At 37.0% G+C, this 461,373-nt stretch carries 416 protein-coding genes, 3 tRNA genes and 1 pseudogene (2 of these 420 only partly in view); 190 read left to right on the forward strand and 230 right to left on the reverse strand.

Features of this window, described 5'->3' with window-relative positions; translation table 11 throughout:
* Positions 1-85, reverse strand: partial view of a C40 family peptidase gene (locus BM143_RS11415; protein WP_090024604.1) — the 5' end (the start) only. It extends 488 nt beyond the left edge of the window; only the first 85 of its 573 coding nucleotides appear in the window; it begins with the start codon at positions 83-85; the stop codon falls past the left edge of the window.
* Positions 86-237: 152 nt separating this feature from the next.
* Between BM143_RS11415 and BM143_RS11420 the strand changes: the two genes are divergently transcribed.
* Entirely contained in the window at positions 238-891 is a 654-nt protein-coding gene (locus tag BM143_RS11420; protein ID WP_090024605.1) for a hypothetical protein, read from the forward strand.
* 139 nt (positions 892-1,030) lie between these two features.
* On the opposite strand, the gene BM143_RS11425 is transcribed toward BM143_RS11420, so the two are convergent.
* Positions 1,031-1,399, reverse strand: coding sequence for a hypothetical protein (locus BM143_RS11425; RefSeq protein WP_090024606.1), 369 nt, complete (start codon positions 1,397-1,399; stop codon positions 1,031-1,033).
* Between the two features lie 426 nt (positions 1,400-1,825).
* Here BM143_RS11425 and BM143_RS11430 point away from each other — a divergent pair, with 426 nt between their 5' ends.
* On the forward strand, positions 1,826-2,509 hold the full coding sequence (locus BM143_RS11430) for a hypothetical protein (RefSeq protein WP_090024607.1): 684 nt from the start codon (positions 1,826-1,828) through the stop codon (positions 2,507-2,509).
* Positions 2,510-2,696: 187 nt separating this feature from the next.
* Positions 2,697-3,326, forward strand: coding sequence for a class I SAM-dependent methyltransferase (locus tag BM143_RS11435; RefSeq protein WP_090024608.1), 630 nt, complete (start codon positions 2,697-2,699; stop codon positions 3,324-3,326).
* A 2-nt stretch (positions 3,327-3,328) separates the two neighbouring features.
* Here BM143_RS11435 and BM143_RS11440 read toward each other — a convergent pair whose 3' ends face one another.
* The 10 genes from BM143_RS11440 to BM143_RS11480 all read right to left on the reverse strand — a co-directional run bounded on the left by BM143_RS11440 (position 3,329) and on the right by BM143_RS11480 (position 12,403).
* On the reverse strand, positions 3,329-4,300 hold the full coding sequence (locus tag BM143_RS11440) for a hypothetical protein (RefSeq protein ID WP_090024609.1): 972 nt from the start codon (positions 4,298-4,300) through the stop codon (positions 3,329-3,331).
* A gap of 40 nt (positions 4,301-4,340) precedes the next feature.
* Positions 4,341-5,366, reverse strand: a complete 1,026-nt coding sequence (locus BM143_RS11445; RefSeq protein ID WP_034731267.1) for a rod shape-determining protein — start codon at positions 5,364-5,366, stop codon at positions 4,341-4,343.
* A gap of 314 nt (positions 5,367-5,680) precedes the next feature.
* A complete protein-coding gene (locus BM143_RS11450; protein ID WP_090024610.1) occupies positions 5,681-5,965 on the reverse strand; it encodes a hypothetical protein in 285 nt (94 codons plus the stop codon).
* A 12-nt stretch (positions 5,966-5,977) separates the two neighbouring features.
* The gene (locus tag BM143_RS23995; RefSeq protein WP_167375279.1) at positions 5,978-6,142 is read right to left on the reverse strand and encodes a hypothetical protein; all 165 of its coding nucleotides are present in this window, start codon (positions 6,140-6,142) and stop codon (positions 5,978-5,980) included.
* Between the two features lie 38 nt (positions 6,143-6,180).
* Complete coding sequence (gene hemH, locus BM143_RS11455; RefSeq protein WP_090024611.1) at positions 6,181-7,209, reverse strand: ferrochelatase; 1,029 nt, start codon at positions 7,207-7,209, stop codon at positions 6,181-6,183.
* A gap of 47 nt (positions 7,210-7,256) precedes the next feature.
* Positions 7,257-8,537 (reverse strand): cryptochrome/photolyase family protein, encoded by a 1,281-nt coding sequence (locus BM143_RS11460; RefSeq protein ID WP_090024612.1) that lies wholly within the window; start codon positions 8,535-8,537, stop codon positions 7,257-7,259.
* A gap of 24 nt (positions 8,538-8,561) precedes the next feature.
* On the reverse strand, positions 8,562-9,227 hold the full coding sequence (locus BM143_RS11465; RefSeq protein ID WP_090024613.1) for a MarR family winged helix-turn-helix transcriptional regulator: 666 nt from the start codon (positions 9,225-9,227) through the stop codon (positions 8,562-8,564).
* A 228-nt stretch (positions 9,228-9,455) separates the two neighbouring features.
* On the reverse strand, positions 9,456-10,010 hold the full coding sequence (locus BM143_RS11470; RefSeq protein ID WP_090024614.1) for a GNAT family N-acetyltransferase: 555 nt from the start codon (positions 10,008-10,010) through the stop codon (positions 9,456-9,458).
* 100 nt (positions 10,011-10,110) lie between these two features.
* Positions 10,111-10,899, reverse strand: coding sequence for a PhzF family phenazine biosynthesis protein (locus tag BM143_RS11475; protein WP_090024615.1), 789 nt, complete (start codon positions 10,897-10,899; stop codon positions 10,111-10,113).
* A 148-nt stretch (positions 10,900-11,047) separates the two neighbouring features.
* Entirely contained in the window at positions 11,048-12,403 is a 1,356-nt protein-coding gene (locus tag BM143_RS11480; RefSeq protein WP_139222026.1) for a serine hydrolase domain-containing protein, read from the reverse strand.
* 448 nt (positions 12,404-12,851) lie between these two features.
* Here BM143_RS11480 and BM143_RS11485 point away from each other — a divergent pair, with 448 nt between their 5' ends.
* Both BM143_RS11485 and BM143_RS11490 read left to right on the forward strand, forming a co-directional pair.
* Positions 12,852-13,655: a sensor histidine kinase gene (locus BM143_RS11485; protein ID WP_167375280.1), complete on the forward strand. Its 804-nt coding sequence runs from the start codon at positions 12,852-12,854 to the stop codon at positions 13,653-13,655.
* Positions 13,656-13,661: 6 nt separating this feature from the next.
* A complete protein-coding gene (locus BM143_RS11490; RefSeq protein WP_090024618.1) occupies positions 13,662-14,378 on the forward strand; it encodes a LytR/AlgR family response regulator transcription factor in 717 nt (238 codons plus the stop codon).
* Positions 14,379-14,457: 79 nt separating this feature from the next.
* Here the strand turns inward: BM143_RS11490 and BM143_RS11495 are convergent, their stop codons facing one another.
* Genes BM143_RS11495 through BM143_RS11515 form a run of 5 tightly spaced genes read right to left on the reverse strand, consistent with a single transcriptional unit; the run spans position 14,458 to position 18,421 of the window.
* Entirely contained in the window at positions 14,458-15,153 is a 696-nt protein-coding gene (locus tag BM143_RS11495) for a lycopene cyclase domain-containing protein (RefSeq protein WP_090024619.1), read from the reverse strand.
* Between the two features lie 2 nt (positions 15,154-15,155).
* Positions 15,156-15,614, reverse strand: a complete 459-nt coding sequence (locus BM143_RS11500; protein ID WP_090024620.1) for a sterol desaturase family protein — start codon at positions 15,612-15,614, stop codon at positions 15,156-15,158.
* The gene (locus BM143_RS11505) at positions 15,614-16,081 is read right to left on the reverse strand and encodes an SRPBCC family protein (protein ID WP_090024621.1); all 468 of its coding nucleotides are present in this window, start codon (positions 16,079-16,081) and stop codon (positions 15,614-15,616) included. The genes BM143_RS11500 and BM143_RS11505 overlap by 1 nt, the downstream gene beginning before the upstream one ends.
* Before the next feature lie 28 nt (positions 16,082-16,109).
* The gene (locus BM143_RS11510; protein ID WP_090024622.1) at positions 16,110-16,946 is read right to left on the reverse strand and encodes a phytoene/squalene synthase family protein; all 837 of its coding nucleotides are present in this window, start codon (positions 16,944-16,946) and stop codon (positions 16,110-16,112) included.
* Positions 16,943-18,421, reverse strand: a complete 1,479-nt coding sequence (locus tag BM143_RS11515) for a phytoene desaturase family protein (protein ID WP_090024623.1) — start codon at positions 18,419-18,421, stop codon at positions 16,943-16,945. The genes BM143_RS11510 and BM143_RS11515 overlap by 4 nt, the downstream gene beginning before the upstream one ends.
* Positions 18,422-18,918: 497 nt before the next feature.
* On the opposite strand from BM143_RS11515, the gene BM143_RS11520 reads away from it, so the two are divergent.
* Positions 18,919-19,653 carry a hypothetical protein gene (locus BM143_RS11520; RefSeq protein WP_090024624.1) on the forward strand — a complete coding sequence of 245 codons (735 nt, stop codon included), beginning with the start codon at positions 18,919-18,921 and terminating at the stop codon, positions 19,651-19,653.
* Between the two features lie 120 nt (positions 19,654-19,773).
* Here the strand turns inward: BM143_RS11520 and BM143_RS11525 are convergent, their stop codons facing one another.
* From BM143_RS11525 to BM143_RS11545, 5 genes are all read right to left on the reverse strand, one after another.
* Positions 19,774-20,199, reverse strand: coding sequence for a VOC family protein (locus BM143_RS11525; protein ID WP_228430776.1), 426 nt, complete (start codon positions 20,197-20,199; stop codon positions 19,774-19,776).
* A gap of 75 nt (positions 20,200-20,274) precedes the next feature.
* The gene (locus BM143_RS11530; RefSeq protein WP_090024626.1) at positions 20,275-21,522 is read right to left on the reverse strand and encodes a hypothetical protein; all 1,248 of its coding nucleotides are present in this window, start codon (positions 21,520-21,522) and stop codon (positions 20,275-20,277) included.
* Positions 21,523-21,634: 112 nt separating this feature from the next.
* Positions 21,635-22,774 (reverse strand): T9SS type A sorting domain-containing protein, encoded by a 1,140-nt coding sequence (locus BM143_RS11535; RefSeq protein ID WP_167375281.1) that lies wholly within the window; start codon positions 22,772-22,774, stop codon positions 21,635-21,637.
* A 283-nt stretch (positions 22,775-23,057) separates the two neighbouring features.
* Positions 23,058-25,511 carry a hypothetical protein gene (locus tag BM143_RS11540; protein WP_090024628.1) on the reverse strand — a complete coding sequence of 818 codons (2,454 nt, stop codon included), beginning with the start codon at positions 25,509-25,511 and terminating at the stop codon, positions 23,058-23,060.
* 211 nt (positions 25,512-25,722) lie between these two features.
* Complete coding sequence (locus BM143_RS11545) at positions 25,723-27,753, reverse strand: TonB-dependent receptor (protein WP_090024629.1); 2,031 nt, start codon at positions 27,751-27,753, stop codon at positions 25,723-25,725.
* Positions 27,754-28,119: 366 nt separating this feature from the next.
* Between BM143_RS11545 and BM143_RS11550 the strand changes: the two genes are divergently transcribed.
* Positions 28,120-28,193 (forward strand) — tRNA-Ala (locus tag BM143_RS11550).
* A gap of 39 nt (positions 28,194-28,232) precedes the next feature.
* Here BM143_RS11550 and BM143_RS11555 read toward each other — a convergent pair.
* The 10 genes from BM143_RS11555 to amaB all read right to left on the reverse strand — a co-directional run bounded on the left by BM143_RS11555 (position 28,233) and on the right by amaB (position 40,174).
* Positions 28,233-28,712, reverse strand: coding sequence for a MarR family winged helix-turn-helix transcriptional regulator (locus BM143_RS11555; RefSeq protein WP_034727874.1), 480 nt, complete (start codon positions 28,710-28,712; stop codon positions 28,233-28,235).
* A complete protein-coding gene (locus BM143_RS11560; RefSeq protein WP_090024630.1) occupies positions 28,709-29,206 on the reverse strand; it encodes a GNAT family N-acetyltransferase in 498 nt (165 codons plus the stop codon). The genes BM143_RS11555 and BM143_RS11560 overlap by 4 nt, the downstream gene beginning before the upstream one ends.
* A gap of 365 nt (positions 29,207-29,571) precedes the next feature.
* Complete coding sequence (locus BM143_RS11565; RefSeq protein WP_090024631.1) at positions 29,572-30,987, reverse strand: TolC family protein; 1,416 nt, start codon at positions 30,985-30,987, stop codon at positions 29,572-29,574.
* 91 nt (positions 30,988-31,078) lie between these two features.
* Positions 31,079-34,225 carry an efflux RND transporter permease subunit gene (locus BM143_RS11570; protein WP_090024632.1) on the reverse strand — a complete coding sequence of 1,049 codons (3,147 nt, stop codon included), beginning with the start codon at positions 34,223-34,225 and terminating at the stop codon, positions 31,079-31,081.
* A gap of 1 nt (position 34,226) precedes the next feature.
* Positions 34,227-35,414, reverse strand: a complete 1,188-nt coding sequence (locus tag BM143_RS11575) for an efflux RND transporter periplasmic adaptor subunit (RefSeq protein ID WP_090024633.1) — start codon at positions 35,412-35,414, stop codon at positions 34,227-34,229.
* A gap of 1 nt (position 35,415) precedes the next feature.
* On the reverse strand, positions 35,416-35,871 hold the full coding sequence (locus tag BM143_RS11580) for a transcriptional regulator (protein WP_034727861.1): 456 nt from the start codon (positions 35,869-35,871) through the stop codon (positions 35,416-35,418).
* 116 nt (positions 35,872-35,987) lie between these two features.
* On the reverse strand, positions 35,988-36,500 hold the full coding sequence (locus tag BM143_RS11585; protein WP_090024634.1) for a GNAT family N-acetyltransferase: 513 nt from the start codon (positions 36,498-36,500) through the stop codon (positions 35,988-35,990).
* Positions 36,501-36,899: 399 nt separating this feature from the next.
* Positions 36,900-37,130, reverse strand: a complete 231-nt coding sequence (locus BM143_RS11590; RefSeq protein WP_034727856.1) for a DUF2007 domain-containing protein — start codon at positions 37,128-37,130, stop codon at positions 36,900-36,902.
* A 62-nt stretch (positions 37,131-37,192) separates the two neighbouring features.
* A complete protein-coding gene (gene lat, locus BM143_RS11595; protein ID WP_090024635.1) occupies positions 37,193-38,518 on the reverse strand; it encodes an L-lysine 6-transaminase in 1,326 nt (441 codons plus the stop codon).
* Positions 38,519-38,623: 105 nt separating this feature from the next.
* The gene (gene amaB / locus BM143_RS11600) at positions 38,624-40,174 is read right to left on the reverse strand and encodes an L-piperidine-6-carboxylate dehydrogenase (RefSeq protein WP_090024636.1); all 1,551 of its coding nucleotides are present in this window, start codon (positions 40,172-40,174) and stop codon (positions 38,624-38,626) included.
* Between the two features lie 134 nt (positions 40,175-40,308).
* Here amaB and BM143_RS11605 point away from each other — a divergent pair, with 134 nt between their 5' ends.
* Positions 40,309-40,512: a hypothetical protein gene (locus BM143_RS11605; protein WP_072923564.1), complete on the forward strand. Its 204-nt coding sequence runs from the start codon at positions 40,309-40,311 to the stop codon at positions 40,510-40,512.
* 113 nt (positions 40,513-40,625) lie between these two features.
* Here BM143_RS11605 and BM143_RS11610 read toward each other — a convergent pair whose 3' ends face one another.
* The 6 genes from BM143_RS11610 to BM143_RS11635 form a co-directional block, all read right to left on the reverse strand.
* Complete coding sequence (locus tag BM143_RS11610; protein WP_047453265.1) at positions 40,626-40,823, reverse strand: type II toxin-antitoxin system antitoxin; 198 nt, start codon at positions 40,821-40,823, stop codon at positions 40,626-40,628.
* 98 nt (positions 40,824-40,921) lie between these two features.
* Positions 40,922-41,785, reverse strand: coding sequence for an SPFH domain-containing protein (locus BM143_RS11615; protein WP_090024637.1), 864 nt, complete (start codon positions 41,783-41,785; stop codon positions 40,922-40,924).
* A gap of 372 nt (positions 41,786-42,157) precedes the next feature.
* Positions 42,158-45,493, reverse strand: coding sequence for a cytochrome c biogenesis protein CcsA (ccsA, locus tag BM143_RS11620; protein WP_090024638.1), 3,336 nt, complete (start codon positions 45,491-45,493; stop codon positions 42,158-42,160).
* A 246-nt stretch (positions 45,494-45,739) separates the two neighbouring features.
* Positions 45,740-46,321: a Crp/Fnr family transcriptional regulator gene (locus tag BM143_RS11625; RefSeq protein WP_090024639.1), complete on the reverse strand. Its 582-nt coding sequence runs from the start codon at positions 46,319-46,321 to the stop codon at positions 45,740-45,742.
* Between the two features lie 12 nt (positions 46,322-46,333).
* Positions 46,334-48,247, reverse strand: a complete 1,914-nt coding sequence (locus BM143_RS11630; RefSeq protein ID WP_090024640.1) for a patatin-like phospholipase domain-containing protein — start codon at positions 48,245-48,247, stop codon at positions 46,334-46,336.
* A 152-nt stretch (positions 48,248-48,399) separates the two neighbouring features.
* Positions 48,400-49,035, reverse strand: coding sequence for a cysteine hydrolase family protein (locus tag BM143_RS11635; protein ID WP_090024641.1), 636 nt, complete (start codon positions 49,033-49,035; stop codon positions 48,400-48,402).
* 221 nt (positions 49,036-49,256) lie between these two features.
* On the opposite strand from BM143_RS11635, the gene BM143_RS11640 reads away from it, so the two are divergent.
* The 5 genes from BM143_RS11640 to BM143_RS11660 all read left to right on the forward strand — a co-directional run bounded on the left by BM143_RS11640 (position 49,257) and on the right by BM143_RS11660 (position 55,320).
* Positions 49,257-51,806 carry an FtsK/SpoIIIE family DNA translocase gene (locus BM143_RS11640; protein WP_090024642.1) on the forward strand — a complete coding sequence of 850 codons (2,550 nt, stop codon included), beginning with the start codon at positions 49,257-49,259 and terminating at the stop codon, positions 51,804-51,806.
* Positions 51,807-51,871: 65 nt separating this feature from the next.
* Positions 51,872-52,519 carry an outer membrane lipoprotein periplasmic chaperone LolA1 gene (locus BM143_RS11645; RefSeq protein ID WP_090024643.1) on the forward strand — a complete coding sequence of 216 codons (648 nt, stop codon included), beginning with the start codon at positions 51,872-51,874 and terminating at the stop codon, positions 52,517-52,519.
* A 134-nt stretch (positions 52,520-52,653) separates the two neighbouring features.
* On the forward strand, positions 52,654-54,108 hold the full coding sequence (locus BM143_RS11650) for an LptF/LptG family permease (RefSeq protein ID WP_090024644.1): 1,455 nt from the start codon (positions 52,654-52,656) through the stop codon (positions 54,106-54,108).
* Positions 54,109-54,287: 179 nt separating this feature from the next.
* Complete coding sequence (locus BM143_RS11655) at positions 54,288-54,641, forward strand: hypothetical protein (RefSeq protein ID WP_090024645.1); 354 nt, start codon at positions 54,288-54,290, stop codon at positions 54,639-54,641.
* 34 nt (positions 54,642-54,675) lie between these two features.
* Positions 54,676-55,320 (forward strand): hypothetical protein, encoded by a 645-nt coding sequence (locus BM143_RS11660; RefSeq protein ID WP_090024646.1) that lies wholly within the window; start codon positions 54,676-54,678, stop codon positions 55,318-55,320.
* A 54-nt stretch (positions 55,321-55,374) separates the two neighbouring features.
* On the opposite strand, the gene frr is transcribed toward BM143_RS11660, so the two are convergent.
* Positions 55,375-55,929, reverse strand: a complete 555-nt coding sequence (gene frr / locus BM143_RS11665) for a ribosome recycling factor (RefSeq protein WP_034727827.1) — start codon at positions 55,927-55,929, stop codon at positions 55,375-55,377.
* 187 nt (positions 55,930-56,116) lie between these two features.
* On the reverse strand, positions 56,117-56,824 hold the full coding sequence (pyrH, locus tag BM143_RS11670) for a UMP kinase (protein WP_047453289.1): 708 nt from the start codon (positions 56,822-56,824) through the stop codon (positions 56,117-56,119).
* Between the two features lie 166 nt (positions 56,825-56,990).
* Between pyrH and porQ the strand changes: the two genes are divergently transcribed.
* The 5 genes from porQ to BM143_RS11695 all read left to right on the forward strand — a co-directional run bounded on the left by porQ (position 56,991) and on the right by BM143_RS11695 (position 60,078).
* On the forward strand, positions 56,991-57,983 hold the full coding sequence (gene porQ / locus BM143_RS11675) for a type IX secretion system protein PorQ (protein WP_034727823.1): 993 nt from the start codon (positions 56,991-56,993) through the stop codon (positions 57,981-57,983).
* A gap of 83 nt (positions 57,984-58,066) precedes the next feature.
* Complete coding sequence (gene cmk / locus BM143_RS11680; RefSeq protein ID WP_090024647.1) at positions 58,067-58,741, forward strand: (d)CMP kinase; 675 nt, start codon at positions 58,067-58,069, stop codon at positions 58,739-58,741.
* Between the two features lie 97 nt (positions 58,742-58,838).
* Positions 58,839-59,189, forward strand: a complete 351-nt coding sequence (locus tag BM143_RS11685; RefSeq protein ID WP_034727820.1) for a YtxH domain-containing protein — start codon at positions 58,839-58,841, stop codon at positions 59,187-59,189.
* Between the two features lie 79 nt (positions 59,190-59,268).
* Positions 59,269-59,577, forward strand: coding sequence for a phage holin family protein (locus BM143_RS11690; protein WP_090024648.1), 309 nt, complete (start codon positions 59,269-59,271; stop codon positions 59,575-59,577).
* Positions 59,578-59,580: 3 nt separating this feature from the next.
* The gene (locus BM143_RS11695) at positions 59,581-60,078 is read left to right on the forward strand and encodes a phosphoribosyl-ATP pyrophosphatase (protein WP_090024649.1); all 498 of its coding nucleotides are present in this window, start codon (positions 59,581-59,583) and stop codon (positions 60,076-60,078) included.
* A gap of 139 nt (positions 60,079-60,217) precedes the next feature.
* On the opposite strand, the gene BM143_RS11700 is transcribed toward BM143_RS11695, so the two are convergent.
* Positions 60,218-60,943: a TrmH family RNA methyltransferase gene (locus BM143_RS11700; RefSeq protein WP_090024650.1), complete on the reverse strand. Its 726-nt coding sequence runs from the start codon at positions 60,941-60,943 to the stop codon at positions 60,218-60,220.
* On the opposite strand from BM143_RS11700, the gene tamL reads away from it, so the two are divergent.
* Entirely contained in the window at positions 60,929-63,553 is a 2,625-nt protein-coding gene (tamL, locus tag BM143_RS11705) for a translocation and assembly module lipoprotein TamL (protein ID WP_090024651.1), read from the forward strand. The genes BM143_RS11700 and tamL overlap by 15 nt on opposite strands.
* On the opposite strand, the gene BM143_RS11710 is transcribed toward tamL, so the two are convergent.
* The gene (locus BM143_RS11710) at positions 63,550-64,107 is read right to left on the reverse strand and encodes a SanA/YdcF family protein (protein ID WP_394332573.1); all 558 of its coding nucleotides are present in this window, start codon (positions 64,105-64,107) and stop codon (positions 63,550-63,552) included. The two genes, tamL and BM143_RS11710, sit on opposite strands and share 4 nt — an antisense overlap.
* A gap of 56 nt (positions 64,108-64,163) precedes the next feature.
* On the reverse strand, positions 64,164-65,288 hold the full coding sequence (locus BM143_RS11715; protein ID WP_090024653.1) for a ferredoxin--NADP reductase: 1,125 nt from the start codon (positions 65,286-65,288) through the stop codon (positions 64,164-64,166).
* A 32-nt stretch (positions 65,289-65,320) separates the two neighbouring features.
* Between BM143_RS11715 and BM143_RS11720 the strand changes: the two genes are divergently transcribed.
* The 8 genes from BM143_RS11720 to BM143_RS11755 all read left to right on the forward strand — a co-directional run bounded on the left by BM143_RS11720 (position 65,321) and on the right by BM143_RS11755 (position 74,551).
* Positions 65,321-65,881: a TlpA family protein disulfide reductase gene (locus BM143_RS11720; protein WP_090024654.1), complete on the forward strand. Its 561-nt coding sequence runs from the start codon at positions 65,321-65,323 to the stop codon at positions 65,879-65,881.
* 22 nt (positions 65,882-65,903) lie between these two features.
* Positions 65,904-66,875: an iron ABC transporter permease gene (locus BM143_RS11725; protein ID WP_090024655.1), complete on the forward strand. Its 972-nt coding sequence runs from the start codon at positions 65,904-65,906 to the stop codon at positions 66,873-66,875.
* A gap of 170 nt (positions 66,876-67,045) precedes the next feature.
* A complete protein-coding gene (locus tag BM143_RS11730) occupies positions 67,046-67,969 on the forward strand; it encodes an ABC transporter ATP-binding protein (RefSeq protein ID WP_090024656.1) in 924 nt (307 codons plus the stop codon).
* Positions 67,970-68,134: 165 nt separating this feature from the next.
* Positions 68,135-68,587: a MarR family winged helix-turn-helix transcriptional regulator gene (locus tag BM143_RS11735; protein ID WP_034727924.1), complete on the forward strand. Its 453-nt coding sequence runs from the start codon at positions 68,135-68,137 to the stop codon at positions 68,585-68,587.
* Between the two features lie 56 nt (positions 68,588-68,643).
* Complete coding sequence (locus BM143_RS11740; protein WP_034727921.1) at positions 68,644-71,037, forward strand: 3-hydroxyacyl-CoA dehydrogenase/enoyl-CoA hydratase family protein; 2,394 nt, start codon at positions 68,644-68,646, stop codon at positions 71,035-71,037.
* Between the two features lie 29 nt (positions 71,038-71,066).
* Complete coding sequence (locus BM143_RS11745; RefSeq protein ID WP_090024657.1) at positions 71,067-71,429, forward strand: four helix bundle protein; 363 nt, start codon at positions 71,067-71,069, stop codon at positions 71,427-71,429.
* 38 nt (positions 71,430-71,467) lie between these two features.
* Positions 71,468-72,646 (forward strand): thiolase family protein, encoded by a 1,179-nt coding sequence (locus BM143_RS11750; protein WP_090024658.1) that lies wholly within the window; start codon positions 71,468-71,470, stop codon positions 72,644-72,646.
* Between the two features lie 138 nt (positions 72,647-72,784).
* Positions 72,785-74,551 (forward strand): acyl-CoA dehydrogenase family protein, encoded by a 1,767-nt coding sequence (locus BM143_RS11755; protein WP_090024659.1) that lies wholly within the window; start codon positions 72,785-72,787, stop codon positions 74,549-74,551.
* 82 nt (positions 74,552-74,633) lie between these two features.
* On the opposite strand, the gene BM143_RS11760 is transcribed toward BM143_RS11755, so the two are convergent.
* Positions 74,634-75,038 (reverse strand): DUF805 domain-containing protein, encoded by a 405-nt coding sequence (locus BM143_RS11760; RefSeq protein ID WP_034727786.1) that lies wholly within the window; start codon positions 75,036-75,038, stop codon positions 74,634-74,636.
* Between the two features lie 297 nt (positions 75,039-75,335).
* Here BM143_RS11760 and BM143_RS11765 point away from each other — a divergent pair, with 297 nt between their 5' ends.
* The 3 genes from BM143_RS11765 (at position 75,336) to BM143_RS11775 (ending at position 76,551) form a co-directional block, all read left to right on the forward strand.
* Positions 75,336-75,653 (forward strand): hypothetical protein, encoded by a 318-nt coding sequence (locus tag BM143_RS11765; RefSeq protein WP_139222027.1) that lies wholly within the window; start codon positions 75,336-75,338, stop codon positions 75,651-75,653.
* Positions 75,654-75,689: 36 nt separating this feature from the next.
* On the forward strand, positions 75,690-76,025 hold the full coding sequence (locus BM143_RS11770) for a YegP family protein (protein WP_090024661.1): 336 nt from the start codon (positions 75,690-75,692) through the stop codon (positions 76,023-76,025).
* A 79-nt stretch (positions 76,026-76,104) separates the two neighbouring features.
* Positions 76,105-76,551 carry a phosphohydrolase gene (locus BM143_RS11775; protein WP_081873957.1) on the forward strand — a complete coding sequence of 149 codons (447 nt, stop codon included), beginning with the start codon at positions 76,105-76,107 and terminating at the stop codon, positions 76,549-76,551.
* Here the strand turns inward: BM143_RS11775 and BM143_RS11780 are convergent.
* A complete protein-coding gene (locus BM143_RS11780; RefSeq protein WP_047453556.1) occupies positions 76,548-77,264 on the reverse strand; it encodes a DUF2490 domain-containing protein in 717 nt (238 codons plus the stop codon). The two genes, BM143_RS11775 and BM143_RS11780, sit on opposite strands and share 4 nt — an antisense overlap.
* Positions 77,265-77,335: 71 nt before the next feature.
* Positions 77,336-79,147 carry a TonB-dependent receptor plug domain-containing protein gene (locus BM143_RS11785; protein WP_090024662.1) on the reverse strand — a complete coding sequence of 604 codons (1,812 nt, stop codon included), beginning with the start codon at positions 79,145-79,147 and terminating at the stop codon, positions 77,336-77,338.
* Positions 79,148-79,658: 511 nt separating this feature from the next.
* Between BM143_RS11785 and uvrA the strand changes: the two genes are divergently transcribed.
* Entirely contained in the window at positions 79,659-82,451 is a 2,793-nt protein-coding gene (gene uvrA, locus BM143_RS11790; RefSeq protein ID WP_090024663.1) for an excinuclease ABC subunit UvrA, read from the forward strand.
* A gap of 51 nt (positions 82,452-82,502) precedes the next feature.
* Here the strand turns inward: uvrA and BM143_RS11795 are convergent, their stop codons facing one another.
* Complete coding sequence (locus BM143_RS11795; protein ID WP_090025007.1) at positions 82,503-83,144, reverse strand: NAD(P)-dependent oxidoreductase; 642 nt, start codon at positions 83,142-83,144, stop codon at positions 82,503-82,505.
* Positions 83,145-83,743: 599 nt separating this feature from the next.
* On the opposite strand from BM143_RS11795, the gene BM143_RS11800 reads away from it, so the two are divergent.
* Complete coding sequence (locus tag BM143_RS11800) at positions 83,744-84,604, forward strand: hypothetical protein (RefSeq protein ID WP_090024664.1); 861 nt, start codon at positions 83,744-83,746, stop codon at positions 84,602-84,604.
* Between the two features lie 4 nt (positions 84,605-84,608).
* Positions 84,609-85,496, forward strand: coding sequence for a hypothetical protein (locus tag BM143_RS11805; RefSeq protein WP_139222028.1), 888 nt, complete (start codon positions 84,609-84,611; stop codon positions 85,494-85,496).
* Positions 85,497-86,367: 871 nt separating this feature from the next.
* On the opposite strand, the gene BM143_RS11810 is transcribed toward BM143_RS11805, so the two are convergent.
* From BM143_RS11810 to BM143_RS11825, 4 genes are all read right to left on the reverse strand, one after another.
* Complete coding sequence (locus tag BM143_RS11810; protein WP_090024666.1) at positions 86,368-87,099, reverse strand: hypothetical protein; 732 nt, start codon at positions 87,097-87,099, stop codon at positions 86,368-86,370.
* Positions 87,100-87,104: 5 nt separating this feature from the next.
* Complete coding sequence (locus BM143_RS11815; RefSeq protein ID WP_090024667.1) at positions 87,105-88,088, reverse strand: hypothetical protein; 984 nt, start codon at positions 88,086-88,088, stop codon at positions 87,105-87,107.
* A gap of 127 nt (positions 88,089-88,215) precedes the next feature.
* The gene (locus tag BM143_RS11820; protein WP_139222029.1) at positions 88,216-88,644 is read right to left on the reverse strand and encodes a hypothetical protein; all 429 of its coding nucleotides are present in this window, start codon (positions 88,642-88,644) and stop codon (positions 88,216-88,218) included.
* Between the two features lie 59 nt (positions 88,645-88,703).
* Complete coding sequence (locus BM143_RS11825; protein WP_090024669.1) at positions 88,704-89,027, reverse strand: magnetosome magnetite crystal formation protein family; 324 nt, start codon at positions 89,025-89,027, stop codon at positions 88,704-88,706.
* 231 nt (positions 89,028-89,258) lie between these two features.
* On the opposite strand from BM143_RS11825, the gene BM143_RS11830 reads away from it, so the two are divergent.
* Positions 89,259-91,115, forward strand: a complete 1,857-nt coding sequence (locus BM143_RS11830; protein WP_090024670.1) for a helix-turn-helix transcriptional regulator — start codon at positions 89,259-89,261, stop codon at positions 91,113-91,115.
* 12 nt (positions 91,116-91,127) lie between these two features.
* On the opposite strand, the gene BM143_RS11835 is transcribed toward BM143_RS11830, so the two are convergent.
* Positions 91,128-92,558, reverse strand: coding sequence for a tetratricopeptide repeat protein (locus BM143_RS11835; RefSeq protein WP_139222030.1), 1,431 nt, complete (start codon positions 92,556-92,558; stop codon positions 91,128-91,130).
* Between the two features lie 465 nt (positions 92,559-93,023).
* Between BM143_RS11835 and BM143_RS11840 the strand changes: the two genes are divergently transcribed.
* Together BM143_RS11840 and BM143_RS11845 are read left to right on the forward strand one after the other, a co-directional pair.
* The gene (locus BM143_RS11840; RefSeq protein WP_090024672.1) at positions 93,024-94,265 is read left to right on the forward strand and encodes a PKD domain-containing protein; all 1,242 of its coding nucleotides are present in this window, start codon (positions 93,024-93,026) and stop codon (positions 94,263-94,265) included.
* Positions 94,266-94,354: 89 nt separating this feature from the next.
* Positions 94,355-94,426 (forward strand) — tRNA-Arg (locus BM143_RS11845).
* 23 nt (positions 94,427-94,449) lie between these two features.
* On the opposite strand, the gene BM143_RS11850 is transcribed toward BM143_RS11845, so the two are convergent.
* Both BM143_RS11850 and BM143_RS11855 read right to left on the reverse strand, forming a co-directional pair.
* The gene (locus BM143_RS11850) at positions 94,450-95,304 is read right to left on the reverse strand and encodes an EamA family transporter (protein WP_090024673.1); all 855 of its coding nucleotides are present in this window, start codon (positions 95,302-95,304) and stop codon (positions 94,450-94,452) included.
* Between the two features lie 142 nt (positions 95,305-95,446).
* Complete coding sequence (locus BM143_RS11855) at positions 95,447-96,742, reverse strand: CocE/NonD family hydrolase C-terminal non-catalytic domain-containing protein (protein ID WP_228430778.1); 1,296 nt, start codon at positions 96,740-96,742, stop codon at positions 95,447-95,449.
* 17 nt (positions 96,743-96,759) lie between these two features.
* Between BM143_RS11855 and BM143_RS11860 the strand changes: the two genes are divergently transcribed.
* Both BM143_RS11860 and BM143_RS11865 read left to right on the forward strand, forming a co-directional pair.
* Positions 96,760-97,200 carry a PKD domain-containing protein gene (locus BM143_RS11860; RefSeq protein WP_228430816.1) on the forward strand — a complete coding sequence of 147 codons (441 nt, stop codon included), beginning with the start codon at positions 96,760-96,762 and terminating at the stop codon, positions 97,198-97,200.
* Between the two features lie 89 nt (positions 97,201-97,289).
* Positions 97,290-97,361, forward strand: a tRNA-Arg gene (locus BM143_RS11865).
* A 16-nt stretch (positions 97,362-97,377) separates the two neighbouring features.
* Here BM143_RS11865 and BM143_RS11870 read toward each other — a convergent pair.
* From BM143_RS11870 to BM143_RS11915, 10 genes are all read right to left on the reverse strand, one after another.
* Complete coding sequence (locus tag BM143_RS11870) at positions 97,378-98,112, reverse strand: sensor histidine kinase (protein WP_090024674.1); 735 nt, start codon at positions 98,110-98,112, stop codon at positions 97,378-97,380.
* Between the two features lie 53 nt (positions 98,113-98,165).
* A complete protein-coding gene (locus tag BM143_RS11875) occupies positions 98,166-99,449 on the reverse strand; it encodes a tetratricopeptide repeat protein (protein WP_139222031.1) in 1,284 nt (427 codons plus the stop codon).
* A 201-nt stretch (positions 99,450-99,650) separates the two neighbouring features.
* On the reverse strand, positions 99,651-100,649 hold the full coding sequence (locus tag BM143_RS11880) for a T9SS type A sorting domain-containing protein (RefSeq protein WP_090024676.1): 999 nt from the start codon (positions 100,647-100,649) through the stop codon (positions 99,651-99,653).
* A gap of 222 nt (positions 100,650-100,871) precedes the next feature.
* Complete coding sequence (locus tag BM143_RS11885) at positions 100,872-101,786, reverse strand: helix-turn-helix domain-containing protein (protein ID WP_090024677.1); 915 nt, start codon at positions 101,784-101,786, stop codon at positions 100,872-100,874.
* Between the two features lie 77 nt (positions 101,787-101,863).
* The gene (locus BM143_RS11890) at positions 101,864-102,661 is read right to left on the reverse strand and encodes an SDR family oxidoreductase (protein ID WP_090024678.1); all 798 of its coding nucleotides are present in this window, start codon (positions 102,659-102,661) and stop codon (positions 101,864-101,866) included.
* A 113-nt stretch (positions 102,662-102,774) separates the two neighbouring features.
* Positions 102,775-103,032: a hypothetical protein gene (locus BM143_RS11895; protein ID WP_139222032.1), complete on the reverse strand. Its 258-nt coding sequence runs from the start codon at positions 103,030-103,032 to the stop codon at positions 102,775-102,777.
* Positions 103,033-103,378: 346 nt separating this feature from the next.
* Positions 103,379-103,831: a hypothetical protein gene (locus BM143_RS11900; RefSeq protein ID WP_090024680.1), complete on the reverse strand. Its 453-nt coding sequence runs from the start codon at positions 103,829-103,831 to the stop codon at positions 103,379-103,381.
* Positions 103,832-103,882: 51 nt separating this feature from the next.
* Positions 103,883-106,894, reverse strand: a complete 3,012-nt coding sequence (locus BM143_RS11905; protein WP_090024681.1) for a zinc-dependent metalloprotease — start codon at positions 106,892-106,894, stop codon at positions 103,883-103,885.
* 109 nt (positions 106,895-107,003) lie between these two features.
* Entirely contained in the window at positions 107,004-107,576 is a 573-nt protein-coding gene (locus tag BM143_RS11910; RefSeq protein WP_090024682.1) for a Crp/Fnr family transcriptional regulator, read from the reverse strand.
* A 50-nt stretch (positions 107,577-107,626) separates the two neighbouring features.
* Positions 107,627-108,385, reverse strand: a complete 759-nt coding sequence (locus tag BM143_RS11915; protein ID WP_090024683.1) for a hypothetical protein — start codon at positions 108,383-108,385, stop codon at positions 107,627-107,629.
* A gap of 802 nt (positions 108,386-109,187) precedes the next feature.
* On the opposite strand from BM143_RS11915, the gene BM143_RS11930 reads away from it, so the two are divergent.
* Together BM143_RS11930 and BM143_RS11935 are read left to right on the forward strand one after the other, a co-directional pair.
* The gene (locus BM143_RS11930; RefSeq protein ID WP_090024686.1) at positions 109,188-109,613 is read left to right on the forward strand and encodes a helix-turn-helix domain-containing protein; all 426 of its coding nucleotides are present in this window, start codon (positions 109,188-109,190) and stop codon (positions 109,611-109,613) included.
* Positions 109,614-109,717: 104 nt separating this feature from the next.
* A complete protein-coding gene (locus BM143_RS11935) occupies positions 109,718-110,050 on the forward strand; it encodes a transposase (RefSeq protein WP_090024687.1) in 333 nt (110 codons plus the stop codon).
* Between the two features lie 95 nt (positions 110,051-110,145).
* Here the strand turns inward: BM143_RS11935 and pdxR are convergent, their stop codons facing one another.
* Complete coding sequence (gene pdxR, locus BM143_RS11940) at positions 110,146-111,561, reverse strand: MocR-like pyridoxine biosynthesis transcription factor PdxR (RefSeq protein ID WP_090024688.1); 1,416 nt, start codon at positions 111,559-111,561, stop codon at positions 110,146-110,148.
* A gap of 504 nt (positions 111,562-112,065) precedes the next feature.
* Here pdxR and BM143_RS11945 point away from each other — a divergent pair.
* Entirely contained in the window at positions 112,066-113,127 is a 1,062-nt protein-coding gene (locus BM143_RS11945) for a poly(ethylene terephthalate) hydrolase family protein (protein WP_228430780.1), read from the forward strand.
* 149 nt (positions 113,128-113,276) lie between these two features.
* Here BM143_RS11945 and BM143_RS11950 read toward each other — a convergent pair whose 3' ends face one another.
* Entirely contained in the window at positions 113,277-114,335 is a 1,059-nt protein-coding gene (locus tag BM143_RS11950; RefSeq protein WP_090024689.1) for a 3-oxoacyl-ACP synthase III family protein, read from the reverse strand.
* Positions 114,336-114,575: 240 nt separating this feature from the next.
* Here BM143_RS11950 and BM143_RS11955 point away from each other — a divergent pair, with 240 nt between their 5' ends.
* Complete coding sequence (locus BM143_RS11955; protein ID WP_090024690.1) at positions 114,576-117,920, forward strand: DEAD/DEAH box helicase; 3,345 nt, start codon at positions 114,576-114,578, stop codon at positions 117,918-117,920.
* Positions 117,921-118,108: 188 nt separating this feature from the next.
* Here the strand turns inward: BM143_RS11955 and BM143_RS11960 are convergent, their stop codons facing one another.
* The 6 genes from BM143_RS11960 to BM143_RS11985 all read right to left on the reverse strand — a co-directional run bounded on the left by BM143_RS11960 (position 118,109) and on the right by BM143_RS11985 (position 122,429).
* A complete protein-coding gene (locus BM143_RS11960) occupies positions 118,109-118,903 on the reverse strand; it encodes a T9SS type A sorting domain-containing protein (protein WP_090024691.1) in 795 nt (264 codons plus the stop codon).
* A gap of 210 nt (positions 118,904-119,113) precedes the next feature.
* Complete coding sequence (locus BM143_RS11965) at positions 119,114-119,611, reverse strand: endonuclease V (RefSeq protein ID WP_090024692.1); 498 nt, start codon at positions 119,609-119,611, stop codon at positions 119,114-119,116.
* Positions 119,612-119,626: 15 nt separating this feature from the next.
* Positions 119,627-119,989, reverse strand: a complete 363-nt coding sequence (locus BM143_RS11970; RefSeq protein ID WP_090024693.1) for a VOC family protein — start codon at positions 119,987-119,989, stop codon at positions 119,627-119,629.
* Positions 119,989-120,432: a GNAT family N-acetyltransferase gene (locus BM143_RS11975; RefSeq protein WP_090024694.1), complete on the reverse strand. Its 444-nt coding sequence runs from the start codon at positions 120,430-120,432 to the stop codon at positions 119,989-119,991. The genes BM143_RS11970 and BM143_RS11975 overlap by 1 nt, the downstream gene beginning before the upstream one ends.
* A gap of 301 nt (positions 120,433-120,733) precedes the next feature.
* A complete protein-coding gene (locus BM143_RS11980) occupies positions 120,734-121,777 on the reverse strand; it encodes a M28 family metallopeptidase (RefSeq protein ID WP_090024695.1) in 1,044 nt (347 codons plus the stop codon).
* Positions 121,778-121,874: 97 nt separating this feature from the next.
* Entirely contained in the window at positions 121,875-122,429 is a 555-nt protein-coding gene (locus BM143_RS11985) for a hypothetical protein (RefSeq protein WP_090024696.1), read from the reverse strand.
* A 168-nt stretch (positions 122,430-122,597) separates the two neighbouring features.
* Here BM143_RS11985 and BM143_RS11990 point away from each other — a divergent pair, with 168 nt between their 5' ends.
* Entirely contained in the window at positions 122,598-123,737 is a 1,140-nt protein-coding gene (locus tag BM143_RS11990; RefSeq protein WP_090024697.1) for an aminotransferase class I/II-fold pyridoxal phosphate-dependent enzyme, read from the forward strand.
* 349 nt (positions 123,738-124,086) lie between these two features.
* On the opposite strand, the gene BM143_RS11995 is transcribed toward BM143_RS11990, so the two are convergent.
* The 10 genes from BM143_RS11995 to pdhA all read right to left on the reverse strand — a co-directional run bounded on the left by BM143_RS11995 (position 124,087) and on the right by pdhA (position 135,394).
* Positions 124,087-126,822 carry a sodium-translocating pyrophosphatase gene (locus tag BM143_RS11995; protein WP_090024698.1) on the reverse strand — a complete coding sequence of 912 codons (2,736 nt, stop codon included), beginning with the start codon at positions 126,820-126,822 and terminating at the stop codon, positions 124,087-124,089.
* Positions 126,823-127,179: 357 nt separating this feature from the next.
* Positions 127,180-127,791, reverse strand: a complete 612-nt coding sequence (locus BM143_RS12000) for an inorganic pyrophosphatase (protein ID WP_034727727.1) — start codon at positions 127,789-127,791, stop codon at positions 127,180-127,182.
* Positions 127,792-127,808: 17 nt separating this feature from the next.
* Positions 127,809-128,321: a DUF7935 family protein gene (locus BM143_RS12005; RefSeq protein ID WP_034727726.1), complete on the reverse strand. Its 513-nt coding sequence runs from the start codon at positions 128,319-128,321 to the stop codon at positions 127,809-127,811.
* Between the two features lie 211 nt (positions 128,322-128,532).
* Positions 128,533-129,465, reverse strand: coding sequence for a phytanoyl-CoA dioxygenase family protein (locus BM143_RS12010; RefSeq protein WP_090024699.1), 933 nt, complete (start codon positions 129,463-129,465; stop codon positions 128,533-128,535).
* A gap of 71 nt (positions 129,466-129,536) precedes the next feature.
* Positions 129,537-130,403, reverse strand: coding sequence for a hypothetical protein (locus BM143_RS12015; RefSeq protein WP_090024700.1), 867 nt, complete (start codon positions 130,401-130,403; stop codon positions 129,537-129,539).
* Complete coding sequence (radC, locus tag BM143_RS12020; RefSeq protein WP_090024701.1) at positions 130,400-131,077, reverse strand: RadC family protein; 678 nt, start codon at positions 131,075-131,077, stop codon at positions 130,400-130,402. Before radC ends, BM143_RS12015 begins: the two co-directional genes overlap by 4 nt.
* Before the next feature lie 82 nt (positions 131,078-131,159).
* Positions 131,160-131,738: a murein L,D-transpeptidase catalytic domain-containing protein gene (locus tag BM143_RS12025; RefSeq protein WP_228430782.1), complete on the reverse strand. Its 579-nt coding sequence runs from the start codon at positions 131,736-131,738 to the stop codon at positions 131,160-131,162.
* 15 nt (positions 131,739-131,753) lie between these two features.
* Positions 131,754-132,422, reverse strand: coding sequence for an ABC transporter ATP-binding protein (locus tag BM143_RS12030; RefSeq protein ID WP_034727716.1), 669 nt, complete (start codon positions 132,420-132,422; stop codon positions 131,754-131,756).
* Between the two features lie 255 nt (positions 132,423-132,677).
* On the reverse strand, positions 132,678-134,294 hold the full coding sequence (locus tag BM143_RS12040) for a 2-oxo acid dehydrogenase subunit E2 (RefSeq protein WP_090024704.1): 1,617 nt from the start codon (positions 134,292-134,294) through the stop codon (positions 132,678-132,680).
* A 98-nt stretch (positions 134,295-134,392) separates the two neighbouring features.
* Positions 134,393-135,394 carry a pyruvate dehydrogenase (acetyl-transferring) E1 component subunit alpha gene (gene pdhA / locus BM143_RS12045; RefSeq protein ID WP_047453401.1) on the reverse strand — a complete coding sequence of 334 codons (1,002 nt, stop codon included), beginning with the start codon at positions 135,392-135,394 and terminating at the stop codon, positions 134,393-134,395.
* A 124-nt stretch (positions 135,395-135,518) separates the two neighbouring features.
* Here pdhA and BM143_RS12050 point away from each other — a divergent pair, with 124 nt between their 5' ends.
* The 3 genes from BM143_RS12050 to BM143_RS12060 are packed head-to-tail and all read left to right on the forward strand — an operon-like array spanning position 135,519 to position 138,448.
* Complete coding sequence (locus BM143_RS12050; RefSeq protein WP_090024705.1) at positions 135,519-136,121, forward strand: phosphatase PAP2 family protein; 603 nt, start codon at positions 135,519-135,521, stop codon at positions 136,119-136,121.
* Between the two features lie 9 nt (positions 136,122-136,130).
* Positions 136,131-136,634, forward strand: a complete 504-nt coding sequence (locus BM143_RS12055) for a BlaI/MecI/CopY family transcriptional regulator (protein ID WP_090024706.1) — start codon at positions 136,131-136,133, stop codon at positions 136,632-136,634.
* 23 nt (positions 136,635-136,657) lie between these two features.
* A complete protein-coding gene (locus BM143_RS12060) occupies positions 136,658-138,448 on the forward strand; it encodes a DUF4153 domain-containing protein (protein WP_090024707.1) in 1,791 nt (596 codons plus the stop codon).
* A 436-nt stretch (positions 138,449-138,884) separates the two neighbouring features.
* Here BM143_RS12060 and BM143_RS12065 read toward each other — a convergent pair whose 3' ends face one another.
* A complete protein-coding gene (locus tag BM143_RS12065; protein ID WP_034727704.1) occupies positions 138,885-139,253 on the reverse strand; it encodes an RNA recognition motif domain-containing protein in 369 nt (122 codons plus the stop codon).
* 307 nt (positions 139,254-139,560) lie between these two features.
* Between BM143_RS12065 and BM143_RS12070 the strand changes: the two genes are divergently transcribed.
* The 6 genes from BM143_RS12070 (at position 139,561) to BM143_RS12095 (ending at position 145,155) form a co-directional block, all read left to right on the forward strand.
* Positions 139,561-139,764, forward strand: coding sequence for a helix-turn-helix domain-containing protein (locus BM143_RS12070; protein ID WP_034727699.1), 204 nt, complete (start codon positions 139,561-139,563; stop codon positions 139,762-139,764).
* A 54-nt stretch (positions 139,765-139,818) separates the two neighbouring features.
* Complete coding sequence (locus BM143_RS12075; RefSeq protein WP_090024708.1) at positions 139,819-140,229, forward strand: DUF6157 family protein; 411 nt, start codon at positions 139,819-139,821, stop codon at positions 140,227-140,229.
* A 95-nt stretch (positions 140,230-140,324) separates the two neighbouring features.
* Positions 140,325-140,717 (forward strand): acyl-CoA thioesterase, encoded by a 393-nt coding sequence (locus BM143_RS12080; protein ID WP_034727696.1) that lies wholly within the window; start codon positions 140,325-140,327, stop codon positions 140,715-140,717.
* The gene (locus BM143_RS12085) at positions 140,714-141,274 is read left to right on the forward strand and encodes a helix-turn-helix domain-containing protein (protein WP_090024709.1); all 561 of its coding nucleotides are present in this window, start codon (positions 140,714-140,716) and stop codon (positions 141,272-141,274) included. The genes BM143_RS12080 and BM143_RS12085 overlap by 4 nt, the downstream gene beginning before the upstream one ends.
* Positions 141,275-141,556: 282 nt before the next feature.
* A complete protein-coding gene (locus BM143_RS12090) occupies positions 141,557-144,421 on the forward strand; it encodes a heavy metal translocating P-type ATPase (RefSeq protein ID WP_090024710.1) in 2,865 nt (954 codons plus the stop codon).
* 5 nt (positions 144,422-144,426) lie between these two features.
* Positions 144,427-145,155 carry a DUF72 domain-containing protein gene (locus BM143_RS12095; protein WP_090024711.1) on the forward strand — a complete coding sequence of 243 codons (729 nt, stop codon included), beginning with the start codon at positions 144,427-144,429 and terminating at the stop codon, positions 145,153-145,155.
* 4 nt (positions 145,156-145,159) lie between these two features.
* Here the strand turns inward: BM143_RS12095 and BM143_RS12100 are convergent, their stop codons facing one another.
* Complete coding sequence (locus BM143_RS12100) at positions 145,160-145,984, reverse strand: carboxypeptidase-like regulatory domain-containing protein (protein WP_090024712.1); 825 nt, start codon at positions 145,982-145,984, stop codon at positions 145,160-145,162.
* Positions 145,985-146,250: 266 nt separating this feature from the next.
* On the opposite strand from BM143_RS12100, the gene BM143_RS12105 reads away from it, so the two are divergent.
* The 5 genes from BM143_RS12105 to BM143_RS12125 all read left to right on the forward strand — a co-directional run bounded on the left by BM143_RS12105 (position 146,251) and on the right by BM143_RS12125 (position 151,695).
* A complete protein-coding gene (locus BM143_RS12105) occupies positions 146,251-147,117 on the forward strand; it encodes a polysaccharide deacetylase family protein (RefSeq protein ID WP_090024713.1) in 867 nt (288 codons plus the stop codon).
* A gap of 128 nt (positions 147,118-147,245) precedes the next feature.
* Positions 147,246-147,905 carry a YggS family pyridoxal phosphate-dependent enzyme gene (locus BM143_RS12110; RefSeq protein WP_090024714.1) on the forward strand — a complete coding sequence of 220 codons (660 nt, stop codon included), beginning with the start codon at positions 147,246-147,248 and terminating at the stop codon, positions 147,903-147,905.
* 56 nt (positions 147,906-147,961) lie between these two features.
* Positions 147,962-149,146, forward strand: a complete 1,185-nt coding sequence (locus BM143_RS12115) for a sigma-54-dependent transcriptional regulator (protein ID WP_090024715.1) — start codon at positions 147,962-147,964, stop codon at positions 149,144-149,146.
* A 105-nt stretch (positions 149,147-149,251) separates the two neighbouring features.
* Positions 149,252-150,610: an MATE family efflux transporter gene (locus tag BM143_RS12120; protein ID WP_090024716.1), complete on the forward strand. Its 1,359-nt coding sequence runs from the start codon at positions 149,252-149,254 to the stop codon at positions 150,608-150,610.
* Between the two features lie 257 nt (positions 150,611-150,867).
* On the forward strand, positions 150,868-151,695 hold the full coding sequence (locus BM143_RS12125; protein ID WP_090024717.1) for a GLPGLI family protein: 828 nt from the start codon (positions 150,868-150,870) through the stop codon (positions 151,693-151,695).
* Between the two features lie 44 nt (positions 151,696-151,739).
* On the opposite strand, the gene BM143_RS12130 is transcribed toward BM143_RS12125, so the two are convergent.
* The 3 genes from BM143_RS12130 to BM143_RS12145 form a co-directional block, all read right to left on the reverse strand.
* Positions 151,740-152,285 carry a hypothetical protein gene (locus tag BM143_RS12130; RefSeq protein ID WP_090024718.1) on the reverse strand — a complete coding sequence of 182 codons (546 nt, stop codon included), beginning with the start codon at positions 152,283-152,285 and terminating at the stop codon, positions 151,740-151,742.
* Positions 152,286-152,289: 4 nt separating this feature from the next.
* On the reverse strand, positions 152,290-152,796 hold the full coding sequence (locus BM143_RS12135; protein WP_090024719.1) for a GNAT family N-acetyltransferase: 507 nt from the start codon (positions 152,794-152,796) through the stop codon (positions 152,290-152,292).
* Positions 152,797-153,076: 280 nt separating this feature from the next.
* The gene (locus BM143_RS12145; protein ID WP_090024721.1) at positions 153,077-153,643 is read right to left on the reverse strand and encodes a Crp/Fnr family transcriptional regulator; all 567 of its coding nucleotides are present in this window, start codon (positions 153,641-153,643) and stop codon (positions 153,077-153,079) included.
* A 78-nt stretch (positions 153,644-153,721) separates the two neighbouring features.
* Here BM143_RS12145 and BM143_RS12150 point away from each other — a divergent pair, with 78 nt between their 5' ends.
* On the forward strand, positions 153,722-154,411 hold the full coding sequence (locus tag BM143_RS12150; RefSeq protein WP_090024722.1) for an HAD family hydrolase: 690 nt from the start codon (positions 153,722-153,724) through the stop codon (positions 154,409-154,411).
* A 52-nt stretch (positions 154,412-154,463) separates the two neighbouring features.
* On the opposite strand, the gene BM143_RS12155 is transcribed toward BM143_RS12150, so the two are convergent.
* Together BM143_RS12155 and BM143_RS12160 are read right to left on the reverse strand one after the other, a co-directional pair.
* A complete protein-coding gene (locus tag BM143_RS12155) occupies positions 154,464-155,177 on the reverse strand; it encodes a hypothetical protein (protein ID WP_090024723.1) in 714 nt (237 codons plus the stop codon).
* Between the two features lie 65 nt (positions 155,178-155,242).
* Positions 155,243-157,645 carry an alpha/beta hydrolase family protein gene (locus BM143_RS12160; RefSeq protein WP_090024724.1) on the reverse strand — a complete coding sequence of 801 codons (2,403 nt, stop codon included), beginning with the start codon at positions 157,643-157,645 and terminating at the stop codon, positions 155,243-155,245.
* 127 nt (positions 157,646-157,772) lie between these two features.
* On the opposite strand from BM143_RS12160, the gene BM143_RS24000 reads away from it, so the two are divergent.
* On the forward strand, positions 157,773-157,934 hold the full coding sequence (locus BM143_RS24000) for a bacteriocin-like protein (protein WP_167375282.1): 162 nt from the start codon (positions 157,773-157,775) through the stop codon (positions 157,932-157,934).
* Positions 157,935-157,991: 57 nt separating this feature from the next.
* Here the strand turns inward: BM143_RS24000 and BM143_RS12165 are convergent, their stop codons facing one another.
* Together BM143_RS12165 and era are read right to left on the reverse strand one after the other, a co-directional pair.
* Positions 157,992-158,420 carry a DoxX family protein gene (locus tag BM143_RS12165; protein ID WP_090024725.1) on the reverse strand — a complete coding sequence of 143 codons (429 nt, stop codon included), beginning with the start codon at positions 158,418-158,420 and terminating at the stop codon, positions 157,992-157,994.
* A gap of 67 nt (positions 158,421-158,487) precedes the next feature.
* Complete coding sequence (gene era, locus BM143_RS12170) at positions 158,488-159,363, reverse strand: GTPase Era (RefSeq protein WP_034727661.1); 876 nt, start codon at positions 159,361-159,363, stop codon at positions 158,488-158,490.
* 223 nt (positions 159,364-159,586) lie between these two features.
* Here era and BM143_RS12175 point away from each other — a divergent pair, with 223 nt between their 5' ends.
* A complete protein-coding gene (locus BM143_RS12175) occupies positions 159,587-160,150 on the forward strand; it encodes a Crp/Fnr family transcriptional regulator (RefSeq protein WP_034727659.1) in 564 nt (187 codons plus the stop codon).
* A gap of 121 nt (positions 160,151-160,271) precedes the next feature.
* Positions 160,272-160,598, forward strand: a complete 327-nt coding sequence (locus tag BM143_RS12180; RefSeq protein ID WP_034727656.1) for a DMT family transporter — start codon at positions 160,272-160,274, stop codon at positions 160,596-160,598.
* 108 nt (positions 160,599-160,706) lie between these two features.
* On the opposite strand, the gene BM143_RS12185 is transcribed toward BM143_RS12180, so the two are convergent.
* The 6 genes from BM143_RS12185 to gpmI all read right to left on the reverse strand — a co-directional run bounded on the left by BM143_RS12185 (position 160,707) and on the right by gpmI (position 167,112).
* Complete coding sequence (locus BM143_RS12185) at positions 160,707-161,813, reverse strand: hypothetical protein (RefSeq protein ID WP_139222033.1); 1,107 nt, start codon at positions 161,811-161,813, stop codon at positions 160,707-160,709.
* 343 nt (positions 161,814-162,156) lie between these two features.
* Entirely contained in the window at positions 162,157-162,924 is a 768-nt protein-coding gene (locus tag BM143_RS12190; protein ID WP_090024727.1) for a class I SAM-dependent methyltransferase, read from the reverse strand.
* Positions 162,924-163,733 carry a type I methionyl aminopeptidase gene (gene map, locus BM143_RS12195; protein WP_034727651.1) on the reverse strand — a complete coding sequence of 270 codons (810 nt, stop codon included), beginning with the start codon at positions 163,731-163,733 and terminating at the stop codon, positions 162,924-162,926. Before map ends, BM143_RS12190 begins: the two co-directional genes overlap by 1 nt.
* Positions 163,734-163,911: 178 nt before the next feature.
* Positions 163,912-164,343 carry a BT0820 family HAD-type phosphatase gene (locus tag BM143_RS12200; RefSeq protein ID WP_090024728.1) on the reverse strand — a complete coding sequence of 144 codons (432 nt, stop codon included), beginning with the start codon at positions 164,341-164,343 and terminating at the stop codon, positions 163,912-163,914.
* Between the two features lie 94 nt (positions 164,344-164,437).
* Positions 164,438-165,418 (reverse strand): acyl-ACP desaturase, encoded by a 981-nt coding sequence (locus BM143_RS12205; RefSeq protein WP_090024729.1) that lies wholly within the window; start codon positions 165,416-165,418, stop codon positions 164,438-164,440.
* Positions 165,419-165,570: 152 nt separating this feature from the next.
* Complete coding sequence (gene gpmI, locus BM143_RS12210) at positions 165,571-167,112, reverse strand: 2,3-bisphosphoglycerate-independent phosphoglycerate mutase (protein ID WP_090024730.1); 1,542 nt, start codon at positions 167,110-167,112, stop codon at positions 165,571-165,573.
* A gap of 472 nt (positions 167,113-167,584) precedes the next feature.
* On the opposite strand from gpmI, the gene BM143_RS12215 reads away from it, so the two are divergent.
* The gene (locus BM143_RS12215; protein WP_034727641.1) at positions 167,585-167,908 is read left to right on the forward strand and encodes a translation initiation factor; all 324 of its coding nucleotides are present in this window, start codon (positions 167,585-167,587) and stop codon (positions 167,906-167,908) included.
* A 2-nt stretch (positions 167,909-167,910) separates the two neighbouring features.
* Here BM143_RS12215 and BM143_RS12220 read toward each other — a convergent pair whose 3' ends face one another.
* The 3 genes from BM143_RS12220 to BM143_RS12230 form a co-directional block, all read right to left on the reverse strand.
* Complete coding sequence (locus BM143_RS12220) at positions 167,911-168,810, reverse strand: leucine-rich repeat domain-containing protein (protein WP_090024731.1); 900 nt, start codon at positions 168,808-168,810, stop codon at positions 167,911-167,913.
* Positions 168,811-168,864: 54 nt separating this feature from the next.
* Positions 168,865-171,018, reverse strand: coding sequence for an alkaline phosphatase PhoX (locus BM143_RS12225; RefSeq protein ID WP_090024732.1), 2,154 nt, complete (start codon positions 171,016-171,018; stop codon positions 168,865-168,867).
* Positions 171,019-171,394: 376 nt separating this feature from the next.
* A complete protein-coding gene (locus BM143_RS12230; RefSeq protein WP_090024733.1) occupies positions 171,395-173,224 on the reverse strand; it encodes a cytochrome-c peroxidase in 1,830 nt (609 codons plus the stop codon).
* A gap of 874 nt (positions 173,225-174,098) precedes the next feature.
* Between BM143_RS12230 and BM143_RS12235 the strand changes: the two genes are divergently transcribed.
* The 4 genes from BM143_RS12235 (at position 174,099) to BM143_RS12250 (ending at position 176,683) form a co-directional block, all read left to right on the forward strand.
* On the forward strand, positions 174,099-174,560 hold the full coding sequence (locus BM143_RS12235) for a hypothetical protein (RefSeq protein ID WP_090024734.1): 462 nt from the start codon (positions 174,099-174,101) through the stop codon (positions 174,558-174,560).
* Positions 174,561-174,579: 19 nt separating this feature from the next.
* A complete protein-coding gene (locus BM143_RS12240; protein WP_090024735.1) occupies positions 174,580-175,434 on the forward strand; it encodes a nucleoside phosphorylase in 855 nt (284 codons plus the stop codon).
* A 186-nt stretch (positions 175,435-175,620) separates the two neighbouring features.
* Entirely contained in the window at positions 175,621-176,160 is a 540-nt protein-coding gene (locus BM143_RS12245) for a hypothetical protein (RefSeq protein ID WP_090024736.1), read from the forward strand.
* Between the two features lie 4 nt (positions 176,161-176,164).
* Positions 176,165-176,683, forward strand: a complete 519-nt coding sequence (locus BM143_RS12250) for a hypothetical protein (RefSeq protein WP_090024737.1) — start codon at positions 176,165-176,167, stop codon at positions 176,681-176,683.
* A gap of 20 nt (positions 176,684-176,703) precedes the next feature.
* On the opposite strand, the gene BM143_RS12255 is transcribed toward BM143_RS12250, so the two are convergent.
* The 3 genes from BM143_RS12255 to BM143_RS12265 all read right to left on the reverse strand — a co-directional run bounded on the left by BM143_RS12255 (position 176,704) and on the right by BM143_RS12265 (position 179,913).
* Positions 176,704-177,462 carry a Rossmann-fold NAD(P)-binding domain-containing protein gene (locus BM143_RS12255; protein WP_090024738.1) on the reverse strand — a complete coding sequence of 253 codons (759 nt, stop codon included), beginning with the start codon at positions 177,460-177,462 and terminating at the stop codon, positions 176,704-176,706.
* A gap of 248 nt (positions 177,463-177,710) precedes the next feature.
* Positions 177,711-179,087: a hypothetical protein gene (locus BM143_RS12260; protein ID WP_090024739.1), complete on the reverse strand. Its 1,377-nt coding sequence runs from the start codon at positions 179,085-179,087 to the stop codon at positions 177,711-177,713.
* 268 nt (positions 179,088-179,355) lie between these two features.
* Complete coding sequence (locus BM143_RS12265) at positions 179,356-179,913, reverse strand: DNA-3-methyladenine glycosylase I (RefSeq protein ID WP_090024740.1); 558 nt, start codon at positions 179,911-179,913, stop codon at positions 179,356-179,358.
* Positions 179,914-180,051: 138 nt separating this feature from the next.
* On the opposite strand from BM143_RS12265, the gene BM143_RS12270 reads away from it, so the two are divergent.
* Together BM143_RS12270 and BM143_RS12275 are read left to right on the forward strand one after the other, a co-directional pair.
* Positions 180,052-180,351, forward strand: coding sequence for a hypothetical protein (locus BM143_RS12270; RefSeq protein WP_034727619.1), 300 nt, complete (start codon positions 180,052-180,054; stop codon positions 180,349-180,351).
* A gap of 120 nt (positions 180,352-180,471) precedes the next feature.
* Positions 180,472-181,278 carry an enoyl-ACP reductase FabI gene (locus tag BM143_RS12275; RefSeq protein WP_047453483.1) on the forward strand — a complete coding sequence of 269 codons (807 nt, stop codon included), beginning with the start codon at positions 180,472-180,474 and terminating at the stop codon, positions 181,276-181,278.
* 788 nt (positions 181,279-182,066) lie between these two features.
* On the opposite strand, the gene BM143_RS12280 is transcribed toward BM143_RS12275, so the two are convergent.
* The 6 genes from BM143_RS12280 to BM143_RS12305 all read right to left on the reverse strand — a co-directional run bounded on the left by BM143_RS12280 (position 182,067) and on the right by BM143_RS12305 (position 192,696).
* Complete coding sequence (locus tag BM143_RS12280; RefSeq protein ID WP_090024741.1) at positions 182,067-183,506, reverse strand: glycoside hydrolase family 30 protein; 1,440 nt, start codon at positions 183,504-183,506, stop codon at positions 182,067-182,069.
* Positions 183,507-183,549: 43 nt separating this feature from the next.
* Positions 183,550-184,353 carry a glycoside hydrolase family 16 protein gene (locus tag BM143_RS12285; protein ID WP_228430784.1) on the reverse strand — a complete coding sequence of 268 codons (804 nt, stop codon included), beginning with the start codon at positions 184,351-184,353 and terminating at the stop codon, positions 183,550-183,552.
* 202 nt (positions 184,354-184,555) lie between these two features.
* On the reverse strand, positions 184,556-186,778 hold the full coding sequence (locus tag BM143_RS12290) for a glycoside hydrolase family 3 N-terminal domain-containing protein (protein WP_090024743.1): 2,223 nt from the start codon (positions 186,776-186,778) through the stop codon (positions 184,556-184,558).
* A 9-nt stretch (positions 186,779-186,787) separates the two neighbouring features.
* Positions 186,788-188,215: a glycoside hydrolase family 30 protein gene (locus tag BM143_RS12295; RefSeq protein WP_090024744.1), complete on the reverse strand. Its 1,428-nt coding sequence runs from the start codon at positions 188,213-188,215 to the stop codon at positions 186,788-186,790.
* A gap of 3 nt (positions 188,216-188,218) precedes the next feature.
* Positions 188,219-189,763 carry a RagB/SusD family nutrient uptake outer membrane protein gene (locus BM143_RS12300; RefSeq protein WP_090024745.1) on the reverse strand — a complete coding sequence of 515 codons (1,545 nt, stop codon included), beginning with the start codon at positions 189,761-189,763 and terminating at the stop codon, positions 188,219-188,221.
* 11 nt (positions 189,764-189,774) lie between these two features.
* A complete protein-coding gene (locus BM143_RS12305; RefSeq protein WP_090024746.1) occupies positions 189,775-192,696 on the reverse strand; it encodes a SusC/RagA family TonB-linked outer membrane protein in 2,922 nt (973 codons plus the stop codon).
* A gap of 177 nt (positions 192,697-192,873) precedes the next feature.
* On the opposite strand from BM143_RS12305, the gene BM143_RS12310 reads away from it, so the two are divergent.
* From BM143_RS12310 to BM143_RS12325, 4 genes are all read left to right on the forward strand, one after another.
* Entirely contained in the window at positions 192,874-194,061 is a 1,188-nt protein-coding gene (locus tag BM143_RS12310) for an MFS transporter (protein ID WP_090024747.1), read from the forward strand.
* Between the two features lie 23 nt (positions 194,062-194,084).
* Positions 194,085-194,873: an NUDIX hydrolase gene (locus tag BM143_RS12315; RefSeq protein WP_090024748.1), complete on the forward strand. Its 789-nt coding sequence runs from the start codon at positions 194,085-194,087 to the stop codon at positions 194,871-194,873.
* A gap of 129 nt (positions 194,874-195,002) precedes the next feature.
* On the forward strand, positions 195,003-196,181 hold the full coding sequence (locus BM143_RS12320) for an acyl-CoA dehydrogenase family protein (RefSeq protein WP_034727607.1): 1,179 nt from the start codon (positions 195,003-195,005) through the stop codon (positions 196,179-196,181).
* A gap of 162 nt (positions 196,182-196,343) precedes the next feature.
* Positions 196,344-198,293 carry a T9SS type A sorting domain-containing protein gene (locus tag BM143_RS12325; protein ID WP_090024749.1) on the forward strand — a complete coding sequence of 650 codons (1,950 nt, stop codon included), beginning with the start codon at positions 196,344-196,346 and terminating at the stop codon, positions 198,291-198,293.
* 63 nt (positions 198,294-198,356) lie between these two features.
* Here the strand turns inward: BM143_RS12325 and BM143_RS12330 are convergent, their stop codons facing one another.
* The 6 genes from BM143_RS12330 to BM143_RS12355 all read right to left on the reverse strand — a co-directional run bounded on the left by BM143_RS12330 (position 198,357) and on the right by BM143_RS12355 (position 205,674).
* Entirely contained in the window at positions 198,357-201,050 is a 2,694-nt protein-coding gene (locus BM143_RS12330; protein WP_090024750.1) for a PD-(D/E)XK nuclease family protein, read from the reverse strand.
* On the reverse strand, positions 201,047-201,586 hold the full coding sequence (locus BM143_RS12335; protein WP_228430786.1) for a DUF922 domain-containing protein: 540 nt from the start codon (positions 201,584-201,586) through the stop codon (positions 201,047-201,049). Before BM143_RS12335 ends, BM143_RS12330 begins: the two co-directional genes overlap by 4 nt.
* Entirely contained in the window at positions 201,586-201,990 is a 405-nt protein-coding gene (locus BM143_RS12340; RefSeq protein ID WP_090024752.1) for a hypothetical protein, read from the reverse strand. Before BM143_RS12340 ends, BM143_RS12335 begins: the two co-directional genes overlap by 1 nt.
* 62 nt (positions 201,991-202,052) lie before the next feature.
* The gene (gene rsmG / locus BM143_RS12345) at positions 202,053-202,688 is read right to left on the reverse strand and encodes a 16S rRNA (guanine(527)-N(7))-methyltransferase RsmG (RefSeq protein WP_090024753.1); all 636 of its coding nucleotides are present in this window, start codon (positions 202,686-202,688) and stop codon (positions 202,053-202,055) included.
* 89 nt (positions 202,689-202,777) lie between these two features.
* Positions 202,778-204,115 (reverse strand): M28 family metallopeptidase, encoded by a 1,338-nt coding sequence (locus BM143_RS12350; RefSeq protein ID WP_090024754.1) that lies wholly within the window; start codon positions 204,113-204,115, stop codon positions 202,778-202,780.
* A gap of 680 nt (positions 204,116-204,795) precedes the next feature.
* Positions 204,796-205,674 (reverse strand): GLPGLI family protein, encoded by an 879-nt coding sequence (locus BM143_RS12355; RefSeq protein ID WP_090024755.1) that lies wholly within the window; start codon positions 205,672-205,674, stop codon positions 204,796-204,798.
* 114 nt (positions 205,675-205,788) lie between these two features.
* Between BM143_RS12355 and BM143_RS12360 the strand changes: the two genes are divergently transcribed.
* From BM143_RS12360 to BM143_RS12375, 4 genes are all read left to right on the forward strand, one after another.
* A complete protein-coding gene (locus BM143_RS12360; RefSeq protein WP_090024756.1) occupies positions 205,789-206,985 on the forward strand; it encodes a pyridoxal phosphate-dependent aminotransferase in 1,197 nt (398 codons plus the stop codon).
* Between the two features lie 178 nt (positions 206,986-207,163).
* The gene (locus BM143_RS12365; RefSeq protein WP_090024757.1) at positions 207,164-207,796 is read left to right on the forward strand and encodes a peroxiredoxin; all 633 of its coding nucleotides are present in this window, start codon (positions 207,164-207,166) and stop codon (positions 207,794-207,796) included.
* Between the two features lie 163 nt (positions 207,797-207,959).
* A complete protein-coding gene (locus BM143_RS12370; RefSeq protein WP_034727578.1) occupies positions 207,960-208,268 on the forward strand; it encodes a thioredoxin family protein in 309 nt (102 codons plus the stop codon).
* Positions 208,268-208,516, forward strand: coding sequence for a DUF6952 family protein (locus BM143_RS12375; RefSeq protein ID WP_090024758.1), 249 nt, complete (start codon positions 208,268-208,270; stop codon positions 208,514-208,516). The genes BM143_RS12370 and BM143_RS12375 overlap by 1 nt, the downstream gene beginning before the upstream one ends.
* 453 nt (positions 208,517-208,969) lie before the next feature.
* Here the strand turns inward: BM143_RS12375 and BM143_RS12380 are convergent, their stop codons facing one another.
* From BM143_RS12380 to BM143_RS12390, 3 genes are read right to left on the reverse strand one after another with little or no spacing between them, the layout of a single operon-like run.
* Positions 208,970-209,659, reverse strand: coding sequence for a Bax inhibitor-1/YccA family protein (locus BM143_RS12380; RefSeq protein ID WP_090024759.1), 690 nt, complete (start codon positions 209,657-209,659; stop codon positions 208,970-208,972).
* A gap of 25 nt (positions 209,660-209,684) precedes the next feature.
* Positions 209,685-210,128 (reverse strand): peptidylprolyl isomerase, encoded by a 444-nt coding sequence (locus BM143_RS12385; protein WP_090024760.1) that lies wholly within the window; start codon positions 210,126-210,128, stop codon positions 209,685-209,687.
* A 45-nt stretch (positions 210,129-210,173) separates the two neighbouring features.
* The gene (locus BM143_RS12390; protein ID WP_090024761.1) at positions 210,174-211,208 is read right to left on the reverse strand and encodes an acyl-CoA reductase; all 1,035 of its coding nucleotides are present in this window, start codon (positions 211,206-211,208) and stop codon (positions 210,174-210,176) included.
* A gap of 59 nt (positions 211,209-211,267) precedes the next feature.
* Here BM143_RS12390 and BM143_RS12395 point away from each other — a divergent pair, with 59 nt between their 5' ends.
* The 8 genes from BM143_RS12395 to BM143_RS12430 all read left to right on the forward strand — a co-directional run bounded on the left by BM143_RS12395 (position 211,268) and on the right by BM143_RS12430 (position 220,498).
* Complete coding sequence (locus tag BM143_RS12395; protein WP_034727562.1) at positions 211,268-211,618, forward strand: 4Fe-4S binding protein; 351 nt, start codon at positions 211,268-211,270, stop codon at positions 211,616-211,618.
* 121 nt (positions 211,619-211,739) lie between these two features.
* Positions 211,740-212,804, forward strand: a complete 1,065-nt coding sequence (serC, locus tag BM143_RS12400) for a 3-phosphoserine/phosphohydroxythreonine transaminase (protein ID WP_090024762.1) — start codon at positions 211,740-211,742, stop codon at positions 212,802-212,804.
* Positions 212,805-212,928: 124 nt separating this feature from the next.
* Entirely contained in the window at positions 212,929-213,894 is a 966-nt protein-coding gene (locus BM143_RS12405; RefSeq protein WP_090024763.1) for a D-2-hydroxyacid dehydrogenase, read from the forward strand.
* A gap of 3 nt (positions 213,895-213,897) precedes the next feature.
* Entirely contained in the window at positions 213,898-215,142 is a 1,245-nt protein-coding gene (locus BM143_RS12410) for a DUF1015 domain-containing protein (protein WP_090024764.1), read from the forward strand.
* Positions 215,143-215,197: 55 nt separating this feature from the next.
* Positions 215,198-216,601 carry a M20/M25/M40 family metallo-hydrolase gene (locus BM143_RS12415; protein ID WP_090024765.1) on the forward strand — a complete coding sequence of 468 codons (1,404 nt, stop codon included), beginning with the start codon at positions 215,198-215,200 and terminating at the stop codon, positions 216,599-216,601.
* Position 216,602: 1 nt separating this feature from the next.
* Complete coding sequence (locus BM143_RS12420) at positions 216,603-217,961, forward strand: M28 family peptidase (protein WP_090024766.1); 1,359 nt, start codon at positions 216,603-216,605, stop codon at positions 217,959-217,961.
* Between the two features lie 3 nt (positions 217,962-217,964).
* On the forward strand, positions 217,965-219,323 hold the full coding sequence (locus tag BM143_RS12425; protein WP_090024767.1) for a M20/M25/M40 family metallo-hydrolase: 1,359 nt from the start codon (positions 217,965-217,967) through the stop codon (positions 219,321-219,323).
* 911 nt (positions 219,324-220,234) lie between these two features.
* On the forward strand, positions 220,235-220,498 hold the full coding sequence (locus BM143_RS12430) for a hypothetical protein (protein ID WP_139222034.1): 264 nt from the start codon (positions 220,235-220,237) through the stop codon (positions 220,496-220,498).
* A 569-nt stretch (positions 220,499-221,067) separates the two neighbouring features.
* On the opposite strand, the gene BM143_RS12435 is transcribed toward BM143_RS12430, so the two are convergent.
* The 6 genes from BM143_RS12435 to BM143_RS12460 all read right to left on the reverse strand — a co-directional run bounded on the left by BM143_RS12435 (position 221,068) and on the right by BM143_RS12460 (position 227,475).
* A complete protein-coding gene (locus tag BM143_RS12435; protein WP_090024769.1) occupies positions 221,068-222,234 on the reverse strand; it encodes a retropepsin-like aspartic protease in 1,167 nt (388 codons plus the stop codon).
* Positions 222,235-222,318: 84 nt separating this feature from the next.
* Positions 222,319-222,909: a hypothetical protein gene (locus BM143_RS12440; RefSeq protein ID WP_090024770.1), complete on the reverse strand. Its 591-nt coding sequence runs from the start codon at positions 222,907-222,909 to the stop codon at positions 222,319-222,321.
* A 72-nt stretch (positions 222,910-222,981) separates the two neighbouring features.
* Positions 222,982-224,022, reverse strand: a complete 1,041-nt coding sequence (locus BM143_RS12445; RefSeq protein ID WP_185116548.1) for a peptidylprolyl isomerase — start codon at positions 224,020-224,022, stop codon at positions 222,982-222,984.
* Positions 224,023-224,103: 81 nt separating this feature from the next.
* A complete protein-coding gene (locus BM143_RS12450) occupies positions 224,104-224,616 on the reverse strand; it encodes an FKBP-type peptidyl-prolyl cis-trans isomerase (RefSeq protein ID WP_034727537.1) in 513 nt (170 codons plus the stop codon).
* A 400-nt stretch (positions 224,617-225,016) separates the two neighbouring features.
* Positions 225,017-226,297 (reverse strand): spondin domain-containing protein, encoded by a 1,281-nt coding sequence (locus tag BM143_RS12455; RefSeq protein ID WP_185116544.1) that lies wholly within the window; start codon positions 226,295-226,297, stop codon positions 225,017-225,019.
* 104 nt (positions 226,298-226,401) lie between these two features.
* Positions 226,402-227,475 (reverse strand): branched-chain amino acid aminotransferase, encoded by a 1,074-nt coding sequence (locus BM143_RS12460; protein WP_034727533.1) that lies wholly within the window; start codon positions 227,473-227,475, stop codon positions 226,402-226,404.
* An 85-nt stretch (positions 227,476-227,560) separates the two neighbouring features.
* Here BM143_RS12460 and mnmD point away from each other — a divergent pair, with 85 nt between their 5' ends.
* Positions 227,561-228,280 carry a tRNA (5-methylaminomethyl-2-thiouridine)(34)-methyltransferase MnmC2 gene (gene mnmD / locus BM143_RS12465; RefSeq protein WP_090024772.1) on the forward strand — a complete coding sequence of 240 codons (720 nt, stop codon included), beginning with the start codon at positions 227,561-227,563 and terminating at the stop codon, positions 228,278-228,280.
* A 78-nt stretch (positions 228,281-228,358) separates the two neighbouring features.
* Complete coding sequence (locus BM143_RS12470; protein WP_090024773.1) at positions 228,359-228,775, forward strand: NUDIX domain-containing protein; 417 nt, start codon at positions 228,359-228,361, stop codon at positions 228,773-228,775.
* Positions 228,776-228,806: 31 nt separating this feature from the next.
* On the opposite strand, the gene BM143_RS12475 is transcribed toward BM143_RS12470, so the two are convergent.
* Complete coding sequence (locus tag BM143_RS12475; RefSeq protein WP_090024774.1) at positions 228,807-229,511, reverse strand: DUF4294 domain-containing protein; 705 nt, start codon at positions 229,509-229,511, stop codon at positions 228,807-228,809.
* 51 nt (positions 229,512-229,562) lie between these two features.
* Between BM143_RS12475 and chrP the strand changes: the two genes are divergently transcribed.
* Both chrP and rpe read left to right on the forward strand, forming a co-directional pair.
* Positions 229,563-230,636 carry a chryseobasin maturation metalloprotease ChrP gene (gene chrP, locus BM143_RS12480; protein WP_090024775.1) on the forward strand — a complete coding sequence of 358 codons (1,074 nt, stop codon included), beginning with the start codon at positions 229,563-229,565 and terminating at the stop codon, positions 230,634-230,636.
* Positions 230,637-230,725: 89 nt separating this feature from the next.
* A complete protein-coding gene (gene rpe, locus BM143_RS12485; RefSeq protein ID WP_034727525.1) occupies positions 230,726-231,376 on the forward strand; it encodes a ribulose-phosphate 3-epimerase in 651 nt (216 codons plus the stop codon).
* Positions 231,377-231,448: 72 nt separating this feature from the next.
* On the opposite strand, the gene BM143_RS12490 is transcribed toward rpe, so the two are convergent.
* From BM143_RS12490 to chrA (BM143_RS12505), 4 genes are all read right to left on the reverse strand, one after another.
* Positions 231,449-232,078, reverse strand: a complete 630-nt coding sequence (locus tag BM143_RS12490; RefSeq protein ID WP_090024776.1) for a DUF4082 domain-containing protein — start codon at positions 232,076-232,078, stop codon at positions 231,449-231,451.
* 320 nt (positions 232,079-232,398) lie between these two features.
* Positions 232,399-232,887, reverse strand: coding sequence for a chryseobasin maturation helper ChrI (chrI, locus tag BM143_RS12495; protein WP_228430788.1), 489 nt, complete (start codon positions 232,885-232,887; stop codon positions 232,399-232,401).
* 40 nt (positions 232,888-232,927) lie between these two features.
* Positions 232,928-234,019 (reverse strand): MNIO family chryseobactin maturase, encoded by a 1,092-nt coding sequence (gene chrH / locus BM143_RS12500; protein ID WP_090024778.1) that lies wholly within the window; start codon positions 234,017-234,019, stop codon positions 232,928-232,930.
* Positions 234,020-234,022: 3 nt separating this feature from the next.
* Positions 234,023-234,232, reverse strand: a complete 210-nt coding sequence (gene chrA, locus BM143_RS12505) for an MNIO class RiPP chryseobasin precursor ChrA (RefSeq protein WP_090024779.1) — start codon at positions 234,230-234,232, stop codon at positions 234,023-234,025.
* Positions 234,233-234,423: 191 nt separating this feature from the next.
* Here chrA (BM143_RS12505) and BM143_RS12510 point away from each other — a divergent pair, with 191 nt between their 5' ends.
* Entirely contained in the window at positions 234,424-236,265 is a 1,842-nt protein-coding gene (locus tag BM143_RS12510) for an alpha-L-fucosidase (protein ID WP_090024780.1), read from the forward strand.
* 78 nt (positions 236,266-236,343) lie between these two features.
* Here BM143_RS12510 and BM143_RS12515 read toward each other — a convergent pair whose 3' ends face one another.
* The 9 genes from BM143_RS12515 to BM143_RS12555 form a co-directional block, all read right to left on the reverse strand.
* A complete protein-coding gene (locus BM143_RS12515) occupies positions 236,344-236,760 on the reverse strand; it encodes a nucleoside-diphosphate kinase (protein ID WP_034727888.1) in 417 nt (138 codons plus the stop codon).
* Between the two features lie 613 nt (positions 236,761-237,373).
* On the reverse strand, positions 237,374-238,300 hold the full coding sequence (gene rsgA / locus BM143_RS12520; protein ID WP_034727514.1) for a ribosome small subunit-dependent GTPase A: 927 nt from the start codon (positions 238,298-238,300) through the stop codon (positions 237,374-237,376).
* 175 nt (positions 238,301-238,475) lie between these two features.
* Positions 238,476-239,555: a chorismate mutase gene (locus BM143_RS12525; RefSeq protein ID WP_034727513.1), complete on the reverse strand. Its 1,080-nt coding sequence runs from the start codon at positions 239,553-239,555 to the stop codon at positions 238,476-238,478.
* Positions 239,556-239,984: 429 nt separating this feature from the next.
* Positions 239,985-240,563, reverse strand: coding sequence for a hypothetical protein (locus tag BM143_RS12530; RefSeq protein WP_090024781.1), 579 nt, complete (start codon positions 240,561-240,563; stop codon positions 239,985-239,987).
* 32 nt (positions 240,564-240,595) lie between these two features.
* On the reverse strand, positions 240,596-241,681 hold the full coding sequence (gene dnaX / locus BM143_RS12535) for a DNA polymerase III subunit gamma/tau (protein WP_090024782.1): 1,086 nt from the start codon (positions 241,679-241,681) through the stop codon (positions 240,596-240,598).
* A 97-nt stretch (positions 241,682-241,778) separates the two neighbouring features.
* On the reverse strand, positions 241,779-242,411 hold the full coding sequence (locus BM143_RS12540; RefSeq protein WP_090024783.1) for a TetR/AcrR family transcriptional regulator: 633 nt from the start codon (positions 242,409-242,411) through the stop codon (positions 241,779-241,781).
* A 6-nt stretch (positions 242,412-242,417) separates the two neighbouring features.
* Entirely contained in the window at positions 242,418-243,674 is a 1,257-nt protein-coding gene (locus BM143_RS12545; RefSeq protein ID WP_090024784.1) for an aminotransferase class I/II-fold pyridoxal phosphate-dependent enzyme, read from the reverse strand.
* 417 nt (positions 243,675-244,091) lie between these two features.
* Positions 244,092-244,448, reverse strand: a complete 357-nt coding sequence (locus BM143_RS12550) for a helix-turn-helix domain-containing protein (protein ID WP_090024785.1) — start codon at positions 244,446-244,448, stop codon at positions 244,092-244,094.
* 111 nt (positions 244,449-244,559) lie between these two features.
* A complete protein-coding gene (locus BM143_RS12555) occupies positions 244,560-245,303 on the reverse strand; it encodes a response regulator transcription factor (RefSeq protein ID WP_090024786.1) in 744 nt (247 codons plus the stop codon).
* 82 nt (positions 245,304-245,385) lie between these two features.
* On the opposite strand from BM143_RS12555, the gene BM143_RS12560 reads away from it, so the two are divergent.
* From BM143_RS12560 to BM143_RS12570, 3 genes are all read left to right on the forward strand, one after another.
* On the forward strand, positions 245,386-246,033 hold the full coding sequence (locus tag BM143_RS12560; protein ID WP_090024787.1) for a DUF1349 domain-containing protein: 648 nt from the start codon (positions 245,386-245,388) through the stop codon (positions 246,031-246,033).
* An 879-nt stretch (positions 246,034-246,912) separates the two neighbouring features.
* Positions 246,913-247,290, forward strand: a complete 378-nt coding sequence (locus tag BM143_RS12565) for a hypothetical protein (protein ID WP_090024788.1) — start codon at positions 246,913-246,915, stop codon at positions 247,288-247,290.
* On the forward strand, positions 247,287-247,898 hold the full coding sequence (locus BM143_RS12570) for a response regulator transcription factor (RefSeq protein ID WP_090024789.1): 612 nt from the start codon (positions 247,287-247,289) through the stop codon (positions 247,896-247,898). The genes BM143_RS12565 and BM143_RS12570 overlap by 4 nt, the downstream gene beginning before the upstream one ends.
* 177 nt (positions 247,899-248,075) lie before the next feature.
* Here the strand turns inward: BM143_RS12570 and BM143_RS12575 are convergent, their stop codons facing one another.
* A complete protein-coding gene (locus tag BM143_RS12575; RefSeq protein ID WP_090024790.1) occupies positions 248,076-248,924 on the reverse strand; it encodes a hypothetical protein in 849 nt (282 codons plus the stop codon).
* A gap of 272 nt (positions 248,925-249,196) precedes the next feature.
* Between BM143_RS12575 and BM143_RS12580 the strand changes: the two genes are divergently transcribed.
* The 3 genes from BM143_RS12580 (at position 249,197) to BM143_RS12590 (ending at position 252,099) form a co-directional block, all read left to right on the forward strand.
* Positions 249,197-250,159 (forward strand): helix-turn-helix domain-containing protein, encoded by a 963-nt coding sequence (locus BM143_RS12580; protein ID WP_090024791.1) that lies wholly within the window; start codon positions 249,197-249,199, stop codon positions 250,157-250,159.
* A gap of 116 nt (positions 250,160-250,275) precedes the next feature.
* On the forward strand, positions 250,276-251,478 hold the full coding sequence (locus BM143_RS12585) for an MFS transporter (RefSeq protein ID WP_090024792.1): 1,203 nt from the start codon (positions 250,276-250,278) through the stop codon (positions 251,476-251,478).
* Between the two features lie 204 nt (positions 251,479-251,682).
* A complete protein-coding gene (locus BM143_RS12590) occupies positions 251,683-252,099 on the forward strand; it encodes a hypothetical protein (protein ID WP_034727493.1) in 417 nt (138 codons plus the stop codon).
* A gap of 261 nt (positions 252,100-252,360) precedes the next feature.
* Here the strand turns inward: BM143_RS12590 and BM143_RS12595 are convergent, their stop codons facing one another.
* Together BM143_RS12595 and BM143_RS12600 are read right to left on the reverse strand one after the other, a co-directional pair.
* Entirely contained in the window at positions 252,361-252,864 is a 504-nt protein-coding gene (locus BM143_RS12595; protein WP_090024793.1) for a thermonuclease family protein, read from the reverse strand.
* A gap of 215 nt (positions 252,865-253,079) precedes the next feature.
* Entirely contained in the window at positions 253,080-253,928 is an 849-nt protein-coding gene (locus BM143_RS12600; protein WP_090024794.1) for an AraC family transcriptional regulator, read from the reverse strand.
* Positions 253,929-254,041: 113 nt separating this feature from the next.
* Here BM143_RS12600 and budA point away from each other — a divergent pair, with 113 nt between their 5' ends.
* From budA to BM143_RS12620, 4 genes are all read left to right on the forward strand, one after another.
* Entirely contained in the window at positions 254,042-254,812 is a 771-nt protein-coding gene (gene budA, locus BM143_RS12605) for an acetolactate decarboxylase (RefSeq protein WP_090024795.1), read from the forward strand.
* Between the two features lie 26 nt (positions 254,813-254,838).
* Positions 254,839-256,242, forward strand: coding sequence for an L-dopachrome tautomerase-related protein (locus BM143_RS12610; protein ID WP_090024796.1), 1,404 nt, complete (start codon positions 254,839-254,841; stop codon positions 256,240-256,242).
* Between the two features lie 40 nt (positions 256,243-256,282).
* Positions 256,283-256,591: a putative quinol monooxygenase gene (locus BM143_RS12615; protein ID WP_090024797.1), complete on the forward strand. Its 309-nt coding sequence runs from the start codon at positions 256,283-256,285 to the stop codon at positions 256,589-256,591.
* A gap of 149 nt (positions 256,592-256,740) precedes the next feature.
* Positions 256,741-256,986, forward strand: coding sequence for a hypothetical protein (locus BM143_RS12620; protein ID WP_090024798.1), 246 nt, complete (start codon positions 256,741-256,743; stop codon positions 256,984-256,986).
* Positions 256,987-257,143: 157 nt separating this feature from the next.
* Here BM143_RS12620 and BM143_RS12625 read toward each other — a convergent pair whose 3' ends face one another.
* The 4 genes from BM143_RS12625 to BM143_RS12640 all read right to left on the reverse strand — a co-directional run bounded on the left by BM143_RS12625 (position 257,144) and on the right by BM143_RS12640 (position 263,139).
* On the reverse strand, positions 257,144-258,439 hold the full coding sequence (locus tag BM143_RS12625) for a TolC family protein (protein WP_090024799.1): 1,296 nt from the start codon (positions 258,437-258,439) through the stop codon (positions 257,144-257,146).
* A gap of 158 nt (positions 258,440-258,597) precedes the next feature.
* Positions 258,598-261,012 (reverse strand): ABC transporter permease, encoded by a 2,415-nt coding sequence (locus BM143_RS12630; RefSeq protein ID WP_090024800.1) that lies wholly within the window; start codon positions 261,010-261,012, stop codon positions 258,598-258,600.
* A 131-nt stretch (positions 261,013-261,143) separates the two neighbouring features.
* Complete coding sequence (locus BM143_RS12635; RefSeq protein WP_090024801.1) at positions 261,144-261,866, reverse strand: ABC transporter ATP-binding protein; 723 nt, start codon at positions 261,864-261,866, stop codon at positions 261,144-261,146.
* A 31-nt stretch (positions 261,867-261,897) separates the two neighbouring features.
* A complete protein-coding gene (locus tag BM143_RS12640) occupies positions 261,898-263,139 on the reverse strand; it encodes an efflux RND transporter periplasmic adaptor subunit (protein ID WP_090024802.1) in 1,242 nt (413 codons plus the stop codon).
* A gap of 206 nt (positions 263,140-263,345) precedes the next feature.
* Between BM143_RS12640 and BM143_RS12645 the strand changes: the two genes are divergently transcribed.
* Both BM143_RS12645 and BM143_RS12650 read left to right on the forward strand, forming a co-directional pair.
* On the forward strand, positions 263,346-264,689 hold the full coding sequence (locus BM143_RS12645; RefSeq protein WP_090024803.1) for a sigma-54-dependent transcriptional regulator: 1,344 nt from the start codon (positions 263,346-263,348) through the stop codon (positions 264,687-264,689).
* A 22-nt stretch (positions 264,690-264,711) separates the two neighbouring features.
* On the forward strand, positions 264,712-266,028 hold the full coding sequence (locus BM143_RS12650) for a sensor histidine kinase (protein WP_090024804.1): 1,317 nt from the start codon (positions 264,712-264,714) through the stop codon (positions 266,026-266,028).
* A gap of 785 nt (positions 266,029-266,813) precedes the next feature.
* Here BM143_RS12650 and BM143_RS12655 read toward each other — a convergent pair.
* Positions 266,814-267,467, reverse strand: coding sequence for a response regulator transcription factor (locus tag BM143_RS12655; RefSeq protein ID WP_185116545.1), 654 nt, complete (start codon positions 267,465-267,467; stop codon positions 266,814-266,816).
* Complete coding sequence (locus tag BM143_RS12660; RefSeq protein WP_090024805.1) at positions 267,451-269,178, reverse strand: sensor histidine kinase; 1,728 nt, start codon at positions 269,176-269,178, stop codon at positions 267,451-267,453. The genes BM143_RS12655 and BM143_RS12660 overlap by 17 nt, the downstream gene beginning before the upstream one ends.
* A gap of 697 nt (positions 269,179-269,875) precedes the next feature.
* On the opposite strand from BM143_RS12660, the gene BM143_RS12665 reads away from it, so the two are divergent.
* Positions 269,876-270,580 carry a type 1 glutamine amidotransferase domain-containing protein gene (locus BM143_RS12665; protein WP_090024806.1) on the forward strand — a complete coding sequence of 235 codons (705 nt, stop codon included), beginning with the start codon at positions 269,876-269,878 and terminating at the stop codon, positions 270,578-270,580.
* Positions 270,581-270,713: 133 nt separating this feature from the next.
* Positions 270,714-271,478 carry a hypothetical protein gene (locus BM143_RS12670; RefSeq protein ID WP_090024807.1) on the forward strand — a complete coding sequence of 255 codons (765 nt, stop codon included), beginning with the start codon at positions 270,714-270,716 and terminating at the stop codon, positions 271,476-271,478.
* Positions 271,479-271,607: 129 nt separating this feature from the next.
* Here BM143_RS12670 and BM143_RS12675 read toward each other — a convergent pair whose 3' ends face one another.
* The 3 genes from BM143_RS12675 to BM143_RS12685 all read right to left on the reverse strand — a co-directional run bounded on the left by BM143_RS12675 (position 271,608) and on the right by BM143_RS12685 (position 276,329).
* Positions 271,608-273,947, reverse strand: a complete 2,340-nt coding sequence (locus tag BM143_RS12675) for a hypothetical protein (protein ID WP_090024808.1) — start codon at positions 273,945-273,947, stop codon at positions 271,608-271,610.
* A 332-nt stretch (positions 273,948-274,279) separates the two neighbouring features.
* The gene (locus tag BM143_RS12680; RefSeq protein WP_090024809.1) at positions 274,280-275,200 is read right to left on the reverse strand and encodes an AraC family transcriptional regulator; all 921 of its coding nucleotides are present in this window, start codon (positions 275,198-275,200) and stop codon (positions 274,280-274,282) included.
* A gap of 226 nt (positions 275,201-275,426) precedes the next feature.
* The gene (locus BM143_RS12685; RefSeq protein ID WP_090024810.1) at positions 275,427-276,329 is read right to left on the reverse strand and encodes an SDR family oxidoreductase; all 903 of its coding nucleotides are present in this window, start codon (positions 276,327-276,329) and stop codon (positions 275,427-275,429) included.
* 222 nt (positions 276,330-276,551) lie between these two features.
* Between BM143_RS12685 and BM143_RS12690 the strand changes: the two genes are divergently transcribed.
* From BM143_RS12690 to BM143_RS12705, 4 genes are all read left to right on the forward strand, one after another.
* Positions 276,552-277,268, forward strand: a complete 717-nt coding sequence (locus BM143_RS12690) for a HEAT repeat domain-containing protein (RefSeq protein ID WP_167375283.1) — start codon at positions 276,552-276,554, stop codon at positions 277,266-277,268.
* Between the two features lie 86 nt (positions 277,269-277,354).
* Positions 277,355-278,140, forward strand: a complete 786-nt coding sequence (locus tag BM143_RS12695; protein ID WP_090024812.1) for a hypothetical protein — start codon at positions 277,355-277,357, stop codon at positions 278,138-278,140.
* A gap of 244 nt (positions 278,141-278,384) precedes the next feature.
* Positions 278,385-279,527 carry a vWA domain-containing protein gene (locus BM143_RS12700; RefSeq protein ID WP_090024813.1) on the forward strand — a complete coding sequence of 381 codons (1,143 nt, stop codon included), beginning with the start codon at positions 278,385-278,387 and terminating at the stop codon, positions 279,525-279,527.
* A gap of 75 nt (positions 279,528-279,602) precedes the next feature.
* Positions 279,603-281,057 (forward strand): sigma 54-interacting transcriptional regulator, encoded by a 1,455-nt coding sequence (locus tag BM143_RS12705; RefSeq protein ID WP_090024814.1) that lies wholly within the window; start codon positions 279,603-279,605, stop codon positions 281,055-281,057.
* A 201-nt stretch (positions 281,058-281,258) separates the two neighbouring features.
* Here the strand turns inward: BM143_RS12705 and BM143_RS12710 are convergent, their stop codons facing one another.
* The 3 genes from BM143_RS12710 to BM143_RS12720 form a co-directional block, all read right to left on the reverse strand.
* The gene (locus BM143_RS12710) at positions 281,259-283,001 is read right to left on the reverse strand and encodes a tetratricopeptide repeat protein (RefSeq protein WP_090024815.1); all 1,743 of its coding nucleotides are present in this window, start codon (positions 282,999-283,001) and stop codon (positions 281,259-281,261) included.
* Positions 283,002-283,524: 523 nt separating this feature from the next.
* The gene (locus tag BM143_RS24260) at positions 283,525-284,046 is read right to left on the reverse strand and encodes a hypothetical protein (RefSeq protein WP_317041319.1); all 522 of its coding nucleotides are present in this window, start codon (positions 284,044-284,046) and stop codon (positions 283,525-283,527) included.
* Positions 284,047-284,088: 42 nt separating this feature from the next.
* Positions 284,089-284,508 carry a transposase gene (locus BM143_RS12720; RefSeq protein ID WP_090024816.1) on the reverse strand — a complete coding sequence of 140 codons (420 nt, stop codon included), beginning with the start codon at positions 284,506-284,508 and terminating at the stop codon, positions 284,089-284,091.
* A gap of 934 nt (positions 284,509-285,442) precedes the next feature.
* Between BM143_RS12720 and BM143_RS12725 the strand changes: the two genes are divergently transcribed.
* The 10 genes from BM143_RS12725 (at position 285,443) to BM143_RS24010 (ending at position 291,916) form a co-directional block, all read left to right on the forward strand.
* The gene (locus BM143_RS12725) at positions 285,443-286,384 is read left to right on the forward strand and encodes an MBL fold metallo-hydrolase (RefSeq protein WP_090024817.1); all 942 of its coding nucleotides are present in this window, start codon (positions 285,443-285,445) and stop codon (positions 286,382-286,384) included.
* 479 nt (positions 286,385-286,863) lie between these two features.
* Positions 286,864-287,157 (forward strand): hypothetical protein, encoded by a 294-nt coding sequence (locus BM143_RS12730; RefSeq protein WP_090024818.1) that lies wholly within the window; start codon positions 286,864-286,866, stop codon positions 287,155-287,157.
* 1 nt (position 287,158) lies between these two features.
* On the forward strand, positions 287,159-287,983 hold the full coding sequence (locus BM143_RS12735; RefSeq protein ID WP_139222035.1) for a hypothetical protein: 825 nt from the start codon (positions 287,159-287,161) through the stop codon (positions 287,981-287,983).
* 138 nt (positions 287,984-288,121) lie between these two features.
* Positions 288,122-288,544 carry a transposase gene (locus tag BM143_RS12740; RefSeq protein ID WP_090024820.1) on the forward strand — a complete coding sequence of 141 codons (423 nt, stop codon included), beginning with the start codon at positions 288,122-288,124 and terminating at the stop codon, positions 288,542-288,544.
* 27 nt (positions 288,545-288,571) lie between these two features.
* Positions 288,572-288,883: a hypothetical protein gene (locus BM143_RS12745; protein WP_090024821.1), complete on the forward strand. Its 312-nt coding sequence runs from the start codon at positions 288,572-288,574 to the stop codon at positions 288,881-288,883.
* Positions 288,884-288,900: 17 nt separating this feature from the next.
* Positions 288,901-289,137 (forward strand): hypothetical protein, encoded by a 237-nt coding sequence (locus tag BM143_RS12750; RefSeq protein WP_090024822.1) that lies wholly within the window; start codon positions 288,901-288,903, stop codon positions 289,135-289,137.
* 472 nt (positions 289,138-289,609) lie between these two features.
* Positions 289,610-290,404: a LuxR C-terminal-related transcriptional regulator gene (locus BM143_RS12755; protein WP_090024823.1), complete on the forward strand. Its 795-nt coding sequence runs from the start codon at positions 289,610-289,612 to the stop codon at positions 290,402-290,404.
* Positions 290,405-290,568: 164 nt separating this feature from the next.
* Positions 290,569-291,360 carry a LuxR C-terminal-related transcriptional regulator gene (locus tag BM143_RS12760; protein WP_090024824.1) on the forward strand — a complete coding sequence of 264 codons (792 nt, stop codon included), beginning with the start codon at positions 290,569-290,571 and terminating at the stop codon, positions 291,358-291,360.
* Positions 291,361-291,597: 237 nt separating this feature from the next.
* Positions 291,598-291,741, forward strand: a complete 144-nt coding sequence (locus BM143_RS24005) for a bacteriocin-like protein (RefSeq protein WP_167375284.1) — start codon at positions 291,598-291,600, stop codon at positions 291,739-291,741.
* Positions 291,742-291,769: 28 nt separating this feature from the next.
* On the forward strand, positions 291,770-291,916 hold the full coding sequence (locus BM143_RS24010) for a bacteriocin-like protein (protein WP_167375285.1): 147 nt from the start codon (positions 291,770-291,772) through the stop codon (positions 291,914-291,916).
* Between the two features lie 214 nt (positions 291,917-292,130).
* Here BM143_RS24010 and BM143_RS12765 read toward each other — a convergent pair whose 3' ends face one another.
* Complete coding sequence (locus tag BM143_RS12765) at positions 292,131-292,742, reverse strand: DUF6134 family protein (RefSeq protein WP_090024825.1); 612 nt, start codon at positions 292,740-292,742, stop codon at positions 292,131-292,133.
* Between the two features lie 599 nt (positions 292,743-293,341).
* Between BM143_RS12765 and BM143_RS12770 the strand changes: the two genes are divergently transcribed.
* Positions 293,342-296,407: a M60 family metallopeptidase gene (locus tag BM143_RS12770; RefSeq protein WP_167375286.1), complete on the forward strand. Its 3,066-nt coding sequence runs from the start codon at positions 293,342-293,344 to the stop codon at positions 296,405-296,407.
* 109 nt (positions 296,408-296,516) lie between these two features.
* Here BM143_RS12770 and BM143_RS12775 read toward each other — a convergent pair whose 3' ends face one another.
* The 17 genes from BM143_RS12775 to BM143_RS12855 form a co-directional block, all read right to left on the reverse strand.
* Entirely contained in the window at positions 296,517-297,839 is a 1,323-nt protein-coding gene (locus BM143_RS12775; RefSeq protein WP_090024827.1) for a hypothetical protein, read from the reverse strand.
* Between the two features lie 518 nt (positions 297,840-298,357).
* Entirely contained in the window at positions 298,358-299,473 is a 1,116-nt protein-coding gene (locus BM143_RS12780; protein ID WP_090024828.1) for a nuclear transport factor 2 family protein, read from the reverse strand.
* Between the two features lie 99 nt (positions 299,474-299,572).
* Positions 299,573-300,220: a helix-turn-helix domain-containing protein gene (locus tag BM143_RS24015; RefSeq protein ID WP_167375287.1), complete on the reverse strand. Its 648-nt coding sequence runs from the start codon at positions 300,218-300,220 to the stop codon at positions 299,573-299,575.
* 576 nt (positions 300,221-300,796) lie between these two features.
* The gene (locus BM143_RS12790; protein ID WP_090024830.1) at positions 300,797-301,780 is read right to left on the reverse strand and encodes a hypothetical protein; all 984 of its coding nucleotides are present in this window, start codon (positions 301,778-301,780) and stop codon (positions 300,797-300,799) included.
* Between the two features lie 860 nt (positions 301,781-302,640).
* Positions 302,641-303,681 (reverse strand): MBL fold metallo-hydrolase, encoded by a 1,041-nt coding sequence (locus tag BM143_RS12795; protein WP_090024831.1) that lies wholly within the window; start codon positions 303,679-303,681, stop codon positions 302,641-302,643.
* A gap of 171 nt (positions 303,682-303,852) precedes the next feature.
* Positions 303,853-304,650, reverse strand: a complete 798-nt coding sequence (locus BM143_RS12800; protein WP_090024832.1) for a hypothetical protein — start codon at positions 304,648-304,650, stop codon at positions 303,853-303,855.
* Between the two features lie 168 nt (positions 304,651-304,818).
* A complete protein-coding gene (locus BM143_RS12805) occupies positions 304,819-306,105 on the reverse strand; it encodes a hypothetical protein (protein ID WP_090024833.1) in 1,287 nt (428 codons plus the stop codon).
* A 106-nt stretch (positions 306,106-306,211) separates the two neighbouring features.
* The gene (locus BM143_RS12810; RefSeq protein ID WP_090024834.1) at positions 306,212-306,862 is read right to left on the reverse strand and encodes an NADPH-dependent F420 reductase; all 651 of its coding nucleotides are present in this window, start codon (positions 306,860-306,862) and stop codon (positions 306,212-306,214) included.
* A gap of 97 nt (positions 306,863-306,959) precedes the next feature.
* Entirely contained in the window at positions 306,960-307,931 is a 972-nt protein-coding gene (locus BM143_RS12815) for an MBL fold metallo-hydrolase (RefSeq protein WP_228430790.1), read from the reverse strand.
* 41 nt (positions 307,932-307,972) lie between these two features.
* Positions 307,973-309,106, reverse strand: coding sequence for a cytochrome P450 (locus tag BM143_RS12820; RefSeq protein ID WP_139222036.1), 1,134 nt, complete (start codon positions 309,104-309,106; stop codon positions 307,973-307,975).
* Between the two features lie 40 nt (positions 309,107-309,146).
* Positions 309,147-310,595: an aldehyde dehydrogenase family protein gene (locus tag BM143_RS12825; protein WP_090024837.1), complete on the reverse strand. Its 1,449-nt coding sequence runs from the start codon at positions 310,593-310,595 to the stop codon at positions 309,147-309,149.
* A gap of 37 nt (positions 310,596-310,632) precedes the next feature.
* Positions 310,633-311,625 (reverse strand): amidohydrolase family protein, encoded by a 993-nt coding sequence (locus BM143_RS12830; RefSeq protein ID WP_090024838.1) that lies wholly within the window; start codon positions 311,623-311,625, stop codon positions 310,633-310,635.
* A 38-nt stretch (positions 311,626-311,663) separates the two neighbouring features.
* On the reverse strand, positions 311,664-312,263 hold the full coding sequence (locus BM143_RS12835; RefSeq protein WP_090024839.1) for an NADPH-dependent F420 reductase: 600 nt from the start codon (positions 312,261-312,263) through the stop codon (positions 311,664-311,666).
* A gap of 15 nt (positions 312,264-312,278) precedes the next feature.
* Positions 312,279-313,946, reverse strand: a complete 1,668-nt coding sequence (locus BM143_RS12840; RefSeq protein ID WP_228430792.1) for a GMC family oxidoreductase — start codon at positions 313,944-313,946, stop codon at positions 312,279-312,281.
* Positions 313,947-314,255: 309 nt separating this feature from the next.
* The gene (locus tag BM143_RS12845) at positions 314,256-314,750 is read right to left on the reverse strand and encodes a YybH family protein (RefSeq protein WP_139222037.1); all 495 of its coding nucleotides are present in this window, start codon (positions 314,748-314,750) and stop codon (positions 314,256-314,258) included.
* A gap of 333 nt (positions 314,751-315,083) precedes the next feature.
* Positions 315,084-315,668 carry a Crp/Fnr family transcriptional regulator gene (locus BM143_RS12850; protein ID WP_090024841.1) on the reverse strand — a complete coding sequence of 195 codons (585 nt, stop codon included), beginning with the start codon at positions 315,666-315,668 and terminating at the stop codon, positions 315,084-315,086.
* Positions 315,669-315,852: 184 nt separating this feature from the next.
* Positions 315,853-316,638: a hypothetical protein gene (locus tag BM143_RS12855; protein WP_090024842.1), complete on the reverse strand. Its 786-nt coding sequence runs from the start codon at positions 316,636-316,638 to the stop codon at positions 315,853-315,855.
* Positions 316,639-317,176: 538 nt separating this feature from the next.
* On the opposite strand from BM143_RS12855, the gene BM143_RS12860 reads away from it, so the two are divergent.
* The gene (locus BM143_RS12860) at positions 317,177-317,494 is read left to right on the forward strand and encodes a helix-turn-helix domain-containing protein (protein ID WP_317041320.1); all 318 of its coding nucleotides are present in this window, start codon (positions 317,177-317,179) and stop codon (positions 317,492-317,494) included.
* A gap of 13 nt (positions 317,495-317,507) precedes the next feature.
* On the forward strand, positions 317,508-317,834 hold the full coding sequence (locus tag BM143_RS12865) for a transposase (protein WP_090025014.1): 327 nt from the start codon (positions 317,508-317,510) through the stop codon (positions 317,832-317,834).
* Between the two features lie 214 nt (positions 317,835-318,048).
* Here the strand turns inward: BM143_RS12865 and BM143_RS12870 are convergent, their stop codons facing one another.
* From BM143_RS12870 to BM143_RS12885, 4 genes are all read right to left on the reverse strand, one after another.
* Complete coding sequence (locus tag BM143_RS12870; protein WP_090024844.1) at positions 318,049-319,464, reverse strand: aminotransferase-like domain-containing protein; 1,416 nt, start codon at positions 319,462-319,464, stop codon at positions 318,049-318,051.
* Between the two features lie 697 nt (positions 319,465-320,161).
* On the reverse strand, positions 320,162-321,268 hold the full coding sequence (locus BM143_RS12875) for an alkene reductase (RefSeq protein WP_090024845.1): 1,107 nt from the start codon (positions 321,266-321,268) through the stop codon (positions 320,162-320,164).
* A 420-nt stretch (positions 321,269-321,688) separates the two neighbouring features.
* Positions 321,689-323,059 (reverse strand): formylglycine-generating enzyme family protein, encoded by a 1,371-nt coding sequence (locus BM143_RS12880; protein ID WP_090024846.1) that lies wholly within the window; start codon positions 323,057-323,059, stop codon positions 321,689-321,691.
* Between the two features lie 152 nt (positions 323,060-323,211).
* Positions 323,212-324,093, reverse strand: coding sequence for an AraC family transcriptional regulator (locus BM143_RS12885; RefSeq protein WP_090024847.1), 882 nt, complete (start codon positions 324,091-324,093; stop codon positions 323,212-323,214).
* A 344-nt stretch (positions 324,094-324,437) separates the two neighbouring features.
* On the opposite strand from BM143_RS12885, the gene BM143_RS12890 reads away from it, so the two are divergent.
* From BM143_RS12890 to BM143_RS12955, 14 genes and pseudogenes are all read left to right on the forward strand, one after another.
* Positions 324,438-325,019: a porin family protein gene (locus BM143_RS12890; protein WP_090025015.1), complete on the forward strand. Its 582-nt coding sequence runs from the start codon at positions 324,438-324,440 to the stop codon at positions 325,017-325,019.
* 335 nt (positions 325,020-325,354) lie between these two features.
* On the forward strand, positions 325,355-326,131 hold the full coding sequence (locus tag BM143_RS12895) for a zinc-binding dehydrogenase (RefSeq protein ID WP_090024848.1): 777 nt from the start codon (positions 325,355-325,357) through the stop codon (positions 326,129-326,131).
* Between the two features lie 17 nt (positions 326,132-326,148).
* Positions 326,149-327,479: pseudogene (locus BM143_RS12900) on the forward strand (IS3 family transposase).
* Between the two features lie 264 nt (positions 327,480-327,743).
* A complete protein-coding gene (locus tag BM143_RS12905; RefSeq protein ID WP_167375288.1) occupies positions 327,744-330,530 on the forward strand; it encodes a chondroitinase family polysaccharide lyase in 2,787 nt (928 codons plus the stop codon).
* Between the two features lie 874 nt (positions 330,531-331,404).
* The gene (locus tag BM143_RS12910) at positions 331,405-331,971 is read left to right on the forward strand and encodes a helix-turn-helix domain-containing protein (protein ID WP_090024850.1); all 567 of its coding nucleotides are present in this window, start codon (positions 331,405-331,407) and stop codon (positions 331,969-331,971) included.
* Between the two features lie 84 nt (positions 331,972-332,055).
* A complete protein-coding gene (locus tag BM143_RS12915; protein ID WP_090024851.1) occupies positions 332,056-334,473 on the forward strand; it encodes a heavy metal translocating P-type ATPase in 2,418 nt (805 codons plus the stop codon).
* 42 nt (positions 334,474-334,515) lie between these two features.
* Entirely contained in the window at positions 334,516-334,908 is a 393-nt protein-coding gene (locus tag BM143_RS12920) for a hypothetical protein (protein WP_090024852.1), read from the forward strand.
* A 254-nt stretch (positions 334,909-335,162) separates the two neighbouring features.
* A complete protein-coding gene (locus BM143_RS12925; protein WP_090024853.1) occupies positions 335,163-335,750 on the forward strand; it encodes a helix-turn-helix domain-containing protein in 588 nt (195 codons plus the stop codon).
* Between the two features lie 243 nt (positions 335,751-335,993).
* Positions 335,994-337,064, forward strand: a complete 1,071-nt coding sequence (locus tag BM143_RS12930; RefSeq protein ID WP_090024854.1) for an efflux RND transporter periplasmic adaptor subunit — start codon at positions 335,994-335,996, stop codon at positions 337,062-337,064.
* A gap of 21 nt (positions 337,065-337,085) precedes the next feature.
* On the forward strand, positions 337,086-340,181 hold the full coding sequence (locus BM143_RS12935; protein ID WP_090024855.1) for an efflux RND transporter permease subunit: 3,096 nt from the start codon (positions 337,086-337,088) through the stop codon (positions 340,179-340,181).
* Positions 340,182-340,211: 30 nt separating this feature from the next.
* Positions 340,212-341,561 (forward strand): TolC family protein, encoded by a 1,350-nt coding sequence (locus BM143_RS12940; protein WP_090024856.1) that lies wholly within the window; start codon positions 340,212-340,214, stop codon positions 341,559-341,561.
* Between the two features lie 25 nt (positions 341,562-341,586).
* Positions 341,587-343,011 carry an MFS transporter gene (locus BM143_RS12945; RefSeq protein ID WP_228430794.1) on the forward strand — a complete coding sequence of 475 codons (1,425 nt, stop codon included), beginning with the start codon at positions 341,587-341,589 and terminating at the stop codon, positions 343,009-343,011.
* A 146-nt stretch (positions 343,012-343,157) separates the two neighbouring features.
* On the forward strand, positions 343,158-343,385 hold the full coding sequence (locus tag BM143_RS12950; RefSeq protein WP_090024857.1) for a heavy-metal-associated domain-containing protein: 228 nt from the start codon (positions 343,158-343,160) through the stop codon (positions 343,383-343,385).
* A gap of 37 nt (positions 343,386-343,422) precedes the next feature.
* Positions 343,423-344,280, forward strand: a complete 858-nt coding sequence (locus tag BM143_RS12955) for a heavy metal-binding domain-containing protein (RefSeq protein WP_228430796.1) — start codon at positions 343,423-343,425, stop codon at positions 344,278-344,280.
* A gap of 592 nt (positions 344,281-344,872) precedes the next feature.
* Here the strand turns inward: BM143_RS12955 and BM143_RS12965 are convergent.
* Positions 344,873-345,469 (reverse strand): Crp/Fnr family transcriptional regulator, encoded by a 597-nt coding sequence (locus BM143_RS12965; protein ID WP_090024859.1) that lies wholly within the window; start codon positions 345,467-345,469, stop codon positions 344,873-344,875.
* A gap of 352 nt (positions 345,470-345,821) precedes the next feature.
* Here BM143_RS12965 and BM143_RS12970 point away from each other — a divergent pair, with 352 nt between their 5' ends.
* From BM143_RS12970 to BM143_RS12985, 4 genes are read left to right on the forward strand one after another with little or no spacing between them, the layout of a single operon-like run.
* Positions 345,822-347,090, forward strand: a complete 1,269-nt coding sequence (locus tag BM143_RS12970; RefSeq protein ID WP_090024860.1) for an NAD(P)/FAD-dependent oxidoreductase — start codon at positions 345,822-345,824, stop codon at positions 347,088-347,090.
* Positions 347,091-347,110: 20 nt separating this feature from the next.
* On the forward strand, positions 347,111-348,139 hold the full coding sequence (locus BM143_RS12975; RefSeq protein ID WP_090024861.1) for an SDR family oxidoreductase: 1,029 nt from the start codon (positions 347,111-347,113) through the stop codon (positions 348,137-348,139).
* A 52-nt stretch (positions 348,140-348,191) separates the two neighbouring features.
* Positions 348,192-348,656 carry a PA2169 family four-helix-bundle protein gene (locus tag BM143_RS12980; protein WP_090024862.1) on the forward strand — a complete coding sequence of 155 codons (465 nt, stop codon included), beginning with the start codon at positions 348,192-348,194 and terminating at the stop codon, positions 348,654-348,656.
* Between the two features lie 34 nt (positions 348,657-348,690).
* Positions 348,691-349,692: an SDR family oxidoreductase gene (locus BM143_RS12985; RefSeq protein ID WP_090024863.1), complete on the forward strand. Its 1,002-nt coding sequence runs from the start codon at positions 348,691-348,693 to the stop codon at positions 349,690-349,692.
* Between the two features lie 87 nt (positions 349,693-349,779).
* Here the strand turns inward: BM143_RS12985 and BM143_RS12990 are convergent, their stop codons facing one another.
* From BM143_RS12990 to BM143_RS13080, 19 genes are all read right to left on the reverse strand, one after another.
* Positions 349,780-351,246: an alpha-amylase gene (locus BM143_RS12990; RefSeq protein ID WP_090024864.1), complete on the reverse strand. Its 1,467-nt coding sequence runs from the start codon at positions 351,244-351,246 to the stop codon at positions 349,780-349,782.
* 35 nt (positions 351,247-351,281) lie between these two features.
* Entirely contained in the window at positions 351,282-351,701 is a 420-nt protein-coding gene (locus BM143_RS12995; RefSeq protein ID WP_090024865.1) for a low affinity iron permease family protein, read from the reverse strand.
* Between the two features lie 15 nt (positions 351,702-351,716).
* Positions 351,717-352,328, reverse strand: a complete 612-nt coding sequence (locus tag BM143_RS13000) for a hypothetical protein (protein ID WP_090024866.1) — start codon at positions 352,326-352,328, stop codon at positions 351,717-351,719.
* A 116-nt stretch (positions 352,329-352,444) separates the two neighbouring features.
* Positions 352,445-353,956, reverse strand: coding sequence for an FAD-dependent oxidoreductase (locus BM143_RS13005; protein WP_090024867.1), 1,512 nt, complete (start codon positions 353,954-353,956; stop codon positions 352,445-352,447).
* Positions 353,957-354,112: 156 nt separating this feature from the next.
* Positions 354,113-354,865, reverse strand: coding sequence for an SDR family oxidoreductase (locus BM143_RS13010; RefSeq protein ID WP_090024868.1), 753 nt, complete (start codon positions 354,863-354,865; stop codon positions 354,113-354,115).
* A gap of 3 nt (positions 354,866-354,868) precedes the next feature.
* Positions 354,869-355,666: an SDR family NAD(P)-dependent oxidoreductase gene (locus BM143_RS13015; RefSeq protein WP_090024869.1), complete on the reverse strand. Its 798-nt coding sequence runs from the start codon at positions 355,664-355,666 to the stop codon at positions 354,869-354,871.
* Between the two features lie 10 nt (positions 355,667-355,676).
* Complete coding sequence (locus BM143_RS13020) at positions 355,677-356,171, reverse strand: CinA family protein (protein ID WP_090024870.1); 495 nt, start codon at positions 356,169-356,171, stop codon at positions 355,677-355,679.
* 33 nt (positions 356,172-356,204) lie between these two features.
* A complete protein-coding gene (locus BM143_RS13025) occupies positions 356,205-357,383 on the reverse strand; it encodes a zinc-dependent alcohol dehydrogenase (protein WP_090024871.1) in 1,179 nt (392 codons plus the stop codon).
* A gap of 36 nt (positions 357,384-357,419) precedes the next feature.
* Positions 357,420-359,561, reverse strand: coding sequence for a catalase (locus BM143_RS13030; RefSeq protein ID WP_090025018.1), 2,142 nt, complete (start codon positions 359,559-359,561; stop codon positions 357,420-357,422).
* Between the two features lie 67 nt (positions 359,562-359,628).
* Positions 359,629-359,907, reverse strand: coding sequence for a hypothetical protein (locus BM143_RS13035; protein ID WP_139222038.1), 279 nt, complete (start codon positions 359,905-359,907; stop codon positions 359,629-359,631).
* 92 nt (positions 359,908-359,999) lie between these two features.
* On the reverse strand, positions 360,000-360,626 hold the full coding sequence (locus tag BM143_RS13040; protein ID WP_090024873.1) for a YciE/YciF ferroxidase family protein: 627 nt from the start codon (positions 360,624-360,626) through the stop codon (positions 360,000-360,002).
* A 73-nt stretch (positions 360,627-360,699) separates the two neighbouring features.
* Positions 360,700-361,527, reverse strand: a complete 828-nt coding sequence (locus BM143_RS13045; protein WP_090024874.1) for a KGG domain-containing protein — start codon at positions 361,525-361,527, stop codon at positions 360,700-360,702.
* Between the two features lie 223 nt (positions 361,528-361,750).
* The gene (locus tag BM143_RS13050; RefSeq protein WP_090024875.1) at positions 361,751-362,347 is read right to left on the reverse strand and encodes a Crp/Fnr family transcriptional regulator; all 597 of its coding nucleotides are present in this window, start codon (positions 362,345-362,347) and stop codon (positions 361,751-361,753) included.
* Positions 362,348-362,878: 531 nt separating this feature from the next.
* Complete coding sequence (locus BM143_RS13055; RefSeq protein ID WP_090024876.1) at positions 362,879-363,475, reverse strand: Crp/Fnr family transcriptional regulator; 597 nt, start codon at positions 363,473-363,475, stop codon at positions 362,879-362,881.
* 68 nt (positions 363,476-363,543) lie between these two features.
* Positions 363,544-363,951 carry a cytochrome C gene (locus BM143_RS13060; protein WP_090024877.1) on the reverse strand — a complete coding sequence of 136 codons (408 nt, stop codon included), beginning with the start codon at positions 363,949-363,951 and terminating at the stop codon, positions 363,544-363,546.
* Positions 363,948-364,229, reverse strand: coding sequence for a hypothetical protein (locus BM143_RS13065; protein WP_090024878.1), 282 nt, complete (start codon positions 364,227-364,229; stop codon positions 363,948-363,950). Before BM143_RS13065 ends, BM143_RS13060 begins: the two co-directional genes overlap by 4 nt.
* A 2-nt stretch (positions 364,230-364,231) precedes the next feature.
* A complete protein-coding gene (locus BM143_RS13070) occupies positions 364,232-365,227 on the reverse strand; it encodes a cbb3-type cytochrome c oxidase subunit II (protein ID WP_090024879.1) in 996 nt (331 codons plus the stop codon).
* Between the two features lie 10 nt (positions 365,228-365,237).
* Positions 365,238-366,989 (reverse strand): cbb3-type cytochrome c oxidase subunit I, encoded by a 1,752-nt coding sequence (locus BM143_RS13075; protein ID WP_090024880.1) that lies wholly within the window; start codon positions 366,987-366,989, stop codon positions 365,238-365,240.
* Between the two features lie 149 nt (positions 366,990-367,138).
* Entirely contained in the window at positions 367,139-367,351 is a 213-nt protein-coding gene (locus tag BM143_RS13080) for a hypothetical protein (protein ID WP_090024881.1), read from the reverse strand.
* Positions 367,352-368,195: 844 nt separating this feature from the next.
* Here BM143_RS13080 and BM143_RS13090 point away from each other — a divergent pair.
* Positions 368,196-368,792: a Crp/Fnr family transcriptional regulator gene (locus BM143_RS13090; protein ID WP_090024883.1), complete on the forward strand. Its 597-nt coding sequence runs from the start codon at positions 368,196-368,198 to the stop codon at positions 368,790-368,792.
* Between the two features lie 28 nt (positions 368,793-368,820).
* Here the strand turns inward: BM143_RS13090 and BM143_RS13095 are convergent, their stop codons facing one another.
* Both BM143_RS13095 and BM143_RS13100 read right to left on the reverse strand, forming a co-directional pair.
* Positions 368,821-369,417 carry a Crp/Fnr family transcriptional regulator gene (locus tag BM143_RS13095; RefSeq protein WP_139222039.1) on the reverse strand — a complete coding sequence of 199 codons (597 nt, stop codon included), beginning with the start codon at positions 369,415-369,417 and terminating at the stop codon, positions 368,821-368,823.
* 185 nt (positions 369,418-369,602) lie between these two features.
* A complete protein-coding gene (locus tag BM143_RS13100; protein ID WP_090025019.1) occupies positions 369,603-370,169 on the reverse strand; it encodes an HD domain-containing protein in 567 nt (188 codons plus the stop codon).
* Between the two features lie 262 nt (positions 370,170-370,431).
* Between BM143_RS13100 and BM143_RS13105 the strand changes: the two genes are divergently transcribed.
* Together BM143_RS13105 and BM143_RS13110 are read left to right on the forward strand one after the other, a co-directional pair.
* A complete protein-coding gene (locus tag BM143_RS13105) occupies positions 370,432-370,815 on the forward strand; it encodes a hypothetical protein (RefSeq protein WP_090024885.1) in 384 nt (127 codons plus the stop codon).
* Positions 370,816-370,919: 104 nt separating this feature from the next.
* Positions 370,920-371,513 (forward strand): Crp/Fnr family transcriptional regulator, encoded by a 594-nt coding sequence (locus BM143_RS13110; protein ID WP_090024886.1) that lies wholly within the window; start codon positions 370,920-370,922, stop codon positions 371,511-371,513.
* 83 nt (positions 371,514-371,596) lie between these two features.
* On the opposite strand, the gene BM143_RS13115 is transcribed toward BM143_RS13110, so the two are convergent.
* Positions 371,597-372,193 (reverse strand): Crp/Fnr family transcriptional regulator, encoded by a 597-nt coding sequence (locus BM143_RS13115; RefSeq protein WP_090024887.1) that lies wholly within the window; start codon positions 372,191-372,193, stop codon positions 371,597-371,599.
* 611 nt (positions 372,194-372,804) lie between these two features.
* Here BM143_RS13115 and BM143_RS13120 point away from each other — a divergent pair.
* From BM143_RS13120 to BM143_RS13130, 3 genes are all read left to right on the forward strand, one after another.
* Complete coding sequence (locus BM143_RS13120; protein ID WP_090024888.1) at positions 372,805-373,395, forward strand: Crp/Fnr family transcriptional regulator; 591 nt, start codon at positions 372,805-372,807, stop codon at positions 373,393-373,395.
* A gap of 218 nt (positions 373,396-373,613) precedes the next feature.
* The gene (locus BM143_RS13125; RefSeq protein ID WP_090024889.1) at positions 373,614-374,102 is read left to right on the forward strand and encodes a DUF421 domain-containing protein; all 489 of its coding nucleotides are present in this window, start codon (positions 373,614-373,616) and stop codon (positions 374,100-374,102) included.
* Between the two features lie 338 nt (positions 374,103-374,440).
* A complete protein-coding gene (locus BM143_RS13130) occupies positions 374,441-375,730 on the forward strand; it encodes a DUF389 domain-containing protein (RefSeq protein WP_185116546.1) in 1,290 nt (429 codons plus the stop codon).
* 180 nt (positions 375,731-375,910) lie between these two features.
* Here BM143_RS13130 and BM143_RS13135 read toward each other — a convergent pair whose 3' ends face one another.
* From BM143_RS13135 to BM143_RS13145, 4 genes are all read right to left on the reverse strand, one after another.
* Positions 375,911-376,213 (reverse strand): helix-turn-helix domain-containing protein, encoded by a 303-nt coding sequence (locus BM143_RS13135; RefSeq protein WP_090024891.1) that lies wholly within the window; start codon positions 376,211-376,213, stop codon positions 375,911-375,913.
* A gap of 346 nt (positions 376,214-376,559) precedes the next feature.
* Positions 376,560-376,742 carry a bacteriocin-like protein gene (locus tag BM143_RS24330; protein WP_449384775.1) on the reverse strand — a complete coding sequence of 61 codons (183 nt, stop codon included), beginning with the start codon at positions 376,740-376,742 and terminating at the stop codon, positions 376,560-376,562.
* 173 nt (positions 376,743-376,915) lie between these two features.
* Complete coding sequence (locus BM143_RS13140) at positions 376,916-377,656, reverse strand: RteC domain-containing protein (protein WP_228430798.1); 741 nt, start codon at positions 377,654-377,656, stop codon at positions 376,916-376,918.
* Between the two features lie 443 nt (positions 377,657-378,099).
* A complete protein-coding gene (locus tag BM143_RS13145) occupies positions 378,100-379,818 on the reverse strand; it encodes a helix-turn-helix domain-containing protein (protein WP_090024893.1) in 1,719 nt (572 codons plus the stop codon).
* Positions 379,819-380,097: 279 nt separating this feature from the next.
* Here BM143_RS13145 and BM143_RS13150 point away from each other — a divergent pair, with 279 nt between their 5' ends.
* The 5 genes from BM143_RS13150 to BM143_RS13165 all read left to right on the forward strand — a co-directional run bounded on the left by BM143_RS13150 (position 380,098) and on the right by BM143_RS13165 (position 383,258).
* Positions 380,098-380,325 (forward strand): hypothetical protein, encoded by a 228-nt coding sequence (locus tag BM143_RS13150; protein WP_139222040.1) that lies wholly within the window; start codon positions 380,098-380,100, stop codon positions 380,323-380,325.
* Entirely contained in the window at positions 380,322-380,492 is a 171-nt protein-coding gene (locus BM143_RS24020) for a hypothetical protein (protein WP_167375289.1), read from the forward strand. The genes BM143_RS13150 and BM143_RS24020 overlap by 4 nt, the downstream gene beginning before the upstream one ends.
* A 23-nt stretch (positions 380,493-380,515) precedes the next feature.
* Positions 380,516-382,009, forward strand: coding sequence for a MauE/DoxX family redox-associated membrane protein (locus BM143_RS13155; RefSeq protein ID WP_090024895.1), 1,494 nt, complete (start codon positions 380,516-380,518; stop codon positions 382,007-382,009).
* A 23-nt stretch (positions 382,010-382,032) separates the two neighbouring features.
* Entirely contained in the window at positions 382,033-382,293 is a 261-nt protein-coding gene (locus tag BM143_RS13160) for a DUF6520 family protein (protein ID WP_090024896.1), read from the forward strand.
* A 305-nt stretch (positions 382,294-382,598) separates the two neighbouring features.
* On the forward strand, positions 382,599-383,258 hold the full coding sequence (locus BM143_RS13165; protein WP_090024897.1) for a KGG domain-containing protein: 660 nt from the start codon (positions 382,599-382,601) through the stop codon (positions 383,256-383,258).
* Between the two features lie 628 nt (positions 383,259-383,886).
* Here BM143_RS13165 and BM143_RS13175 read toward each other — a convergent pair.
* The 5 genes from BM143_RS13175 to BM143_RS13195 all read right to left on the reverse strand — a co-directional run bounded on the left by BM143_RS13175 (position 383,887) and on the right by BM143_RS13195 (position 387,734).
* Positions 383,887-384,897 (reverse strand): SDR family NAD(P)-dependent oxidoreductase, encoded by a 1,011-nt coding sequence (locus tag BM143_RS13175; protein ID WP_228430800.1) that lies wholly within the window; start codon positions 384,895-384,897, stop codon positions 383,887-383,889.
* A 33-nt stretch (positions 384,898-384,930) separates the two neighbouring features.
* On the reverse strand, positions 384,931-385,698 hold the full coding sequence (locus tag BM143_RS13180; protein WP_090024899.1) for a succinate dehydrogenase/fumarate reductase iron-sulfur subunit: 768 nt from the start codon (positions 385,696-385,698) through the stop codon (positions 384,931-384,933).
* Between the two features lie 135 nt (positions 385,699-385,833).
* Positions 385,834-386,703: a cyanophycinase gene (locus BM143_RS13185; RefSeq protein ID WP_090024900.1), complete on the reverse strand. Its 870-nt coding sequence runs from the start codon at positions 386,701-386,703 to the stop codon at positions 385,834-385,836.
* Positions 386,703-387,530 (reverse strand): hypothetical protein, encoded by an 828-nt coding sequence (locus BM143_RS13190; protein WP_139222041.1) that lies wholly within the window; start codon positions 387,528-387,530, stop codon positions 386,703-386,705. The genes BM143_RS13185 and BM143_RS13190 overlap by 1 nt, the downstream gene beginning before the upstream one ends.
* 3 nt (positions 387,531-387,533) lie before the next feature.
* Positions 387,534-387,734 carry a hypothetical protein gene (locus BM143_RS13195; RefSeq protein WP_090024902.1) on the reverse strand — a complete coding sequence of 67 codons (201 nt, stop codon included), beginning with the start codon at positions 387,732-387,734 and terminating at the stop codon, positions 387,534-387,536.
* Between the two features lie 699 nt (positions 387,735-388,433).
* On the opposite strand from BM143_RS13195, the gene BM143_RS13200 reads away from it, so the two are divergent.
* On the forward strand, positions 388,434-388,718 hold the full coding sequence (locus BM143_RS13200) for a YHS domain-containing protein (RefSeq protein ID WP_090024903.1): 285 nt from the start codon (positions 388,434-388,436) through the stop codon (positions 388,716-388,718).
* 332 nt (positions 388,719-389,050) lie between these two features.
* Positions 389,051-389,737 (forward strand): hypothetical protein, encoded by a 687-nt coding sequence (locus BM143_RS13205; RefSeq protein WP_090024904.1) that lies wholly within the window; start codon positions 389,051-389,053, stop codon positions 389,735-389,737.
* A gap of 117 nt (positions 389,738-389,854) precedes the next feature.
* On the opposite strand, the gene BM143_RS13210 is transcribed toward BM143_RS13205, so the two are convergent.
* From BM143_RS13210 to BM143_RS13235, 6 genes are all read right to left on the reverse strand, one after another.
* Positions 389,855-390,268 (reverse strand): thiol-disulfide oxidoreductase DCC family protein, encoded by a 414-nt coding sequence (locus BM143_RS13210; protein WP_090024905.1) that lies wholly within the window; start codon positions 390,266-390,268, stop codon positions 389,855-389,857.
* A gap of 253 nt (positions 390,269-390,521) precedes the next feature.
* Positions 390,522-391,709, reverse strand: a complete 1,188-nt coding sequence (locus BM143_RS13215) for a cation:proton antiporter (protein ID WP_090024906.1) — start codon at positions 391,707-391,709, stop codon at positions 390,522-390,524.
* A gap of 66 nt (positions 391,710-391,775) precedes the next feature.
* Positions 391,776-392,231, reverse strand: a complete 456-nt coding sequence (locus tag BM143_RS13220) for an Hsp20/alpha crystallin family protein (RefSeq protein WP_090024907.1) — start codon at positions 392,229-392,231, stop codon at positions 391,776-391,778.
* 573 nt (positions 392,232-392,804) lie between these two features.
* Positions 392,805-395,288 carry an alpha/beta hydrolase family protein gene (locus tag BM143_RS13225; protein ID WP_090024908.1) on the reverse strand — a complete coding sequence of 828 codons (2,484 nt, stop codon included), beginning with the start codon at positions 395,286-395,288 and terminating at the stop codon, positions 392,805-392,807.
* A complete protein-coding gene (locus BM143_RS13230; protein ID WP_090024909.1) occupies positions 395,278-396,669 on the reverse strand; it encodes a RagB/SusD family nutrient uptake outer membrane protein in 1,392 nt (463 codons plus the stop codon). Before BM143_RS13230 ends, BM143_RS13225 begins: the two co-directional genes overlap by 11 nt.
* Positions 396,670-396,680: 11 nt before the next feature.
* Positions 396,681-399,704, reverse strand: coding sequence for a SusC/RagA family TonB-linked outer membrane protein (locus tag BM143_RS13235; RefSeq protein ID WP_090024910.1), 3,024 nt, complete (start codon positions 399,702-399,704; stop codon positions 396,681-396,683).
* A gap of 667 nt (positions 399,705-400,371) precedes the next feature.
* On the opposite strand from BM143_RS13235, the gene BM143_RS13240 reads away from it, so the two are divergent.
* Entirely contained in the window at positions 400,372-400,605 is a 234-nt protein-coding gene (locus BM143_RS13240; RefSeq protein WP_228430802.1) for a helix-turn-helix domain-containing protein, read from the forward strand.
* 266 nt (positions 400,606-400,871) lie between these two features.
* On the opposite strand, the gene BM143_RS13245 is transcribed toward BM143_RS13240, so the two are convergent.
* The 3 genes from BM143_RS13245 to BM143_RS13255 are packed head-to-tail and all read right to left on the reverse strand — an operon-like array spanning position 400,872 to position 404,422.
* Positions 400,872-402,170: a hypothetical protein gene (locus BM143_RS13245; RefSeq protein WP_139222042.1), complete on the reverse strand. Its 1,299-nt coding sequence runs from the start codon at positions 402,168-402,170 to the stop codon at positions 400,872-400,874.
* 4 nt (positions 402,171-402,174) lie between these two features.
* On the reverse strand, positions 402,175-404,178 hold the full coding sequence (locus BM143_RS13250) for a DNA cytosine methyltransferase (protein ID WP_228430804.1): 2,004 nt from the start codon (positions 404,176-404,178) through the stop codon (positions 402,175-402,177).
* The gene (locus BM143_RS13255) at positions 404,114-404,422 is read right to left on the reverse strand and encodes a helix-turn-helix domain-containing protein (RefSeq protein ID WP_090024914.1); all 309 of its coding nucleotides are present in this window, start codon (positions 404,420-404,422) and stop codon (positions 404,114-404,116) included. The genes BM143_RS13250 and BM143_RS13255 overlap by 65 nt, the downstream gene beginning before the upstream one ends.
* A 605-nt stretch (positions 404,423-405,027) precedes the next feature.
* Here BM143_RS13255 and BM143_RS13265 point away from each other — a divergent pair.
* The 3 genes from BM143_RS13265 (at position 405,028) to BM143_RS13275 (ending at position 408,546) form a co-directional block, all read left to right on the forward strand.
* Positions 405,028-406,464, forward strand: a complete 1,437-nt coding sequence (locus tag BM143_RS13265; RefSeq protein WP_090024916.1) for a HEPN domain-containing protein — start codon at positions 405,028-405,030, stop codon at positions 406,462-406,464.
* Between the two features lie 735 nt (positions 406,465-407,199).
* Positions 407,200-407,721: a hypothetical protein gene (locus tag BM143_RS13270; RefSeq protein ID WP_090024917.1), complete on the forward strand. Its 522-nt coding sequence runs from the start codon at positions 407,200-407,202 to the stop codon at positions 407,719-407,721.
* 12 nt (positions 407,722-407,733) lie between these two features.
* The gene (locus BM143_RS13275; RefSeq protein ID WP_090024918.1) at positions 407,734-408,546 is read left to right on the forward strand and encodes a hypothetical protein; all 813 of its coding nucleotides are present in this window, start codon (positions 407,734-407,736) and stop codon (positions 408,544-408,546) included.
* Between the two features lie 317 nt (positions 408,547-408,863).
* Here the strand turns inward: BM143_RS13275 and BM143_RS13280 are convergent, their stop codons facing one another.
* Together BM143_RS13280 and BM143_RS13285 are read right to left on the reverse strand one after the other, a co-directional pair.
* Positions 408,864-409,133, reverse strand: coding sequence for a hypothetical protein (locus BM143_RS13280; RefSeq protein WP_090024919.1), 270 nt, complete (start codon positions 409,131-409,133; stop codon positions 408,864-408,866).
* Between the two features lie 179 nt (positions 409,134-409,312).
* Positions 409,313-410,509: a DUF3945 domain-containing protein gene (locus BM143_RS13285; protein WP_090024920.1), complete on the reverse strand. Its 1,197-nt coding sequence runs from the start codon at positions 410,507-410,509 to the stop codon at positions 409,313-409,315.
* A 301-nt stretch (positions 410,510-410,810) separates the two neighbouring features.
* Here BM143_RS13285 and BM143_RS13290 point away from each other — a divergent pair, with 301 nt between their 5' ends.
* The 7 genes from BM143_RS13290 to BM143_RS13315 all read left to right on the forward strand — a co-directional run bounded on the left by BM143_RS13290 (position 410,811) and on the right by BM143_RS13315 (position 422,854).
* Positions 410,811-412,349, forward strand: coding sequence for a T9SS type A sorting domain-containing protein (locus BM143_RS13290; protein ID WP_090024921.1), 1,539 nt, complete (start codon positions 410,811-410,813; stop codon positions 412,347-412,349).
* Positions 412,350-412,359: 10 nt separating this feature from the next.
* Positions 412,360-416,070 carry a DUF5977 domain-containing protein gene (locus tag BM143_RS13295; protein WP_139222043.1) on the forward strand — a complete coding sequence of 1,237 codons (3,711 nt, stop codon included), beginning with the start codon at positions 412,360-412,362 and terminating at the stop codon, positions 416,068-416,070.
* A gap of 9 nt (positions 416,071-416,079) precedes the next feature.
* On the forward strand, positions 416,080-419,583 hold the full coding sequence (locus BM143_RS13300) for a DUF6443 domain-containing protein (RefSeq protein ID WP_090024923.1): 3,504 nt from the start codon (positions 416,080-416,082) through the stop codon (positions 419,581-419,583).
* Positions 419,580-420,113 carry a hypothetical protein gene (locus tag BM143_RS13305; protein WP_090024924.1) on the forward strand — a complete coding sequence of 178 codons (534 nt, stop codon included), beginning with the start codon at positions 419,580-419,582 and terminating at the stop codon, positions 420,111-420,113. Before BM143_RS13300 ends, BM143_RS13305 begins: the two co-directional genes overlap by 4 nt.
* A 442-nt stretch (positions 420,114-420,555) precedes the next feature.
* Entirely contained in the window at positions 420,556-420,687 is a 132-nt protein-coding gene (locus tag BM143_RS24285) for an NUMOD4 domain-containing protein (RefSeq protein WP_139222044.1), read from the forward strand.
* 114 nt (positions 420,688-420,801) lie between these two features.
* Entirely contained in the window at positions 420,802-421,164 is a 363-nt protein-coding gene (locus BM143_RS13310; RefSeq protein ID WP_090024925.1) for a hypothetical protein, read from the forward strand.
* Positions 421,165-421,642: 478 nt separating this feature from the next.
* Positions 421,643-422,854 (forward strand): NUMOD4 domain-containing protein, encoded by a 1,212-nt coding sequence (locus BM143_RS13315; RefSeq protein ID WP_090024926.1) that lies wholly within the window; start codon positions 421,643-421,645, stop codon positions 422,852-422,854.
* A 270-nt stretch (positions 422,855-423,124) separates the two neighbouring features.
* Here BM143_RS13315 and BM143_RS13320 read toward each other — a convergent pair whose 3' ends face one another.
* The gene (locus BM143_RS13320) at positions 423,125-423,481 is read right to left on the reverse strand and encodes a winged helix-turn-helix transcriptional regulator (protein ID WP_090025021.1); all 357 of its coding nucleotides are present in this window, start codon (positions 423,479-423,481) and stop codon (positions 423,125-423,127) included.
* A gap of 92 nt (positions 423,482-423,573) precedes the next feature.
* Here BM143_RS13320 and BM143_RS13325 point away from each other — a divergent pair, with 92 nt between their 5' ends.
* Positions 423,574-424,311, forward strand: a complete 738-nt coding sequence (locus BM143_RS13325; protein ID WP_090024927.1) for an SDR family oxidoreductase — start codon at positions 423,574-423,576, stop codon at positions 424,309-424,311.
* A 457-nt stretch (positions 424,312-424,768) separates the two neighbouring features.
* Here BM143_RS13325 and BM143_RS24290 read toward each other — a convergent pair whose 3' ends face one another.
* Together BM143_RS24290 and BM143_RS13335 are read right to left on the reverse strand one after the other, a co-directional pair.
* Entirely contained in the window at positions 424,769-424,921 is a 153-nt protein-coding gene (locus BM143_RS24290; RefSeq protein ID WP_167375290.1) for a T9SS type A sorting domain-containing protein, read from the reverse strand.
* A gap of 204 nt (positions 424,922-425,125) precedes the next feature.
* Positions 425,126-425,608: a hypothetical protein gene (locus tag BM143_RS13335; protein WP_139222045.1), complete on the reverse strand. Its 483-nt coding sequence runs from the start codon at positions 425,606-425,608 to the stop codon at positions 425,126-425,128.
* A 416-nt stretch (positions 425,609-426,024) separates the two neighbouring features.
* Here BM143_RS13335 and BM143_RS13340 point away from each other — a divergent pair, with 416 nt between their 5' ends.
* The 3 genes from BM143_RS13340 to BM143_RS24295 all read left to right on the forward strand — a co-directional run bounded on the left by BM143_RS13340 (position 426,025) and on the right by BM143_RS24295 (position 427,775).
* Positions 426,025-426,699 carry a DNA-processing protein DprA gene (locus BM143_RS13340; RefSeq protein ID WP_090024930.1) on the forward strand — a complete coding sequence of 225 codons (675 nt, stop codon included), beginning with the start codon at positions 426,025-426,027 and terminating at the stop codon, positions 426,697-426,699.
* 83 nt (positions 426,700-426,782) lie between these two features.
* Positions 426,783-427,295 carry a phosphoribosyltransferase gene (locus BM143_RS13345; RefSeq protein WP_090024931.1) on the forward strand — a complete coding sequence of 171 codons (513 nt, stop codon included), beginning with the start codon at positions 426,783-426,785 and terminating at the stop codon, positions 427,293-427,295.
* Positions 427,296-427,532: 237 nt separating this feature from the next.
* On the forward strand, positions 427,533-427,775 hold the full coding sequence (locus BM143_RS24295) for a YWFCY domain-containing protein (RefSeq protein ID WP_090024932.1): 243 nt from the start codon (positions 427,533-427,535) through the stop codon (positions 427,773-427,775).
* A 606-nt stretch (positions 427,776-428,381) separates the two neighbouring features.
* Here BM143_RS24295 and BM143_RS24025 read toward each other — a convergent pair.
* The 4 genes from BM143_RS24025 to BM143_RS13370 form a co-directional block, all read right to left on the reverse strand.
* Positions 428,382-428,528 carry a hypothetical protein gene (locus BM143_RS24025; RefSeq protein WP_167375291.1) on the reverse strand — a complete coding sequence of 49 codons (147 nt, stop codon included), beginning with the start codon at positions 428,526-428,528 and terminating at the stop codon, positions 428,382-428,384.
* A 479-nt stretch (positions 428,529-429,007) separates the two neighbouring features.
* Positions 429,008-429,727: a hypothetical protein gene (locus BM143_RS13355; RefSeq protein ID WP_090024933.1), complete on the reverse strand. Its 720-nt coding sequence runs from the start codon at positions 429,725-429,727 to the stop codon at positions 429,008-429,010.
* A gap of 1,081 nt (positions 429,728-430,808) precedes the next feature.
* The gene (locus BM143_RS13365) at positions 430,809-431,747 is read right to left on the reverse strand and encodes a glycosyltransferase family 2 protein (protein WP_090024934.1); all 939 of its coding nucleotides are present in this window, start codon (positions 431,745-431,747) and stop codon (positions 430,809-430,811) included.
* Between the two features lie 96 nt (positions 431,748-431,843).
* Positions 431,844-432,890 (reverse strand): threonine aldolase family protein, encoded by a 1,047-nt coding sequence (locus BM143_RS13370; RefSeq protein WP_090024935.1) that lies wholly within the window; start codon positions 432,888-432,890, stop codon positions 431,844-431,846.
* Positions 432,891-433,408: 518 nt separating this feature from the next.
* Between BM143_RS13370 and BM143_RS13375 the strand changes: the two genes are divergently transcribed.
* From BM143_RS13375 to BM143_RS13430, 12 genes are all read left to right on the forward strand, one after another.
* Positions 433,409-435,106 carry an autotransporter outer membrane beta-barrel domain-containing protein gene (locus BM143_RS13375; protein ID WP_090024936.1) on the forward strand — a complete coding sequence of 566 codons (1,698 nt, stop codon included), beginning with the start codon at positions 433,409-433,411 and terminating at the stop codon, positions 435,104-435,106.
* 422 nt (positions 435,107-435,528) lie between these two features.
* Positions 435,529-435,717, forward strand: coding sequence for a hypothetical protein (locus BM143_RS13380; RefSeq protein ID WP_090024937.1), 189 nt, complete (start codon positions 435,529-435,531; stop codon positions 435,715-435,717).
* A gap of 141 nt (positions 435,718-435,858) precedes the next feature.
* Positions 435,859-436,725, forward strand: coding sequence for a hypothetical protein (locus tag BM143_RS13385; protein ID WP_090024938.1), 867 nt, complete (start codon positions 435,859-435,861; stop codon positions 436,723-436,725).
* A gap of 279 nt (positions 436,726-437,004) precedes the next feature.
* Positions 437,005-437,427 carry a transposase gene (locus BM143_RS13390; RefSeq protein ID WP_090024939.1) on the forward strand — a complete coding sequence of 141 codons (423 nt, stop codon included), beginning with the start codon at positions 437,005-437,007 and terminating at the stop codon, positions 437,425-437,427.
* Between the two features lie 29 nt (positions 437,428-437,456).
* Complete coding sequence (locus tag BM143_RS13395) at positions 437,457-437,816, forward strand: helix-turn-helix domain-containing protein (RefSeq protein WP_185116547.1); 360 nt, start codon at positions 437,457-437,459, stop codon at positions 437,814-437,816.
* Complete coding sequence (locus BM143_RS13400) at positions 437,806-438,042, forward strand: hypothetical protein (protein WP_090024940.1); 237 nt, start codon at positions 437,806-437,808, stop codon at positions 438,040-438,042. Before BM143_RS13395 ends, BM143_RS13400 begins: the two co-directional genes overlap by 11 nt.
* Positions 438,043-438,435: 393 nt before the next feature.
* Positions 438,436-440,256: a GEVED domain-containing protein gene (locus BM143_RS13405; protein ID WP_167375292.1), complete on the forward strand. Its 1,821-nt coding sequence runs from the start codon at positions 438,436-438,438 to the stop codon at positions 440,254-440,256.
* A 161-nt stretch (positions 440,257-440,417) separates the two neighbouring features.
* On the forward strand, positions 440,418-440,672 hold the full coding sequence (locus BM143_RS13410) for a hypothetical protein (protein ID WP_090024942.1): 255 nt from the start codon (positions 440,418-440,420) through the stop codon (positions 440,670-440,672).
* A 379-nt stretch (positions 440,673-441,051) separates the two neighbouring features.
* Positions 441,052-441,846, forward strand: a complete 795-nt coding sequence (locus BM143_RS13415; protein WP_090024943.1) for a LuxR C-terminal-related transcriptional regulator — start codon at positions 441,052-441,054, stop codon at positions 441,844-441,846.
* A gap of 284 nt (positions 441,847-442,130) precedes the next feature.
* The gene (locus BM143_RS13420; protein ID WP_090024944.1) at positions 442,131-442,925 is read left to right on the forward strand and encodes a LuxR C-terminal-related transcriptional regulator; all 795 of its coding nucleotides are present in this window, start codon (positions 442,131-442,133) and stop codon (positions 442,923-442,925) included.
* Between the two features lie 287 nt (positions 442,926-443,212).
* Positions 443,213-444,553 carry a chromate efflux transporter gene (gene chrA / locus BM143_RS13425; protein ID WP_090024945.1) on the forward strand — a complete coding sequence of 447 codons (1,341 nt, stop codon included), beginning with the start codon at positions 443,213-443,215 and terminating at the stop codon, positions 444,551-444,553.
* A 340-nt stretch (positions 444,554-444,893) separates the two neighbouring features.
* Entirely contained in the window at positions 444,894-445,253 is a 360-nt protein-coding gene (locus BM143_RS13430; protein WP_090024946.1) for a prevent-host-death protein, read from the forward strand.
* 176 nt (positions 445,254-445,429) lie between these two features.
* Here BM143_RS13430 and BM143_RS13435 read toward each other — a convergent pair whose 3' ends face one another.
* Positions 445,430-446,038: a DUF4142 domain-containing protein gene (locus BM143_RS13435; RefSeq protein WP_090024947.1), complete on the reverse strand. Its 609-nt coding sequence runs from the start codon at positions 446,036-446,038 to the stop codon at positions 445,430-445,432.
* 310 nt (positions 446,039-446,348) lie between these two features.
* Between BM143_RS13435 and BM143_RS13440 the strand changes: the two genes are divergently transcribed.
* Both BM143_RS13440 and BM143_RS13445 read left to right on the forward strand, forming a co-directional pair.
* Positions 446,349-446,636, forward strand: coding sequence for a hypothetical protein (locus BM143_RS13440; RefSeq protein WP_090024948.1), 288 nt, complete (start codon positions 446,349-446,351; stop codon positions 446,634-446,636).
* 103 nt (positions 446,637-446,739) lie between these two features.
* Positions 446,740-447,060 (forward strand): hypothetical protein, encoded by a 321-nt coding sequence (locus tag BM143_RS13445; RefSeq protein ID WP_090024949.1) that lies wholly within the window; start codon positions 446,740-446,742, stop codon positions 447,058-447,060.
* A 103-nt stretch (positions 447,061-447,163) separates the two neighbouring features.
* Here BM143_RS13445 and BM143_RS13450 read toward each other — a convergent pair whose 3' ends face one another.
* Entirely contained in the window at positions 447,164-447,760 is a 597-nt protein-coding gene (locus tag BM143_RS13450; protein WP_090024950.1) for a Crp/Fnr family transcriptional regulator, read from the reverse strand.
* Between the two features lie 531 nt (positions 447,761-448,291).
* Here BM143_RS13450 and BM143_RS13455 point away from each other — a divergent pair.
* Positions 448,292-449,728: a DUF3945 domain-containing protein gene (locus BM143_RS13455; RefSeq protein WP_090024951.1), complete on the forward strand. Its 1,437-nt coding sequence runs from the start codon at positions 448,292-448,294 to the stop codon at positions 449,726-449,728.
* Positions 449,729-449,777: 49 nt separating this feature from the next.
* Entirely contained in the window at positions 449,778-451,865 is a 2,088-nt protein-coding gene (locus BM143_RS13460; protein WP_090024952.1) for a type IA DNA topoisomerase, read from the forward strand.
* A 67-nt stretch (positions 451,866-451,932) separates the two neighbouring features.
* Here the strand turns inward: BM143_RS13460 and mobC are convergent, their stop codons facing one another.
* Entirely contained in the window at positions 451,933-453,933 is a 2,001-nt protein-coding gene (gene mobC, locus BM143_RS13465; RefSeq protein WP_090024953.1) for a conjugal transfer protein MobC, read from the reverse strand.
* A 151-nt stretch (positions 453,934-454,084) separates the two neighbouring features.
* On the opposite strand from mobC, the gene BM143_RS13470 reads away from it, so the two are divergent.
* The gene (locus BM143_RS13470) at positions 454,085-455,110 is read left to right on the forward strand and encodes a PDDEXK nuclease domain-containing protein (RefSeq protein WP_228430806.1); all 1,026 of its coding nucleotides are present in this window, start codon (positions 454,085-454,087) and stop codon (positions 455,108-455,110) included.
* Positions 455,111-455,137: 27 nt separating this feature from the next.
* Here the strand turns inward: BM143_RS13470 and mobB are convergent, their stop codons facing one another.
* Both mobB and mobA read right to left on the reverse strand, forming a co-directional pair.
* Positions 455,138-456,415 (reverse strand): conjugal transfer protein MobB, encoded by a 1,278-nt coding sequence (gene mobB, locus BM143_RS13475; RefSeq protein WP_090024955.1) that lies wholly within the window; start codon positions 456,413-456,415, stop codon positions 455,138-455,140.
* A gap of 7 nt (positions 456,416-456,422) precedes the next feature.
* The gene (mobA, locus tag BM143_RS13480; RefSeq protein WP_090024956.1) at positions 456,423-456,854 is read right to left on the reverse strand and encodes a conjugal transfer protein MobA; all 432 of its coding nucleotides are present in this window, start codon (positions 456,852-456,854) and stop codon (positions 456,423-456,425) included.
* 664 nt (positions 456,855-457,518) lie between these two features.
* Here mobA and BM143_RS13485 point away from each other — a divergent pair.
* From BM143_RS13485 to BM143_RS13510, 7 genes are all read left to right on the forward strand, one after another.
* Positions 457,519-458,286, forward strand: coding sequence for a ParA family protein (locus BM143_RS13485; protein ID WP_090024957.1), 768 nt, complete (start codon positions 457,519-457,521; stop codon positions 458,284-458,286).
* 12 nt (positions 458,287-458,298) lie between these two features.
* The gene (locus tag BM143_RS13490; protein WP_394332575.1) at positions 458,299-458,580 is read left to right on the forward strand and encodes a DUF3408 domain-containing protein; all 282 of its coding nucleotides are present in this window, start codon (positions 458,299-458,301) and stop codon (positions 458,578-458,580) included.
* 44 nt (positions 458,581-458,624) lie between these two features.
* Positions 458,625-458,699, forward strand: coding sequence for a hypothetical protein (locus BM143_RS24300; RefSeq protein WP_394332576.1), 75 nt, complete (start codon positions 458,625-458,627; stop codon positions 458,697-458,699).
* Positions 458,700-458,702: 3 nt separating this feature from the next.
* Positions 458,703-459,338: a conjugal transfer protein TraD gene (locus BM143_RS13495; protein WP_090024958.1), complete on the forward strand. Its 636-nt coding sequence runs from the start codon at positions 458,703-458,705 to the stop codon at positions 459,336-459,338.
* 733 nt (positions 459,339-460,071) lie between these two features.
* On the forward strand, positions 460,072-460,377 hold the full coding sequence (locus BM143_RS13500; protein WP_090024959.1) for a DUF4134 domain-containing protein: 306 nt from the start codon (positions 460,072-460,074) through the stop codon (positions 460,375-460,377).
* Between the two features lie 11 nt (positions 460,378-460,388).
* Positions 460,389-460,721 carry a DUF4133 domain-containing protein gene (locus BM143_RS13505; RefSeq protein ID WP_090024960.1) on the forward strand — a complete coding sequence of 111 codons (333 nt, stop codon included), beginning with the start codon at positions 460,389-460,391 and terminating at the stop codon, positions 460,719-460,721.
* Positions 460,718-461,373, forward strand: the 5' end (the start) of a protein-coding gene (locus tag BM143_RS13510; RefSeq protein WP_090024961.1) for a TraG family conjugative transposon ATPase. Its footprint extends 1,852 nt past the window's final position; 656 of the gene's 2,508 nt are visible here — the first part of the coding sequence; the start codon lies at positions 460,718-460,720; its stop codon lies beyond the right edge, outside the window. Before BM143_RS13505 ends, BM143_RS13510 begins: the two co-directional genes overlap by 4 nt.

The raw sequence follows: 461,373 nt of genomic DNA on the forward strand, positions 1-461,373 counted from the left end.
CGCATGAAACGATCATCGCCGAGGCAATCAGCAGAACAGAAATCTGCTTTATTCTTAAGTTTTTTTCAAATAATCCCTGTTTCATAGTCATCTGATTTTAAATGAAGTAACTAATTATGTACAAATATACATTTTATATTTAAATTATAGAATAAGTATACTACAACTATATGATAAATATATGTTAAAATTTCGATTTCTCTTATTTATTAGTATATTTGAATTCAATTTTGTGATATGGCGACGTACGAAAGTTTAATAAAAATCAACGGAAGCGTAGGCGATCTGGTTTTTTACAGCCTGAACGGGAAAAATGTGGTGCGAAAAAAAAGCGGATTCAATAAAACAGCCTTCAAGAAAAGTCCTTCTTATGAGAAAGTAAGGCAGAACAGCTCTGAATTCGGACATTGCTCCAAAGCCGGGAAAATGATACGAAGCTGTATTGAAAGTTATACTAAAGAAGCGGGTGATCCTGTACTCTACCAGAAATTTGCCAAGTTGATGACTGTGATTAAAGATCTTGATACGGTTTCAGAACGCGGAAAACGAACGGTACAGAATGGACTTTTACACCCGGAAGGTTTAAAACTGCTGAAAGGATTCAGGTTTGGAGAAAAAGAAAATATTCATCCGGAAGCTTATGTTTCGGAGGAAAAAGAGTACAGAATTCTAAATTTTGGAAATCAAATTTCAGGAGATGAAATGGTTGTCATAACAATACAGCCTGATTTTGACACTTATACTGCGAAATATATTGAAGAAAAACGTCAGGTGGAAGCCGGTAAAGAGATTCGTTTTAAAAAGCATTTTTCAGGGGCCACGCTCCTACTCTACTTTTTAGTGATCCGGAATAAAGAGGAAATTATTCAGATGGGGTTTGTTGGGACTTAGATTTCAGATATGAGACATCAGACATCAGAATAAGGTTAAGATTGGGCTAAGGAAATATCGAATAACTTTGAGTCATTCACAATCTTAATTTAATTACCCAATAAAAAAGCCTGCAGAGTGATCTGCAGGCTTTCTGTTTTTATTTTTTGTCTCCTGTCCAGATACCGTATCTTGCCGGTGTAGGAACAGCGTTTGACCAGTTTCCTTCTCCTTTTTTCTCTCTTGAAAGGGTTCCTTTGAATTCTCCATCGGAAGGAAGCCCGATTACAGCAGTAAGATCGCCGGTTTCAGTTAAGTGTCCGGAAATATTATAATTTTCACTATTGACTGTAGAATGCATGGTTCCGGTTACTTTTCCGTCACTGGCTACCACAAGGTTCCACGTTCCGTCATCGCTTCCCGTATACTTTCCTGCCCACGTTCCTATATAATCATAAATAGTGTCGTCATCAGAACTGCATCCGATAAATAAAAAAGCTGTAAAAAGAAGTAAAAAAAGTTTCTTCATAGTTTCTAATAGTTTTATAACCTAATCAAATTTATTATTATCCTTTGGTATCCTGTGCTTATACAGAGAACTGAATACCTATTTATATTTTTTTCGCTTTGTTCCGTGCAAATCTACTAATTTTTTCATTCAGATTATCTGAATTTTAATCAGCTGTTTATATTTTTATGAATTCATCCTATATTTTGGCTAAAATACAATTATTTCCCAAATGGAAACAAGCAAACAGAGAGCAACCTTTCAAAAAAATGAGCCAATTAAGACATTAGCAATATTTAAAAATAATATGTTTATTTTACTTTATTTTTTGATTATAAATTATTTTTATTCTAATATTTATAATTTAAATGAAATTTGTTTTCACAATAACAAATATTTCTTAATTTAGTGAAAAATCTAAGAACTCATTAAAACCTAATAAATAACATGAAAACAAGAATTATCTTTTTTGTTGCAGTCGTTTTTTTCAGCAGTTTGAAATCTCAGGTAGGGATTAATACTACCACACCTACCCATACTTTGGATGTCGACGGACTGGTTAGAGTAAGAGGTCTGTCCAATGCTGAGAACAAAATTGTGGCTGCCAATGCACAAGGAGTTTTAACCCTCCTTTCTCCTGAAGAAATTTTTTCTCCAAAAGCATTACTGAACACTTCTACATCACCCGCTGAACAAAGGCTGACGATCTATGAAGGACAATGTTTCCAGCCTACAGACAATGCTTCTTCCTGTACGGTAAGAGTCAATCACTACAGTTCATGTGCGGGCTTTACCAGAGCAGTAGACACTCAGATTGTGGTAGGACAAACCATCAATACCGGTAACGGACAGTTTCTGGGAACCTGGGCTTCCCGATTCATTGACCACAAAGGATATGTGGGAGGGGCCACCGCTGCTGAACAAATCGCACCGGACTACCCAAGAGTCTCTTATCCTACGGCCAATTCTGCCAACTACTTAGGAAGCGGAAGCTTTTCCGGGCAATGTAACGCAGATATTGTAACAACAATTAACCAAACCACCGGTGAAGTTAAAATAGAATCTGTAAAGAGAAGTATGTTTGCGCATCTGGTGTATCTTTTGTCGATATCGCGCTCAAGAAGTAACTAGAAACAAATCTTTTTCAAATATAAGAATAGCTGCATTGTCATGATGCAGCTATTTTTTATCAGTAAACGAGCTTTCGATCATTTAAATACAAAATCCATCGTCTTTTTTTATATTTGGACAATGATTATCAGCCATGTATGATCTATAGTCATTCAAATGGTAACCTGTAACATTAAAAAATAATAGCATGAAAATACTAAAGGCGGCTGAAGCATTTGACAAATCAGCAAAAATCTATCAGGATAAATTCATGGATGTAAGTTTGTTTGGCGAAACCTTCAATCTTTTCTGCAACCATATAGCAGCTGATAATGCCGAGATTTTGGATATAGCCTGCGGTCCCGGAAATATCACGAAATATGTACTGGATAGAAAACCTGATTATCAAGTTTTGGGAATTGATCTGTCGCCAAAAATGTTAGATCTCGCTCAGGCTAATAATCCTACTGCTGCATTTCAACTTATGGACTGCCGGGAAATCGGACAGATTAAAAAACGGTTCGACGGAATCATTTGTGGTTTTTGTTTGCCCTATCTGGTTCGTGAAGAAGCTGTTGATCTGATCGCTCAGGCATCCCAACTGTTAAAACCAGGAGGTGTATTTTATCTGAGTACTATGGAAGATGATTATGCAAAATCCAGATTTCAAACATCCAGTACCGGTGATCAGGTGTATGTGAACTATCACCAGGAGGACTATTTAACGGAAGCACTTCAGGTGAATAATTTTGAGATCATCAATATACAACGCTTTACTTCTTATGATAAAGATAATGTAATGATTACAGATCTGGTATTAACCGGAAAATTGATTTAAACTTACCGTATTGGAGTCAGTTCATTGCTACCCTCCTTTTTGTGCAACAGAAAAGAAACCTGAATATCGTCATCCTGAGTCCTTGAATGAATGGCAGACAGGTAGTCTTTATACATTTCATCGGTTGGCTGCAGGGCTACTATTTTCCCTCCGGCATAAAGAACCATTTTAAAATCTTTCAATGGGAGAATCTCTCTTTTTTCGAGAATATTAGTGCTCATTTCGTTCCACCGTTCCTTAGAATCTGAAGGTTTATTCCAGTAAAAAGCTTTGGCAAGTTCTACTTCTTTGTCATACATCAGTGACGCATAGGCTTTAGTATCTTTTTTGATCAGGACATTTCTAAAACTGTTGTAAGCAGCCACTGCCTCTTTCAATAACTGATCCTGATTTTCTTTGCTCAAATTTTTGGAATGACGCCAGCCTTCCAGCTGATAAGGAACCTTTGCATTAAAAACACCTTTAAATTCAAAAAACTTTTGTCCGCTGGCCTGAAACTTTTCTGTTCCCGGTTGATTAGGTGTATTGAATTCAAAAACTGATTGATGATCTTCCAGTGGTCCATTATTTTTACGATGAATCACTTTCATCTTAAACCTGGACGCATCCATCAAAGTCGGAGACCAGCTTCCATCTGAAAGCATCGGTGGAAACAAACGTATCGTAATTTCCTGTTTTCCACTGAGCAGAATATGATCATTGATCGGAATACGCTGCTCATTCACAGAACCAGACTGAAGATAACGATACACTGGTACATCATTGATCAAAATTTCATAGCCACAAGCATCCTGGCTGAATTCTATCTCATATCGCGGATGATCATCAGCTATTTTTACCTGTTGATAGATATCCAGCATTTTCCGGTTTACCTCTTTATCCTTATTTTTAATAACGGTTACAACAGATGACTTCTCCTGACCGACACTTAAGCCTGACAGGAAAAGTAAACCTGATAGTATTAGTTTTTTCATTATTAATTTTAATGATGATCAGGACATTGGCCGGATTCAGTTACTTGATCAGAAACCTAAACTTATTGATGTTCTTAAGTGCAATTCCGGTTCCGCGTACAACCGCTCTTAACGGATCTTCAGCTACACAAACCGGTAAGCCTGTTTTCAGGTGAATTCTGTCTGCCAGACCATTCAACAAAGCTCCTCCTCCAGCAAGGAAGATACCTGTTTTATAAATATCTGATGCCAATTCCGGCGGCGTAATAGCAAGCGTTTCCATGATCGCATCTTCAATTCTCATGATGGATTTATCAATAGCCTTAAAGACTTCCTTGTAACTGACCATAATTTCTTTTGGTTTCCCAGTGATCAGGTCTCTACCCTGTACCGGAATATCTTCAAGAGGAAAATCAAGTTCTTCCAGCGCTGAACCTATTTCAATTTTTATTCTTTCTGCCGTTCTCTCCCCAATATCCAGATTATACTGAGATCTGATAAAGTAGGCAATATCATTAGTGAAAACATCGCCTGCGATCTTCAACGATCTGTCGCAGACAATTCCGCCCAGTGCAATGACAGCAATTTCAGTAGTTCCTCCTCCTATATCAACGATCATGTTTCCTTCCGGATTTTCAACATCAATACCGGCTCCGATAGCGGCTGCCATTGGTTCATAGATCAGTTTTACTTCTTTCGCATTGACTTTTAATGCTGAATCCTTCACCGCTCTTTTCTCTACTTCGGTAATTCCCGAAGGAATACAGATCACAATTCTAAGGGCCGGCTGCATAAACTTTCCTCCAATATCCGGAATCTGCTTAATAAATTCCTTAATCATATGTTCGGATGCATGAAAATCTGCAATCACTCCGTCTTTTAAGGGACGAACCGTTTTAATATTTTCGTGGGTTTTCCCCTGCATAAGCTTCGCCTGTGCCCCTACCGCAATAGGTTTTCCCGTAGTGCGATCAATAGCAACAATAGAGGGTTCGTCTATGACAATCTTATTGTTGTATATGATCAGGGTATTAGCAGTTCCAAGATCAATCGCAATCTCCCGTGTAAACATATCAAACAATCCCATATTCCATTATTTTATTGACCGCAAAAGTACGCTATTACTGAGGATATCGGTGGCCGCTGAAATTATAATTAGAGTTAAACTTAAGTTAAAGTGTCTGTAAAGAAAAAATGATGCGTTATCAGGGAGGCTATAATCATCTGCGGATTCTTTCCTGTAAACTTCACACAATCAGATACACTGCGCGTTATGTTTTTCACTTTTTACAGACAATACAATGAACTAACCCAATAAATTACATCTGTCTGTTTTGTGAGATCAATAAAAGACAGCCTTGTGAAAGGCTGTCTTTAGTATCAATATTAATGGTTTTAATGCTAATAATTTGTAAAAGTGATATATGCATAAATGGCAAGTAAGATCACAAGTAAAATTATTTTTATCTGCTTTTCTATCTTAAGGTATCGATATATTAAAAACATATGCACAATTCCAGTTAAAAAATATCCGGTCATTATATATTTACCATAAGTCTTTACATAAATATCCGCTCCATTTCCTGATCCATGGGCAAAAAATATATAAAATATAATTAAAAGATACAATAAAGGAGGAATGCTGATATTTAATATAACCAGTACTATTTGTTTAATATTTTTCATAATGCTTACTTTTTAATCTCTGAAAGTTACCGTAATACCGTAAGTATCTTTCATCATCTTTATAAAATTATCAATTACATCCTGTTTATTTTTTGCTTTTGTAAAAGACCTTGTAAATGCTGTTATGTCATTTGCAAATGTAGGGAGCCAGAACAAAAAAAATCCTGCAATGTTCATCACAGGATTTAAAATTTTAAAAACAGGTATCAGCGTATTTAAACCAAATAAAACTCTTTCAGTTTCTCTTCACACAGTTCTTTTACCACTTCTATCCACCGGTCTTCATCATTCAGGCAGGGAATATAATGGAATTGCTCTCCTCCCGCATGCTGGAACTGCTCTTTTCCTTCTACTGAAATTTCTTCCAGGGTCTCAAGGCAGTCTGACACAAAAGCGGGACAGACGATCGCCAGGTTTTTCACGCCTTTTGCAGGAATGGTTTCTAAAGTTTCATCTGTATATGGTTCCATCCATTTATCCTTCCCCAGCCTCGACTGGAAAGAAACGATTGTTTTTTCTCTGGGCAGGCCAAGTTTTTCAATCACTTTTTTAGTGGTATCAAAACATTGGTGGCGATAACAGAACTGATGGCTTGGATTGGTTTCTCTTGAGCAACAGTCATTGAGATTACAGGTTTTGGTAGGATCTGTTTTAAAAATATGTCTTTCCGGAACGCCGTGATAGGAAAACTGCAACGCATCGAAATTTTCAGGAAGCTTTTCCTTAATACTTTCTGCCAGACAATTGATGTAGATGTCCCTGTTGTAAAACGGCTGGATATAATTGATTTTTATACCCGGAAATTTCTTTTTTCTTACTTCTTCGGCTTTTTCTATGACAGATTCCGTGGTACTCATCGCGTATTGCGGATACAGTGGGAAAAGTACAATTTCAGAAACGCCTTGATCCACCAGTTTCTGAATTCCGGTTTCAATGCTGGGCTGCGCATATCTCATCCCTATTTCCACAGGAACATCAACGATTTTCTGAAGTTTCTCCTGCACTTTTTCAGTGATTACAATGAGTGGAGAACCTTTGTCCGTCCAAACCGTTTTATACGCTTCTGCAGATTTTGCAGGCCTTGTATTTAAAATAATACCCTGAACAAGCAGAGCACGGAAAATCCACCGATAGTCTATGACTCTTTCATCCATCAGGAATTCATCGAGATATTCCCTTACATCTTTTACCGCTGTGGATCTTGGTGACCCAAGATTTACCAATAAAATTCCTTTTTTAGCCAATGTTCTTTATTTTAGTTACACTTTTTTTCTAATCGTTGGTCAAAGACCTAATTCAATGCTTTTTTATACGTTTCCAATGCTCTTTCTCTGGCGAATTTGTGTTCGACCATTGGTTTTTGATCATAAGATTCAGGAAGCCATTTTTTGATATATTTCAAATCTTTGTCAAATTTTTTGGTTTGTTCCTCGGGATTGAATATTCTAAAATAAGGCGCTGCATCACAACCACAGCCTGCCGCCCACTGCCAGTTTCCATTGTTCGCAGAAAGATCGTAGTCGAGCAGTTTTGTGGCAAAGTAAGCTTCTCCCCACCTCCAGTCGATCAGAAGGTGCTTGGTCAGGAAACTAGCTGTAATCATTCTTACCCTGTTGTGCATAAATCCGGTTTCGTTAAGTTCCCGCATTCCTGCATCTACAATGGGATATCCTGTTTTACCTTCGCACCAGGATTTGAATTCCTCTTCATTATTTCTCCAGGGAATGTCTTCGTATTTTTTCTTGAAACAATGGTTCACAACGTGAGGAAAATGAAACAGGATCTGCATGAAAAATTCTCTCCAGATCAGCTCATTAAGCCAGGTTTCGTTATTTTCAAGAGCAAATCTGACACATGTTCGTACTGAAATGGTCCCGAAACGCAGGGCAATTCCAAGGTGTGTGGTATGATCCATAGCCGGAAAATCCCTGTATTGGTGATAAGAGGCTACAATTTTCTTCTCTATTGTGGGTTTTGCGAATTCTATTTCTGTCTTTTTAAAACCGATATCTTGAAGGGTGAGAATATCATTATGCCCTTTTAATAGAGCGAATTGACTAAAATCTGTACTATAAACTTCAATCTCTCCTAAGCTTTCTTTCCATTTTTTTGAATACGGCGTAAAGACTGTATAAGGAGACTGATCATTTTTAAGAATATCTTGTTTTTCGAATATCACCTGATCTTTGAAATTTGAAAATCTGATCCCGTTTTTTCTAAGAAATCCAGCTACCTCATCATCTCTTTTTATGGCTTGCGGCTCATAATCCCTGTTGCAGAAGACAGTATCAATCTCAAATTCATTCATCAGATTTTTGAAAATATCCAATGGATTCCCATGATAAGTCTTCAATGCGCTGCTATGACTTTTTAGTTCCTGATTGATTCCATCTAAAGCCTTGTGGATATAATCTACCCTTTTCTCTGCCTTGTCTTCAAGGTGATTCAGTATGTCGGTATCGAATATAAAAACAGGAACGACTTTTAATCCGGAATTAAGGGCATGATGCAGTCCCACATTGTCTTCCAGTCTCAGATCTCTTCTGAACCAGAAAATATTAATTTTGCTCATCTTCTCAATTTTTGAAAACTATAATCAGTTTTTCTCAAATGAATATTCATCAAATACGGTCCTGATCAGGTCTTTAGTGTCGATATTCCTGCAGAAAATAGGATAATGAAAACGGTCCAGCTTATTAAGAATTCTGATAAGCTCCATTTTATCCTGATAACTCAGGTTTCCAGCAACAATATCCGTAGCGTTCCGGATTTTATCCATTTGGCGATCCAGCGCATCAAGACCGGTTTGGGTAATACTAATCACTTTATTTCTTTTATCAATATCTGAATCTACCTGCTCGATCCAGCCCTGCTTCAGTAATCTTGCGATAATCAGCATTCCTACGGGTTTATCCTGAATATTCTTTTTAATCAGCTCCATTTTGGTCATTTTCCCGAAAGCTTTTAGATTGATCAGGTAAATAAAATCTTCCTGTGTCGCGAACTGAGATTCTGAAATAGCAGATTTGGAATAGGTTTTTGCGTACCTGTTGAGGTGAACCAGCAACGTACTGATTGCACTTTCCGGCGTTCTTCCGTTTTCCTTTCCTTCCCAATAGGGTTCATTGATTTCAGAAGGAATATTTTTTGAAGATATCCAAGCCTTAAATCCCTCAATATCTGAAGGGTAAGATCCTGAAACATTTTCCGTTTCAAATTCCTCAAGTAAAGTGAGTACGTCTTTGATGATGGGATAGTTCATTTTTGCACTTAAATTGAATGCAAATATACTAATTATTGAAAAAATTAATTGATAAATAAACTATATAAAAATTTAAAATCTCTGTTGGTTGCCTGATCATTCGTCATCACAAAATATAAAACCCTCTAATTTTTATAATTAAAGGGTTTCTTTTTACTTTTTTTGGATAAAATATCTTTAGAATGTAGTTAAAGATCAGTTCATTAGTCATTACATATTGTGTCTAAATTAAGGTTTGCTATCGGTATGATTTGCAGCCCTCCATTCATCCTTATTGATCTGATACACCAGATTCGTTACCGGCGGTTCGCCATTAAAAGAGCGGGTATCTTCTCCTACCCTTCTGGCCCCGAGTTTTTCGGCTGCCCGGCAAGACCTGAGATTAGACTCGCCAATATGCAATACCACATGATCAACCTTTGTGAAGGCATAATCAAACATCAGTGATTTCACAGCTTTATTGAAACCATTCCCCCAATAATCCTTTCCCAGAAAAGTATATCCTATCGCTACATGATTCTCGAGATTATTATAATCATAAAATCGTGTCGTCCCGATAACCTTGTTCGCAGATGCATCCATTATCGCCAGCGCTGTCTTACTGGCTAAAGCCTGATCAAAGAAGTGATCAAAAGAAGATCTTTCATGGCGGTCCTTATTGGGATGCAATTCCCAAACCTCAGGGTTGGCTGCCTGTTGAAAAAGTTCTTCTCTATGCTCTGGCAACAGAGGGATCAAAATAATCTGATCTGAAAATAAGTGAGGCTGAAAATCGAAAGTCATAAGTATTTTAAAATATTGACCGCGAATTTCTATATTTTTCTGGTTCTTTTACAAAAAGCTATATTAAATTTTAGATAACTTTCATTCCGTCATCACTTCCTTAATGCAACCATAAAGTTCCGATGGAATAGGTTCTGGCCTGCCCGCTGATGATTACTCTTTCTCCTTTGTTTTCACAGAAGAGCTTCCCTAACCGTTCAGAGACCTGCATTGCATAAAGATCATTCTTATCAAGCCTGTCTGCCCAATAAGGAATTAATGAACAGTGAGCAGAGCCCGTAACAGGATCTTCTAAAATGGAAGCTTGTGGAGTGAAAAATCTCGAAACAAAATCACAATGATCTCCCGGTGATGTTACTATTACTCCACCGGGATCAAGATTTAGCTGATCAAATAATACCCTGTTTATTTTTATTTCTCTTACTTCAGCTTCAGTCTCATACACCAGGACAAAATCTCTGGATTTTAAAACTTCTTTAGGCTGAATATTCAATGAATCCTGAATGTTTTTTGGCAAAACATCAGATACCGGCATCCTTGAAGGGAAATCCATCCGATACAGCTGATCGTCAACGGTTACCTTCAGATCCCCGCTTAAGGTTTCAAAAATAATTTCATTACCGGGATAGTTTAAGATCGCTTTTAGAGAATGCGCGGTAGCAAGGGTAGCGTGCCCGCATAAATCCATTTCTATTTCAGGGGTGAACCATCTCAAATGTATTTTCTCACCGTTATCTACGAAGAAAGCTGTTTCTGCCACTGCATTCTCTTTTGCTATCTTTAACAAAATGTCGTCATCAAGCCATGCATCCAATGGTACTACACAAGCAGGATTCCCTCCAAATATGCGATCTGTAAAGGCATCAATCTGGTAGATATTATATTTCATTGTTTTTTCTTTAAGCGGCAAATTTACAAAAAGTAAAAGATTGAGGTATTTGACAAGGCTTATATTAGCTGATAATCTATAATATGCTCCTACTAAAGATTTAGATGTTATAGAAATAAATTTTCCGGCAAAATAAATCTACTCCTATTTATATCTTCTTACAATTGATAGACTGCTTACCCTGCGTCAGTTTTATGCCTGTCACTTTTCCTTTTTCGTTGAGTAAAAACCGGAGTTCTGCCCCATTGTCAAAAGAATAAAACGTATTTTCCCCTGTTCTTTTCAGTAATGCTTTTCTGCCTTCTTTATTCTTTTTCTCATCGTCATGCATGGCAATAAACAGGTGATTTTTTCCTGCCGGAGTTACTTGAAATGTTCCCACGGTAATAAGTCCTGCCAATTTTGCCTTATAGATCCCATGATAGATTTCTGTGGGGGGAGCTGTTTCACTATGATAGGTTGTAAAGTCAGGATAGGTATATTTTTTTTGATAGTACTTTGAAATAACGCCTATTACAATATCGTTCAGCTTTACATTCGTTCCGTTTGCCAGGACGGCAATACTGAAATTGTCTTCGGGTAGATATGCTACGCCAGAATGAAATTCATCAATCCGGCCGGTATGTCCGTATCCTGTTTTATTATAAATTGGTGTTTTAAATAATCCGGATCCTATAAAGCTTTGAGGATTGGTCTTTGTCATTTGTTCCAGCGAATTTTTAGACAGCAGATTCCCTTTAAAAAGTTCATGCATTAATTTTGACAGATCTTCGGTCGTAGAAACAATATCACCGGTAGCAAAAGTGAAACTCGGATGGGTATCCGGTTCTTTTGACCAGTTTTCACCATCAAACTTATAAGATTGTGTTCGTTTACTGTATTGTGTCTGGTCTTTTTCGCAATAGGTATTGTGCATACCTATCTTGTTCAGTATCCTCATTTTCACATTTTCTTCATAGGATTTGCCCGTAATATCTTCTATGATGTATCCCAGCAGCAGGTAATTTGAATTGCTGTAAGAACTTTCCTTTCCCGGCTTAAAATCAGGTTTCCCTTGTTGTACGAGCTTGAACATATCCTCTCTTGTATAATTCTTACTTTTCTGGTCATAGTAATCTTCCCATTCCAGATAATTGTAAATACCGCTGGTATGGTTCAGCATATTTCCGATCGTAATCATTTCTGCATTTTTAATGGCCGGGAAATACTGGCTGAGCTTAGAGTCCAGTGATAATTTGCCTTCTTCGATAAGCTGGAATGTAACAATTGCCGTAAAAACTTTGGTGATAGAGCCAATCCTGTATGCATCCACTCCTTGAGTAAACTTATTGAACTCGCCTTTGTAAATGGTTTCTCCATTTTTTTGAAGTAAAACACTGCCGGAAAAAGCATTGTTTCTTTGGAAATTAGTCAGTACACTATCAATTGATTTTTTTACATCAGGATTTTGGGCCGATAGTACCGCAAAAACAGGTAGGATAAAAAGTAAGCAGATCTTTCTCATTGTTAAATAGTATTTTTTAGTCAGTGCAAATAACAAAAGGTTTATAAGGAATTTTTGACTTTTTTGACCAACAGCACTCAATCCCGGATATACAATCTGTATCCATTTCAGGTATTGTTTGTCCGGAAATAAAGCATGTTCGTGTAAAATAGCATGCGCCACTAAAGAAAATATTTAACTTTACCCTTTTATTACAAAACATATGAAGTCACTGAAGGTGTATCATTTTCTCAGAGTACTGCTGAATATACTTTTTGTCGGATTTATTATATTGACCAGTGTACATAATAATGATAAAAATCTGCCTGTGATTTTTATTTTATTGTACAATATTTTGCTTTTTGTCCCTGCCTTGATTAATAACTTCAGGCTTCTCCCCAACTTTCGGGATACAAAAAAAATAACACGGTATTTAATTTCGGTCATCATTGTTTTTTTCATTTCAGTGATGATAACAGGTTATTATGTACAGTGGCTTTATGTCAGGTTCAATACTAACGAACTGTCAGATTTCACCTCATTGGCTGCAACATCTTCAGCTCCCGCATCATTAGAAAAGTATTCATCGTATTTTGATGTTTATCCAGGGATGATTATTATAATGGCGGTCATGGCCATGGGTTATTCACTACAGGAATATGTAGTACGGGTTAAAAGGAATGAACAGATACAGGCACAACAGAGAATTGCTGAACTTAGTGTCTTGAAATCTCAGATCAGTCCTCATTTTCTTTTTAATGTACTGAACAGTTTATATGCTTTATCCCTTAAAAAGTCCGAAGAAACACCTGATGTTATCCTAAAGCTGTCGGATATTCTCAGGTATTCTTTATATGAATCACAGCCAAAGGAAATTTCCATTATCAACGAGATCCATATTTTAAATACCTATATTGATATTGAACGGTTAAGAATGCCTGCCAATGCAGAGATTTCTTTTCATCACACAGAAGTAAAAGATTCCGTTAAAATTGCACCGATGCTTTTATTACCTTTAGTAGAAAACGCTTTTAAACACGGCACTGATTCTACGATTGGCGTATCTTACATCCATATTAATTTATGCTGCAATGACCACAGCCTTGTATTTACATGTACCAATAATTTTAAGGAAACCGCGAGAAAAGATTATGGCGGAATAGGTATCGAAAACATACAGAAACGTCTTCAGTTGCTTTATCCCTCAAGACATGTATTTAAAATTAAAAAAGACAAGAATATTTTTAGTGCTACCCTCGAAATAAAACTGTAAAGAATCATGAAAATAAGATGTTTAGTAGTAGATGATGAAAAACTGGCTCAGGAAGTTTTGGTCCATCATATTTCAAAATTTGAAAATTTGCAACTTGAGGGTATTTGCAATAACGTTTTTGAGTTGATCAGTTTTTTAAATAAAAATAAAGAAATTGATCTGATTTTTTTGGACATCAAAATGCCTGAGATCAGCGGAACTGATTTTGTTTCTATTTTTAACAATCCTCCTGCTATAATATATACCACTGCCTATCATCAGTACGCTGTGGATGCATTTAATCAAAATGCTATAGACTATTTATTAAAACCTATTTCTCTTGACCGTTTCTCCAAAAGTGTTCAAAAAGCAGATCAGATTTTAAGGCAAAAACAGCAGGTCAATTCCATAGTTAATGAAAAAGATGATGAAAGTTTCTTTGTAAAAAGTGATAAGAGGCTGGTAAAAATCAATCCTTCCGAGTTGGTTTATATCGAGGGAATGCGAAACTACATTTGTTTGTATACAGAAAGTAATAGTGTGATGGTTCACGGGACACTGACAAGCATTGAAGAAACCTTAAAACACCTCCATTATATTTGCCGGGTTCATAAATCTTTTTTTATTAACCTCAAAAAGATCAGTTATGTAGAACAACATGTCATATTACTGACTAATAAAAAAAGTATTCCTATAGGATTAAGCTATCGCGACGAAGTATATAAAAAACTAAAAATAATATAATCTAAGCCAGCCAAACCTGGCATTAAACCTGAGAGTCCATCTGAAACATCACACAGTAAAATTTTCGCCTCTAAAAAGGCTATTTATTGGGCTCATTTCTTCTGAATTTTTGAAATAAATAGATATTCCACAAAATCATTTCATACCCATATACCGTATCTTCAATAGGAATAGTAAGCATTCTTATCCCTATAAAATTCTCAGGATTGTAGTTTACAACAGGAGATTCCAGACCTGTTCCGGTAAGTATGCCGTTTACGATAAGAAATCCCGGCATCAGTAAAAGATAAACCAGAGAAGCCTTCCCTATCCATCTTGCTTTCAGCACAAAATACAGCATAAACATACTGATGGCAGTAGATACAAAGGTAATCAGAGTATAAATTTTATCATGAAAATAAATAGCCATTCCTAATGCAGAAATAATGGAAATGATCACAAATATTTTCTCGGGAAGCGGTTTCCAATCCAGACGGAAAAATTGGTCCAGGCAGAAATAAGTGAATATACATGAAAACGGAATACAGAAAAAAAACAGTATTTCTTCAATAGGAAGCCCACCGATCCTGATTCCCAAAAGATAGGCGTCATTGAACCACCAGACTCCCCTTTCGGTAAACCATATATCCCAAAAAATAAACACAAGAGCCACAATGAACGCTGCCTTAAAAAAAGCAGGAAAATGTCTGTTGAATTTTATTTTGGGATGAAATGAAAAAACAAAACAAATGATTACCGTAAAAAAATTAATCAAAAGATAGGTGTAGTGCAACATGGTCAGGCTTTAGATTTATTAAAATACATTTTAAAATATTTGATGGGTACCCAAAGAAAGCCAAAACACTCTCCTTTTTCTTTTCCGGTATGTTTATGATGCTGTTTATGGGCACGTCTGATAGCCAGCAGATATGGATTTTCTGTATTGCGAAGGATTTTAAGCCTTTGATGTATAAAAATGTCGTGGACAAAAAAATAGGCCATTCCGTATAAAGCTATTCCTACCGCTATATAAAACCAGACATTAAAATGCTGTGTGGTCCCGTAATACATCAAAAGTATCGTAGGCAGGGCAAAAATGAGAAAGAAATAATCATTTTTCTCCATACTTCCCTCATTGCTGTGATCGTGATGATCCTTATGAAGCATCCAGAGAAACCCATGCATGATATATTTATGGATGAGCCACGTCATCCCTTCCATGATCAAAAAAGTACTTACTACAATCAGGAAATTCATTACTTTATTTTTTTATTGAAACGTTCTTCTAAAACGGTGTACCTGTAGCTGAAAACATGTTCAAGCTTTTTTCTGACAAAGATTTTGTGGGCAATTTCGCCCAAAAACCCTAAAGGAAGTTCATAATGTACCGTATCTTTCATCAACACTCCTTTTTCATTGACTATAAACTCATGGTGGTGATTCCATAGTGTATAAGGCCCTTTTTTTTGAAAATCCGTGAAACTTTTCTGAAAATCAACCTGAGTAATTTCTGTCTTCCATTTCATTTTTATTCCCAGTACAGGTGAGACATAATAATCAATAATCATCCCTTCAAAGATTTCATCATCCTCCATTTCCGTAAGGACTATAAAATTCATATCCTTCGGGGTAATTTCAGAAAGATTATGCGCGGAAGAAAAAAACTTCCATGCTGTTTCTATATCACAATTGAGCTGCTGTTCCCTGTATATTTTATGTATCATTCTATATTCGATTTAATTGTAAGTGAGTTTAAAGAAGCGATACTTTATACTGCAGATAGCTGCTCATCATTAAAGATAATTTTTTACCGTTGGATATTCTGATTCTCTGGTTAATCATATTAACAGCAGATGTGCGCTTGATTTTCCGGAAAAGCGAGATGTAATACCGGTAAGCCAGATAAACCCCGAATCTTGCAGAACCCGGCAGTTTTTTGATCCCTTCCAGAGCTATTTTAAATTCTTCCTCAATCTCTTTTTCAATATGAGCTTTTACGGTATTGTCAAAATAAGAAATGTCAACATTCGGGAAGTAGCACCGTCCCAAAATCTGATAGTCATCTTTCATATCCCGAAGAAAATTGACTTTCTGGAATGCAGATCCCAACATCATCGCATACGGTTTCAGCCGCTCAAATTCTCTGGAGTTTCCTTCCGTAAAAATATGAAGACACATCAGTCCCACTACTTCAGCAGATCCTACGATATATTCTTTATATAAATCTGAATTATAATCTATTTTCTGAAGATCCATTTCCATACTTTTCAGAAACTGATGGATTAGACTATAATCAATGTTATATCGGTGAACGGTTTCCTGAAACGACTGTAAAATCGGATTCAGGGAGATTTTTTCCTCCAGCGCCTCAAAAGTCCCGGCTTTGTATCTCGACAGAAGTTTCTGCTTATCATACTCATGAAAGCTGTCCACAATTTCATCAGCCAGACGGACATATCCGTATACAGCATAGATCGGATTTCTGAGTTTCGGGGAAAGCGCCATTATTCCGAGAGAAAAACTGGTACTGTATTGTTTCGTTGTTTCCCGGCTTATTCTGTAAGAAAGATCGTCAAACAATTTTTTCATAATTTATATATTTTACTGGCTTCGTTAGCGGCTATTTTACCTGAAATAATGGAAGGAGGAACGCCAGGACCCGGAACAGTAAGCTGACCTGTATACAGCAGGTTTTTTATTTTTTTATTCCGGATGGATGGTTTTAAGAAAGCGGTTTGTGATAATGTATTGGCAAGACCATACGCGTTTCCTTTAAAGGCATTATAATCTTCTTTAAAATCGTTAATGCAATAACTTCTTTTATATTCAATTTTTGAAATAAGATCTGAAGTTCCGGTATGTTTTTCCAGTCTTCCGATCATCTGTATAAAATACTTTTCCCTCATTTCCTCATCATCTTCTATTCCGGGTGCTACAGGCATCAGCAGAAATATATTTTCACAGTTTTCGGGAGCGGCAGCCTGATCTGTCTGAGATGGGCAGCACACATAAAATAAAGGCTTTGTAGGCCATTTTTTATCTTCATAAATCTCATGGGTATGAAGCTGCAGATCGTTCTCAAAGAAAAGGGTGTGATGTCTCAGGCCCGGCACTTTTTCTTTAATTCCCAAATAATAAATAAGACATGACGGGGCCAGTGTTTTCTTTTCCCAATAGGCCGGTTTATAATTTCTGTATTGCTCAGGAAGAAGTTCACTTTCTGTATGATGATAGTCTGAAGAAGCAATGACCATATCGAATGTTATGCTTTTTCCATTGACTACCAAGCCATCAGCCTGGCCATTTTCAACTGTAATTTTTTCTACATTTGAATTAAAGTGAAAACTCGCTCCCTGCTCTACGGCGATCTTCATCATGGCATCGGTCAGTTTTGAAAAACCTCCCATAGGATACCAGGTTCCCAATTTATAGCCTCCGTAATTCATCAGACTGTATAATGCCGGAATATCCTTCGGGGCCGCTCCGAGAAAAATCACAGGAAACTCCATTAACGTAATCAGTTTAGGGTTTTTAAAATATTTTCTGACGAAGCGCTTGAAATTGGTAAAAAGATCTAGGTTCAATGCACTTTTAGCTATGGTAGGTGAAACAAATTCCATCCACGAATGACAGGGCTTATTGACAAAATCTTTCATTCCCACTTCATATTTGTACTGCGCATCATTCATGAATTCATCCAGCTTTTTGCCCGCACCTGATTCTAAACTTTCAAACAGGGCTTTCATTTCCTCAAAATCACTGGGAATTTTCATAATTCCATCGGAAAAAACCATTTCAAATTGCGGATCTAAAGCGATCAGATCGTAAAAATCAGATGCCTTTTTCCCAAAATCCAAAAAAAATGCTTCTATAATATCCGGCATCCAATACCAGCTGGGTCCCATATCAAATGTATAACCGCTTTCGGTTTTGAATGCTCTTGCCCTTCCGCCCACGCTGCTGTTTTTTTCGAAAACATGAACTTCATGTCCGTCTTTCGAAGCGTAAGCCGCTGCAGAAAGTCCTGAAAAACCTGATCCTATCACTGCAATTTTCTTTTTCATCTTCAGTTTTTTTGAAATGAATATTCATTAAAGTAGTTCATGATCAATTCTTCAGGTAAAGTAAGTAGGTCTTTTATGATGAGATCGTTCATTAAACTTATTATTATAGTACACAAATATACTATTTAATAATAAAACAAAATATTTATAAACTAAATAATTTTACAAAAGACTGCCCACATAGGTTTCAATGTGTCTAATATTTCGTTTTGATACCGGATGAGAACAAGTATCCTCTTTTGCTCATATTCGATATCCAGTCTCTGATCACTTGCTTTTCATCTGTTATTACAAAAACTTTATTACACGTCAAGTTCTGTCGTTACCCCGATAGATATTTGGTTAATAAAATTAATCAAGATGGAAAGGAACATTAGAAATCAGGGTGGACATCTTTTAGTCAGAAACCACCATAAAAAATAAGACTCAACTGAAGACTACTCTATTAAAAAGAGCCTTCAACCTATATCAAATAAAACATATTAAATTTTTAAGTTATGTCAAACTACATCGAACTCAACGCAAACAAAGTGTATCCAAAAGGAAATGCTAAAATTTCTAAAAAAGACTCAGGAGAAATCCTGGTCACAGAATTATCGAAAAGTACTGATGGTGTCACCATCGATACCAACGGGGAAAATAAATTTGAACTTTCATTACAGCCTGTTAATATTAATACCGGACTTGTATTTGGAGCTTCCATGAATATCCTTGATAAATATAAGCGTGTAAAAACAGTAGCTCAATGGGCTTACCACTCTGAACCTGGAAAAGACTATTCTGTTTTGGCAGTCAACAGTTTGCTGGAAGGCAAAGAGATTTTAGTCCAGTTCTTCAAGAATGGACAGGAAGTGCATCAGTATACGGTCATCAACCAACCCAATTCACAACATACAAACTGGGTCGGATTGGTATTAAGTCTGGTAGCCTCTCTGGCAACAGCTGTAATTTCAGCTATTGATTACGAGAAGACAACAACCGTGACAACCGGACCTGATGGAAAAACAACCACAACGGTAACCACTAAAAAGTCTTTTGGCGGCGGTGGTTCAGCTAAAAAATCATCATCTCCGAATGATCCGAGCGGTCATATAGATTTTGATCATATCTATATTACATCAAGCAGAGTCTTCGATACGGAAGTGTATGAAGAACTGGATGGGCCTATAAGAGAGGTCGTATTTAACGGTAATTTTGGTAAGTTGGAATTACAATCAATTTCTAATATATGATTCTAAATAATTGAGAGGAAGAAGATTAACCATTAATCTTCTTCCTTTTTTTTATGAACAAATTAATCGTAGCGAATCAACAGTCATTTCCTTTTAACATAAAAGAGATCAATCATTGAGCTATTTATTTAACTGTTCAGCCAACCCAACCAACAGCCCGTCCTTTGCCCGAATATAGCACAAGCGGTAAGAATTTTCATACTGAACCAGCTCGCCTGCTAGCGTCGCACCATGTTTCAGAAGTCTTGATACCAACTCATCAATATCCTCCACTGTAAACATCATCCTAAGATAGCCAAGCGAATTCACAGGAGCAGTCCGATGGTCTGAGATCGTGGCCGGATGTATAAATTTAGAAATCTCCAGTCTGCTGTGTCCGTCCGGAGTAACCATCATCGCAATCTCTACGTTTTGTGATCCCAGCCCTGTAACCCGGCCAGCCCATTCTCCCTCAATGGTTGCGCGCCCTTCGAGCTTCAGTCCGATTTCTTCGAAAAAAGCAATGGCTTCATCCAGTGATTCTACGACAATGCCTACATTGTCCATTCGCAGTAATTTACTTTTTGCCATAATTTAAATGTTTTAAATATTACTTAAAATGAGTACATCATGATTTAAAACTTACCTGTTAAACGGATACTCATTGATCCAGTGAAAACCACGCCTGTTTAACTTATAATCTTCCTTGTTCTTTCTTGTTGTTTTTAGTTTTACAGAGTCGCGGCCAATAGTCCCTGTAAAAATGATGCTGTCTTTCTGAACATTGTAATGCAGATAAGCGTAGATATTATCCCGTTCCTTTTTACGAAGCGTAAGTGTTTTTTTTCCTATATCAATCATACTCTGGAATGCCTTAGTACTATCATTGTTAAGAATTACGCTTGCCCGGTCGGAGTAACTGATTAATAGTTTTTTCCAGCCAACAGAATCGTTGTTGCAGGGTGGCACTTCCTGATTGTTTATTACTACTTTTTCAACACTGTATGCGCCCTCCATGGGTACAGCCGGAGGTGTATAGAACAGCATTGATGAAGAACTGAATATAAAAAAAGCTATTACGAGGCACTTCACGCCAATAAGGGTGATACGCTTCCATCTTTTGTCGGATGTCCGTTTTTGAAAGCGTAACTGCGATGGCTGATGCAGAATAAAAAAGCGATACAATGCAATGGCATCACCACTTACAATAAATACGCAAAGCAAAACAATATGGCTGGAAAATATTTTTACCGGCACATCATAGAAAAAATTCAGCAGGGCCACATTGATCATCACCGTCATGGAAAAAAGCGCACCGAAAGTTTTGGTTCGTCTGAAAAGAAGCAAAAATCCACCCATAGATTCCAGGAGCCCGGAAACAAATGTATATCCTGCAGAAGCTCCCATCATAGACCATATCATACCCATGGGCGACATATCACCAACCTTTTCTTCGAGCCTCCCGATTGAGTTGGCGGGAAACTGCCCGTTGTGCAGTTTTGCAAAACCATATGAAAGCATGATCATGGCCACATAATACCGCGCTACCACTACCGTAAACCAATGAAGATCTTTAAATGTACGCTGTTTTTTATCTGTAAGAAGTACAACGAGTGCAGCCACTGCGGCTAAACACATATTGACCAACACTACCCAATAATCCAATGTCGTATCGCCGCTGCCAGTCATCTTAATATACTCCAGCTGATGTTGCTGAAAAATATTTTTACACAGCCACAACACTCCGCTTTTATTGATTCCCTGTAAAGGCGAAACCTGTGACGTCAATATAAAAAGATACACATAAGAAATAACATACAAGTGCAGGAAACGCAATACAGCATTGCGCTTACTTTGATTGGGAAAATTAATGCTATTGTTATTATCCATTGTAATACTATTTATTTTAAAAGTAATAAAATTGAATTGATTAATTGCTTAGGGGGTAAACAACAAAGGCAGCCAATGGCAGCCTTTGTTATTATTAATACTAAAAAATGAATTATTTTTTTATCGTTTTTAAAGTTTTGATACTGCCATCATTCATTTTTAAGGTGACAAAATAAATCCCCTCTTTTAAATCACCAAGATGAATAGATGCAGATGGCTTTTCAATGGTTTTAACCCGTCTTCCTAAAGCATCTGTAACACTAACTGATTTTACATCGGATACATCTGAAATCGTAAGCAGATCATTGAACGGATTGGGTGATACGCTGATCTTTTTTGTGTTTTCCGCTACTTCCTGGGTAGACAGCGCTGTACTGTCGTATGCTGAAATCTGGAATTCTCCATTACCCTCGCCTGCATCATATTTCCATGCACTTATATACAAAGTAGCTCCGGGAGTCTGCCCGGTTAATGAAATCAGAGAGAAAAGGCCATCGCCACCATCATCATTACAACCTACTTCTGTTAAAGAACCACAGGTTCCGCTATAGACAGAAACGGTTGAGTCTCCAAATGAAGATCCGGAAGTCTCTTTGGTTTCTATCGTAAGGTTACCACTTGCCGGAACCACTACACTAAACCAAATATTCTCAACGGCATCAGCATTACACGATGGTACCGCCCCGTCTGTTGTAGCCCCGGAATTGTTGGAAGTGATTGTCCCTGAAGCGAAATCGGTTCCTACGGTTAATGGTGTAGCTCCTGAGCAATTATCGTTAGAAGGTGGTAAAGGATCGTATGCCGAAATCTGGAAATCTCCGTTAGCTATATCGGAATCATATTTCCAGACACTTACATAAAGTGTCGTTCCCGGGGTCTGTCCGGTTAATGAAATCAGCGAAAAAAGTCCCGCAGCGTCGTCATTACAGTCAATCTCGGTTAAAGCGCCGCAAGTTCCGCTGTACACCGTAAGTACTGAATCATCAAATAAAGATCCTGAAACTTCCTGGGTTTCTATCTTAAGGTTTCCACTTGCCGGAACAACCACACTAAACCAGACATTCTCCACCGCATCTGAATTACACGATGGCACAGAACCGTCAGTAGTAGCATTGGTATTGGTGGAAGTAATAGCACCTGATGTAAAATCGGCACCTACAACTAAGGATGTTGCTCCTGAACAATCATCATTTTGGGCATATACCAACGTGGTCGCCAGTAAAGACATACAAAATAATAGTTTTTTTTTCATAATATTTTTTTTAAAAAGTTTTGGTGTATACCGCAACGATAATAGCATTGCTTTATTTTTTCAGTTTGATTGCTGAACTCTCAATCTGAATAACATGATAACAATACCATTATTCCATTAGCGGTGATCTCTTATCACAAATATATAAAATTAATCAAAAACACTCCTTTTTAATATATTATATTCTTAAACTATTAATTTTTTAAATTTTTAATAAGTAAAATTTAGAAATGACAAAGTCTACAAAAAACGTTTTTTTGAACAATTGCATTCAGGATGAATTCTAGAATCCCAGAAGTTTCAGCTTAAACTGAATGGCAAAATTATCTTTAAATTTCGGAGTATTGTAGTGTCCCACCCTGTAGAAAAACCCTAAATTAAATTGGGAGGATAAGAAATTATTCCACTCCAGCCCCACTTCATTATACAAATGATCTAATTTTTTAAATTCAAACTGGTGAAATTCAGGATTTTTCATGTCGCCGATGGTTCCTCTGTAGATTACATCGAAACTTGAAACATTTTTCCCAAAGCTTTTAAAATACCATGGCAGTCTATGCGTCAGATAAGCTCCTACAAACTTGTCATTATAATATTTTCCGCCTTCCATGGTGGCAAAGCCCAGATAAGAAGTCAGGTTGAAATTCAATCCTCCGTTTCCATTACCCAGCCCGTTCAGCGTAAAATTCTTCCAGATGGGCGCATCACCGGTAACCAAACCTCCATAAAGCCTCACTCCAGTTAAACCGAGTTTAGTCTTAAAGTTATGAACAAACAGCGCGTCAAATCTACTGAATTGAACATCACCTCCCAACGCCTTATATCCCTGTTCATAGTTCAGATAGAGTTCCGGAAGATTCTGCTCGTAGGTGTATTTTCCGGTCGGCGTCATTATATTTTTAGAATTAGGAGAATATTTTAATGTGATGGTTGATGATGCAATATCGAAACGGCTTCCCAGTTCTTTAAAATTATAATTAAACTTCGATTCTTCCTGGGTTCTTTTAGCGGCAATGTTGATCGTTAGTGCATTGGTGAGGTCATTTTCATAACTCACTTTAAAACCTTTATACCCAAAAAACATATTATTATTAAGAGCAACTCCGGAGTTCATTATTTTCATTCTGAAGTTCCATAGATTTTCAGAAAAACGGCCGGCTGCCATCACATCATCAAAATATTCAGCCCTGAAAAATGAATTTTTCTGCAAGGTTGTCCGTACGTCTACTCCCACTCCGTATTTAAAATCTTTATCATAAATACCATACGCAAAATAAGCATCCGGAGAAATAAACCTGTTGAACTTTTCATTCAGTTTGGCACCGGCACCCAGACGGATGTGCTCATATTTATTGTAACCAATTACCCGGGCGAGGTCAAAATCAAACATTCCAAGTCTTACTTTTCCTTTGAGCAAACCGGTTAACGCTTTTGCCCTTTGGTTGAGTTTATATTTGGCACTTAAGCTGTCAATTTTGGTATAGGTTGCTGCTTCACGACCGGTCAGATTTTCGGTACGGTACTGATCAATGCTGTTTCCGTCTGAATTTTTCACGCTCATGGTATAGCCTTTAAAATCTTCCGGCTTTTCTTCAATAGAGGTTTTGAAATCAAAATAATCAGCCGTGACAAAAGCATAACTGCCAAACTTTTTGGTATGCTTTTTAGTGGAATCTTTTTCTTCTTTGGTTTTATTTTTATCCTTAGCTTCATCATTATCAAAAGAGGTTGAACCCATTTTCAGTTTATAGTTTTCCTTGACAAGGAACCATTTGTTTTCAACCGGTTTCCAGATGCTTGTAATACTTCCTTCGCTTTTAATTTTACTGTTGCTTTCTATTTTTTTCAGTGCATACGTTGCTTTATCCACATAGAGGTAACCATTGAATTTTCTTTGTTTTGCAGACTGCTTGTCATCAACCTGGCGAAAGCGGATGACGTAATTTTCACGTCCTTCTATTTCGATAGAATCTGTTAAAAAGAAACGGTAAAGATTTCTGTTTTCCTCACGAACTTCCTTTGGGATCTGATTTCTGTTGGAGCGGAAAGCCATTAGTTCATATATAGGCTCCTTTAGACCTGCCACTTTGTTATCTAAAATATTGATTTTCTCTCCGTACTTTTTTGAATACAGATTTTGAGAGGCTCTTTCCCATAAAAACATTTTACTTCCCCCTACCAGTTTCATCAGGTTAACAGATTCCAGAGAGTCTTTCCTCTCTGCTGCTTTCATGGTTCGTTGCGGCAGCATTTTAAGCGAATCGATACGGTTGGTAATATATGCATTATAAGCATTGATACTATCTTCATCAAAATCCAGAGAAATTTTCTCATAGGACTTGAATGAATAAGAATCTAAGCTCTTAGGAGAATTCTGCTGATAATTTTCGTTGACTTTCCTGAGAATTTCCAATGCCCTGGGATCGCTTTTGTTTTCCAAAACAATGGTCTGAATATTTTTAACGTTGGGATCGGTCTTCACTAAAAAGACTTCCATCACTTTATCTACAACAATATCATCATTCTGGAATCCGTTTGCAGAAATTTCCACTTTTTTACACTTGGTCGTAAAAACAGACATTCCCGATGCATCTGTTCTGCCTATGATCTTGTTGTTACAAGAAACTGTTGCGTTAGAAATGGGAGACTGATCTCCGGAATTCCTGACCATGACTTTTGACTGTGAAAAAATGCTGAAATATCCAAAAGATAACAGCAGGACAAGAAGTTTTTTCATATTTTTTTTTCGCTATGTGATTTAATAGTTTATGAGCAGATCACTCCGTTTTTATATGATATAGAACGTCAAGTAATACAAGCCTAAGTAATTCCATCAAAAATTGGGCTACGTTATCCCGTTCCATCATTTAGAGGAAATCTATTGCTGAAAAATACTGATGATAATATTCTTTGTGACCAACGTAATACATCCTTTTGAGCTCCAGGGATTAAAAATCTGCTTTAATACCCAGCACAAAATTTCTTTTCGCAGCAGGATTAAAATACCGGTTTCCAAAAGCATTAGTGTCAAAACCGGAAACATAGCTTTCATTGTAAAGATTCTGAAGCTGCAGGAATACATTCAACGTTGTTTTATCAAAACTGACCGGAAACCTTAACTGTATATTTCCGATTAAGCTCGGCTCCGACCACACAGAATTGGCATCATTCAAAGGTATTTTTGAAGTGTAAAAATGGGAATAATCGATAGAAAGTTTTTTGAAAAAAGTAAAATTCAGTAAGCTGTTAAGCGTCGTTCCCGGAACTCCTGTGAGATCATTCCCGGAAAAATCATTTTCATTTTGCCTGTACTTTTGAAATTTAAAGTGGTAAAACGCACCCGAAAACCGGAATTTTATTTTATTGAAAAAATCATTTTTCAGATCAAAATCTTTAGTTTCCAAAAGAACTTCCCAACCTTTCTGAACTGTTTCTCCTGCATTGACAAAATATTCCTGGCCCGCTTCATTTTGCCTTCTCACAATCGCATCTTTCAAACGGAAATCAAAATAACTGCCCTCTATAAAAATAGAATTTCCAAACTGCTTTCTGATACCGGCTTCTTTATTCCATCCGAATTCAGGACTTAGAGTAACATTAAATTCCTGATTAGATGAGCGTATTTCTTCATTGGTGGGGGCAGAATTTCCCTTACCTATCTTTCCTCTCACTGAAAAACCTTTTGCCAGCATATAGGTGAACCCAAAATTGGGAAGCCATTGGTCCTTAAAATGTACGCTGTGGTTCTGTGACTGAGGATAAAGTCTCTCTCCATTGTAGGAATTTGAATTGAGGCTCACAGAAATATCAGTAAAAAGTTTGGAATTAAAATTGAGTTTCTGGGACAAAAAATAAAAACCCGAAGTATTTCTGATCCGGTCAAAATTTTGAGGACTGCCTTCATATCCTTTATGATTATCATAGTTTTTCACCAGGATATCGTTGATGCCTCCTTCAAAGCCAAACCTCCAGGCTAGTGAAATTTTCGTCCAATTTTTTTCATAATTCAAATGGGTTCGTAACGCAAAATTCTTTTCAAAACGGTTCTCAAAATTGGTGATGAATGGATTTTTAAAATCAACATATGATCCCTGAACTAAAATAAAATGGGAAAACGCCGGGGTAAAATTATATTCGTTTGAGAGACCCGCCAAAACCATTTTATTGCGGATTCCTGCATTTTGTTCCAGAGCACCGGGCAGCGCAGGAGTCGCAGGCCTTGCCATTTTTCTTTCAACCTGCATTTGTCCAAACGTTAGTCCCCCGGGAGTCCGGTAATCCAGATCAGTATACATAAGCATAGCCTGAAGCCGTCCTTTTTCTGAATACTGAAAATGATCTTTGATGAAGATCTGCTTCCTGAACATTTCAGACTGCTGTCTGTACGCATCTGTCTGGTAGTGATTCTGAAAAATTTCAAAAAAATGTTTTCCAAGTTGTTTCGACAGATTAAAACTCTCATTAAAAGTTCCATAACTTCCGATGGAAAGACCGGCAGAAAGGGTTTCTGAATTTTTGGTTTTAAGAAGAACCGTACCTCCCGTAACGGCTCCATAGTCTCCGCTTTCCGGCCCTTTGTAAATTTCCATTCTGTCGATCAGTTCAGGAGAAATCACGTTCAGATAGGTATTTCCTGAAGCATCAGATAAAATAAAGTCGTCCAGATACACTTTTACATTACGAACACCAAAAGGAGATCTCAAAGTGCTTCCGCGAACAGAAAGCCTGTAACTTCCCGTAGAGCGTTCTTCCATCCTTACACCAGCCGTCTGATTAATGGATTCCAACAGTCTTTCGGGGGTATTTTGACGGAGTATATTTTCAGAAACCACAGAAACTGATTTTGTAGAAGCCATAAAGCCTGACGGTTTCTTGTAACCATCAATTTTAATTTCTGATACAAGGGTTGCCGAATCTTCCTTTTGAGAAAATAGAGCCGTAGCATAGCATATAGAAAAAAAGAGAGATATTTTTTTCATAAATCAGAAATACGTAAAACTATACTTTTTCTTTTTATTGAACAACGAAAAAACAGGGTCAGTACTTAATAATTGACTGAAAATTGCGAATGACAGTGCTAAAGAATTTCTAAAAGTAGAAAACGAAGTATGGGACATCTATCTTTATAACAGATATTAAAGGCGAGTCCATACTTGAAAATGTTGTATTAGGGAAAAGCCTTACTACGTTCTTTAAAAGATTTTAATGCTTCATTTTTCAATACTGCTCTAATTTACAGACACTTTCCCAAAAAGCCCTTTATTCTAGAGAAAAAAACCAATAAAAAATTTGCATATACCATTTAAATACTTACTTTTGTAGCGCTTTAAAATTAAAGAAAGAATGGGGGATTGGCGCAGTTGGCTAGCGCGTTTGACTGGCAGTCAAAAGGTCACGGGTTCGAATCCCGTATTCTCCACTAAAACAAAGGATCACACTATTTCAGTGTGATCCTTTTTTACTTTGAATTCTTTAACTGCAATGCCCTCTGATAAAAAGACTGTTCAGCAATTTTCGCTTCTGCTTCGTCAATAGCCTTCAGAAGATGATTTTCATTGTCAGCAATCTCACCCAGTACTTTTGACACCAAATCCCAGACAGGTTTCATTTTTTCAATCAGTTCAATACCTTTTGGAGAGAGTACAATCAGTCTTCTGCGTTCATCCTGCTTGTCTTTTTTTGACTGAATAAGCTTCTGTTTTTCCAGTTCTTTGAGCAGACTTATGGTGGAAGGATGGGTGTATCCTATTTCATTTGCAATCTCTACCACGCTCAGCATGGTTTTGTGATGCAATGTAAAAATGACGGGAAACCATTTCGGCTCAAAATCAATTCCGAAGGATTTATAGATCAGAGCACCATCTTTTCTAAGTTGCTCACTGAGGCGCTGAAGTCTGGTGGAAATCGCAAGAATCCCTGATTCATCTATGATATTCATACCGTCTGGTTTATGATTAAAGAATAAAAAACATTATCTGCACTCATCAATGGAAATCGAGCCGGCAGATTTTCTTTTTCCACCTGTACAAAATGGTTTCTTTCGTAAAAACGTATAGCTGCTTTCAATATATTAACCGTTCCCAGGTAGATGGCATCTATTCCACTCTCGCGGCAGAAAGAAATTAAGACTTCCAAAAGTTCCTGGGCAATATTCAGTTCCTTTCCTCTGAATTCTTTTTTGACGAACATTTTTCTTACAGCTCCTGCCCTTTCATCAAATTTAACCAATGCTATGGAACCTACAAGTTCGCCGTCGATAAATGCACCCCAGAAGTTTCCGCCAGCTGCCGTGTAAAAGCTTTCGATCTGCTTAAGATCCGGTTGGTCTTCAATGGTAATAGGTACGTTAAATTCTTTTTGCTGGATAGTCAGAATCATGTCGATCAGCTGATCGGAATACGTGTTATCTAGTTGTTGAATATGTACGTTCATGTCTTTTTTATTTTATAGCACAAAACTACGTAGTTTACTACATATATGCAAATGAAATTATTTTTTGTAGATCATTCAGATCTTATGTGATGCTTTAATACTGTCCTGTTTTTGTTGGAAAATCGCAAGGGGCGCAAGGCGTGATTAAAGATGAGAATATTTTAAGGCGCAAGAAAATCCAAGATTTTCAGAGAAGGAGAATGGTGAGATTGCTTCGTCGTTACACTCCTCGCAATGACGGTTTAATCAATTTTATCACAAATAAAATTTTTGCGACTTTGCGTATTTTCCAGCAAACAGACAACCAATAAAAAAACGTACATCATTTCTGACATACGTTTTTATTACTGATTGAATGAAAATAATTATTTCCATCCACCACCAAGAGCCTGATACAGCTCTACGGCAGCTTTCATTTTATTGTATTCCGCATTGGAGATATTCAACTCTGCGTTTAATGAATTCACACTCGCATTCAATACTTCAAGATAGTTGGCCATACCGTAGTTGACTAATTCCTGAGAATAATCAACAGACTTTTTGTAGGCATCTAGCTCTTTCTGTTTTAATTCAATAAATGAATCCTGAACTGAAAATACTCTGATCGCATCCGAAACTTCTTTTCCAGCTGTAAGAACAGTCTTTCTGAAGTTCAGATAAGCCGTTTCCTGATTGGCAAGACTTACGTCATAGTTCGTCTGGATTTGTCTTTTATTTAAGATCGGCTGAGCAAGACCGGCAACCACGTTTGCAAACAATGAGTTTACACTGAACAAATGATCAAGGTCCACCGACTGTAATCCTCCGCTTCCTGTAAGCTTTAACGTAGGATAAAACTGAGCTTTTGCCGATTTGGTAAGCTCGAAAGCATTCATCAGGCTATACTCCGCTCTCATCACGTCCGGACGGTTAGCCAGCAACTGTGCAGGATACCCTAATTTAAGATCAATTGGAAGCTTTTGTGTTTCCAGTGTGGATCTTGCAATCGAATGAGAAGGCTCTCCCAGTAGAAGACTCATCGTGTTTTCAAGCAACTGAGTCTGCGTTTCAATATCGATCAGGAGAGATTTAGCATTGAAAACAAGCGCCTCACTCTGCTGTACCGCTACTTCTGTAACGTTTCCTGAGATTTTTAATGCTTTGGTCGTTTCAAGGTTCTTTTCTCTTACCGCTATGGTTTCATTGATGATTCTTTTTTGAGCATCAAAAGTCAGAAGCTGGTAATAAGCCGAAGCAATAGAAGACACAAGATCACTCTTAACCGCTTTATGGGCAGCAACAGTTCCTAAATACGTAGCCAGCTGAGCTTTTTCCTGAGCTTTTAATTTTCCCCAAAGATCTGCTTCCCATCCGATAGTCGCTGTAATATCAAACTGATTGACATAACGTCTTTCTCCGATGATCTGTCCAAACTGTGTATTGATAGACTGTGTCTGAAACGTATAGTTCGGTCCTACAGAAAGGGTTGGCTGGTAAGCTGCTTTACTCTGCTTCAGGTAAGCTTCTGCCGAACCAATGCTCTGCAGGGCAATCCTGATATCTAAGTTGTTTTCTAAAGCTTTGGAAATATGTCCCTGCAATACAGGGTCTGTAAAAATTTCCTTCCACGAAACGGTTCCTACACTTACACTGTCCGAAGGAAGCATATCTGTACGGAAAAGCTTTTCGTCTACAACGTTTTTCGGTCTTTCATAGTCTTTTCTGGCCATACATGATGTAATGGCTCCCAGTATGACAGCTGAAAAAGTTATTCCTTTTATGATGTTTAATAAACTCTTCATTTTTGTTAATTAGAAGTTAGAGTTTAGAAGTTAGAAGTTAGTTTTTAGACTCGATTCTAATTTCTAACTTCTAACATCTTAAACCTTAATTTTATTCTGCTAAATTGATATCTTCTCTTTTAATCGGCTTCACTTTTTCTTGTAAAGTCTGGAAAATCACATACAAAACAGGAATTACAAAAAGTCCTAAAATGGTACCTATCAATAATCCTATCGCTGCACCTGTTGCAATAGATCGGTTACCTACCGCTCCGATTCCACTCGCAAGAACCAATGGTAATAATCCGAAGATGAATGCAAATGAGGTCATCAGAATCGGTCTTAATCTGGCTTTTGCAGCATTGATGGCAGACATGACAATGGTTTCCCCGTGATGCCTTCTCTGAACAGCGAATTCGATGATCAAAATGGCGTTTTTCGCGAGCAATCCAACCAACATAATCAAAGCGATCTGGAAATAAATATTGTTTTCCAAGCCCATTATTTTTTGTCCGAAATACGCTCCCATTACCCCAAGAGGAAGAGAAATGACCACAACCAACGGAAGGATATAACTCTCATATTGAGCAGAAAGAATAAAGTAAACGAAAATTAAACTTAATCCAAAGATCAAAAGAGTCTGAGATCCTGAATTTAATTCTTCTCTTGTTAACCCCGTAAACTCTACATCATAATTTTGATTTAAAGTTTCTTTGGCCACATCCTGTACAGCGGTAATGGCATCTCCAGAACTGAATCCTGCAGAGTTGGCTCCTGTAATCTTCACCGAAGTAAACAGGTTATATCGGCTTACAGATTGTGGTCCGTATGCTTTTTTCAGCGTTACAAACTGAGAGATTGGTGACATGACTCCGGAAGCAGTTCTCACATACAATTCATTTAAGTTATTGATGTTCTGTCTGTTTTCAGGAAGTGCCTGAACCATTACTCTGAACTGTTTCCCGTATTTTGTAAAGTCGGCGGTGTAAACCCCTCCGATATATCCCTGCATCGTACTTAAAATCGTGTTTACAGAAACACCCATCTGCTTGGCCAAAGGAACATTGATGTCCATCTGATACTGAGGGTATTTTGTATTAAATGATGACTGGGCAAATTCAATCTCAGGTCTCTGCATCAGCTTCCCGATGAACTCGTTGGTTTTGTTGTCGAGATCAGCATAGTCTCCTCCTGATTTGTCCAGCAATACCATTTCAAACCCGGCACTGTTACCAAAACCTGGTACACTTGGCGGCTGGAAGAATACGATTTTCGCATCCGGAACTTTTCCTGAAATACCGAATAGCTTTTTAGTAATATCTTCAGAGGTCTGCCCGTCTTTTTTCCTTTCTTCAAATGGTTTCAGCTTCACGAAGGCAAGACCGTTGTTACTTCCGTTTCCGGATAAGAAACCTCTACCGGTGGAAATCGTTACGTTTTGTACTCCTGGAACTTTTAAAGCATTAGCCTGAAGTGTTTTCAAAGCGTTGTATGTTCTTTCCATAGAAGCTCCCGGAGGCAGCTGTACGTCTGTAAAGATAATCCCTCTGTCTTCTGTAGGAACGAAACCTTTTTTCATAGTTCCGCTTGCCCAGTACAGGATACCTGCTGTCACCGCAAAGATGACCAGTGTCACCCATTTATGTCTTAACAAGAATACAAATCCTCTTCCGTAACGGTCGGTTGCCGTTTTGAAAGCAATATTAAACTTGTAGAAAAATTTCTGTAACAGGTTTAAGTTTTTATATTCTGAATGATGCTCTGAGTGAGGTTTTAAGAATAATGAACATAAAACCGGACTCAGCGTTAATGCATTAATCGCAGAAATGATGATCGCAATGATCAGCGTAATACCAAACTGCTGGTAGAAAACCCCCGTTGGACCTGTAATAAACGTCACCGGAACGAATACTGCCGCCATCACCAAAGTAATGGAGATAATAGCTCCTGTGATTTCATCCATCGCCTCTACGGTTGCCTTTTTAGCATCGGAAATACCGTGTTCCATCTTGGCGTGAACGGCCTCGACGACGACAATCGCGTCATCCACCACAATACCAATGGCAAGAACCAATGCGAACAGGGTTAAAAGGTTTAATGAATATCCGAATAAATTCAGGAAGAAAAATGCACCCACAATAGATACCGGAACCGCAATGGCCGGAATTAATGTTGATCTGAAGTCCTGTAAGAAAATATACACCACGATAAATACCAGAATAAAGGCTTCAATTAAGGTATGAACCACCTTTTCAATGGATGCCTCAAGGAATTCGTTGGTATCAAAGTTAAACGTGTATTTTACCCCTTGAGGAAAGCTTCCTTCTGCTGATTTCAGATAGGTTTTGATATTTTTAATAATTTCCTGGGCATTGGAACCCGGTGTCTGGAATATCCCCATACTGATGGACGGGTTGTTTCCGTTTTCACCGACTCCTGTGTAGGACTGTCCTGCCAATTCAACTTTAGCTACATCTTTCAGCATCAAGTTCTGTCCATCCGGAAGCGCTTTAATGATGATGTTGTCATATTGCTCTTTTTCGTTGAATTTTCCGACATATTTAATGATATATTCAAAAGAGCTCCCACTGTTTTGTCCGATAGAACCGGCAGCCGCTTCTCTACTCTGTTCATTAATTGCAGCCGTAACATCATCCGGAGTTAATCCGTAAGCTGCCATTTTTGAAGGATCAAGCCAAACTCTCATGGAATAATTTTTACCCCCGAAAACGTTGGCATCACCTACTCCATTAATTCTTTTTAAGTTCGGAATAATGTTGATATTCAAAAAGTTCTGAAGATATACATCATCCAGGTCTTTGTTTTCAGAATAGAAAGACATATACATCAAGGCACTGGTCTGCTGTTTCTGTGTAACAACTCCGGAACGGGTTACTTCACTTGGAAGTAAGGGGGTTGCTCTGGTCACACGGTTCTGTACGTTTACCGCGGCAATATCCGGATCAATTCCTTGTTTAAAGAATACCTGAATTTGTGCTGAACCATCATTTCCGGCACTGGAAGTAATATAATCCATTCCTTCCACCCCGTTGATCTGTTCTTCCAGAGGTACTACAACACTTTTCATAACAGTCTCCGCATTGGCTCCCGTATAGTTCGCTGAAACGCTTACTGTGGGTGGTGCAATATCCGGATACTGTGTGACTGGCAGGGCAATTAACCCCAAAACCCCGAGAATCACAATCAAAATTGAGATTACGGTGGATAAAACCGGTCGGTTTATAAAATTTTTAATCATTTTAGAATTTCGGTTTTATAGATTGTACAAGGCTATCCATTTTTACTGGTTTCGGCTTCACGGCAGTTCCTGTTTTCAGTCCTCCGATCCCTGCAGCAACAATCATTTCACCTTTATTGATACCTGTTTTTATTAAGGCCATATTGTCAATTCTGTCGATCACATTGATCACCACATTTCTTGCCGTATCTCCTTTATCCACTTTGTACACGTAAACGATACCCTGCTGTTCGTAAGTTGCGCTTTCAGGTACTACCAATACATTATCATATGCTTTTGGAAGTCTGATAGATCCACTATTCCCATTGCTCAGCAATTTCTGTGGATTTTTGAAGGCCACTCTGAACTGAATGGTTCCTGTTGTCGCATCAATTTGCCCTGTAATGGCTTCAATTCTACCCTTTTCAGAATAGATACTTCCGTTCGCCAACTGAAGCTCAACCATCGGAAGATTTTTGATCTTCTCTGACATACTGGCTCCCGGAGATTTTTCAAGGAAATCAAAGTATTCTTTTTCATTCATAGAAAAATAAGCATACAATTCAGAAGTGTCTGAGATAGTCGTTAAAGCAGTCTGATCTGTAGGACCTACTAAACTTCCCACTTTTAAAGGAAGTCTCCCGATAACTCCTGAAATAGGCGCACGGATAACGGAATACTCTATATTGGCTTCTACCCCTTTATAATTGGCTACCGCCTGTCTTTTGGCTGCAGTAGCCTGTTGCAACTGTGCCTGAGCTTGTGCAAGATTAGCCTGAGCGGTCTGCAGCTGTACACTGCTGATGATGTTTTTCTGAACAAGAGGTTTCAGTTTGTTCACTTCCACCTGAGCTGCATTTACAGAAGCCTGTGCCGCTGCAATGGTAGATTCGGCTGCACCGATACCGGCTTTGGAAGCAGCAGCATTTTCGGTGAGGATATTGGTTTCAAGACGGAACAAAGGCTGTCCTTTTGTAACATACTGCCCTTCGTCTACTAAAACCTGAGTGATATATCCCTGTATTTTTGCGCGGACATCATTGTTGACCCTTCCCTGGATGGTAGCCGGAAATGTCTGATAGCCTACGATATTTTTCGCCTCCACGTTGATCACAGGATAAGGTTTCGGGCCGTCCTGTTTTGGAGCTTCTTTTTTGCAGGCAGTCAGTGAAAACGCTGCAATAGAAAGTATAACTAGCTTATTATTCATTTTAAAGTTTATTAAGAGATTCCTGAATATTTTCTATGTTTTTATATAAGAGTGCTTTGTAAGCTTCTACGCGTTCGTTGTATTCATTGTCATGATTTTTTTTAAAGTTGTTTAGGTCATCCAGCAGTTTGAGTTCGTCCTCCATTTTTTGAACAATTTTTTCAAATCTGATCTTCTTGTATTCATCATTGATGAAAAAATACCGTTTTCGCTCGTCCATTTTGTTGTGGTCGATGATGAGCTGCGCATTCAGCAGTAATGAAATACTGGTGGAAACAGAGCTCTTGCTTGCAGAAAGCACTTCGACAAATTCGTCAAAAGTAATACCTACTTTCTCATAATCGAAAAGCAGGTAGGCATAGATTTTTGACGCTAAAGGCGGTAGATTGAAAACGGTGCCATAAAACTTTACGGCATCTTGAAAAATTTTCTCATCAATTTCTATACTTTGGTGCATAATATAAAAATTTTGACAAAAGTAGAAATTAGTTCAGAACTAAACGAACAAACATGATAGAGTTTATAAATACAACTTCTTTTAAAAATTCAATGAAAGTTGATTTAACTTTTGCCTTAAATTATAATCTTCTCATAGGCCTTTCTGAGTCCGTCCGCCAAAACTACTTCACCACAATAGGAATACCCTTTGCTTTCAAGGATTTTAAGCATGGCGATATTATCGTAATTCGTATCTACTTTTACACTTTGTATTTCATGGGATCTTGTAAAATCTTCAATATGGTCAAATAATTTCTTCACCATTCCCTGACCGGCAAATTTTCCATCAACCGCCACTCTATGTACCACAACGAATTCTCCGTCACTCAGCCACGCTCCTTCAATAGTGCTGTAAGCCGGTTCATCATTTAAGATCAAAGCCGCATATACAGCAATCTCTCCGTCTATGGTCATCACATATCCAAAACCTTTTGCAATGTCACTTTCTACCGTTCCCATGTTAGGATAACCATTCTGCCATTGGGTGCTTCCGTCCTGTTTTCTTCTTTCAATAGATTGCTGGATGATGGCCCAGATGGCATTTCTGTCTTCAATTTCAGCTTTTCTCAGCTTAGTTTCTGCATTCATTGTTGTTTATTTTTTATTGAGAATTTAGAGATTGAGTAATTTAGAGATTAAGAAATTCGTTGTTTTTTTTGGCTAAAGCCGGATCTGGTTATGTTTACCTCGAAGGCGGGCTAAAGCCCACCTCTATTGAGTATTTTATCCCACAGAATACAAAGTCACAATTTTTAATTCTTTAACCTTTTTCTTTTTAAGCCGGATCGAGGCGGCGGGCTAAAGCCCACCTCTATTGAATATTTTATCCCACAAAACAAAAAGTCCAGAATTCCTTAATCTCTTAATCTTTGAATTTTTAAATTATTAAATCTTTAAATAAATGTTATTATTTGAACCAAAAAACCGAAAACTAATTAAAATTAATTTTCGGTTCGAAGTAGTAAAATTTAAAATTATGAAATTGTTTTATTGATTTTCACTTTGTTGAAGATAAGCATCTATAATTTCGAATGCATTCTTCTCGTCTTCCAGATCTACCATCACTTTCAGCGACGTTGCGGTAGGCGTTGTCGTGAATGTAAGATAACTGTTTTCGACGCTGTTTGTAATTTGTGCATCATCCAATTTAGACTTTATTAACTGGATTTCTGAAGGCTTATCACTTTCAAAAACCGATACTCTCGTACTTCTTTCCATATTCTATATCGTTTGAGTATCTAAATGTACAATGTTTTTTTGAAAATTACAAATCTTTGATTTTAAATTTTGTTAAGATTGCTCTCGATTTTATCCAATGCTAACTGAATTTCTTCCTGTGTAACATTAAGATGTGGTCTGAAACGAAGTGACTGATCTCCACATGGAAGAATGATCAATCCATCCTTGAAAAGCTCGTTCATCAGATGATTTCTGTCTTCTGCAGAAGGAAGATCAATAGCACACATCAGGCCTCTTCCTCTTGCATTTGAAATTTTCGAAGGATATTTCTGAGCGAGTTCTTTTAATCTTTCCAACAGATAATCTCCAACCACTCTTGCGTTTTCCACAAGGTTTTCTTTTTCGATCACTTCCATCACCAACTGGAAACGAAGCATGTCGATAAAGTTCCCTCCGAAAGTAGAGTTAATTCTTGAACTTTCTCTGAAAACGTTGTTCGGAACCTGATCAAATTTTTCTTTGTTCGCTAAAACTCCGCAAACCTGAGCTTTTTTCCCGAAAGAAATAATATCCGGTTTTGCTGTAAAATGCTGGAACGCCCACATTTTCCCTGTAATGGCAATACCTGTCTGAACTTCATCAAAGATCAGTAAGATCTCATTCTGATCACACAGTTTTCTTAATCCCATTAAGAACTCATCTCTGAAGTGATTGTCGCCACCTTCAGCCTGGATAGGCTCAATAATGATACATGCCACTTTATCAGGATTCATCAGAATAGCTTCCTCAATCTGAAGAAGAGCTAATCTTTCGTTCTTAATAGTTTCCTCTAAATTCTCTTCCGTAATAGGGAAAGACAGTTTAGGATTTAAGATTCTTGGCCATTCAAACATCGGGAAATACTGATATTTTCTTGGGTCAGAAGTATTGGTTAAGCTCAATGTATAGCCGCTTCTTCCGTGGAATGCCTGTCTGAAATGGATACAGATCCCGGCTTCCGTCTGAAGTCCTTTTTCAAAATTCTTACGCGTTTTCCAGTCGAAGCACGCCTTCATTGCATTTTCCACCCCTAAACTTCCACCTTCAATAAAGAAAGCATACTGCAGTTCCTCAGGAATCACTACTCTTTCAAAAACTTCCAGAAAGTGAGCATATTCTTCTGAGTACACGTCTGCCAAAGTTGGCTTATTAACCGCCATTCTTCCCAGCCATTCTGATCTTTCTACAAGATAAGGGTGATTGTACCCTACAGAAGCTGATGCAAACATCGAGAACATATCCAGGTACTCTTTGTCTGTAAGCTTGTCATATAACCATGAACCGTGGGATTTTTCAATATCCATCACAAAATCAAAGCCGTCTGCCAAAACGTGTCTTCCTACTGTTTCTTTTACTTTATTTGCTTTTATATCAATTGTTTGTTCCATAATTAACTGTGTTTGATTTAAAAATTGAATGATTAAAAAGATTTAAACATTCCAGGTTATTAATTTTTAAATTTTTAAATCGTTAAATGATTTAAATTAGAATTTTTACAGGTCAAATTTAATCCCTTGTGCCAAAGGAAGCTGAGCTGTGTAATTTATTGTGTTGGTTTGTCTTCTCATGTAGTATTTCCAAACGTCAGATCCGGATTCTCTTCCGCCTCCGGTTTCTTTTTCACCACCGAAAGCACCTCCGATTTCAGCACCTGAAGTTCCGATGTTTACGTTCGCAATACCGCAGTCTGAACCTGCATGAGAAAGGAATAATTCTGCTTCTCTAAGATTCTGGGTCATGATAGCAGATGACAATCCCTGAGGAACATCGTTCTGGATAGAGATAGCTTCCTCCAATGTTTTGTATTTGATCAAATATAAGATCGGCGCGAAAGTCTCGTGCTGAACGATCTCATAAGAGTTTTTAACTTCTGCGATACATGGCTTCACATAGCATCCTGATTCGTAATCTTTTCCGCTTAGAACGCCACCTTCAACGGCAAATTTCCCACCTTCTTTCTTACATTTCTTGATAGCCTCTTCATATTGGTTTACTGCATCTACATCGATAAGCGGTCCTACGTGGTTATTTTCATCCAATGGATTACCAATTTTCAACTGTCCGTAAGCTTTTACCAATCTTGTTTTTACTTCGTTGTATACACTTTCGTGGATGATCAGTCTTCTTGTAGACGTACATCTCTGTCCGGCTGTACCCACAGCTCCGAAAACAGCTCCGATGATAGACATGTCAATATCAGCATCTTTAGAGATAATAATAGCGTTATTTCCACCTAATTCAAGGATAGATTTCCCGAATCTTTCTGCTACTTTGGAAGAAACCATTCTACCTACTCTTGTAGAACCTGTGAAAGAAACCAATGAAACTCTTTTATCATCTACCAGTTTCTGCCCGATCTCATGGTCAGCTACCAATACGCTTGAAATACCTTCAGGAAGATTGTTTTCCTTTACTACTTCAGCCATAATGTTCTGGCATGCAATCGCACACAATGGTGTTTTTTCTGATGGCTTCCAGATCGTCACGTTTCCGCAGATCCATGCTAAAGCGGTATTCCACGCCCATACAGCAACCGGGAAGTTGAATGCAGTGATGATTCCCACCACGCCAAGCGGATGATACTGCTCGTACATTCTGTGACCGGGTCTTTCCGAATGCATGGTATACCCGTGAAGCTGTCTTGAAACCCCAACTGCAAAATCACAGATATCAATCATTTCCTGAACTTCTCCAAGACCTTCCTGAAGGGATTTACCCATTTCATAAGAAACCAGTTTTCCAAGGTCGTCTTTATATGTTCTTAATTTCTGGCCAAGTTGCCTAACGATCTCTCCTCTTTTAGGAGCAGGGATGGATCTAAACTCCTGAAACGCCTTCTGAGCCGTCTCAATTACTTTGTCATAATCACTTTCTCCGGAAGTCTTAATTTTGGCGATTAGTCTGCCGTCTACGGGAGAAAAACTTTCTATCGTTTTCCCCGAAGCAAAATATTTTCCGCCCACTGAAGTCCCCTTATTTTCTTCTTTAATACCAAGGTTTTTGAGTGTTTTTTCGATTCCGAAATCCTTTACTTTTTTAGACATAAAATGTTACTTTTCGTTTCCTCTAAAGATAGAAATATTATGCGAACCTCAAAATTTTAATTTTTAAGCCGCTTTTTATTTGGACTAATTATAAACATGCTTATCTTTGTACCGTAATCTTTTGAATTTCAGGAATGGAAAATAACAAGACCGTAGAGGATACTCATACAGCAGAGGAAAAGAAGACTTCCAAATGGAAAAGTCTGGTGAAGAAATTTGGGATTGGCGGGATTATATTCTTCACGGTAAAAGGAATTATCACTTCTACCCTGATCTATTTCCTGGGTAAGAATTTCTGGACCGTAATCAGTAATTACTTTACCACTTTGTTTGAATAACACTTGATTTATTAAAAATATAAAAAGCAGAGAAATTTCTCTGCTTTTTTTGTTGTATAAGGTTAATTGGGTTATTTATTGATTTGATTTTTTGGAAGGTTACCTGTGAAGGTTTACTCATCCGTGTCTTTCTTTTTCCTCCCCGAATTGACCAGGCTTTGATGCAACAGGTATTCGATTTGCCCGTTTACGCTCCTGAACTCGTCATTGGCCCACTTCTCCACCTGTTTGTAGGTAGATTCATCGATCCTTATCACAAAAGATTTTTTACTTTTGCTTTCGGAGGGTTTTGAAGTTTTTTCCGATTTCATTTTTTCTCTTTGCCTGTTTAATAATTCTTTTCAATAATGCATACGATGCAAAGACATTTCAGTCAACTGAGTCTAAGAATTCATTTTTCATTCTCCATCTAGTAAAGTGTTCCAGCATTTAAGATGGGTTGTGCTGCTTTTTCACCGCAAAGTACCACCATTAAATTGCTTACCATGGCTGCTTTTCTTTCATCATCAAGTTCTACGATATTCTCTTCAGACAGTTTTTTCAATGCAAGGTCTACCATTCCTACTGCTCCTTCCACAATCTTCGTTCTTGCTGCTACAATAGCTGTGGCCTGCTGTCTCTGAAGCATCGCTCCTGCAATTTCTGAAGCATAAGCCAGGTGAGAAATTCTTGCTTCCTGAATGATAATTCCCGCTTTTGAAAGACGGTCAGTCAGTTCCTGCTCTAAAATAGAATTGATTTTATCACCACCTTCTCTCAAAGTAATCGGTGCATGATCATCTTCTAAATTATCATAAGGAAAACTCATCGCCAAATGACGTACTGCCGCTTCACTCTGCATTTTGACAAAGTCTGAATACCGCTCAACATCGAATGCTGCTTTATAGGTATCTCCTACTTTCCAAACCATCACGACTCCAATTTCAATAGGGTTCCCCATTTTGTCGTTTACTTTCAATGTCTGGCCCTGAAGGTTCTCCGAACGCAGTGACATTTTCTGTGACGAGTACAAAGGATTGATAAAAAATAATCCGTTGTCTTTTACCGTTCCTACGTACTTTCCAAAGAAATTCAATACTCTTGAATGGTTCGGCTGAATGATCATCAATCCTTTCAGAAAGAAGCAGAACAGCAGAAAACAAAGCATCGCAAGGATGACATACGTGATACTCTGCTCAACTCCGGAAATAAAAAAATAGACGGCTCCTGCAAATAAAATAAGACAGAAGACTAATGCCAGATAGCCCGACATGGGCTTTAATACTTTTTCCATGATTGCAATTTTTAATTTGATATTGTTTTGATATCATAAAGATATGGAATAGTTTTGAGCTTTGAGTGATGAATGATGAGTTTTTTGATGCGGGATTCGGGATTCAGGATGCGAGATGCGTGGTCTGGGGCTGATTAGTGGAGGGGTATGAAAGCTATGATTGGTTTTGTAATGTTTTAAGCTACCCATCTTTTGGGTTGGGAACAATTGGTCGTTACTATAAAATAATTTGCAGCTAACATCCTTTTATCCCAAACCTCGGAACAAACTCATAACTCATAACTCATCATTTATAACTCGATCCCGAAACCCCGAACAAAAAAAATCCCGGAAAATAAATTCCAGGATTTCAGTTGTTATTTTGTTAACGTTTTATTTCTTCGTTAAGGTTTTAAATTTAAAGTAAGAAGCTACTGATAAAAGAAGCATTGTTCCTAATCCGATGTATACCCAGGCCGGAACCGGAACCGGATCTCCTGCTGCGTAGGAGTGAAGTCCGCTCAGGTAGTAATTTACTCCGAAATAAGTCATTACCATAGAACAAAATGCAAACATCGTCGCTACGTGGAATGCCCATCTGCTTCTCAATCCTGGAACCAATCTCATGTGCAATACAAAAGCATACACCATGATGGAGATGAATGCCCATGTTTCTTTAGGGTCCCAACTCCAGTATCTTCCCCAAGATTCATTAGCCCAGATTCCTCCTAAGAAGTTTCCTACCGTTAAGGCGAAAAGACCAATAGTAAGAGACATTTCAGAAACGATGACCAGTTCTTTTAACGTCGTATCGTGGTGAAGTTTATAGGTATCTTTATCTGAAACAATATAAAATACAAGTGAAATCACAGCAATAATCATGGATAGAGCGAAGAAACCATAACTTGATGTAATGATTGCTACGTGAACAATCAGCCAGTAAGATTTCAATACCGGAACAAGCGGCGTAATTTGAGGATCAAGCGCTGAACCTCCGTGCGCAAATCCCATCATAATAACGGCCACCATAAATCCTGATGCAGGAATTAATGCGTTAGATTTATTTTTAGTGATTAATTGCTTTGCAGCCAATACAGCTTTATCAGCTAAAGAAAGTCTTCCGAAACCAAAATAGAACATGAGTCCCGCAGAAATACCTACCCAAGAAATAAAGATAATTGCTTCATAACCATTACTCCAAGGTGCATGTCCTGAAATGTACCATCTTGCAACAAGACCAAGGAAATGTAAAATATATCCTACAAGTCCCACATAGATAATTATTCTGATAGCTGTATTTAAAGCTTTACTTGGTTTAAACAATTCAACAAAACCAAAAATCAATAATAATCCACCTATTATGGTATAGAAAATCAATAATTTGAAGTTAATATTCACTTCGTTCATGAACACCTCAAGATCTACTTTAGATTTTGCAGGAACTACTGCTTTACCCCATTTTTGCTGATAGTCTGAAAGTTTTGCCAATTCAGTATCTGCCTTGCTCCAGTTTCCTGTTTTCTGAGCAGTAAGAGCTTCTGCAAAATAAGGTCCCATTACCTGCTGCGATTCCATATCCGGTTCGAATTTCTGGTCAAGCCATGAATGCCATGTATGGTTCGCGTCATTTTTTACGGGAACAATTCTCATAAACTGACCGCTGAAGAACTCATTGAAGATCTGTACCCTTTCGTTTACTGAAATAACTTCTTTATCGTAATTGGTCTGCTCAGACGGTTTTTTACGGAATGCAGTGTTATAATCATGCTCAAGAAGATAAGTCAGATTACCGTTGGCATCTGCAGGGAAAAGGTTCATCAGTGAAGTGTATCCTTCCTCGTCAGCCTTTGTTTTATTTTTCAACTCATCACCTCCTTTCGTCCCTACTTTGATCATAGGAACCATCGTCCAGCTTGGTGTGTCTGTATTGATTGACAGGAACCACTGGTTAGCCGTAAGCGACTTTCCGTCTGTTCCTTTGAATTCGTCTTTTTTGTATAGTTTTCTTAAAACATCCAGCGCTTCCGTGTTGATCGGAACAATTCTTCCGTCGAAATTCTGTACCAAAAGGTATCCGAATTTATCTGCATGTTCTTTGCTAATTCTGTTTCTTGCAATAATCTCATCCGGAGAGATAGATTTCATTCTGCTTAAAGGAGCGGCCAGTGAATTCTGCTTTGGAGCAGCACCATCAAGCGGTTGGGCACCCGGAGCCGGAGTGTGAGAATGATTGTCACCTTCCACATGAATATGTTCTCTGCTTCCATCCGTGGTACCGTGCGTTTCAATTTTTTGTGCATTTAAGCCTAAACCTAAAAACAATAAAATTACTGCAGCGTTTTTCTTCCTGTTGATATCTGTCAGCATTTTGTTCAGTTTCCAGAAGTGAGTTCCTTTCCAGAAGAAGATCACAAACATTCCTAAGAACAGCAGTCCGTATCCGATGTAAGAGATAATGGTTCCCCAGAAATCGTGGTTTACAGACAATACAGTTCCCATTCTGTCCGGGTCAAAGCTTGACTGGAAGAAACGGTATCCTTTATGGTTCAGAACGTGGTTCATGTAAATTTTATAAGGGGTTTCTTTTCCTTCGTCAATGATTTTTATGTGGCTTTCATAAGCACTTGGAGACGTACTTCCAGGGTAAGTTTCCATTACGAAATCATCCAGTTTCAAGGCGAAAGGCGTGTTATATACTTTAGGTCCGAAACCTACCATAATGTTCAGCCCGTCCATCGTTACCTGCTTAAAGGCATTTGGATTTCCTTTTTCTACAGAAAGATCAACCAATTGCTTTGTTTTTGGCCCCTGAAGCTCTATTCTAAGCACATCAGGTACCATCGCGTCTTTCTTTTTGTCCCCTTCGAAAGCCATCAATCTTCCTTTTTTAAGACCTTCAGGAACAACCAGTTTCAATTCGTTGATGGTATATAGACTTCTCAATACCAAAGGCTGGAATTCATCTTTCTTAGTACTTCCCGTAGCCTGCGTTGCCATAGTCATAAAGGCAGCATCAACAGGAGTTTTGATGAATATTTTTCCGTCTTCTTTTTTAAATTCCACAGCCCCTTCGATTGCTCTGTTGAACGTTACCAAAGTTCCGTTGATGGATTTTGTTTCGCCCGGTTTGATGTAGATATTCTGTCTTCCTGTAGTTCCTGTAGAAACCAGGTGAAGATATTCTGTACCGTTGGGCTCAGCAATTAAGCTGTCTTTTTTTCTCTGGATATAGTCTTTTGTAAAAACTTTTACTTCTTTTCCGTGGAAATCGTAAGTTGCTTTAAAGTCTTTGTGCAGAGGAGACATCAGATAAGGAATATCCTGGTAATCCAGAGCATCACCCTTTTCCTCGATTTTAATTTTAAAGAAATTTTTGTCGGTCACAATCTCATTGGAAGTTTCCCCCTCTCTGATGTGCATGGTACCTTCAAAACTGATGTATCTTGTAATGGCACCTCCTATAAAAATAAGGATAAAGGCAAGGTGAAAAACAAGAACCGGCCATTTTTCTCTTTTCCACAGTCGGTATCTTGCGATATTTCCTACGAAATTAAGAATGAGCAAGAACATGATTAATTCAAACCATTTTGCTTCATAAATTAGAGCCTTAGCTGTAGGAGTTCCGTAGTCGTTTTCTAAGAACGTTGCATAAGCCATCGCAAATGCATACACCAGTAACAGCACAGCCATTGTTCTGGTTGAGATAAGAATATCTTGGAGCTTCTTCATGATTTATTTTACTTGACATGCAAAAATAAGAATGATAAGCAACAAAGGGGCTAAAAAAAGCTGTTTTTTGTCACTTTGAGGCCTATTTAGGTTATTTTGAACCATTCTTAATAACGTGAAATTCATTAAGGAAAATTCAATTTTTAATATCATAAAATTCAGGATATAATAAACCTATTCATGTTATTGAAGCCTTCTATTCCCTGATAAGCCCTACCACCACTTAAATTAATGATATTCAGCGAACTACTTATTTAAAGAAGTCTTCTTCCTGATCTTACTTAAAAACTCATGGGTAATTCCCAGATAAGAAGCCACCTGCTGCTGCGTTAGCCTCTGTTCAAGGCCAGGATATTTCTCTAAAAATTCAAGATAGCGTTTATCGGCAGTCTTTCCGGTTAAAGAAAGAATTCTTCTCTGCAAAGCTACCGAAGACTGCTGATTCATGATCCTGAAAAGCTTTTCAATCTGAGGCATATCTTCGTAAAGCATCTCTTTATCTTTTTTTGAAATCATCAACACTTCGCTGTCTTCAAGGGCTTCTATATTCAAAATGCTCGGAACATCATTGATGAGGCTGTCGATATCCGTGATCCACCACCCTTTTACGGCGAAATACAGGGTCTGTTCAGATCCGCCTTCATTCAGATAATATACTTTAAAACATCCCTTCGCGACAAATCCTTCAAAAAGACAATATGCTCCTTCTTTGAGAACCATCTCTTTTCTTTTAACTTTCCGAAGCTCGAACGGCCTGCTGAACTGTTCAAATTCTTCATCAGAAAGATGAATATGTCTGCTGATATTTTCTAAAAGGAGATCCAACATGTTCTGTTATTCTTATTTCTCATTATCTTCCAAAAGTCCTTTTTTCCCAAGATCTTTTAAAATTTCTGATATAATCATCCGGGTTATTTTTTTTGCCACGACTCGTTTTCCGAAAAACATTCCTAAACCATATGCGGGACTCATGATAAAATCACCGGCTTTGTCTAACCAGTTTTTGCCATATTTTTTCTTGATCCATTTTTCTGCTACTGCGTTTTTTATAGTCGTCTTATTTATATGTTCACCGGAATCACGGGACTGGATGACATCAAAAATTTTACTAACCCTTTGCTTCAGTTTCTTTTCCAGCTTAAACAATTCTTCAGGACGATAACGCGGTGTTTTGGGAATATCATATTGAGTTCTCCTGCTCAGTTTTGTTTCCTCGCTTTCTGATAAAAGATAAAGATCAGGAATGATGGGCAGGTAGAACTTACCGCTGTTCTTAACCTTTTCAAATTTGAAAGCATCTATCATCTCGTCTGTCCAGGTTTTGTGAATAGGATGAATGTCATTATTAAGTTTATCATAAGGAAACGAAAAGAAATACCGTAAAAAATTTCTCGCGTTATTCCGTCCTAGGAAAAAATCATGCTGCCTGAAACTCTTATCTAAAAAACCTCCAAATGCCATTGCCGAAGCACATGCAACCGTATCCGGCGGCCCAATGATTTTATTGTCCGTATTGGTTTTCCATTTTCGGGGAAATACAATACTCTTAAAATACTTATTCGATTCTGTCTCCAGCATTTCCCTTCTTTTGATTCTGGACTGATCCAATAAGGTTCCGATAATCCCCTGTGCCACATCAATAGCATCGTTGGGCCTTGAATAAGGCTTCTGCGACTGAGCTCTGTCAGGAAAAGGATCGATCATAATGATCCCGTAACGCGGATACCCATCATCCGGAGCTTTACTGTTCTGATGTTGAAGAACACTAAGAACTTCCCGGTACGGCTCATTATTTATAGCTCCACCATCAATGACAACAGATGAATAATTTTTAGGAAAAAACTTTAATTTAATATTCTTAGCTGAAGGATTATCATCTCCAAATTCACCTGTGATAATCCGTTTTATCGTAGTTTTTAAATAGGCATCGCCCAGATCTTCCGTTTTAAATTCCCGAAAAGCCAGACCAATAGGAAAAGCTCCGGTAGCAATTGTGGAAAGCTTTAATGTATCTGCATAGGGTTTATCATAAGGATTTAACCACAGATATTTTTCTTTATCAGGCTGTAATCCGTTGTTTAATCTGTACTGCGTGACAATATAGTGCTCAAAAGTACTGTGATTAGGGATGACGCTTTTCCTTCCAAACTTAGAAATTGAGGTTTCGAAATTTACATCGAGAGGAATACCTCTTAAAAAACAATGGGAAAATAATAATTGTAAATCTTTAGAAATGTAAGAAGGAAGCTGGTCAACCTTTTGTTTTAACACAACATCTTTATCCGCCAAAAACGCCTGGTCTGCAATGGAATCAACGAATTCGGAATTTAGAAGAGAATTGAATTTTCCTTTTTCCAGATCTTTAGTATCTAAAAGTTTTTCCAGCAGAGATCTTTTTTCCTGGGTATCATTTTCTCCCATCAAAACCCAACTGTCATACAGAATATTGTTTTTCGATTCATCTAAATTAACAGCTTCTTTTACCGGGTTTACAGTTCCGTTTAATGCATAAATTGCCGCCATTGTTGTAGTCATTCCACCAGCTGAGGCTCCACCCATGGCATCAATTCTTACCCTATGTTTTGGAATTTTGTCCGAATACTCTTCTAACACTTTACCTTCTTTCGCTTTTTCCCAGAGATCAAGGATTTCAAAAAGATAATCCATAACTCCGGCTGTGTAGCATCCGGCAGATACAGCCCCTGCCATTGTAATACCCAGAGAAAAGATTTCAGTGTTATTTCGGTTTTGCATAAAAACAATTATTAGTTTGGCGAAAATTACAGAATTTAATTTGACGCCGCAAAACAGGATACGATCATCGCTTATTGTATGAGAAATCATGATCCTTGCCGAGGTTTTGAATCTTGACAAGGATTAAAAGAGAAGATTTAAAGAATCACATATCAAAAACTTCCGATATCACTTACAATCTCGGCATATAGATTTCCCAAAGCGGACATTCCCGCAAGAAAAGATCTCTGTACGTCGGTTGCTTTTATAACCTGCCCGTTCAGCACTCTGTCTCTGGTTGCCGTTGCATTTCCGATGACAGTGTTTTTAAATCCAAGATCAAAGGCGGCTCTGACCGTAGAATCTACACAGACATCAGTCATCATTCCTGTAATTACAAGATTCTTAATTCCCTTTTTCTGTAAATATTCTGACAGATCGGTCTCCCGGAAGCTGTTGGGAAAATGTTTGATGATTATTTTTTCATCATTTTTTGGTGAAACCGATGAATGAATTTCTGCTCCGGAAGTATCGGGAAGAAAAAATTCTGCTCCTTCATTCACCGCAATATGCTTGATATGAATGACGGGAATATTGTTTTTTCTGAAGTACTCCAGTGCCTTCTTTGCATTGTTGGCAGCCGGTTCTGCTCCGGCCAGTTCCATTTTTCCTCCCGGGAAATAATCATTCTGAATGTCAATAATTAATAAAGCCGTGTTTTCCATGTTTCTTTTTTGTTGTGCGTTAATGAATAGGAATGAAAATAAAGTCAGGCATAATGCCACGCTATGTTTGAATAAAATTTTCATGTTTTTCTTATTTTTTAAATTAATGGAACAAAATTAGTGGAGCTGTAAGCAATGGCATTTGAACTAGTTCAAAAAACACCTGTCGCATTAGATTTTAATGAAAAAAAATATCTTAAAAACGCTGTGTAATTTTAAAAAATAAACCTAAATTACGCTATCTTTTGAACAAAAAAAGATTCTATTAATGTTGAAAAAACATTAAATTTGCCCACATTGATATTATGGATAAAAAGACACAGACAAAACCGACTGAATCGCCTGATAAAGGCAAAATCTTATCTAAGCCCCGCATATTTTTCGGGCTTACCTTCATTCTTTTTTCTGTCGTTCTGACCCTTTCGTTCGTCTCTTATCTGATGAACTGGAAGGCTGATCAGAGCCAGGCAGGAACAATGACCGATAAAACAATACAATCTTCAAATATCTTTGGGAAGGTAGGCGACTGGCTGGGGAATATTTTTATATTCGAAAGCATAGGAATTGCCTCATTTATTATCGCCTTCTTATTCCTGGTGGTGGGTACCTTAATTCTTAAAAAAAGAACCTTCAAGCCATGGAAAACCATCGGTCATTCACTGTTTTTTATCTGCTGGCTGCCTATCTTCATGGGAGCGGTGACTAAAGGACAGGGTGTTTTGGGTGGTGTGTACGGATACCAGATCATGGATTATCTTAATGCCATTATCGGATCTGTAGGACTTTGGGTGGTTTTGGCTGCCAGCATCCTTCTCTATTTCATTTTGGAATTCAATCTCCGTCCAAGCTCTATCAAATCTAAACTGGATAAGATCAATGACAATACAATCGGCAGAGTGAAATCTATGATGCCTAGTTCAGAGGAAAACTTTGAAGCGGATGAAGAACTTGAAGAGGAAGCTCAGGAAGCCGTTTCCAATGTTACCGTAACAGATCTTTCCAATAAAACAAAAGCGAAAGAACAGGAACCTGTAAGCGTACCTAAAGGATTTCCTGAAGTTCAGCCTTCAACGGATATAGAAACGATTGTAACGCCTAACCATACTTCTTTTGAGGAAGAGGAAAAACCTGTCAGCTTAAATCTGAACACGAAACCTTCTGTTCCAACATCAACTCCGGAACAGGCATTTGATATGACACCGGTAAGTCCGGCTATCACTCCGGTTCCTCCTGTTTCCACGATGCCGGCGCAGGATAACATTAAATTCAATGTGGAAGTAGCTCCGGTTATTGATGTGCTGGATGATTCAGATAAAAAATCACAGGAACTGGTAGAAAAACACGGATTGTACGATCACAAGCTTGATCTGGCCGGATTCCAGATGCCAACGGTAGAATTGCTGAAGGATTATGGTAATGAAGAAATTTCAATCAACAAAGAGGAATTAGAAGAAAACAAAAATAAAATTGTAGGGCTTTTAAAGAACTTCAACGTTGGTATTTCCGAGATCAAAGCGACGATCGGACCAACAGTTACTTTATACGAAATTGTTCCGGAAGCAGGAATCAGAGTATCTGCCATTAAAAAGCTTCAGGATGATATCGCGCTGAATCTTTCCGCTCTTGGGATCAGGATTATTGCACCGATGCCAGGGAAAGGAACGATCGGAATTGAAGTTCCGAGAAAAAACCCTACCATGGTTTCCATGCGTTCTGTGATTGCTTCTCATAAGTTCCAGAATACGGATATGGATCTTCCGGTAGTTTTCGGAAAAACAATTTCCAACGAAGTCTTTATGGCCGATCTTGCGAAGATGCCTCACTTACTGATGGCAGGTGCTACAGGACAGGGTAAATCTGTCGGGATTAATGCAATCCTTACTTCCCTTCTTTACAAAAAACATCCGAGCGAACTGAAATTTGTGATGGTGGATCCTAAGAAGGTAGAACTATCCCTGTATTCAAAAATTGAAAGACATTATCTGGCTAAACTTCCGGATGCTGAAGAAGCCATCATCACAGATACCAATAAAGTGATCAATACCCTGAATTCTCTTTGTATAGAGATGGACACGAGATATGATCTTCTTAAAAATGCATTCTGTAAAAACTTAAAGGAATACAACAAGAAATTCACAGAACGAAAACTGAATCCTGAGAACGGGCACCGTTTTCTTCCTTATATTGTACTGGTTGTAGATGAGTTTGCAGACCTTATTATGACGGCAGGAAAAGAGGTTGAACTTCCGATTGCCAGACTGGCACAGCTTGCAAGAGCCGTAGGAATTCACCTTATTGTAGCGACACAGAGACCTTCAGTAAACGTAATTACAGGGATGATCAAAGCTAACTTCCCGGCAAGGGCTGCCTTCAGGGTAATTTCCAGTGTGGATTCAAGAACGATCCTGGATTCTCCGGGTGCAGATCAGCTGATTGGTAAAGGAGATATGCTTTATTTCAACGGAAACGAGATCTTAAGACTTCAGTGTGCTTTCGTCGATACACCGGAAGTGGAAAGACTGGCAGAATATATCGGTGAACAGAAAGGATATTCATCAGCATTCTTATTGCCTGAATTTGTTTCTGAAGATTCCACAAGTACAGTAGGTGCTTTCGATCCTAATGAAAAAGATGCCTTATTTGAAGAAGCAGCACGAATTATCGTTTCTACACAACAGGGTTCTACTTCTATGCTACAGAGACAGCTTAAATTGGGTTATAACAGAGCTGGAAGAATCATGGACCAGCTTGAAGCAACCGGTATCGTAGGTGGATTTAACGGAGCAAAGGCCAGAGAGGTCATTATCAGTGATCTTCATTCTTTGGAACAGTTTTTGGAAGATTTGCGTAGTTAGAGGAAAAAATGCTTCACAGAGTCAATCCGGAAGCATTAGAATGTTTAAAGTATATTAAATAAAAAATGAAAAATATTATTTCAAAAGTTATAGTCGGAAGTTTTGTTATCGGTGCTGTAGGATTTGTCCCGGCACAGAAAATTGATGCGAAAGCTAAAAAAATTCTGGATGACATCACAGCCAACTACAAGTCTAAAAAGAATTCTTATTTTAAGTTTTCTTTCGGGACCGGCTTGAACGGACAGGTGACCAAAACAGAACCCGGTATTTATTACTCCGCCGGAGAAAAGTATAAACTGAAGATCATGGATACAGAACAGATCTTCGACGGAAGCAAAATCTACAACATCAATGCAGATGATATGGAAGTAACGGTTGCAAAACCTAACGGAAGCAGCAGCATGTTCTCCCCTATCAACTATCTTTCAACATACAGAAATGATTACAATGTAACCTACAACGGAAAGAAAAATGTAAATGGCGTGAATGCTGATTTCATTAAACTGACTCCGGTGAAATCCAATGGAATTCAATATGTATACATTTTTGTAGACTCAGCGAAAAAGCAAATGGTAAAACTTGAGCAGCACGGGAACAACAAAGACGTAGCCGTTATTGCCATCAAAGAATACAAGGAAAACCAGGAACTGGACCCGAATATGTTTGTTTTTGACAAAAATAAGTTCAAAAATTACGTGATCACGGAACTTTAAAAAAGTGAAATGGGGAAAGGGCTGGCTCATAAATTTGCAGATTCCACTCTTCTTCTTTTTGCAGTTAAATAAAAAGTAATAAAAATTATACAAGCCACAAGTAAACTTTGTGGCTTTTTGATTAATTTTGGCGCATGTTAAAAATACTAGACCGATATATCATAAAAACCTTCTTTGGACCGTTTTTCTTTATATTCAGCGTTTTGTTTTTCATCTTTATTGTAAACATTATCTGGGTTCAGCTGGGGCAGTTCATGGGAAAAGGATTAAGCTACTGGCAGATCCTGAAACTTCTTTTTTACCTTGGGGTAAGTGTGATCAGTATGGTGCTTCCGCTTACGATTCTTCTGGCGAGTATCATGTCCTTCGGTGAATTTGGAGAACGGTATGAGCTCGCAGCGATGAAGGCAGCGGGAATTTCCCTGACAAGAGTTATGGCACCTCTGCTGGGGGTCGCAACAGTACTCGCAGTCATGCTTTTCTTTTTCTCCAATAATATTATTCCGGATTTCCAGAAAAAGGCGAAGAATATGCTTTTCAATATCGCACAGACTAAACCTGCCTTAAACTTCACGCCGGGACAGTTCATCGACCAGATTCCGGGTTATATGGTGAAATTTGATAAGATCTACGGAGAAAACGGAGAAAGTATCGAAGGTGTTTTTGTACACAGGAAAGCCAGCACTTATGAAAACCAACAGTCTATTGTAGCTGAAAAAGGAAAATTCGTTCCTGCCGCCAACAAGAATTTCCTGAAACTGGAGTTGTATAACGGATATGTATTTGAAGACAATTTTGCAGGAAAGAGTGAAAATGTAAGACTGAAACAACCTGATCAGGCCATTAAATTTGACACGCTGGTTTCACACTTTGACATCAGTGAGATCATTAACAAAGCTATTGAAAAGGAGCAAATCACGGATGACTATCGTTTTCAGACGTACGGACAGCTTAATGCTACTGTTGCTAAAAGTAAAAAAGACAATAATGACTTTTTCACCTCCATCAGTTCCGATGTGCTTAGCCAGACCAATTCTGTAGTGACCTATATGGATAAAACCAAGTCTAAAAGTGTTGCAAAACAACAGATAAAACTGGATACCGTAAAGGGAGAAAAGAAACTGCAGATCATTTATAATTCATACAGCAGACTTGAAAACCTGAAAAATACCGCTGAAGGAAAAAAGAACGAATTCAGCTCCAATATAAAATACTTCAGTAAAGTTGTTATTTACCAGCAGAGAATTATTTCTTATTCCGTAACATGCATCATCTTCTTCCTGATCGGAGCGAGTTTAGGATCCATCATCAGAAAAGGAGGAATGGGACTTCCGGTGATCATTGCGATTGTTATTTTCATTATTTTCTATGTGATGAATCTTGGTATCGAGAATGTTGCTTGGGGAGGCGGAATGAGTCCTTATTTAGCCGCATGGCTTCCGAACCTGATCCTTCTTCCGTTTGGAATATGGATGACCTATAAAGCCCTTACCGACTCACAGCTGTTTGATGCTGAAAAGTACAAAGCACTGTTTAAACCAATCGTTAAGAGATTCTCGAAGAATAAGGAACATAAGAGATATCAGTAATTTTTTTATTGAAAGATTTAAGAATTTAATCATTTAAAAATTATAAGGCCCGGAGTTTTTCGGGTCTTTTTATTGGGGGTTAATCGTTGTAACATATTCCTTTTTGTACTCAGTGGTAAAAAGTTATATTTACAGGAGAAAAAATCATTTAGTTAAAATAATTTTCATATTCTTTCATTGTGAGGAACACCACTCTATTATCTGTCATTTTATTCTTTTTATTTACATTCTCTAAAGGGCAGCACCAGGCTACTGTTTACTGTTATAAAGGAAATCCTGAATTTCTCAGCCCTGTTTCTGTGGAAAAAGATAGTGTATTTTTAATTCGTGAGAATGATAAAAAAGAACTTTGGGGAATATTGAAGGAACACAACGGAGCTTTTCTGATGCAGTTTTACAAAGCTACTTTAGATGGAAATTACATACTTCATCCTGTAAAAGTAACATCCAGGATTTTTACTTTTTCAAACGTAAAGCCCGGCGATATTAGTTTCGGACAGGGATTGGTATTCAGGAAAAGATTTTGCAGATAATTTTGTAGCTTTAAGGTTCACCAAAAAGTATGATATGAGAACCTTATTCCTCGCTGCCGGATTGGTTTTTATTTTTTCATGTACAAATGATAAGGATAAAACCGCTCTTCAAACACCGCTTTCCAAAGATAGCCTTGCCATTAAAAAGGATTCAAAACAAATAAAAAATGCAGTGGATCCTATAGAAGAGATTAAAAGTGAATACAGCAAACTCCAGAAACAGCTTGAATCCAAAAAACTGACATCTACAGATTTTACCTACAACTGCAACGACGAAAGATCAGGAAAAGTGACGTTTTATTCCGATCAGAAAGAAATCCGAATCATTGAGCATTCCTACGATGAATACAGTCATTTCGGCTCAACGGAACAGTATTTTATCAAAGACGGAAATCTGTTCTTCATTTTTAAAGAAGACACAGGATGGAATTTTGACGGAGGCACCCCGGAAAAGCCTATCACAAAAGACGACATCACGGAAAGCCGCCTCTATATTCATAATAACAAATCCATCAAGTGCCTGGAAAAACAGTATTCTATAAAATCTGATGCCACAGAGAAACCTACTCCCGATAAAATTCCAAACAAGGAAACCCAATGCCATACAGATGAGTTGATGAAAACCTACCAGTCTTTGCTGAGAAACAAGGATAAAAAAGGAGAAACAAAATGTATATAAAAACAAAAAGAGGCTTCGTTAGAAACCTCTTTTTTTATATTGAAAGCCTGACAATTATACTTTCATAATTTCAGCCTCTTTCGTCTTAAGATGCTCGTCGCAAAGCTTTACATATTTGTCCGTAAAACCCTGGATTTCGTCTTCCACGCCTTTTACTACGTCTTCAGAAACACCTTCCAGTTTTTTAAGTTCTTTCAAACCATCCTGTCTTGCGTTTCTTACGGTTATTTTTGTATTTTCAGCTTCTACTTTAGCCTGTTTCGCCAGTTCTCTTCTTCTTTCCTCTGTTAAAGGCGGAACATTAAGAATAATATTTTCCCCGTTATTAGAAGGTGCAAAACCAAGGTTTGAGTTGATGATTGCTTTTTCAATCGCACCAATAGCCGTTCTGTCCCAAGGTTGAATAGAGATGGTCATTGCATCCGGCACAGAAACATTGGCAACCTGGTTGATAGGAGTCGGAGCTCCGTAATATTCTACCATTACATCCTGAACCATTGACGTAGAAGCACGCCCTGCTCTAATTCTTTGAAATGCATGATCCAAGTGCTTTATAGCGCCATCCATGTCCTGCTTTACAGATTCTAATATAAGATCTAATTCTTCCATTATATAGTTAAAATTTGATAAGTTACACATTTTTATAAATGATGAATAATAAGGTATGGGTAATGAATAATAAGCAATGGGTAATTTCTAAATTCCAAAATCTCTGAATCTCTAAATCTTTCAATTTTTAAATCATTAAATATTTAAATTTTCAAACCCCTGCCACCTATTATCTGCCACCTTCTCCCTATAAATCCACTAAAGTTCCTACATTTTCTCCTTCTACAATCTTCAGTAAGTTCCCGTCTTTATTCATATCGAATACGATGATCGGCAATTTATTTTCGTGGCTTAATGTGAAGGCAGTCATATCCATTACTTTAAGGTTTTTAGCATATACCTCGTCGAATGATAATGAGTTGTATTTTACCGCATCTGCATTCTTTTCAGGATCACTGTCATAGATACCGTCTACTCTGGTTCCTTTTAAGATCACATCCGCCCCGATTTCGATAGCTCTCAAAGTTGCTGCCGTATCTGTTGTAAAATAAGGGTTTCCGGTTCCGGCTCCGAAGATTACGACTCTTCCTTTTTCAAGGTGTCTTACGGCTCTTCTTTTGATGAAAGGCTCAGCTACTTTATCCATTTCAATGGCAGACTGAAGTCTGGTTTTGATTCCTGCATCTTCAAGGGCTCCCTGAAGCGCCATCCCGTTGATCACGGTTGCCAGCATTCCCATATAATCTCCCTGCACTCTGTCCATTCCTTTTGCAGCACCTGCTACTCCACGGAAAATGTTTCCTCCTCCAATAACGATCGCTACTTCGCAGCCTTTTTCTACTACTGTTTTGATCTCAGCAGCATATTCCTGCAGTCTTTCATTGTCAATACCATATTGTCTGTTCCCCATTAAGGCCTCACCACTCAGTTTTAGAAGGATTCTTTTATATTTCATCTTTAATTTTTAATAAGCTTTACCGGAGCTATTTTCTCCGAAATTTGATTTTGCAAATATAATCATTAAAAATATTGAAAAAAGAAAAATATTTACGTAGAAATAATGTCAGAAATATTTTGTTAAGTACGAAAAAGGATTATTTTTGCATTAATTATAAATTGAATTGAAGAAAATTGTCATTTTTTCATTATTTCTGTCAGGAATTGTTTCTTATGCGCAAACAGGAACAAATGTTTATCCTTTCTTAAACATCCCTGTATCTGCCCGACAGGCTGCCCTGGGTGGCGATGCAATTTCCGTCAGAGACCATGATGTTTCCTTTGCTATTGCAAACCCGTCCCTTTTAAACAGAGATTCAGACAAACAGCTTTCCGTGAATGCCACAGCTTACCTTGCCGACTCTAAGTATGGTACCATCGCCTACGCAAGAGATTTCGACAACGGGCATATGGCCACGGTGAATGCCAGATACATGACCTACGGAAGTACTCCCAGAACCGATGAAAGCGGTGAGCAAAACGGGGACTTTAAAGCTTCTGATGTAGCTATCGGTGCTGGCTATGCTTACCAGTTTGAAGAAGACTGGACCATTGGTGGAGGCATCAATTTCATCACTTCAAAAATAGACAACTATACGTCTTCCGCAGTCTCCGGAACTGCAGGGATTACCTATCATAATAAAAAGAACAAAGAAGCCCTTTCTCTTGTGATGAGAAATTTCGGTTTTCAACTGAAATCTTTTAACGGAACCAGAGAAAATCTTCCATTCAGGATAGATATGGGTTACACAAGAATCCTAAAAGCCATACCGCTTGCCATTACCATTACTGCTCACGATCTTCAACAGTTCGATATTTCGCAGGAATATAATGTAAACGGACAGGAAGTAGGCTTCGGAAGAAAACTGGCAGACCACTTTTCTGTGGGCGCTGAGCTTTTCCCCGAAAAAGGCTTTAATATAAGGCTTGGATATAATGCGAAAAGAGGAAATGAGCTTGCTGTGGCAGATCAGAGAAACTTTTCAGGGCTTTCAGGAGGATTCGGAATTAAATTAAGAAGATTCCGTATAGACTATGCTCATATCCGCTACCACAACTCATCCAATGTGAACCAGATAGGAGTTTCTATGGACCTTAGCAGCCACGCAGGAGAGTAAGCTCAACCATAATCTTTAAGAATAATAAAGAAATTTTTTCTGCGTTTCCTTGATTTTTTAAAAAAATTCTTGAAATTTGCGGTATGAAAAAACCTGTAATAGCTATCGATGGGTACTCGTCTACCGGAAAAAGTTCAATTTCTAAAGTTATTGCCGATAAACTGGGTCTTATCCACCTGGATACCGGCGCGCTTTACAGGGGAGTTACGTGGTTTGCATTACAGAACTGTATGGATGGCGGCGATTCTATCAACCTTAAGGAGCTCTTCTCTTCTTTAGACCAGATCGAACTTGAATTCAGAAACAATGAAGGCGAGCTGGTTCTATACCTTAATCATATTGATATTTCCAAACAAATCCGTGCCAACGAAGTTTCCGACAATGTCAGTATTGTGGCCAAACAGAAAGAAGTAAGGGATTTCCTGCTTCACTCACAGCGTTCGCTGGCAGAAAAAGGCGGCATTATTATGGACGGACGTGACATAGGGACAGTAGTTCTGCCAAATGCGGACTATAAATTCTTTCTGACTGCCAGTATTGACGAAAGAACCAACAGAAGATATTTTGAACTGGCAGGCCTGGGAATCCATGCAGACAGAGACCAGGTAAAACAAAACCTTATAGATCGTGACAAGATCGACAGTGAAAGGGAAATTGCCCCGTTAAAGCAAGCTGAAGATGCTATTGTGATCGACAATACAGCCCTTACAAAAGACGAAACCATAGATCTGATTCTATCTCACATCAGAAAGATTTAACAATTTTTAATAGCCACTATACCCCCTTTGGTATACAAATTGTACATTTTGACCCAGTAAAAAACTAATATTTATTAACTATTAAAAAAGCTAAAAAATGTCTAAAAACGGAAAAAATACAGCAGGTATATTGGCAGGACTTCTAGCAGGTGCTGCAGCAGGTGTAATCTTAGGAATGCTTTATGCGCCAGAAGAAGGTAAAGAAACAAGAAAAAAAATCAAAGATAAAGCAGGTGACCTAAAAGACCAGGCTAAAAACAAATATGGCGAGGTTTCTGAAAAAGTAAAAGATCAGTACAGCAATATCTCTTCTACTTTCAAGGATACAGCCAGCAATGTAGCCCATACGGTAAAAGACGGATACGATAAATACAAAGATCAGATTGTTTCCAAAACTGCAGACGTAGTAAAGGATGTAGAAGCAGAATTGAATGATCTTAAAAAATAAATAGTTTATTTTTTGAGTAAATTATGGGAAGGAACTTTTTGCGCGAAAGTTCCTTTTTTTGTAACTTTAAAAAAAAACAATGATAGAGACTATTAAAGAATATGCATCAAAGAGAATAGATCTTCTGAAAATTGAAGCTACTGAAAAATCCTCTCTTTCTGCAGGGCTCATTACCTACTTTGTAGTGCTGCTAGTTGCTTTTACTTTTTTTATTATCCTTTTTAATTTTGGAATCGCATTTCTTATCGGTAAGGCGTTGGATAATACATCGTACGGATTCCTGATTGTTGCTGGATTCTATGTGATCGTGATGGCATTTATTATTTCTTTTAAAAATAAACTTGTCAATATGGTTGCAGATCAGGTTATTAAATTTTTAAATCATTAAGCTATGGGCAGAAAATACGAAAGCATCGAAGAACTGAGAAGAAAGAAAAAACTGCTCCAAAGTGAAATCAGTGATCTGGAAAATTTACTCACTTTTAAAAACACAAAAGAGAGCCTTAGCGCCTTCACAAATGGCCTTACAGACCAATATCTGCAGGAAAAAGTAGATGAAGACGGTGATGAGAAAGTAGTTCTGCGAAAAGATGTTATTGCAAGACATCTCACTTCTGAAGTCAAGGATATGTTCATCAACAAGAATACGGCAGTAGGTATTGCCAGTACAGCTTTAGGTGGTAATGTGACAGACAGTCTGATTAAGCTTGGAATCACTGCCGTTGTAGGAAACTATGCCAAAAAGAATATGAAAAGCCCGAACTGGAAGAAAAAACTTCTCGGTGCAGCCATGATCTACCTCGCTCCTATTGCCCTGAAATATGTCAGAAAAAAACTGGAAGTGTATCAGAAAAATAAAAGTGTTTCGAGTCTGGAACAGTTGATATAGAAATTAGAGGTTAGATATTAGAGGTTAGATGTTTTCGTGAAAAAAACATCCTTGTCATTAGAATTTTAAGTTATTCTAAAAAACTCATAATGATATTTGGACTTTCATCAACTAATATCTAACTTCTAACCTCTAATTTCTATCTGGAAAATAATTGCCCCAGAATAATTCCCGCCGCCATAGAAACATTTAAGCTTTCTGTAGATTGCGATTTTCCGAATCTTGGAATGGTGATGCATTGATTAAGAAGTTTTTCTGTTTCCGGACGCATTCCGTTTCCTTCATTTCCCAGAATAAGATTCAATTTTTTCGGTTTTTCGAAAGTATAAATATTTTCTCCCTCCATATCGGTTCCGATATTCACGTTTTCCGTTTTCGAAAGATATTCCACAAGATCAGTGTAAATGATATTCACCCTCGTGAAAGAGCCCATGGTGGCCTGAATCACTTTGGGATTATAAACATCCACCGTATCTTCACTGCAGATAATCTGCTCTATCCCGAACCAGTCTGCCAGACGAATAATGGTCCCCAGATTACCGGGATCCTGAATTCCATCCAGAACCAACTGAACATCCTTATCTTCCATTTTTTCATCTTCCGGCAGATAACAGACTGCCACAGAATCTTTAGGCGTTTTAAGGAAGCTGATTTTTTTCAGCTCATTTTCAGTGATCTGAATAATGGGCACATCAGTACGGTCCAGTTTTTGCGGATCGGTAGAAAATATTTCTTTAACTTTAAAATTAGATTGAGGAAGTTCACAAATGATTTTATTACCTTCAACCAAAAACAAATTGTATTTTTGTCTGAACTTCTTTTTATCTAAAGACTGTAAAATTTTTATTGTATGAGCTGTAAGCATTATAAGAATTCTCCTCAAAAATATTATAAAATTATCTCATTTGCAACATTTGTTGGTCTCCTTTATGCCTGCAGTACAACAAAAAAAGTTCCGGACGGTGAATATCTGCTTACTAAGAACACTTTTGAGTTTGAAGACAGGAAAGAATCCATCGATGAAGAACTGAAGGATTACGTCCAGCAGAAGCCTAATAAAAAGCAACTTCTGTTTATTCCACTGACGTTGGGGTTTTATAATATGGCCAATCCTAAGTATGATACTTTACTCAACGAATACATGACGTATCCGGATGAGATGAGAAATCAGAAACTGAGAGATTCGCTTTTCCTTAAATACAATATGAAAAGCAGTGTGGGCAAAACACTGTTTCTGGATCGTCTGCTTCACAGCTGGGGAACGCCACCCGTGATTCTGGATCAGACCAGAAGTGAAAAAAGCACGGAATCTATTGAAAAAAGATTGATATACAGAGGGTTTTGGGATGCCGATGTACATGTTAAACACTCTATTGACTCAGCATCTAAAAAAGCAGCCGTTAATTATTTCGTTAGACATAACGATCCTACCTATATCAAGGATTACTATTATAATATTACCGACCCTACCGTAAAAGGCCTTTACTGGCAAAAACTGGACAAGAGTCTGATAAGATCCGGACAGAGGCTTGACCAGACCGTTCTTGAAAAGGAAGTAACAAGAATTACAGATCTGATGCGTGAAAACGGATATTACAGATTCAACAGCTCCAATGAAGAGGTTTATTTCGTAGCAGATTCCCTGAAAAGCAAAAAACAGGTTCCTCTTACACTGGAGATTCATAAAGATTCTGCAGATCATCCTTATAAAGTGGCCACAATAGGAAATATTGATGTGGCCATTGTCAATGAAGCAAATGATTTTCCCAAGCATACCATCAAGGACAGTTTAAGAAGAATCAGGTTCCATAAGATGGACAACAACTACAAGACTTCTTCCCTATGGAGAGCAGTTATTGTAGACAGCAAGAAAGTGTACGATCAAAAGAATCTTGACCTCACGAAAAGAAATTTCATTGCGATGAATAACTTCAGTATTCTGAAAGCCAGAGATTCTTTAAGAAGAGGCGGTGGAACTTCACCTAATGACAGTATCGTTGATGTCCTTTATCTGTTGAAACCTCTTCCGAAATACGAACTTAAAGTAGGAACGGATATCAATTACTCCCAGCTTTTAAATCTTGGGGTATCTCCTTCTGTAGACCTTACGACCAGAAATGTTTTCAAAGGAGCAGAAAACCTTTCGACCAGCATTTCAGGAACATTCGGATCCATAAGAAGTACGAAAAACATTGATAAGAAAGACCTTGCTTACGAAATTTCCGCGCAGGCTTCTCTTAATTTCCCGAGACTTCTTCTACCGTTCGATTATTATAAACTTCTTCCGAAAAGATATACACCTACTTCTTCCATCCTTTTGGGAGCATCGGTACAGAATAATATCGGTTTGGGAAGGGTTAACTTTAATACCGGATTGAATTATCAGGCCAATGTGAATGATCAGGTATCACACAGACTGACCCTTTTCAATACTCAGATCAGTCTTACGAAAAACAAAGATGCTTATTATAGTTACTTTGCCAATGACGAGATTATAAGAGACAATACGTTTAAGAACTTTTTTGCTTACAGTAAGGGTGTTCAGGCTATTGCCAATATTGAAGACCAGTTCAATTCAGGGCAAGTAAGTATTGACTATGTTTCAAAGCAGATCATTACTGATCCCAATTATCAACAGACTCTTGATCAGAAAGGTCTGGATCTTCTGACCGCATTCAAAGGAACTATTGTCAATAAAGACAGACAGACACAGGATATCATCATTTCTTCCATGATTTATAATTTTGTGTATAGTGAGATTGGTAAAAAAGATTATCCGAACGCCTTTTATTTTAATGGAAAAGTAGAGCTTGCCGGTAATATCTTAAGTATATTCAACCAGAAAAGAGATGCGGGAGGTGTTGTGGCGAGCCCTCAGAGAACCATCTTCGGAATTCCTTATGCACAGTTTGTGAAATTTGATATCGATACCAGAAAATATTTTAAATTCAATGGAAACCAGACGTTGGTTTTGCGTCAGTTTATCGGAGTAGGTGTTCCTTACGGGAACTCTAAGGATATGCCTGTTATCAAATCTTATTTCAACGGTGGATCCAATGACATCAGAGCATGGGTTGCATTTGGAGGATTGGGGCCTTCAGACTCTCAGGTTGATGAAAGAGTACGTACCTATATGACCAACAACTTAAAACTGACCACGAATATAGAATACAGGGTTCCGTTTAATGAAATGTATGAAGGTGCTGTATTTACCGATATAGGAAACACCTGGAGCATCAGAAAACCCGGGGAAGACAACAGTTATGGAGATGAATTTAAATTCAATAAATTCTTAGGGCAAATGGGAATAGGAAGCGGATTTGGATTAAGGGTAAATGTGGCTTATATCACACTGAGAGTTGACCTTGCCTACAAAATCTATGATCCGAATAAACCTGAAGGTGACCGATGGAGATTTAAAAATTTCCAGCCTTTCAAACCTACTTTAAACATAGCATTCGGATATCCTTTCTAATCCGGAGAGATTCCCAATATGAAATAGACTACAGCAATCACTCTTGCGAGCACTTCGCGGGCCTGGTTTCTGTAGTAGCTTTCAGGCTTATTGACATCCTGAGCGTCAAATCCCAGTGCATTCATATTATTATTCCTCGCAAAAAATAAAGCACGCAGGTTATGAAATCCCTGTGATACAATGATCACATCTTTCTTTTTGTAGACGTCTTTACAACGCAGAATACTTTTATAGGTATTGAATCCTTTCGGATCTTCGATAATAATATCTCCCGGAACACCTTCCTGATTCACTAAATAGTTCTTCATGGCAGCGGGTTCATTATACCCTCTACTTTTCTCACCGCTTACGATGATTTTTTTGATTTTTCCATGATGATACAGAAGTGCTGCAGCATCCATCCTTTTCGTAAAATAAGGATTGGAAAGCCCGGATCTCATCTTTGGGGAGGTTCCCAAAACCAGAGCAACCTCACGTGGAGGTATTTTTGAGATTTTGGTATAGGTACGTCCGTTGGTAAGCCCGAAAACCCAGGCATTGCACAGACATATCACCAGAATTCCTATTTCTACTGATACAAAAGTTAAGTTAAATATGTTCCTGATGATTCTCAACTAAGGTCAAAGTTAAGCTTTATTTTCTTACTTTTTATAATAGACATACACGCTAGTATTTTTCCCTGGGCCTCTTCTTTTTCCGTTAAATATTCATTTTCAAGAAGTTCTACCTCCCCTTCTTCAAGATAGCATTCGCAGCTTCCACAGATCCCTGATTTACATGAATAAGGTACCGGAAAATTCTGAATAAGAAGCTGTTGAAGAATCTTTTCCCTGTTATCCGGAAGATGAGCTTCATACGCTTTTCCAAGCATTGTGAAGGCTACTTCTACGTTCTCAATCAGAGGAAATTCCTTTTCTACAGGATAAATATCGTCATTATATTCTTCAAAAAGCTCAAAATGAATATTCTTTTTAGGAATTCCGTGGTGGTAACATGCATTAGCCAGCGATTTTATCATCTCTCCTTTTCCGCAAATCAGTACTTCATCTACGGCATCCCAGATGGTAGATTCTTCGTCTGTATCATCCAGATGAAGAATTTGATTGATGATTAAATTCAGTTTTTTTTCATCCAGTCTTCCATAGAAAAACTGGTCGGCTGTTTTTTCCTTTGAGAAAAAATAAAAGATCTGAAGCCTGTCACCGTGCATTTTGGCAAGATGATCCAGTTGTTCCCTGTAGATAACTTCTTCCGAACTTTTATTTCCAAAAAACAAAAATAATCTAGTACGCGGTTCTGTATGCAGAATATTTTTAAAATGACTCAAAACAGGAGTAATTCCAATACCTGCTGCGAATGCAACGATTGTCCGGAACTCGCTTGGCTTCGAAACCAGTGTAAATCTTCCGGAAGGCTCTCCTACCATCAGTTCATCACCCACATTATAATTTCTGAACAACTCTGAAGTGGCTCCCTCAGAAGAATTCACCTTGATCCCAAGACAGATTTTCTTTTCATACGGCGCCGAGGTCATTGAATAATCATTAATGACTTCTTCACCATGAGCCCTGAATTTTATGCTCACAAACTGTCCTGCTTCAAACTTGAAATTCTCCCGTAAATTCTCTGCAATATCGAATTCCAGAGAAAAAGTATTTTTGGTAAGTTGTTCCTTTTTCGCTATTTTTAACGGATGAAACTGTATCAGTTTCCCTTTATAGATTTGTTGTTCCATACTTCAATTCAAAAATAGTCAAAAAATAATTTATGAAGAAGATAATTTTATCCACGCTTATTCTTACCGCTCTTTACAGTTGTAAAAAAGAAGGGCAAAAAATGGAAGATACAGCTGTAGCAGATTCAGTTTCCGTAACAGATCATACAGCTCCTGCAGCAGGTGCTTACACTTCAAAGGAACTTTCTCCGGAGAATCTTGGAAAATATTTAGCTCAGAAAAATGACACTTTATATGTTACCAACTTCTTTGCAACATGGTGCGGACCATGTATGAGAGAAATCCCTCATTTTAAAAATAAAATGGAGGAATTGAAAGGGAAACCGGTAAAATTCACGTTCATCAACCTTGATGATAAGTCTGAGTGGAACAGCGCTGTGAAAAGATTTGCACAGGAAAACAACCTTGCCTCTAGTATTATTCTTCTAGACGGCCAGAAACTTGACCCAACCTTTTTTACCACTAATTTCAAACAGTGGGACGGCGGCTCGATTCCTTTTACCTATATGAGAAAAGGTGATAAAACCGATGAATATCTGGGCATGATGACTGAAGAAATATTGAATTCTAAAGTTGAAGCTCTCTTAAAATAAACATCCAGATTCTTTCTGAATAATGTCAAAAAAATTCAAGATCCTGTGTTTACTGCTGACGGCCGCTATTATATTTACTGCGGTCATCAATCTGAACACAGGATTTTTAAGTTTAAACCTGCAGGATTTTCTTCAGGATTCTGATCAGAGCCAGATTGCTGAGATCCGTATCAACCGTGTGCTGGTTATGCTTTTAGCCGGGATTTCAATTCCGACTTCCGGTTTCCTGATGCAGGAATACTTTCAAAATCCGCTGGCCGGTCCGGATATTTTGGGAATCACATCGGTAGCCAGTCTATCCGTAGCCTTTTATATTTTCTTTTCTCACGATTTCCTGATCCCTGAATTTTTGCAGAACAGCTTTCTCAGCTTTTCAGCCATCGCAGGAAGTCTTGTACTGATGCTGGTTCTCCTTTCCATGTCGAATAAATTTCAGGATAAATCTTATCTTATTATATTCGGATTTCTCGTTTCTGCGTTTGCGGGAGCGGTAGTTTCTCTGTTACAGTTCTATGCAGAAAATCAGAGTCTGAAAAACTATATTCTGTGGTCTTTCGGGGCTAATAATATGGTGACCCGAAACCAGATCTATGTATTATCTATTCTGGTTTTCATCGGAATGTTTTTCTGCTTTAAAACTATAAAACCATTAATTGGGAATTCATTGGGAACATCTTACGCACAGAGTTTGGGAGTTAATCTCAATCAGCTGAAGATTTTGATCATTGCGGCATCTTCCCTACTTTCGGCTTCTATTACGGCATTTTTGGGGCCTATTCTATTTATTGGGATCATTGTTCCGCATTTTTGCAGACTGATCTATAATCCATCTAAACTGTGGCAACAATGGATTCTGAATATGTTTCTCGGAATGTTGGTGATGATGCTTTTCTCGGTAGTAGCTGAAAAAACACAGATACCTTTGAATGTGATAAGCTCTGTATTTGGAATACCGGTGATCTTGCTGATGCTTTTGAAGCAGAATAAGGTGTGAAAATGAATGAGTGAACGGTGAATTGTGAATTTTTTAAGCCGGAAATAGGATCTGTGTTATCTGGAAAATCTGCGTGAGATTATTTTTTTGCTCGCTGATTTCGCAGATCAGGCAGATTTTGAGAAAGTTATAAATTATATATTTGATGTAATAAATAGATCTAAATTAATATGCACCTGGAAATCAGACAAGCTAATATAGGCTACGACAAAACCTTAATTTCAAATGCTCAGGCAGATCTGAAACTGGGTGATGTGTGCCTCCTGATTGGAAATAATGGGGTTGGGAAAACTACGCTGATCAAATCTATTTTGCATCAAATTTCCCTCTTAAGCGGAGAAATTTTAATCAACCAGAAAAATATAAAAGATCTTTCCGTTAAAGAAATTGCAGAAAATATTGCGGTCGTTTTCTCTAAATCAAATGTTCCGCAGCATTATACTGTTGAAGACCTGATTTCACTGGGGAAATATATTTATTATCCTTTCTATTTTGAACTTAAGAAAGAAGACAGAGAAGAAGTCTCCGACATCATTGATGAGCTGGATCTCAGACAATATAAATACACTCTTCTTAAAAACTTATCGGATGGGAATTTGCAGAAAGCATTTATAGGACGTGCCATTACCCAAAATTCGCCGGTTATTATCCTGGATGAGCCTACGACGCATCTGGACGAAAAAAACAAGCTTATCATTTTAAAAACACTCCGCAGGCTGGCTAAAGAACAAAACAAAATTATTTTATTTTCTTCCCACGACTGGCGACTGGCCAAAGAGTTTGCAGACAAAATCTGGTATGTGAAGGATAATCAGCTTTTTTCCGGACTCGTAGAAGATGTATTGCTTCAGCATGATGAACTGACCAATGTATCCTTATTTCAGGTGAATGATAATTTCGTTCCGCCTTCCATTCAGGCTCCGCAGGTTCATAAAGAAATGCTCTATTCCCTGCTGCAGAAAAATTTCGAAAAAGACCTTTCTGCCCTGCATTTTGAGTATAAAGACGGTTTTTGGGATATTCTTACCAACACCTCCAAACAACAATGTGAATCTTTCGAAGAAATAATAGATTCCGTTAAAAACATTCACTAATACTACGTTTCTGTTAAATATTTCACATACTATGCATGCATAGTATTATGCTAATCATACAATTTAACTCGTTTACTATCAGATTATTAACAAAATTTAACGTTAATAAATACTATGCATGCATAATATTTACTAAATTTGGGTAACACCATTCGTACATAAATGATGGATAATAATAAAGAAAAAATAGAAAACGTAGATTTAGTTTTAAAACAGACCTGGCTGGCTGTTTCTAAAATGTACACAGAACTTGCTCAAGAGCATGATTCTACCGCTGTACAGGCCCTCACTCTTCTTAAAATTGATCCCAAGGAAGGCACCCGAAGTACCAACTTAGGTCCTAAAATGGCGATCGAGCCCACCTCTCTGACAAGAATCATCAAGCTTCTTGAAGATAACGGATACATCTATAAGGAAAAAACCACTGCCGATAAAAGGGAAGTGATCATTAAACTTACAGATAAAGGTCTGAATTCAAGGAATATGTCAAAAGAAGTGGTCGTCAATTTTAACAAAAAGGTGATGGAGAAGATCGCTCCCGAGAAAATTGAAACGTTCAAGGAAGTCATGTCCGAAATCATGAAAATTGCAAACGAATTATTAAATAACAGAAAATAAATTGTAGGAAATCCATATGGTAACCTATGGTTTTAGCAAATAATAAAAATTTACATATGAAAAGAAGAATCAAACATGTAACGGTTCTTGGTTCAGGAATTATGGGTAGCGGTATTGCGGCACATTTCGCCAACATTGGCGTGGAAGTGTCCCTTTTGGATATCGTTCCTTTTGAACTGACAGAAGCTGAGCAGAAAAAAGGTTTGACCAAAGATGACAAAGTGGTAAGAAACAGAATTGCTTCTGAAAACTTTGAAAAACTGAAAAAAGCAAGTCCTGCCCTTCTCTATTCTCCGAAATTTGCAGATAGAATTAAGGTAGGAAACTTCGATGATGATCTTCAGAAGATCAAAAACACAGACTGGATCATTGAAGTAGTCGTTGAAAGACTTGATATCAAAAAATCTGTTTATGAAAAAATTGAACAGTTCAGAAAGCCGGGAACATTAATTTCTTCTAATACATCAGGAATTCCTATTCATTTTCTAATTGAAGGAAGAAGCGATGATTTCAAACAATACTTTGCGGGAACACATTTCTTCAACCCGGTAAGATACCTTCCTCTTCTGGAGATCATCCCTACCCCGGAAACCCTTCCGGAAGTGGTTGACTTCTACATGAACTATGGAGCGAAATTCTTAGGAAAAACTACCGTTTTAGCCAAAGATACTCCGGCGTTTATCGCGAACAGAATCGGGGTATTCTCCATGATGGATCTTCTTCACAACGTACAGAAATTAGGACTGACTGTTTCTGAAGTTGATAAATTAACCGGTCCTGTCATCGGACGTCCAAAATCAGCAACATTCAGAACGGCTGATGTGGTAGGTCTTGATACCTTGGTTATGGTAGCCAACGGCGTTCGTCAGAGCGGTGCTGAAGCCAACAACTTTAATGACGTTTTTGCCCTTCCAGGCTATATCCAGAAAATGATGGATAATAAGTGGCTAGGTTCTAAGACTGAGCAAGGTTTCTACAAAAAAGTGAAAAATGCAGAAGGAAAATCTGAAATCCACGGATTGAACCTTGATACATTAGAATATGAACTACAGGGGAAATCTTCTTTCCCAACTTTGGAATTAACGAAAAATATAGATAAGCCAATTGACAGATTCAAAGTTTTAATTGGTGGAAAAGATAAAGCCGGCGAATTATACAGAAAATCTCTGGGAGCCCTATTCGCTTACGTTTCTCATAAAGTTCCTGAAATCTCAGACGAAGTTTACAAAATAGACGACGCTATGAGAGCAGGTTTCGGATGGGAAAACGGACCGTTTGAAATTTGGGATGCTGTAGGCGTTCAAAAAGGTATTGAATTAGCTAAAGATGCAGGTTACGAAGTTTCGGACTGGGTAAAAAATGTAGAAGCTTTCTATAAAGTAAATGATGAAGGTCAAAGTATCTTCGTTGACAAAAATTCAGGGGAATACAACAAAATCCCTGGTCAGGATGCCTTTATTATCTTAGACAATATCAGAAAGAACAAAACACTTTGGAGCAATTCAGGGGCAGCTATTGAATATCTTGGTGACGGTATCATCAACTTTGAGATCCGCTCAAAAATGAATTCTCTCGGAGGCGAAGTTCTTGACGGATTAAACAGAGCTATCGATTTAGCAGAAAAAGAATACGACGGATTGGTTGTTGGAAACCAGGGAACCAATTTCTCTGTAGGCGCCAACCTTGCCATGATCCTGATGATGGCTATCGAACAGGACTGGGACGATCTGAATATGGCGATTGCCTATTTCCAGAAATCCATGATGAGAGTACGTTACTCTTCTATTCCTGTAGTCGTTGCTCCTCACGGAATGACGCTTGGTGGTGGTTGCGAAATGACCATGCACGCAGACAGAGTGGTTGCCGCAGCAGAAACTTACATCGGATTGGTAGAAACCGGAGTTGGGGTCATTCCTGGTGGTGGTGGTACCAAAGAACTTACGTTAAGAACTTCCAGAGAATTCCACAGCGATGACGTTAAAAACAACAGACTTCGTGAAGCATTCATGAACATCGCCATGGGTAAAGTAGCAACTTCCGCTTATGAAGCCTACGATATGGGAATTCTTGAAAAAGGAAAAGACATTGTATCCGTAAGCAAAAACAGACAGATCGCTGAAGCTAAAAAAGTAGCAAAATTATTGGCCGAACAGGGTTATACTCAACCTATCGAGCAAAGAGTAAAAGTTTTAGGAAAAGACGCCTTAGGAATGTTCTACGTAGGAACAGACCAGATGCTTACCGGAAACTTCATCTCTGCACACGACAAGAAAATTGCTGACAAACTAGCCAACGTAATGGTCGGTGGAAATCTTTCTGAACCAACGGTAGTTACCGAACAATACTTATTGAACCTTGAAAGAGAAACCTTCCTTCAACTTTGTGGTGAGAGAAAAACTTTGGAGAGAATTCAGTATATGTTGCAGAATGGGAAACCGCTAAGGAATTAGAAGTTAGATTTTAGATATTAGAAGTTAGAATGAAAGCGCATAGATTACAGGATCTACTTATTTGGAAAAAATCAATGATGTTAGTAAAGGATGTTTATCTGATAACAGAAAAACTCCCTACTGATGAAAAGTTTGGGCTTATTTCACAAATAAAGAGATGTGCGGTTTCTATTCCTTCTAATATTGCAGAAGGTGCAGGACGAAATAATGTAAAAGAATTTTATCAGTTTTTAGGAATTGCCTCAGGTTCTTGTTATGAACTTGAAACACAATTAATTCTTTTGGTTGAACTAAATTTTGAAAAGGAAACAGAGATTGCACCTTTACTAAATAATCTAAATGAAATTCAGAAGATGATCTACAAGTTTAAAACTAATTTAATAAACGGTTAGAATCTAATTTCTAACCTCTAATTTCTAACTTCTAAACAATGAAACAAGCATATATAGTAAAGGGTTTCAGAACTGCCGTAGGAAAAGCTCCAAAAGGAAGTTTAAGATTCACAAGACCCGACGTGATGGCCGCTACAGTTATTGAAAAATTAATGGCTGAGCTACCACAATTAGATAAAAACAGAATTGACGACCTTATCGTAGGAAACGCAATGCCGGAAGCTGAACAGGGACTGAATGTAGCCCGTCTGATTTCTTTAATGGGATTGAATACCGATAAAGTTCCGGGAGTTACTGTAAACAGATATTGCGCATCAGGAAGTGAGGCTATTGCTATTGCTTCTGCAAAAATCCAGGCGGGAATGGCAGACTGTATCATCGCAGGAGGTACAGAATCTATGTCTTATATCCCGATGGGTGGTTACAAGCCGGTTCCAGAAACAGATATTGCAAAAACAAACCCTGATTATTACTGGGGAATGGGTTACACTGCTGAAGAAGTAGCCAAACAGTACAATATTACAAGAGAAGAACAGGATCAGTTTGCCTTTGAATCGCATATGAAAGCTTTAAAAGCTAATGCTGAAGGAAAATTTGCCAATCAGATCGTTTCTATTCCTGTAGAATATAATTTCCTGGACGACAACCAGAAAATGCAGTCTAAAAAGTTTGACTTTTCTGTAGATGAAGGGCCTAGAAAAGATACTTCTCTGGAAGGTCTTGCTAAACTGAGACCTGTATTCGCCAACGGCGGAAGTGTAACAGCCGGAAATTCATCTCAGATGAGCGACGGAGCTGCTTTCGTAATGGTGATGAGTGAAGAAATGGTAAAAGAATTAGGTCTTGAGCCGGAAGCAAGATTGGTAGCTTATGCAGCTGCAGGTCTTGAGCCTAGAATTATGGGTATGGGACCGATTTACGCGATTCCAAAAGCGTTAAAACAAGCCGGTCTTGAATTAAAAGATATTGAATTAATTGAATTGAATGAAGCCTTTGCATCACAGTCTGTGGCGATCAAAAAGGAATTAGGATTAAACCCTGATATCCTTAACGTCAACGGAGGTGCTATCGCTCTTGGCCACCCGCTTGGATGTACCGGAACTAAATTAACCGTTCAGCTTCTTGACGAAATGAGAAGACGTGGAAACAAGTACGGAATGGTTTCTATGTGTGTAGGTACGGGACAGGGAGCAGCAAGTATCTTCGAGCTTCTTTAATTGTATAATGTCGGCTGTACAATGTATAAAGTATTAAAGACGTACAGCTGATATTGCAAAGAAAAAGTACAGTATATGTTATACTTTTTACTTTGTACGATATACTTTTTACAAAAAAATAAATAAACAAAAAAACATATGGCTACATTAAAAGGAGGTGAATTCCTGATCAAGGAAATTCCTGCAAATGATATTTTCACTCTTGAAGAACTGAGTGAAGAACAAAAAATGCTTCGTGATTCTGCGAAAGAATTTATCGACAGAGAAGTAATTCCTCAAAAAGAAAGATTTGAGAAAAAAGATTATGCTTTAACTGAAGAAAAGATGCGTCAGTTGGGCGAAATGGGACTTTTGGGAGTGGCTGTTCCTGAGGAATACGGCGGTCTTGGAATGGGCTTCGTGAATACCATGCTGGCATGTGATTACTGTTCAGGAGCGAATGGTTCATTGGCTACGGCTTATGGAGCACACACGGGAATCGGAACCCTTCCTATCCTATTGTACGGTACAGAAGAGCAAAAGAAAAAATACCTTCCGGATCTGGCTACAGGAACAAAATTCGGAGCATACTGTCTTACTGAGCCTGATGCAGGTTCTGATGCCAACTCAGGAAAAACAAGAGCTAAGCTCTCTGAAGATGGAAAACATTATGTGATCAACGGACAAAAAATGTGGATCTCCAATGCAGGTTTTGCAGAAATCTTCATTGTATTTGCTAAAATTGACGATGATAAAAACATCACTGGTTTCATCGTAGAAAAAGAAGGAACTGAAGGCCTTACTTTCGGTGAAGAAGAGCATAAACTGGGAATCCGTTCGTCTTCTACAAGACAGGTTTTCTTTAATGATATGAAAGTTCCTGCTGAGAACCTTTTAGGCGAAAGAAACAATGGTTTCAAAATCGCTTTGAATGCTTTGAATGTAGGAAGAATTAAATTGGCTGCTGCCAACCTTGACGGACAGAGAAGAATCTTAAACCACTCTCTTCAATATTCTAACGAAAGAAAGCAGTTTGGCGTTTCTATTTCAACTTTCGGAGCGATCAGAAAGAAGCTGGCAGAAATGGCAACAGGAATTTTCGTTGCTGAGGCTGGTTCTTACAGAGCTGCAAAAGACGTTGAAGATAAAATCAATGAATTGGTTGCCGGTGGAATGAATCATCAGCAGGCTGAACTGAAAGGAGTTGAAGAATTTGCGGTAGAAGCTTCTATTCTGAAGGTTTTCGTATCAGATTTGACACAACATACCGCTGACGAAGGAATCCAGGTATACGGAGGAATGGGATTCTCTGAAGATATGCCAATGGAAGCTGCATGGAGAGATTCAAGAATCGCAAGAATCTATGAAGGAACTAATGAGATCAACAGATTATTAGCAGTAGGAATGTTAATTAAGAGAGCGATGAAAGGAGAATTAGATTTGCTTTCTCCGGCAATGGCGATCAGCAAAGAATTAATGGGAATTCCATCATTTGATGTTCCTGATTATGCAGCATTCATGAGTGAAGAAAAGGCGATTATCGCTAATCTTAAGAAAGTATTCCTTATGGTTTCCGGAGCTGCCCTTCAAAAATTCATGATGGATATCGAAAAGCAACAACACTTACTGTTAAATGCATCTGAGATCCTTAACCAGCTTTACATGGCAGAATCTGCTGTACTAAGAGCTGAGAAACATTTCTCTCCTGATTCTGTAGAAGCAGCAATGGCACAGCTTAACCTTTACAAAGCCGTTGAAAAGGTCATCGCAGCCGCTAAAGAAGGAATTATCTCTTTCGCTGAAGGTGATGAGCAGAGAATGATGCTTTCAGGTCTGAGAAGATTTACAAAATATACCAACCATCCTAATGTAGTGGCTTTAACTGAAAAAGTTGCAGCCCAGTATATTGCTAAAGGTAATTACTAAACATTATTTTGAATATAATAGTAAACGCTCCAAGATTTTGGAGCGTTTATTATATTAATATGGGTTGTAATTCTTTTGGAAATTACATCTGTTTTTGTCCGATTTCATTGATTTCATTGAAATTCTCTTTAGGATTTACACCATATTGATTGGTTCCCGGAGTTCCTTCCGTAAATAAAAGGATCAATAACCAGATAGCTCCAACAATTGGGATCAAAGAGATAAAAAACCACCATCCGCTTTTATCTACATCATGTAATCTTCTAACCAAAACAGCTAATCCCGGAATAAAAGTTGCCAATGCGTAAACCATATAAATAAATCCGTAAGGCATATCCTGATAAAATTTCAATCCCAAAAGATTATCTAATAGCGTCGCTATAATTACGAAGATTGTATTAAATAATAAGTACATCCAGTACTCCGTTCTTCTCGCTCTTCCTGTAAAATCAGCATACTGTTTCAATGCTTTTAAGTACCATTTCATAGTTTTTGTTTTTTTTAATAGGGGCCAAAAATAAAGATTTTTTTCAGATTTGCAACTACTTTTTATTTTTATTAGGTCTAACTAAAAACCTCGTTCCATAAAAGCAATCCCTAAAACACATCAGCGATTAAAAAACAGGAAATGAAATAATTCTATATTTTGTTTATGGAGAACCTGCGCGAAGTCTTCGACTTCGCGCAGGTTTTTTTTGCTATTCTTCAATTTTTTTACTACTTTTAGTCATTAAATTTGATCAGAGATCATTACTTTTCTCAATATGATAAAAAACGCAAGGAAATGAAGTTAATATTGTCATGCTCATTATTACTGTTTTGCACAATGACTTTCGCCCAGCAGAAAGAAAACAGAAAACAAATCTTTCCAAAGACAGATACTGCGAAGGTCCTCAATATGAAAGGGCTTAAAGAAATACAGACCAGGATCAATACCGATTATAAACAGCAGTATAAAACGCTCGTTGCCACACCAAAAGACACATCACTGTATATGGCGTTAAAAGAAGCCAAACGGGATCACTCAAAATACAGGATACTCAACAGTGTAGCCCCTGAAAAATCAATACCAGACACAAAAAAGGCACAGCCTACCAAATAATTAAAAAAACTAATCAAACCACAAAAACCAATTACTATGGGAAAATTTATTATCTCGAAGAGAACCGATGGTGACTTCAAATTCAATCTTAAAGCCGGAAACGGACAAGTGATCTTAACCAGTCAGGGATACAGCTCAAAATCATCCTGTGAAAACGGAATAGAGTCTGTGCGCACCAATTCTCAGGACGATTCCAAATTCGAAAGAAATACGGCAAAAGACGACCGCTGTTATTTTAATTTAAAAGCAGGAAACGGACAGATCATAGGCACCAGCCAGATGTACGAATCTGAAAACGGAATGGATAACGGGATAGAATCCGTAAAAAACAACGCTCCAGGTGCTTCTGTAGAGGATGAAACCATTATTTAATATTCCCTAAAATAATCTCAATAAAAATGTCTTATTTTTTAAGGCATTTTTTATTTTTGTATTCTATTTTCTATTTGAAATGACAAAAGAAGAAATGCTCAACAGAGCCATAAAGATAGCTGATAAAGCACACAAAGGACAAACCGACAAATACCATGCACCCTACATTGCTCACGTGATGCGTGTCATGGAATACGGAAAAACACTCGACGAAAAGATTGTTGGCGTCCTTCATGACGTGGTAGAAGACCATCCGGAAGAGTTCAGCCTGGAATATTTAAGAACCGAAGGCTTTCCCGAATACATTATTTTTGCCATCAGCTGTCTTACCAAATTTGATCCTGAAGAAGATTACGATGAATTCGTTAAAAGAACGGAAAGATCACCTTTGGCTGTCGCTGTAAAACTAAACGATCTCCGTGACAACATGGACCTTAGAAGAGTCAACAGAGAGCTCACTCCCAAGGATATCAAAAGATTCAATAAATACCTTAAGGCGTATCATTATCTGATAGAGAAATATTAATCCGCTCCCGGGAAATCATACGTTTTTGTAGGATGATCTGTACCATCGATATTGATGTTTAGGGCCAGATAAATAAAGTGAAGGTTTTTATTGCCTTTTGCTTCAAATTCACGCTGCCAAAGATATCCTGTCAGGATTCCGAAATAGTCATCGATCTGATAACCGAAACCACCATATACTCTATTTCTGGCGAAAGTAGGTTTCATCGGGCTTACCAAAAAGATTTCGTCATAGGCATTCGCGAAGATAGTTCCTTTTTTGACGGTCTTTGCATTCAGGGGAACGCTGATATTCAGACGGTATCTGTAACGCATTCTTTGGGAAGCTTTGTCAATTGCGGGCTCATAAAAAAAGCTTTTTTCGATACGAAAACGGTTTTCAAACTTCACGATTCCTTTTTTGAAATCAATCACGTCCTGTAACCAAACCCTGAATTCCTCTCTGCTCAGACTGTGTTCTTTGTAATTCACATATCTTCCTAAACCTACAAAAGGTTTGTGATTTTTGGTCAGGTTGTAGCCTACTCCCCCTTTGATCTCGTAATAATCCGGATAGGTGTAATCTTCGTTACCTCTGAGCTGTCCTTCTGCGTAGAGAAAAAATTTCGGATGAAACTTATAGGTTAGAGTCACTGCATTGAAGCTGGAAACGTGGTCCTGTGCTTTTAAAAAGGTCATACTCAAAAGTAAACTCAGACTTAAAAAAAGTTTCATAAAAAATTTTTGCAAAAATAAATTATTTAACAATTTGTTAATGTTAACTTTCATTCATTTCGAATTAACATTTACTTAATATTGATCGTATATGAGAAGCCTAAATGGAACCATCTCTGTGGCATTTCAACTCCAAAAGCTTCTGTATATTTTGTGTTCGTCAGATTATTAATCAGCACATATACCGAGAAATCTTTTTTAGCAAAACTTAACTTCTCGTCAAGGAGATTATAAGTCCCCAGATTCATTCTTTCATTGTATCTGTAAACCAATTCATTGGTAAAATAGTTCAGGAATTTCGTCTCCAGTTTCGCCACCACCTGATGTTTCAGGTTGTCCAGAATATATCTTGAAACAAATTCATTGGATTCTTTCATTTTACTGTCCAGATAGGTGTATCCTGCGGTGTATTTTAGCCAGCTGAAAGCTCTGTGGCTTAATTCAATTTCAACTCCTTTTGTATCAATTTTCCCAACATTCTGTGCGTACCAAATCGGATCCGTCAGGCTTTTTTTAACCCAGTCGATAGAATTATTGGAATTTCTCATAAACCCGCTCACTTTTGCGAGGATTTTACTGTTCTGATATTGATATCCTACTTCAGATGAAACGGCATTTTCAGGAAGAAGGTTCTGATTTCCCTGTTCGGTTTTGCTTACATAATAAAGGTCTGTAAACGTCGGAACACGGTGAACTTTTGCAATATTTCCGTAGATTTTATTGTTCGGGTTGAAATTATATCCAATATCTAACCCCGGATAGAAAAAATTCCCTTCTTTGGAATAATTCGCCCATGAAATTCCCGGACTGATGTTCAGTTTTTTATCCAGTAATGAAAAATGATGCTCAAAGAAAACCTGTGAAACAAAACGGTTTCGCTCTCCTAAATTATTACTCGCCAGAAATTCCTTTCTCAGCTCAACACCTACACCTGTAGTTCCCAAACCCCATTGATAGCTGGAATTCACTTCTCCACCTACATTATTCCCGATATGCATATTTCTGTAGCCATTTGGCTTATTTCTATCATAGAGATACATATCCTGACCTCTTCTCCAATAGGCATTGGAGCTTATCTTCAAATGACCAAAAGTTTGCTGATGCGCTAAACTTACGATGGAAGCCTGTGTTTCCTCATACTGTTCGGTAGCGCTTTTAGATGCATAAAAACCATTGGCCCCGAATTTCTTTTCAGAAAAACCGGCCTGCAACTTCAGATCACCATTTTTAATGTTCAGTTTGCTTTGATAGAAAACATTTCGGATCTCGTAATCCGTATTGTACATATATCCCTGTGAAGAAGAAGTATTAGCCTGAAGAGAGTTGGAGAATTTTTCATTTCCCAACTGCGCATTGAATCCAAATCCGTAGGTTTCGTAATCTCCGCCGTCAGCACTGATCTTCACCCTTTTTCCGGGAGTTGTTTTAGTAATAATATTGATAACACCTGCATAGGCATTCTGACCGAATCTTCTGGCTGCCGGACCTTTGATGATCTCAATTCTTTCCACATCATCCATATCCACCGGGACATTCATTGAATTGTGACCCGTTTGGGAATCGTTCATTCTGATGCCGTTCAGCAACAGCAATACCTGCTCAAAAGAACTTCCTCTGAAACCTATATCACTTTGTACGCCATTCGCTCCTCTCCTTCTGATATCCATTCCCGGAACCTGCTGAAGAACTTCATCGATACTTTTCGCCGGAGAATTGGCAATATCTTCTTTGGTAATGACCGTTATATTCTGATTGGCACTTTTATAGGGTGTGGAGATAAATTTCCCCTGAAATTCAATATTTTCAATGTCTGTTGTCTTTTCCTGCGCCTGTGCACAAAACAGGGATCCCAATAAAAATATACTCCCAATCTTTTTGATCATAATAATTGCCGTTTTCGTTCTTAATCAGTTTCTTTAAATAATGGCCTCAAAAGTAAGGGAGTTCCTGAAGACAGGCAAATGATAGTTATCATAAAAAAGATGCAGTATGGTTATACTGCATCTTTTAGGGAAGTAACTGTTTTATCTTTTTCTCATTAAATGTGTAACAAGATCTCTGAATAATTTTCTCATTTCTATATTACAAATTTATGAATACAATTTTAAATAATTTTAAAACACAAAACAATAGCATATGGTAAAAATATAACGAAAATCATAAACCGATGAAAAATATCATGAAAATATGCCATATATATAACCTTATGACTGATAATCATTTATTCATAAATCAACCTTTTATTCCTCAACGGGTACCTCTTCTTTTCCTGTAGAAGTCAGGATAATATATTTGTATCCGGGAAATATTTAACCATCTTATTTCCACTAAAATTTCGTAATTTTGTGGGTCTTATTTTTTTAAGATGCAAACAATCTTTTTCAAAGATAAAACATGGCTAAAACAATAGAAATAGATATAAAAAAACAGATCTTCGTTAAGAATGCACACCTTAACAATCTGAAGCATATAGACGTTCTGATCCCGAAAAATAAACTGATCGTGATTACAGGAGTTTCCGGAAGCGGAAAATCATCTCTGGCGTTCGATACAATTTATGCAGAGGGACAGAGAAGATATGTGGAGAGTTTAAGTTCCTATGCGCGTCAGTTTTTGGGTAAACTTGAAAAACCAAAAGTGGATGATATTAAAGGGCTTGCCCCTTCCATTGCCATTCAGCAGAAAGTGATTTCTTCCAATCCACGTTCTACGGTAGGAACTTCTACAGAGATCTATGATTATATGAAACTTCTTTTTGCAAGGATCGGGAAAACCTATTCTCCTGTTTCCGGTGAAGAAGTGAAAAAAGACTCCGTTTCTGATGTGATTGATTTTATCAAAGCTTCCAAAAAAGAGACTTCATTTCTATTGACGGCTCCTTTGGAATATGATGCGGATAATTTTAAAGAAGCATTAAACGTTTTAAAGCTGGCAGGTTTCACAAGACTTGAAATCAATGGTAATCTAGCCGGTATTGAAGATTTGGAAAGTTTCGGTTTTACACCGGAGAAAGGAATGATCATTAATCTGGTGATCGACCGTTTTTCTTATGAAGAAGACGAGAACTTCCTTCAGAGATTGGCAGACTCTATTCAGATGGCGTTTTATGAAGGTCATGGTTATTGTGCACTGAAGAATGCAGATACCGGAAAAGTAAAAGAATTTTCCAATAAATTTGAGCTGGACGGCATGGAGTTCCTTGAACCGAATGTCCATTTTTTCAGCTTTAATAATCCTTACGGAGCATGTCCTGCATGTGAAGGCTACGGAAAGGTAATCGGAATTGATGAAGATCTTGTGATTCCCAATAAAACCTTATCCATTTATGAAGATGCTGTAGTATCCTGGAGAGGTGAAACCATGAGCGAATGGAAAAAGGCATTCATCAAAAAAGCAGAAGACTTCCCTATCCATAAGCCTTATCATCAATTAACCAAAGAACAGAAAAACTTCCTTTGGAAAGGAGACGGAAAAAGCAGTTTCCCATCCATCAATAATTTCTTCAAAATGCTTGAAGAAAATCTGTACAAAATTCAGTACCGTGTCATGCTTTCCCGATACAGAGGAAAAACACTCTGCCCTACCTGCGAAGGTCTGAGGCTGCGTGAAGAAACGAGCTGGGTCAAAGTAGACGGACATAATATCCAGTCGATGATTGAGCTTCCGCTGGATGAATTACATCCTTTAATCAACGGACTGAAGCTTTCTGAGCACGATCAGGATGTGGCCAAAAGACTGTTGTACGAGATCAAAACCCGTATTGAATTTTTATTAAAAGTAGGTTTAGGCTATTTAACCATCAACAGAACATCCAACACACTCTCCGGTGGGGAAAGTCAGAGAATTAACCTTGCTACAAGTCTGGGAAGTTCCCTGGTGGGATCTATTTATATCCTGGATGAGCCTTCTATCGGTCTTCACTCAAGAGATACAGAAAATCTGATAGGAGTTTTAAAAAACCTTCGTGATCTTGGAAATACCGTAATTGTTGTAGAACACGATGAAGATGTGATGAAAGCCGCCGATTATATTATCGATATCGGTCCGGAGGCTGGTTATCTTGGGGGTGAACTGGTTTTTGCGGGAGATTATACCGATCTTAAAAACGCAGATACCCTTACCTCAAAATACCTGACCGGAAGAATGGAAATTGAAGTTCCGAAAAAGCGAAGAAAAGCCAAGGAATGGATCCATATCAAAGGAGCAAGACAGAACAATCTTAAAAATATAGACGTAGATGTACCTCTGGAAAGCCTTACGGTGATCTCAGGAGTTTCCGGAAGCGGAAAATCTACGCTGATGAAGGAAATTTTAACCAATGACATCCAGATCCAGCTTGGAATGGGTGGCAAAAAGGGAGATTACGATTCCGTAGAATTTCCAAAAAAACTGATTAAAAATATTGAGCTGATCGACCAGAACCCGATCGGAAAATCATCAAGATCTAACCCGGTGACTTATCTGAAAGCCTATGACGACATCAGAGATCTTTTTGCCAAGCAGAAAGTATCAAAAATGATGGGTTATAAGCCTAAGCATTTCTCTTTCAACGTAGACGGCGGAAGATGTGATGAATGTAAAGGTGAAGGAGTGATCAACGTTTCCATGCAGTTCATGGCAGATATTGAATTGGAATGTGAGGTATGTAAAGGGACCCGTTTCAAAAGCGAAATTCTGGAAGTGAAATTCGATGAGAAAAGCATTTCCGATATTCTTCACATGACGGTAGATGAGTCTCTGGAATTCTTTAAAGACAATAACGAAGAAAAGATTGTGACCAAACTGAGACCGCTTCAGGAAGTAGGATTAGGATATCTTCAGCTGGGACAAAGCTCTTCTACCCTTTCCGGAGGTGAGGCGCAGCGTGTGAAACTGGCTTCTTTCCTTGTTAAAGGAGTAACCACAGATAAAACTCTATTTATCTTTGATGAACCTTCTACAGGACTGCATTTTCATGATATCCAGAAGCTGTTAAAATCATTGCAGGCTTTGATTGATCTTGGGCATTCTGTGATCGTTATTGAGCATCAGCCGGATATTATCAAATCCGCGGATTATATAATTGATATCGGGCCTGAGGCTGGAAAATATGGTGGTGAAGTTGTTTTTGCAGGCACACCGGAAGATCTGGCGAATGATAAAAAATCGCATACCGCGAAATACATTAAGGAAAAACTTGAAAACTAAATACAAATAGAGAGCCGGATGGCTCTCTATTCTTTTATAGGAACGTGACTTTTATTCCTTTACATTATACAGAAATGGGCTCTGCTTACTGTAAGTTTCATCCTCAATCTGGGAAACCAGAAACTCAGAAAGGTCTGCTGCGCTGATCTGTTCGCCTTTGCAATCTGTCAGATTCGTTTCTGTTCTGAAATGTTCTGAAGTCGGAATGATTAAGGGAAGTCTGACCAGAGTCCAGTCCAGATCGCTGTTGACAAGGATTTCGTATTCATCCTGCTTGTCTTTTGTGGTTTTGGGATAATTCTGGTACATCCAGTCTGTAGCCGCTTTTACCTTTTCATTCTTATGATCGAAAGGAGTGTCCACATTCAGCCCGGTGATCGCAATATATCTTTTGATCCCATGCGCATTCATCGACTGTATAATATTGTTTGTGGCATCGGTGAATATTGATTTCTCTCCGACAGGCTGTCCTATCTTACTGATCACAGCACTGCACCCTTTAATAAGGTTATCGATAGCATTAAAATCTCTCGCATCTCCCTTTACAATTTCAATTAAAGGATTTTGAAGGGTGAAATTTTCCGGAGTCCGGAGAAGTAATTTCATTGGATACCCTTTTTTAAGAAGTTCCTGAACAAGATAGTTTCCGGTTTTTCCGGTTCCGCCTAGTACGGCAATGGTATTTGTTTTCATAATGATCTCTTTTGATAGCCATAAAATAAAGCCATAGTGAATGATGAATAAATCCATACACTTATGGTCAGTTTTTCTTTAGCGTTAAATAAAATAATAGTAAAGTCGGGTCCAGATAATTCGGACCTTAAGGTTTCAGACGTTTAAAAATGCGCCTGAATGGGAATGATATTTATAAAGAGATGTTAATATTCCAAATGTAGTACTTAATTTTTAATTAACAAAAAATTCAACTTTTTAAGCAAAAATATAATTAAAGAACAATCACCTATTTAACGAATTCAATTTCTAGTAACAGTATAGTTAATGAATATTTTACTATCATTTCTTGAAAAGAATTATAATTAAAAATACTCTTTCTGATGAGAATTCACTCAGACTGCATTTTTCTTAAAAAAATTGCTAAAAATTTAATTTAAACCAAATTTATCACTGTAAATAATTATTCATTTTAAAATAACTTCAATAAACAGTATATGTACCAGATATAACCTAAATAATTGAAATTTAATTCAATACATTCAAAAATAGCTGACAAAAAAGGATAAATGAAACCAATACATTTGTGTTATAACTCTTTTTTAAACAGTATATTAAGGATGAAAACATTAATTATTTCAGCAGTATTTCTGTGCTTTATCAGCACCAACGCACAAGTGGGTATTAACACTACCACTCCCGATCCAAGTGCCGTACTAGACATTAAACATTCCAATAAAGGCCTTCTTATTCCAAGGGTAAGCTTGAAAGACAATACGGATATCACGACCATTCCTTCTCCCGCCAACGGACTCATGGTGTATAACCTGACCAATTCTACGGGAACCAGCAATAAAGTGATGGCCGACAACTTCTACGTTTTTTCGTCTTCAACCAATTCATGGAATTTACTCGTAACAGACACTGTACTGAATACGGCCATTGAAGGTCTTGGAGTACCCCAACTGCAGGTCGTTGCCAATGTAGCAGCCAGTGGAAATGACACCTCTTATATAGGAAGCGATCTGGGAGCCAATATCAGAAAGCTCTTTTTCGAAAATGAAGTTTTTGACAGAAACAGCTCCTACGACCCGGCCATCTCTGAATTCAAAGCACCTAAAAACGGCTACTATCAGATTGATGCTTCTATTCTCCTGAAAAGCTACCAGGCACAGAATACAACCAATATTGTACGTTTGGGAGTAAGTAATCCCTATACGACATTTACTTATAATGGTAACGCAACATTTGCATTTCTGAACCAGCCACTAAATGCCGTCACTGATGATCAGCAGCCATTAACACTTAAAGTTTCAGGTGTTATTTATATGAATAAGGACCAGAAAATATGTTTCCTTACCCGATACATTACACCCGGAACCACTGCAGGTAATAATACCTATTCTATAGCTACCGAAGGTTTGGGCTACAACAGAACACAGGTCAATAATATCACCATCGTATACCTTCCCATAAATTAAAGCCATGAAAATATACAGTTTACTTATGATCTGTCTTGGAGTATTTCATTATTCCCAGGTAGGTATCAACACGATTCCCCGTCCTGATAACAGTGCAGCACTTCATGTACAATCGACCAACAAAGGTCTGTTGATTCCAAGAGTTTCATTATCGGGAGCTACAGATATTACGACTATCAACAAACCTGCAAACGGCTTACTGGTATTCAATTTAAAAGATGGAGACAACGGAACGCCTCTTACTACAGATGATGTACTGAAGAACAGGCTGTATTCTTTCAGCAACGGAAGATGGAATATTTTCGTGAATGCTGATGAAATGAATACCAAAATCAACAATATCCTTCTCAACAGACTGGTCGCCCTGGTTAATATGAAACCTTCAGGAAACGATCTCAGTTTTGTGAGTGGTGATCTGGGCAATAACATCCGTAGATTTATATTTGATAATAAAGTGACGGACAAATCCAATACATTCAATACGTCAACAGGAGAATTTACAGCTCCGTTTACAGGATATTATGTCATCAACATGAATATCCTTCTGAAACCGTGGGCGAATAATTTTGATCCGGGCAATAATATTAAAACACCCATCCGGCTGGGTCTTGCAAAGCCTTATACTGGAACATTTCCTTCCAGTGGTGTTACCGATGCTATTTTCCATAGTGTTTTCCAGAATCTGGATTCGGCAATGGGCAATAATTTCATCACGTATATGAACCTGAAAACCATTATCTTTCTGCAGTCAGGAGAGAAGACGGTTCCTCTGGTAAAATATATTAGTCCGGGAACATCCGGAAATCAATATAACCTGAATACGGAAGCGAATAATTACAACAGGGTTTTAACCAACACGATTTCTATTGTCTATCTGCCTACCACTTCATGATAGAATTTCCCTGTGTTTAAAGGGAAAAAGAATAAAAAACACCACAGTAGAAAGACAGGAATTTATACTTATCCACAAAAAAATGTGGATAACTTGTGAATTTTAACATTAAATTCATATTTCATATTAAAAATATGACTACATTTACTATGTAATACAACTGAAATGAAATCTTTTTTTGCTTTTTTCAGCTTTGAAATTGCAATTAAATTTGAAATAAAAATTTAAGCACAGCATTGTCGGCTGTGCTTTTTTAATTGTTGTCTAATTAAAAAAATGAGATGTTTTATCTACTGGATCCGCTTCTAAAGAGCGGGTCCTTTTTTTCATCCCTGTTAGAAGCCTTTTGGAGAGATTCTGAATCATGTAAAAAACTTGAGGACTAGGCAAAAAAGTAAATCAGTCTCAAAACTTACAGAGTAGAAAAGCTTTTTTTAAACATTAAGACATTAATATCTTAAAAAATGGGATGCTTAAAGAACTTAAAAAAATCAATTTATTGATTTCTTTATTATAAAAATAAGCTTGCTGCTTAAATCCTTAATGTTAAAATTAAGAAATAAACTAAAGTTTATTGAGGTTAAGGAAATGAAGATCAATTTTTAACAACTATTATAGGTTTGATTATATTTATTTAACTCCCCAAGTTTGGAAAGTGATCCGAGGTTCTTTACATGTTTCTTTGATTCAAAATTGATTGAATTTTCTCTTTGTATTGCTTAAACTATCTGATGTTATGAGACAACAAAACACAAATTGCACAAATATTTTTCACAAATGACACCAATAGGCATGACCTAATGGTGCTATTTATTCTTAAAATGATTGGATTGTTTTACTCTCGTAGATTAAGCCAATTAAGCAGACATTATTATTCCCTCTCAAACTTTTTTAAGGTTCCGTTCTGATTGAGTTCAATGGAATACCGTTCTCTACTGCCATTGATACTGGCCGGAAACCACCGAAGTTTGTTATTGGCAATGGATATATAAATCGTGGTGAGTGGTTTTGCCCCTTCTATCTGTGCAATTTTTTGACTGTAAAGATCTGCGGCTTTGGCAACGCTGGCAAAATCCATTTTATCCAAAGGAACCAAGCGGCTTTGGATATCGTCCCTGACAGATATCTGCTCGGGCCTCGGCTCAGACCACTTCCCGTCTTTGTATTCATAATTATCAATATAATCAGGATTCGTAGGGTGCTGAAGCATCGCAAGGATACTTCCATTATCATAAAAATGTATGATGTAATAGATCTTAATTTCTTTTCCGGCATACTGAGGAAGTTTTCTTAAGGCTTCCTCAGCGTTCTTCAGCTTGTTTTCATTGGTTAAAAAACCTGTGTTTTTACCTTCTGTATAGGTATCGATGTGTGTTTTGGTGTGTTTTTCCAGCATGGTATTCACCAGGTGCCGGGCTTCTTCTATTTGTTTTTCTACCTCCGGATTGTAAGGGCTGGAAACAGAAACCGGAATCTGTTCATTTTTTTTAAGCTGAGCTGTGGTGTCTGCTACAGGTTCAAAAGTTTCTCTTACACTTTTGGAAACCTGCTCACAGCCTGTTAAAAAAATACTTCCTACAATTATAATGATTAAGTTTTTCATGGCATTTAACTTACATTTTCCAGATCTTCGGCAAAGGCAATGCGGCTCGGATCTTCTTTCAAATAAAATATATCTACAGTTTGTTGTCTTACCTGATTCAGATCAAGAAGGTTTACAATCTTCTTAATTTCGGTTCTATGGGTCTGATTCTGTTCATCAACGTATTCCAATTTAAATAAAACCATTGGCTGCTCGTTGATATAAGTTCCGGTCTGATCAGCACTGATTAATCTGGCTGTCGTTCTGATTCCTTTAAATTTAATAAGCTCAGGTTCTCCGTTTTTACCATGGAAGATCCTGTTGATAAAGTAGGAGAAAATAAGTTTATAAAACAGCAATATCGCAGGACAGAGCAACAAAGGATGCCAATATATAATGAACCGCCACCCCATTCCATTGCTCTCGGTCTGATAAGAGTAGATATAATACCATGCAACCAGTGTAACAATGGTTAGCCAGCCCATAGTGATAAGAAAAACAATCAGAACGTTGATGCTGGCCTCGCTTCCCGCAAAAATAAAATAAGGCATTTTCTTTACCTCCTGATCAATAAGTATTTCTACTGTTTTTCCTTTCTCAAACCGATGTTGCTGAGGTTTTGAATCATTAACGACAGCTTTCTGCTTAATATCCGTATTGACCAGATTTTTGAAAGCAAGCACAAGTTCATAGGTATTATATTTACTGCCGGGCTTGGATACTTTCACCGCATCCAGGATTTCAGCCTTTCTTCGAACACCGTGTTTGGCCAGATGGATCACATTTCTTTTAGCAATAAAATTCAGCATGATCCACTTATAAAACCAACCCGATAAAACAATGCCCCATAAAAGTACAGAAAGTCCCAAAAGTCCTACTGCAAGCCACGGATTAGTTTCGTTGAGCAAGGGCGGTTCCGCATCTTTGATGTTATAGTACAAAATCATGGGAAATGGCACCGCAAAAAACAGCATATAAAGCATCCAGAATATTCCAAAGCCTCGACTCATATTTTTGTTTTTTTGTTAATCATAAGATACTCATTTTAAGTAAATTATTTTGAAATTATTTAATTTTTCTCAATTTCATTAACCCCAACTAAGCCCGCTTTATAAGCCTCCGAAAAGTATAACCGTATTATTTTTCACTTATATTCATGATATCGCTGACTTCATTAATAACATTCTGTACTTTTTTAGAACCGAACAGCCCAACAGCAATCGGGACTTTTTTCTCTTTACCCTTCTGATTGAATATGAAAAAAGCAGTACTGTCCATGGTAATAAAAAGGTATTTTCCGGTCAATACATAAAACTGTTCAAATTCTTCAAAACGATAGGTCACTTCATTATTCAGGATATTATTTTTGTGAATAATAATTTTCTCCTGCGGATCAATGGTGAGTTTTTTGGTTGCTTTTAACACATTGACCAATGCAAGAATTCCAAATAGCAAAGCACCCCAAAGTCCGATTTTCTTCTCCGCAGGAATGATACAATATAAACCAACAGCTACAATCAGGCACGCGACAAAACGTATCAATGCTACCGGCATATTATTTTTCAAATGAAATCTGCTTCCTTCTTGTTTAAAATATCTGTAATCCACGATAACAATAGGTTCACTTAGCCGATAAACGAAAATTTATTCTCAAACATTTTTCCGAATAGCGGAACAGGTCTTTCCGCTCCATTGGCTGCATTAATGATTCCCAAGATGCAGAAGATTAAAATCAGAAGTCCTACAATTCCTAGAAACGATAATACCGGAGCTATAGCTGCAAGAATTCTCATGATGATATTAAAAATGACACTTACAATCATCAACCCAAGTGATTGCTTCAAATGGTACTTCAATAAAGAATCTGCCTGGTCTTTTCCTGAAAAATAAGCAATCAGCCAACCTATGGGAGTAATATAGGAAATGACGGAGAGAGTTTTGTTGTTCATAATCTAAGTATTAAAATTGTGTGCATTATTGCAGTTACAAATATTCTGACAAAAGCCCGGCATTCCAAACTCTGCTATGCTACAAAGTATCTACGTTTCTTAAATAAGCGTCTACAATACGTCTACATTAATAAAATACCATTGATTTACAACCAATTACACTTAATCACAAACCTCTATATTTATGAGGTTGTATGATTTCGTTCAACAATTTGTTTTAATTTTAGACCTATGAAATCTGTATTACATCGAATCTTTATATTTATATGGATCTCCATGAGTTTAAGCTGTCCCGCCCAAAACCTTTATACGGACAGCCTTCAGCTGATCATTAACAATCCCAAGGTTCAGGAGAAATCTAAACCGGCACTGCTCAATCGACTTGCAGAAGCTTACAGAATAAGCAGGGATTATGCTTCAGCAGAAAAAAAAGCAAGACAAAGCGCCCGTATTGCCATTCATTATAAAGACTACACAGAAGCTGCCAAAGCCTATACTCTGCTCACTACGATAAAAGCTAATAATCAGCAGCTAAAAACTTTAAAACAGGCAAGCGATTCTGCACTGATCCTGGCACAACAGTCTAAAAATCCTGTAGCGATGGCTTATGGATATTATGCGCAGGCATTTTTATACAAAACTCTGGAAGATCCGGAAAAGAGAATACGATTCTGTCAGTTAGGATTAAAGGAATTGGAAAAATCACCGGATCCTGTGATTACTGCCAAATTATATTATCAGCTGTATGCTGCCAACTCAGACTGGAACAACATAGAAAAAGTAAACCGTTATGCCCGGAAAGCCACAGAAAATGCCTTAAAAACAAAAGATTACAACCTTCTTAGTAACTGTTATACAGCGCTATCTGTAGCTCATGAATATAATTACAACGAATCTAAAGAAAATAAGGAACTCGACAGTGTTTTATTTTATCTGAAAAAAGCTGAAGTTCTGTACACCCAATATCCCAAACAGGTCGCAAAGTACACCCAGGCTATTACCAGTATCAATATTGCAAGTATGTACTTAAAATATTATCCGGCCGGTGATTCTGCAGCAGAATCCAAAGCGGTTAATTATGCCCAATCCGCAGCCAATTTACTGAAAAACGTTCCTCATACCCAGGAAGTAACGGCGAGCAGTTTGGGAATATTAAGTGAATTGGCATCCCGGAAAGGAAATAATACTTTAGCTGAAACCTATTTGCTGGAAGCATATGATTTAATGAAAACCGGAGAGCATCCTTATTATTATACACTTATTAATATCGTTCAGTCTTTGTCTGCCTTTTATGAGCGTCAGGGAGATTTCAAAAAAGCGTTTGAATTTCAGGAAGAAGTCACAAAATACAACAATAAAAATTTCAATCAGAAACAGGCTTTGAATGCACAAAAACTGGAAATTCAATTTGAAACAGAAAAGAAAAACAATGAAGTCCGGATATTGAAAGAAAAAGAGAAAAGTCGGAAAATGCAGAGCTACTTATATGCGTGCATTGCCATAGCTTCTTTATTGGGCTTGCTTTTTATGTTCCGGTCCTATCATTTCAAACTGCGACTTTCTCTGGAGCGTGAAAAACAGCTTCAATTAGAAAATCATGAATCTGAAATGCAGATCAAGCTTGAAAAAGAAGAACAGGCAAGACTGAAAGCAGAACAGCAGCTGCTTGAAGCACAGCAGCAACAATTACAGAAAGAAGCAATGGCCAATGCCCTGCAGCTGGAACATAAAAACCGCGTACTTCATACGATAAAGGACAAACTTGGAGATGATAATTCCCTCAATATGCAGAAGATCGTTAAGGAAGAAATTGTGCTGGATAATGATTTTGAAGATGCTAAATTAAGAATACAACAGATTCACCCGGATTTTTTCAACCTCATTAATGAAAAAGCGAAAAAGAACCTTACACTTCTGGATATGAAACTCTGTGCTTATCTCTATCTTAAGATGGATACGCGTCAAATTTCACAACTGATGCACATAGAACCTAAAAGTGTACGAATGAGCCGATACCGGATCAAACAAAAACTCGGACTGGACAAAGAGGAAGACCTGAATGCTTATCTGCATAAGCTCGGAAATTAAACCCAAAAAAAATTATTTTACCAGATTGCGGAACCACAGATAGATTTCCGTATCATTCGGGATATTGAGCTTTTTGCGTAGACGGTATTTTTTTGTCTGAACGGTCCTTACCGAAGTATAAGTATATTCCGCAATGTCTTTTGTGGAAAAATTAAGATACAGATATGCACAGAAACGGATCTCAGAACTTTTAAGACCAGCCTCACCAAGCTTTTCTGAAAACCCAGGGCAATAATCATTAAAACGGGTCAAAAACTCGGAATTATTTTCTTTGGCCAGCATAATCACTTGCTCAAAAAGATTGTTATTCTGTACGTCGGAAGTTTCAATAGGAATGAAGTCCTTCTGTCTCTCTTTCTTAGTATAAAAAAAATACAGAAAAATAAAAGCTACACATATGGAAAGGCCAATACAGAGAAAGATCAGCGTTTTTCTTTCCAGTGTGTTGCTTCCGTCTTCTGCCAGCTTTTTCTTGTCGAGAATATCTTTCTGAATCTTGTTTTGGGCATCATTTTGATTTTGTATCGTCAACAGCTGTCTGGAATAATAGTCAGCACTGTCCTTCTGCCCCATTTTCTCATAAAGATTGATAAGATTTTTAATGACACCTTCATGATAATTTTCACTTTTATAATGATGAACTGCTATCTTTTTGCAGATCCATAGATTTTTCTGGGCATTTTCGAAGTCTTTTGCCTCCAGATAATATTCCGCAGCATAGATAGAGGCAACGTACTGAAGCCCTATCTCATCCATGCTATGGGCATCCTGCAACGCTTCTTCAATGTAAATCTTTGCCGAATCCATCTTTCCCAGTTTCTGATAGGCTCCGGCAAGATAAGCGGCAGGTTTGTAACTGTTACTTATTTTGTTTTTATTTTCGGCTGTATTTTGACCAGGTTGTTTTCTGTATTCTTTTGCTTTCAGGTAAGCATTTTTATACGCTTTTAATGCTTTTTTATCTTCTTTCATTTCAACATAAATACCCGCATACTGCCAGTCCAGAAGATATTCGTAATAGGGATTTTCTTTTACCTGCACTGCTATGTCATCCAGTAATTTAAGGGCTGCTACTCTTTCACCCAGCTTCTGATGCAAAACAGAACGGATGGTATAAAAATAAAAAACAGCTTCAAAATCAGTTTCGGAAGTGATGAGGTTTTTCTTTTCAATAAGGTCTGTATAATGAAATGCTTTTTTAATATCATTGTTCTTATTGTAAATATTAGCGATCTTAAGATATCCAAATGCTTCGCAATCCCGGTAGTTTTCCTGATGACATATGGAAATGATGCTGTCTATTTTTTTAATCTCAAGGTCTCCTGCCGTAGAAAATTGAATATCAAAAATGATACTTTTCAGTCTTTCTTCAGTAACCTTTTGAGCCAATGAATAGCAATATACTGAAAAGAAAAATAGACAGGAAAGTATTTTTTTAGCCATACTGTTTTTTTAGTGTTCTTACTCTTTTAAAGGCTTTTATTAATCATTGTCGTAGCAAAGTAGCACCTACGTCTTGGGTACTACTCTTTAGTAATCCGTGTTTTAAAATCAGGTCCGGAAAGAAAATAATAATTAATTTCGGGAATCTTTAAAACAGTGAGGCATCCACAATGCCAATGTGATATTTTTACAACAAAGATAAATCCGATGCAATATTAATAATATTTCACTACTATTTATATAACTTTCTATTCAGATATAAATTTTATCAATTAAATATATTTTTTTATGAAGAAAAACTACCCCTTACTATCGCAGGCTTCTGCCCTGCCTATCTTTCCAGGATCTGAAAATATGTATCTTTTCAAAAACCTACCTATTTCACACTAATGATTACCATTTCATGGATCTGTTTTTTTAACCGATCATGGATATTTGGTTTTACTTATTTAAACATTAATTTTTATGAATACTATGATTAAAAGTATACTGATTCTGGTCCTGCTCAATATCTCCACACTCCTTTTCGCTCAGGCTGATCAGGTTTTGTTTATCGGCAACAGCATGACCTATTTTAATGATATGCCGGTTCTTTTTAAAGATCTGGCTGCCTCAAAAGGGAAAAATATTGAAGTCACCTCCCATACTGTGGGTGGAGTTGGATTTGCGAACCATGTCAACGACAATACTCTTTACCAGACCATCCGCTCTAAAAACTACAAATATGTCGTTATGCAGCCCGGCACCGGTGAATCCGGTGGACATTCCGTTCCTGTTGCCCTGACTGCAGAAAGAGGCCGCAAACTTCGCGATTCTATCAGAAAATACAGTCCATGCTCAAAGATCTTTTTATATGAAATTTCGAATGGCATTGGTTCTCAAAATGGATATCCGGCCTATTTTGCGACTCAGAAAATCATCAAGGATTCCATCACAAAAATGTCAACCCTTATGCAGACAGAAATGATTCCGGCGGGAGAATCTGCAAGAGCGCATTATACAGCTACACAGGACCTCGCATTACACAGTTCCTACGGTGATGTTCATCCTAACCCTCAGGGCAGTTATCTTGTAGCCGCTACAGTATATGCTGCACTTTTTCAGGACAGGATCTTTCCGTCTTCTTTCCTTAGCGGAATGACACAGGACAAAGCTGAATACTACCAGCAGCTGGCAGACGGAACTTTCTTCAATAATCCGGCCCAATGGAACGCCAATGTCTTTCACCTTCATGCAGGTTTTTCAGCAAGTGGCAACGGGCAGAATATTAACTTCTCCAATCTTTCTACGAATTATGATACTGTTTTGTGGACCTTTGGAGACGGAACCACTTCTACTGTTATAAATCCGGTACATCTTTATGCAGCCTCCGGAACGTATACCGTATCTCTTAAGGTCACTAAAAATTCATGTTCTGAAACATTCACTAAAACAATCAATACCAGCCAACTTTCAGTTTCTGATTATGCTGTAAAGAAATTTCAGTTTTACCCGAATCCGGTTTCCGACACGGGCTTTTTAAAGACCGAAAAATTCATTAAAGAAATTGAAATCTACAGTATAGATGGCAGAAAAATCAAAACGCTGCCTTATTCAAATGTGAATGATGTAAAGATTGATTTCTCAGCATACAGCAAAGGAATTTACATCCTTACGATACTTTTTGAAGACGGAAATTCTGAAAGGCTTAAAATCATAAAAGAATAAACAGCCAGCTATTCCATTCATTTAAAAGATCTTGAGCAATCAGGGTCTTTTTTTTATTTAAATTAATCAGTATTTTTATTCTCTCCAACGGCCTCATAGTTCAACGGATAGAATAGAAGTTTCCTAAACTTTAGATCCAGGTTCGATTCCTGGTGAGGCTGCACATCGCCATTAAAATAATATTCTACTTAGCTTCTTTACCTTTAGAAGTTATTGCAGAGCCTGCTGATGCAACAACCACACAGGCAACGGCAATACATTCGGTCACTGATAAATATTCCTGTAAAAATACGAAAGCGGCTAGCGAAGCCATTGCAGGCTCAAGGCTCATTAAAATACTAAAAGTTCGTGCTGGTAAATGTTTAAGGGCATTTATTTCCAGCGTAAAAGGAATGGCACTGGAAAGCAGAGCGAGTGCCGCCCCTAAACCTATCAATTGTGGATTAAGGCTAGCAAGCCGTCCATCAAAAATTCCAAATGGCAATATAAAAATTGTTGCAATGAGCATCCCAATGGTAACCGCATCAACGCCTTTCATTATTTTAGATATTCTTCCCCCAAGAATAATATAGGCTGCCCAAAAACCACCAGCGAGTAAGGCTAATAAAACGCCAACTAAGTTTAATCCGTTACTCGACCACGGCGCAATTAATGCAATACCAATGGCCGCTAAAATAATCCATACAAAATCTGTCATTTTTTTTGAGCTGAAAATTGCCAGAGCCAACGGTCCGACAAATTCTAAAGTCACCCCCAGTCCAATTGGAATCCGCTCAATAGCCATGTAGAAAATTAAATTCATGGCACCTAACGATAAGCCGTAAAGTATTACATATTTCCATTGTTTCACATTGAGTTTGGAAAGGTTTGGACGGAAAGCAATCCATAAGATAATTGCAGATAACCCAATTCGTAAGGTAGCAGTAGCCGCTGCTCCAATTTCAGGGAAAAGTCCTTTCGCAATTGCAGCGCCACATTGCACACTGATAATAGATAATAATACGGCCGGAATCGGTGGAAGCTGAAACTTAGTCTTCATTAGTATGATTTGAGTTACAATATTACAGCTTTTGATTTGTCCGGGTTACATTGTGTGAATGTAATTTATCATAAGTTTCATTTCCTAACCGAAAATCCCGACTACCTAATTAACGGAGCTTCATTTAAAAAAATGAGTCAACTCAATGTCTTAATACAGGAATCTTTACAAAGCTGTCGTTGTACCATTTCACTTTTAAGGGTTCTTTTGCATCTTTAATGGTTTCTTCACTGACTGTTTTTCCTGTTCCATAGTTGAGTTCAGAAAATGGGTTCTTATTTACATTTAGATATACAACCAGTCGGCTCCCCTTACTTAGCTGCTTACTTACCAAATGTGTATTGGAGAACGGAATGGTTTCAATTTCATTAGGTTTCAGTAATTTCCTTTTTGTAATATCTGTTGAATAACTTGCCCTTCCAATAAAATAAGATAGATGAAAATATTCTCCATTTGGCATTAATTCATACAATGTCACTCCGATATCCATATCTTTTTTATTGATACTGGCTTTAATTTCCCCTAAAAAGGAACCATTGATTAAGAGTGGTTCTTTCAAGGGTTCACTAATGAAATTAAATCCGTTAGAGGTATCTATTTCCTTGCGAATAATGGGATCCGGGTAGTAATCATTATTTGCTATTTCTCTGTTTGCAAAATCTACCTGTTGCTCTAAATAATTTTTTTTAACAGGTTTTTGTGAATTTAAAGAGTAGAAATTACCTGACTTGTTATCAGTCAGATACAAGGTTAAAAAACCATTACTCATTTTATCAATAGATGGGGCACTGCGCCATTCATTGGCCCCCATTACCTGATAGTTAATCCTATCTTTCAAAACTTTGGGTTTAGGTCCATTTTTTAAAATATAGTCAAACCATTGATACGTAATTGTCTTGATATCAAATAACGCAACAGGGTCTACTTTATATTGGTACAAGGTAGCTTCTCCTCCACTTTGAGTTCCAAAATACCCATAAGGTCCTATAATTGAATACGCAGGTGTTTGAGGACTATACTTTTGAAGTTCTCTCAAATAATATAAACCCGAACTCTGCCCATCATTGTAGTAACCGTCAAATGCCAAAACGGGTATTTTTATTTGTGCAAAATCTTTTTTATAGGGAGTCATTTTTTGCCAATAATGATCAAAAGAAGGATGCCTGATCCATCGTTGAAACCATTTGTTGGCTACCCCGTCTATACTGTCTAATTTTTTATAGGCCACTCCTGTTTCCCACCATTTATTTTGCATTTTTCTAAAACGCTGTCTGTCATTTCCAGCTATGGTGTCCAGATATTTATTATTTCCAACGTAAAATGCCCATTCATAATTAGGATTAATGAAGGTATTATTTTCCATAGGCAAACCCTGTCCCGGTCTCGCTGCTACATAAGGTACGATTGTTTTAAGAGCCGGGTGCAGGTTTTTCAACAAGTGGCAACGGACAGAATATTAACTTCTCCAATCTTTCTACGAATTATGATACTGTTTTGTGGACCTTTGGAGACGGAACCACTTCTACTGTTATAAATCCGGTACATCTTTATGCAGCCTCCGGAACGTATACCGTATCTCTTAAGGTCACTAAAAATTCATGTTCTGAAACATTCACTAAAACAATCAATACCAGCCAACTTTCAGTTTCTGATTATGCTGTAAAGAAATTTCAGTTTTACCCGAATCCGGTTTCCGACACGGGCTTTTTAAAGACCGAAAAATTCATTAAAGAAATTGAAATCTACAGTATAGATGGCAGAAAAATAAAAACGCTGCCTTATTCAAAAGTTAATGATATAAAGATTGATTTCTCAGCATACAGCAAAGGAATTTACATCCTTACGATACTTTTTGAAGACGGAAATTCTGAAAGACTTAAAATCATAAAAGAATAAACAGCCAGCTATTCCATTCATTTAAAAGATCTTGAGCAATCAGGGTCTTTTTTTTATTTAAATTAATCAGTATTTTTATTCTCTTCAACGGCCTCATAGTTCAACGGATAGAATAGAAGTTTCCTAAACTTTAGATCCAGGTTCGATGCCTGGTGGGGCTGCAAAAACATCAATACCTCAGCCTTCCCCGGACCGGTCACTGCCGGCATCTGCATTTATTTCAATATTAATGGATGTCCCTTCGTTTTTAGCCGATTCGATATCAATATTTCCCTTCAGATATTCAACGCGGTTTTTAATATTACTGAAACCAATCCCCGGTTTTTCCCTGATCAGTTCCTGATCGAAGCCACAACCATCATCTTCAACTGTAATATGAACGATATTCTGATGCTGGCTGCATTGAAGAATAATATTTGAAGGTTTAGCGTGTCGTATGGCATTATTAAGCAGCTCCTGTACAATGCGATAAATATGCATCTGCATGGCTAAGGGCAAATTCTTATCTATATTTATGGGCTGAAACTCAATACGGGTATCCTCAATTTGTAATAATTCACAAAGATCATGCAGAGCATCTTCCAATCCTATTTTCAGAAGACTTTCAGGCATCATATTTCTTGCTATATGCCGAAGTTCTTTCACCGATTCATCCAACCTGTTAATAACGGTATCAAGATTTCGGTTGTCTGTTTTGGATTGCTGGGAGAGATTCATTTTTATTCCTGCGAGCATACCACCGAGCCCGTCATGAAGGTCTCGTCCTATCCTCTGGCGTTCTCTTTCTTCTGCATCCAGCATAGCATGAACAAGCTTGAGATGATGCTTTTGTTCTATTTCTTTTAAATGCTGATTATGATTAATTTCCTCCTGAAGAGACAGTTTTTTTACACTTTTATAATAGTAAGCCAAAAATAGAATTCCTATCAGGAGTGCAGATCCTGTTAAGCCCAGTATCCAACTTGTTAATTTTTGATTTTTATTATTAAGCTCCTCCTTTTTTTTTCCGCTTTAAGTTTTACAATGGCATTCTCTTTCTCAGAATTCTTGAACTTTGCTTCTATGGCTATCATATCTTTATCAAGCTGAGCTTCATACATGCTATCGCTTAATATATTACATTTTTTCTGCCAGTTATAAGCATCTTCATTTTTCCCCAAAGCATGAGAAACACGGGCCAATTTTTCATACAGTCTTCTTTTATTATCTATTTTATAGGTGTATCCATTCCCCTGCACTTGAAAAAGCAATTTTTCAGCATCTGCGTACTTCTTCATTTTAAATAAAATTTCATGCTTTTTTATGAGCAGGCTATTTTCTAAGTCAATGCTTCTGATAGCTTTTGCGTATTTTGCCCCCTTATTATAGCTATGTATAGCTTTATCATATTGACCTATTTCATCAAAATAGCGACCTTCTGCTAAGTAATAATCGCCATTATCCGAAGCCCCTGAATTTTTATCCAGTATCTTACGTGCTTCTTTTAACATGATTCCGGCCTCTTTAAACTTCCTTGCGTACGTGAGGTTTTCAACAGAATAAATATAGGTACGCACCAATGTATTATTATTCTTAGGCATGCAGTCTTTCATACTGATGACTTTTGAAAAGTACTCCCCTGCATGTTCGTATAATTGCCTGTTCATCATTAAAACACCCACTTGTGAGTAGTATTTCGCCAGAACAGTTTTATCACCGCTTTTTTTAATAAGAGGAATCACTTTATTAATAATGACCCAAAGTGCTCTTTTTTCATTGCTATTTCTTTGAGCCATTATGGCTTCACTGTACCAGGCTCCTGCTAAATTGACGTAAGCATCTGGGGTGTGAAACACAGAGAGCAGAGAATCTGTTTTGTGAAGAGCTTTTTGGCTCTTAGAAGGCTCCATATAGGTATATAGAGTAATTATTGTTTTGTAATACAGCCCCAGCAGAAACCGATTGTTTTTAAAATGTGATCTTCCTTCAGTCAGATATTTTTCAGCTTTTGGCAAATCTTTCTTTATAGACCAATAATGAGCCAGCAGAAAAGCTGTTCTTGCTTTCATACTATCATTTTTCTGAGTACGTAAAGAAGTGTAAAGGCTGTCATGGTATGCCTGATGATTGAGAGGCAGCTGCCCCTTCACAGTACTCATCAATAAAATAAGGGAAATGAAAAACTGCAAGGATAATACAATGGCAGCTTTTTTAAATTTAACTATCATTTGTTCATCAATTTGTGTTTTGCTAATATAATAATAAATCAAACGGAAAGAGCCTCCGGAAAATCCCGGAGACTTATTCCTATAAAAACCACTTACCGAAAGTCTGATGATGAAACCTAAAATTTATTATTCAGAGATGAACACATACTTATGCGAAAGTTCATTCCTGATCCACAACCTATAACAATTTTTTGTACTTCCGGACTGATCAATGGTTTTTATGCTGAAAACTAAAATCTTGCACTATTTCTTTATCATTTTTTTCGAAACTGTATTTCCATTCTTCAACTCTCCCTGAATGATATAAGTTCCTTTTGGGAGTTTTGAAACATCAATATTCTTCATATTTCCGGTTTTTAAAACAGATTTTCCATCAAGAGAAGTAACGGTAATTTTTTTAATATCTTCATCAGACTGTAATGTAACCGTATCTGAGCTTGGGTTTGGGAATATTGAAATATCTGTATTCTTTTTGTTGACATCAGAGGTTGATAAAGCCCCCGGGACAAGATAAGACACTACCTTCGAAACATTGGTATTTCCGTTTAATGTGAAGGTATTGATGCCAAAGGAGAAAACCATTCCAGAAGTCTGGCTGACCCATTGGTAAGATTCATGGGTATAGGAAAAAGGCGGCTGCCCCGGCTTGGTCTGAGTGGCAGTCCTCATCCTCTTTACCCTGAGAACATTTGTATACGTTCCGGTAGGGGTAATAACGGTTCCATAACCGTCTGCAAGAAAAGATTCCTGTCCTGATTCACTGCTATTTCCTATGGATGCCGAAACCGTATTGAACTGATAATTCTCATTAAACTGCTGCAGATACGTGACCGGAAACTTGTACATGATCAGGGGATCAGTATAGGTTATAGTTCCATCACCCAGACTTGGCCCGAAATAAGTTCCAATCATAGTAGCTTCTGTATCCGTCATGATGTTAAAATCATAATTATCAATTAAAGCCGGCTTCGTCACTCTGTTTGCTGAAGAAAACCTCGAACAGTTGGTCTGCCCGGGACATTCACTGATGGTAGATGTTACGATATTAGCCGCTGTATAAGCAGAAAAATCCCATGTAACATTAGCTCCGGCTGATCCTGCAGTGATGGATGTAGATGTCACATCACCTGATCTGAATGTAGTAGGTATATTAATCCTGTCTATCGCGGATCTGGTTACCGTAGGCTGCGCATAGGCCATTATTCCTACGGTAATGGCTAAAAGAAAGTTAATTTTTTTCATGTGTTTATACAGGATTTGGTGATAGTGATTTATATGGAGTGTTTTTTTATTACAAATGTATCTTTAGGTTCATAGACTATCAATCCTGAAAAAAAAGTATTTTTTTCTACCTATAATTAGGTATTTCACATCATTTTTAAAATCACTACTTTCATCCGTTCTGTTGTAAAAATAAATAAGCCCGACTCATTGCCGGGCTTATTTTGAATGTATGATTGGGTCTCAATTAAAAGACTGTCTGTAACTCAGAGGTGTTTTGTCTGTTTTCTTTTTAAACAGTTTATTGAATGACTGCGGATGCTCAAAACCTAGCGCATACGCTACTTCCGATACGGAAAAACTGGTTGCTGTAAGATATTCTTTGGCTTTCTCAATCAATTTTTCATGAATATGCTGCTGTGCATTCTGTCCTGTAAGATTCCGGAGCATATCACTCAGATAATGAGGGGAAAGATTAAGCTCGGAAGCCAGAAATTCCACTGTGGGAATGCCGTTATTTAAAGTCTGTTCTTTATTAAAATAGTCTTCCAGTACCGTATCCATTTTGGACAGCAGATCACTGTTGACTGCTTTTCTGGTAATAAACTGTCTCTTATAAAACCGATTGCTGTAATTCAACAGAACCTCTATATAAGAGATAATCACATCCTGGCTTACCTCATCAATGGCGGTATTCAATTCATTTCTGATATTGTCCAGCAGTCCGGTGATCACCGTTTTTTCCTGATCAGACAAATGCAGGGCTTCATTCGTATCATAAGAAAAGAACCCGAATTTCTTAATGTTCTTCGCTAAAGGATAAGTACGTATAAAATCCGGATGAACCAGAAGTGTATACCCGCAGTATTCTGCATCCACATCTGTAGAAAGGATCTGCCCCGGCGACGTGAACATCATTCCGCCTTCATTAAAGTCATAATATCCCTGCCCATACCCCATTTTCCCATGTTCGGAAAATTTATAGGAAATCTTATAAAAATTCATTAGGAAACTTTTTTTCAGCATTTCTTTATCCACACTCATTTGGGTATTGTCTACAAGGCTTACCAATGGATGTACAGGCTTGGGAAGCTTCAGCAGATCGTGAAGTTCCGATATGGAGGAGATTTTCATTGGGGTATTGTCTTTCTTTTCCATGATATAAATGTATTAAATATTTGCTTGTAAAAACCGTATAAACAAGATGTATTTACACGGTCTTCCTATTTATATTTTTAGATAAACTGTTTCCCGAACTGCTCTCTGAAAAGCTCGTCTCCCAATTCAAGACGCTGTGCGTAAATCGCTTTGGCATCTTCTCCGGCTACATATCTCAACTGTTTTTTACCATCTGTAGCTGCTTCATAAACTACCTCAGCAATTTGTACAGGTTCAGAAGCCGCTTCCATCATTCCTTCCATTTTAGAGAATAGGGAATTGCTCATTTCATCATAAGCAGGGCTTGTAGCAGCATCTAAGGAACGGCTCACAAAATCAGTTTTAATTCCGCCGGGAGAAACGGTCTTGATATCAATTCCGAATCTGTTTAATTCGTATGCTAAACTTTCGCTCCAGCCTTCAAGCGCCCATTTGGTAGCATGATACGTAGATCCTAAAGGAAATGCAACCAATCCGCCTATTGAGGTGGTCGAAATAAACATTCCGCTCTGTTTTTCTCTGAAGTGCGGAATAAATGCCTGTGTCACGCGGATTACACCCAGAAGGTTTGTATCCAGCTGCTTTAATATTTGTTCGTCAGATAAAGCTTCCAAAGGACCGATAAGGCCATAACCAGCATTATTAAAAACCACGTCCACATTACCCAGCTCAATTGTCTTTTTCACGGTTGACTTGATCTGTTCCAGATTGGTGACATCCAGCGGAAGCAGGGTTACATTTTCAAGGTCTTTAAGTTCCGTTGCCGCTTCAGGGTTTCTCATGGTAGCGATAACGTTCCATCCTCTGCTTTGAAATAATTGGGCAGTCGCTTTTCCTAATCCTGTAGAAGCGCCTGTTATAAAAATTGTTTTCATTTTGTTCTGTATTAAATTAACAGGACAAAGGTCAGCATTAGAATAAAGGCCGGAGTTGCCAAATTGGACTAACGTGTAGCCAAAATGGATTTTAAGATTCTGTTGATGAAAAATTAAGGATGATCTGACTGAACGTCAGTAGTACAGGAAGAATAGGAAGCTAAACATAAATTGGAGAAAAAATCATTATCCAGCAGCTTATTCCATTTTTGAAGGTTACTGATATTAATGCTCTTTGATTTATACATTTCTTCAATTTCCTCTTCGCTGCATTGAAAGAAAGCACAGATTGTGTCCATTTCCACTTCAAGTTCAATGACTTTAAGCCTTATAAATTCGCCAATATTAATGATCATAAAATCAAAATGCATAGATTCAGTCGTTTATTATTATGTGACAACTTTTGGTATTTATAAGAAGTTAGAAATGATTGCCTTATAAATCAACCTACAAATTAAATATTTTCCCATATCCAGATACAATCCAGTTTTTAATTTTTACCATAGACAGTTCCCTTCTTCCTTCATTTGTTGTATTATCAACTGGGTCTTCATAAAACAGCGAACTGGATCATTTTCAATAGAACGAAAAATAATTTCTTTGTAATGGTATTTGACTAAGCTATTATATTTTTCATAACATAGTAGATTTAACTTTTTTATCCCTGGTTTTTGGATCCGGGGATATTTTAATTTCACATAAATATTCAATGGATTTTTATTTCCTGTCAGATGTTTTTGGGATCGGAGCATCTTTTACCTCATCATTTTCCTGACCAGCCTTTACGCCCTGAATTTCATAGGATTTGTAATAGTTCCTGCGCTTTGTAGGTTCAAAATACACCTCCTTCCCATTATCGGAAAATGATCCTGATATTTTGTCATGGCGCAAAGTAAAAGATATGATACGCGAACCGTTTTCACTTTTTCCTTTAAAAAAGAGCATTCCCGGTATTTTTTGTTCAGAAATCTGATTTTCAGACACCTTAAAATTCAGCTTTTCACCATAAGCTGAAAATAGAGTGACTGTGTATACTTTCTCAGGTTGTTTTGCTACTTCCCGCTTCAGTTTTTTTCCATTAAAATAGAAAATATAGCTTCTGGCCTGCGAATGCATAGCCATGGATGCAAGAACTGCTGCTACGGTGATGATTTTTTTTATTGCTATCATAAGAAACAAAAAGGAGTACGAAATGTACTCCTTTTTTTAAATTTAATTCGTTTATTTTTTTATAATCTTTGTGGTATACACCTTTGTATTGTTGTCATACAATACCAGAATATAAGTCCCTGCTGTAAAGTCTTTGAAACTGATTTCCTCTGTAAATTTCGGCTTTCCTCTTAAAGATTTTCCGGAAAAATCATAGATCTCATAGTGAGTGACCTGCTTTTCCGTTTTTACCTTTAAAATATCCTTTACAGGGTTGGGTGCAGCCGTAATACCGGAACTCTTCTGATCTGCTTCACTGATACCTAATACGGTACCGCTGGTTATCGTTAACGGTCTTGAATTACTGCTTTCATTCACACAATAGGAAGTCATTACTTCCGATATGTTTTTTCCTACAAAAACAGATGTATTGGAAACGTCGCTAGTTTTATATGAGATGCCTTTTACGATGTAAGCTCCAACAGGCAGTGTTGTAAAGTTGGCACTTGTACTCACTGCCGCGATTTTACCCGTAGAATTATTGACAGCCGTAAACGTATAACTGTAGCCTGCAGGAGGTGCAGACGTTTTATACACAGAACCTTCTCCTGTTACATTGAATGTATAGGATGCAGCTGAAGCCGGATTGCTCAGATTAGATGCAATAAAATAATAATCTGTTCCTGCATTTAATACCGCCGCTTTTGTAGTATTGCTTGCAGATACCCCGCCACCACCCGTGGAATAACCATTTGAAGTTATAAAATTACCCGTACTTCCAGGATTACCGGAATGAATAGCCATCGTCAGGAATGAATTTCCTGCATTTTGAAACTGATAGCTTCCTGTTTTGGTTACCCTGAATTTAATTGTATGGGTAGGATAATTATTCGTTATAGAAACTACCGACCCCTGTGTCATGGAATTATTCGTATATACAATAATTGCATTATTTACTGAAGGCGTATTGTATACAAAAGTTTTTGACAGGTAAGAAACTCCGGCTGCAGGCGGCGCAGACATATTAAGGTTTGCTGCTGCGTTACCGGATGCTGCCGATACTGAAGAAACCGGAGAAATAAGCGTAGAATAAGCAACACAGGTAGATGAGACCGTAAAATTGTTATCCGAAACATCAAAAAACTCTGCATTGGGATTAATAACGCCTACAACTTTTATTCTTGCTCTGTCCGTAGCCGGAACGTTAGGGATTGTTACAGATTTGCTTCCATTGTTCACGGCATCTGAAGCCAAGGTAATCGGGAATGTATCTCCCCCGTCCAGAGACAGTAAAATATTAACCTTATCCTTTATATTGTCTGTTCCATTCACGGTCCATTGAACATTCACTGCCGTATTGGCACTCACTGAAACTCCTGTTGCATTAGGATAACTTACACTAAGAGGTCCGTCATTAGTAACGGTTACACTGATTTCATCTGAATCTAAACCTCCATTGGTCACATTATTATCTCTCACCGTAAAACGGAACTTCATCGTTCTTGCCACTAAAGGAAGAGCTTCCGCTTCTTTTGTTTCCGGTGAATTCTGATTGTTCAGGACAAACGCCATTTTCGGAAAATACCTTTCTGTCGTAGAAGTGCTTTGTTCAGAACGGAACAAGGGCGCCGTTGTACTGTTTAATGCATTATATCCTCCCGTTCCTGTGATAGCTGAACCAAAAGCTCCTTTATCATTGGCAGAGGCTACATCGGCTTGCTCCCATGTATAGGAAAGGTTGGTATTATCGTTATCTGATCCGGTTCCTTTTAATTTAAACGGAGTATTTTTAGGAATAGAAATATCTGCGCCGGCATTGGCTACCGGAGGAACATTATTAACCGCCTGCGTGGTATAGCAATTGGCTGAATTCTGAATATTATTAAGGATCTGATCCAGGCTTTTAGCGTTAAAATAATTGAGGTTATATTCTCCTGTATTGGTCTGATCACTTGGTGAGGTACAATTGTTTCCATAACTCATGATAGTTGTTCCGCCTCCGGGTTCCACGGCAGCGGCAGCACTCCATCCGCTCGTACAGAATGTCGGGCTTCCCGCACTTCCTCCTACAGCATTATAGGTATGCCCGGCTGAAAACTGATGTCCCATTTCGTGTACAATTACATTAGCAACCATTCCTTTAGGCATCGTCAACGACCACTGACTCCATGCTCTTGCTTTAGACGTATCATTACAAGGCTGCGGACCTGCCTGACCATTTGCTGTCATGGCATTAGTACTTAAAATATTGAAAGTATGCCCAATGTCGTACTGATTATAAGCCAATGTCCCGTCCGTCTTCATGGTATCAAAACCCGTCTGGGAGTTGGCAGCACTTGAGAAGTTAGGATCTACCGTAAAAGGGTCTGTAGCGGCATTTGAGAAGATCAGCGATTTGTCGGTTGTCTTTGAAATTAATGTAAATGTAATGGCAACTTCAGATTCATATATTTTATTAATCAGATTGACCATATTCACCAATTCAGCTAACGCGGCATCTTTATCTCCATTGAAAGCTGCTGTAAATTCTCCTGTGGCTGCAACCGCCATTCTGAATTTCTTGATCTGTCCACCATAAGGAAAATTAGTGACAGAAAGAGAATTTTTCATTTGATTTAATTCCTTAGAGAGCATATGATCTTCATCAACACCACACTGAACGCCTGCTCCGAAATCAGAAAACGCACTGTACATACGAAGTTCATTCTTCCCGGTTTTGTAAGGTTCCACGTAGAAATAGCCCTGATCTGTCTTCACCAGAGCATTGATTTTATCATTGAAAACTGAAAGTTTCATAGAAGATTTCCCATCTTCGCTCACCCCATCGAAAGTAATGATATCTGAAAGTCTGTTTTCGGAGAGACCGTTTTCCTTCAGGCTGAACTTAGTGTCTTTTCCGGCAACGGGCAGAACAATAAATTCATTACTGATCTTTCCTTTACTGTGGCGTCTGTCCGTTATTCGTTTTTCAAATTTCTCGGAATCGAAGTGGAAGACTGTTCCGGGGACTTCATTTGGGGTTATTTTCTGGCTCAATACAATACCTGAAAATAACATGGAAACAAAAACAACTGTTTTTTTCATAAATTGAATATTTAAGTGATGATATAATTTTTTAAACGGATTGGAGGTTAAGAGGCTTGATGTTACTATCCATCATATCTTTTTCAAAGTTTTGAACGTTGACAAGGATTTAAAAACCTCGTATTCTTTTCCTGATTCTGCTTAAAGATTGTGGCTGAATCCCCAGATAACCTGCGATGTGCTTTTGGGCCACCAGCTGAAGAATTTTAGGGTTTTCCAGCAACAGTTGATGATAGCGTTGCTCCGGAGATATACATAGTAAACCTTCAATTCTTTTTTTAGCATGGAGATACACAGCTTCGGCAATTTTTCTCCCGAATTCCTGCCAGTATGCCTCTTTGTGATAAAGGCTTTGAAGGTGATCTTTATGCAGAAGAAATACCTCAGAATCTTCTATAGCTTTGATATTGATTTTGGATTTCACACCATATAAAACACTGTCATAATCTGTAATAAGGCTGTTTTCCAGATGGAAATTAACGTTGATATCCCGGTCATAAAAGCTTCGCATCAGTCCACATTTTAAAAATCCTAAATGCTGACAATACTCACCTTCTCTTAAAAAGAAATCGGACTTTTTAAACGTTACTTTTTTCAAATAGCTGCAGAACTCTTTATAATGCTCTTCATCTACCAGAAATAAAGAACCGTAGACTGCGTATTCTTTAGTGATGCTTTCCATATAGAATTGGTTTTAATACATTCTAAAATTCATAGACCCTTCGTCATGGATTAATTTATCTTTCTTGCAAATAAGGCATTGAGATAAAACACACCTTGCCAGTTATTTAAACTTTCTGCTCTTACCACTGAAACCGTTAATCTTGTTTTCCCCGCTCCGGTATTGGCAATACTTATGATGTTTGCAGTATATACATCCGGAAAACTGGAATTGTTTCCGGCGGTCAGCTGAGGATACAGATTGGTAATATTGAGCGCCGAACCCTGATACTCGTAGATAATAGTCATTCTGGCTGGCTGACCGCCAGTCGTGTTGACTGATGTTTTAGAAATAACCCACCAGTTATCATTATCATACGTGCTCACAGAATGGTTGCTAAAATCTGCTGCATACTGGTTGTGAGGTGGTATCTTCACCTGAAAGCCGTAAAGGTCCACATTAGTCGGTCTCAGAGCCTGCCAGACACCGGGAGACGGCAATGCTGCAGGATCAAAGTAATAATAGCCAGGAGCCGAGATATTCAGGGCTGACCCGGTTGCTGTTCCTGTAGTGATATTATTAACGTAAATCATGGTAGATTCCGGCACGGCAGGACTGCTGTTATTCCCCATCGCCTGTGCTCTGGCTCTGTCCACATTGGGAATTAATATCCCATCTTTCAGATTCGGGTTCAAAACGCCTGCAGGAGTCCTGGCAGTAATATCTACCGTTGCTTTTGGGGTTGAATTATTGATTCCAACCTGAGCATTCATTGAGGCAAATCCGCATAAAGTAGCGGCTGCACTGATTGTTTTAAGTGTTTTTATCATAACGAAATAATTGTGTCAAAATTTAAAAGGAGCTCTATACCAGGTATAAAGCTCCTTATCGAAATATTTTTTTATGATTTGTGTTCTGTTATTATATATTTTCTGGCCAGGATTCAACGGGCGATTTTCCTGTACCAATGACAATAGGTTTTTCTGATTGCAACAAAACTGCCTTATCATAGATTCCATTGTGAATAATAGTTCTTCTCCGAAAAGAATCCCCAGGTAATAATTGTATGGAAAGGAAAGAGATCTTGTCAACGGCAAGACAGCTGCTGCTCTTTTCTTTATCATGAGAAAATTCATTATTTATTCAACGGTTGTAGAATTATTACTAATGCAAAAAAAACATATTTTGTACATTTTTACATCATCCAGTTTGTTTTTATATACAACTCCAGTTTTAATGATCTTAAATTTCGATATCTGAAAACTGGTCATGTCAAAACTTAAAAACTGGACTATACCGAGGGGTATTTTTTTCTCTTTTTTTGTAACAGCCAATGGATATGATATGGACAATCCATCTCATCTTCTTTCAACAGGCTGCTATTTTTTCAATTACAAAAATTATGGAAATTGGCGATACAGATTAACAGTTATGAAATACTGATAGGAAAAACCATTTCAGAGGCACAGCATATTTTAAATCAGCCCATCGTTATAAGCCCTCAATCTATAGAGCATGAGTGTATATTGACGACCTACTTTTGGGGGCTGATCAGAAAAAAAATGTTTCTGTACTGTGGGAATGGCAAAATTCTGGGCTATCGTATTGTTTACATTAAAAAATATACTATCAATGATTTTTGAGTCAAAAAATATTCATATCGGTTCATTAATAGAGAAACGCGTCCAGGAATCCGGTATAGACATGACCCGGATCTGCAATTTCTTTAAATGTAATGAAACAAGCATTAGAAAAGTGTACAGCAGTAAATCCATAGACTCGGATCTACTTTTAAAATGGTGTAAATTACTGGAATATGATTTTTTCAGAATGTATACTCAGCATCTTATTCTGTATTCCCCTGCTACTAAACAGATCACAGCGGAGACCACACTTCCCCGGTTCAGGAAAAATATTTACACCAAAGAAATCATAGATTATATTCTGGATTTGGTTCAAACCGGTGAAAAAAGCAAGAAACAGATCATAGATGAGTACAAAATTCCAAAAACCACACTCTACAAATGGATCAGTAAGTATAATGTGAGCCAGGATTAAACAATTAATATTTTGAAACCGGAAGATACATATCGCTCTTCTTTGTAGTGATACTTTTACCTCCAACACTTCCTTACAACACAAAAAACACTTATTTAAAAACGATGGAAAAAACCATACCGGATTATAAAAAATTATATACGGATATACTCATAAAAAAGGGACTTCAGCATGATAAAGAATGTCTGTATATTCTGAAAAAAAGATATTTAACCACCCTTGATGTTCTTTTACTTAATGATCTCATCTTTAAAACAAGCTGTCGGGAAACTGAAATTTTCAATCAAAAACACAGGTCTTACAATGAGGAGGCCATCATTAAAATATTAGATTATCAGCGATCCAATAATTTAAACAACAGTCAGCTCTGCAGGCACTTCAAGCTCAGCAGAAATACCATTGCGAAATGGAAGAAACTATACAGTAAATCAGTTTAGTGCGTTTTTCATAGTTCAAAGAAGAAGGAAGCTGATGATCAGCTTCCTTCCGTTTTAAAATATAATTTGTTTGTAAAATGTTTTAAAATCAAAACTTAGAAATACTCAGCCATCATCTTCACGGCTTCTTCCAGATTTTTTTCGGATACGGAACCAAAACTCACAAGAACTCCCTCACCTTCATTTTTATAATAATCATGACTGATAATAGATCTAATTCCTCTGGCGGCAAGTTCGTCTTTTAAAAACCGGTTAAACTCTTCCCGCATGGGTTTTACAGGAGTGATCCAATAGCCAAGCCCCAGTTCCGGTTTGGTATATTTTATTTTCCCGTTGAGGTATTTATTCAAAAGTTCATCCAGAAAATCCCGCTTGTTTTTGTAATGACGGACAGATTTCTTTAAGTGCTTGGTATAAATTCCATCTCTTATTAAATTGAAAAATGCTCTTTCCATAATAGAATCACCATTAATATCAATGATTCTTCTAAGTGCTACCAACTTTTTAATGAGTGCATGACTGCTGGCAACGTATCCGATTTTCAAAAAGGGACTTACCGATCTGCTGAAAGTTCCTACATAGATATAGTTTCTTACATTTCCGTCACTGCATAAGGGTAAAAGCCTGTTCTGGCTGTAATTGAGATCAATGCAGTAATCATCTTCTATAATGTAAAAATCATGAGCGTTTGATAATTCAATCAGGTTTTTACGTCTCGATTCACTTAAAATGGCAGTTGTGGGAAACTGGGAATTCGGAGACACGTACACTGCTTTTATATTCATCCCCATTTCAATATATTTTTTGATATCTGAAACGAGAATTCCGTCTGCATCCACCTCGGCAAATAATACCTTTGCTCCTGCATATTCAAATGCATCCCACGCAAGCCTGTATCCCGGATGTTCTACAATAACGCAGTCACCACTTTTCAACAAACATTGTGAAATCATAAACAAAGCCATCTGACTTCCTCTTGTAATGCATATATTATTTTCATCTCCTGCGATTCTTCTCTGATGATTCAGCATTTGAGATAAAACTAATCTCAGTTTCCTGTATCCTGCAGGATCGCTGAAGGTATGCAGTTTCTGTTTCTGTATTTTTTTGAGGACCAGTTTATATTCCCGGATGATATCTTCCATAGGAGACAGATTAGTGTCCGGAAGGCCCTGATCAAAAACAATTTTATTAATAGCAGAAATGCTTTTGGCATGATCCGTAACGATTTCTTTTACTTCTAGTTGCGGAAGATTAAAGGAAACAAATGTCCCGGATCTCTGTTTAGAGGTCACCCAACCCTGGTATTCCAATTGATTATAAGCTTCGATCACTGTATTTCTGTTTACCTGCAGCATATCTGCAAGTTTTCTGGTCCCTGGAAGAACATTTCCTCTTTTCAGTTTACCGGAATGTACAGCGTCTATAAGGGTTTCAACAATCTGTTGATAAACAGGAAGCTGAAAATATTTTTCATCAATTTTCAGATCCAGATTCCAAGGTCTTAACATTTTATAGGCTGTTTAATTAAAATCTTTATCTAATCAATCTAATTGACTTGTAAGCAGTTAATTTATTGACTGTCAAAGAAAAAATATTTTAATCTCATCTTGCTAGGCCAGTTTTAAAATTTAACACAAGCCAGTTTTTTTCAAAACAGAATTGAATAATCAAATAACTTCTTTTTTTCTAATCAAAATAAAAACATAAAATACTGATAATCAATAATTCATACAAAATCCTTGATTCCTTAATGCTTCATTTAGAATCATTGAAAAACACATTAACTCTACTATTCATTCATTAAAATAAATACTGCTAAAAAAAATATAAACTGTATTCAAAAAAAATAAAAAACTGGATCAGAAGTAAAATTAACTAAAACATTTTCTTTGCCTCAATAAATCACTTAATAATGAAAAAATATTAATTTTACTAAAATAATTAAATAACTTGAATACAGATATTTAAAACTCATATCTAATCAAAAAACAAAAACCATAAAAAATAAACTTATGAAAAAATTAATCTTTTCGGCACTGACAATATCGCTGTCATTGGTATCCTGCCAAAACAATGATGACCTATTAGAAAATTCTCCGGAAAACAATCTTACTAATGAAAGTCAAATGGCATCAAAATCTAATTTCTTCCCTGTTACGGGGCAAGCCAATGAGCAATACGGAAGTATGGGCCCTTATGCCGTGAGCACAGATGCAGTACTTGGAGACTGTGGAAACCTGGGTGGCATCATTGTAGATGTTCTTCAATCCATTAATGTGCTGGATCATACCATTCAATGCACCAACAACTTCCCTTTTGGAAACGGATCTCCTATTATGACATCAGTATATTATCCATCCAATATCGCTAATATGGATAAACTTCCGGTTGTCAATTTTGTTGGAGGTATACTTTCCAATGAAGGAAATTATGCGCAAATGCTTAAGCTATGGGCAAGTCATGGTTTTGTGGTAGTCGTTTCTTCAGACTTTATCAATTCAATGCCGGAAATGCATATTCTGGGCGCTTTAAAAGCTTCAAAGCTTAACAAGGATACCCAATCTCCATTGTACGGGAAAATTGATATGTCCAGAATGATTATAGCCGGGCATTCAGCAGGTGGCGGAGCTTCCCTTTTAACCTCAAGTATTCCCGATACCGCTTTGAAACTGATCGATCCGGCGCTGAAAGTCGTTGGATCCCTTCCAATTGAACCTGGGCCCGCAGCAGTAAGCTTTACGGTAAAGGCACCCACCCTGATTTTAACCGGAAGGCTTGACATTGTGGTGATGCCATGGTACACGAAACTGCATCAGAGTCATCTTCTCAATCAGTCTCCGGCCTGGGCAGCCACTGCCACTACAGCAACCCATTTTAGCCCGACCATGGAGATTTCTAAGAATGAATTTGCGGGAATCAGCGTAGCCTGGTTAAAATATACAGGTTATAATGACGCTGACGCCCGAACTTATTTTGTAGGCCCGAACTATAAATTAAAATCCGACTCACAGTTTCTTCAGGGAATTCATCCCTATAGAGTGGTAAGAAACTCGATTGCTGATGATCTTCAGTAATTCAAAGACATACAAAAAAACAACAGATGTCTATTCATAGATAAAGTAAAATAATTAAGGCTCAGATGATAAAAATCTGAGCCTTTTTTCAATATACGAGATCAAAATATGATTATAACAATCATTTATTTTCTCTTATAAGTTGTAATTTAAAATTTATAAACGAATGAATTGATATTCATTCCCGCACCTACAGACGCAAACAGAACCACCTGACCTTCTTTTATTTCGTGGGAAGGAAGTTCTCCATTCAAGATCATGGTAAGCAAAGAAGGAATCGTAGCTACACTGCTGTTCCCTAATTTATTGATGACCATCGGCATAATGTTTTCAGGCATCGGAAGGTCGTATAGCTGATAAAAACGCTTTACGATAGCCTCATCCATTTTTTCATTAGCCTGATGGATAATGATCTTATCAAGCTGATCTATAGAATATCCGCTGGCATCCATACATTTTTTCATGGCATCTGCTACATTTACAAGCGCAAATTCGTAGATCTTACGGCCATCCATTTTGATGTATTTCGTATCCGGACAGCTTTCGTTGTTGTATGATTTTCCGAAAAACAAAAAGTCTTTCTCGTTTAAAGTGTAAGAAGCTGATAGGTGAGACTGTATTCCGCTGTTATCATCACTTATTTCAAGAATAGCCGCTCCAGCTCCGTCAGCATAGATCATACTGTCTCTGTCGTGGATATCCACTACTCTGGAAAGTGTTTCTGCCCCAATAACAAGGCAACGTTTTGCAATACCTGATCTGATGAAGGCATTGGCCTGTATCACCCCTTCAATCCAGCCCGGACATCCGAAAAGGACATCATAAGCCACGCAAAAGTTATTTTTGATTTTTAGCAAATGCTTTACCCTTGAAGCCAGACTCGGAACACTGTCCGACTGAACGGTACCGAATCGCACGTCCCCAAAATTGTGGGCAAATATGATATAATCCAATGTTTCAGGATCTATTTTAGAATTTTCTATCGCTCTCTGTGCTGCTATCAGTCCCAGATCCGAGGTCACCTGATGTTCAGATGCGTACCTTCTTTCTTCGATGCCGGTAATTTCCTTTAGCTTTCTGGCAATAATATCATTCGCTTCCTTTAATGACTCTCCGTTTTTATTAATAAAATGATGCTGGTCAAAAAATAAATTTGTAATTGTTTCCGGCGGAATATAATTGCCGACGCCTATAATCTTGCTTGTCATTAAAAAAAAATTATAATCTTCTTAAATTCATTTCGTATTTTTCATGAATTTAAATATTGTACAATAATAACGATAAAATATCTATTAATCGTATGATAAATTATAATTGAATATTTATATTGGTATTCAAAGCATACGATGGGCTTTCAAATTTCGCTAAACACCTCTCTATCACTGGTTTTTCACTTCATCACAAATACCATGAAATCTTGTCATCCTTTTTTGTAAATTCGCGTGCTTATGGCAGCATATATTCTTGAAAATACAAGCTTCACGACCCTTTCTGTGTACGATCTTCTGAAACATACCTCCGGCAGCGCATTTCTGGAGATCAGAGATTTTCACGGAATCTATCCTTCTGCCATTGAAAATAACCATGGAATTTTCACAAAAACATCTCCATTGCAGGATTTTCCGGACGTTTCTGTCAGCCAGATCGGGAGTTCAATAGTGACTACCTGTACCTGCACTCATCCTAAAGATAAACTCTGTGAGCATCAGACCGAAATTATTCACTGTATTTTAGAAGATAAAAATTTCAGGACTTTTTTTGAACCTTATCTCCGTAAGAAGTTGTTTATCGCCAAAGCGAAAAGCTACGGCCTGGAAAACGAATCTGATCTGGACATTTATTTTGAATTGGAATATGCTGAGGGTAAAATTGAAGTAAAACCTAAGATCAAAGAGATGTTACCCATCGATGAAGATGTTTTCAAGCAGCAACTCCTTCCCCAACGCACTTCTGTGATTGAAGAGCTGGCATTGCAGGAAAACGGAAAGAGAAAAATACTGGTCATCGGCAGACACCGTTACTACAGCCATCTGAACTTTTCACTGATGGAATCTGAAACCACACAAACGGGAAAGATCAAAAACCCGGTCAATCCGGTTGATGCCATGCAACTGATCTGGAAAGCTGAAGAACCGCTTCATATTAAATTTTATACCGCCGTTTCTGCTTTTCAGAATAATTACAACGAAGATTATAACACGGCAGAACTGGAAGCTCTTAAACTGATTGTACAGAATCCACTTGGGCTGGAAACGTATTATCATGACCGTGAACTCTCGGAAACTGTTTCAGCAAAATCTCTTGTTCCTGTCCATCTTGAGGTTTTAAAAGCCGAATTACAGCTTAGTGTATTCAAGAAAGAACCTTTCTATGAAGTAACCGGAGAACTTGAATTCAACGATATTTCCATTCCATTTAAAAATGTCAACATCAGGAATGAGTATTTTGTGTACAGCCGGAATACCTTCAGTTTTGTAGATGATCCCGATATGTTGAGGGTCATCAAATTTTTTAAAGCCAATAATGAAATCCTGCTTGTTCATGCGTCTAAATACGAAGCATTTACGCAGAATGTTCTTGCTTCACTTGAACAACGTATTCACATTAATTATAGCTATATACAACCTGCAACTCCAGTACAGCTTGAAGAAAAAAAGCACCGGAATGAACGGATCATTTATCTTCGCCAGCAGGGAAATTATATTGCCGTTACTCCCGTCATGAAGTATGGTCAGGCCGAAGTTCCTGTCTATTCCAGGAAGCAGCTTTTTGGTACGGACCAGAACGGAAATGTCTTTAAAATTGATCGAAGTGATGCTGAAGAAGCCCGCTTTACATCTCTCATCATGAAACAGCATCCGGATTTTGAAGGACAAATGGACGGCTATGATTATTTTTATCTACACAAAGATAAATTTCTGGATGAAAACTGGTTTCTGCATGCTTTTGAAACGTGGAGAAATGAAGGAGTTATAATCCTGGGATTCAATGAACTCAAAAACAATAAAGTCAATTCGCACAAAGCGAAAATCAATATTCAGATCACCAGCGGACTGGACTGGTTCAATGCCAAACTGAAGGTAAGTTTCGGACAGAAAGATGCCGCCTTAAAACAGCTTCACCGCGCTATCCGGAACAGAAGCAAATTTGTACAGCTGGATGATGGCACACTTGGTCTACTTCCGGAAGAATGGATCGGCAGGATGAATGAGTTTTTCAGAATTGGGGAAATTGATGCGGAAGACCTTAAAATTCCAAAGATCAGTTTCACAGAAGTCTCTTCGCTGTTTGAGAAGGAAGTTTTGAGCAAAGAAATGCAGGAAGAACTTGATTCTTATTCACTTCAGTTCTCATCTGTCAAAAACATTCCACAAATAGCCGTTCCTAAAGGATTAAATGCTGTATTGAGAGACTACCAGCACGATGGTCTGAACTGGCTGGATTTCTTAGACGGATTCAATTTCGGAGGTTGTCTGGCGGATGATATGGGACTTGGAAAAACACTGCAAATCATTGCATTTATTTTGTCTCAAAGAGAAAAACATGGACACACGACTCATCTTGTGGTTGTTCCTACTTCCTTGCTATTCAACTGGCAGGAAGAAATCAAAAAGTTTTCTCCGTCTATAAAAGTAATGACGCATTATGGACCAGACCGCCTAAAAGCATCCGAACATATGTCTGAATATGAAGTAGTGCTTACCACCTATGGAATGCTTCTTTCGGATATCCGTTTTCTGAAAAATTTCCGCTTCAATTATGTGTTCCTTGATGAATCACAAACCATTAAAAACCCCAATTCGGAACGATATAAAGCAGCACGACTTCTACAATCGAGAAACAGAATCGTACTTACGGGTACACCCATTGAAAACAACACTTTCGATCTTTACAGCCAGCTTTCTTTTGCCTGTCCGGGACTTTTGGGAAGCAAGCAATATTTCAAAGATATTTACGCGATTCCTATCGATAAATTTGAGTACGGAAAACGGGCTCAGGAACTTCAGGAAAAAATAAGGCCTTTCATTCTCCGCAGAACAAAAAAACAGGTAGCCAAAGAGCTTCCTGAAAAAACCGAAATGGTGATCTACTGCGAAATGGATGCTGAACAGCGTAAGATTTATGATGCCTATGAAAAGGAACTTCGTGAATTTATCGCCGCCAATGATGACGATGATCTGAATAAAAACAGCATGCATGTTCTGACAGGTTTAACCAGACTCAGACAGATCTGTAATTCTCCTTTACTTTTAAAAGAAGGATACTCCGGTGAACATGCCGTGAAAATAGAAATACTGATGGAGCAGATCCAAAGTAAATCTAAAGATCATAAAATATTAGTATTCTCACAATTCGTAGAGATGCTGGATTTACTTAAAGCAGAGCTTGAACGTAAAAAGATCCCGTTAGAATATCTTACCGGACAGACGAAAAACAGAGGTAAGGCCGTTAATAATTTCCAGGAAAATGAAGAAATCCGCGTATTTCTGATCAGTTTAAAAGCAGGTGGTGTAGGCTTAAATCTTACCGAGGCAGATTATATTTATCTGGTAGATCCGTGGTGGAATCCTGCAGCGGAAAATCAGGCGATTGACCGAAGCTACCGTATCGGGCAGACCAAAAATGTAATCGCCGTAAGGTTGATCTGTTCAAATACTGTCGAAGAGAAAATCTTAAGCCTTCAAAAAAAGAAGAATGAATTAGCTCAAAACCTGCTCCAAACCGATGGAACCGGCATCCAGAAGCTTTCGAAGCATGATTTGCTGGAGATACTGGATTCGGGATCGTTATAGAGGTTTCGGGCGGGCCGAATGGCCCGCCCGAAACCCTCCCAATTATTTATTAAAATTCTTAATCAGTTTCATTCTCACATTAACATCTCATACATGTTAATGGTTTCTTACAAAAAAAGAAAACCGGCAGATAGGTCTGCCGGTCTAAAAAAACAAAAATTGATATGGATATGATTAGATAAGTGTTTCTATTTTTTAATGATCTTTTCAGTGATGCCTTTTTTATCTCTGGTGTAGATCTTAATCAGATAAGTTCCGGAAGCTAGGCTGTCCATATTGACAACACCGGATGTGCCTTCTGTAAGTTTTTGCCCTGCTAAGTTATAGACTTCATATTTTTCAAGTCCTTCTTCAGTTTTCACATATACAGAGCCCGATGTAGGATTTGGATGTACTTTTACAGAAGATTTCTTAGTTACCTCAGAGGTTGCCAGATTGGAAGCCAGTATATTGATACTATAATCCTCTGTCTGTCCAGCTCTTAAGCCGCTATCACAGGCTGTATTAATTGAATTCGCTGCATTTGGATTTGAATAGGCTGCTGTATTCGTATTTTTAAGAACTCTCATCCTTGTAACTCCAGGTATTGCATTGGCCGGAACCGCAATCGTTCCTGTAATGGTCATTGCATTGAATGGATTAGCTGCCCCCAGCCTTCCGATACTAAAGTTTTCCCCTGCATCATCAAAACTACCATTCTTATTAAAGTCAATAAAAACCACAACATCACTCGGGAACGTACTGGAAGGTCCTTTTACAGAGATCTGATAAGTGTTTCCAGCCTTAATATCCGTAGACAGTGAAGTGAAATTTTCGTAAGCCTGTGTACTTCCGGACTGAGAAGATGACGTATTATTGATGTTTCCAAAGCTAACGTTGGTGATCATGTTGCTGTCAGCTCCATATTGAAATGTCGGAGTACAGTACTGCGCATTCATTATCATATAGAATACTACAGCAGAAAGAGTAGATAATTTCTTCATTTATTCCTTTATTTTCTTGAGACAAATTTATATTTATTTAGAATCAATAAAAATAAGAAACGAATGACATTTGTCACCTTTTACAGAATAATCTAAAACTCAGAAAGAGAAAATAGATTAATCTGTTGAAAATCTAATAATTATAGCAACTATCAAAGAAATGACATTAATGTTTATATTTGAAATTGATAGGTAGATTTGTGAAAATGATTACATTCTGGACAGTTGATCCAGCTTTTTTAACAGTGTTGGTATTCGATAAGCACCATGCATCTGCTCTACTTTAGTCAATATTTCATCTACATCGGCTCCCATTGCTGTAAGAAACAGCGGAGTTTTACTTTCGCCTCTTAAAACATTTCTTCTTTGAGAATCCGGAGCGGCAAATTCATTCTTCGCAATTCCGATAATTGGGTATTTCTGATCCAAAGCTTCGTACAGATAGCCTCCCAATCCGATTTTCCCATCATTATCAAGAGTAACGTAGCCATCAACAATAATAAGATCGCCTTCCTTTAATTCAATCGTTTTCAGTAAACTCAGGATGCAGGGCAGCTCCCTTTTGTAAAATGCACCACTCTCATAAGAAGAGGTGATGTCTGTTTTTTCAGTAAAAATATTGGATTCATTCTCAGAAGTCCAGTTTTCAAAGGCGATACATACGGTGTTCGCATAATCGTCATAATAAGTATCAAAAGCGTAGATCATAATTCCTTTTCGTCATTAAAAAAATTCCCCGAAATGCCACAAAATCCCAGACGGATCATGCACAAAGCATTCTTTTCCCCACTCCATGGTCCGTACAGCCGTAAGTCTGACTCCTTTATATTTTTCAGCAAGATTTAAAGAAACAAGTTCCTTCCAGAACTCATCCGTATTCTCCACTTCCATAAAGATCATCGTGTTGTCTACCCAGTCTTTAGCATAATAATCCTGAAGGTAGAAACCTGTTTCCTGTCTTTTAAATAAGGATAATTTAGGTTCGAGAATCACTTCTTCAAATCCTAAATCTTTATAAAAATGCCTACTTACTTCAAAATTTTCAGCTCCGATAAACGGTCTGATCGATTTTATCCCCTGTGTCATCATCTCCTGTTTTTCCAGTTGTTAAAAGTCATTTCAAATTTGATTTCATTGCCATGAGTTCCTGCTTCCTGCCATCCGGACTTTCTGTAAAATGTTTCAGCTCTGGTACCGGGATCAGTTCCCAGCCAGACATTGTTCTGGGTTTGTTCAAAGTACCAGTCGAGCATAATGTCATGAAGCTTTCTTCCAATGCCAAGGTTTTCAAAATCAGGATGCATAAAAAGCGCCCAGATATTGTTTTCTTTCAGATCAACAATGGAAAAACCGACAATCTTAGACTCAATTTCGCATACCCATCCTTTTCCTCTTTCAAATAGAAATTCTTTACAGTCTGCCTCAGTAACCAATGCAGGATCAGAAAGCATATTCTCTTTTACGGAGTTTCTGACGATCTGGATCTGTGAAATGTCTTCCGGTCTGGCTTCACGGATTGCTGTTTTCATTTGAATTAAAATGTATTACTAGTTTATTACAATTTGGATAAAGCCTAATGATTATTGCCTATTTATAAAAACGGGCTAAAGTCCGCTCCTATTGAATATATATTTGAAGATATTTGTTAGTCAGCGCAAAGGCGCAATGATTTAACATACTTACCTTTTATAAGGTACATTGATTTTATCTACGATAAAATTTATATTGCCAAAAAATTAAAATGATTTAAACAATTGATTTAAATATACTTAATCACCCATATTTAAAGCAATTTATCTCCGTCCCTTTTCGCTGATCCAACAAAGTATTTTATTTCTTATCCACTACAATTCTCTCTGCTCTGTTGGCAATTTCCCAAGCTGTAGCAAAAACAAGTTGTGCTCTTTTTTCAAGCAAAGGATAGTCAATTTTCTCAGGATCATCTGTTGGCTTGTGATAATCTTCATGGATACCATCGAAGAAAAAGGCTACAGGCACATTGTTTTTAGCAAAATTATAGTGGTCTGAACGATAGTAAAGTTGTTCCGGATCTGCCGGATCGTCGTATTTATAGTTGAGTTCTAAATTATTCGTCTTTTTGTTAGCAGCCTCATTGATCACTTTTAGCTGAGAGCTCAGCATTTCTGAACCAATCACATAGACGTACTGTTTTCCTCTGTTTTCGGCATCATCACGGCCTATCATGTCAATATTCAGATCGACCACCGTATTGGCAAGTGGAAATACGGGATTGCTGGTGTAAAACTCAGATCCAAACAGTCCATGCTCTTCTCCTGTGACGTGAAGAAACAGAATAGATCTTTTCGGGCCTTTTCCGGCTTTTTTAGCCTCCTGAAAAGCTTTTGCAATCTGCATTACCGCTACCGTACCGCTACCATCGTCATCCGCTCCGTTGTAAACTACTCCATTTTTGGTTCCAACGTGATCATAATGGGCAGAAATAACCACTATTTCCTCAGGTTTTTCACTTCCTTCGATGAAAGCCAGGATATTTTCAGAATCAGGAAGATTTCCGCCGCCTCTTTTTTTCATAAATTCAGCAGGAACCTTCTGATAATAGGATCCCAGTACCTTCGGCGGATTAATTCCTAAGCTTTTATAATAATTGATCATATACTCACCCGCTTTCTTTTGCCCCGGACTTCCTGTATCTCTTCCTTCCATTCCGTCAGAAGCGATCACATACAAGTTTTTCTTTAGTTCATCAGCTTTAATAGTCTTATAAGCAGACAGAAACGCTTTATCCGCTTTTGCTACAGATGTAGATTGTGCTGAAGCTCCTTCAGAAGTTTTCGCTGTTCCGCAGCTGACTACCAAAGTCAGACCCAACAACGGGATAAGTATTTTTTTCATATGATAATAATTTTCTTAAAAATAACAATTTTTTGTTGAACCTCAAGCGCTATATAACGACTGTTCATGTTTATTGATCATCCTGATCACCAATTCATCACAGATTCTGTTCTGCGTTTTTCAAAATTTTGATCAGTTCTTTCAGTTCATCTCTGCTGAATTCATTTAAACTCTGGTTGTACATTGTGGAAGGGATTTTTATATAATTGATCCAGCCTTTCAGCTTCTCATTATAAATCCCTCCAAATTCAATATTGTTCATAGTCAGAAACTTATACTTTACTTCCTGATCAGGTTTTCCTTCATTTTCTTTTTGTTCTAAGGTTTGAAGAGACTGAATCAGTTTAGAAAGTTCGGCTTTTTCAATGGTTAATGTCTTCTTTGAAGTATTGTCAAAAGTTTCATACTCATAGATAATTCCAAGAACACTTTCTGCAGACTGATCAGACATATCCTTGGTGACGATCTTCTGAATATTCAGGGTTTTGAATTTCGCCAGGTCATAGATTCTCTTTTCAATGAGTGTTCCCTTTCGGGAGTTTATTTTCAGGCTGTTAGAGGTGGTTAATGGTTTTTTAATAACCGGAGGAGAAGTTTGTGCACTTACCAGAGCGCAGAAACCAAAAGAAAATAATAGGATACTTTTTTTCATTTGCGTTGTCGCTTGTTTAAAATTTAATCCCGGTAAAGATAAAAAAAATCAATATTTTATGAAATAAAACCACGCTCCAATAAAGATTAATTAAAGAAAACAATATATTTTTATGATTCAATTTAATGAATGTCTATTTTTCTTATATTTGATATAAATGCAAAATAGATGGAAAGAATTTACGGATTCACACATTATTCGTTTTTCACGGAAATGTCTGAACTTGCGTCCAGAAATAACAGCTTCGACCTTTCTTTGGGGCTTCCCGATTTTGATATCGACAGCCGGCTGAAAACATTTCTGATGGAAGCTGCAGATCATCAATGCCATCAATATGAGCCGCTTGCAGGAAATCCGTTGCTCATTAAAAATATTATTACATTCAATGCTGCCAGAGTAAACAGTATTCACCTGAAAGAAAATGAGGTGACTATCATTCCCTGTGCAACTTTTGCTTTACATACCGCCCTTAAATCTCTTTTAAATCAGGGAGATGAAGTGATCATCATTCAACCTTCCTATTACACATATGGACCTTCTGTGGTCTTAAACGGTGGTGTTCCCGTCTACTATGATCTTGATCCGGATTTCAGCATCAACTGGGAAAAATTTCAAGTCTGCATTTCTGAAAAAACAAAAGCCATCATCGTCAATTCTCCTCAAAATCCTACAGGAACCATCTGGAAGCAAAGCGACTGGAATCAGCTGTATGAATTGATAAAGCATCAGGAAATCTATCTCATTTCGGAGGAAATCTACGACACGTATTGTTATGACGGCGTTGAACATTATAGCTCTTTTCTTCATCCGGAACTGAAAAACAGGACTTTCTGCATTTTTTCTTTCGGGAAAATGTTTCACACTTCCGGCTGGAAGGTGAGTTATCTGCTTGCTTCTGAAGATTTAACGGCAAAATTCAGATGTCATCAACAATATATTTCTTACAGCGCCAATGCGCCTGCCCAATATGCTCTTGCAAAATATCTTGAAGTATTTGATTCTTCTGAAAACCGCCGGATTATGCAAGGGAAAAGAGATATTTTTAATGACATGATTGCCTTTACACCTTTAGAAGCTACAAAAAAGGCTGAAGGAAGTGTTTTTCAGGTGGTCAATTTCAGAAATATTTCCAAAACAATGACAGATGTTGAATTTTCGAAATGGCTGACCGTGGAGAAAAAAACGGCTTGTTTGCCACTTTCTGCATTTTATAATTCCCGACCGAACTCAGATTATATCCGGTTTAGTTTTGCTAAAAAAGATGAAGTGATTATTCAGGCTCTGGAACATTTGCAGAAACATCTTTAGAAAAACATCAACTTGAAATGTATCATCATGAAAATCCGGTTATATTTTTTAACCACTGATTTCACAGATTGACACAGATGATTGTGTATATTTTTTACGGTATTATAAAAATCTTTGATTTTTCACCAACTTAAGCGAGCTTTTTCGCAGTAAGATTTTAAACTTTAAATAAACTCTTAAGTGTTTAAAAAAGCTTTTGCCGCTTTTGTGGTTGACATTTTTTTTCCAGAATACACGGATTTTGCAGATGATTTTAGATATTTTATTATCTTAAACCCAAAGTCGTTATCCATAAAAAAGCACCGCATTTATTAATGCAGTGCTTTCTATGTTTAATTAACAATTGATTTTAAAGAGCAAGAACCCTTACATCAATTCTTCTGTTTTTTGCTTTACATTCATCGGTATCATTCGCTTCACAAACAGGATGCTGAGAACCGTAACCTTCCGCCTCTACTCTGTCTGAAGGAATACCCAATTCAAGCAACTTCAGTTTAGCCGTTTGAGCTCTAAGATTGGATAATTTCTGATTGCTTTCTTCATTTCCAGTATTATCTGTATACCCGCCTAGTTTTATTTTTAGATTAGGATAGGCATTTAGAATTTCAGCAAGATTATTTAACTGTAGCTCTGAACCAGTCTTCAGATCACTGGATCCGGTCTGGAAGTATAGATTTTCCACCGTATACCAGTTATTAGGATCGATGATCGTCTGATCTTTTTGCTGTACTGAATTATACAATTGAAACAGCCTGCTTCCTTCTCCCAATGTAATTATTTTCCCACCTTTCAGTTTAATTTCCTGAATATTTCCGGTTTCATATACAAAATCTCCGTTTTCATTCAGATGCCCTTTGATCTCCGTTGGAGAAGCAGTAACCGTTTCAAGCTGTGCATGACTTATCTTTGAGCTTCCAGTGGTTGCTCTTGTCAAGCTCTCCAGCTTAGCTTTTCTGTTCGCTTCGATTTTATCTTTGTGGATTACCGCTAATGTCGGTGCAATTACCAATGACACAATAGACATCAGCTTGATCAGGATGTTCATGGATGGTCCTGAAGTATCTTTAAACGGATCGCCCACCGTATCTCCCGTTACGGAAGCTTTATGCGGCTCTGAACCTTTATAATACGTCTGACCATTGATATCCACTCCTTTTTCAAATGATTTTTTAGCGTTATCCCAGGCTCCCCCTGCATTATTCTGGAACATTCCCATCAGAACACCGCAAACGGTCGCTCCGGCTAAGAATCCTCCCAATACTTCAGGGCCGAAGATAAATCCAACCAAAAGAGGTGAAATAATGGTAATCGCTCCCGGAAGCATCATTTTTCTGATGGATGCATCTGTAGAAATAGCTACACATTTTTCGTATTCGGGTTGCGCTTTCCCTTCCAGAATCCCCGGAATTTCACGGAACTGCCTTCTTACTTCTTCCACCATGGCCATCGCGGCCTGTCCTACTGCCGTAATCGCAAGTGAAGAGAATATGAATGGAATCATTCCTCCGACAAATAACCCAGCCAGAACATCGGCTCTGTAAATATCAATGCCATCAATGCCTGCAATTCCTACAAAGGCAGCAAATAAAGCTAATGCCGTCAATGCTGCAGAAGCAATGGCAAATCCTTTTCCGCTCGCTGCAGTCGTGTTTCCAACAGCATCCAGAATATCAGTTTTTTCACGGACTTCTTTCGGAAGCTCACTCATTTCAGCAATTCCGCCTGCGTTATCTGCAATAGGCCCGAAAGCATCAATCGCAAGCTGCATCGCAGTGGTAGCCATCATTCCGGCTGCAGCAATAGCTACTCCGTAAAGTCCTGCACATAAATAAGATCCGTAAATACCGCCTGCCAGTACAAGAATGGGAAGTAATGTAGATTCCATTCCAACGGCAAGACCTCCGATAATATTGGTTGCATGACCAGTAGAAGACTGTCTCACAATGCTGGAAACCGGTCTCTTACCCATGGCTGTATAATATTCTGTGATGATACTCATTAAAGTACCTACAACAAGTCCTACCATAATAGCTCCGAAAACTCCCATCTTCGTAAATTCATGTTCCCTGAGGGTCATTTTTTCAGGAAGAAGGTAATTCACCAGGAAATAGGAAGAGATAGCCGTGATCACGATACTTCCCCAGTTCCCCAAATTCAGGGCATTCTGTACACTAGAAGTGGATAAGCCGTCATTCTCATTGATTCTTACAAATAAAGTTCCTATCATGGAGAAAATAATTCCTGTTCCTGCAATAAGCATCGGAAGGAGAATTGGTGCAAAACCTCCGAAAGCATCATCGGACATGGTTTCTCTTCCCAAAACCATTGTTGCCAGTACAGTAGCGACATATGAACCGAATAAATCGGCTCCCATTCCTGCTACGTCTCCTACGTTATCACCTACGTTATCAGCAATCGTAGCTGGATTTCTAGGATCATCTTCAGGAATTCCTGCTTCTACTTTTCCTACCAAATCGGCACCTACGTCGGCAGCTTTTGTATAAATACCTCCGCCCACTCTGGCAAAAAGAGCAATCGATTCTGCTCCCAGAGAAAATCCGGTAAGAATTTCAATCGTCTTTTCCATTTCGTGGGAATCTACCGTAGAATCAGGAGCAAAGATCTGTTTAATGATCAGAAAGAGAGCTCCCAAACCAAGAACCGCCAGTCCGGCAACCCCCATTCCCATTACAGAACCTCCTGTAAAGGAAACTTTTAATGCTTTTGAAAGTGAAGTTCTTGCGGCTTCTGCCGTTCTTACATTCGCTTTGGTCGCGATCTTCATTCCAATGAAGCCTGCCAGAGCGGAGAATACAGCACCAACAGCAAAGGCAAGCCCGATACTCCAGTGAGAATTGGAATTGGTGGATCCCATCACAGCCAGCAATATCGCAACTACAACTACGAAATAGGTTAAAATCTTGTACTCAGCCTTTAGAAAGGCCATGGCACCGTCAGCGATATGTCCGCTGATTATTTTCATTTTCTCATTTCCGGCATTCTGTTTACTTACCCAGTTACTCTGCAGGAAAGTATACAACAAGGCGACAACGCCGAAGACCGGAACTAAATAGAACAAATCCATAGTTTATTATTTTAATATTAATAAAAAGTAATTAGTTTTATAAATATAACAAAAAATCTATTGTTTTATTAAATCTTGTTCTATAATATATTTTTCCGGAAATTTAAAACACTATAAAAAGGTAATTCTTTAATAGCATTAATTTATTTAATCATTTCTGTATTTATTATGGATGTAAGCTATGTAAAATGGAAAAATAAGTTTTGTGGAAAATCACTCCAATGGTATGAAAAAAGATTTTAAATAAATTAATAATGTCTTAATAGCTTCTATTCCCGTTGAGAAGCTATTATTTGTCCAAATAAAAAGGCAGATGAAAATTCACCTGCCTTTTTTATTATTTTGGAATGCTGTATTCTAGCCTCCGAATTTTTCTGCGTAATCTTTCTGAGAAGCTTTGATCACTTTTTTAGCGTGCTCAGCTCCGTATACCTCATGAATTCTACATTTTGCAGGCTCATCCGGTAAGTTTTTATACGTTAAAAAGTAGTGCATTAATCTTTTCACTTCAGCTTCAGGAAGTTCAGCGATATCTCTGAAATGTCCGAAAGCATGGTCACCGATCATTACTGCAACGATTTTATCATCTGCTTCACCTCCATCGATCATTTTGAATCCACCGATTGGAATAGCTTCCATTAATAATCCTCCTGAATGAATATTGTGAGAGCTTAATACGCAAATATCAAGCGGATCATGATCACCTTCCGTTACATCATCAGCTCCAGCTTCTACAGCCAGTTTCATTACTTCATTGTGGCAGTATGTTCTTGGAACAAACCCATATAAAGCGGGAATAATATTAGAAAATTTCTGAGGTCTGTCTACCTTTAAAAATCCTGTTTCTTTATCTACTTCATATTTAATTGTATCTGAAGGAACGATTTCCACGAATACATTGACAACATTTGGCGCATCTTCTCCTGCAGAAACCCCGTGCCATGGATGTGCTTTAAAATTTGGAATCATTATTTATCTGTTATTTTTTAAGTTATAATTAAAATTTCTCTTCTAAGGTCTTCTATGGTAGCTGCGATATAATCATCCCCTTCCATATAGTTCATGATGAAAATGGTTTTGAATTCTTCAAGATCTGCGTTCGCATTCAGCCCGTCGTAGGTTTTGTGAAGTAAATCTATCAAAGCATTTTTGGAATCTACGATATTCTTCCATGAATTTTTCGTAACATACAGCTGCTGTGAAGTATTGTACTCAAACTCATCATTGATGGTTTTTTCGGTCAGAAAGATGAATTCATTCGGAGCCAGCCCCTTGTCAAACTTCTGAATCAGGTTTGAAGGCTTCATCCTTTCCAGGAACAAAGTCATCCTTTCATAAGAATGGGCCTTGTTTTCAGCATTCGATTTTACAGAAAGCAGTTTGATCTCCTGATTCTTAAGGGTGATGTACGAGTGTACAAATTGTCTCAGCAAAACCAGAAAAGGAATTGCGATAATCAATGCAAAAGCATACGGTAAATATCCTGAAAAACTACCCATAATTTTAGACCGCAAAATTACTAATTATTTTCCGGCTTCTAAAGTGTTTTTGAATATATCGGTCTTAGAATTTTGAATATAAATGAGGGAAAGGATGATGAGGAGATAAAAACCAATCATCATTCTGTTGGCCAAACTTGGAAAATCAAAAAAATAAATCTACACCCTCAAAAATAAGAAGAGAATTTAATGCTTTGAAATAATTGGTGGATTACAATTCAAAAAGCGCAGGCCTTTGTGTAACTTCATGATAACACACACTGTTTTCATCAAAAAAGTGATACACAAGGCTTTTTCTGGTTCTGTTCTTATCCGTATGAGGTTCGCCGCCGTGAAGGATGTTGGCATGCCAAATCAGCATATCCCCTTTTTTAGCTTTAAAAATTTCTTTTTTCAGACCTAATTCCTTGACCTTATCTTCTAAAAATTCCTCATAAGCTCTGTAACTTTTTTTACCGATTCGGATGGCATCTCCTTCATTTTCATAATCAGAATTAAGGAAATATGGAAGTTTGTGACTCCCCGGGATATAATGAAGAGCGCCATTAGTTTCATCAACATCTTCCAGAGCAATCCATACTCCAAGAAGTCCGCCCAACGGATAAGTTGTCATGTGAATGCTGTCTGAATGGGTCTTCTGCTGGCTTCCATTAATAAAATTGATACTCTGAAAAAGCTTGGCTTTACCATCTAAAAGTACAGATAGAAAATCAAGAAGATTCTTATCACTTCCAATATTTTTAATGATCTCAGAATGATGAATAGCAAACATAAGTTTTCCTCCATAAATGAATTTCAGGGTACCATTTTCCATCAGTGTTTCAATTTCACTGTTGATCCTGTCAGCATCATCCGTAGTGATAAAATTCCTTAAGATCATATAGCCATTGTCATCATACTTCAGCGCACTTTCTCTATTTTCATCTGATAGTTCATTGAAAAAATCTGTCTGGATGAGTTTCTCCTGGCCAATAGTTCTTTCCGAAGCTGGAAGATGGGCAAAATCAGAACTGGAAATGCTAGAAAAGTAATTTTTTCGAAGACCGTATTTTTTATATAAAGGAATATTATGTTGTAATTTTTTCCTATTAAAAAAATTATAGATGACATAGGGAAGTTTATATTGACGGATCTGCTTTAGCATAGCTGAAATATTAAAATAATAATGTTATAAAGTTACAAATAATATTTAGAACAAATCTAAATAACGTCTTGTTAAGAAAATCTTTTAAGAAATTTATTCTCAATAAAACCATATTCATGGAGCTCTGCACCAAAACTTTTGAAAAAAACTTCAATTCCACGGATGTTACTTCCCATAAAATTGAGAGATTTCTCATGAATATATAAACTCAAAATCTTGTCGATCAGAAAAGAGGCCCCATTCTCTGCTTTATAGTCTTCATCATTGATCAAACTTAATAGCGAAAACTGTTTTTCATCTTTGATCAAAACAGCTAAATTAATCAATGAATCATTAAAATAAGACCCACAAAATTTAAGTACATTATTTTCTAAAAGAAATAGAATATATATTTTGAGTTTTATCCAATCTGCTTCTTTAGTAAGTCCTTTAAAATTATTTTTGAAAAACAACATCACTTGCTCATCAAATTCAATTTCTTTATAAATAAGATGCTGAGACGCTTTTATAGTAGATTTCCTCCCTTTAAAGTACTTTTTCCTCTTTAATACAGAGTAATCTGAAATAGGAATAACATAATTTTTCTTTTTTTGTAATGGAGTTGAAAAAGTATTATCCTGATTAAACAAATATAAAAAAACGGTATAATTTTTCTTTAGAAAATATAAAAACGCATCATTGATTTTCGGATCATCAGCTTTTGAAAAAACACCTAGCTGCTGGCAAAAAAGCGGCATATGGACAAAATTGATTCCAAATTTTTTATAAATATGAATAGGCATTACAGCCTCATAATCTTTATATATTAAAACATGCCAGTTTCCAGAAAGCTGATCCAAAATTCGTTTTTGCGAATACCAATTTCGTTGCACTGAATTCTCCAGACATTCTGTATATTTTTCAAAATCTATCTGGTTGTATTTCACTCTTCTAATCATAATAATCCTTCATCTGAGAAACTACAATAGGTATCCTGCGTAATAATAATGTGGTCTAAAAGCTGGATGCTTAGAGTGCTTCCGGCTTCTTTAATTTTTTCTGTGATATTGAGATCTTCTGTGCTTGGTTTTAAACTTCCTGAAGGATGATTGTGGGCTATGATAATCCCTGTTGAGAAATGATCAAGAGCTGTTTTAAATAGAATTCTTACATCCACAATAGACTGGCTTATTCCTCCCTGCGTTAGTTTTGCGATATGAACCACTTTATTGCTCTGATTTAGAAATACGGCCCAAAATTCCTCAGTTCTTAAATCTGACAGATGATTTTTAAGAATCAAATAGGCATCACTGCTATTTGAAATGATAGGTCTGTAAGGAATTTCCTGAACAGATCTTCTTTTTCCAATCTCTAATGCTGCGATGATAGAAATCGCCTTTACCTCACCTACTCCTTTAAATTTCATCAGATCTTTACTGGAAAGCAGGCTGAGCTGGTGCCAGTTGTTATTAACGGATGCCAAAATCTTTCTTGCCAGCTCCAATGCACTCTCATCTCTGCTTCCGCTTCCCATGATGATCGCCAGCAGCTCGGAATCAGAAAGTGAATTTTTACCTTTCAGTAAAAACTTCTCTCTGGGTCTGTCGTCTTCTGCAAGAAATTTTATAGTCATTTTGTTTAATTAGAGGTTAGACATTAGATGTTAGAAGTTAGAACCTTCATTATAAAATATTAACTGCAAGGTTTAAATGAATTTAATAAAATGCATACAATATGATTGGATTTTTAGATTCGTCAAGATATTTTGCACTCTGGGTCAAGGCCTTCAAAGAAAGCATTGGGCACCCTAAACTTAAACAGGCCCGACTTTGACCTTCCTGATCCGGAACACACCCTAAAGAATGCAATACTATTGCCCGCTGCATGGCGTTGTTATTAGTAGAATCAAGGCCATTTAGCCGATACGCTTTTCCGAATTTCCCGTTGTAACTTCCTAATATTTCATATTTCCCGAGTGAAGACTGATACGAACCTTCGGTATTACTGAATTTAAGAGTTTCTGAATTCTGAATTACAGATCCTGAACCATGAGAAACAATAGCTTTCTGAAGTACTTTATCGTTTTTCAGATCATACACAAAGTATCTATACTTTCCGGAATATGTTTTAAAGTTAATAAAAATAGCCAGATCCTGATTATAGTTTTTCCCCTTCACAAAATTTTTAATCTCCACTATCTTTGTCGCAGGAAGAACCCCGGATACATTATTTTCCTGAGATTCCGCTTTAGAGCAGAAGATAATAAAAAGAAACAGGAAAATATTTTTTTTCATCAGGATTAAAGTTTTTTATTCGACGATCATACCATCTTTCATAACCAGCTTTCTGTCTGTAATTTCTGCAAGATTAGGGTTATGTGTCACAATCACGAAGGTTTGATTGTACTTGTCTCTCAAATCAAAAAATAAACGGTGAAGATCATCAGCATTCTTTGAATCTAAGTTTCCTGTAGGCTCATCTGCAAAAATAATTTTCGGAGAATTGATCAAAGCTCTTGCTACGGCAACTCTTTGTGCTTCTCCTCCCGACAATTGATTAGGCTTATGATTCAGTCTCTGTTCGATCTTTAGGTCCTCAAATAGAGCATATGCCTTGTCTAAAGCCTCTTTTTCATTGGCTCCTCCTATTTTAGTAGGGAGTAATACATTTTCTAAAGCTGTAAATTCCGGAAGAAGCTGATGAAACTGAAATACAAAACCAATGTTCTGATTCCTGAATTTTGAAAGCTGCTTATCATTCATATTGATAAAAGATTCTCCCGCAATACTTATCTCCGTATTGTACTTATTGGAATTGCTTGGTAGATCTAAAGTTCCCAGAATCTGAAGCAATGTAGATTTCCCCGCTCCGGATTCACCTACAATAGAAACAACTTCACCCATTTTGATATGGATATCCACTCCTTTCAATACTTCTAAATTCCCATAAGACTTATGGATATTACTCGCTTTAATCATAACCCAAAAGTACTAATTTGATTTTAAAGTTCACCCATAAAACTCAAATCTCAACAACTTTTTTAAAGAAAAAAATTGCATAAAAGCAATATTTTGAAAAGCAGAATCTTTATAAAGTTTAAAACAGCAATACAATCAGAATATAAAAAACTCAGCATTATTAAAATGTCAGAAAATAAAACAGTAGAATCAAATTTTGAAATAAAAAAAACCTCCCGAAATTGGGAGGTTTTACTATTTTACAATCCGGGACTGTTACAGTAACAGCGTTAGAGGACTTTCCAGATATGTTTTTAAAGTCTGTAAGAACTGAGCTCCGGTAGCACCGTCTACCACTCTGTGGTCACATGCTAATGAAAGCTTCATAATGTTTCCTACTACAATCTGACCGTCTTTAACAATCGGTTTTTCAATGATTGCACCTACTGAAAGGATCGCAGAATTCGGCTGGTTGATGATACTTGTAAATGTTTCGATTCCGAACATCCCCAGATTTGAAATCGAGAATGTAGAACCTTCCATTTCATTAGCTTTAAGACCTTTGCTTTTCGCTCTTGAAGCCATATCTTTCACCGCTGCAGAAATTTGCGTGTAGTTCATCTGATCTGTATTTTTAAGTACAGGAACCACTAATCCATCAGGAATAGCTACAGCTACACCCACATTGATATTCCCTCTGTGGATGATCTTGTCTCCCGCCCAGCTTGAATTCACCTGAGGATGTTTTCTTAAAGCAACAGCAGTCGCCTTAATGATCATATCATTGAAAGAGATTTTAGTATCCGGTAAAGAGTTGATTTCTTTTCTGGCCTCAATCGCTTTATCCATATTGATCTCTACCATCAGGTAATAGTGTGGAGCAGAGAATTTACTTTCAGCAAGACGTTTTGCAATAATATTTCTTACCTGAGAGTTTGGAGTCTCAGTATCTTCACCCTGAACGAAGCTCAATGCAACCTGAGCTGCTGCCGGAGCAGAAACAGAAGGTTGAGCCTGCGTCTGAGCAGATGGCTGATAATTTTCAATATCTTTTTTAACAATTCTTCCGTTTTCACCTGAACCATTTACGCTGCTGATATCAACACCTTTGTCCTGAGCCATTTTCTTAGCCAACGGAGAAATCGCTACTCTGTCAGAAGATGAAGAACTTACAGCCGGAGCAGCCTTTTCTTCTGCTTTAGCTTCAGTTTTTTGTTCAGCAGGCTTTTCAGAAATCTGAGCAGCTGCCTTTGGAGCACCTACCGCAGAAATATCTGTTCCCGCAGGACCGATAATCGCTAAAACTGAATCTACAGGAGCCGCACCACCTTCTTCTACACCTTGCTTCAATAATACACCGTTAAATTCAGATTCAAAATCCTGAACGGCTTTATCTGTTTCGATCTCAGCAAGAAGATCTCCTTCTTTTACTGTATCGCCTACGTTTTTGTGCCATTTAGCAACTTTACCTTCTGTCATTGTATCAGAAAGTCTTGGCATGGTAATAATTTCTACACCGGCAGGAACTTCAGCAGTAGTCTGCTCAACGCTGGTAGCATTATTTTCTGTTTTGGATTCTTCTTCAGATTTTTTCTCTTCAGAACCACCTGCAGCAGGAGCAGCAGCTCCACCGGTTAATCCTGAAATATCTTCCCCTTCATTTCCTATAATCGCTAAAACAGAGTCTACAGCAGCAGCAGCGCCTTCTTCTACACCTACGTATAAAAGAGTTCCGTTTATTTCAGATTCGAAATCCTGAACAGCTTTATCTGTTTCAATTTCGGCTAAAATATCTCCTTCTTTTACCTGATCTCCTACTTTTTTATGCCATTTCGCCACTTTACCTTCCGTCATAGTGTCGGAAAGGCGGGGCATCGTAATTACTTCTGCCATAATTTATTGTGTTAATTTGTTAATATGATGATGTGGATGATAAGAACAGTGAACAGCGTATGTACACATCATCTATCATCGAATCAGCAAATTATTTTTTAGTTTTCTAATTTGTCTAAGAATGGATAGTTTTCCTGAGCATAAACATATTCATAGATTTTGTCTGCATCCGGATAAGGAGAGTTTTCCATGAATTCGATACACTCATCCACAAAATCTCTTGATTTGTTGTCTACCGCTTCCAATTCTGCTTCTGTAGCCCATCCGTTTTCCAGAATTCTATGTTTTACCAGTTCCATAGGATCATCATTCTTATGAATAGCTACCTCTTCCTTGCTTCTGTAAGGTTCGGCGTCAGACATAGAGTGTCCTCTGTAACGGTATGTTCTGGCTTCAATAAAAGTAGGTCCGTCTCCTCTTCTCGCTCTTTCAATAGCTTCGTAAGCTGCTTCAGCTACTTTTTCAGGGTCCATTGCATCTACGGCAAGGCAAGGCATTTCGTATCCAAGACCTAATTTATAGATATCTTCGTGGTTGGCAGTTCTTTTCACAGAAGTTCCCATGGCATACTGGTTGTTTTCAACCACAAATACTACAGGAAGTTTCCAGTTCATCGCCATATTGAATGTTTCATGAAGCGATCCCTGTCTTGCTGCTCCGTCTCCGAAGAAACAGATGTTTACAGCTTTTCTGTCATAATACTTATCTGCAAAAGCAATTCCAGCTCCCAAAGGAATCTGTCCTCCTACAATACCGTGTCCACCATAGAAACGGTGCTCTTTGCTGAAAATGTGCATAGAACCACCCATCCCTCCGGATGTTCCGGTAGCTTTACCGCAAAGTTCCGCCATGATTCTCTTAGGATCTACTCCCATCGCCATTGGATGGATGTGGCATCTGTAAGCAGTAATCATACTGTCCTTCGTTAAATCCATTGCATGCGTGAAGCCGGCAGGGATAGCCTCCTGACCGTTATACAAATGTAAAAAACCTCTGATCTTTTGTTTTAGATAAAGAGAACGGCATTTGTCTTCAAACCTTCTCCACATTGTCATATCTTCATACCACTTCAGGTATACCTCTTTAGAAAATTCTTTCATGTGCTAGCTCTTGCTTTTTTATGATGAATATTTGAGCAAAATTATAAAAAAAACTTTGTTTTTATCGTATACATACTAATTGTTTTTTTGCTTATAGTGTTATATTTGAATTTTAAACTTGAACATGGACGAAAAACAGCCTTTACTGGTACATAAAATGTCAAAAATCATCTCAGATTTTTTCAATCCGCTCGTTTCTTTATTTATTTTCTTTATTTATATGAGTGTAAGAGAATACTCCTTAAAAGACTCTATACTTTATTTTGCGCCTATATTATTGATGATTATTGCTCCGGTAGTTATCTGGCTGGTATGGAACGTAAAGACCGGCAGGTATACCAATATGGATGTTTCAGACCGTGTACAAAGGAAAACACTGTATATCTTCATTGCTGCCTGTGTCGTAGCTTATCTTATTTTCAACTATTTCAGAAACGGATATATCGACCTTGTCATGCTGTTTATTCTGATCCTTATTTTCACCATGCAGATCAGTAATTTTTATATTAAAAGCTCGATGCATACAGCCTTTAATGTATTTGTAGCCGCCTTATTTTTCACCCTGAACTGGAAAGCAGGATTGGTATGGCTTGGGATCGCTGCTTTGGTGGGACTCACAAGGATTATTTTAAAAAGACATACGGTAAAGGAAGTATTTATGGGTGCCGGAATAGCATTTGTGGTATCTTTTATTTATCTTTATTGCAATATACAATTTCAACATTAAGAACATTCTATGAAAATAAATCATCTTACCGCTGCTGAGGAGAATTTTATGAAGCTGTTTTGGAAGCTTGAATCTTTTTATCTTAAAGACATCATGGAGCAGCATCCTGAACCGAAGCCGCATCAGAACACCGTGTCTACCTACCTTAAAATACTGGTGGAGAAAGGTTATATCACGACTCAAAAAGAAGGAAGAATCTTTAAATACACCGTAGTTGTTCCGTCTGAGGAATACCGAAAATTTCTGTTAAAAGAGCTCTCCCATAATTTTTTCAACGATTCAGGAAAGGAGATTCTGGAGTTTTTATTTAACGAAAAATTAATATCTCAGGATGACCTGAAGAATTATTTCGACCTTAAAATTGAAATCGTTCCGGCCAAAATTGAAGAACCAAAATTTGAGTATGCGGAAGAAATCTTAAACCCAAAAAAGGTGAAAAAGGTAAAAGCAAAAGATAAAGACAGTAAGGATAATAAAGACAAGGACAAGAAGAAAAAAAAGAAAAAGGACTAGTTTAGTCAAATACCAGCCAAATCATGAAAACGAAATTCCAGGAAATAACCGGAAAAGCACAGGACGTCATCTTACGCTATCCTATGGTTTTAGTCATGGCCCTGCTCTCTTCAATCGGGGCTATTTTGGTCGTGAATAACAGATATGACAAGGAGTTTTTCTTTACGCATTCAAAATTCATTGCCTGCTGCTGCCTTGGAATTTCTTTGATGTTTGCTGTAAAAATCCTTTCGCAAAGAATTGGAAAAAGATTATTATTAGAAGGATTGGGAACTGTTTTCCTGGTAGGATTTTTTTTCATTCTGCCCGAAAGAGAAAAAGATTTTAATGAGGTTCATGGCTTCATCATTGCGATTACATTTCTGCTGTCTCATTTGCTGGTTTCTTTTGCTGCATTTTTAGAAAAGAATAAAGAACTCAATTTCTGGCAGTACAACAAGAATCTTTTCGTGAATATCTTTCTTACAGCCGTATTCACCGGGGTTCTTACGGGAGGTGTGGAGCTGGCGATTCTGGCGGTAGACAAATTATTCGATTTTAATTTCAACGATAATCTTTATATAGATACGTTTTATACTTTAGCTATTTTCGGAAGCTGTTTTATCTTCCTTTTGTTTAATGAAACCGGGTTGGATTATCTTGAAAAAGACGGGACTTATCCTGTCATCTTAAAATTTTTCACTCAATTCGTCCTGATTCCGTTGCTTTTCATTTATCTGATTATTCTTTATATCTACTCATTTAAAATAGTCATCAACTGGGAGCTTCCACGCGGCTGGGTTTCTTATCTGGTACTGGCTTACAGCATTGTGGGAATACTTGCGTTACTGCTCGTTTACCCACTTAAAGAAGAAAAAGCAAAATCGTGGGTAAAAGTGTTTTCAAAGCTGTTTTACTACACCATCATTCCATTGATAGTCCTATTATTTACGGCGATATTTACAAGAATATTAGAATACGGTTATACAGAGCCCAGATATTTCGTATTGTTGCTGGCATTATGGCTGTTGAGCGTAGTTGTTTATTTTGTATTGAATAAAAAAGCAAGTATCAAATTTATTCCGATAAGCCTGTTTGTATTTGGAGTCTTTTCTTTAATTTTTCCGTATTTGAATGCATTCAGCGTTGCAAAAAGAAGCCAGCAGAACCAATTGATGACGCTATTGAGCCAAAACAAACTTTTGGTTAATAATAAAATAGACTTTCAAAAGAAAATATCAGATAAACTGGTTGACGAAATTGCCGATAAGTTTGGCTTCCTGGCAGAAAGAAAACAGAAAGATTTCCTTTTAACCCTGCTCGATCCTAAAACAAAGGAACTTTTAGTCCGTGATTTTGATAGCCCTACTTCATGGGGAATCAATAACAGTATTAGAAATGCTTTTACCCACGTAGATAAAATTTCAGACGTTTCAAAACTAGAAAGACTTGTTTTAGAATCTGAAACGAAGATTATCCTTATTCACGGATACCAATATCTGATTAATTTTAACAGCTTTAATCAGGAATCCAGAACCATTAATGGGGATACATTTCAGATTGATAATCAGACCGAGGTGAATAACGCAAGGTCAATTAAAGTAAGTCTGAATTCGAAAGAAGCCGTAGATTTCAGTTCAGCTATGAATAAGCTGTTTGAAGACAATTCAAGGAAGACAGAAACCGTACGCGTAAAGGAAATTGCAATGGAAAGTGACCTGGGCAAATACCATATCAAAATTATTTTCCCAAGTATAACAAGAGAAAAAGCCTCGTACAATAAGCAATACAATATCTACTATGAGGATGCAGTCATGCTGATCAGGGAGAAATAAATATATAAAGCCGTTTCATAGTTGTGAAACGGCTTTTTTGTTTTAGCTCCTATTTTTTTTATCTACTTTAACACGTTCGCTTAGTCGAATCGATCTTGATTGATTACGTCTTTGCAATTCCTTAAAATATACATTCCTAATGTAACATCTTTGCGAGAAAAAAATATGGTTAATAGATCAATCTCAAAAACTGAACGAATACAGATCAGATGATTATTTCACGCAGATTAATCAGATGATGCAGATTTCTATATTTGTTAATCTACTGTATGCATATAATACGCGAGAGTGCTTAATTTTTATTTATTCCACAAATTTCGCCTTTGATCTGAAGTATTCTTAATTATGAATGCAAAAAAATATCCCTTTCTAAAATCTATTTTAAAAAGGGATAAATAATGCATAAAAAAAGCGGCTAAAAAGCCGCCTTATATTTTTACCAACGATTTCCGCCGCCGTTACCACCACGGTTGTTTCCACCACCGTAGCCGCTACCGCCGCCTCTATTGTTGTTTCCTCCGTAACCTCCTCCTCTGTTGTTGTCAAAGCTTCTTCTTGGCTTTTCTTCTCTTGGCTTAGCTTCAGATACGTTCAACTCTTTTCCGTTGAATTCTTTCTGGTTAAGAGCTTCGATAGCTTGCTTTCCTTCTTCATCACCCATTTCTACAAAACCGAAACCTCTTGAACGGCCAGTTTCTCTGTCTGTAACGATTTTAGCTGATGATACATCACCAAATTCTGCGAATAGATCGTGCAACTCATATTCTTTAGTTGCGTAATTGATGTTTGAAACAAAAATGTTCATTTTAAATAAAAATTAAATATTAATAAAAATTTGATATATAAGAGAAAAACAACATAAATTAATGAACAAATATTGATTCCAAATATAAACGTATGCAAGATACAATTAATAAATTAAAATCAAAGTTTTTTTTCAAGTATTTCTCACCTCCTATTGAATTCATACCTTTATTTTATTAATTAGCATCAATTAAGTATTGTTATTCAATAAATTTTTACCGAAATTCGCTTAAAGTTAAAGTTAGTTAACATAATAAAAAGCAATTTAGAAATCCCCGAAACAGCAAATATAACCCAATATAATCACTATGCCTATTATAATAAACCTTGATGTGATGATGGCCAAGAGAAAAATGTCACTGAATGAGCTCTCAGAAAGGATCAATCTCACCCTATCCAACATCTCAAATCTAAAGACCGGAAAAGCCAAGGCCATCCGTTTCAGCACCCTGGATGCTATCTGCAAAGCACTAGACTGTCAGCCCGGAGATATTTTGGAATTCCGGGAGTAATCCGGACTAAACATTACATACATTTGTATTCCAATCACCATACCTATTATATATATGATACATACCACCAATTACACCAATACTTTTATTGAAATCGCTGACGACTGCCCGGTATCAAATGCTGAAGTCCCTCCTGAAAAGAAAGTAAAAACCTTAGCTAAACTTCAGTATGAGCAGATTGTAAAAGAACCTTACCGGTATTCTTCTGATGATATTGTTTTTGAATGCTATGCTGTAAAAAACGACATTTCTGATAGTGAAAAGCCACAGGCAAGAATCGATTTCTTCTCAAAAGGTCAACCCTGCCTCAGGTCCTCCCCTTTGGCCAAACGTTACGGATTCGGAATTCATCATAATGAAGACAGTAAAGTGGCTATTTTTTCGGTTGAAAGTAGCGAGTATCAAAAGTTTTTATATGATAACACCATCAAAAAAGTAAAAGCTATGCGCTCCAAGAAAATATGATTGAGAAAATGAATCATTTCCTTCAGATCAGTAAATACAGTTTCCTTGATAAACCCAGTTTTTAACACTAAATTTGTGAAGCAAATTATTAAAAGATGAACTACCATACCAGAAAATGGGTAAAACCCGAAGACCTGAACCCGAATCACTCTCTTTTTGGAGGAAGACTTTTACAGTGGATTGACGAAGAAGCCGCATTGTATGCCATTATTCAACTGGAAAATACAAAAGTGGTCACGAAATTTATTTCAGAAATCAATTTTGTAAGCTCAGCTAAACAGGGAGACATTATAGAAATAGGGATTGAGGCCACTCACTTCGGTTCTTCTTCCGTGACCTTAAAATGTGATGTAAGAAATAAAATGACCCACCAGACCATTATCACCGTAGATAAAATTGTGATGGTGAACCTGGACAGTGAAGGAAATCCTGCACCGCACGGAAAAACACAGATCGAATTTGTAAAAGACAGACTGAGCAAGCCATGAAAATTTTCATCAAAAACATGGTGTGCAACCGCTGTATTTCCGCAGTAGAAAAAATATTCAGTGAGGCAGATGTGAGCGTACGTTCTGTCACTTTGGGAGAAGTCGAGACTGAAACGGATATTCCTGCTGAAAAAATGCTGGCTGTAGAAAAGAACCTCCTTGAAACAGGCTTTGAAAGGATTATGGATTCTACCCATCAGTTGGTTGATAAGATCAAAAACAAGATCATTCTCAAGATCAGTGAACTGGATATTGATGAAGATTTTCTTCTTTCGGAATTCTTAAGTTCAAAGATCCATAAAGACTACAGCTCCCTTTCCAAAACCTTTTCCCAAAACGAAAATATTACCCTGGAACAGTTCTTTATCCTTCATAAAATTGAAAAGGTAAAAGAACTGCTTCTTTATAATGAATTTACCCTCACCGAAATAGCCGGAAAACTAGGTTATAAAAGCGTTCAGCATCTTTCTTCCCAGTTCCGGAACATTACCGGTTTTACCCCTACAGAATTCAAAAAACTGAAGGATCATCAAAGGAAAACCCTGGACAGCTTTTAAGTTAGAGAGTCGGAGGGTTTGAGAGTTTGAGTATGGGAGAGTTTAAACGTAAACGTATTTTAAGTTACTCAACTCAGTTACTATGATAATAAAACATCAAAAGTCCCTATTCTCAAACTTTTCAATTTATACACTCTACCACTCTCAGACTCTCTAACTCTCCCACCCTAAAACCCTCCCACACTCAAACCCACTCCCGGCAAAATTCTATAACTATTATCCTTAAATTTATAACAGCATTAGCCATTCATTTTGGACATTTGTACTATAAATTCAAGGATCATGAACAGACAATATAATATACTCGGAATGACGTGCTCCGGTTGTCAGAAAAAAATTTCTGAAAAACTCAACAGCGTTGAGGGAGTAACAGCCGATGTCAATCTGGAAACCCATACCGCAACCATCACTTCCGATAAGGAGATCGAACTTTCAGTTTTAAATAATGCTTTAGGAGATAAATACAGACTGGAGGACCCTAAAAAACCTGAAACTGCATTTGTAAAACCTCAGGACAGGGTTTCACCGTCTTCAGTCTATTACTGCCCGATGGAATGTGAAGGCGACAAAGTCTATTTCAAACAGGGTGAAAGATGTCCTGACTGTAAGATGTATCTGGTTCCTATCGAGGAAAAGCATGCTAAAGATCCCAATCATAAACCGACCTATTCATCAACCCATCTTCCGGAAAACTTCAAAGACAGTGTAGGAAAATACTATTGTCCGATGTTTTGTGAAGGAGATAAAGTCTATGATGAAAAAGGCGACTGTCCGGTTTGCCACATGCATCTGGAAGAAATCACCGAAGATATGGCTAAAAACGTGGTTTCTCATAATCACCAGCAGACTCATTCCCATCATAATCATCATAACCACAGCCATAATCATGAAGCACCAAAAGTCACCGATGATATGGCCGGAAAGTATTACTGCCCGATGTATTGTGAAGGTGACAAAACCTATGATTCCAACGTAGGATGCCCTGTCTGCGGAATGGATCTGGTGAAATATCCCGAAAAGAAAACAGCAAAATATACCTGTCCTATGCACCCGGAAATCATCCGTGACGAGCCAGGAGACTGCCCGATCTGCGGAATGGATCTGGTGAGAATGCCCGACAGTGAAAGTGATGAAGAGGATGAAACCTACAATATTTTAAAAAAGAAATTCTTCATTTCTCTGGCCTTTACCGTTCCTGTTTTTATTCTTTCAATGGGTGGAATGTTCATCAATTTCCCGTTTTCCCATAACATACAGGGATTCATCGAGCTTGCCCTAACACTTCCTGTTCTGTTTTATTCAGGATGGTTTATTCTGAAAAGAGGCTGGGTTTCATTCAAAACCTGGAACTTAAATATGTTCAGCCTGATTGCTTTAGGTGTTGCCGCAGCATTTATATTCAGTATCGTGGCATTGGCTTTTCCGGATATTATCCCTCATGAAATCAGAGGGCACAATCATGAAATTCCGCTGTATTTTGAGGCGGTCTGTGTGATTTTAACCCTTGTGATATTAGGACAACTGATGGAAGCTGCAGCGCATAAAAAAACAGGAAATGCCATCAAGGAACTGATGAATCTTTCGCCTGACGAAGCCAATCTTATCGTGAATGGAGAAGAAAAAAGAGTATTGCTTTCTCAGGTGAACATCGGAGATCTTTTAAAAGTAAAACCGGGCGAAAAAATCCCTGTTGACGGAAAGATCACCGAAGGAACTTCTTTGGTAGACGAAAGCATGATCACCGGAGAACCTGTACCTGTAGAGAAAAGTATTGATGACAGAGTTTCTTCTGGAACCATCAACGGGAATAAAGTATTCATCATGAAAGCTGAAAAAGTTGGCGATGAAACCCTTCTTTCCCAGATCATTAAAATGGTGAATGAAGCCAGCCGAAGCAGAGCACCTATCCAGAAACTAACTGACAAAGTTTCCAAAGTTTTTGTCCCTGTTGTGATTCTTATTGCTGTTCTTACCTTTATTTTATGGCAGTTTTTCGGACCGGAAGGCAAGAGAAGTTTATTTGCTTTCGTGAATGCTGTTGCGGTTTTAATTGTAGCCTGTCCGTGTGCACTTGGTTTAGCCACACCGATGTCTCTGATGGTAGGAATCGGGAAAGGAGCCAAAAGCGGTATCCTGATCAAAAATGCAGAAGCATTGGAACAAATGCATAAAGTAAATGTTCTGATCACCGATAAAACGGGAACACTAACAGAAGGAAAGCCATCTGTAGAATATATTGAAACATCTGGAAACGGAGACAAAAATGAAATCTTAAAACTGGCTTTTTCTCTCAACCAAAATTCGGAGCACCCGTTGTCTAATGCAGTGATTAAAAAAGCAAAAGAAGAAAATTTAACCGCTGAAAAAGTAGATCAGTTTGAAAACATCTCAGGAAAAGGAGTTCAGGGAAATATCAATGGAAAAACGGTTTACTTAGGAAACGAAGGTCTTCTGATCTCAAATAGTCTTGCCATTCCACAGGAATTAAAACAAAAAGCAGTGGAAGTACAGTCGAAGGCACATACCATCTCTTATATTGCACAGGATAAAAATGTGTTGGGCTTCATCAGCTTTACCGATAAAATTAAAGATACTTCCAAAAAAGCAGTTCAGCGTCTGATGAATGAGGGAATTGATGTCATCATGATGACCGGAGACAATGAACATACCGCAAAAGCAGTTGCTGACGAACTGGGAATCAAGCATTATAAAGCAGGCTGTCTTCCGGAAGATAAACTGAATGAAGTGAAAAAACTGCAGCAGCAAGGCAAAATCGTAGCCATGACCGGCGATGGAATCAATGACTCCCCTGCTCTGGCTCAATCCAATGTAGGAATTGCCATGGGAACCGGAACTGATGTTGCGATGGAAAGTGCAGAGATTACATTATTAAAAGGAGATATTTTAGGAGTCGCAAAAGCCAAACTCTTAAGTGAAAAACTCCTTAAAAACATCAAAGAAAATCTGTTTTTCGCCTTTATCTATAATGTATTGGGTATTCCGGTAGCGGCAGGATTATTGTATCCTTTCTTTGGAATATTATTGTCCCCGATGATCGCAGCGGCAGCAATGAGTGTCAGTTCACTGTCTGTTATTCTGAATTCACTACGTTTAAATTCTGTAGATCTGGATGCGGATGTAAAATAGAAAGTATGAAAAAAGGAAGTCTTTACATTGGATGTTCGGGATTTTATAATAACGACTGGAAAGGGTCGTTATATCCTGAAAATGCCCAAAGTAAAGACTTTCTTACTTTATATTCCGGGGTTTTCAATACGGTAGAGATCAATTCTACCTTTTACAGAAAACCTACCGCCAAAACACTTCTAAAATGGCATGATGAAACTTCCGATGACTTTAAGTTCTTCATCAAAATTCCTAAAGTCATTTCCCATGAAAAACGTCTGAAAGAAGCAAAAGAAGATATTTCGGAATTCTGCGCCCACATTCAGACTCACTTACAAGAAAAACTTTCCGGGTTTCTGTACCAGTTTCCGCCTTCCTTTAAAAAATCACAGGAAAATATGGATCTGATCGTATCCAGCCTTGACTTTAAGTATGTTAACGTTATTGAATTCCGCCATGAATCCTGGTGGGCCGATGAAATTTTTACTTTTTTAAAAGAACATCAAATTATATTTTCCGGGGTAAGTTTTCCGGGTAACCTTCCTGAAGAGGTAATCATTAATCATCCTGAAATTTTATATTACAGACTTCATGGAAAACCTGTTCTCTATAAATCAGAGTACAGCTCAGAGTTTATTAATGCTCTTGCGGAAAAAATCAAACATTCAGAACGAAAAGCATTTATATTTTTCAATAATACTTGGGGAACTGCTGCCATTAAAAATGCGTTGTATCTCAAGAAAATTCTAGAGTAATCATTTATTTCTCTATTAAAACATCTACATTAATCGAAGGCTCTCCTGCTGAGAACTTTTTCCATTCTCCAAAATAATTTCTGTAATAGGTATTTTTAGAAAACGCGAAAATATTTCCTCCTAAAAAAAGCCTTCCTTTAAAATCTTCAGAAGCCCTTACGGAAACAAAGAAATCCCCATTCAACCAAATACTTTTATCATTCAAATCTAAAGAAATGGTATTGTCCCGGATGTCTTCTTTGGTTATCGTGAGCTTCAATGTTTCATTTACCACCGATTCTCCGGGAAAATCGCCTGCAGAGTTTTGAATATCGAAGATCAGGGTAACAGGCTGGTCAATCTCAAATAAAGCTAGATTGAGATTTATTTTTTTAATCTTTAATTTTCTTTGGTTTTTAATCTTTATCGCATATTCTCTGAAAATTTTCTTTACATCCTGGGAATCATAACCGCAATACACTTTTTTCGAATTTCTGGTTCCAAAGTTCTTTTGAACATATTTTTTGGGAACAATATTCACATTTTCAATTTCAACCGCTTTTTTACTGAGTGAAATATCATATTGGGATAAAGCTTCAAAATCTGAAATCTTGATCTTAAAAGGCTCGTATCCGTTTACCTCTACTTTCAATATTTTATTTTTATCTAAACCTGTAAGATCAATAAAATATTTTCCTTCTTGATCGGTAATACTTCCAGTATCTTCATTCTCAATTCCAATTCTGGCATCCGTAACAGGCTGATGCTTTTCCGAAAAGATGGTTCCTGAAATCTTCTGAGCAGATAAATTGGCCGAAACCAGAAGAATAAATAGATGTTTAAAATTCATCAGATAAAATAATTCCCGAATATAGGAAGAATAAGAAAACCTCAATACAAATAGAAAAAATAAATGGATTTAGTATTTATAAATGTTAAAATTAAAGAATACAAAAACATAATCCATAAACCCAGCATTCTATCCGAAATATGCTTTAAAATAAACTCCTTAAAATAAACTTAAAAAGTAAAAATTTAACAATTGATGGCATATAATTTGTTAATATTTCATCATTATTTTAACGATTTTTAACTATTTAAATCTCCATTATCTTTATGAAAAAAAAATTTGGGGAAAAGTCAAGAAACATGACTTTTCTTGGGATGACTGCATTGATGAGTGCGGCCTCAATGGTATTCAACAGCTGTAATGACAAAACCGATGTGAAAGAATCTGCTCAGATTGCTTCACAGGAACATCCCACCGTACAAACGGTCCCCCAAATAGATGATGAGAGTGTAGAAACCGATAAAAGAATTATCTACCTTACTTTTGATGACGGGCCCAACCAGGGAACGGAAAACCTTCTTAAGATCTTAAATAAAAGAAACGTTTGTGCCACTGCCTTTCTGGTAGGAAAACATGCCTATGGAAGCAAAAGACAGAAAGATGATATGGAGCTTCTGAAAAGCAATCCTCTGATTGAGCTGGCCAATCACAGCTTTACCCACGCCCACAACAAATACACAGATTTCTACAAAAACGCTGATGCTGTAGTCCGTGATTTTGACATCGCAAAAGACAGTCTTAAGCTTTATGATAAAATAGCCAGAACTCCAGGCAGAAATATCTGGAGACTGAACAATATTAATGTGACAGATATTAAAGGATCAACCGATGCGGCCAATGGTCTTAGAAAAGCCGGCTACAAAGTAATCGGATGGGACCTTGAATGGAGACCTTCTCAAAAAATGACTTTGAAAGGCAGCCACGAAGCGATGATCAAAAAGGTAGACAGCATCTTCCTTAACGATCTGGAAAAAACATCCAGACACCTGGTCTTCCTTACCCATGATCAATACCTAAGGGACGCAGATTCCATCAATGAGCTGGATATGTTTATTGAAAAACTTCAGAAAAGCAACAAGTTTGTGTTCAGAAAGATCTCGCAGTATCCGAAGATTAATGATATACTTAATTAATGTAACAATGTATCAATGTAACAGTGTAACAATGTTATGATAGACTGACGACGGGCAACTAGCAACTGTCAACAACAATTTTACAGATTCATTAGTTTTTTCCTTTTATAATTCAGAAATTTGCATTTATGGGTATTCAAGAAAATTATACAGCAATAAAAGATCAGCTTCCGGAAGGAGTTCAGCTTGTAGCGGTTTCAAAAACACATCCGGTTGAGGCTGTTCAGGAGGTTTATGATCTGGGACAGAAAGTTTTTGGTGAAAATAAAGTTCAGGAGCTTATGGAGAAATATCCACTCCTGCCTAAAGATATAGAATGGCATCTGATCGGGCATTTGCAGACGAATAAAGTAAAATATATTGCTCCGTTCATCAATACTATTCAAAGTGTGGACTCTGAAAAACTTCTTGCTGAGATCAGTAAAGAAGCCGGTAAGAATGACAGAGCGATTAAAGTCCTGTTACAGGTAAAAATTGCGGCAGAGGAAAGTAAATTCGGACTTGAGATTGATGAAGCGAAAACCTTGTTTCAAAAATATATTGATGGAGAGTTTTCCAATGTTGAAATAACCGGGCTGATGGGAATGGCGACATTTACGGATGATAAAGATCAGGTAAAAGAAGAATTTTTAATTTTAAAAGGGCTTTTCGATGAATTAAATCAGTTAAAAACACTTAAAACATTATCTATGGGAATGAGTGATGATTTCCCGGCTGCCATTGAATGCGGTGCCAATTCCGTGAGGGTTGGATCTGCTATTTTCGGGAGAAGAGATTACTCAAAATAGTATATTTAGGTATGGTTTTTGCTAATAATTGAATCAAAAAATCTAAATTTGCAACTATGCAAAAAATCCTTATTGTAGAAGACGAAAAAGCAATCTCGGGAGTATTACACAGTATCCTTTCTGATGAACTTACCGAATACGAATTTGTTATCGCTGAAGATGGCCTTGAAGGCTACAAACAGATAGAAAAAGAAGATTTCGCATTGGTGATCTCTGATATCAAGATGCCTAAACTTTCCGGAACAGAACTTTTAAAGCAAAGTATGATCCTGAAGCCTGAAAGCACATTCATCATGATCTCAGGCCACGCAGACATCGACTCTGCTGTTTCTTGTTTAAAGGAAGGCGCATATGACTTTATTTCCAAACCTATCGACATCAACAGACTGATTACAAGTGTGAAAAATGCTTTAGCCAAAGAAAGTCTGAAAAAGGAAAATAAAAATCTCCAAACTGAAAACAAGACCTTAAAAAGAAAGGTCAACAAAAAATACCAGATGATCGGTGATTCTCCTGCTTTGAAAAAAATCCAGGATATGATCGAAAAAGTAGCTGTTTCTGACGCCAGAGTTCTGATCACAGGACCGAACGGTGCAGGAAAAGAATTGGTAGCTCATGCAATTCACAACCAAAGTGAGCGTGCAAGAGGTCCGATGATTGAAGTGAACTGTGCGGCTATTCCATCTGAACTTATTGAATCTGAACTTTTCGGACATGTAAAAGGTTCTTTTACAGGAGCTATTAAAGACAAACAAGGAAAATTTGAGCAGGCTAACGGCGGTACCATCTTTTTGGATGAGATCGGAGATATGAGTCTTATTGCTCAGGCTAAAGTCTTGAGGGCATTGCAGGAAAGCAAAGTTTCTCCTGTGGGAAGCGATAAGGAAATAAAAGTTGATGTAAGAGTGATTGCAGCAACCAATAAAAACATGCAGAAGGAAATTGAGGAAGGAAAATTCAGGGAAGACCTTTACCACAGGCTTTCTGTGATTGAAATCTATGTTCCGCCATTGGATGACAGAAAAGATGATATCAAATTGCTAGTAGACCATTTTTCCGGTATGATTGCCGATGAACACGGTACTGCTGTGAAAAAATTTGATGATAAAGCAATTGATGCGCTTAAAGTGCTTTCATGGACTGGAAATATCAGAGAACTGAGAAATGTGGTGGAAAGATTAATTATTCTTGGCGGAAATTCTGTTTCCGAGGAGGATGTTGCAAGTTTTGTAAGGAAATAATTTAATTGAACATTAAATATATTATAACAATTTGCAGTAGCCTTACTGCAAATTTTTTTTTGGCCTATTTTTAAATATTAAACTATATATGAATCATAAAATATTATGAGCTTTTTAAACAAAAACTATACGAAAGAATGCCTGACTCTGGCTCTACCTGTAATGCTTACGCAGGTGGGGCAAGTCTCGGTGAATTTGTTCGACAATATTATTGTCGGAAAACTTTTAGGTGCAGATGCCCTTGCTTCCGTTTCATTGGGAAATGCTGTGTTTTTCTCGGTGTTTGTATTGGCACTGGGATTTTCATTTGCTATTCCTCCGCTGGTTTCTGAAGCACATTCCAAGCAGGACCACGGAACTATTAATTCTGTATTCAGTCACGGATTTGTAATCAATATGTCTGTGGGAATTATTTTAATGGCAGTCTTACTTTTAGGGATGCCACTACTCTATCATTCCGGGCAGCCGGCGAAGATTATTCCCAATACGGTAGATTTCCTGGGCATTATGGCGATCAGTATGATCCCGTTTATGGCATTTCAGACGCTTCGTGAAGTTTCTGAAGGACTTTCCTATACCATAGGCGTAACCAAGGCTACGATCATTGCCAATGTCATCAATATTGTCCTGAACTATGTTTTGATCAAAGGAATCTGGATCTTCCCAGAGATGGGGGTAAAAGGTTCGGCTTTAGCAACATTGATTTCCAGAATATTCATGGTAGTCTTCCTGTATGTTGTATTGGTGAAAGAGAAAAAAACAAGAAGATATATTAAAGACTTTTCTTTAAAAATCCAGGTATTCTCTAAAAATATGTTCGATAAAATGGTGAAACTGGGTCTGCCTACTGCTTTACAGATGTTCTTTGAAGTAACAGCTTTTGCAGGTGCTGCTTTCATCTGTGGACTGATTTCAGCTCACGATATTGCCTCTCACCAGATTGCCTTGAGTATGGCTTCATTCACCTTTAACCTCTGTGTAGGATTTAGTGTGGCTTCAACAGTCATGATCGGAAGAAAGCTTGGTGAGCAGAATTTCGTTGAATTAAGAAAAGTAGGGATCAACAACTTGAAGATATCTTTTATTTTCATGTGTATCTGCGGATTGTTCTTTGTTCTGGGAAGAAATATCCTTCCGACTTTCTTTACTAAAAAAGAAGAAGTTGAAGTGATTATGCTGGCTTCAAAACTCATGATTATCGCAGCCTTATTCCAGCTTTCAGACGGAATTCAGGTAACGGCTTTAGGGATGCTGAGAGGTCTCCAGGATGTAAAGATTCCATCGATCTATACTTTTATCGCGTACTGGGTGATTACGATTCCTTTAGGATATTTCCTGTGTGTCACTTTAAAAATGGGTGCTTTCGGAATGTGGATCGCTTTAGGATTGGGACTTACTGTTTCTGCGGTTTTCCTGGTGAAACGATTTCTCAATATGTCTGCGAAGAGAATTAAGCAGAATTAATGAGTTGGAAGCTGGAAGAGGGAGGATAGAAGTTTCTATTGGGCTTTTTTATTCCTGATAGTCTGGTGAACATTGATGAACAATTAACATCCTATTAAAACCGGGCTGTAATTGCTTCTGAAGTTGAATAACTACTCTATTCCCAATTCGGAGTCCTAACATCATAAAAAAATTGCTAAAAAAGCTGCGCGAAGTCTTCGACTTCGCGCAGCTTTTTTTATTTTTGGTCCCTCAATTAAACAGAATCAATAAAAATCATGAAAAAAATTATATGCCTGCTCGCTTTGTATGCAGGTTCATTCTATCACTCACAAACCAACAGATTTATTTATGAACTTCAGTACCGGAAAGATGGTTCCGAAGATTACAGACACAATCTCATGAATCTTGATATCAGCCCGAAATCTGTCAAGTTTTATGATAAAAAATTTGCAGACTATGATTCCATCAATAAAAAGGCAAATACCGCTGTTTCGAGATACAGTACAAAAACCGATCAGGTTATTGAAAGGGCACCCAATTCATTTAAAAACAAATGGTACAGAGACTTCTTCGAGTATTTCGTAGTGAATACCAATGATGAAATGAACTGGAAACTGCTTCAGGAAACCCAGCAATACAACGGCTATAAGCTTCAGAAAGCGACTACTGATTTCGGAGGAAGAACATGGAATGCATGGTTTTGCAATGAAGTGAATATTAAAGAAGGTCCGTATAAATTCAGAGGACTTCCAGGTCTCATCTTTATTCTGGAAGACACAGATAAAAATTTCATCTATAAACTGATCAGCAATAAAAAGCTGGACACCGAATATGATACTAAAGAATTCGTAGAAACCCATTACGGTAAACCGGCTCTTCCTATTTCTAACGAGAAATTCAACAAGTACATCGAAGAGTTTTACGAAAACCCAACAAGGACGTTAGCAGAAAGTATAAAAAACGGTCAGAAAACCTCTTTTAAGAACGAAAGTATAGAAACCATTGAAGAGCTCAACAGCAAAAGAGCAATGCTTCAGAACGGGATCAAAAGCCGCTATATTTACATTGAAAAGGATAAGGAGCCTTCTTTTAAAACGAAATAATAAATTGAATTCGGCGAAGTCTTCGACTTCGCCGAATTCAGCTTTTAAATAATGATTCCGCCATACGCCAGATAAGTTAGCTTTGCTCCTTTTACAAATTCTTTAAAACTTGTATTTTCATCTGCATTTTCATTTTGAAGTTCAAAATAGTATTCATCAGGATTCACCCTACCTCTAAGAACATATTCTACACTATATTTTTTGGCATTGTTATTTTGAGGAAAAATCCAAAATTTAAATCTCTTGGTTTGAGAATTTGTACTTAATAGAGGTAGCTCGTCCATGCTTGCAATTTTTAAAACAGGATTTCCATTAATTCTCATTGGATCTAACAGTCCATTTTCAAAAATCAACTTAAATTTTTCATCCAAATATTTTGAGAACTCGATAACCTTGACCACATCAATAACTACTCTATCTTTTTCCAGTTTAATCTGAAATCTTGAATATTTGGGATATTCCTGTTTCTTATATTGAGTCTCAAAATGTTCTTTTGCAGGGTGATATTTTCCGCTGTTGATATTTTCTGTTTGGGCGTTTCCTTTAGCCATAAAAAATACAATGGATACAATCGTAAATAATTTTTTCATCGTATTAAAGTTCCCCAACCCTTTTCCCTAAAATCGTCAAACTCCTTTCTATTCCGTCCAGAACCGCTACATCAGGAAACATTCCCCATTCTTCAAACCCAAAATGTCTGAAGAGTTTTAAACTGGCTTCGTTATGAGAAAAGATAAATCCGAGAAGCGTTTTAATTCCTAAGCCGGGTGCCCGGTCCACGCAGTATTCCATCACTTTCTTTCCAAAGCCTTTTCCTCTGCATGATTCGTCCAGATAGATACTCATTTCAACCGTTCCATTGTATGCAGGTCTTCCATAAAATGAAGAAAAACTTACCCATCCAACTGTTTCATGATCATTTTCAATAATCCAGAGCGGTCTTGTTTCAGGATTATGTTCTTCAAACCATTCTTTTCTGCTTTCTACAGACACATTTTCCGTATCGGCAGTCACCAGTCTTGAAGGAATGGTAGAATTGTAGATCTCAACTATCTTTTCTAAATCTTTCAGATCAGCATTTCTGAATTGTAAGTCTTGCATTTTTGTAGATTCCGGTTTTATTTCGTGCAAAAATAAGAAGTAAAAAACTTTTAAGTATAGAGATTCAATCAATAATTGCAATCATTATTGGGATGGAAGCTGGAAGAGGGAGGGTGGAAGTTACTGTTCGGCTTTTAGATAGCCTTGTCAAGGTTTTGAACCTTGACAAGGCTCAAGATCTTTACGGTAAAAAACAGTCCAAATGGTCTCTCCATGAAAACATACCAGCTATCTTTTCACATTTAATAACTTCCCTCTTCAATCCTCCATCTTCCTGATCCTATTGACCCAAATTCTTCAGCGTCCTGTTCAGACTTCTCACCGTAATTCCCAGGTAAGCCGCCATATCTTCCTTTGAAATCTCAATTCCCTCCTGTTTCTGTAATTCAAGAAGTTGTGCTAAAGTATGTTCAGCTGCATATAATTGTTGGTATGAAGCTCTTTTGGAAGTATTCACAATTCGTTCAGCAAAAACATCAAGGAGGAGATTGTTCAGGGAAAGATCGCTTCTGATTAAAGATTTGAAATATGATATAGAGATAGCATAAACGGTTACTTCGGTTACTGCTTCAATGCTGCAGAGGCAGGGAATATTACGGATCTGTTCTATTTCGCCGATGATCTCTCCTTTTCCCAGGAATTCAACAATATATTCTTTGTCGTTGTCTTCAACTAAAAAACATTTCGTAATACCTTCTTTGATGAGCATTATTTTAGACGGGTTTTCACTCTGGGTCAATATCCTTTCCCCTTTGGAAAAAGATCTTATGATGATGTCTTCTTTACGTTCCTGCTTTTCGTAAAGATCTTTTACATAGTTTAAAAACAACTGGTTGGTCCTTAGCATATCTTATCCGGGGACAAATGTCCTTTTCTAATTGAATTTTTATACTGAATTTTGTCGGGAGAAAAATACAAAAGTAAAATGAATAATCACATAACAACCATCGCCTTTGACGCAGATGACACCCTTTGGATCAATGAACCTTATTTTCAGGAAGCGGAAAAGGAATTCTGTGTGCTGCTCGAAGATTATCTGCCACAGCACTCTGTATCTCAGGAATTATTTAAAACGGAAATGGAGAACCTTCATCTGTATGGTTACGGAGTCAAAGGTTTTATGCTCTGTATGATTGAAACGGTGAGCAGGGTTTCCGGTGGTACCGCATCGATGCAGTTGATCAACAGAACTATAGAAATCGGACAGGAACTTCTTCAGAAACCTATAGAATTGCTGGATGGTGTCACCGAAACATTAGACGCATTAAAAGGAAAATACAGGCTGGTAGTAGCTACAAAAGGAGATCTGCTGGATCAGGAACGCAAGCTTAAAAATTCCGGACTGCAGGAATATTTTCACCATATTGAAATTATGAGTGACAAGAAGGAAAGTGATTATCAAAAGCTGTTGAAGCATCTGGACTGTCAACCTGAACACTTCCTGATGCTTGGAAATTCTATCAAATCAGATATTCTGCCTGTACTGGAAATCGGAGGTTTTGCGGCACATATTCCTTATCATGTGACATGGAGCCATGAGCAACATGAGCATCATTTAGAACATGAGCATTTTATGGAGCTGAAAAGTATTGATGAAGTGCTGAAATACTTATAAAAAATAAACAAAAAACCGTTAGCAATTGACGGTTTTTTTGTTCAGTTTTAAACTATTTACCACTAAACTTCAAGTATTTCTTTATCTTTTCAGAACTATACTTTTTCTCGAAGTAAGCCAGTTTATCATGATATTCCGGATGTTTTCTTTTTATAAAAAAATAGGACTCAGTAATCTGCTCTACTAAATTCTGGGAGGAAGATGGATTATCCAGAACAATCCGATCAAATTTTAGTAAAACCGAATCAATTTCCTGTATTGTCCATTTTGATTCCTTAGTACCAAATAGCTGAATGAAATTTAAAAGCTCATGTTTAGTTTTAATACTGGCTTTATGCTTCCTGTAAACCTCTGTAGCTTTTATATTATCTTTTTCCCAAAAGACCATCTTGTAAAGTTCATCCGCTAAGTGTGAGCTCGATCCTACACAACCTTGAATAATAGTAATGGGTTCATTATTTTTAAGATAAGAATCAAACAGCTTACTTAATGTCTTAAGCTTTCTATTAAAAACAGCATATGAACCATACGCTTTAGCTACAGAATTTCCATTAAAAGCAATATATTCCACTTCTTGATCAGAGGCTTTTTTATCAATCTCTGCAAACAATTTATAGACTTCGCTTTCAGATCCTCCATACCCAATAGCAGCAGATTCAACACGTTTACTCTTTGATAATTCGTCATACAATTTGTTGATTTCAGGAGATAATTGTCCAAAACCAAAAGCAGGGATCAAAAATAGTAGAGAGGTTATTTTCATCATGGTTATTATAGAAAAGAAATTAAAAAGCCCGTTCCAATCATGAACGGGCTTTCTCTAAAATTATTTTATTTCTTCAGGCACTTTTCAAGGAACTGATCCTGTTCCCATAAAAGGTGTAGAATATTTTCTTTAGCCACATAACCGTGGGCTTCCTTCGGTAAAAGAACCATTTTCACAGGAGCTCCCAGGTTTTTCAAAGCCTGGAAATATCTTTCCGTCTGTAGAGTGAAAGTTCCCGGATTATTGTCAGCATCACCATGAACCAAAAGCATTGGTGTTTTCATTTTATCTGCATTCATGAACGGAGACATCGTGTTATAGATCTCCGGAATATCCCAGTAATTTCTCTGCTCGCTCTGAAACCCAAATGGAGTCAACGTCCTGTTGTAGGCTCCACTTCTTGCAATACCACAGGCAAAAAGCTTGGAATGAGTCAATAAGTTAGCTGTCATAAAAGCACCGTAAGAATGCCCACCAACAGCCACTTTTTTCTTGTCGATATATCCCAATTGATCCACTGCATTGATCGCCGCTTCAGCGTTAGCTACCAGCTGTGGAATGAAGGTGTCATTCGGCTCTGTTTTTCCTTCCCCGATGATAGGAAATGCAGCGTCATCCAGTACTGCATAACCTTTCGTAGTCCAGTATACGAAAGATCCGTAGTATGGGAACGTAAAGTCGTTCGGATTCTGGGTATTCTGACCTGCTGTATTTTTATCTTTATATTCAGTAGGATAAGCCCAGATCAGTAATGGAAGCTTTTCTTTCTTAGATTTTCTGTCATAATTGGCAGGCAGATAAAGGGTTCCCGTTAAAGTAACACCATCATTTCTTTTGTAGGTAATCACTTCTTTGTAAACATCTTTAATGCTTTCAAAAGGGTTCGCAAATTGGGTTACCGCTTCTGCTTTATTGGATTTAATATTCTTTTTAAAGTAGTTCGGATAAAGGCTTGGAGACTGTTGAGTCGTTAAGATCTCACCTTTAGATGCATTAAGAATATCGATGATTTCTTCTTTACCATTCTTTACGTTAGAAGTATATAGTCTTTTCTTTTTAAGTGATTTCACATCCATTTCATCAATGAAAGGATGTTGTCCGTCTTTGGTAAATCCGTCCCCGATCAGGTAGGTCTTCCCTCCTTTCATATCAATAACATACCTTCCATACTGGTTTTTCGTAGTATTAAAATTCCCCGGATCGCTGTAAACATCCTGATAATTTCTGTCATCAAAAATTTTGGATTCGCCGTTATTAAGATCCACCAGGTAAGATTTTGTATTCCTTGTATCATACCAGCCTTCAGAAACTACGGCATAATGATCATTGGTCCAGCTTACGCCTTCATATCTCTGTTTTGTCTTAAAGAATGATTTTGGAGCGGCCGCAAACGGTGCTTCCCACGTAAAGATCTCATCTCTGTATTCTGCAGATTTAGACTGGTCACCTCCATCCAATGCCTGAGCATATAGTAAGGTTGCCGGAACATCACTTCTCCAGCCCATGCTTCTTTTTCCTTCTCTTACGGATGAAAATCCTTTCGGCATGATTTCATTCAAAGGAACATCGTTTACTACTTTTACCGCGTTCCCTTTCATATCATAAACGGTAGCTGTCATCGGGAACCTGCTTAACGGAACAATATAGGAGAAGGGCTTTTTGATGACCGTCGTCATTAGGTAATTTCCGTCAGGAGAAAAGCTTAAACCGGAATACATATCCTGATCTTTTACTTTTTTAAGGTTTCCACTAAGATCTACGTTATAAATTTCAGAAGCTGTAAGAACCTCAAAGTTTTTTTCATCCTGAGGATTTTTTAACAGATCCTGATACGTTCTGTTTTGAGACACTTTACCATCTGCTGTAGACACAATAGGCCCTGTAGGAAGGTCTTTGCTGGCATCGATCAGTGCTGGTCTGTTCTGGGGAAGCGTTCTGATCAGGATACTCTGAGAATCATTGTACCAAACGTAAGGTGATCCTAAATTGGCATTCAGATTATCAGATGTGATTTTTTTAGCAGAAGCTGTTTCCATATCTACTACCCAAAGTTCTACTCCTTTTGCAGTTGTATTGGTAAAGGCCAGCTTCTTTTCGTCCGGCGAAAATGAAGTGTACGTAATTTTAGCATTGGCAGGTAGGTTGCTTACCTGAACTTCGTTTTTATCATTGATCTTTCTGATCTTCAGATTATTCGAGTAGGTAGCACTGCTTGAAATATTGGTAACCGGATTGATCCTTAAACCCGCAAGTTTCATTTCCTGCTGGTTAAGATCTTCCAGTGTTTTATAAGTTGGACGGTACGTGAAAACCACCCAGTCTTTTTTGCTGTTCATCAGAACGCTTGGGGGTCTTTCGTAGTCTGCTAATTTCAGAATCTCGGCAGAAGGTTTTTGATAAGTAATACTCTCCTGTGCATCATAGAAATTGAGAAATGCCAGAAGGCAAATAGTCAGTTTTATCTTCATATAAATTCATTTTCTACGAATGTAGTGATTTTTGGAATATAACTAAAACTGTTAATTTTAACACACACCCTTGTGATATAATTAAATAATTTTATATTAGCAGCATCAAATAATCAAAATATTTACTATGAAAAATTTAAAGAAATTATCTAAAGGAGATTTAAAAACAATCATTGGTGGACAAGCACCAGCCTGCCCTACCGGATATAAACCATGTGTAGCGGGAGAAGACGAAAACGGAACCATTAAATGGACCTGTGTATGGTCTTCACTGCCGTGCAAACCTTAATAAAAACAAAAAGAGCATTAGTTGTCTAATGCTCTTTTTTATATTGTCAAGACTGTTTTACCAGTCTGAAGCCCTTTTTCTTTTTTCTATCATATGATCCACCGATACTTTTCCGGCACCAAACGCCATCAGGAGAAGATAAACGGACAGATAAATAAGACTCATTTCTCTTTTCTCAAACGGATCTGCTCCATGAACCATAAAAGCAGCTATAACCATTGTAAAGATCAGAAACCCTAAAGAAATTCTTGTAAAAAGTCCTAAAATAAGGAGTATTGAACAGGCAAATTCAGCAATAACCGTAAGAACCAGAGTCACCAAAGGACCTAATCCTAGAAAGTCATAAAATTCTATTTTACCGCCTTCCAGAAGCATCTGAAGCTTAGGAAAACCATGAGAAAGCATAGCAAAACCTACGAATACCCTCACAACGAATAAAATAATATCTTTAGGTACTGAGCTGGAATTTGACTTGAAATAGTTCATTTACTAAAAATTTAGACTAAAGGTAATAAAAATCTTTTAATAGAACGGAATCACAAGCGTTTTTAGTTTATCTGTACCCGAAATTTTTCAAATCCCTGTCGTTTTTACGCCAGTCTTTTTTTACTTTCACAAAAAGATTCAAATGTATTTTCTTAGAAAAGAATTTTTCCAGATCCAGCCTGGCTTCAGTCCCTACTTTTTTGATGGCTTCTCCTTTGTGTCCGATGATAATTCCTTTTTGGGTATCTCTTTCCACATAAATTATAGAATCGATGAAAATAATTCCTTCTTTTTCTTTAAACTGCTCGGTCACTACCTCTACAGAATAAGGAATTTCTTTCTCATAGTTTAAAAGAATTTTTTCACGAATCGCTTCATTTACGAAAAATCTTTCAGGCTTATCGGTGTACTGTTCCTTGTCATAATAAGGAGGGTTTTCCGGAAGAAGAGATCTTAATTTTGGCAGAATGATATCCGTATTGAAGGCATTCAGGGCAGAAATAGGAAGGATCTCAGCTTTTGGAATCCTGTTGTGCCATTCTTCTACCAGTTTTTCAAGTCCTTCCTGGTTGGTCTGATCTACTTTATTCAGCAGAAGCAATACCGGAACCGGGATCTTGTTCAGTTTATCAATTAAAAATTCTGAAGGTTCAGCTTTGTCAGTGACGTCTACAATGAATAAAAATACATCGGCATCCTGTAAAGAATCCTTTACAAAATCCATCATTTTCTCCTGAAGACCGTACTTCGCGTCTAAAACTCCGGGAGTATCTGAAAATACGATTTGCAGGTCCTCTTCATTATAAATTCCAAAAATTCTGTGGCGGGTTGTCTGAGCCTTCTGCGTTACTATCGCCAGTTTCTCTCCCATTAACTGATTTAATAAGGTAGATTTTCCGGCATTAGGCTTTCCGACTATGTTTACAAATCCAGCTTTATGCATATAAATAATATTACGAACTGCAAAGTTAGTAAAAACAAAACTGGTCTTCACGGTATAAGTCGGTTTTTAAAAAAGAAAAAAGCTCAATCTCATTAAAAAATCCTCGGATGCTATTAATTTGGAGGATTCATTCCTATATTTATCTCATTAATTTAGAAATTGATTACAATTCAGTTGTATTGCATCTCCTAAAACCAATACTTTTGACCTTATAATTCACTTTATGGATATAGACCAGATCCTTGACCGCATTGATGTACTTCCGGAAGCCTCCAAAGCCTCTCTGAAAAAGCATATCACAGAAGTATCACATCCCAAATCTTTCTGTCTTATGGAAGCGGATAAGATCATTCCTCATATCTATTTTATCAGGAAAGGGATTGTGCGGGCCTACGCTTCCACTGCCGACAATGACATTACGTTCTGGTTCGGGAGTGAGGGGGAAACCATCGTCTCCATGAAAAGTTATGTGGAAGATAAACCGGGATATGAAAGCATTGAACTTCTCGAAGACTGCGACCTGTATATTCTGGAAACGGAAAGCCTGAGAAAACTATTCAACGAAGATATTCATATTGCCAACTGGGGAAGAAAATTTGCAGAAAAAGAACTTGTGAAAACGGAAGAACTGATCATTTCAAGACAGTTTAAAACATCCCTGGAGCGCTATAAAGATCTGATGACCCACAAAACGGATCTTTTAAAAAGAGTTCAGCTGGGTCATATTGCTTCTTATCTTGGAATTACGCAGGTAAGTTTGAGTAGAATTCGTGCGGAGATTAAATAAGTTTCGGGGTTATGTGGTTCGGATTATCGGTTAAGGATTGAGACCGAGTTCATTTTTTAACAAATGTAAAATCTTTTCTCCTTTCAAATGCAGAAATTTGCAGGAGAGAAAATCAAAAAAAATGAATTGGATTATTTTAATCATCGCCGGAATATTTGAGGTGGCCTTCGCGTCATGTCTGGGAAAAGCCAAAGAAAGCTCCGGATCTGAGATGTATTACTGGTACGCCGGATTTCTGGTAACCATGACGATCAGTATGGTATTGCTGATCAAAGCTACGCAAACACTCCCTATCGGAACAGCTTATGCGGTTTGGACGGGAATAGGTGCGGTAGGAACAGCCCTGATGGGAATTTTCTTCTTTAAAGATCCCGTAAGCTTTTGGAGAGTATTTTTTATCATGACCTTAATTGGTTCTGTAGTAGGATTGAAATCTGTTTCTCACTAAAATCGACTTAACGACTTCTATCTATATTAAATATCCCCGTCTTCGAATCTGAAGACGGGGATATTGTTTTTAGAACATCTTTTATACTGAATATTTTAAGGGTCAAATTTACCAACCTAATGTTTTACTGATCAATCCACAGATGAGCGGATGCAGTTTACGGTCATAAAATAAATTGATAAAATCCCTGTTAAAGTTTGCAGAATTGGCAAATTTTGACGCATTGATTCTTTGGAGATCATCAGAAGTAAGAGCTGCCTGATTACCCGTAAAAGTAACCGTAACATAATCTTCATAATCCTCAGCGTTAAAAACCCTTGAGTCTATAGTTTTCCCGTTTGCCCTGTCTGTGATTATTATTTCAAAAGAAGATGTAATACTGAAATTTTGTGTATTATCAGTCACTGAGGCTTTTACAATATTATTATTTACTTTTGCGGTTCTTTCGTATGTATTCTTAAAACCTGGAGTATTATCTAAATTAATATTTTTCCATTTCAGAGAGATTTCATAATCCGGTAATGAACTACCTTGGTTTTCTATTTTAAAACCAACCACTTTTTCATTAATATCTTTTGTTATTTTTTCTCTCACATATTCATCCATAGAAGAAGAACCAGATAAAGATAGCGTGATGTAATTCACCTGATTACTCATTTCCAAAGGTTTCAAATACGCTTTTTTGTTGGCTTCCACCTTCAGGCCTTTCAAAAAGTCTTCTGTTTTTTCGTATCCGGGCTGAAGCTGCTGTACCGCAGTAAATGCCCAATACGCGTCCGAATAATGATTCAGTGCGGATGGATTATCAAGAGCCTTAATTCCTTTAGCATAAAGGTTTTTTACAGCTACAGTCCTCACACTATCTAAAGCGGCAGTGAACTGTTTATGGGGAATATTATTTTGAGTCAGCATGGGTGAAGCCGTATCGTAAATGTACTGTAGAGAGAGAATTCTATTGATCCAGTTCAGCCAGTCTTTTTTATCATCCGGTTCTTCCTGTATCGCATCAATGACCGACTGGTGAAAAGCTGTACGCTCTTTAAATTCCGTTAAAAATGCAGATTTCAGTTTCTCCTTCGACGGTTTTTTTTGATATTTTCTAAATGTCTCTGTAAGTTCTTCTTCGTTCCGGCTGATGTCTTCGCTGTGCCAAAGAAAGTTCTGTGCATGAGTATTCAGATATACGGATAGGAAAACAAGGAATACTATTTTCAAAATGGCATTTTTTTTCATATTGATGCTTTAAAAATTAATCCTTTGTGTTAAACACAGAATAATCTCTCTTCATTTTGAGGCAGACTATTAAACTTCAAATGTTTTTTTATCTGTACAATATATCAATACAAACAGAATGTAAAGGATTTCTATTGTTCATTTTACTTTTTTTTATCACCTGAAGATCAAATTTAAATAAATTGACAAGACCAAACAGTCTGTTTTTAGAATGATAGAAAAAATAAATCTTATTCCCGAGCCATAGCTATGCAGCTACGATCCACTGATACAAAAAATTTAACGGCAAAACAAAACCGTCTTCGAATCTGAAGACGGTTTTGTTTTATTTCTTGAAAACTACAGGTAAGATCTCGTTGTGTCTCAACCCATATTTTTTAATTTCTTCTTCTGAAAAATTCTGTGAATAGAAGTTCGGTTCGGTTTCAAAACCTGCTTTCCTCAACCGGTCAAAATAATCCATTCCATACCAGCGGACGTGGTCGTACTGGCCGAAATGTTTCTGACGTTCTTTGGGATCTTTGATCGAGAAATCTTCATAGGTTTTCTCCAGAGAATTCCTCATCGGAACCTGGAAAATACCCCAGCCTCCGGGCCTCATCACTCTGTAAAGCTCACTTATGGCTTTAGCATCATCTTCTATATGTTCCAAGACATGGTTGCAGAAAACAACATCAAAGCTTTCATCAGCAAACGGTAAATCAAGGATATCCGCTTTCACGTCTACAATAGGTGAATAAAGATCTGCAGAAATATAATCCAGATTTTTCATCATCTTAAATTTCCTCAGAAATTCCTGCTCGGGAGCGATATGCAGAACCTTTGCATTCTTAATAAAAAAATCAGTATCATTTTGAAGATACAGCCACATCTGGCGGTGTCTCTCCAAACTCAGGGTTCCCGGAGATAAAGCATTTTCACGCTGTTTTCCATAACCGTACGGAAGGAATTTCCGGTAGGATTTTCCATCGATAGGGTCAAAAAAATTATCCCCTTTGAAAAACTGATAAATAAGAGGTCTCGCCCAGATGCTCATTTTAATAAGCATCGGACGGGGTATTTTATTCAATAAAAGTTTGGTTACTTTTTTCATTAAAAATCCAATTGGAATGGCTTCTCTTCATCACTTACGATTCCTAGAGCTTCGTAAACATATTTGAATGTGGAAAGCAGTACCGGCTTACCATTGATCACCGCTACATCATGCTCAAAATGCGCAGAAGGCAGATTATCAAGAGTGGTTACTGTCCAGCCGTCGTTATGGAATTTCACTTTTTCTGTTCCAAGGTTCACCATGGGTTCGATCGCAATGGCAAGACCGTCTTTGATCACTTTTCCGCTTCCTTGTCTTCCGTAATTCGGAACCTGCGGATCTTCGTGCATCTTTCTTCCAAGACCGTGTCCTACAAGTTCTTTCACAACACCGTAGCCTTCTTTTTCACAGTGTGACTGAATCGCATGGGAGATATCTCCTATCCTTTTTCCTCTCATACACTGCGCGATTCCTTTGTAAAGAGATTCTTTGGTGACCTGCAATAATTTTTTAACCTCAGGTTTCACCTCCCCGATCTCAAAGGTATAGGCATGATCTCCTACGAAACCATTGAGGATAACCCCACAGTCTACGGAAAGAACATCTCCTTCCTGGATAATATCGTTATTGGGAAAACCGTGAACTACCTGATCATTGGGAGAAATACACAAAGAATTCGGGAAACCGCCATATCCTAAGAAAGCAGGTTCAGCTCCGTGATCTTTGATAAAATCATGAGCCAGCTTATCAAGATACAAAGTATTGATTCCCGGTTTTATTTCTTTAGCAAGCATTCCTAGCGTTTTTGACACCAAATGCGCACTCTCCTTCATGAGGCGTAATTCCTCTATTGTTTTTAATTGAATCATTTTTATAGATGTTAGATATTAGATGTCAGAAGTTAGACTACAGCTTAATGTATATTTTAAAGTATGATTAAATGATAGCTTTCTGAACATCTACAGTTTTCTGATAAAGTTTTAAACGAAGAAGCCGCATTAAAAAACTAATTTCTAATCTCTAGCTTCTAACTTCTATTTTAAATTATTACCAGAAAAGTCCTTTTTTCTTTTCTTTTTTAAGTTTTGAATAAGCCAGCACTTCTTTTCCTTCTACACGGAATTCTATTCTGTCCTGGATAATATTGTAAATTTCACCCCAGCCTGGAAATCCTCCTAAATTTCTGTCATCGATGAACCAGTCTGCATCTAATTTTCTGGATTGATTCTCAGAATCAAAAACTTCACCTTCAAAGCTTGAGTTCACTGCATAAAACTCAATTCCATTTTTTTTACAGAATTCCACGGCTTCATCTAAAGTTTTTCCGTGTCTGTATGTCCAAAGGATCAGTCTGTATCCTTCTGCCTGAAGTCTTTTTAAGGTTTCGAAAGCGAAAGTTTTTGTTTTTCCAATTGCCGGATATGCGTCATCCACGATGGTACCATCAAAATCAACAGCAATTTTTTTATTATTTAACATTTTGTACCTTTTTTAGCTTTGCAAAGATAAGAAATAAAAAGAGTGCCGAAAACGATGGCACTCTTAAGTTTTATAATTTAATGATAATCCGGAATTAGCTTTTCACCCATTTAAATTGGAACTGAAGATCCGGAGTTGAAATTCTGTCTGTAATTTTCTGAAGTCTTCCTGGAAGTTTCATCAGATATTCCTGTGCTTTTTCAGCTTTTTCAGTAAGTCCTTTTACATGTTCAATCTTCCATTCATCCAGAAGGTCTGATAGGATATTGATGTAGTCATTTCCTGTATACACCATACATCTCTGCGCTGCATCTGAGAAATGTCCCCAAAGCTCACCCGCTTTCTGACCGGACTGTCTCATCATGTGAGCAGGCATTACGATCTTTTTACGCATCATATCTTCAAAGGCAAGGATCATTTCGGAAGGATCTATTTCTAAAATTCTTGCCACGAAATGCTTGTAAGCTTTAGCGTGTCTGGCTTCGTCTGCGGCAATTACCCCACACATTTTCGCCAGTTTTCCGTTTCCAGACTGCTTCGCCAACGTTCCTACTCTTCTGTGAGAGATATTGGTTGCCGTTTCCTGAAAACTTGTATAAACAAAGTTTCTGTAAGGGTCCATGCTTGTTCCCAAATCGAAACCGTCATTAATTAAATATTGAGTGGTTACTTCCAGTTCTCTCATATTGACTCTTCCACACAAATAAAGATATTTGCTTAAAAGGTCACCATGTCTGTTTTCTTCACCGGTCCATGCTCTGATCCAGTTGGCCCAGCCGATTTCATTTTTCTCCTGATCTATTCCGTCTACACCCATCAACCATGACTCATAAGAAGGCAATGCTTCCTCAGTGATACAGTCTCCGATCAACGTTACAAAAAGATCATAAGGCATTTCACGGGCATACGTCTGAATTTCTTCCAGATCATATTTAAAATCAGCGCTTGACGGATCCGGAAGATAATCGGAAGGCTGCCAGATTTTCTCGATTGGCGTTAAAAATTTATCGAGAAAAGAACCCACCTCCTTTTCCAATATTCCCATTACTTCTTTTCTGACAAGCTTTTGATACATTTTACTATATGGATTTTAATTTACAAAGATATGATTTATTTATTATTTGCCGCATAATAACATATGCAACCCATACCATGACTGACATAAATCATACAAAAATGCCGCCATCTATATAATAACGGCATTTTTGGGACATTATTATTGAATTTTTAGCTAACTAAAATATCACCTGTCATTATTTCCGGAATTTCCACGCCCATTACTTTTAAAATAGTTGGAGCTACATCCCCCAGTTTTCCGGGTTTCAGATTCCAGGTATGCTCTTTATCCATTACAATAAATGGCACCAGGTTCGTTGAATGCTGAGTGTTTGGTGTTCCATCCGCGTTGATCATCACATCTGAATTTCCGTGATCTGCCAGAATAAATACGGCATATCCGTTCTCATAAGCGGCTGTTGCTACTTTTTCAATGCATTTATCTACAGTTTCTGCAGCTTTTACAGCGGCTTCAAAAACTCCGGTGTGTCCTACCATATCGGTATTGGCAAAATTCAGACATACAAAATCTGCCGTTCCGTTTTCAAGCTCGGGTACAATAATATTTGTAATGTCATAGGCAGACATTTCCGGCTTAAGATCGTAGGTAGGAACATCTTTCGGGCTCGGGCAAAGAAGCCTTCTTTCGCCGTTGAACTCTTCCTCTCTACCTCCGGAGAAGAAGAAAGTTACGTGAGGATATTTTTCCGTTTCTGCAATTCTGATCTGCGTTTTACCGTTTCTTTCAAGGATTTCTCCCATCGTTTCCTTCAATACTTCTTCATCAAATACCACCTGTACGTTTTGGTAGGTTTTATCATAATTGGTTAACGTAATATAATGAAGGTTCAGTTTACGCATAAAGAAGTCCGGGAAATCTTTCTGAGTAAGAACTTCTGTGATCTCACGACCCCTGTCTGTACGGAAATTGAAACAGATCACCACATCGCCATCAATAATTTTAGCTACCGGAACGATGTTTCCTGTTTCTGTAGTGTGAACAAGGATAATAGGTTTTAAAAACTCATCGGTCACATTATTATCGTAAGAAGATTTAATGGCAGCCAAAGCATCTGTAGTCTGAACTCCAATTCCGTCTACCATGGCATCATAAGCCAGTTTTACACGCTCCCATCTCTTATCACGGTCCATAGCGTAGTATCTTCCGATCACGGTTGCCAGTTTACCTACTGTGGTTGCCATATGATCCTGAAGCTCTTCTATAAAGCCAAGCCCTGAATGCGGATCACAGTCTCTTCCGTCTGTAAATGCATGGACGAAAACATTTTCATGCAGTCCGAATTCCTGAGCAGCCGTTAATAAACCTTTCAGGTGATTGATATGTGAGTGTACCCCTCCATTGGAAACCAATCCGATGAAGTGGAGTTTTTTATTTTCTCTTTTAGCGTATTCAAAGGCATCCTGAATAATCTGCTGCTGTCCCAGCGTTCCGTTTTCTACGGCCATATTCAGTTTTACAAGATTCTGATAAACCACTCTTCCTGCGCCCAAATTCATGTGCCCTACTTCAGAGTTCCCCATCTGTCCTGCTGGAAGTCCTACCGCCAGACCGCTGGCTTCAAGTGTGGTATGTGGATATTTTTGATAACAGCTGTCTATAAATGGAGTGTTTGCTTTGTCTAAGGCAGAAACCTCTGGATTTGTTCCCAGTCCCCATCCGTCAAGGATTGCTAATATTGCTTTTTTTGACATTTCGTATAACTTTTTGTTACACAAATTTACCTAATTTCCGATGAATGGAAGAATTTGAGAGGGTTATTTTAAAAACATTCTGGTAAAAATGGTAGATATTATTAGTAAAGAATCTACGAATAATTTGCTTTTTTGATCTCGCGCGGATTTCGCTGATGGGGCAGATTTTTAAATTTTATTTGGTTTGAATGATTGTGGTTATTTGCGGAAATTATTTGTAACATTTTAACTAAGTTTTATTTTTTAACCACAGATTACGCAGATTTTCACAGAGGAATGCGCTTTATTTGATGTGAATGATTATGGTTATTTGTGGAAATTATTTGTAATGCCGGAGCTAAGTATTGTTTTTATTTTTTTAACCCCTAATTTTGTGGATTTTCACGGATGATGAGATTGTTGATGTGAATGACTGTTGCTATTTGTGAAAAATTATTTGTGATATTTGTATTTAAACATTTAATTTTGCTTTATGGATTTACGAGATCAGTTAAAGAACCTTTTTCCTGAGCATGAGGAGAAGGATTTTGAAATGCCTAAAGAAGAATTTAAGCAGCATGAACCTTTGGTGTGTAAATTTGAGAAGAAAGGCAGAAACGGTAAGCCTGTAACGATTGTTGAAGGTTGGGAAGGCAGTGAGGAAGATTTAAAGAAAATCTCAAAAAAAATAAAAACCACCTTGGGAATAGGCGGTTCAGAGAAAGACGGAACGATCATTATTCAGGGCGATAATCGTGATAAGATCATGGATATCCTTAAAGAAATGGGATATAAAACCAAAAGAGTCGGCGGATAGATCTAGAAATAGATCTGAGTTTCCGGCATCAGGTTTTTTAACCGTTCGATCTTTGCTTTTTCTATAGGATTTCCTGTAAGAATGAGGGTTTTAAGCTTTTTTAGCCTGGCTATTTCTACAGGAATGTCTTTCAGATTGTTATGGGCCAGATTCATACTGGTTATATTTTTCAGTCCCTTTATTCCGGGAGATAATTCTGTGATATGATTGTCACTTGCATTCAAAAATTCAAGATTCTTAGCCTTGAAAAGGTTTTCCGGTAGCTTTACAATAGCATTCTGCTGCAGCTCCAGGTATTTTAAATGTTTAGGAAAAGACAAATTTCCCAGGTCATTAATCTGGTTTTCGGATAAATTCAGAAATTTCAGATTTTTAATTCTGTATAAACGGTCAGCGATGCTGCTGATCTGGTTTCCCTGAAGGTTAATTTCTTCCAAAGCAGGAATTTCCATCAATGCCTCGGGAAAAACATTGAGGTTATTGGCATCAAAATGCACTGCTTTTAAGTTTTGAAGCTTTGCAATATTAGGATTAATGCTTGTCAGGCTGTTGAGATTCATAGAGAATGTATTCAGCTTTTTCAGGTTTCCTATTTCATCAGGAATGTATTTGATGCTGTTTTCATTCACATTTAAAATTTCCAGTTCACTCAAAGCAAAGATCTCCTGATCCATTTTCTCCAGCTTATTTCCCATGATATTCAGAAAGAACAGGGAGTTCAGTTTCGAGATCTGCGGAGGAAGGTTAAACAATCCTTTTTCCCGGAAACTCATACTGTAAACAGTCTTTTTACTGCTCAAAGCCTCGTCGATATTTGTAAACGTAGGATATTTTACGGGATCGATCTGTGCCTTAGCAAGACAGAGTGAGAGTACGGAAATCAATAGAACAAGCTTTTTCATAGAGATAAATTTCGGGCGGCGGCTCCGCCGCCGCCCGAAATGAGTATTAATAATTTACTTTTTTACTAGTTTCACAGTCTTTTGGAAACCTCCTTCTGCTTCGATGTTCAGAACCAGAATACGGGATCCCTCAAGCTGATGGGTAAAGTCCAGATCTAGTGATCTGTTAACTCCACTGAACTTCTTCGTATAAACGATTTTTCCATCCAAGCTGTAGGCTGTTACTGAAATGTCTTTCAATCCTTTTGGTGAATTGATCTTAACCATTCCTGAAGTAGGATTCGGAGCTACCTCAACGGTAGTTTCTGCATTATGAGTATCAACTGTTCCCAATGATCCTGCCGTTCCTAAGTTTTGTTTTAAAGCAACAACAATCGTAGCAGATTTTCCTCTGTAGTCAATTGTGTTTCCTGTAGCATCGATATCTGTAGAAATTGTAGAATCCGGATGCTGGATTGAGAAGAAACCAAATTTGTGATCAGGAGTAAATGTCAGTCCTGTTGGTTCAGATCCTGCAGGCATTGAAGCGAACAGTCTCACTTTAGGATTAGCCTGCGTATGATCCGGAGCAATCACCCAGATGTAATTTTTTCCACCATCCTGAAGAACCCAAAGGTTTCCAAGCTCATCAAATGTAAGGTTGTCATTTCCGTCGCCCCAAGCTTCAGTTTTCATTCCCTGTGGTGTATTGAAAGAATAAGCTGTAGAGGCACCACCTACAAAAGTTTCCACCTGAGAAGCCGTAGTTCCGTTATCCTGAAGACGGTATACTTTATCCAGACCTTTAGCGGTAAAGTAAATTTTCCCATCCAATGGGCTGATGTCTACATCTTCTACTCCGTTAAATCTTGTTCCTCCTAATGACTGGGCAAGAGCTGTCGTATTATTCTGGTCTGCTTTTATTTTATTCGGAACCTGAATCCATGTTGCTGTAGTTCCTACCGGATCACCTGATGCGCTTAATCCCTGGTCCAATTTTAATACATAAAGATTTCCTGAAGCAAGGTTGTTCGGCGTATCCATGATGTATTTATATACCATATGTGTCCCGCCATCTTCTCCGTAATACGCTGTAGTTCCTGCATTATTTACCACAACATTCTCGTGGTTCATAATTCCCATCTGCCACAGTTTCCCTTTGGATCCGTCCGTATTTTTGGAAACAACCTGAGCCGTAGCCGGATCTATTTCTACTAACCATCCGTAATCTTTGTAACCATCACTATTTACATCATTGGAAGTCACAGATTCTTCTGCCGTAACAATCGTTCCCCAAGGTGTAACTCCCCCTGAGCAGTTTCTGATCGTCTGAACCAAACTTGGATCTGAAAAACTTACCGCTCTTGATTTGGTCAGCTGCCAAAGTTTTGTAGAGGCATTGTAATTAATTTCAGCCATCGTAACTCCACCAGGATTCGTTTCGTGGTTGACGGAAAGATACCCGTTGGTGCTGCTTCCTGTTTTGGCCACATAACCTGTAAAGTCATTCTGACCGCCTACCATTCCACCTCCTTCAGTATAATTATCACCTTCTTTTAGGATAAGCTGGTATTTATGTTCTGCCGGAATGATCAGTTTATTGGTTTGCGCTGTAGGAACAATAGAAGTAAAACAGCTGATATGCGTTCCTGTACATGCCGGAGGAGGTGTTACAGTAACTGTTGTTTTTAGATAAGCATCAATTCTAAGATCTGAGCTGGTTCCTGTTCTGTTGTGAAGTTCCACGGAAATCCTGTTAGTTCCATTTATAAATTTAGATTTCGGAATAGAGAAAATGTTATAAACGCTCTCTGCTGCTCCATCTATAGTTGTAACAGAAGGCGTATTGAAAGCAATAGTCCCTGCAGGCATATTGTCTCTTACTACTTCTACTCCATTCAGATATACAACGATTCCGTCATCTCTCATCACGCCCAGTTCCATATTGTCTGAAAGCGTTGCTAAATCCACTGTGAAATCTTTAGCAAAATAAGCTGCTGTAAGACCTGAGCTGATGGTAGTGGTTACCGGATCTCCATATCCTAATGGTCCGTTTCCTGTAGCCCATGAAGACACATCAAAAGTCTGGTCTTTCCACGGATCTGCCAAAGCCTGGTTGTTATCTTTGTAGCTCCAGGAAGAGTTCTTATTGAATAAAAACGTCTGCGCCTGTACGCTAAAGCCGGAGACCATAGCCAATGCCGCAATTGTAAGTAATTTTTTCTTCATTTCTTATGATTTATTAGACCTTGCAAAACTATTTTTTTGGTGCGAAACCTCTGTTAATAGGACTTTAAATATAGATCAGGGAATATTAATTAATCTGGAACCTAATGTTAAGGGGATTAATTAATTGTTAAATAACGCTTTTTTAGTTTGAGAGTTTGAGGGTTTGAGGGTTTTAGAGTAGATTAGTTATAAAGAGTATGAATGTCAATAATGGATAAGTTTTTAACGGCAGATATAAACTGCTTCATAGATTCAATACTTCAAGTCAAATAATCTTCAGCATAATTTATACAAACCTTCGAACCCTTCAAACTCTCTGACACTCCCACTCCCACTCTCCAACCCTCAAACCCTCAACCTCTCCAACTCTCAAACATCACTTAGCTTTACTAATATCCGTCAGAGAATTCAGGAATGCGATGACCTGTTTAATCTCCGTTTTTGTAAGGTTGAGTTTATCTGGTGGCAGTGTCTGGTTTTTCATTTTTAAGCCGAGACCTTCACCTCCGCCTTCGTTGTAGAAATCCATTACTTCTTCCAGTGTGTTGAAAGCGCCATTATGAAAATAAGGTTTTGTAAGCGCGATATTTCTTACGGTAACCGTTTTGAAGGAATAATCATAGATCCATGATTTTTCTTTTTTTACAGGGCTGTTTCCTCTACCCAGATCGGAATCCAGTTCAACAGGAAGCTGATTGATCGGTTTTGTGGTTACGCCTAAAACTTCGGATTCATTTTCGTTAAAGAAAGGAGGCACAAGACCTGAAAAATGCGGTGCAAAGTGACAGGTAGCACAATTGGCTTTTCCCATAAACAGGTTGTAGCCTTTTTTGACATCATCTGAAACGTCTTTTTCATTTCTCATAAAACGGTCAAAGTCACTATCAAAAGAATGCAGAGAAGCAGCGTAAGAACTTAATGCTTTGGAAAAATTCTCTTTATTTATTTTACCGTCTTTAAAGGCTGAGCGAAAAGCTTTTTTGTACTCAGGTTTTGTTTTTAACTTTTTAATAATGTCTTCGTAGCTCGTATTGAATTCATCATCGTTGTAGATGACGTGTTCCGCCTGTTGCTCCAGGTAAAATGCACGAAGGTCATAGAAAAACCTTTTCGCAAAAACAGCATTGTACAGAGACGGAGAATTTCTTAATACCGTCTTTCCTTCTACATTGCTTGGTGATTTCGCTTTAAGATCTGTAAAAGCATTTTCCTGCAAATGACATGCAGCGCAGCTCATTTTACCGTTTTGACTTAAATTCTGGTCATAGAAAATAGATTTCCCTAAACTGCGGAGGTCTGCATTATCTTCAGAAGACTGCAGCAATGTATAAAAATACGGATCCAGAAAATCGCTGCTGAAAAGGTTTTTACTCTTTACATTCCATCCGGAAAATTCTTTGAGGTCATCTGCTCTTCCGTCCCATTTTCCAAATTCTTCATAAAGCGGCTGAATATATTTTTTATAAAATTCAATTCTGTCAAAAGTTTCAAAATCTTTGTTCGCTGACAAATAACTAATTCCTTCGGTAAGAACCTGATTGGCTTTCTGAACATTGTAGTTTTTAAAATACGCATCGTCGTTGATGTATTTTTTAATTCCAGTGAGGGCATGGCTGGCTTCTTCAGAGATATTCAGGGAACCGGGCGTATCAAAACCTGTCACTCCAAGGGTATAAATTCTGATCAGTTCAATCCTCAACGGTAATGTTTTGTTGTTTCCACGGCTTAAACCATTCTTTACGGTGCTCAGATAAAAGCTGGAATAGGAGTTGTACAGAAAATCTGTAATGGTTTTTATCTTTTCTTTTTCGTCTCCGGCTTCATCGGAAAAGATCAGTTCATCCAGCACCTGAAGTCCTTCCGGTGGCAATGTATAGGCTGAAGTACCTGCAGCTTCAATATGAAAAAGCGGAGCAGCATTAAGATGAGTTTTTGTAAATTCCGGATAATGATAAGCGATATAAAACTCGACTTCTTTAAATGAGTTTCTTGTAGCACTTAAAGAATTCCGAAGCTCTTCAATAGAAATCTGGTCATCAGAGAATTTGTATACATCTGATTTAAGCTGATCAAGCCTGTTTTTAAAATCTGACAGCCCTTTATTGACAAAGGTATTTTCACTTTTTTCTCCCTTATCAACCGGGTTAAAAGACATGACAGCAAAACCTATCAACACAATCACAGCTAGCAGCGGATACAATCTCATGAATTTTTAGCGGCAAAAGTACCGTTCCGATGTTATGGCAAGTTTAACGGCAGATTAAAAAATGTTTACGTTTTACCACAAGGATTGAAAAAATGAAGTGCTTTTAAACACAAATTTCACTAATAAATTCACAAATAGCATGAATATAATAAGGAAATAAATTTGTGTAATCAGCGTAATCTGTTGGAGATTTTCGGGGAAGCAAAAGGTCCGGCTGCTTCGCTGATGAAGTTATATGTGTACAATATTCACTTCATCGAATCCATTTCTTTGCGTGAAAATATATCATGCTTTTTTTCACGCAAAGATTATTTTAAAAAGTGCTTAGTTTTGAGGAAGGCAAAGAGTTCGACTGCGTCGCTGATGAAGCTATATGGATAAGAAGATCCCTTCATCGAATCAATGAAATTGATTCTCCCTTTGCAGCCTTAAAATTTCACATTATAAAAATCAAACTTTGCGTAAAAAAACACTTTTTCTAGCTCACGTTTTGAAATTAATCCAGTATATGGATGTGTACAAGCAGTTCCTGATTTGAATAACAAAACTTACATTCCGAAATGTCATGAGCTGCTAAAATCTCCGGGAAAAAGTATCAAATCTCCCATTCTGAAATCTGATGTCTAAAATCTAAAAAAATATTTTATCCCGAATTCAGATTAATTTAAAATTTGACAAAGCTATTCTAAAAGACTAAAAATCTACAAACAGCAGTTTCTTATAGAAATATTTTTATTAATTTTAAACCCCGAAATCAAATTCATTATACTTTAGAACGGATGACTTCTTCAAGCCGGGTTTAAAAAATGATGACGAAAGATATTGGGTGAGGATTTTTTAACATCATTTCAGCAGATTAAAACAAAATATTATTATGAAAACAAAATTACTATTCGCTGTTGCGGCGAGTTTCCTTTCAGTTCTTGCCTTTTCACAGAAAAAGAAAAACAAAGAAATGGCCGTTTATGCAGAGAAGAAAGGGAACGACTATTATCTGATCCGTTTGGAAGAGGACAAACCCGTTCCTAACGTTTATGTGTATTCAAACGGAGTGACAAAACCTTATAAAAATTACACAGATCTTAAGGACATTGTGATGGATTTTCCGGGAATGATGACCTCCAACAATTCTACTAAAGAAGAAATGGTGTCTGTCATGAAAAAAGGAGATAAGTTCTACGAAATCACCTCTCAGCGAAAAGATCCGAAAAACTTTGAAAAAACCATTATCACGGTTTATGAAATATTCCAGGGACAGAAAAGAATCGTAGAAGAATATGATACGATCTATGACCTTGCCGGATCTCCTTACAAAGATGCGATTTTCATTAATTAAAAAACAAAAAATATAAATTATGCTAAACAAACTTGCTGCCTCAGAGCTGGTGCTGAATGATGACGGAAGTGTATACCACTTAAATCTTTTGCCTGAAGATATTGCTGATAAGATCATCCTTGTGGGAGATCCGGACAGAGTAGCAAAAGTTTCAAAGTATTTTGACAAAGTAGAGATCAAAAAAAATAAAAGAGAATTCTATACCCACACCGGAACATTGCGTGGAGAAAGAATTACGGTAATGTCTACAGGTATCGGAACTGAAAACATCGATATCGTGATGAATGAGCTTGATGCTTTGGTGAATATTGATCTTCAGAACAAGGAATTCAAAACTGAGCACAAAGCTCTTGAACTTTTCCGTATGGGAACGTGTGGAAGCGTAAACCCTGATGTGCAGGTAGATAATATGCTGGTAACCCAGAATGTTGTAGGTCTGGACGGATTGATGCATTTTTATCAGGATTACAGCTTTGAGAACGAATTTTCAAAAAATTTCATAGAGAAATTCCCGTATGAAAAGATCAAGCCGATGCTTTATTTCTCAGATTGGGCAGAGGAAATGGGCGAATATTACAAAGATGCCAAATACCACGGTAATACCGCTACTTTCCCGGGATTTTATGCTCCACAAGGGAGACAGCTTCGTTTAAAGGCACTTGACGATAAGTTCTTAGAAACATTGAATGATCTTGGCGTAACCAACTTTGAAATGGAAACCTCAGCGATCTACGCCCTTTCAAAATTATTAGGCCACAAAGCCATTACCGTGAATAATGTTATTGCGAACAGAAGACGTGGAGAATTCTCTGCAGATCACCATGCTTCCGAGAAAAACCTTATTGATTGGGTATTGGAAAGAATTATTAAATAAAACATTTTAGGTCCTCAGATCTGGAGAATTCTTCACAGATTAACCAGCTTCTTGAACTCAAACCTTATAGGTTTTAAAAACCTATAAGGTTTGATTTTAAAGACCACTTGATCTCAATAAATTCTCCGCTGATCATCATGCTTCTGAGAAAACATTATTGATTTGTACCGGACAGAATTATTAAAAATGCCTCAACAAATCCTTTGTATCATAACTCCACAGGAGATTAACCTCCATAAAAGTATTGTTCATTTTAAAATAAATGAACTTTCTTTCATACCCGTTGATTTTTCACTCATTGACAGATTCATTAAAGACTCTCAAAACTTTAGATTTCTGAAGGATTATTTCGAACACATAAAACTTCAGGACAATTTTAAAGAAGCTGTCTTTGATGAAGACGATGAACCGGAGGCTCATTTGATGAAGTTAATTGAAGATTACAGGATTGATCATTTTATCATTGAAGACTATTACGAATGGGAATACACCCCTTTTGAATCATTGCGTGAAAAAGGATACCTGAGATCTTTTGAATATTCTTTTATGTATGTAAAGAGTGGTGAAATTATTTCAGCGGATTCTTCACTGTTTGACGATGAAAATCCACAAATAAGATATGCTGATACTCAAAAGTACAGAAAAGAACTGGGCCTCGATTTCGATTGGTTATCTCAGGAGAAATTCTATTCTTACGATTGCTCAAAAAAAGAATATTTAAAATAATATCATGGGTCAGGACATTACATGCCTTATAACAGATAAAAATATTGAACTGAACAATGATGTGGTTCACTTTAAAGTGCGCGGCTTCACCTTTATTCCTTTCAATACCTGCTGTGATCTTGGGTTGGATGAAGCAAAAGATTTTGAACTCTTAAGTGATTATATCCTGCACTTAGAATCTAAGGATAATTTTGAAAATTACACCTATGACCATGATAATGACCATTGTGACCTTGATATTTTCAAAATGATAAAAGACCATCAGATTGAAAATTTCATTATTGAGCATCATTCTGAGTGGGCAGACATTCCGGTTGACTATTATTTCATGCACGTAACAGAAGGCAAAATCATCAAAAACAGTATCGTATTTGATGAAAGTGAGCTATCAAAAAACAACAAAGCAAATGTTCCGGAATCCAAGAAAAAATTTGGGCTTACTTTTGACTGGCTCGCCAATACTGATTTATTTTATTCTTATTTTCATGCTAACAGGATGTATTCTATTCAGCACACGAAATAAAACTTCACTATTTATAAACCTCAATGAAATGCTCTCGGATCGGGATGCTTAAATACAAAATCCAGCTCTGAGATCAGTTTTGAAGACAAAATTATTTTTCCTTCACTAATCACTTCTTCTGCAGGTGGCAGATTTTTCTGAGCATTGATCACCTGAGCTTTTGACGGGTGTTGTGGCGCTGCTACATTGTATAATTTTCCTTCTGACCCTTTTTCAATCATGGCTTCAATCACATTACAGATATCTTCGTAATGGATATGATTCACGGGAGCTTCCAGGTTGGAAATCGTATAATTTTTCAAAAGTCGGTTATCTCCCATCAATCCAGCCAATCTCAAAATATTAACCTGTGGATAAGTGTTTTTAATTATTCTTTCTCCCTGAACCTGATCTGAGGAAAGGCTTTCCTCGGTATATTCACCCGGAATATCCGGATATACGCCGGTAGAACTCATCACAAACATCTGTCCGTGAAAATCACCGATAAACGATAATAAATGTTGAATTCTGTTATACAAAGAACTTGCACAGCAGCTTTTTCCGGAAAGCGGAATCGTGATAATGACAACATCCATAGCTTTGATTTCATCCCACTGTGTGATTTTTTCTTCCAATTGAAAATCAGGAAAGCTGGCGAGAGTGGTGTTAAATCCTTTGGAAGACAGTTCAGCAACTTTATCATTTGTCGTTGCCGTTGTATATATCTGGTATTTGTCCGACATGGACGCGGCAATTCTGGATCCCAGCCAGCCGAAGCCTATAATTCCTATTTTCTTCATACATTTCAAGAATCTGCATTAATGATCCAAACCTTTTCTTCTACATTTAAATAGAACCGGATAGATCATTAGCAAAATTAAATCAATTTATGGTGCCAACAATGTTTTATTTAAAGGGATTAGAGATTAGGGAATAGGAAATATCTGACATCTGATGTCTTGCATCTTGGTTATTGGTTCTTGGTTCTTAAATCTATCCTTCACCATTCACTTGCAAAGCAAAATTCACAATTGACACATCCAAGCTTCTAAAACTCATTAATCATCACATAAAAATGTCCTGAATATAAGCTTTCTGCATTTCCGGAGATATTGGTCAGATTGATGATTACACTTGAGGTAGAGGTCATTCTTGGGTTTGATATTGAAAATGAGGTATTACCCGCAAAATCACCTGCCGGAGAAACGACAATCGCGGCTCTTGTGGAACCGGGCTGCATATGGGAAGGAATAGCAATCTCCAGCGTAACAGATTTTCCCGGTGATAAATTGTTCACGGAAACCGATGGCCAGGCTTCAAAGCTGATCTGATTCTTCTGTATACTTCCCTTTTCACCCAGTTTGTATTGTCCGTTTACATCTATTTTAGCTGAAGTATTCGGTGTTCCTGTTCCAATACCAATATTTGCATTATTATTTCCGATAACAATGGCATTAGCCTGTGAAGTCACTGCTCCATAGCCCACTGCTGTGGAATATTGTCCTAAAGCATTAGCTCCGGATCCTACTGCTGTTGAATTCTGGTTATTGGTTATCGTATTATATCCTACCGCTGTTTCGCTGTTGGAAGTGGTTTTGGCATTGTACCCTACCGCCGTCGACTGAAAACCGGATGCTGTAGAGTTTTTTCCTAAAGCCGTTGCATCGTTGGTCGTTGTTTTAGCATTATATCCTACTGCAATCGACTGAAAACCTGACGCGTCAGCATTATTTCCTATTGCTGTTGCTTCGTTTACGGTTACCTTGGCATTAAATCCTACTGCCGTTGACTGATATCCTGAAATTTTAGAATTCGCTCCCAATGCAACAGATTCATTAGCAGTCACTGAAGTGTTGGTTCCGATGGCGATTCCCTGGTAAGCGCTGCTGGAATTCCCCAGCGCAATACCGTTTTGTGCTGCATTGGCTGCTGTCCCGAAACTTATTGAGTTATTGACGCCCAGTCTTCCTACTGCTGTAGAGTTTACTTTAAACACAAGGTCATCTGAAGTATTGGTTCCTAAAGAAAGATTGGTATGTTCTCCGCCAGAGTTTCCACTGTTGGTAGCGGAATTATTCCAAACGGCTAATGGAGTAACGCCGCCACTGGTTCCGTTTCCGGCATTTGCAGAATTTGTGGAAAGCATATTCCATCTGGATTTGCTCCAGTAATAGAATCCGGTATCAGCAAGGCTTCCTGATCCATTGTTCCAGACAATCAGTCCTTCAGCAGGATTTGGGATCGTAGTCTGATCTGTAGATGATGCAAGGGCTACACTTGGGAGCAGCATTCCTTTATTCTTTGAATTGATCTGTAACATCGCTGAAGGATCCGGATTAGGGATTCCAATCCCCACCTGTGCTTTAGTTAAAATCGTAAAAAATGAAAAAAGAGAAATGAGCTGAAGTTTAAATTTGTTTTGCATCACGGTTATTACTGATCGTTTATTTTTCGAGGGTGCAAATATACAAATTTTTAATAAAACGCCATATTTTTTATTAAATCCACAATAAATACACTTATTAGTGAGTAAACCACCCTTTAATCACTTTTAAATGAAACATTTTTCAATATTAACTCAACGTTGATTCCCTTTCTATAGCCATTGAGCAGCTTTTAACAATTTAATTTCAAGACATTTAATTGTATTATTTATAAAAAATATCACTAAAAATTGAATAAAACAGAATTCATTACTTTCTAATGAAACAGCTTTCTATATGATCATTAACCATTCCGGTTGCCTGCATATGGGCATAAACCACGGTAGATCCCATAAATTTGAAACCTCTTTTTTTAAGATCTTTGGCCAGAACATCGGAAATTTCTATCGTAGCCGGAACATCGGATAAAGCCTGTGGTTTATGATCTATTGGTTTTCCTCCTACAAAGCCCCAGATGTACACTGAAAAACTTCCAAATTCATTCTGTACCTCCTGAAACTTCTGCGCATTGGTTACTGTAGCCTTAATTTTAAGTCGGTTTCTTATAATTCCGGAGTTGTTCATAAGCTCTTCAATCTTCTCTTCATTATAAAGAGCGATTTTTTTGTAATCAAAACCATCAAAAGCTTTTCTGAAATTTTCTCTTTTAGAAAGAATGGTATACCAGCTCAATCCCGCCTGAAAACTTTCAAGGACGAGAAATTCAAAGATGGTTTCGTCATCATACACAGGTCTTCCCCACTCTTCATCATGGTATTTTCGGTAGAGATCATCCTTTTCGCACCATCCACAACGTATTTTTTCCATAGCTGTTCAATTTTAATTAAAGTTAGGACTGATTTAGAAAAGTATAACAAAAGATTAAGAAAAGTTTAACAGTGGTCGCAGTTTTTAGGAATGGTTCTTGTTTAATTACTGGTACACAACAATAAAATATTACATATTATGAACAATTCAGAATACAACAAAGCGGAAGATGCAGTAAACAATACAGAAAATTCTTTAAAGAATGCAGCAGACAATGCAAAGTGGAAAATTGAAGATCTTGCAGATAAAGCAAAGGATTATATCAATGAAAAAAGAAACAGTGATCAGGAAGCTACTCAGGAAGACTGGCTAGATAAGGTGAAAAATAATTTTTCTGATACATGGGATGATATTAAAGATAAAGCCAATGATGCATGGGAAAAAACAAAAGATGCAGCGGAAGATGTAAAAGCAGAATGGAATAAGAAAACGAATTAAAATTTCAGTCATATAAATATTTTCAAAAAAATGGAGTCTTAAATTGATAAGGCTCCATTTTTATTATGTCGCAAACACAAATTATTGCTACATTTGTATTTAAATAAACATTAAAAAATTATGTCATACGGTCTACTTAAAGGCAAAAAGGGAATTATTTTTGGAGCCCTTAATGAGCAATCTATCGCGTGGAAAGTTGCAGAAAGATGTCATGAAGAAGGTGCTGAATTTATCCTGTCCAATGCTCCGATTGCTTTGAGAATGGGAGAACTTAATGGTTTAGCAGAAAAAACAGGTTCTGAGGTGATCGCTGCAGATGCTACTTCTATAGAAGATCTTGAAAAACTTTTTGATGCGGCTATTGCCAAATTTGGTAAAATAGATTTTATCCTTCATTCAATAGGCATGTCCGTAAATGTAAGAAAAGGAAAGCATTATACTGAAATGAACTACGACTGGTTGGAAAAAGGCTGGGATATTTCATCCGTTTCTTTCCATAAAGTAATGCGTGTAGCTTACGAAAAAGACTGCATGAATGAGTGGGGAAGCATTTTAGCACTTACGTATATTGCTGCTCAGAGAACATTCCCTGATTACAATGATATGTCTGACAATAAATCATATTTAGAAAGCATCGCAAGAACATTCGGATACTATTGGGGTGAAAGAAAAGTACGTGTCAATACCATTTCCCAGTCTCCTACTCCTACTACAGCAGGAAGTGGCGTAAAAGGTTTCGGTGGTTTCTTAGGTTTTGCTGAAGAAATGTCTCCGCTAGGAAATGCTACAGCTCTAGACTGTGCCAACTATTGCGTAACCTTATTCTCTGATCTTACTCAAAAAGTAACCATGCAGAATCTTTTCCACGACGGAGGTTTCAGCAATACAGGCGTGACTCAGAAGGTAATCGACAGATATGGTGAATAACTGATCTGAATATAGCTATAAATAAACCGGCGGCCTCTTTGAGGCCGCCGGTTCTGTTTAAAATAATGTTGATATGAAGAAGTTTATTTATTTTTCAAATTGTTCTTTTGTCTTGAAACAAAATGAACCAAAAATTCAAGGCTGGAATCTTCCGCTAAAAATTAAAACTTGCTCCTAAAATTCCCAAATTGACTCTCGTCGTTCGTCGAACCACTTCGTTAGGTTTCGCGCGGATTAATCATTACTGCTTCGGCTCAATATTTCGTCCGCACTCAGACAGTGGGAATTTTTTAACGGATCAAGTTTTAATTTTTTTGACGCTACAGCTTCCTAGGCCAATGGTATCTGGAAGTTTTATTAGTAGAATCTTTATCACAATGAAGGTTTCTTACTCAGAAGATAACCGACAGATATGGTGAATAACTGATCTGAATACAGCTATAAATAAACCGGCTGCCTCTTCGAGGCCGCCGGTTCTGTTTAAAATAATGTTGATATGAAGAAGTTTATTTATTTTTCAAATTGTTCTTTTGTCTTGAAACAAAATGAACCAAAAATTCAAGGCTGGAATCTTCCGCTAAAAATTAAAACTTGCTCCTAAAATTCCCAAACTCATGCGGATTTACCATTGTTGTTTTTGATTCAATATCTCGTCCGCACTCAGACAGTGGGAATTTTTTAACGGATCAAGTTTTAATTTTCTTAACGCTACAGCTTCCTAGGCCAGTGGTGTCATTAATAACTCAATGGAAGTCTCACAATAATGTTCCTCTTCCAGCCAATTAAATCTATAAAATAACCGTCTGGATAGAATGTGCCGGTGCGGATAATTTAGCCGACATTCCTTCGATCCAAAGGTTGGTTTCAATATCATTTTCAGAATCATTCATAATCACAGTGACCAACTGACCGTTTTCATTCATGAAAGTGGTAGAGGTAAGAGCGGCCCTGTTTGATGAACTTCCGATTCTCTGAGCGTTGGGCTTAATATATTTTGATACATGACCTACATAATAATATTCATAAGTATAATGTACTTCACCTGTCTTAGTATCTGCGATGATTGGTGCAAAACAAAAGTTCCCTACGTGGTTAGGTCCTCCGGTTTCATCCAGCAACACATTCCAGTCGGTCCATAAAGCGGTTCCTTTGTTGAAATCATTAAGCATATTTTTTCCATACAATTCTCCCAGACTTACATCATAAATTCCGGACATCTTGAACTGTTCCTTACATCCTTCTGTAAACGCCAGGAATTTATCAGGAAAAGCTCTCTGTGTTTCTGCTAAGTTATCAAAAAGCTGCGTTTTGTTGTTCCAGGTTTCATACCAGTGGTAACCGATTCCGTGGGCATATTTTGATGTTTCAGGATCGCTTAAAGTCGTTGTTGCTCTTTGGTAAATTAAATCTCTGTTGTGATCCCAGATCATTACCTTTTTGTCTTTATAACCATTTTTCCAAAGTGTTGGTCCTAAATTATTTTTAAGGAATTCACCTTCTTCCTCGGCAGAATAGATACATGACTCCCAGCTTTGTGTAGCCATCGGTTCATTCTGTACCGTCAGTCCCCAAATATTGATTCCTCTTTTTTCGTATTCTTTGATGAATTTAATATAATAATCTGCCCAGGTCTGGTAATACTGGTTTTCCAGTCTTCCTCCTTTGTACAAACTTTTATTGGACTTCATCCATGCCGGTGGACTCCATGGAGAGAAGTAAAACGTGAAATCTTTACCGATCGCTTTCTGAGCTTCTTTGATCATCGGAATCTTATACTTTTCGTCATGGGCTACATTGAAGGTCTTTAAAGCCATATCATTGTCTTCCACATAAGTATAAGAATCGCTGGAGAAGTCGCATGAATTCATGTTGGTACGGACTACCGTGTAACCCAGTCCGTTTTTTCCAAAGTAAGCGTCCAGAATTTCTTTCTGCTTATTCTTTGGCATTTTATAAAAGGTTTCGGCAGATGCGTCAGTAATAGCGCCACCTATTCCAATCAGTTTCTGGTATTTAAAATCCGGATCCACAAAGATACAGGCATCTGTTTCTTTAGGTTGACCGAATTTTTCAAATTTAACCGTTCCTTTATCCGCCATCTTTTCGTTGGTTTTGGAATTGGTTAAAATCACTTTCGCTGTTTTCCCTGCATTTTTCTTCCAGTAGTTCTGTGCATTGGCATTTATAAATGCACCTACCGCCAAACAGCTTACAATTAGTTTCTTCATAATCTTTTTCTTTCTGTTTTTGGACTTTACCGCCCTCGCTTCATTATTTATTTTGATAAACTCTTACATAATCTATATAATATTTTTGTGGAAAAATATTATCATCAATTCCTTCTTTTCCGCCCCACAAGCCACCGACCGCCAAATTTAAAATCATAAAATAAGGCTGATCAAAAGGCCATGCTTCATAAGTCTTGTCTTTATTTTCGTAGGTGAAAAACTTCTGTCCGTCGATATAGACATCAATCTTTTCCGGTGTCCAATCTGCTTTATAGACGTGAAATTTTTCACTTACATCTTTCACTACCAAAGTATCCGTTTTCTGTGTCCCCTGAATATGGTTATATTTTTTGGTATGAACCGAAGCATGTACAAACCCCTGATTGAAACCCACATGTTCCATAATATCCAGTTCACCGTCATCCGGCCATTCCTTCATGTTTTCACTCATCATCCAGATCGCTGGCCAGCTTCCTCGTCCTTTGGGAAGTTTCGCCCTGACTTCTACTGTTCCATACTGAAAGGAGAATTTTCCTTTGGTTAAAAGTCTTGCGGATGTATATTGATTTTTGTCCCAGCTTTCTTTCCGGGCTTCAATAACAAGATTTCCGCCTTCCATTCTGGCATTTTCAAGTCTGTTTTTGGTATAAAACTGAGCTTCCTGGTTTCCATAGCCGTCCCCTCCTACATCATAATTCCATTTCAATGAATCCGGAATACCTTTTCCGTTAAATTCATCACTCCATATCAGCTTCTTCCCGGAATATGTTTTGTTGGAAACACAGTTCGTCACAGAAAATAATATTAATCCCGTTGCGAAAAGTTGAATGATATGTTGGAGTTTCATTTTCATTGATGTAGCAATATTTAAGTTTTGGCTGAAGCCGTTTTTTTCGTTGCGTGAAGTTAAGCGGGCTAAAGCCCGCTCCTATTGAATATATTTCGTTTTTGATTTAATTTTATTCTCCTAAATTTCCTATAGCCTTATTGCTGATGATTTCTATTTTTCATTCTTTGAAGCGGGCTAAAGCCCACTTCTATTGAATATTTTATTTTGTCCAGGTGATTCTTTTTGTCTGTACGTTTTGAGAATCTGTTCCAATCATAATATCGAATTCGCCGCTTTCCCAGTCAAAATTTAATTGATCATCGTAGAATTTCAGATCTTCCGGTGTCAGTTTGAAAACTACTTTTTGGCTTTCTCCTTTTTTAATGAATACCTTTTGGAATCCTTTTAATTCTTTTACAGGTCTTACGACTTTTCCGAAAAGATCTCTGATATACAGTTGTACTACTTCTTCACCGTCGTATTTTCCGGTATTGGAAACGGTCACGTTGATATTCAATGTCTGGTTTCCTTTAAGGTTTGCAGAACTTAAAACCATATCGGAATATTTAAAATCCGTATAGCTTAAACCGTAACCAAACGGAAATTTAGGATCATTATCAAGATCAATGTATGCGGAAACGTAATTTCTGTCTGTATTGTTTTTGGCTGGTCTTCCGGTATTGTAATGATTGTAATAAACAGGAATCTGCCCTTCTGTTCTTGGGAAGCTCATCGGAAGTTTTCCGCCCGGATTCACAGCTCCGAAAAGAACATCGGCAATAGAATTACCCGCTTCAGTTCCCAGCCACCAGTTATAGGTTATAGTAGGAATGTTGTCTACTGCCCAGTTGAAGATCAGAGGTCTTCCGGCGTTGATCATTAAAACAATTGGTTTTCCGGTCTTCGCGATTTCTTTAAGCAGGTCTTCCTGAACTCCTGTAAAACCAATGCTGCTTCTGCTTTTTGCCTCACCGCTCATGGCATGACCTTCACCCAATGTCATAATCACAACATCTGCTTTTTTGGCGGTTTCTACTGCTTCTGCAAACATAGATCGGTCCTGATCATCAACATTACAGCCTTTTGCATATAATAAGGTTGAATTTTTATCCAGTTGATTTTTAATTCCATCAAACTGAGAAACGATTCTTTGATTGTCATCTTTAAATGCAATAGACCAGAATCCGTGATTAGCAACGGTCTCTTTCCCGAAAGGTCCGATCAGAGCAACCGTCTTCGCTGTTTTTGAAAGAGGAAGAATATTTCCCTGGTTTTTAAGAAGTACGATACTTTTAGAACCGAATTCTCGTCCGAATTTTCTGTTTTCCTGATTATCAGTTTGCTCTTTCTGTCTTTTTTCGTTGCTGAATCTGTAAGGATCGTCAAAAAGTCCCATCTCGAATTTCTTGGCTAAAATCCTGCCTGCTGCATCGTCTACCCATTTTGCATCTACTTTTCCTTCCTTGACGAGTTTTGGAAGTTCCGTCATATAGACACGGCTTTCCATATCCATATCACTTCCGCCCAGAATGGCTCTTTCGGCGGCTTCGTTAGCATCTTTGGCATATCCGTGAGGTATCATTTCTCCGATACTTCCCCAGTCTGAAACCACAAAACCTTTATAATTCCACTGTCCTTTTAACAGTTCTCTTTGAATATATTGATTGGCTGTGGCAGGAATTCCGTTAATATCGTTGAATGAATTCATGAATGTCGCTACTCCGGCATTAGCAGCTGCTTTAAATGGTGGTAAGTAGGTTTCATGAAGTTGTCTTAAACTCATATCCACAGAATTGTAATCTCTTCCGCCGACTGCTGCACCGTACGCTGCAAAGTGCTTGGCACAGGCCATCACCGCATCAAGACTTCCCAGACCTTTCCCCTGAAATCCTTTGATTCGGGCTAAGCCAATCTGGGTTCCGAGATAGGTGTCTTCTCCGGAACCTTCCATGACTCTTCCCCATCTCGGATCTCTGGCAACGTCTACCATGGGAGCAAAAGTCCAGTGAATACCATATGCCGAGGCTTCTGTCGCTGCAATTCTTTCTGACTTTTCTATCATTCCCAGATCCCAGCTTGCCGCCTGGCCTAAGTTGACGGGAAAAGTTGTTCTGTATCCGTGAATGACGTCCTGCCCGAAAAGTAAAGGAATTTTCAGTCTGGATTGTTGAGCCAGCTTCTGGAAAGCTCTTGTTTCATCTGCTCCGGCTACATTCAGCATGGAACCTACTTTTCCTTTTTTTATTTCTTCCAAAACGGCTGCAGAATTGGATTTCTGAGGCCCGGTGGCATATTCGAATCCGCTGTACTGGACCATCTGTCCTACTTTTTCCTCCAGGGTCATTTTAGAAAGCAGCTCCGCTACTTTCTGATCCACCGTTTTCTGCCCGTAAGCATTCATTCCCAGCGCTGAGCAGGCCAGTAAGAAATATACTTTTTTCATACGATTATATTAAAAAACATAAGTTGCTGCCGAATTTCCCGAAAGAATGACGGGAGCGGTCTTTCCGTTATATTTGATATTAAAACTTTCTTCTGCAGTGTTTCCATTCTGGACAATCAATACCGTTTTTCCGGCCGGGGTTTTAAATGCCGCCGTAGAAAGGGTTTCTGTCTGTGTAGAAGCAATACGCTGAGAACCTGCAGGCACAAACTTGGAAGCATGTGCAATGATATAGTAGGAAACATTTCTGGTGAAATTTTCACTGTCGGAAACCGTTATTGCTCCTTTACATTCCGTACATCCGCCCTCTGTGTGAGGTTTATACTGCGGATCATTTGCTACATTCCATTCCAAAGCAATACTGCTCCAGTTTCTCATAGAACCGATGACTACATTTTTAACGTGCCAGTTCAGGTCTTCATTAAAGGTCCCTTTCGATCCCGTCCACTGCTCGGTAAAATACAAATTTTTATCGGGAAACGCGTTGTGCACCGTGCTTAAAGCTGAAATATCTCCTTCATATAAATGGAAGGCTGAGCCGTCAATGTACTGATAAGCTTCGGGATCTTTCAGAATATCAAGGGCATATTCAGGTTTGTTGCAGTTATGATCGTAGACTACAATCTTTGTTTTGATCTTATGGGATTTAAACACCGGACCTAAATGGCCTTTGATAAAATCTGTCTGTTGATCAGACGGCATAAAAAGACTCGGATTGTTTCCCGGATGAAGAGGTTCATTCTGAGGTGTGACTGCATCAATGGTAATTCCTTCCTTTTTCATTCCAAGGATGTATTTTGCAAAATAGTCTGCATATACCCTGTAAAATTCGGGTTTTAAGCTTCCGCCTTTTGATTTTCCGTTATCTTTCATCCAAACCGGGGGCGACCACGGTGCTGCAATGATTTTAATTTCCGGATTAATCGCTAAAATCTCTTTCAACATGGCAATCAGCTCCTTATCGTTGGCCAGGCTGAATTTTGAAAGGGTCTGATCTGTCTGCCCTTCCGAAAGGTCATCGTAAGAGAAAACGCTGCCATCGAGATCAGAAGCACCGATGCTTAACCTCAGATAACTGATAGAAATCGAATTCTTGTCTTTTCCGAAAAGTTCGTTCAATAAAGCTTTCCTCTTTGCCGTTGAAAGACGGTTGATCACTTCTACACTGCCTCCTGTTAAAGTGTACCCAAAACCGTCAACATATTGAAACTTTTGTGTCTCATCAATTTCAATATTTTGCCAGCTGTTGGAATTTGCCCCAAATTTAACCGGAGTTTGCTGCTGTAATTTTACACTTTCATTGCCTTTGGTAAGCCAATACTGAACATCACTTTCTTTATCTGCTCCAACGGATGCACATGATAAAGGAAAAAGTACCACGCCGCAAAGCAGCGCGGTACCTTTAAAAAAGAAACTATATAAACTGTGAAACGTCATATTTTAGTAAAAAGGATTTTGCTTTAAAGCCGTATTGATCAATTCATTGAAAGGAATCGGAAGAATTTCGTTCTTGCCTGCCTTAAATCCTCTTGTTCCCAGCTTCGCCGGTGCATCTCCCCATCTTACCAGGTCGAACCATCTGTGCCCTTCTCCTGCCAATTCTCTTCTTCTTTCATCTTTGATCGCCTGCATAGAAACCGGTACTGAAGTAAGTCCTACTCTGGCTCTCACCGCATCCAATAAGGCCTGAGCTCTTCCTCCTGCGCCACCCAGTGCTTCAGCTTCCATTAAATAGGTATCTGCTAATCTGATGGCGATATAGTTTTGACGGAAATTAAGTTCTATAACTCCCGGCTGAGTAGACTCATCAGCTTTTCTCGGTAAATACTTATTCAGAAAATATCCTGTATCTCTAAACCCTGGAGAATAAGTAATTTTATTCTGTTGTTTTAAGCTTTTAGCATTAAAAATCGTTGCATCAAGACGTGGATCACCCTGCATAAAATTAAACAGATCATCTGTGATAGGATTAAATCCCCAACCGGAATGAATACTTGGCGCATCATTATTAGGAATGTTGGTATTGGTTCCATAAGAAATGATTCCAACCATCTGATTGACTGCATTCCCTTCATCTTTACCGGATCCCCAGTTATCCCAGATTCCGTTTCCTTTATTGGTATGCATTGCTTCCAGGATGGATTCTGTAGTAAATTTATTATCTATCACCCAAAGGCTGGAAAAATTGGGAACCAGCTTATATCCATACTGGCTTGTCTGGCCAGGTGTACCATTGACCTGTTCAAACTGAGCTGCAGCCTCGGTGTTTTTCTTATCATACAAATAAATTTTACCTAAGATTGCTCTCGCTGAACCTTGTGTAATTCTACCCACTTCATTCATATTAGTGGTAGAAATAGTCATTGGCAAATCTCCAATTACTGATACAATATCACTTTCTATCTGTGCGTAAACCTTTGCCGGATCTTCCTGAGGAATATTGTAGTAATCGTCGGTTACTAAAACTGGTTTTAATATTAAAGGAATATTTTTAAACATTCTCAATAATTCAAAATAATATAATGACCTCAACACTTTTGCTTCTGCAATGAATCTTTTTCTTGTCTGATCATTCATGTTGGCATTGGGAATTCTATCCAATAAAAGATTGGCTTTTGCAATACCCTGATAATAATCTTTCCAATAACTGGCAGGCATAATCACCGGATTCAGTGTATAATTCGAAAACCCCTGGATCCCTGCACCATCTGAAGAACTTCCTCCTCCGGAATAGAAATCATCAGAAGCGCCATTGAAAAATGTGACCATATTTTCAAATCCGCCCGAATATTTCCTCATCATATCGTACGTCGCCACAAGACCTGCGAAAGACTGCTCTTCGTTTTTGAAATAATTATTTGAATCGAAGGTTCCTGTATTTTTAACATCTTCCAAATTACCGTCGTTACAAGAAACCGCTCCAAAGCTAATTCCCGTAAGCATTAAAACGGAAATACTTTTATATATAAAATTTTTATTTTTCATTTTTTCAAAGATTAAAATTGAACATTAGCACCAAAAAGGAACGTTCTTGCCTGTGGATAGAAAGCCCTGTCTATACCGAAAGTATCGGCTCCTGCAATTTCAGGATCATAGCCTGTGTACTTTGTGAAAGTCACCAGATTCTCGCCTGTTACATAAAATCTTATTTTGGAAGCTCCGATGGTTTTTGCGATATCTTTAGAAAGGGTGTAGCCTAGCTGAACCAATTTGATACGCAGATAATCTCCCTTTTGCAGATAATAATCAGACATTGCTGTATAGTTCTGGTTAGGATCATCTTTGGTTACTCTTGCTACTGTATTAGAAGTCCCTTCACCTGTCCATCTGTCTAAAATGGAGGTCTGATAATTGGATTCCGGGATATCAAGTCTTCTCAACCCCTGGAAAATTTTATTTCCGGCCTGTCCCTGTGTAAATACCATTAAATCAAAATTCTTATAATTCATATTTAGGGTAAAACCGAATGTATATTTTGGTACGGAATTACCTAAGTTAACATAGTCCTTGATATCAACAACACCATCACCATTAACATCTTCTCTTTTGAAATCTCCCGGTTTTGCCTTGTCCTGTAGCAATTGTCCGCTCGCGTTTCTGTAAGCGTCAATTTCTGCCTGATTCTGGAAAACACCGATATTTCTGTATCCGTAAAAAGAGCCATAAGATTCTCCAACCTGTAATCTTGATACAGTTCCCAATGTTTGGAAACCAGCGAAAGTAACATACTCTCTGTTTCCTTCCAGTCTTAAGATTTCATTTTTTACATAGGCAAAATTTCCGTTTGCGGATATCCCGAAGTCACCCCAACTTTTCTTATAGCCCAACGTCACCTCAATACCATCGTTATTCATATCCCCAATATTTCTAAAAGGATTCTGGCTTAACCCTAAATAACCCGGAAGCTCAACTCTTCTTAAAATATCGGTACTCTTTTTTCTGTAAACATCAACACTCAAATCAAAATTCCTTAAAACTTTAAGATCTGCCGCAATGTTAAATTGTGAGGTTCTTTCCCACTTCAGATCAGGATTTTCCAATGTACTTGGTGCATATCCTACATGAATAATATTGTCTCCGAAAGTATAATTACTACCCGGAACAAGGAAATTGGCGAATGCAAAATCATCAATGGCATCATTTCCCAATACACCGTATCCACCTCTTAACTTAAAGCTGGTAACAATCTTGTTTTCCGGCCAGAAACTTTCATTGGAAACGTTCCATCCTAAAGACATTGCAGGAAAATTACCCCAGTGGTTATTGCTTCCGAATTTTGATGATCCATCTCTACGGATAGTCCCTGTGAAAAGATATCTGTTATTGTAATCGTACACTACTCTTGCAAAATAAGACGCTTTATGGGTTTGTTTTCCATCCCAGGCATTGGAAGTTTTGTTAGATTCTCCCACATCAAAATTAAACGAAGCTTCTTGCCAATCATTCGTTGGAAGATTCTTATACGTTGCATTCTGTCCGTAGCTGATGTTATATTCATAGTAACCCTGACCTAGCAAAACACTTAAATTGTGTTCTCCAAATTTATTTTGATACGTAAGGGTGTTCTCCGTATTCCATTCGAATTTTTTCTGAAGTTCTCTGAACAAACTATTAGATAGATTGTTGTTTGCGGTACTTAGAAATGCTGATGGAGTAAAGGCCTGATTTCCCCAATAAGACAGTTTACCGTTTACTGTAGATTTAAAAGTAATATTTTTATTTATTTTAAGCTCTCCAAAAACATTGGCTACAATATCATCGGACCATTTGTATCTCCCTCTTTGCGTTTCCTGAAATGCCAGCGGATTAGTCATCTCCTTACTTACATACGGTGAAATTCCATAAGGATTTCCATTGGCATCCCTTACAATATTGGGATTATTCGTATAAACAGGCTGACTGAGATCTGTGGCTAAAACAGAAGTGACGGGATCCAGATTGATGGCAGAGCTTAAAGGCCCTCCAAATTCATTATTATCATTAATTCCCTGAGACTTTGTATGGGTATAAGCAAAAGTCTGCCCTATGGTTAAAAAGTCAAAAACTTTATGGGTTGAGTTAAATCTGGCATTAATTCTCTTATAATTCGAAATATCTCTCAAGACAATACCCTGCTGGTCATAATATCCAAAGGAAGTATAGAACGTAGATTTATCATTTCCTCCACTGATGCTGAATTCATGAGACTGACGCTGTGCCGAATTGAAAATTTCTTTCTGCCAATCCGTTCCTGTTCCCAATGAGTTTGGATTAGCAAACATGGGAGGATTAGGAGGATTGAGATTGTTATACATATTATCATTGGCAATCACTTCATTCATGATATTCCCATACTGTGTGGCATTCAGCAGGTCCAGCTTTTTTGCGGCACTTCCCACTCCAAAGAAACCATTATAAGAAAGATTCATTCTTCCTTTTGCTCCTTTTTTAGTCGTGATCAAAACAACTCCTTTTGCAGCTGAAACACCATAGATAGCGGCAGAAGCACCATCTTTCAGAATTTCCATTCCTTCAATGTCAGACTGGTTCAGCCATCCGATGTTGTCTACTACAATTCCGTCTACCACCCACAATGGATCATTACTTCCGGCACCAAAACTTGTGATTCCACGTACACGTACGGTAGCGGCGGTTCCAGGTTGCCCTGAATTGGATACTACACTTATACCGGCCGCACGGCCCTGCATGATTTGCTCAGGTCTTCCCGCTGTAGGAGAATTTTCAATGTCGGAAGCTTTTATACTTGAGATGGCTCCCGTCACATTGCTTTTTTTCTGACTGCCGTAACCAATCATTACGACCTCTTCGATTTTATTCTCTTTCGGAACAGTGTCCTTTACGCTGGTCTGGGCGTTGAAGTTCGCTGTAAAATACAGCACAGCAACCACCCCCAGGTTTCTTGATATTCTTAGATTCATATACAGTTAGTTTTTTAATTCTCAAATTGAGACAATAAAAATATATTTTTTTTTAATTAATTAACATTGTATTCACAAATATTTTAATTTTTCGTTTATTTTTGGGACTTTAAAGCCTTATATTCGCGTCATAATTCATAAAATTATCTTAAAAATCCAATCTAAAAAGTCCCCAAAATGACAGCCAACCTTCCCAGAATCTCTCTTCCCTTAAAACTGACCTTCTTAATTTTTTCAATGGTTTTAAACTGTATGGGCATTGTGATTCTTCAACTTTCGGAAGAAAAAATCACGTATGAAAAGCTGGGTTTTCTAGAATCATTCAAAGATCTGCCCATCGCATTTATTTCACTTTTCGCGGTGAATTTTATCAGCAAAACCGGCACTAAAAAAGCGTTGATTTCTGCATTGGTTATAGTAGGAATCTGTTCATGTCTCCTGCCCTTTGTCCAGGATTTCTGGTTTTACAAAGTTTGGTTTGCGATTATCGGGACATGTTTTGCTGTGGGAAAGATTTGTGTGTTTGGGATTATCCGAAACAATATTTCAGATGAGAAGTCTCTTGCCAAGATGATGAACAGTGTAGAAGCTTCATTTATGGTAGGCATTTTTGTAGTCAATACCGGATTCGGATGGTTGATCTCGAGCCAGTATTCCGAGTTCTGGAAATTTGGGTTTATCTCTATCTCGGTACTTTGTGCCGTTACGATCTATTTATTTTCAAAATTAAATATTTCAGAAGCTAAAAAAACAGAAAGTAAAAGTCTTATTTCTGAGCTTTCGGTATTTGCGACACCTGCCACTCTTGTATTTCTGAGTGTTGTTTTCTTTATCGTTTTTGTAGAACAGGGATTTAATTCATGGCTTCCTTCATTTTATAAAAACCACCTGAATGTCAATTCATTCTTTGCTCTGCAGGCTACGTCTTTTCTCGCCCTTTTTTCTTACGCAGGAAGAACTGTAACCGCTAATGTAATCCACAGATTTTCATTATCAAAATATTATATTTTATGTATTTCTTTAATTATCGCGGTACTCCTCATGATTTTAGGAATTCAGTATTTTGATTCTGTAAATTCCAATATCATCTTATTTTTATTTCCTGTGATCGGACTTTTTCTTTCACCCCTCTATCCTGTGATCAATTCAAAGATGATTGCTAAAATTGACAAAGAAAAAATCAATCTGTTTACATCCCTAATTGTTATTTTTTCATCCCTGGGCAGCTCTGTCAGTTCTATCATCATGGCTGTTCTGTTCGGAAAACAGCTGTTAAACTACTATCCGCTGTACATATTACTTGCTGTTTCTGTGCTTTTTACGGTGAGTTTGATATATTTTAAGCTATCAGGAAAGAAATTATAGAAAATAATTTTATTTTTACTCCCATGAAAATCAAGGACACCAAAAACAAAGAAACCCTTCAGGAACTTATTGATACAAAAGATTTTGTAGCACACGTATCTGTTGACTGCACGATATTTGGTTTTCACAATAATATTTTGAAGGTTTTGCTTTTAAAATACCACGATCTGGATCTGTGGTCGCTGCCGGGCGGTTTTGTTTTTAATGATGAAGACCTCCGCGAAGCTGCTGCCAGAGTATTGTATGAAAGAACCCACCTGCAGAATCTTTTCCTAAAACAGTTCCATACTTTCGGAAGGATAGACCGTACGGAGAATAATGTGCACCAGATCCTTCTTAATAATAAAGGAATTGAGGTTCCCAAAGACCACTGGATCTTCCAGAGATTTATTACGGTAGGTTATTGCAGCCTTATTGATTTTTCCATTGCGAATACTTTTCCGGATGCTTTTAACGAAAGCTGTGAATGGTTCGAGGTTAATAAATTGCCCAAGATGGCTTTTGATCATGACAGAGTGATAGAAACCGGCCTTGAATACCTTAGAATGAATATCAACACCGAGGTTGCTGCCAGCAATCTTCTTCCGGAGAAATTTACCATGAAAGATCTTCAGTCGCTGTATGAAACTATTTTGGGACAGAAATTCAGGAGAAATAATTTCCAGCGCAAGATATTAAGCTTAAATATTCTGGACAGACTGGAGAAACTTTATGACGGTTCTGCGAACAAAGCTCCGTATCTGTATAAGTTCAAAAGCAAGGTACACAATGCTGCCAATCAGTATCCTATCTCTAATGATGAGGAATCTTAGAAGACTGTATTTTGAGTAAAAATCTTTAAATCCTTATTTATCTCGCTGAGAATCAAAGGCAATAAAGATTTTCAAAAAAATTTTTCAAACCACACGAAAAGTATTACTTTTAGACAAATCAAAAAAATCATGTCATATTATCCTCTTACAAGCATTCCAGACTACTACGGAATTGATGCTTTACTTACTGAAGAACACAAACTGATCCGTCAATCGGTAAGAGATTGGGTGGAGAGTTTTGTAATGCCACAGATTGATCAGGCCGCGCAAAATCATACAGATATTCCGGGCCTAATGAAAGAATTGGGAAAAGTTGGAGCGTTAGGTCCATATATTCCGGTTGAGTACGGCGGTTCAGGTTTAGATCAGATTTCTTACGGTTTGATCATGCAGGAATTGGAAAGAGGAGATTCTGCGGTACGTTCTGCTGCTTCGGTACAGAGCTCGCTGGTGATGTTCCCTATTAATGAATTCGGTTCTGAGGAACAGAAGAAAAAATACCTTCCTCACCTTGCTGCGGGAGAAATGATTGGTTCTTTCGGATTGACGGAGCCTAACCACGGTTCAGATCCAAGTTCTATGGAAACGTATTTCAAAGATATGGGAGACCATTATCTTCTGAACGGTGCCAAAATGTGGATCACCAATTCCCCGGTTTGCGATATTGCCGTAATCTGGGCAAAGAATGAAGAAGGAAAAATCCAGGGATTAATTGTTGAAAGAGGAATGGAAGGTTTCACCACTCCGGAAACCCATAATAAATGGAGCTTAAGAGCATCGAAAACCGGAGAACTGGTATTCAATGATGTAAAAGTTCCTAAAGAAAACCTTCTTCCTGGTGTAACCGGATTGAAAGGACCTTTATCTTGTCTTAATTCTGCGAGATACGGAATCTCATGGGGTGTAATCGGTGCAGCAATTGACTGCTACTGTACAGCCGTTCAATATTCTAAAGAAAGAAAGCAGTTTGGAAAGCCAATCGGTTCTTACCAGCTTCAGCAGAAGAAACTGGCTGAATTCTTAACGGAAATCACGAAAGCACAGTTACTTTGTCTTCAGTTAGGAAATCTTAAAAATGACCACAAGGCAAGTCCTGCACAGATCTCAATGGCTAAACGTAACAACGTGAAAATGGCGATTGATATTGCAAGAGAATCAAGACAGATCCTTGGCGGAATGGGAATCATGGGTGAATTCCCGATGATGAGACACGCAGCCAACCTGGAATCCGTGATCACTTACGAAGGTACACACGATGTACATTTACTGATCACCGGTTTAGATATTACGGGAATCAACGCTTTTTAATTAAAAGCTGAAATATACGGAAAAGGAGTCCGGCCGAATGGCCGGACTCCTTCTTTTACTCACTTTGCGGGGAACTTGTATTCAATGAATAATTATTGATGTATTAATATTCTAACGGTTTTGTTAAAAATATCTAATTTAATCTCAATAAAAAATATTGATATGAAAAAACTATCCACGCTTTTATTAGGTTTAACGGCTCCGTTCTTTTTTGCCCAACAGGCAGGAGATCTTGTGAACGTTGAACAAAAACTGGATCTGACTCCGCAGGGTGTTGTTAATTTTATCGCCAACAGCCTTGGCGAACAGAATGCTCCGGATTTCGTCAGCTACCTGAATGGCTTCAACGTAGGTCTTAAAGGTTACAAGATCACCTATTACACCAAAAATGAAAATAACGTTCTCGTAAAAGCTACGGGACTGCTGATGTATCCTAACGTCAATTTTAAGCTCTCTACCGTAGTTTCTGACCACGGAACCACAGACAGCAGGGATAATGTTCCTTCCAATTTTAAAGGGGCTTTAACCGCCGGATTTGTCGTAGAACTTTCTTACGTCCTTAACGGTTATATTTTAATGGCTCCTGACTACGTTGGTATGGGAACTGGAGACGGTGTTCATCCCTATGTAGATTATGCAACAGAGGCAGGTGCTACTATCGATTTCGTAACCGCAGCCAATAAAGTTCTGGCTCAGCAGGGAATCAAACGTTATGATGAATATTTCCTGGCAGGGTATTCTCAGGGGGCTCATGCCGCCATGTCCACCTTAAAAAAATTAAATACTTCGAATCCTACCAATCTGAAATTCAAGTATGCCTATATGGGAGACGGGCCTTATGATTTTTCAGGAGTCACTTTAAACAAAGGAGTTCTGGAAAAAGATTTTTATCCGTTCACCTCTTTCCTTGCCAATGTACTTCACACCTGCAACAATACTGGATTCAAAACTTACAATACCAGTATTTCAGAGGTTATCTCTCCGGAATATCTGGATAAATACAACTATCATGTCGTTCAGGACAACGGAGGTCTTCTTTGGGGGCCTGTCATCTGGAGAAATCTCTTCACTCAGAATTTCATCAATGACGTCACCAATAATCCAAATAATAACCTCAGACGATGCATGAAACCTAAGGATGTGTATGACTGGTATAACAAGACTCCAATGACTTTAGGGCATTCTTCTGTAGACTTAGCTATACCGCCTGAAAACACGTCAAAAACCATTGACGTACAGCGTGGTTACTACGCCTGGTGGGATCTGAATAAATATAAACTGGATTCATTCTTTTGGGGACCTTTAGGACATGTTGGAGGAATTGTTCCATTCACACTGGCATCCAATGCGAAATTCAATACCCTAAGAAGCGGAGGCCTTCTGAACCAGTGGGCGATCCTGACTTCAAAACAGCAGGGAAATACACAACCGGAAACTACAACGTCGCTCTACTCTTCTCAGTTAAAACCGGATCTTGGAAATATGCAGCTGGTCGGAATTACAGATTTCAATCAGGAGAAAGTGGCAAGCAAGTCAGCGACTGGAAACAATTTATCGGCATTGAAAGATGGTGTTTATCTTCTTAAAGTGCTGGAAAACAATGATCAGAAATTACTTCCGTACGTTAAAAACACCCCTATAGAAGTTCCTGAAAATGAGATCGTACAGTCAGAAAACAATGGTCTTTTGAAACTGAAACTTCCTCAGGAAGAACTGATTGCGGTTCATGTTTTTGATGAAAATAAAAACCTTTTAAAAACAGTATCTCAGGAACAGTACGCTTCAGACGGAGGAATTACTACAAAGGACATTGATAATCAAAATAATACATTTGAAATCGTCACTCAATATTATAATCTTCAGTTCAAGAAAACGCTGACAGACCATTCATTAGCCAACAAAGCTGAAATATTTACGAGAAGCCGTCAGATTATTGCAAGAGCAAATAATGGTATTAAAAACATCAGCATCTACAATATTTCCGGCGCACTGATTCTGCAGCAGGAAGTTAACAAATCAGAATTTGAATCAAAAAACTTAGAATCAGGAATTTATGTTGTACAAATGAGTGATAGTGATGGAAAAATAACTAACAAAAAAGTAAAACTATAAGACAAAGACGCTTGTATATTCTTCATTTCAAATTGAGTGCACTTCAGCAATGAGGTGCATTTTTTAATTCGAATAAGACTTGATGTTTTCAATAAAGCTGAGATCAGGATTCAGAATTTCGAGGATCAGATTTTTCACAGACATCATCGCATCATCAATACTTCCTTTTTCAAACTGTAATGAAACCACTCCTTTTTTAGCTTCTGCAAAACTCCAGATCCCTGTTTCGATAGGAAGTCCCCAGAACTCCGGAAGATTCTGTACTACATAATGATAAATACACAGCTGCAGGGCCTGTTTTCTTTCGCTGTTATGGAAATAGTCTGTGACGTTGTTTTCGTCTATTTTTACCGTAAGATTTTTGATTTTTGCGGTCTTATAATCGATAATTCTTAATGTTCCGTTCAGGCGATCTATCCGGTCAATAAATCCTAAGAATGATATTTTATCATGGGCATCGAGATAAAAATCCACATTTTCAAACCTTTTTTCAATGTCTAAAATCTCAAGGGTATTACCACTTCTCACCAGTTCCAAATCATGGTTCAGAACATTTTCAATCACCTTTTTAGCAATGGCTCTGTGGATGTAGTTCATCCCTTTTTCATAGAATTCCGGCTGGTGTTTCAGCTTTTCAATCGCTACATTGATATATTGATCTATCTCTTTAATTGAGGTCTGTAAATCCTTTTCCTTTAAAACTTTACCTTTAAGTAATTCATATACTTCTTGAAGTGAATAATGAACTAAATTCCCATAGTTTTTAACCGACAGTTCTTCTTCAATTTCATCGGTTTCTGACGTCTTCAATATCTTCGAAAGATAAAAATCAATCGGATTATAAAGGTAGCTCGTCAGGTGGGAAGCCGATACTTTTTCTTTCCACTTCTCAAGTCTTTCCATTACAATTTCTGTCTTCGGAATTTCTATCGGCATGGAGGCGATTGGCTCGGAAGAATTTTCAATAATAAGATGTTCTATCGGATGGGAACTCTCCATTTCAATCTGCGTAATGAAACGGCTCTTCTCTCCGGTATTCACCCCGGAACTAAGTGCATTGTACAGCAAATGGACATTTTGAGAATCCTGAATCAGTCTATAAAAGTGATAGGCATAAATGCCATCGTTTTCCAGGAATGTATGAAGATCAAAATACCTTCTGATATCAAACGGAATATACGTATTCTGTGAATTCCCCAAAGGAAGTTTCCCTTCATTCACGGAAAGCATGATCACATTTTCAAAGTTTAAGAGACGGGTTTCCAGAAGCCCCATGATCTGAAGTCCACGGAGTGGCTCTCCCTGAAAATCTATACTTTCAGAATTCACATGCTGATTGATCAGAATTTCAAGCGTTTCCATTTTGATTTCAAAATCATATGGACTCACCTGGTTTTTAATGATCCTGAAGGCATTTTCAAAGTGGGAAACGTTTTCATACTGAATATCATCTATTTCCAGCCACTTGATGTCGCGACAGAAACTGATCAGCATATCCAGATAAACTCCGGTGTGATCCGCTTTTTTAAGAAGACCATAGTATGAAAGCCCGCTCAGAAGCTCTTCTAAAAGCTTTCTTGATATATAAACGATATTCCGCTCCTCTATTTTTGTCCTGAAATTACTGATAATCGTTTCATCTTCAGCGGATTTCGGAAGTTCTTCAAGGATCGGGAAAATATCTCTGTAGTAATAAGATGACTTATTTTTCTCCAGTTGCTTCTGAAGATAAAAAAGCTGTTTCACCGCATTGGAAAAGGAAAGGTTCTTCAGCGGAAAACCCATAGTAATATTCAGGTTATCAACTTCGTACATCACATCCAGGCTGGCGGGAAGTAAATTCTCATCCAGCAATACCACCGCTGTATTGGAATAAGTCTTGTTTTCAATTTCCTTAAAAATTTCGGGCAGCACTTTCGTCTGCGTTACATTTCCGGAAACTTCATAGACTTTTATATTTTTAGGCTGATTAAAATCATCCTCAATCCACTGAAAAGCCCTGTCATCATCGAACTCTTTCCACATTTTATGGTTTCGGAGGAATTTTCCTGCTTCCTGTCTTTCGTCATCAAAATAATAACGGTCCGCCTGAAAAAAGCACTGTGCTTTATTCCACTGCAGCAGACTTCTTACCAGCTTCTCTTCCACCGGTGTAAAAGCATTGAAACCACAGAAAACAAAATGTTCGGAAGTGTTTTTAGCAAAATCTACAATCTTCGATTTAGCTGTTTCATGGATCATTCCGGAAGTTGCCCAGTTCTTTTCCTTCAGTTTTTTCTTTAAGACAGGAAGAAAAATGTTCATATTCTGCCAGAAATTAAGGAATTTCTTACGCGGAACGTCATCATCTTCCCCCAGATCCTGAGCCCATTCTTTGATTCGCTCTTCATCAAACATATACTGCAAAACGGCTTCATCACTATCAGAGAACTTCAGGATATCATCCCAGTCCTTCTGAAGGGTCGGAAACCACTTTAAAAAGTCCGCAAAATCATCTTTCGGGATAAGACCAAGGTTCCGGTACACATCAAAGGCAAAAAGCCACAGAGAGATGCCCTGAACCGGCTGCTTATCTGCAATCCTGTCGATCAGTTCTTCTACGGTAAAAAAATTGGGAAGGAATCCTGAATAATTATTTTCTTCCAGGATCTGCCTGATGAATACGATGGGACGCTTTCCGGGCAGAACGATGTTAAACTCAGACAGGTCCGCATTTTGGGCCAGCAATTCGTTGATGATCTTATTGAGGAATTTCAAGAGGCTTTATAGCTTTTTAAGTGGTCTATTTCTTCAGCGATGAGGGCATTGTATTCTGCCTGTTTTTCTTTATTGATCCCATGCTCTGTGATTTTGTCATAGGAGATCTGAAAATTCTTATAGTCGTTTGATATTTTTTGATAAAGTGCTTTAAAATTTTTATCGTAATCACCGGAGGTTTTAATCTTTTCTTCTACTTCTTTCCTGAATCTTCGGGCAAATAATTCTGCGATGTCGAAATGTTTCTGCTCATGAAGGAGAATATAGTCATTCATCCTTTTGGTATCTTTCCAGGATCTGTCTTCATTGAAAATAGCCGTGATCTCAATTTTCACAGGCGATTTCGGATTGGTAGATTTCACCACAGAATATTCCCAGCCACAATGGGTGTAAGCGGCTACATCGGGATTATTTTTCCTGTTCACGGGGCTTTTAAAGTCATCCCAAACCAGTTTCCGGTCTTCCTTCCAGATGATTTTCTGTCCGGACAGGGTATTCAAAGCAAGCAGGCAGAAAAGTGAAATCAGTTTCATCATTATTCAACTACAATTGTTTTGGTGATCCAGCTGTTGTTGCCATTCCAGAATTTAAAAACATAATTTCCGGGCTGGCGCGGGCTGAAATTGATCTGGTTGGCCCCTACATGAGCTTCCTGAGCACAAGGCCCTTCAACAGTATATTTGTAGGCTGTAACAGATCTTCCCAGACTGCTGTCATGAATATAATCATATCCGTAAAACCCTTCACATTGGGACGGATAGGTAGAATACGTCTTAATGCTCTGTATTGTAAACACATCCATGGTATCTTTCATGACCTTCACACTGTCGATCCTGATTTTGGCAATGGACTGTATGGTCTGGTAATCATCATCTTCGCAGGAGATAAAAACCAGTCCTGAAAACAATACGGAAAATCCAAATTTTAAAAGATTTTTCATACCCTCTAATTTACCGATTATTAATAAAAATTCAGTAAAAATCGTTCCTTAATTTTACATAATTAAGAACTAAAATTACCTTTTGATACATAAATCACTTTTTTAGTATCAAAAAATTCTTCATCAAAATAGTTTTTAAGGTTGAATATTTCACATTTAATTCCGGCAAGTTCTTCAGCAAGATCGCCGCCTTTTAAATATAAAACTCCGTTATGTTTGGGATTTATCTGTTCTTTTTCAAACTTTCCTTTCAGCCATCTCAGGAATTCCGGCATTTGGGTGACAGCACGGCTCACTACAAAATGGAATTTTTCTTTCACCTTTTCTGCTCTTCCGTGAACAGCGGTAAGATTCGTCAATCCAATTCCTTCTGCCACTGCTTTCACCACAGTAATCTTCTTCCCGATAGAATCTACCAGCGTAAATTGGGTCTCAGGAAACAAAATCGCCAGTGGAATTCCAGGGAAACCTCCGCCGGTTCCGATGTCCAGAACTTTTGAACCCGGAGCAAATTCCATCACTTTAGCGATTCCCAAAGAATGCAGAACGTGCTTTTCATACAGCGATTCCATATCTTTTCTGGAAATCACATTGATTTTTTCATTCCATTCATTGTACAGTTTTTCTAATTGGTTAAACTGTTCGATCTGCTTCTCTGTAAGATCCGGAAAGTATTTTAATAGTAACGACGCTGCCATATGAATTATTATAATCCGCAAAAATAAGTTTTATTTCCATTGTATTCAAATCGAGTTCTCGTGACCGGGCTTTAATTTTTCCTTTCCGATCATCGGGCAATACCGGTAATAACCGGAACGCTTAGATTTCCATCCTGATCAACGGTCTGTACAGCAAAAATATAATTGTCTTTGGAAAGTGGAATTTTAATGGTCAGTTCTTTGGTCCATATCTTTTTCTGCCACAAAGAACTATCGGTCTCTCTCACCAAAATATAATATCCTGCCGGAGTTCCTGATTTTGGTTTTTCCCATTGCAGCGTGGTAGAATTGGTGAGTTCCTTCACTTTTATTTCCACCTTCTCAGGTTTTGAAGTGGCTTTTGCAAGACTGGCCAGAACGGCAATATTCGCGGCCACATTCCTTTTCAGATAACCGTAATCGATAAACTCGGGAAGATCACCGTACTGTTTGTTATTCTCCACTCTTACATCCTGGTGCTGATGGTCATAATTTTCAAAATATTCTGTGAGCCTTACAGACGGAAATCCTTCATTAACAAAGCTGGAATGATCACCTCCGCGCAGGAACCTGTCGTTTCTGTAGATCAGTTTTACGTCCAGTCCTTTCACATATTTCTCTGCAACTTCTTTAATGTAACGGGCTAATTGTCGGGATTCACCGTCGTTTTCAAGCCCGATATTTCTTATGTTCAATGCTTTTTTATCCAAACCTGCATAAGGCAATCCTTCACTGAAAACTCTAAGGGTTCGATTGTTAACTTCTCCGGTTTCTCCGGCTTTTGGATTTCCGATCATATCATTATTCAGGACCGCTTCTATCTGCAGGTTTTCTTTTTTAGCTTTCTCTGCCAGAAGTTTAGATCCTAGCAGCGACTGTTCTTCTCCGGAAAAAGTAACAAAAATAACAGAAGCCGGAAATGAAGATCTGCTCAGAATTCTTGCCGCTTCGATGACTGCACTTACCCCACTGCCATCATCATTGGCGCCGGGAGCAAATGAGGTCCTGTTCATCACATCGGTTACTCTTGAATCCAGATGCGCAGAAATCAGGAAGATTCTTTTATCATTGGGATCTGTTCCTTTCAGAAAAGCAACTGGATTTCCGAGATTGGTCACTTTGTCTATCCGCTTTCCATCAGGCTGAATATCTTCCTGCTGAAGGTACACCTCCATTCTTCCACCAGAATTTTTAGCATATTCCTTAAATTTCCCAAGTACCCAGTTTCTTGCCGCTCCTATACCTTGATTTTTATCGTCTGTTGAGCTTAAAGTATGCCTCGTATGAAAGCCGACAAGTTTGTTGATGTAAAATTTTAAAGAATCTGAGTTTACTTCGGAAACGTATTTCTTTATTTCATCGTCTTTTGAACGGGTCTGTGAAAAACCAACAAAAGGAATCAGCAAAAGAAGAAGAGAATATTTCATAGGATGAGTATAAGAAGGATTAAATATACAAAACATAGGCTAAGTTCAGGATAAGATATTCTGTTTTTAATCTTGTCAGGAAGCTGGAAGAGTTATTATTATTCTCGTTATTGTTGGAAAACGCAAGGACGCAAGGTTTTTAAACTTCATGAATATTTAAGGCGCTAGAAAATCAAAGATTTTCAGCCAAGAATAAATGTGAACCGTTAATATAACACAAACAATTTTATCGCAGATAAAATCCTAGCGCCTTGAAGCATAATCCTTTCCTATTTCTTTGCGACTTTGCGAAAAACCAACACAACATTCAAATTTTAATTTAAATAATGTCTTGTTGGGAAAACGCAAGGACGCAAGGTTTTTAAACTTTATGCATATTTAAGGCGCAAGAAAATCAAAGATTTTCAGCTAAGGACGAGGTAAAAACATTCAATTATAACACAATCAATTTTATCGGAGATAAAATCCTAGCCCCTTAAAGCATAATCCTTTCCTATTTCTTTGCGATTTTGCGAAAAACCAACACAGAACTCAATCTTTAATTTAAATAATATGTATTTGGAAAAACGCGAAGACATAAGAATTTTAAACATTAATGCCGTAGAAAATCAAAGTTTTTCAATTGTGGTGCAGATAAAGTTTAAAAAAAAGACCGCTTTTTCGGCAGTCTCTGTTTATTTTTAATCTTTTTCAATTGGATTATTGGTCATTCTGAGTTTCTTCGCAATCAATGCGTCCATCTGTTTTCCGCTTTTCTTTAGCTCATTGTAATCCAGCTTGGTTACATAACCGTCTTTCAGTTCCAACCCAATGACGCCCGCTTTGGAATCTACATTCATCCCGGCAATATCATCTGCTGATGTAAAAGTGTAATTCTTAATCAGTTTCCTGTATTCAGTATGGGTCATCTGCTTATTGTTTTTAGGAATAAAAAAAGTCACCGTGCTGATTTTTTTAATTTGAACCAAATCAAAAACGTGATCATTCTCACTGTCTTTCACAGCAACAATAAGTCCCGGAAGTCCGGTGAATTTATAAGGGCCATCACTTACCGGAAAGTCTTTGCTGAACCACGCTTCCCATTTTCTGCCTTTATAATCTGCAACTGCTTTCTGACAGTTCATACTGTTGATTTTTTTGAAATCGTTCACAATTTTCCACTTCGGAGCTTCATTGTCCGATGTTATAATGCTTACTGTTTTATATTTGTCGTAGAAATTAATGGTCTTTTGAGCATAATCTTTTTCTACGGTATAATTCAGATTACGGTCGTACTGCCTGCTTTTCAAAAGAGCCGGATAACTTTTATCCGCGTTGTAAATAGAATCCCGTTCATATTTTACCCCATTCTGGAAATACGATTTTTTCCCGTCCGTATCCAGATTCATATAATCCGTGATCACTGAATCTTTCTTCGCGGCATCGGGTTTCATTTTGTATTCGTAAACAAAACGGTAGCTCTGGGCAGAAAAAAAAGAAGCCCATAATAAAAACAAAAGTCTGTACATTTTTGATGATATATTGTTAAAATACTCCTGAACACAGGCTGAATCAGCCATTTCCAAATCTAGCGAATAAATTGAAACCTGACAAAAATCTTTTTTTCCGGCCCTACTTTTATTTCCCGGCGAAACGTTTTTATTATATATTTGTTAAAATTCAAAAAGACCCACATGGATAAACTTTCAGATAGAGTAAAGAGATTAGGTTACTCACAGACTTTCGTCATGTCAAACAAAGCAAGAGAAATGAAGGCCGCCGGCATTGATGTGATTAGTCTTACCCTCGGCGAACCGGATTTTGATGTGCCGGATAATATCAAACAGGCCGCTTTTGATGCCATCAACCAAAATTACAGCCACTACTCTCCTGTTCCAGGGTTTCTTGAACTTCGTGAAGCAGTAGCCTATAAATTAAAAAGAGACAACAATCTTGAATATAAACCATCGCAAATCTGTGTTTCCAACGGAGCCAAGCAGGCGATTTTAAATGTACTTGCATCGGTTATCAATGACGGTGATGAAGTATTGCTTCCTGCGCCTTATTGGGTAAGCTACGATGAAATGGTAAAAATGATGGGTGGAACTTCCGTCATGCTTCCGACTTCTTATGTTACAGATTTTAAAATAACGGCTGAGCAGCTTGAAGAATCTATTACAGATAAAACAAAAGCAATTCTTTTCAGTTCTCCGTGTAACCCATCCGGTGGATATTATACGTATGACGAGCTTAAATCTATGGCGAAAGTCATTGCGAAATACCCTCATGTGACCGTGATTTCGGATGAGATCTATGAATACATCAATTACGAAACAAAAACCACTTCTATCGCTCAGTTCCCTGAAGTATATGAACAGACTGCCGTGATCAACGGAATGTCTAAGGCATTTGCGATGACAGGCTGGAGAATCGGGTATTCTGCCTGTCCTGAATGGCTGGCAAAAGCTTGTGAAAAAATCCAGGGACAGATGACCAGTGGAGCCAATACAATGGCACAGAGAGCTTCCATTACCGCTTTAAAAACAGATCCTTCGGAATATAAATACATGATCGATGCTTTCCAGAAAAGAAGAGATCTTGTCTATGATCTGATGAAAGAAGTTCCAGGATTTAAAGTGGTGCTTCCAAAAGCAGCCTTCTACTTCTTCCCGGATGTTTCCCATTACATCGGAAAAACGCTGAACGGTACGGAGATTAAAGATTCTGATGATTTCGCGATGTTCTTATTGGAGCACGCTCACGTAGGTTGCGTAGGCGGTGTTTCTTTCGGAAGTCCTGAGTGCATACGTTTCTCTTACGCAGCTTCTGAAGAAGACCTTAGAGAGGCAATGAAAAGGATCAAAGAATTATTAGCGCCTTTCAATTCATAAATTCAATTTAGACTTGTTAAAAATTGAATATAAACTAAACAAAAAGCTCTGATTTCAGGGCTTTTTTCTTTAAATCTATTAAAAACAATTATAGATTCTATTTATCGATATTCATTTGTTCGATAGATGAAATATTCATATATTTGCACTAGAAATTTAAATATAAAAACAGAAAATTATGTCTTTAGTAGGAAAAAAATTCCCAAATGTAACAATCGATGCTATGTCTGAAATGGGTGACGATCTTAGAATCAACATCCTTGAAGAAGCTACTTCTAACCAACAAAAAGTAATCTTGTTCTGGTATCCAAAAGATTTCACTTTCGTATGTCCTACAGAGCTTCACGCTTTTCAGGATGCTTTAGGTGAATTCGCTAAAAGAAACACTAAAGTAATCGGTGCTTCTTGTGATACTAACGAGGTACACTTTGCATGGTTGAACACTGCAAAAGATAAGGGAGGTATCGAAGGGGTAACTTACCCGCTTTTAGCTGATACTCACAGACAGCTGGCTAACATCTTAGGAATCGTAGACCAGGATTTCGAATACAATGAAGATGGAGAGGAAACTTTCACAGGTTCTAACGTAACGTACAGAGCAACTTATCTTATCGACGAAACCGGAAAAATCTTCCATGAGTCTGTAAACGATATGCCTTTGGGAAGAAACGTGAAAGAATATTTAAGATTAATTGATGCTTACACACACGTTCAAAAACATGGTGAAGTATGTCCTGCGAACTGGGAAGAAGGAAAAGATGCAATGAAAGCAGACAGAACTTCTACAGCAGAATACTTAGCTAAGAACTAATATAATGTGTTAATATGGCAATGAGATAATTTGCCGATGAGCTATTGCTGATCATTTTCAAATTATCTCATTCCTTTTTACAGATCAGGCAAAATACCCAATTTGCTTATTGACACCCTTCAATCAACACATCATCAAATCATCTCATTAACACATCAACAATATGTACACAGAATTAACAGAAGATACCTTACAAAATATCGTTAACGACAATGAAAAAGTAGTGGTTCAGTACGGTGCCACATGGTGCGGAAACTGCAGAATCATGAAGCCTAAATTCAAAAAATTAGCCTCAGAAAACGAAGAAATCCCTTTCTTATACGTAGATGCTGAAAAGCTTCCTGAAAGCAGAAAATTAGCTACTGTAGATAACCTTCCCACTTTCGCAGTTTTCAAAAACGGAGAATTGGTGAACCAGGTACAGAGCAACCAGGCGGAAAGTTTAATTAACCTTTTTAACGAATTACAATAATGAAATTACCCGTAATCAGACAGTTTTATCAGAACCAGACTCCTGAGAATCTTGAAAAAACGTTAGAGGTTTTAGAAAGCTTCTGCGAATTCAGAGGAACCAGTGAAGAAGATATGAACGTAGCAGGAGAACTGATCACCAATATCTGTGGTGCTTTGGAAGTACACGCCAGCGTTCAGAACGGAATGAGCGAGAAAGACGCTTTAAATTCTTTTGCACAGAAGGTCTTAGGATCTATTGATAAGTAGTTTTTTTCTTTATTTAATCATTTAAGATTTAATAATTAAAAGATTCAAACACAATACTACTGAGGTTTTCCTCGATACTATATTTTCTCCATTCTTTAATTTCATTGATAATACGTGCTTCAAAGCTTCTGTAATATGCCATTGCTGATGCGGTTGCCGTTGTTTATATAGATTAAAGAATCCTATTAAAAATCCCGGTGAATATCATCAGGATTTTTTGGGTTCAAATGTTTTATTAAAACACTAATGACACTAATTTTTTGCACTAATAACACGAATGCTCTACCCTTTAAATTGTGATATTTGTGATTGAAAATTGAAAGATTGAAGCATTAAAAGATTTAAAGATTATAAATAAAAAAATCCTGATGAAATAGATCACCAGGATTATATATTGAAGTTAGAACAATGTTTTAAAACTCATCATTCATCACTTAAAACTCATCACTAAATTTAGCTTCTTCTGCTCATCAGGATTCTAAGAATATACCAGAACAACAGCATAATAGAGGCAAAAAGCTGTAAAGAAGCTCCCACATACTGTCCCGTAGTATATACATTTTTAAGCTTACTGGTTTCATACAGAATACTTGCAGAAGCCAGCACCATCATTCCTACCGAGAACCATAACCCTAGGTTGAATCCGAAAATAGCTCCTGCTACAATCAAGCCAATCGAAAGAAAACCTCCGATAATGATGATATTTCTTAAGAATGAAAAATCTCTCTTAGATGTAAATGCGATCAGTGAAAGTCCTGCAAACATTGCAATCGTAAGCATGGCAGCCTGGAAAATAATATTTCCGCCACCCTGCATTCCTGCAGCGATATAAAGCATCGGCATAAAAATCAACGCTTCCAGAATGATATAAAATCCTAATCCGAAATACTGCGTCGATCTGCTTTGTGAAAGCGACCATTTGGAAGCCAGCATAGAAGCCAGCCAGAAAACTCCAATGATCAGCAACCATGTATATTTCTGCCCGAACATCATCGCAATGATTTCTACCGGAACCGTTTTCAGTAAAATAGTTTCAACCCCGATAAACGCAAGGATTGATAAAGCAACATGTAAGTACGTTTTTCTGTAAAAAGCCGCCTTTTCCACATCCGAGGAATGAGCAACTAAAACATCTGTCATCATAGTTATTTTTTATTTGAATATTAAATTATTTATCTTTCTTCGCAGGCATCACTCCAAGAATCTTTCCATCCTCTTCAAATACAGCCATAATCACCTCTTTTGAAGAAGACTCTCCGGCGTATTTATAATTGATACTTGGCAAGCTGGATCCATCCATTAATTTATGGTAACCCGTTTTTAAAATTTCAAGCTTCTTGTTCACATCAAAGCCTTCCTTCACCTTTTTCAGAACATCATCCGTTACGATTTCTTTCACTTTCTCTGAAAGAAGTGCATCAATTGCCGGTCGGTCCGAAGATTTAAGTGCTTCAACAAACTTGAGGAAATTGTCATTATACAGATTAATTTTCTCTTTGCTTAGCTGTGCAGGCACCTCTTTCTGAGCCTTCTCAACCTTTACTCCGGTCACTTTCTGAGCAAACATCAACTGTGCCGCAAGCAATGTAAGTCCTAAAAATATTGTCTTCATAATAATTTTTGTATTTGATGAAATAAGTGAGTTAAGATACGAAAATCAGACCACTTCCAAAAATTTCATCGTATCTACATTATCGGCATAGGTATCCAGAGCCGGATGCTGAGCCTCACCAAAAGGAATGGAATCCAATCCAAGCTCTTCTTTAGCTACGATACACTGGATATCTCCTTCATTTTCAGCAAGGAAACTTTTCACTTCATCAAGAGACGAATATCGGCTGAAATTGATCACAGAAAGCGGACTGAAGAGTTTATCATCCTCTTTCAGCATCACAAAATTATTATCCCAGAACAAATCACGGTTTAGAAGGTAAACCGCTCTGTTATAATCGTAATTGTTGGCATATTTATGATGATTGATGATATCCTGGAATCCAGTAAAACTTTCAAACAGTCTGTCGATCACAAAATCCTCCGGAATAAAAATCCTCGTCACATTTCTGCATCCAAGCCCGAAATATCTGAAAATATCTTCGGCCAGAAGCTGAAGTTCTTCAGGAGTCTCATCTCCCTTTAAAACCGCCGCAGAAGTTCTGTTTTTTCTGATGATGCTCAAATGATCTTTAAAATAATATTCAAGATATCTGGCTGTATTGTTGCTTCCTGTCGCAATCACCGCATCGAAATTCTCGAGTCTTTCAACAAATTCAAACGGAACGGCACCACCCGAAAACTCATTCCATTTTTCTAACAGGAACGGAACCATTCTTTTATCCTTTGAAGATAATTTGATTAATGGAATATGACCGCTTACAACCACAGATATTACATCGTGAAGGCCAACCAGAGGAATATTTCCGGCCAGTATGAGTCCTACTCTTTTTGAAGCTTTTGAAACGGAATAGTTTCCGATCCAGTTATTTATATTTTCCTGAGTAAGCAGCTGGGTCCACTCATTCAAAGCAAACTTTTGGTTTTCCATGGTGAACCACGGATTTTCTATTTCGGATCTTTTCAGCAGTGATTCAAACTCATTATCATGATCATTATAATCCGCAGAATCCTTTGCTAAGAACTCTTTTATGTACTCGCTTAACTTAATAAGTCCTAAAACTTGATTTTCGATATTCATAATTACTTTTAAATTGGGGAATATTTTGTAATTTTGTGCAAATTTAAAAAAAATTAGCGATGGCTATTAAAATAACTGATGAATGCATTAATTGTGGTGCCTGTGAACCGGAATGCCCAAATAATGCCATATATGAAGGGGCCGTAGACTGGAAAGCTTCTGAAGGTACTGCTCTTGCAGGTACTGTAACCTTGCCGTCAGGACTTACTGTAGACGCAGATTCGCCGCAGGAACCTGTGAGTGATGATGTATATTTCATTGTAACCGATAAATGTACGGAATGTAAAGGATTCCACGAAGAACCTCAGTGTGCAGCGGTATGCCCGGTAGATTGTTGTGTCCCTGATGAAGACCACGTAGAATCTGATGAAGCGCTGCTTAATAAAAAAGCGTTCTTACACGGTGAATAATAAAGGCTCCGTCTCAGCGTTGAGGCGGTTTTTTTAACTACAAATCTCAAAGAATCTAGTAAAATATCAATAACAAAACCGCAAGTCCGTAAAATTCTTGCACAACCAAAAAAGTAAAAATATGAGCAAAAAGCACAACTTCAGCGCAGGGCCATGCATCTTACCTCAGGAGGTATTCGAAAAATCAGCAGAAGCTATTTTAGATTTTAACGGTATTGGATTGTCTCTTCTTGAAATTTCGCACAGAAGTAAGGATTTCGTTGCCGTAATGGACGAAGCGCGTGCCATTGTGAAAAGACTGATGAACCTTGGCGATGATTATGAAGTACTTTATTTAGGAGGCGGTGCAAGCCTGCAGTTTGCGATGGTTCCTTACAACCTGTTGAAAATAGGCGGAAAAGCTGCTTACACCGATACGGGAACATGGGCGGCAGGTGCTGTGAAAGAAGCTAAAAAACTAGGAACTGTGGATGTGGTAGGTTCTTCCAAAGAAGAAAACTACTCGTTCATCCCTAAAGATTATACAGTAGGTTCAGAATATGATTATTTCCACTGTACCTCAAACAATACCATCTACGGAACTCAGATGAAATCTTTCCCGGAAGTGGATACACTGATGGTTTGCGATATGAGTTCTGATATTTTCTCAAGACAATTAGATTTTTCTAAATTTGACCTGATCTACGCCGGAGCTCAGAAAAATATGGGACCAGCAGGGGTAACTTTAGTGGTTATCAAAAAAGAAATTCTAGGAAAAACAGGAAGAGAGAATATGTTGTCTATCCTTGATTATTCTCAGCATATTTCAAAAGAATCTATGTACAATACACCTCCGGTTTTCCCGGTTTACGCCTCTCTTTTGACGTTACAGTACCTAGAAAAGAATGGTGGTATTGCAGCAGCGGAAGCAAGAAATGAAGCGAAAGCAAAACTGTTATACGACGAAATTGACAACAATCCTCTTTTTGAAACGTTCTGTGTAAAAGAAGACCGTTCTCTGATGAATGTTTCTTTTAAACTAATAGACGAGAGCAAAAAAGAAGAATTTGACAATGCATGGAAGGCTGCTGGAATCAGCGGACTGAACGGACACAGAAGTCTTGGCGGATACAGAGCAAGTTTATACAACGCTTTACCTATTGAAAGTGTGCAGGTTCTGGTAGACGTGATGAGATCAATTAAATAATTTAAGCTTAAAAAAATTCAAAGATTGAAAGATTTAGAGCAGTTAATAAAAATTTATTAATTTGCGCCCCGATTTAATAATGATTAAACAGCTGAATTTTTCAATCTTTAAATCTAAATAACACATGAAAGTTTTAGCAAACGACGGAATCTCAAAAACAGGAGAACTGGCCCTTACAGAAGCAGGATTTGAAGTCCTGCCCAACAGAGTGGCTCAGGATCACGTGATCAATTTCATTAATGAAAATAACGTGGATATTCTTTTGGTAAGAAGCGCGACGAAAGTAAGACAGGACATGATCGATGCATGCCCAAGCCTAAAAATCATAGGACGCGGAGGTATCGGAATGGATAATATTGACGTAGATTATGCTAAAAGCAAAGGGATCAAAGTGATCAACACGCCTACAGCATCTTCGAAATCAGTAGCTGAACTTGTTTTCGGACACTTTTTCGCACTGGCAAGATTCCTTCACGAATCGAACCGGCTAATGCCATTGGAAGGGGAAACTCATTTCAATGCCATGAAAAAGTCATTCAGTAAAGCATATGAACTTTCAGGAAAAACACTTGGAGTAATCGGCTTTGGAAGTATAGGTCAGGAAGTGGTGAAAATGGGAATTGCATTAGGAATGAAAATCAAAGTATTGACAAAAAACCCGAAGACAAAAGTTCTTACCCTGGACTTTTTCGACGGACAGAGTCTGAATTTTGAAATTACTTCCACCAATGATATGGATGCTTTCCTTAAAGACACAGACTTCATCAGCATCAATACCCCAAAAACGAGTGAATATATCATAGACACGCCTCAGTTTGAAAAAATGAAAGACGGCGTCTACATCGTGAATACTGCAAGAGGCGGTGTCATCAATGAAGTAACCCTTCTGGATTTCATCGAATCTGAAAAAGTGGCGGGAGCGGCACTGGACGTTTTTGAAAACGAGCCAAGTCCGGAACTTCCTCTGTTGATGAACCCTGCGTTATCCCTTTCTCCTCACGTAGGAGGAAACACAGTGGATGCTCAGGAAAAAATCGGCGCAGAACTTGCAGAACAAATTATTAAGCTACAAAAAGAAACCATAAGATAAAATATGCCTGTTTTTAAACCTTTCCGTGGAATCAGACCTCATAAAGACTTTGAGAGCACTTTCCCTACACATCCGCTGGACAATTTCACCCAAGAGGAGATTGCAGAGAAAGCTCAAGTTGAAAATACTTACATCAACATGATTAAACCCTATGTTGTAAGTAAATCCAAAGATATTGACCGGAATTTAAGGAAGATCCGATCAACGTTCGAAGAGCTTCTGGATGAAAAGAAACTGATCCAGGACAGTTCTGCGTACTATCTTTATGAGCAGATCTACCCCAACAAACAGATTTTCAGAGGCTTGCTTGGATTAGCAAGTATTGAAGATTTCTGGAACGGAAAGATCAAAAGGCATGAAAGTACCATTCCTCAGAAAAAGGAAAAACTGGCCCATTATCTGGAAAAAGTAAGCCTTCAGGCTGAACCGGTGCTTCTTACCTACCCTTCGAATTCCAAGATTGAACTTCTGATGAATCATGAAGAGAAGAATGTTCCTATTTTCAACCATATCGATTCTATCGGGATCAGACATAAGATATGGAGAATAGACAACCGTCTGAAACTTCAGCAGTTCAAAGAAGTGATCGATCAGATCGACTCTTTCTATATTGCTGATGGTCACCACAGGATCGGATCTACCGCTCTGAATGCCAAGCATCACAAAGAGAAAAATAAGAGACACAACGGTACGGAAGCCTATAATTTTGTATACAGTTTCATCGTATCCAACCAATCGATCAAGATTCATGATTACAACAGAATCTTAAGTGATCTTAACGGACTTTCTAGTGAAGAATTTTTAAAGGAACTGGACCAGTACTTCCTGATCCACGAAAAAGGGGAAACATCTTATTTCCCTTCTCAGAAATTCCATATTTCGATGTATCTGGATGGCAAGTTCTACTCTCTTCACGTAAAGCATGATCTCCGTTCAAGAGAAATGTCGCTGGATAATCTTGACCATCATCTTTTAGACAAATACATTTTCAAAAATATCCTTAAAATAGAAAATTCAGACAGCTCTGAGAAGATCTCCTACGCAAAAGGAACTTCAAACCTACAGGGAATTAACTATTTAAAGGAGAAAATAGACAGTGGCGAAGGAAAAGTCGGTTTCGGAATCTATCCGGTAAGTTTCAACGATATGATTAAAATTTCAGATCTGAAATTAAGCATGCCTCCAAAATGTACATTCATCGAGCCAAAATTGGTTACAGCACTGTTAATGTATGATATGAAACCTTAATAAATTACTAATTTTTCCCTACTTTTATAAGCGGAAAAAGAAAGGTAAATAAAAAATGAAAAAAATCTTCATTATACTTCCACTCTTTTTGAGTGGATTTTTATTTTCTCAAAAAAAGCCCCAGAAAAAACCTTTAAAAAAGGTGACTACGGCGAAATTCAATTATCACGATGAGTTTAAAAAGATCTCAGACGAGATCATGACCAACGGCGCAGCCTATGAAAATCTAGGAGAACTTACCAAAGGGATTGGTCCGCGATTCAGTGGGACTTCCGGCTATATGAAAGCAGTGGAATGGGCAGAAAAAAAACTCAAATCCATCGGCATTGAAATGATCTGGAGAATGGAAGCTAAAGCTCCGGTCTGGATAAGAGGAAAAGAATCTTTGGAGATAAAAACCGCTAACGGGGATTGGAAAAACATCAGAATGCTGTCTTTCGGAAATTCTGAAGGCACAGGCGGAAAAGATCTTACGGGGGAAATTGTTTTAATCAATTCAACTGCCGAACTTAATGCCATGTCCGTGGGGCAACTGAAAGGTAAAATAGTGTTCGCTAATCTTCCAATGGATCCAAAGATCATTAATACAAATGATTCTTATCTGGCCACCGCAAAATCCAAATTAATTTCAGCTTCCGTGATTGCAAAAACAGGAGCAAAGGCTTTAATTATAAGATCGTTAACAACAGCAATGGATGATACACCCCATGCTAAAATGGTGTATTACGAACCTGATGACAAAGTAAGAATTCCGGCCCTATCCATTGGAGTAAGATCTGCTGACGAATTAGAAAAATTACTGAAAAATCAAAAGGTTACCGCCAAAATAAATATGACTGCACAGTCAAAAGGCGACACTACCAATCCCAATATTATTGCGGAAATTCAAGGTAAAAAGGATGCTAAAGTGATCGTTTTAGGAGCTCAGTTAGACTCTTGGGATTTTGGAGAAGGCGCTGTTGATGACGGAACCGGTATTGCACAGTGCATTGAAGTTTTAAGAACATTCAAAGCGCTTGGTATTGAAAATAATCATACGATAAGAGTTGTTTTTTATGCCAACAGCGAAAACGGAGGCCAGGGACGCGAAATGTATGCAGCCTATGTGAAAAAAAAGGATGAAAAACATGTTTTTGCTTTGGGAACAGATGCGGGAGGATATTCACCAAGAGGATTTTCCTTAGATATGCCGCCACAAAGACGAAAGCAGATTTTCGAATGGAAGAATTATTTCCTTCCTTACGGGATTTATGATTTTGACCAGACTGAAGCTATTCAGGATATATCCCCACTGAAAAAGCTGGATATTCCTTTGGCTGAACTGGTGGTAGATACTCAAAGGTACTTTGATTACCATCACTCTGAACAGGATACTTTTGATAAAGTGAACAAAAGAGAACTTCTTTTAGGTGCCGTTGCCATGACACAGCTGATCTTTATGATCGATAAAAACTGGTAATATGAACAAGACCTTCACCCTTTCCCTTTTATTAGCAGGAATGGCTGTTTTCGGACAGTCTAAGGAAGACTCTATCCAGTTCAGTAAGATCTCCACAGAAGTCCTGAACAATGGAAAAGGCTATACCGACTTAAAAGACCTTACCAAAAACATTGGAAACCGACTGAGCGGAACTGCAGCTTATGAAAAATCGGTGAAATGGGCAGAACAGAAACTACGTGATGCCGGAGCTGACAAGGTATGGCTTCAGGAAGTAATGATCCCGGTTTGGGTCCGGGGAAAAGAATCTTTGCAGATCAAGACGGCGAATGGAACATGGAAAAAACTGAAAATGCTTTCGCTGGGAAATTCTGAAGGGACAGGCGGAAAAGATGTGTCGGGTGAGATTATTATGGTGAGGTCTTTGGAAGAATACGAAAAACTTCCTGCATCTCAAGTAAAGGATAAGATTATATTCTTTAACTACCCTTTTAATCAGTCACATGTACAAACTTTTATTTCCTACAGAGAAGCCGGAGCGTATCGGCGTTCTGCGGCTAATTTAACGGCTCAGAAAGGTGGAAAGTTTGCTGTCATCAGGTCTTTATCTTCAGCATTTGATGATATTCCCCATACAGGTAATATGCGGTATGATGACAATATTTCAAAAGTTCCGGCCGTTACCATCGGAAATACAACAGCAGACGAGCTGGAAATATTATTAAAAAATAAAAAAGTTACTGCAAAACTCAACTCCAACTGTGGCATGAAAGGCGAAAAACTCTCCCATTCTGTCATAGGCGAGATCACCGGTAAAAAAGACCAGAGCGTGATCGTGGTCGGAGGACATCTCGATTCCTGGGATGTAGGGGAAGGAGCGCATGACGATGGTGCAGGAATTGTTCAGAGCATTGAAGTTTTGAGAACATTTAAAAAATTAGGCATTCAAAATAACCATACCATCAGAGCCGTCTGCTTTGCCAATGAAGAAAACGGAACAAAAGGTGGAAAACAATACGGAAAAACAGCAAAAGAAAGCAATGAAAAGCATCTTTTTGCGATAGAATCGGACGCCGGAGGTTTTTCTCCGAGAGGAATTTCTCTTGAAATGGATGATAAAAACAGAAAACAAATCCAAAGCTGGGTCAATCTGTTCCTGCCTTACGGAGTCTACAACTTTGAAGGAAAATACTCAGGTTCAGATATAGCTCCGCTGCATGAAATGGGAGTTCCTACGGCTGAACTCGTACCTGATCCTCAGCGTTATTTTGATATTCACCACACGGAAGAAGACACCTTTGAAAAAGTCAACCGCAGAGAACTCCTTCTGGGAGCCGCGGTCATGACTCAACTTATTTATATGATCGATAAAAACTGGTAAAATATGAAAAAGATAATTGGAACTTCATTATTATTTTTAGGGATGGCTGCTTTTGGCCAGTCGAAAGAAGATTCGATACAGTTCAGTAAAATTTCCACGGAAATTCTAAACAACGGAAAAGGCTACACAGAGCTTAGGGAATTAAGCAAAAACATCGGCCATCGTCTCAGCGGTTCCGCAGCGTATGATAAAGCCGTAAAATGGGCAGAACAGAAGCTTCGTGATGCCGGTGCCGATAAGGTATGGCTTCAGGAAGTAATGGTTCCCGTATGGACGCGGGGAAAAGAATCCCTGCAGATTAAAACAGCAGACGGAAAATGGAAAAACCTGAAGATGCTTTCATTGGGAAACTCTGAAGGTACGGGCGGAAAAGATGTTTCCGGTGAGATCATCATCGTGAAATCTATGGAGGAATATGACAAGCTTTCATCAGATCAAGTAAAGGATAAGATCGTGTTCTTTAACTACCCTTTTAATCAGTCTTTTGTGGAAACATTCAGAGGCTACGGCGATGCTGCAAAATATAGGGTAACTGCTGCTTCATTAACGGCTAAAAAAGGCGGAAAATTCGCCATCGTGAGATCCTTGTCTTCAGCTTTTGACGATGTTCCGCACACCGGAGCGATGCGTTATGAGGATAAAGTGTTAAAGATTCCGGCTATAGCTATAGGAAGTACAACGGCAGACGAACTTGAAGCCCTTTTAAAAACACAGAAAATTACCGCAAAACTGAACTCCAATTGCGGAATGAAGGGTGAGAAGCTCTCCCACTCTGTGATTGGCGAAATAACGGGTAAAAAAGACCAGAGCGTCATTGTAGTCGGAGGACACCTGGATTCATGGGATGTAGGTGAAGGAGCACATGATGACGGAGCTGGAATTGTTCAGAGCATTGAAGTTCTGAGAACGTTTAAAAAATTAGGTCTTAAAAACAATCATACGATCAGAGTTGTTTGCTTCGCTAACGAAGAAAATGGCGTAAAAGGCGGTATCCAGTACGGAAAAACAGTAAAAGAGAAGAACGAGAAACATATTTTTGCCCTGGAATCTGATGCCGGAGGTTTTGCTCCAAGAGGTATTGCCCTGGAAATGGATGATCAAAAAAGGAATCAGATCAAGAGCTGGGCTGGATTGTTCCTGCCATATGGCGTTTACAATTTTGAAGGCAGATATTCAGGAACGGATATTTACCCGCTTCACGATATGGGAGTTCCTACCGCTGAATTAGTTCCGGATTCCCAGAGGTATTTCGATATCCATCATACAGAAGAGGATACTTTCGAAAAAGTGAACAGAAGAGAGCTTCTTCTGGGTGCCACGGCTATGACCCAGATGGTTTATATGGTTGATAAAAACTGGTAGGATTTTTCCTTTAAAATACTTTTGCCTTTACAAGTGAAAGATGTTGTCAACAAGTTGATTTTGATAAAGCTAGTGGCTTTTCAGGATTAACTTGTTGATTTTTTTATTTAATCTGTATGTGAAAAATCTCCCGCAGATTCCTCAGATCGTGCAGATTCTATTATTGTGAATATAAAAATCTTTGATTTTTAAAAGACTTATGTGAACTTCCTGTTTTCAAAGCATTCACTTTAAAATAACTAAAGTGTCAAAAAACTTTTGTGGCTTTTGTGGTTAAATAATCTCCCAAACTTATACAATTCCTACTTTTTAAATTCCTTCATCATTCTTCTGTATTTGAATTCATAAAGATAGCTTTTCCAGTAATACCTTAATCCATCAAAAGATTTTCTATTTTCTTCTAAACTTTCCGGAGTCACTTATGATAGATTTATGCAAACTTAAAGTTACTTAATCATAAAAACAAGTTAAAAAATTCACTTTGGCATGAAATTCGCAAGCTAAATCATTGAAAAAAAATTATTTAAGCACAAACGATGAGAAAAGGTTACCGCGGAATATTCAGTTTCCGCTGAGCCGGAATAAGGCTATCATCATATCTGATATAGTCCTTTTTTCTTAGATACCGTATACAACGGAAGAGATAATCCTCTTATCAATTCCATTTTACGATGCAAACTGTGTACGGTGTCAAAGCTCATGAATCCTTTGTCGGGATTCAATACTGCTTTTAAATTAAAATTTTCTGGGTAACTTAAAGTATACCCTGATGTAAGACAATCAAACGGCCATATGATCATGACCTTAGCCAAGTACAACCATGATCCGTGCGCTATTAATGTATAACGGAATAATTCCGGACCGTTCTATGAAAGAACGGAAAACAGATGTATAACCCTTAAAAAGAGATTATGATGAGAGATTTTTTTGAAATGATTTTTAAGAGAAATGAAGATGCCGCAAAAATGAATATCTGGAGCCTTATGCTTCTGCTAAGCTTTGCTGTTTTTTCCGTATTGGTATATTTTATATATGCTACCAAACCAGGCTTTAACAGCTTAATAGTATATCTTACTGCATTTGCAGCATATCTGGGCTTTGGACTTGTATTTATCAGCTCCCTTACCAGAAAAATGAATTCTTCCCAAATGAGGAAGAAATCCAGACACGCATAACTTTAATTTCAATTTTACTAGAAAACCGTTCAATGATTTTGAACGGTTTTTTTATTGATCCACAGTTTTATCGTGACTTGCCAATATTTAATCTCGCCCAGATTTTCCAGATTGACTTATTTTAAACCGTTAAGATCAATGAAGATGATAAGGAAAATTAAGAAAAAAATCAAACGATTTTTTAAGCGATTCCACTTAAAGTAAAGCTAATCCTAAACACTATTAAAAGCTTAAAAACCTAATGGTTAAAATTTAAAACAATCTGTAGAATGTAAAAATTTTACCGTTTTTTTCAACCACAAAAGTCACAAAAGTTTTTAATCTTAAACACTTTAGAGCACTTTAGTCTTATAAGTTTTATCATCCTGAAAACAATAAGTTCACATAAGCCGAAAATCAAAGATTTTCATAAGAACTTAAGTGTACTTTCTATGCGCAATCAATTCAACTTCAAAATCACTAAAGTGTTTCTAAGCTTTTGTGACTTTTGTGGTTAAAATTATTTAGCCCAAAAAATCATACACACACCAACCCTAAAACTCTAAGACACTCAAACTCTCCCACTCCAATCACACTTTCAGAAACTCCTTCTTCTCCAGTTTCACTTCCATCACCTTTCCGTCTCTTCTGATCTTCACATTGATGGCATTCTGCCCACTTTCAACTCTGTTGAGGAAATAGTGGCAAGCACCGTCTTTGTCCAGATTTTCCAGATTGGTATTGTTGATACTGATGATCGCATCTCCTACTTTCAGTGGAAAGTTCTCTTCCTGGAATACGAAAGCAACGGTAGGCTTTGCATCTATAAAGCGGTATCCGAAGCCGAAAGACTCCAGTTTGGCGGGTTCATTTTTAATGCGTTTCATGTAGATTTTATTTCCGGTCCAGTCGAGGATGAAAATAAAGTTTTTAAAGAAATCATTTCCGATCAGGCTTGTGCTTCCGGTAGCGATGATCTCATTTGAAAAGCTTTCGTTTCCCAAAGACAAACCTGCTGTCCTGAAAATATAGCCCGGAGCAGGCTTTGCAGCCCCGTAAGCGCCGACTGAGTTCGTTCCGTAGACTTCTACGCTCTTTAACGCTTTTTCTGCGTTATATGCGTTGTCTGCGATTTTTAATCTTCCGGAAAATCCGGTATCAAAAGTGAGATCAATTTTTTTGCCCTGTAAATCGGTTTCTACGACAGGGGTTTTCTGCGCTCTAGGGCTGAAAGGAATGACAATATCAAAGTCTGCAGGATTAAACTGAGCAAGATCTTTTGACGCTTCCATTGAGTTTTCTGAGTAATTGATTTTCCAGAACAGCTTCGCCATTTGGTTGGCTCCCAGAATGCCGTCTATTTTAAAACAGCTCAGTTCCGAAATACTGAAATCCATCACCACAGCTCCTACATCCTTGAAAACAGCTTTGTCAACGGTCATTTCCGGCAGAATGGTAAAAATCTGTTCGTGTTTGTTTTTCTGTGAATCCTTTACGGTACTTCTGTGTTTTTTCTCCAGTCCCAGTTCAGTATAAACCGCTGTAGAAATAACGGTGGGAGCTCCTGTATCAAACAAAAAATTGTATGATTTCCCGTTGATGCTTACCTGTACAAAAGGCAGATCATTGGCAAATTTCAGGTTAATCTTTTCTACCGGATTCTGAAGCTGTACTTCCCCGCTTCTGAAAAATTTCTTCCCTTGGGCGGAAATGGTGGTTGTGGAGAGAATGATAAGGGTGTAGAGGATTTTTTTCATGTGGATAATTTACCACGAAAATAGTGTTTTTCATTATTTACTAAACAATAAAACAACACAATCAGATATTTTTTATAAAATATTTTAAAATTTTTGGAAAATTTTTTCTGGCAAAATATTTACCAATTCTTCTTTATACTTTTCATCTAAAATTAAAAATTTCCAATCTTTTTCGTTCTGCGATATAGCACATGCTTTCATTTTTGCATTAATTAAATAATAATCTTCTTTATCAAAATATTGAATATTATCTTTCCCATACTTGGCTTTCAATGCTAAATTAATCTTTTGTTTTGCAACTTCTGCATTCGGTATTAAACTCCACTGCACTTGAAATTTCATTTTGAAAGAGTAGTTGGCTATTGAAAAAAATTCATCATTTATTTTTTCAGGTTTTTCAATGTCGTCTATTTTAAAATCGCTAATATCAACCATAAAAGCCGGATTGTTATAGGCCATGTTCAACATATCGATCACATGTTCCTTAGTAACTTGGTTCAGATATTTTGGATAAATAAAATTTACAGCATTTTCTATTCTCTTTGATTTTATATTTTCTATAAAAGCTGTCAGTGATTTCCTGATATCCTGTTTATAATCAACATTCTGTCCCTTAGTACATGATACTATTGAAAAGAAACAAATCATCAGTATAAATAATTTTGTTTTCATCATTTAACAAATTTACAAATTGGATTATTAAAAAAGCCGTCCTCACGGACGGCTTTCAATATTTTAAATTCTCAATTACTGTACTTTCACAAGCTCAACATCGAAAACTAACCAGGCGTTTGGTGGAATAACACCTCCTGCTCCTCTTTCTCCGTAAGCCATTGCTGGTGGGATCAATAAGGTAGCTGTTTCGCCTTCTTTAAGCAATAGGATTCCTTCATCCCATCCTTTGATTACTCTTCCCATTCCGATTGGAATTTCGATAGGCTCGTTTCTTTTGAATGAAGAATCGAATTCTGTACCGTCGATTAATTTTCCTGCATAGTGTACAGATACATTGTCACCAGATTTAGGAGCTTTTGCACCTGCTACTGTTTTTGTGATTTTGTAGTATAATCCTGATTCAGTTTTCTGCATTCCAGCTTTAAGGTCTTCAACCATTTTCTCCTGGTTAGCTTTGAATTCTTCTTCTTTTTTCTTTCTGTCAGCTTCTTCTTTAGCGATATAAGCTTTATTGTTTTCTGCGATTTTAGCTTTTCCTTCTGTGAAAGTTTTTGCTGCATCGTAGTTTTTGTACGCATCACCTTTTCCGAAAATAGAAACTTTCTCTAAAACGATATCTGTTTTAGGCTTGTCCTGAGCTCCTTTTTCTACGTTAGCGATTGCATCGATTACATCGTTACCTTTCACTACTTTTCCGAAGATCGTGTGTCTTCCGTCTAACCAAGGAGTAGCCACTTCAGTGATGAAGAACTGAGAACCGTTTGTGTTAGGTCCCGAGTTCGCCATAGAAAGGATTCCTTTTCCTGTATGTTTAAGGTCGTTTTTCTCGTCCTCGAATTTATATCCGGGATCTCCCATTCCTGTTCCCTTAGGATCACCTCCCTGGATCATGAAATCTTTGATCACTCTGTGGAAAATAGTTCCGTCATAAAAAGGAACGCCTTTCGCCTTAGCTTTGTTATCTATTTTCCCTTCTGCAAGACCGATAAAATTGGCTACAGTTACTGGTGCTTTTTTGTCTTCGAACTGCACGATCAGGTTTCCTTTAGAAGTCTGAAGATTTGCATAAAGTCCGTCATTAAGACCTTCGTAAGTTTCTTTGTCTACGTTCATTTTTTTATAGATTGGGGTACAACTCATCAGCGAAATACTTGCCGCTGCCAGAATTATATTCTTGTTAAACAATTTCATTATTTATAGAGCTTTTAATTTTATGATTAATGGTATATCGTTGTCTATATTCTTTTCGTCTCCAAAAGTCCCGTAGGCCAGTGAAGAAGGCACCAAAAGCGTTACTTCCTCTCCATCATGCATAAAGCGCAAAGCATTCTCTACCGCTTTCAGTTCATCAAAATGCCCGAATCTGGCATCTCTTCTTTCAAAAGGTTTATCGTAGATCTTGGTTTCATCAAAATCATACAGATCATAAGAATAAGAAATCGGCGTATCATCCGCTCTTCTTGTTCTCTGATCAAAACCTTCAACCGTTACCCAGTAATTAAGCTGTGTAGGATAATACTTCACAGACTGACCTTTAATCCAATCCTGAATCTGGCCTCTTTCTATGGTATTCAGATTCCTCATCCTTTCCTTGGAAACATCCAGATCTTTCTGGCTCAATACTCCGCCAACGGGAGGATGTGCCTCGGGTGCTTTCCGGTTGCAGCTTAGCAGGCATACTGCTGATATGAAGAGTAATTTTTTCATAAACTTTTGCGAAAATACGCATTTCGGGGAAATATTGTTCAATCGGTTTTAAAAAATTTTGGAGAAAATGGTGAAGAATTTGCGGGGGAATGAGATTATGGGAGATTTAAGGATTAAAAAAAATTAACCACAAAAGTCACAAAAGCTTAGAAAACACTTTAGTAATTTTTAAAGTTAATAGATTGCGCACGGTAAGTACACTAAAGTTCTTATGAAAATCTTTGATTTTCGGCTTCTGTGATCTTATTGTTTTCAGGATGGTAAAACTTTTAAAACTTAAGTATTCTGAAGTGTTTAACATTAAAAAACTTTTGTGCCTTTTGTGGTTAAATTAATGAATTATTTAAAACAAAAAATCACCCCGTAAAGAGGTGATTCTATATTTTGAGTATTGAAGTATTTATTGAATGGTCACTTTAATCATCTGTGGCAGAGAAGGAAGTGTATTGAATGGATTCGGGTTGGCTAGCTGCTGTACCGGAAGGCTTTCCGTCTGTGCCGGCTGAGATCCGATATGTGCACCTGGGTAAGAACTTATCAGAGTTCCACTGTCAAAAAGCCCCATGATAGAAGAGATATCACCTCTTGTCGAGCCGTCTACCCCATTATTGGTGGTTGCTGCAAACCAGTCATTGGATTGTCCGTACATCGTTACCAGTGCAATACGGTCTCCTTTACGGGCAGAAATGGTTTGGGATACTTTCCCTCCGTTTTTCCCGTCTATTCTGGGCTTTAAAACAGTATTCGCAGGATCTTTAAGAACAAATACTTCTTTTACACCTGATTTGGTTTTAAGGAAATTCGCCAGAATGTCCGCATTCCCCTGTTGGGAAAGTTCCTTCAGGCCTTGTCCGCGATCATTCTCTCCTGTTTTAAAAATAGGGCTCTCATTACCGCTGTACACTACGACCAATACTGGTGAAAACGGAGAATTTGGTCCTGTAATTCCGGTAAGATATTGGGTTAAAGCAGTAACTTTTCCTGTTTCAGCAAGATCTGTCAATCCGTTGGCTGATAATTTACCCGGCGTAAAAATAGGATCTTCTTTTACAAGTGTACTTCCTGAGCTATGAGATACCGCCCAGACTCCCGCACTGATAGGCGTTTCATTGGCTGTGCCGCCAGAGGTATTAGTTAATTTTAAAGTGAATTTCGTGCCTCCGTCATGGGTAAGCTCAGCTTTCAGAAATTGTGAAGCAGGAATGCCTAATGCAATTTCTGAAACATTTAATTGTGGAGATTCTGCTGTTCCCGGAGGAGTAAATGGGGCTGCAGGAGCCTGATTGACACGTGTCCCGTTATCCCAGAGTCTGATCTGTGAAGACACATTCCCGGTTACCGGATCTCCGTTATCCTGATACAGTTTTATCCCCGGGTTAGAAGGAGCAAAAAAAAGATCATAGCTCTTTCCGTACATCGCTGCAAAACTTATGGCCTGCCCTTTTCCTGCATAAAAACTAAAAGAAGTGGATTCTCCAGGATTAAGAACAGGAGATGACCCCGCATTCTGGAAAGTTCCGAACTGTGATAATGATTTACCTTCAATGATATTTTCTACGGTGATTACGGCTGATTCATTGACTGCCATTTCTCCATCATCATCAGTGCTGCACGAAGAAAAAGCTAAAACGCTCATTAAAGAAAGCAGACCAAGAGGTCGTTTGAACTTTACAAATTGCATAGTATTCTAAATTTTCTGAAAAATTACCAATATTTAACGAGAAAATAAAAAAACCGGCAGAATAAATTTCCGCCGGTCCTATATTGAATCAAATAATGCTTATATTAAACAGTCTCCAAAACATCTTTTTCAACCACAACTCTCCATCCGAAAGGATCTTCGCTAAGGTTGTTCTGAAGGTCTGTAAGATCTTTTTTAAGTAGAGCTGCATAGCTTTCCTCATCAGATAATCTTGGAAGTTCAAGCTTCACACCTTCATGTCCTAAAGCCTGGAATATAGTAGTTACCACTGCTGTTCCTACTCCCCAAACTTCTTTCAATGTTCCGTTTTTCTGAGCTTCTACCACAGTTTTCACTGCTACAGGCTCTATTTTCACTTCAATTCCTCTTTTCTTAGCCAATTGGATGAAGCTGTCTCTTGTTACTCCGTCAAGGATTTTTTCAGAAGTTGGTGGCGTATAGATCGTATCGTTAATTCTTACAAATACGTTCATGGTTCCACTCTCTTCGAAATATTCGTGGGTAGCATCATCTGTCCAGATGATCTGCTCATATCCTTCTTCGATAGCAAGCTGTGTAGGATAGAAAGAAGCGGCATAGTTACCTGCTGCTTTAGCTGAACCTACTCCTCCGCTGGCTGCTCTTGAATAATGATCTGAAATTTTTACAGAAACAGGTTCTGAATAATAGCTTTTCGCCGGTGTTGCCACGATGGCAAACATATATTTATTGGCAACTCTTGCTTTTAATGCTTCTTCCGTAGCAAAAATCAAAGGTCTGATATATAAAGACATTCCTTCTCCCTGAGGAATCCAGTTTCTGTCGATATCTACCAATGCCTTTAATCCGTCTAAAAACATTTCCTCAGTTACTTCAGGCATGGCCAGACGGCTTGCTGATTTATTGATGCGTTCAAAATTCTTTTCTGGCCTGAAAAGGAAAACCTGCCCGTCTTTGTCTTTATAAGCTTTCATACCTTCAAAACAAGCTTGTCCGTAGTTCACACCCATCATGGCCGGAGTAAATGGTATAGGACCGTAAGGAACCAATTTTACATCACCCCATTTTCCATTTTCATACTCACATATCACCATATGGTCAATAAAAGTACTTCCAAATGAAAAATTGTTCGGATCAAAGTCCGAAAGTCTGGAGTTTTCAGTTTTTTGAATTATCATTTTTAAAAATTTTTACGATGTTCTACAAATTTAACATAATTTTCTAAATATAAAAATTTTGGAGTAAATTTGACAAAAAAATAGCTTGAAAAGAGAGATTAAAACCACAAACGACGGTAGTAAAACATTGTTTATCAATGATTTAAATGAAAACTACCATTCTCATCATGGAGCGCTTCAGGAAGCAGAACATGTGTTTATCAAAAATGGATTAAATCAATTAAATGATTGCGAAATTAATATTTTAGAACTCGGTTTTGGAACAGGTTTGAATGTTTTGGTAACAATTAATGAATATTTAAAAACTGACAAAAATCATGTCATCAACTATTTTTCGCTGGAAAAATACCCCATAAATGAATCTGAAATTAATGATTTGGCCTACTTTGAGCATTTTGATAACCCGGAATTCAAAAATATTTATCAAAAAATTCATCAGGCTGAATGGGGAAAATCCACAGAAATCATTAGTGGTTTTAATCTAAAAAAGATAGAATGTGACTTCTTTGACCTGAAAACCAAAGACTTACCAAAAATCAATCTTGTCTATTTCGACTGTTTCGGAGCGAGAGTACAGCCTGACCTTTGGGAAAAACCTCTGTTTGAAATGGTTTCCGACAAAATGTCCGTTAACGGTTTGTTAACAACTTACTCTTCTAAAGGAAGCGTCAGAAGAATTCTTCAGGAACTGAATTTTAAAGTAGAGAAGAAACAGGGACCACCGGGAAAACGCGAGATGATTAATGCTATCAAAATGGAAGACCCGGAAAACATTGAAAGCCAGGAAGTGAAAGCAAGTCTATAAACCTATAGATAAATTTGCAGATTGCTGTATTGGCCCTTTCCACTTATTTCCTTATTTTAGCTATACAAAATATTATATATGATTGACAAGATCAACATTAGAGTGTATGCGTGTGCAGTAAAAGATAAAAAAGTACTGACCCTGTTTGAAGAATATGCCGGTGAACCTTTAATGAAATTTCCGGGAGGAGGTCTGGAATTCGGAGAAGGCCTTATAGAATGTCTTCACCGTGAATTTGATGAAGAGCTGAATGTAAAGATAGAAGTGGTGGAACATTTTTATACACAGGAAGACTTCCTGGTATCCCGTTTCAGAGAAAATGAACAGTTGCTTACCATATATTATATAGTAAACATCACTACCGAAGAAGATTTCCTTATCCTTGATCCGTGTATTGAAAAAACAGAATGGATTGACATCGATACACCGGACAATCCTTTTCCGCTTCCGATCGACAGAATTGTATTCGATAAACTAAAAGAAAAATTCCTGTAAGCAGCTTACAGGAATTTTTATATGTATTCTTTTATTTTCTGACTTTAAAATCATTGGCTCCAGGATAAGGTTGTAAATATCCTGAATTCCAGTTGGACTGCAGCAACGACTCTATAAACTCGTCTGTTCTGTTCTTGTGCGGATTATACTGGTCTTTCAGATCAATATCTGCCATCTTCCCTTTTACATTCCACCAGAAAGCACTCCATCCGCCTCTCATTTCTTTAATAATCTCATACACGTTTTTTCCGGTTGCCCTGTTCATCAACTTGGCAAAAACCTGGCCTTCTGTAGTCGTAAGATCTCTAAGCTGCTTTTCATACTGATCGGCAAGCATATTCTGTCTTTCCTTTACAAATTTTCTTTTGGCTTTGCTGTCCATATCAGTCATATCAGCCTGAATGTCTCTGTACTGCTGAAGTGCAGTGACAAACAGTGGATACACCCTGTTCAGCTTTTTATTAAGGAAATAGTAGTAATTTTTATCCAGCTGATTATTAAACCGCGGTTTATTGACAAGAATCAACTCATCAAGCACTACTACAGGTTCACCGTTAATTTCATAAACCTTGATCTTTTGACGTTCATCATAATAGTACTTATTACCGAACTCATCAGTTTTTAAAGATTCAGCAGGATATTGGTTAAGAGGTTTTGCTACAATAGAATCCTTCTGACCAAAAACACTGACTCCCAAAAAGAAGATAAAAAGACAGACAATCTTAGTAAAATTCATTATTTTTACACTTATAATAACAAAAATTACACGCAAAAATCATTCCCTTTTATGAAATTTGAAAAGAAATCTTTAAAATTTTTAGAAAATTATCTAAACACTTCTTCGCCAACAGGTTACGAACATAAAGGACAAAAAATCTGGATGGACTACATCAGACCTTATGTAGATAAAATTGAAGTGGATCATTATGGAACTTGCTATGGGATAGTGAATCCGGAGGCCGAATTTAAAGTAGTGATTGAAGCTCATGCTGATGAGATCTCATGGTACGTAAATTACATTACAGATGAAGGATTGATCTATGTAATCCGAAACGGAGGCTCAGATCAGACGATTGCCCCATCAAAAGTCGTTCATATCCATGGTGAAAACGGAATTGTAAAAGGAGTCTTCGGATGGCCTGCAATCCATACCAGAACCAACCAAAATGAGCCGGTTCCAAAAATCGAAAATATCTTCATCGACTGTGGTGCTGTTTCCAAGAAGGAAGTAGAGGAAATGGGAATTTATGTAGGATGCATGATCACTTACCCAGACGAATTCTTTGAAATGAATGACAGATATTTCGTTTGCAGAGCATTGGACAACAGAATCGGAGGTTTTATGATCGCAGAAGTAGCCAGACTTTTAAAAGAGAATAAGAAAACGATTCCTTTCGGACTGTATATCACCAATTCCGTACAGGAAGAAGTGGGCTTATATGGAGCAGATATGATCGCCGACACCATTAAACCTAATATCGCCATCGTTACAGACGTGACCCACGATACCACTACTCCAATGATCGAGAAGAAAAAAGAAGGTGACCAGAAGTGTGGCGACGGACCTGTGGTTTTCTTTGCACCAAGCGTTCATCATACGATCAGAGAGCTGATTATTGACACAGCAAAATCTAAGAAGATCCCATTCCAGAGAGCAGCTGCCAGCAGATCTACAGGAACCGACACTGATGCCTTTGCCCACTCTAACGGCGGGGTACCAAGTGCATTAATTTCCCTACCTTTGCGCTATATGCATACAACGGTGGAAATGGTATCCAAAGAAGATGTAGGCAACGTGATCAAGCTGATCTATGAAACGCTTCTGAAGATTAAGCCGGAGATGAAACTGAAGTATCACTAATAAAGACACCAGATTTCAGACATCAGATAACAGACTTTAAGAGTCTGACATCTGATATCTTGCATCTGACATCTAAAATAAAAGTAAAAATGAAAACGAAGCTTATTGCTCCTTCCCTTTTATCCGCAGACTTCGGGAATCTGCAAAGAGACATTGAAATGCTGAACAATTCCCAGGCAGACTGGTTCCACATCGACGTGATGGACGGAAGATTTGTACCCAACATTTCATTTGGTTTTCCGGTCATGAAAACGGTTCAGCAGCATGCTAAAAAATTCGTGGATGTTCATTTGATGATCGTAGAACCGGATCAATATGTAGATGAATTCATCAATCACGGTGCAGACCTGATCTCTGTACACTATGAAGCATGTACGCATCTTCACAGAACGATTCATCATATTCAGAGCAGAGGCGCAAAAGCAGGTGTTGTTCTAAACCCATCCACGCCGGTATTGATGCTTGAAGATATCATCGCTGATGTAGATCTTGTTCTTTTGATGAGTGTAAATCCGGGATTCGGAGGACAGAAATTCATTGAAAACACGTACAAAAAAATTGCGGAAACCAAGGATCTTATCCTGAGCAATAATTCTACAGCTTTAATTGAAATTGATGGCGGAGTTAATCTTGAAAATGCCTCAAAACTATTCGAAGCAGGTGCAGACGTACTTGTTGCCGGAAATGCAGTGTTCTCTGCAGAAAGCCCGGAAAGAACTATTGAATTATTAAAAATTTAAAAGTTTTTAAACATACTCATACGAAAAGGCAGCTGAATCAGCTGCCTTTTCTTCTAAAAAAATATAGGGTTATTAGTCTACCTGTTGAAAATTAAAGCTCAGATCTCCTCCGTTGTAATCCTGCGAGATATTGGTTGGAAAAACCTGGGATGAAGTTGACAGCCATCTGTATTCCAGAAATTTTATATTTCCTGCAGTCACCGGATAGACCGCATTGCTGTTATCGGGCTTATTTTTCTTGTACCAGTCATTGGAATTCATTGTAATCATATACTTTTTGTCTTTTTCCAAAGCAAGCGCTTCAACAGCTTTCGTCAGTAAAGTATTCGATGTCGCTACATTAACAACCTCTGTTCTTAAGACTGTTTTAGAAGTATAATCCCAAATGGTAATTTTCAAGGCTGGATTCACATCCGGCAGCTTCACAGTAATGGCATTGATCTTTCCTTTTACACTAGGAGAAAACACAAGCCCGAATTCATAATTCCCGGCATTGACAAAATTGGTGACTGTGGTAAATCCTGTAGCTTCATGGTATTTATTTAATGGATTCTCTTCAGCATAAACGATGGGTTGTGGAACAGGTTCATCTTCATCTTTACTGCAGCTTGCGGTCATCAATATTGAGCTCACAGCTATTGCTTTACATACATTTTTAAGAGATAATGATCTCAAATTGAAAAATACTTCTAAATGTTTCATGGGTTTTAATTTTAATAATTGATAGGGCAAAGATTAAAATAACCCGAAAGTAAATCATCAGGAAAAACACTTATTGACAGGAGTTATTGCACCGTTTTTTTTGATTATTGTGATAAAAAATAAAAAGGCAGCTCTTGCGGGCTGCCTTTCTTCTTGCGGAATTTGAGCTTATGTGGTTATTAGTTTTTTTATTGTAAGACTTTAATGCTTAAGATTCCCAGTGCTATTACTTATGTAAAAGTCCTAATAAAAACCTATATCACGCATCCGTAGAAATACTGAATTTGAAATTAAGTATTTCTACGTAATCCTGAAATTTATTATGGCAACTGCCTGTTCCAGATGCACGCACAGACCACTAAAACGATACTTATGACTGAAAACACAGTCCTTACATTGTTTAAAAGATTCCACCTGTTTTCAAAACTGTCACGCATCTGCTTCAATGCATCCGCTGTAGATCCGCTGATGTCAAACTTATCCAACATGTCATTTAAGGGAACATTTCCCACAACCGTTACTCCAAACACGCCTATCAGGTAGGCTGCAGATGCCAACAGAAGAAAAAGAAAGCTTGGCTGTTCTCCTCTGAACAGAAAAGTAGTCACAGGAAGCAGCAGAGCAGTCCCCATAAAACTCATGAAAAATACAGGATTAAGAATCTCGCGGTTAATACTCTGCATAGATTTCAGATATTCCGTATCCGAAAGTTTGCCCAAGCCAAGGACTACAGAGCATGAGTAGGCATAAAAAAGCCCGGCGATCAAAGCCGTAAGCACGGCAGTAATTAGTAAAAATACCGTTGTCATTTTCATATATTTTGATTTGTGATAGATAGCAAAAGAAATCCTAGTAAGGATTCCATTTTTTGATAATTTGCTGTGCGGTGGTAATCATTTCTTCATCCCATGATTCAGGTTTGAAGTAATGAAAATTCCTGTTTTTAATCGATTCGGTAGTATTTCCGTCAAACAGCATTCTGGTCAGTTCCGTCTGCTCAGCATGAAGTAAGAGATCTTCAACCGGTTTTGAATGAACAGTATTTTGTCTGTTCCAAATTTTCTCTTCATCAACCGGATAATCTGAAAGTTCAATGATTTTTTTCACCCGGTTAAAATCATCAAAAAAAATCTGTTTCTCAGCCTCTGTATTTAAAGTATGACCAAGCCTTTCAATAATAACATATTCAGGATGGCACAGGATCAATACTTCAGGCAATAGATTTAATATTTCTTCAGGAATGCGGTCGTCATGAGTATCTCTTCTTACCGGTTTCTTTCCGTAAGCACTTTCCTGCCAGCTTCCTCCGGAGAGGTGAATTTCTTTTACTTTTTCTAAGGGATAAAGGTTGATAATTTCCATCATATCCACTTCAAAATTACAGGACTGGCAGTAAATATTATGAAGATCCAGAATAAGAAAGCCATCAATGTCTTCCACCAGCTTATCCAGAAATTCGCCCTGCTCTTTTACATCATCCATGGAAAATGAAAAAGCAAGGTTTTCTACGCCCACAGGAATTTCTACAGCATCCTGAAGTCTGCTTAGCCTGTCTTTTCCTATCTGAAGAGTTTTTGGAAGCAATGGAACTGGCAGCGGTACACCCTGATGAAAGTTCTCGGTATTCATAAAACCGAAATGTTCCGTAATATGATTGTATTTTCTTCGTTTTACCTCTTCTTTTAATTTTTTGAGCCAGATCTCCTGCCTGTTCGCCCATCTCCCATCAAAAAGAGAATAGTAAACACCATGCCCCAAAAGCCTGTTATTTTCTGCATAAAAATCCAAAAGACCGGAAAGCCATTCCGGTTCTTCTGCATCATAAAAGGTATCAAAAGACCATTCCAAAACATCCACAGACTGAGTCTGCAGAAGAGGAAGTATAGCGGAAACAAACTCTGCTTCCGGCATCATAGCCAGACCCAATAACGGCTTTTTCATAGACTACCCCATTCCGCAGGCCGGACATCCGCCACCGTGTTTCAGAATAGTGTCTCTTTTCACCACCTTGGTAGGTTCAGCCTTTACCGTCTTGGGAGAATCCATTTTCCTCACTTTTTTCACGGACTTTGTTACCTTTTTTACAGGTTTTGTCGTTTGTCCGGATACACTTACAGCCAATAAACTGGCCATTACTAATGCTGGAATTTTCATATTCTATTTTTGATGAAACTTACAATAAACGTTCCATTTATGATTATGCTAAAAATACAACAATTTAACGTATCCCATTTTTAAATTTAAAGTTTAGACTTAATATTTTCACTATCAAAGTTAAGATTCAACCTCATTATCCGGAAATCAGCCCTTCTTTGTTTATATTTAAGCTTTAAATTAAAAAGAAAATGAAAAACAGGTGGATCACAGCCTTTTTCTTAGGACTCATAACCGTGTCGCATACTATTAATGCTCAGACAAAAGATGACAATATCAAGATGGAATGGTTTAAAAATGCCAAACTTGGTGTGTTCATCCACTGGGGTATTTATTCTGTAGACGGAATTTCCGAATCCTGGTCGTTCTTCAATAATTATATCAACCATGAGAATTATATGAGACAGCTGAACGGGTTTTCAGCTTCGAAGTACAGGCCGGATGAATGGGCGGATCTGATTAAAAAATCCGGTGCTCAATATGCCGTCATCACAACCAAACATCATGATGGTGTTGCACTCTGGAATTCAAAAGGAGAACAATCCACTACTATCCCTACTCATTCTTTGGCTAAAAAAGACGTTCTGACCCCTTTTGTCACAAGCCTTAAAAAAGCAGGGCTGAAAACCGGGCTATATTTTTCTCTTCCCGACTGGAGTCATCCTTACTATGATATCAATACCCGTACAAAAAAACGGTATGAAATCAAAAATGATCCGAAACGCTGGCAGCAGTTCGTCAGTTATTACCAAACACAACTCACTGAATTATCTTCACAGTATCATCCCGACCTGCTATGGTTCGACGGTGATTGGGAACATTCCCCAGAGGAATGGCAGGCTTCCAAAACCTTAGATATTCTGAGAAAATACAATCCCAATATTATCATTAATCCAAGACTCAATAAACATGGCGATTATGATACGCCCGAACAGGGAATTCCCGTTGTAAGCCCATCAAACAAATACTGGGAACTCTGTTATACGATGAATGACTCCTGGGGATACCAGCCTGATGATGAAAATTATAAAACGCCCAATATGATTATCAGAACTCTGGCAGATGTTATCAGTATGGGAGGAAATTTACTTCTGGACATCGGTCCAAAATCTGACGGCACCATTCCGGAAAAGCAGGTTGACATTTTAAAAGACTTAGGAAGATGGACTGTAAAAAACAAAGAAGCTATCTACGGAACCACCAAAGGACTTCCATTTGAAAACTTTAAGGGAAAATCTTCGTTTTCAGGAACAGGGGAATCTGTTTTCCTTTATCTTGAAGAGGCCAAAGATTTTGTTAAAATATATGGCTTAACCAATAAACCGGATGCTGTAAAAATTGTCGGAGACGATTTTGCTAAAGTCAATTTTAGTTTCACTCATGACAAAACAATGACTCTAGATCTTTCTAAGGTGAAATTTGACCAGGACGTCACCACTGTAGAACTTGTTTTTAAAGAAAAACCGCTTTTTCTGAATCAATTTCCGGCAGACTCTTATACCCTTACTGATATTCTTGAGCAGAAAAACACCAAAATGGCAGCTTATGACGTTGCCAACCTTCTGCACGGCGGAAATAATCTCCTGAACGGTTCGGGACTTACCAGCGACGGACAGGACATGAAAATTCAAAAAACAGCCAAAACCAATCCTGAAACTTTAGAATGGATCAGCAAACATGCGGAAGCATTATATGAAACAGGACAAGGTTTGCCTGAAGGACATTATTCAGGAATGAGCGCCCTTTCAAAAGACAGACAGACCATTTATCTCTTTGTTGAGGGAACACCTACAGGTCCCGTGGCTTTGAAAGGAATAAAAAATAATGTCGCAAGAATCCGAATCGTGGGCGAAGGATCGATCATCAGTCATAAGGTTTACAATAAACTGTACTGGAGTGACACGCCTGGAATTATGTACATAGATATTCCAAAGAACAGGCTGGACAAAAATATGACAGTGATTGCCATACTTCTCGATAAACCGGTAGAATTACACAGAGAAAAAGTAAATGCTATTGAAAATAATTTATAATCAAGACATTACAGACATTTTGTCACAAAAAAAAACCAGAGAAAATTCTCTGGTTTTATATTTTTTGAGGTCGTTTTCTTAGAAAATCTCTCTTCCTGAAAAATGGAATTGAGCCTCGATAAGAGCGTTCTCGTCAGAATCTGAACCGTGAACAGCATTTTCACCGATGCTTCTTGCAAACATTTTTCTGATCGTACCTTCCGCTGCTTCTGCAGGGTTTGTAGCACCGATCAATGTTCTGAAGTCTTCTACTGCATTAGCTTTTTCTAAAACAGCAGCTACGATAGGACCTGAACTCATGAATTCTACCAACTCACCGTAAAATGGTCTCTCAGCGTGAACTTCATAGAATTTTTTAGCGTCAGCTACAGTAAGCTGAGTTAATTTCAGAGCTTTGATCTTAAAACCTCCTTCTGCGATCTTACCTAATATAGCACCGATATGTCCGTCTGCTACTGCATCAGGCTTAATCATAGTGAATGTAATGTTAGACATAAATGTATATTTTTTTAATGCCGCAAAATTACAAAAAATATCTTTGATTTTTATTTTAATTTTTTTTTAACATAAAAATAACTTTTATTAAGAAACTCGAAAAAAACTTTGGCACAGTAATTGTTAATTCTATTACGATTCTCATGTTTAATTTGAGTTTTCATGGTTATTAGTTTTTACCCAGCTTCGGCTGGGTTTTTTATTTGCAATAATTCAAACAATATGTTGCGAATTCGATAATTTTTAAAACCCATTAAAACCATATTAATACATTATTGCTTCTATTTCAATCAATGAAATAAAATTAATTTTTTAATATTTTTTTTGTCTCTTTTTTTGAACACCGAATCAATGTCAAAAAATCGCCATATCTGACAGAATAATCGAGACAAAAAGTGGAGTTATCCTGAAAATGGAATTGTGATTTTTTTTCAGAAGAAATTCTGATTTAAAAAAATGAGCTTTTTTCAGACAAAGTGCAAAAGTTACTACTTAACCATGTCACGATTTTGAAACTTGACATGATCTTAGAGTTTTAAGTCATGAAAATTCTCTTAGATTAATTTTATAACCTAAGATTTCACAAAACCGTGGCTGTTAAATGGGAATATTTCTATTTCTGAGCCGCTTCCTCCGCCTCTTCCATCAGCTTGATGTAGTTGGCATAACGGGAATACTGGATTTCTCCGGTTTCCAGGGAATCAAGAACGGCACATTTGGGCTCATTAATATGAAGGCAGTTGTGAAACTTGCATTCTTCTCTTTTCTTGAAAATCTCAGGGAAATAATGCTGTACTTCTTCTTTCTCGATGTCGATCATGGCAAATTCACGTACACCAGGAGTATCGATTACATTACCGCCGAAGTCCCAGAAATGCATCTGAGCAAAAGTGGTGGTATGCTTTCCTTTCAGGTGAGAATCTGAAATTTCAGAGGTCTTTAAGTTCAATCCCGGTTGCAACGCATTAACCAAAGTTGACTTTCCACATCCCGAATGCCCGAAGAATACAGACGTTCTGTCTTTAAGAAGATCCTGAAGCTGGTCAAAATTCAGTCTGGAATAAGAGGAGATTTCTAAGGTATCATAGCCGATTTCCTGATAAAGGAATTCAATATCCTTCACAAGTTCTATTTCTTCTTCGTTCAGAACGTCGATTTTATTGAACAGGATTAAAGGTTTAATATTGTAAGCTTCGCAGCATGCCAGGAATCTGTCAAGGAATCCCAATGAAGTTTCGGGATGCTTTAAGGTAAAGATAAAACAGGCAAGATCTATATTGGAAGCTATGATATGGGCTTCTTTTGAAAGGTTTACAGATTTTCGGATCAGGTAATTGGTACGCTGCTCTATTTTGGTAATCCACGCAACGTCATCCTGTTCCAGCTGAAATTCCACAAAATCTCCTACGGCAAGCGGATTAGTAAGTCTTGTCTTGATGAGTTTGAATTTACCACGGATTCTGGCTTCGAAAATTTTGTCTGTTCCGAATTCCATGACCTGGTACCAGCTGCCTGTAGATTTAATGATTTTTCCTTTCATATGATAATTGACTGCAAAGATAAGCAATTAGGGCTTAGGGTTCAGGATATAGTTGAAAACAAATAGTATAATTTCCCTTTAATCCAGATGCCCTAAGCCCTAATATGTACAGGTTTCAAAGAGTCGAGATGGTCTCCCTGATCTCTAATCCCAAATTCCTTAATTTTTATCTCATTTATCTTTCGATCATAATACTGTTCTGTACTTCAATAGATTCTTCGTGAATCGCTTTGAAAACCTTTTCGATGAATTCCTGAGACATTCCGGTTTCCTTCGCTTTCTGATTAGCGTATTCTGTGATCACTTTCCATCTTTCCGGCTGGAAGATAGCGATATCATTCTCTTTTTTAAGCTTACCGATCTTTTCAGAGATCTTCATTCTTTGGGAAAGAAGCTCAATTAACTGGAAGTCAAGATCAGAAATAAGCGTTCTGTGTCTTCCCATTTCATTATCGAAACCTGCAAGACCTGAATTTCTTACTTTTAAGTTACCGATCAACTGTGCCAATACTTCCGGAGTAATTTGCTGTGACGCATCGCTCCAAGCCTCATCAGGATTACAGTGTGATTCAATGATCGCTCCCTGGTATCCTACGTTAAGTGCTTCCTGTGTAATGTCTGCAAGGCCTGTTCTGTTTCCACAGATGTGTGAAGGGTCAATCAGCATTGGAATATTGGGAAACTGGCTTTTGAAATCAAGGGCGATCTGCCAGTTCGGGTTGTTTCTGTATTTTGTTTTCTGGTAAGTTGAAAATCCTCTGTGAATCACGCCAAGGTTTTTAATATCCTGTCCTAAAAGCCTTTCCAAAGCACCGATCCATAAAGCAAGATCCGGATTAACAGGGTTTTTTACAAATACCGGCTTGTCTGTTCCTCTTAAAGCCATAGCAATTTCCTGAACCGTAAATGGGTTTACCGTAGAACGTGCTCCAATCCAAAGAACATCCACATCAGCTTCTAGTGCTGCAAATACGTGGTGGGCGTTGGCTACTTCTGTAGCCGTCTTGAATCCGTACTCTTCCTTTACTTTTTTCAGCCAGTTCAGACCGATTACGCCTACTCCTTCAAAACCGTTTGGTTTCGTACGGGGCTTCCAGATTCCTGCACGGAAAATAGACACCTGCGCGTTGGTTTCTCTTATTCTTCTGGCGGTTTCAAGCATCTGAGCTTCACTTTCCGCACTGCATGGTCCCGCGATCATTAAAGGCTGTGAAAGCTCATTGATCCACTCGTTTTTTACATCTATTAAATTCATATTTTTAAATTTATTGTTTTTATTTTTTTTAGATTAACAGCAATAGTCCTTTCATTATAAAATTTACTTTATAATTCTTTTCAAAAAATGCCGTTCAAAATGGTTTAAAGGAATCAGGAAAATAAAAGGACTTTAATTCTCCTGTATTTTTTGGAAAGAAATTCAGTTAGTAATACCAATAAAATCGATAATACGTTCTGAAATTTCTATAATAGAAAGCAGAAAAACTAAAATAACCGCTAAAGAAATTAGCGGGTGAAGGAGACAGATATGGGTTTGATAATGTTTCCACCTGGATTCTGAAACTTCTGTTCGTTTAGTTTTAAATCTGATTTGTTTTTGTCAAAAACTTATTTTTTGCAAAAATCTTTGACAAAGATATAAAAAAACTGATTCTCACAAAAAAAAATTGAGATAAATACAAAAAAATTAGGTGAGATCAAACTTCATTAAATCATCAAGATCCTTTAACAAAGGGTTTTTTTCAATAAATTTTTCGAAAATTTTTCTTTTGGTCACCACTTCGATCTTGAGACTATCGAAATCTCTCTGATAATCCACCTCAATAGCATGGTTATGAACCTTTGTTTTGAAATGGTTAAAGAATTCTCCTGCTATTTTGTCAAATTCCACTTTGGCAGAATCTGAAGGATATAACACTTTAATGGTATGTTCTCCTGACTTGACCAGCTTAAATGCTTTTACGGCATTAAAAATAAAGCTGTTTCTTTTCTGCAGCTGTTTGAGCATAAGGTTCCATTCCATCTGCAGATCTGTTTCCGTGAAATGGTTCTGGGGAAGGTTTTCAGTTCTTACGACTACGGTTTCTTCTTTTACTTCTTTCTCTTCTTTATTCAGAAAAGAATTAATACTGAAGCCTGAAGAGACGCCCTGTCTTGATAAAGGTTTTGTGGTTTTTACAGTGTTTTCCTGAACAGGCTCAGGTTGCTGAACAGTTTTCTCTGCTACGGGTTCTTTTTTCACCGGAGCTTTTTCCGGGATCTTCACTTCCTGTTTCTCACTGAGAAACGGGGCCAGTATTAAGAACTTTTTTTTTTAGTATCGCCTAAATTAGCTGTCAGGGAAGACAGCTGCATCAATGCAATTTCTACTGTAAGTCTTGGATTCTTAGAATTCTTATAATTGATATCCGCATGATTGCAGATCTCGACGGCGTCGATGAGCTGCTGGGCATTCCATTTCTGGCTCTGCTCCACGAATTTCACCTTCGTCCGCTCCCCTACTTCTATTAGTTCTATAGTCTTTGCATTCTGGGCCATCATCAGATCTCTGAAGTGATTTCCTAAGCCTGCAATGAAAATATGGGGATCGAAGCCTTTTTTCACAATATCATTAAAGGCGAAAAGCACTTCGGGAATTTTGTTTTCTTTGGCCAGATCCACGATATTGAGATACTGGTCATAATCCAGAATGTTCAGGACTTCGGCAGCTTTAGCCAGCGTAATATTTTTCTGGGAAAAGGTGGAAAGCCTGTCAAAAATGGAAAGCGCATCTCTTAAAGCACCATCGGCTTTCTGAGCGATCAGATAAAGCGCATCATCTTCGTACTGGATATTTTCTTTTTGGGCTATATTTCTTAAATGTCCCTGAATATCTTCAATGGTAATTCTCTTGAAGTCGTAAATCTGACAACGCGATAAAATAGTCGGTATTATTTTGTGCTTCTCTGTAGTCGCCAAAATAAAAATAGCGTGTGCCGGCGGTTCTTCAAGTGTTTTAAGGAAAGCATTGAATGCCGCAGAAGACAGCATGTGCACCTCATCGATAATATAGACTTTATATTTACCTACCTGAGGCGCAAAGCGGACCTGATCTATCAGTTCCCTGATATCATCCACGGAATTGTTGGACGCCGCATCCAGTTCGTAGATGTTGTAGGCGAAGCCGTCTTCTGAAACAGAACCATCCTTTTCGTTGATCTTTCGGGCCAGAATTCTGGCACATGTCGTTTTACCCACACCCCTTGGGCCGCAGAAAAGTAAGGCCTGAGCCAGCTGATTTTCTCCAATAGCGTGTTCCAGCGTATCTGTAATATGAGACTGCCCTACTACAGTGTCAAACTGTTGGGGGCGATATTTTCTTGCAGATACGATAAAATTTTCCATTGGTCAAAAATAAGAAATATAGTTTTAATCTGAAAATTAAAAGTTTTCAAATATCAACAAAAACTGATTTTCGGTAAGATTGGAAAACTTTTAATCATTAATCTTTCTTCTGGTAGGCAAATTCTATAAGATCCACAATAGCTTTTTCTATTTCAGATCTACCTTCATCACTCTTCATATCAAGGCCACAAAACTCACTTGCATTATAAGCCGGATACAGGTTCAGATAATAAGCTCCTGAAACAATTAAAGCAATAATAGCTCTAAATCTCTTCGCACCCTCTCCAAAGTAAGGATCTGTAACGTTTCCGAACAGGTCAGCACCTACAGCTTCTCTCTGTTCTACCAGTTTACGAAGAATAGGTTTGCTTTCAGAAAGTTCCCAAAGAATAATTTTCTGAAGTTCTTTATTTTTCTTCAGACTCTCAAACTGCATGAGAATTCCCTGGGTCAGAGCTTCCTTACCTTTAGAAGACACCTGTTCTTCTTTAATGTCCGGACTGAACTTACTCCAATAATCCTGAGATTTTATATATTCGTCAATCAGTTTATCTGTACTTCCAAAGTACTCATAGATAAGCTTTTTGTCGAAACCGGCTACTGCGGCGATCTTACTTACTTTAAGACCTGAGTATCCTTTTACTCTCAAAATTTTTCCAACTGCTGCAAGCAGTTTTTGTTTTGTTTTTTCCTTGTCCCTAATGGGCCCTTGCACTACTTTTCTAGGCATAATTTATTATTTTTTCGCAATATGCATTTTTTTATTTATATCATCAAATACATTGAGTGTTTTATCAAGATGTTCTTTGTTGTGTCTTGCTGTCACACTCATTCTGATGCGCGCGTCTTTTCTCGCTACTGCAGGATACATAATAGGGTTTGTATAGACTCCTTTTTCTATTAATATCCTTCCGATATCCCACATTTTACTCTGGTCTCCTATTTTCACAGGAATGATTGCTGAACAAGTGATACCGGTATCCAGACCAAGATCGTCAAGACCTTTTTTGAAATAATTGATATTATCCCAAAGTCTTTCTCTCCAGATCGGTTCTTCATCAATCAAATCGATAGCTTTAACTATTCCTGCGGAAGAAGGTGGCGCTGTTGCTGAGAAAATCTGTTGTCTGGATTGGAATTTAAGGAATGATGCTATTTTTTTATTGGTAATCACATATCCTCCCAGGTTACCAAAAGTTTTACTGAATGTGCCGGTAATGAAATCCACTTTATCCATTAATCCGGGATCTTCAAGACTTCCTCTACCGGTTTGTCCCAAAATCCCTACCCCATGCACATCGTCTACCATAAGATAGGCATTATACTTTTTCACGAGGTCATATATCTCACTAATGCGCGAAGTGTCGCCATCCTGAGAATATACTCCATCCACTACAACAAGTTTCGTACGGTACGTATTTTCAGATATCTTCAAAATGTGTTCCAAAGCTTCCAAATTATTGTGCGGAAATGTTTTTTTATTTGTAAAAACACATCCTTCATGTACGCTGGCGTGTACGGCCATGTCTAAAATAGCGATATCTTCCTTCTGCATCAAGATTTGTAAAGTGGCACTGTTAGCGGTATATCCGGTGGTAAAGATAACTGCTTCTTCCTCTTCTCTGCCAAAAAATCCTGCTATTTTTCTTTCTAAAGCATTATGATAATCAAAATACCCCCCGATCAGCGGTGTAGCTCCTGTTCCTGTTCCGTATTTTTCAATTCCATCGATGGCTGCCTGTTTTACTTTCGGGTGCTGTGTAAATCCTAAATAATCGCTGGATACAAAACTTACATATTCTTTGTTCTGATTTGCAATATTAATGTTTAATGTTGCATTGGTTCCTGACATATTTTTCAGTCTGTAATTCATGTGACCTTTAGCTGTCATGTGGTCCAGGAATTCATAAAAATAGTTCGCTCTTTGAGCAATATCATAATCTGCAATATTCTCAAAGTCTTTAAAAGTTGCTGTTTCAAAATCGATACTCATCCTTAATGTTAGTGTTAGTTGTTAGTGTTTATGTTAGTTGTTTGAAGAAACAAATATATGATTATTTAAAGCTTGTAAAATCTATCTATTATATTAAATATTATACAGTATATAAGACATTTGACCTTATGATCTGATAATCAAATTACTTTACTTATCCATACATCTATTGTGTGTTTCAATGGTTGGTTATTTTTTTACTGAACCTAAATTTAACAAAAAAAAGACAACAATAAATCACTATTCATATATAAATCACAAAAAAAAGACAAATGTTTTCACAATTGTCTCATTACTAAAATATTATTTTTCAAAATTAATCTTCAGGTGTTAAAATTTCTTAAAATCACCAGGTTCAAAAATGCCTTTTGCCTACTTTGATTAAGTATTTTTCCGAAAATTTAGATGAATTTTCCATCAGATTGATCTGCTGTTCTTTCGGAATGTTCCCGGTGTGGTACCTGTCATCTTTTTAAAGAACTTGGAGAAATTGGAAGGATCATAAGTAAACACCCTTGCAATTTCAGCGATAGAATGATGAGAATCTATAATCATGATCTTCGCTTCATGAATGATTTTCTCATCATAAAAGTAACAGGGATGCTGGCCTTTCTCTTTTTTGATGGTATCCGTAAGATGGGTATGGGAAACAGCCAGGTGCTTGGCAATTTCATTAAGCTCCATAAATTCAGAAACTGATCCTGAAAGCACCTCCTGAATATGCTTATCCAGAAAAGCAAAATACTGCATCGTTATCTCTTCGCTTCTTTTCATTTCGTTATCATCATTGGTTTATAGTAAAATATTAATCCATAAATTTAAAGATAAGAATAAAAAAAGCATGGTGAACTTTTCGGATATTTAAAATAAGCCTCTGCTCAGTTCTTAATGAAAACTGTCTTTAAAAGCTTGCACGGAATTCTTCACTTTCAGCTTTTCAAGGATATTCTGGCGGTGTCTGCTTACTGTATTGATGCTTATTGAAAGAAATTCCGCGATCTCTTTACTGGCATAGCCCTCCCCTACATATGTTAAAATTTCGAGTTCTCTTTTGGAAAGAATGTTTTGATAATCCAGTTTGTCCTTAACCATCACTTCTCCTTTGACGGTATTGATGATCATAAAATCTGAAATCAGCGGCTGTGTCTGAACCAGTGCCGTATGATAAAGGCAAAGCGCAAATCTCAGCTTTCCGTTATCCGGCGAATAGACATAGAACATTCGGTGTTTTACCAGCCTGTATTCGTCGTTTTTATCCTTCATCCTGATTTTTGAAAGGACGCAATAGTCTGCCCGGAGTTCCGGATCAATAGAATCCATCAGTTCGTAAAACATCAGTTCATGGATATATTTTTTAAGACGATCATCCGGGTGGATTTTCTTAATAATCTCCTCTTCCCAGATGGAATTGATTTCTGCAGGATTTTCTTCCATACTTAAGCCCAGCTCCACCGCAGCCTTCGATTTGTACACATAGCTCTTATCAGCCTGCATATCGCTCAAGACCGAGACCGCCCCTTCCATCTGCATGTACACCAATGCCCTCTGCTTATATACTTCTATATCAAGCTGGCATTTTACGGCCGTTTTATCCAGAAGGCGACTGTTCAGTTTGTCTATGATCTCCATAAATGGTTATTTATCAGTATTGGCAGAATATAGGTTTAGTTTTACTTTTGCTAAAGTAATAATTTACGCCCAGCTAAAGAGAATGAAGAAAATCGTTTTAAGCTTCTGTGCTGTATTATGGGTCCAGACGGCCTTTGCACAGACATTGGAAAAGATGAATTGGTTTAATGAACCTGAAAAATGGGAGATCAAAAACAACAGTTTATCGATGTCCGTCACCCCGCAGAGTGATTACTGGAGAATTTCCCATTATGGATTTACAGTAGATGATGCCCCCTTTTACTATACCACTTACGGTGGAGAATTTGAAGCCAAAGTAAAGATCAGTGGTAATTACAAAGCCAGATTTGATCAAATGGGGCTCATGCTGAGAACAGATGAAAAAAACTATATAAAAGCCGGCATCGAATTCGTAGACGGAAAATACAATCTCAGCACCGTCGTTACCCATGGAACCAGTGACTGGAGTGTCATTACATTAGACAAAATCCCGTCTGCCGTCTGGATCAAAGCAGTCCGGAGGCTTGATGCTGTGGAAGTATTCTATTCTTTTGATGACAAAAATTATACGATGATGCGCAACGCCTATCTTCAGGACAATACTCCGGTGATGGTAGGCTTAATGGCGGCATGTCCGGATGGAAACGGCTTTACAGCAGTTTTTGAAGGTTTCAAAGTAAAACACCTTCCCGACCAACGCAGGCTGAAATGGCTTGAAAATAATCAATAGCGATTGAATCTTTATTCAATATACAGTCAATTTTTATTCACCTCCCACTTTGGGAGGTTTTTTGTTTTTAATTTAATTCGAATACAAATGGAAATGATAAATAATATGTATAGTTTTCGAAGCAAATCAACTTTATTTTTTCAACTTCATTGATTATTTTTTTTAATTCACGCAGATGATACAGATTTTTACTTTTATTAATCTGCTATATCATATCATCTGCGGGAGCTGATTAATTTTGTTTAATCTACAATTTTTGCGTCTGAATCGAAAAGTTGAGCTCAGTGATGACAAAAAAAAATCCGGATACTAAAAAAGCATTCCGGACTGATTAGAATATAAAAAGGCATGTATAAAGCTCAAATTAAAAGAGATCCTACGAAGCATTGAAACCGCTTTCTCTTTGGATGTAAAAGGCTGAAATCATATGAGGGAACAGGTCATTCAGCCATTGCATCTGTGCTTTTAGAATTCATCTGACTGGTTATTTCAATTCAATAAAAATCTAAATTCTGAATTTTTAAAGCCGCAGCCCAAAAATAGTATTCTTCAATCTGTTAACGAAATAAAACAGGTAGAATAATATTTCACCACCTGTAGAATAAAACCTACAACCTTTTGATGATATCGGCCTGTTTAATAGATAAAATCGTCATCAAATTATCTCACAGTATGATAATTTATGCGTATAAAATCACTAATTTTACACCATAAACCAAATCTGTTTAAAAACAAAAACACATAACACGAAAATATTTAATGAAAGAAAATTATATTCAGTTATTCCCCACACTTAAAAAAACTTCGACTTGTACAATGACTATTATTAATACACTTCCGTCCTAATCATCCGGAAAACATAGATCATTTTATAGAGTTATGAAGGCTTGGACATTGTTTTCTGTCATTTTGTTTCCGGACATTTTCAGACAACGTCATACTTCCGCGGAACATGATAACAGCAACGGACTTTTGCAAAAGAAGGCAAAAACCATTGCTGAAACTTGGTATAAACCCATCTCTTGTTCCGGCAAACGGGCCCAAACAGCTTTCACCACCATCAGAAACCATCAAAAACTAATTATAATAACCGCCGATACGGAAGCGGAAATGTCTGCCGAACAGATCTTTGACTACACCAGTCTGCCTGGAGTCATTCATCTGGTCAGAAAAATTAATGCAAAAATTAATTTCAGGCCTTGTCATTCCGCCGGAACTATCGTTGAAACTACTCTTATTAATGCCTATTTTTTATGAATGAACGAATCTTAATCGCGGATGACCACTATGTCGTAAGAGCAGGAACTGCTTTAGTGTTAGAGTCCGCTTATCCAAAGCTTACCATTGATTTCGCAGAAAATTATGAACAGGTACAGAAACATTTGTCTGAGCGTCATTATGACCTGATCCTTCTGGACATTGATATGCCAGGAACTCAGTATAAGAAAATGGTTACTGAACTTAAAAACATACAGGAAAGCCTGAAGATCCTTATATTTTCAGGACATGATAAAAACGTTGCCATCCAATATATCCGGGAAGGCGCTGAAGGCTATCTCAGCAAGCAAAGCACTGAAGAAGAGATCAGAGAAGCTGTAAAGTCCGTCATTCAAAAGGGGTATTATTATCCTGGCGAACTGATCGGACTTATCATCCAGAATAAAAAGAGCAATCCTGCCGAAAAACTGTCAACCCGTGAATATGAAATCTTTACACTACTGGCGAGCGGCAACGGGAATCTTGAAATAGGAAACAAGCTCGATATCCAGATGTCTACCGTGAGTACCTATAAAAAAAGAATTTTTCAAAAACTGAACATCAGCAATATTGCCGAGCTCATCAAAGTACATGAAATGATGCATTAACCATCAGGAAATCAAAAGTTTAAAAAATTGGGACCGGAATCTCTCATGAGAAATCCGGTCCCGGTACAAAAACAAGTTACTGATGTGACTTCTCGGTCAGTTTCAGAGTATTTTTATATCTGTTTTTCTATCGTTAGTGTAAGTGTGTGTTTTTAGAATCGGACATGCAGATGATGATTAATAAAGTCTCTGAACTGATAAAAATAATTCTCTGGTATTGTCCGCTGTATTTGGATCTGTAGTTGTCGTATTACTCGATCCCGCCGTAGATTTATTATCCACACGGAACGCATAATATACTCTGTACCATCTTGGTTCCGGTTCCTGTAACGTAATATCAAAGGTCACCGTTTCATTGTGAGTTTGTGTAAGATAAACTCCGTCATCAAACTGCCTGAAAGTACCCGGCGAAAGTTTGATATTCCCGTTATCTGAATCTCCTGTATGGGTAGACATCTCAGAAACCCAGATTTTAATATCCGACGTACCTACATTATAAAGACGCGGATTAAATGTAGTCGCAGCACCTGCTCCGGATGAATTTCCGTCAAACTGCGCATCCAGCCTTAACACACCACCCAAAACCGGAAGATCAGAAAGATAGGTACTGGCCAGGATATTCGTCCCTGAAGTGGATGCCGGGATACTTCCATGATAATATACCAATTCCCCTATTACGATATCATCATTACTTCCTCCAAACGCAAATTTCCAGGTTTCACCATTGAACATATAATATCCGGGCTTATCTACCTTTGCTGTTTTTACAGAAGCCGTCGTTACAGCCTGAGTGACATAGACCAATGCACCGGTCTGATCTGCAAGATATACGTCGTCTTTAGCTTTAAGCTGATTTCCCGTCATTCTTGGGGCAATTACTCCATCTGCCACATTAGCTACATCGGGTTTTCCTGCTACATGAAGTGTGGCTTTAGGGGCTTCTGTATTGATACCAACCTGAGCTAAAACGGTACTGGAAATAAGAGTCAGAGCGAGGCTCCAAAGAGATAATTTAATTTTCTTCATTTTTGATTATATTTGTTTTTTATTGATAAGGCAGGACCATGTAAGATCATTATCTTGATAGATACAAATGAATTGTAACTGACTGTTTGGGCAATTGATCTGATGGCAAAGTTATCCGCAGGAATAAATCAATTTTATAAATAATCAATGAAAAACCGGAAACGGCTTAAAAAACACAAAAACTTAAAAAACAATAACTTAACCCAGTCATTTCCTGATATTGACTGCTCATGTAGATATTGAAACGAAATCTAATTACCGTCGAAACACAAATGGCAACCACTCATAACATCAAGACTGAAAGAATTGAACATTACAAAAGACAGCTGATCCATTACTATATGATTCTGATGGCCATCATTCTTTCTGTATTTGCTTTGATCTACACGTTTATCATTCCGGACAAAACCATGTCCCGGTATCTGTATGGCGGATTGTTTTTCATGGTCTACACTTATATTATTGTCCGTAAAAGTTACTCGGTGGAAGTATTGATTCACACCTATATGATTGCTGCTTCCTTTTACAATTTTTACATTATGCTGGCTTTCTGGAACAATTCTGTGGCGAGCTTTGTCTGGCTGATTCCTATTCTTCTGGGAGCCTATGTTTTTCTTACAAGAAAATATGTTTTATTCTATTTCATTTATGTGCTTTTCAATATCGTCTTAGGATATTTGATTTCTAATAATTTTGATTTCAATTTTCCAAAACACAGCCCCGAAGATGTGAAAATGACCGATACTGTACTGATGATCTCTAATGTAGCCGTCATAGCACTCCTCCTCTATTTTAAAGACAAGATCAGACGTGTGGAAATTTATAATGAAATTGAGGAAAGACTCCAGACAGATTTTAAAACAACAATGCCTCCTGTAGAAAAAGACAGCTATTCAGAAGAATTGTTTAAAAAAATCGAACACATAATGAAAGAGAAACATCTTTACAAGGATGTGAATTTCAACATTTCCAAATTATCCGCAGAAATGGATGTGAACAGCAGTTATATTTCCAAATCGATACGGCATAAAGGCTTTCCGAATTTCAATAATTATCTTAATCTGTACAGAATCAATTGTGTTAAAAAGCTTCTGGATGAAAACGATCTGGAACGTGTGACTTTAATGTATATCTATACCGAAGCCGGATTTTCTAACCAGTCTACCTTTAACCGGGTTTTTAAACAGATCGAAGGAAGCACCCCATCAGAATACATCAGCAGAATGCAGCGATAATCGGTTTTGCCAATAAACCTGATTGAATAAAGCGTTTTCAGAATTCAAAAAATATCATGAACTTTACGGGACATTAATTTCTATAAAAACCTCAGCGTTTTTAATCGTACAAAATCATGAATCTATCTGAAAAAGCAGAAAAAGGAAGCCAGCGTTTCCGGTATATCAAACTTTGTATTTTCTTTTCGGGACTTTCCGTATTTGCACAGCTTTATCTTTTTCAGCCGATGCTTCCCACCGTCTCAGACTATTTCAAAACAACGGCCGGCGACAGTTCTCTCCTGGTTTCTTCTTCCACGATAGGAATGGCCATTGGACTGTTATTTTTCGCTTTTAAAGCAGACAGTTATTCAAGAAAAAAAATGATGACTTTTTCACTGGTTTCATCTGCATTGCTTACTATTATCTCAGCGTGGATGCCAAGTCTCAGCCTTCTTATTGCGACAGGTGTTTTAAAAGGTTTTGTGGTTTCCGGAGTTTCAGCGGTGGCACTTGCCTATCTGACTGAAGAAGTTCATATTTCTGTCGTTGCCCTCGCCATCAGCATGTACCTCAGCGGAAATACCATCGGTGGTATGAGTGGAAGAATACTGGCAACCATTTTAGCCGGGGAATTCGGTTGGCGGAATGCTGTTCTGATCATAGGGATAGAAAGCCTGATTCTGGGACTGGTATTCTGGAAACTCTTTCCCGATTCTAAATTCTTTAATCCCCAGAAAACGGATTATTCTTTGAAAGTCAAACAAATGAGAAGGTTTCTTACCGATTCTTATATGCTGCGCTTATACTGCATCGCCGCTCTTTTGATGGGTACTTTTGTAAGTGTTTATAATTATCTGACCTTCAGATTAGAAGATCAGCCATTTTCGTTGAGCCATTTTGTGATCGCTTTTATATTTTTAATGTATATTTTCGGCGTATTTGGTACGATGATTACCAGCAGACTTTCGAAAAGATTCAGCCGCAATCTTATTCTTAAAGGATCCGTTCTGTTTATGTTTTCCGGTACTTTACTTCTGTTGTCGGAGAATATTTATGTCGTAATTTTTGGTCTCGGGTTGTTTACACTCGCTTTCTTCGCAGCTCATACTATGGCCAGTCAGATGACTGCACTTCATGCCAAACACGGAAAATCTTCAGCCACCTCTATTTACTGGCTGTTTTACTATTTCGGATCCAGTATTCTGGGAAGTGGTACCGGATATATCCTCCATGCCTATTCCTGGACTGTTTTTATAATGGTACTCTTATTTTCCGTTGGAATTTCGTTTGTACTTGCGGCAAGAAACAGAGATTTGGGAACAATTAAAGTTCTTTAACAAACATCAGATACCACACATCTACCACATTTTATTTTCTATTTTTCTTTGATTTTAAGAAAAAACAATATTATTTTAACATATAATTAATTATTTATAGAAAAAATTAACAAAACATTCAAAATCAAAGACAATTTACTCTAATGCAAGGCATAATATTTGCAAGTATTTAAGGACCACACACCTTTCTAAACTCACAATATTATGAACGCAGCAGATCTTAAAATTAAAAACTTAGTTGAATACAAAAACCAAACGTATACGATCACTGAAATCTTCCATGGCAGAAACCATGATTATTTTGTAAAAATTGAGAATGACATTCACAGTATTTCAGTTCCTGCAGATGCTATAACGCCCATTCAGATTACTGAAGAATGGCTTGAAAAATTTGGCTTCTTACGGACGTACAGTTCAGAGCAGCGAATTCGTTATGAAAGACCGGAAGCGTTTATTAAATATGACATTGATTTAAGTTCAAAAAAGATTCTGGAAGGTCTGAAAATATATGGAAATTCCATCAGATGCAGGTATATCCACGAGTTTCAGAATATTTTTTCGTGTCTATTCGGAAAAGAGCCTGCAACATCCAGTTTCGGACTGTTAAAGGCGGAGTCTTAGTTTTATCATGTTTATTATAAAGAAACCGCTACATTTTGTGTAGCGGTTTTGTTTTATACTTTTTTGAATTAAATTGAAAATAATTTTGATTCTACATTGACTGCGTTTTTTTAACGCAAAGTTTAATTGTACTACTTTATAATTTAAGGAATGCAAAGAAGAAATCAATTTCATTGATTTGATTAAGCGGATGTTCTATTACATAATCTCATGGGTTTCCTCAAAAGTACTTTTGAAGCCCAATATCCCATCAACAAATCATCAGATCACTCCTTGCTTCTGAAGACGCTTCTGTTTCGCCTTCTCTCTCTGTTCTTTACGGAAATCCCAAGGTGAAACGGCTGTTTTATCCTGCCACAAACCCAGCTTTTTTGTTTTTGCCTTATTTTGCATCGCTCCAAGATCTGCATCTTTGGAATAAGAATAATACCACCAGCCATATCCGGCCTTTATAATTTCTGCGGAAAGATATTTTCCGTTGTCATAGTAAACCTTTGCCACTGAACGACCATAACGATCTTTCTTCATTTCTGTAAACATGATTTTTTTGGCAAAAACCTGATCGGAGGTAAATTTTTTGGCATTTTTTCCGAAAGGCTGCCGGTTTTCGGGACAGTCTACTTCAGCCAGCCGAAGTTTCTTCTGTACATTTCCATCCAATAAAACTGTGATCGTGTCTCCATCTGAAATCCCAACTACCTTTGCCGTCGTCTGTGAGAAAAATGAAAGTGGAAAGCATAACAATGCATATAGAAAAATTCTCATGATGCGAAATTATGTATTTATTTCGGAAACCCTCTGATGCAGGTGTTTTTTTTATTTATTTCACTTTTAAAAATGTCAATGGTGAATTTTGCTTGGCAGGTGAATGGTGAATCTTTTGGTGGATATGAGCATTCCGAATCTCTAAAACCCTAAAACGCTCCGACTCTCAAACTCATACCGCGTACAAGTAACTTCCCTAACCACATTCTAAATCTCTAATATTCAGTGTTGGCAAACTCCAGTCTGAAAGCTTTCGGGCTTTTCCCACGCTGGGCTTTAAAGAATTTATTCAGATGGCTTTCATCCGTAAAGCCGAGTTCATCAGCAATTTCAGTGATTCGTCTGTCGCTGTGTTTCAGGCGATGTTCTATTAAAGTTGTTTTATAGTTATTGACGTACGACTGCAAGGTTTCGCCGCTGTGTTTTTTAAAATATTTTCCGAGATAGTTCTCTGAAAACCCAAACGCTTTACTGATGCTTTCCGTACGGATCATTTCCGGCTCATAAATATTACTTTGAATGTAGTTCAGGATATTAATGATGCGTGATTCGGAGGTTTCATCTATTTTTTGAGGCAGGTATTTAGCGATATTCCTGGCTACGACTACAATAAGGGTATTCACCAATTGAGCCGTAATATCACCATGGTAGACATCTCTGTTCACAGCCTCTCTGATGAGGGCTTCTACAATCGGACGGATGAGCGTTTTATCACTTTGATTTTTCAAAATACATCCCGGTTTATGGTTGGCATTCTCCATAATAAATTCCAGCCGTTGAATGTTTTCTTTTGAAATGCTGCTGTCTTTTAAATAGATATTACTGAACTGCAGAAAGAAAAACCTTGTTGTACTGTCGATCCAGAACTGACTGCAATCCTGAGGGGTCAGCAGAAACATATGGTTGTCGGAATAGGAAAAACTATGCTTGTTGATACAATGCCTACCCGTTCCCGACAATATAAAAACAAGCTCGAAAAAGTTCTTCCGACTTTCCTTCTCCGGAAAGGTATCTAAAGTTTCAAAATGAATACTGTAAGGCTGGTATAATACATCGCGGTTCATACAAATCGTATTTTATTGATATGAGCAAAAATATACAAAAACATAGAAACAATATACCATTAATCTGCTTAAAATCAGTATAATTTTGCTCCATAGAACATAAGTTGAGATCTATGACAAAAACATTATTAAGTACAACACTTTTATCTATGCTGTCCGTTTCACTGCATGCACAGCGGACTGAAGATAAAATCTACCACTACTCTTCCATGGATGCCATGAGAAATGGAGTATATACAGGAGACATTACTGTAAAAGAATTAAAACAAAAAGGCGATTTCGGACTGGGAACCTATAATTTTCTGGATGGCGAACTGATTGCGATGGATGGCAAAATATACCGCATTGCAACCAACGGATCTGTTGAAGAGGCAGATAAAAGAAGAAAGGTTCCGTTTGGTTCGTTTACTTTTTTCAAAAAAGATAAATCTGTAACACTTGAGGAAATTAAAACGGTTGATGATCTTCTGAAGAAACTACCTGAAATTTTGCCCTCGCGCAATCGCTTTTATGCTATAAAAATAGAAGCAATATTCAGCAGTTTAACATTGGGTGGAGCGATAAAGGTGGATGAAAAAGATGTCACAGGTATTGCCACTTTTATGAAAACAAGACCATTGTACAAGAAACAGAATATCAAGGGAACTCTTGTAGGTTTTTACAATCCCGGGTACGCAGGCGGCTTGGATTTATCACCGTTTCATTTTCATTTTATATCAGATGATAAAAAAGCCGGAGGACATATGATAGAAGGAAATTTTTCCGATACAAAAATCACCGTTCAGCTTGACGAGAAAAACGCTTACGAAGTGATATTACCGAACACTAATGATGTCGGCTACCAGCGAATCTGGACCTCTTCCCAAGCAAAAGCACAGTATTAAATTTTAAAATATAAATATTCAATCTCATGAAGACAAGAAAATCAGCTTTTATACATGTAGCAGCCCTACTCTCCTTCAGCCTGATCTCTGCCCAGCAAAAGGTACTGCAAACCGATTTCAATAAAGGACCCTGGGAGCAGGTAGGTCAAGGTTTACAGCGAAAATGGGTTTCGGGCGCGGAAAGCACTTTTGCATTCTGGAAAATGGATAAAGGTTCTCATGTTCCGCCACACCAGCATCCGAATGAACAGGTAACATATATTACAAAAGGTAGCGTTAAGGTTCTGATGAATAATAAGGAGCACATCGTAAAAGCCGGTGGTGTCCTGATCATTCCTGCCAATATCACCCACGAATTTTTCTGTCTGGAAGACGGTACCGAGGATCTGGACTTTTTCACACCAGTCCGTAAAGACTGGACAGAAGGAACTGCATCGTATCTTAAGCAACAGGGAAACCCGCTTGAAGTCGTAGCACAGTTTGATGAAATGAGACCTGGAAATGTAGCAGTAAGCCGTAATGGACGGGTCTTTGCCACTATTCATCCTTTAGCATCTCCAAAACTGCAGCTGGTAGAAATCATCCATGGAAAACCTGTTGCATTCCCTTCGAAAGAATTACAGAAAAACGGCGGACCGGCAGACTATGACAAGTTTGACACGCCGCTGGGCGTTACCGTAGATAAAGAAAACCGTCTCTGGATGATCGATATGGGTCTGGAACTGGGGAAAACCCGTCTGTGGTGTTTTGATTTAAAGAAAAATAAAGTAGTAGAAAAAATTGAATTGCCGGCTGATATTGCTCCCAAAGGAAGCTTTGTCCAGGATGTTGCGATCGACGAAAAAAACGGCTGGGCTTATCTTGCTGATATTGCTAATCCCGGTATTATTGCTTTAAACCTGAAAACAAAAAAAGCCAGAAGATTCAGCGGACATGAGGCTTTACAGTCTGAAGATGTCGATATGATTATCGATGGACAAGTGATTGATTTTGGCGGAAAACCTTCCCGGGTAGGTGTTAATCCTATTACTCTTTCAAACGACAGGGAAACCATTTTCTTTGGATCCATGAATGGTACTGCATGGTATCAGGTTCCGGCCAGACTTTTCCGGGACAATGCTGATGATAAATTGATTGGTAATGCTATTCAGAAATTCGGAGATAAACCTGTCAGTGATGGTGCAGCGACGGATCAGTACGGCAATCATTATATCACCAACCTTGGCGGACACAGCATCAGTAAGCTTGATGTCAACGGAAAGCTAAATGAAGTGGTTAAAGACGGAAGGTTACAATGGCCCGATAACGTAGCAGTTTCTGAAGACGGATATCTATATATTTCGGTAAATCAGTTGGATAGAACCACTGCGTTTTCAGGTGATCAGGATAAAGGGAAGCCGCCTTATTTTATTTACAGGGTAAAACTTTGAACAAATTTCGAAAAGTAATTAATAATAAAATTTAAACATTATGACTGACGAACAATTTTTATCAACAGCCGTTTTAAAAGCTAAAGAAGGAAAAAGAACAGCCTTAAAAGAGGCTCTGTTACAACTGATAAATCCCACACGCAGCGAACCAGGATGCCTTTACTATATTCTTTTTGAGGATAAAAACAATGCCGGTACCTTTTATATGCGTGAGGCCTTTAAGGACACTGCCGCATTTGAATTTCATACCCAAACCGCTCATTTTAAAAATTTTGCGTCGCAGATGGATGAGCTGATGAGCGAACCTATCCAATTGGTGGAGCTGGTAAAGGTTTCGGATATGGAATAAAACCATAACAGGATAGGAATTTTCCAACTTTGTAAAAAAACCGTAAACATTAGGTACACTCACAATCTGAAAAAAAATTAAACCTACAATACATTTCTTCAGATTCCATTTACATTATTGATTATATTTGAGTTACCAAAATATTTATCATGAAAAATACAAAATTAAAACTGAATGCTATGAGTCTCGAAGCTTTAAACAGATCCAAACTAAAGAGTGTAAACGGAGGCGTGGCCGCAGGTCCCTGCGGCAGCTGGGAAAATGCTGAGTTCTCAACATGTTTCAACTGCTGTCTCGGATTTTACCAAGGCCAAACCGATTTACCACTCGGTCCTGGTCCGTATGATGTTTGTAATGCAACCTGCGGTGGAACTCCTGTAGTGATTCATCCTTAACAGCAATACACCAGAGATTTTTCCTACAACATTGTGTAAAATTTAATAATCAAACACATTCAATAAAGGCTGTCTCAAAAGTGAGACAGCCCTTATTGAATTTCATATGATGATACAATATCTCTGAATGTTTAAAATAGCTATTTACAACAGTCGGTTATAATCCGGTCTTCAGTACTTTTAACAATTCCGTTTGCTGGATGACATCGTTTTTACTGTTGATCAGATTATAATTGGCCTGAAGCCAGTTGTTTCGCACGACGAAGAAGGTATAGGCATCCATAAGTCCTTCTTTGTATTTTTCTTCTGATTTCTGAAAAGACAGTTTCTGATTTTCAAAATTAGCTTCTAAAAGGGTGTATTTTTCCTGAGCATTGATATACTGGGCCTTTATGGAATTGATGCTTTGAGTAAGATTGTTCACAATCAATTCTTTATCATAAGTAGAATTGATCACATTTAACTTAGCGACTTCCACGTTGTTTTTGACCTGAAACTTATTAAAAATCGGAATATTAAGTCCAAAAAACACCGATTGGTTTTTGTTTTGGCTAAACTGATCGGAAAAACTGGCAGTAGAAGCATTATTATTTAAAGATTTGTTATAAAAAGTAGACCAGCTGTAGCTTCCGTTAAGGGTTGGTAAATAAGCTGAACCTGCAAGATCTACCGTTTTTTCCTGGGCTTTGATTTCTGCAAGAACAGTCTGGTATGCCGGATTATTTTCCAGTAACCTTTCTGTAAAATCAGACTGATTGAAATCATCTTCCGCTAAAGCCTCCTCATGAGTAGTCACAAAATCAATAGAATCCTGAGGGATGGCTAAAGCGTTAAGAAGATTTATTTTGGCCAGATCACGTTGATTTTTTGCACTTACCCATTGTTCCTGCAACGTTCCTAAATTGGCTTTTATGTCATAAATGTCACTTTTTGAGCGGCTTCCTATTTCCACTTCTTTTTCAGTTCGCTTAATCTGCTCTTCAATCCCTGAAATCTGCGTTTCCAGAACATCCAGCCAGCTTTTACTGTTTTGGTAGATAAAAAAGGTTTGAATGACATTCAGTTTCACTTCGTTCTGAGCTCTTTTAAGCTTGTAGGAGCTGGTTTCTTTGTTGAGTTTTGAAAGGGAAATATTCACATAATTTCGCCAGTTGAAAAGCTCAATATTGGCCTGAGCCTTAAGCTGGTCGTATTGTGTATTCAGTACTTCTCTCTGATTACTGGACTGATTAATTGATGATCCGAAACTATAGCTATGATCAACACCAGCCTCTATAGAAGGCAATAACATTCCTTTTGAAGCTGCAATCTGATGATCATTTTTCTTTATGTTTACCGTTGCCTGTTTGACCAGCGGATGATTGGCCGCAGCATAGTCCAGACACTGCTGAAGATTCCATGATTGCTGTGCAGGAAATAGCCCCACAAAAAATATGAAGATTAGATTTTTCATGTACAAGATGAATTTAAATTGAGTTCGAATTAGGCTGGAGGCTCTTACAGGTTGTAAATTTCTCGCTTATAGCTTATGACTTTCTGATATCGTTAAAAACAAAATCTCCTATTCCGAACTCAGGTTATTGTAAAGGAAATAAAGACTTAAAATGAGTATCATTCATATTTAAGATACTTCACAAGGCTTACTTTGGTTGCTTTGTAGGCTTTGATACTCACGACAGCGAATGTTAAAATAAGCAGCGTAAGAAGACTTATAATGAATGGCCAAACCGGCATATCTATTCTGTAAGCAAAGTCTTTCAGCCATTCGTTCATCAGATAATAACTGATCGGAATGCTTATAAGAACTGCTGTCAATGTAATCCAAAGGAATTGTTTGGTCAGTCCCATGATTAAAATTCCGTCTGAAGCTCCCAAAGTCTTTTTAATGGCTACATCTTTCAGTTTCTGTTCAATCATTAATGAAGACAAAGCAAATAATCCTAACAAGGCTACCATTAAAACCATTGCATTCAGAATCGTGAAAAGAGTTTGCTGTTTTTGGTATCTTTCAAAGGTTTTGGCAAATTTCTGATCGATAAAAAAGTAGTCAAAAGGATACCCCGGTTCTACCGAGCCCGACCAATATTTTTTAATCCTGTTTACGGTACCTTCAATATCATCCGGTTTTATTTTCAGCTGAATATTATAAACATATTCTTTTTTCCAGTCGGTTTCCCTGTAATGAAAAAATACAGTAGGTTCTATTTCAGATCTTAAACTTCTGACATTGAAATCTTTTACGATTCCTACAATATGATATTTTATGCTGTCAAATCCCGGACGGATCTCATTCTTTAAAGCTTCATCATCATTCCAGCCGAATTTCTTAACAAAAGCCTCGTTGACCAAAGCAGTATTGATGGTATCAGAGGCGAGATTCGGATCCAGCCAGCGTCCTTTTTTCAGTTTCACATTCATAAACTGGAGGTAATTGTAATCCATAGATCCGTGCTGAGCCTGGATACTTTGATTCATAAAATCAACATTTGAACTGCTGGATCTGTTGGTTCCGGGAATAATTTCTCCATAAGTAACTTCATCCACTCCCGGTATCTTGCTCATTTCGGTTCTTAATCTTTCGTATTTCAGCCATGGCTTTGGATTAAATTCCCTGAAGTTGACGATCAGTATCTGTTTTCCGCTATAGCCAAGATCTTTGTTCATCATATGCTTCACCTGCTGATTCACGATCAATCCGCCAATAATGAAGAATGATGAAATAATAAGCTGTAGAGTCAGAATTCCGTTTCTCAGCCAAATTCCGTGTTTGCTTCTTGCAAAGTTTCCTTTCAGAGTTTCTATGGCTTTGAAATTGGACAGATACATGGCCGGAATCAACCCGGAGATCAATGTGACCATAATCACCATGACAAAGGAATAAAAGTAGACATGCCAGTCGTTCATCTTCATTTCCTTATCAAAAAACTTGTTGAAGCTTGGTAAAAGAAGCTCTGTTAAAGCCAGTGAAAGCAGATAAGAAGCGATACAAAGAACAAAAGTTTCCAGTAAAAACTGAACAATAAGATTGGTTTTTGTACTGCCAATGGCTTTTCTTACTCCGATTTCTTTGGCCCGTTGAGAAGCCTGTGCCGTTTTCAGATTGATGAAATTAATAGCTGACAAAACAACAATTAAAACAGAAAGCGTAAACAGTATCATTAAGGTTTTGAAATCAGGTACGCCGAACCATGATGCTTTTGCGTGTAGTTTTACTTGATCAAGAGGGGTGAGCAGACTATCCGTAGGACCATACAGATCCAGATACTGCTGAGGAGTCATTCCTTCGGAATCCTTATCCAGTTTTGCCCTGTATTCAAAAATATCAGTTATAAATTTTTGTCGTAAAGTAGAAGGATCTGTCCCTTTTTTAAGCATAAAAAAACACCCAAAATTGAAATTTCCCCAGTTATTTTCATCATTTTTAATCTGTTGTACGGGATTGAGAACAAATTCCGGTTTGATCTGGCTATTTTCTTTTGGTAGTTCATAAACAGCCGTTACCACATAATTTTTATTGTCAAATTTGACACTTTCTCCGGCAACATTAGTCGTTCCGAAAAGATTTTTGGCAGCAGTTGTTGAGAGTGCTATAACGCCATCTCCTTTCAATGCATTTTTATAGCTTCCGGAAACCAGTTTAAAAGGGAAAAAATTAAAAAAATGCTCACTGGCAGTCAGCCCATCCTGCTGATAGGCTGTTTTATTTTTTGTGGTCATTTTAAACCCTATTCCTGCGCTATTGAACAAAACATAGTCTTCTACTCCCGGAATTACATCCTTCGCACGTCTTGCCATAGGAACCGAAAGATTATTCCCGTAAGAATTCTCTTTCTTATGATACGTTTGGAAATAGTAGATCTCGTTCTTTTTAGGATTCCATTTTTCGAATGACTCTTCATCATTCCAATGCAGCAGAATCAGCATAAATCCGGTAAGACCAACCGTAAGTCCAAATAAATTGATTGCGGTAGACAGCCAGTTCTTTTTATAATTGATGAAAGCAATTTTAAGCCAGTTATTAAGCATGATCGTATAATTTTGTAAGTAATGAAGGTATATTCCCAGGAGGATTCAGGTTGAAAATACACCTGATATCCAGGAAACTGAGTTCCACGGTTATTAGTTTTTTACAATATAATGAGTTAAAAATGTTCCAGTTACTGGAGCTCCTGTGCATCTGCCTTTTCGAAAACATCTCTTCTTTGGGAAGCATGTTCTTCATTAAATATTTCACCATCCTTCATATTCACAATTCTGGAGGCAAACCCTGCATCATAAGAAGAGTGCGTTACCATGACAATGGTGGAACCTTCTCTGTGAAGTTCTGCCAGGAGATTCATCACTTCATTTCCGTTGGAACTGTCAAGATTTCCGGTAGGCTCATCGGCAAGAATCAATTGAGGTTTTGTCACCAAAGCTCTTGCAACAGCCGCTCTTTGCTGCTGACCTCCCGAAAGCTGCTGGGGATAATGCTTGGCACGGTGTCCGATATTGATTTGCTCCATAATTTCCTCTACCCTTCTTTTTCTCTCAGAAGAGGAAACTCCGTTATAAATCAAGGGTAATTCTATATTTTCATACACACTAAGCTCATCTATCAGATTGAAATTCTGGAAAATAAAGCCTATATTTTTCTTTCGGATAGCCGATTTCTTTTTCTCTCCTGCTTTTACCGTTTCCACTTCTCCAAATTTGTAAGATCCCGTGGAAGCATCATCCAGCAGGCCAAGAATATTAAGAAATGTAGATTTCCCACAGCCTGAGGGGCCCATTATAGCTACAAACTCCCCTTCTTTGATATGAAGACTGATGTTATTCAAAGCATTGGTCTGTACGTCTTCAGTTTTATAGATTTTAGAAAGATTCTGAACGTTGATCATTTTAATTTTTATTTAAAGGTGAAGGTTATTATTATTTTTTAATCTCAAGGATTTCGTATTTTTTAATATCTGAATAGTCAGATGTAATCACTGTTTCTCCGCTTTTCAGTCCTGAAACTACTTCGTAAAATAAAGGATTTTCGCGACCTAAAACAACGTTTCTTTTTTCCGCTTTATTTCCTTTGACCACGAAGATCCATTTTCCGTTGGTATCTTTATAAAAGTTACCTTTTGGAACCATTACACTCTGGGTATCAGCAGACAGTTTGAGTTTTACGCCAAAGGTCATACCTATTTTCAGGTTTTGCGGTTTTACATCTGTAAAGTTAAGTTCTACAGAAAACTGTCCGTCTTTTACTTCCGGTAAAATTTTAGTGATGATCACTTCATATGATTTACCATCGTTATCGAGACTTCCTTTGATTCCGTTCTGAAGTTTATTGATGTAGTATTCATCTACTTTAGCTACCAATTTATAGCCATCCATCAAATCAATTTTACCAATACTCTGTCCTGTTGTCAGGTTTTCGCCTATTGAAACATTAAATGATGACAGCCTTCCTGAAACCGGAGCCATGATCAGGAAATTGTTTTTGTTGGAATGCAGGATCTGACGGCTTTTCTCCATTTGACTGATAGAAGAATTAATGGCAGACATTTGTGAGCTTCTTGATTTTTTTTCGTTAAAAGCTCCCTTTTCTACGATTGATTTTCTTTGCTTCTGGTAATTCAGATTCTGCAGACTGATGTCATAATCCGTCTTTTTCCCGATCTCAGCATCATAAAGACGTTTTTGCAGATTAAACGACTGTAAAGCCGTATTATAATCATTCTGGGACTGCAACAGTTCTTTATCCTGAACGAATTCCTGATTTTTAAGTTCAAGAAGTGTACTTCTCATCTGGCTGATCTGCTGCATGATTCCCGTTTCCTGATTCAGATAATTAAATTCTGTATTCGGATTGTAGACTCTTGCAATGGGTTGTCCTTTTGTAAGGATCTGTCCGTCTTCCGCAAATTTTTCCTTTATGGCGCCTCCTTCCAGAACATTCACCAGGGATGAGTTTAAAGATTGTGTCTGTGCGGTGAGCATCAGCATGTCTTCAAATTTTCCACGGGTGACTTCTTCTATCTGAATTTCTTCCGCTGAAATATTATACGTCTTTTTCTGTTTCATGAAATACAGACTGAACAGTGATCCTGCCACTATAATCATCAATCCGATTAAAACAATTTTCAATGTAGATTTCTTTTTTACTATTTTCGTATCCATAATTAAGATAACTCGTTTGCTTACAATTAATTACACAATCCAGATGCCAGTAAATTATAAATCTGTAAGTGATTGACAATCTGAAATAAAGCTTTAAACCCATTGGTTAAAACTGTTCATTATCGGACACTTTTTGTGCGAAAATGAACACTTAAGCTTTACATTTGTGTAACGAGTTCTCTGTTTTAATTAATTTTTTAAATAATATGCGTAAAAAAGAAGCCCATATATTGATTGTAGATGATGATGAAGATATTTTATTTTCTGCAAGAGTCTGGCTCAAGAAATTTTTCTCGGAAGTAAGCTGTCTCAGCCAGCCCACAAAAGTTCTGAAATTTATCATTGAACATCAGATCGATGCGGTGGTTTTAGATATGAATTTCCGGAAAGGATTTGAAAGTGGTCAGGATGGCCTGTATTGGATGAATGAGATCAAAACCCTTGAACCCCAACTCCCTGTCATTCTGATGACGGCTTACGGCGAAGTGGAATTAGCGATCGAAGGTTTAAAAAAAGGAGCTTCCGATTTTATCCTTAAACCATGGAATAACGAAAAACTGTATGCCTCCGTGAATCTTGCGGTAGATCTTTCACGAAAAAATAAAAAGCTGAGCCAGTGGGAAAATATCAATCAAAAAAGCAATCAGTACCAGCTGGACAGTCATTCGCCGAAAATGCAGGAAATTCTTGAACAGGTCCAAAAAGTTTCTCCAACTGATGCCAACATCCTTCTTTTGGGGGAAAACGGAACGGGAAAATATGTTTTGGCGGAATCCATTCATGAACAGTCGGACAGAAAAAATGAGCCTTTTGTACATATCGATTTGGGAAGTATTTCTGAGAATCTTTTTGAAGCGGAATTATTCGGATATAAAAAAGGGGCTTTTACAGACGCTCACCAGGATTATGCAGGAAAAATAGAAAACACCCAGAACGGAACTGTTTTTCTTGATGAAATCGGTAATCTTCCTCTTCAGCTCCAGACCAAACTGCTAAGTTTAATCCAGAACAGAAAACTTTCCAGAATTGGTGAAACGAAGGAAAGAATGCTGGATGTGCGTTTTATTTTTGCAACCAACGAGAACTTGAAAAAAGCAGTCGCGGAGAACCGTTTTCGACAGGATTTATACTACAGAATCAATACGGTGGAAATTAATATTCCCGCTTTGAGAGAAAGGCAGGAGGACATTCATCTTTTAGCTACCTATTTCTTAGACCGATATAAGCAGAAATACCATAAGCCGAATTTAGAATTATCTGAAAACTTATTATCCCAGCTAAAAAACTATCCATGGCCCGGAAATATCCGTGAACTGGACCATTGTATAGAACGAAGTGTGATTTTATCCAACGACAAAAGTCTTCAGCTGCTGATGCCTCAACTGGAAGAACAGGAAAGTACAATCACTAACCTGAATATTGAAGACATGGAAGAAATACTCATCAAAAAAGCGCTGAAAAAACATCAGGGCAACATATCTTTGGCAGCAGAAGACCTGGGACTCTCAAGAGCAGCTTTGTACAGAAGAATGGAAAAGTTCGGATTATAATTGAATCTATAGATACATTTCAATGCGTAAAAATAATTACATCTGGCTGATTTACATTTCATTGGCCATCGTTTGCGGAATATTGGGCTATCATTTCTTCCAGTTGGAAAAATGGATCAATGTGCTTCTTTTTTCTGCACTGATGCTGATTCTAATCATTTTAGCCAATTCCTCATTTTTATCTCAAATTGCAAAAACGGAGAAAATTATTCAATCCATCATCAAAAAAGATTTTTCATTATTTCCAAAGGAAGAAGCTTCTGAGTTAATAAGCAGCAGTGTACAGTTATACTACCAAAGTAAAAATGAACACCTCTCCCTATCTTCCTACAAACTGCTGTATGAAAGCATTTTAGACCAAATAGACACCGGTCTGATGATTTTATCTGAAACTGATAAGGAATGGAAAGTATTTTATGTAAACCCTACTTTCCTGAATATACTTGAAATTCCAAAATACAATTCATGGAAGCTGTATGCCGCTAAAATACCTGAATTTTATAAAATTATTGAAGAGACCAATTATGAGAGCTGGCAGGAATTCCTTGATATTTCTATCCGCCAGAATGCGAAACAGTCTTTTTCCATGAGAACGAAGCAGGTGAAAAATGTTCAACACAGCTTTTTCATCATCACTTTGGAATCTGTTCAGAAAATCATTGAACAGAAAGAAAAACTGGCCTGGAACAACCTTATGAAAGTAATTTCCCATGAACTTTTAAATACATTAACTCCGGTCAACAGTCTTATCCAAAATCTGGAATACATCAGTAATCAAGAGACTGTAAACAAGGAAGATCAGGAAGAAATGAGAGAAAGTCTGATGATTATTACTTCGAAATCAAAACAGCTGCTCAATTTTGTTGACAATTACCGTCAGGTGGCCGAACTTCCCAAACCTATTCTTAAAAATGTATCGCTGAAAACAATTACAGAATCTGCCGTCGATTTCTTAAAACACGAATTTGAAAAAAATAATATCCAGGTGGTTTTAGATCTGGAAGAACATTTTGTTTCCGCAGATGTAAAAATGATTGAACGAAGCATTATTAACCTTTATCTTAACGCTATATTTGCGGTCTCAGAAAAAGAAGAAAAAATCATTACAACATCCATAAGATCTCAAAACAACAGGGTTATTTTAACGTTAACAGACAATGGTTCTGGCATTACCGATGAGATTAAAAACAAAATATTCCTTCCGTTTTTCACGACAAGAAACGGCGGCTCCGGAATTGGTTTAACGCTTTCCAAAAGCATTATGGAAGCCCATCGGGGCTATCTTATTTATCATGCACAGGAAGAAGGCAGTTCTTTTGAAATGTGGTTTCTGCAATAGAAAATTCCAGATTTTTAAGATCACGAAAATGTTTTAAAATTTCGCGCAGATTAATCCTGCTTCATCCGTTTCATCTGCGAGAGAAAAAATTTAAACCATTAAGATTCTGTTAAGCTTTTAAGAATATAAAGTTTGAGCTTCGCTTTAAGACATACAGCTTAAAAAATCATTTGATTTTGTCTTAACTAATCTTCCTTCATTGATCTTAATGGTTTAAAAAAGTATGAATTAAAATCTGTTCCATCAGCAAAATCTGCGTGAGCAAAAAGAAATTATTTTCAGGTTGTAATAAAATGTTTTATAATTAACCACTGATTACACTGATGTTCACAGATGTCTACTTTTTATGGAGATGCCTGATCGGCTGAAATGACGGCATAAAAAAAGAAGCTGATCCCATGGACAGCTCCTCTTTTTCTGTGTTAAACGACCTTCACATACCAAAACTTCTCTATAGTAATTTGTGTTTTTTTAATAGTGGCTTTCGAGAAATTCAGCCAAAGGTCATGCATACACTTATATTAATTCATCACTTAGCTTTTAAGCAATTATAGTTTTATAACTTTACACCTACAATTACTCTTGTTTATCCGTATAAAATTAAAACTGTGTTTGTGATTTTAATTTTATACGTTTTTTCATTTGTTGTTTTTGTTGATACAAAGTAACGACATTGCAGGAAAAAATAAATCACAAAGGGCATCGATATATATCGATAAAAGCATAGATGTTTATCGACATAATAGTCTGAATCGGGTAAAATTGAAGAACGGATGGCAGAAATCCTAGATTTTATGGTGTGTTTTCACCAGATCGATCAGCTCAACAAGATTTTCTATTTTTAATTTCTCAAATATATTTTTCTTGATCGTGCTCACTGTATTCTGCTTGATATTCAAATGATTGGCAATTTCCAGATTCCCGTTTCCTTCCGCATACATTTCTGCGATCTGCAGTTCTCTGTTCGTTAAACGGCTCAAAGGATTGATCAGATCCGGATTGTGAACAAACTGTACCATCAAGTTCCGGGAAAGAGCAGAAAAGTACTCGCCTTTCTGTACTATGTCGGAGATTGCCTGTCTTATCTCTTCCTCTTCGCTTAATTTGCTTACATATCCGTTGGCTCCGGCTTTAATAAATTTAAGGACGTGCAGATCTTCTTCAAGGCCTGTAAACACCAGAATTTTAATGTTTGGATTCGCTGCTTTCATCTGAGACAGGATGTGCAGACTGTTCCCATCCGGAAAATGGGCATCAATGACGGCTATTTCCACGCCTTTTGATTCTATCAGTTCTACGATCTGCAGCAGAGACGAGGTTTGATAGACTCTGGCATTCGGAACGATTTCGTCTATAAGAATTGCCATTCCCTGACGTACAATGCTGTGATCATCCGCTAAAAGGAATACAATCTCTCTATCTTCAATTGGCTCCTCCATTATTATTCATATTTAAATTGATACTGAATGTTACTTTTGTTCCTTTGTGTAATTTACTTGAAACCGCGATCTCTCCGTCGAAAAGTTCGATAATTTCTTTACATAAACTTAGTCCGAGGCCGGCTCCAAAATTATTAATTTCATCTGATATCATCCCCTGATAGTACGGTTCAAAAATCTTCTCCAGATCAGATTCTGATATTCCTACGCCTGTATCCGCGACCGTTGTTGTCAGCGTAATGATATGGGCACCTTTCATTTCGGTAGCCATGGAAAGATCGATCTGTCCGTTTTCTGTGAATTTATTGGCATTGCCCAGAATGTTCATAAAGATCTGGTTCATTTTAATATTATCTGAGCTTACCACAACATTTTCAGGGATTCTGTCGGTTACCAGAAATTTGTTATTCCTTGTTTCAATGTAAGGTGTAATCGCTGTTGTAATAGAATGAATTTCATCTTTAAGGTTAAAGACGGTTTTATTCAGCTGTTTTTGAGCTTCCTGATTTTTAGTGTATTCCAGGATCTGATTCGACTGGATCAATAATGTACTATTAGTGAACTTTATTGATTTCAGATAGTCCTTCGTCGTCTCATCCTTAGTCGTTCTGTTGATCTTATCAATAAAAATATTAATGATTTTCAATGGCGACATCAGCTCATGACTGAGCATTCCCAGAATTCTGTTTTTAAAGGTTAGACTCTTTTGAATCTCCTTGTTGGCGGCATTAAGTCTTAATTCGTAGATGAAAGCCATTCTGGTAAAATACATGATCAGGATGGATACGATAAACATCAGGACCATTAATCCCAGGACCAGGTATTTTCTGATTCTGTTATTATCCGAACTCTGCTGGTTGTACTCTTTTTCCAGTTCTGATTTAAAGTCTTTAATGGCCTTTTCATAGACATTAATCAAGCCATTACTGTAGACTAAGAGTTTGCTGAAATTACTATAAAAATGGGCATTGTCCCGCTGACTTTTAACCGCCGACTGCTGAACCCTTCTCACCTCTTCCGAATAATGCTTATCCATAGACCTGATGGCATTATCCATTTCGGATTTTACGTTGGAAAGATCTACCGTTTTTTTATTGGTCATCGTGATCACCGTACTTTCCTTCTGAACCTCTACTTTCCCGGATATGGCATCTTTCAGACGGCCCATAAAACCTTTCTTTTTAATGGTGTCAGCATAGGTATGGGTCTCTATCTTCAGATCATCAAAGTTGTTTTTATACTTCTGCAGTTCATAGGGCTTATCCTCCACTTTCGCCGGTGGATTCAGGGATGATTCGTAGGCAGAGTCTATCAATACCTTCAGTCTTTTTACTTCCAGGGTATCTTTTTTCTGCAGTGCCAGATTGTTTTTCAATCTTGGATGTATGGTTTCGTACTCCCCTATTTTATCAAAATTGGTTTTAAGTTTTTTAAGGGATTCAAAGTACAATTTAAGGTCTTTATCATCCTGACTGACCATGTAGTTCTGCAAATGGTTTTGGGCATCCATGAAATCCTTTCTGGAATCATCGGTAAGCCCACCTAAAGCTCTGCTTTCCTCCAGCTGATCTTTAATGAACTTCAGTTTCTTTTCATTAACAAATTCATTATAAAAAAATATGGCTATAATGACCTGTATCAATAAAATACATATGATCAGTGAGTAATGAACAATCTTCCTCAATTTAAAATTTAAGAATTTATTTTTCATATCTATTTATCAGCTAAATTAATTTTCTGATGACTTAAGTCTGTTAGGCATTAGTTTTAATCGATATAATTTACGCCAAAAATTCCAGTAATACGTATATATCTTTCAACCAGCAAAGTTAAAGTAATTTTTGTCTTTTTTTTACAGCAAATGTGTGATATAAACCCAGAAATTAATTATGCCATGCATCAAAACACTACATCCAGTTCAGTACAAAAAAGCAAAGAAAACAACAGGTTCGCATGAAAATAAAAACGATAATTGTATTATGAAATAAAAAACACACATAAAGCTTTTAAAGTACTATAGATAAACGATTTTAAAGAATCTAAAAAAAAATATTTTCTGAACTTTTATGGATGAAAATAGTATTCCTTACCAATCAATAAATCTATTTTTTTAAAGAAAAACCAGGTCCTTCATTCCTGACCATGTGATCTGCATCACATAAACAACAGTCTTTTTCTTAAAGTGACATAGATCACACTAAAATCTTCTTTATTTACTCCAAATTCGTAGTGTTATTTAAAGACATAGAAATGGAATTCTATCATTCTATCCGGATCATTTGGTTTAAAGCCTGTTTTTATACTGGCATGATCATGGTTGATTTTAAAGCAGCCGTTCGTTTAATGAATGTTCCAGACAAGTTTTGTCTTTACAAACCACAATAAGATAATTTTTAAAATTCAATATAATGAAAACAACAGATTTCAAAGTACTTTTCGTACTTACATCGCACGATCAACTGGGTGATACCGGTCTTAAAACAGGTTTTTGGTCAGAAGAATTTGCGGCTCCTTATTACTCACTCACTGATGCAGGTGTAGAAGTTACCCTTGCTTCTCCTCTGGGTGGCAGACCTCCGCTAGACCCTAAAAGTGAGCTTCCTGATTTCCAGACAGATGAAACCAGACGTTTTGATGCAGATGAAGCGTTACAAGAAAGATTATCTAACACCCTTAAATTGAGTGAGGTGAAAGAAGAAGATTATGACGCTGTTTTTTATCCGGGAGGCCATGGACCGCTTTGGGATCTGACCAATGATAAAAATTCAATTGCTCTGATTGAAGCATTTTACAGAAAAGGTAAGCCTGTAGCCGCGGTTTGTCATGCTCCGGGTGTATTAAGATTCGTGAAAAATGAAGATGGTACTCCATTGGTACAGGGAAAACAGGTAACAGGATTTGCCAACAGTGAGGAAGAAGCTGTACAACTTACTGAAATCGTTCCTTATCTTGTAGAAGATGAACTGAAAAAACTGGGCGGAATTTACAGTAAAACAGAAGACTGGCAAAGCTATGTGGTTAAGGATGGTCATTTACTTACCGGGCAGAATCCGGGATCATCTATCGCTGTAGCTCAAAAATTACTCGATTTACTGAACAGCCAAAACTCATAGGGGTTTTACAATAATGAAGTTTAGACGGTCCGCGGCCTGCATGTTCCATGCAGGCCGCGGATTTATATCATTTCACCAATTCAAATTCCGTTAATGACCATTCTAAGCACTTTATTCTTTATATTTGGATGGTATGATAAAAAAAATATTTTCCACGGTGATTCTTCTGAATCTCTTCTACGCCTGCCAGTCTCAGGATTCTAAAGTTGTATTGATTGATAAGCTGGACAAAAGTTTCAAGGTTGCCCAATTTTATGAACCAAAGCTGAAAAAAACAGATGACCTTTTATCTTCTGATGTCAAAAAGATGGATAAGAAAGCTGCAAAAAAAGCTCTGGAAACTGCCATGTTTGCTAAAGATACGCTGGCTTTTTACCCATCCAACGGAAGATTACCCTCTGAATTTTATGTGGAATCTACCAACGACTGGATGTCGAGGAAAGAAAAACCCGTCAAATATTTTGGATATGCATACAGCACGGTTGCATACGATGAAGAAAAAGATACGCTGGCTATCTTAAATAAAGTGGCATTTCCATCTTTAGGCATGACAGAGAACAACAAAGGGGAATTCGTTTATTTAGTGGCTACCAAAACCTCAAAAAACAAAAATGATGTTGCCAATATCCTGAGTTTCCTGAAAAAAAATTGCACCCGTGTGAATATTGAAGATCAGTCATCAGAGAAAGTAAGCTGCTGGGAGGATAAAAATTTTTATTACGTGTTGTCCGCAACAGATGAAAAGAAAGAAGAAATTCTGTCCTATGATCCGTCAGGAAATAAAAATTCAAGAATGGTAGATGTTACAGATATTCGTTTGAAAATATATTCCAAAGACTATGTTCAGACGATGAGGAATGAGAAAGCATATCTGCCGGATTTTATTCCTGTTAAATAATGGCATTGGATGAATTAACACCATATAAAAATAGCCTGCTTATTATCAGCAGGCTATTTTTTTTCAATATTAGATGACCTTTTTAGTGAAAATATTCATCTCAATTCATGATCTGCAGCCATTCCTGTTCTATTGTGTTGCAAAGCCTTTAAGCAGCTGTTTGTCCCTCATCGTATCCTGAAGCTGGAATATATATCTGCTTTTCTTTATGTTAGTGTCCAGTTCAGTACGCATCTTAGCTACTGATTTTTCACTGAGAATCCTGGTGAGATTGTACTTTCCTGTTGGAATCAGTGTTATGATCCGGTCCTTTCCATCATTACTCATAAGAACCACCTGTTTCTGAAGCTGTTTTACCGCGAGAACCTCATGCCCGGTAAAGGGATTCTTTGCCATTGCAGTTACTGTATTGAGTATGGATGCTCTTGAATAATTTACAGCAAGATCGCTATCTGTTTTTGTATTTAATATGTTGATCATGGTAAATTTTACGCGAAGATTCTTTTCTTTAACATATTTTTTAAGTGCCGTATAGATTTCCTGGGTCGTAGAAGTTCCTGAATTTTCGAAGAAACCACCGTCTGTCAAACGTCCTACTCCATGAATGAAACTATAGGCATTAATTAGGGGAAATGACTGGCTAGCATTTACACATGCAGACATCGGAATCTCTTTATTTACGGACCAGTCACATTTACGGTAAATTCCGTAGGCATCTTCATAAAGGGTGAAAAGAGCATAATCATTTTTCTGACCGTCGCTTACGGTATCTATAGGTGTGTTAAGCTGTACAGGACTGAAAACTACTTTTTTCCCATTTTCAACAATAGCTGAATTAAGAAACAGCAGGGGCATATTGTATTTACTTTTTTTTCTGTTGTAATAATACATATAGTCTCTTGAAAAAAATTGTTCTACGGAATCTTTTGCAGACCATGCTCCAGCTTTTTTATGAGCATCCACAAAAGCATTTTGCTCTTCCATCTGAAAATAATAATTTCTGTCGCGCACCGGCATTCCAAAAGCTCCCGCAATGGTTTCAATAAAGTCTCCAATGAGCAATCCGTATAAAGCACCGCTTAAGTAGTTTCTTGTATAAATATTCTTTACAACCTCCCGTTTAGCCGTAGGTGAAAGTGTATAATGTGCTTTGGAGGCCAAAAACATCATGGCTCCGGAACTTGATCCTGACACAGTGGATACAGAGTAGAGATTTTTATAGAAATCCTTACCATTATTATTGTCCAGTTCAAACATATTGGACATAAACCAATAGGCTGCCCTGGAACCACCTCCCTGACCTGAAACCAGAAATACTTCCAGATCACCTGTCCTCGGATCATGATTACGTTTTTCATACCATTCTGCAAAGTGGCTGTAAAGGGTTTCACGGACAAAGTATTCGCTCTGATCTTTTACGGGAGTCTGAGTGATGATATGAGGATTGGTGCTGCTGAAAAGTAAAACAATCCATCCTACTGCAAAAGAAACAACAACTCCCCTGTACACCCGGAATCTGAAGCGGTTATCAGCAAAACCTTTGATCATTAGATTAGAAAGCAGAATCTGGGAGGTTATAAACAGCTCAATAATAAGGATATAAAAACTCATAACCATCGTCCCGATTGTGATGGGCGAAACATTACTGAGCGTGCCGTTTATCTGTTTTATAAAGTAAAAGATCATCACTCCTCCGGAAATTAACAGCAATAAACCATGCATGTATAAGGTTTTATCATGAATCATTTCCATTTTACGCGGATCACCATCCGGAAAATCCTCTGAATTTTCTTTGACAAGAAAAAAAGTATACGAAAGCAAAACTCCCGTTATATTGGCAAATACAATAAGCGAAGTATAATACCCACTGACACCACACTGCAGAATCACATATTCAACGGCCAGTATAATCAAAAGACAGATAATTTCCCAAAACCTTTTAAGCTGAAGAAAAGTGGTGTCAAAAGATTTTATTAAAACCTTACTGTAATAATCCAGAAGCTTAATAATAAGAATAAGTGCCAAAATGGTTATCACCATAACTTTCTTCCCATAATAAATATTTGTAAGAGAAATGATAAAAATAATCCAGGGAAGTACAGCAACGTAGCGAACAGGAACCTGAAGTATCTTTCTCACTCTATCAGACTTGGGCTTTGCATTGTACAAGTCCAGAAGTCTGTCCAGTATCACCAAAACTTTATCAGACGGCAGCCTGTTCACCTGTCTGAATATATGGATAGAAATGGTAGGTATACACCAGATACTCAATCCCAGGAAAAGGAAGGAAGCAATAACATAAAAATTTTTACTGCTCAACATTTCTCTGGATGTAAGATCCAAAACAATTTCCTGTCCTGCTCCAAATTTATAAAGCAGAATAGGAAAAAGCACCGCGAGGAATATAAAAAGTCCGTTGTCTTTGACGGTATTCACAAGACCTTCGAGATAATCAAAAATTTTTTCCATGGTCTATTAGTTTTATTAAAATTAAGTCTGAAAATTCAGATTTTATAATTAAACAAATTTCTGAATGAGAATTTCAACCGAGTTCTTATTATAAAGAATCTTAGTATCATAAAGTTAAAGAAAACAATACCACATAAAAATCACCCTTTTGTGTTATTTTATTTTTAAGACTCTGATCAAAAAAGAAAATTGACCATTTTTACAGGTCATGAAAAAATGGTTTTTATTGCTTCAGATATCACTAAACTACTGGAATGGCAGCCTTGAAATAAAAAATCACTGACTGAATCAATGATTTATGAGTGTAAGAAAATTGAGAAATTATTTCGTAATTAATTAAAAGAACTCCTGAATTCCACAGGCGAAAGATTCGTTTTGCTTTTAAACAGCTTGGTAAAAGACTGCGGATGTTCAAAACCCAGCTCATAAGCTATTTCACTGACAGACAGATCTGTTACCGAAAGTTTTTCTTTAGCCTTTTGAATTAATTTATCGTGAATTATCTGCTGCGTGCTTTGTCCTGTAAGTGTTTTAAGGAGCCTACTCAGATAATTGGAAGATATATTCAGCTCGTTTGCGACAAACTGTACGGTAGGTAATCCCTTTGGAGCCAAATCATTGTTATCAAAATAATCACTCAGAATATCTTCCAAACGGTCAAGGGTTTTATGGTGGGTGATTTTTCTTGTGATAAACTGCCGTTCGTAAAATCTTTCCGAATAGTTGAGCAGGGTTTCAATGTGTGAAATAATAATATTTTGACTGAATTTATCAATATTAGCGTGGTATTCCTGCTGAATATTTTCTATAATTCCATTGATGATTTTTTCTTCTTTACTGGAAAGAAATAAGGTTTCATTCACCGAATACCCAAAGAAATCATAGTGTTTTATCGTTTTGGCAATTGATGTATTCCATAAAAAATCAGGATGGATCAATAACATCCAACCCGATTTTTCGGTCTGAGAATCTGCATCAGCCTCAATTCTAAAGACCTGATTGGGAGCAATGAAAAACATCGTTCCTTCATCAAAATCATATGCCTGCTGGCCGTATTTCAACTGGCCATTGATTCCAATTTTAAGAGAGATCATATAGAAATCCAGCATCCAGTTGACCTCTCCAATATCAGAAGGTCTCTTCACAGCATTATAGTCAACAACGCTGATCATCGGATGTTCAGGCGGTTCCAGTCCTCTGGAACGATGAAACTCTGTGATGGTTTTTATTCTTTTTGTCGTGCGCTGTTTCATATGGATAAAGTTACAATTAGATTTGAGATTTTTAGATTTCAGACGCTAGATTTCAGATATGAGACTTTTAGGTTAAAGTTGAGGCTGATGTTAGAAATGTCAATGGTGAATTTTACTTTGCAGGTGAATGGCGGCTTCGAGAACCTCAGCCGCCAGAGATATTTGTCCTACATTTAACCTTCACTCTAAAACTCTCCAACTCTAAAACTCTCCAACTCTCAAACTCTCAAACCCAATAGGCCTCTGCAAACTCTTTTGCAAAATCTGCCAGTTTAACTTTTCCCAAAACAGGTTTATTCTTGTTATAATCTTCATACAATATACCGGTTCCCTGGCTTGCCTGAGTTTCCACAAAACCTCTTGCTACCTGTTCATTAAAACCAATATTCAGCCAGTTTTGAAATAATTCTTCATCCGGAATCACCTTCCACTCCAAATCGGGTTGGCCAATTGCCTTACCCAAAGCTTTTGCAATTTCATTCGGTGAAACTTCGTCGCTCGCTACATAACGGACAATCCTTCCATTAAACGGTTTTTCCATTTCTTCAGCAATCACATCTGCAATATCCAACGGTGAAACCCAAGGTTCTTTTTGATCGCCTCCCCAATTAGAAATGATAGAGCCCTTATTTTTGATGGTAGTGATAAACGAAAACATATTGAAATAAATACCAACCGGACGGATAAATTTAATAGCAACATCCTCCGGCAGCTGTTTCAGAATATTTTCCACATGATGATGAAAAACAATAATTCCGGTACTGTGATCCGTATGCGCGCCGATACTGCTGAGATGGACAATCTTTTTCACACCCGACTGTTCCACTGCTGTCTTGTACGCTTCCCCAATTTTACTGATAGATCCGATAAAATCAATACTTTTATCAAACATATCTCCCGCTGCTTCCATGGTTTCCATTAAGTAAACAATGTCCGCTCCTTTAAATGTTTCGGTCAGGAAGTCCGTATCAAACATACTTCCTATAGTTGCTTTTGCTCCAATATTTTCAATAGCTGCGATCCTTTCCGCATTGCTGCTGATCACCGTTACAGTATGTCCTTTTTTTACGAGTTCTTCTGTAAGTGGTTTTCCGATGTTCCCGATGGAACCTGTTAAAACAATATTCATTTTTTATCTTTTTTGTTGGTGTAAAATTCTGAATATCCCTAAAAACAGGCTTATCCTAATCTGACTTCTTCTTAACCAAAAAAGAATCTGATGTTATATTCTTTGCCTTTATCATAACCTCAGCTTCATCCACCGCCAAAAATGATCATTTTCATATCTTTTGCCTTATTGTTTGTTTTGATTAGCAATCTATTATACATTTGCCATATACTAAAATCAACCATGAAACAGTTATCAGATTACAAAAGCTGGCTGAAAAATATTATTGAAAATAATCAGGAAGACGAATATCTGGAATTTGTTTGGGAGATTATGGAAAGTCCTTTTATGGAATATCACTATGAACTGATGAGAGACCCTGAAATGGATGATGATTTCAGACGAAACCTAAGGTTTAGATTTGATGAACACGGTGAAGAAGGGGCAGCGTTTTTACTTGCTAAACTGGAAAAGAATGAAGACCCGGAATTTCATGCTGCCATCCTTTTTATTTTGGGCAAAACGAAAGGGAAACAAAAAGAAAAAACACTGGAATATGCCAGAAAATTCGTCAAAAAACAGGATCCTTTACTAAGGGAAAATGCATTTATTGTGTTAGGATGGATAGGTCAAATGAAAGATCTCAGCATTTTAAAAAAAGGATTGTCTGAAGATGAACATCCAAAATGCAGAGCATGGAGCGCATCTTCTTATATGCAGATGTGGTTCAGAAATGAAAATAGTCATTTAAGAGTAAAAGCATTTGAGGCGTACAAAACTGCATTACCGAATGAAAAAGATTACTTTGTGCTGTCAGTTATTTTATCCTCAATCAGAGTAATGGGAAAAACTAAGCTGGGCATTTCCCAGACTGCATTAGATGCAATGGACAGAGAAAAAATAGACACCATTATACCCAAAGCTTTAAAATTCCTCGAAAAGGCACTGAACAATAATTAAGAAAAAAAATCCACAGAAATAATCTGGAAGAAATTCTTCACTGGCATATAGAACCATCATCCGATCAAACAAAAAATAATGCACCTATGGGAAACAGATGTTATCTCTATCTAAAAAATCCGAAAAAGGAACTACCACTTTTTGAGGCAAATAACTCCCTGCCCTTCTTTTGGATTGCTATTCTGGATAAAAAAATACTGATCGATAAAATCCAACAATGGAAGGCTTATGAACAATATGCAGAAAAACATACGGAAGAAGAAACCGAACTCTATCTGAAACAGTATTCCAACAATCTGTCTTTAGACCAGGAAACATTCACAAGAAATGCAAAAAGAACCCAGGAATTTCTGACAGAAAATTTTTCTGAAACCCTACCTCTCTTCAATGATTTTGTAAAGTTCATTCATTCTAAATTTGAAACGGATGACCGTTTAGAAATCGATATTACTCAGTTTTCTGCTTTTTATGACTCGCTTGAAGAATTTTTTCTGGACTTAACCAGCGAGATGGACGCTATTGAAAATAACCAGGCAGCAAACATAAAATTTCTTCTGCCCAATGATCTGATTGCCGCCGGTACAGGTTTTCAATCTATTTCGGGTAATGAATTTTCCACATTACCCACTTATACCAATGCAATACAAAACCGGGGTATTCCTCAACAGCCTTTCAGCAGAAAGTCGCTCATAGTGGCTATAACGATCTTAATGATATGCCCGCTGTTCTCCTATTGGGCCTACCGTATCTATACAAAAGACGGGTTTAATACTTGGGTAATCATTATCGGTTTCTTGAATATGTTATTTTATCTGTACAGCATCTCCACGATTATTCTGGAAATTAAGGCGTACCGAAAGAATCCGCAATAGTCATTGATTAAAATAATATCTCGGGATATATATTCATTTCATATCACGGTCATTAGTATTTTCTATTTTTCATGAGGCTAATATTTCCCTAACTTGTATGCTTCAAACCAACGCAAGAAATACAGAGTACCTGCAGATAATTTTCAGTTGAATTTAAATGATTCTTAGTGTTTACAGAATCTAATTTCTGAGGATTATCGTAAATATTTAAAAGCAAACAACAGCAAAACAGCTTCATCATTTTATGACGAATAAAGATTTTAATGCCCGAAAAGGGTTTATATTCAGCAGACATGTTCCGGAAGAGATCTCGCATTTTGACCGGATCTTTGATGTTTTCAAAGATTTGCTGACCCACACTTCAGGGGACATTGAGGAAGCCTTTGAATGGCTCGATGTGCTGGATAAAGAATATGACATTTTCACCGATGAATATTCCCTTCAGGATTTTGAAGAGGATCTGAAAAAGCGCGGCTATATCAAAGAGGAAGATGACTCCAAAGATGGGAATTCAGGAACAGGGAAAGGAAAAAATATACTGACCGCCAAACTGGAGGCTGCTTTACGTGAATATGCTCTGGATCAGATTTTCGGAAAGCTCAAAAAAAGCGGTGCAGGAAATCACCGGACCACCAAAACCGGTGTGGGTGACGAGCGGGATGGTGAAAACCGTTCCTTCCAGTACGGAGACGATCTCTCTACGGTGAATATGACCGAAAGTTTAAAAAATGCACAAATCAATAACGGAATTTCAGATCTCCGCCTTACAGAAGACGATCTTATCGTAGAAGAAACCAAACACAAAGCCCAAATGAGTACGGTGCTGATGATCGATATCAGCCACTCCATGGTTTTATACGGTGAAGACCGGATTACGCCTGCTAAAAAAGTGGCAATGGCTTTAGTGGAATTAATCAACCGGAAATACCCCAAAGATTCCATAGATATTATCGTGTTCGGAAACGAAGCATGGCCGATCAAGATCAAAGATCTTCCCTATTTAAAAATAGGTCCCTATCACACCAATACGGTAGCCGGTCTGGAATTGGCGATGGATATTCTTCGCAGAAAAAGAAATACCAACAAGCAGATTTTCATGATTACCGATGGAAAACCAAGCTGTATTCAACTTCCCAGCGGAGAGTTTTATATGAACAGCAACGGCCTGGATGAAATGATTGTTTCCCAATGCCTCAACAGAGCTGCGCAGGCCAGAAAACTGAAAATTCCGATTACTACTTTTATGATCGCCCAGGATCCTTATCTGCGTAAATTTGTGGAAGCTTTCACTGCACAGAATAAGGGAAAAGCCTTTTTAACAGGACTTTCAGGATTAGGACAAATGATTTTTGAAGATTACGAGAAAAACAGAATAAAGAGGATATAGATTTCAGACATCAGATATGAGATTTTGAGACTTCTGCTATATTCCATTTGATAATTATTATTACTTAAAAAGAAAATGAAAAACGATATTACATTTAAAGAATTAAAAAATTCCGGGTATACGGACAAAACAATCAATCAGGAAATTCAGGCTAATTTAATTGCAAAAATTAAAGCTAAAGAACCTGTATTTGAAGGGCTTTGGGGGTATGAAGATTCTGTAGTTCCGCAACTGAAAAAGGCTATCCTTGCCGGTCACCACATCAATCTTTTGGGTTTGCGTGGACAGGCTAAAACCAGAATTGCGAGAAGTATGGTAACTCTTCTTGATGAGTATATGCCTATCGTAAAGGGATCTGAGATTAATGACAGCCCGTTTCAGCCTATTTCAAAATATGCAAGAGATCTCATTGCGGAACATGGTGATGAAACTCCAATTTCATGGGTACACCGTTCCAACCGTTTCTTTGAAAAACTGGCTACTCCGGACGTGAATGTTGCCGATTTAATTGGAGATATAGATCCCATCAAAGCGGCCACTTTAAAACTGCCATATTCAGATGAACGCGTTCTGCATTACGGAATGATTCCGCGCGCCAACCGTTCTATATTTGTTCTGAATGAGCTGCCGGATTTACAGGCAAGAATTCAGGTTTCTTTGTTTAATATCCTGCAGGAAGGTGACATCCAGATTCGTGGATTTCAGTTGAGAATGCCGCTTGATATTCAGTTTGTTTTCACAGCCAATCCTGAAGATTATACCAACAGAGGAAGCATTGTAACGCCTTTGAAAGACAGAATCGGGTCACAGATTTTCACCCACTATCCAAAAACCATTGCACTTGCAAGACAGATCACGGAGCAGGAAGCCCTGATTTCTTCTGAAGACCGATCACAGATCCAGATTCCGGGTCTGGCTAAAGATCTTTTGGAGGAGGTGGCTTTTGTGGCCCGCGACAGTGAGTATGTAGATGCGAAAAGCGGTGTGAGTGCACGTCTTACCATCAGTGCTATGGAAAATTTAGTGGCTGCTGCAAAATTACGTTTGATTGAATCTGATACTGAAAAAACAACGATCCGTCTGCTTGATTTTATGTCGATTATCCCATCCATTACCGGAAAAATTGAACTGGTGTATGAAGGTGAACAGGAAGGCGCAGATTATGTAGCGAAAATATTAATTGACCAGGCGGTGATGATCCAGTTTGAAACCCTGTTCCCACGCATATCCAAGTTGGAAAAAGAAGGCATAAAAACGCCATACACAGATTTGATCAAATGGTTTAACAAAAACCATCTGGAACTCAATTATACGGATACCGATGAAGAATTTTATGCTAAACTCAACAGTATTACTCCTCTGGTAGAAGTTGTTGAGGAAAACGCTTCCGAATTAAGTACTGAAGACCAGAACTTCTGCAAAGAACTGGTTTTATGGGCCCTTACCATCAGTAAAAAATTAGACAAATCTGAGAACCAATCTGCTTTTACTTTCGATTCTGCAGGGATTGGTCAATATTTAAGAAACTAATAGAATCAACGGCTATCTAACAATATACCGTTCAATAAAAAATGCCCCTTCCGTTTTATTCTGAAGGGGTTTTATTTTTAATAATTTCTGGAAATCTGAGATTGAAGAAAAAAGGACAACAAACCAGTTCTTCTATTTTTTAAATCTGCTTCCTAATTTTTAGGAAAACTGTTAAAAATTAATCCCAACATTAGCTTTCTTCTACATGACTTTCAAAAACAGATTCAGGTCTACTTCTCTCCCGATATTCATTTTCGATTTTATTCTGGTTTTGTATACCCTTGAACTTCCTTCGGTAATATTCTCCAAAATAGCGATCTCCTTGGAAGACAAGCCCAGTTTATAATAGATACAAAATTTAATTTCATTATTCGTAAGATCCGGGAATCTCGCTGACAGCTTTTTAATCAGTTGTGCATTTTCAGCAGAGCTTTCATTAATCAGATCATTATTATTTCTATCGATCTGGATCAGGTTATTAATTTTTACGAAAAGATCATTCAGAGTCTGTTCAGTATCAACATTCTTAGCTTTCTTTATGTTTTTTATGTATTCTAAGAACGTTTTTTCAGTTTCTATTTTCAGATTGAGATTAAGGTGCATATTGCTGATCTTTTCTTCCTGCTGCTTAACTTCGTGCTCCAGAATTTTTTTATTTTTGATCAGAATTACTTTTTCCTTCTCTGCAATTTCGCGTTCTTTTTTATTCGTATTCTGATTAAAATAGACCAACCCGGCGAAGATAAGAATACAAACAGATCCACCTGCCAGAATCATTTTATTATTAAATTTCTGATTATCTATTTTATGCATTTGTTTCAGGGTAAGATCTTTAATCAGAAAATTATTTAAAACGTCCGAGACGTAAGTGAGTTTTTTCTGTCTCTGCTGCTCGTCCTGATTATGAAGTTCCATAAGTTTTTTACAAAATCCTGATACTTTGCTGATATCATTGATTTTAAGATAATACGACTGCAGGATCATGAAAATTTGAATTTTATCTGGAATCTTTTTTATTTCAGGCTCAATGGATGCCGCATAATTAACGGCTTCCCTCATTCCTGAAATCTGTTCCGTATCCTGATATAGGTTGAACAGCCTCATGAGGTTTTGTACAGCTTCATTGTGAAAGTATCTTTTGTTTTTATTAAATTCGTACACTTCTGTCAGCAAAGCTCCTGCCAGGGCATATTCTTTTCTTTTATAATGATAAAGCCCTTTGTTTGATTTTAAGCACATTAGAAAAATCTCTTCCTCTGTAGTCAGTTTTTTCTGGCTTTCTAAAATACTTATTGCTGTACTTACTTCTTTCAGAGCACGGTCAGCTAGTCCCATTTTATCATAGCACAATCCAAAATTATTGTACATAGAAGCAACAAAAATCAGATCCTTACGATGCAGACTTAGGGTATTAAGGCACTTTTTGAAATAGTGCATCGCCTGAGAATAGTTTTTCTTATTGTAAAAAAGCCGGCCTTTTAAATGATAAAGGTGAGGCAGTTCATGTTTTTTTTCATGGGTCTCTTCCAATTGAATAGCCTTATTCAGAAATCCCATAGAAAGTCTGGGAGAGAGGGTTTCAAACTGAAAAGCCAGATTGAAATTACAGGCAATGGTGATAAAGTCATATTCATTATTATTAAGAATCAGAAGATCATAAACAACGGGAATCTGCCCGGTGCCATCAACTTCTCCTTTGTCGAAATAGTAAAACAGTTCAACATATTTACTGCTGATCAGATACTTCCGGTCCCGGGTTCGCTTGAATTTTTCAAGCTCTCTGTTTTTAAGCGCCTTCACTTTTTGCACCTTTCCCCTTATTTTAGTCACTTCATCACTGATTACGCTAAAATAAACATCTGCATCATGATTTATCGAAGATTCGCAGGACAGACCACAAATAAGCAGTAAAAACAGTAATAAATAGTGTCTTTTTATCATCATCTTGTGTTAAATTAAAGTCAGTAATAACTGTAACAAAGAGAAGAGATAAGGTCCTCTTTCCCTGAAAACAGTACCGAATACGACAATCAACATATTGTGGCAGTATGTTATAGCCTTTATTCTATTACAGAAAACTATTGCATTTTTTATAACTAAATAAAATCTTTCTAAAGTTGACATTATACAAACCATACCTAATGCTTGTAATATCGATAATCAGATAAACACCTCACGTCATTTCTGCTGGGCAGAACTTCGCTATTTCAAAATTGCGATGCATCTTTTTGACAGAGGTCTTTACATGTTCATAAGCTTTATTCCTTTCAGTATGTAGGACCATGATAAATCATTCCCCTTCTTGCCATCTCAGACCCGACATGTACAGATCGCGATTACTTTTAAGATAAAACCGCAAACAACAACTATAGCTTTTATAAAAACAGATAATCAAATAAGGCAAGGCAGGATAAAAAACCTAGGGTAAAAGTGAAAAAAAAATATACTTCCTCTGCCTTGCCAAAAATTAAAAAAAAAGCTTTTTCCATTTGGTTACCGAATTCCTGCTGATCTGGAAATAGGCAGCCAGTTGTTTATTATTCAGCCTGTTTTTTTTCTGATAATCCAGAATTTCTAAAATATCAGCACGATTATAAGACTTGTGCTTCTGGTTGAGCCTAGCCGTGTCTTTCTCCCGCACAGGAAAAATAATACCATTGATGCTGAGAATATCCTGTACAGATAATATATCTTTAGACAGGATTGCCTGGCAGGAATTTTTCTTTTCCGGAAACTTGAGATTGAGCAGATCAGTATATATCTTTTTGTAATCAGGTGTTTGCAATTCTTTCATAAGCTTTTTTTGGTTTGAACGCTGGTAAGCTATGTTATTTTCAAAATTGATAACAACGAAGCTTTTCTGCAAAAATTTCTTTATATAAAATACACCCACACATTGTCCGGATAAATTAAATTCATCCCCAAACTTTGCCATCAACTCTTTTTTGATCAAACCTAAAAGTTCCATAGCAAGATTTGTATTTTTCATTCTGATAAAAAGGGAATTAATAATGAACATGCAAACTCAGACTTATTTTTTATACTTAGCGATCCATTTGTATAAAGTGGTTTTGGGAATATGGTATTCATTTTGGATCTCGAGTTTTGTTTTTTTTCCCGTTTCCAGAAGCTCCAGCATAAAATCTATAATCTCTACCGTATATACATTTTTTCTGAACTGAGGAAGAGATGTTTTTTTTTCCTTTTTGGCTATACTAGCTGGTGCATATAAAATCAAATGATGAGAATAGAGTCTGAAAAAATCATATTCCAGAAGCTTACTCCACCTCAGCAATTGGTCACAGTCTAAGCTATCGGATTCATACATCTTTAGGATTCTTTCTTCGGGAGTATTCATAAAATTGATAATTCTTCCCATTTCGATATTTTCCTCTGAAACTTTTTGCTTAATGAAAGCACCTATTTTTATTTCTTTAAAATTCTGTATCATGGTCCATGAATATTGATAAGGAACATTTGTTTTTCTAAAACCTTTAACTAAGCAGACAACAAATAATAAACAAGGTGAAAGTGTCACTTAGTTAAAGGTAGTTAAGTCTATCCGGCTTTAAATCTTACGATTTTTCAGCCGAAGCATTGTATGTGTTTTTAGAATCGTATATCCAGATGGGTATAGGAATGAATGACTGTGTGAGCTATGGTATACTTCATTACTTAAAGTGCTTGTATTTAAAGAAAATGTGTTAATATCTGTAGTCGTTTGAGTGCCTTTAGCAATATTTTTGATGCAGACACTAATATCCAAACTAGAAGCACGGATTGAGGTATTGATACCCACTTGAGCCCGTACATTATGCAATAAAGGTGATACTACAATAAACATTGGTAAAATAAAATTTTTCATACAATGCATAAAATTCAAAAATTATAAATCTAAGCTTGAGTGTTTCGGACAAAACTAAACATGAAAGACCTTATTATGAAATTTATGATGTTATCAGATTGTTAGCTAAAACAGAAAAAATAAATAATATATTGTTAACAAATAAATAGCTACAACATTGATCTATAAAGAATTATGTTTTTAAATTTGTTAACTTTACACATATTTTTAATGTATACTCATACAATATAATTAGTAGTAAAAATTGCCCATATACCTCAATGAAAAGTTAAAATGTGATGTTTTTCCAGCTGTTTCCCCTGTCTTTTATGTAGTTTTCAAGTATAGATTAGATATAAAAAGGCTTAAATCTACTTGCATCTGACATTTACTTTGGTGTAAAATCATATTTCTAAAAGCTTGCTTCCCCTAAATAATATTCCGGAATAAAGACTTTTGATAATCCAAAAAAAATCATCTTCGCTAAAAAATAGTAAATTTGCCTTGTCCAACTGTAAAAAGGATTTTTAGCTTACATACAATGAAAAAAACGGCACTTTCTTTATTCGCTATCTTTGTACATATTGCCTGTCTCGCACAAAACTTTGATATCATTCCATTAGGTATATATGGTGGTGAACAGGAAGATAACTTATCTGCTTATTTGGTGGGTGCTTCAGGAAACAGCAACTTTCTCTGTCTTGATGCCGGTACCATAAATACAGGAATACGAAAAGCAATTGAACTGAAAAGTCTCAGCGGAACAGAAGAAACCGTTCTAAAGGATCAGATTAAAGGGTATTTTATCTCACATGGCCACCTGGATCATCTATCAGGTCTGATTATCAATTCTCCGGCGGACTCTAAAAAGAATATTTTCGGTATAGCACCAGTGCTTCAAATTCTGCAAAATCATTATTTTATAACAGATACCTGGATTAATTTTGCCGATCAGGGCCAAAAACCGATGCTCGGAAAGTACCATTATCATGAACTACAGGATGACGAGATCGTTGTCGAAAATACTCCGCTTTTTCTTACGGGCTATGAGCTAAGCCATGTGAATCCTTATAAAAGCAGTGCTGCACTGGTCCGAAAGGATGATCATTATTTGCTCTATTTAGGAGATACCGGTGCTGACCGGATTGAAAAGTCGGACCGTCTTAATATACTTTGGGACCGTATCGCTCCACTTATAAAAAAAGGACAGCTCAATACAATATTAATTGAAGTATCCTTCCCTAACAGCCAACCTGAAAATCTTCTGTTTGGTCATCTCACGCCCAATCTTCTGCTGGAAGAGCTCAGCAGGTTGAAAGGAAAAACAGGACAGAAAAATTTGGAAAACCTCCATATCGTGGTCACTCACAGAAAACCAACAAAAGATAATCCGGAGATTATTAAAAAAGAATTACTGAGCAACAATCTCTTGAAGGTACATTATATTTTCCCGGAGCAAGGCAAAAAAATCAGTTTACCCTAAATATTAAAAGATGAAACAAAATTTTGTTTCATCTTTTTTATTAGCTTTTATCTTCATAAAATAATACTCATCTCTCAGTTAATGATGGCTTTTTCATTTCTCAAACTCCCCTATCAAGTCTGAGTGTTTCCTGTACAAAAACTACCTGTTGCACCAATGTTTTTTATTTCTAATTCCCATTGGAATCCCCCTTAAATACACGTTTATTAATATCGCATTTTTTTCACTACATATTGAATAAAACGATCAATAAAAAACTAAATCAATAGGAATAATCTTATTAAAAGTCACATTTCATTAACACCAAACTTGTCATAAAACATAAAAATGACAGATATCTGCTATATGTTTTGATTTTCCGGTCTATTAACTTTGCCCTCAAGATACTACCGATACAATTCGGTAAAAAAAACACAAACATTTTACGAAACTAAATTACGGATCTTTTAAAGAATTGTAATTGATATAAATGAAAAAGAATGAAAAAAGCAATGATTTCGATAGGTGTGATTGTATGCACCTCAAATGTCTTCGGACAGGTTGGCATCAATTCAGCGGTCCCCAATCCATCAAGTAACCTTACAGTAGCTCCTACAGATTTAAAGGGACAATATAAAGGAACCCTTTTAAGCCCAATGACAACAAGCCAGATCAATTCTATAGCCAATCCCGCTAAGGGCCTGATCGTTTATGACACTCTGTTAAAGTGTCTAAAAGTAAATAAGGGAACTTCAACTGCCTCTCAATGGGTATGTCTAAAAACCAGATCATAAAATGAATTGTATCAAAATGAATAAATTAAGCATTACATTGTTTATAACAGCAGGTGTAGTTTTATCAAAAGGACAAGTCGGAATAAACACTTCAACACCGGATCCGTCTGCCAATTTACATGTAGCTCCTACCAACACCTCCAATCAGTACAAAGGAACATTATTGGGAACCATGTCTACTGCTAACAGGAATTCTATTTCACAGCCGGCAACAGGTTTGATGATCTATAATACTACTGATAATTGTTTGCAGGTTAATAATGGTACACCGGCTGCTCCTCGTTGGCAGTGTCTGAATGAAGATCCTAATCTTCCTTTCGGGAACATGATTTTTGGGCGTTATAAACCTATTTATCCAGGAATTACCGCAAATATAATTTCCATTCCTCCCCCTCAATATAGTCCTACCAACAATCAGTTGTATGGTTCTTATCCTGCCAATGGAAATTTTGCATCCAATGATCTGTTTCGAGTTGATGTGGGAAGGAGAACCGGAGATACTTACTCAGCAGTTCTATATAATGTTTCCGGAGAAAGTATTGCGTTTAATTATAGCAGCAATGCATTTTACAACCCGGTTTCGGCTAATAATATCAGTTTAAATAATGCTCAGGGAAGATTTATAGATGGTGATAATATAACGTATTACACCGAAGCTCAAAATTGTTATGTAACTGTTACTTCTCCGGCTAAATGGGCAGGAAGAAAATTTTTAATAGGCGTGAATATCTTTAAAGAAGACACTTCAAACACGATTGCTACGGGTGGAAATGGAGCCGGAAAGGAAAACCAATCTATGCTCACTTACATTTTTGAATTTAAGTAATCCGATTTAAATCTTCCATCAAACTAAAAAACACATTTTCTATATTTTATCATGATTACAGGCCTTTAGAGGCTTGTGGTCTGGTAAAAATCACGAAAACAACAGGTTTCCATATTCAGTAATTTAAACAGAGAATTAATGGATTTTAAAAATATACACATAGGTCAGATCATTCATCAGAGAGTCTTGGAATCTGAAATTGATATTTATCGTATCTGTAAGTTTCTTCACTGTTCAGAGGATGAGATCAATGCCATGTATACTTCAAAAAGTCTTGATTCTGAAGTCCTATTGAGATGGAGCAAAATTTTAGAATATGATTTTTTCAGAATTTACACCCAGCATCTGATCTGGTATGCTCCGGCACTTGTAAAAAATCAGTCTGCTATAAAACAGGAATCGGGGTTGCCCAAATTCAGAAAAAACATTTATACAAAAGAAATTATTGATTTCATTTTAGGTTTGATAGCAAACGGAGAAAAAACCAAATCTCAGGTGATTACAGAATACAGAATTCCAAAAACCACCTTGTACAAATGGCTTGGAAAATATAAATCATAAGAATACATATTGATAAATACAAAAATCATGGAAACTGATGGACCTGATTATGTGAGAATTTTTTCAGATATGATTTCGAAAAAATTTCCTGAAAAATCGGCACGTTGCAAGTATTTGTTAGAAAAGAAAAAATTATCCTCATTAGAGGTAATCATTCTCAACCGTATTTTATTTCATGGTTACGAAACAAATAATGAGCACAAGTCTTATGATGATGAAAGTATTTCCAAAATACTGGAATATCAAAGAAAAAATAAGATGACTAATACTGCAATAGCTTCAATATTTAAACTCAGCCGAAATACTTTGGCAGCCTGGAAAAAAATAAAAAAAACCTGAAAAATAATATTCTAAGTATGAAAAGTAAAAAATATTATTTCCATGATAAAAACCGAAACATTATATCGGAAGACCAGTTAATTGGAAAAAAGATAGACGACCTTGAATGCTTTTTTTCTGATTATCAGGTAGAAAAACTTCATACTAATGAGCGTATTTTTATTTTGAAAAAATCTTTTTTCGGAATATTCAAATTAAGACTGCATTTATATCTTACGGAAGATACAGTATATGAGTATGCTATTCAAAATTAAAATTATTTAAATGTAACATTGCATCGGTATATTTTTTATTCATTCCATTATTTTTTTAGAGTTTGATTTAATTTCTTCTATATATTTTGTTTGGGATACCGATGCTTTGTTTTTATTCAGACTTCACAATCTTAAATGCTTTATGAATTACAATCTGAACACCAGATAATAATTCTTTAGCCTTAAAACGCCAAACAGATCAATTCTACAACTTCTAACCATTTCTCATAAAAACAGCCGAGGACAAAAAAAGGTTCAATACTGACTAAAATTTTGTTCATAAATCCGTCTGTATTATCTGCTATACGGACATTAAGAAATTTTAAATCTTAGTGCCTTTCGTGCCTGCTGTCCCTTCAACAAAATAGTTCATATCAGTAGAATAATATTGATTTTCAACCATAATCATTGGTATAATTATCGATATAAAAAAGATATCAGAGCTACCGTACCCCATTTTAATTACAATGCTATGAAAAAAAAGATCAACCCGATAGATGAACAGCAGTTCAATGATTATTTTGATAAAAAAGAGGGTGAACTGCCTAAGAATTATTTTGATTTTTTCGCGGATTGTATTAATGATGCTAAAAGTTTCGCGATAGGACCCTACTTGTGGTTTATTAATAATGGTACAAGAATGAAAACAGAAAGAACGAGTGAAAATATTGAGCAGTTTACTCCTTTTAAAAAGAAAGACTGGATCGATTCAGGTACCGAATTTTTCATGAATCTATTTCATCCGCAAGACAGAGCGTACTTGATGGCTGCCTTTGTATTTTCTGCAAATGTGCGTTTACAGTTTCTAAGAGAAGGAAAAACGGACATAATATTCAATCATTACGGCAGAATGATCAACCGAGATGGCGAGTATCGCTGGATATTACTGCAATCACCTCTTCAAATAACTCACAATTACGAAATAAAAGCTTCTATAGTCTTTATTTACGATCTCTCTCATTTTATTATTCAAAACATGCCACTGCTTTCCATCATAGATTTTACGGATAATGAAGTTCAATATTTCAGGCATACAGATCAGGACCTGCATAAAATAGATATGGAAAAACCTACGATAACCAATCGGGAAAAAGATGTTCTAAAACTTATGGCACAGGGGTTCAACAGCCCTGAAATTGCAGAGAAGCTTTTCCTCTCCTATCATACGGTAGAAAATCATAAACGGAACCTCAGAAAAAAAACAAATACTAAAACTTCAGCGGAACTGATTGCTTTTACGATGAATCACAGTCTTCTTGTGCTCTAAAATAAAGGCATCATTTTATGAATGGATTTACATGGGTTTCTGGAAATCCTAAATTCCCTCATAGCTTTCTGCTCCACTTTTAAAAAGCTTCTTTCAACTCTTAAGAGAAATATCATCGTTATAAAACACGCCTTATTCAACAATATTATTCCATTGATCATGCTATGAAAAAAAAGATTAATCCGATAGATGAACAGCAATTTTATGATTATTTTGCAAAGAACAGTGATTTGCCTAAAAACTATTTTGATTTTTTTTCGGAGTCAATTAAAAATGCTAAAAAATTCTCTATTGGCCCCTACTTCTGGTTCATTACCAACAATACAAAAATGAGAACTGAACGGATCAGTGAAAATATTGAGCAATTTACTCCTTACCGTAAAAAAGAATGGCTTAATTCAGATACTGATTTTTTTATGAATCTTTTTCATCCGGATGACAGACGTCATATCATGGCTGCCTTTGTATTTTCCGCCACTTTACGCCTGCAGCTTCTAAGGGCCGGAAAAACAGAAGTAAGATTTAATTATTATGGCAGAATGATCAACCAAGATGGAGAATATCGCTGGATATTGTTACAGTCCCCTCTTCAATACATTAACAATTATGAAATAAAAGCCTCTTTAGTCGTTATTTACGATCTATCTCATTTCATTATTCAAAATATGCCGTTACTTTCTATCATAGATTTTACGGATAATGAAGTTCGGTATTTCAAGCATATAGATCAAGACCTGCATAAAATAGATATGGAAAAACCTACGATAACCAATCGGGAAAAAGATGTCCTAAAGCTTATGGCACAGGGATTCAACAGCCCTGAAATTGCAGAGAAGCTTTTCCTCTCCTATCATACGGTGGAAAATCATAAACGGAACCTCAGAAAAAAAACAAATACTAAAACTTCTGCAGAACTGATTGCTTTTACGATGAATCACAGCCTGCTCGTGCTTTAAAATAAAGACCTATTAAATAATTCGTTTTTCAAAAGAGTTTCTGGTTTGCTAACAACATTCTACGCCATATTTATATGGCATTTATCAAAGTTTTCAGAAATTATTTCCTACTGAATCATAGAATGTTTAACCTGAGAATATCATACAATAAAACTCATTTAAGAGAAATATTTTTAGAATAATTTTATTTTAGTTGAAGAAAATTGATTAATTTCGGATACAACTAAACCTATTCATATGAAAAATTTAAAAAAAATCGAAAGACAGGAATTGAAGGCTATAAAAGGAGGTATTAACTGCCCGGGTGGCCAGATATGTTTAATCAGCGGCAAATGGCAGTGTATGCCATACGACGGATGCGGCGGTGGAAATCAGCCTTAAATTTTAAGTTTAACCCAATTACTTTATTATGAAAAATTCTAAAAAAATATCAAGAGATCAGTTGAAGAATATCAATGGTGGGGCATTAAGCTGCTCCGAAGCTTGTTGTCCGCCTCCGGGAATCAAAAGATGTCCCTGGGTGATTTGCATTGCACCATGTGAAATACTGAGCTAAAGCCTAAAAGGTATCAGAGCAATGATAACTATATCCTAAAATATAATCATTTAAAAATAAATAAACCTTAGAATCTCTGATTCTAAGGTTTATTATTGATATGAGACTTACTATAAAATATACCACAAGGAAGCTAACTTGAATTATCATAATACTAAAAAGATAGTCGAAAATAAAAGAGATCTGCTATTTGTGACGAGCACTTTAATACATTTTATTTGGAGTTCGTATTAAGAACAAACTTTAGGTTCGCAAAATCTGTATTAGCTTCCACCAAAGTGCAAATTCCGTTGCTGTATGTATAAGTAGTGGTGTTTCCGTTCGGCAGATCTATCCTGTATTTTTTGGAATTAACCTTTTGAATAGGAATCATTTTCTGGAATTTCTCCGAAAAAACAGATTTCATATTTCCTGGCTCATTAAAATACAGACTTGCCGTAGAGCTGAAAATGGACTGTTTCAAAGAACCACTGGCACCATCTTTATCCGAAAGATTATAAAAACTGCCGTTCCATGTAGCGGTATTATTCACTTTGAGCTTCCCGTTCATTGTCCGGTACAATTTAGCCTGCTGCAGAATATTCTGTTTAAAAGTGACCCCCATTTTGTCGTAAATTTCAATACTGTAAAGGATTCTCACTTTAGCCCGGGATTCAAAAAGATATTCGGTGACATCGTCTTTCAAAAAACGTTCCACACGGATATTACCAATGGTTTTATCGTCTTTTATAATAGAATAATTCAGATATTCTTTGGTAACAGCTGTTGTCGTATCGGGTTGAAAAGAATTGAACAACATCATCGAAAAAATCAGGAGTGTTTTCATTGTTTTTTTATTTTTTTTAAATAATTAGGGTGTCTTTATAGGGCATTCTATGGGTGGGTATGTAACATCCAAAACGGATTTTGGTTACCTGCTCTTTTTACTTTTTCTGCATTCATAATAAAAATAAGTATGATGCAAAATTAGGCATCGGAAAAGCTTAGAATGTTCAGCAGGATAAATACGAACCTATTAAAGCAATACAATATAAATATCTGATTATTAATTGTTTAAATAATATATTCCGTTCCAATTTATAATACTGAACCGGATTATATGCAAAATCACAATTCTTTACACCCGTAATTCCTATACAGTAAATATTAAAGATAAATTTGAAATTCAAAAACAAAATTCCTCCAATCCTTTCATATATATCAACATATTGGGAAAAATGACAATATAGTATCAACTAATGAAAAAAAAGACAAGCCCTAACATGGATATATAGATTAACTTTAGGAATCGAGGAAGTTACGAAACAGTTTACCAAAAATAATTAGGAAGGGATGGAAACCTTATGGAATTATAGATTCACCACCATGTATAGTTATCATATTTTTTTTAAATCCACGAAAACTTATTACTTTAAATATATGATTATGAAAAAATTACTATTGTATTTCTTTGTTTTATGGGGATCGCTTGTATTTTCGCAGCTTTATCAGGTTCCCGTATATTCAGGTACCTCTTTGCAGCCGGCACAGCCCGGAGCTGAATTTGCAAAGTTGCTTGATGGCGATAATACCACTATTTATCACTCCAAATGGTCTCAGAGCGGTATTCCGGATGAGCTTAAATTTTATTTTACCTCCAATGTCACCAGCATTAAAAAGCTGGTTTACACGCCCAGACAATCCGGGACAAACGGAATGTGGACCAATGTAAGTATTTCCTACAGTACACAGGCAGCTCCCAACACTTTCATTGCGGTAAGCAATAATTTAACCTGGGCAACCAATGCTCAGGATAAGGAGGTAGTTTTTCCAACAGCAATCCAGAATCCTTACATTATTAAAATTTCGGTCAACGCTGGCGTAGGAAACTTCTCAAGCTGCGCCGAGATGAAATTCTTTTCTGAAACACAGCCTGTAATTGCTGACGGTACGGACTGTACCATCAATACTTCAGAACTAAGTGTAAATGGCGCCAACGATACAAAGGCCACCATCATTCCTTCGGGAACTACAGCATCATCTTATCAGTCGGGAGAAAATATCGATAAGTCTTATGATAATAATGTAAGCACGCTCTATCACTCTTCGTATGGCAATACTGTTTTTCCGGTAGTATTAAATTACAGATTAGACGGGATCACTCCTATCGATTATCTGAAATACACGCCCAGAACCAGCGGAGACAACGGTCGGTTTGGAAGTGTGAGCATCAGTTATAATACGACGGCAAACAGTACGTTTGTTACCCTGATGTCGTTTGACTTTCAGCATTCTTCTTCTCCTGTGAATGTCTATTTTCCTAATCAGATTACTCCTTTAAATGTGAGGATTACGGTAAACAACGGCCAGGGAAATTTCGCAAGCTGTGCTGAAATGGGCTTTTACACAGCGGGCTCTTCAGGAGCAGCAAATCCTTATCCTCAGATTTTTGCCAACACTCTTTACTCAGCGTTAAAGCCTGCTGTTACCCAGGCAGATATCGACGGGATCACATCGCCGTTTTATAAAGGGTTGGCGCAGTGTCTGTTCAACAGGACTTATGTAGATAAATACAGAGTGCAGGATTATAAGGTTTATCCACCTATTGCTGTTACGACAGGTAATTTAAAAGTAGGAACCGGCTACGATAGTTTTGAAAACCCTACAGGTATTGTGTTTGCACAGGGAAATAAGATGGCTTTGTTTGCTGAGAATATTCCTTCAGGAGCCAGTATTTCGCTGCAGGTGAAAGATTTTTCTACCGTTCTTGGCGGTACCACCTCCTATTATGAACTTCATAATGGTTTGAATGTATTTCAGCTTACCAACAGTGGCCTTGGATACATCAGTTATTACAATACCAATACGTTATTGCCTGATATTAAGATCAATATTGTTTCCGGTAAGGTCAATGGTCTTTATCACTATCAAACATCTGCACAAAGTGACTGGCAAACGGATCTTACGAATTCAGCATACCATATGATTGACGTTGTAGGGCAGCATTCTCATTTGGTTTATAAAAAAAGTATGCTTAAAAATTATGCTCCTTTTAATCCTGCGGAACTTATTTCAAAATACGACCTTATTGTAAAAAATGAGTGGCTTGTGATGGGATTGTATAAATATAATCTGGTTCCGAAAAACCGCATGTTCAGCTATAGCAATAATGGCGGAGGATGGTATGCCGGCGGATTAGGGATCAATATGGATTCTGACTGGGGCGAAGAAAGTATGGCAGATGTCAATCAATTGTCTTTATGGGGGCTTGCACATGAATTCGGACACATCAATCAGATCAGACCGGATATTAAATGGATTGGGACTACAGAAGTTACCAATAATATGCACAGTACATGGGTAGATTATCATATGAACCCACAAAACGATGGAATGTCCCGTCTGGAAAGAGAATCTGTAGAACCAGCCACTGGAATGACCAGCATCGCGGGCGGAAGAATAAACGGAGCTATTTTGAATACCACAATCAATCAGGAAGCTTTACAGGGGAATACCAATACAGATGTTTTCAAAGTGCTGGTCCCTTTCTGGCAGCTTGAACTGTATTATCAGCTGGCCGGAGCTTCACGAAATGCCCCGATTCTGTCCTTTAATTATCCGACTAATTATACGGGAGTAGATTATGCGCACTGGTTCGGGACAGTTGCCAACAAAGCAAGAAGTTTCAATGCTTCAGGGGTTTCAAATGGTGAACTGCTTCTGAATTTCGTGAAAAATACCTGCGATGCGGTGCAGGAAGATTTAACCGGATTCTTCATTAAAACCGGGTTTTTAAAACCAATAAACAGATCTATTGATGATTACGGCACCGGACAGCTTACCATTACGCAAGCTCAGATCGATGCTACTGTTGCATCCATACAGGCTAAAAACTATCAGAAGCCTGTTTCTCCGGTGATGCATTATATTTCATCCCGAAGTGTCGGGGCTTTCCGCAACCAACTTCCGTTAAGCGGCCAGACAGGTCAGGGTGCTGCTTTAAGCAATAATTATCTTACGGTACAGCACAGTGTCTGGAAAAATGCAGTAGCCTATGAGACATTCAATGCCAATAATCAATTGATTTATGTATCTGTAACGGGTACGGGTGACACTACCAACCAAACTACAAAAGTGTACTACCCTTCTACAGCTGTAGCTGTTTATGCAGTGGGTTATGACGGCCAGAAAATTCTGGTGTATCCTTCTACGCCACCTTCAACCCTTAGAGTTACGGAAGCGGAAAATAAAGATTTTGAATTGATTGTTTATCCTAATCCTGTGGAGCAGAATGGCACTATTCACATTCAATTAAAAAATGCTTCAGGAAATTACAGTGCACAGATTTCCGGTATGGATGGTAAAGTACTCTTCAGTTCAAAAGGAAGTCTTGAATCTATTGAAAAATCCATCAATGCAGATCTTCCTAAGTATCCAGCCGGCACTTATTTACTTTCTCTGAAAGATGCCAAAGGAAATATCTTTAAAGCGGCAAAGATCATCAGGAAATAATATTTTTTGAATTTATTTTAAATAGAAAGCACAGACCAAAAAATCTGTGCTTTCTATATTTAAAAAGGATGACAAATGCCATCTTATATATGTTATTCAGAGTTTAATTCTAAAAATAAAAATCCCTGTGATAGATTGGATATTCCTTCTGGATAAGAGGAAACGTGCCTTCATATCTGAAAGGATTAACCCCGAATCCATAAAACAGATTGGCCTGGATTCTCGCTTTCAAATCAATAACGCCTTTTCTTTCAGGGATAAGAACTACCCCCAGCGAAGGAACGGCAGATACTCTTCCTTTTAAACCTGAATTGGCTAAGGGAACGGTGATAAACATCAGGCCGACAGCACCTTTCGCTTCTACTCCAGCCTCCGCATTCACGTTGCCTTCCAGATTGGTGATTCTCAGGTCATCTTCTTTTTTCAGTGAAACATTCATGGATGGATTTCTTCCGACCAAAATATTGGCATTTCCTGTAATATCAAGAAGTTTAACCTGTGCTTTTCCTGTAGCGGCTATTCCTACATAAGGACCTGCTGAAACTGTCGGGCTTAATATAAGACCTGTAGGCCCCAGTACGATGGGCGCAATAGGAATATTAAGATAATCCGTTACACTGACAGTATAACCTAAACTTCCCTGGATATTCGCAAAAGTCTGCAGGGCTATTTCGTCCATCATAAAGTTGACTTCAAAATTGGTTAATCTTCCGAAAGAAAAATCAATTTTATAATCAATTTTTGGAGTGAATCCTCCTTTTATATGGACATTAGATGCTACGGATACGGGACCTGCCTGTTGGGTAGGCAAAGGAATGGTTTTATCAAAGTTGAAACGGTTGAATTCGATCAGTTTTTGTGATGCGCCTGATGATTTTCTTTCAAGATTTTCAATACCGTTTACCAGATTTGGAGTCGTGAAACCCTTCAAAGGAACGTAATTAGCCATCTTTCCATTAATATTGACCGGTTTATTTTCGGCCGGGTCATAGGTTCCGCTGATGGTTCCGCTATAAATAAATTCTTCAAGTTTTGCGCTTTCCGTCTGCACAAAGATCTGATTCTGTACCTTAGATACGGAAGTCACTTTGGCAAGAATGGTATGTACCTGATCTCCGTCTAACTGGGTTCCGGTAAGGATACTTCCCGTTTGGATACTGTCTGTTTGTGGTGAAGATCTGCTGAATATAATTTCACGATTATTGGTAGAAGAAATCGCCGATATCGATTCCTCATTAAGAATAATCACATTTTTCTGCAGGGTAATATCCCCCATTTTTTTCAGGTTTTGAGTTTCTGGCGCACCCAAAGTACCATTCCCTTCCGGTTCATTCTGTTCACAGGAAGTGAGCATTAGAAACGAAAATAAATAAAAGATGATCAGTAAAGATCCTTTTTCATAAATTTTTGATTTTCGGTAGTTATTTTTCATGCTGTCAAATATTTCACCTAAGTTAGAATTTAAAATTCCGATAACTTAATTTTCTGTTAAGATCTATTATGCACACAATAAAGATCATTCAATCAATAGTTTAATGTTCAGAGACTATAAAGGATCAATTTCAAAACTGGGAAGAGATAAACATTTTTTGATGCAAAGATTCGTTTAGGAGGCGCTGAGTTCTGAGAAAGATAAGAGTTCAACTACGTCACTGATAAAGCATATGAATAAAACGCTCGCTTAGTCGAATCAATGAAATTGATTCCTTCTTTGCTCAACTTATATTATACGGAATTATAATCGAACTTTGCGTGAAAAAAAACTGTTTTTTTATAATTGAATTGTAAAAATTAACCACGGATTACACGGATATACACAGATGATTGGGTTGATGTTTCCAAGTATTTTTGATGATAAAATTTAATTTGACACAAAAAAATTGATTATAAAAACAAAAACCTCCAGATTAAATCTAAAGGTTTTTATCTCTTAAATATTGATCAATTATTCTACTTATTTTTCTCAATCCATTCAATAATTTTTAAGGCAACACTATTGGATGACTGAAAATTCTGCCCTGTGATAATCCGGCCATCCTGTTCAACATAAGCTTCATTTTTCTTTGAGAATTTAAAATCGCCCCCTCTCTCTTCTATGGTCTTCTGAATTAAGAATGGAAAGTGTTTAAAATATTCGCCATCCTGTTTTTCAAAGGAATCAGGATAACCACTTATTTTTTTCCCTTCCACTAAGAATTTGCCATTTTTAGTTTTCAGGTTAACAATACCCGCCGTTCCATGACATACCGAAGAAATAATGCCGTTATTATCTTCATACACCTGCAAAGCAATGCGTTGAATCGCTGAATTTTCAGGAACATCATACATGGCACTTCCACCTCCGATATAATGAACTGCTTTGTACATTCTATAATCAATTTCTTCAGGTTTCACCGTATGTTCTAAGGTGTACATAAAGTCCCGGTTATATACATATTGCTTTTGCAGGCTGTCAGAGGTATTGATGTAGGCTAAAGGAATAGCACCACCTTTAGGGCTTACAAAATCAACGGTATACCCCGAATCTACAAAAGTATCATAAGCATTTACGATTTCAGCAAAGCTGTTTCCTGTTGAAATGGTTGATTTTCCGTAATAATGGGCATTGGAAACAATGAATAGTATTTTTTTTCCGGATTTGTTACTTGATTTGCTGCTTGCAGATTTGCTGATTATTCTCCATTCCCCCTGAAGTTTTTTGAGCAGAAACATATCCATAAATTCCTGTTTTTTTTCAGGAATGAGAATTTCGGCTTTTGCAACAGCAATATCATTATAAAATTCTATCGAGACGATTTTCCCTAAACGACCATTAAATACGCCTTTACTCCCTTTTTGAAACCAGGTAACATATTCTGAAATGGGAACGATCCATAAAGGTTTTTCTTTGTGGCTTAGAAAAAGATTGGCTTCAGCATAAAAAGCTTTACTGATATGGTCAGGCTTATTATAGGATGTACCCTCAATATAGTTTTGAATACAGTTTTCAATCAGAACCTGATCCGATTGTGAAAAACATAAATTGGACAGTAATGCAAATAGGGTTGCAAGAAAGATTTTTTTCATAAACTTAAGATTTTAACGTTTTAAAAATGTTTCTCAAAATTATATTGATTCATTTTTAAAACGTTCCAGATTTATGAATATGAAGTCCGGATGTATATTTTAGGAGTAAAAATTATCTTTTTGATAATTTGAAGGCGTAGTTCCTGTGATTTTTTTAAATGAACTGTAAAATGTACTGCTGGAATTAAACCCGGATTCAAAGCCCACAGCATCTATTTTGAACTGAGTGTTTCCTTTTAATAACCGTTTTGCTTCATCAATCCGATATTCATTGATGAACTGAGTAAAACTTTTCTTCAAATTGTCATTGATAAACTGTGACAGCAATTGAGGGCGAATATGTAATTCCTTTGCTAAAATTGATAATGTAAGATCAGGATTAGTATACATTTTTCTCGTTTCAAAAAGGACACTGATTTGTTCCTGAATTTCCTTAACTAATTTTTCATCTATTTTGTTGACGTATTTTTCTTTAAGAGTCACTGAAACTGATGCTTTGCTTTTTACATAATAAATCAAAAGGAAGGAAATGTAAAAGCTGAAGGAAAAAGCCAGCGATCCGGAAATATAGGATGTGTATTTAGCTAAAGTATAAGAAAGCCAAATGGCTGAAACCCCAAAAATAACCGACAATACCCAGGTTTCGTGATAGCTGATTTGGTTACGATTCGTCACCAGCTTCCTGAAAATCTGTCTGGCTTCATAAATGGATAATACAATAAAAACAAACCATTGAATATTGATCAAGTAATAAATTATTCCTTTCCATATGGCAGGATTATCCTTGTATGGAAAAAGAAAACCAAACCCGCTTATGATGACAATGATTAGCGTGAGACTATATTTTGCAAAAGAATAATTAAGATTTTGCAGTATGGATCTGACATAAAAATACAACAAAGGACCAATTAAAAAACAAGCTGACAAACCTATTTGTAAATACGTTTTTGACAACTGCGGATTGAAATTGTAAAATACGGACTTTCCTATTCTTACACTTAAAGACAATAATAAAAGCCCAAGAAACAAATCAGACTGAGCTTTGTGGTGCTTGAAGAATAAAAAGTAAAAACTCAGAACAACACTATTAAAAACACCCAGGGCACTTAAAAAAAATAATATTTGATCGTCAATATTCATGAGTTGGAAAATACTTTCTTTTTGGAATGGTTAGCAGTTCACTTAAATAAACCCGCTCAACCGGTTGAATTAGTTTTTACAATACTAATAAAAATATCCATGAGATAAGTAAGTTTTTTTCATGAATTGGGTGTTTTGGCGCTAAACAATATGGTTTACAATTCGTTACCTATAAACGCCGTTTTATTTTTTGGGTACATATTTTTTTAATTTGTCGTCAATATAGTAGGCTGTTTCATTTTTTTCTTCCCGAACCAAGAAATAAAATTTCAATTTTTTTCTATCTTCTAAATCATATTTTTCGTCTACATTCTGATCTGTTGTGTAATTAATTTCATCAATTTTAAGTGCTTTCTGTGGTTTAATGAGCCAGGTCATGGTCAACAAGTCCAGTACTCCATACGATTCATCATTGGATTCAATAGAATACCCATAATACTTTCTTCTTGTAGAATGTTCTGAATCAATAAAAGAAAAATAACCTTCTGTTTGACTTCTGCTATTGCTGATGATGTCATTTATAAGTTTTTTTTCTCCATTCATATTAATGAAACCCAGTTCTCCACCTACCGTTTTGTATTTGAACCAAATGTTGTCATTTCCTATGTCTACAATTTGCAAACTGGAATAATCAAAATCAAGGTTTTTTAAAGTTTCACCATCAGATTTTATGACTGCATATGTATTATCCTTAATGGCGATAGCAAAATCCTCATTCCTGTATTTAAATAATTCCGGACAGTAAGTATAAGTGTCTGAAAAAGAAAAAATTGAATTATTGACTACATAAAACCCTTTTGAATATGCTTTTTTGATAGGGCCATTTCCTGGAGAAGCTTCAAAAATTTGCCAGTTTTGCAAAAAAACCTCCATTTTCTTAGTTGTTTTGTTGATTTCAAAATAGGCAATATTATCGTAATTCCCTCTTAAATTGGGTTTAGCAAAATCTAATTGGTAATAGTTGGGCTTTACAACAATTTTATTGTTTTTTGAATTTAAATACCCCATTCCTTTTTCAGTTTGATAAGGAACCAGATTTTTGAAATCCATGGCCTTAATGCTAACAAAATCTTTTTCGATAATGTTTTTTATGCTGTCTTCATATTTTTCCTGGGAAAAAGCGGAACTAAAAATAAAAAAGGATAAAAAGGATAATTTTCTGATCATATTTTTTCTTGTATGTTATAAAGATGGCAGATAACGTTTTCGTTCTTCTCAACGTTTGTATGCTATTAAAGTGATTATTACACGGCATTCGGAAATAAAAAAAACCTTAGAATAAGATATTCTAAGGTTTTCTTTTGCGGAGAGAGAGGGATTCGAACCCCTCTTGCAAATGCTCTATTTATACTATTTTTTCTTGATAAATCTAAAAGTGCCATGAAATTGCCAAAATTTCAATAATATAGATTCACATAATAAAATGTACTATTTCTGCAAAATTTTTACAACTTGAACCAAAGAACGCTTTAATTTCTAGTTGTAAATATAAAACATTTCAACAATATGTAAAAGCCAGATTTAACTTTCGATACAGAAACTGAAACTCTTTTATACTCAATATTTTAATGAATATCGGGGATCATATTACACAAACCCTAACTAATCTCATCAAAGATATAGAAATATTGTTGACAAAATATAATAAGATATAGCAAACCCCCATCCAAAATTAAAGGTTTCAATTTTCTCAGCTTTTTCTTTTTGATTTCAATTATGGTGATATTGACAACCTGTCAATTGATTCGGAAGAAAACCATCATCTTGCATTCTTATAAATTGGGATTACAAAGGTCTTGCGTATCCTTCTGGCAGATACATCGAAATCCAAAATTTTTAAATTGTGATGACATAAAAAAGATAAAAATAATATGGAGTAAGTCCTTGGTCTTATTTTCCAAATTACAGTATCGTAAATTTAACTATAATTTTTCCTTAACCTTTATCACGGTGAGGTTTTTCCAAGTGTCTTAAAGTCATCAGGAATAAATTGCTACGTTCAACAATCCTGCTGACTCTTTATATTACTAATCATCCCATTTTACATAGTTCAACATAGTCGATACATGACTTGGTCCCCACACATCTACTGCAGCGAGCCTATTACCCCATTTGGCAACAAGCTGGTCATTGCCTTCTTTAATGATTTTATCTAAATAGATATTAAACAATAAGAATTTATTGGTCCATCCAACATGGCTTGCAGCATCCCCCATTACTTTCATCATATCTGTTTCCTGATATAATTTCTTTACAATCTGATAAAGATCCATGGTGTATTCTTTAGCAATGACAACATCCTGTCTGTTACCTATTGCAGTAAGATGTCCCGCCAAAACAACATCAAAATCATAAGATAAAACTTTGTCAAATGCTTTTAGATAACCATACATATTATTGGACAAATCCATATTTTTAAAAGGCACATATCCGGGGGTAAACAGGTCAACAACCATAAGGAATTTATCTTTAGGAATGTATATTGCGAGTTCACTCTCATTAGAATGAAAATTGAGTTCCTTCAATTCAAATGTTTTATCGCCCTTTTTGAAGATAAACGATCCCGCAAATGATTTTGTAGGGACTAATCTTTTCTGGTCATTTTTTTCCTTTAAATAATCAGCAACTGGTTTAGCTGCAATAATCTCCAAGTTCTTTATATTTTTTAAATATTGGGAGCCTGAGATGTGGTCATTATGGGAGTGCGAATAAATCAAAGCAACAATAGGCTTGTCTGTCACCTGTTTTACCATTTTTTCAATATTCATTCCAAAACTTTCCGGTGCATCTAAAAGCACCACTCCCTGGCTAGTAACAACTGCTGCCGACTGCCATACTCCATCGGTCAAAACATAAATATGACTCCCAGGTTTTGTTTCCTCAATTGCAAAGCCAACTTTAGGGTCGATCTTATAAGATCTGTCTAAAGTAGTCTGTAATACCGGTTTGTATTGACTTAAATCTGTCGGTGTAAAATTTTGCATTAGTGGACGATAATCATCACCCGCATTTTGAGCAAAAACATGGTTTCCAATTAAAAAAGCTATTATTAAAAAAAATTGTTTCATTGTTGTTTTTTATAAATGATTAATTAATATGACAAATGTGGAGTTTAAAGTCACCCACACATACTAACATTGAATAAGAAAGACTCTAATCCACTTTAAAGGTTTTAGTGGAAAGATTAAATTTTTTGCCATTGTAGAGTAACTTAGAATATTTGCTACGAAAAAGAACGATCATAACTCACCAATAGATAACGAAGTACGGTAGTAACCTATTTTTCTCTCTATATTATTATTGAACATCCATGCATAAACTGTTAATTGCTGTCCGGCATTCATTTGAACCAAACCGTTAATGCTAACCGATGGACCTTCCTTTGCAGTACTGCTGGAAACGGAAAAAATATTTGTATTCGTCAAAACAGCGTTTCCATCTACCCGAACATCAAGATAAAGTTCATTTTTCTCCAACCCCCAGTTAATAGAGCTATCCACCAATAAATGTGTATTAACAATATAAAATCCTGTTCTTGGCGCTGTAAATACATTTCCTGAAAAATTATTTCCCACATCAAAGTTCTCATCAAAGGAAAGTTGAGTAGTGGGTCCTGAATCCGGACTATTATTGGCTGGGAGATTAGGACTATAAGTACTCACGTATCCTTTAAAACGTGCTTTTTGCACAGTACCCTGTACCACCACATTTCCATTTGCATCAACTCCCAGTCCTGATGCATCTAAAGTTGCTGTAGAAGAACTGTTCATTCCTGTAAATTTTAATCCTGATGAGCCAGCTAATCCCGATGAAATTTCTAATTTGGCAGTAGGATTTTCTGTGCCAATACCTACATTACCTGTCTGCTTTACAATGACATCATTTGCCTGTTGGGCAATACTACCGGTACCTGTTGCAGGGTTATCTTTTGCACCGTCAATATGCAAGATTCCCTGAGGGTTAGCTGTGTTAATACCAACCTGTGAATACGCTAATGTTACAGAAAACATACAGCATAAAATTAATTTTTTTTTCATATTTAAATTCTAAAAAGTGAAATAATTTGAAAAAGTGAATTTGTTGATTTAACACCCTCCAATTGCCTGCAAAAATCATATTTTTTCACATAATTCATCTATACCAGTTTTTACATTTACTTAAACCAGTTTTCTATAACAACACTCTAATATTTTAAAACTTAAAAATTATATGATCGGTGTCTTCCCGCCATTGCTCACATTAATAGCAGCAGAATTCTCACCGGACGCAATAACCTCACCTCCTATTTCTATCTGTTTTACAATTCCGCCATCTACACTGTAGGTGAAAACATTATCTCCAAATGTTTGAAGGTTACCTCCGATTTTTATCTGATCTACCTCTCCGCCTTCCTTAATACTCAAAGAAATTGCCGGAAGAAGTATATTTTTCCCCTTTACCAGTGAATTGCCTACTCCTCCATGGGTAGCAGCATTTTTATGAACAGTAAGCTTACCTATTTTTTTACTGATCTGTATTGCGACTGCACCGTCTCCAAATGTACTTACAGAATCAAATGTAACATTCTCTATAGTCCCATCGTATTGATTGTATCCTCTGGCACCCAAACCATAGGTCTCTAAAGGCGCATTTGCTGTAAAGTTTTCAACGATCCCAAAATTTACAAAGCCTACACCGCTGGGTCCATACGAAATTACAGGTGCATTACAGGTCCAGTTTTTCACTTTACCCCATGTATCCAGAACCATATCATTCACACCATAAGTGATAATTTCACCATTGTGAACAATTTCATTAGCATCGGTACCATTCGCAATAAATATGGCCGCTGTAATAAAATCAGCAACTCCCGAGGGGATCTTGCCATGAGAGTACACGGCGTTGGTTTGCAACATTTCAATAATGGTTTTACCTCCCTCATCTCCAAATCCCGCAATAAAAATCCCTGAACCTGAAACAGGAGCATTTTTTCTGCCTATAGAAATATTTTTCGCGGTCAATGTTATTTTACTCTTTTCAGAACTGCTGAGGTTGTAGATGGTCAATGCCCCTTGTAAAACATTCACCCCATATTTTTGGGGCTGCTCGAGATAGTTTCTCGAATCGGATGCAATGATATCTATGCCTTCTATCGTAATGTCTGCATTTTCAAATTCATCCTTTGTTATAAACGAAAACTGTCCGCTAATCAGTAGATTCTTAAATAAAAAATCCCCCAGATTACTTTGGGTAAAAGCACTGAAAACAGCCTTTTTATTAACTGCGGCATGTATATTCAGATCAGCGATCGTGTTATTGGCAGATAGCCCGATACCGTCATTATTATCAAAAGAAAGCAACGGAAACTCCCCATTTTCATACATTTTCCCTTTTAGTGTACTTCCTTCAGGTAAAATTACACTGTAAGGACAAAGGAAACTTTTTTCAATTATAATTTCATTTGCATTTTCTTTAACCGCTGAGAGGAGTTGATTAAAATTACTTACTTTCATTTTTTCAATTTAAAATTAGTTTTATCAATATTTAATGCCAGGAGGCATTTCTTCCCCTTGGCATTTATAAACTCATATTTAACGCCCGCCAGGACGTTTAATCTTATTATAATTTAGATTTTGCTTCAGAAAGAGTTACCGTTTTACCTAAGCCCCCTGCTTCGTGTAAATCTCCAAAAACTTCAATCCTGGCCGATTGGTTCAGTCCCCCTATTCTCACAGGATCAAAACCATTATTCATAATAAGCTGTTCTACAATAGAGTCAATACTTTCATCATCGCTTGCATAAAATTCTACCGCTTTTTCTGGTGTTTGAAAAGATGCAGACTGAAGCGTACCGGCAAGTAAGGTCCCAAATGCCTTTACTAATTTCGCACCCTTCGGCAGAGATCCGGCATTAATTTCTCCTGCAGATTCGTCTTCTCCGATGATTTTTTTAAAACCACCATTCCCGTCCGGAGCAATTGCATTGGATGGATCTACTATAATCTTGTTTTCAAGATACGTTGCATTATCCTTTAAGAATCCGGAGATAGCTTGAAACGGTACGGCAAGAATTAAAACATCTGCCGCTTTCACCGCGAGTGCAACAGAATTTGCCTCAACAGAGGAACCTAACAGAGCTGCAAGATTCTTTGCCTCTTCTTCGTTGCGATCCGCCACTATATAGGAAGTATTGGATTTTAAAAGATTAGAAGCTAACGCTTTTCCAATGTTTCCCAAGCCAATGATGGCTACTTTTTCATTTACTGACATAATTTTTAAATTTTGATATTGAATTAATAAATAAAATCAGGAAACTTTTTTTGCAGAGTTATAGATTTATTTCCATTAGCTTATGCTGCTATTTTTTTCACCAAACTCCACGTCTATGGTTAGAAACCCATCGAAACATCCCTAAAATATTCAGCTTATTCATCGCGTCAAAACCACCCCATTTTTTTACCTCTTCTGTGAACTTAACGTTTCTGTATAGCTGATCCCAGCTTTGCCCTTCACGAACTAAATTCAAAACCTGCTGGTGAAGGCTTACAATATACTCTCTCTCTTCTCTGATGTCATCAAGTGTTGCCATAGTATAATGTCCCACATCAATATAATCTACATCCTGTTTCAAGGCCCAGTCTAAAGTTTCTATCCAGCCATCATAATAAAAATCAAGAAAATCATTATAAGGCATTGTTTTCGACTCTCCTACGTCCGTCAGCTGGAGAGCTTTATATTGGGGAAATAATACTACAGACATGCTATTAGAATGACTTGGTGCAATATGTTTAACAATAACCGTTTCGCCTCCCAGCTTTATGGTTAATTGTTTATCATAAATAATGTCGGGAACAGCTACGGGCAGTTTTTCCCCAATAATTGGTTCCAGTCCGTTTTTGTGGATTATAATTTTGGCGCCAGCCTGCTGAAAAACTTGTGATCCCCCTGCATGATCATAATGAGCATGGGTAAGAATAACATATTTCACCGGAACATTAAATTTCTTTTTGATCTCATCTTTGAGCCAGATTGCTGCTTGTGTGAGTGCTGGGTCAATAACAATGGCACCTTCATGTGTAATAAGTACCAAACCACTATGCAGAGCCGGTAAAGTACCATTAGTATGCCGATAAAGATTTCCTTTAACTTTTATGAGGGTTTTCTCTAAACCAGCATCTGGTTTTCCAAAAATATCCTCCAAAACTTCGTGATTATCATAAAGAGATTTATCTACAAACTCAGGTCCACTAAGATGTGGGTCTAACTGAGCCTTAACATTTCCAACTAATAAAATTAAAATAATTAAAGGAAAATAGGAAAGCTTTTTTTTTGCGCTCACGTTTATATTATTTTTTGTTTGAATTTCAAATAATTAAATGGTTATAAAATCACTTCCAACTTCATCAGATCTCTTGAAGTTATATTACTAAACCATTTTTCATTCATAATTTTTGACATTGGAAAATTTTCCGAAAATACTCCAAATATTATTTCTGCCTGCATTTTAGCTATGTATGGGCCGACACAGTAATGAATTCCTCTGCTAAATGACAGATAATCTTTTAAGGGATCTTCTCCGTTTTTATTATCATAATTTGCAGAAGAAAGCATCGCTATAACAATATCTCCCGTACGAAGGTCAGATCCACTAAGGTTAGTCTCTTTGTGTACATATCTTGGAAAAGCACTGTTAGCAGGTGATGTACGAAATAAAACTTCATCAACAATATTTTTCACATTCAGTGATTCACCTTTTTTGTGATTTTTATTTATTATGATCTGACGTAAACCTTGACTGATCAGACTAGCTGTTGTACCGCTTCCTGCCATAAACAAAAGTAAGCTCATACTTAAAATTTCATCATATGTGAGCCCATCTTTAAGTAATACGGAGATTATGGATCGTTCATCCGGATGCTTTTCTTTATCAAATATAACCTTGCTAATTAAAGAATGGAACTCCATCACTTTGGGAAGATATTCTGGATCTGTCTTTGCCATTTGTAAAGCTATTCCATACCCGGGTAATTCCCTCTGCCATTTTAATCCTAACATTTTAGCAATTACTTTTACAGGTATCAAATAAGAAAGTTCGGTTACTAAGTCGTGTTTTTGTCCACTTTTCCAATCAACAAAAACTGCCTTCACTTCTCCGGTTATATAATCCCTATATGTTTCCAATGTTTCCGGAGTAAAGAAGCGTTCTAATGATTGTTTCAGTCTTTTATGTTTATCTCCATCATTTGCCAACAGGTGAGCTGGAGTAGGAATTGCCTTTGAAAAAGGGTTATTCTCATATGATTGATTCATCAGAGCGGGGCTTACTTTAAAAATCTCTCCCTCTAATAACACAGACTCTACATCTTGTCTTCTCGTAACTATCCAAACTTTAGGACCATTACGTAATTGGTGAGGATACAGCCCTTTCAACTCTCTTATTGGAGCTAATATATTATCTGGATTTGTTGCGAATTCTACCGAACTAAAATCTAATTGATTATTCTTGAGATCCATATTCTTCATTTTTACTTTTACCTCTTCTGAAGTTACTTATCTACAAAATACCTGCCTGATGAAATATGTGCTTATGCTCAATAAAGTCATGCATAGCCGCTAACCCATTTAGTCTGCCTAAACCACTTAGCTTGTAGCCTCCTTCTTCAAATTCGTCATTGACCTGAGCCCAGTTATTTATCCAAACTGTACCTGCCTCCAGTTCTTTTGCAACCTTTAAAGGTAAATCTACGTTTTGACTCCAGATAGATGCAGCCAGGCCGTATATGTTATCATTTGCCAATTCAACGGCTTCTTCTGGGGTATCGAAAATTTGTAAGGTAGCAACAGGTCCAAAAGTTTCTTCCTGAATGATTTTCATCTTATTGTCATTAACCTCCAGTAAGGCAGGCCGGTAAAACGCTCCTGCAGATAAAGGTCCTTCAGGGATTTTTCCACCACGTACCAAAACTTTTGCCCCTAAACCAATTGCTTCTTCAACGATCTTATCTACTCTCTCTACATTCGCTTTGTCTATCATTGGTCCCATATCAGATTCAGGATTGCTTGCAGGCCCCGGTTTTACATTCTCCAGTCTTTCAGAAAATGTTTTTATGAAACGATCTGCAATACCTCTCTGAACTAAAAGACGGCTCCCTGTCATACAAAACTGACCTGCAAATACCGTAATTGCTTTTTCGAGTACGGGAAGTGCGGTTTCCAGATCTGCATCATTAAATACCAGCATTGGTGTTTTTCCTCCAAGTTCAAAGCCGAAACGTTTTAAATTACTTGCCCCATTCCGCATCAAAATTTTTCCGGTTGCAGTACTTCCTGTATAACTTATTGAAGGTACATCAGGTGATTCGATCATTAAAGCAGCTCCTTCACTTCCGCTTTCTGTAAATTGGTTGATGATACCTTTGGGTAAAGATTTAACCGATTCAAAAATTTCATTGATTGCACGATTGACCTGTGCGGTTTGAGAGGGCATCTTTATTACTGTACTGCATCCGGCAGCCAAAGCAGGAGCTAGCGAACGGATCATCAAAATAACGGGTGAATTCCATGGAGCAATAATCCCGGCAACCCCAATGGGCCCTGACAATACCATGCTGTAGGAACCTGCTCTGGTCTCTAGTGCTCTCCCACTTTCAGCTAAAGTCAATGCGGCATAATAACGTAATTTGGGTGGTACTAAATTGAATTCAAATTCTGCTTCTCCCCTGATTTTACCATTTTCAAGGCATAATATGTCAATTAATTTTTCTTGGTTGTCTTCAAAAGCTGCAGCGAGTTCATTGATTACTTTGTATCGTAAATGTCGACTGTTTTTCCAGTCACTTTCTTTAAATGCTCTTTTTGCTGCTTCAATGGCACTACGAGCCTCAATAGATCCTCCATCAGCATAAGTTCCTATTTTTTCTCCTGTTGCCGGATTGAAACTATCTCTATGGTGATTGCTGTCAACCCACTCTCCATCAATCCAATTAAGTGCTATTTTATTCATAATCCTGTTATTTTAGAAAGGTTTATATTGGTTCAAATTATAAGTTGAATAAATTTGCGGCGTTGGTTCTTCCAATTTTGATCCGGTCATTTCTACTAATTAATGTCTTATCAAACCATTTACTGGCAGTCTTCATACTTTCGTATGGATAATCTGCAGAAAACATAACTCGATCAACTCCTATTTCACTAATGGTATTCAGCAGTCCTTTAGTGTGAAAATGTCCACTGGTAGTAATATAAAAGTTATTATTAAAGTAGTCACTTACTTTCTTTTTCGCCTTTCCTAATCCTGTTCCTTCATGCTGCATATTTAAACGATGTTCGAGCCTTGGAAGCATAAAAGGTAGACCTTCCCCTAAATGTCCCAGTATGACAGTAAGGTTTGGATATTGGTCAAATAGCCCACTGAGCATAAGGCGTATGGCATGGGTTGCTGTCTCATGTGCAAATCCCCATGCAGAGCCTATTAAAGAAGAATATCCTTCATAAATACGACGTTGAGAAGCTAAAGGCTCGCGGGGATGAAGGTATACCGGTACATTAAGTTGTGCCACACGATCCCAAAACTCCCATATGGGTTCTTCATCCAGATATTGAGCGGTATTTTCATCTCCTATATTGGTATATCCGTTTACCAGAGCTCCTTTGAATCCAAATTCTTTTACAGCCCGTTCCAATTCGTTTGCAGCTTCTTTAGGTGACTGTAAGGCTACAGTAGCAAAGGCCTGCAATCTTTCAGGATGTTTTGACGTAAAAACTTCATAGATTTCATTGTTTGTTTTCACCGCGAAATCTACTGCTGTATTTTTATCAATAATTGACTGTGCTCCAGGTGAAGTGAGCGATAGAATGGATACAGCGATACCTGCTTCATCCATTTCATCTAATCTTCGGGAAGTATCCAACAGTCTAAAATCTACATCAGCCATGTAACCTGCTCCGTTTCTGGCTGATTCTCCACTGGAATCCCAGAGGCTATTATTAAGCGATGTGGTTAAATGTTCTTCTAAAACTATTTTATTTTTCATAAAAGTTTATTCCAATTTTGTGATTTAATGTGACAGGGCTAGAGAGGATAGCTTATAAGATTTTTAAGACTGAGTGGACCAATAATCAATTGCTGCAACATTCCTCCTTCATTAAGCTTACCTAAATAAATGCCTTCAAATCCGAAGTCTTTAATTATCTCCCCTATTTTTGTATTCGCTTCCTGATGATTTCCAGAAAAAAACAACACCCGACTTCCTCCTTCGAGGCTTGGATTTTCTGCCATTCGCTGTACGGGTAATGTATTGAATGCTTTTACCACCATGGCCCCTTTTAAGTAATCCGAAACCACCTCTGAAGAGTTTCTTCCATTAGTATCAATCGGTTTTATATCGGGCATGGTAACTGCATTGGTCGCATCAATGACTATTTTGCTATTCCAGTCATAACCGGAAACAGCATCTTTTACATTTTCAAATGGCACCGCTATAAAAACCACATCTGTAGCCACGGCATCTGCTACACTACCCGCTTTTATGCCGGTTCCCATCTCTTTTACGGCCTTCTCCAGGGTATCAATATCAGATTTGCCGCTTATAATAATATCATATCCTGCTTTTGAAGCATGTGCAGCAAAAGCTTTGCCTACTCTTCCTGATCCAATTATTCCTATTTTCATTTTTTTACTTATTTTTTAATTTTTATTTTTAATTTCATCTGCAATTTTTTCTGCCATCATGATTACCGTTGGATTAGGCGCTGCAGATACGGCATCCGGAAAAATAGATGCATCCACGACTCTTAATCCAATAGTTTTATAGACGTTTCCTGAAAAATCCACTACCGCAGTCTCATCACTTTCCAACCCCATTGGAGCGGTTGAAAACGGATGATGATATGTATCTATTGTTTTTTTCATTGATTCAAGGATAGCATCATCAGTCTGCGCCTGATCTCCGGGATTCAATTCCTGTACAATCATATCTTTTAATGGGGATGTTTTACCGATCTTACGTGACAGTTTAATTCCCTCCAGCAAGCGTTTTCGATCTTCTTCTTCTCTCAGAAAGTTAAGATCAATAACCGGAGCCAAATTCGGATCTTTGCCTGCTAATTTTAATGTCCCTTTTGATTTTGGATTTGTCAAAGCTACGGCTAACACAAAACCAACTTTTGTAGGGCTTTGGTCGTGAGGAAATAAATGAGTGGCGGTGATGTGTAAATCCAATTCTCCATTTTTAGCATAAGAGGAGTTTGTCCATATTTTTGCACCAATAGCCGGTGTCTGTACACCAATTTTATCGGGGTTGGCCGCATAAGCATTGTAATAAAAAGGATGATCATATAATTTCTGACCAACAGGAAGTTCAGCTATGACACGAATTCCCAGTGCCTCCAATTCTTTTTTCGGGCCAATGCCTGAACGTAATAAAATGGCTGCACTACCATAAGTTCCGGCAGAAAGTATGATTTCCTTGCCTTTGAAAATCCTGCCATCTGCCAACTGTATTCCTTTTGCTCTGTTTTTTTCAAAAATAATTTTATCGGTTAGTGCTTCTCCTACTACCGTCAAATTTTTCCGGCTGCGAACTTCTTCATTCAAATAAGTCATCCCGGTATTTACACGAATACCATTTATAATGTTCATAGGATATGCTCCCACACCTTTCTGTTTATCTGCGTTAAAGTCTGTGATTTCTTCAAATCCGCCTTCAACAGCTGCATTTATAAAAGCGAGTTGCATCGGACTTATGTCTTTTTTTGTTTTTTGAACTATCGGGAATAAGCCATCGTGACCGTGCCAATTAGTATCCGGTATATTGGAGGTTTCCATTTTTTTATAATAAGGAAAAACGTCATTCCAGGACCACCCTTTTATATGATACTTTTTTTCCCAACGTTCAAAATCCCCGGGTAAAGAACGTACCGCAACAGCACCATTTACAGAAGAACTTCCTCCGAGCGTTTTGCCCCGAACTACCGAAACCGGTTTTTCTACATACCCTGGTTTACTTTTATATCCCCATTCATAACGACTGTCTCCATTGGCGCCCAGAATATCGCTGTTTGCCAGGATATCGGGATATCCTTTTGAGTCGAAAATAGGACCTGCTTCTACAACCAATATTTTTTTTTTCTGGTTTTCTGATAAACGGTTTGCCAAAACTGATCCAGCTGATCCGGCTCCTATAATAATATAATCGTAATCAACATTGGTTGCCAAGACATTTACGTTTTGTATTATTTTTTTCTGCCCGTCCACCTGAGATGGCAGTATTGAGACGACCAGTAACATCATCCGTCCTACTTTTTTCCATACCAGCCTGAAAGTACTTATACTTTGATACACATCTGTTTTCATTTAATGATTTAGTATTTATTATTGCGGAACAGTGAAATTTAAACATATCCATTTTTAAAAATGCTGAGCATCTCAATTTGATCAAAAAAAGGCTTCAGCTGCAGGTTTACATTCAATATTTAACTGTAAATTCGCTTTCATTTCTTTCATTACATTGTTCTGAATATTTTGAGACAAATCATCTGGAACTTTGTAAATATTCTTGCATTCTAGTTTTTCTATATCAAACTCCTTCATCTAAATTGTGAAAATTAAAAAGCAGAAGCTAAATCTGTGATCAGCTTCTGCCTGTCTATGAAACAAAATAGTCTATTTACTAGATTTATTAAACATATAGCGGGTGATCTTCCATTCGCCATTCTTTTTTTGCAGAAGAAAGAATTCTCTATTTGCTTCAGAACCCGTTTCTCCATTGGCATGAATTAAAACTGTTCCTTTTGAAGAGGTACGAACAAAAGCAACATCTCCGCTCACTATGATCTCCTCAATGGTAAATTTTACCGTTAATTGTATCATTTTGAATATGGATGTGTAAGATTCTTTTAATTCTTCTGTTCCTGTAGCGGTAGGAAGAGTGGTGGGCATAAACATACCATCTTCTCCATACACCTGTAATACTTTGTTTACATCTGAAGTGTTTAATGCATCTTCATATGTCATTAAAACTTTTTCAATTGCCTGTTTTTCTGTCTGTAAATCCATTGTTTGTGTAATTTGTTTATTTATTCCTTTTTTTGTTTGTCCTTCAGCAAGGTGTCCTGTCGTTAATAAACCCATGCTGATAATTAATGTTAAATATTTCACAATTTAAATGTTCAACGAGTAGATGCAGTATTTGCGAGTTTCAATCCTGATCTGTAAACTATATTTATACTTTACTTAAATATTCTGATAACAGAACCAATTGTATCCTGTCTATTTTCCACATGCCGATTTGTGCTGACACCATTTAACCGGTAATAGGTTGGTGTATAATCTGGTACAGTGGGCAATAGAGTAATGTAATTTTACTCCTTATATTGGATTATACCATACCAGGTCAGATACGTTGTATTACAAAGCTAGGTACTCTGAGCTGACCATCCCTGATCCAGTTTGATTTTTTCTTTATTCCAGTTTTGAAAAAAAATTCGGTTATTAACGCTTGATTGATCTGCTTCTAATCCTGCTCAATGACTGTGGTTTTATCCCCAGATAGCTCGCAATGTGCTTTAGAGCAATGGACTGAAATATTTTAGGGTATTCGGAAAAGAGGTTATTATATCTTTGTTCCGGTGAGAGATACAGCAGATCTTCAAATCTTTTTTTAGTTTCGAAATACATTATTCCTGTTATTTTTCTGCCGAACTCCCGCCAATAATCCTCCTTCTGATAAAGGGTTTCCAAATCATGTTTAGATAATAAAAGTATATCTGAATCTTCCATTGCCTGTATATTGATCTTTGAATCCATATTACACAGAAAGCTTTCATAATCTGAAAAAAGATGATTATCAAAGTAAAAATTAAAATTGATCTCACATCCATTGTCATTCAGGTAGTAGCTACGCACCACTCCTTTTTTGAGGAAACCTACATGTTTGCAAAAGTCTCCTTCTTTCAAAAGAAACTGATTTTTTTTATACTTGATTTCTATCAAATAAGAAGATAGTTCATTATAATGCTCCTCGTCAAGCTGGAATAACAATCCCTTTTCTTTGTGTTCATTTGTATTGTCTTTCATAGCGATATAATAGTGGATTTAGTCTCATATTAAAAAATACCCAAGGCACGAATGCTCTCAGGTATCTGTCAAAAACCAATAATAAAGTCCAAAAACGATTATGTTTAAATGATATTTGAAAAATTAGTGGGAACAATTTTCATCATTTCGATTTAGAATCACATAGCTTTTTATATGGTTGATTTTAAGAAGAAGGCACAGCAAAAAGATAGTTTTCACCATTATTTCCAACCTGTACATTCGGAGGTGAGAACCCTACACTATCTACGACCTCAGTCCACAAGTACAAAGTAACAGAAGCGCTGGTAACATCTACGGGAATCACTCCATTTAAAAAAGAGTAGCCTCCCGCATATACAGCGGTCGTTGCAGGAGCCAGCCACCCGGAAACAAGTCTGCTCGCCAGATAATTATATCCGGTACTAACAATACTGCTGTTACTGCTGCTCAGGGTTAGCCGAACCCATTTATTTCCACTGTCATCAGCACTTTTATTGCTTAGCAACAGCTCTCCCACATAAACCATCCACTTCCCTTGTGTGAGTGTTATTTTGTGCCCTATAAGCGTGTTGGACGATATACCCACTAGATTTGGATTTAGCTCTCCAAATGCAATTGGGTTGGCGACATGAACATTGGTCCATCTTGCTCCTCCTAAATTATCGCTTACCAAATACTTTCCCTGCCCCTGGGTTCCGTCTATCATTCTAAAAGCACTTCCGGGAAAATTACTGTTAACCTGTAGTTTTGACAAAGGAAGTGCTGTATTTATACCTACGTTTCCATTATCCAAAACCGTCATCATTTCTGATCCTGAAGCATTGTTTATTTCAACGGCTTTACTTAAAATATTACTTCCTTTTGACACAACATCCAATGCTGCAGAAGGGGTGGCTGTATTTATACCTACCTGCCCAAAAACGGCATAAGAAAGCATAATACACTCTACCACGAATAATTTTTGATTCATTTGTATTTAATTATTTGAATTGTGTTTTTTGTCAATAAACAGTTCCTAAAAGTCTGAAAAAAGATGTATTTTATCAGGGATTTTTTTCCTCTTTATTTTCAGTCCTGATTCTATTAATCAATTCCGTTTATTATAGTGCTTTTAAGTAGTACTTATTTTCGAGCGTAAAGAAATTACATTTTTTGATTTAGCGCCTAGACCAGTTTAAAACTTTCTATCAGACCAGGATTTTTCGGTTATTAATGAATCTGTAATCACCCTATTGATTTCAAACAAACTGGTTATTTATAAAAATAAAACTGGATCAGATTTTTATAAAAAAAACTAACTTTTTTTGTATGCAAATATTTTTATGAAAAATGTATTGATTTATACATTGATGAACATGAAAAATTCAAATTAGAAGCTATTTATTGAGATGATTTTAACCAAAAACATCCACTTAGGATCATTGATGGAGTATCGCGCTACAGAATCGAAAATTGAAATTAGTTACCTGTGTTCTCATTTTAAATGTTCTGAAAAAGAAATACATCAAATGTACTCACAAACTTCTTTAGATTGTGATACACTTCTTAAGTGGTGTAAATTATTGAATTATGATTTTTTCAGACTATACTCCCAGCATCTCATCTTGTACTCTCCAACCGATTTACTAAGAAAAAACAAAATTAAAACACAAAAAACAAATCTTCCCCAATTCAGGAAAAGCCTTTATACAATAGAAATCATAGAATTTGTATTGGGACTGCTGGAATCTGGCGAAAAAAGCAGACAACAAATCATACAAGAGTATAATATTCCTAAGACTACTTTATATAAATGGATCAATAAATATCCTTCCAACGGAACATGAAAATATGTTACAAATGAAAAATTCAGAGCCAGATTATAAACGAATTTATACAGACCTAATTGAGCGCAAGCAACCTAAAAATTCACAGAAATGCCTAAAGATATTATCAAAAAAAACACTATCCTACCTAGATATTATAACTATTAATGATTTAATCAGTGAAAACAATACCAAAGAAGCCAGAATACAGAATCAAAGGCACAGATCGTATAATCAGGCTGCAATTTTTGAAATTCTGAACTATCAAAAAAATAATTATTTAAACAACAAAGAATTAGCTCTTCATTTTAATCTTAGCAGAAACACTGTAGCTAAATGGAAAAAAATGTTTTCTGTTTAATAGATAATAACTTAAAAAATGTAAAGCATCAGTCTCATGCTGTGCTTATTATTCTCTCATCGAGTTTAGTTTTAATTTTTCATGATGTTAGTTTCTTTAGTTTCCATTAGCGGGATGAGACAAGTAGAAAGCCTTAATCGGCTTTCTTTTTGTTTTTATTTGAAATAAAAAATCACTTAACACTATCATTTGCTTTAAGAAAACAACCACTGATTTACAGGAATTTTGCCAGAATTTTGATCCCCTGTTCTAATTTATCTTCTTTTGCAGAACCAAAACTCAAAAAAAAGCCTTTCCCTGCAAATTTGTAATAATCAGAGCTGATAATTTTTATACCATTTAACTCCAAATCTTTTGATATCAAATTGTAATCTACCGTTTCTTTATGAGGTACAATCCAATAACCAAGACCCAGGTCCGGCTTTTGATAAGTGATTTTATTTTTAAGGTATTTCTGTAGAACGGTATCCACAAAATCTCTTTTTGCTTTATAGAGCACCACAGACTTTTTTAAGCATTTGGTAAATATTCCGTCCCGGATTAAATTAAAAAAAACCCTTTCCATAATACCATCCCCACTAATATCAATCATCTTTCTGAGTCTCGCCACTTTCCCAATAAAATCATGGCTTCCTACCATGTATCCCATCTTTAGAATAGGACTTACTGATCTGCTGAACGTTTCGATATACACATAATTCATAATATTATCAGTGCTGCATAAAGGCAGGATAGGTTTGTCTGTATAGTTCAGATCTATACAATAATCATCTTCAATTATATAAAACCCATATTGATTGGAAAGATCGATGAGCCTTTTACGCCTTGCATTACTTAAAACCGCCATTGTTGGAAACTGGCCGTTGGCACAAACATATACAGCTTTTATTTTATTTCCTTCCTTAATATATTTTTCAATTTCAGATGTGAGAATTCCATCCTGATCAACACTAGCAAACAAAACAGTTGCCCCCGCATATTTAAAAGTATCCCAGGCAAGACTATAGCCCGGATGTTCCACAATAACACAGTCATTCTCACTTAACAGACATTGTGAAACTAAGAAAAGGGCCATTTGACTCCCTCGGGTGATACAGATATTATTCTCATCACTTACGATTCTTCTTTGCTGATTAAGCATTTGTGATAAGGCAATTCTAAGTTTTTTATACCCTATCGCCTCATGATTATAAATCGCTATTTTTTGCTTTTGAATTCTTTTTAATACTGATCTATACTCTCTCACCAATTCTCCTACAGGCGAAAAAAAAGGATCCGGAAGGCCCTGATCAAAGGCCAATTTATTCTCTTCGTTTTCATAGGCATAATTATAAATATTCTTTTCACTAAAATTATTTTGCTTATGATCCGGTATATCGGCCACAAATATCCCTACCCTCTGTTTGGAAATCACCCATCCTTCATGCTCCAGAAAATGGTAAGCTTCGATAACCGTATTTCTATTGGCATTAAACAGCAGCGCTGTTTTCCGGCTTCCGGGTAAAAAGTCTCCGCTTTTCAGCATTCCCGATTGTATTGCTCCAATTATGGTTTCAGCAATCTGCATATAAATAGGAAATTGAGACAATCTCTCATCTATTTTTAAATCTAATTTCCAACGTCTTAACATTAAATAACTGTATTAAAAAATTATATATTATAAAAAGCAAGATTTTTACCTATTCCTGTGGCATCAAGAAGTCGGCGGCCAATACATCACAATATTCATTTAGTTGATTTAAAACCTTCAATCATAGTTATTTTAGGATTACGGTTTTACTTAAATCAAAGTATAAATATCACTCAGATGATCAGATATAAAAATCTGCTAAAGCTATGCTGGGTTTGAGTTCTCATGTTGTTCCGCCTGTTATCTGTAATGTTAATACGGTGTTTATATATCGCTCTTTATGAACGTCCGATAATTGAATGCGTAACAATGTGGTATTGAAAGAGAAAAACTCTTTATCCCTGGTTACAGTAAAAATATTTATATGCGAAGTCATTTCTTCTACCTGGTTCTTCTGATCGAATGGGGGTCATAAGGAAATATAAAAAAATCTTCATAGTGCTCAGTAAGCGCACGTATAAAAACTGTCTGAACACTTCTTATGTTCAAATATAGTAGCTTATAAATGTTTTTTTCTTCATTGTGTGTTTAGATGAAAATAAATCAAAAAAGGGAAGTTAAATTTTATCTTTAGCCCACAGACCAGTTTATTTTTTTTTAGCATCCAGTTTAAATTTTGAAATAAAAAAAACGAAAAATATTATATTTAATCCGTTTTTATTGATCCCCAATGGTTACTGGAAAATGTTATTTGTTTCTATTCTTTCTGATAAGGTTTATAATCTGTATATCCTTCCTTGTTACCCCCAAAATATAATTCTTTTCTAGATGGGCTCAGTTCCCAGTTATTTTCCATTCTTTCCGCTAAATCAGGGTTTGAAACGAATAAATCTCCAAAAGCTGCCATATCTATAATGCCAGTATCTATTAATTCCATGGCTTTCTTTTTATCTAGGCCTCCCGCAAGAATAATAATCCCGTTGTACCAACTTCTGAACTCTTCCATAAAATGATGAGGCATAACATATTTCCCACCAACACTTTGATTCATAATGTGAATATATACCACCTCCCTGTTATCCAACTCTTCGGCAATAAATTTATAGGTGTCTTTTACTTCTGTTTCATCAAACGCAGGCATATCTCCAATCAGACCGAAGGGCGATATACGGACAGCAACCTTATCAGAACCTATTTCAGCGATACATGCATCAACAACTTCCAATAAAAACCGGCTTCTTTTTTCTATAGTCCCTCCATATTCATCTGTGCGATTATTAATCATTGGGTTTAAAAATTGTTCTATAAGATAACCATTAGCCCCATGAAGCTCCACCCCATCGAATCCTGCACTTATCGCATTTTTAGCAGCGTTTGCAAAATCTTTAATAATTTCTTTTATCTGATTCGTGGTTAATGCCACAGGTTTTGACGCTTCTACAAATCCTGGCTTCCCACTTTCATCTAAACCAAAAACCATTGTTTGTGCACGCTGATCCGAAACTCCAACCGGATTTTCGTTTATAGGTAAAGTGCTAACATGAGAAGAACGTCCAACATGCCAGATCTGACAGAAAATTTTACTCCCTTTTTCGTGGACAGCTTTGGTGACCATCTTTGCGCCTTCTATCATTTGATCAGTATATATACCCGGCACATAAAGGTATCCTGTAGAAGTAGGAGAAATTATAATGCCTTCAGTAACTATAAGTCCGGCTCCGGTTTTCCCGGAACGTTGTGAATAATACTCGGCATTCAATGAGTTCAGTATCCCGTCTGGATTTCTTGCTCTTGTCATGGGAGCCATTACAATCTGGTTAATAAACTTAGCGTTCTTTTTTTCAAAAAAATTAAATAATTTCATTGTGTAAAATTTCTTTTTTACAAAGTTACCGCGATTAAATGGGCAACATGTGATAAAAAATCACACAAAAATGGTAAAATTCCGAAATTAAAATAATTATGCCCCGTTCTAAAAAAGTTTATCCAATGAGATTTCCTCATGTCTTTTAAATCCAGTATTGTACATCGTGTAGAAAAAAGGCGAATTCATTTATCTAAAAACACAAAACATTCCAGGATCCGGCAATGAAGCATAGTTTTGGTTTGGTTGCGGAAACAGGGTCATTAGATTTTGGCAGATCTATTAGCTATATTAGGCTAAAATATTAAGAAACTCCTGCAGAAAAAATCAAAAGATGAACATGCAACCTCCTAAATGGGCATAAAAAACCCGGAAAATTAAAATTTTCCGGATTAGTATTTTTATGAGCTGATCTTTAAATTATGTGTTAAGTTCTCTAACTAACCGAAATCCCCACATATTGGAACGGATAAGCCAAGAATAATATGCTGACCTGTAAGATGTACGAATATTTTGAGGCATATAATCCCATCCGCCACCACGTAATACAGGGAATTGAGAGACTCCTAATGTACGGGGTAATTCATTATATGGACCTGTATTATACGAATCTTCCCAAGCATCGGCAACAAATTCTCTTGCGTTTCCTGTAACATCATACAATCCCCAATTATTGGGTTTAAAACTACCTACACTTGCAGTATAAGCAGCTCCATCATTACAATTTACCTTGATAAATTGATACCCTGTAGCTGCATCCGTTGATTCATCATAAACTGCCGCATAACCACAAGCATCATTTACATTATCCCCCCAAAAGAAAGCAGTATTGCTTCCTGCTTTTGCTGCATACTCCCATTCTGCTTCAGTGGGTAACCTGTATTTAGCTCCTGTTTTTGACGAAAGCCAAGCAGCATAATCTTCAGCATCCTTACGTGTTACACAAGTAACAGGAAAGTCTCCTTTTTGTGGAAAACCAGGATTTCTCCAAGATAAATTTTCATGATACATAGGGAATTCAGGATCACTAATCTGAGGTTGGCCGGTAAACCCTAGTGCACCTTTAGCCTCTTTACGATTAGTTTCCCGCACAAATTCAGCATATTGGTCCACAGTTACCTCAGTTTTTGATATTGCGAAAGACTTGCCAATTTTCACTTGATGTCTGGGACTTTCCCAAGCAACGCGATAAGAATCTACATTAAGTGCCTGATGTTGCTCCGTAGTGCCTCCTATGAAATAGTTTCCTATCGGTAATACTACCATCTCAGTACAATAAAAACCACTGCAATCTTTAATTACCTCAAAAGGCTGGAACACTTTTGTATCCTTTACAGGTGGCAGCTGCATAAACTTAGTTGAACTGTAGGAAGGTGACCGAAGCATATTAAATTGAGCACCCCACAAAGACATATCTGCTCTCAGATATTTATTTGATAATTGCCCACCTGGGAAACTGTTATTTTCAAAATTTGGACATTGCTGTATCATTCCTTTTGCCTGATTACTAAGCTGAGTTAAGTTTTCAATAAAATCACCATTACATTCGTCCTTTTTTATCAGGGAAAGTGCTTTATTTGCCTTCTCATAAATTACCTTATAAGTTGCGTCACAATAATTTTTAGGCCACGTTTTTAAATCAGATGCATCTTTAAAAGTTTGCGTTAACTCATTAATTACCAATTCAAATTCAGGATTCCTATCACTACAATTATTTTGGTGATCTTCACTTTGAGAACAAGAATTTACAACAAAAAATGTTATTGTAAAGAATATTACTTTTTTAATCATATATAATGTTTTAAAAATTTATTGTATTGACAAAGTCCATCTTCATTTAGACGCATATGTTATGCATTTAACACTACAAAGATACCCTCATCAAATGGGGGACATATGATAAAAAACCACATAAAAATGGTAAAACTCCGAAATTAAAATAGTTATTTTTTTTTCTGCTCCAATTTGAAATCAGAAGGTGAAGCCTCCGTCTGTTTTTTAAAAAATTTAGTGAAATTGGTGGGTTCGTCGAAGCCTAGTGCAAAGCTTATTTCTTTGATACTTAAATCCTCATGAGTCAGAAGACGTTTACTTTCTAATATAATATGGTCAGTAATATATGATTTGGGAGATTTTCCCAATGTTGCTTCAATTGCTTTTTGCAATTTTCTGTCACTTATATGTAGCTTATCGGCATAGTCTTTTACAGTTTTGTATTCAGTAAAATTCTGCCGAACTAATTTCTTAAATGCCATGGTATATGAGGAATCTTTACCGGACAGTTTATTTTTATAATTATTGCTTTTTATTAAGCTCCTTTCTGCATAATTTAAAATGTTTGATAAACCGTTGTGCAAAATAGATGCTTGAACAGTATCAAATTCATGATTTAGTTCAACAATTAAAGAGGCAATAATTTCCTGGAAAATAGTTCCTTCATGTTCCTTCAATTCAAAAAAGGTAGTACCGCCAAGAGGGTTAAAAATATGAGCATTGGATAAAAAGGATTTATTATAAGCAGACCTTGCATAAAATGTTTCAGTAAAAGCAATTAAAATGCCTTCGTAGTTTACATCGGGAACAAAGTGATGTACCTGATTGGGACTTACTATCCAAACATCATTAGCTTTAAACTTTATTTCCTCAAAATCCACAAAGTAAGTTCCTTCGCCCTGCGTGATGTACTGGATGATATAAAAATCGGTTCTGTGAGGCCGGAACACGGCTTCGGCTCCCCTTTTTATTCTTTCAGAAATGCTGATAATGTGCATATTCTGATCTTTATTAGAAATGGGTTTAAAAGAATAATTTGTGATACTTTTCATTTTTTAAATAATCTAAACTTTAAAAGGAAGAAATAATCCCAGCAGGTTTATCTATACTTGAGAAGCTACAAAATATTTCCAAAGAAAAATTATAAAATATTTCTGCAAATTCTTGTTACTAGGACCGGAATTGATTTCATCAGAATTTAAAACATCCAAAATTCTTAGAAAATCATTGCAATATAGATATTTTACTTTTTATAAAACCTAACACAAAAATTAACTTAAGGTATTGATTATTAACAATTAACACCTTATGGCTATTTTACATCTATAGTTTAAAATACTAATTTTGTTTGCACAAGAAAACAGCAATACAAATGATAAACTTTTTAAATTCAATTATGAAAAATCTATTTTTAGCATTAACATTGGCTTCAGGGTCCTTTGCTTTTGCCCAAGAAAAATCTTCAAAATCTTCAGTGGCAGTCGGACTAAAATCCGGCTTAAATATTTCTACCGTGTCTTCCAGCGCTTCAAAATCAAAAGCAGGATTCTATGGTGGTTTTTTTGTAAACTTCTCAATTTCTTCAAGCATTAGTATACAGCCCGAAGTACTATATAACGGCTTGGGGGCAAAAAAAGCAGCCGACACTGATTTAAAATCAAATTTAGATTATATTTCGGTCCCAGTAATGTTTCAATACAGAGTTATACCACAGCTTTTCCTTGAAGCAGGTCCTCAGTTTAGCTTTCTGGTGAATGCTAAATATAACTTTCCATCAAGTGTAAACGCTAAGGATGTTGTAAAAACTTTTGATTTTGGATTAGGACTAGGGACGGGATATTATTTTACGCACAATTTTGGGCTTACTGCGAGATATTTTGCAGGTATAACAAATATTATTGAGGAGGGAGCTCCGGTAAATACGTCAAAAGGAAGAAATAATGTGTTCCAGATCGGCTTGGTATATAAATTCAAATAACAATCTGGCTTTTTTAGTAAAGAAATTCAACTACATTTCGCGCATTGGAAGTACTTAAAGGTATCTTTACATACCCTTTGTAAATTCATTAACAAAGTCCATCTCAATCGAAATATCAATAACTTAAAGTAAGTATTATTTAAAATTCACAAATGATTTATTAATGTATATTAAACAGATTACTTAAATCATATTAATTTATTTTACTTAAATTGTGAGTGCAAGATAAAGATAAAAAACAAACTGTTTTACCATCTAAAACTAATCACTGGGGATGTATCTATATCAAGATAAATTAACTAAAATCCACATTTCACTACAAATTATTAAAATCTATGAGAGCAGCTTATTATACAAAAAAAGGCAATGATGCCGCAATTTTACATGTAGGGAGGGTTCCAGAAATTGATCCGGGGCCGGATGAGTTACAAATCGAGATATATTTCTCAGGTATCAATCCCGGAGAAATTTCGAAAGGGGCATTACGTCCAGGCGGGTACATGCCCTACCCTTTTATAATTCCACATAGTGATGGAGCGGGAATCGTAAGAAAAACCGGAGCAAATGTACCTGAAAGTTGGCTAGGCAAAAAAGTTCTTTGTTTTGGTGCACAATCTTACCGAGCGCATGGAACCGCAGCACAGTATTGTAGTATACCCATAAGCAATGTTATTGAAATTACTGACAATACCCCCATGATCCAGGCCGCACAAATGGGAATTCCGGCTATGACTGGGTACATGGCAGTTCATAAGGCTGGCAACCTTAGTGGGAAAGCAATCCTTGTACAGGGTGGCGCAGGTGCTGTTGGACAATGTGCAATTCAATTTGCTAAACGTGCTGGCGCTCTTGTAATTGCAACGGTAACTAGGGAGGAAGATATCGAAAAAACAAAAAAAGCAGGGGCGTCGGATGTATTTGTTTTACATTCTGGTATCATTTCAGAAATCAAACAAAAATACCCCAACGGCCTTGATCATGTTGCGGAAGTTTCATTTGACCGCAATATATTGATGGATTTGGAGCTACTAAAAAACAGGGGATCAATCGCAACATATTCAAGTGGTTCGGGTACGTCACACTCACTTAAGGAGTTTTTCATAAGAGATTAATTTTTAAATTTGATATTATGAACACCAGGAAAAAACCAACTCCTGAAACCTACATTAAAGAGATCAGGAGAAAAAACCAGAAGAATCTTCACTGCCGAGCAAAAGATCCTCATTGTAATGGAAGCCCTTCGTGCAGAGACCTCTGTAGCAGAGCTGCGTCGTAAGCATGGCATTCAGGAATCCACATTTTACAAATGGAACAAAGAATTTCTTGAGGCCGGTAAGAAACGCCTTTCCGGAGATGTGGTTCGTGAGGCTACTTCTGATGAGGTCAGCCAGCTTCGTGAAGAAAATAAGAAGCTTAAGGAAATGGTTGCAGATCTCGTTTTACGGTATGATATTGTAAAAAAAGCTTGGACATGTTGGACTAACCCAGAAATATAGAAGATATGTGAGGTTATCCGCCGGTGAAAAATTAGAGATGATAGAACTCGTTACGCGCAGTGAAATAGGTGTTAATAAGACTTTGAGGGAACTCGGCATCCATAGGAGCACCTTTTACAATTGGTACAATCTGTATCTGAAAAAAGGATATGAAGGATTTTTTTCCTCCCCCCTCTTTTAACAGAAAATAATGGAACAGCATTCCTGAGAAACAAAAAAACCTTGTGGTAGAGATCGCATTTGAACATCCCGGACTTTCCAGTCGGGAACGGGCCTACAAAATGACTGATGAAAAGGGTGTTTTTATTTCAGAATCAAGCGTGTACAGAATTTTGAAAAAACGGGGTCTGATCACTGCTCCCTCTCATATCCTGCTCTCAGCTGCTAATGAATTTAAAGATAAGACCAATTTTGTACATGAGATGTGGCAAACAGATTTCACTTATTTTAAGATTATACCATTCTAGATGATTACAGCCGTTATATTGTTCACCACTAACTCTGTAGAAACATGAAAGTGAATGATGTAAAAAGAACGGTAGATTCAGCTGTAATAAAGTCAGGGCTTAAAAAAGGACAGATTCCTAAACTTTTATCTGATAATTTCTCCTGCTACGTATCTTCTGAATTGAAAGACTATCTGCTGAAAAAGTATCAAATCAATCAGCTTCATGGAAAACCTGCTCATCCGCAGACCCAGGGAAAGATCGAGCGGTACAACCGAACGATGAAAAATTTGGTAAAACTTCATTTTTATTACAGCCCTGAAGAATTGGAAAAAGCACTGGAGGAATTTGTAAACCGTTATAATAATCAGCGGTATCATGAGTCTCTGCAAAATCTAACTCCTGCTGATGTATATTTTGGAAGAAGCGATGAAATACTCCGGGAACGCAGGAAAATAAAAGGGAAAACACTGCAACTCAGAAAACGGAATTACTTTAAAGAAATAATAAAACGCTAAAAAAAAGTTGTTCTGGAAAATTTTTGAGTCTCAAAGCTCAGAAATTTTTTATGGAAATCAACTTTTATTATAACTTTAAACTAACAAATACTCCCTAAGAGAAAGTCCATTTCCTTTTGAAGACATAAAAATTTATATTCCGTTTCGAGAGCCGACACAAAATTTTAAAATTGAATAGTAGGCCAACTTGCTTGTATGTTAAATACAATTTTTTTTTTAATTATCATTAAAATATATCTTTGTTTAAACTATAATACTCAATATATGTTGAAATCTGTTTTATTTTCGTGTATACTGCTTTCTTTTTCGTTTTTGAATGGGCAACTTAATGAAGTGAATAATATAAAGACTAAATATATCAGCTGGCTTACAGATAACACGATCACTACGTATTCTAACTCAAGTGTAAAAGGCTTATACGACAGATATATCCTATTTGGGAATACAGCTGAAACCAATGTGGTAAATAATTATAATTTTAATGCTCCCGAATCTGCCTGGAATATGACTAATGGAACTGATAATGGAGCAATGGTAACATTGGTCAACAATCACTTGTTTTATCTTGTAATGGCCTACCATTTAAAAGGGCCTGTAATCAACGGGCTGCCTTCAAATCCAAAATACCACAGCACTGCCCTGAAGAACATGATTTTAAAGGTTTTCAAATACATAAAAGACAAAGGGATCAACAGTACCACCGATTGTAATTTTAGTTTAAATGCCTCGCAGGAAACGGTTAATATCAATAATTCTGGTTTCGGGCTGCGATGTTTTACCTATGCCGCCTGTGTTCTTTTAATGAAAGAAGAATTAGCGCAGACTGGAGAATTTTCTCACCATATGGGTGTTCTGGGTAATCTCACTTCTTTTTTGGATCCGGATAATCCAAACTTTCATTTTACAAACCCTGGTTTTAATACCGATGTCGTGAGAGCATTGATAGAAACCCGTTTATGCTACGTTCTGGGACAGGAAGATACTGATACTGATAAATTGGCAAATATGGAGTTTCTTATTAATTTCACCGATAATGCCCTTTTGATTGGAAACGGATGGGCAGATTTTATAAAACCAGACTTTACCACTTATCACCACAGAGGTGCTTATGCCAACAGTTATGGTGGAGATGCCCTTTTTTCTATGGCGATCATGAACTATATTCTTAAAGGTTCTGCCTATGAATTGAAGCCCGTTTCTCAGACTCATCTGAAAAAAGCTTTGATGGCTTATCAGAAATTCAGTGCAGATTTTGAAATGCCACGAGGGCTGGCCGGACGATTTCCTAATTCTACAACCCCTCTGTTGGACTACCGATATGCATTTGCCTTATTATATGCAGCAGATCCTGTTGCTAATGCCGATGCCGGAAAGTTTTTTAAAAGAATCTATACGATGCCTCAGTCGGGATTTAGCAGGAATCTAAGTGTTAAAAATCCCGTCATGGCTGGACAGATTGCGGTCAATATCAATACGACACTCACTCCTGATGTTCCCATTACACAAGGACATTTTGGACTTCCTTATGGCGGATTGAGTATCCATAAGTATAATGGTTATCAGATTTCTGTAAAAGGAACCAGTAAACATATCTGGCATTATGAAAACAGTGCATCAGAGAATCTTTTTGGAAGATATACTTCAGCCGGGGCCATGGAAATTTTATCTGCAGGTTCTCCCAAAACACGCCTTTCCAATGGTTTGGGAGTCGCGAATGCTCAGGGTAGACTGACAGATGACGGCTGGGACTGGACGCATATACCGGGAGTTACTGCTGCATTTGTTCCCATGAACGAGCTTACATCAGGAGCCAGCAGAGAATTTAATGGCCGAAATTTTCTTGCCCACGCTTCTCTGGATGATAATGGAGTTTTTGCGATGGATTATAAGGATATCAATTCTGCCACGGGAATGACTGCCTTAAAGACCGTATTTTTCTTCAAAGATAAAGCGTTAAGCTTAGGTTCTGATATTAAAGACACCGGAGGAACACGCCCAGTACATACCACTGTTTTCCAGACCGGACTGCCTGATGCCTCTACTGCCACAGTCATCAATGGTACAACTCACACGGGACTAAATGTAAATTTTTCACAAAACACAGGAAGTATATGGGCTACAGATGCTGTGGGTAATGGTTTTGTTATTCCTTCCGGATCCTATACCGGTTCAGTGGTGATCAAAAGAAGTGCCCAGCAGTCGAGCAATCAGTCCAATACAGCAGGCACACAAGGGAACTACGCAACAGCTTATATAGATCACGGAACAGCAACTGCTTCGGGTAGATATCGTTATGGAATTATGCTTCAGGGAGGAACTGCCGGAACACAGGATTTTGCAGATCATCTGGCAGATTATTTCGACGTTATCCAACAGAATAACCAGGCACATGTTGTTAAATTTGTACAGGATCAGATCTATAATTATGTGATTTTTGATGCAGCATCTGTTTTCCAGTCAGATGTAGTAGTTTCTGTGGATAAACCGTCTGTTGTGATGACCCAGAGTACTAACGCCGGAAATAGGCTTAAAGTGAGCCTTACCAATCCTAATCTGGGTCTTTTGAATGATAATGAGTCCTATACCTATTCACAGGTCACAGGAACAGCTTCCCGTCTCTACCGTGTACCTCAGGTAAATCCTGTAAAACTGACACTGACAGGAAAGTGGAAGCTGGAAAATCCGATGAATAATATTACAACTTTAATAACAGGAAATAAAACGGAAGTGACTTTTAATACTATCAACGGAAACACTATTCAGACAAGCCTTGTTCCGGAAACATTTTTAAAAATCCAGGATATGGAAACCGTGAAAAATCCGGAAACCTTTACTGTTTATCCGAACCCTGTCAAAGAAAATCTGTATATTACTTTAAAGAAAGGGAATACTGAAAATATTAAAATATTGAATATGGCAGGCCGTGATATTACATCAAAAATTACTGTTACAAAAGGTAAAGGCAATTTAAATCTAAATATGCAGGCACTCGAAAAAAGTGTTTATTTGCTGTGTATTGATGGAGAATGTATAAAGATTATCAAGGATTAAATTTCACTGTGTTTTTTAAGGAAATGTCCTGCCATTTACACTGTTAGTGAGATATTACCTATAATCTTTTCAAAAAATTAGATATAGGGCTGTTTTAAAACATCCTGTGCTAAAGCTGAAAAGAAGGATAGCCAAGATAACTGATTTCATTACTGTCATAGAATGTTTTACGATTGTAAGGGTTAACCGAGAAACCATGCAGTAAGAGTACAACTCAAAAAATGCTTCAAAAACACTCAAAAACAATGTGGCAATTTCATGACACTTTTTTATTTCAAAAAAAACTTCCACAGATTCAGATCTAAATAATTGTAAAACAAATGATTAAATAAGTTAACAATTTGGCTTTAGAGTGCATTAATTCGATATTACTAACATTTAAAAATTGTTGAATTATGCTAGAAAATAGTTATGGGCCAACATTCTCTTTAAAGAGCCCAAAAAGAAAATGTGATATCATCAGATATGTTTATTTGCCACTGCTTTGAATTATTTGCTTTCATCTTCGAATAATTTTAATAAATCAGCTCTGCTGTAATAATCCGATCCCATCACTTTTTCTGAAACGGATTTTGCCTGCTGTGCGGATGTTTTGAAGTGTAGCAGGTGAGATCTCCATTATTCGCCGAACTGATTTTCTTCTAAGCCATTCCTGCTCGTCACTGTTAGTACTAACAGTAATTTTATTGGTTATTTTTTCATGGAGTAGTTGGAGCCTTAACTGCCGGAGATCGTCTTACTATCCAATCTTTGAATACTGCTTTACTTTGGATTATTTATTCAAACAAGTGTCGGCAACATTTGATCATGCATGAATAATTGTTTTTTAATTATAAATTTGTTGCTCAATATTTAAAATTAAGCTAACAGGGCTATGAGTATATTATTCATTAAAAACATGGTTTGCAACCGTTGTATCATGGTGATTCAGAATGAGCTCGAAAAAATCGGTTTGGACTTTACCCATATTAAGCTGGGTGAGGTTACCCTTACCAGAGAGCTCAGCGCTGAAGATAAAAAATTACTGGAAGCAGTACTTATCCCTTTAGGTTTTGAAGTAATTGATGATAAAAAGAGCAGAATTATTGAAAAAATAAAAAATATTATCATTGATCTGGTTCATCATCAGGATAATGATACAAAAAAGAATCTTTCTGACTTGCTGAGTGACCAGCTGAATCATGATTACAACTACCTTTCTAACCTTTTTTCCGAGGTGGAAGGAACAACTATTGAAAAATATTTTATTGCCCAGAAGATTGAAAAGATAAAAGAGCTATTGGTCTATGATGAACTTTCATTAAGTGAAATTGCCTTACGCTTAAACTATTCAAGTGTTGCCTATTTAAGTAACCAGTTCAAAAAAGTAACCGGACTCACACCAAGCTATTTCAAACAGATCCGGGAAGAAAAAAGAAAACCATTGGATCAGTGTAAGTAAATCTTACAAATCAAATCCATAATTCCACAATCGCATTCAAAGATCTTGTCGCCAACTTTGCAGGTAGATAATAACAAGCAAAATATGGCGACAAATACCATTCGGGAAACCATTTACATCCCTCTGGAAGACGTTGAAAGTGAACACTGTGCACTGATCGTAGAAAAAGGGCTCACACAGATCCATGGCATTGAAACCCAAAAAGTAGAACTGAATAACCGCAGGGCGGCCATTACGGTAACAGACAACGAAGTAGTTTTCAAAGCCGTTAAAGCCGTTAAAGATCTAGGCTATGGTGTTCCAACAGTTAAAAACTCCTTCCCTGTTTTGGGTATGACCTGCGCATCCTGTGCCGGCAGTGCAGAAAGTATTGCAAAGTATGAATCAGGGGTCATTGACGCCTCAGTAAACTTCGCAACAGGAAATCTGACGGTAGAATATCTTCCCAATATGACGGATGCTTCCAGGCTGCAGAAAGCTCTTCAGTCTGTGGGATACGATTTGCTCATTGTGGACGAAAACCAGCAGCAGGAATCTTTAGAAGCAATCCACGCCGAGAAATTCAAAAAGCTTAAAAATAAAACCATCTGGGCGGTTCTCCTGTCTTTACCTGTAGTCACTATCGGTATGTTCTTTATGAATATTCCTTATGCCAATGAAATAATGTGGTTCTTTTCTACTCCTGTTGTTCTCTGGCTAGGGAAAGACTTTTTCATCAATGCATGGAAGCAGACCAAACACCGTTCTGCCAATATGGACACCTTGGTAGCTCTTAGCACAGGGATTGCCTACCTTTTCAGTGTATTCAATATGGTTTTCCCTGATTTCTGGCATCGGCGCGGGTTGCATGCACACGTTTATTTTGAAGCAGCAGCCGTGGTTATTGCATTCATCCTTCTGGGTAAATTATTGGAAGAAAAAGCAAAAGGCAATACCTCATCAGCCATTAAAAAACTGATGGGCCTGCAACCTAAGACTGTAACCATCATACTCCCCGATGGGAATGAAAAACAAACTCCTATTGAGCAGGTCCAAGCCGGAGATGTATTACTGGTAAAACCAGGTGAAAAAATTGCGGTAGACGGCATGGTGAAATCAGGTAACTCTTATGTAGATGAAAGCATGTTGAGTGGAGAACCTGTTCCTGTACTGAAAACTGAAAACGAAAAAGTATTTGCCGGCACTATCAATCAAAAGGGAAGTTTTCAGTTTATAGCAGTCAAAGTAGGTAAAGAAACCATGCTGGCCCAAATCATTAAAATGGTACAGGATGCCCAGGGAAGCAAAGCCCCGGTACAGAAGCTGGTCGACAAAATTGCAGGTATATTTGTTCCCGTAGTCATCAGCATTGCTATTGTCACTTTCTTATTATGGATCGTTTTAGGGGGAAATAATGGAGTCGTTCAGGGGCTTTTAGCTGCTGTTACCGTATTGGTTATCGCCTGTCCATGTGCATTGGGATTAGCAACCCCCACTGCTATTATGGTAGGCGTTGGTAAAGGAGCCGAAAAAGGCATTCTGATTAAAGATGCGGAAAGTCTGGAACTCGCTAAGAAAGTAACGGCTGTCGTTTTAGACAAAACAGGAACTATTACAGAAGGAAGGCCTCAGGTAACCGGTATTCAATGGCTGAACAATGAAGATACTGCAAAAGACATTTTACTGAGTATTGAAAAACAGTCTGAGCATCCATTGGCAGAAGCCGTGGTAAAACATTTGGAAGGAGCTGCAGTGACTCCGATATCAATGTTCGACAGTATTACCGGTAAAGGAGCTAAAGCAGACCACAATAAGGAAACTTATTTCGTAGGTAATAAAAAGCTGCTGGCAGAAAATAATATTATTATTGCTGATCAGCTTCAACAGCAGGCTGATGAATGGGGCCGACAGTCCAGAACTGTGATCTGGTTCGGGAACAGCACACATGCACTTTCTGTGATTGCTATTTCTGACAAGATCAAAGAAACATCAGTGCAAGCCATTAAAGAAATGCAGAAAATGGGAATTGAACTGTATATGCTTACCGGCGACAACGAAGCTACTGCCAAAGCTATTGCCGAACAAACAGGTATACTCCACTATCAGGCAGAAGTACTGCCTCAGCACAAAGCTGATTTTGTGAAAAAACTGCAACAGCGGGGAAAAGTAGTAGCAATGGTAGGTGATGGTATTAATGACAGTACCGCACTGGCTACCGCTGATGTAAGTATTGCAATGGGTAAAGGCAGCGATATTGCTATGGATGTAGCCAAAATGACCATTATCTCATCCGATTTAACAAAAATACCACAAGCTATACGCTTATCCAAGCAAACCGTAGCCACCATTAAACAAAACCTGTTCTGGGCATTTATCTACAATCTTGTGGGTATACCGCTGGCAGCAGGGATTCTTTTTCCCATCAATGGATTCTTACTCAACCCAATGATTGCAGGAGCTGCCATGGCACTAAGCAGTGTAAGCGTGGTCATTAACAGCTTACGCCTTAAATGGAAAAAATAATGTAAAGAAGACCGGAATTTTAACCCAATTAATACTATTCAAATGAAAATCAATACGATTAAGATCATTCTATTTACTTTAATCGCCGTACTTGCCTCCTCCTGTGGTAGCAGTGATAAAAAAGAAAAAAATACGCATTCTCTTAGCGAGGGTGACGGACATCATCACACTAAAGCATTAGAAAATAAAGAGACTACCAAAAAAATCAACAAGTATGAAAACGAGCTTGGACAGGCCCTCGATAAAAATAGAAAATTTATAACAGGCTGCCCCTCACACAAAGAAATGATTGGCTCAGAAGGTGATACTTGTCCTAAATGTGGTTATATGACCATGTTACCCATTACATGGTCACTGGAAGGAATAGATACGGTAAGGGTAACAAGCCTCCCCGACTATAATCCTCCTTCTGACAAGCTAAAAAAAATAAATTGATTACAAAAAAAGTTTTAGAATTTTTACATTACGGCGGCCCATCATTTCCGGGTCACCGTTTTTATATCTATCATTCTGTATTGTGACCCACATACGATTACTTTCTCTGTTTAGTCTGCTATTTTTAATGTTGAATAAATTCCCATAATTCATAAAATATCATAAATCAAACAAGTAATACCATAACATTTTATTATTCATAAAAACAGACTTTTGGAGTGGTAACAATATGAATACTAAATATTTTATACTCCATGAAATTATTAATCAAAGGGATGGTATGCAACAGGTGCATTTTTGTTCTGGCTCAGGAGTTTCCAAAGCTGGGTCTTGAACTGTCAGAAATACGTTTAGGTGAGGTCATTCTAAAAGAAACAGATCAGACAGTCATTGATAAGAAAGTGATCAAAGCTATGCTCAAAAAAAATGGGTTCGATCTTTTCTACAGTAAAAATCAAAAGACAATAGATCATATCAAAGATACTGTTGAAAAAGGTATTCAACAACAATTATACACTGGTAATCCTGTGAAATTTTCTGCACTTCTCAGCAACGAACTTCATAAAGATTATGATTCACTAAGCTCACTGTTCTCATCCTCTGAGGGATGTACTCTGGAAAGATTCATCATTTCAAGAAAAATAGAAAAAGTAAAAGAACTTCTGGTGTATACCGATCAATCGATGTCCGAAATTGCATATGCCTTAGGATATAGCAGCCCGGCACATCTTTCTAACCAGCTAAAAAAATATACCGGTTTTACATCTTCTTACTACAAACAGATCAGACTTGATAAGATGACCATTATACAGGAACAGTCTCCTGATGATCCACCTTCCTGACAACCTGATTCCACTTTTTCTTATACAGATGACAAATCTACCACGAGTATCATTAAGCGAAGCCCTGTTAATTGATGGGCTTCGCTTTTTAATGCTGTTCGGTATAGATTTATTTACTCACATCTTAGGATATGACAAGATAAATTCCACAAATCTTATCTGTAATTGTGTAGAAAGCACCACAGGGTCTGTAGGTAATTTTGACCTTAAAATTTAACAATTAGTTGGATTAAAAAAAAAGTCATGTTATACAAATACAGTACACAAAGATTGGGGGTTTTAATTCCCCTATTAGGCATCCTGTTGATTGGTTGTGAAAACAAAGAAAAAAAAGCACCTGAAAAAGCAGCAACAGCTCAGGCAGACACCAGCAAATTACCGGTAGACATTATAATCGCTCAGCAGCAGCAACTCAATCAGGAGGAAGCTGTAGTGGGAACAATGATGCCCTACCGTGAGGTCTCAATTGTGAGCGAACTGCCGCAAAAGATTACTCAGGTATCTTTTAAAGACGGCAGTTATGTCCGTCAGGGAGCTGTTCTTTACAAGCTGAACGATGCTGATATCAGATCGCGTTTAAAGCAGATCGGTGCAGAACTGAAGCTGGCCCAGCTCAGTAAAAATAGGTTGAGCAATCTATTAAAAACTGAAACGGTAAGGCCCCAGGAATACGACGAGGCGGTTATGCGTTTTCAATCTTTAACTGCACAGCAGGAGCTGCTTAGGGTAGATTTGGCTAAAACGGTCATCCATGCTCCCTTTTCGGGAAAAATCGGGATTTCAAAAGTACATCTGGGTGCTTATGTAACACCTGGTATCGGGTTGGTTACCTTACAGGATCAAAGCAGCATTAAAATCAATTTCTCTGTTCCTGAAAAATACCTGCCATTGATACACGTAGGAGGCCAAATACGGTTTACGGCTGAGCTTTCTGATCAGGAATATTCAGCAACTATTATCGCAACAGAGCCGGGACTTGATGCCGAAAGCAGAAGCTTACAGGTACAGGCAATTACCCAAAATACGGGTGGAAAATTTCGTGCAGGACTTTCTGCTAAAGTCTATTTCCATGTTTCCGATAAAGGAGCTACCGGTATTATGATCCCCACTGAAGCTCTTGCTCCAGGTGAAAAAGGCTATACCGTATTTGTCATAAAGAATGGCGTAGCAAAACCTAAACCCATCACGATAAGCAACAGGACAGAAACACATGCTGTTATTACATCCGGTATTGCTACAGGAGACAGTATTATTGTTTCAAATATGCTGCGCTTAGGAGACGGAACACCCGTAAAAGCAGTGATCTCTAAATAACCAATTTCAAATCTTAGCATTATGAGCATATCAGCTTTAAGTATAAAAAAACCGGTTTTGGCCGGTGTATTTTCGCTCCTTATCGTTATTTTAGGGATCATAGGATGGAAAGAATTAGGGATTCGGGAATTTCCGTTGACGGAGCCACCTGTCATTTCGGTCGTTACTTTTTATCCCGGAGCAAGCCCCGAAGTAATCGCATCCAAGATTACCAAACCAATGGAAGAATCGATTGCCGAAGCCAATGGCATACGGACCATATCTTCCGAATCGAGAGAACAGGCAAGTGTTATTTCAATAGAATTCAACCGGGAAATAGACATTGAAGATGCCCTCAATGATGTTAGAGATAAAGTGGCTAAATCCAGGAAACAGCTTCCCGTCGATGTGGATCCTCCAATCGTTCAAAAAACATCATCACCGGACAATCTGGTGGCATTCCTTGAAGTGGAAAGTGATACCAAAGATATCAAAGAGGTCAGCCACCTCGCCTCTACTACCATCAAGGACAGAATTCAATCGATTCCCGGCATTAATAACGTATCCATTGTAGGAGAGCATAAATACGCGATGCGCCTTCGTTTTGAACCTTCTAAACTGGCAGCCTATCAGCTTACGCCCGCAGATATCCGCCAGGCATTAGCAAGGGAAAATATTGACCTGCCCGCAGGACGGATAGACGGAACGAACAGCGAACTAAGTATCCGTACCATGGGACGTCTTACTTCCGTGAAAGATTTTGAGGAAATGCTCATTAAGCAAGTAGGAAGTACCGTAATCAAACTGAAAGATATCGGCTCAGCCGAACTGGGAGAAGTCAACGAACGTACGGCTATTATCAACGAAACAGGAAACCTTAACCGTGTGGGTATAGGTGTGGCTATTCAGATACAGCGTGGGGCTAATGCAATTGAAGTGGTAGATGAGTTTTATAAACGTCTGGATCAGCTTCGAAAGGAAATCCCCTCTGAATACCGTCTGATTGTGGGCTTCGACTTTACTCAATCTGTGCGGGAATCTATCAAGGAGGTAGAAGAAACGCTCTTTATTGCTTTCGGACTGGTGGTATTGATCATCTTTCTATTTCTTAGAGACTGGCGGTCCACCCTGATTCCGGTGATTGCCATTCCCGTTTCGATTCTTTCCGCATTTTTCATCATGTATGTGGCTGATTTTTCCATCAATATACTGACTCTTCTGGGACTGGTCCTTTCCATAGGACTCGTGGTGGATGATGCCATTGTTGTCCTTGAAAATATCTATAAAAAAATTGAAGAAGGTATGTCGCCGATACAGGCAGCATTCATAGGTTCTAAGGAGATTTATTTTGCTGTTATTTCCACTACCATTACGCTGGCCGCAGTATTTCTGCCTATTGTTTTTATGGGTGGTATCAGCGGACAGCTTTTCAAGGAATTTGCCATTGTAGTATCCGGCTCAGTACTCGTCTCTGCTTTAGTGGCATTAACGCTTACTCCCATGTTGAGTGCTTATTTTCTGAAGAAAAAAGAAAGACCGAATTGGTTTTACCGTGTTACCGAGCCATTCTTTGTCCGCTTAAATAATGGATATGCCTTTTTGTTAAAAGCCTTTATGCGCGCCAGATGGATGGCCTGGGTTTTCCTTGCGGGCACGACCTCACTGATCTATTTTGTCGGCGAAAAACTTCCGTCAGAATTGGCTCCCATAGAAGACCGTTCCAATATGAGCCTCATTGCTGTTGCTCCCGAAGGCGTTTCTTTCGACTATATGAAAAAACATATGACTGAGGTTGGGAAATATGTCAACGATTCCACCGACGGTCTTTATCAGACGTATTCGATGGTTGCTATTTCATTTATTCCAGCTCCTGCCCCTGTCAATGTGGCTGTACAAAGTATCTATCTCAAAAATCCTAAAGAACGGAAATCCAGCATTCAGGATCTCTATAGCCAATATGGAGCTGCTTCCGGGAAATTCAGAGGGTTTCTTCTGTTTCCTTATCTGCCTCCAACTATTGGGAGCCGATACGGAGGAGGTATGCCTATCCAATATGTATTACAGTCACAGAACCTGGATAGTCTGACTGCTGTACTTCCAAAATTTCTGACAGCAGCGCGACAAAGTAAAAAGCTTCTCTTTGTTGATGCTGATCTCAAAATCAATAAACCTGAAGTCAAAATTAATATCGACCGTCAGAAAGCAGCTTTGATGGGAGTGTCTATGGAAGAAATAGCCCATACTTTGCAGCTTTCATTCTCCGGACAGCGTTATGGATATTTTCTGCGCAACGACCGTCAGTACGAAGTGATTGGACAGCTGGATCGTGAAAACAGGAATGATAAAAGTGATTTAAGTGCGATCTACGTTCGCTCGGCAACAGGTATGATGATCCCGCTGAATAATCTGATCACCACGGAAGAAGCCGTAAGTCCGGCAGCCATTTACCGGTATGATCAATATACATCAGCTACCGTATCTGCAGCAATGGCACCCGGAGTAAGTCTTGCAGAAGGAATACAGGAAATTGAAAAAATCAAGAAAGAGATTCTGGGTCAAAATTTCAAAAGCTCCTTAGCCGGTCAGTCAAGGGACTATACTGAAAGCCAGGGTAATATCAGCTTTACCCTGATTGTAGCATTGCTCTTTATCTATATGATCTTAGCGGCCCAGTTTGGAAGCCTTCGTGATCCGCTGATCATCATGCTTACCGTACCGATGGCCATCACCGGAGCCATTCTGAGCCTGTCATGGTTCGGGCAAAGTTTAAATGTATTCAGCCAGATCGGGATCATTACCCTGGTAGGATTGATCACCAAAAACGGAATATTGATCGTGGAATTCGCCAACCATCTGAAAGATACAGGACTTTCAAAATATGAAGCAGCAATACAAGCTGCAGAACAGCGTTTCCGTCCGATTCTGATGACATCACTGGCCATGATATTCGGAGTACTGCCCATTGCACTTACTGTTAACAGCCGCCAGTCATTAGGAATTGTCATTGCAGGTGGGCTCGTCTTTTCGGGAATCCTCACCCTATTCATCATTCCTGCTGTTTACTCCTATTTATCAAGCAGTAAACTTAAGAAAGTTGTTGTGGAAGAAAATCCCGAAGATCAAGCAGACCACGAGTAAAATAATGATGTAAAATTCAAAGAAGATAAAATGAAAATAAAGATCTTATATATAGCAACAGCACTGCTTTTGACCCAAAGTGTCAATGGATTGTATGCACAGAAAAGAGCACTGACCCTTACCGATGCCCTGGAAATTGCAAAACAGGGAAATAAAGCCATACAGATACAGGTTTTGGAAGAGATCCATGCTAAAGAAATGACCAGAGAAACAAAGGGCAGCCTGCTGCCCAGCATTTCTGCCAATGCAGCCTATTCCCGGTATTTTGACAGACAGGTTATCTTTCTCCCGGGTTCATTTGCAGGTACCGACAAACCTGTTCAGGATGTCGCTGTTGGCGGAAAAAACACCTATAATACATTTATATCCTTATATCAGCCTGTTTATACACCGGTCAAACATCAGCTGACGAAAGTATCAGCGATTAATGAAAAGATCGAGAATGTAAAAACAGCTGATCTGAAAAGCCTTGTGGCCCTTAAGATTTCTACAGGCTATCTTGATATACTGATGATGAACCGCCAGCTTGGTTCATTCGAGCAAAGCCTTGAACGGAATATCAAGGCACTAAAAGATTCCCGCTCTCTGCTGGCCCAGGGAAGAGGTTTAAAATCAGATACCTTGAGCAGCTTCATTGCGGTGGAAAATCTTAGATCCTCTATATCCTATTTAAAAAACAGCATCGATGTATCCGGTATTGAACTCAAAAGACTGATCGGATTGAAAGAACCAGTCGAAATTGAATTGACCGATCCGCTTGAGCTTGGTATAGAGACAAGCCAAAGTGAGTTTCAACAGGTGGATGAAGCATTTGGTATCGCTGAGAAAAACAGGAACGATATCACGATTCAAAAACTGATGATACACCTCACAGAAAAAAAATTAAAGGCTACTCAGGCAAAACTATTGCCACAGATATCCCTTATAGCTCAATATCAAATCCAACTGCAGGCTGATGATTTTAAATTCAGCCAATATGCATGGCCAAAAACTTCTTTTGTGGGCATAGAACTCAGTGTCCCTATTTTTAACGGCAACCGTACACAGTCTCAGATCAACCAGGCAAAGATCAAAGCACAACAGGAAGATATACGGCTCAATGATTTAAAAGATGAGGTCAGAACTGAACTCGCCACGATTATCAGCAAATGGAAAGAGGCCGTTACGCAGCTCGCTATCCATGAAACAACAATAAAATCTGCAGAGCTAAATCATAAAATGGTCGAATCCCGTTTTCAGAACAGCTTGGGTTCAAGGCTTGAACTTACAGATGCCGAACTGGCACTGACCCAGGCCCAGATCAACTACCTGAACGCTGTATATCATCTACGGATTCTCCACGTTCAGCTGCAGCATGCTCTTGGACTGTTAAGTCTATAATTAAACCTAAATAAATAATAAAAATATGATGACAGATACAACACAAACCATGGGTAAAACAATCCCATACAGTAAACGCTGGTCAGCCCTTTTTTTGCTGTGTGCGGCAGAATTTATAGTAATTATGGATACCTCCATTATTGGGGTGGCCCTGCCTGCCATAAAAGCAGACCTTGGCTATTCTCAAAGCGGTTTGCAATGGATTTTTAACGCTTACGTAATTCTTTTCGGTGGATTTTTACTGCTTGGCGGCCGTTTGTCTGATTTGTTTGGTCCACGTAAAATCTTCATGTGGGGTTTTGGTATTCTTTCCGGCGCATCTCTTTTGGCAGGTGTAGCCTGGTCAGAAGCAGCACTGAATACAGGAAGGGCTCTGCAGGGCTTAGGTTCTGCCCTTATCGCTCCGGCAGCCCTTACTTTAGTCCTGTCCAAATTTACCGATCCCAAAGAGCTCAATAAAGCATTAGGTTTTTGGGGCGCCTCTGCTGCTGCAGGTGGTTCTGCCGGAGTTTTTCTTGGCGGAGCAATTACCGAATGGCTTTCATGGCATTGGGTATTCCTGATTAACATTCCTATCGGAATTGCAGTGCTGCTTTTTAGCAAAAATCTTCTGTTTAAAGGAACTACTCAAAAAGGAAAAGTAGATATTGCCGGGGCCCTTTTTGCAACAGCAGCATTGATCTTGGCCGTTTATGCAATCGTATCAGCTGAAGGTGCAGGATGGAAATCTATGCAGACTATTGGACTGCTTGCCCTTTCCATACTGTTATTGATTGTCTTTCTGATGATCCAAAAGCAGAAAAAGGAGCCATTGGTACCGCTTAGTATATTCAAAGTTCCCAATCTGTCACCGGGCAACCTGGTCATGGCTTTATTGGCGGCAGCGTGGATCCCTTTATGGTTCTTTCTGAATCTTTATCTGCAGCAGACCTTACATTATTCAGCCTTTAACAGTGGATTGGCGTTATTGCCTATGACCATTGCGATCATGCTTCTGATGGTAGGCGTTACAGGAAAACTGGTTGCTAAATTTGGTTTTAAAAGCAATCTGATAGCAGGATTGATGGCCCTTACCGCTTCCCTTCTCCTGTTTAGTATTATACCTCCGGATGGAAAATTCCTGGTTAATGTACTGCCTGCTTCTTTATTGGGTGCTTTAGGAATGTCATTAGCTTATATTCCGGGGACTATTGCTTCAATGTCAGGTGCCAAGCCGGGAGAAACGGGACTTGCTTCCGGGCTGGTGAATACAAGTTATCAGGTGGGTTCAGCTTTGGGTCTGGCTATTGCAGTCGCAATTTCAGCTGCAAAAACCAATGCTATTAAAATCGCCGGAGCTACTGATTCTACTGCCCTTAATGAAGGATTCCAGACTGCATTTTTATCAGCAGCTATTGTTTCTGCAATTGCTGTTATCATTGCTTCTTTTTCCATCAAATCCCTTAAATAACTAATTATAACCGGACTTCAGATACGGGTTTGAAGTCCGGTTTCCGTAAATCAGTAAATCTTACAAATCAAATCGAAAATAGCACAAAAAGGAGCACTCTTATTTTACTCACCTTTGTATCAGTAAAACAATTAAAATTTAAAACAATGGAAAATAACACTCAAAATTTTCAGTTCAAAACCAATATCAACTGTGGTGGTTGCCTAACAAAAGTAACTCCTTTTCTAAATGATGCTGAAGGCGTTTGTAATTGGGAAGTAGATATCGATCACAAAGATAAAGTACTTACTATATCCACAGAAGGTATCGGCCAACAGGAAGTTATAGAAGCTGTTCAAAAAGCAGGCTTTAAAATAGAGCCTCTCGATTCTTAAAAAGAGAATCCATTAATCAGTAAAACCCCATTAGCATATGAAAAATGCCCATCAGACAGATCATAAAAATGTTTATACCTGCCCCATGCACCCTGAAATAACAGGCCAACAGGGAGATCGATGTCCAAAGTGCGGAATGGATCTGAAAGCTGCCCACCAGGAAAACTCAAACGAATATCAGGTCCAGCTAAGCACTTTTCCACCAACTATGGAGGCTGGAGTACCAACACAACTGACATTTACCATCAAAGAAAAAGGTCAGACTGTGTTGTTAGAGATTTCTCACGAAATGAAAATACATTTAATGGCAGTCAGTGAAGATCTAACCTGGTTCCGCCATATCCATCCTGAAGAACAGGCAGATGGCACCTATGTGATCACAGAGATCTTTCCTAATGGAGGTAAGTACCTTTTATTTACCGATTTTAAACCAAGTGGCGCGACGCAGGTTGTCAACAGGCAGGAAATTGACGTGCAGGGCAATTATAGAGCAAGTAACCAGAAGGTGTCTCATCCTTGGATTTCAGAAGTTGATGGTTACACGGTGACACTTGAAAATGGAAATGATTTCAAAACTAGTAGAACACAATCTTTGGAAATATCCGTTGAAAAAGATGGAGAGAAGTTGCAGGAAAATAATCTGCAGCCTTATCTGGGAGCATCTGCTCATATCGTCATGATCAGTGAAAAGGATAAAGAATTCCTTCATATTCATCCTGTGTCAGATGAACGTTTTCCTATCTATTCAGAAACGTACATTGAAAATTCTGGTACTTACAGAATGTGGGTACAGTTTAAAATAGATGGAAAGGTGCATACCGCGGATTTCACGGTTGATGTCCCGGAAGGGAAAAAAACAGAGAAAGAAGAAATGCACCAAGGACACCAGCACTAAATGCGATTGATTAAAAAGTATGGTTAGCGGGAGTTAGCAAAAAAAAAACATTTCAAAATATACGTTAAGCCATATAGAGAATATTTGAATCCCGATTTTGAGGTGGTCAATTCCGTTTTCGAATATACCTATAATCATTGTATTTACCTTTTTTATTTAAAGAGCATGGAGAATTTTCTTCATGCTTTTTGAGCTTATTATTACTGATTGTCAATTTAATAAGATAGTTTCTAAAATACACAACGTGTTCATATTAATGATTATTTTTCTTCACGACAATTCACTACAATATGAATATATATATATATTTCTTATTATAGTAGCTTATTTCAGCTTCTGTTGTGTACTCACAATAAAGTCATTTTTTGATATTTATCAGGAAAATTTCAGATGCTACAAGAATGAGAGTAATGTTGAAATACACATACTCCTTCATCATCCGGCAGAACTTATACCTATATACAGATGGAAGATCAAACATTAAGTATATTCTCCTATCATTACGTTAATCGTAACAAAGATTAGCCAATTTACACATTATTATGGTGGATAAATACAAATAAATGTTCCAAATCGGTATTGCTTTTTGAGGTCAGTACAGTATTTTTCTACCTTCTATTTTCACCATATTTTCGCTCTCCATTTTTTTTACGGTTCTTATTACCGTTTCTACACGTAGCCCTGTAAGATTGGCAATTTGTTGTCTGGTATAGGGTATTTGAAAAGTTTGGTTATTATCGCTGCACTGGGTTGATTTTAAATAATCAATAATTGTTTTGATTTTGAATTGAGGGTCTGAAGATGAAATATTAAAAAGCATCAAATATTTGTAATAGAGCCGGTCGGCCATACATTTAAACATATCCATCATAACATTTCTGTTTTGACCAATAAGAGAAAAGAAATCCTCCCGAGGTACTTTTAAAAGTTTACACTCCGTTTTTGCAATAGCATTCATAGGATAAGATTTTTCATTAAAGAGCAGTGACTCTCCAATGCTCTGTCCATCAGACAAAATATTCTGGGTAAATTCTTTGCCGTCCTCATGGTAGTTGTTAAGTTCTACAACACCATTAACAATCTGAAAATAAAATTTTGGGAGGCTCTCTTCAGAAAAAATTGTTTCATTAGGATAATAGGTTTCGTATTTGCCTCCATACTCTAATAAAAGGTCTTCACGGATGATCATATCTTAAAAGTTTTAAAGTTAAGTAATGAATCTCTTAGTAAAAATTATTTTTTTAAGTATCAAAAAACAAGCCATATTTATTTATTGTTATTAAAAAAGTAATTAAAAAAAAGCAATCTCATTATGATCGAAGTAATAATACAGGAGAATAGCGTTTGCTAACTTTAACAAATATTATCTGCTCCAAATAGAAAAGCAGAATAAAAAATTACACAAGAGGAAATCTTATAAAATTTATACAAAACAGTTAAAAAGAACTTCCTGTACTGTACTGCGTTAAGTGCAATCATTGTTCTTCTATTTTTAGCACCCGCTGTGGTGGATAATCAATTAATTCCAAATATCAATTAGTATGAAGAAACATATCATTATTGTTGGTGGTGGATTTGCAGGACTCAATCTTATAAAATCATTAAAGAATGATAAAAGATTTCTTATTACACTGGTTGATAAGAATAATTACCACTTTTTTCCTCCGCTTATTTACCAGGTTGCTACCTCTTTTATTCAGGCATCCAATATCAGCTATCCTTTCCGTAGATTGTTTTCAAGATATAAAAATGTAAATTTTCACATGGGAAGCCTTCTTAGAGTTGATCCTGAAAATAATGTATTAGAGACGGATACAGGAAACTTACGATATGATTATTTAGTGCTCGCCTTGGGAACTGAATCTAATTTTTTTGAAATGGAGAATGTACAGAAATGTGCTCTTCCTATGAAAAATATCCAGGAGGCTCTGTACTTACGAAATCATATACTGCTCAATCTCGAACAAGCAGCAAGAAATAAAGATATAAAAATGGCAGAAAGACTTCAGAATATAGTAATCGCCGGTGGCGGTCCCACAGGTGTAGAGCTGGCAGGCATGCTTGCGGAAATGGGAAAATACATTGCGCAAAAAGAATATCCTGAAATAAAACTCAGTCTCTCCAATCTGTATCTGATTGATGCTCTCCCCACTTTACTCTCTCCCATGAGTACAATGGCACAAAAAACATCCTATAAGACTTTGACGGAACTTGGGGTGAAAATTCTTCTTAATGTTTCCGTTAAAGACTATACAGACAATAAGGTCTTTCTCTCTGATGGTACTGTAATAGAAACTGAAACACTGATTTGGACCTCTGGAGTTATAGGGCGCGAAGTACCGGGAATTCCAAAAGAAAAAATCGGTAAAGGAAGAAGAATTTTAGTGGATGAATATAACAGGGTGGAAGAACACACATATATATATGCTTTAGGAGATATTGCTCTTCAGCTCACTGACAAGCTCTTCCCCAATGGACATCCCCAGCTTGCCCAAGCCGCCATCCAGCAAGCTAAAAATCTTGGGAAAAATCTAATCAGACTTCAGGAGGGCAAGGAACTTATTCCATTTACCTACAATGATAAAGGCAGCATGGCTATCATTTCAAAATTCAATGCTGTGGTAGATCTTCCCGGATTTTCTTTCAAAGGCTTTTTAGCCTGGCTTACGTGGCTGTTTATTCATATAATTCCATTGGTCGGTTTTAGAAGTAAGATTCGGCTATCGCTTGATTGGTTCAGGCTGTTTATCACCAATAATCCATCCATACGCTTGATTCTTTATCCTAAGAAAAATACAACAAAACCATAATATCCAATCAAAAATATCATATGAAAAATAAAAAAAACAAACCCCTATTCTTCGGAAAAACAGTGGTGATCACGGGAGCTTCCAGCGGTGTTGGAAAAGCAACCGCAGAGGCTTTCGCAAAGGAAGGTGCAAATCTGGTACTTGCTTCAAGAGGTGAGGAAGCTCTTAATGAAACTGCCAAAATCTGCAGACAGTACGGTAGTATGGTCCTTACTCTTGTTACGGATACTTCTTGTGCAACAGATGTATATCAGCTTGCAGAGAAAGCATTTATTCTCTATAACCGGATTGATTACTGGATTAATAATGCAGGTGTGCTGTCATTTGGAAAATTTGAAGAAACACCTATTGAAGTGATAGATCAGATTATTAAAACAAATCTTCTGGGCTACATCCATTCAGCACACGCTGTTCTGCCTATTTTTAAAAAACAGAAAAAGGGGGTTCTGATCAATAATATTTCCATCGGAGGCTGGATGCCGGCACCATACGGAACCGCTTATACCGCATCAAAATTCGGCGTTCGCGGAATGGTAGAAACCCTTCAGGGAGAGGTATCTGATTATCCAGAGATTCATATTTGTGCATTATATCCAGGATTTCAGAAATCTGCAGGAATAGAGCATGCCGCCAATTATTCAGGCATAAAATTAAGCACTCCGCCCCCGTCTTTTGACCCCCGTGATTTAGCGCATACCATCCTTAAAGTTGCTAAAAAGCCTATCAATGCAACCTATCCCGACTGGTTCTCTGCATCAGCCAAAAATCTTTATACTTTTTTTCCCGCACCGATCAGGAATGTATGTTCAGCTTTGATGAGACTGCTCATGAAAAAAGCAAACCACGAAGACTATACCTCAGGAAACGTTTTAGAACCTTCAAGGGGAAATATGGGCATTGACGGAAAAACTCTTCTCTCTTCAGAAAAGGCCATAAAAATAGCTTCAGCAGGGATTGTGGGTCTTGGTATTTTGGCATTTTTTCTCTCTATAAAAAGATCAGAAAAGCTAGATTCTTTAGAAAAAGATTTTGTGAAACTGGATGCATAAAAAGTCCGGTTAGAAAAAAAACACTCTGCTGTAACATTACAAAATTTATATTATGAAAACAGAACAAACGGTATCCGTACTTAATGACTTGCTGCAAATTACGAATGACAGAATAGAAGGATTTGAAAAAGTCGAAGGGAAAATCTGGGAAATGTATCCGGATATAAAAGATGAATATGACCGGATGATTTCTCAGTCAAAAATCATGAAAAACCAACTGATCAATCTGATTATTGAAAAAAATGGGATTCCCAATGATTCCACTTCTGTAGCTGGAGCCCTCCACAGAATATGGATTGATGTAAAGAATTCTTTTACTGTTGGTACTATCGAGGAATCTACCTTAGAAAATGTAGTATTTGGCGAAAAAGCAGCAATAGAAGCATATGAAAAGGCTCTTGAAAGTGACGATCTGTGTGAAAAAAGCAGAAAAATTGTTTCAGAACAATTGCACAGCCTTAGGGAATCCTATCATCAATTTAAAAAAATTGAAGAGTATAAAAAGAAGGAAAATTAAATTTTAAAATCACATCTACCTAATTTTAAATATTATGGAAAAGGAAATCACGCGAAGAAATGCTGTAGGAAAAATAGCCGCAACAATTGCCTTGGCAGCTGTTGCTCCGAGTGCTTTTGCCCAGACAAAAAACAATCCAAAAAGCAGTACAGATCCAGACCTTACCGATCCTACAACAAAATATCCAAAGCCTCCATTCAAGAGACAGTTTCAGCCCTTCCCCGGTTTAGCCTCTAAAATGATTCCAGTTCCGGACCACGGCGAAGAGAGCTATGTGGGCTCAGGAAGACTAACAGGAAGAAAAGCATTAATTACCGGAGGAGACTCCGGAATCGGACGTGCAGCAGCTATTGCTTATGCAAGGGAAGGAGCAGATGTGGCAATCAATTACCTTCAGGAAGAAGAAGAGGATGCAGCGCAGGTTATCGCGCTGATACAAAAAGCAGGTAGAAAAGCGGTGGCTATTCCTGGAGATATCAGGGATGAATCTTTTTGCAATAAGCTTGTTTCGCAGGCCGTAGAGAAATTGGGAGGATTAGATATTCTGGTCAACAACGCCGGGCATCAGAAAACCCACGAATCGATACTTGATATCAGCACTGAGGAATTTGAAAGAACAATGAAAACCAACCTGTATGCCCCTTTCTGGATTATAAAAGCGGTTTTACCCCATTTAAAACCCGGCTCATGTATTATAGGCTTATCTTCGGTACAGGCTTATGATCCATCGGCTGAACTGTATGATTATGCACAGACGAAAGCAGCAACCACAAGCTATGTCAAGTCTCTGGCAAAACAGTTGGGTCCCAAAGGCATACGTGTCAATGGTGTGGCACCGGGGCCTGTTTGGACGGCTTTACAGATCAGCGGTGGCCAAACTCAGGAAAAGATTGAAAAATTCGGTGCCCATACTCCACTTGGTCGCCCCGGCCAGCCTGCGGAACTCGCATCTATATTTGTTCAGCTCGCTGCCAATGATGCAAGTTTTGCGACGGGACAGATTTATGGTGCTGCAGGAGGAAGCGGTCAACCGTAATTAAATTTATTATTGAATCTTAAAAGCCACTCTTCTTTAGGTGGCTTTTACTGTATACCAGTATATTTCAATATGCAGAATTATCCTTTATTTAATCCATACGCTTACCGATTGGGAATTGACCGTAAATCTGGCCTGCCCATTTCCGTCTGCTTTAATTTTATCTTCTCTCTGCTCTGTAAAGTCTTTATACACAGAATATGCATTTTCCTTTCCAAGATCGATATCTTTATAGCCCTCTTCACTGTTAGATATCACTACAATACAACCGGAATGTTCTGCATTTCCTTTTCTCACCCAGGCAATGCAGTTGGGATGATTAAAATAATTGATCTGTTCTCCATGTGCAAACTTCTGCCGTGCTTCAAGGAGCTTAGGAAGAATATGAACCTTTGGCATAATCACCTTTATCTCCTCACCCTCTCTTATATCCTTGTATTCTGCACCAAAAAGGTCCGGATAGAACACACAAGGATATGCCGCTTCCATTAATAAGATTATAGCATAAGCCGCTGGCTTGAACCAATCCTTCACCGTTGACTCCAAAGCCTGTAATTTCTGTGTATCGTGATTTTCCACAAATGAAACGGAAAAAACCGGTTTTTTTTCAAGAAAACTTCCTTTTAAAATGTGGCTGAGATCATAGTCCCTTCCCTGCTTTGATGCCGTAAAAAAATTGTAGTGCAGGGGTACATCAAAACAGGAGATCATCTCTTTTATCTGATCAGAAAAATGAACAATCTTTTCAGCCTCATCTCTCCAGAATTCACCCAATATATAACAGTCCGGCTGAAGTTCTGTCTTTATATAACTGATCCAGTCCTGTAAGAAATCTACTGAAATATGCTTTACAGCATCCAAACGCAGTCCATCAACATGTGTTGTTTCCAGATACCATTTTATCCATCTTTCCATTTCGCTCACAACCAATGGATTACGGTATTCTATATTGGCTCCCATCAGATAATCATAATTTCCGAATTCATGACTTACGGTCTCATTCCATTCTGTAGCATATTTATTATGGATTCTGAAAATACCTTTCAGTTCCTCATCATCTTTCAAAATATAATCCACTCCGTTAAAACAAGTATAATCCCAGCTAAAATCAGAATATTTCCCATTCCTTTCCGGAAAAAAGAATTTCGTAAAAGCTTTTGCCGTAAAAGGTTCGCCAATGGTTTCATTCCGATTTTCTTCCTTTACCTGATGAACAGTCACAGTCTCCATTTCATCTCCCCCCATCCTGTGATTCATTACAATATCAGCGTAAACCGAGAAACCTAGTTCATGGGCTTTGTCAATGGCAGATAAATATTCCTCTTTAGTACCATATCTTGTCGGAATCCCTCCCTTCTGATTAAATTCTCCCAGATCATATGGGTCATAAACATCATATCCTCTGCCCTCTTTTCCTAATACACACTTTGTTGCAGGAGGAAACCATACGGCGGTAAATCCCAAGCTTCTCAGGTAGTCACCCTTTTCTGTATACTCATTCCAGAGATTACCTTCATGATACCAATGGAAAAATTGAATAATAACTCCATTCATTTTAAAATTCAGTTTGCTTTATATTGGTTGTCATTTTATTTATATCGGTAATGACAGGCTTGATCTCTTGATCGGGGCTCTGTTTTATTCTGTTTTCTTTGAAAACCACCATTTTTTTCGTAAAATTTATGGATCTTATCCAGCTCGTCTTCTGTCAAATCTTCTATATCCACCAGTCGGTTATTGGCTTTTTCGTGCGCTGCAATCAACTCATTTAATTTAATCTGAATAGCTTTGGAGTCTTTGTTCTGTGCCTTCTGGATCAGGAAAACCATTAAAAAAGTAATGATTGTTGTCCCAGTATTGATTACAATCTGCCAAGGTTCAGAAAAATTAAATAAAGGTCCGGTAGCTGCCCAGACGATGACCAGAACTGCTGCTGTAATAAAAGCAGCTGCACTTCCTGTAAAACAAACCGCTTTATCCGCAAATCTATCAAAGAAACTATTTTTCATAAAAAAAAATTACTATTAAACATCCAGCAATGCATCTGTAAGTATCTTCCACTGAATTTTTGAAATCCCCATCATCCCCCCTAAGGCAATCAAATAATTTCTTATCATATCAATAAAATTAGCTTCTATATTAGCTGTTTCATTTCTACCATAAACTGCCGCTTTAATGTAGTTACTGCCCCTTGAAATCATAAAAGTTGAAGTAGCACCAGATGAATAAAAGTGAGCAATATATTTCTTGTAGGATTTACCCGGTTCTTTTGCCGGGTGGCAGGTCATTGAGATATTCTCAAATTCATCCTCTTTTGTATAATCGTTGCTTATATTGGTAATTCTAACCCAGTCGAAACCTGCTTCAAGGGAGCCAGGACCTGGAGTATCAATTCTTATAAAATCACCCCTTACCGGGGCACGGTCAACATAATTTCCAGATGAATCATAAAGCTTAAAATCAGCAAAATGGTCGCCGCAGTACCCTTTCCACTCATTAACACAAAAAAAACGATTTTTTAGTACGGCAAACTGCTGAACTGCCATTTCAGAATTGTCAAATTCTTTTACACTTTCTGTATTATGAAAACCTCCTTTTTTTTGAGATGGAACTCCTCTAATTTCTTTAGCTTTCATATTCTTCAATATATTAACTAGTAAGGCGGCTTTTTTTATATCTTAAACTAATTGGTAAAGACAGGAATATTAAAAGGACACAAAACTATCAGATCCAAAAAGGATAAACGCCTTGTTTAAAGCTCAATTCGCTGAAGATTTTTGACGGTAGGACCAGTAAGCATCCTTCCATTTATGTTAAATCTCGATCCATGGCACGGACAGTCCCAGCTTATTTCTGCACTATTCCATCTCACTTCGCATTTGGCATGAGGGCATGTGCTTTTAATAAGATGCAGTTTTCCGCCCTTTTCTTTGTACACAGCATAGGATTCTCCCTCATATTTTACCACTTTTGCTTCACCATCAGAGAGTTCTGTCAGTGAGTTTATTCTTTCAGTCAGCATTTTATCTTTCACAAAGTCAAAAACTACCACAGCCTGCTCTTTTACAAAATTTGTAAAACCGGCTATAGGCCTGATCCTTGCGGGATCAAAAAGATCCTTATACTTACTTGAACCGTTTAAAATCAGATCTCCAAGAATCTGTGATGTAATGGTCCCAAAAATCATCCCGTTACCCCTAAATCCTGTAGCGGTGTAAATCTTCCCCTTGCTGCCAGGTAAAACTCCAATATAGGGAAGCCCATCTGCAGGCTCATAATACTGGCTTGACCAGCTGTATACTGCTGTATCCACATCAAAATACTCTCTGACATAGTTTTCAAGTTTTGAAAAGCATTCTCCTGTATCATCTGCATGACCTGTTTTATGATCCTCCCCGCCGGCAATAAACAGGTTTTCCCCATTTATTTTCTGCGTTCTATAGTAATGGTATGGCTCGGTAAGGTCATACCCAAGCTCCATGGGATGACAATCACCCTTGAGCCTGAATGCAATGGCATAACTGCGGTATGGGGCATTCATCAGATGAAGGATATTCACTCCCGGCGGGATATGAGTGGCATAAATAACAGAGCGGGCACTGACTCTTCCTTTTGAGGATTGCAATATCACAACATCTTCCTTCTCATCATGTCCCTCGCAAAGACATTCTTCCAGTAAAAGGCCACCAAGATTAATAAATGCCTCTGCAAGACCTTTTATATATTTTATCGGGTGAAACTGTCCTTGATCAGGAATAGAGACTGCTTTTTTAAAAGCAAACGGAAAAGGGATATCATCAGTCTGTGCCATGGGATGTCCTACCTGGGAGGCTCCTTTGAGAATGTCATCGAGTTTTTTTTCCTGCTTTTCATCCAAAGCAAAGAGATAAGCAGGCTTGCTTTCAAAATCACAGGAAATATTAAATTGCCTAATATTATTCCTGATGATATTCCTGGCTTCTATTCCTACATATTTCAGCAGCTTGGCATTCTGTAAACCAACATCTTTAATGGCCTGAGCGTAGGTGGTATCAAAGAAGTCATTTAAATGAGCGGTAGTTCCTCCGGTGGTCCCAAAGCCTATATTCGAAGCTTCAAGTACAATACATTTCTTTCCTTCTTTCTGCAGTCTGATTGCTGTAGAAATTCCCGTAATACCTGCTCCAACGATTGCAACATCATAGCATTTTGCCAAGGCAGGATCTAAAGAAAACGTTTTGATTTCTTCCTGCCATATACTTTTTCTGGCCCCATCTCTGTTCATGCTATTTCATTTTTAAGGTGTCAGCCTTAATCCTGCTCTCACTTTTCTTTTTGTCATCATCTTCGGGTAAATCACAACGACAAGATGTCAAACTTAGCGCACAAAGTGCAAATACCATAATTGTTTTCATATTTTTTTTTTAATTGTTATACTTTATTATCCATTAACTATAATGCCTCCGTTGGGATGGAGAACCTGACCTGTCATCTGGGCTGATGCGCTGCCTGCTAAAAACAGAAAGCTGTCTGCTATTTCTTCAGCGCTAGCATTCCGTTCAAAAGGTGGTTTGCTGGTATCTTCTTCCTGCTCTCCGAAAGTTTTCTCGGTAAGAGGTGTTGAAACGGGGCCGGGAGCAACGGCATTGACGCGAATTCCCTTCGGTTTTGCCTGAAGCGCCAGAGACCTGGTAAAGGATACGATTGCGCCCTTGGTTGCTGAATAATCTAAAAGTTCTTCATGCCCTTGGTAAGCTACCGCTGATGTGGTGTTAATGATGCTTGCCCCGCGTTTCAAGTATGGAAAAACAACTTTAGTCAGCAGAATCATCCCAATAATATTGGAGTCAAAAGTTTTCCTGATATTTTTCTCCTCCATATTTTCAATCTGATCACTGGGAAACTGTACCCCTGCATTATTGACCAGAACATCTATTTTCCCAAGCTTGCTAATCACTTTTTTCACCGTGTGCTCACAAAATTCATAATCGTTAATATCTCCGGGGAAAATAATACACTTTCTGCCTAACGCTAATATTTCATTTTTTGTTTTTCCAGCGTCCTTATTGTCATGATGATAAATAATGGCAATATCGGCTCCTTCGTCTGCAAAAAGAAGTGCGGTAGCTTTACCAATTCCGCTGTCAGCACCAGTAATTAAGACCGATTTGTTTTTTAACTGCAGTTTTCTCATGGTTTACTTTTCTGTGCTTGGTTTTTGCATTTCTCCCATCCTGTGAGCGGCCATGTCATCGGTCGCCAGATTGGTCATTGCTACGGTAAGCTTATTTTTAAATCCTGAAATCACTTTATCCTCTCCCTTCATCAGCGCATTATACCCATCTATTGCAACATCCTGGGGATTACCAAGATTTTCTCTGTCTTCCAATATTTTACTTCTGTTCATACCTGCTTTATTAAAAAAGTCAGTATCTGTAGGCCCAGGTAAAAGGGCTGTTACACTAATACCTGAATCTTTCAATTCTTCACGGATGGCTTCTGACCACGATAAAACAAAAGCTTTTGTTCCATGATATACGGAATGCCAGGGGCCGGGCGCCTTACTTGCTATAGATGCCAGATTTAATATTTTTCCGGATCCTTTAGCCAGACGGTCTTTTAAAAAGAGCTTGGTTAAAAGAATGACTGATATAATATTAAGATTTACAATGTTTATTTCCCGGTGGATATCAGTATCCTGAAATTTACCGTACACTCCCTGTCCGGCATCATTGACAAGAATTTCAGGGCTGATACCGTTGAGTTTTAATTCCGAATACAGCGAATAGACCTCATCCTGTAAGAATAAATTCTTTGAAATTGGAATAACATTAATGCCAAAAGTTTTGAATTCTTCAGCTTTATTTTTCAGTGCTTCATGGTTTCTGGCTACGATCACCAGATCATACCCATTTTTCGCAAACTCTTTGGCCAGCTCATATCCTATTCCGCTGGTTGCACCTGTAATTAAAACATATTGATTTTTACGTTCCATAGTATAATATTTAAATTAAAAGCTGGCTGACTTCATTTTTAAAACATCCCAGAATAAATTCCGTATAGTAAAGCTGAGCATTTAAGGCCTGTGTTTTAGGATGCAACTCTAACTTTTTGGTCAGGACAATTTCCCCTTTATAGGCGAATGAGAAATAGGCGAAAATTTTGTAAGCTGAATTTCTGATGGGTGTACAGTAACCCGTTGTGGCAATAGACCATTGGGTCTCGTAAAGCTTGGCAATCTGTAATGCCATGGTCTCTGCAATATTTTCTGAAACACAGTCGCATTGTTCCGCTTCCGCCCTATCGACATTTAACAGCTTCACTTTCATAGGTAATGCATAGGCCGTCATTCCACCCTTGTAAAAGAGTGATGCGTTGGGCATTTGAGAAAAAGCTAACTGTAAAGATCCCGAGGTAACACTTTCTGCCACCGAAATGGTTTCACCTGTTGTTACTAAGGCTTGGCTGATATATTCCAAAATATCTTTTTGAAGTTCCATAGCAATTCATTTTATGATTTATATAGCTTTATTCTAAAACTCTGACAATTTCCAAGGATCAAGCACCACCTTGACGCAGCCATCTTGTTTTTTATCAAAAATTTCATATCCTGCAGAAACATCTTCCAGAGAAAGACGGTGCGTGATAATATCATCAAGCTGAACACGGCCGCTTTGTACATGGTCCATCAGCATATCTATAATCGGATGAACATTACACTGTCCTGATTTAAGGGTAATTCCTTTATCAAAAACCTGTCCCAGTTTAAAATTGTCATAATTCGTAGGATATACTCCCAAAATTGAAACAGTTCCTCCCCGTCTCACAGCGCTCATACAGGCTTCTAACACTTTTATTGAACCTTTTTCAAAATTCATCACTGCCTTTGCTTTATCTAAAAGGCTGCGATCAGGTTCAAAACCAACCGCATCGATACATAAGTCTGCGCCTCTTCCACCGGTCAATTCTCTTATCTGTTCTATAACCTCTTTAGCATCCTCCCATAAAATAGTTTCGCAGCCTGTCAGTCTCTTAATCTGGTCAAGTCGGTACTGAAGGGTATCAATAACGATTACTTTTTTTGCATTATGCAGAATCGCACTTTTCACAGACATCGATCCCACCGGTCCTGCTCCAAAAACAGCTACGGTTTCTCCGCCCTTCAATTCTCCCCACATGACTCCGGTATACCCGGTAGGGAAAATATCGGTCAGGAACAGAACCTGCTCATCAGTCAGACCATCTGCTACTTTCCGAGGCCCGAAGTGCGCGTAAGGAACCCGTACATACTGTGCCTGCCCCCCATTATATCCACCATACAGATCACTGTATCCAAAAAGAGCCCCTCCTTTTTCTGTGATAAGACCCCCTTCCGGCCCATAGTGTTCGGGATTACTGTGTTCACAGGCCGTAGGAAGGTTATGCTGACAGAAATAACATCCTCCGCAGGCAATAGGAAATGGAACCACGACCCGGTCGCCAACCTTTAAATGGTTTATATTCTGCCCTGTCTCTTGAACTATTCCCATGAATTCATGACCCATCACCATAGGCCGTAACTGGGGAATACCTCCGGAATACATATGCAAATCGCTTCCGCAAATAGCTGTCGAAGTTACTTTAAGAATAATATCCGAAGCATCCTGAATCACCGGATCATCAATCGTATCACAGGTGATATTTCCGGGAGCGTGAAAAACTGCTGCTTTCATAATTTTAATATTTAGTGGTGTAAAGGATTATCTAGATTATACGGTGAGAGATCTTTCAATTTCAAGATGCCATACCCTGTGCTGCGAAACTGCCTGAATAAATTTATCTGCGGCTTCGGGAACTCCCTCTGTAATAACAGCCGGATCTTCATGTTTTTTCTTACTGACATGGCTATCAATATAGATATCCCTTGTTCCCGGACCAAAATAAAGAGCTTTACAATGATGATAGGCTTCATTAACGAAATCCAGAACTAGCTGTTTATTTTCTGGAAGCAAAAAGTCGTTGGCATTATCATTTCCACAAGTAATAAGCAGGGCATCAAAGCATACACTCGAGGTGCTGGATAATGAATGATCTGGGAACATTATGTTTCCATTACTGGTCTTTACAGCAGCCATAGTGGGAGCTATAATCTCAATTTTGGCGCCTTGCCCTTCTATTCTGTTTTTTAAATCATCAATTATTTCTGCCTCAGCATCGTTGCAAACCATGAATCCAATCTTCCTGGCTTTTATTGTATTTTTTACAGTATCCTGCATACTGAGAGCCGGAGATATTGTAACTTTTGGTTCCCTTTCCTGACTTTGCAAATCTTTTGGACTGGCATCTGCAGGAATACTATGATTGGGTTGCTGGAGTTTTTCCAGGTCAACGCCCAATTTGCGGGCAACTTCAGAGGCTAGTTCTATATTGATATAAGCCAGCTGTCCCACTAGTCTCTTCCTGATCTGAGGAATCGTCACTTTTGAAAGTTCAAAGACAAGGGATTTGGTAAGGTGTGCCTTTTCGGGAGCCGACTGACTGTTGTAAAATAGTTTCGCCTGAGAATAATGATCTATAAAGCCTAGATTTCTTTTCCTTAGCTTTTCTCCGGATACTCTTTCGCGTTGGGAAACAAATCCTCCTTCTGACATCATGGCCTGAAAGGGGCATCCACCTCCGATGGAGTTGGGTTCGTAACTTACTTTTCCTTTTACGATCTGCTGCCTCATATGGCCGTCACGCTGGTTGTTATGAACTGTATTTAAAGATCTATTGATCGGTATTTCATGAAAGTTAGGTGATCCTAACCTTGATAACTGGGTATCGGTATATGAAAACAATCTTCCCTGCAGTAAAGGATCGTTGCTAAAGTCAATTCCTGGTACCAGATGTCCCGGATGGAATGCAACCTGCTCTGTTTCAGCAAAAAAGTTCTCGGGATTCTTATGTAGGGTTAGTGTTCCGATAATCTCAACAGGAACTAGTTCCTCAGGAACAATTTTTGTGGGATCCAGCAGATCAAAATCAAAATCGCTTTCATTTTCCTCGGAAATAATCTGTACTCCAAAGTCCCACTGGGGAAAATTGCCGGATTCTATTGCTTCCCATAAGTCGCGTCTATGAAAGTCGGGATCCACTCCCGAAATTTTCTGAGCTTCATCCCAGGCAACAGAATGCACACCTAATCTGGGTTTAAAGTGGAATTTCACAAAATGAACATCATTATCAGTATTGATGAGTTTGAAAGTATGGACACCGAATCCTTCCATCCTGCTAAAACTTCTGGGTATCGCACGGTCACTCATCAGCCACATAATCATATGCATACTCTCAGGCATTAATGATATAAAATCCCAAAATGTATCATGAGCAGATGCAGCCTGGGGAATTTCATGATCAGGTTCAGGCTTAAGAGCGTGCACAAGATCCGGAAATTTTATGGCATCCTGAATAAAGAATACCGGCATATTATTAGCGACCAGATCATAATTTCCCTCTTCGGTATAAAATTTAACCGCAAACCCTCTTACATCCCTTGCAAGATCTGTACTCCCTCTGCTGCCGGCTACAGTTGAAAACCTGACAAAAACAGGAGTTTCTTTTCCTATATCATTTAGAAATTTGGCTTTGGTATATTTTTCAAGGCTTTTTGTCAGTTTAAAAGTGCCATGCGCTCCTGATCCCCTCGCATGTACAACACGCTCTGGGATTCTTTCGTGATCGAAATGGGTAATCTTTTCACGCAATATAAAATCCTCCAACAAAGAGGGACCTCTATCACCAGATTTTAAAGTATCCTGGTTATTATTGATACGTATCCCTTGATTTGTTGTCAGCTTTTTATCGTCGTTGGAAGTACTTAGGGACTGCAGCTGATTTATTTTTGCATTGAGGTTTGTATCTTCTTTCATATCAAAATATTTAGAATTTGTGGGAATAGTCACTCCATAAGCTCTACTGGGCATCTGTTAAAAGAAATTAAAAATCAGACGTTTTTATCAGGTGTTCAAAGCAATGGAAATCTTTATTTTCATTCATAATCAGATAGAACATGGTCCGTAATGGTTTTATTTTCCCGATACTTTTGAGATCCGTAAACTCTGCGATTAAAGCTTTTATATTTTCTTTTTTTGAAGTATTGAGAAAAATAAATACTAAGAAAATATTCATTTTAATTTCTTTCGCATAGATTACATCCCCATCTTCAAACCATTCTCCTTTATTATTAACCCTGATGAATTGGCTAAGGCGGAGCATTTTTATTATTTTCTGCCGGTCCATATGATAAATTCCTGGATTAAAGATGCCATATAGACCTTCGGATCTATATGGCATATCTTTTAGTAAACTTAATCTTCCTGCTCTGCATCAAAATTGATGAAGGTCTCAGCTATCTCAGTGAGATTATAATCTGTATCTTCTTCTTCCTGGAGTGTTTTTTCAAGCAGGTCTGCTACTTTATCGTGTCCCATGGTAATAGCAAGCTGGGCCAAACCTCCATAGGTGGCAATCTCATAATGCTCCACTTTCTGTGCAGCAATAATCAGGGCCGCATCTCTTGTCATAGATCCTTCCTGTGTAGATTTTATAATTTCCTCACCTTCTTTGATAATCCCTTTTATGGCTTCACACTGTTTTTCCTCAGGGCTTTCATCAATTAATTTAAATACTTTTTCAAGACGGCTTACATGTTTCTTGGTCTGGAGCTGATGGTCTTCAAAAGCATCCTTAAGCTCTTCGGTTGTTGCCGCTTGCTGCATTTTTTCCAATGCCTCTATAATGGCATTTTCTGCGAAGTAAATATCTTTAAGAGAGCTTACGAAGAATTTGTGAAGCGAAGAATTTTTCATTTCATCCCCGTCCACCGAAGCATTATCTACTTTCATTTTTTTATCTGCTGTGGAAACCGCCCCTGTAGACGCTGAGTTTGATGCTGATGCAGCAGTATTGGTATTTTCTGTTGTTTTTGTTGCCATGATATGATGTGGTGTTTGAATTGAATTAAAAGATTACCTCTTTAAAAAAAAGTAAAGAGGTAATCTAAAAAAATTATGAATTATTACGTCTTCCGCCAAATCCTGATCTTCCAGATCCTGAAGACCTTCCTCCTCCATGAGAGGCCTGGCCACCCATACGGGCAATTTTGGTACGCTCAGCTTTGCTCATCGATGCAAAACCTCTTCTCGAGGTTCCGTTTCCGGAACCAGAGCCACGGCCAGAACCTGAATTACTGTTATTTCCTGATCGTGAACTGGAGCCTCCTGATCCTCTATTAGAGCCTGATCTTCCTGAATTTGAATTGGAAGATCTTCCACCGCCATGAGAAGCCTCTCCTCCCATACGGGCAATTCTGGTACGCTCTGCCTTACTCATTGAGGCAAAACCTCTTCTTGAAGTTCCGTTTCCGGAACCAGAAGAAGATCTTCCTCTTCCCGAAGAACCTGAGCCTGATCTCGATCCGGAACCAGATCCAGAGCCCGAGCCCGATCTGGAACCTCCTCTACCTCCGGAAGTAAACCTTCCCTGACTGTCTCTCTGCTGACTGCCTCCACGGGAACCGCCTCCGCCTCCAGAGCTTCTTCCACCTCTGTTGTTATCTTGGTCGTCATCATCTTCATCATCATAGTCTTCATCATCATAGTCTTCGTCGTCATCATAGTCCTCGTCGTCGTAATCGTCTTCATCGTCGTCATAACTGTTTTCATAATCATCGAACTCGTCCTCATATTCAGAGAAATCATCATCATAATCTTCATCCTGGGATGCATCATTAAAACCATGGTCATACCCTAACTGATAAACTTCCTCTAAAGTGGATTTTTCATTGTTTGAAGAATTACTTCTTGAACTACGATTGTTTGAATTTCTAGTGTTCATAACTGAATGTTTTAAAAATTAATATATAAGTGATGTATTGCCTTTCCTTACTAGTATCAGAAAAGCAATGGTTTTTTGGTTTATTGGTGATATTTTTATTAAGCCTGAAGGGCTTATATAGCTTCCCTAAGAGGAAGACTTGTAAATCTACAATCAGATTGTTAAGTCAAATTTACAAAGGAATAATCCCCCTCTTTTATGACTGGCATCATATTGACAGAAATTAGTATAAAATTTTTCTGTTAATGATCTTCACAATATTTTCTTTCTCCATCCGTTTAATGGTTTTAATGGCAGTTTCAACGCGAATTCCTGTCAGGCTGGCTAACTGCTGTCTGGTCAGAGGCACCAGATAAGAGAATAAGCATTGTTTTTTTTCAAAGCTTTTTAAATAGTCCATTACTCCAATAATTCTTTCCTCGGGACTTTCCAGAGAGTTTTTCTGATGCATGATGTATTTGTAATATAATGCATCGGAGAGGCTTTTACAGAAATCAAGATAGAGGTCCGGATTTTTTTCTAGTATATTAAAGAAATCAGCTTTGGCTAATCTAAGTATGCTACATCGGGAAACAGCAACTGCATTCATGGGGTATAGTTTCTCACCAAAGAGCAGTGATTCACCAAAACTTTGCCCCTGAAAAAATACGTTCTGAATAAATTCTTTTCCATCTGCATTATAGCTATTTGTTTTTACTTCACCATCAATGATTTGATAGTAATACGCAGGCACCGTTCCTTCATAAAAGATAGATTCATCAGGAATGTACCGCCTTAACCCAGCGCCTGCTGCGTTTAAAATTTCTTCGTTAATAATCATAATTTTTTTTTTACTATTAATAAATTTTAGTAGTCATCTTTGTAAAAATTTATTAGATCTGTAAAAACACGAAATGTTTTTCAAAGGATCAGAATCACCTTTTATAAACATTATTGTATACATATTGAGGTATTGGGCATCCTATTCAATTCGGCATTACGAATTTTTATTAGTATCTGCCTGTTCTTTAAAGCACACCTGTTATGATAGACAAAGCTGCCATACAGGGGGATGGTTTTAATCACAGCTAAGGTTCGAGAAAAACTCTTGGATTTTTTCCTTTGATCTGCAATGAGATAAATGCTTGCGCGTAACAGCAAAAATATCCACCGGATTTTGTGTTAACATAATAGATTTCATAATATTAAATTTTGGTGTGTTTCAGAAAAAAAACAAATTACACAATCATAATATGATTATGATAAATAATTCATACCAAAATTAGATTAAAAATACTATTTAAAATATGACCTAGGTCATATAGTCTTCTTTAAATGTTAAATATTTCGTAAAATTCTGGGAGTAATATCTTTAAAAATATATTTTCCTGTCTTTAATCATTACCAGTTTTCTTTTTTCCATGTTCTTAATCGTCCTTATGGCCGTCTCGACACAAAGACCCGTGAGACTGGCTAATTGCTGCCTGGTAAAGGGTATTTTGTAAGAAAACGGAGCATGGTCCTTTTTGGAAGTTTTAAGATACTCCAGCACACCCATTATTCTCTCTGAGGGATTCTGTGAAGAATTGGCCTGAAGCATAATGTACTGATAATACAGACAGTCTGACAACCCTTTGCATAAGTCAAAGTATAACTGCGGATAGACATTGAGCATACTGAAGAAATTATTCCGGCATAACTTTATAATTGAACAGGGTTCCAATGCGACAGCATCCATAGGATAAGGTTTACCAATAAATAATAAAGATTCACCGAGACTCTCGCCATCCGTAACTATTTTCTGGATAAGCTCTTTTCCCTCTTTATTATAATTATTGAGTTTCACTTTTCCTTTAATAATTTGATAATAAAAGTAGGGAGTCGCTCCATCGTGAAAAATAGTATCACCGGGCCTATATTGTTTTACTTCAGCACCAGCTGAAAACAAAAATTTTTCATTAATAACCATATGATTTTTTTTAATTCTTTTATAATTCTTTTACTTTTACAATCATCTTCACAACATCATTTTACAAGTTACTGCACTGCTGCACTCGTTATTTCATAATACACTGCCCATCCTGCAAAAATAATTACGATAATCCATATCCAAAAAGGTATGGTTTGCGGGGTCTCACTTCCGGTAATGAGAAAGCTTTTCTGATTTCCTTTATCATAAGCATTGATCATTAATGATAAAGTTCCATCCACGACATCTTTATTCTTCAAGCCTTCAATTCTTATGGAGGGACCATTGGCAACTGTAAAATTTATTGTTCTTATGCCTTCTTTGCCCGATGGAGAGCGGCTTACAATTTTTAACAGATGATCCCCATCTGCAAGCTTTTTCGTATCCAGATCGAAAACAATTGGAGTTTCCAATTCAGCAATGGGATGCGGGTCATTATCTATGAAAAGAAATACCTTACTGCTGTCTTTTGTCATAACATCGTATTTTCATCTGAGAAAACCGAATATTTAATATGCCTTAGATCTTTTTCATCCGGTTTGATCAAATATTTAACTGAAAATATAAAGGCTAAAACTGTTATCAGGATAACAATTCCTACAATAAACCAGTCCCAGTCGCTTTCCGGTCCTGTTCCGTGCGTAAGATCCTTAGTGACTTCCGGCTGACGAAGCTGGCATGCATCGCATCCCATGGCATAGCTGGTCCATAAAATTAAAATCACATTGAGTCCATTTTTTATTAAATTTTTCATTGTTACTTTATTTTGTCAAAGATTACTTTTATTTCTTCCAAAGTCACTTTTTTCGAATTATTTCCCCAGCTCGTTCTTTCGTGATTAATAATCGCTGTTACATCTTCAGCAGTAAAATTAGCATTGGTTCCTACTGCCGGCATGGTCGCAAATTCAGGTCTGGGATCATAGCCTTTCATGATAATTGTAACGTAAAGCTCCAGATCTCCGCCGCTTACTACGGGGCTTCCTTTTAATGGAGGGAAGGCGCCCGGCACCCCTTCACCATTTGCCTGATGGCAGGAAGCGCAATTGGCGGTGAAAAGCTCTGCACCATCTGGCAGATGAGATGCACCGGCCTGCTTTTCATTTCCTTTTTTGGTTTGCTTATAAAGGAACGGAGGCACAATAGATTTATCCGTGTAATCCGTCTGTTTAAGTGATTTCAGATAAGCGACCAATTGCAGGGCCTTTTGCGTAGCAACTATTTTCTTTCTTTTATTTTTAAGGAATTTCTCGGGAACTTTCACTTCAACGTCGTCAGGCTGCAGATAATCTCTTTCCATAAAAAGAAATTCATAGGACGGCATTATGGAAGCTTCTACAGCAGCTCTTGGCTGGTAAAGGTGAATTAAATGCCATTCGGCACTTGGCTGTCTTTCCCCTACACTGGTAAGATCAGGCCCAGCCCTTTGTGTCCCCATCAGGTTAGCTGTATTTCTCCAAAAATCCGTTCTTTTATTGATGGCAAAATCTGCCGGAATACTTGGTCTTTTACCAAAAACATTATCCATTTCAACATTTCTTACCTGCTGTGTATGGCATGCCACACATCCGTTTTCAATATATACCATTTTGCCGGCCCTTTCCTGCTCTGTCAATATTTTCGCCTGCCTTGGCAAAGGCTTATTGATTCTCTGGTTATCAAGAGCAGGCAGCACAGCGATGTAAAGTGTAAGAAAAACAAAGAGACAAAGTGCTGAGCCGAAAAGGATTTTATGGTTATTTAATAGTAACATAATTCTTCTTTTAAGTGTTAAACTCAGTATGGCTGTGTTGTTGTTTTGCTGCCAGTATTTCAGCAGGGGTCTGTGGGATTCTCACATCTTTATCTTTGGTAATCATTATATAAAAATTATAGCCAAAAATAAGATGAGCCATCCACATCATGGTACCCCCTATTGCTCTCCATAACCAGAACGGGAACATGTTAATAACACCATCTATGAAAGGTTTTTTTTTCATCCACATCAATCCTGTCTGTGTCCCTCCTATCATCAATGCTATGACATAAAAAAGTAAACCGATTAAAGCCAGCCAAAAGTGTATTCCTACCCATAGCTTTGGAGGCTCCTTGCCGGTGAGGCGCGGAATAAGGGTGTATGAAAATGCCCAAAGCATAAAGGTGATTATTCCGTACATGGTCAGATGGGAATGGGAAACTGTAAAATCAGTGAAGTGCCAGAGCAGATTGGTATATCTGAAAGCTTCTACCGTTCCCTGAAGAGACCCGGTAAAATAAAAAATAATCGACATAAAATAAAACGGAAGTGTATAACTGTTTTTAAGCTGGTACCATGCTCCGTTAAATGTAAACAGAAAATTAGTCGTTCCTGCTGCTACGGGAATTAACATTCCCACACTGGCAACAATGGCTGTAGTCTGAAGTCTCCAGGGAATAGCACTAAAAATAAAGTGGTGGGTTCCGATCAGAGTATAAAATAATATATGAGTCCAGAAAGCCAGCGCTCCCAGACTGTAGGAATAAATAGGTTTATTGAGCTGCTGGGGAAGGAAATAATACATCAGACCCAGATTAATCATCATAAACCACATACCAATGGCCTGATGCATATAATACCCCTGGGTAATTGTTTCTCCCACTCCGTCCTGCCATATAGGAACGTAGCCTACGATAATGACTATGACAATGAACATAAATCCCGAAATGATATACCAGTTTGAAATATAAATTTCTTTGACAACTCTTTGGACAACGGGCTTGAAGAGATTATGGGCAGAAATTGCCACTCCGGCTCCAAAGGTTATCATAATAGGCCATATATATTCTCTGTATTCCCCCCCTCCGTTATTGACTCCCGCCAATAAAGATATTGTTCCGGCCAGTACTGCAGTATTGATCAGTATTAAAGAAATGTAACCCTGCTTTATATTATAAACCTCCACGTTGCTTACTCTTGTAACAACATAATATGAAAGTCCCACCATAGCTAAAGATGCCCATCCCCAGAATACCGCATTTGTATGGGCGGGGCGGAGTCTTCCAAAACTCAGCCAACTGATATGTTCAACATCCGGCGCAACGTATTTGATACCGGCATAGAGGCCAAAGGTTGTCCCAATGATCAGCCAAAGAATTGCCGTTCCTAAGAAATAAAGAATAAGTTTACTGAGTTCGGGACTTATATATTGCAAAAATGAAGAAGTCCTTCTTTTAGTTGGAAATACCCTGAGTTCCTCGACCGAGTTGACATTCTTAATAATTCCTTTTTCATCAGACGGCGGCAAGCAGCCCGAGAGCTGGTTTTCTGCCGGCTGAAAATTAAGTTCTTTTTCTCTTTTCTCATATTCTCTTAACTCTTCCGGAGAGCTATTTTCAATTTTTTTTCTGATCTCGGAAAGTTCCCTATTCCTTAGTATTCTTGAATAAATAGCTAAGAACTTAAAAATCAGGATAACTAAGCTGGCAATAATCACCATTAACATAAGTAATAATGTTATCTGTATTCCAGTTTGGTTTAGTAGTGATGATTCTGCCATGATAGAATTTTAGGATTTAATATATAAGGATTTCGTCCACTGAAATACAGTGGAAACAACTCAATAATAACCTGAATAAGCCATTTTCCAAGAATAGGAAATATGGCTATTCAGTCTTCAAAAGACGAATGTGCACTAATGGATGTACATTACTTACTGTTTTTGATAGAATCTACATCGTAGGCTGTACTGTCCATAGGAAGTGTATTATCCAGGGAATCTGGTGTGATTTGAGCTGTTCCCCCAACCATACTGTCTCCTGTATTTATACTGTCAATATTTGAAGGTTGAGGCTGTTGTTCTCTTTTACAACCAATGGTAAATAAGCCCAGAATCAGGGCTGTTAAGATGAATGATTTCATAACATTAAATTTTGTGGTGTGTGTTAACAAAAGTATGAAAACAAGCACTTTGGTTTTTATGACTTACATCATAATGACTCATAATTTGTCTAATGTTATAAAAAAATAACCATTAAATAAGTGTGTAAGGCATTACCAGAAAAAAAGCATAGCTGTTAATGCCGGAATCAGCTACAGCATCCAATGGCTGAATCTCTTCCACTTATAGAATACCTGCTGAGAATTCCGTTACAAACGTACTGGCAATAAGCTGTAAGAAGTAGTTCTATATTTCTGAAAGAGTGAATCCTAATATGAGCCAGACGACTCATAATTTACAGATATTACCTGAAAAAATTAAGAATTGATCAGTACTATACCATAAAAAAGCCTTCCAAAATAGGAAGGCCGAGAATATATGGGGTCTAAAAAAGTGTCAACGGACTATTGAATCATTTTGTTTTATTGGTTGCTTTAATGTATCGGCACCCTTTCGATAAGTTGTCGAATCGTTTTGATTAGCAGGGGGTGTAGAAGCAACACTTGCCGAATCATATGAAGATGTCGCGGTAGAATCAGCCTGTGTATCGTTTTTAGTCTCCTGGTTTTTACAGCTGATCATTAATATACCAAGAATAATAAATATTGAACTTTTCATATTATATCATTTAGTTAAAAAATAAGTGGTTGCAAAATTCTAATACCAAAATTATTCATAACAGTCACTCCATTTTATGAGTGAGGTCATAATATGTGTTTTTAAGACAAATTAATATTATTTGATTCTACACATTTTTGTCAACCCTACTTTTACCCATTATTTAAAAATTAAAACTATATTGCTTTTCAATTAAAACTTATCAAAATGCTGATCGAACAGGAACTTCTTTTATCCTTCGGAGCAACAATAGAAAATTTTTATCCGGCTGACATCATATTTGATGAAGGCAGTACGCCTAAATACTATTACCAGATTGTAAAAGGTCGGATAAAGCTCAATCATTATAATGAAAATGGAAAGGAACTTATTCTAGCCATTCTCACCTCAGGGCTCAGTGTATGTGAACTTTTACTCTTTATGGATAAGACCTATCCTGTCAATGCTGTAGTTTTAGAACCCAGTACTCTTTTAAGGCTTTCTAAAGTTGATTTTGAAAGAATGCTTGATGAAAATGTGATGATTTCCAGAAATATCAATAAATTTTTATCCGAAAGATTGTATCATAAAATTATTATGCTGGAGAACAATACCTCTACTCATGCAGATGTGAGGATACTCGGAGTGCTCAATTATCATAAAAGCTTCAGCAGTGAACAATCCAAATATTCGTTTGAGGTTCCCCTTACCAGGCAGCAGCTTGCTTCGATGACCGGACTAAGGGTGGAAACAGTGATAAGAACTATAAAAAACCTCGAGAAGCTCAGTAAACTTCAGATAAGGGACAGAAAAATTTATTATTAAATCTTTACCGCCTGGCAAGACTAAACCCTCAGTAAAAAATTTTACCGTTTATAATCCGGACCATTTTATTTTTCTCCATTTTTTTCACCGTGCGTATCACCGTTTCCAACCGTAAAGCTGTAATTGATGAAAGCTGCTGTCTGGTAAAAGGTATTTGAAAGGAAAAAGGTTCAGACTTTGAATAGTATGCCTTAAGAACCCTGAAAAGTTCAATCAGTCTTAACATTGAATCATTAATAGAAAGACAGTTCAGCATCACATACCTGTAATACACTTTTTCAGCATTATAACAGTAAAGCTTCAGGAGCGATTCCTGAGTATTTTTGACAAAATCAACAAACCTTTCACCAGGAACCCTAAAAATTTCACATAAGTCCATTGCTACTGCATTAAATGGATAAGCCTTGTTATCAAAAAGAAATGTTTCAGCAAAACATTCTCCGCTAAAGGAAATACCTAAAATGGCCTCTGTTCCGTTCTCTCTGTCCTTTGTCAGTTTAACAGCCCCCATGCTAACCTGATAATAATAATTGGGTTTTTGACCGTCTGAGAATATCAATTCATTCACTTCATATTGTAATATCTCAGCTCCTAACGAAAAAAGTATTTGTTCACTAAATATCAAAATTTCTCTTATTTAAAAGTCAAAACTAAAAAAAACAGCGAGCTTAAATTTATGATATAGGTCATAACAGGTACCACAAGGACACCTACTTTTCACTTCTACCTATCGGGAGCATTCAGTACGTATGAAAATATTCTTGCAGAAAAGTTGCTTTAAAATAAGCTTTCAAATTCTTTCCAGCAATTTCAGGATTCTCTCTGAGTTTTTCCCAACTCTTCAACAACGAGAGCTAAAGCTCTGCGATGTAATTCTAAATTGCCTTTATCCAAAGCAAAAAGTATATCACGGCATTCCCCCAGGTAACGCTTTGAAAATGATGGATCATGCCGGGGAATCTCAATTGAATTATCTATAATATCAGCATATTTGATGGTCTGTGCTTGCGCACTGATTTCCCGGAGTCTCTCCAACTCCATTTTCTTTCTTTTGTAGCGGTTAAACTTGGGAAAATCTTTTTTTGTGTACACATCGGTTAATTCTACGACCAGCTGAACCGTGAGATTACGGTCATTATTATTCATCACAGTTCCCAGAAATTGCGAAATATCATCTTTCGATAATGGGGTATCCTCAATAACATCATGCAGTATAGCCGCTGCGAGTATGGAAAGTTTATCGGTATAGCTGTGGCATATTTCCATTACTCTTAATGGATGAACAATATATCTCTCAGATGTGTATTTTCGTGTCTGGCATCCGTGCGCCTGATCAGCAAACTCTGTAATCTTTTGTATAATTTCTGATCTATCCATAACAATCATCCTTAAAATAACACATACAAAAACAGCAACTCTTTTGCCAAATCTTACAGAACATCCTTAAACAAACAAACCTGAGAGATTAAAGAAAAGTCTATTTCAGCCCTATATGATCTCGATCATATTGATGTAATTGATGTTCTGGCTAATTTTGATGTAAGTCGTCGGAGTATTGAAAGACCTTCCTGTAACGATACATCTTAGTTTCTTTTATTACTACAGTACGAATAATCATCAACAGCCCATTTAAAACACCATGAAAATCACGGAATTAACAATACGTAATCTTGTCAAATACAGAGGTAAGGTCTATTCACTTACAGAGGTATACCAAGACAAGAATGAAGAATATCATGTCAAATTAAAAAATTCAGAACAGTCATTATCAGTATCCGCTAAATTAATTAAACCAGTGGAAATAGATGAATTCTGGCTTTTAAAATTTGGATTTATTAAAACCTATGACTCTAAGTACCGGATAAGATTTGAAAGAGGACAGGAATTTTTAAAGTATGATATTGACCTGCATAGTGTACATTCTATGACGGGTCTTAAGATATATGGAAATAATGTCAACTGCAGGTATGTACATCAGTTCCAAAACATTTTTTGCTTTTTGTTTGGAAAAGAACCTATTTAAAATGGTTAAAATATTGTAAATATATCCGTTATCATTTATCCGTATAAAAGATTGATAATATTTTTCACAACGTATCCTTAGGATGCGTATTATAATACTTTATTATGCTTATTAATATTGAATTACTCTCCATGTACGGTGGATTTACAGAAACTTTTAGCCCCTCTGACATCATTTTCGAGGAAGGAGATATTCCGGAGTTTTACTACCAGCTCATTACCGGATCTGTTAAGCTAAGCCATACAGAAGAAGGTAAAGAACTTATTCAAAGTATTTTAAATAAAGGGCAAAGCGTTTGTGAGCTACTGTGTATGATTGAAAAGCCCTATCCGGTCAGTGCCATAGCTATTTCATCAGGTGACCTGATAAAAGTACCTAAAGCTAAATTTCTGAAACTTCTTAGTGAGCACCATCAGCCGGCAGTAGCGGTCCGGCAATTTGCTGCGGAACGTCTGTATCACAAGTTTATTTTGATGCAGAACAATGCCTCTAAGTATTCCCATGTCAGGATTGAAGGTATTTTAAAATACTTCAAGAGCTTAAGTGAAGATCAGAGCCCCTATTCCTATGAACTTCCCCTCACCAGAAAACAGCTGGCATCTATTACCGGTCTGCGTATTGAAACGGTGATACGAACTGTAAAGAAAATGGAAGCTGAAAAGGTACTTAAGATTAAAAACCGTAAAATTTATTTCTAGTATACGAATAGTATCTCATCTTAAATTTGAAGGAATACCTGACGAATAATCAGGATATATAAAAAACGATAAACAAATATTTTTTAGTAAAATATTTTCCCATTCTTTATTATAAGAATTTCATCTTTCTCCATTCTTTTAATTACTCTGATGGTTGTTTCCAGAGACAAGCCGGTAAGTGAAGCCAACTGCTGCCTGGTATGGGGAATTTCGAATGAATATCTGTATTTATTTTCTTTTGATTCTTTCATCTGGTTCATCAGTTCCACTAAACGCTCTTCGGCATTCTGGCTTGAAATCTTCTGCATTAACACCAATTTTTCGGTGGTTTTTTCTGACAGAGCTGTATACATATTGAGGAAATTATCTGGATGATCCTGCAGTAATTGAAAGAACTGGTCTCTGCTGATTTTAAGAACAGTACATTTTGTAAGGGCAACCGCATTAACGGTATACGGTTTTCCCAGGATAAGCATTGATTCTCCGAAACATGAATTATCTGAAAGGATGTCCTGAATAAACTCTTTACCGTCTTCCTTATAGCTGTTAAGTTTCACTTCGCCTGTTACTATTTGATAATAAAAAAGCGGAGTGGATTCTTCACGAAAAATATAATCACCAGCACTGTAGTGCTCTTCAATTGCCTGTACTGAATGCAAAAGACCGTTTTGGATAGACATAATGTAAATTTTATGGTTTGCTTTGTTCTACGTTACCGTTGTAGAAGACTTGGGCATTTTTGAACGTCCTGAATTTATTTGCCGCTCTAACTGGCAACACTTGATAGTATTTATAAACAATACTTAGCTTTTTAAAGTTCAAACAAAATTTCTAATCAAGCTAAAGATCCATTGAGATATTTGCTTCATAAGAAAATTTCATATCCAAAAGTTTAGATTTCACGACTTGCCAAAAGGTTGCATTCATATTTTTCATTAAATGAGATACTTCAAAGGTAGCCTATCAGTAAAGCATATAATATGACATAGGTCATATTTGAAAATCTTTTAAAAAGATAGTGATTTAAATTGGTCTTAAGTATTTTTATTTGATTTTCAATAATTTAAAACGACTGATAAAAAAAAATGATTATGGTCAACCGCTTTTAACTTAAAAAACAACCAGTCATTTTAACGGCCAGCGGCCGTCGTTTGAGGAATTACCGAGCGTACAATAAGGTCAATTTTGAAACCTTTTTGATCTGAATCATATTCAAAGAAATATTAAATTAATATATTTGTAGTACGTTATTTCACAGGCAAGCTATGTGAAGGTTGTTTAATTAGGAGTTATGGTCATACAGGAAGACTTGCTCATTACTTTTGGAGCAGACATTATTCAATTACAAAAATCCGAACTCCTCTTTGAAGAGAACACCGCACCTGCCTACTATTTTCAGATCAAAACGGGTAAAATAAAACTTACGAATTTTCAAACTGAAAAGAGAGAATTCATACAGAGTATTCATCAGGAGGGTGACTCGGTGGGCGAAATATTTTTATTTTCTAAATACCATTATCCTGTCCATGCCGTCTTAATGGAGGATTCTACAGTACTTCGGTTAGAACATTCCAAACTATTGAAATTACTGGAATCTGACTTTGAGATTCAGATGAAGTTTCTTTATTATCTGGCAGATAGATCATATCACAGCTGTATTTTTTTAAACAGTTTAACATCAGAAGACGCCACTCATCAATTGCTTACCGTACTTAATCATCTTAAGGGAGATCATGGTGAGCGCTATTCCTATAAAATTCCTTACACAAGAAAAGAGCTTGCTTTTTTAACCGGTTTAAGGATTGAAACCGTCATCAGGACTTTTAAAAAAATGGAGCACGAAAAGCTGATTAAAATAATTAAAGGCAGAGTGTATTACTAAGATATCACCCAATGAAAAAGCCTCCCTATTTTGGAAGGCCTGTTGGCATTTAAGACAGAATAATGCCTGCATTAATCATTTACAAATCTAATTTGTATTTTCCAAAGCTACCATGACTGAGATCATAAATCTCAAAGTATCACAGCTGGTCATATTTTAAAATATCATTTAAAAAGGCATAATGATTGATTTTCATATTTGACCTAAAACCACAGCTTATGGATTTTTTAGCGGAACTCTGGGGAAGCGGAAAGTCATTGAATACAGTACAAATGACGTGTCGTGGCATAACCGTTTTTATACTAGCATTGATTTTAATCCGTATTTCCGGAAGAAGATCATTTGGAATCGGCTCACCACTTGACAACATTATTGTCATGCTCCTCGGGGCTATTCTAAGTCGCGCCGTAGTGGGCGCCTCCCCTTTTATCCCAGTTATGACAACCTGTACCATGATTGTTCTGCTGCATCGGTTTTTCAGCTGGTACAAAGGAAAAAGCAGCCGATTTATTCATTGGATTGAGGGAGATAAGATTATGCTTTTTAAAGACGGCAGGTTTATCACTGAGAACATGGAGAGAGCACAGCTGCATAGAGAAGACGTGATGCAGGAATTGAGAAAGAGGGCTATGACCGATGATTTGAATAACATTAAAACTATCTATATTGAGAGAAGCGGTGAGATTAGCATTGTTATAAAAGAATAAGCCTTTGTCAGGTAAATCTCTGTATATCAGAAACAGCTTAAAATAAGCTAAATGAATTGATCATCACTTTAAATATGATCCCTTTTAAAGGATACCTTATATCAATTACGGAAATCTAAAAAATAGAATCTATCGTTTTAAATCACAAACAATAATTATCTTTTTCTTTCTTCCGATATAGCGGAGATTTTCCTGTAATCAAAATTTTACCGCCAAAAAGAATAAAAAAACCTTATTTTTGATTATAAAGGTGCTGAAAAACATTGATGTGCTCCATATAAAGTGCAAATCACAGATCACTACTACCATCTCTATATCAAAAAGATAAAAAACATATAATGAATTTTTTTTTTAATTTTATTAATCTCCACAATGGCGAAGAAAAAAAAGATAAAGTACTGGATAATGTTACGTCCAACATTTCTTTCAGGGGATCAAATCTCTGGATTCTTGCCTGTGCTATAATTATAGCTTCAGTAGGACTCAATGTAAACTCAACGGCAGTAATTATCGGTGCCATGCTCATCTCCCCTCTGATGGGCCCCATTGTGGGGGCGGGATTTGCTCTGGGAACAGATGATTTCCCCTTACTTAAAAAATCTATCAAAAATCTCCTGATAGCTACTGTGGTGAGTCTGCTTGTTTCTGCAGTTTATTTCTATTTAAGTCCTTTTAAGGATGTCCAGTCTGAGTTATTGGCAAGGACAGCTCCTAATATTTATGATGTATTGATTGCGTTTTTTGGAGGCCTGGTGGGAGTCATTGCCATCACACGGGTAGAGAAAGGAAATCCTATTCCCGGAGTTGCCATCGCTACAGCACTGATGCCACCTCTGTGCACTGCCGGATTTGGATTGGCAACATTTAATTTTTCTTATTTTTTTGGAGCATTCTATCTCTATACTATTAACTGTTTTTTTATCTGTATCGCTACATTTCTGGTTGTAAAATATCTTAAGTATCCATCTTCGCTTATTGGTAATAAATATGAAAAAAGAATTCGCTACAGTATTTCATTTTTAATGATCGTCATGATTGTACCAAGCTTTTACCTGGCTTATAACCTTTATAATGAAAAAAAGTTTACAAAAACCGCTGAACAGTTTATACAGAAGGAATTTGACAACAATGGATATACCGTGATTTATAAAAAGATCAATTATCATTTAAATCCCAGGACTATTGATGTTGCTTTTATTAATAAAAAGTTTACCCCGGCTGAAGTCGAAGCTTATAATAAGATGCTTATCAGCAGCGGTCTGTCCAATACAAAATTGAATATTAGACAGAACACATCAGATCTTAAATCAGAGATTTTAAGTGAAATCAACAAAGCTGACCGTCACATCTCCGAAAAAGACATTGCCATTTCACAACTAAGGCAGCAGCTCGACATGTATAAAATCTCTGACTCCACGCTCATGAAGGAATTACAGATTTTATATCCTGATATGAAAAGAATTTCTTACGGGAAGATTGAACAGTATCCTCATACAGACAGTATGAAGCTGCAATTTGTAATCATTTATTCAGGCGAAAATATAAATGAGCCACAACTCAAAAGCTGGTTAAGGCAAAGACTACATGAAGAAAATATTGAAGTTGTACAAAATGAAACTAAACAATAATTTCAGCTCATAAAAAAATGATGGGCTCAATACCTATAATAATGGTTAATAAAAATGAATTATACAAGAACAACATTGCGTCTCTTGCTGAAAACAGAGGAATGACAGCATCCTCTTGACAATAATAAACCTCAAAAATTTCAATTGTATAGGTTCACATTTCTGTTCAGACGAGGATGCTTACTGATAGGATCTTCGGCATCCTGCACTAAAGCTGTCTCTGATGAGCTGATGGACATCAGAGAGTTTATAATACAGCTTACCACTGATGGTATAGTAAGGTAATTTTTTATCAGAACGGTAGCGCTGCAGGGATCTTGAACTTATTTTAAGCAGCTGTAAAACATCCTGATTATCCAGCAGCTGCTCTCCATCAATACTGTTTAACTCGTTTTCATTCTCTTTTAACTTCTCACTGAGAATGTCAAATCTTGTCATAATTCTTTCCATCCAGGAAATGAATTCTATTCTGTCAATATTCATAATACTTTGTTTTAATGACTGTTACAAAGTTTAGCAAATACCATGAATTTCCTTCGGTAGCCCATCGGTACTACCGTACGATTCTTCTCCGAATACCATCAATATTACACTTTTAAAAATTATCTCAACGGGATTCCAATTGATCTTAAGGTTAAAACGGGACATCATATACTCAATCAAGCAATGAATAATAAAGCTAAGACATATTCAAACAATCAAACAGATATACTGATTTTCAGATACGCTAAAGCCTTCCTATAGGGAAGGCTTTTTAAATTTGAAGTTGGTAAAAATGTCAAACTGCTATCCTTGTCAAAATCGGCAATTATTCTCCAGAACCAAAAAATCAGGCAGAGCAGCAAAGTCCAGTTCTTGAATCACATATTCCAATAAACGGAGATCCGTCAACAGTGCTGGTGCATACACATCTTACTGCACATCCTATTTGTAAAGGTAAAATAGCATTTAATGCTCCTTTTACATTCTTTAGATCTTGTCTTGAAAGTTTTTTTAGATTTTTCATAATCATATATGGTTAAGTTATTTTGTTTTCTGCTATACAAAAATGAATGAGTTTTTGATCAAAACAAACCTTCAATTAATAAGTGTGAATAATTTAAAAGTAAGTGTCACATTTTTATGAAACAGCTGTTGCAAATCTCAGCCCGCTTTGACGGTAAAAAATTGAAAGGGGATACGGTATTAATCTTCTCCTTCCGTTAAAGCCTTCTCAAGGCTTTCTTTCAATAGCTCCAAAAATTTAGTTTTAGTATATTTTCTGCTTTTAATTTCACCAATGGTCTTGTAAAAATTGCCTAAATCAATTTCTAATGATCGTTCTGTAAATCTTATGACTTCACTGAAATCAACATTACCCCCATTAAAACAACCCGTCCTGTGAAGTGCATACATCAGCTCTATCAGTGACACTTTTGAAGATGTCCATATTAATTTCCCTACTTCCCCGCTATCTACCTCTGTTTCCTGCCCGATATTGCGGATTGATTTTATCAGGTAATCGTCCAGCAGTTCATTAGCCTGTATTACAGCTATTTTATGGTCATGAGACGTTGTAAAATCTTCATCAAGGTTGTATATGCTTGAGGAAAGTTTCATCTTTAAATCGTATGATTTTCTGGTAAAATACTTATGATCCAGATAGGTTGCTTTTCTACGATAGTAATTGTAAAAATCAGCCTGATCAGAATAATACCTCCTGAGTTTTAACAGTTCTGCCTGATAAAATTTTCTCAATGCTTTATCGCCCGCTACCGGTTTGGAGGTCTCGGTATTCAATACTTTGGAATAATAGATATACCTGGAAATAAAGTAGGGCTTATGATCTTTAAAAAAATACACCTCATCAGCAACAGATTCAAAGGTAAAATTCTTGACCAGCTTTTTAAGTTTCCTTATACTTTCATCAAGTATCAGGAGTATCATCTCAGATGATGTCATAATATCATCATATTGATTTGTTACTATTACAATCTGCTGTTCTACATCTTGCCGGAGTACAGATAGATTTCTAAAAAATGTCTTTGTTACCATGTCTTTTCTTAGAAAATTACAAAGATTTAAAATATCAGAGAGAAACATCCGTTTTCTACCGCACTCGTAGTTTTATTTTCGGAAAGACCTGCAGAATTTCAGTTTATGACTTGAATCATAAACTATTATTTAAAACTCTTTTTACATTTAAGTACTTGAATACTTTCATACTTCTAAAAATTTACACTTTGCCTCCCGTGCCCCGGGAGGCTTTTGTATTTCTAATTGTAATCTTAGCCTATGGAAAAATAATCTATTCTGTAAATAGAACAAAAGTACTGCTTCAGGCCTGCAAGAAAAGTCTTTACAGATATTTAAACTGACAGACGGTAAAATCAGTTTTCTTCCAGTTCTTCTTTTCTTTTCCTGATAAAATCCTTTGGCCTGATTCCATTGATTTCATAAAAAAGATCTGAAAAATTTTGTCTTGAAGAAATCCCACATTCTTCTGCCAGCGCTTCAATGGTATAGTTCAGGTATTTTTTATTGGAATTTAAAAGCTGGGTAATATATGAAATCCGCAGCTCCCCTATATACCGGTTAAAATTCATTTTCTTTTGTTCATTGATATAGGTAGATAAATACGACGTATTGGTATTTAACTGTAAGGCGAGCTTATTTTGGGTCAGCCCTTTTTTGACAAACCCCTTATTGCTTTCAAACAGTCTAAGTTTAGACGATAAATCCTGGATCTGTTCAGCAGTAAGAACACTTTTCCTCTGCTCCCCTTCCGCTTTCAGCTTTTCTTTCTTTTCCTCTATATGATGCCGAACTTTCAATCCTTCTTCACTTAATTTGTATTGAAGCTCAGTATATTTCCGCTGCACCTTTTGCTCCCTATAATATCGGAAAATGAACATTCCTAAGAAAAATAACGCCAAAGCAATACATACAATCATTGAAATCAATCTTCCCTTACTTTTCCTTTCAAGCTGCTCTTTCTTATCCATGAGTAATCTGGTGTCATATTCTTTATGAATCCGGGGAGACAAATAACTAAAATCCCTAACTAAGACACTGTCAACTTTTAGCAGCTGTTTGGTGTAGTACAGCTCCTTTTCCAAACTTTTATCTTTTTTACTGCTCTTGATCAGATCTTCATAACTTGCTCTAACTTCAGGTAATATGAAATGATGGGTATTAAAAATTGAATCCACCTTCATCAGATATTTCAGACTTTTGGCTTTATCAAAACTACTGTAGCTTTTTCCAAGGTAATAGTATACCACAGAGGCCCAGGCAAAATCTTTCGCCTTCAAAATCGGATCCAGTGATTGCCCTAGATCAGCTATGGCTGCTTTATAATTTTTATGATTGTATTCTAAAAGCCCTTTGCATTTAAAAAAATATCCACGCTCCAAAGAAAATTCATCCATATCATATGTTCTGGAGAGCGCCACATTCACCAGACTATCCGAAACTTTAAATTGTTTTAGATTTCGATAACATACAATCATCTGATGCAGGGTATTATAATATCCCCTGGTATTGTTATAAATTTCATTAGGGTGGAGTTGTTCTTTGGATTTTGTTTCAAAGAAGTGGTTGCAGTCGTTAAACAATTCCAAAGCATCCTGATAATACCCCAGATAGCTTTTAACAACCCCAAGATGGTATTTCACCTTATATCTGAGATAATTATCGCTGGTATTCTGGGCATATTGATAGGCTTTGAGATATTCATCCAGGGCAGGCTCAAATTTCTTGAAGTTGAAATAATAAATAATCCCTTTACCAAGATAGGCTGTGCTTATTAGATCTTTATCTTCTGATTTCAGCGCCGCCAGAATGGTGCTGTCCGCATACAGCATCTTATGCTGATCCGAAGGTGAAAAAAAGACGGCATCTTTATAGCCCTGAACCAGACGGGAATACTCCTTTTCCTTTTTGGCTTTTTCAATATACTGTTGTACTCCCGGTAAGGCACTCGAATTATTCTTCTCCAGATTTTCATACTGACTTCTGATATCCAGATAACTCTTGTTCCCCGACTGCGGAAAAAAATTCACAAAATAAATCAAAAGAGCAAATAAAAGAAATCGAGCAGCTGTCATAAGGAAATATTATAAACATGACTTCCAAATTTAAACATTTTATATCAATCATATGTGAAATAAAAACTCATTTTAGGATTTTCATCTCTTATTGAAGATTTTGCACTCAACAGATAGGTCTTTCGGGAAATATATCTGTCAAAATTTAAAAATTGGGACGTCTTAATTTTTAAAGCCTGCCACAGATCAGTTTTTTCATGTCTTTAACTGAGATAATTTTGGAATATGAATTCAATCAGATCCCGGCCGGGAAAACTTTTAATCTTTAAAAAAATAATCATGAAAAAGTTCATTCCCATCATCAGCAGTGTAATCCTGCTAACATCATTAAGCTGTCGTCAGACGGACAGCATTGAAGAAGATCAAAAAGACCCAATTCCTTTGAGCCCATATCACATGGAGAAAAGCTCAAAAACGGATACCACTGATCAGGAAAAAGATCCCCCCATAAAGGACGGACAGGACTGGCGGCTTTATAACCAATCAAGCTTAATCCATAAAAAATGATTCCCTGTACTTCCATTATCACCTGTTCTACCGGATTACCCTGTCCTGCCAGCGGCATATGGGAGAGTATTGGGAGTTTTAAAACCACCCGCCCCATTGCCAAAGGCCACAAAATGCCGGACTATTGTGGTAAAAAGGTCAGCTGGAAACTCATTCAGATAGGATAAATCATCATACACCTGCTATTATTATGAAAAATATTGCCTACATCATAGCCTTACTCATAGCCTACTTCTTTGTCCTGTTATTCTGTTATGCTGGCATCAGCAAGGTATTGGATTTTGAAAATTTTCAGGTACAAATTGCCCAATCCCCCCTACTCAGCGCATTTGCAGGATTTGTATCATATAGTGTAATTCTCGCGGAGATCATCATTGTTAGTTTTTTGCTTATTCCAAAACTTCGGTTAGTGGGGCTGTATGCTTCACTTGGCATGATGACGGCCTTTACCATTTATATCTATCTTATTTTGAATTACAGTGATTTTGTTCCCTGTTCCTGCGGTGGTATTTTGGAGAAAATGGGTTGGACCGAACATCTGATATTTAATATTGCATGCATTTTTCTGTCATTGATCTCTGTTATTATCATTGAAAAACATAGGCAGACCAAGAAGATAAAATATTTTATTTCGTCAGCTATTATAATAATCTTATCGTGTTTAATGGTGATTATCCTTTTTTTTCAATCCGAGCATATTATCAAAAAGGAAAATAATTTTACAAGAAAGTTTCTGCCAAATTTTATCATAGAAAATGAAAAGACAGATCTTGAGCATGGTGATTATTATTTTGCCGGTAAAGATAATAAGGGAATATACTTAGGAAGCCGCAGTACTCCTTTAATTCTGACGAAAATTGATTACAGGTTCAAACGAACGGAATCATTCAGAATTATTCCGGACCACTCGGATTATTCTTTCAAAAGTTTACAGATTAAAGTTAAGCATCCTTATTATTATCTTTATGACGGAACTGTGCCTGTCATTTATCGGGGTACATTAAACGATTCTTCCGCTAAAACCATCAGCAAAGGCGATGCCTTCTTTTCCCAGTTGGCGGTAATAGATTCATCTAATTTCATTCTTCGAACCCAGGATAGCAGGACGCACGAGTATACCATCGCCCGACTTCGTACCGGGCAGAAAACTAATATCTCTCTATTTCCTACTATTTTAGAAAAACAGATCGACGGTATTTTTGACTGTGATGGCAAACTGATCGAAAACCAGCAGCATCCCGGAGAATTTCTCTACACGTATTTCTACAGAAACCAGCTCATCATGATTAATGATAGTTTGCCTCGTGTAAAAAGACAGTCAACTATTGATCCTATTTCTAAAGCCCAAATGAATATCACCCAGCTTTCAAACGGCACCCATATGATGAACGCGCCCCCGGTAAGGGTCAATATCCAATCTGCATTTTACGGAAACTACGTCTACAATATTTCGGGATTGCCTGGAAAATTCGAACCCGCCAGACTGCGTAAAGGAAGAAAGGCCATAGACATCTACAGAATAGATCGTAATGAATATATTGCAAGCTTTTATCTCCCAAAGCAAAAGGTTGAAGATATCATCGTAACCCCTGAGGGTCTGTATATCATTTCAGGAAAACAATTACTCAGATATCACTTTAGAAAGCCATTAAAAGGGGAAGCCGAAAACCTTACAACAGAGTAGGCATCACTTCATATTTTTTTATTATGAAAAAGCTAATGATCCCTGCTGCTTTAGTATTACTGGGCACAGGCGCTGCTTTTGCAACCAAAGCAGCAAACAGCACCAAAGGTGCAGTCATCCCAACCTATCGTATGGATCCTGAATCGGGGCTCTGCGTGCAGGTTGGACAGGAATGCAGTACCATTCAAAATGTAGTCTGCAGGTGGACAGCAGACGGAGTAACACCTCTTCATAGTGCTCCGATAAGCCCTACCGAGTGTGGCAGTGTCTTATTTAAACCTTAACAACGAAGAGGATGCTTTTGAGCATCCTCTTCATTTGTTATATAAATCATAAAAATTTTCTTTTAACAGACAATGACCTTAGTGGAAATTATTGAAAAATACAATTATGAAGTTCCAGACCTCATAATTTTCATTTGATGTGATTTCGGTCATAATCTTCATTCTAATAAAGTTCTAATTTAGCTCAACACAACTTACAACGAACTGATTAGAAGCATGATAAAAATATTAAAAAACTTTTGCAGTTTCAAATACTAGTTAGAAATCTGCTGGGTATCTCCAAATATTAATTTAAAAATATAGTTATGAACAATCGAAATTCAAACAATCGAAATTCAGAAAACAAAACATCCAGCTCAGACCGATCTGCTCTTGAAGATGTATACCAATTAGGTTATGATCATGGCTTTAATGATGCATCTCAAGATGAAGATTATGACGACGATTTCTCAGACTATGAGGATTACTATGAAAACGAGTATGATAATGACGATGATGATCAAGACTATGATGAAGAGGATAATGATCAAAATGACAACAGAAATGGAAGGAGCTCTGGAGGCAGAGGTGGTTCCAGAGCGAGGTCTGATTCTGGTTCTTCGGGAAGAGGAAGATCTTCTTCTGGTTCCGGAAACGGAACTTCAAGAAGAGGTTTTGCCTCAATGAGTAAGGCAGAGCGTACCAGAATTGCCCGTATGGGAGGTGAGGCTTCCCATAGCGGTGGAAGATCTTCCAATTCAAATTCAGGAAGATCAGGCTCTAATAGAGGATCTGGAGGCTCCAGTTCACGATCAGGAAATAACAGTAATTCAGGTTCTGGCCGTGGCTCTGGTTCCGGAAACGGAACCTCGAGAAGAGGTTTTGCATCGATGAGCAAAGCTGAGCGTACCAGAATTGCCCGAATGGGTGGACAGGCCTCTCATGGAGGAGGAAGGTCAGGGTCAGGAAGCGGCCGTAATTCTTAATTTATAATTGATTTTTAGATTACCTCTTTTTTTGTATACAAAAGAGGTAATCATTTTTGCTTAAACACGTACCACTATAGCAGAAACAATAAAATATAAGCAAAAACACAGCAGAATATAATATCACACTTTCAACCGAAGAAATAAAAAATGCTTTTTTCACATCACCAGCTTGAAGTCCATACATCTGTACGGGGTATCAATTAATTTGATTCAACAAGAATATTAAGCAATATAACATACGATTTATTAAGAAAACCTATGACTACCTTCAAAATTTTTCCTTTTTGCCAACTGCTTTATTATTTCCTTACTGCTTTATGGCCGTTAATTCATATTGAGAGTTTCTTAACAGTAACAGGAAAAAAAACAGACATATGGCTGGTTAAAACAGTGGGTATTATACTCTTACCTTATTGTCTGCTGTTAATATATCTGACATTTAGCTCCAAAAAGAACTTTGTCATGGTATTAACGTTAATGCTAGGTTGTCTTGGATTATTATTTGTGGACCTTTATTATTATTTCAGGAATATTATTAAGTGGGTTTACCTTATTGACGGTTTTTTCCAACTTCTATTTTTCACCTACTGGACTTTCTACATCGCTCGTTATCAGTGAAGTGATATCATTTCTTTTCCTTTAGAAAATTATCAATATGAAAAAAAAGGCTTTCTTTTACCGGAATGAATTTATAATCCAGTGCTTTTACTACTTTATCATTAGACATCTTTTGAAAAGATGTTAAGAATTCTATATTGGGTTTGGTCAGCAATCTTAATTTGGGAATCTGTCCTACCGTCAGAATATTCAGAGCTTTTCCAAAATTTAATAATTTTCTTGATAAAATAACAGGTCTTTTTTTATGAAACTTTTCTCTTGCCATTTGAGCAAGATTACTGTATTTTTGATTTTCTGAGACAACCAAAAAGCGTTCTCCAAAAAGATTTTTATCCATAAGTTCAATTGCTATTTCTGCTACATCTCTCACATCTACACATCCCGATCCTCCGGAGAAAGTATAGAATTTATTGATAAAAGTCTGTAAAAATTCTCCACTGCTTTTTTTCCAGTTTCCACTTCCGATAATCATTCCCGGATTGATAATAATCGTATTTAACCCTTGATTAAAAGCATTGCAGACAACGGTATCAGCCTTATATTTTGAAGCCGCATATACCGTACTTTCTGTCTGGATTATAAAGCTAGAATTCTCATCGATTGGCCTCCCCTTTTTTCCATTATCAAAAATAACTGCTGAACTTACATAGAGAAACTTTTTCACCTGCGAATATTTACAGCATTCGATGATATTTTTAGTCCCCTGAATATTTATTTTGTCAACTTTCTTTTGTTCTGCGGGGTCGTAACTCACTTTTGCAGCGCAATGATAAACTTCCACCACATCTTCTAATGCTTTTTGCAAAGCTCTTTTATCATTGAGATTTGCATCTATCCATTGGATTTTATTAAAAAAAAGGTCAGCGTCTGCGGTATAATATTGCAGTGATCTTCTCACCTCCTCCAGATCACTTGAATTTCTTTTTGTAGCACGAACTGTTTTACCTTTTTTCAAAAGCTTCAAAACTAATACTCTACCAAGAATTCCTGTAGCTCCAGTCACTAAAATCACTGTCATACCATTTTAAATTTAGCATTGATGCATATAATTTTATTCTGTGCTTATCCATGCTGACATATATTCTCTGTTCATCCTTGCAATATTATCCAAAGAAATATTTTTAGGACATTCAACCTCGCAGGCTCCAATGACCGAACAATTTCCAAAGCCTTCTTCATCCATAGCTTTTACCATATTTAGAACCCGTCGTTTCGCCTCAATCCTTCCCTGCGGCAGTAAAGCAAAATGAGAAACCTTCGCCCCCACAAAAAGCATTGCTGCGCCATTGGGACAGCAGGCAACACAGGCTCCGCAACTGATACAGGCAGCAGCATCCATTGCTTTATCGGCATCATCTTTGGGAATGGCAACAGCATTGGCATCCAGAGTATTTCCTGAAGTATTGACCGAAATAAATCCGCCTGCTGCCATGATCCTGTCAAAAGCGCTACGGTCTGTTATCAGGTCTTTAATAACAGGGAATGCAATGCTCCTCCATGGCTCTATAACAATCGTTTCACCATCCTTAAACATCCTCATATGCAGCTGGCAGGTTGTAATACCTGTATCAGGACCGTGGGCTCTGCCGTTAATGTACAAAGAACACATTCCGCAAATTCCTTCACGGCAATCATGATCGAATGCTACAGGTTCTTTATTCTCTCTGATTAACTGCTCATTAAGAATATCCAGCATTTCCAGAAAAGATGCGCCTGTCGAAATATCTGAAACTTTGTAGAGTTCAAATTTCCCTTTTGTTTTTGCATTTTTCTGCCTCCAGATCTTCAAATCCAGATTTAATTTTTTATGACTATCCATAATCTATTTGATTTGCTCATTAAAAATACAGCCATAAGGGTGCAATATCTTATGACTGATTTCATATGCCGTCTGAAATCATATCATAAATAAAATGTAACTAATAAAAAAGGAAACCACAGTGTGGTTCCTTTTTTATATTTCTCCTGAACAGGCACCTTCAAATTGATTGTTATTCAAATCAATTTTACATTGATCAGTTAAGATGTGAACTTTAAGATTTTCCGCATAAATAGGAAATCCTTTTTTTACATTCCTAGTATTGGTCTTGCCAATTTCTGCTGCACTGAGCATCCATACCATACCGGACCCTCGGCAGGTTGCCTTCGATCCCTGCTCGATCAGAAGAGCTGTATCCTCTCCCAGGCCGACTCCCCAGCAGTCCTGATTCAGAATCACAGCATGCGCAAGCCTTCCGAATCTGGCCCGGTGCACAAAATGCGTATCAATAATACAGTTATGAATTAATCCCAATCCTAAGTTCAGTTCAATATCATGTTCAAGAATGGCTTCCCCATTAATGGCATCAAGAATTACAATTTTAGGCATACACATTGCTCCGGCACTGGTTCCGGCGATCATAAAATTTTCCTCATTCCAATATTTTTCTTTCAAAAGATCTGTTAAAACAGATTGTTGTAGTGTATTGCATATCCTATTTTGATCTCCTCCCGTAAAAAATACGGTCTGAGCAGCCTCAACTCTTTTAAGATGATAATCTGTATGGATCTGATCATCACAAATATCCAGAAAGTCAAAATTAGTATATCCTATTTCTTTAAATGTTTCTGTGTAGGTCTTGCGCATACTCTCTGGATCAGTCGTTGCTGCGGTAATAACTTCAATGCGATCATCTTTTGATTTTGCTAAAAGTTTAAGAATTTCATGGGGCGTAAAATTATTGTTATCTTTTTTCATTTCAGGATCTTTTCCCGCCTTATCTTCCTTTCCGCCAATGATTAATAATTGTCCTTTAGGTGTCATCGTTACGTATTTTAATTGCATTATTGAATGGTATTTCTGTTTATAAAATTCAAGCTGTACTCTAACACATCCTTTTTTATCAGATTTCCACTGAAAAGATTAAAAAACGAGCCCGGGGTGAGAATATGCCCTTTCAGGTTTTTTACATATACTGAAGCATCTTTTTTTAAAAATCTGTTTTCGACATTTTTGGCATTCACAACCATCACAGATCCACTTCCTATACATGACGCTTTATAACCTTTCTCGATGAGTACTGCCATTCCACTTTTTAGCCCGAGTCCCACATATTGATTATGGCTAATAACTGCTTTTACTAAATTTTTGCTTCTTTCTCCGTGCATAAATTTTGTGTCAATAATACAATTGTTTATAAATCCCAGACCGGCACTGGTCACTCCGGTGTCATCTACTATCAGCCCCGAAATGCACATTGCTGCTGTATTGATACCGACAAGGGTAAAATTATCTTCATACTGGTATTTTTTATTTAAAAGCTCCAGTATGGCCGAGCCTCGCAAAGCCTTACAAATTTGGGAAGCATGCCCCACAAAAATAACCACTGCAGCCTGCGATATTCTTAAGAAATACTTATTGAGGTCCTGCTTTTTACCTATGGCAATACACCCCATATTATTGCAGCCAGCTTCCTTTAATAGTTTAAAGTAGCGATCGTTACAACGATGCCTTAAATTCCTTATGGTTGTCATTATTTCAATCCGGTCATTTTTTTGTTCTGATAATAGCCTGGAAATTTCAGAAGAGAACTGATCTGAAACCGATCCATGCAATGCTTCACCGCTAGTATCTGTACTACGAATGATGATGATTCTGCCTTTAGGAGTCATAAATTACAGATTTTCGGTTTTAACATGGGCACTGTCTCTTTTCTGTTTCATGGTATCTGACATTTCATCAAGCGTCTGAATCGTATCGGAAGCTTTGTCGTTCACCGTTTCTTTTTTGTTATCCTTATTAATGTACTGGGTTTCGGATTTTGTACATGCTGTAAGACTGTATAATAAAAATACCGATAGTGCTAAGTTTTTCATAATAATTAGGTTTGGTTAGATCAAAATTATCAATCAAAAAGCTAAAAATTTATGAGGTAAATCACAATTACCGGAAATAAAAAGCCCCCCAACAATAGAGGAGCTTACTCAAAATGCAAAAAGTGAATAGGATGAAAGCCAAAGGTATCGCTAATGTCTTTTACGGATTATGACACTCCTCATAATATCATTACATATATTATGCTATATGGTAAGTTTTTTCTTCAAACTTTAGCCGTGAAAAGTATATTATTTGGCATCCTGCCTCATTTCTTGATTAATCCATTGACTATCTGACTTTCTTCTAAAAAGCAGTCCCAACAACCTATACTCCTTCATGGCAGATTTAGTCTCGGGCGTACCCATTCCCAGATCAAGTCCATGATACGGATACTGTAATGCGCCACCCATTTGCCGCTTCTTTTTGGTGCAATATAAAACTCCATAGTTTGTTCAGGCACAACACTGCTGTGATCAATATGTACCCATAATGAGGTGGTCATTTACCATGTCAGTATTAAGTATCAGATTACTTCTCCTATACAATTCTTTATCATCAAAAAAGAACTGCCAATTTCATAGGGGGGTCACTCAAATTGAAGTCAAGTAACAATGACTTATTTACATTGTAATATAATTTAAATCATAAAATCCATACTTAATTACCTCTATTTTTGACTTTTATTAACCTATCATGATATGAAAAACTATATTTTACTTTTTTGCACGATACCCCTTATTGCTGCCTGTAATGGAGAGCGAAAAAATAATATGGAGTCGCTTAGTAATTTGAAAAAAATTAGTGTTGTGAATGCTGAAGATCCTATCTGTCACATGTCTACTCTGGGATCTATTTCCGATACCCTTATGCATAAAGGATCTCTTTACGGCTTCTGCAGCACCGAATGCAAAACAAAGTTTAAAAAGCAACCTGAAATTTATCCTGTACAATTAATACCGGCTCATAACAGAAGTCCTTTATAGCATTATGCCAGCCAATTGTTAAGGGAAGGCGGGAAACCCTTTTCAATGTATTCGTAATACACTGAAATACAATATGTTTTAAGGAAACACAATATATGCCATGAAAGTACTGGAGGAATGTGAGACGCTGGAATGGAGTACGTAAAATACCATAAAGATTATACTTTAGGCCTGACTTAATATTATACATACATCGTTCTGAAAATAGAAACAATTAACCCTCGAAACAATTACCCTAGTACCATAAACCAAACATTTTGTACAATTACAACAAATTACTATTAAAAGTTTAACATTTTATATTTTTTATTTTCTTAACGCCATCTTTTACAATGTCGCAATTAACTATTTACCTGCTTCAACCAGATTCTAATTTTATCACTTTTATGGCATTTTTTTTATTTTTAAAAGCAAAAAAAGTTCCGGGAGTTCCTGCCCAAAAAAAGGGAGCTTACCATGACACGGAGAGCATTAAGGACTTTGAGAGTGCTGACGATGCTTTAAAAGTTTATGAATCAGTAAAAAACAAATTTCTAAATATCAATCAATGGAGTGTTTACTGTGGAGCTACCCTTGCAGATTTTAAGCTTTACGACTGCGATGGCCAAGACGTCAGCCGAAGGCCCCAGAAAGGGGACTTTGTGAGAATAAACATAATGGCATGTCCTACTGTTGATAGCCCTTACTTTTGGGTAAGGGTGCAAAGTATGCCAGAAACGAATTCTGCAGACATCCAAAAAACTGTTATCATCTTCCAACCTTCATATAGTCCGACCGGAGATCCACGCCATATTGAACATTTTTACAGCAGGTATTCAACCTCCACTTTTATGATTTCCAGGGAAAACTGCCAAATTAAGGCTGCTGTATATGGTAGAAATGAAGCCCCAAATTTAAATACTGGTCCCCTTAATATCATGAGAAATATAGTGACGGGTCTGTTAGCTATCGTAGGTTTATCAAAATTCCAGTGGAAAATGTTTACCGACAGGCTGATTGATTTCCAATTCCATAAATAATCCATCTCCCAAAGTAAGAAAGTGACATTAAGGACTGATCAAAAAATTCAAAGCTATTAATGGCAGAACTGTACTTTTTGTGCCATTCGTATTAATATAAAACCTGCCTCTGCTTTATCAGATTTCAATAAATTTCTTCCTTTGATTTTGGTCGGGAAGAAAACACTTTTGTGCAGAAATCTTCATTCTGTTGCGAGATACGACATCATATAAACCATCACCAAGTGTTTTTGGCAGCAAAGCACCAATCTTAAAAATAGAATATATACCGCCCAATAGATTTGCTATTTCAAAGACAGCCTGGGACTTGATTAAATACTGCCCATCAGATTTTAATAGATACAAGGTGTTAAACTGTGTGGTTTCAAGGCCTCTGTCCAATAGAAACTTTTGGCCAAATCCAGACTGCAAAGAGCAGAATAAAAATTTATCTTTTTTGTCCCTCTCCAGTATCCATTGTACCCAGAAGTTGCAAAATCCACATTCACCATCGAAAAACACAATATTTTTGTTTAAATTACTATCATCCATTGTCTACATTCTTAATTGTTATTACTTGTAAGCAATTCATGTAACTTCAAGAGTATTCGGTTGCTTTTAAATATCTGTTTTATTTCATTCACCGTTTTCATAAAACATACGTTGACAATCTATTAGCCTATGGCAGAAGCTATTTCTGAGTGAACCATTTGTAATATTAAATTCTAAATTTAAGATATTAGGGAGCCATGGATTATGAGTGTGATCATATACTATTCACACGCAGAAATGTCTCTGTGAATAATCAACTCTTAAAAATTTTCTTTTGATCAGATAACGGCTGGTTCTTTGACAGAAATCTGTTAAGGAGTCCAATCCAGATCGTAGAAAATAGCAGGGTAAGACATGTAATTCCCAAGCCGCCCTTGTAAAGGTCATATGGAATGATATTGGTCTTATAACCAATAGTCAGTGCCAATATCCCAAATTCTCCTGTTTGAGATAATAAGGCTCCTCCGTACCAGCTGCTTTTCCAGTCAAACTTTAAAAGCCTGAAAATAAGTGCTGATATTAAGCTATTGCTTACCAAAACAAAGAAAGTACCAATGAGTACGATAGCTGAATGGTCCAGAAAATAGCTCAGATCCAAGCGTAATCCGATGGATACGAAAAACAGGGCAACAAAAAATACTTTGAAAGAGGCAAGTGAATGCTCAAGCCAGCTGAATGCTTTAAATCTTCCAACAAAAATGCCCGCCATAAAGCTTCCCAATGCACTGCTCAAGCCCACCAGATCTGCCAACAATCCAAATCCCATACATATCACCAATCCCATGAAAAGCTGTAGGTCATGATCATATCTTATCTTGCTGAAAAACTTCGGAAGTTTAATTTCCTGCACATGTCTTATTCTTTTGAAAAGGAAAAAATTGGCAATGCAAACTGCTACGGGCAGTATATAATTTATAAATGTAAATTGTTTACCACCCCAAGCATTCAGCAATGTTAAAACAGGTGCCAAAAGTATATCCTGCAGCAATAATATATTGAATATGATGCTGCCAAAAGCCGTAGTAAGAATATTATATTTTTTTAAGAACTCCGTAACAACCGCAGTACTGTTGAAAAAGAACAGTATAGCTATTAAAGCAATACTTTTCATATTTAGGTTCAGGAAGTATCCTATCAGGTATGCAAAGCCAAAGCCCAATAGTACCTTCATACCCTGTGCAATCACCGGTTTTATAATAAGCGTACGTTGATTGGGGATGTTGATTTCCAAGCCTAAGAAAAACATCAGCAGCAATATTCCCAGTTCTCCAATAACTTCTATTTCATCAACATTTGAAAAAACACCAGTAATATCCGGACCAAGTAAAATTCCTGCAATAATGTATGCTATTAAATAAGGCTGGTTAAACCGTTTCAAAACAAATCCCAAGATCAATAAAGTAAGGGATAAAATAGAGATAGCCCATAATAATGCATTCATAATCCTTCAACTATAAATAATTATCAGAATAAAAAGGTTTCCCGGGATCCGGGAAACCTTTAAAAGTTATTGAATTTCGATCAGTCGCGGCGACTGTGCAGCACTTTCTTTTTTTGGAATGGTAAGTCTCAAAACGCCATTCTCATATTTAGCCTCAATATGCTCATCATCGACAACATCTTTTGAAAGTTCGAAGCTGCGCTGGAAAGACTGATAGCTAAATTCTCTGCGGGTATAGCTGCCGCCGTTTTCCTCCTCATTATCTTCTTTAGAAGAAAAAATTGTAAGAAGGTTGCCTTCCAGGGTAATCCTGAAATCTTCTTTCTGCATCCCCGGTGCTGCAACTTCCACTTCAAAAGCCTCTTCACGCTCCTTGATATTCACGGATGGAAGCGTGGTACGAGAATCAGAAAAATTAGTATTGCTCCAATTAAAAAGTTCGCGGTTGAAAAAATCGTCGAACAGTGAACGTGAATTGCCTGGGAGCAACGTGCTGCTGTTTCTTTTTACAATTGTTTTCATAACAAACAAAATTTAAAAGTTATACAATATTTTAAATGATCTAACTTTCAAAATACAAATGATATACCATAGAAACGTTAGGAAAAATTGTCATATTTTGAGTACATTTTCCAACAAATTGTCATGAATTAATGTCATCCTATGAAGGTAAAAATGTCAGGTTATACTTTTCCAGTATTTTTATGCAGACGCACTATCAAGCATTTAAATCACCAAGCCATCAAAGCAGCGAAACAGTAGTACCTATACAGAGCTTTAAGACTGTTGCATAGTTCTTTTAAGCTTTTCGCTATTGCAGAGAATAACGGCTACTGCCCTTTCAAAAAAGCCTAAAGATAATTCTGATTGGCCTTGCCGTCTCCTGTGTTAATAAGGTCCTGCCAAATGGTGAATTGAACAGCATTACTTCCAATCCCCGGCAATCTTAATGTCATCATTCTCATTCATAATGCTGTCTTTCAAAGTTCCTAAAACCTTTCTTACTCTTTTACCTTGACTTGTGGCTTAGCACCCCTGAGTGAGCTCTACTAATAAGCTCTTTTCCTTCATCCTATTGATTAGAAATTCACTTGATCAGTGGGTACTCTCCCTCATTTCTTTATCAATCCATGGGCTATGTGCCTTTCCTTTTAAAAAGTAGTCCCACCAATCTATACTCCTTCGGGTCAGATCTTTAGCCTCAGGCGTACCAATTCCCAGGTCATGTCCATGATCAGGATACTGTAATGCCACCACCCGTTTGCCGCCTCTTTTAAGCGCAATATAAAACTCCATGGTCTGCTCAGGTACAACATTGCGGTCTTTAAGGCCTGTCCATAATAAGATGGGAGCATTTACCCTGTCCGCATTAAGAATGGGATTGTTCCTCATATACAATTCTTTATTCTCAAAAAAAGAGCTTCCTATTTCATATTGTCCGGTTTCCAACTGCCAGTAATGAGGACTGGAATAATTCCTGTTATATGAGAAGTAAGAACTTATCAGGTCACTTACTCCCGAACCCGAAATATAGGCTGCAAAATAATCAGAATGAGTGGCAATAAAATTCGTTAAGTAACTTCCGAACGAGTGCCCTATGAGCCCATATCTTTTGAGCTTCAAAGGATACTTATGTAATGCTTCCAAAGAACGCTCCACGGCATCAAGGCCGGAGGTCCCCGGAGAACCGTTTTCTGTCACCACATCCGGGAGATAGACAAAGTATCCTCTTTCTACCAGAGTTCTGATATTAAAACCGATCTCATCATATCTGGGCAGGAGGTACTTCTTAGCCTGGTCTGACTGCTTCTGATAGATATGAACAATGACAGGATATTCCTGTAAGGGGTTATAATTGGCAGGATAATATAAAATCCCTTTTAACGGTGTTCCTAAGGATGTTGTATAAGGGATAATCTGCTGCCGGAGTAGAGCAGCTTTCTGATCGGACAATCCGCTGTCGAATAGAAGCTTCTTTTGCTGTGCCCTGGTGTCTACGACCCAGAGCCGTGGCGGGACGTTAAAGTTTTCTTCCAAAACAGCCATTTTTGTATAGTCACTGTTAAACACGGCTGATTTTACATTATTGGAAGAAGAATACAGGAGCATTCCTTTTTTATTCTTAAAACGGTAATACGATACGGCATCCCCATCCTTCTCATTTACTTTCAGCACTAAGCCTTTATCATCTATAACACTTTGCAAAGAATTGTTCCCGGCACTCATTGATTGTTCCCTGGCTCCGGCGATCTGAACCGGTTTTTCCTGACCAGTGCTCATTCTGAGCAATTTCCCTGACTCTACGGAGTAGGTCCATAAGCCCGTTTCGCTTTCAAAGTAAACCACTTTAGAATCCTTGCTGAAATAAGGTTTTTTAAGTCCCTTCTCTTGTATTTTCTGCCTTTTTAAGGTCTTAACATTCAGCAGTTGCCATATACCATGCGGGGTCTTCAATACTAAGAGACTGCCATCTTCCGAGTTTATGAATCCGGAACTGAATCTTCCTATATTGGTTTTTTGACCGGTATGGGTATCCTGCAGGTAAAGATTCACATCAGGAATATAGTGGATGTAATCCTGAAGCTCATCTGCGCAAAAGACCAGAACATAACGCTCACTGCCTATGGAACTTACTGTTTCATTTTCCTGGGTATGTACTAAAACCGCTTGGTCGGTGCCTGGCCTCCAAATCCAATATTTACCAAGCATTTTTCTTCCCTGCTCTCTGCGTTCCAAATCCCGGTCATTTCCATACCAGACTTCAACTTCTTTTTCAGGGTAAGGCACGTAATTAACTGCATGAATCAGAAAAGCTGATCCATTCCCAATTTCCCTTAGGATAAAGAAATCAGCCCTGATACCATTCTCTTCTAAAGGGTAAGACCAGGTTCCGGTTCCGGTATCCATCAGCATAAGGCTTCGCAAACCCACCGGTGAGTGTCGGTACAGGACCAGGTATTTTCCTGAACCCGAAAGCTCCATGCGTTCCAGATCATTTAATTCCACCAGCTTTCTAAAACCTGATTCCTTAAATTTCAGAATTTCAGTGCCTGTTTCAGTTTTTCGCTGCGCAAAAAGATTTCCTTTTTTATCAGTAATATAATACAAGACATCAGAGATCTCAGCTACAACATTCCCCTCTAAATCCATAACCTGCAATTGGTCTCGCTTAGTTAATATACAATACCCCCCGGGAGACCATAGTCCGGACATCCTAATATCCCTGTAGGTAATCTCCTTTCTTGTTTTGAGGTTCCACCATAACGCTTTACCCTGCTCACTCAGCATAGCACAGTTTCCCTGGCACCATTGAACCATCGAAGCCTCAACAGCTATAGGCTGATCTCTTTCTCTGTAGGTATCAAAAATCAGGATGCTGTCCTTATCAGTATACCTCTTCTTCACCGATATCCATCTCCCATCCGGAGACATAGAAATATTGTCTGTTTCGTAGAATTTTGCGATCCACTGATCCATGGTGTCTTTTGAAACTCCAAGTCTTTCCTGTCCTCTTAAAATGATTCCAAAAACAGAAAGAAAAATAAAAAAGCACACCTTTCCGGCCCTTTTAATATCCATTATTCTGCGGTTTAAGATTAGGATTCAGAAGCAGTTCTTTCTGAGGGATGGGCCACTGATGATGGTATTCCTTCCAATTGGGTTTAACCGCTGTGAGTGTACTTAGGCGCCCAAATCTTTTAAGATCCATAAAACGGTGTCCCATTTCACAAAAGAATTCTCTGCGGTTTTCTAAAAGGACCTCCTCCAGCACTGTTTGCTGTGATACCATTCCCGTCAAAGCAGAAAGCCCCGCACGAAGTCTGGTGTAATTGATATAGGGAAGAGCCTGAGAGAGTTTATTCTGCCTGGCCAGAGATTCAGCCAGATTGAGATAAACTTCCTCCATTCTAAACACCACAGAATATTCCGTAGGATTGGCAGCGCGGTTCTTATATTTATCGGCGCGGTACCAGGTATTCTGGCCAACTGTTACTGGGGCGATCCAGTTTTGTCTACGCTTGTCAAAGGCTGAAAAAGAACCGATCAGATCATTATTCAAAGCATATAAGCCAGGCGATGCACCGGAAAAATAATAGGTCTGCACCTCTAAGGTAGGATCGTTCGTATTTTTGGGCTTGAGCTGCCACAGAATATGCGTTCCTGATTTTTGAAAAACCTTTGTAATGTCCTGTTCAAAAATATAGAGCGGGCTTGACACAATGGTTTTTAAAGCGCCCTCTGCCTCATTCCATTTTCCTTCCAGCATATAAGTCTTCCCCAGCATGAGCTGTGCTACCTTTCGATTGGGAAAGATCCTTTCAGCACTTCTATACTGGTCAGACAAAAGATTTGCAGACTCTCTAAAGTCAGATTCCAGTCTGGAGAGAATCTCCACCGATGGTGTTTTAGATAAAAACTGATTGATCTTATAATCTGTTGTTAGAGGCATCGGAATATTTCCAAAAACGTTCTGGAGATAGAAAAACAAAATGGATCTTATAAGCAATGCCTCCCCTTTAATCCTGTTTTTTTCAGCCTCAGGAAGTGATTTTGATTTCTCAGCCCCTTCTATTATGGCATTGGCCATATACACTTCTTTGTAGGCCGAAGACCAGTACATATAGACTGCCGAATTGGATGCAATCTGAAGGTTGTTATAGAGATCCAGCGCTCCGCTGGTTTCTCCTGACGAATAATAACAGACCTGATCATCCGTATAACTGCCCAGCAGTGCTCCACTTCCCTGTGATCCCCCCGAGAGCGGAGAGTTATCCCATATATTGGCATAAAGCCCAGCCAGGGCTGCATTGGCCGTCTGCACGTTTTCAAACACCTGACCTGCATCGAGCTGATTCGAAGGCGTATCCACCTCCAGCATATTTTCACAGCCCATCAGCAGGTACAGTACTATACCTACAACAAGCATATTGATGATATCAATGATTCTACATAATTTCATGATTTCCGGTTTTAAAAATTAATCTGTGTACCAAAAGAAAAGGTTCTTAAAGGAGGCAGAAAGCCCCCTGCTGTAAACTCAGGGTCCATCCCGAAGTATTTCGTCCACGTGAGAAGATTCTGACCCTGAAAATATATTTTCACATTCTTCACCACCCTACTCTGTAATGGCAATGTATAGGTCAGCTGAATATTTTTAAGACGGATAAATGATGCATCTGAAACACTTGCCGTACTGTTTCTGAAATTATCCTGAGCCGTATTCTGATTTCCTGCGGTTCCGGTACTGTAAGGCATATAATATCCCGAAGGATGATCAGGTGACCAGACATCCAGAACTTCTACAGGTTGATTAAACATTCCTCCCGGCAGTGGCATGGAACTGTTATAATTGAGATTCCTCTGCTTCACAAACTGAAACAGCACGGAAAGATCCCATTCCCGGTACTGAAGCGTATTGCTCCAGCCTCCAAAGTAACGCACCCCAATATTTTCCGTTACTTTATTATCTTCAGGAGCCGTGATCTTCCCATCTCCGTTAAAATCCTTAAACCGGTAGAGCCCTGTCTGGGGATCTACTCCTTCCAGTTCAAAAAGCCTTACCACCGAAACGGGCATCCCTATCACCAGTTTATTCTCATACGGTGATCCTTCAAGCCCTGGAAAGGACAAAAGCTTATTCTTTGGAAAACTGATATTAAAACCTGAAGTCCACTTCACAGCCTGTCCTGACAGAGGCCTTGCGCTAAACTCCAGTTCCCAGCCTTTGTTTTCCACCACCGCATCCATATTGGAAAGCACGGACGTAAACCCTGTCATGGAAGGGAGCTGATAGCCTACCAGCTGATTGGAACTTATATTCCGGTACCATGACGCGGTGAGATTCACCCGGTCTTTAAAGAATCCCATCTCCAGGGCTGTTTCCAGCTTTCTGGTCTTCTCCCAACTGTAATCCGGATTATAGAGCCTCGAAGGCACCAGCCCTGTTACCGAATTATAGATATAGTCAGAGACTAAATAATTATCCAGATACTGGTAATCCCCTATATTATCACTTCCCGTAATCCCGTAACTTCCTCTGAGTTTCCCAAAGCTCAGCCATGATCTGCTATTAAGGAAACCCTCCTGAGAAAACAACCAGGCCGCCCCTACGGCTCCGAATGAGGCCACCTTCCTATTCTCCCCAAAGCGGCTGCTTCCATCCCGTCTTCCGGTAAGATTGAGTATATATTTATTTTTATACTGATAATTCAGTCTTCCGAACAGGGCGGCATATCGGTACTCTGTCGTGACCTGATCAGCAATTGTTTTGGTCTGGGCCGCTCCGATATTGTGCAAAAATGCATTGCTCTCAAAACCACTTCCGCGCATCGATTCCCTTGTATTCTGCTCCACCTGTATACTGCTTCCCAAAAGTGCGGTCAGCTCATGCTCTGCTCTTTTAAAATTCCATTCCAACTGCGGTTCTACGATATAGGAAAAGCGGTTGTTATTGCTCTTAGAAGCACTGGAATAAAAGCTTGACTGTCCCGTCACAAAGGCAGGATTATAAATCGTATTGGGCCGCAGGGACCACTCTTCAAAGGCTTTATAATTGATCCCCCCGTTAAGCTTCACCAAAGTATGGGGAAGCAGTTCAAACTGAGCATTAAGGTTGCTCAGAAACTGAAGGCTTTCATTGGTATATGTACTGTTGTATACCGCCAGAGGATTGGTAAAAGTATTATTCTCCCAGTTCAGGCTTCCATCCGGTTTATAGAGCTCCGGAGCATTAGGCGCCAGGAGCAGTGACTTCTGGGTACTGTCTTCATTAAGTACATTACTTTTCTGAAGTGAAAACTGATTGGAAAGCGTGAGCTGTAATTTCTTATCCTTCGATCGGTGGGATATATTACCGGATATGGTATGGCTGATATAGGTAAAATCCTTCGCAAAAACAGTCGCCTGCTCATTACGCCCCAGGCTCAGTAAAAAGCTGGTGGTTTCACTTCCTCCCTTAAGCGAGAGCTGGACCGAGGAAGAGGCAGCGACATTGCCAATGAGTTTCTCAGGCCAGTTGGTGTACCGATCCCGGGACCATTTCCCATTGATATCATAGGCGTTAACAGGATATGACGTAAAGCCGTCATTCGCATAGGCCTCCCCCCTCATTCCCAGATACTGCCCGGTATCCATCATCTTAAGCCCGATCATGGCCCTGCTAAGCCCATAATTGGTCGTCAGGCTCAATTCCGTCTTTCCTGATTTCCCACTTTTAGTGGTCACCAATATGACCCCATTAGCCCCTCTGGAACCATAGATGGCCGTAGCATCAGCATCCTTTAAAATCTCAATACTCTCTATATCATTGGGATTAATAGAGTTCAAAGGATTAATACTCCGAAGCGGAATCACCAGGGTTGAAAACTCCGACTTCATATCTCCACCCACAGGAACCCCATCAATCACATACAACGGCTGGTTACCGTCTATTTCACTATTAGCTGTGGTTCGAAGACTGTTCCTTCCCCTGATCTGAATATCAAATCCTCCTCCCGGTATTCCTCCTCCCTGCGTAATGCTGACTCCGGCCATTCTCCCCTGCACTGCGGACAAAACATTCCCTACCGGCTGATTGGCAATATCCTTGGCCGAAACCTTAGCAATACTCCCAGTCCTCTCCCTGTCTTTCACCTTATAGTAGCCTGCATTAAGGACCACTTCCCCTACACTGGTTGCCCTTTTATCATCTAATACTAAAGAGACATTAAGAACGTTCCCCTCTTCAACGGATTCCCTACGCTCCCCATACTCCGGATGACGAAATATAAGCACAGGATTTTCTCCTGAAACCTGCACCACATATTTACCGGAAGCCCCGGTCAACGCTACTGCATCACTCCCCTGCTGAAATACGGCTACTCCCTTAACAGGCAGATTATTCTCTATGACTGTGCCCGTAATCTCGCGCACCTGTCCTATTGCTGTGCAAGACACCAGCAATGTGAAGCCAAAAGCCAACTGAATATGACCTAGGCTGCAAAAGTTTTTTTTCATACTTTTGAAAAGTTTAATTTAATTAAGCACTTAGGCCCTTTCCTGCACAGCGTAGATTCGAATAAACTCTGGTGCGGAAAGGGCTTTTCTCTTTCTTCTTCTATGGTTACTATACTTTACACTCTCTGTTTCTTAAAAATCTATTGTTTTATTGAGTTTTAATCTCTGATTGATGAAGGCTCAGGAGGAAGTCTAAGCACACAGCATCACCTCCTGCCCTAAGCCCATCAATTGAAATATGAATGAAATTTGTGTTCCCGTGAAAGCTGTAAAGCCGCAATAGGCTGTACATTCCTATTGTATCGTGTCGTATGATACTGTATTTTGTGGAAGCGGCTTAGTGATGTAGAGATAGCGTACTGCATTGAAAATAAAAACGGCATGGGACTCTACATTATCCAATTCGGGGTACTGGTATACCTTGTATACAGATAAGAGAGCCCACGCCTAGGTCGTGAGCTTCCTGCTTATCGTCTCGTATACTAAAATTACCAGTTTTCGAATTGAGATTCTAAGCAATAGCTTCTATTGTTCTTTGAAGTATCGCAAAGTTACATTTATTGTAACTTATTTTACAAATATAATAAAAAGTTTTCAAATGTAGGTTAATTAAACTACAATTAATTATTGAAATCTTTCCAACTTTGCCAACTAAATGCTAATTTCAATGGATAAAATTGAATTTCGAATAGCTTTTGGTAAGCAAGTTGAAAAGTTTAGGACAAAACTAGGCTTAAGCTATCGTGCATTAGCTCAAAAATGTGACATCGATCATAGTAACATCAGCAAGATTGAAAAAGGAGAAGTCGATATAAGAATGTCAACGATACAAGAGCTATCAAAAGGATTAGATGTGCATCCCCAAGAATTATTTAATTTTAAAATAAATGAAAAATCCTAACTATGTAGTTAGGATTTTCATTATCTAGTAATTGCTTTGTAGTAATATTTAGAGCATTATTCAATGATCTTTAAAGTTTTATCAATTCGGTTGTATTTTTTTTTTTTTGTAAAGGCTTATGTAAATAATAATTACTTCAGGTCACCTAGGTTTTTAAAAATATTGTCACTGTGTACAGCGCTGTTAATATAGGTGGCTTTAAGCATCTTGTAATCATTATATATCGTTGACTATTTATTACCGAATATATTTAACCAAATATTATACTATTTCAAGCATTTCTTAAATGATTCAACCCATTCAGTTGTAGGCTCATCAATTGGAGCAATTTCTCTTCTCAATTGACAAATAGATTCTCCAATTGCTGTAAGCCATTTCGGTCCAATTTCTTCTCTATCTAAATCAAATTTATTTAATTGATATTCCACCCATTCATCAAACTGCATTATATATATTTCTGTTCCATGTTTCTGCTTCAAGTCTTCAATCCTATTATTGATCTCAGACTTTAAGTTCGGTGTTTGGTCTGTAACAAAACCTACAGTTAAAGCTTGAGGATGTAAAAGGAGTTTATCATCAAGCTCTTCTAATTCATCTCTCAAATATGCTTTTCCATATTTTGCATCCCAAGATTCAATAATATCCATATTTCCTCTTGTATGAGTAACTTCAATATCTCCGATATTTCCATGCTTTTTATTTGCAGACCTCATTTGAGATAATGGTTTAAGAAAACCATTTAGACACTTTTCTTCTTCTAAAACCTGAAATAATGCATGCATTGCTACCTCAAACATTCTTGCTGAATAAGTAGAATTTTCAATAAAATCACTAATCTTTGAATAGCATACATCAAAAGATGGTTTTCTTTCAACAAATTCATTTAGCACAATTATCGTTTCTTGTGTAAGATTTAGAAATGCCTCAGATTTATTATTTAGAAAAATAATTAGCTGCCTCAAAGCATTTATGGCATCTAATCTACCTGTTTCCACAGCATCAGAAATTTCTAGCCATTCATGTCTTGCGCCACGAATAGCAGCCTTATAAAGTTTTGAATACGGATAATTTTCTGCCAGACTCCGGGTCATCATAAAGCCGTCAGCATTCAATCTTAAAAGATTATACTTTCTTAATACGGGTGTAATATAATTCTTGTCAAGAACTCTCATTGGAATGCCTTCTTTCCAAGAAAAATCTGCACCTGTACTTCCTTTATGCAAACGTATAGATTGAGCAGGAAGTATCGACTTGACTGTTAGCTGTAAAACTGTTAATCCTACTATAGCTCTTCCAACTTCACTTGTTACAGAATTCACTAGGGACTCAATAATATCTGTCTGATCTTCTGTGATATTTTCTATTCTGACTTCAGGGTTTTTACATTCCTCAATAATTTTTTCAAGAAAACCTTGTGTTAAGGCTTCTTTAATCACAGCCAATCTTTGCTTTGCATCATCTGATGGCTTTCCTTCATCATATTGATATTCAACACCATCTATCCCTACAAAAATACTTCTATCAGAGTAAATATGTAAAACTGGTTCATTTTTCTCATTATCCATTTGTTTAAAATATTTTTTTAAGTTGAACACTTAATGGAGTAAGTGTTGGAAATTTATATGGGATTAAATACTCATTTTGAGGAATTTCAGGATTTGTATTATTATTTCTAATCTCGAATCCTATCTTTCTTAAAGCAGAAAAATAATTTACCAATATGTCAGAAGTAATATCATAGCTTTCTACAAATTTATTTATATGTTTTATCTGTCCAATTGTAGGATCAATTAAAATTAATTCTAAAAGTTCCCATATTTTATCTTTTATTTCAATTTCATCACTAGACCTAATAAGATTATAAGAAATATCATTTGTATATTGATAATAACCGTTTAATTGTATTAAATCTGCTTTTATATTATTTTCAATTAATACCTGCTCAAACAATTTCCAAAGTATCGTATAATCAATAATAAGATTACTATATGATATAAGGTGAACCTCATTCACTGTCAGAAACAATGGCTCTTTTTTTACTTTTTTTATTTCAACTCTATATAATTCTTGTTGTTGCTTGTCTCTTGATAATTCAATAGTCCATTTATTTTTTGTAGGTTTAAAGATTACTTCAATATTAGATTGAGAATTATTTTCTATTTTAAAGTTATCTGTTAATCCAATTCTGTATATCTTCTGTTCAATTTTTTTCTGGGGCTTTTCCTTATGATCTTCCAAAGCTGCCTGTGCTTTCTTTATATATTCATTAGTTCTACCTCGTTTCAATTCTCTAAATGATAGTTTTTCATTTTCATCGAGGTAAGAAAGTTCAAATGGCAATTCAACATTAAAAAATTGATCTAACACACTTAAAGCTAGTATCCTTGCAAATTGAGGCGGAACAGAATTCCCTATTTGCTTACTTATAACGGCTCTATTACCAACTATTTTGTAATCATCAGGAAACGTTTGAAGTCGCTTTAACTCTTCAACTGTAAAATGTCTATTTTCCCAATGAAAAGGACCTGTATATTGTCCTCCTGATGCTTTTAATGTTCTTATTGGCTTTGATGGATCAGCTTTATAAAGAAAATCTGAAAACTTTGAGCGCCAAGCAAAAATTGGATTAGGATGTCCCATTTTTTCAGTAAAGAAACTATAATTTAGACCAAATGGAATCTCCTGTAGTAGATGTCCAAACCTACCATTAACTACTGGAAGCTTCTCATCTTTAGAATATATAATATTAGATACAGCCTCCTTTGCAGAATAATGCTTTAATTCCTGAAAAGAATCAGGTCCATGTGTTGGTCTGGGAAATTTAAAGGATATTCCCTCTTTAGAGCCAACAATAATAACTCTTTCCCTATGCTGAGGAACGCCATAATCTGCTGCATCCAATACTCTATAAGTAACATTATATCCAATCTCATTAAAAGCCTGTACAATTTTTTTTATGGATTCTCCTTTTTCCGCTCCCAATAATCCGTATACGTTTTCAAATAAAAATCCTTTTGGTTTTAATTTTTTTAAAACTCTAACATACTCTTCAAATAAACTCCCTCTATCATCTTTTGTTCCAGCAACCCCAGCTGCCCTTCTTCCTGCTGCGGAAAACGATTGACATGGTGGCCCACCAATTATAAAATCTACTTGCGTTGCAATATTGGGTTTATATTCTTTAATATCTTTTGCTAAGATATTTGCTTTGCCAAAATATTCACCTTCCAATTGGTTATGTAACATTGTTTGTACAAACTTTTCTTCAAGTTCGACAGACTCAAGTAAAGTAAACCCTGCATCGCAAAATCCAATATCAAGTCCCCCTGCTCCAGAAAATAATGCTACGGTGTTAATTGGTTGTATAAGATTATTGCTTACCACCTTTTTTATAGCCTTTCCAAATTCATCAGGTGATAAAATATCTTTATCAGAAACTTGCTGACAAATTTCTTTATAGTTGTTGTTTTTTATAGTTTTTTCAAAAAAACTAAGTTGACCCATTTTATTATGCATTTTTAATTTTAAAGGATTTAATCCTCTTCTCTGTAATTTTAAGTGCTTTTTCCCCAAGCTCTTCATTTTTAATCTCCAATAATATTTTATCACTTAAAAACAAAACTAAAAGCTCATCGGTATCATAATTGTAAATTCCCGCTAGTTTAAATACTATTTCTTTTGTTATCTTTCTTTCTCCACGTTCCATTTTACTTAGAATAGATATATCTATATTAAGTATTTGTGCAATTCGTCGCAGAGGAAGTTTCTTTTGTTCTCTAATTTGTCTTAGCCTTTCTCCAATTGTAATAATTAGCATAATGATTGTTGACAATTTATGTCAAAAATAAGTCTTCTAAATCAGATCCACAAATAAGTCTTCTTGAAAAAAGAAGACTTTTCGCTAACCACTATAGGATCAGATATTTTTTATAATAAATTCATCTATTTAAAATATAAAGTGAATTACTTTAAAATTGAATCTGGGCTCCATAGTCTCTTGCTTGTGCTAATTTCATGCTTATACATTTTTTGTAATATTGTACTTTTTTCTAATATTACGCTATATAGTTTAAAATTCTTTTTGAGCAATACCATTTCAGGGAAAATACTGAATCAAAAAAATCATTAATTATTCTTACTCTTGATGTAACGATAATATTTATCTTAATAATTATAATTAATAACATGAAATGTGTAAATAATGGCAAGTATTAATTCTAAGAGAGTTCTTTTTGAGAAGTTCTCCAATCAGTTGCATCTCTTAAAAAGCAAAGCCCGATTAACTTTAAGGGGGTATAAGATAGGTGTTCCAGATGGTATTAGAGTCACTCTAAATGTGTCCAATTATGATAAAGATGCAGACCTCTTCAATGACAATAAGGAAATTAATAGGGTTTTAAATTGGCATAAATCTTTTAATTCATGAGAATTGCACAAGTTAAAGTTTATTATGAGGTAAACTTTGAATCAGATTTGAATCTGGATTTCTATTTCCAGACCTCACACATTTATACCATTTCAAAACAAATGTATGAAGAGTTACATCCTATGGTTCCGAATAAGTTTATTGATGAAAGCGATTATATAAGAAATCAAGACGTTAATAGTTATCTGGTCATAGAATCAACATGCGATATAAAAAATTATGATAGTATAAATGAAGCATCAGCAATACTAAGACCTCAACTTTTAGTTATACTGGGTATTTTATCATTTTTCACAGACGAAGCATTTTTAAGTTATGAATGGGTTAATATGAATTCTCACATTACACACCAACATATACACAGTCCAGGCAATCAAACAAAATTTGCAGTTGGTCATAAAAATTTAGTGCGAGATTTAAAGTTACTATTGAATAGGATTAATGACTCGAAAGAAGAGCAACAAATTTTAATATATACTTTATTTGAGAGATTTAGAAAAGCATTACATTTTGAAAAGGAAAGTATAGACAGTGGTTCATATACAGATGAATCTATATTAGCATATGTTCATATTTTAGAAGTTTTATCTGATGAATATAAAGATTCATTCAGAACAATGATTGAACAGAAAAATAGTGAGTTACGTGCAGATTTAATAAATTTAATAGCAAATAACCCTGACAATCTTCCGACTAAAAAAATAAAAAACACCATTAATTTACTCATTGGTAATCAAGTAACGTTAAGAGCAAAAATTTTGCAAATGTTAAATGAATTTGGATTACAAAATGATAAAACAAATGATATTGTAGTACGTTTCATCGCACATCGTAATTCCATAGCACATGGAAAGAAAAGTCTTTATCAGGACATTGTTGTATTTCCATTGAAACCTTTTTTCTCGTTTGTTCAAGATATTTACGAACTCCCTGAAACAATTAAATTATTGGCAGCAGTTTGTATGTCAAAATATTTAGGTCTTACTATCTGGCAAAAAGAATGGAACTTCTATCTTAATAACATTGAAAAACCAACCATTCAATCTGTTAAGGAATTTCTGGAAAGTAAGAAATATAATAATTTAGCTCTTGCAGACTTTATATCCGGTAAAATAAATGGAATTACTCCTAATACAATTTTCTATTATTTTATAAATGGTAAAGTTAAGCACAAGGACTTCGAGGAATCAATGTCTGTAATAAAACAATTGACACGGAAAACAAAGAGGATTTGTGAATCTTTATTTGATTGTTGCACAGTTCTAAGTGATTCGTCTGACTTACAACTAGCAAAAATTTCGAAACAGATTGTTATAACTTCATTCAAAAAAAGTTATTATCCACATTCAAATATTCGAGATTCAATTAAAGAACTACAATATCATAACATCCATGTAATTTGGTTTGAGGAATGGTTATTAAAAGGAAAGTAGCTATGACAATAAATATCGTTCTTCCAATTTCTAAAAAATTCAATTTCTCCCTTTTCAGCAATGTCATATATTTAAGGATTTTGTTTTCATTTTCTTGCATTATATTTTCCATTGATGTCAAATAAAATCTTTTGTTCTCGAATCTTTTTTATTAAACCTTTGTAACAAGAGTTTCTATAGTCATTTCTATTAATCTTTATCTGAACTCACAATCTACGCCATGAAGTGATTGCCTGTGAATTTATTTTTTTATCACATCCTCTTTCGATAGCAAAACTCCAAATCTCAGCTATTGTCGATAGTTTTTTTTCTTCTTTTAATATTAATTGAGATCGCTCTAGACAAGTTATTATACATTTTATATTTAGATTTAATCTTCAAAATGATGTTTTGTTATTTACAGTTACTTTTAATATTAATAAATTTAGTCAGAGAATATATATCAATAATTTGCATTTCTTGAACTAAAATATTGAAACAATATAAACTGAGAGATAAGTTCCAAATCACTGTTTTGCAATTGTTCTATCTCTTTGTAAATGTTTGAAAAATTTAAAAGCTAATATCATTAATTATTGTCGGTAATAAATTCAGTGAAAATACTGATCTACAAGATCTAAGTAATATCTATTTTTGATTTTACGGAAACCCGTAATTATTACAACTAGATATCAACTATTTTTGATAACATTTTAAATATTACGATTTATTCAAAAGATTACAAAAAATTAAAGAATGAAATATTTATATCAGTTATTTTTAGCTTTTAACTCAACTTGGCTGATTGCTGTGGTATTTCTTGTAAAAGACAAATACATATTTACAGTTCTCGAAAAATATTCTATGTATTTTTCCTGGGGGTTATTTATCTTGATTCCAATTCTTTTGACAGCTTTGAGTTTTATGATCGCAAGAAAATTACCAAAAGATAATTTGCAAAGTGGTTCAGTGATGGAAATTGAATTGGCAAATAACAATTTCTTACCAACTTATTTAGGATATTTTTTTGTGTCTTTGGGTGTAAATGACATTTCAACGTTAATCGTAGTTTTTTTAATCATCTATATTTTCACCTACTTATCACAGACACTTTATTTTAATCCTATTTTTTTACTATTTGGTTATCATTTCTATTTTATAAAGACCTCGGCAAATATTAAAATATTCCTGATAACGAAAAGACAGCTAAAGACTCCTGGTAATGATCATTTTAATAATTTAAGGAGAATCAATAATTATACATTTATAGAACTTTAAAACACTTTGTATATGGCAACATTTATTTATGGTAAAGTAAAAAGAAAACATAATATATTTCGGGTAATTGAGACAGAAGAAGAGGTATATAATACTTCGCAATTAAATTTAGATGGAGTGGATTATAACCCAGCTACATTAATCGAAAATGAAGAACTTTATAAAGTTTCACAGTTTTCTCAATCAGGATATTCATTTGATTTTATTAATAATGATTTGAACTCTGTAAATCATGATCAAATAACAAGAAATGATCTTACAAAATTATCTTTTATTTGTACCGTACAGAATAATCTGTACTTTTTTCAAATTATTAACTCTAGCTTCTTTATCAGCAAAAAATGGTTTTCAATTGATGAACTAAGAATTGAAACAGAAAAACCAATTATCGCAGTGAATCCATTTGCTGATGCCATATATGATAAGAATACTGATATATTATACTTCAAAAAGCTACCTGCGGCTCAGAAAATTTTTAAAGGAATGGATCAGTTATATAAAGAAGCAACAGCTTCAGAAACTGATTCCTTTTTACAAAACGATTTTCTTTCAGTAGATTCTAATTTCAGTAACAGAAATGTATCAGTACCTAATAGAAAAAGAATTGCATTAGTAATGGAGACATTAAATAATTTATCTGACCCTGAAAAACAGGCTGTATATTCTTATACCAGTCAATACAGCCAAGTAGTATTTGAAGATGGAAAATTCAAAATTGAAACAGATGAAGATCTTAAATTTGTTTTATGGGGAATTGAACAGAGATTCTATACCACTCCAATCGGAGGTGAAAAGAGAATTGCCAACTCAATCATTAGTATTTAGCTAATGTCAAAAGAATCTTTATTAAGTTTGTCCCAGTTGAAAGGAAATCGAGGCTGATTTAATTTGACACTATCCCAGGAAGTGTGTAAGCTGAAAATTTTCTACCTCACAACTTCCTCTCTTTTAATATACTCGAACCCTTTTTAAGGTCTTCCTCTTTCTCCGTCTCAAACCAAAAACCAAACTTCCCCCTCACTATATCAACCCACACACACCTATACCTTTCGCCATTATAAAGAAAATCTGTAAATTTACAGAGTTGAATTTTACTTCAACTATTTATGTTTTAGAGCTTATCTACCACAGATAGGCTCTTTTTATTTAATATATGGTGAATTTACTTCAGCAGCCTGATCACAAAATAAGTTGGTAAAATATGATTTATCCTCTGTCTTAGGATCTATAAATATTTCTGATTCAAGGCGTATTTTAAATTCCCAGGTATCCCATTTACGAAGTCCTTGTTGATACGGATTGAATGTACAGTGCAACTCGAAATGCCGTTTATTTTCATCACCCTGAAATTCTACGATAACCCTTTTATCATCAGAATGAATTTCTTCCCTTATAGTAGCTTTAAGTTTCATAATCTATTTTTTCAAAGCTATAATGGTAATGCGACAGAATGTGTCGTAAAATAAAATATAAATTGAAAAGTTTCCCCCTCACAATTTCTTCCCTTTCGATTTACCCGAAGTCCTCTTAAGGTCCTTCTTCCAAACATTCCTAAACGAAAACTCAAACTTCCCCACCTTTCTATCAAATTTCAAATACCCCTGATACTTCTTCCCATTCTTATCACCAGCCCATCAACATACGCCGTCTCACCTGCCTTTAATTTCTCAACCTGCCAAGCCTTAAGTTTCTTCCCTCGAAACATCCCCGGAACCTCTGCCTTAACACTGCTCCTTAGATCTCCCACTCTAAAACTCTTAATATTTTTCTTAAACAAAAACTCCACATACCGCTTATCCGCATTATACTGAACTGCTGCATTAAACAATGTCCCTTTGTTAGAAAGCATATCTTCAATAAACAAAGCCCTTCCTTCCTTAAGAACCTTTTTCTGCTCCTTATTCAAAGTCACTCCCTTAATGAATAGCGGAATTCTCATCTCATTTATTCTTACCGCAATTAAATCATTCGTCAGCCTGTCCCTTGAGATCAGTGAAGGGATCTTTTCTCCTGTGATAGGATATACCAAATCCACTACCCGTCCCATATTCCCACTCTCCATCAGGTTTCTTTGGTCCTCCCAGCTGAACACATGCCCTAAAAAAGTCTTTGTAAAATCAGGGTCTTTTCTAACCGGATAAAACCTGACTTCCAAATTCCCAGCATTATTGACTCTAAGTGAAAGTCTGGCCTCCATCTGAGTCATCACCGAGCCTGTCTTAAATTCAACAGGAACGAGCATCGGAGTTTTATATCCTTTAAGCATCGGCTCCAAAGCCCCCATCTCACTGAGCTTATCCATACTCAAACCAATCTTCTCCATCATCTTCCAATCCACCTGCTCAGGCTTGTACAAGTATCGATCCTCTACCCTATAGTCCGTAAACTCATTTCCGTCCAGAAGATCTCTATGCACCTCTACAGCATCAATAGAAATTTCATACTCCTTAAGCAATTCCTTCTCTTCCTCTGAAGCCTGATCCAGGTACTGTTGCAGATCTATTGCTGTCTGCTGAACTTCATACTCAGTTACCTTAAAAAATGAAAAGTCAGAGGGATCTTTCAGTTGATGATAAAACTCACTGAACATTTCAGCAAAGGAATCATCTTCTGCAACCAAATGAACTAGCTGATCAGAACTTACCTCTTTAAAACTGCTGTCTTTTAATTCCCCATTCTGAGCCACTCCCTCAACCATTCCAATGGTATTGCTAGTGTGATGTAATACAAGTAGCGTATCCCGACGTTTTTCTATAGCATGTAACTCATTATTATGTTCTTTTTTCATAACTCGTCCAGTTAAGCAAACCAAGTTATGTAGTAGTAAGCCTATTGCTGTTAATCAGTAAAATATGACATCATTTGGCTGTGATGGTCTGCATAATTTAGACTGGTAGATCAGCCCATGTACTTTACAAATTATGCAACGTCCTGTCAAGATACTACAATTGATTTGTATTAATAAATTCAAAAGTAAATGATCAAAACACAGATTAGTGATATAAGTCATATGGATTTGTTTAGATAAAATGTTAACGATTGCTAAAAACCGTTAATTTTGCAGACTTTAAAATTAGAAAAAACAAAACATGAAAAACCTCTACATGAGTATATTTGCTCTATGTACAATATTTAGTCATGCTCAGGAAGTAGCTTGGCAAAAAGACATCAAATCGTCCACGCAGGATTTTTTGAGCCAAGTAACCACAACCATAGACCAGCAATACCTGATCTCAGGAAGTTCTATACAATCTAAAAAGCTTTCTACAGAAAACAAACAGAACAACGGCTACGATTTTCATTTAGTAAAACTTAATCAGCAGGGTGAAGAGGTCTGGGAAAAATATTTCGGGGGAAATAACCATGACTATCTTTCATCTTCCATCGCTACCCAGGAAGGAGGCTTCCTTTTGGCAGGAACATCTTATTCAGGAAAAGGTCTTGATAAAAAAGAAGATTCAAAAGGTGGATCTGACATTTGGCTAATACGACTTAATGAATTTGGTGATGAATTGTGGCAGAAAACATTAGGATCAACATCCGATGAAGAAGTAAGATCGGTTATCCAGTCCACTGATCTCGGATTTTTTGTGTCCGGAAATGTTCAAAGCTCATCTAAAGGCTACGGTTCCAAAGATGTTATAATTATAAAGCTCGACAAAAATGGAAAAGAAGTCTCTCAATCAATTTTAGGAGGCAAAGGTCTTGATGAAGTCGAAAAGATAATCCCTACAAAGGACGGGGGTGTTTTGTTAGGGATTTATTCCAGAAGTAATATAGGAGGTTCGAAAAAGACCGAAATCTTTGGAGAAGGAGATTATTGGATTATAAAACTGAACAAAGATGGGAAAACTGAATGGGAAAAAAACTTTGGGGGAAAAGGTGACGACCATTTAAGAACTTTGGCACTGACTTCAAGTGGTTATCTAATTGGTGGGGAATCAAGATCTGGCAGATCTGGGAATAAAACAGTTGAAATCGAAGAAGGCACCGATTTGTGGCTGATTTCTTTAAACGAAAAAGGTGAAGAAATCTGGCAGAAATCCTACAATTTTGGAAACAGGGATATTTTGATGGGCATGAATGTCATTCATTCAGCAGATGATAAAACTTCAAAAGGAATTTTACTGGGCGGCTATACGCAGGCAGAAGGAAGAATAGAAACCGATGATGAGACTTTCTGGATGCTGTATCTCAACGCTGAAGGAAATGAGCAGTGGAGAAAACATGTAAAAGGAGAATCCAGAAAAAGAGAAGAAAGACTTTCTGATATAAAGATGAATAGAGATGGTTCAATCATTTTAGCAGGAACCAGTGCAGAGGAGCTCGGAAGAGAGAACTGGAAAATTGTGAAGCTTGGAGATAAGCAGCTTGATCAGCTCATAGAAAAACAGGATATCAAAATTTATCCTAATCCTGTTTCTGACTATACTTATGTAGAAATTGGCTTTGATTTCAAAGAAGCGGATATTATCCTGTACGATATGGGTGGAAGGCAGATCCAAAGACTTAATACAAGAAATAAGGTAACAAAGATCAATACACAAAACTTAGTTCAGGGTGCTTATTTGGTAACTATAAAAACAGATACCAATAAAACTGGAACTGCTAAGATTATTAAAAAGTAAAAAATAGATAATGATAAGAAGATTAACAACATTATTTTTCATGCACATGTTTTTGCTGTGCTTTACCCAAACGAAGCCGGCAGAAAGTTATTCATTAATAAGAGGGGTAAATGAAAATGTTAATTTGAATACGGGTACAGTAAATTTAAACTTGCCATTATTTGATATAACTGAAGGGAAATTTACACTAAATAATACATTAAATTATGAGTCAAGAGGGTTTGTTCCATATATAACCCCAGCCTATGTTGGATTGAACTGGAATATGATTCAGTTTGGAAAAATAACAAGAGAATCAAGAAGAATAGATTTAACAACTACAAATCAAATTAACAGGCAAGTTTCCACTAGTGCTACAAGGGGTTCATCCATTCTTCCTAACTATGCGGCAGTTGGTATGCAGTATGAAAAATATGACTGTTTAACAACAAGTTTTGATATAGGTAAATTAGAAATATATAATATTTCGGCTGTCGGCAATTCAGCACCAAAATCCAAAGTCCCTAACTCTTCGGAATCATACACGGCTAATCAAAACAGTTTTGAGCCAGATAAATTTTATTTCGACTTTATGGGCTATAAAGGCTACTTTATTATAGACAACGATGGAAGGCCAATCGTATATTGCGAAAACGCAGTGTTAAAAGTAGATATCACAAATTATGGCTTTCATAATATTTTTGAAAATATAACTTTCTCTGAAATTAAATTAATGGATGATAAAGGAAATCAATTTTTCTTTGGAGGTGATAAGAATACTTTAGACATTAGCTTTAGTTTTAATACTGTAGAATATGAATCATGGGATCCTGAATTTGGCCCCTATAGCGGTGCTGCTAAAACCAAGACAAATTATATAGATTCTTGGTCATTAAAAAAAATTATTTTAAATGACGGTTCAGAAATTAACGCATATTACCAAGCATCAGATCTCACCGTACTAAATAACTATCGCAATACTGATAATTTAAAAGAATACATTTCAAATTTATCCTATGATAGCGAGCCAAACTTTCCCTCTAGACAAGAACTTATTAATAGTAATGTAACTGCTGAAATAGTTGAAAGCTTTAATAATTCGATGCATAATACTCCCATTCCCAATACGTATTTATCATTAGAAACATGGACCAGGAATTCTACATTGACGAAAAAAGCGGTTTTGGATAGTATTAAAATTGGAAACACAGTAGTTGATTATAAATACCAAAAAACAACAAATCCGTTAGAGCTAACCGGAAAGTATTTAACAGAAATAAATGTAAAAAGAAATTCTAATCTGGTAAAAAAAATTAATTTAGGCTATCAAAATTATGGTAACACTAACAAAAGAACTTTACTTACGAGTGTTCAGAATAGTGTCGGAGAGAATATATCTCTAGAATATTATAATACAGACGATTTTCCTCCATATATAAAAGCACATACTAATGATTTAGGCTTTTGGAATGGAGATATGAAAAATTATGGCCCCTATCCTACGGGGATCAACGGTTATTATGACTCTGGTATAGAAGATTTTACTGCATATGATACGGGTTTACTAAGAAAAATAACTTATCCTACAAAAGGAAGCACAAGTTATTTATATCAAAAAGGAGCTTATTCAAAGAAATATGCCGATGCTTTTGACTATACTGACATGCCAAAACTAAAAGATGAAAATGGTGTTGTCAATGCTCCGGTGCTCTACAAGAAAATTGAAGTGGACAATAATAATCAAAATATAGAGACGGTTTATAAATATGAAAATGATAACGGTACAAATTCTGGAATTATAGAAGGATCTGTTGAATATCAAAGTATTAATGGATCATACTTAACTAGTAATCAAAATTTAAACCCTAATTTAAATAGCCAGAATTCTCTACATTACAGCACAGTAACTGTTACCAATCCTCAACCGTGGAATGGCTACACCAAATACAGATTTACAGACCGTATAACAAATCCAGATTCTTTAACAAATAAACTTTATAAATATGGTCCTTATGCCAAAGAGTTTCAAAATAGAGACTTATTATTTTTATCAAAGGCATACGAAAGAGGAAAGATTATTAAAGAAGAATTGTATAATCTTCTTGGAATTAAAGTAAAAGAAACAGAATATAAATATAAAAATTTCTTAAAGAAACTTCCTACCATTGATTTACTGAATACAAACTGTAGTACTTGCAAGGCTTCTGATGCGAATTACTATGTTAAAGTAAATGATTATCCTTCTAATTACCATCTTCAGACTCAATATATTCCCGTACTACCATATCTACTGGTATCTCAAACCACTAGCGAAGATTTTGGTGGTTTTATGATGCCTTCGGAACTTATTGAAACCTCAAAAAAAATAACTTATTCGGATAATTTATACTTCAACAATGCACTTACTTACTGGCATCCTTTCCCAATAGAAGAAAAAATTATAAATAGCAAAGGTACAGCGATAAGGAAATATTTATACCCAACAGATCTTCTGAAAAATAGTCCCTGTCCAGCTGGGGGTTGTAATTCGAGCGATAATACTATTGTAGGCGGACAATATGAAATATATGAAAAAATGTTGAGTAAAAATATGTTACTCCCTCTCATCGAAATTACTAAAAACCCTCACGATAAATACACATTAAAAGAAAGTCTACCTTCATCTATAACATTACCAACTAGCGAATCGTTTGTGATAAAAAAGAAAAGGCAATCCTTACTTGATTCTAACTTAAGCTTTACAAGCTATAAGATACCTGTATCGGATGTAATTGATGATGTAAGTTATGAAGTTTATGATAATAAACTAAATGTTATCCAGGCGTCTATTAAGACAAGTATTCCTAATACAACAATTTACGGTTATAATCAAACACTACCAATAGCGCAGATTGCAGGTATAACGTACGCACAACTCATGCAAATTTTTAATCTTCCCAATACGCCCACTGGATATTTAGGTTTAGATATTGTGAAAAAATCTGACCTAGATAAAAATTCCGAGACAGAGAATGTTTTACTGCTTGCTCTTGATAATTTTAGAACAAATTCTAATCTAGCAAATTATGAAATCACAACATATACATATGATCCACTTGTTGGGGTAACAACCGTTACAAGCCCTTCAGGAATAAAGGAAACTTACAAACGTGATTCTTTTCATAGGCTTAATAAGATATTAGATTCGGACAAAAATATTGTTAAGGAATATAATTACAATTATTCACTAGCTGAATTGTTCTATAATGGAGAGCAAAGTCGTGTTTTTAGTAAAACAGACTGTACTGTTGGATATTCACCTGCTTCTTATACATACACGGTTCCTCGAGGGATATATTCTTCTACAATAAGTGAAGCAGATGCCAATCAAAAAGCAATTACCGATATTAATACGAACGGACAGACAATAGCTAATCAAAATTTAGTATGTTCGCCAGGCTGCCCTATAACTCTTTATAATGCAATTTCTGCAAGTTATATGAACATTTATTCAGTTGGCAATAAAGTGACTTTTCAATTGCAATTTAATTCAGGAAACGTTGTTCAATGGAATAACGGAGCAAGCATAGGAACAATGCAAGGTGATTGTAAGCCAGGACAATGGAAAACAATATATTATACTGAACCAAATTCAAATAGCTCCTGGCAAATACAAATTGACCCAATTGGTAATGTACAGGCAAAGTTGCTTTCAGGATTTGTCCCTAATACTATTAATTTTCAGTTTGAATTTTATAAATAACAAATAATCGTGAAAAAGAAAATAATATTCATAACTTCATTTTTTGCAGCGGTATTTTATAACTCGCAAGTTACTAATACAGAAAATTATGTACAAGAACGGACATATTTAGAACCTGTAGAAATTTCAAATCCAGATGCCAAGCAGATAAATACAGTACAATATTTTGATGGATTGGGACGGGCTAAGCAAATTGTGAACACTAAATCATCATCCTTAGGAAATGATGTTGTAACACATTTTGAATATAATGAATACGGTAAACAGACCAAGAGTTATTTACCAGTGCCTCAAGCAGGAAGTAAAAATGGAGGTTATTATGAAACTCCACTTAATAATGCAAGTAGTATTTATGGATCAGAGAAGATCTATGCGGAAAAATTATCTGATTATTCGCCTCTAAATAGACCTTCACAAGATATAAGAGTTGGAAATGACTGGGCATTTAAACCCGTTTTTTATACATATAGTGTTAATAAAGATGGTGAAATAAAGAAATATACTGCGACATTTAATTATGCAACATTCCAATCAAGTATAAGCTTAGGTGGAACATATGGGAATAATCAACTTTATAAGAATGTAATTATAGATGAAGATAACAATCAAACTATTGAGTTTAAAAATGGAGAAGGTCAGCTTATCTTACTTAGAAAAGTATTAAGTCCTTCAGAAAATGCAGATACTTATTATGTCTATAATGACTACAATCAGTTAGCTTTCGTAATACCTCCATTAGCCTCAAAAACCTCACAAGTTGATGCAGAAATATTAGACAATCTATGTTACCAATATAAATATGATAATAGGAATAGACTCGTTGAAAAAAAGATTCCTGGAAATGCTTGGGAATATATGGTTTATGACAGGCAAAATAGACTGGTATTAACACAAGATGCAATATTAGGAAGTACAAATAATAACTTCGCCAAAAAAGGATGGCTTTTTACTAAATATGACCAGTTTGGAAGAATTGTATATACTGGCTTCTTTGCAAATACAGCAACGAGAGCTGCTATGCAGACAGCTATTAATAGTATGAATGCAAATATAGGAAATAATGAAACTAGAAGCTCTACCCCGTTTGCAGCAAATGGATTGGACATATTTTATACTAAAAGTGCTTTTCCAACAGGAAGCATGACTGTATTAAGTGTCAATTATTATGATACTTATCCACCATTACCAGTCGGTGTTACATTACCTCCCTACATTATCAATCAAGAGCAGGCTGTTTTAAAAGATGCTCTGGGATCCAGAAGTACAAAAAGCTTACCTGTTGCTTCCTATATTAAAAATATAGATGATGACAATTGGACAAAAAACTATACATGGTATGATTTGAAAGGACGCGTAATTGGCTCTCATTCGATTAACTACCTGGGAGGATATACAAAAAAAGAACTGCTATTGAATTTTGCAGGTTCCAATAGGGAAACATATACCTATCATAAAAGAACTCCAAATGATATAGAGGTTAAAATAAAGGAAGTATTTGAATACGATAATCAAAATAGATTAATTTCTCACAAACACAGAGTTAACAATCATATAGAAGAGCCAGTAGCTATATTCAGTTACAATGAATTGGGACAATTAAAAAACAAGAAAATAGGAAAAGATTATAACGATTTTTCTAATCCATTACAGTCTATTGATTATAAATATAATATCAGAGGCTGGTTGACAGACATTAATGATCCAGATAATTTAGGCACTGACTTTTTTGCTTTGAGATTAAAATATCAAAGTCCTCAGGACAGCCAATATGGAATTGCAAAATTTAATGGTAATATATCTGAAGTCGATTGGAAAACCTCATCTGATGGTATACAAAGAAGATATGCATATAATTATGATTCGCTAAACCGGTTATTAAAAGGAACTTTTTTAACTCCAAATCTGTCCTCTCAATCTCAAAATCATTTTTATGATGAAGAAATAACTTATGATTTAAACGGCAATATAAAAACTTTAAATAGATTCCAAGCACCTCCATTAGGATCTTCAACTGCATTACAAATTGATGAACTTGTCTATGATTATGAAATTTCTAATAAATCAAATAAGTTAATTAAGATTACTGATAATAGAAATAATACTTCTGGATATCCTATCGGAGGAAATATTATTAGCTATGATTTAAATGGAAATATAACCAGTCAAAAAGATAAGGGTATTACAAATATTATTTATAATTATTTGAGCTTGCCTAAAGAGATTGTTGCTACACAAGGAAACACTAAATATTTTTATAATTCGAGTGGAGTAAAACTAAGAAAGACCTTTGAAACAAAAACAACTGATTACTTAGAGGGTTTTCAATATGAAAATGGCGTTCTAAAATTCATTCCTACAGGAGAAGGAATGTATAATTTTGAACGATCAGAATATATGTATGATTATAAAGACCAATTAGGCAACGTACGACTTACTTTTGTTGCATCAGATGGCGGAGGTACTATTATTTTAAAAGAAAATAATTATTATCCTTTTGGTCTACTACATCAAGGATATAATGGATTTGATAATCTAAGGGATTTTGACATTCCTTATAAGGATAAATATAATGGAAAGGAGCTTCAGGAAACGGGTATGTATGATTATGGAGCACGGTTTTATATGCCTGATCTTGGTAGATGGGGAGCCACTGACCCTTTGAGTGAATTACAATTTGCTGACAGTTCGTATTCATATGTTTTTGGAAATCCTATAAAATTTAATGATCCAACAGGTATGTTCGGAGAAGATCCTCCAACGAAAGGTTACTCTGCAAACAATCCAATTGATGTAGGTGAAATTGTACTGACAGGGAATCGCAATTCCTCACTTTCCTTTATGGGTATTCAAAGTTTGAGTGCCTACCATTCTTCTCAGGACAGATTAGCAGCAGGGATTAGAGCAAGTAGGGCAGCTCTTGCGACGGAGAAATTTGAAAAAAACCTTGCGTTTGCTATAGGCACATTTGGAATGGGTGGAAGTAATCTGGTAGCCTCGGCAGGCTGGGCAACTTTTGACACATGGCTAAGTTATCAAGAAGAATCTCTACAAGATAAAGCTGCACAAGTTCAAATGGCAGCATTAGTTCTCGTTGTTGTAAGAAAAGGTAATGGGATACAAAATTTATTAGTTACTCCTGATGCATCAAGAATTAATCTCGCTAATGGAATTACACGCTCTACTCCCTTAAGAATGGGCTCTGGAGAACTTATCAGTGCTGGATGGCAGCATGTAGTGGAGGGGCATTTTAATAGAGCTTTAGGAGGGACTAGATCTATTTTTAGTATAACTGAAGATAATTTGAAATCTGTACTACAAAGCAAAACTGTAGTTGATGCACCTATAACAGCGCTAACTGGAGGACAATTTGTCAGGACTGTAGATACCGGTACAATTGTTGGGAATGTAGGTTTGACACATGGAGGAGGTCCTACTTCATGGATTAAAGTAATTACAGATTATAAAGGAAATTTAATAACAACATATCCGGTAACACCGCCAGTAATACCATGAGTCATATTGTATTGAAAAAGTGGGAGCACTTAAAAAAGCAGATAATAGAGCGTACAGGAGATTTAGATGCATACGCTTTAGTTAATCTCCTATTAGACTGGGCGCTAGAAATAAAATTAATTAAAGACGTCCAAGTTAAAAAATATTATAAAGATTTTTTAGAAAATTATGAAAATTTAGAGATTGAAAATATCCTTTATACTGATGAGGTTTGGTATTCATGGGAAGAAATTATTCAAATTGATATTTTGAATTCTAATGTAAACTCTTATCAGAGAGCAATAGTAAAAGTTAGAGATATACTTTTTAATCTTTTAGCATTTAAATCTAATAAAATATGTCCATGCTGTGAAGATGATAATTTACGTGTCTTTTTAGAAAAAGGTTCAGAAAGATTAGTTTTTGAATGCGATATTTGTCTATGTCTAGTTGACGAACATGGTAATAAATTAGAATCAGGCGGAATAGATCTTACTTTCGCCCCAATTTCTTTAATTAAATCTAAAAATATCGAGCCAAGCCCAATTTGATTTACAATAAATTCTGTATTTCAATTAAGGCCTCTTATGTAAAATACTAAAGAAAGGATAATTATTGAAGTTCAAATAATTATACATTTGAATGCTATCACAAGATTATGCCATGGATGGATAGTTGTTCCAACGACCATAGGAGTAGTGGTTAATATTAAAAACGCACCTCTCTTTTCAAGCTAATTTGTATAATTACAATACTAGAGTAGCGAATAAATGTATATAACCTATATCCATTTGAGATAAGATAAACCACCACATTAGTGGTGGTTTTGTCATTTATAATTTGTCTATATTTATAAAGTCTTACTTTTATTTAAGCTTTACAAACAGACAAAGAATGTCGGTGCGAGATTGTGATTTTACTATGCATAATAATATTGTAAAGAAGACCACTTATATTAAAACCGTACATACCATCCGTCTGCATGCATGAACCTTGTCTCTTGATGACCTCTCTGGAGAGCATTGGGAGCTCATACCTGTGCTTGAAAACAGGTACGTCATCTCCAACAAAGGAAGTGTAAAGCGTCTTACCCAATGGACCATAGGTAAAAATAAAACTTTTTAGAAAGAACGGTTAGATGCGGATTTATTTTATATCTTATTAAGTCAATTAGTGAAAATTGAAGCCAAATGAATCTTATTATTTATGTGTAATGATTAGGTGAACTATTTTATTGTCATGAAAACTTCTGTAAATTTTAAAGCAGTCAAAATAGATTCCGAAGCACGCAATTTCAGACGAAAAACCTTCGATTATATAAGAAAGGATCTGACAGGAAAAAATGAATACTGCGTAGAAAATAAAATTTCAGATAGGTTTAAATCAATAGAAGTCTACTATAAGGAAAAATCCAGAAAAAATAATCAAAGCAACAAAAATATATTTTCAATATCCAGAATGACAGACATTTCAAATTATTATAAAATTAATAACATGACTTTCAGACCTAAGTTAGAATACAGCAATAATGAACATAGAGCTAGCAAAGAGTTTACGATTAAGAAGGAAGGGACTATTATCAGCATTTTTACTATTTTTTAATATAGTCAAAATTTTTAACATCAACTAAAAACAGGAAAAATTTACTTTTAACACTGGAAAAAAAATTATTGCTGAAAATTTATATAATAATTTATATAATAATTTATATAATTACTTAACAATTGAAAAGGATCAGGAAGAGTTTAAAAAGAAAGTCAAAGGAGCAGTTGATAAATTGGAGTTTAAACCTTTTAAAAGTCCTTTAGACGAAAAATTAAATAACATAGACCCTATAATTTAGGGGTATCCTTTTAATAAGTTAAAAAAACACGAGATAGCATTACCCATGGAAGTTTAAATACTCCCGAAATAATGGTCTCAAAAACTCCATTCAGTAAGTTACAATATTAAGCACTCAATTAACGTAATTTTTCACACTACCACATTCCCTGTTTTTCCGGAACATAATTTTTATTTTTGTTCTACCAAAACTTTAGCTTACAGAAAAGAAACAGCAATAAAAGAAATTTTTCAATCTATGAAGATACTTCCAGACATAGAAGACCCCTACCTTAATGAAGTTCTTTACAATACTTCCCTTAAAGATATTCCCGGAGAAGAATGGAAGATTATTCAGGATTTTGACAGTTATGCCATTTCCAATTTCGGACGTGTGAAAAGCCTTGAGCGCTGGACAGAGTTTCCCAATGGCAGTTTCCGGAAAGAATATGAACTGATTAAAAAACCGTCATTCAAAAAGTATTTTAATAAATATCTTAATCACTCTTTTTATCGTGTACAATGCAGTTTTTCATTCAAAGGCATCCATTATAATAAGTCTGTAGCCCGCCTGGTCTACTATTATTTCGTGGAAAAGTTCAATCTAAAAAACACCTCAGTTGTTATTTCTTATAAAGACGGTAATAGTCTTCATCTGCATTATAAAAATTTACAAATGCTATCAAGCAGAGAAAAATCTGTTATGGCTGTTGAAAGAAACCGCGTAAAAAACCGAAATATTGAATACCAGAAACCGGTCAGTCAATATACGGTGCAAGGTGATTGGGTAAAGACTTTTGAAAGTATATATAACGCAGATAAGGCTCTTGGTCTTGGTTGCAGAAATATTTTGTATGTCCTGCAAAAGAAAAGTTTTACTGCAGGTGGCTTTCGGTGGTTTTTAAAAGACTATCCTCCCCAGAAAGAAGATTTTCTTCGGAAGACAGCAAATCAAGCACTTAATCCAGACCCTATACTTAACCATTCTCTGTGGAAAAAGTTAGGCAAGCCTTCCATTGATAAAGACAATCCTCCTGCGTGTCTGAATCTCTCACTCAAAAATCTGCCGGAGGAACATTGGAAGCCCATACCTGGATTTGAACATCGGTATATGATTTCCGATAAAGGAAGAATAAAACGATTGAGTGGCTGGACTTCTCATCATAACATTTTTTACGGTGAAGAACAGATAATGCCTCTTAATTTAATGGGCAAAGGTGATACCCAGTATCTTTATATACGGCTCAACCAAAAGGAGAAAAGAACCCTGCTAATGATTTCCCGTTTGCTTTATTATTGTTTTGCAGAGAAATTTGATATGAATGACAAAACGCTGGTTATTGATAACCACAATGAAATGTTATGGGATATCGATCTTTCAAAACTCTCATTATGTTCCTTCAGTTCATTAGTTAATCGAAAAAAGGAGCATAAAAACCGATCAAAGGAGATGTTACTGAAAAAAGGCTAATGATATAATCTTGTTCTGTCCTCAATATCCTAATCAAAACTAATATTTCAGTAAGCTAGGACATCATTTGGCAGTGATTGGCTTTAACTCCGGAAATCACTAATCTTATAACATAACTTATTTCTTTCTAGTGCTCTTAAAGAACGTCAGAATCTTTTTTTTATTCTGCTATAAATATCCTTATATCATCTTCCCTACACTCCATATTTCTCTAATAAAGTATATTTCATAAAATTACATGAAAGCTGTCTTTTCGGACAGATATCAAATTCAAAAAATACTTTGCCTTATTTTCGTCCGGTGCTTCAGTCCAAATTCTATTAAAGCATGAATAACTGGAAGGGTCTCATTAGCATGATCGGTCAGCTTATAGGATACCGTTATCGGCTTTGTATTGTTTACCGTCCGGGTTATCAGTAAATTCTCTTCTAACTGCTGTAATTCCTTTGACAATATTTTGGGTGAGATGCCCTGCACGCTTTCCAACAAATCTTTAAAGCGCATAATTCCAGAAAGGTACAAACTTCGCAGAAGAACTATTTTCCATTTCCCACTTAATAGTTCCAAAGCGTCGTTCAGTGCTAATTGTCTGTTAGGGGCATCTGAAGTACATGTTATTTTTCCCATAATTATAGTAACTATCCTAAAGGTAATGAATAGTAAAATTATCATGAATGATTGATAGTTTTGCTATTGTAAATATAAAAAAATCAAAATTTATGACACAGTATAGGGACAACAGTTTGGCTGGTAAAAAAGTTGTTGTATTAGGCGGCACATCCGGCATCGGTTTAGCAGCATCGTTACTGGCATCGGAGAATGGCGCTTCAGTCGTTGTAGTTTCCAGTACACAGAAAAAGGTAGATGAAGCATTATCAGCACTACCGCCAGGAAGTACAGGATTCACCGCTGATCTTGGAGATGAAAAGCAAACCGAATTGCTCTTAAAAAAAATAGGTGAGTTTGATCACCTCATTTTTACAGCGGGGGACAGACTAAGTTTTAACAAATTATCAGAACTTAATATTGATGAAGCAAAAAAGTCCATTAATTTACGTTTCTGGGGAGCAATAATGGCGGCAAAGTATGCCATGCCGATGATCAGAAAAGATGGATCAATTATTTTAACCACTGGTGCCCTTGGAAGAAAGCCCAGAGAGGGCACAGCTGTAATTGCAGCAATGGCAAGTGCTATTGAAGGCCTTACCCGTGCGCTTGCCATTGAACTTGCACCTATAAGAGTTAATGCCGTTTGTGCAGGAACGGTCAGGACAAACCTCTTCGAAAATATGTCCCATACTGAAAGAGAGGAGCTTTACAACAAAACGGGAAGTAAATTACTAACCGGGAGGATAGGCAACGCAAATGAAATTGCTGAAGTTTATCTGTACCTGATGAGAGCAAGTTTCACCACCGGACAGATTGTTGTGGCTGATGGAGGAAGTTTGCTGGTTTAGCTGATCCAGCTATAATTTTTATACTTTTATAACCGTCACTTTCCAGGCTCACCAGAATTTTAATAATAATTCATCATTAAAAATTAGTATCTAATTAATAAGCTATCTATTTTTAAAATCATCGTCGATATTCAATACTTGGACATAGAGCGTATTTTATATTTATTTACTGTTTGAAAAATAGGGAGCCTTCAAAAACGTGGAAGTTTACCACTACTGTTTAATCCATTTCCTCTCATATGGTTAAGACCCAAAAAGATAATCGTTGCTTGCATATGAAATTTCAGGAACGCCTTGTTGTTTTTAGCGAAACTTACTCTATATTTTGATATTCCCATAAAAATGCCCTAAAAAGTGTCTATCTTTTTAGGGCATTCCCAAAACAGTGGTTTATTTAAGTAAAAAAGCTAATAAATTTGCAATAGCTTGGAGAAAATACACAAATTATAAGTTCGCTTTATTTACTTTTAACAAAGGTCTGTCGAATAATTTCTCCTTCTCTGGTTTTCGCAGATAAGATGTAAGCCCCTGCCGTGAGCGATGAAACATCAATAGTATGAATGCTTTTCACTTCAAATAATTTCTTTCCGGATAGATCAACTACCTCCACAACAAGAGTGACAATAATAGGTAAATCAGCACATCATTTGGCACTGATTGCCTCTACAACAAAGCAGTTATGGAAAGCCTGAATAATGCAATAAAAGTGCTTATATACTTACCAAAGAAAAGATACATAGTTACCAAGTATTGGAAATGATGTTATAAAAAACACGTCTTGTCATTCATTAAATATGGGGATTGCCCTTCTGTACTATTTTACTTTGTCTATTCTTATTTCAACTGGATAAACAGATGCTTTTCCAACCTCAAATGAGACTTCTACCTTATCATTCGTCGTCAGTGGTTTTCCTTCATTATCATAAAATATTGTTTTATCAGTTCCACGTCCAGCATTTTCAGGAACAAAAACGCTGTTATGTCCATTTTCTGCCCAAGTCATCTCTATGGGAGTAATCGTTTCCCCGCCATCACCCGGTGCCGTATTTACATACACTGTTTGGGGCCTGTTAACGTAAACCGTCATTCCTGTGGAATAATTCAAATAACCCTTGATCGAAAAACGTTTTCCTTCACTAGTCTCTTGATCAGCCAAAAGTTTTTGTACAGCTGTCTTTGACGATTCCATGGGCGTTCCTTTTTCACGGTTTTTATTACTATCAAAATACGAGCAGGAAGTAGCTGTTGATAGAGTTGCTGCAATTACCGCTGTCACAAATAATGTTTTAAATGTCATATTAATTTTGCTTTTGTTAATGATGTTTTTGAGTGTAGTATAATATTTATGGCTTATCCTTACGTTCTTGGGAGCCTTCAATACTTCTCTGACTAATATTACGGAATTTCTTTATAGCAAAACCCGTTTATTCATAAAAAACATACTTTAATTTTAACAGATCTGATTCTAAATATTTAATTGATAAAACTAATCTCATGTTTACCAAAAAAATGACCAGTAATTTTCGAAAACTCAATCTTCCCCTAATTCCTTGCTAAAAGTAATATATTTCTGACATTAGTATAATTTCAAGCCTGATTACTATTATAAATATTAAGAAAAAATATCAATTTTAAACTTATTCTAATTTTCACATTTTATGAATATTTTATATCCATTTTGAACAAATCTAGTATAAATTATTACTTTTGTATATGAACCAGCATCCATACCATACATATTATTCTAATCTTACTCCGATTGAAAAGAAGTCCAGCCCCAGAGAATTATTTTTCAAGGGAGATTTTTCTCTTTTGGAAAATGGGAGAAGAGTATCTGTAGTAGGTTCCAGGAAGGTCTCTGACCTAGGCGTGAGAAGAGCAAGGAAAATTTCAAAATTCTTAGTTGAAAACAACATTACGGTAGTAAGTGGACTGGCAGAAGGAGTTGATGCAACAGCGCACAAAACAGCTATAGAATTAGGTGGTCATACCATTGCAGTAATTGGAACTCCACTTGATAAATATTTTCCTGCTGCCAATAAAAGTCTTCAGGATATCATTGCAAAAGACCATCTTTTGATTTCACAATTTCCTGTAGGATATCCTACTACCAATAAGGATTTTCCAATTAGAAACCGTACTATGGCCCTTATAAGTGATGCTACCATAATCATTGAAGCCAATGAAAAAAGTGGAACCAGACATCAGGGATGGGAAGCTTTACGATTGGGTAGGGAACTTTTTATAATGGAAAACGTTATTAACGAAAATATTAGCTGGGCAAAAGAAATGCTGAACTATGGAGCTCAGATCCTTACGAATGATGACTATGATGACTTAATACTTGATATCCCATACCTTACTGCAAAAGCCGATTATGCGTTTTGAGTATCTTACTTTTTTAGTCTATTCTCCGAGAGGGAAAAATACAGTTGCCATGCAATCCAAAAATCTAGAGGGTCTTATTAAAAATGGCGAAGCTGGATTTACAAATCATTTATCATTACTTAAAAGAAAATAATCTACATACTTATTTTGAAGATACTACTTTAGTCCCAGTTCCAAGAAGCTCCCCTCAGGTAGATGGAGCTGTATATCCATCATTGATTATTGCAGAAAACTTAGTGAAAAATGGAATCGGAAATAGTGTAACTGATTGTTTAAGCAGAACAGAGGCAATAGCTAAATCAAGCAGCAAGTTCAGTGCTGATCAACGGAATTCGGTGAGCACCCATTTAAACAGTTTAAAAGTAAAACCACTTATCATTTCGGAACCCACTATTATTATTGTAGATGATATTCTAACGCTGGGAAGAACAGCTTATGCAAGTGCTTTGCTTTTAAAAGAAACCTATCCTGATAAAGAGATTAAGATTTTTTGTCCAATGAGAACACGAAGTTTTAATGAACCAGAATCATTAACAGATATAAGAAGGGATTTCTTAAGAGCCGGCCTCAATGATAATGTTCAACTTCCTGATTGATTACAGTAATCAAAAGATCCAATTAGACAGTACACTTCTTTCTTGTAATTAGCTATGATAAATCTAGCCTTTCAAAGTTTGTCATTTAGTTTATAATCGACTTCAGTTCAATTGTACATACAATGTTTCATCATTGGAAATACATGCTAAAAGAAGCCTTTACACCCAACACCTGCCATATGATCGCCATCATGGTGTATTAAATCTATTTTCATTTTCCAATATTGTTTCTTTAAAATGCTAGGAGAAGATGACTTAAGGGACTTAGAAAAAATAATGGAATTCATGCGTGCGGTTTTTGTTCTCATTTATAATTATTGGTTTCACCATAGTTTTTTGCAAGAATACGACTTGGTATACTCTACAGTAGATACCATACTTATGAATTTTCACCAACGGCAGGCATGTTTTCACATCCACTTTACACCAAAAACACTTGCTGTTATTCTACTTATTTTAATTAGAAACCAAATGAATTAATAATGAAAAAAAATAAAATCCTATGCGATTATTAACAATTACATCAAACAGCATATTAAAAAGGTTTTTCGATGCTTATCTATGATTTTAAATTTGATGCCCTTCAACCATTGCCACTTGTTAAGGCAAACCTTTTGATGATATTAATTTTAAAAACTTATTATACTACAATTTTTCTAGTAGTTTTTCCTTTATACGTAATAATTTCAAAATGAAATTATTTTGGGATGTGGTTTAAAAGCACTATAAAAAAATTACTCGTGCTTAATTCCATCTATTGCAAGATAATTTAATTTTTTTTTAAATTTGCGGCTGATTCTAACGTTCAATTTGAGTCATGGTTAATTAGTTGATCCTCGGATATATCCGGGGATTTTTCGTTTATGATTTTAGTCATATTCTAATGGTGAATTTCGCTTTAATTTTATAATTGACTAATGCATTCATACTTTTGATAATTTACACTTTGCCACTCGTGCCCCCGGGGGGCTTTTTTTATGCCCTTTAATTCTGGAAAAACCAATTTTTATATCAAAAGCATCAGTTAATATTTTGTGAATATTTCAATATATATTAACTTTGACACATGGATTGGAAATTATATCATTAATGCTTCGTGTGGTATATCCGTTGTTGTGACAGTCTTCTATGATCTCCAAAAGTGTTTATGTTGGCACTATCCAATGCCTGAAGCTCAAAATCATTAAGGATGATTCCATACGGTCTTGTATTTTTCCAAGTTCCTATTGCCATAATCCGTCTCTTTTTGTCATTTTTAATCTGGTAAACAGCTTGGAAGTACTACATTAATTTACTTTGAAGCATTTGACACATGCCTGGTAGCCCGACGCAATTACCAGGTAACTTTTACTCATGCCTATACTTCCTGATCAGGATACTTTCATTTTTTATGTACAAAATCACATCATGCAAGACGTATTATCAGATGCGGGTATCATCAAAATTGATACTTTCAATACTGGATCTACAATGTAATTTTATGTTTTTCATGCTTCGTTCTGTGCACTTTTTGTTTTTCTTTCATCCCTTTTGACATCGATGAGAATCAATATAAACTTGTCAAGGGTATAATGATCTTTTCATTATGGAGTAACATACTCACACTTTATTATATATCTTTTTTTGCAATCAGAAGAGTACCAGAAACCTATGCAACAAATGTCATTGGAATGAACTTAATCACAAACGAAAAATATTATCATGATATAAAGCTAATCCTCTGCTGGTATTATATTTTGCAGCCATTGTTGGGCCAGTTTCTCTACATAATCAACCAATGTCGTTACCTCATTAATTGTATAAAACGTATATTCTGAATGATCTTTTAAAACCTCAATATTTTCGAAACTGTGGTCAGCAGCAAAAAGTAAAACCTGTTTTGTATTTAAGTCATAAAAGGTCTCATTCCCATTTGCTTCCTGTGCGAAACAAATCAAATCATCTGTATCAATTTGCTTTACCTGCTCATCTTTACAAACCTGATCATATAAATCAGTCCAGTTACCCAGCCCCTTCGTAAGACCAGATTTTATAAAAATAAAATTTTGATTATCGGTCAGCATTTCACTTCCTGCATCAAAATAATGATATGTTTCTTTTATTCCCCCCATTTCATCTAAGAGTAACTGATGTTCAGTTAAAATTTCGATTTCTGTCTGGATTTTTTCAATATCACATAACCAACCACATCTAAAACCATTCCTGTCAATCCAAGTATGGAGATAATAGCTTGATTCTTTGTTTTTTGATGATGTTATATCAACACGCGTTATCGAAGTCGATTGAAGTAATAGATGATATAAAATCGGGAATGTAGCTATAAATCGCGGACTAAAATTTTTACTGATTCTATGTTCAAGTTCTACTCTATCATCTGGTCTGACAAACCAACTTACCTCTTGTGTGAAATTTTCAAAATCATTTTTATCCATTGTTCGTAATCATTTAATAAATGTTTGTGAAGTTGAGCACACGAAGTGCTTCAATATGGCGGAAACATTAAAAACAACTAACTTCTTGTCTTATTACTAAAGTTGAACAGAATTGCATATGCTTTGCCTATCTTACACCAAGTGTTTTTTTGTTCTCAACCGTTAAATATACTTTTAAAATTTCTGTAAAATCATAAAGAGTTTGGTTTTTCGAAAAAATTATTCGAAAGAAATAATATTATTTTGGTGAATATAAATGATGGAAAATGTCGAACACAGAGGTCATTGAAAACTACAAAATACTTAAAACTATTGTCTATAAGTGGGCTTATAGGTGATAGTCCACAACTCATTTCTCTGCATATCAAGTATGGTATTTTTTTTCATCAGTACAAAAGAGAAATACTGCCTAGGTACTCAAGGAGCTCTAATTACAAATACGAAACTAATATGAAGTGATCATAAAAATCCCCAGAAACCCGGGGATAAAAACACAAATGATAAAAAAAATTATTTCGATATGCTAAAATAAAAAATATTTTTCAGCCAGAATTGTTAAACTATTATAAAATTCCTTACTGATTTTATGTAATAACTTTCTTCTTACCAAGGTGCATAAAGAACGTCATAATCTATTTTTTATCCTGCTATAAATATCCATTTATTATCTTTTCTGCACTTTAGATTTCTCTAATAAAGTCTATTTGGAAAATTCAGTAAATGCTGGTTTTAGAAACAAATATCAATTTCATAGAAGACTTTGCCTTATTTTCGTCCTGTGCTTTAGTCCAAATTCAATTAAAGCATTGATAACAGGAATGGTTTCCTTTGCGTGATCAGTCAGTTTATAGGATACCATTATAGGTTTTGTATTAAGTATTTTCACTAATAAGCCTAAACGGTTTCTTAACCTTTTTTTATTTTCCAGATAAAAAATTACTACAATAATTATGCAGAAATTATGACCGTTACATGAATAAAAAAAAGGACTTAATTATTCCATACCATTGAAGCCGATTACTAAACAACATCCATGGAGTAAACAAATCTATCCAAACTTACAATTTATAAATTGATGCGTTTAAAATAAACTATATCTGAAATTAATATTATAAAGCCCTGACCGTATACTTGGATAATCGGTAAAAAGATACCGTACAATCATTCCCCATTTTTGCAATGCAGGTGCTTTTGCAATTTCAAAACTTCTATGCATTCTTTTGACATGAGTTCTTATATCTTCGGAAACTTCCTTCTCGCTCTGCAGCCAGTTGCTCACCTCCCTCCAGAGTATAGCTCTTGATATTGCCGGATTTATTTCCCTGTTATCCACTTTTGTTATTCTGTTACTTTCATGTACACCTCTTATAGCAACAGCCTGATCAATAATCCCGGGATACAGATCGAGATAAAATGACAAACGGAAAAGAAATTCAGTATCTTCATGAAGCTGTAACTCTGGCTTAAACAAAGTCTCCATTTTTAAAAGAGCCTCTTTTCGAACGGTAAGAGTGTCAATACTGAAAAGACCAAAGGTTCCCAACATATGAAGCTGTCCTTTAAAAATATCTTTCGGTTCATATTTTTTATAAACCGTTGTAAGTCTTTCTCCAAATAACCTGTAATACTGTTTTTTCGCTTTCTCAGAATAGTAATGTACACCAAGAGCGCCATACACTCCCTCAATTTTCACATTCTTAAAAAGCTCTTTTTCAGCAGCAAATCGATTGGGTAGAAAGTAATCATCAGCATCCAGAAAAGCAATAAAATCCCCGGTTGATTTTTCAATCCCCAGATTTCTGCTTGCTCCTGCCCCATGATTTTTATGATCAGTATGCTGAAAAAATTTTACCCTTTCATGTTTTTCAGCTAATTCAATGCAAATTTGAAGTGCATTATCTGGTGATCCGTCTTCAATAAGGATAACTTCATAAACTTCTTTAAAATGTAATGCAGAATGTACTGCATTTGCGACATATTTTTCTGCATTGTAGACAGGAATAATGACGGAAATTTTCATTCGATTAATTATAATTTGTGTTGTGGGTCATTAATAAATTCATCGAAAACATCAGATGAAATAGAAAATGAAGCTATACTTCCAGTTGATCATATTTTAAAGAATCCTGCTGGTATTATACAATTTTAATTTGCTTTCAAGTACATCTAAATGAGAATCTGTAAAATCCAGATGGGTCACAAAGCGTACCAGATTTTTTCCAAAAGGTGAACATAATATATTATTTTCCTTCATTTTAGCAACAAAGGTTACTGCCTCTATATTTTCCGGAAGAACTCCTATCACAATATTAGTCTCAACGGGATATAAGCTGATAATATCTGTATAGGTCATTAATAATTCCCCCACTTTTTTTGCCCTGAAATGGTCATTTTTAAGCTGGGAAATATGATTGTCAAGAGCGTAAATGCCTGCTGCTGCCAATCCACCGGCCTGCCTCCAACCTCCTCCCATTGCTTTCCTTGCTCTTCTTGCCTGTTTAATAAACACAGAGGAACCAATAAGCACAGATCCTACAGGACATCCCAATCCTTTTGACAGGCAAATGGATATGCTGTCAAATACTTCTCCATAGTCCTTAGGGGTTTCTGAAGTTTCAGTTAAAGCATTAAATAGCCTGGCTCCATCTAAATGCAAAATAAGCCCATGATCTTTACATATTGTTTTGATTCTTTTGATCTCATCAAAATTATAAATACTCCCACCTCCCTTATTTGTTGTGTTTTCCAATACGACAAGTCTGGTTATGGGTTGATGAATATCATTCGGATTATTAATAGCATCTCTGACCATAGCTGCACTTAATTTTCCATAATCTCCAGCCAATGTCCGAACCGAGGAAAAAGCATTCATGGCAATTCCTCCTCCCTCATACAGATAAACATGGGAAAGCTGGTCACAAATCACTTCATCCCCGGGTTTTGTATGAACTTTAATCGCCAATTGATTGGTCATAGTTCCGGTAGGACAAAAAAGAGCAGCTTCCCTACCGAACATTGCTGCTACTTTTTCTTCCAGTTGATTCACTGTAGGATCTTCATGGTACACGTCATCACCTAATACTGCATTGTTCATCGCATGTTTCATTTCCGGTGTTGGTAAGGTCAAGGTGTCACTTCTTAAATCTATTACTTCATTTTCCATATTATAAAAAAATTAAATATCTGTATTGATTATTTTGATTTGTCTGGATTAATGTTCAGGCACTACCCCATTTCTATAAATACTAAAAGTTATTTCACGATAGGTAGTATAAATGGTTTTATGGTAATTGTATGTGAAACTTCAAAGAACCATCACGGTGCAGTCACTGAATTTCTCAGAGAGATCATTTTCTCACTTATCACTGATGCAGAGGGTTATTATTTTAGTATTTTTTCGACAAAAGTTTATCGGATTACCCGATTCGTATTTACTTTTCCAAGGCAATAATACAAACAAAATTAACTTGTATTATCATTATAGCAATCAGACAGGCCTAAAATGATAGATATCTACTATATGTTTTAGTTTTTGGACCTACTAACTTTGCCCATCGATAATACCGATATCAATCGGTAAAAAAACACAAATAACCTATGAACCTAAACAAGCCCTGAGGCTTGTTTAAGATTTGTAACATAATACAATTGAAAAAAACACAATTTTAATACAACAAGAAAATGACGAAAAAAAAATTATTATTTCTACTATGTATCTTTTTATTATCATACTTATACAGCCAGGGAGGAAAGGTTGGGATAGATACATCGTCACCCCATCAAAAAACTGTTTTAGATATTGTTTCTAAGACAAACAATACAGGGGTGCTATTTCCCAGACTTACAACAGCCAATATCGCCTCTATTCAACCAACAGCCGGAGACTCTGTTGTTGATGGGTTATGGGTTTATAATACCGACACAAAGTGTTATAATTACTGGGCTGCTGCACCTCAGAATCAATGGCTGGAAATTTGTGGTAGACCTATTAATACTGTAACAGGCTCTGCTACCTTGAACTGTACAGGCGCAAGCTCTACAGGAACTTTAGTAAGCGGACAACCGCCAAATGGTGTGTCTGTTACCGTGCCTTATACTGCTGGCAACGGAGGAGCATACCCGGCACAAAATATCAATTCTACAGGAGTTACAGGATTGTCTGCCAGTATAACTGCCGGAAACTTCAACAGCGGATCCGGAAATCTGGTGTTCAGTATATCCGGAACTCCTACAAATAATGGCACAGCTACTTTTGCCCTGAGCATAGGCGGTTCTTCCTGTTCTGTGAATGTCAATGTGAATATGAAAGGTGGACAGGCAACATTAAACTGTGGTGCATCAACTACTTCCGGAACATTAGTTGCCAATTCTCCTGCTACTGGGGTATCATTTACAATACCATATACTGCAGGTAATGGTGGTCCTTTTACAGCACAAAGCATTGCATCAACAGGAGTTAGTGGATTGACCGCCACAATTGCTGCCGGAAATTTTAACAATGGTACGGGAAGTCTTACTTATACTGTAAGCGGAACACCTTCTTCAGCAGGAACAGCAAGTTTTATCGTAAATATAGGTGGATCTACCTGTACCGTAAACTTTACCGTTATTGCTGGATTTGATTTATCAAAGATGAAAATATTGGCCTTGGGCGCAAGTCCTTATTCAGTAGATACAGGAACTAATGGAGGGTTAGGAGTTGCGATGTACAGTCCCAATAATTTTGGGCCTAATGGAACCGTTAAAACAGTAAATACGTGGAACGTTACAAGGCGTAATGTAACCAGTGGTGGTCTTTCAGATTTAAGAACAGCGGGATATAAAATGTTAATCGTAGGGTATGCTTATGATATAGCTAATCAAACTGATCTCAACAGCATTTTAATTTTCATTGAAAATGGCGGGACCGTTCTCTGGTTCTCTGAAACAAGCGGGACATCTACGACGAATTTGGTTAGATCGATGTCGGGGGGGCAAAGTACTCTTGGAACCTGGTCAACTTGTACTGCAATTAATTCAAGTACAAGTAATGTATTGGTTGGAGATTTTGGAGATGCGAGAGGAAAAATATATGGTAACGATGCGTGTACTGCCAAAAATATGAGTGGAAGCTATGATCCTAACATAATTGATATTTTGTCCAGCTCAGGAAGCAATGTTATGGCATTCAAATATAAACCAAAAGAGTTCTATTGGTTCGGAGATGGTGGAATGTCAGTGTATGTAGGTAGTCCAGCTCCTGTAAGCGGTAACAGTTATCCGTGGTTATTAGATAGCAGCAGGAGACCCGTTATAAGCACATGGGGAGGTCGGGCTAATGTATCTAACTCTGTTATGTTAATGAATATTATTGCCAAAGCTTTGAAAAATGCTCAATAACTGGATTAAGAAGACTTTATTATATGTTTAATGTAAGGGACTGCTTCACTTTTGAAGTAGTCTCTTTTTATTTTCAAGCAATAAAATATTTTGGATAGTATATTGTGATTGGCATCATCAAATATTTCACCTTATTAAATAAGATTCTGTTAATTTCATAATTTTTCAGGATATGTTGAACCTGAGCCTTTTTTCCACAGTACTTTTCAAGTTAATTACAATAATACAAAACAGCAGTTATTATCATAATAACAAATTAAAAGAGTAAAAATGATAGATATCTACTATATGTTTTCATTTTCAGACCTACTAACTTTGTCCTCAGTTACTTCCGATAGAATTCGGCTAAAAAAACACAAATAACCTATGAACCTAAACAAGCCTATGGCTTGTTCAAGATTTGTAATGACACAATTAAAAAAATGAAAAAAATATTAATTCTAACAGGTGTAATCTTATGCACCTCACATGCGTTCGGACAGGTCGGTATCAATTCTGCAGCTCCACATTCATCAAATAACCTTACTCTGGCTCCCAAAGATTTAAAAGAACAGTACAAAGAAATCCTTTTTAAGCCCAATGATAACAAGCCAGATTACCAACATACGTAGCCCGCTTGCTTAATACTGTATCTGAAAGTGAATAAGGGGCAACTCCGCTCAACCTCAATGGTTATTTATCAGTACGAGACAATAAAAAAGACTTCTTTTTTTTAAACATCAGCCTAAATAAACAATTAAATAATACAAAAAATGAAAAATAATAAATTACTTATCGGAACATTTACTTCAGTAAGTTCTATTATCTTCGGACAGGTAGGTATCAATACATCGACACCTCAGGCAACCCTTGACGTTGTTGCAAAAGTTCCAACAGGATCCGCTGCTAATGTAGATGGGATTTTAGTACCTCGAGTTGACCGGCAGAGAGCACAGAGTATGTCTTCGGTTCCTGTATCTACGTTGGTATATGTTAATAATATAGGAACGGGAGCAGCTACAGGAACAGCTGTTAATATTGACAAAGTAGGATTTTATTATTTTGAAAACGGTATTTGGCAAAAAATGCAGCCAATAAACGGTCCCAGTGATCTTACTTCAGCTGGTACAGTCATTTATACGAACGGAAAGACAATAGTGGCTCAGGAAATAACAGCTCTCATGACTGATGATTTTAGTATGACTGCAACTAGTAGTCCAACGGTTGGATTATATATCGGAAATTTAAATGTTGAAATTATAGACAATGAAAACTCTTACACTTCTACTGCTACTTGGAATAATTTTCGAGTTAAGGAGAATGGGGTCTATTCTATAACTATGAATTTACAGTTAACAGATACCAAAGCTTCCGTAGGTAGTTTAGGACCTGTAATTGGACTTTGGGATGATGCCTCTAATCAATGGGTTGCCAGGGTTAATGATGGTTATCCAACAGCAGGCAGATTACAAACTTATACCTTAATTACTTCCATTAACTTAAGAAATGACAGAACGTATTCTTTTAGAGCTTCACCCCATTTTAGCAATGGTACTGAAACACTTACTATAAAAGCATTCAACACAGGTTCAACAGGTTCTGGGCCTATATCACAGGTAAGTGTTAGAAGGTTAAAATAAAATACTGAAATTTATAGATTATTATTCAAATGTTATGGTTTAGGGAGGCAATGGATCCGGAAAACAAAACCAATCTAAGATCAGTTATATTATTGAATTAAAATAATTATGATCTGAATTATTATTCATATTAAGAAAACACAATCTATATATATTTATTTGATTACAAGTCAATACGGGCTTGTAATCAAATAAAAATGACAAAAACCACTAGAAATAAGTTACCTCATTACCATACAGTTTATCCTGCTGAGTATTTCATAATTTAAATCAAGAATAATGGATTTTAAAAACATACATATCGGTCAGCTCATTCAGAAAAGAGTATTGGAATGTGAAATTGATATCGTTCGTATCTGTAATTTTCTTAAATATTCAGAAGATGAAATCGATACCATGTATACATTAAAAAGCCTTGATTCTGAACTCATATTAAGATGGAGTAAACTTTTAGAATATGATTTTTTCAGGATATACAACCAGCATTTGATTTTATACGCTCCGCAAACACCAATAAATCAATCTCATGTAAAAAAAGAATCTGAATTGCCGAAATTCAAAAAAAACATTTACACCAAAGAAATTATTGATTTTATTGTAAACCTGATAGAAAGCGGAGAAAAAACAAGAGCGCAGGTTATTGAAGAGTACAGAATTCCGAAAACTACATTATACAAGTGGCTTGAAAAATACAAATCATAAGAATAAATTCCCTTAAACACAAAATACTCATGGAAAGCAGAGAACCTAATTATGTGAAAATTTTCTCAGATATCATATCGAAAAAATTTCCAAAAAAAATTTCCAGCTGTACGTATTTCCTCGAAAAGGAAAAGCTATCCTCATTGGATGTTATCACTCTTAACCATATTTTATTTCATGACGGTGAAGCAAGTAATGAGCACAAATCTTATGATGATGAAAGCATTGCCAAAATATTGGAATATCAAAGAAAAAATAAGATGACCAACACAGCCATTGCATCAGTATTTAAATTAAGCCGGAATACTTTGGCGGCCTGGAAAAAAAATGCATCAAAAAAAGTAAAAAGAATTCACCAATACCAAACCACTGATCCGTATGAGAGATAAAAAATATTATTTTTCTGATAAGAATCAGAACATCATATCAGAAGATCAGTTAGTTGGAAAAAAGATAGACGATCTCAAATATTTTTTCACTGATTATCAGATCAAAAAATCAGATGCCAACGAGCGTATTTTTATTATGAAAAAATCACTTTTAGGGCTGTTTAAACTAAAACTACATTTATATCTTACTGAAGATACAGTATATGATTATGCTATTCAAATTTAATCTTCAATTAAAATTATAAAACACTGCATCGGTATATTTTTTTATTCATCCTTTCATAGCTAAGTGTTGCGACTTAATTTCTTTATATCATATTGTTTGGGATACCGATGCTTTGTTTTATTTAAGACAATAATGGAAGAGATCTCTCATCCTAGACTATGGGTTGGGACGTGAGCTCAAATCCAAACTAAATTATAGATGCAATAGGTAACAGATTCTCTGGTAAAAAATCATTGTAATCTGGATATGCATTGAAGGTAATCATTGCCATATTGATATTTCAAGATTTCTAAAAATTAAAGACGACAATCCCTTTTATTATTCGGGTATCAGGCCTTCATGCAAAAAAGGTTTCACACATATCTATTTAAGATTATTAATATAAACTTCACAATGAAAAAAATTTTAGCTATTATTTTATCATTAGGCACAATAATGATATTTGGGCAGGAATCTTGCGCCTTTGACCGGGTTCAGCAGGAACTTGAAAGAAAAGATCCAGAAGTACGGAAATCAAGAGAAGAGGCAGAAGCCCACCTCTTGAAGATGAATGCAAAGGAATATCTTAATAAAATTGGGGCTACCTCAAAAAACGGATTGTACACAGGACAGGTCTATGAAATTCCTGTTGTGATACACGTTATAGAGTCCTCTGATCCATCCAACGCTTCTCTTGTACGGACTGATGCACAGATCCAGGAATGGATAGAAAACAGCAACAAGGTATTCGCAACTACGTATGGCAACGGCTATTATCCGGAAGGCCCGGGAAATGATGGTGGAAATGTCATCCCTTTTAAACTTGTGATGGCCAAAAGAACTCCTCAATGTGCTAGCACTAACGGAATTATAAGGTATAACGGGAGCAGCATTCAGGGGTATGATACCTATGGTGTGAGATCATCTGGACCCAGCGGACCTAATGGACCTAATGAAAACACAATAAAAAATATGGTCCCGCATTGGCCTGAGAGCTCTTATTTCAATATCTATCTGGTTATTGGTATTGATGGAGATAAAGGGCACAATGGGGTTTTAGGCTGGGCATATTATCCTTCAAATCCCAATTCTACCTATGATAGTTTTATGAAAGTAAGCGGTATTGGTAATCCCTATATTTTTACACATGAATTAGGGCATGCATTTGGACTGGATCACGTATTTTCCGGAACTTCTGCCATTTCGTCTTCTCCGCAGGCTTCACATTGTCCGGATAACTCTGACTGCACCATCAATAATGATAAAGTATGTGATACAGAACCTACTGCTAATCTTTTATACGTTTCGCCGTTTCCTTCCAACACAAACATTAATCCATGTACAGGATCACCTTATCAGGGGATTCAGTATAATGTCATGAATTATACGGCCAGGCCAAGGAAATTTACTGCGGGGCAGAGGGAGCGTGCTATTGCTATGTTCATGCAGTACCGGTCCAATCTAACAAGATCTTTGGCAGGAACGGCTTCTCCTGTACCCACATTACTTGCTTCCGCCTGTAAACCTACCGGTATAACTAATCCTGCAAATCAATCCATGGGTCCAACGCGAGTTCAGCTCGGCAACATAGATAATGCATCTGATGCATTTTGGACGTATTCCAATGGACATTATTATGCGGATTACAGCTTGCAAAACTGCTTTAAAAGAGAAGTTTTTACAGATATCAGCGTCAATTCCAATCAGCTAAAGATAAGTTTTGTGGGCAACTCACAGTATATAAGGGCATGGATTGATTATAACAATAACGGCATTTTTGAAGATTCAGAATTGATTGGCGCTTCACCTAACAGACTCAATGCCGGACAATCACCCTATGTGATCAATTTTACACCTCCCGTTACAGCAACAAGAGACACCTATTTGAGGATGAGAGTAATAGCGGACAGGAATCAGAAAACTCCCTGCGAAAACTTAACGAATGGTCAAACGGAAGATTATTCAGTACGAATTCCAGGGGCCACTTTAAATACTATTGAGACCAACAAAGCAGCAAATGCCGTTCATTATTCTCCAGATAATAATTCGTTGATTCTTGTCAGTAGTAATTCTCAAAAATTTGGCAGCTACGAAATTTATGATATCAGCGGAAAAATGATTCAAAAAGGAAAGTCTGAAACCAGCAAAATTATATTGAATTTCTACCATAAAGGGACTTATGTCTTAACATTTGTAGAAAACGGTCGGAAAGTTTCTAAAAAATTCATTCAATAAATCGGTATCCAATAATGGGTTCAGAAACGGAACTGGAAAGGAAGACCAATCCCTGCTCAAAAAAACACATCATTATATATATTTTTTCATGTTACACGCCTTTAACAAGGCCTGTAACATGAAAAATAAAAGACTTTGCAAATAATAAAATTTTTCTAAGGATGAAAAATAAAAAATTTTATTTCAATAAAAAATATTACTTCTATGATAAGCATCAAAACATTCTGCTGCGGGAAGATCAGCTGGTTGGAAAAAAAATGGATGAGCTGGATTTCTTTTTCACTGATTATAAGGTACAAAAAATACATACCCGAGAATGTGTTTTTGTTTTAAAAAAAAAATTCTTAGGACTATTTAAATTAAAACTGTATTTATATCTTGATGAAGATACAGTGTATGATTATAGTATCAAGTAATTATATAGCATCGGTATCATTCTTTTATTTCTTACATTGCTTAAGTTTAAATTTCATTCTATGATTTTGTTGAGATATACCGATGCTTTTTATCTAAATTTTACAATATAGGAGTTTTCACATTTTGAATTTGACAGCCACAAAAGACCTATATCTAATTTTTTCAATTTTTTTTCACTGCTGAAGTACCTAAAGAACTTTTGATGGTCTTTTAGAAATAACTCAAGCCAGCTAAAAATTCTATTACAACATCCTGTTGTCATCCACAAAAACAGTATAAAGAAATTAAATTCCAATAAAAACTATTGACCTGACTGTGTGTATGTTGGTATACTTGTAGCAATAGAAAAGTAGACTTATATTAATTAGTGGGAATATTATGGGGAAAAATATTAATCCAATGGATGAAAAGGAGTTTAATGATTATTTTTATAAAAGAGATGGTCAACTGCCTGCGAACTATTTCGACTTTTTTGAAGATTCAATTGAAAAGGCTAAAAAGTTTTCTCTGGGACCCTTCTTTTGGTTTATTATTAATGGGACAAACATGAAAATAGAAAAAACCAGTGAAAATATTGATCAATTTACACCTTTTAGTAAGGAAGACTGGATGGGCTCAAATCCTGAATTTTTCATTAATTTATTTCATCCTCAAGATAGACAATACGTCATGGGAGCGCTTGCATTTGCTGTCAGTGCCCATATGCAGCTTTTAAGAGAGGGAAAAACCGATTTCATTTTCAATCATTACGGAAGAATGATTACCCGGGATGGAAATTATCGCTGGATATTAATTCAATCTCCGATTCAAATTATTAATAATTACGAAATAAAAGCATCTATATTATGTATTTACGATCTTTCCCATTTCAGTATCCAAAATATGCCCCTTCTTTCCATCATGGATTTTAGTGATAATGAAGTCCAGTATTTTAAGCATGTTGATCAGCAGTTACTTCAAATAGACACGGAAAAGCCTAATATAACCAATCGTGAGAAAGATATATTAAAGCTTATGGCACAAGGCTTCACCAGTCCGGAAATTGCAGAAAAGCTTTTTATCTCTTATAGTACGGTGGAAAACCCTAAAAGTAACCTTAGAAAGAAAACAAACACTAAAACTTCAGCAGAACTGATTGCTTATACTATGAATCACAGCTTGCTTGTCCTTTAAATAAATCGAGCATAGTACACGGGCCCTATCAAAAATCATTTCTCTTATAATATGATAACAGCATTTTGATGGTTTGCAGCACCGCTGAAGCGTTTCTTATAGAACAATAGACTTTTATACACTGCTCATCCAAGCTAAAAAACTTCATTACAAAACTTCTTTTATTATTAACAAAAAAAGGCATCAGGAAATTGTATGCAGTAAAAGCTATTGCTTTGACTTTATGGCTGCTGGTATAATTTTCGCAATAAAAAAGTAGACTTATATTAATTAGTGGGAATGTTATGAAAAAAAAGATCAATCCAATGGATGAAAAGCAGTTTAATGACTATTTCAATAAAAAAGATGGTCAATTGGCTGCGAACTATTTCGACTTTTTTGAGGACTCAATTGAAAATGCTAAAAAGTTTTCTCTGGGACCCTTCTTTTGGTTTATTGTCAATTCGACAAATATGGAAATAGAACGAATCAGTGAAAATATTGAACAATTTACTCCTTTTAGCAAAGAAGATTGGATGGGATCAAGTACTGAATTTTTCATTAATTTATTTCATCCGCAAGATAGACAATACGTCATGGCAGCATTCGTATTTTCTGCCAATGTACGTTTGCAATTTTTAAGAGAGGGAAAAACCGATGTTGGATTCAATCATTACGGCAGAATGATTACGCGGGATGGAGATTATCGATGGATATTACTTCAGTCACCCTTTCAAATTATTAGTAACTACGAAATAAAAGCATCTATAGTCATTATTTACGATCTATCCCATTTCAGGATTCAAAATCTGCCACTTCTTTCCATAATGGATTTTAGTGATAATGAAGTCCAGTATTTTAAGCATGTTGATCAGCAGTTACTTCAAATAGACACAGAAAAGCCTAATATAACTAATCGTGAGAAAGATATCTTAAGCCTTATGGCACAAGGCTTCAACAGTCCGGAAATCGCAGAAAAACTTTTTATCTCTTATAGTACGGTAGAAAATCATAAAAGTAATCTTAGGAAAAAAACAAACACTAAAACTTCTGCAGAACTGATTGCTTACACAATGAATCACAGTTTACTCATACTTTAAATAAAGAGAGGATAATGAAGGGCTCCTCTTAAAAGAGTTCGTCTTATAAAACGAAACCTAAATTGAGCCTGTTTCAAACATTTCTTACGAATTGAAAGATTCGGATTTTTAGTAAGATTAAAATATTATTACATGACCTACAAACCCTATCCAAAACCTTTTATAAGTCCTCTGAAATCCTTATATTTGAGTTCCTATTTTCTGATATTTAATTAGGATTTACTTTATACGTTATTTGTGGGATCATCGATTTTCCAATCATTATCATGCTCCTAAATATAGAATAAATGCAGCAAACTATAAACGAAAAAAAAGTTCCAAAACCGTCATTTTCAGAAGCTGTAAAGTTTTGGTTCATCTTGGGGTGGATCAGCTTTGGAGGAACAACCGGTCATATTACCATCATGCATTCTTTTTTAGTTGATAAAAAGAAATGGATCAGTACCAGCAAATTTTATCATGCCCTTAATGCCTGTATGATCTTACCCGGTCCGGAAGCACATCAGCTGTCCATTTACATCGGCTGGAAGCTCCATGGTATAAAAGGTGGTATAATAGCTGGTTTATTCTTTATACTTCCTTCAATGTGTATTTTACTGGGGCTGAGTTTAGTTTATGCGCTCTATGGAAATACACCTTTGTTAACATCTATATTTAATGGGTTAAAACCCGCTGTTCTGGCTATCATTTTATTTGCAACATGGAAAGTGAGCCAGAAATCCCTTCTTACTCCTCTGCATTTTTTTGCTGCAGCAATGGCTTTTTCATTGTCGTATTTTGGTCATATTTCAATGCCCTATATCTTAATTGGTATTATCATCTTAGGAATTGCTGTCAACCTGATTTTCCCCAAGCTTCTAATCTCAAGAGCCAGAAATAATGCAAAAGAGAATCTCATTCATGAAGATTTATATTTTGTAAATTCCAATCAAAGCAGTTCTACAACATCGTTAAAGAAAATCGCCTTGCAGCTCCTAGTGTTTGTAACCTTGTGGTTAGTCCCGTTTTTATATGTATCTAATTTCATGATTGACCCTGCATTTTGGCAGGATTCATCCTTACTATTTACCAAAGCTGCTTTTTTAACCATTGGTGGCTCATACACCGTTATTCCTTATGCTGCCAACTTATTAACCAATAAATTGATGTGGTTGAGTAAGGCGCAGATGATCGATGGTTTTGCTTTGGCTGAAACTACACCGGGCCCCTTAGTTATTGTACTGTCCTACATTGGCTTTATGGCTGGCTACAACCACTTTGGAGGTTCTTTGGTCATGGGCTCTATCGGATTGCTTATAGCTTCCTATTTTACTTTTCTGCCTAATTTTATTCTGATTTTCATGGGAGCTCCATTGATTGAAAAAACGCAGAAAAATAGAATGATACAAAGCGTGTTATCATTAATAACGGCAGCAGTGGTCGGTGTTATTGTCAACTTAGCATTTTATCTGGGTGAGGAAATCTTATTCAACAGCCAGCCTATCACCCTATCTGATATAAACTGGATTTCACTGCTATGGGTCATTATTTCAGTTATCCTTCTTTACAGATATAAATTAAATATGATCTATCTTATTCTGATCAGTTTGCTGTTTGGTTTATTGAAATACTTTTTGCATTTCATATAAATAAACCCTTAAAATTAATCACCAAATCATGGCAGATTAAGCAGCACTATTGAAGAAAAAAACAATTTTTATTTCTGCTGTGAACACACAAGATATGGCAGACCTACTACTCTATTATTTTTTATAAAAGGATAACTGATAATCTGGAATACTTGGTATAGGCCTGACTAGCTTTTTTCGAACTTTAGTACAGGTTATAACTCCGGCATCATTTACAGAACATCGATAGCTACTAAAATTCAATACCTACATATAATTCGGACACTAGAAGGAAATAATGAACATCGCCTTATTTTGATTTTTTTTAGATTGTTAATACATTTGTATAAAAAATAAAGTCATGAATTATACACTTGAGCTTAAGACTCAGGAATCTTACTCTAATATTATTTTCAACACGATCGTTTTTGATTCATTTAAGGTGAATATAGTTGAAAGATATACAGGCCGGATGAATTTCAATCCAAAATTATCTTATGCTTTATTTAAAGTCCGAACTCCAGATAATACTATCATTCAAACAAAAGATAACAATGGAAGGCTTAAAATTAAAGGAAATAACCTTGATACTTACACCAAATTGACCGATGTTTTGAAATCTTATGATTACAAAAACAGATTAATTAATAGACAGGAAGCACAAAAAGATTATGTTAATTTCATTTTAAGTTTAGTCATTGGGAATTATGAACTTAATTAATAGTTTCTTGTAGATATTACCCTAAGTAAACATCTGTTTATATAATAAAAACTCTCCTAAAACTAGGAGAGTAGATAATACGAATGCAAATAGTGATGTATAAATCCAGTTCAAAATTATTGGATATACCAATTTCAGTTTATGATTGAGATCATAAAGGCTGTACTTTAAGATTATTATTTAACACTAGTCTTCGCTTTTTCAGATTCCATTAAGTGGTGTTCTAAAGTGGGAAGTGTTTTGTTGGCAAAAGACTTTAAGGATGTTTCCTTACCCTCGGAGCCTTCTTTTTTAAATTCTTCAATGTCTTTTTTGTGATCGCTAACCATCAGATCAGTATACATACGGTCAAACTCCACTCCCTTTTTTGCTTTTAGCTCATCATACTTTTTTTGCTTTTCAGCATCCAAACGATCTGGCAGTGTATAGCCAGCTGCTGAGGCCCATTTTTTTAGTTCTTCATTGGCTTTACTGTGATCCTTGACCATCATCTCTCCCAGAGTTTTTACTGTAGCGCCGGCAGCATTAGCAGCTGCTAACTGCCCCATCATAACTTCCATCAGTCCTCCTTTCGCGGCAGCATCAGCAAATTTTTTATCCTGATCACTGAGAGCATTCCCAGGCGGGGAATTTGTGATTTTTGTAGAATCGTTAATGGTAGTAGGAGAATCTACAGGAGCAGATACTGTTGTACTGTCTGTAGGCTGAACTACCCTTGTTGTTTCTGTTTTTTTGCAGGCCATTAATACAACGACAGCAAAAATTGTTAAAGCAGAATTTTTCATATTAATACATTTTAAATGGTGATTAGTGAATCAGTTTCAATATTAAAACAATAAATGAACTTTAAAAGAACTTTGGCTTAATTACAAACTAAACATACCTTATTCCAATGAGCTTAATGGCTATAAACAAACTGTACTAGTACATCAGTAATTCAGATTGTATCTTCTAATAAGTATGACAAAAATAAATTTTAAGTCATTAAGAAATTATGATCTCCCTCATATAGGTCGGATCGTTAAATGTTTAATTTTGAATCATCAAAGGATTCCATCAATACATTAATACACTAATTCATTAATAAAATATAGTATGAAAAACTTACTCTTACCTATCTTTGCAATAAGCCTTTTAGTTGCAGCTTGTAAAAAAAAGGATACAAACACTGGTACTGCATATGCTGATTCTACCCAAACACAAAGAAGCTATTCTGATACAGCAACTTCAAAACCACGGGTTTTAAAAGACAGTTTAGGAAGCAGTGACAGCATCAATACAAAAACTCATATAGGCGGTAGAAAAACCAGCAATAACAATACAGGTAACGGCACAGGTAATATTAATGCCGCAGTTTCAGACAGTGCAATGCCAGCGAGATAAAGTCAACCTCTCTCATAGAGTTCCTTAATACAGATCTATTACCTGATCATTTTTTCCAGCTGGGTAAATTGTTGTTCTTTGTTTATCAATAAAAATTAAAATTATGAATAATAAATTTAAAATAGCATTCGGCTTATTAGCAGGCGGGTCTTTATTTTTTCTGGCATTAAAAAAGAAAACGAAGAAAGGTAAAATATTTTCAGCTCCTGACGGCAATATGTATGCAGAAAATCAAACCTATATCACCTATGATAACAGAATGTATAAAAACGGCCACGAGATCCGTCTTAAAACACCTGAATCAGAAGTAAATCATGTTATTACACCAAAAAGTTATGAAGTATATAATGAAAGCTTCTCCAAAAATTACCAATTAGCCGGAAGGAATGTAAAGTATCATCAAAAAGGAATAAGACATCAATAGCGATTTAATCTCTAGCAAAAATTTATATTTAAGGAATATCCTGTTTTCATTTGAAAACAGGATATTCTTATTATTTTTAAAAGGGCTATCTACTTTACGATCCTTAATAATAAATCTTTTTGTTCTGTTTTTTTATTATCTTTTGTTTTTCCATTTTATTAAATGCTCTAATAACCGTTTCTACCCGAAGACCTGTTAAAGTAGCCAATTGATGTCTTGTATAAGGAACCTCAAAGCTGTATGGAATAGTAAAACCAAAATACGTCTTTAAATGATTAAGAAGTATTTCAAGTTTTGTGATTGGATCTCCAATAGAAAGTAAGGTAGAGATTAAGTATCTAAAGTGAAGCCGATCCGCAGTATAGCGATTGATTTCAAAATGAATTGCCGTATTTTTAGACAGTAATTCCGAAAATAGATTTTTTTCCAATTTGATAATTTCGCATGGGGATGTAGCGACCGCATTAACAGCATAGCAATGATCTGTAAATAAATAACTTTCTCCTATACAATGTCCTTCAAAAGGAAATCCATGAACGAATTCTTTCCCATCTTCAAGGAAATTATTAAGTTTAACTGATCCTGATTTTATTTGGAAATAAAATTTAGGTTTTGCTCCTTCTTGAAATATAAATTCATCAGTTTGATATAATTCTGTTTTCGCTCCATGAGCGAACAAAATAGCTTCAGAAATGACCATTAAATTTGATTATTAGCACCATAAAATTAATCATTATCAATGGACATGCCAATACCACACATATGATCTATCTCATTTCAAAAACAGATCATACAGCCTTTGAATCATTAAATTAATCAATCTTGAGTTTGAAAAAATCACTAACTGCGCCGTTAGGAACCTCAGCTGTTCCTGCAATGATTTACCTTTCCGGTTATGGCTATATTTTTGACATCATTGGTATCAATTTAAAAATAAACCTTTTATTCCGGATTTTTGCTAGCCTCTATATTTTGTGTTATATTTTCTAAACTATTATCATAGAAATTTTTATATGCTTTCCGGACTTAATCCAAACGTTTTCGGTGTTATATACATATTTCGGCCCTTTTTTCAGTCTCATCCTATGATCCAATTATTATATTCTGTTAAATCTTCCACATTTTCGAAGCCCCTAATGACAAATCATGACAAATAGCACCAACAAAAGCCATAGTCACGATTTTCTAATCCCATACACTAATTTCATCATCCAATTTAAATTCTATGACTATGGATGAGAGTAAAAAAACATTACAAGAATTAGAACAGCTTTCTGATATCTTACTGGTACTTGACAAAGCCAAGATGAAAATTCAGGCAGTTATCGGTATCGGAGAAAACGGAGAATTAAAGACCATTAATCCAACCAAAAAAAATCAAAACCAGTTTATGCGGGTAGATAAGTCCGGTGATCTATTTTCCAATTTCTTTTCCAATTTTTTCAGCCAATTGAAAGACCCTACCCGATTTTCATTTTTCAAAGTTCCTTCCCTTGTGGCTATACAAAAGGCTAAAGAAATACAACAGCATATTAGCCATCCTACAGAAGAGGGAAAGGTCCTGATAGACACCTTTGAAGTAAAACCAGAAAATACTATTAAATCAGAAAATAAAATCGATATGGAAACAACACAGCTAACCACAGAACCCAGTGACTACCGTTACCAACCTCAACAATTAGATTGGGAGACGCTATCAAATCTTGGACTCAGCAAGGAAAGACTTGAGAAACTGAATGTATTGGAACCTTTATTAAAGGGATATAAGACCAATGAACTTATTCCTATCAGCCTTAATCTGGGTACTGCCATTACAAAACTGGATGCCCGTTTATCATTACAACCTAACGATCAGGGACAAATCGTAGTTGCTATTCACGGAATAAGAAAAGAGCCTCAACTCAATTATTCTTTTTTCGGACATGAGTTTACCAAGGAAGATAAAGAGAATCTTTTAGCTACAGGAAATATGGGCAGAATAGTCGATCTCACCCATCCTAAATCCGGAGAAACAATACCTTCCATTATTAGTATAGACAGACTCACCAATGAACTGATTGCTTTAAAAACTGATTATATCAAAATTCCAAATGAGATTAAAGGCGTGAAACTGGACGATCATCAAACACAAACTTTACTAGAGGGCAAATCTCTGTATATCGAAGGGATGATCTCTAAAAAGGGAGAGCCATTCAATGCTTCTGTGCAGTTTAATGCAGATAAGAAATATGTAGAATTCCTGTTTGAGAGAGGAGGAAATAACCATCAACAAATACAAAGTACTGAGCAAGGCCAGTCATCAGAAATTCCAGGAACTTTTAGAGGAAAAGAACTGGATGAGGAGCAGTACGCTCAATTTAAAGCGGGACAAACAGTTTACATTGATGATCTTACCGATAAGAAAGGGCAAAAATACCAGGGGTATATCACATTTAATGAGGATACTGGTAAAATAGACTTCTCTTTCCAAAATCCAAACAAACTTAAAGAACAGATAAAGCCTGCAGAAGCTCATAAAACGCAGATCGCTGTTAACTCAGAAGGTAAAACGAATGAAGCCACTAAAAACATCAATAAACCACTCCAATCGCGGCAGCATTCACCTAAAGATAAAAAACAGCAGGAACAGCAGAAAGCACCTTCTAAATCAGGAGGACGAAAAATATAGGATACCTCCCATTATGTGATAAAATATTAACCATCCACAAAAGTTACCCATGAAATTAATATTAGCAGAAAAACCAAGTGTAGCAAGAGAAATTGCTCATGTTTTGGGCGTAACTGAGAAAAAAGAAGGCTACCTGTCAGGTAATGGTTATTGTGTTACCTGGGCATTCGGACATCTGGTTGTCTTAGGCATGCCAGAAGACTATGGGATTTCAGGATTTGCAAAAGAAGCTCTTCCCATACTTCCTCAACCATTCCTACTGACAGTTAGAAAGATCAAAAAAGAAAAAGGATTTGCTCCCGATAAAGGGGCATTGAAACAGCTTAAAGTGATTGAACAGCTTTTCAACCGCTGTGAAAGCATTATTGTCGCTACGGACGCAGGAAGAGAAGGAGAACTTATTTTCAGGTACATTTACCAATACCTGCAATGTACAAAACCTTTTGAGCGGTTATGGATAAGCTCTCTTACCGAAAAAGCCATTCAGCTGGGATTTGAGAACTTAAGACCCGGCAATGATTTTGATGGGTTGTATCAGGCAGCTCAAAGCAGAAGCCGTGCTGACTGGCTGTTGGGAATCAATTCTACACAAGCACTAAGTATAGCTGCGTGTAATGGTGTCTATTCACTGGGAAGGGTACAGACCCCGACACTGGCTTTGATATGCAGGCGCTATCTGGAAAACAAACAATTTTCCGTACAGAAATACTGGCAGATAGAATTATTATACACCAGAAATTTTATTGAGTTTAAAAGTCTTTCCCAGACTCACCTTAGTGATAAAAAACAGGCAGAGGATCTGCTGAAATCCATCGAAAAGAACGGGAATACAGCAACAGTTACTTCTGTAAATACCAAAAACATAACCGAGCAGCCTCCTTTATTATTTGACCTGACCGGTTTACAGAAGGAAGCCAATAATAAACTTAACCTGTCCGCTGAAGAAACGCTGAATATCGCACAGAGTCTGTACGAACAGAAATTTATCACATATCCCCGTACAGGAAGTAAGTATATTCCTGAAGATGTATGGACAGAAATTCCCCAACTCATAAGAGCTTTGCAGGAAAAGGAAAATTGTAAGTTAGCAGTAAGTCAAATCAAATGGGGTCATTTCAACAAGCGTATCGTCAATGATCTAAGAGTAACGGATCACCATGGACTGCTTACCACAGAAAAAATTCCCTCGGCATTACCTCCTAAAGAAAATGCAGTGTATGATTTAATTGCTTTTCGACTGTTGGAAACTTTGTCACCATCATGCATAAAAGAGATTACCGATATTTCTTTACAGTCTCTCCATTATGATTTTATCATAAAAGGCTGTAAGATTCTGGAAGAAGGATGGCGCTCCATCCATGGCAGTTTTTCTGATAGCACGGAGCCTATACAGGAACTTCCTGAACTCAGAGAGGGCAATGAACTTAAAATTAAATCTGCCGGCATTCTGGAAAAGAAAACCAAAGCGCCTGTACTTTATACTGAAGCAGGTCTTCTTTCAGCCATGGAAAATGCAGGAATGCAGATCGAAAATGTGGAGGAAAAGAAAGCGTTAAAAAATATTGGAATCGGTACTCCAGCTACCAGAGCTTGCATTATTGAAACCTTATTTACCCGAAATTATATTCAAAGAAGCAATAAATCATTAATCCCCACTGAAAAAGGATTACAGGTTTATGAGCTCACTAAAGACAGGAAAATTGCTGATGTAGCCATGACTGCGGAGTGGGAACTGGCGATGCAGAAAATCGAAAGCAATGGGCTCAATTCCGTGGATTTTCAACATGAAATTGAGACCTATACAAAATCTGTTACGGATGAATTGCTTCAAACCACCATCGCACAGCCTAATCTTCCAAAACTCATTTGCCCCCAATGCAAGACCCACCAGCTAATAATACGGGATACCATTATCAAATGTCCTGACAAGGCCTGTAACTGGATGCAATTCCGTAGTGTTTGCGGAGTGCAAATCAGCATAGCCAACATCGAAAATCTCATTGACAAAGGCAAAACATCCTTAATAAAAGGGATGAAAAGCAAAAGCGGAAATAAGTTTAATGCTTACATAGTACTCAACGAGGATTATACAACCTCTTTTGAATTTGAAAATAATAAACAACCGCAACGAAAATAACTACCGTACTTTAGGTATTGAAAAGAAATGAGGCTGATGGTTAATCGCCTCATTTTTTATTTTCCCATTATTCCGGCTGTACTAAATGCTGCAAATCCGGGTCATTTTTAATGCGTTCCAATTCTTTTTCAATAATCTGAACAACATCCTGTTTTATCTCTCTATAATTGGCATCAATTACCTGTTTCATAGTATCCTCACCATGGTCATTTACAAATGACAAAATCTCCGGTATCTTCTGGTAATCTTTAGTTTCAGAAGCTACTTTTTCATTATCTACTACAATTTCAGCATGAAAAATTTTCTGTTCAATCCTCTCATCAAAATTATCCGATACGGCCCCTACAAAAATTCCCTGTGTCAGGGTAGAAATTTTAGAAGCGGGTATTAAGCTGTCTAACTGAGTAGAGATGGATGTTGATGTATCGTTTCTGTTAATGGTCATACTTTGACGTTTCTGTAAGATCTTACCAAAACGCTCAGACAGGCTTTTAGCCGTCTCTCCCACTACCTGGCCACTGAAAATATTCCCTACCGTATTTTGTATGACTTTACTTTCCTTATCCCCATAATCCCTTGTTAATTGTGAAAAATCCTGAAATCCCAGACAAACGGCTACCTTATTACTTCTTGCAGTGGCTATGAGATTATCCAATCCTCTGAAATAAATCGTAGGAAGCTCGTCGATAATGACTGAGCTCTTGAGTTGTCCTTTTTTATTAATCAGCTTAACAATACGGGAATTATACAACCCGAGCGCAGCAGAGTAAATATTCTGGCGGTCCGGATTATTTCCTACGCATAGTATTTTGGGTTCTTTAGGATTATTGATATCCAAAGAAAAATCATCACCCGTCATCACCCAATACAAACTTGGAGAGATCATTCTCGACAAAGGGATCTTAGCCGATGCGATCTGACCCTGCAATTGGTCCTGCGCTCCACCCTGCCATGCATCCATGAAAGGCGAAAGATAATTTTCCAAATCCGGATAAGAAGTCAGAATGGTAAATACATCCGAATACTTTTTATTGAGAAGCTCAATAGCATGGGGAAATGTACAGTATTTCCCATTATCATATATTTTCAAAAACCAAATGATCGCTGCCAGCAGGATAATGGGTGATTCTACAAAGAAATCTCCCTGCTTTTGTATCCAGCTTCGGTTCAGATTCAGCATAATGGTATATGCTGCTTCATATGCATCCGAAATATCCGTCATAAAACTGGGATTTAAGGGATTGCAACGATGGCTTTTTCTCGGATCATCAAAATTGATGACATAGAATTTAGGCTGTACTTTATATTTATGTTGATTCTTCAGCAAGTGATTATAAGCAATCATGGAGAGATCATCAAACTTAAAATCGTAGATGTACATTGAAAAACCCTTTTCAATCTGCTGCTTGATATAATTATTGACGATGGCATAGGATTTCCCCGATCCGGGTGTTCCCAGTACAATGGTTGCCCTAAATGGATTGACAATATTGATCCAGCCATTGTTCCATTTTCCTTTATAATAAAACTTGGTGGGTAGATTGACAGAATATTCATTTTCCATCAGTGAGGTTTCCTGCATAAAACTTTCATTCTCATTGTTAAAAACATCTTCCATCAGATGATGAGTGAGTAGCCGATGCATCCATAGGCCCGCCATCATCAAAATAATATATCCAAACGCCAGCGTTAGAATATAAAAGAAATCTCCAATTAAAGGAGCTAACAATAGTAATGGTGTATTGAAGAAGTATAATACAAACCCGAAGAATAGAGCTACGTTAATTTTCAACCATGTGATCTTCTCATTTTTCACCCCTTTTGTTCCCAGACAGCTTAAAGCCAGCAGTACCAAAGCAAATACTTTGGTATAAATAGGATGAGAAAACAGGTTAGCTGTTTTCTGGAAATTATGTAAAATCCTGTCAATGACCGTCAGGGTCCATCCTCTTTCTAAAAAGAAACCATAACAATACCAATATATATGCATTAATACGATAAGAATACTTACCGCTCTCATCAATGCCATGATCTTCGCCAGACCTCTTAAATCGTCTTCTCCCTGCATTTCTATAATATTTAATGTTAGAAGCCGAATATAAACCTCACTAAAAATCATTTTTATAAAATGGCAGGCAGTGGCTGTATTTGGCACATCATCAACAGGACATTTTGCTGTTGATGATGCGCAGTGCTTGGCTAAGAATGTTTAAATTTGTTTGTTTAAGAAAAGTAAGATGATACCTATACAAGCAAAATACACTGAACTTCTGGATACTATCGGGTCAACCATTGAAACAGCCCGGCAAAATGCCGTCAAAGCGGTTAATATTGAGTTGGTAAAAGCGAATTGGGAAATTGGCAGGCATATCGTGGAATATGAGCAGCATGGCCAGGAACGCGCAGAGTATGGAAGTAGCTTATTATCAATACTTTCTAAAGATTTAAAACAAAGATACGGCAAAGGATTTGGCAGGCGGAATATCCTGGATATGCGACGTTTTTATCTTGCGTATCAAAAATGGCAGGCAGTGCCTGCCAAATTAAGCTGGACCCATATCATCACCTTACTTGGGGTTTCAGATGATACTGCCAGAAAGTTCTATGAAAAACAGACAGTACTTGAGAATTGGGGTTACCGTGAGCTCGAGCGACAAATTAGCTCTTCTCTATTTGAACGCCTGGCACTGAGTAAAGATAAAAAAGGAGTATTACAATTGGCAGAAAAAGGTCATATTATTACTGATTCATCTGAAGCCATAAAAGATCCTTATGTACTGGATTTTCTTAAAATCCCTCAAAGCCACAGAGTGACAGAAAAAGCTTTGGAACAGAAAATCATCGATAATCTTCAAATGTTCCTTCTTGAATTGGGAAAAGGTTTTGCTTTTGTAGCAAGGCAATATAAAATCTCGCTCCGTAACAGACATTTTTATATTGATCTTGTTTTTTACCACCGTATTCTAAAATGTTTTGTACTGATTGACTTAAAAATAAAACAGGTAGAGCATTATGATATCGGGCAAATGAATCTTTATCTGAATTACTTCAAATCAGAAGAAAACGTTGAAGATGACCATGAGCCTATCGGCATTATTCTCTCTGCAGAAAAAGATGAAGTATTGGTCGAATATGCTACCGGTGGAATTTCCAATAAAATCTTTGTTTCCAAATACCAGCTCTACCTGCCTGATAAAAAAGAACTGCAAAACAAGGTGCAAGCCATTCTGGAAAAAGAAGGTTAAAATGATCTGAGCTTGTATAGTGCTGATTTAGCGTTTACGCTTCTTTCTCTTTTTCATCCGATGAGCAAAATCCAGCTCCTGCTGATCTTCTCCACTGGTAAAAGAGAACAGTCCGCCAAACGAATCAATTAAACCTTCCTCAGATTGATCAGGAATTTGCAATTGTCTCATCTGCAATTTTTCTAAAGAAAAAAGCTCTACATCATTTGCCTCTGCAACTCTTCGTTTTTGATCAACAGGTATTTCTTTCTCCAGTCTTATATTCTTTGTCCATCGTTCATTAAAGGAGTTAGAAGAAAATTCTTTTCCCAGGCTTGATCTGTTCCATACTGTTTTGGAATGATGATCAATAAAGGTAATTCCGTACATAAGTCCTGTATCATTTCTTCGGATTACGGTATTGATTCCCTGCTTTGTTAACTTATTTTTAAAGTCTTTTTCCTTATGTGTAGATTGCATCGCACCAGCAATGGCTGCTTTGATATTCACCTTTGATTCACTATTCTTTAAAGCTTCCCTACACTGCATAAAGTATGATTCCAATGCTGAAAGTCCGCTACTTTTACCAAATAATGATGCTTTAAAAGAATGTCCTGCTCGTTCTCCATCTGTATTCAATGAAAAATATAATAACCCCCGCTGCAATTTTCCGTAAAGTTCGCCCTCAACTTTTTCAGCACTTATATTAAAAAGAGAAAGCAGCGAGTTGTACTCACCCAAAGTTCGGAACCTATAATATTGGGGAAGATATCTTATTACAGAAGCAATCTGGCTTTTAACATCCCCGGCCTGATAATCAACCGGATGAAAAATCATTTCCCATTGCTGATCCTTATTTCCAATTGCAGGAAGAAGTCCATATTTTTGTTCCAGTTCCCTGCATATATTCATGGACCTTTTTCTTTCAAATCGATCAGATATTTTTTTTCCTTCTTCGTCCACACATACCGAAACAATGTGGATATGAGTACGACTCGTATCCATATGCTTAAATATGACATAGGGCTGTTCTCCATAACCCATTTCCCGCATATAATCTTCTGCCATCTGCACAAAATCTTCATCCGTTACCTCATCTTTTGGATCAGGGTTAAGCGAAATATGCAACGTATGCTTTTCAGTATTTCTATTAGCCGTCAAATAGGGATCAAAAGATTCAGCCAATTGCGAAACAGTATACTTCCCATCAGGCGTTTCAATCATCCTTTTGGTTAGCAAAATTTTCCCATTTTCCTGTTCAACTTTCACATGATTATATGCCAATGCTCCATATAAATTACTTCCTCTTCCAATTTTTGCAATCATTTTCTTCTTATTTTTTCAAATGATTTCTATCAAATTCCTCAGTTATCTTAATAATCTTCTGACATAACACGGCCATTTCAGCTGTTTGCTTTTCCAATTTATACAGAAATACAGCGGCGTTCTTCTCCGAAAAATGAGTGTATAACAACTTAACCAACTGGTTATAATTCACTCCAATTGCACGAAACTGACTGTAAAAAGAGGTTAACCTCATGTAAAAATCTATAGATCCTTTATCAATTATAACGGTTCTTATCTCCCTGGCAAATAATAAAGAGATAATAAATTTGGCTTTGTTGACCATTCCTGATGATTCAAAAAGCGACATTAACTTGTCATTTTCCTCATCCGTCAATCTAAATACATGCCGGTGAATACTTGGATTGGTTTTTGGCTTCCTCCCTCCTTTCTTTCTGTAATTACTTTTTTTATCATCCATTAGACATCAATTTTTAATCACTCAATAAAACCCCGACTTCGGAGTGTGTTTTTTAAGCTCCCTGCGGGGCAAGTTGTTTTGAGTGCCTCAAAACACAACTTGCCGTGTTCTGGTGAACACTATAATCCCTCTCCTCAGATAAATTTGGATATAATAGGAAAAGCGATGAGCTTTTACATACTTATATCTTTTCCCCTCGATCATTCATATAACATTTGTATACCTCCAAAACAACAACTCACCTACAAAGTAAAGCCCTATGTCACAAACCATTGCTATTTAAAACAGGGTCAAATACTGCCACTCAATGTCAAGATCTACCAGAAATCATTCCTCATATCCATCAATTACTTTCTTTACCCTAAAGTTGTAATACAGAATGTAAAAAGGGTGTTCAGATGAGAAAATAAAAAGGAAAGGTATACGGCTCGTTTGTCATAAAAGCATACAGTTTTAAAAGCATAAAAGCGGTAAAGTATTTTACCTCGTACAAGACCCGCTTCTTTTAAAAGAATAGAATTAGCTGGGCAGGCAGAAAAGCATATCTATTTGAAAGCAAAACCCCAAAAATACGCACGGAAAAACATAAAGGAAGAACTATGTAAAAACATACACCTCTACTGCTCTACAACATAGAAACAAGACAACTATAAATTTTTAAATAATGGAAACAATAAAGAAAACTTTAAAAATCAGTTTCTCCACTCAAAAAGGCGGTGTAGGAAAATCTACCATGACCATCTTGCTTGCCAGTATTCTTCATTACCGTTTAGGATTCAATGTCCTTGTTATGGACTGTGATTTTCCTCAGCACAGTATAAGCAATATGCGGGAACGCGATAAGAAGACCATCATGGAAAATGATTATCATAAGAAAGCAGCCATGAAGCAGTTCCAGTCTATCAATAAGAAAGCTTACCCTATTATTAAATGCAAATCTGAAAATGCATTGGAACAAGCATTGGAATACATACAACAATCCACAGTTATCCCTGAGGTTGTCTTTTTTGATCTGCCCGGAACAGCCAATACAAAAGGTGTTTTAACCACATTAAAGGCGATGGACTTTATCTTTTCGCCTATCACTGCTGACCGCCTTGTGGTAGAAAGTACATTAGCATTTACCAAGGCTTTTCTCGGACTTCCGCAAAGCAGTGGAGACCGTCACAATCAGGCGCTATGGTTATTTTGGAATCAAGTAGATGGAAGAGAAAAAACAAGTCTGTATAATGGCTATGAACATGTCATTCATGAGCTTCAACTGCCTATTATGAAAACAAGAATCATGGACAGTAAGCGTTTCAGAAAAGAGTCCGATGATAGCAGTAATTATGTGTTCAGATCAAGTTTGCTGCCTGCTGACACTTATCTTATGAAAGCAACGCGAATGGACTTATTCGTCGAGGAATTTTTAAGTATTGTTCATCTTTAAAAATATCAGAATATGGCTAAGGACAACGCAAACAATAATGTTGAAAAAAAACATGTGGATGAGGAATATCTGATGAATATCATCAGTGGTGAAGAACCTAATTCTACCTTTTCTGATATCAAACAAGATCTTCCAAAAGAAAATAAACCTAAAGAAAAAATCAGAAGCAATTCATCAAAAAAAGCAGATTATGAGGAAACATTTCTTATTAACAGATTTCCATCGGGGCGTAACGGTAAAGTAGTCTACATACGTCCCGAATACCACGAAAGGCTGCTTAGGCTTGTCAGTTAACAAGAGATGAAAAAACGACCCTCTATTCTTATATAGACAATATTCTGGAATATCATTTCAGAGAGTTTGGGGATGATATTACCCATTATTTCAATCAGCGTTTCAAACCAATTTTATAAGAAATGGAAATACTTATCATCACTTGCCTGCTGATCATTATAATCCTGCTCTTGCAGGATAAGATAACACTCAACGCATGGCCTGATAAAACTAAAATATTAAAAAGAAATACTCCGAAATTTCCTGAGATTATAGGAGTGCCAAAAAATACAGGAAGACATCATGAGCAAGAGACTTCCTCAGTGCTCCAAATTCACGAACCAAAAATAAATCCTGATAATTTAGATATAGAATATGACATTCATGAAAATCTCAGAGTTCAGCTTGCTCATAAAGAACAGGGCCCGATTTTAATGACTAGCCCTGATTATGATGAGGAGGAAGAAGAATGGAAAAAATATAGAATTTCCGGTAAGGATAACGGTTTTGCCCAAGGGGTTACCTTTGAAGAACTAAGCTCCGTTGAGACGATGCTACAAAGAGATCATTTGAAGCCATCTCAAAAGGAAACAGCGGCAGCCATTGTTCAGAAAATACATGGAACCGAATTATTGAATCTACTGGAAAATTCTATGGAAAGTGCTTCCCGTAAAATAGCTGAGCTATTGGACGGGAGCATCTCTTCAAAAAATAATTCTAATTCCTCCTTTTTACAAAATAACAATCCTGATGGATTTGATATTGGAGATTTTACCTGATAACTAATGCTTAAAACTTTTTTTAACACTTTATAACTATAATTATTTTTTTTTTTAGCTTTTTCAGGCACCTTTATTGCTTAAAGAAGAAACGATTCTCATGGTTAATTTGAGTTTTCATGGTTATTAGTTTTTACCTAGCTTCGGCTAGGTTTTTTTTTGAAAATATCCTTTGGATTTATACTCATAAAAATATAGTTTATTCTTCTAAACGAGGTTCAGGTCGATCAAGGGGAGTACAGATGTAATACTTTATAAGTTTTGGATGCTTTTCAAGAACTTTTTGAAAGAATCTTCTAATGGGTCAAGCTGTTTATCACCAATTGAACTAAGATACTTTGCCTGCCAGCTATCTTCATCCCTATTATTTAAAGTGCACTATGATTCTACTCCTCCATCTGGAGCCGCAACTCTAATAATTTTTTTCGATTTGAAATTTCTTATGTCTTGCAAGATGACAAACCAGTTCTTCAAAACTGTTTTAACATCCCCATTAAAAAGTCTTAAGTTAAGCCACTCAGTATTCATCATTACTATTTTATTTAAACTCTCTTAATAGAGATTTCATGTAAAAAAAATATGAAGTAAAAAATTTCACCCCTCGTCAACTTCCACTTATTGCCAAACAAACTCTCCTAAAGCCAGACTATAATTCCATTTCACCTTACCAATCATCTTTGTCTCCAAAGCCCGCAGACTGTGGGTAATGCTAACAATTTAATCTGTTTACATTATGGAAAAACAAAGAAAAAAGCTTCTGATTTCAGCATTGGCATTGCTGATAACCATCCATTTATCAGCCCAAGGAAACGGGACTGCCGGAATCACTGAAGCTACCCAAATGGTCACCTCCTATTTTGATCCCGCCACAAAACTCATCTATGCCATCGGCGCTGTGGTTGGCCTCATTGGAGGAGTCAAGGTCTATAATAAATTCAGCAGTGGTGATCCGGATACATCAAAGACTGCTGCAAGCTGGTTCGGAGCCTGTATATTTCTGATTGTAGCAGCAACAATTCTTCGCTCATTCTTCCTTTAAACGTATTGATTATGAATATCTACCACATCAATAAAGGAATCGGAAGAACCGTCGAGTTCAAAGGACTCAAAGCTCAGTACCTGTTCATTTTTGCAGGAGGATTGTTAGCACTACTTGTACTGGTAATGATCCTGTATATGGCAGGAGTCAATAACTACATCTGCCTCTTTACAGCGGGATCATCAAGCAGTCTTTTGATTTGGCTGACATTCTCAATGAACAGAAAATATGGAGAACACGGACTCATGAAGCTTGGTGCTAAAAAGAAGCACCCAAAATACATCATCAGCCGTAAGAATGTATTGAGGTATATCAAAATAACCCCTAAAATGACAGCCGTATGAGAAACACCTCAAAAGCAGCAACACTGGAAAGTAAATTCCCTTTACTCGCCGTTGAAGATCATTGTATTATTTCAAAAGATGCTGATGTCACGGTTTGTTTTAAAGTTAGATTACCGGAACTCTTTACCGTTGCTTCTGCTGAATATGATGCAATACATTCTGCATGGTTCAAAGCTATCAAGACACTCCCTGACTACACGATAGTTCACAAGCAGGATTGGTTTATCAAAGAAAATTATGCTCCTGACCTGTCAGCAGAAGATCAGAGTTTTCTTTCAAAATCTTTTGAAACACACTTCAATGAGAGGGCTTTTCTCAATCACTACTGTCATCTGTTTATTACCCAAACCAGTAAGGAAAGAATGAAAATGCAAAGCAATTTTTCATCGCTTTGCAGAGGTATTCTCATCCCCAGGGATATAAGAGATAAAGAAGCGGTTATCCGGTTTATGGAGGCAGTCGATCAGTTCGAAAGAATCATCAATGACAGCGGATATATTCACCTGGAAAAAATGACCGCAGATGAAATTACAGGAACTCAGCATCAATCGGGTTTACTGGAACAATACCTAACCTTATCAAGAGAATCAGGAGCATCACTTCAGGATCTTCAACTTGGTGCTGAGGAAATGCGAATTGGGAACAACCGCAT

The organism is Chryseobacterium oleae, from assembly GCF_900115055.1.
Taxonomy (GTDB): domain Bacteria; phylum Bacteroidota; class Bacteroidia; order Flavobacteriales; family Weeksellaceae; genus Chryseobacterium; species Chryseobacterium oleae.

Bases quoted from the DNA above. Each gene is read 5' to 3' on its own strand.
- BM143_RS12580 (WP_090024791.1), top strand. From the start codon at position 249,197: ATGGCAACCACTCATAACATCAAGACTGAAAGAATTGAACATTACAAA.
- BM143_RS12355 (WP_090024755.1), bottom strand. From the start codon at position 205,674: ATGGCTGATTCAGCCTGTGTTCAGGAGTATTTTAACAATATATCATCA.
- BM143_RS13500 (WP_090024959.1), top strand. From the start codon at position 460,072: ATGGAAAAACAAAGAAAAAAGCTTCTGATTTCAGCATTGGCATTGCTG.
- rpe (WP_034727525.1), top strand. From the start codon at position 230,726: ATGAAAACGAAGCTTATTGCTCCTTCCCTTTTATCCGCAGACTTCGGG.
- BM143_RS12830 (WP_090024838.1), bottom strand. From the start codon at position 311,625: ATGAAAAATAAAATAGTTTTAGAAGAACATTTAACCACATCGCTTAAT.
- BM143_RS13255 (WP_090024914.1), bottom strand. From the start codon at position 404,422: ATGCTAATTATTACAATTGGAGAAAGGCTAAGACAAATTAGAGAACAA.
- BM143_RS11725 (WP_090024655.1), top strand. From the start codon at position 65,904: ATGTCAAAAAAATTCAAGATCCTGTGTTTACTGCTGACGGCCGCTATT.
- BM143_RS12640 (WP_090024802.1), bottom strand. From the start codon at position 263,139: ATGGATACGAAAATAGTAAAAAAGAAATCTACATTGAAAATTGTTTTA.
- BM143_RS24025 (WP_167375291.1), bottom strand. From the start codon at position 428,528: ATGGCAATAGGAACTTGGAAAAATACAAGACCGTATGGAATCATCCTT.
- pdxR (WP_090024688.1), bottom strand. From the start codon at position 111,561: ATGTTAAGACCTTGGAATCTGGATCTGAAAATTGATGAAAAATATTTT.
- BM143_RS13265 (WP_090024916.1), top strand. From the start codon at position 405,028: ATGAGAATTGCACAAGTTAAAGTTTATTATGAGGTAAACTTTGAATCA.
- BM143_RS12390 (WP_090024761.1), bottom strand. From the start codon at position 211,208: ATGAATATCGAAAATCAAGTTTTAGGACTTATTAAGTTAAGCGAGTAC.
- BM143_RS11695 (WP_090024649.1), top strand. From the start codon at position 59,581: ATGGGCAGAAAATACGAAAGCATCGAAGAACTGAGAAGAAAGAAAAAA.
- BM143_RS12135 (WP_090024719.1), bottom strand. From the start codon at position 152,796: ATGCAAGACTTACAATTCAGAAATGCTGATCTGAAAGATTTAGAAAAG.
- BM143_RS13175 (WP_228430800.1), bottom strand. From the start codon at position 384,897: ATGACAGTGATTTTAGTGACTGGAGCTACAGGAATTCTTGGTAGAGTA.
- BM143_RS11610 (WP_047453265.1), bottom strand. From the start codon at position 40,823: ATGAAATCGGAAAAAACTTCAAAACCCTCCGAAAGCAAAAGTAAAAAA.
- BM143_RS13275 (WP_090024918.1), top strand. From the start codon at position 407,734: ATGGCAACATTTATTTATGGTAAAGTAAAAAGAAAACATAATATATTT.
- BM143_RS11480 (WP_139222026.1), bottom strand. From the start codon at position 12,403: ATGAGAAAGATCTGCTTACTTTTTATCCTACCTGTTTTTGCGGTACTA.
- BM143_RS13215 (WP_090024906.1), bottom strand. From the start codon at position 391,709: ATGAATGCATTATTATGGGCTATCTCTATTTTATCCCTTACTTTATTG.
- BM143_RS12925 (WP_090024853.1), top strand. From the start codon at position 335,163: ATGAAATTATTAATCAAAGGGATGGTATGCAACAGGTGCATTTTTGTT.
- BM143_RS12005 (WP_034727726.1), bottom strand. From the start codon at position 128,321: ATGGGTAGTTTTTCAGGATATTTACCGTATGCTTTTGCATTGATTATC.
- BM143_RS11545 (WP_090024629.1), bottom strand. From the start codon at position 27,753: ATGAAAAAAATATCTCTCTTTTTTTCTATATGCTATGCTACGGCTCTA.
- BM143_RS11650 (WP_090024644.1), top strand. From the start codon at position 52,654: ATGTTAAAAATACTAGACCGATATATCATAAAAACCTTCTTTGGACCG.
- BM143_RS11505 (WP_090024621.1), bottom strand. From the start codon at position 16,081: ATGATACATAAAATATACAGGGAACAGCAGCTCAATTGTGATATAGAA.
- BM143_RS12805 (WP_090024833.1), bottom strand. From the start codon at position 306,105: ATGAAAGTAAGTAATTTTAATCAACTCCTCTCAGCGGTTAAAGAAAAT.
- BM143_RS13410 (WP_090024942.1), top strand. From the start codon at position 440,418: ATGAAAAATAAAAAATTTTATTTCAATAAAAAATATTACTTCTATGAT.
- BM143_RS13195 (WP_090024902.1), bottom strand. From the start codon at position 387,734: ATGAAAAACTTAGCACTATCGGTATTTTTATTATACAGTCTTACAGCA.
- BM143_RS12620 (WP_090024798.1), top strand. From the start codon at position 256,741: ATGAAAAATACAAAATTAAAACTGAATGCTATGAGTCTCGAAGCTTTA.
- BM143_RS12695 (WP_090024812.1), top strand. From the start codon at position 277,355: ATGGGAAACAGATGTTATCTCTATCTAAAAAATCCGAAAAAGGAACTA.
- BM143_RS12570 (WP_090024789.1), top strand. From the start codon at position 247,287: ATGAATGAACGAATCTTAATCGCGGATGACCACTATGTCGTAAGAGCA.
- BM143_RS11965 (WP_090024692.1), bottom strand. From the start codon at position 119,611: ATGATCTACGCTTTTGATACTTATTATGACGATTATGCGAACACCGTA.
- BM143_RS11520 (WP_090024624.1), top strand. From the start codon at position 18,919: ATGTCAAACTACATCGAACTCAACGCAAACAAAGTGTATCCAAAAGGA.
- BM143_RS12085 (WP_090024709.1), top strand. From the start codon at position 140,714: ATGAAAATTTTCATCAAAAACATGGTGTGCAACCGCTGTATTTCCGCA.
- BM143_RS24005 (WP_167375284.1), top strand. From the start codon at position 291,598: ATGAAAAATTTAAAAAAAATCGAAAGACAGGAATTGAAGGCTATAAAA.
- BM143_RS13375 (WP_090024936.1), top strand. From the start codon at position 433,409: ATGACGAAAAAAAAATTATTATTTCTACTATGTATCTTTTTATTATCA.
- BM143_RS13100 (WP_090025019.1), bottom strand. From the start codon at position 370,169: ATGGATAGATCAGAAATTATACAAAAGATTACAGAGTTTGCTGATCAG.
- BM143_RS12600 (WP_090024794.1), bottom strand. From the start codon at position 253,928: ATGAACCGCGATGTATTATACCAGCCTTACAGTATTCATTTTGAAACT.
- BM143_RS12350 (WP_090024754.1), bottom strand. From the start codon at position 204,115: ATGAAATATTCTCTTCTTCTTTTGCTGATTCCTTTTGTTGGTTTTTCA.
- BM143_RS12395 (WP_034727562.1), top strand. From the start codon at position 211,268: ATGGCTATTAAAATAACTGATGAATGCATTAATTGTGGTGCCTGTGAA.
- BM143_RS12945 (WP_228430794.1), top strand. From the start codon at position 341,587: ATGATGACAGATACAACACAAACCATGGGTAAAACAATCCCATACAGT.
- BM143_RS13435 (WP_090024947.1), bottom strand. From the start codon at position 446,038: ATGAAAAATTCTGCTTTAACAATTTTTGCTGTCGTTGTATTAATGGCC.
- BM143_RS13505 (WP_090024960.1), top strand. From the start codon at position 460,389: ATGAATATCTACCACATCAATAAAGGAATCGGAAGAACCGTCGAGTTC.
- BM143_RS12625 (WP_090024799.1), bottom strand. From the start codon at position 258,439: ATGAAAAATCTAATCTTCATATTTTTTGTGGGGCTATTTCCTGCACAG.
- BM143_RS11935 (WP_090024687.1), top strand. From the start codon at position 109,718: ATGGAAAAAACCATACCGGATTATAAAAAATTATATACGGATATACTC.
- BM143_RS11735 (WP_034727924.1), top strand. From the start codon at position 68,135: ATGGATAATAATAAAGAAAAAATAGAAAACGTAGATTTAGTTTTAAAA.
- BM143_RS11975 (WP_090024694.1), bottom strand. From the start codon at position 120,432: ATGAAAACAGCAATCCGTGAAGCCAGACCGGAAGACATTTCACAGATC.
- BM143_RS12525 (WP_034727513.1), bottom strand. From the start codon at position 239,555: ATGAATTTAATAGATGTAAAAAACGAGTGGATCAATGAGCTTTCACAG.
- BM143_RS11645 (WP_090024643.1), top strand. From the start codon at position 51,872: ATGAAAAATATTATTTCAAAAGTTATAGTCGGAAGTTTTGTTATCGGT.
- BM143_RS11605 (WP_072923564.1), top strand. From the start codon at position 40,309: ATGGAAAATAACAAGACCGTAGAGGATACTCATACAGCAGAGGAAAAG.
- mobA (WP_090024956.1), bottom strand. From the start codon at position 456,854: ATGGATGATAAAAAAAGTAATTACAGAAAGAAAGGAGGGAGGAAGCCA.
- BM143_RS12215 (WP_034727641.1), top strand. From the start codon at position 167,585: ATGGATTTACGAGATCAGTTAAAGAACCTTTTTCCTGAGCATGAGGAG.
- BM143_RS12220 (WP_090024731.1), bottom strand. From the start codon at position 168,810: ATGAAAAAGCTTGTTCTATTGATTTCCGTACTCTCACTCTGTCTTGCT.
- BM143_RS13020 (WP_090024870.1), bottom strand. From the start codon at position 356,171: ATGGAACTTCAAAAAGATATTTTGGAATATATCAGCCAAGCCTTAGTA.
- BM143_RS11800 (WP_090024664.1), top strand. From the start codon at position 83,744: ATGAAAACATTAATTATTTCAGCAGTATTTCTGTGCTTTATCAGCACC.
- BM143_RS12950 (WP_090024857.1), top strand. From the start codon at position 343,158: ATGGAAAATAACACTCAAAATTTTCAGTTCAAAACCAATATCAACTGT.
- BM143_RS11640 (WP_090024642.1), top strand. From the start codon at position 49,257: ATGGATAAAAAGACACAGACAAAACCGACTGAATCGCCTGATAAAGGC.
- BM143_RS12405 (WP_090024763.1), top strand. From the start codon at position 212,929: ATGAAAGTTTTAGCAAACGACGGAATCTCAAAAACAGGAGAACTGGCC.
- BM143_RS12015 (WP_090024700.1), bottom strand. From the start codon at position 130,403: ATGATTAGAAGAGTGAAATACAACCAGATAGATTTTGAAAAATATACA.
- BM143_RS12510 (WP_090024780.1), top strand. From the start codon at position 234,424: ATGAAAAACAGGTGGATCACAGCCTTTTTCTTAGGACTCATAACCGTG.
- BM143_RS12595 (WP_090024793.1), bottom strand. From the start codon at position 252,864: ATGAGAATTTTTCTATATGCATTGTTATGCTTTCCACTTTCATTTTTC.
- BM143_RS13445 (WP_090024949.1), top strand. From the start codon at position 446,740: ATGAATAATAAATTTAAAATAGCATTCGGCTTATTAGCAGGCGGGTCT.
- BM143_RS12940 (WP_090024856.1), top strand. From the start codon at position 340,212: ATGAAAATAAAGATCTTATATATAGCAACAGCACTGCTTTTGACCCAA.
- BM143_RS12995 (WP_090024865.1), bottom strand. From the start codon at position 351,701: ATGAAAAATAGTTTCTTTGATAGATTTGCGGATAAAGCGGTTTGTTTT.
- BM143_RS13040 (WP_090024873.1), bottom strand. From the start codon at position 360,626: ATGGCAACAAAAACAACAGAAAATACCAATACTGCTGCATCAGCATCA.
- BM143_RS12080 (WP_034727696.1), top strand. From the start codon at position 140,325: ATGAACTACCATACCAGAAAATGGGTAAAACCCGAAGACCTGAACCCG.
- BM143_RS13335 (WP_139222045.1), bottom strand. From the start codon at position 425,608: ATGACATTTAAAACATTATTTGTGACAGCGGTAATTGCAGCAACTCTA.
- BM143_RS12325 (WP_090024749.1), top strand. From the start codon at position 196,344: ATGAAAAAACTATCCACGCTTTTATTAGGTTTAACGGCTCCGTTCTTT.
- BM143_RS11460 (WP_090024612.1), bottom strand. From the start codon at position 8,537: ATGAGCAAAATTAATATTTTCTGGTTCAGAAGAGATCTGAGACTGGAA.
- BM143_RS11755 (WP_090024659.1), top strand. From the start codon at position 72,785: ATGGCTACATTAAAAGGAGGTGAATTCCTGATCAAGGAAATTCCTGCA.
- BM143_RS12050 (WP_090024705.1), top strand. From the start codon at position 135,519: ATGGACGAAAAACAGCCTTTACTGGTACATAAAATGTCAAAAATCATC.
- BM143_RS12100 (WP_090024712.1), bottom strand. From the start codon at position 145,984: ATGAATTTTAAACATCTATTTATTCTTCTGGTTTCGGCCAATTTATCT.
- BM143_RS12795 (WP_090024831.1), bottom strand. From the start codon at position 303,681: ATGAAACAATTTTTTTTAATAATAGCTTTTTTAATTGGAAACCATGTT.
- BM143_RS11440 (WP_090024609.1), bottom strand. From the start codon at position 4,300: ATGAAAAAACTAATACTATCAGGTTTACTTTTCCTGTCAGGCTTAAGT.
- BM143_RS11995 (WP_090024698.1), bottom strand. From the start codon at position 126,822: ATGGATTTGTTCTATTTAGTTCCGGTCTTCGGCGTTGTCGCCTTGTTG.
- BM143_RS13035 (WP_139222038.1), bottom strand. From the start codon at position 359,907: ATGCTCCGCCTTAGCCAATTCATCAGGGTTAATAATAAAGGAGAATGG.
- BM143_RS13220 (WP_090024907.1), bottom strand. From the start codon at position 392,231: ATGAAAACAATTGTAAAAAGAAACAGCAGCACGTTGCTCCCAGGCAAT.
- BM143_RS23995 (WP_167375279.1), bottom strand. From the start codon at position 6,142: ATGAACATTGCAGGATTTTTTTTGTTCTGGCTCCCTACATTTGCAAAT.
- BM143_RS13110 (WP_090024886.1), top strand. From the start codon at position 370,920: ATGCTTATTAATATTGAATTACTCTCCATGTACGGTGGATTTACAGAA.
- BM143_RS11435 (WP_090024608.1), top strand. From the start codon at position 2,697: ATGAAAATACTAAAGGCGGCTGAAGCATTTGACAAATCAGCAAAAATC.
- BM143_RS12985 (WP_090024863.1), top strand. From the start codon at position 348,691: ATGGAAAAGGAAATCACGCGAAGAAATGCTGTAGGAAAAATAGCCGCA.
- BM143_RS11880 (WP_090024676.1), bottom strand. From the start codon at position 100,649: ATGAAAAAAATTAACTTTCTTTTAGCCATTACCGTAGGAATAATGGCC.
- BM143_RS13210 (WP_090024905.1), bottom strand. From the start codon at position 390,268: ATGGATGATAGTAATTTAAACAAAAATATTGTGTTTTTCGATGGTGAA.
- mobC (WP_090024953.1), bottom strand. From the start codon at position 453,933: ATGCAGGGAGAAGACGATTTAAGAGGTCTGGCGAAGATCATGGCATTG.
- BM143_RS11955 (WP_090024690.1), top strand. From the start codon at position 114,576: ATGGCAGCATATATTCTTGAAAATACAAGCTTCACGACCCTTTCTGTG.
- BM143_RS11450 (WP_090024610.1), bottom strand. From the start codon at position 5,965: ATGAAAAATATTAAACAAATAGTACTGGTTATATTAAATATCAGCATT.
- BM143_RS13455 (WP_090024951.1), top strand. From the start codon at position 448,292: ATGGATGAGAGTAAAAAAACATTACAAGAATTAGAACAGCTTTCTGAT.
- BM143_RS12240 (WP_090024735.1), top strand. From the start codon at position 174,580: ATGCTAAACAAACTTGCTGCCTCAGAGCTGGTGCTGAATGATGACGGA.
- BM143_RS13430 (WP_090024946.1), top strand. From the start codon at position 444,894: ATGAATTATACACTTGAGCTTAAGACTCAGGAATCTTACTCTAATATT.
- BM143_RS12870 (WP_090024844.1), bottom strand. From the start codon at position 319,464: ATGTTAAGACGTTGGAAATTAGATTTAAAAATAGATGAGAGATTGTCT.
- BM143_RS13355 (WP_090024933.1), bottom strand. From the start codon at position 429,727: ATGGATAAAAATGATTTTGAAAATTTCACACAAGAGGTAAGTTGGTTT.
- BM143_RS12055 (WP_090024706.1), top strand. From the start codon at position 136,131: ATGAAAATAAATCATCTTACCGCTGCTGAGGAGAATTTTATGAAGCTG.
- BM143_RS12885 (WP_090024847.1), bottom strand. From the start codon at position 324,093: ATGAAAAGTATCACAAATTATTCTTTTAAACCCATTTCTAATAAAGAT.
- BM143_RS11895 (WP_139222032.1), bottom strand. From the start codon at position 103,032: ATGCATTTTGATTTTATGATCATTAATATTGGCGAATTTATAAGGCTT.
- BM143_RS12540 (WP_090024783.1), bottom strand. From the start codon at position 242,411: ATGCCTAGAAAAGTAGTGCAAGGGCCCATTAGGGACAAGGAAAAAACA.
- BM143_RS11905 (WP_090024681.1), bottom strand. From the start codon at position 106,894: ATGAAAAAAACAGTTGTTTTTGTTTCCATGTTATTTTCAGGTATTGTA.
- amaB (WP_090024636.1), bottom strand. From the start codon at position 40,174: ATGTCTAAAAAAGTAAAGGATTTCGGAATCGAAAAAACACTCAAAAAC.
- BM143_RS13065 (WP_090024878.1), bottom strand. From the start codon at position 364,229: ATGAAAAATTTAATAAAAAATGGACTCAATGTGATTTTAATTTTATGG.
- BM143_RS12445 (WP_185116548.1), bottom strand. From the start codon at position 224,022: ATGAACGTAGACAAAGAAACTTACGAAGGTCTTAATGACGGACTTTAT.
- BM143_RS12990 (WP_090024864.1), bottom strand. From the start codon at position 351,246: ATGAATGGAGTTATTATTCAATTTTTCCATTGGTATCATGAAGGTAAT.
- BM143_RS12680 (WP_090024809.1), bottom strand. From the start codon at position 275,200: ATGAAACAGCGCACGACAAAAAGAATAAAAACCATCACAGAGTTTCAT.
- BM143_RS13400 (WP_090024940.1), top strand. From the start codon at position 437,806: ATGAGAGATAAAAAATATTATTTTTCTGATAAGAATCAGAACATCATA.
- BM143_RS12690 (WP_167375283.1), top strand. From the start codon at position 276,552: ATGAAACAGTTATCAGATTACAAAAGCTGGCTGAAAAATATTATTGAA.
- BM143_RS13345 (WP_090024931.1), top strand. From the start codon at position 426,783: ATGGCGAAGCTGGATTTACAAATCATTTATCATTACTTAAAAGAAAAT.
- BM143_RS11495 (WP_090024619.1), bottom strand. From the start codon at position 15,153: ATGTTGCACTACACCTATCTTTTGATTAATTTTTTTACGGTAATCATT.
- BM143_RS13075 (WP_090024880.1), bottom strand. From the start codon at position 366,989: ATGGCAGAATCATCACTACTAAACCAAACTGGAATACAGATAACATTA.
- BM143_RS12450 (WP_034727537.1), bottom strand. From the start codon at position 224,616: ATGAAAAAATTACTCTTCATATCAGCAGTATGCCTGCTAAGCTGCAAC.
- BM143_RS12360 (WP_090024756.1), top strand. From the start codon at position 205,789: ATGGATAAACTTTCAGATAGAGTAAAGAGATTAGGTTACTCACAGACT.
- BM143_RS11565 (WP_090024631.1), bottom strand. From the start codon at position 30,987: ATGAAGAGTTTATTAAACATCATAAAAGGAATAACTTTTTCAGCTGTC.
- BM143_RS11915 (WP_090024683.1), bottom strand. From the start codon at position 108,385: ATGATAAAAACACTTAAAACAATCAGTGCAGCCGCTACTTTATGCGGA.
- BM143_RS13340 (WP_090024930.1), top strand. From the start codon at position 426,025: ATGAACCAGCATCCATACCATACATATTATTCTAATCTTACTCCGATT.
- chrI (WP_228430788.1), bottom strand. From the start codon at position 232,887: ATGACAACGGTATTTTTACTAATTACTGCCGTGCTTACGGCTTTGATC.
- BM143_RS11635 (WP_090024641.1), bottom strand. From the start codon at position 49,035: ATGAAAATTTTATTCAAACATAGCGTGGCATTATGCCTGACTTTATTT.
- BM143_RS12765 (WP_090024825.1), bottom strand. From the start codon at position 292,742: ATGAAAACACTCCTGATTTTTTCGATGATGTTGTTCAATTCTTTTCAA.
- BM143_RS11470 (WP_090024614.1), bottom strand. From the start codon at position 10,010: ATGACTTTCGATTTTCAGCCTCACTTATTTTCAGATCAGATTATTTTG.
- chrH (WP_090024778.1), bottom strand. From the start codon at position 234,019: ATGAAAAAGCCGTTATTGGGTCTGGCTATGATGCCGGAAGCAGAGTTT.
- BM143_RS12090 (WP_090024710.1), top strand. From the start codon at position 141,557: ATGAACAGACAATATAATATACTCGGAATGACGTGCTCCGGTTGTCAG.
- BM143_RS11685 (WP_034727820.1), top strand. From the start codon at position 58,839: ATGTCTAAAAACGGAAAAAATACAGCAGGTATATTGGCAGGACTTCTA.
- BM143_RS11490 (WP_090024618.1), top strand. From the start codon at position 13,662: ATGAAAATAAGATGTTTAGTAGTAGATGATGAAAAACTGGCTCAGGAA.
- BM143_RS11700 (WP_090024650.1), bottom strand. From the start codon at position 60,943: ATGCTTACAGCTCATACAATAAAAATTTTACAGTCTTTAGATAAAAAG.
- BM143_RS13090 (WP_090024883.1), top strand. From the start codon at position 368,196: ATGCTGATCGAACAGGAACTTCTTTTATCCTTCGGAGCAACAATAGAA.
- BM143_RS12155 (WP_090024723.1), bottom strand. From the start codon at position 155,177: ATGATGAAAATAACCTCTCTACTATTTTTGATCCCTGCTTTTGGTTTT.
- BM143_RS12865 (WP_090025014.1), top strand. From the start codon at position 317,508: ATGAAAAATTCAGAGCCAGATTATAAACGAATTTATACAGACCTAATT.
- BM143_RS11525 (WP_228430776.1), bottom strand. From the start codon at position 20,199: ATGGACAATGTAGGCATTGTCGTAGAATCACTGGATGAAGCCATTGCT.
- BM143_RS13320 (WP_090025021.1), bottom strand. From the start codon at position 423,481: ATGGGAAAAATAACATGTACTTCAGATGCCCCTAACAGACAATTAGCA.
- BM143_RS12730 (WP_090024818.1), top strand. From the start codon at position 286,864: ATGAAAAAAGCAATGATTTCGATAGGTGTGATTGTATGCACCTCAAAT.
- budA (WP_090024795.1), top strand. From the start codon at position 254,042: ATGACAAAAACATTATTAAGTACAACACTTTTATCTATGCTGTCCGTT.
- BM143_RS11850 (WP_090024673.1), bottom strand. From the start codon at position 95,304: ATGAAGACTAAGTTTCAGCTTCCACCGATTCCGGCCGTATTATTATCT.
- BM143_RS12115 (WP_090024715.1), top strand. From the start codon at position 147,962: ATGCAAAAAATCCTTATTGTAGAAGACGAAAAAGCAATCTCGGGAGTA.
- BM143_RS12780 (WP_090024828.1), bottom strand. From the start codon at position 299,473: ATGAAAAAAATCTTTCTTGCAACCCTATTTGCATTACTGTCCAATTTA.
- BM143_RS12280 (WP_090024741.1), bottom strand. From the start codon at position 183,506: ATGAAGAAACTAATTGTAAGCTGTTTGGCGGTAGGTGCATTTATAAAT.
- BM143_RS12645 (WP_090024803.1), top strand. From the start codon at position 263,346: ATGCGTAAAAAAGAAGCCCATATATTGATTGTAGATGATGATGAAGAT.
- BM143_RS11690 (WP_090024648.1), top strand. From the start codon at position 59,269: ATGATAGAGACTATTAAAGAATATGCATCAAAGAGAATAGATCTTCTG.
- BM143_RS13200 (WP_090024903.1), top strand. From the start codon at position 388,434: ATGAAAAACTATATTTTACTTTTTTGCACGATACCCCTTATTGCTGCC.
- BM143_RS13305 (WP_090024924.1), top strand. From the start codon at position 419,580: ATGAGTCATATTGTATTGAAAAAGTGGGAGCACTTAAAAAAGCAGATA.
- BM143_RS12030 (WP_034727716.1), bottom strand. From the start codon at position 132,422: ATGATTAAAGCGAGTAATATCCATAAGTCTTATGGGAATTTAGAAGTA.
- BM143_RS12975 (WP_090024861.1), top strand. From the start codon at position 347,111: ATGAAAAATAAAAAAAACAAACCCCTATTCTTCGGAAAAACAGTGGTG.
- BM143_RS12745 (WP_090024821.1), top strand. From the start codon at position 288,572: ATGGAAACTGATGGACCTGATTATGTGAGAATTTTTTCAGATATGATT.
- BM143_RS13450 (WP_090024950.1), bottom strand. From the start codon at position 447,760: ATGGTCATTTCTGAAGCTATTTTGTTCGCTCATGGAGCGAAAACAGAA.
- BM143_RS12385 (WP_090024760.1), bottom strand. From the start codon at position 210,128: ATGAAGACAATATTTTTAGGACTTACATTGCTTGCGGCACAGTTGATG.
- BM143_RS24010 (WP_167375285.1), top strand. From the start codon at position 291,770: ATGAAAAATTCTAAAAAAATATCAAGAGATCAGTTGAAGAATATCAAT.
- BM143_RS11530 (WP_090024626.1), bottom strand. From the start codon at position 21,522: ATGGATAATAACAATAGCATTAATTTTCCCAATCAAAGTAAGCGCAAT.
- BM143_RS11950 (WP_090024689.1), bottom strand. From the start codon at position 114,335: ATGACAAGCAAGATTATAGGCGTCGGCAATTATATTCCGCCGGAAACA.
- BM143_RS11985 (WP_090024696.1), bottom strand. From the start codon at position 122,429: ATGAAAAAAAGTATCCTATTATTTTCTTTTGGTTTCTGCGCTCTGGTA.
- BM143_RS12905 (WP_167375288.1), top strand. From the start codon at position 327,744: ATGTTGAAATCTGTTTTATTTTCGTGTATACTGCTTTCTTTTTCGTTT.
- BM143_RS12650 (WP_090024804.1), top strand. From the start codon at position 264,712: ATGCGTAAAAATAATTACATCTGGCTGATTTACATTTCATTGGCCATC.
- BM143_RS13185 (WP_090024900.1), bottom strand. From the start codon at position 386,703: ATGCAATTAAAATACGTAACGATGACACCTAAAGGACAATTATTAATC.
- BM143_RS13005 (WP_090024867.1), bottom strand. From the start codon at position 353,956: ATGAACAGAGATGGGGCCAGAAAAAGTATATGGCAGGAAGAAATCAAA.
- BM143_RS13290 (WP_090024921.1), top strand. From the start codon at position 410,811: ATGAAAAACCTCTACATGAGTATATTTGCTCTATGTACAATATTTAGT.
- BM143_RS11815 (WP_090024667.1), bottom strand. From the start codon at position 88,088: ATGAGTCGAGGCTTTGGAATATTCTGGATGCTTTATATGCTGTTTTTT.
- rsgA (WP_034727514.1), bottom strand. From the start codon at position 238,300: ATGAAAGGAAAAATCATTAAATCTACAGGCAGCTGGTACCAGGTCATG.
- BM143_RS12075 (WP_090024708.1), top strand. From the start codon at position 139,819: ATGATACATACCACCAATTACACCAATACTTTTATTGAAATCGCTGAC.
- BM143_RS12820 (WP_139222036.1), bottom strand. From the start codon at position 309,106: ATGGATCTCAAGAATAATCAATTAGATTTTAGTTCGGTAGAATTCGCA.
- BM143_RS12735 (WP_139222035.1), top strand. From the start codon at position 287,159: ATGAATTGTATCAAAATGAATAAATTAAGCATTACATTGTTTATAACA.
- BM143_RS13165 (WP_090024897.1), top strand. From the start codon at position 382,599: ATGAACAATCGAAATTCAAACAATCGAAATTCAGAAAACAAAACATCC.
- BM143_RS12550 (WP_090024785.1), bottom strand. From the start codon at position 244,448: ATGAAAAGAAGCGAAGAGATAACGATGCAGTATTTTGCTTTTCTGGAT.
- cmk (WP_090024647.1), top strand. From the start codon at position 58,067: ATGAAAAAACCTGTAATAGCTATCGATGGGTACTCGTCTACCGGAAAA.
- BM143_RS13240 (WP_228430802.1), top strand. From the start codon at position 400,372: ATGGATAAAATTGAATTTCGAATAGCTTTTGGTAAGCAAGTTGAAAAG.
- tamL (WP_090024651.1), top strand. From the start codon at position 60,929: ATGAGCTGTAAGCATTATAAGAATTCTCCTCAAAAATATTATAAAATT.
- BM143_RS11960 (WP_090024691.1), bottom strand. From the start codon at position 118,903: ATGAAGAAATTATCTACTCTTTCTGCTGTAGTATTCTATATGATAATG.
- BM143_RS11485 (WP_167375280.1), top strand. From the start codon at position 12,852: ATGATAACAGGTTATTATGTACAGTGGCTTTATGTCAGGTTCAATACT.
- BM143_RS12000 (WP_034727727.1), bottom strand. From the start codon at position 127,791: ATGATTCCAAATTTTAAAGCACATCCATGGCACGGGGTTTCTGCAGGA.
- BM143_RS12910 (WP_090024850.1), top strand. From the start codon at position 331,405: ATGAGTATATTATTCATTAAAAACATGGTTTGCAACCGTTGTATCATG.
- BM143_RS11570 (WP_090024632.1), bottom strand. From the start codon at position 34,225: ATGATTAAAAATTTTATAAACCGACCGGTTTTATCCACCGTAATCTCA.
- gpmI (WP_090024730.1), bottom strand. From the start codon at position 167,112: ATGTCAAAAAAAGCAATATTAGCAATCCTTGACGGATGGGGACTGGGA.
- BM143_RS12375 (WP_090024758.1), top strand. From the start codon at position 208,268: ATGAAATTACCCGTAATCAGACAGTTTTATCAGAACCAGACTCCTGAG.
- BM143_RS11420 (WP_090024605.1), top strand. From the start codon at position 238: ATGGCGACGTACGAAAGTTTAATAAAAATCAACGGAAGCGTAGGCGAT.
- BM143_RS13460 (WP_090024952.1), top strand. From the start codon at position 449,778: ATGAAATTAATATTAGCAGAAAAACCAAGTGTAGCAAGAGAAATTGCT.
- BM143_RS11715 (WP_090024653.1), bottom strand. From the start codon at position 65,288: ATGGAACAACAAATCTATAAAGGGAAACTGATACAGTTTCATCCGTTA.
- BM143_RS12890 (WP_090025015.1), top strand. From the start codon at position 324,438: ATGAAAAATCTATTTTTAGCATTAACATTGGCTTCAGGGTCCTTTGCT.
- BM143_RS11750 (WP_090024658.1), top strand. From the start codon at position 71,468: ATGAAACAAGCATATATAGTAAAGGGTTTCAGAACTGCCGTAGGAAAA.
- BM143_RS12875 (WP_090024845.1), bottom strand. From the start codon at position 321,268: ATGAAATTATTTAATTTTTTTGAAAAAAAGAACGCTAAGTTTATTAAC.
- BM143_RS13380 (WP_090024937.1), top strand. From the start codon at position 435,529: ATGAAAAAAATATTAATTCTAACAGGTGTAATCTTATGCACCTCACAT.
- BM143_RS24260 (WP_317041319.1), bottom strand. From the start codon at position 284,046: ATGAAAAATACAAATCTTGCTATGGAACTTTTAGGTTTGATCAAAAAA.
- BM143_RS13325 (WP_090024927.1), top strand. From the start codon at position 423,574: ATGACACAGTATAGGGACAACAGTTTGGCTGGTAAAAAAGTTGTTGTA.
- BM143_RS24295 (WP_090024932.1), top strand. From the start codon at position 427,533: ATGCTAGGAGAAGATGACTTAAGGGACTTAGAAAAAATAATGGAATTC.
- BM143_RS13310 (WP_090024925.1), top strand. From the start codon at position 420,802: ATGAAAACTTCTGTAAATTTTAAAGCAGTCAAAATAGATTCCGAAGCA.
- BM143_RS13145 (WP_090024893.1), bottom strand. From the start codon at position 379,818: ATGACAGCTGCTCGATTTCTTTTATTTGCTCTTTTGATTTATTTTGTG.
- BM143_RS12150 (WP_090024722.1), top strand. From the start codon at position 153,722: ATGAATAATCACATAACAACCATCGCCTTTGACGCAGATGACACCCTT.
- BM143_RS12860 (WP_317041320.1), top strand. From the start codon at position 317,177: ATGTACTCACAAACTTCTTTAGATTGTGATACACTTCTTAAGTGGTGT.
- BM143_RS13150 (WP_139222040.1), top strand. From the start codon at position 380,098: ATGAAAAAGTTCATTCCCATCATCAGCAGTGTAATCCTGCTAACATCA.
- uvrA (WP_090024663.1), top strand. From the start codon at position 79,659: ATGGCTAAAACAATAGAAATAGATATAAAAAAACAGATCTTCGTTAAG.
- BM143_RS12850 (WP_090024841.1), bottom strand. From the start codon at position 315,668: ATGAAAGACAATACAAATGAACACAAAGAAAAGGGATTGTTATTCCAG.
- pyrH (WP_047453289.1), bottom strand. From the start codon at position 56,824: ATGAAATATAAAAGAATCCTTCTAAAACTGAGTGGTGAGGCCTTAATG.
- BM143_RS12290 (WP_090024743.1), bottom strand. From the start codon at position 186,778: ATGAAAAAAGTATATTTCTTACTGGCCTGCTCAGCGCTGGGAATGAAT.
- BM143_RS11660 (WP_090024646.1), top strand. From the start codon at position 54,676: ATGAGAACCTTATTCCTCGCTGCCGGATTGGTTTTTATTTTTTCATGT.
- BM143_RS12475 (WP_090024774.1), bottom strand. From the start codon at position 229,511: ATGAATTTTACTAAGATTGTCTGTCTTTTTATCTTCTTTTTGGGAGTC.
- BM143_RS11425 (WP_090024606.1), bottom strand. From the start codon at position 1,399: ATGAAGAAACTTTTTTTACTTCTTTTTACAGCTTTTTTATTTATCGGA.
- BM143_RS13190 (WP_139222041.1), bottom strand. From the start codon at position 387,530: ATGACTCCTAAAGGCAGAATCATCATCATTCGTAGTACAGATACTAGC.
- BM143_RS24020 (WP_167375289.1), top strand. From the start codon at position 380,322: ATGATTCCCTGTACTTCCATTATCACCTGTTCTACCGGATTACCCTGT.
- BM143_RS13010 (WP_090024868.1), bottom strand. From the start codon at position 354,865: ATGAGAAAACTGCAGTTAAAAAACAAATCGGTCTTAATTACTGGTGCT.
- BM143_RS11535 (WP_167375281.1), bottom strand. From the start codon at position 22,774: ATGAAAAAAAAACTATTATTTTGTATGTCTTTACTGGCGACCACGTTG.
- BM143_RS11745 (WP_090024657.1), top strand. From the start codon at position 71,067: ATGAAAGCGCATAGATTACAGGATCTACTTATTTGGAAAAAATCAATG.
- BM143_RS12760 (WP_090024824.1), top strand. From the start codon at position 290,569: ATGAAAAAAAAGATTAATCCGATAGATGAACAGCAATTTTATGATTAT.
- BM143_RS12855 (WP_090024842.1), bottom strand. From the start codon at position 316,638: ATGAATCAAAAATTATTCGTGGTAGAGTGTATTATGCTTTCTTATGCC.
- BM143_RS11515 (WP_090024623.1), bottom strand. From the start codon at position 18,421: ATGAAAAAGAAAATTGCAGTGATAGGATCAGGTTTTTCAGGACTTTCT.
- BM143_RS13485 (WP_090024957.1), top strand. From the start codon at position 457,519: ATGGAAACAATAAAGAAAACTTTAAAAATCAGTTTCTCCACTCAAAAA.
- BM143_RS13050 (WP_090024875.1), bottom strand. From the start codon at position 362,347: ATGATTATTAACGAAGAAATTTTAAACGCAGCAGGCGCTGGGTTAAGG.
- BM143_RS12720 (WP_090024816.1), bottom strand. From the start codon at position 284,508: ATGATACAGAATTTTAAAGAAATAAAAATAGGTGCTTTCATTAAGCAA.
- BM143_RS12225 (WP_090024732.1), bottom strand. From the start codon at position 171,018: ATGAAGAAAAAATTACTTACAATTGCGGCATTGGCTATGGTCTCCGGC.
- BM143_RS12675 (WP_090024808.1), bottom strand. From the start codon at position 273,947: ATGGAAAAAATTTTTGATTATCTCGAAGGTCTTGTGAATACCGTCAAA.
- BM143_RS11555 (WP_034727874.1), bottom strand. From the start codon at position 28,712: ATGAATATCATAGATGAATCAGGGATTCTTGCGATTTCCACCAGACTT.
- BM143_RS24330 (WP_449384775.1), bottom strand. From the start codon at position 376,742: ATGATTATGAAAAATCTAAAAAAACTTTCAAGACAAGATCTAAAGAAT.
- BM143_RS12560 (WP_090024787.1), top strand. From the start codon at position 245,386: ATGAAGAAAATCGTTTTAAGCTTCTGTGCTGTATTATGGGTCCAGACG.
- era (WP_034727661.1), bottom strand. From the start codon at position 159,363: ATGCATAAAGCTGGATTTGTAAACATAGTCGGAAAGCCTAATGCCGGA.
- BM143_RS12415 (WP_090024765.1), top strand. From the start codon at position 215,198: ATGAAAAAAATCTTCATTATACTTCCACTCTTTTTGAGTGGATTTTTA.
- BM143_RS12435 (WP_090024769.1), bottom strand. From the start codon at position 222,234: ATGAAAAAAATCCTCTACACCCTTATCATTCTCTCCACAACCACCATT.
- BM143_RS13025 (WP_090024871.1), bottom strand. From the start codon at position 357,383: ATGAAAGCAGCAGTTTTTCACGCTCCCGGAAATATCACCTGTGATACG.
- BM143_RS11510 (WP_090024622.1), bottom strand. From the start codon at position 16,946: ATGAAAAAATTGTTTGACGATCTTTCTTACAGAATAAGCCGGGAAACA.
- BM143_RS11560 (WP_090024630.1), bottom strand. From the start codon at position 29,206: ATGAACGTACATATTCAACAACTAGATAACACGTATTCCGATCAGCTG.
- BM143_RS24000 (WP_167375282.1), top strand. From the start codon at position 157,773: ATGAAAAATTTAAAGAAATTATCTAAAGGAGATTTAAAAACAATCATT.
- BM143_RS11970 (WP_090024693.1), bottom strand. From the start codon at position 119,989: ATGACACAGGGGATAAAATCGATCAGACCGTTTATCGGAGCTGAAAAT.
- BM143_RS12725 (WP_090024817.1), top strand. From the start codon at position 285,443: ATGAAAAAAACGGCACTTTCTTTATTCGCTATCTTTGTACATATTGCC.
- BM143_RS11780 (WP_047453556.1), bottom strand. From the start codon at position 77,264: ATGAAACTTTTTTTAAGTCTGAGTTTACTTTTGAGTATGACCTTTTTA.
- BM143_RS12455 (WP_185116544.1), bottom strand. From the start codon at position 226,297: ATGCAATTTGTAAAGTTCAAACGACCTCTTGGTCTGCTTTCTTTAATG.
- BM143_RS12010 (WP_090024699.1), bottom strand. From the start codon at position 129,465: ATGCTAAAGCAGATCCGTCAATATAAACTTCCCTATGTCATCTATAAT.
- BM143_RS13205 (WP_090024904.1), top strand. From the start codon at position 389,051: ATGTCGCAATTAACTATTTACCTGCTTCAACCAGATTCTAATTTTATC.
- BM143_RS13055 (WP_090024876.1), bottom strand. From the start codon at position 363,475: ATGGTTATTAATGAAAAATTTTTGTTTTCAGCTGGTGCTGAAGTAAAA.
- BM143_RS12190 (WP_090024727.1), bottom strand. From the start codon at position 162,924: ATGAAAAAAGTAACCAAACTTTTATTGAATAAAATACCCCGTCCGATG.
- BM143_RS13495 (WP_090024958.1), top strand. From the start codon at position 458,703: ATGGAAATACTTATCATCACTTGCCTGCTGATCATTATAATCCTGCTC.
- BM143_RS13140 (WP_228430798.1), bottom strand. From the start codon at position 377,656: ATGATACTCCTGATACTTGATGAAAGTATAAGGAAACTTAAAAAGCTG.
- BM143_RS12610 (WP_090024796.1), top strand. From the start codon at position 254,839: ATGAAGACAAGAAAATCAGCTTTTATACATGTAGCAGCCCTACTCTCC.
- lat (WP_090024635.1), bottom strand. From the start codon at position 38,518: ATGGAACAAACAATTGATATAAAAGCAAATAAAGTAAAAGAAACAGTA.
- BM143_RS11830 (WP_090024670.1), top strand. From the start codon at position 89,259: ATGAAATCTGTATTACATCGAATCTTTATATTTATATGGATCTCCATG.
- BM143_RS12775 (WP_090024827.1), bottom strand. From the start codon at position 297,839: ATGAAAAATAACTACCGAAAATCAAAAATTTATGAAAAAGGATCTTTA.
- BM143_RS12955 (WP_228430796.1), top strand. From the start codon at position 343,423: ATGAAAAATGCCCATCAGACAGATCATAAAAATGTTTATACCTGCCCC.
- BM143_RS13120 (WP_090024888.1), top strand. From the start codon at position 372,805: ATGGTCATACAGGAAGACTTGCTCATTACTTTTGGAGCAGACATTATT.
- chrP (WP_090024775.1), top strand. From the start codon at position 229,563: ATGAAATTTGAAAAGAAATCTTTAAAATTTTTAGAAAATTATCTAAAC.
- BM143_RS13125 (WP_090024889.1), top strand. From the start codon at position 373,614: ATGGATTTTTTAGCGGAACTCTGGGGAAGCGGAAAGTCATTGAATACA.
- BM143_RS11775 (WP_081873957.1), top strand. From the start codon at position 76,105: ATGACAAAAGAAGAAATGCTCAACAGAGCCATAAAGATAGCTGATAAA.
- BM143_RS13080 (WP_090024881.1), bottom strand. From the start codon at position 367,351: ATGAAATCATTCATCTTAACAGCCCTGATTCTGGGCTTATTTACCATT.
- BM143_RS11575 (WP_090024633.1), bottom strand. From the start codon at position 35,414: ATGAATAATAAGCTAGTTATACTTTCTATTGCAGCGTTTTCACTGACT.
- BM143_RS12065 (WP_034727704.1), bottom strand. From the start codon at position 139,253: ATGAACATTTTTGTTTCAAACATCAATTACGCAACTAAAGAATATGAG.
- BM143_RS13230 (WP_090024909.1), bottom strand. From the start codon at position 396,669: ATGAAATTATGTAGAATCATTGATATCATCAATATGCTTGTTGTAGGT.
- BM143_RS13115 (WP_090024887.1), bottom strand. From the start codon at position 372,193: ATGTCTATCCAAAACGGTCTTTTGCATTCAGTACAGGCAATTGAAGAG.
- BM143_RS11475 (WP_090024615.1), bottom strand. From the start codon at position 10,899: ATGAAATATAATATCTACCAGATTGATGCCTTTACAGATCGCATATTT.
- BM143_RS12895 (WP_090024848.1), top strand. From the start codon at position 325,355: ATGAGAGCAGCTTATTATACAAAAAAAGGCAATGATGCCGCAATTTTA.
- BM143_RS11615 (WP_090024637.1), bottom strand. From the start codon at position 41,785: ATGGAAAAAGTATTAAAGCCCATGTCGGGCTATCTGGCATTAGTCTTC.
- BM143_RS12270 (WP_034727619.1), top strand. From the start codon at position 180,052: ATGAACAATTCAGAATACAACAAAGCGGAAGATGCAGTAAACAATACA.
- BM143_RS12545 (WP_090024784.1), bottom strand. From the start codon at position 243,674: ATGAGTATCGATTTTGAAACAGCAACTTTTAAAGACTTTGAGAATATT.
- BM143_RS12025 (WP_228430782.1), bottom strand. From the start codon at position 131,738: ATGAAAAAAAATATTTTCCTGTTTCTTTTTATTATCTTCTGCTCTAAA.
- BM143_RS11590 (WP_034727856.1), bottom strand. From the start codon at position 37,130: ATGGAAAGAAGTACGAGAGTATCGGTTTTTGAAAGTGATAAGCCTTCA.
- BM143_RS13315 (WP_090024926.1), top strand. From the start codon at position 421,643: ATGAAGATACTTCCAGACATAGAAGACCCCTACCTTAATGAAGTTCTT.
- BM143_RS12825 (WP_090024837.1), bottom strand. From the start codon at position 310,595: ATGAATAAAATAGCACTTAATTGGATTGATGGAGAGTGGGTTGACAGC.
- BM143_RS11540 (WP_090024628.1), bottom strand. From the start codon at position 25,511: ATGAAAAAACTTCTTGTCCTGCTGTTATCTTTTGGATATTTCAGCATT.
- BM143_RS13385 (WP_090024938.1), top strand. From the start codon at position 435,859: ATGAAAAATAATAAATTACTTATCGGAACATTTACTTCAGTAAGTTCT.
- BM143_RS12070 (WP_034727699.1), top strand. From the start codon at position 139,561: ATGCCTATTATAATAAACCTTGATGTGATGATGGCCAAGAGAAAAATG.
- BM143_RS13420 (WP_090024944.1), top strand. From the start codon at position 442,131: ATGAAAAAAAAGATCAATCCAATGGATGAAAAGCAGTTTAATGACTAT.
- BM143_RS12340 (WP_090024752.1), bottom strand. From the start codon at position 201,990: ATGAAAAATCTTTTAAAATTTGGATTTTCCGTATTGTTTTCAGGACTG.
- BM143_RS12275 (WP_047453483.1), top strand. From the start codon at position 180,472: ATGTCATACGGTCTACTTAAAGGCAAAAAGGGAATTATTTTTGGAGCC.
- BM143_RS12260 (WP_090024739.1), bottom strand. From the start codon at position 179,087: ATGCAAAACAAATTTAAACTTCAGCTCATTTCTCTTTTTTCATTTTTT.
- BM143_RS13235 (WP_090024910.1), bottom strand. From the start codon at position 399,704: ATGAAAAAAAACTTTTGCAGCCTAGGTCATATTCAGTTGGCTTTTGGC.
- BM143_RS12200 (WP_090024728.1), bottom strand. From the start codon at position 164,343: ATGTTAAATAATAAAAAAATTGCTGTTGATTTTGATGGTACCATCGTG.
- BM143_RS11810 (WP_090024666.1), bottom strand. From the start codon at position 87,099: ATGAAAAACTTAATCATTATAATTGTAGGAAGTATTTTTTTAACAGGC.
- BM143_RS12840 (WP_228430792.1), bottom strand. From the start codon at position 313,946: ATGAAAACAGATGTGTATCAAAGTATAAGTACTTTCAGGCTGGTATGG.
- BM143_RS12630 (WP_090024800.1), bottom strand. From the start codon at position 261,012: ATGCTTAATAACTGGCTTAAAATTGCTTTCATCAATTATAAAAAGAAC.
- serC (WP_090024762.1), top strand. From the start codon at position 211,740: ATGAGCAAAAAGCACAACTTCAGCGCAGGGCCATGCATCTTACCTCAG.
- chrA (WP_090024945.1), top strand. From the start codon at position 443,213: ATGCAGCAAACTATAAACGAAAAAAAAGTTCCAAAACCGTCATTTTCA.
- BM143_RS12915 (WP_090024851.1), top strand. From the start codon at position 332,056: ATGGCGACAAATACCATTCGGGAAACCATTTACATCCCTCTGGAAGAC.
- rsmG (WP_090024753.1), bottom strand. From the start codon at position 202,688: ATGGCAGCGTCGTTACTATTAAAATACTTTCCGGATCTTACAGAGAAG.
- BM143_RS12040 (WP_090024704.1), bottom strand. From the start codon at position 134,294: ATGGCAGAAGTAATTACGATGCCCCGCCTTTCCGACACTATGACGGAA.
- BM143_RS12800 (WP_090024832.1), bottom strand. From the start codon at position 304,650: ATGAAAAAAAAATTAATTTTATGCTGTATGTTTTCTGTAACATTAGCG.
- BM143_RS13060 (WP_090024877.1), bottom strand. From the start codon at position 363,951: ATGACAAAAGACAGCAGTAAGGTATTTCTTTTCATAGATAATGACCCG.
- BM143_RS12635 (WP_090024801.1), bottom strand. From the start codon at position 261,866: ATGATCAACGTTCAGAATCTTTCTAAAATCTATAAAACTGAAGACGTA.
- BM143_RS13285 (WP_090024920.1), bottom strand. From the start codon at position 410,509: ATGAAAAAAGAACATAATAATGAGTTACATGCTATAGAAAAACGTCGG.
- BM143_RS12130 (WP_090024718.1), bottom strand. From the start codon at position 152,285: ATGAAAAAATTATTTACGATTGTATCCATTGTATTTTTTATGGCTAAA.
- BM143_RS12235 (WP_090024734.1), top strand. From the start codon at position 174,099: ATGAAAACAAAATTACTATTCGCTGTTGCGGCGAGTTTCCTTTCAGTT.
- BM143_RS11770 (WP_090024661.1), top strand. From the start codon at position 75,690: ATGGGAAAATTTATTATCTCGAAGAGAACCGATGGTGACTTCAAATTC.
- BM143_RS13180 (WP_090024899.1), bottom strand. From the start codon at position 385,698: ATGGATAGTCATAAAAAATTAAATCTGGATTTGAAGATCTGGAGGCAG.
- BM143_RS12585 (WP_090024792.1), top strand. From the start codon at position 250,276: ATGAATCTATCTGAAAAAGCAGAAAAAGGAAGCCAGCGTTTCCGGTAT.
- BM143_RS13105 (WP_090024885.1), top strand. From the start codon at position 370,432: ATGAAAATCACGGAATTAACAATACGTAATCTTGTCAAATACAGAGGT.
- BM143_RS12700 (WP_090024813.1), top strand. From the start codon at position 278,385: ATGACGAATAAAGATTTTAATGCCCGAAAAGGGTTTATATTCAGCAGA.
- ccsA (WP_090024638.1), bottom strand. From the start codon at position 45,493: ATGAAGAAGCTCCAAGATATTCTTATCTCAACCAGAACAATGGCTGTG.
- BM143_RS12430 (WP_139222034.1), top strand. From the start codon at position 220,235: ATGATGAGAGATTTTTTTGAAATGATTTTTAAGAGAAATGAAGATGCC.
- BM143_RS12490 (WP_090024776.1), bottom strand. From the start codon at position 232,078: ATGAAACATTTAGAAGTATTTTTCAATTTGAGATCATTATCTCTTAAA.
- BM143_RS11825 (WP_090024669.1), bottom strand. From the start codon at position 89,027: ATGAACAACAAAACTCTCTCCGTCATTTCCTATATTACTCCCATAGGT.
- BM143_RS12555 (WP_090024786.1), bottom strand. From the start codon at position 245,303: ATGGAGATCATAGACAAACTGAACAGTCGCCTTCTGGATAAAACGGCC.
- BM143_RS11630 (WP_090024640.1), bottom strand. From the start codon at position 48,247: ATGCAAAACCGAAATAACACTGAAATCTTTTCTCTGGGTATTACAATG.
- BM143_RS13395 (WP_185116547.1), top strand. From the start codon at position 437,457: ATGGAAAGCAGAGAACCTAATTATGTGAAAATTTTCTCAGATATCATA.
- BM143_RS12970 (WP_090024860.1), top strand. From the start codon at position 345,822: ATGAAGAAACATATCATTATTGTTGGTGGTGGATTTGCAGGACTCAAT.
- BM143_RS12105 (WP_090024713.1), top strand. From the start codon at position 146,251: ATGAAAAAAAAATTTGGGGAAAAGTCAAGAAACATGACTTTTCTTGGG.
- BM143_RS12295 (WP_090024744.1), bottom strand. From the start codon at position 188,215: ATGACGTTTCACAGTTTATATAGTTTCTTTTTTAAAGGTACCGCGCTG.
- BM143_RS11885 (WP_090024677.1), bottom strand. From the start codon at position 101,786: ATGGAAAAGAAAGACAATACCCCAATGAAAATCTCCTCCATATCGGAA.
- BM143_RS12335 (WP_228430786.1), bottom strand. From the start codon at position 201,586: ATGATGAAACTGATTTCACTTTTCTGCCTGCTTGCTTTGAATACCCTG.
- BM143_RS13030 (WP_090025018.1), bottom strand. From the start codon at position 359,561: ATGAAAGAAGATACAAACCTCAATGCAAAAATAAATCAGCTGCAGTCC.
- BM143_RS12380 (WP_090024759.1), bottom strand. From the start codon at position 209,659: ATGATGACAGATGTTTTAGTTGCTCATTCCTCGGATGTGGAAAAGGCG.
- BM143_RS12110 (WP_090024714.1), top strand. From the start codon at position 147,246: ATGGGTATTCAAGAAAATTATACAGCAATAAAAGATCAGCTTCCGGAA.
- BM143_RS12245 (WP_090024736.1), top strand. From the start codon at position 175,621: ATGCCTCAACAAATCCTTTGTATCATAACTCCACAGGAGATTAACCTC.
- BM143_RS13280 (WP_090024919.1), bottom strand. From the start codon at position 409,133: ATGAAACTTAAAGCTACTATAAGGGAAGAAATTCATTCTGATGATAAA.
- BM143_RS12160 (WP_090024724.1), bottom strand. From the start codon at position 157,645: ATGAAGATAAAACTGACTATTTGCCTTCTGGCATTTCTCAATTTCTAT.
- BM143_RS12165 (WP_090024725.1), bottom strand. From the start codon at position 158,420: ATGAACTATTTCAAGTCAAATTCCAGCTCAGTACCTAAAGATATTATT.
- radC (WP_090024701.1), bottom strand. From the start codon at position 131,077: ATGACTATAAAATTTCTTGCAGAAGACGACAGACCCAGAGAGAAGTTT.
- BM143_RS11430 (WP_090024607.1), top strand. From the start codon at position 1,826: ATGAAAACAAGAATTATCTTTTTTGTTGCAGTCGTTTTTTTCAGCAGT.
- BM143_RS12440 (WP_090024770.1), bottom strand. From the start codon at position 222,909: ATGATGAAAACAAAATTATTTATACTGATGATTTGTTTCTTTTCAATA.
- BM143_RS11890 (WP_090024678.1), bottom strand. From the start codon at position 102,661: ATGAAAACAATTTTTATAACAGGCGCTTCTACAGGATTAGGAAAAGCG.
- BM143_RS12670 (WP_090024807.1), top strand. From the start codon at position 270,714: ATGATAAAAAAAATATTTTCCACGGTGATTCTTCTGAATCTCTTCTAC.
- BM143_RS12060 (WP_090024707.1), top strand. From the start codon at position 136,658: ATGAAAACGAAATTCCAGGAAATAACCGGAAAAGCACAGGACGTCATC.
- BM143_RS11980 (WP_090024695.1), bottom strand. From the start codon at position 121,777: ATGAAAAAAATACTTATCCCGTTGTTGGGTCTGACTTTGGTAGTCAGC.
- BM143_RS11580 (WP_034727861.1), bottom strand. From the start codon at position 35,871: ATGCACCAAAGTATAGAAATTGATGAGAAAATTTTTCAAGATGCCGTA.
- BM143_RS12310 (WP_090024747.1), top strand. From the start codon at position 192,874: ATGACAGCCAACCTTCCCAGAATCTCTCTTCCCTTAAAACTGACCTTC.
- BM143_RS12410 (WP_090024764.1), top strand. From the start codon at position 213,898: ATGCCTGTTTTTAAACCTTTCCGTGGAATCAGACCTCATAAAGACTTT.
- BM143_RS13225 (WP_090024908.1), bottom strand. From the start codon at position 395,288: ATGGATATTAAAAGGGCCGGAAAGGTGTGCTTTTTTATTTTTCTTTCT.
- BM143_RS12470 (WP_090024773.1), top strand. From the start codon at position 228,359: ATGATTGACAAGATCAACATTAGAGTGTATGCGTGTGCAGTAAAAGAT.
- BM143_RS13160 (WP_090024896.1), top strand. From the start codon at position 382,033: ATGAAAAAGCTAATGATCCCTGCTGCTTTAGTATTACTGGGCACAGGC.
- BM143_RS12590 (WP_034727493.1), top strand. From the start codon at position 251,683: ATGAACGCAGCAGATCTTAAAATTAAAAACTTAGTTGAATACAAAAAC.
- BM143_RS12205 (WP_090024729.1), bottom strand. From the start codon at position 165,418: ATGTATCAAAAGCTTGTCAGAAAAGAAGTAATGGGAATATTGGAAAAG.
- BM143_RS11585 (WP_090024634.1), bottom strand. From the start codon at position 36,500: ATGAATGCAGAAACTAAGCTGAGAAAAGCTGAAATTGAAGACAGAAAT.
- BM143_RS13390 (WP_090024939.1), top strand. From the start codon at position 437,005: ATGGATTTTAAAAACATACATATCGGTCAGCTCATTCAGAAAAGAGTA.
- BM143_RS11840 (WP_090024672.1), top strand. From the start codon at position 93,024: ATGAATACTATGATTAAAAGTATACTGATTCTGGTCCTGCTCAATATC.
- BM143_RS13045 (WP_090024874.1), bottom strand. From the start codon at position 361,527: ATGAACACTAGAAATTCAAACAATCGTAGTTCAAGAAGTAATTCTTCA.
- BM143_RS12880 (WP_090024846.1), bottom strand. From the start codon at position 323,059: ATGATTAAAAAAGTAATATTCTTTACAATAACATTTTTTGTTGTAAAT.
- BM143_RS13015 (WP_090024869.1), bottom strand. From the start codon at position 355,666: ATGGAACGTAAAAATCAATATGTTTTAATTACAGGTGCAACCAGCGGA.
- BM143_RS12835 (WP_090024839.1), bottom strand. From the start codon at position 312,263: ATGAAAATAGGAATAATTGGATCAGGAAGAGTAGGCAAAGCTTTTGCT.
- BM143_RS12285 (WP_228430784.1), bottom strand. From the start codon at position 184,353: ATGAAACTCCAACATATCATTCAACTTTTCGCAACGGGATTAATATTA.
- dnaX (WP_090024782.1), bottom strand. From the start codon at position 241,681: ATGGAAAATTTTATCGTATCTGCAAGAAAATATCGCCCCCAACAGTTT.
- BM143_RS11720 (WP_090024654.1), top strand. From the start codon at position 65,321: ATGAAGAAGATAATTTTATCCACGCTTATTCTTACCGCTCTTTACAGT.
- BM143_RS11795 (WP_090025007.1), bottom strand. From the start codon at position 83,144: ATGAAAACAAATACCATTGCCGTACTAGGCGGAACCGGAAAAACCGGA.
- BM143_RS13155 (WP_090024895.1), top strand. From the start codon at position 380,516: ATGAAAAATATTGCCTACATCATAGCCTTACTCATAGCCTACTTCTTT.
- chrA (WP_090024779.1), bottom strand. From the start codon at position 234,232: ATGAAAATTCCAGCATTAGTAATGGCCAGTTTATTGGCTGTAAGTGTA.
- BM143_RS13295 (WP_139222043.1), top strand. From the start codon at position 412,360: ATGATAAGAAGATTAACAACATTATTTTTCATGCACATGTTTTTGCTG.
- BM143_RS11945 (WP_228430780.1), top strand. From the start codon at position 112,066: ATGAAAAAATTAATCTTTTCGGCACTGACAATATCGCTGTCATTGGTA.
- BM143_RS12125 (WP_090024717.1), top strand. From the start codon at position 150,868: ATGAAAAAAATTATATGCCTGCTCGCTTTGTATGCAGGTTCATTCTAT.
- BM143_RS11500 (WP_090024620.1), bottom strand. From the start codon at position 15,614: ATGAATTTCCTGATTGTAGTAAGTACTTTTTTGATCATGGAAGGGATG.
- BM143_RS11740 (WP_034727921.1), top strand. From the start codon at position 68,644: ATGAAAAGAAGAATCAAACATGTAACGGTTCTTGGTTCAGGAATTATG.
- BM143_RS12575 (WP_090024790.1), bottom strand. From the start codon at position 248,924: ATGAAGAAAATTAAATTATCTCTTTGGAGCCTCGCTCTGACTCTTATT.
- BM143_RS12425 (WP_090024767.1), top strand. From the start codon at position 217,965: ATGAAAAAGATAATTGGAACTTCATTATTATTTTTAGGGATGGCTGCT.
- BM143_RS12665 (WP_090024806.1), top strand. From the start codon at position 269,876: ATGAAAACAACAGATTTCAAAGTACTTTTCGTACTTACATCGCACGAT.
- BM143_RS12740 (WP_090024820.1), top strand. From the start codon at position 288,122: ATGGATTTTAAAAATATACACATAGGTCAGATCATTCATCAGAGAGTC.
- BM143_RS11990 (WP_090024697.1), top strand. From the start codon at position 122,598: ATGGAAAGAATTTACGGATTCACACATTATTCGTTTTTCACGGAAATG.
- BM143_RS12615 (WP_090024797.1), top strand. From the start codon at position 256,283: ATGACTGACGAACAATTTTTATCAACAGCCGTTTTAAAAGCTAAAGAA.
- BM143_RS12980 (WP_090024862.1), top strand. From the start codon at position 348,192: ATGAAAACAGAACAAACGGTATCCGTACTTAATGACTTGCTGCAAATT.
- BM143_RS12120 (WP_090024716.1), top strand. From the start codon at position 149,252: ATGAGCTTTTTAAACAAAAACTATACGAAAGAATGCCTGACTCTGGCT.
- BM143_RS12250 (WP_090024737.1), top strand. From the start codon at position 176,165: ATGGGTCAGGACATTACATGCCTTATAACAGATAAAAATATTGAACTG.
- BM143_RS13130 (WP_185116546.1), top strand. From the start codon at position 374,441: ATGAATTTTTTTTTTAATTTTATTAATCTCCACAATGGCGAAGAAAAA.
- BM143_RS11785 (WP_090024662.1), bottom strand. From the start codon at position 79,147: ATGATCAAAAAGATTGGGAGTATATTTTTATTGGGATCCCTGTTTTGT.
- BM143_RS12750 (WP_090024822.1), top strand. From the start codon at position 288,901: ATGAAAAGTAAAAAATATTATTTCCATGATAAAAACCGAAACATTATA.
- BM143_RS11910 (WP_090024682.1), bottom strand. From the start codon at position 107,576: ATGGAAAGCATCACTAAAGAATACGCAGTCTACGGTTCTTTATTTCTG.
- BM143_RS12365 (WP_090024757.1), top strand. From the start codon at position 207,164: ATGTCTTTAGTAGGAAAAAAATTCCCAAATGTAACAATCGATGCTATG.
- BM143_RS13135 (WP_090024891.1), bottom strand. From the start codon at position 376,213: ATGAATATTGACAGAATAGAATTCATTTCCTGGATGGAAAGAATTATG.
- BM143_RS12790 (WP_090024830.1), bottom strand. From the start codon at position 301,780: ATGATCAGAAAATTATCCTTTTTATCCTTTTTTATTTTTAGTTCCGCT.
- BM143_RS12420 (WP_090024766.1), top strand. From the start codon at position 216,603: ATGAACAAGACCTTCACCCTTTCCCTTTTATTAGCAGGAATGGCTGTT.
- BM143_RS12320 (WP_034727607.1), top strand. From the start codon at position 195,003: ATGTCATATTATCCTCTTACAAGCATTCCAGACTACTACGGAATTGAT.
- BM143_RS12770 (WP_167375286.1), top strand. From the start codon at position 293,342: ATGAAAAAATTACTATTGTATTTCTTTGTTTTATGGGGATCGCTTGTA.
- pdhA (WP_047453401.1), bottom strand. From the start codon at position 135,394: ATGAAAGAATTTTCTAAAGAGGTATACCTGAAGTGGTATGAAGATATG.
- BM143_RS12655 (WP_185116545.1), bottom strand. From the start codon at position 267,467: ATGGAGGAGCCAATTGAAGATAGAGAGATTGTATTCCTTTTAGCGGAT.
- BM143_RS11835 (WP_139222030.1), bottom strand. From the start codon at position 92,558: ATGGCTAAAAAAATACTTTCCTGTCTATTTTTCTTTTCAGTATATTGC.
- BM143_RS13490 (WP_394332575.1), top strand. From the start codon at position 458,299: ATGGCTAAGGACAACGCAAACAATAATGTTGAAAAAAAACATGTGGAT.
- BM143_RS12930 (WP_090024854.1), top strand. From the start codon at position 335,994: ATGTTATACAAATACAGTACACAAAGATTGGGGGTTTTAATTCCCCTA.
- BM143_RS13070 (WP_090024879.1), bottom strand. From the start codon at position 365,227: ATGTTACTATTAAATAACCATAAAATCCTTTTCGGCTCAGCACTTTGT.
- BM143_RS11765 (WP_139222027.1), top strand. From the start codon at position 75,336: ATGAAGTTAATATTGTCATGCTCATTATTACTGTTTTGCACAATGACT.
- BM143_RS11465 (WP_090024613.1), bottom strand. From the start codon at position 9,227: ATGAACTATCCCATCATCAAAGACGTACTCACTTTACTTGAGGAATTT.
- BM143_RS13245 (WP_139222042.1), bottom strand. From the start codon at position 402,170: ATGGATAATGAGAAAAATGAACCAGTTTTACATATTTACTCTGATAGA.
- BM143_RS13270 (WP_090024917.1), top strand. From the start codon at position 407,200: ATGAAATATTTATATCAGTTATTTTTAGCTTTTAACTCAACTTGGCTG.
- BM143_RS11625 (WP_090024639.1), bottom strand. From the start codon at position 46,321: ATGTTGGATCTCCTTTTAGAAAATATCAGCAGACATATTCATCTTTCT.
- BM143_RS12370 (WP_034727578.1), top strand. From the start codon at position 207,960: ATGTACACAGAATTAACAGAAGATACCTTACAAAATATCGTTAACGAC.
- BM143_RS12935 (WP_090024855.1), top strand. From the start codon at position 337,086: ATGAGCATATCAGCTTTAAGTATAAAAAAACCGGTTTTGGCCGGTGTA.
- BM143_RS12460 (WP_034727533.1), bottom strand. From the start codon at position 227,475: ATGATAATTCAAAAAACTGAAAACTCCAGACTTTCGGACTTTGATCCG.
- BM143_RS13000 (WP_090024866.1), bottom strand. From the start codon at position 352,328: ATGAAAGCTAAAGAAATTAGAGGAGTTCCATCTCAAAAAAAAGGAGGT.
- map (WP_034727651.1), bottom strand. From the start codon at position 163,733: ATGATTCAATTAAAAACAATAGAGGAATTACGCCTCATGAAGGAGAGT.
- BM143_RS12660 (WP_090024805.1), bottom strand. From the start codon at position 269,178: ATGAAAAATAAATTCTTAAATTTTAAATTGAGGAAGATTGTTCATTAC.
- BM143_RS11445 (WP_034731267.1), bottom strand. From the start codon at position 5,366: ATGGGATTGTTTGATATGTTTACACGGGAGATTGCGATTGATCTTGGA.
- BM143_RS13440 (WP_090024948.1), top strand. From the start codon at position 446,349: ATGAAAAACTTACTCTTACCTATCTTTGCAATAAGCCTTTTAGTTGCA.
- BM143_RS13405 (WP_167375292.1), top strand. From the start codon at position 438,436: ATGAAAAAAATTTTAGCTATTATTTTATCATTAGGCACAATAATGATA.
- BM143_RS12515 (WP_034727888.1), bottom strand. From the start codon at position 236,760: ATGTCTAACATTACATTCACTATGATTAAGCCTGATGCAGTAGCAGAC.
- BM143_RS12710 (WP_090024815.1), bottom strand. From the start codon at position 283,001: ATGATGATAAAAAGACACTATTTATTACTGTTTTTACTGCTTATTTGT.
- mobB (WP_090024955.1), bottom strand. From the start codon at position 456,415: ATGATTGCAAAAATTGGAAGAGGAAGTAATTTATATGGAGCATTGGCA.
- BM143_RS12305 (WP_090024746.1), bottom strand. From the start codon at position 192,696: ATGAATCTAAGAATATCAAGAAACCTGGGGGTGGTTGCTGTGCTGTAT.
- BM143_RS11930 (WP_090024686.1), top strand. From the start codon at position 109,188: ATGATTTTTGAGTCAAAAAATATTCATATCGGTTCATTAATAGAGAAA.
- BM143_RS12145 (WP_090024721.1), bottom strand. From the start codon at position 153,643: ATGCTAAGGACCAACCAGTTGTTTTTAAACTATGTAAAAGATCTTTAC.
- BM143_RS12315 (WP_090024748.1), top strand. From the start codon at position 194,085: ATGAAAATCAAGGACACCAAAAACAAAGAAACCCTTCAGGAACTTATT.
- BM143_RS12095 (WP_090024711.1), top strand. From the start codon at position 144,427: ATGAAAAAAGGAAGTCTTTACATTGGATGTTCGGGATTTTATAATAAC.
- BM143_RS12705 (WP_090024814.1), top strand. From the start codon at position 279,603: ATGAAAAACGATATTACATTTAAAGAATTAAAAAATTCCGGGTATACG.
- BM143_RS12920 (WP_090024852.1), top strand. From the start codon at position 334,516: ATGAAAATCAATACGATTAAGATCATTCTATTTACTTTAATCGCCGTA.
- BM143_RS12565 (WP_090024788.1), top strand. From the start codon at position 246,913: ATGAAGGCTTGGACATTGTTTTCTGTCATTTTGTTTCCGGACATTTTC.
- BM143_RS12685 (WP_090024810.1), bottom strand. From the start codon at position 276,329: ATGAATATTGTTTTAACAGGTTCCATCGGGAACATCGGAAAACCACTT.
- BM143_RS12230 (WP_090024733.1), bottom strand. From the start codon at position 173,224: ATGAGATTGTATCCGCTGCTAGCTGTGATTGTGTTGATAGGTTTTGCT.
- BM143_RS13365 (WP_090024934.1), bottom strand. From the start codon at position 431,747: ATGAAAATTTCCGTCATTATTCCTGTCTACAATGCAGAAAAATATGTC.
- BM143_RS12965 (WP_090024859.1), bottom strand. From the start codon at position 345,469: ATGATCATCCGTGAAGACCTTTTATTAGAGTATGGAGGCAAATACGAA.
- BM143_RS13370 (WP_090024935.1), bottom strand. From the start codon at position 432,890: ATGGAAAATGAAGTAATAGATTTAAGAAGTGACACCTTGACCTTACCA.
- BM143_RS13415 (WP_090024943.1), top strand. From the start codon at position 441,052: ATGGGGAAAAATATTAATCCAATGGATGAAAAGGAGTTTAATGATTAT.
- BM143_RS12255 (WP_090024738.1), bottom strand. From the start codon at position 177,462: ATGAAGAAAATAGGAATTATAGGCTTCGGCTGGCTGGGATCCAGAATT.
- BM143_RS12300 (WP_090024745.1), bottom strand. From the start codon at position 189,763: ATGAAAAATAAAAATTTTATATATAAAAGTATTTCCGTTTTAATGCTT.
- BM143_RS11760 (WP_034727786.1), bottom strand. From the start codon at position 75,038: ATGAAATGGTACTTAAAAGCATTGAAACAGTATGCTGATTTTACAGGA.
- BM143_RS12265 (WP_090024740.1), bottom strand. From the start codon at position 179,913: ATGGAAAAAATACGTTGTGGATGGTGCGAAAAGGATGATCTCTACCGA.
- BM143_RS12810 (WP_090024834.1), bottom strand. From the start codon at position 306,862: ATGTCAGTAAATGAAAAAGTAGCCATCATTGGCTTGGGAAACATTGGA.
- frr (WP_034727827.1), bottom strand. From the start codon at position 55,929: ATGGAAGAATTAGATCTTATATTAGAATCTGTAAAGCAGGACATGGAT.
- BM143_RS12180 (WP_034727656.1), top strand. From the start codon at position 160,272: ATGAATTGGATTATTTTAATCATCGCCGGAATATTTGAGGTGGCCTTC.
- BM143_RS12175 (WP_034727659.1), top strand. From the start codon at position 159,587: ATGGATATAGACCAGATCCTTGACCGCATTGATGTACTTCCGGAAGCC.
- BM143_RS11730 (WP_090024656.1), top strand. From the start codon at position 67,046: ATGCACCTGGAAATCAGACAAGCTAATATAGGCTACGACAAAACCTTA.
- BM143_RS12755 (WP_090024823.1), top strand. From the start codon at position 289,610: ATGAAAAAAAAGATCAACCCGATAGATGAACAGCAGTTCAATGATTAT.
- BM143_RS11900 (WP_090024680.1), bottom strand. From the start codon at position 103,831: ATGATAGCAATAAAAAAAATCATCACCGTAGCAGCAGTTCTTGCATCC.
- BM143_RS11805 (WP_139222028.1), top strand. From the start codon at position 84,609: ATGAAAATATACAGTTTACTTATGATCTGTCTTGGAGTATTTCATTAT.